This window comes from Actinospineispora spinosispora DSM 44797, from assembly GCF_000429025.1.
GTDB lineage: Bacteria > Actinomycetota > Actinomycetes > Mycobacteriales > Pseudonocardiaceae > Pseudonocardia > Pseudonocardia spinosispora.
Map to the genome: position 1 here is coordinate 1 of NZ_AUBB01000006.1, position 453,795 is coordinate 453,795.

Here is a 453,795-nt window from a genome sequence, read left to right on the forward strand (position 1 = left end):
GATCGTCGAGACCGTACCGCCGACCGGCGCGTACAACAGGGTGTTGTCCACATCCCGCTGCGCCGCCGCAACATCCGCCTGAGCCGACGCAACCGCCGCCGCGGCAGCCGCGATGTTGGACGGGCGGTCCGAGACAGCCTGGTCGGCCGTGTTCTCGACGGTGATCTTGTTCTGCTGCGCCGTCTCCCGGTCCAGCTGGGCCTTGGCCTTCTCGGACTCGTAGGTCACCTTCTGCAGGCGGTAGTTGTCCCGCGCCGTGCCCAGCGCCGTCTTGGCGTCGGTGTAGGCCTTCTTCTCGTCATCGCAGGTCATCGTGGACCCGAGGCCACCAAGCAGACCACTGGAACTCGCGCCGGCACCCGAACCGGGCGCCGCGGAGCCCGCAGCTCCCGCGGCATCAGCCGTCGGATCGCCCATGGGGCCATCCGGTGCCTGTTCCGGGTCGTCCGAGACCGCTTTCGGAGCCGGCTTGTTGAGGCAGTCGTAGTAGGCCTTCTTCGCCGTGTTGTACGACTTCGCGGCGTTCTTGTACGTCCTGCGCTGAGCGTCGACCTTCTTCTCGCTCACCGCCACGGTCTTGTCGTAGACCTTCTGGGCCTTGTCGTACACCTCTTGCGCCTGGTCGGCGGCCTTCTCGGCGCCGTCGGCCTGGGGGCTGTTCGTGGCCTGGTCGAGCTTCGCCTGCGCGCTGTCGAGCAGCGCCTGGTTCTTGTTCAGGGTCTGCCGGAACCCGAAGTCGTCCTCGCGGGCCAGCAGCTGGCCGGGCTTGACGACGTCTCCGACCCGCACGTTGAGCTCAACCAGCTTCGAGCCCTTGGAGAAGCCAAGGTTCTGCGAGGTCACCGGAGCCAACGCGCCCGAAGCCGACACCATGTTCGCCACCGTGCCGCGCTGCACCTTGGCCGTCGGCGGCGCGGTCGTCGGCGACCCACAGGCCGACACCCCCGCCACGACCACGCACAGCAGCCCTACGGCGGCGACCCTGAACCGCCTAGAGCCAATCCCCATCGGAGTCACACCAATGCTCCCAACTCTCGCCCACTGAGGTGACCAACGCATGGAATGGAAATAAGGTACGGTGCGTTTACTAAGCAGTTGGGCACGCCCGAGCGTGACCTCGTGTAACCACACCACCCGAACGGAGGCCAGGCATGGCGGGCCCAGATGCTGCTTCGAGTAGTACCGCGACCGAGCAGAAGCATGATCAGAACGGCGCGAACGGCTCGAACGGGGCGGCACCCGTCGCCGCCGAGCCCGCCGCCCCGCCGAAGAAGAAGATGAAGCGGTCCAGCCGGATCGCGCTGATCATCATCGGCATCATCGCGCTCCTCGCGGCGCTCGGCTTCGGTGGCGCGTACTTCCTGTACTCCAGCAAGTTCGTCACCACCGACAACGCGCAGGTCGACGGCGACAAGATCAGCATCAACGCCCCGATGACCGGCACCCTCACCAGCTGGTCCATCAACCAGGGCAGCTCCGTGAAGGAGAACCAGGCGGTCGGGCGCATCCAGGTGCAGGGCAGCATGCAGTCCCAGAAGATCATCAAGGCCCCGGGCAACGGCACGGTCGCGGTCAACAACGGTGTCGAGGGTTCGTTCGTCACCGCCGGCAAGGAGCTGGCCACCGCCTACGACTTCAGCAAGATCTACGTGACCGCCCGGGTCGACGAGACCGACGTCCAGGACGTGCACCCCGGTGCGCAGGTGGATGTGAGCGTCGACGCCTTCTCCAGCACGCCGGTCACCGGCGTGGTGCAGGAGATCCAGGGTTCGGCCGCCGGCGTCTTCTCGCTGTTCCCCGAGTCGAACAGCTCGGGCAACTTCCAGAAGGTCACCCAGGTCATCCCGATCAAGATCGCGTTCACCAACACCAACGGCCTGGCGCTGGTACCCGGCATGAACGTCACGGTGCACATCCACAAGAACCCGTAAGCCCGACGCCCAAGATCACCACCGTCTGAGGGCTGATTTCCCGTGCGGAAACAGCCCTCAGGCGGTGGTGATCTTCGTTGGGCTCATGGGTGGTTGCGGTAGGAGCGCGCGCAGGCACGGATCGTGTTCAGCAGGCGCGGCGCGGCGTCGTGTTTCGCCACGAACGCGGCCGCGCCGGCCAGCGACGCGAGCGTTCGCATGCGGGCGTCGTCGTGCAGGCTCAGCACCACCACGGGCAGGTCGGGTTCGCGCGCGTGCACCTGGGCGGTGATGCTCATGCCGCCGGGGCCGGGCATCTCCAGATCCATCAGCACGACATCCGGGTGCACGGCGTCGATGAGCGGGCAGACGTCCACGTCGCCCGAGGACTCCCCGACGATCTCCAGATCGGGCTCGAGCCCCAGCCACATGCGCAGACCACGCCGGACCGCCGGCTGGTCATCGACCAGCAGCAGCCGTATCGTCGCGCGATCTGCCACACCCTTAGACTCGGGTAGTCGGCACGCCGGGACAAACGGCCTGCGGACGAGTAGCCACCAGCCTTCGACCGAGGCGGTATCGGCCATCAGACGGAGGTGGGTATGCCCGTTCGGGTGCTCATCGCGGACGACCACAGCGTGGTCCGGCAGGGTCTGCGCATGTTCCTCGGCCTCGACCCGGACCTCGAGGTCGTCGGCGAGGCGTGCGACGGCGCCGAGGCGATTCGGATGACCAGGGCGTTGACGCCCGACGTGGTGTTGATGGACCTGCTGATGCCGGGCACCGACGGGATCACCGCGACCCAGCGCATTCGCGACGAAATCCCCTCCACCGAGGTGCTCGCGCTGACCAGCGTGCTGGAGGACGCCTCGGTCGTCGGCGCGGTCCAGGCGGGCGCGGTCGGCTATCTGCTCAAGGACACGCAGGCCGAGCAGCTCTGCAAGGCGATCAAAGCGGCGGCACTCGGCCAGGTCCAGCTCGCGCCGGAGGCCGCCGCCCGGCTCGTGCGTGAGGTGCGCAGCCCGAACAGCCCGGAGATCCTCACCGACCGGGAGACCGAGGTACTGCGCGCGCTGGCCAAGGGCATGACGAACCGTGAGATCGGCCGGACCCTCAGCATCGGCGAGCGCACGGTGAAGACACACGTCAGCCACGTCCTCAGCAAGCTCGGTCTGCAGAGTCGCACCCAGGCTGCGCTCTACGCGGTGCGAATCGGGCTGGTACCGGAATCCGAGCTCAGCGACCCGACATGAGCTCGCCCGGCGACGGCTCGACCGGATGGCAGGTCCCCGCCGGTGATCCCCCGGTCGACGCCGACCTGCTGGACGTCCTGTTCCACCGGGCTCCGCTCGGCGTCGCCGTCTACGACCGCGACCTGATCCTGCGCAAGTTCAACGACACGTTCGCCGATCTCGTCGACCGGCACCGGGACGCACAGCACACGCCGCTGCGCCCGGGGCGCAGTCTCTTCGACTACTTCCCCGCCGCCGAACCACGCCTACGCGCGGTGGCCGCGCCCGTCCTGCGCGGCGGCACCCGGTGGTACCGGGGCGTACCCCACGACCTGGGCGGGGTTCGGTCCTACTGGGACCTGTTGCTCGTACCGTTACGTCGCGACGACCAGGTGATCGGCGTCGTCCAGATCACCACGGACGCAACCGATCGGACCAAGGCCGACGAGCGGGTGCAGCACAACGAGCGCCGGTTGCGGTCGATCCTGCGCAACTCGTCGGACATCACGCTGGTCATCGACGCCGCGCGCCGGCTGCGGTACGCGGCGCCGTCGGTTCGGCGGCTGCTCGACGTGCCCGAGGCCGAGGTCGACGCCTCCGACGTGACCGATCAGGTGCATCCGGACGATCGCGCCCAGGTCAGAGGACTGCTGACCCGCTGTGCCCGCACCTCGGGTGAAGGTCCCGTCTTCCGCTGCCGACTGCAGCTGAAGAACCACACGTGGCGGATGTTCGAGGTCGTTCCGGTCAACCTCCTCGAGGATCCCGACGTCGAGGGGATCGTGCTGACCGCTCGGGACATCACCGACCGCGAGGAGGCGAAAGCCGAGCTGCAGCGGCGGGACGCGATCCTCGACGCGGTCCGGTTCGCCGCGCAGCGCTTCCTGGAGTCCAGGTCGTCGTGGCGGGCCAACATCTACGAGGTGATGGAGCAGCTCGGCCGCGCGACGACGACCAGCCGGGTCTACATCTTCGAGAACTTCCAGGGCGCGGACGGCTCCCGGTGGACCAGCCAGTCGCACGAGTGGGTGGCCGCCGGGGTCGAACCACAGATCAACAACCCGGCACTGGCCGCGATCTCCTACCGCGACTCCGATTTCGCCGAGGCCGCGCAGCAGCTGGGTGCCGGCAAGGTCATCGCGGGCAACGTGTCCGACCTGCCTCCCGCGCGGCGCCAGGTGCTCGAGGAGCAGGGCATCCGGTCGATGGTTCTCGTGCCGGTGTTCGTGGGTGGCCGGTGGTGGGGCTTCATCGGTTTCGACGAGTGCGAGCACGAGCGCACATGGTCGGCGGCGGAGATCGGGGCACTGCGCGCCGCGGCGAGCACATTGAGCGCCGCGGTGCACCGCCAGCGGGCCGAGGACCAGCTACGCGAGCAGCAGGCGCAGTACCGGCAGGTGTTCGAGGCGACCGGTGACGGTCTGGTCATCACCGACCTGGACGGGCGCCTCGTGCGGGCGAATCCGGCGTTCTACCGCATGCACGGCTACCAGCCCGAGGAGCTGATCGGCCGCAGGGCCAGCACGTGGATTCATCCGGACTTCCACCAGGAGCGCAGCGCGTACACGGATGCGATCCTCGGCGGCGCGCGGCCCCGGTCCCAGGAGCTGGACGTACGCAAGGACGGCAGCACATTCCCGGTCCAGGTCCAGGGTTCGGCGTTCACCTTCCAGGGACGTCCGCACGTGCTGAGCGTGGTGCGCGACGACACCGAGCGGACCCAGGCCTTCGAGCTGCTGGAGAAACGCCTCACCGCGCTGTCCACGATCGCCGCGAGCCTCACCGTCAATCAGGCGCTGTCCGACACGCTCGACGTGATCGTGCGGGCGATCGTCGCGTCCACTCCGGCCGTCGCCGGCTCCGCCTACGTGCTCGACCGGGCGAGCGGCACGTTCCGCATCTTCGCCACGTCAGGCCTGCCGGACGGGTACATGGAGGCCGTCGAGCAGGGCCGCAAGCAGCGCCTGAACGTCGTCCCCCGCGAGTACACCTCCTCGGGGCCGTTGATCGTGCGGAACGCGGTGCGCGACGCGCTGGCCAACCCCGAGTACGCCGATCTTCATCCGCTGTTGAGCCAGGTCGAGTGGGACACCGTGGCGATCATCCCGTTCGAGTCGCAGCAGGGACGTCTCGGTTCGGTGCGCGCCTACTACCCGCGCGGCACCGAACCGTCGGCGGACGACCTCGCGTTCCTCAAGGCGGTCGCCGACCAGGGGTCGGTCGCCGTGGTGAACACGACCCTGCTGGCGGAAGCGCAGAGCAAGGCGGGACTGGAGGAGCGTCAACGCCTGGCCAGGGAGCTGCACGACTCCGTGTCGCAGGCCCTGTACGGCATCGCGCTGGGTGCCCGGACCGCTCGAACACTGGCGGAGCACAAGCCCGACCAGGTCGCGGAGCCACTCGACTACGTGCTGGCGCTGGCCGAGGCCGGCATGACCGAGATGCGTTCCCTGATCTTCGAGCTGCGGCCGGAATCGCTGGCCAACGAAGGTCTGGTCGCGGCGTTGGAGAAGCGGGTCGCCGTGCTGCGTGCCCGCCACCAGCTGGAGGTCAGCGCCGAGCTGGGCACCGAACCCTCGCTCGCTCTCGACCTGAAGGAGACCCTGTACCGGATCGCGCAGGAAGCGCTGCACAACACGGTGAAGCACGCGCACGCGAAACAGGTCCGGCTGCGGCTGTCGGTCATCGGCGACGAGGTGTTGCTCGAAGTTCATGACGACGGAGTCGGGTTCGACACCGCTGCTTCTCGGCCCGGCCACCTGGGGCTGCAGTCGATGCGCGAGCGGACCGGCAAGCACCAGGGGTCTCTCACGTTGAGCAGCACACCTGGGGAAGGCACGACCATCACTGTGATGCTGCCCGTCTCGCGGTGAGCTCCACTGTGTCCCCGCCAGCTGGCGGGGATCGCGGGAACGGGGAAGACTGCGGCGCCAAAGACGGTCACGGCTGCGCCGCGCCCCACCGGGTGCAGTGCGCACGTTTGGTGATCAACATTGGTGACGCCGCGCACCTCCCCCCACCACGCTGTGCGCGGTGTCGGCGTTTCCTTGATCACCACGGCCTGGTGGCTAATCTCGCGCGGAAAATCAGCCACCACACCGTGCTGATCATGCAAACACCGCGGGACCACACCACCCACACAGCTGGCTCCGCAAGTCACCCCGCAAGGGGGTTCAGTGCGAAGCACTGCAAAAACGCAACAGGCGAAGCAAAACGCAACCAGACAAGCGCGCGCCCGGCCGACGAAGTCGGCTTGTTTTTCTGGGAGTACCCCCGACGGCGAAGCCGAGGGGGTGGTCACAGAAAAACTCCGCGCGAAACCAGGCCAAAGGCTAGTGCACCTGGACCTCGTCGCCCAGTTGGAGCTTGTCGTAGAAAGCTGTGGCGTCGGCGTCGCTCAGGTGGACACAGCCTGCTGAGGCTCGCCTGACGCTACCGCCGTGGAAGGCCACGCCGCCTTCGGCGAAGAACACCGCGTAGGGCATCGGTGCACCCTGTCCGTTCGGCAGCTTGAATTCGGCGCTCTTGTGCGCCTTGTCCTTCCACTGCACGTTGAACGTGCCGACGGGGGTCGGCTCCTTGGGTGACCCGGAGCTCACCGACACCGGTCCCCGGTCGATGTTGCCGTCCTCGTCGATGAGCCACGCCTTCTGGCTCTTGAGGTCGACGCAGGCCCGGGCGGTGTCGGTGCAGGGGGTTCCGGCGATCACTCCGCTGTCGTTCGAGCTCTGCCGGCCTCGATCGCCGTCGTGGTCGTTGTCGTTGTCGTCGGCCAGAGCCGGTGCGGCGAATGCCAGGGCGGTCAGCAGCACGGTCGCCGTCACCGACGCGATCCGTACCGGTATCGAGACCCGCCGAACACCCGAACCGCTGTTCCTTACCATTCCCGTCCTTTCCACTGATATCCAGCGAGATCAACGAGAGTGATGAGCGAAGGTGACGAGGTTAGCTACTCCGGGTATTTATTTCTTCACCTTATTGTTACGTTTACTCGAATCTATTCAGTATGGAACTACCGTGAGTAGCCGCGGCCCCAGGAGAACCCCGATCGAGCACGGAGCGGCGCGGGCGCGGGGCGCAACCCCGGCGGGCTCTCAGCATCCGCGTCGGAGACTGGTTCGGTGCCACTCCTCCGCTCGCGGGACCCCGCCTCGCCACCCCTGCCCGAACTCCCCGAACCCGCTTCGCGGTCGCGGGCCTGGCTCTGGCGGTCGGTGATCGGGGTGCTCGCCGTCGCCGTGGTCGTCATCGGCTGGTCGGTGGTCGGGGCGTTGACCGCGCCGGGGAGCGACAGCGTCGCGGCCCGGCTCGCCGAGTGGGGGCGTGACCACGGGTTCGACGGTGTGATCACGTGGCTGGAGCAGGAGAACTACCGGCCGCCACCCACCGGAGGGGAACCACCCGGCGGGATCACCGCGCCGGAGGGTGTGGTCCGGCCGGGCCGTCCGAAGGCCCAGGGGCACGGCGCCGGGCTGACGCCACCGTCCGAGCTGCGGCCGGTGGCCCATCTGACTCCCTTGCCCGGTGAAGGGGTGTGGCATCCGGTCGCCGCGGTCCACGGTCATCCGGCCGTCGAGGTTGCGACCATGCGGCCGGACGCCGAGCACACCGCGTTCACGGCGGGACTCATGTGGATCGACCCGACGTACGTCCGGGGTCAGCTGCACCCGGGCTCGCTGGACCCGGGCGGTCAGTGGCGCACTCCCGACCTGATCACGCCGTCGCTGGCGCGGCAGGCAGTCGCGGTGTTCAACGCGGGTTTCCGGTTGAACGGCGCCAGCCGGGGTGGCTACTACAGCGAGGGGCGGACCGCTGTGCCGCTGCGGGACGGCGCGGCGAGCCTCGTGCTCGACAAGAACGGCGCGGCCCAGGTCGGGGCGTGGAACAAGGACGTGCGAATGGGACCCGAGGTCGCCAGCGTGCGGCAGAACCTGGTCCTGCTCGTCGACGGCGGGCGGGTCAACCCGACCTGCGCGAGCGGCGGGACGGCCGAGTGGGGCAGCACGATCGGGCAGGTGGCGTACATCCATCGCTCCGGGTTCGGGGTGCGCGCCGACGGCGCCGAGGTGTACGTCGGCGGGCCCGCGTTGTCGGTGTGCAGCCTCGGGAACCTGCTGGCGGCGGCGGGCGTGGTGCGTGGCATGGAGCTGGACATCAACCCGAACTGGGTCAGCGGCACCTACTTCCATCGCAACCCCAAGGGCGAACCGTCGGGGTACCGACTGTTCTCCGCCGAGCAGGTCTCGCCACAGCACTACTTCATCGCATCCAGCCGCGACTTCTACGGCTGGTACGCGCGGCCCTGACGCTCACTGTGGGTAGCTTCGGCGGCGGCGACGCCGGTCCGGAATTCGTCCGGATGCCCGCTCAAGTCGCGACTCCGCGAACAGAGTGTTGTCCACAGTTGTGGATAACACTCGCCCCATCCGTATCGTTAGGGTGACGTCCGTGAGCCACACGCCGATCTACGACGAGCTGCGCGAGCTCCGGATCACGCGGAGCTCGGACCGGGGTCCGGGCGCGCGCCGCTACAGCGTCCGCCTGACGTCCTCACCGTCCGGCACCGGCACGGTCGATCACCTCGCCGGTCGGCGTGGACTGGGCGGACGGCACCGCAGAACGGCCAGCTGAACGGGGTCGTCGATCACGTTGTGGCAGCCTTGAGGTGTGGCCGCAACCAAGACGTCGAACACCGGAAGCGCGTGGCGCACGACCGTCACGCCGATCGCCGCACTGATTCTGCTCGCGCTGGTCTGGGGCCGCGATCTGGCTCCCGCGCTGGTCGGTGTGGTGGCGCTGGTGCTGATCGCGGCGGTTCTCGTCGCGGTCCACCATGCCGAGGTGGTGGCGCACCGGGTCGGTGAGCCGCTCGGGTCGCTGATCCTCGCGGTCGCCGTCACGGTCATCGAGGTGGGCCTGATCCTCAGTCTGATGATCAGTGGCGGCCCGGACACGGCCGGCCTGGCGCGGGACACCGTGTTCGCCGCCGTGATGATCACCTGCAACGGGATCGTCGGTCTGTGCCTCGTGGTCGGCGCACTGCGGCACGGGATCGTCGCGTTCAACGCCGAGGGCAGCAGTGGGGCGCTGGCCACCGTCGTCGCGTTGGCCACCCTGTGTCTGGTCCTGCCCAGCGTCACGACCAGCTCGCTCGGCCCGACGTTCTCCGGCAGCCAGCTGGCGTTCGCGGCCATCGTCTCGTTGGCGCTGTACTCGGTGTACGTGTTCGTCCAGACGGTCCGGCACCGCGACTACTTCCTCCCGGTACCCGCTGAGGACGAGCCGCCGACCGAGGGTGAGGTCGAGGTGCACCTGCCGCCGCCGTCGACCCGCGCGGCGTTGCTGAGCCTGGTCCTGTTGACGATCTCACTGGTCGCCGTGGTGGGGCTGGCCAAGACCGTGTCACCGGCGATCGAGTCCGGCGTCACCGCGATCGGGGCGCCGCTGTCCGCGGTGGGTGTGGCCATCGCGCTGGTCGTGCTGCTGCCCGAGACACTCGCCGCGGTCAGGGCCGCGACACGGGACCGCCTGCAGACGAGCTACAACCTGGCGCTCGGTTCCGCACTCGCCAGCATCGGGCTGACCATCCCGGTCATCGCCGTCGCGATGATCTGGCTGCCCGGTCCGCTGGTGCTCGGGCTGAACCCCACGGAGATGGTCCTGCTCGCCCTCAGTGCACTGGTCGGTACTCTTACCGTGGTCGCCGGCCGCGCCACCGTGCTGCAGGGCGCCGTGCATCTACTGATATTCCTGTCGTTCCTGTTCACCGCGGTCACCCCCTGATCGCCCGACACGGTTCGGCCACCGGTCTCCTGGGAGCTGGTTCGAGCATGCCGTTGGTTCGCGATCTCGGTTATCGCTGGTACGCCCATCTGTTGCGCCGGCAGCTGTCCGGCGCGACGTTGCCCCGCCACATCGGGCTGATCATGGACGGCAACCGGCGCTGGGCCCGGCAGATGGGTATGGCGAACCCGAGCATCGGGCACCGGTACGGCGCCGAGCACGTCACGAAGGTGCTCGGGTGGTGTACCCGCACCGGCATCGACCACGTGACGGTGTACCTGTGCTCGACCGAGAACCTGGCGCGGCGCAACGACGCCGAGGTCACGTTCCTCATGGACGTCATCGAGCAGGTGGTGGCGACCCGCGTCGCCGCGCCGAGTCTCGGCTGGCGGGTGCATGTCGCCGGCCTGCTCGATGCGCTGCCCGCGTCGACCGCCCGCGCGTTGAAGGACGCTGTGGAGACGACGCAGCACATCACCACCGGCCGGCACCTGACACTCGCGGTCGGCTACGGCGGTCGCCAGGAAGTGGTCGACGCGGTCCGCGAGCTGCTGCACGACCGGGGCACCGAGGGCGCGACGCTCACCGAGGTCGCCGAGTCGCTGACCGAGCAGGACATCTCGCGGAGGCTCTACACGGCGGGACGCCCGGATCCGGACCTGGTGATCCGGACCAGCGGCGAGCAGCGGCTCTCGAACTTCCTGCTGTGGCAGAGCGCCTACTCGCAGCTGCACTTCTGCGAGGCGTTCTGGCCCGCGTTCCGCGAGGTCGACTTCCTGCGCGCGCTGCGCAACTTCAGCCACCGAGCCGAACGCGACACCGGCTGCACGATCCGCCCCTGAGTCAGTCGTGCGCCCGTAGCGTGGTGACGAAGCTGAAGCGGTCGCCCCGGAACAGTGAACGGACGCGCTCCACCGGACGCCCGTCGCTGTCCAGGGTGATCCGGTTGAGCAGCAGCATGGGTGCGCCCGGGTTCGTGGCGAGCAGCTGTGCCTCACGGGGGGCGGCCAGCACCGTCTCGATCCGCTCGGTCGCCGCGTCGAATCTCGTGCCGACACCGCGCAGATAGACGTACAACGACGTGCTGGGATCGAAGTCCGCGAGCAGCCGGGGGAAGCGGGCCTCCGGCAGGTAGGTGTCCTCCAGGCCGACCGGCAGGTCGTCCGCGAGCAGGACGCGTTCCAGATGCACGACCGAGGCACCCTCGCGCAGGTCCAGCTCGGCGGCCAACTCGTCCGAGGCGGCGATCCGCTCCGAGGTGACCAGGCGACGGCCCGGCCGCCTGCCCTGGTCGCGCAGCCCCTCGGTGTACGAGCCGAGCGCGAGCGCCTGCACGACCTTCGGTCCCGCGACCACGGTGCCCCGGCCCTGACGACGCAACCGGCCCGCCACCAGCAGCTCCTGCACCGCCTGACGCACCGTCACCCTGGACACCTCGAAGCGCTGTGCCAGCTCCCGCTCCGGCGGGATCGCCGCGCCCTCGCCGAGCTCGTCCAGCAGAGCCCCCAGATGATCGGCCACGACCCGGTACTTGGGCTCGCGTGCCTCCTGGACGCTCATCGTGGCACTCCGACCAGTCGGTCGACGACCTCGATCGCCCAGTGGAGTTCCGGTACCGGCGCGTTCGGATCCTTCGCGGCGTCGTCACACCGTCGCAGCTCCAAGGCCGCGTCCCACCACGGATGACGGGTCCATTCCGGTCCGACCGGAGCCACGCCGCCCTGCCGCGCCAACGAGCGGACACTGGTCTCGGACAGGGCATCGGCGTAGGCCTGGTCGACCTGGGCGAGGTGTCGTTTGGCCGCCACGTGCGCGCCGGCCAGCCAGCCGACCCTCGGCCCGAATCTGGGCGTGAGCCAGTCGCGTGCCACCTGGTCGTGCGGCTGTCCGCTCGCCGCGAGCAACGGCGAGTGCGCCACGTCGTGCAGCAGCGCGGCGACCACGAGCTCGTCGTCTCCCGGATGCCTCGCCGCGGCGTACCCCGCGGCGAGGAGCGCGTGGTCCAGCTCGTCCACTGCCTCCTCGTCCCACACCCCGCGCAGCGACCGGAGTACCTCAGCCGTCTCGGCCGACACTTCCCTGTGCTTCCCCACCATGCGACCACTCTAGCAAGAATGGTCTAGACCAAAACTTCATCTTCCGTTCACTCATTCGTGGATGTTTGGTCTAGACCAAACAGTCATTGTGGGTGCATGCAGATTGTGGTGATCGGAGGCGGCGTGCTCGGCACGATGCACGCCGTCGAGGCGGTGAAGCGCGGCCACCAGGTCGTGCACCTGGAACGGGAGCCCGAGGCGCGAGGCGCGAGTGTCCGCAACTTCGGGCTGATCTGGGTCTCCGGGCGCAGTGCGGTCGAGCTCCCGGAGACGTTGCGGGCCCGCGAGCTGTGGGAGGAGCTGGGCGAGCGGATTCCGGGCATCGGCTTCCGTCCGCGAGGGTCGCTGACCGTGCTGCGGACCGACGCCGAGGTGGCCGTCGCCAAGGAGGCGGCCAGCCGCCCGGACGCGGGACACCGCGGGTTCGAGCTGCTCGACGCCCACGCCGCGCGGGAGCGCAACCCCGCGCTGCGCGGTGAGTTCCTCGCTGCTCTGTGGTGCGCGAAGGACGCGTCGGTCGAGTCGAGGGTCGCACTGCCCGCGATCCGTGAGCAGCTGCTGCTGACCGACCGCTACCGGTACCTGCCGAACCGGACGGCGCTGCGCATCACCGGTTCCACGACCGTCGAGGACGACCAGGGCGACCGGCATTCGGCGGATCTCGTGGTGTTCTGCCCCGGCGCCGCACTAGGCGGCCTGGCCACTGAGCTGACCGGTGGGATGGCGGTACGCCGCGTCCGGCTGCAGATGATGCAGACCGAACCGCTCGGCGAGCCACTCACGACTGCTTTCGCGGACGGGGACTCGCTGCGCTACTACCCCGGATTCGCCGGTGCCGCGCTGGAGCGCCTGCGCGCCGAGGAGCCGCAGCAACCGGTCGCTGCGGCCCACCACATGCAGCTGCTGTGTGTGCAGCGAGCCGACGGCGGACTGACCATCGGCGACACGCACAGCTACGACGAGCCGTTCCCGTTCGACCTCGACGAAGCGCCCTACGACTACCTCGCCACCGTGGTCACCGAGCTGCTCGGCCGTCCGTTGCCTCGGGTGCGTCGGCGCTGGGCAGGCGTCTACGCCCAGAGCCTCGATCCCGACGAGGTGGTCGTGCGCCGCGAGGTCCAGCCGGGGCTCTGGATCGTCACCGGCCCGGGAGGGCGCGGCATGACCCTGTCCCCCGCCATCGCCGAACGCACCGCTGACCTCGCAGACCTTTAGGAGACCGATGACCGAGCAGTCACACCGCATCCGACTCGCCGTGCTCGACATGGCGGGCACCACGGTCGCCGACGACGGGCTGGTCGAGCGCGCGTTCGCCGCCGCACTGGCCGACGCCGACGCCGACACTCCACACGCCTGGAGCCACATCAGGGACACGATGGGCCAGTCCAAGATCGAGGTGTTCCGGGAGCTGGTCGGCGCGAACGGCGCCGAGCGGGCGAACACGGTGTTCGAACAGACCTACGCCGACCTGGTGGACGCCGGCCACACCCACCCGATCCCCGGTGCGCCCGAGGCCATCACCACCCTGCGCGACCACGGTGTCGCGGTTGCCTTGACCACCGGCTTCGGCAGGGAGACACAGGCGCGGCTGGTCTCGGCACTCGGTTGGGAGAGCCTGGTCGATCTGCTGCTCTGCCCCGCCGACGCCGGCCGGGGCAGGCCTTACCCGGACATGATCCTCACCGCGTTGCTGCGGCTGGGCGTCGACGACGTCGCCGCGATCGCGGTGGCCGGCGACACCAGCAGCGACGTCCTGTCCGGTGTCCGCTCCGGTGCCTCGGTCGTCGCGGGCGTGCTGACCGGCGCGCACGACGCCGACGCGCTTCGCGGAGCCGGCGCCACCCACGTCCTCGGCTCGATCGCCGAGCTGCCCGACCTGTTGCTCTCCGCCCCCGTGCACCGCTGACCGCCTCTCCAGGAGACGCCATGCGCATCCGTTCCGCACTACTGGCCATACCCCTGACCTGCGTTCTCGCGCTCCTCGCCGCCTGCGGTGGCACGGCGCCAACCGGGTCCGGCGACAACGCCCGCACCGTCACCGTCTACAGCGCGGACGGTCTCGGCCCCTGGTACCAGAAGCGCTTCGCCGAGTTCACCCAGCAGACCGGCATCACCGTCACCTACATCGAGGCCGGGTCGGGTGAGGTGGTCTCCCGGGTCGACAAGGAACGGCCGAACCCGCAGGCCGACGTCCTGGTCACGTTGCCGCCGTTCATCCAGCAGGCGGCCGGGCTCGGTCTGCTGCAGCCCAGCGGCGTCGACCTGACTCCGGTGCCGGCCGCGGACCGCGACCCCGGTGGGCTCTGGACGTCGCTGGTCGGCAACTACCCGGTGATGATCGCCCATCCGGCGTCGTCGCCGGCACCCACCACCTGGCAGGCGCTGCTCGATCCCGCGTTCTCCGGCAAGCTCCAGTACTCGACACCGGGCGAGGCCGGTGACGGCACGGCGCTGCTCCTGCAGCTGCAGCACGTCTACGGCGAGGCAGGCGCGCTCGACTATCTGAGCCGCTTGCAGCGCAGCTCGGTGGGTCCGTCCTCCTCGACCGGCAAACTGCAGCCGAAGGTCGCCAAGGGTGAGCTGCTCGTCGCCAACGGCGACCTGCAGATGAACCTGCAGTCGATCCTGTCCGACCACGCCGACTTCCAGGTCTTCTGGCCCGCTGACGACCGAGGTGTCCGGTCGACCTTCTCGCTGCCGTACGCGGCCGGTCTCGCGGTCGGGGCGCCGCACGCCGACAACGGACGGAAGCTGCTGCAGTTCCTGCTGTCGGCCCCCGTCCAGCAGACGGTGAGCGCGCAGGCGTACGGCGTGCCGGTGCGCGCCGACGTCCATCCGACCGACGCGGTCGCTGCCCGGATCGCCCAGCTCATGCAGGGTGTGGAGATCTGGCAGCCGGACTGGAACTCCGTCGCCAAGAACCTCGACACCCAGCTGGACGCCTACCGCAAGGCGACGAACACATGACCAGGCCGATGACCGAACACCTCCCCGGCGCCACCGAGACCGCCCGACCACCCGCCGTGCGGTTCGACGGCGTCGGCGCCGACTACGGGAACACACGGGCGCTGCGTGACTTCACCGTCGACATCCCGGCCGGTGAGACCCTGGCGCTGCTCGGTCCGAGCGGTTCCGGGAAGTCCACCGCGCTCAAGGTCCTCGCCGGCTTCCTGCGGCCGGTCGCGGGCCGGGTGCTGGTCGACGGCGCCGACGTGACGGACCTGCCACCGGCGCGGCGCGGGCTGGGCGTCGTGGTGCAGTCCTACGCGCTGTTCCCGCACATGCGCGTCGCCGACAACGTCGCGTTCGGGTTGCGGGCCCGCCGGCTGCCGCGCGCCGAGGTCGGTGCGCGGGTCACCGAGGTCCTCGACCTCGTCGGGATGCGGGACTTCGCGTCCCGTTACCCGAGCCAGCTCTCCGGCGGGCAGCAGCAGCGGATCGCGATCGCCAGGGCGCTCGCGATCCGGCCTCCCGTGCTCCTGCTCGACGAGCCCCTGTCCGCGCTCGACGTGCACCTGCGGCACGGCATGCTGACCGAGCTGCAGCGGCTGCGCGACGAGCTGCCCGACATCGCGATCCTCTACGTCACGCACGACCAGGTGGAGGCGCTCACCCTCGCCGACCGGATCGGCGTGATGCGCGACGGTGCGCTGGTCGACGTCGACGACACGCGCCGGCTGTGGGAACACCCACCGAGCCGGTTCACCGCCGCGTTCCTCGGCGGCGCCAACCTGCTGCCCTCCGTCGTACTGGCGGGTCGACATCCGGGCGGTGTTCGGGTGCGGGTCGGAGAGGTCGAGATCGTGGCCGCCGGGGACGGCCTGCCCCCGGGTTCCTCGGCGCTGCTCGCGGTCCGGCCGCACGCCATCCGGGTCACCTCGACGTCGTTCGGACCGGACGTACTGCCCGCCACGGTCAAGACGGTGCAGTGGCGGGGCCCGGACAGCAGGCTGAGCCTCGCGGTCGACGCGCTGCCCGACCTGCTGGTCGAGGTGGACCAGCCGGGCGCGACCAGGCATGCGGTGGGCGATCGCATCGGGGTGCACGTACCGGACGGCGCCGGGGTACTCGTGTCCGAGGACTCGTGATGGCGGTACTCGACCCGCCTCGGCCGATCGCTCCCGCCCCGGCTCCGGCACGAATGCGGGCGCTGGGACTGTTCTGGCGGTACGCACCGCTCGCCGTCGTGGTGGTCGGGGTCGCCTGGCCGATGCTCGCCGTGCTGGCCGAGTCGTTGGTGACCGGACGCGACGGCCGGGGCGCGCAGCGGTGGGGCTCGGTGCTGAGCTCCGGCGCGTTTCTCGACGCGCTCGGGCGGACCGCGCAGATCGCGGTGTGCACCACCATCGGATGTCTTGTTCTCGGCACGTTCCTCGCGCTGGTGCTCGCCTTCGTGCCGTTTCCCGGTGCTCGGCTCGTCGGACGGCTGATCGACTCGGTCCTCGCGCTCCCGTCCTTCCTGATCACGCTGGCGTTCACGTTCTTGTACGGCAGCGCCGGGGTGCTCAGCTCGGTCGTCGCCGGTCTCGGCGGAGGCCGGATGCCCGCGCTGCTGACGACGCCGTGGGGTGTCGTGCTCGCCGAGGTCACCTTCTTCACGCCGTTCGTGGTCCGGCCGCTGCTCGCGGCGTTGACACTCGTGCCGCGCGAGCAGCTGGACGTGGCGTCGAGTCTCGGCGCGGGGCCGATGCGGGTGCTGCGTCAGATCGTGCTGCCGGAGGTGCTTCCCGCGCTGGCGGCGGGCGGCAGTCTGGTGTTGCTGCTGGCGCTCAACGAGTTCGGCATCGTGCTGTTCACCGGGGCGAAGGACGTCATCACGCTGCCGGTCCTGATCTACACGAGGGGCGTCGTCACGCTCGATCTGCCGACCGCGTCGGTCGTGGCCACCGCTCAGGTCGTGCTGTCGCTCGCGCTCTACTCCGTCTACCGGGCGTCCTTCGCCCGGCTCGATACCCGAGGAGGTTCCGGTCGTGCTGCTGTGGTCCCGGGGCTCTAGAGCCGTCGTTCTGACGCTGTTCGCGCTGGTCGTCGTCGTGGTGGTGATCGCGCCGCTGCTCACCCTGCTCGTGGCGGCGATCGCCGAGTCCTGGACCTCGGCGCTGCCGTCCGGGCTCACCGGCGCGCACCTGGCGGAGGCACTCGACCCGGACGGGCTCGCGTCCCTGCTGGTCAGCGTGCAGACCGCGATCCTCGCGGGCGGAGCGTCGCTGCTGGTCGGGACCTGGGCGGCGCTGGCGGCGGCCGACGCCTCGCCCATGGTCCGCCGGGTGACCTCGGCACTGTGTCACCTGCCGATCGCGGTGCCCTCGGTGGTCATCGGTCTCGGGCTGCTGATCGCCTTCAACCGCGCACCGCTGGTGCTGGGTGGAACCCGCTGGATCGTCATCCTCGCGCACGCGGTACTGGTGCTCGCGTTCACGTTCAGCACGGTCGCGGCCGCCCTGCACCGGCTCGACCCGGAGCTGCCGAGAGCGGCCCGGGGCCTCGGGGCGAGCGAAGCGCGCGTCCTGTGGCAAATCCGCCTGCCGCTGCTGCTGCCGGCGCTCGCCGCCGCGTCGGGGCTGGCCGTGGCGTTGTCGATGGGCGAGCTGGGCGCGACGATCATGATCTACCCGCCCAGCTGGCGGACCCTGCCGGTGACGATCTTCGCGCTCAGCGACCGGGGTGACGTGTTCCGCGCGTCGGCCAGCACGGTCGTCCTGCTCGCCACCACGGTGGTGCTGCTGCTGGCGTTGGGTCGCGTCCGTTCACGCGCGGAGTCCGTTCGCCACTGAACTGGATAGCGCCACACCGGAGCGGTCCGAGAGAGGGCATAGTGACCACGTGGCTGGGTCGGTCGGAGTTAGCTTGCCATCGCCGTTGGTCGAATTATCTGATGAACGGTTGGGTTCCGTCCGTCTGCTGCTCAAACGGGATGACTTGATCCATCCGGAGTTTCCGGGGAACAAGTGGCGCAAGTTGAAGTACCAACTGGCGGATGCGCGGCAGCGGGGAGCATCGACACTGTTGACGTTCGGGGGTGCGTACTCCAACCACATCCGTGCGGTAGCTGCCGCGGGACGTCACATGGGTTTCGCCACGATTGGTGTGATTCGTGGGGAAGAACAGCCGTTCAATGAGAGCTTGGCGCTCGCGGTCGAGGACGGGATGCGCCTGCACTACATCGACCGCGCGACCTACCGGCGTAAGTCGGATTCCACGGTGCTGGCCATGTTGCGGGCGGAACTCGGCGAGCACTATCTGATTCCTGAGGGCGGCAGCGCACCGGCGGCCCTGTTGGGCTGCGCTGAGCTGATTGCTGAGATTCCCGAGCCGTTCGACCTCGTCGTCTGCCCGGTAGGAACCGGTGGGACGCTCGCCGGACTCTCCATGGGACTCAGTCCTGGCCAGCGGGTTCTGGGCTATGCGGTTTTGCGAGGTGTGGAGTATCTCGACGACGAGATCGTCCGCCTGCAACGCGAGACATCGGGGCGAATTCTCAGCAACTGGACCGTGGACCATCGGTTCCACTGCGGGGGCTTCGCTCGCAGATCAGCGGCGCTCGACGAATTCATTACTGATTTTGAACGACGACATGGGTTTCTGTTGGACCGGGTCTATGTGGCGAAGGCGATGCTCGGCTTGTTCACCTGTATCGCTCAGAACGAGCTGGGCACGGTCGGTACCGTGGTATTTGTGGTCACTGGTCCGAAGGAACTCGACGTAGCTGGTCGTCCTCAGCGGGCCAGGGCGCGGCGGGCGAGGGTGTCGAGCAGGTAGCCGAGGACGCCGATGACCAGGATGACCGCCATGACCTGGTCGTAGGCCAGCTGGTCGCGCGCGTTGAGAATCTCGTAGCCAAGGCCCGAGGTGACACCGAGCATCTCGGCCGGCACGAGCACCACCCACCCGATGCCCAGCGCGAGCCGCACCCCGGTCAGCAGGTGCGGCCGCACCGAGGGCAGCACCACGCTGGTCAGCCGCTCCAGGCCGGTGGCGCCGAGCGAGCGGGCGACCATCACCAGGCCGGGCTCGACAGCGCGCACTCCCGCCGAGGTGCTCAACACGACCGGCCACACCGCGGCCGCCGCGACGAGGAAGAACACCGGGCGGTGACCGATGCCGAACAGGCCGATCGCTACCGGCGCCCAGGACAGCGGCGACACCATGCGCAGCAGCTGGAACACCGGCCGCGTGGCGTCGTCCAGCACCGGGACCGAGCCGACGGCGAGACCGACGACGAACCCCACGACGGTGGCGATCAGGAGGCCGACGAGCAGGCGCCACAGGCTCGCGGCGATGTCCGGAAGCAGAACACCTCTGGTCAGCAGAGTGATCACGGCGGGAAGCGCGCGTTGCGGCGCGAATGCGGCGAGCAGTGAGCCCGGCGCCGCCAGCAGCGTGGTGGCGGCCCACCACAGCAGCACCGAGGCGGCGACCGCCACGGCCGGTGGGAGGAACCCCCGCCTCCTGGCTCCGGTGCGCCCCCGTGCGACGGGGGTCTCGGTGGTGTCGAGCAGGGTCATGTCGACTGCACCTCTTCGGTTCTGGACAGGGAGCTGGGCAGCGCGAACGCGGCCGGCCCGCCGAGGGAGGCCATGCTGCGCAGTACGAAACGGTCGTCGACGAGCACGTCGTGCGCGGTCGAGGTGTCGATCGAGTCGAGGAACCGCCGGTCGCCGTCGACGACGGTCTCCCGCATGGCGTCCACCAGCGCCTCGGTGTAGCCGCGGAACGGGTACGGGGCGAAGCCGATCCGTTCGCCGTGCCAGTCCGGGTGCCGCACCAGCAACGCGGGGTCGGTGCCGGACCTGGTCAGTGCGCGTCGCACGGCGGGAAGCGGCTGTGGCAGGTAGCGGCCACCGGTCAGCACGCCCGCGGTGTCGCCGCGATGCGCCGAGATCCACAGCTGGGCACCCGCCACCGCGTCGGTCACCGCCTGCACCGCGTGCGGAGCGGTGTCGATCAGCTCCTGGCGCACGACGAGCGCGCAACACGCGTGGTCCTGCCAGGCGTCGCCCACGAAACGGGCGATGCGACCCACCCCGCGCAGCTCGGCGGCCGCGTTGAACGGGTCCGCGACGATGTAGCCACCGATGACGCCGGTGTCCAGCGCCGGGAGCATGTCGGCGGGGCTCATCACCACCAGTCCGACGGTGCCCTCCGCCGCCGACGGAACCTCGCGGATCACCGGCCGCAGTCCCGCCGACCGGAGCATCCGCTGCACCATCACGTTGTGGATCGACCACCAGAACGGGATGGCCACACTACGTCCGCGCAGGTCACCGACGTCCCGCACAGTCGGGGCGACGGTGAGCGCCGAGCCGTTGGTGTGGTTCCAGGCGACGACCCTGACCTTCGCGCCGAGGGCGTAACGCAGCTGGACCGCGAACGGCATCAGCAGATGCACCACGTCGAGCTCGCCGGCGAGCAACGCCTGCGCGAGCGACTCCCAGGAACGGAACAGCACCGGTCGAGCGGCACTCACCCCGGCGAACCGGCCCTGCGCATGGGCCACCAGCAGCGGCGCCGCATCGGTGATCGGCAGGTAACCGATCCGCAGCTGTGTGCCGGTGCGCGCGGTGGACCGCCCGGCCAGCGCCAGGTCCGCGGCGGCCGCCACCCCGCCGACCGCGCCCAGAGCCACTCCCGCCCGCAGCAACGTCCGGCGGCTCAGCGGCGGGCTCATCCCGTCCTCACCACCGGGTTCGACACGGCCGCGACCTGTGAGCGGTAGCTGGCCAGCAGCTCGGCCCGCAGCGGGTGGTCGGCGAGCTGGTCGTGCCCGGGCTCGATCGGGTTGTCCCAGCGTTCGCCGATCCCACCGGCACCGTCGAGCGCGGTGATCGTCTGCCCCAGGTACAGCGCTTCGTCCACGTCGTGGGTGACCAGGACCAACGTCACCCGCAGCCGGGTCGCGGCCTCGCGCAGCCAGGTCCGCAGACCGGTGCGGGTCGCCGGGTCGAGCGCGCTGAACGGCTCGTCCAGCAGCAGGACGTCCGGGCGCACCGCCATCGCCCTGGCGATCGACACCCGCTGGGCCTGGCCGCCGGACAGCTGCCCGGGCAGTGCGTCGGCGAACTCGGTCAGCCCGAACAACTCCAGCAGCCCGGCGACCTCGTCCCGCGCGAAACGGCCCCGGTTCGCGCTGTACCGCCCGCCGAGCTCGACGTTCTCCCGGACGTCGAGCCACGGCATCAGCAGCGGCTGCTGGAACACCACCGCGGTCGAGGCCGGCTGTTCGTCCGGACGGCTGAGCCGCCCGGAGTCCAGCTCCTCGAGCCCGGCGAGAACGCGCAGCAAAGTGGACTTGCCACTACCACTCGGGCCGAGCACCACCAGGCGCCCGTCCCTCACCACGTCGAGGTCGAGGCCTCGCAGTACGGCCCGGTCGCCGTAGCTCTTGGCGGCGGCGGTCAGACGGAGCGCGACAGTTCCCACCGCAGTTGTCCTTCCGTCGGGGCCTGGATCGGCAGGAACGCACCCTCGCGCAGCCGTCGGCTCACGTCGCTGCCGGCGAGATATCCGGCGCCGCCGCGGACGGTGGCTTCCAACCGGGTCGCCGCCGACGCGGCGGCCGCGGCGTCCAGGCGCAGGCTCAACAGCTCGGCCGAGCTCAGCGATGCCGCGTCGGCCGCGCCCGCGTGCAGCCGGCGATGCACCGACGCCGCTCGAGCGGCGACCAGCTCCGCCTCCCCGGTCAGCTCGGCGTTCGGGCCGGTCAGGTGCCGCTTCGTCTCCTCGGTCGAGCGCTGGGCCAGACCCGAGCAGAACGCCGACTGCACGAGCAGGAACGTCGGCCTGATCGAACCGACGAACGCGCGCAGGTCCCAGGACAGCACCGCGTCGCCCGGCACGTGCACGTCCCGCAGCAGCGCCGAGGACGACGCGGTGCCGTTGAGCGCGAGCAGCTCGGGGCGGGGATCGACCTGGACACCCGGGTCGGACAGCCGCAGCCGCACGACCGCCCGGTCGGCCCCGTCCCCGACCCGCACCGGCAGCACGACCACGGCGTCGGGGAAGAGGTTGGACGCCCAGCGGATCGGCCCGGTGAGGCGCAGTCCGCCGTCCGCCCGGCGGGCCGTGACCGGAACCGGACCGAGCCCGGCCACGTCGGCGAGCGCGGGCGCCATCGCGGTGGACCCGACGACCCGGCCGGCGAGCAGTTCACCGAGCAGCTCGCCGGAGTCTGGCTCACCGCGACCGAGGTACTCGATCACCATGCGCTGCGCCCACAGTGAGAACGCCGAGCTCATGCACTCACCGGCGATCCGCTCGACGAGGCTCACCGCGTACGGCAGCCCACCGCCGCGCGGCGCGATCAGGTCCCGCTCCCCCAGCCAGCGCAGACCGTCGACGACTTGCTGGTCGCCGCTGTCCACCCGCGCCGCGCGGTCCCGGAAGCGCGCGGCGACCTCGTCCACCGTGTCGTCGACCGTCGCGGTGGCCGTACTCATCGCTGACCCGCCCCGGTATCCAGGGCGTGCAGCCGGTCGATCGGGGTGTCCACGGCGGCGCGGCCCCGGCGCACGATGTCCTCGTCCGCGGCGTCGTAGAAGCACAGACACTTCACCATGTCCTCGCGGACGTAGGTGCGCAGGAAGCTCACCTCGGGCACATCGGCGTAGCGCGGCGCCTTCGCCTTCTTCCGCGCCAGGTAGTCGTCCATGCTCAGCTCGGCGGGTAGATCCCATTCGACGAGGTAGCCCGCGCTGGGCTTGGCTGCCTTGAGCTGCGCCAGGTCGGCACCGACGAGCCGCACCTGGTCGGGACCGACCACCTCGGTGGCGGTGTCGAGCCGCGCGGCGGCGAGCTCGGCCGTCAATGCCGTGGTGTCATCCGCTTCCAGCACGGCGAACAGCCGGTCGTGCCCGGCGGTCACCTGCGACTCGATCAGCTCGGCCCGGGCGCTCCCGGCCGCCTTGTCGATCTCGACGAGCAGTGCGGCGACACCGTCACGGTCGGTGCGGGTGGGGACGAACTCGAATAGGTACAGCGACATGGTCCGGTCCTCTCGGGGACGTTCACGAGGGCGTGCGACGACACCTCTGATGGGCAGCGTTCGACAGCGCCACTGACATGGGTGTTCGGCGGAACTTCAGATGCGCGGAGCGGGCGACGGCCGGCTCAGGACATGCGCGACGGTGAACCCGGACACGCCGCGGCGACGACCCTCAGCAGGTCGATGTGGCGGCGTTGAACCAACGGTTCCGGACTCACACCGACGACACTACCGGATAGACCGATCTGTCTGGAAGACTTTCGTTCTATGCTGGCCACATGCCCACCACGGCCCCGACGAACCGACCGAGCCCCGCCGACCGTCTGCTGGACAGCGCGACCACGCTGTTCGATCGGGAGGGAATCCGCGCCGTGGGCATCGACCGGCTGATCGCCGATGCCGATGTCGCCAGGGCGAGCCTCTACCAGCACTTCGGGTCGAAGGACACGCTCGTGGTGAGTTACCTGCGGCGGGCGGACGAGAAGGACCGCGCCGGATACGAGCGGGCCGTGCGCGGGCTCGACGATCGCCCGCTCGACCGGGTACGCACCGTCTTCCGGCTCGCCGGGGCGGCTGCCCGCCGGCGCGACTACCGGGGTTGTCTGTACCTCAACGCGCTGACCGAGTTCCCGGATCAGGACAGCCCGGTCCGCGCCGTGGTGAATGCCCACCGCCAGTGGCTACTGACCGAGCTGACCACGGCGCTCACCCAGGCGGGCGCCCGCGAGCCGGAGCAGCTGGCGACCAACCTGCAGATGCTCTACGACGGAGCCCTGGTCGGCTCGAAGGCGAACCGCTCGGCCACGCCGATCGAGCAGGCGGCGGCTCTGGCCGATCAGCTCATCGCCGCCGCCGGGTGACGCTGGTCAGTGACGGCCGGTGCCGCCCTTGCCGCCTCGGAACCTGTCGAGCATCTGCTTCGCCTTCGCCCGGTTGCGCGGGTCACGCGCGTAGGTCTTGGCCTGATCGGTGAGCTTGCGCCCCTGCGGGCTCTTCAGGAACGCTCCGATCTTGCTGAACGGGCCGGCCATGATGTCCCCATTTCCTGAGAAGGTACTCAGTCAACTCGGTCGGGCCGCCCAGAGTTCCCGCCGTCACGTCCGGGGCAGACCCTGTGGGTTGATCTGGGAGACTGGGATCGCCTCGCTGGTCAGGTTCCATCGCTGCAGTACCTGGCTGTAGCTGCCGTTCTTGATGACCGTGTTCAGCGCCTCGTTGAGCGGCCCGACCAGCCCGTTGTTCTTCTTCGTCATGGCCGCGATGTCGGCGGTGATCTCCCCGCCGCCGCTGACCCGGCCGACGATCTTCGTGTCACCCTTGACCGCGACGTGATAGCTGGCGTTCGGGTTCGGTCCGAGGTACAGGTCGATCCGCCCGGACTGCAGCGCCAGGTAGTAGTCCCCCGGGTTGGTGTAGTACTGCAGCTTGGCCGGCGCCAGCCCGGCCGCCTTGTTCTGGGCGTCCCAGCGCAACAGAATCTGCTCCTGGTTGGTGCCCGCCGACACCGCGACGGTACGGCCCGCAATGTCCGAGGGCTTCGTGACCTGCTGGATCGGGCTGTCCTTCGCCGCCTCGAAGGCCACGGTGTCCACCCGGTAGGTGGCGAAGTCGTAGGAGTCCTTGCGTTCCTCGGTCACCGTGATGTTGGAGAAGCCGGCGTCGTACTGGCCGGAGTCGACGGCGAGGAACAGGTTCGCCCAGGACGTTTGGCGCAGGTCCAGCGTCAGCCCGAGGGTGTCCGCGACCAGCTGCGCCACGTCGGTCTCGACGCCGATCATGGTGCGGTCGTCGTCGGCGGGGAAGTTCAGCGGCGGGCTGCCCTTGCCGTCCGCGCCGACGACCAGTGTCCCCTTGCTCCGGATCGCGGCGGGCAGTGACGCCGCGATCGCCTCGACCTTCTGCCCGCGAATGCGGTGCTGGTCCGGGCTGGTGTTGATGGCGTTCTGCCCGGTCGCGGGCGGCGGCTTCTGGTCGGGGTCGGGGCCGGCGCACGCGGTCAGCGCAACGGCGAGCAGGACGGGCAGCACGGCGACGAGCCGTAGGGATCGGGTCGGCACGGGGTTCCTCTTCGGGGAGTCGGCGTTCACGGCAGGACCTTGCTCAGGAAGGCGCGGGTGCGTGGTTCGCGCGGCCGGTCGAGTACCTGCGCCGGGCTGCCCTGTTCGACGACGCGTCCTTCGTCGAGGAACACGACCGTGTCCGCCACCTCCCGGGCGAAGCCGATCTCGTGGGTGACCACGATCATCGTGGTGCCGCTGCCCGCCAGGTCACGCATGACGTCGAGGACCTCACCGACCAGCTCGGGGTCCAGCGCCGAGGTGGGCTCGTCGAACAGCAGCAGCTTCGGGCGCAACGCCAGCGCCCTGGCGATCGCGACGCGCTGCTGCTGGCCGCCGGACAGCCGCCTCGGGTACTCGTCGGCCTTCTCCGCGAGCCCGACCCGATCCAGCAGCTCGCGGGCGTGCCGGTAGGTCTCGTCGCGGTCGCGGCCCTGCGCCGAGATCGGGGCTTCCGCCACGTTGTCCAGCACGGTGAGGTTGCCGAACAGGTTGAAGCTCTGGAACACGAACCCGATATGGCTGCGCTGGCGCAGGATGTGTCGTTCGGACAGCTCGTGCAGCCGGTCCCCGGACTGCCGGTAGCCGATCAGCTCGCCGTCCACCCTGACGAAGCCCCGGTCGACCTTCTCCAGGTGGTTGATCGCCCGCAGTAACGTGGACTTGCCGGAACCGGACGGGCCGAGCAGCACGGTCACCTCGCCGGTGCGCACCGTCAGGTCGACGTCGCGCAACACCTCGAGCGGGCCGTACGCCTTGTGCACGCCACGCAGCTCGACCATCGCGGTCACGTCGAGCCCCCGCGCCCGGTGTGGAGGGTGCTCAACGACGCGCGCAGTTTCTGGATCGGCGTCGGCGGCAACGCCCTGGATGCGCCGCGCGCGTAGTACCGCTCGATGTAGAACTGCGCGACCGACATGACGGTGGTCAACGCGAGGTACCAGAGTGCGGCGACCAGCAGCATCGGGATGACCCGTCCGCTGCGCGTGTAGATCACCTGGACCTGGTAGAACAACTCGCTCAGGGCCATGATGTAGACCACCGACGTGCCTTTGACCAGGCCGATCAGCTCGTTGCCCGCTGTCGGCAGGATCGTGCGCATCGCCTGCGGCAGCAGGATCCGGCGGAACTGGCGCAGCCGGGGAATCCCCAGCGCCGCCGCCGCTTCGAGCTGGCCGGGGTCCACCGAGAGGAAACCGGAGCGGACCACCTCCGCGGCGTACGCGGCCTGGTGCAGCGCCAGCCCGAGTACCGCCGCGGTCACCGGGCTGATCAGATCCATCGTGCCGACCGCGAAGAACGCCGGCCCGAACGGGATCCCGAACGTGATCGACCGATAGAGCAACGCGAGGTTGAACCAGAACAGCAGCTGCAGGATCAGCGGGACCGAGCGGAAGATCCAGATGTAGGTCCAGCTGACCGCGCGCAGCAGCGGGCTCTGGGACAACCGCATCAGCGCGAGCACGGTGCCGAGCACGAAACCCAGGACGATGCCGAGAAGTGTCAGTTTCAGGGTCAGCCCGACCGCGCGCACGATCGACGGGGCGAACAGGAACTGTCCGACCGTCGCCCAGTCCCACGCGGGGTTCGTGAGCAGCGCGTTGACCGCCATCGCGGCGAGCACCGCCACGACGGCGGTGGCCACCCACCGCCCCGGGTGTCTCGCCGGGATCACCCGCAGTCGAGCCGCGGGATCCTCCTCCGAGGCCGGTGGGCCGTGGGTCGTGGCGGGGACGGTCTCGGGTACGGCGGTCATCACTGATCAACGTCCTTCTCGAACGGGTGCGGGCCGATCTGCTCCGGGTCCAGGTTCGGGTCGTACAGGGGCCGATAACCGGTGGCCAGGTACAGGCCCTTCGCCTCGGGCTGCCGAGGACCGGTGGTCAGGTAGATCCGCCGGTAACCGCGTGCGGCGATCTCTCGTTCCAGTTCGGCGAGCACGCGCCTGGCCAGGCCACGTCTGCGGTGCGCCGAGTGCGTCCAGATGCGTTTGAGCTCGGCGGTCCGCTCGTCGTAGCGGCGGAACGCACCACCCGCGACCGGTTCGCCCTCGGTCAGCAGCAGGACGAGGCCGCCATCGGGAGGGCCGAACTCGGTCGGCCGCGCACGCATCTCCTCGGCGATGTCGCCGAGCGTGTGCCGGTACCGGGTCCAGTACTCGTGCGACAGCTCGGTCAACATCGGCACCACCAGCGGATCGCTGTACGCGACCTGCCGAACCTCGAGCGCGGGCAAGGTCACCGACAGTCCCCTTCCAGGGCGATGAGAGGGCCCCGTGCGCGCGGGTCGACGACGCGGCGTTACGGGGAACTGCGACCGGAGAGTGCGCTCAGCGACAGAGCGCGGTCTGGGTACGACACAGATCCACGTGACGACGCCGCGACCAGCTGGCGGGCCACGCGGTGAGCGCGGGCGCCGGGTGGGCGATCGACACGGTCTCTCCTCCATCGAGGTACGACGACGCGACCCGGCCGGGGTCGCCCTGTCGAGTAATACTGAACAAAGTCGACCTGTCAAGTCAGGATTAGTCGCCGTGACCCGGCGCACGCGCATTGACAACCGAGCGGGATCAGCGCGTAACGTCGAAGGCAGCCCATCCAGAGCGGCGGAGAGACCTGGCTCGCTGATGCCGCAGCAACCGCGTTCCGAACCATTCGGGCGTGTGGTGCTAACGCCAGGCCGATGGAGGCGAGCGTGCGAACCCACACCGATGCCCTGCGGCTGATCACCCGCCGGCACGTCGACCTGTGCCGGACCGCGTCCGCCGTCTGATCCCCCCGCGAGATCACCTCGACCCGACACCCGTCGGGCCGTCAGCCGTGTTCGCTCGCGGAAGGAACCTGCGTGTCCACTCCCCTGCACCTCGCCCTGGAGATCGACGGCGACGGCGCGCATCCCGATGCCTGGCGTCGCGCCGCCCATTCACCCGCTGAGCTGCTGAGCCCGCGTCGGACGCGGTCGGTGGCCGCCGTCGCGGAGAACGCCGGCTTCACGCTCGTCACGCTGGACGACTCGCTGCCGGCACCGGAGGCCGGGCCGCTCGGCCGGATCGGGTCGGTCGAGCGCGCGGCCTTCATCGCGGCGTCGACCAGCGTCCTGGGCATCGCACCGGTCGTGTCCACGACCTATGCCGAGCCGTTCCACAGTTCCTCGCAGCTCGCCTCGCTCGACCACATCTCGGTCGGCAGGGCCGGCTGGGTGGTCGGCACCTCCCCGGAGCCCGAAGCCGCGCGGGCCTGGGGCCGGCCCGCCGTCGAGCAGTCGCGCGTGGCCGCTGAGGCGCTCGACTCGGTGCGGGTCGTGCGCGACCTGTGGGACTCGTGGGAGGACGAGGCGGTCATCCGGGACGTCGCTACCAGCCGCTACCTCGACCGCGACCGCCTGCACTACATCGACTTCACCGGTGACACGTTCGCGGTGAAGGGCCCGGCGATCGTCCCTCGGTCACCGCAGGGCCAGCTCGTCGTCTTCGCACCGGACGGCCTGCTGCCCGCCGAGCAGGTGGACGTGACCCTGGTCAGCGGCTCCGACGTGGCCTCCCTCGACGCGGCGGGTCGCGGCACCACGCACGCCTTCGCCGAGATCGAACTGGCGCTGGACACCCCTGCCGCGTCGGCCGCCGAGCGGATCGCCGACCTCGAACGGCACGCGCCCTGGCCGGACCGGGGACGGCTGCGCTACACCGGCGGCCCTGACGGTCTCCTCCGGCTGCTCACCGAGCTGCACTCGACGTCGGTCACCGGAGTCCGGTTGCACCCGCTGGTCCTCGACGAGGACCTCGCCGTGCTCTCCCAGCTGGTACTTCCCGCGCTGCGCAAGACCGGCCTCACCGCCCGTCCCGTGCCCGGGGCATCGCTGCGCACCACTCTCGGGCTGCCTCGGCCCGCCAACCGCTTCGCCACCGCCGGAGGATCCCGATGACCAGCACCGACCCGACCGACGTCCCGTACCCGAACGCCCAGCTGCACTTCGGAGTGTTCTTCCAGGGCGTCAACCACTGGACGATCTGGTCCGACCCGGGCAGCGGTTCACAGATCGACCCGGCGTCCTTTCGCAAGGTCGCGCAGACCGCCGAGCGTGGGCTGTTCGACGCGTTCTTCCTCGGCGAGGGGCTGCGACTGCGCGAGGTCGACGGTCTCATCCACGATCTCGACGTGGCCGGTCGACCTGATGCCATCACGCAGCTGGCCGCGCTCGCCGCGGTCACCGACCGCATCGGCCTGGTCAGCACGTCGAACACGACGTTCAACGAGCCCACCGATCTCGCGCGCCGCCTGTCCGGGCTGGACCTGCTGTCCGAAGGTCGCGCAGGCTGGAACGTCGTGACCACGGACAACGCCTGGACCGGCGCGAACTTCCGCCGGGGCGGCTACCTGGACCACGCCGACCGCTACGTACGGGCGGAGCAGTTCCTCACGGTCGCCAGGGCGCTGTGGGACGGCTGGGCCGACGACGCCGTCGCGGACTCCCGCGAGGCGCCGTCCTGGGCGACGCCGGGCGCGGTACGCAGGGTCCGCGAGCTGAGCAGCCAGTTCGACGTGGACCTCGTGCCGAGCCTGCCGCGCAGCGCCCAGGGGCATCCGGTGATCTTCCAGGCCGGGGACTCCTCGGAGGGACGCGACTTCGCGGCACGCAACGGGGACGTGATCTTCTCCGCGCACGGCACCGAGTTCGACGACGCGTTGTCGTTCGCCACCGACATCCGCACGCGCCTGCGCGCCGCCGGCCGGCCCGGCGACGACCTGCGCATCCTGCCCGGGACCGAGATCATCATCGGCCGCACCGAGAAGGAGGCACGGGAGAAGGCACGCTGGGTCCGGTTCGCGCAGGTCACCCCGGCGACCGCGCTGAACGTGGCGAGCCTGCTGTGGGGTATCGATCTGTCCGACCGGGACGCCGACGGCCCACTGCCGAAGGAGGACCCGGTGGTCATCGAGAACACCGGGGCGTTCGGTGCCCGCCGGGTCGCGGACCCGCGCGCGACCGTCGCCCGGTGGCGCGCCGAAGCGGAACACCACGGCTGGTCACTGCGAGAGACGGTGATCGCGCTCGGACCGCAACGCGGTCACGTCGGCACGCCTGAAGGCCTCGCCGACAAGTTCACCCACTTCGCCAGGCACGGCGCCGTCGACGGGTTCAACATCACGCCGTACCTGATCCCGGAGGGGCTCGACGACATCGTCGAGCTGCTCGTGCCCGAGCTGCAGGAGCGGGGCGTCTACCGCACCGAGTACAGCGGGACCACCCTGCGCGAACACCTCGGTCTGCGTGAACCGCTCAGCCGGCGGGCGGTGAACCCGCACCGTCGCGCCGGCTGAGCGGCATCGGTCACCGCTGGCGGTCGAACTGCTCCGTCGCAGGGCCGTCGTCGCGCTGGTGCGCGCCGTTGCCGTTGCGCTTGAGGCTCTCCCGGATGGCGGCCTGGGCGTTCTCCGGCAGCTCGTGCATCATCTCGCGCACCCGGGACTCGCGACGGCCGACGGCCTTGCGCTCCGGCACCCCCGGGGAGACCTCGATCTGCGGCTTCAGCGGCGGCAGACCGGCCAGCTCGCCGCTCATCTCGGCCATCTCACGCTCGGCCTGCTCGGAGTCCTTCTCCTCCGACATCCCGATCGGGCCCTGGCGGCGGCCGTTGAGGAACTGCGCGACCACCGGCTCCTCCGAGGTCAGCAGGACCTCGCGCGGGCCGAACATCGCCAGGTGCTTGCGGTAGAGCAACCCGATGTTGTCCGGCACCGTCTGCGCGGTGTTGATGTCGTGGGTGACGATCAGGAACGTCGAGTCGGTCTGCGCGTTCAGGTCGATGATCAGCTGGTTCAGGTACGCCGTACGGACCGGGTCCAGACCTGAGTCCGGCTCGTCGAACAGGATGATCTCCGGGTCCAGCACCAGCGCGCGCGCCAGGCCGGCACGCTTGCGCATACCGCCGGAGATCTCGCCGGGCAGCTTGCCCTCGTCACCGGTCAGACCGACCATGTCGATCTTCTCCATGACGATGTCCTTGATCTCCTTCTCACCCTTCTTCGTGTGCTCACGCAGCGGGAAGGCGATGTTGTCGTACAGGTTCATCGACCCGAACAGCGCGCCGTCCTGGAACAGCACACCGAACAGCTTGCGGATTTCGTACAGCCGCGACTCGTTGCAGCGCACCAGGTCGGTGTCGTGGATGAAGATCGAGCCCTTCTCCGGCTTGAGCAGCCCGATCAGGCTCTTCAGGAACACCGACTTGCCCGTACCCGACGGCCCGAGCAGGACACTCACCTCACCGGGAGGCAGCGTCAGCGATACGTCCGACCAGATGTTGGAGCGGCCGAACGACTTCGAGAGGCCCTCGACGCGGACCTCTACCCCAGCACTCACCTGTGAGCCCTCCTAATGAGACGAGCACCCGGCTGCCGGTCGGCGCCACAATGCGACATCGCGTGTGATTCGTAGCATAACAACCAAGAATCACACTCTTACTGCTATCTCAACGGCACGGCGGCGCTGAGGTTGCGCGGAGTTGTGATTGGGCCGTCACTCAGCGCGACCGTTTCGCCGGGCGCGACGGAGGCGGGACCACCGGACCGATGTCCCCGTCCGGCGCGGTGTCCAGATCCACGATGACCGGGGCGTGGTCGCTCGGCCCCGTTCCCTTGCGCGCGGCACGGTCGACCCAGGCCGCCGCGACCCGCTCGGCGACCGGTCCGGCCGCGAGGATCAGGTCGATCCGCATGCCCAGGTCCTGGTGGAACCGACCGGCGCGGTAGTCCCAGTAGCTGAACACACGCTGGGTGGGCCAGCGATCGCGCACGACATCGCGCAACCCGAGCTTCGTCAGCTCGGCCAGCGCCGCCCGCTCGGCGGGCGTCACGTGTGTCGACCCGACGAACTGGGCCGGGTCCCAGACGTCCTCGTCGGTCGGGGCCACGTTCATGTCGCCACACACCACGCTGGGCAGCTTCTGCGCGGCCACACTGTCCCGTAGCGCACCGAGCCAGGCGAGCTTGTACTCGTAGTGCGGATCGTCCGGGGTACGGCCGTTGGGGACGTACACCGAGGTGATCCGCAGCCCGTCGCAGGTTGCGGACACCGCGCGGGCCTCCGGCTCGGGGAAGCCGGGCTCGTCCGGCAGACCCCGCGCCACGTCCTCGAGGCCGACCCTGGACAGGAGCGCGACACCGTTCCACCGGCCTTCGCCGTGGTGCGCGACCTGGTAGCCGCGCGAGCCCAGCTCCTCGTCGAGCAGCTCGGTGAACGCGTCGTCCGGCAGCTTGGTCTCCTGCAGACACACCACATCCGGCTCGCGCTCGTCGAGCCAGGGCAGCAGCCGGGGCATGCGGGAGCGGACGGAGTTGACGTTCCAGGTGGCGATACGCACGCCCCCTACCTTGGCATGAGCTGCGGCGGTTGCACTTTGCACACCCACGTGCTGCGTCGCACATGTCCGAACGTGTGCGACGCAGCACGAAGGTGTGCAAAGTCGCTCGAGCCCCAGCCTCTGTGCGAGCTACCCGGCCACCAGCCGCACGGACGCGGTCAGCGACGGCGCCGTGCCGGGCACGCCCACCGCCACGTCCCATTCGCCGTCCGTCGACAACGTCCGTGCCCGCACCGGTGTCCCGGCGAAGGCGGGCCTGCGCAGCCGGTACGAGAACCCGGTGACCCGGGAGCCGGGGGCGAACCTGCGCGGCAGCTCGAGCGCGAGCAACGCCAGGAGCGGTCCGTGCACCACCAGGCCGGGGTAGCCCTCGACCCCGGTCGCGTACGGAAGGTCGTAGTGGATGCGGTGGGTGTTGTAGGTCAGGGCACTGAGCCTGAAGAGCAGCGGCGCGTCCGGTAGCAGCGTCAGCGCGTGCTCGGCCGGGGGCTCGTCGACCTGCTCCGGCGGTGCCGGGGGCTTCGCGGCGGGAGGCGTGGCCGACGGCGCCGGATCGGGCTGGCTCCGGTAGACGATGTCCTGTTCCTCGCTGACCGCCAGCTCGCCGTCGTGCCGGAACTCGTTCAGTACCGTCACGAAGGCCATCTCGCCGCTGCGACCGGACTTGACCTCCATGGAGGTGACCGAGGAGCGGCGGGTCAGGTCCGCGTCGACCGGGAACGGACGATGCCCCGTCCAGCGGCCGCCCGCGAACATCCTGCGGCGGTCCGGGATCGGCGGCATGAAGTGGCCGCCCGCCGGGTGGCCGTCGGCGCCGATCTCGGCCTGTGCCGGGTGGTCGAGGAAACCGAACCAGTGCCACATCGGCGGTAGCTGCCCGTTCGCGAGCGGGCTCGGCTGGTCCAGCACGCCGGCGAACGCGCCCACCGACCAGCTGCTCACCCGCCCCACCTGCTCGATCGGCGCGGGCGACCAGCCCGCCAGATGCCCGGCCAGTCCACTCACGTCTGTCTCCGCGCTCACGCTCCGGACGTTAGCCGACCCGGTGGTCGTCGGAAACTCGGTCGCGCACGCTTCCGGGCGGCGCTACCGTTCGACGCATGGACCTCTGAGGATGCGCTTCGCACGAGTCACCCCGTCATCTCATGGCGCGGGCAGACCGCGCCATCACTCACTTCGCAGGAGGTTCCCTTGCCTGACAACCATCCCCTCGAACGCCCCGAGGCGCTGCGCGACATCGTCCGCGATGCGCTCGCCCGCGAGCTGGGTACCGGCGACCTGTCCGCCGCTCCACCGGTCCGATCCGGACCGGGCGCAGCCGCCAAGGGCGCGACCCGGCCGAAGCCGAAGTCCTCGGTGGAACGCCGGGGGCCGGCACCGCGTGGGCAGCTGCCGAACGGCGCCCACGCGCTGCGTCGGCGCGGCGGCTGAGCGGCACAACCCGCACAACGGTGGTGCATCCGGCATGATCGCCGGATGCACCACCGCGCCGGGCCGCTGCGCATGCGGCCACAGCTGCTGGTGCCCGGACGTCCGGACCTGCCGCGTGAGGTGCCGGACGGCGTCGACGCGGTGGTGATCGGCGGCGGTGTCGCCGGGATCTCCGCTGCGGTGGTCCTCGCCGAACGCGGCGTCCGGGTGACCCTGCTGGAGGCCGCAGGCCAGCTCGGCGGGCGTCTCGGTGCGTGGCCCCACCGGATGCCGGACGGCTCCGAACAGATCGTCGAGCACGGGTTCCACGCGTTCTTCCGCCAGTACTACACCTGGCGCGCGATCCTGCGCCGCGCCGACCCCGCTCTGCGGTTCCTCAGGCCGACCGGGAGCTACCCGGTCCTCTCGGCCCGCTGGCCCGAGGAGGACCTCACCGGGCTCCCGGCGACGCCGCCGCTGAGCCTGCTCACGCTGTTCGCACGCTCCCCCAGTCTGGGCTGGCGCGATCTGGTCGGCGCGAACCGGACACTCGGGCTGGAGCTGCTCGGTTTCGACCAGGGCCATCCCGCGCTCGGGCTGGAAGCGCTGTCGGCAGGCGAGTTCCTGAACCGGTTGAACCTGTCCGAGCGCGCCCGCTCGATGCTGTTCGAGGCGTTCGCCCGGTCGTTCTTCTGCAATCCGACCGGAATGTCCGCGGCCGAGCTGGTCGCGATGTTCCACTTCTACTTCCTCGGCAACCCGGAGGGTCTCGCCTTCGACGCCCCGGACACCGACTACCTCACCTGCATCTGGAATCCGCTGCGCGCCCACCTGACCCGCCACGGCGCGGAGGTCATGACCGGTTCGCCGGTCAACGCGCTGGTTCCCGGCCCCGATCACCGGTGGCGCGTCGAGCTCGACGCCCGGACCCTGGACACGCGCCACGTCCTGCTGGCGCTCGATCCGGGTGGGCTGCGCGGCCTCGTCGACCGATCCGACGAGGCCCGTGCGGTGGCTCCCCGGCTCGCGGCGCAGGTGGGCTCGCTCAGCGTCGCCGAGCCCTACGCGGTGAGCAGGCTGTGGCTCGACCGCGACGTCTCGCCCGAACGCGCTGTCTTCTCGGCGGTGACCGGACAGGACACACTCGATTCCATCACCTGCTACCACCGCCTCGAACGCGGATCGCGCGCGTGGGCGGCCCGTACCGGTGGCGCGGTGCTGGAGCTGCATTCCTACGCCTGCACCCGGCCCGACGCACGAAGCGCGACCGAACACATGCTGGCCGAGCTGGCTCAGCTGTGGCCGGAGACCGCGGACGCGACGATCCTGCATCGGTCCGTCCGGCTGGAAGCCGAGGCCCCGGCCTTCCCACCGGGCTCCCGGGTCCTGCGCCCCACCGTCTCGTCCGATGCGAGAGGGGTGCGGGTCGCGGGCGACTTCGTCCAGCTGCCGTACTGCTCAGGTCTGATGGAGCGCTCGGCGATGTCCGGGGTGCTGGCCGCGAACGACGTCCTCGCCGAACACGGCGCCGGCCCAGAACCGGTCACCGGAGTGCCCCAGCGCGGCCTGCTGGCCGGGCTGACCCGGCTCACCAGGAAGCGCTAGCTAGCGGCCCCGTACTAGGGGGCGAGCACCCTGGTGTGCAGCGCGGCCAGCACGTCGTTCGCGCTGTTGCGCATGCCGAGGGCGTTCGGGTGCACCGGAGCGGCGGGCGAGGTCGGCACGAGGCCTTCCACCCACTTGGTCCCCGGCAGCTGGCACACGTCGTGGCCGACGCTGCTGCGCGCGGTGTCGACGAACTCGGCGTCCGTCCGGTCCGCCTCGTCGGCCAGCATGTCGTTCAGCTGCCCCTGGACCTCACGCAGCCAGGCCACGTCCCCCGGGCTGAACGGCACGACGGGGAAACAACCGGGGCCCTTCGCGGGCAGGATCGTCGGGTATCCCACGACGAGCACCTTCGCGTCCGGCGCACGCTTGGTGATCTGGTCGAGCACCGCGGCGACCTTGGGAGCGGTCGCCTCGATCCGCTCGGCCAGCTGGTCGCGCCCGCCCTGGTTGTAGTAGTCCTTGCACGCGGCACCGAGTGGCTTGCTCGGCGACTTGACCGCGCAGTTCTTGATGATGTCCGCGAACCCGATGTCGTTGCCGCCGATACCGAGCGTCACCAGGCCGGTGTCCTTGGTGACCGCGGTGAGCTGCGGCGGGTTCGAGCCGCCGGTGACCGCCTGTGGCGAGGTCATCTCCTTCGTGGTGGCACCGCTGCAGCTCACGTCCTGGAACTGCGAGCTGTGCACTCCGGTGCGCACCAGCGACGGGTAGTTGTGGTCGGAGCGCAGGCAACCCGAGGGCGTCCCGGTCTGCAGCGGGATGAGCGGTCCGGCCACGTAGGAGTCGCCGAGGGACACGTAGCGGCCGGAGATTTCCGGACCGGTGTCCGCGAAGCTCACCCCGGGGGTCAGCGCGGCCAACCCGACACACGTCGCCGCCACGACCATCGCGCTTCCCGCGTGTCGCATTCGCGCAAGCCGCAAGACAGACCCCCAGAACCGGTTCGGGCACCCAACGATCACCAAAGTCCCGGGGAGAGTAACGGAGCGCAGTTGACCATGACAGTCGGCACTGCGTAATCACCCCTTACCGGGTGTAACCGTTCACCCCGGCGAACCCCGCCCGATGGACCGTCGTTGAGGCGGCCAGTAGGCGATCCGATATTTCCACCCGAGGGGCCGATGATGGTTCGATTAGGTGTCGCGCGCGTGGCGACCGCACTGGCAGCCGGCGCACTCACCGTCGCGGCACTCGTGGCCGGACCGGTGGGGCAGGCTTCCGCCGCACCCGCCGCACCCGCCGCGGCGCAACCGTCGGCGCCGATCTTCGACCCGGCGCCGTTCGACCCACCGCCACCCGGTTCGAACAAGTGGGACTGCAAGCCCAGCAGCGCCCACCCGAACCCGGTCGTCCTGGTGCACGGCCTGAGTGCCAACCAGGCCGTCAACTGGGGTTACATCGCCCCTCTGCTCGCCGACAAGGGCTACTGCGTCTTCTCCCTCACCTACGGCCGTGCCCCGCTCGCGCCGCCGCCACTGTCCCAGGTCGGCGGGCTGCGCAAGATGGAGGACAGCTCGCACGAGCTGGCCGACTTCGTCGACCGGGTGCGCCACGCGACCGGCGCCGACAAGGTCGACATCGTCGGGCACTCCGAGGGCAGCCTCATGCCGAACTACTACGTCAAGTTCCTCGGCGGCGACCGCTACGTCGACCGCTACGTGGGCATGACACCGCTGTGGGACGGCACCCAGCTCTACGGCGTGGCCCAGCTCAACCGGATCGCCGGGCAGTTCGGTCTCGACCCGGCGCTCGGTGTGGTGCTCGCCCCGCTGTGCGCCTCCTGCCGGGAGTTCCTGCACGGCTCACCGTTCCTGAAGAAGATGAACTCCGACGGCGGTCCGGCGGTGCCCGGTGTGACCTACACGATGATCATGACGAAGCACGACGAGCTGGTCATCCCCTACACCAGCGGTGTCATGCCGAAGCGCGACGGCGCGAAGGTCACCAACATCGTGCTGCAGGATCACTGCCCGGCAGACCTCGCCGAACACGGCGCCGTGGCGTTCGACCCGGTGACCGCGCAGTACATCACCAACGCGCTCGACCCGGACCACGCGAAACCGGTGCGCTGCTTCCCGACCGGCCCGGACACCCCGATGGCCCGGCACTGAGCGATCGGCCGGCGGCTGACCTCAGCCGCCGGCCGGCCCCTCGGTGATCCGGCGCAGCGCCGCCTCGGTCTCGTCCGACTCGGCGGCGTCGAGCTGCAGGATCACCCGGAGCCCGGCCGCATTGCGCTCGCGGTTGACGTCCACGGCGTGATCGAATGTGGCGAGCAGCTTCGTGAGCAGGTCGGCGCCGTTGTCGATCAGTCGCGCGCTGTCCAGGAACGTCAGGATCAGCGTACGAGCGGCGACGCCCGGCCGGTCGGCGAAGGCGCTGCCCAGGCCGCCGCCGGTGATCTCCAGCAGGTCCGAGAAGCACTCGTCCAGCGCGTCCCAGTTGCGGCCGAAGTAGTCCGGGAAGGCGAGCTTCTCGGCCAGCGTGCCGAACAAGGCCGCCTCGTCGGCACAGTCCTTGCCATCGATGACCACCGGGTGCACTCCCCCTTCCCCGGTGGTCCTGGTCAGCTTGCGCACGGACTCCACGGTCGCCTCACGCGGCTCCCGAACGATCACCAACCCAAACCCACGCCCCATCCCCAAAGGCTAGCGGCCCACGCGAGTGGCAAGGCCGTCTACCCCGAAGCGGCGCCATCGTGAGTGGCAAGGGCGTCTACCGCGAAGCGGCGCCGAAGGCGTAGACGCTCGGAGCACTCACGACAGCTTTTCCGTCGTGAGTGATCCGGGCGCCTATAGGCGCCCTTGCCACTCACGAGTCGACGGCGAAGCCGAGATGCCTTGAACCCGACCACAGCAAACGAGACCCCAACGTCAACTGCTACGCACCAGCAGAGGCCACAACCCGTCAGCCCCTTCGGCAAGCACCCGCCGCCCGATCGCGGCATGCCAGTACGAGTCGCTGCCGTCCTCTTCCCGCCAGGCCCACAACCGGGTCGTCGACAACCGAAGATCATGCTCCAGGGTGAACCCGATCGCGCCGTGCACCTGGTGAGCGATCCGCGCGATGACCCCGGCCGCTTCACTGGTCCGTGCCTTCGCCACCGCGACGGCGAACCCCGCGTCATCCCCCGAGAAGTCGCTGGCCGCCGCGATCCGCGCGGCGGCTTCGGCGGCCGCCCGACCGGCGGCCAGCTCGGCGGCCGCGAGCGCGAGCTGTTGCTGGATCGCCTGGAACTTCGAGATGGGCCTGCCGAACTGCACCCGCTCCCCCGCGTACTGGATCGACCGGGCGAGTGCCTTCCCGGCGGCTCCGGCCAACAGCAGGGCCCGCGCCAACGCGGCACGTCTGCCGAGCAGCTCCCGGGTACCCTCGGGCGCTTTCGCCACGTCGGCGGCGGAAATGACGACGTCGAGCCGGACATCGTCGCGGGGCTCCCCGGCGAGGTTCGTCCCTCCGGCACATTCGACACCCGACGCCGACGGATCGACCGAGAGAACCAGGTCGCCACCGTCCGGATCCGCCACGAGAACCGCCACCCGCGTCGCGTGCCGCGCCCAGGCGACCCTGCGCAGCTCGCCGCTCACCCGCACGTCACCGGACGACTCGGTCCCCAGGCTCAGCTCCGCGCGGTCGTCCGCCACCGCGGTCAGCGGCCCGGCCGGCACCGCGAGACCCGCCGAGTTCAGCAGCCAGCCACCGAGAAGGTCGGTTTCGGCGAGCGGAACCGCGGCCGAGGCCTCACCGGCGACGAGTAGCAGCGCGGCGGCGTCGGCGAGCGTGCCGCCGCTGCCGCCCGCCTGTTCGGGCAGAGTGAGCTGGGTCAGTCCCAGTTCGGTGAGCGTCGACCACAGCGTCTCGGGCAGTCCCTCGGTCACCTCCGCGGGGTGATCGGCGAACACCGACCGCGCCATCGCGGTGAGCTCGGCCGTCTCGTCCGCGCTGCTCGTGTTCTCGGTACCGGCGCTCATCGCAGACCCATCCCCCTCGCCACCACGCCCCGCAGGATTTCGTTGGTACCGCCCCGCAGCGTGAACCCGGGGGCATGCAGGATCGCCTCGGCCAACAGCCGGGCGAACCCGCCTTCCGCGCCCGGATCGGGCGGGACGTCGACCAGCAGCCTCGCCGCTTCGATCACTTCGCTCTCGTAGCGCGTGCCGAGGTCCTTGACGAGTGCCGCCGGCACGTCCGCGGGCGCACCGGAGCTGAGCGACGACGCGATACCCAGTGACAGCCGGCGCAACGTCCACACCCGGGACACCAGGGCCCCCAGGTCACGCAGACCGGCCGTGCCCAGTCGTTCCCCGGCCGAGGACAGCTCGCCGACCAGTGCGACCAGCAGCGGGAACGTCGACAGGAAGCGTTCCGGGCCGCTGCGTTCGAACGCCAGCTCGGAGGTCACCTGGTGCCAGCCCGAACCGATCTCGCCGAGAACCAGGTCGTCCGGGATGAATACTCCGTCCAGCACGACCTCGTTGAAGTGGTGCGCGCCGGTGAGCAGCTTGATCGGCCGAATCTCCACGCCCGGGGAGTCGAGCTCGACGATGAACTGGCTCAACCCGGCGTGCCGGTTGCCGTCCTCGACCGGCGCGCTGCGGGCCAGCGCGAAGAACGCGTGCGCGTGGTGCGCGCCGGAGGTCCAGACCTTGGTTCCGGTGAGCTGCCACCCCCCGTCGACCCGCACCGCCTTCGTGCGCACCGAGGCCAGGTCCGAACCGGAGTCCGGCTCGCTCATCCCGATCCCGAAGTAGCACTCGCCCTTGGCGATCCGGGGCAGGTAGCGCTGCTTCTGCGTCTCGGTGCCGAAGCGCAGCAGGGACGGTCCGATCTGCCGGTCGGCGATCCAGTGCGCGGCGACCGGAGCACCAGCGGCGAGCAGCTCCTCGGTCACCACGTATCGCGCCAGTGCGTCGCGGCCGTGCCCGCCGTACTCGGTCGGCAGTGTCATGCCGAGCCAGCCACGGGCGCCCAGCTCACGGCTGAACCGCTCGTCCCAGCCGGACAGCCATACGTCGCACCGAGGCACGAAACGGCCGTCGAGCAGCTCCTTGGCCAGGAAGTCACGCACCTCGGCGCGCAGCTCCTCGGTCTCCGGCGGCAGCGCGACCGACGGTGGCACCAGTTGCAGATCGGAGATAGTACTCACTTCCTTATCCTCCCATGGACCAGCTGACCCACCACGCTGGAGCGTCGGTTTGTGACCAAGCGCGATCGCGGAACCAGCAGCGTCCGAACGACGTTGACCGGACAGGACCCAGCGACCCGTACTGGAGCAGCCGTGACCCCGATGCCGATCTCGCCGGCGAGCAGGACCGAGACACCTGACGCCGACGTCGCGCGCCGCGCCATGATCGGGCGCGCCGTTCCGGTCATCGGCACCTCGCTCGTCTCCCTCGGGCTGCTGCTCATCGTGTTGCTGCACGTGCTGCCGCCGTCGTCCTCGGTGAGCCCGCTGAGCCGGACGATCTCGGAGTACGCGCTCGGCGCGAACCGCTGGTTGTTCGACGTCGCGGTCGTCGCATTGGCGGTCGGTTCGATCGCCATCCTCCTCGGGCTGGTCCGTGCGCGCCTGTTACGGCCGCTCGGTACAGCATCGCTGCTCATCGGAGTCTGGGCAGTGTGTCTCGTACTACTGGTCGTCTTCCAGAAGTACGACTACCAGAACGGCCAGTCGACAGGCCCGGCCGGGATGATCCACCGGATGTCCAGTCTCGCGGCGTTCCTGAGCCTGCCGACCGGCGCGTTGCTGATCGCGCGCCGCTCGCGCATCCGACCCGCGATCTGGACCCGCCGGGCCGCCCTTGCCTGCTGGTTGTTCCTCTCCGTCCTGTTCTACGCGGTCGCCCAGAGCTTCGTCACCGGTATCGCCTGGTGGCGGGTCTTCCCGCTCGGTGCCATGGAGCGACTGATCGGCATCTCGGAGCTCGCCGTGCTGTTCGCGCTCGGCTGCTGGGCGATCGTCGCCAGCCCGCCGGCCAAGGCAGGCGACTGACCTAACCGGCGCGGACCCACTCCGCGACCGTCGCGGCCGCGCCCTGTTCGTGCAGCGACCGCAGCGCTCGCCGGTACTCGGTGACGAACCGCTCGTCGTCGACGAGGTCTCCGAACAGGTCGCGGTTCCGGACGAACTCCAGTCCGTCGATGCCCTGGCGCGCGGCGTTGGCCATCAGCCCCTCGCGCAGCTGGTCCTGGACATCGATCGGGTCGCCCTTCTCGTCGACGCCCTCCGCGTACCGGGCCCACGAGGCGATCGTGAGCACCGAGCGGGAGTACTCGCCGCCGTTGTCCAGCTGGTGACGCAGTACCGGGACCAGGAACTTCGGGATGCGGTCGGACGTGCCGAAACACAGCCTGCTCAACGTGTCGGCCACGGCCGGGTTGGCGAACCGCTCGATCAGGCTGTGCCGGTACGCGACCAGGTCGACGCCCGGCACCGGCTGCAGCGCCGGCGTCCCCTCCCGTTCCCAGTACCCCATGAGCAGGTCCACGAACGCCGGATCGGCCGCCGCCTCGTGCGCGTACCGATAGCCGGCGAGGTACCCGAGATAACACATCACCTGGTGCCCGGCGTTGAGCAACCGCAGCTTCATGAGCTCGTACGGTGTGACGTCCTCGACCAGCTGGGTGCCGACCTCCTCGAGGGGCGGCCTGCCCTGGGTGAAGTGGTCCTCCAGCACCCACTGGGTGTACGGCTCGCACACGACCGGCCAGCGGTCCTCGATGCCGAAGCGCTCGGCGAGCGTGGCGCGGTCGGAGTCCGCGGTCACCGGGGTGATCCGGTCGACCATGCAGTTCGGGAACGCGACCTCGGCCTCCATCCAGGCGCCCAGCTCCGGGTCACGCAGCCGGGCGAACGCGGTGAACATGCGCTGCGCGACGTGCCCGTTGCCCTGGATGTTGTCGCAGCTGAGAACGGTGAACGGCGCGAGGCCGCGTTCCCTGCGCCGCACCAGCGCCTCGGTGATCAGGCCGAACGTCGTGGTCGGCGTCGCCCCCGGCGTCAGATCGGCCTGGATGCCGGCGTCCCGGTCGTCGAACTCGCCGGTCACCGGATGGACGTGGTAGCCGCCCTCGGTCACGGTGAGCGAGACGATCCGGGTGCGCTCGGCCGCCATCCGCTCGATGACCGCCTCCGGGTCGTCCGGCGCGAACAGGTAGTCCTGGATCGACCCGATGACCCTGGGCTCCAGCCGCCCGTCCGGGAACTTGAGCACCAGTGTGTAGAGGTGGTCCTGGGCGTGCAGCGCGTCGCGCATCGCGCTGTCCGAGGGCAGCACGCCGACGCCGCAGATCGCCCAGTCCAACGCCTTGCCCTCGGCCATCAACCGGTCCAGGTACATGGCCATGTGCGCGCGGTGGAACCCGCCGACTCCGAAGTGCACGATCGAGGTGTTGTCCGGTGACCTCGGGTAGGTCGGTACCGCGACGGTGTCACTGATCGAGGCCAGGCTCTCGGCACTGAGCGCGCGCATGGGCATCCTCCCGGGGTCGACTGACCCGGCGCACGAGCGCCGGCCGCCGGGCCAGTCTGCTACCTCCAGGTGCCTCGACGCACGGTATGCGCAATCGACGAGGTCACGAGTTCGGATCGCTCAGCGCGACGGCTCCTGCCAGTCGTCGGTCGAGTACTCCTGCTCCCCGCCGTAGGACCCGTATCCGGTCCCCGTGTCGCTGAGCCCGTCCTGTCGCAGCTGCTCCGGCGACGTGGGTGACGGCACCTCTTGGCGGGCCTGTGCCTCGGCCTCCGCGACCGCGCGCGCGATCTCCGGATCGGTGCTCGTGTCCAGCCAGTCGTCCATGTCGTCGTCCTCGTCGGACGCCGCGTAGCGCGGTGCGTCGTCGGGACTGGGCTGGTAGCGGAACACCCCGTCCTCACCCGGAGCGCCCAGCATCCGGGTGAAGCCCTCGAGCGCCTTCCCGAAGTCGCTCGGCACCAGCCAGACCTTGTTGGCCTCGCCCTGCGCCATCTGCGGCAGCGTCTCCAGGTACTTGTAGGCGAGCAGCTCCGGCGTGGGGCGCCCGGCCTTGATCGCGGCGAACACCTTCTCGATCGCCTTCGCCTGTCCTTGCGCCTGCAGGTACCGAGCGGCGCGGTCACCCTGGGCACGCAGGATCTGGGCCTGCCGCTCCGCCTCGGCGCCGAGGATCGCCGCCTGCTTCGCACCCTCGGCGGACAGGATCTGGGCCTGCTTCTGCCCCTCCGCGGTGCGGATCGCGGACTCCCGCTGCCCTTCGGCGGTCAGGATCATCGCGCGCTTCTGCCGGTCGGCCTTCATCTGCTGTTCCATCGACTCGGTGATCGTGGCCGGCGGCTCGATCGCCTTGATGTCGACGCGGTTGATGCGGATGCCCCACTGCCCGGTCGCCTCGTCCAGCCCGCCGCGCAGCACCGTGTTGATCTGGTCGCGCGAGGTCAGGCTCTGTTCGAGGCTCATGCCGCCGACCACGTTGCGCAGCGTCGTCGTGGTGACGTTCTGCACGCCGTCCAGGTAGTTCGCCACCCCGTACAGCGCGTTCTTCGGGTCGATGACCGTGTAGTAGACGACCGTGTCGACCCGCACCGTCAGATTGTCCTGGGTGATCACCGGCTGCGGCGGGAACGAGACGACCTGCTGCCGCATGTCCACCCGCTGCCGGACACGGTCCACGAACGGCATCAGGAAACAGAGCCCAGGCTGCTTGGTCGTCTTGTACCGCCCCAGCCGCTCGACGATGGCCACCGAGCCCTGCGGGATGATCTGGACCGACTTGACGATCATGATGATCACCAGCAACACCAGTAAGGCGACCACAAGCAGGAGACCTGCTCCTCCGGTACCCATGTCGAGCATCTCCGTCCCTTCCCCCATGGCCCCGCCGAGCGCTTCGGCCGGGACCTCGTCACAGCTCGGTCGACACCACAGCGGTCACTCCGGACAGCTGCATGACGGTCACCCGATCGCCCGGCTCGAAGACCCGGTCGGTCTCGAGCGACTTCGCCGACCAGAGCTCGCCCTCGATCTTGATCTGCCCGCCGTCCCGGTCGACCCGGTGGACCACCAGCGCGGATCGGCCGATCGGGTCGTTGCCCGACGGCTCCAGCTCGACGTACAGACGCCTGCGCAACGCGGGCCGCACACCGAACAGCAGCACGACCGAGACCATCGCGAAGACCGCGACGTCGACCAGGGCGGGCGGGTCGAGCACAGCGGCGACCGCGCCGGCGGCCAGTGCGCCGGCGCCGAGCATCACGAGCACAAAAGTGCCGGTGAGCAGCTCGACGCCGATCAGCAGAATGCCTCCGACGAGCCAGAGCCAAGCCTCGAGCGGCATGGCTCGATACTGCCAGACCTCAGGGCGCGCCGGTGACGAAATCGATCAATTGCTCGACGGCCGTTATCAGCGGCGTCTCCAGGTCGCGGAACCCGCGCACGGCGCCGAGAACGCGCCGGGCCCCGTCCGCCGGTTCGCCCCAGCCGAGTGCCTCGCACACACCGGTCTTCCAGTCGGTGCCCATGGGGATCTCCGGCCAGCGCGGGATGCGCACCACCGACGGCCGGACCGCCTGCCACACGTCGACGTACGGGTGGCCGGTCACCAGGACGTGCGGTCCGGCCACCGAGGCGGCGGTGCGCGTCTCCTTCGTGCCGGCGACCAGGTGGTCGACGAGCACGCCGAGCCTGCGGTCCGGACCCGGCCCGAACTCGGCGACGGCGCCCGCCAGGTCGTCGATCCCGTGCAACGGCTCGACCACCACGCCCTCGACCCGCAGGTCGTGTCCCCAGACCTGCTCGACGAGCGCGGCGTCGTGGATGCCTTCGACCCAGATGCGGCTGCCGCGCGCGGTACGGGCGCGCAGCCCTTCGACGCGCACCGAGCCGGATGCCGACCGAACCGGTCCGACCTTGGGCGCGGCCGGACGCACCATCGTCACCGGCTTGCCGTCGATCAGGAATCCTGCCGGTTTCAGCGGGAAGATCCGGCGCCTGCCCTTGCCGTCCTCCAGGACGGCTCCGTCCTTGCCGACGCTGATCACCGCGCCGCAGAAGCCACTCGCGGGATCCTCCACGACGAGGCCCGGTTCGGCGGTGACGGTCGGGATCTCCTTGCGCCTACCTGCGCCCGAGGCGAGCGGGTCGCTGTAGCGGTGGGTGCGCATCCTCCTCCATTCGGTCCACGACTAAAGGACGTTATCGGCGTGTCACCCACTTGGCCGTGATGCCACGCCGGGGAATGCCGTTTAGCCTGACGCCCGTGCCCTGCGCTTCCGCGACGATGGCAGTCTGGCTCTCCGCCTGGCTGAGCGGTGCCGCCGCGCCCGACGACGTGCTCGATGCCCTCGAGCCGTGGGGCGAGGCGCACGACGTGCTCACCTCGGACGAGCCGACCGCACTGGCGACCGATCTGCCCGGTCCCACCGACCGACCGACCTCGGTGACGTTCCTGCTGGCCGCATTACGCAGGCTGCGTGGCCACGGCACCCCCGCCTCGGTGCGCATGGTGCTCACCGCACCCGGCGACATCCGAGGGTTACCCGGCCCAGGGCCGTTCAGCACGTCGGTCATCGAGCGCGGCGAGGGTCTGCTGTTCGCCGACATCGGATACGGCCTGATCCCCCAGGCGCTGGGCGGCGGACTGACCCGATGGACGCTGCACCCGGTGCCGGAGCCGACCCCGCCCGAGGAGTACGTGTCGTTGCGCGAGGCCGAGCACTCGTTGCGTGAGCAGGTGCGCAACTCGGCGGCCGCTCTCGCGGCGCTCGGGGTCGCGCGGCACCGTCCGGGCGTCCGCGAGGAGATAGCCGACACCCTGCGCGCTCGCGCCCACTCCTTCTGGCCGGACGGCATGCCGGCGCACAGCCTCCGGGTGCTGCAGCACGCCGACGAGGTGGAGGCGATCCTGCTGGCCGCGTCGGCGGACGACCCGGGCGGCGCTCTCTCCGCGACGGCGGCCGCGGCCCGCGACGACGCTCTACGCCCTCTGGCGACGGCGATCCGGGTGGCGAGAAGAGCGGCGGTGGCCGAAGCGGTCAGGGTCCTGGTCGGAAGCGCGGACCGCCACTAGCACGCTCGCACAGAGGTTCTCTACGCCGCACAGAGGCTGGGGCCTCTGTGCGGCGTGCACTCGGTCTGTGCGAGCTGGTTCCGCACCGTGGTTCAGGGGACTCCGAGCACCACCGCAGCGTGGTCCACCCAGGCGTCGGCGAAGCGCTCCGGGTCGATGTCGCCCGGCACCCTGCCGATCAGGACGTCCAGCAGCCGGTAGTAGGTCAGCGAGGCGAACAGCACCGCCGAGGTGGCGGCGGGGTCGGCCACGGTGAGCCTGCCCCGCTCGCACTCGCCGACCACCCAGCTGGTGAGCCCGCCGTAGACGAAGCCGAGCACGCCTCGCCACATCCGCTCCAGCAGGTCGGGGAACGGGTCGAGGTCGCGCAGCAACACCCGCAGCGGCTCGCGGTCCCGGTCGATGCCGGTCCACACCGCGGTGACCATCAGGCGCAGTGCCTGCCTCGGGTCGTCGGGCAGCTCGGCGAGGAACCGCTCGCCACCGCCCGCCATGGTGGCGACGTGCCGGTCGACGATCGCTTCGAGGAGCGCTCGCTTGGACCGGAAGTGCTTGTACAGCGCCCCTGACCCGCCGGTCAGGCCACACGCGAGCTGAATGTCCGCGACCGAGGTCGCGGCGTAGCCCTTGCTCGCGAACAGCCCCGTCGCGGCCTCCAACAGCCGTTCCTTCGTCGACATCTCGCTCGACTCGATCATGGTGAGAGAGTACTCTCTCACTATGCCGACAGCGACACTGACCGCCACCGCGCGGGAGACCGTCCGATGCACACCGGACGCGATGCTCGAGTTCGTCATGGACATCGAGCGCTACCAGGAGATCGACGACAAGATCCGCCCGGTGCTGTGGGCCCGGCGTGAGGGTGACCGGGTCGAGTTCGCCTGTCGGCCCAAACTCGGCGGCATCCGCATCCCGGGCGCCGCCGTGGTTCAGTGGATCGAGCTCACCCCTGGCCGGCGCATCGACATCGGGCTGGTGCCGTCCGCCTGGACCCGGCTGGCGAGCTTCCACGCCACCTTCGAGGTCACCGAGGTCGCGGGTGGCACGCGCGTGGATCGACAGCTGAGGTTCACCTTTTCGCCGGTGCTGCGCTGGCTGCTCCAGCCGGTGCTGGCGAAACGACTGCCCGCCGAGGTCAGGGCTGAGCTCCGCCGCGCGAAGGACTACCTGGAATCGCGCGGCGCATAAACTGGCGATCTGTTAGATTCTAACCAACTGTTAGTTTTCTGACGGAAGGTGCCGCCACGATGACCGTGCAACAGACCGAACCGGACACCGCGCCGCTGGACAGGCGTTTCGCGGTCGAGTGGTACGAGGGCTGGCTCGACGCCTGGAACAACAACCGGCCGGAACGGGTCTCCGCGCTGCTCACCGAGGACTTCGTGCTCGACAGCCCGACCACCCGCCACACCGGGATGCTGGTGCGGGGCCACCGGGCGGCGCACGACTACATCACCTACGTGCTCGGCGCCTACCCCGACCTGGAGTGGCAGGTCACCGCCCCTCCCCTGTTCTCCGACGACATCGCACGAGCCGCCTTCAGCTGGACCGGCACCGGCCACTTCAGCGGCCGGATGGACCCGCCGGGCATCGAGGGCACCGGGCGGGCGTTCGAGTTCTCCGGCCTGGAGGTGTTCGACTTCCGGGGTGAGCGTGCCTGCCGCCTCTACGCGACCTACGACCTGCTGGGCCTGATGAAGCAGATCGGCCTGCACCGCGGTTCGTCGAAGGGTCGCTGAGCCGTGCCGGGCGGCCAGGACACGAAGGGCGAGCGGACCCGCAAGCGCCTGCTCGACGCCGCGGCGACCGAGGTCGCCCGCCACGGCGTCGCGCGCGCCAGCCTCCACGCGATCGCGGCCGCCGCCGAACTCAAGACCGGCAGCATCTACTTCCACTTCGGCTCGAAGGACGAGCTCATCGAGGCGATGCTGGAGGAAGGCCTTCGGGCGACCCACGAGTGCCTCGACACGGCCATCGCCTCGGTCAACGAGGGCGCGGGGCCCGCCGACCGTCTCGCGGCCGCCATCCGGGCCCATGCGACCGCGGTACACGAGCTGAGCGACTACACGCTCGTCGTGCTGTCGTCCGCCACACCCGAGGGAGGCGCCGACGCCTTCCGGAAGCTGCGCCGCGACTACGTCGAACGATGGACCGTGATCGTCACCGACGCGCAGGCGGCGCGGGTGCTTCCCGGCGACGTGGCCCCACGGCTCGTCCGCGACCTGATCTTCGGCGCGCTCAACGCGGTGAGCCTGGCCGGGACTCCACCCGGCCGGGCGGCGGAGGCCGTCCAGGCCCTGCTGCGCCTCCCGAAGTCCTAACGGGCGGGCCTGCGCACCGGGAGGCAGCAGTCGACCGCGCACGGCGCACCGTTGACCCCGCATCCCGCGGACGGGACCTCACCGAGCGCCCGGGGCGCGACCCCCTCGGTCTGTTCCCGGACCAGCTCGACCACCATCCGGGCGAACCGCGTGTCCACCCCGGCGGTCGCCGCCCTGGCGAAGCCCATGTCGTGCTCGACCGCCCACTCACGCGCCTCGTTGTCCAGGTCCCAGACGACCTCGACGTGGTCGCTGACGAACCCGATCGGGCAGATCACCACCGAGGGCACGGACTTGGCGTGCAGCACCGCGATGTGGTCGACGACGTCCGGCTCCAGCCACGGCACGCTCGGCGGACCGGACCGTGACTGCCACACGACGTCATGCTCGGGCACGCCCAGCTCGACCGCGACCAGGCGGGCCGCCTCGGCGACCTGCCTGGAGTAGCGGTGGCCGCCCTCGGCGGGCACCCCGGCGGCCACGTCCGCGGCCGTCGGGATGGAGTGCGCGGTGAAGACCAGCCGCGCGGCGTCGCGCTCGGCTTCCGGTAGCTGCTCGAACGCCGCCCGCACCGCGTCCGTCGCCGACGCGATGAACTCCGGATGATCGAAGAAGTGCCGCAGCTTGACCAGCTCGGGAGCGCCGTCGCCGACGGCGGCGCGGGCCCGTTCGATGTCCTCGTGGTACTGCCGGCACGCCGAATAGCCGCCGTAGGCGCTGGTGGCGATCACCAGTGCCCTGCGCACGCCGTCGGCGGTCATCTCGGCGAGGGTGTCCTCGACGAGCGGATGCCAGTTGCGGTTGCCGAAGTACACCGGCAGGTCGATCCCGGCCTCGGCGAGCGCGGTCCGGATGCGGTCGATCAGCGCGCGGTTGCACGCGTTGATCGGCGAGACCCCACCGAAGTGGTCGTAATGCTTCGCCACCTCCAGCAGCCGCTCCCTGGGCACCCCACGACCGCTGGTGACCCGTTCCAGGAACGGCAGGACGTCGTCAGGCCCCTCCGGGCCGCCGAACGACAGCAACAGCAGCGCGTCGGCGTCCATCACACGCTGATGGCGTGGAACCCACCGTCGGCCCACACCATCGAACCGGTCGTCACCGGCAGCCAGTCGGACAGCAGCGCACAACAGGTCCTGGCGACCGGCTCGGCGTTCGTGACGTCCCAGCCGAGTGGCGCGCGCTCGTCCCACGCGTCCTCGAACGCGGAGAACCCCGGGATGGACTTCGCGGCCATGGTCTTGACCGGGCCGGCGGCGACCAGGTTGACCCGGATCCCCTTCGGGCCCAGGTCACGCGCCAGGTAGCGGCAGATCGACTCGAGACCGGCCTTCGCCACGCCCATCCAGTCGTAGGCGGGCCACGCCTGGCGGTTGTCGAAGTCCATCCCGACGACCGAGCCGCCCTCGGACATCAACGGCAGGCACGCGGTCGCCAGCGACTTGAACGAGTACGCGCTCACCTGCAGCGTCGCGGCCACGTCCTCCCACGGCGCGTTCATGAACGCGCCCTCGCCCAGACACGAGGCCGGCGCGTTGCCGATCGAGTGCAGCACACCGTCCAGGCCGTCGACGTGTTCGGAGACCCGCTCGGCGAGGCTGTCGAGCTGGCTCTGGTCGGTCACGTCCAGCTCGAGGACCGGCGCGGCCTCCGGGAGGCGCTGCGCGATGCGCTCGACCAGCCGCATCCGCCCGAACCCGGTCAGCACCACCGTGGCGCCCTGCTGCTGCGCGACCTTGGCGACGTGGAAACCCAACGACGCGTCGGTGATCACGCCGGTCACCAGGATGCGCTTGCCTTCGAGAAGCCCCGTCACGTACGTGTCTCCAGTCTTGGTTTCGACAACATCAGTTCAGTGCCCCATGCCCATGCCACCGTCGACCGGGATGACCGCACCGGTGATGTAGCTCGCGGCGTCCGACGCCAGCCAGGTCGCCGTGCCCGCGATCTCCTGTGCCGAGGCCATCCGGCCCAGCGGGATCTGGGTGAGGATCTCCTTCTGCCGCTTCTCGCCGAGCTCGGCGGTCATGTCGGTGTCCACGAACCCGGGCGCGATCACGTTGGCGGTGATCGACCGGCTGCCCAGCTCGCGCGCGATCGACCGGGCGAGGCCGACCAGCCCGGACTTCGACGCCGCGTAGTTGACCTGGCCCGCCGAACCGCTCAGACCCACGACGGACGAGATGAAGATCATCCGGCCGGTGCGGGCCCGCAGCATGCCGCGCGCGGCGCGCTTCGACACCCGGTACGCACCGGTCAGGTTGGCGTCCACCACGCGGGTGAACTGGTCCTCACCCATGCGCATCAGCAGCGTGTCGTCGGTGATGCCGGCGTTGGACACCAGCACCTCGACCGCGCCGTGCTCCTCCTCGATCGCGGTGAACGCCGCGTCCACACTGTCGGTGTCGGTGACGTCGCACTGCACGCCGAACAGCCCGTCGGGCGCACCCGAACCACGGTGCGTGACCGCGACCTTGTCCCCCTGTTCGGCGAACGCTGTCGCGATCGCCAAGCCGATTCCTCGATTGCCTCCGGTGACCAGCACGCTTCGACTCACCGCGCGAGGCTATCCAGCTTCGCGCGGTGAGTCACGGTCAGGTCTGTCACGGCAGGTCCGTCATGGCAGACGCCGGCCCAGGGCGAACGCGCCCGCGAGGCCGAGCATCGCCAGCAGCGTGCCGGCGACCAGCCAGCGCCCGCTGATGTCGACCTGCTTGGTCTCGTACCCGATCTGCTGCCCGAGCGTCGCGTACACCTGCTGCAGTTCCTGCTGGCTGGCCGCGGTGAAGAACTGGCCACCGGACAGCTGTGCCACCTGCCGCAGCGATGCGTCGTCCACCGGGACCGGAATCCGCTGGCCCTTGATGTCGACGATCCCGAACAGGGTGCCGAAGGAGATCGTGGACACCGAGATCTTCTTCTCGGCCGCCTTGCGCGCCGCGGTGAACGAGCCGCGCGGCTCGTTCTCCCCATCCGGGCCGGGCACCGTCTGCTTACCGTCACTCATCAGCACGATCCGTGCCGGAGGCGGACCTTCGCCGCCGCCGGACAGCGCCTGGGAGAAGCTGTCGATGGACTGCAGCCCGGCGAAGATGGCCTCACCGGTCGCGGTCGACTCCGCGGTGTGCAGACCGTCGATCGCGCGTTTCACCGGTGCCCGGTCGACCGTCGGTGACACCAGGACGGCCGCGGTCCCGGCGAACGAGATCAGGCCCAGGTTGATGCCCGGGGTCAGCTGGTCGGCGAAGGCCTTGGCCGCGGTCTGCGCCGCGAGCAGCCGGGACGGCGCGACGTCGGTGGCCCGCATGGACTCCGAGATGTCGATCACCAGGATCACGGTCGCCCGGTTGCGCGGGACCTGGGCCTCGGCTGTCGGGCCGGCCGAGGCGATGGTCAGCAGCACGAGTGCCACCAACATGAGCGCGGTGGGCCCGTGTCGCAACCACCGGTTACGGGCCGGCGCGACCTTCTCCAGCGTCTCCAGGTTGCTGAACTTGAGGACGTCACGCTGGCGGCGCTTCTGCATGAGCCAGTACGCGACCACCAAACCGGCCACGACCACCAGCAACAACAGCCACCAGGGATCGGTGAAGCTCATCGGACCACCGCCGGGCGCCCTCCGGAGCTGACCGGCCGGGTCTGCGAACCGTCCGACCACTGCCGCTTGCGGGCGACCGCGAAACGCACGACGTCCGCAATCCAGTCACCGTCGGTCCGCAACGTCAGGTGCGCCGCGCCGCACCGGCGCAGTGCCGTGGCGACCCGCTCCCGATGCTGGGCGGACGCCGCCGCGTACTCCCGGCACAGCAGGGGCGTCGTGTCGACCTCGCGCTGACGTCCGGTCTCCGGGTCCGCGAGCACGACGGTGCCCACCTCCGGCAGCTCGAGATCGCGGGGGTCGAGGATTTCGACGGCGAGCAGGTCGTGCCGCGCCGACAGGGCGCGCAGCGGCCGCTCCCAGTCGGTCTCACCGAGGAAGTCGGAGATCACCACGGCCAGTCCTCGGCGGCGCGGCGGGCGCCGCAGCTGCTCGACCGCCTGCGCCAGGCTGCCCCGAGTGCCCTCCGGCGCCCTCGGCGTCTGGGCGATCTTGCGGATCAGCCCCCGCGCGTGGGCGAGACCGCCGCGCGCCGGGATGCGGATCGTCTTGTCGCCAGTGGACACGAGCGCGCCGATCCGGTTGCCGCCACCCCGGGTCAGGTGCACGACGGCGGCGACCGCCGCGATCGCGAGGTCGCGCTTCTCGCACACCGTCGAGCCGAAGTCCAGGCTGGCCGACAGATCGACCACGACCCAGGTCTCCAGCTCGCGGTCCGCGTCGGTCTGCCGGATGTGCGGCTCGGTGGTGCGGGCGGTGATCGCCCAGTCCATGCGACGCACGTCGTCGCCGGGCTGGTACGGCCTCGCGTCGCCCGGCTCGCTGCCCGGTCCCGGGACCAGCCCGATGTGATTGCCCTGCAACAGGCCGTCCAGCCTGCGACGGACCGTCAGCTCGAGCGTCCGCAGCGCGGCCTCGAGCTTGCCGTCCCGCAGGCTGGGCGGGCCCTGGTTCGCCTTGCTCACAGCCCGATCCCGACCCGCCCGATCACTGCGCTGCCGCGTACTGCGGACGCGAGCTGACCTGCGGCAGCGGCACGGTCTGCAGGACCCGGGACAGGATGTGGTCCATCGGTACCGCGTCGGCGACCGCGTCGTAGGACAGCACCAGCCGGTGGCGCAGCACGTCCGGCGCGACGTCCATCACGTCCTGCGGCAGCACGTAGTCACGGCCCCGGACCAGCGCCAGCGCGCGCGACGCGGCGACGATCCCGAGGCTGGCACGCGGCGAGGCGCCGTAGGACACCCAGCCGGCGACGTCATCGAGACCGTGCTCGGCAGGGGTCCGGGTGGCCACGACCAGCCGGACCACGTAGTCGACGAGCGCGTGGTGCATGAAGACGCGGGACGCGACCTTCTGCAGCCGGACCAGCTCGGTCGGCGAGATCACCTGCTCGGCGACGGGAGCCTCGACGCCCATCCGGTAGATGATCTCGCGCTCCTCCTCGACGTTCGGGTACTCGATGATGATCTTGAAGAGGAACCGGTCGCGCTGAGCTTCCGGCAGCGGGTAGACGCCCTCGTTCTCGATCGGGTTCTGGGTGGCGAGCACGAGGAACGGGTCGGGCATCGGGAAGGTCTTGCCACCGATCGACACGTGCCGCTCGGCCATCACCTCGAGCATCGCGGACTGAACCTTGGCTGGCGCCCGGTTGATCTCGTCGGCGAGGACGAAGTTGGCGACCACCGGCCCGAGCTCGACGTCGAACTCTTCCCGCCCCTGCCGGTAGATGCGGGTGCCGAGGATGTCGGCGGGCACCAGGTCCGGGGTGAACTGCAGCCGGGCGAACGAACCGCCGACGACCTTGGCCACCGTCTCCACGGCGAGTGTCTTGGCGACACCGGGAACACCCTCCAGCAGGAGATGCCCCTTCGCCAGCAGTCCGACCAACATGCGCTCGACGAGCCGGTCCTGTCCGACGATGACGCGCTTGACCTCGAACACGGTGCGTTCGAGCAGCTCACCCTCCCTCGCCGGGCTCGGCACACCGCTCTGCGCCTCGGTCTTGCCCTCCGAACCGGGCTGCTCCGGCTTGGTCACCGTGTATCTCCCTCCACCCGAGGGTCACCCCCGGTCTACCCGAGCACCCAACCGCCTGGCCCGTATAACCAAGGTGAAGCAGCACTCCCCCGTGAGTGGCGAGTGGTTCTACCCCGAAGGGGCGCCGAAGGCGTAGCAACCCTCAGCACTCACGACACGCTTTTCGTCGTGAGTGCTGAGGGTTGCTATAGGACCACTCGCCACTCACGGTCGACGGCGAAGCCGAGATGCCTTGGAGCCGGGCACGGGGTTCACCGAGCCGTGGTCCCGACCGCGTGCACAGAGTGCACAGCCTCGGGGTCCTCGTGAGTGCTGAGGCCGCCTATAGCCGGACTGGACCCTCACGACGATGAAGCTGTCGTGAGTGCCCACTCCGGCTACGCCTGCGGCGCCCCTTCGGGGTAGACGGCCTCATCACTCACGAGGGGCTAGAAGACGCGGGTTGCGTAGGGCATGAGGCCCTGGTAGCGGACCGGGCTGATCTTCACCTTCGCGCCCGAGTAGGGGGCCTCGACCATCTTCCCGTCGCCGATGTACAGCGCCACGTGGTGGATCGTCCCGCCGTCGGCCCAGAACAACATGTCCCCGGGCTGCATCTGGGAGATCGGCACCTTCCGCCCCTTGTTGTACTGGTACCCGCTGTAGTGCGGTAGCCCGATCCCGGCGGCCTTGAAGGCGTAGATCATCAGCCCGGAGCAGTCGAAGCCGGTCTTGGCGTAGTCGCGGAAGTCGTCGGCGACGCCACCGTCACGAATGCCTTTGGTCGGACCGCCACCGTTCCCGCCGCCCCAGGCGTAGGTCACGCCGATCTGGGACAGGGCCCGGCTGATGACGGTCTGCACACCCCCGCCGCCGCCGACCGATGCGCCGGCAGCCTTGGCCGCGGCGGCAGCCTGGGCCGCGCGGGCCGCGGCCGCGACCTGGGCCTGGTAGTCGAGGTACTGCTGACGTTGCGCGCGTAGCGTGCTGTCCTTCGCGGTGAGCACGTCGAGCTGGTGTTCGATGTCCTCGCGCTGCTGGTCGACCTGACGAAGCTGGGCCATGCCCTCGGCGACGGCGGCCCGCGCGGTGGCCACCGCGCCGTCGGCCGTGAGCTTGGCGCCGGCGGCGGCCGCGCGTTTCGCACGCGCCTCGTCCTGGGCGGCCCTGGCGAGCGAGTCGGCGTTGACCTTCGCTATCTGGGCGCGACGCATGGAGTCCATCGCGTCCTGCTGCTCACGCGCGACCGACTCCCGCAGCTCCGCGCGCTCCACCACGTCGTCGGGCGTCACCGCCTGCGCGAGCAGGCCCAGCGACCCGGTGTCGACGCCCTGTTCGTAGATGACGGCGATGAACTGATCCAGCCGCACGTGCGCCTGTTCGATCGCGGCCGCCGCCGCTTCGGTCTCGGTGTGCGTGGCCTGAACGCGGGCGGCCGCGGCCGCGGCGGCGTCCTGGGCCGTCTGCAGGTCGACCAGCGCCTTGTTGGCCGCCTCCTGCCGAATCTCCAGCTTGCCGCCCAGCTCGTCGGCCTTGGCCTGCGCCGCGGCGAGCTGGTTGGTCAGCGTGCCGACCTGCGCCGCCGCCGAGGACATGTCCTTCTTGCTCTGGTCGAGCTGCTGGTCGCTCGGGTTGGGCGGAGCCGGGCTGGGCGGCGGCGGAGCGGGATCGGCCACGCTCACGCCGGCGCCCGCGATCAGCGTGCCGACCACCACCGCCAGCACCAACCCGATGCGCTGGGCGGGTACGCGGATGGAACGCACTCCGGCCCTCCCCACACATCCGTGATCGACAGACTCCGACTGTCTCACTCCGTGCAGGCAAAACGTGGTACCGACACCCGGGCCCCAACTGGACAGCCAAGCAGTACGCGCGTACTGTTTGAAGCAGCAGGCCTGGTGAGTCGCGTTCAGCAGCGTGCGACAGACTGGCCTTGACGCCCGTACCACCACCCGATCCCGATCGGCCTGATCGGTGAGAATCGGCACTTCAGGAGAGGACGCGACGTGAGTTCCACAGACCCGGCAGGCACTGAGGCCCCGGACAGTTTCGGCGCGCGCGGCACCCTCAGTGTCGGCGGCGTAGACCACGAGATCTTCCGACTGTCCGCCGTCGACGGCGCCGACCGACTGCCCTACAGCCTCAAGGTGCTGCTGGAGAACCTGCTGCGCACCGAGGACGGCGCCAACGTCACCGAGGCGCACATCCGCGCTCTGGCCGGCTGGGATCCCAGCGCCGACCCGGACACCGAGATCCAGTTCACCCCGGCCCGAGTCATCATGCAGGACTTCACCGGTGTGCCCTGCGTGGTCGACCTCGCCACCATGCGCGAGGCCGTCACCGAGCTGGGCGGCGACCCGAGCAAGGTCAACCCGCTGGCGCCCGCCGAGCTGGTCATCGACCACTCGGTGATCATCGACGTGTTCGGCACCCCGGACGCCTTCGAGCGCAACGTCGAGTTCGAGTACGGCCGCAACAAGGAGCGCTACCAGTTCCTGCGCTGGGGCCAGGGCGCGTTCGACGAGTTCAAGGTCGTCCCGCCGGGCACCGGCATCGTGCACCAGGTCAACATCGAGCACCTGGCCCGCACCGTCATGACCCGCAACGGCCAGGCCTACCCGGACACCCTCGTCGGTACCGACAGCCACACCACGATGGTCAACGGCCTCGGTGTGCTGGGCTGGGGCGTCGGCGGTATCGAGGCCGAGGCGGCCATGCTCGGCCAGCCCGTCTCGATGCTCATCCCGAAGGTCGTCGGCTTCAAGCTGACCGGCGAGATCCCGCCGGGCGCGACCGCGACCGACGTGGTCCTGACCATCACCCAGATGCTGCGCAAGCAGGGTGTCGTCGGCAAGTTCGTCGAGTTCTACGGCGAGGGAGTCGCGGCGGTGCCGCTGGCCAACCGCGCCACGATCGGCAACATGAGCCCCGAGTTCGGCTCGACCTGCGCGATCTTCCCGATCGACGACGAGACGATCCGCTACCTGACCCTGACCGGCCGTTCCACCGAGCAGCTCGCGCTCGTCGAGGCCTACGCCAAGGAGCAGGGCCTCTGGCACGACCCGTCGCACGAGGCGCACTACTCGGAGACCCTCGAGCTCGACCTGTCCACGGTCGTTCCCTCGATCGCCGGGCCGAAGCGCCCGCAGGACCGCATCGCACTGTCCGAGTCGAAGGAGGCCTTCCGCAGCGCGCTGGAGGACTACGCCGAGGGCGCGGTCAGCGAGTCGTCGGTCGACGAGTCCAGCAGGGAGAGCTTCCCGGCGAGTGACGCACCGGCCCCGGGCTCCGGCGGCGGGAACGGTGACGGGGCACCCCGTGAGCCGATCTCCGCAGCACACGGCGCACACGGCCGGATCAGCGAGCCGACCCCGGTGAAGCTGGCCGACGGGCGCGAGTTCGAGCTGGACCACGGCGCGGTCGTGATCGCCTCGATCACCTCGTGCACCAACACGTCGAACCCGTCGGTCATGCTCGGCGCGGCGCTGCTGGCCAAGAACGCCGTCGACGCCGGTCTCGCGGTCAAACCGTGGGTCAAGACGTCGATGGCGCCCGGTTCTCAGGTCGTCACCGACTACTACGAGAAGTCCGGTCTCTGGCCCTACCTGGAGAAGCTGGGCTACCACCTGGTCGGCTACGGCTGCACCACATGCATCGGCAACTCGGGCCCGCTGCCCGAGGAGATTTCGGCGGCGGTCAACGAGGCAGACCTGTCGGTCGTCTCGGTGCTGTCCGGCAACCGCAACTTCGAGGGCCGGATCAACCCGGACGTCAAGATGAACTACCTGACGTCGCCGCCGCTGGTCATCGCCTACGCGCTGGCCGGGACGATGGACTTCGACTTCGAGAACCAGCCGCTGGGCACCGGCACCGACGGCAAGGAGATCTTCCTCGCCGACCTGTGGCCGAGCCCGCGTGACGTCCAGGACGTCATCGACAGCTCCATCAGCCAGGAGATGTTCACCAAGGACTACGCCGACGTCTTCAAGGGCGACGACCGGTGGCGCGCGCTGCCCACGCCCGAGGGCAAGGTCTTCGACTGGGACGCCGAGTCGACCTATGTACGCAAGCCCCCGTACTTCGACGGCATGGCCGTCGAGCCGTCCGACGTCACGGACATCTCCGGCGCGCGGGTGCTGGCCCTGCTGGGTGACTCGGTCACGACCGACCACATCTCCCCCGCCGGCGCCATCAAGGCGGGCACCCCGGCCGCGCAGTACCTCAACGACCACGGCATCGACAAGAAGGACTTCAACTCCTACGGGTCCCGCCGAGGCAACCACGAGGTGATGATCCGGGGCACGTTCGCCAACATCCGGCTGCGCAACCAGCTGCTGGACGCGATCGTCGACGGTGGCGTGAGCGGCGGCTACACCCGGGACTTCACCCAGAACGGCGAGCAGGCGTTCATCTACGACGCCGCGCAGAACTACGCCGAGCAGAACACCCCGCTGGTCGTGCTGGGCGGCAAGGAGTACGGGTCCGGCTCGTCGCGTGACTGGGCGGCCAAGGGCACGGCGCTGCTCGGTGTCCGCGCGGTGATCGTCGAGTCGTTCGAGCGGATCCACCGGTCCAACCTGATCGGCATGGGTGTGCTGCCCCTGCAGTTCCCCGAGGGCGAGAGCGCGTCGTCGTTGGGCCTCGACGGCACCGAGACGTTCGACATCAGCGGCGTGACGGCGCTGAACGACGGCTCGACGCCGAGCACGGTGCACGTCACCGCGACCGGTGAGAGCGGCAACAAGGTGGAGTTCGACGCGGTCGTCCGCATCGACACCCCCGGTGAGGCCGACTACTACCGCAACGGCGGCATCCTGCAGTACGTCCTGCGCCGCATGCTCGCTTCCTGAGCCGACGCACAGCAACAGTGCCCTCGTCCGCCTCAGGCGGGCGAGGGCACTGTCGTCTCCGCTAGCGGGCGGTGGCCAGGGACAGCGCGAACCGGTCCTGGGAGTCCGTCCACCATTCGGTGAGCTCGAAACCGGCCGACTCCAGCTCGTCGCGCACCCCGGACCGGCGGAACTTCGCCGAGGTCTCCGTACGCATCTCCTCGCCGACCGCGAACGGCACGTCGAGCCCCAGCTCCGCGACGTGCACGATCATGCTGCGGGTCGCGCGCAGCCGCATCTCGATCCACTCACGCTCGGTGTTCCACAGCGCGAGGTGGGTGAACGCGTCCACGTCGAAGTTCGCGCCCAGCTCACGGTTCAGCACGCGCAGGACGTTCCGATTGAAGTCAGCTGTCACTCCCTGCGCGTCGTCGTAGGCCGGGACCATCACACCCGGGTCGATCACCAGCCCGGTGCCCAGCAACAGCTGCTCCCCTGCCGCGAGCTGTTGCCGGATCGAACGCAGGAAGACCGCCCGGTCGGCGGGTTCCAGGTTGCCGATCGTGCCGCCGAGCAGCGCCAGCATCCGTTTACCCTCGGTGGGGATCTGGCCCAGGTGCCGGGTGAAGTCACCGACGATGCCGTGGATGGAGAGCTGGGGATAGTCCACCGCCAACGCACCCATCGCCTCGCGCAGCGCCGCCTCCGACACGTCCAGCGGTACGTAGCGGCGCAACGTCCCGGTGTCGGCGAGGGCATCGAGCAGCAGGCGGGTCTTCTCCGACGAACCCGATCCCAGCTCGACCAGCGTCTCCGCGCCGGACGCCGCCGCGATCCGCGCGGCGTTCGTGTGCAGAATCTCCCGCTCGGCATTGAACGGGTAGTACTCGGGCAGCTGGGTGATCTTCTCGTAGATCTCGCTGCCGGTGGCGTCGTAGAACCATTTCGGCTGGAGGACCTTGGGGATCGCGGTGAGGCCGGTGCGTGCATCGGAGCGCAGCTCCGCCTCCGCGTCGGCCTCGGTGAGATAGATGTCGAGTACAGCGGTGGTCATCTGACTCCTAACCTTTGGGCTGTCCTTCCGGCGGCTTCCGCGCGGAGTTTTTCTGTGACCACCCCGGCTCGCGCAAGCGCTCGCTGGGGTGCTCCCAGAAAAACAAACCTCGTTCCTCGGTTGAGCGCGCGCTTGTTGTCACCCTGGGAGCCGCCCTGGTCGTTGGCGACATTGGTTGCGGACATTCACTACGCCGGCCTTCGCCGGAACTCCTTCGGAGACTCGCGGAGCCGACTTAGCTGTTGTCGACTTAGCTGTTGTCGACTTAGCTGTTGTTGGGTTTGTTGTTGTCGACTTAGCTGTGTTGGGTTTGTTGCTGGGTTGGGGCTGCCTTCGCCGGAACACCGTCTCCAGACTCGCGGAGCTGACTCGGGCAGCAGTGTGCGCAGTGGTCTCACCTGTTCTCCGGTGCTCAGCCGGTGTTGTGGCGGTGTGGGTGGGCTAGCTTCGCGGCGGCGGTGATCGGCACCGTGTCGACGCATCCGGGGCGGCCGATCACGAGATGCCCCTCGGGCACCGGTGTCCAGCCGGACTCGTCGTCGAACGGCTCGGACCCGACCGTCACCGAGCCCGGCGCGGTGCGGGTCACCAGCGAATGACGCCATGCCGTGGCGTAGATCGCGGTGCCGTCGGTGAGCAGCAAGTTCAGCTTCGAGCCCGGCGCCGCCTTCGCCACCGAGGCGACCACGCCCGCCACCGCCTCCTCGGGCTCCTCGCCCGACCGCAGCCGGTGCCGGACCATCGCCCACAGCAGCGCGGAGTCCGTCGGCGCATCGAGGGTCATCAGGTCGGTCACCGGGAGCTCCGCGGCCAGCGCGACGACCGACGACGGCCACCCGGTCACGACGCCGTTGTGGCTGAACAGCCAGCGGCCATCCGTGAACGGGGCGCTGGCCGTGTCCACGACCGGCATGCCCACCGTCGCCGAACGGATCGCGGCGAGCATCGCGCCGGTCTCGGTCGCGGCGGCGATGTCGGCGAAGGACTGGTCGCTCCACAGCGGGCGGTCGACCCGGTACCGGACGGGCGCGGCCGGCCCGGCGCCGGGATACCACCCCACGCCGAACCCGTCCGCGTTGATCGTGCCTCCGCCCCGCATGTCCCGAGGGGCGTAGGACTGCCGGAGCAGCCCGTACTCCGGTGTCAGCATCAGGTCCGCGAGCGGGCGCGCGGGCCCCAGGTAAGCCAGGTGCCGGCACACCCGCTACCCCACCCGCCCGTTGTCGATCTCGCTCGGCGTGGCGTCCCTGGCGCAGCGGAACCCGGAGAAGATCTGCCGCCGGATGGGGTGGTCCCAGTTACGGAAGGTCGCCCGCACGGCCGAGGCGTCCGACCCGAACGAACCACCGCGCAGGACCCGGTAGTCGCCGCCGAAGAACACCTCCGAGTACTCCGGGTACGGGAACATCTCGAACCCCGGGTACGGATGCCATCCCGAGGACGTCCATTCCCACACGTCACCGATCAGCTGGTGGACGCCCAGCGCCGATGCTCCCCCCGGGTACGCGCCGACCGGCGCCGGTCCGAGGTGCCGCTGCCCCAGGTTGGCGTGCCGCGGTGTGGGTTCCTCGTCACCCCACGGGTACCTGCGGGAACGCCCTGTCTCGTGGTCCCACCGGGCGGCCTTCTCCCACTCGGCCTCCGTCGGCAGCCGACGGCCGGCCCACGCCGCGAAGGCCCGCGCCTCGTGGAAGCAGACGTGCACGACCGGCTCGTCCGACCGGACCGGCTCGAGCACACCGAACCTGCGCCGCCACCACTCACCGGTCGAGTCGCGCTGCCAGAACGCGGGGGCCTCCAGACCCACCTCACCCCGGTGCTGCCAGCCTTCCGTGCTCCACCAGCGCGGGTCCTCGTAGCCGCCCGCCGCGATGAACTCCGCGTACTGACCGTTCGTGACCGGTGTGGCGTCGATCACGAACGCCGGCAGCTCGACCCGGTGGGCCGGCCGCTCGTTGTCCAGCGCCCACGGCTCGGTCGAGGTACCCATGCTGAACGCCCCAGCCGGGACGAAGACCTCGGCGGGGATGGGTCCACCGACTGGCTCCGGTACCGGTTCGCCATGCAGCACCGGTGCGCCGGACCGGAGCTGATGGGTCGCCAGCATCGTCTCGTCGTGCTGCTGCTCGTGCTGCACGATCATGCCGAAGGCGAAGGCGTGCTCCTCCAGCCGCCGACCCGCGAGCGGGCTGTGTTCCAGTGCGTCCAGCGCCCGGTTCCGGACGTCCGCGACATAGCTGCGCGTCTCCCCCGGGGTCAGCAGCGGAAGGTCGACGCGGCTGGCCCTCGAGTGCTGGAACGCGTCGTAGAGCCCGTCGATCTCCGGGCGCAGCGGCTCCCGTCCGCCCACGTCACGGACCAGCCACAGCTCCTCCTGGCTGCCGATGTGCGCCAGGTCCCACACCAGCGGCGACATGAGCGGCGAGTGCTGACGGACCAGGTCCGTCTCGTCGACCGCCTCGGTCAGCGCGGTGCTGCGGGCCCGGCTGCGCCCCAGCTCACGCGCCACGTGACTACGGAGCTGCTCGGCCGTCAGCTCGTTCATCGGCGTACGGGTCTCCGGTTGCGCGGTCATCAGGCCCTCCTGTTCGACGTGGTGTCGGAATCGTTCGGTCGTGCACCGGCCAGCACCGAGTCGGCCGGACAGCGCGCGCGCAGGACGTGTCTTTCGATGAACCGTTCCACCCGCTCGCGGACCTCCCCCGGCCCGATCAGGCCCGGCAGCGCTTCGGCGGCCAGCGTGAAAACGGTGACCGCGGCCCTGGCCAGCTCCGGATCGGCCAGACCGTGCCGCGCCGCGTCGGTCCAGCGGCCCGCAACCGGCAGGCAGGCATCGGCCGCCGCCGATGTCGTCGCCGGGTTCGACATCAGCGCGGCGAGCACGGCGACCGGCACGATCCAGTCGTCACCGGCCTGGGCGTCGATGTAGCGCACCTCGACGTGGCCCTGTGCCCGCACCGGCGGGAACAGCGTGCTCAGATGTAGGTCCAGGTCGTCGGTCGTGGGTGGCTGGGGCAGTGCGCCGGCCAGCCAGCCGCCGAACGTGACGCCGGGCGGCGCCTCCCAGGACTGCTCGGAACGACGCAGGCAGATCAGCCCGGCGTCCATCGCGCGCCGCGCGTAGGCACCGACCGGGTCGTCCTCGACCGGATCGGGCGGCGCCGTCCTCGGTGGGTCCAGCGCCAGCCACACCGCCATGCGCGAGGACTTCCAGCCGGTCCGCCTGCCGTGCAGCTCCGGAGAGTTGGCGAACGCGGCGACCAACACCGGGCCCAACAGCTGCAGAGCCGACCACCGCAGTGACAGGTCGGACCGCTCCCCGAGGTCGAGGCTGGGCTGGACCGCCGCCGTGGAACACATCATGCTGCGGCCCTCGGTGCCCAACCGGTCGAACGCGGCTTCCATCGCGGCGTAGCGAGGAACGGTGAGCAGGCGGTGCGGTGTGGAGACCGGATCGGCCGCGAAGGGCCAGGGACTCAAATCCTGCGCGGCGAGCCGACCGAGCAGGTACGACGCATCGGACCGGGCGGCGTCGACCAGGGCCTGAAGCGTGTCGAACGGACGAGTGGCGAGCTCCACCTGACCGCCGGGCTCGACCGTGACGGCGGACCCCAGGGGCAAGGCGGACGACGGCGAGGACGGATCAAGACTGGGCGGGGTGTGCGGACCGAGCGCGGCGACGAGCGAAGCCACATCTAATCGGCCCGCGGCTGTCGACCGGCGGGCGAGGAGCCACTCGAGCTCCACACCGAGCAACCGGGGCGGCCCGTGCTTGAAACAGACCGAGGCGACGTACGCCTCAGCCTCCTCACGACTGCGCAACACCTGCACGGCGCGACCGACCAGGTTCGACCTGCTCGTCCGCGCCTGCGAGGCAACGGCTTCAGCTGACACGACCCCACACTCCCGCTCTCGCCCTCTGGAAAATCGACGCTACACAACGGCACCGACAAAAGCAGGGCATCTCAGTTCCGTCAGCGTCACGTAATACGCCCATACGGCTTGCGGATACGCTGGGTACATGCCCCGCGTCAGTGCAGGCCACCTGGCCGCTCGCCGCGAGCAGATCCTGGACGGCGCCCGGGCCTGCTTCAGCCGGTTCGGCTACGAAGGAGCGACGGTCCGCAGGCTGGAGGAGGCGACCGGGTTGTCCCGGGGCGCGATCTTCCACCACTTCCGCGACAAGGACTCACTGTTCCTCGAGCTGGCCCACCAGGATGCCCGGCGGATGGCCCAGGTCGTCGCCGAGCAGGGCATGGTCCAGGTCATGCGTGACGTGCTCGCCGACGCGGCCACCGGCGGCACCGGCATCAGCTGGTTGGGCACCCGGCTGGAGGTGTCTCGCAGACTGCGTACGGACGAGAAGTTCCGCGCGGACTGGGAGCAGCAGGCGGGGCAGCTGACGGATGCGATCCGAGGCCGCCTTGAGCGTCAGCGCGAGGCGGGTGTGGTGCGTCCCGACGTCCCGGTCGGTGTGCTGACCCGATATCTGGAACTGGCCTTCGAGGGCCTCGTCTCCCATTTGGCGATGGGGCTTCCCGCCGACGATCTGCGCGCGGTTCTGGACGTCGTGGAGAACAGCGTCCGCAAATAGGCGACGTCCGTCGACAGGAACGGCGAGCGGGTGCGCTATGCGTCGTTCTCCCGCGCCTTTCGACGCTGCTCCTCGGCGCGTTCCCGGCAACGACGCAGGAACTCGGCGTCCGACTCCGGGTTCTCGGAGGAGAACCGGCCCGGCCGGTCGTACTCCGGAAACTCCGGTGCCCGGCGCTCGTGGACCGACGCGGTTCGGAGACGACCGATGACGTGACCGGCACCGCGATTCGGCCGGCCGAATGCGAGCCAGCATACCGAGCCGACCAGCATGAAGAGGAACACGATGACGAGCCAGGCAATCCTCGGCAGGTTGCGGCAGTCGCTCTCGGCCGTGGTGAGGACGTCGACGAGACAGAAGATCCACAGAATGAACACGGCCATGCTGAAGTACAGGTAGAGCATGAGTCCCCCCGGTAGTGCGACTCCCCACTATGACGGAGCACAGTGGTAGCACATCGCGGTCATGCTCAATGACGGAATCGGTGAAACTCCCCGTGCCGGCGCGTGTTCTCCCAGTTCGCCACGAACCAGAAACCACATTGCTTTGTCAAGCAACAACCACGGGAGAGAAAAGAACTCCGACTCCGCACGGTGTGGTGGTGGCGCGAACCGACACGACTGTTCACGGAGGGCATGACCCACTCGGTCAGCCCGGCCCGGTCCAGCCGGTCGTTTCCGCCCCGCCCTCGAACGAAGAGGAAGCTACTTCTTCTTCGTCCGAGTCGCGCCTCCGCGACCCCGGAGCGTCACCCCGGTCTCACTGAGGACCCGGTGCACGAAACCGTAGGACCGGCCGGTCTGTTCCGCGAGCGCCCGGATACTGGCGCCCTTCTCGTACTTCTTCTTCAGGTCGGTCGCTAACTTGTCACGTTGGGTCCCGGTGATGCGGGCACCCTTCTTCAGGTCGGCCACGCGGTCGGCCCTCCTTCGCCGATAGCAGGACTTCTGAGCGAAATCCCCTGGTGGCGCCATCATGATCTACCGAACCCGATCAACGCCAGGAGATCGACACAGAGATCGGCGAACGGTTCGGCCGAATGGCTTCCGCGTCTGGGTGATCATTGTGCGCGTTCGGGTGATCACGTACTGCTGACCACTTGATCTACGCGAGATCGACCAGTTCCAGGTACTCGGCGGACCAGTGGTCCTCCGTGCCGTCGGGAAGAACGATCACCCGCTCGGGGTTCAGGGCGCGGGCCGCACCGGGATCGTGGGTCACCAGGACGACGGCGCCCTCGTACCGCCGAAGAGCGTCGAGCACCTGCTCGCGGCTGATCGGATCCAGGTTGTTCGTCGGCTCGTCCAGCAGCAGCACGTTGGCCGCCGAGCTCACCAGTCCGGCCAGGGCCAACCTGGTCTTCTCACCGCCGGAGAGTGTGCCCGCCTGCTGCTTCAGCTGCTCACCGGAGAACAGGAAGGCACCGAGCAGGGTCCGCAGCCGCTGCTCGGGGGTGTCCGGAGCGGCGTGCCGGATGCAGTCCCACACGGAGGACTCCAGATCGAGCGTGTCGTGCTCCTGGGCGTAGTACCCGAGCTTCAACCCGTGCCCGGGAATGACCTCTCCACTGTCCGGCTGCTCGGTGCCGGCCAGCAACCGCAGCAGCGTCGTCTTGCCTGCGCCGTTGAGCCCGAGCACGACCACCCGGCTGCCCCGGTCCACCGCGAGGTCGACGCCGGCGAAGATCTCCAGCGAGCCGTACGACTTGGCGAGGCCCTCGGCGGTCAACGGTGTACGGCCACACGGAGCCGGCTCGGGGAACCGGATCTTCGCGACCTTCTCGTTCTGCCGCGTCGGCTCCAGGCCCGCCAGCAGCGTGTCCGCGCGGCGAGCCATGTTCTTGGCGGCGACCGCCTTGGTCGCCTTGGCGCCCATCTTGGCGGCCTGCAGGTTGAGTGCCGCCGCCTTCTTCTCCGCGTTGGCCCGCTCCCGGCGACGGCGCTTCTCGTCCGTGGCGCGTGCTTCCAGGTACCGCTTCCAGGACAGGTTGTAGCCGTCGATCTCGCTGCGGGTCGTGTCCAGGTACCAGACCTTGTTAACCACGGCGTCCAGCAGATCGGTGTCGTGGCTGATCACCACGAGACCGCCCTCGTGGCGCTGCAGGAACGAACGAAGCCAGTTGATCGAGTCGGCGTCCAGGTGGTTCGTCGGCTCGTCGAGCAGCAGCGTGGTCGCGGACCGGCCGCCCGCGCCCGCGTCGCTGGCCGCGTACAGGATCCGGGACAGCTCGACCCGGCGCCGCTGACCACCCGACAGGGTCGACAGGGTCTGCTCCAGAACGCGGTCCGGCAGACCGAGGTGCGCGCAGATACGCGCCGCTTCGCTCTCCGCCGCGTAGCCGCCCAGCGCGGCGAAACGCTCTTCGATGCGGCCGTACTCACGCACCGCACGCTCCCGCTGGGCGCCGTCCACGAGCTCGGCCATCGCGGTCTGCGCCTTCTCCATCTCGCGCAGCAGCTCGTCGAGCCCCCGCGCGGAGAGAACACGGTCCTTCGCGGTCACCGAGAGGTCACCCTCACGCGGGTCCTGCGGCAGGTAGCCCACCGCGCTGGTCGCCCCGACCGAACCGCCGTAGGGCTGCCCCTCGCCCGCCAGCACGCGCATCGTGGTCGTCTTGCCCGCGCCGTTACGCCCGACCAGACCGATGCGGTCGCCGGGGGCGATGCGCAGGTTGGCATCCGCGACCAGGATGCGTGCACCGGCACGCAACTCGAGATCGGTTGCAGTGATCATGAAAAAGAGACTCCCAAACAAGGTGGCGGGCAGGGCTGCGCGGCCCGCCAACCGTGACTGGCGGGCATCCAGGCGGCTCAGCTCGTCCGGACCACACATCCATTGTAGGGGACGGTTACCAGCCGATTAGGCTCGGAGCCCATGAGCGACGTCACGTCAACAACCTCCGAACTGTCCGATCTGACCGGCCGCACGGCGATCGTCACCGGCGGCAGCCGCGGCATCGGCTACGCCATCGCCGCCGAGCTGCTCGCCCGGGGTGCGGCGGTCACCATCACCGCACGCAAGCCCGAGGAACTCACCGCCGCGGCCGAGCAGCTGGCCGCGGGCGCTCCCGACGGCGACAAGCGGGTGCTGGCGCTGCAGAGCAACGTGGGCGACGCGACCTCGCGGCACGAGACCGTGGCCACGACCGTGGAGCGGTTCGGCAGCCTCGACATCCTGGTCAACAACGCCGGGGCGAACCCCGTGTACGGCGCGCTGATGGAGGCCGACCTCGACGGCGTCCGCAAGATTTTCGACATCAACGTCGTCGCGGGTCTGGGGTTCCTGCAGGAGGCGTACAAGGCGTGGATGGGCGAGCACGGAGGTGCCGTCGTCAACCTCGCCTCGACCGCCGGTCTGCGCTCCACCGGGGTCATCGCCGCCTACGGTTCGGCGAAGGCCGCGCTCATCCGGCTCACCGAGGAGCTGGCCTGGCAGCTCGGACCGAAGATCCGGGTCAACGCCGTGGCCCCCGCCGTGGTGAAGACCAAGTTCGCCGCTGCGCTGTACACCGACCGCGAGGAGCAGGTGGCCAACGCCTACCCGATGAAGCGGCTCGGCACGCCCGAGGACGTCGCCCGTCTGGTCGGTTTCCTGGTGTCGGACGCGGCGTCGTGGATCACCGGCGAGACGGTCCGGGTGGACGGCGGGGTTCTGTCCACCGGCTCCCTGGGGTAGATCACCGGACCACGGTTTCATGATCACCACCGCGTGGTGGCAGTTTCCGGGCCGCAGAACAGCCACCACGCGGTGGTGATCATGAAAGGCCGACCTCGCGGAGAGAGTTTCGAGATGCTTGATGTGCTCGTTGTGGGGGGTGGGCCCGCCGGACGGGCTGTGGCCGCCTGCTGCGGTGAGCGCGGACTGCGGACCCGGGTGCTGGACATCTCCCCCGGTCGCACGTGGCGCGCGACGTACGGCGCCTGGTTCGACGAGTTGCCGGGCGGCCTGCCCTCCGAGGTGATCGCCGCACAGGTGCGGGGGCGGGCGATCGCGGCCACCGAGCACGATCTGGGACGCGACTACACCGTGTTGAACGTGACGGCGCTGCGCGAGTACCTGGACGCCCGTCTCGACGCGGCCTCGGTGCCGGTCGTGCGGGGGCTGGCCGAGCGCGCCTCGCTGCCGGAGGCGCGGGTGGTGATCGACGCGGGTGGCGGTAGCCAGCCGCTCGCACAGCGACAGCGCCTTAGGGTCCAGGCCGAGCAGACCGCGGTCGGCGTCATCGTGGCCACCGAGGTCGCCGAGGGCCTGGTCCAGCCCGGTGAGGCACTGTTCATGGACTGGCGCGCGGTACCCGGCGCCCCGGCCGGCTGGCCGACCTTCCTCTACGCGGTCCCGCTCGGGCGCGACCGGGTGTTACTGGAGGAGACCTCGCTCGCCCGCCGCCCCGGCCTGGGCTTCGACGAGCTGACCGCCAGATTGCACGCGCGGCTCGCCCACCACGGCATCCGGCCTTCGGAGGACGCCGACCGGGAGCTGGTCCGGTTCCCGCTGGACGTCTTGCCGCACCGGACGCCGGGCGTGCTCGGCTTCGGCGCCGCCGCGCCGCTCACCCATCCCGCGACGGGATATCAGCTGGCCACGGCGTTGACCCTGGCACCGAGGGTGGCCGACGCACTGGCTGAGAACCTCGACGCGGACGCCGCACGACGGGTGCTGTGGCCCCCGGGCGCCCGAGCCACGCACGCCCTGCGCCGCCGCGGCCTCGAGTGCCTCCTGCGGTTACCGGCCGAGCAGGTGCCGCGGTTCTTCGAAGGATTCTTCAGGCTGCCGGCACGGCGGCAACGCGACTATCTCAGTGGCCGGGACGACCCACTCGGGACGGCGGGCGCGATGTGCTCGTTGTTCAGCACAACTGACTGGACTCTCAGACTTCGCCTGATTGGGTCATCCTTGCTGGTCAGCGCGCCTCCCCGTTCGTACGAACGGAGCAGCATGGAGTAGCGTTCGGCGCAATTCCGCAGAGAAGGAGGGCTCAGATGGGCTCATACAAGAAGATCCTTGTCGGTACCGATGGCTCCGACACGTCGATGCTCGCGGTGGACCGCGCGGCCGCCCTCGCCGGCGACAGCGGCGCGGAGCTGGTGATCGTGACCGCATACGAGCCGGCGAGCAAGGAAGAGGTCAAGGCCGCATCCGACGCTCTCAAGTCCGACGCCTACCAGATCGTCGGTTCCGCTCCCGCCGAGAGCGTCCTGCGTGACGCCGCAGACCGTGCCCGTTCCGGCGGTGCGACCAAGGTCGAGACCACCGCGCTGCAGGGCCCCCCGGTCGACGTGCTGGACCAGGCCGTCGCCGACTCGAGCGCTGACCTGCTGGTGGTCGGCAACGTCGGGCTGAACACCCTCACCGGACGCATCCTGGGGTCGGTACCGCAGAGCGTCGCGCGCCGTGCCGGCGTGGACGTTCTGATCGTGCACACCACCTGAGAGCGTCTGGGGAAGGCACCGGTACCGGCTGACCGCATGACCACAGAAGATCCAGCCCGGGACCGGAGTTGGCTGAGCACGCTCGGAAGACTGCTCCCCGGTAGGTCCACACGGACCGCGCCCGCCCAGGACGACCTGTACCAACAGGCCGAGGCGCTCATCCTGGGCGGGCCACGCAAGTACTCACGCACCGACCTCGTCGCCACCACCGGCATCGAGGCGGACTACGCCACCCGAATCTGGCGGTCACTCGGCTTCGCCGAGGTCGGCGACGACGACAAGGTCTTCACCGACGGAGACCTCACGGCATTGCGCAACCTCATGGAGCTGCGCGCGGACGGGTTGGTGCCCGACGGTCTCGAGGAGACCGTGGCGCGGTCGGTGGGCCTGGCCATGGCCGGCCTGGCCAACTGGCAGATCGACATGATCTACCAGCTCGTCGACTACGGGCACAACGATCTCACTGCTCGCCAGATCATCGACATCGGCGACGAGGTACTGCCGCTGCTGAAAGAGATGCAGACCTACGTGTGGCGGCGTCACCTCGCCGCCGCGGCGGGCAGGCTGCTGACCGGCATGCCGGGTCAGTCCGACACCCGCGAGCTGGTCATCGGCTTCGCCGACATGGTCGGTTTCACCAGGGCGTCCCGGCAGCTGAGCCCGGCCGAGCTGAGCGCGCTCATCGAGGAGTTCCAGAACGTGACCTCCGACGTCGTCGCGCACGGCCACGGAAGGGTGGTCAAGACGGTCGGCGACGAGGTGCTGTTCGTCGCCGACCAGCCGGCGGATGGCGCCGAGATCGCGCTGACCCTGCTCGAACGGCTCGCCGAGTCCCCGACGTTGCCCGAACTCCGCATCGGGCTTGCCGTCGGGCCGGTGACCAGCCGGTTCGGCGACGTCTACGGCGAAGTGGTCAACATCGCCGCCCGACTCACCACCAACGCGCGGCCCGGCCGTATCCTGGTCGACCGCAACCTGGCCGCGGTGCTGGAGAACGACAGCCGGTTCCACGTCCGCGTGCGTCGTCCGCTCGCGGTGCGTGGATACCGGCATCTCCAGTCATGGGGCCTGACCCGCGCCAGGAACTCGGACATCAGGCGACAGTCGACTCCTGAATCTTCGTAGGACGACCCCGACCGCGTTTGAACGGGATGACCCGCCCGCGCTCGAAGATCTCTCCACCCCAGACGCCCCAGGGCTCACGTCGATTCAGCGCACCGTCCAAGCACTGCCTCTTGATCGGGCACTCGCGGCACAGCGCCTGAGCCCGACCGAGCTGGTCGGGACGCTCGGCGAACCACAGGTCAGCGCTTTCGCTACTGCACGGCAGCTCGACGTCGGCACCGGGCGCGCCGGCCAGCAGCCCGCCCAGATCTGGTGTGAGAGTGACACTTTGTCCACCCAACGGCAGGCTGGCGCCTTCGGGCGGAATCTTCGCGACGAACACAGCAACTACCCCCTCAATCATTGAGCGACACCAGTCGCTCAGTAACTGAGCCTGCCCTGTGAAGGCGATGAGGTCGTCCCTCTCACGGACCGATCCATCTCCTTCTTAAGGTGGACCTAACGGTGTCCACGAGGATGAGGGAGAGGTAAACCGCGAGGAGCCACGGCGCCACGACAAGGGCGACGCGCCGTGAGTAGTACGGAAGTAGTACCGCTAACGGACTATGACGCTAGCAGCGACCCCGTCGAAGGCCTACGTCATATTCCGCGGATTTGGTTGAGAGCCATCCATATCACCCGTTCGGGCGTGTAGGCACGCAACAGCGCCCGGCGCGATCGCACCGGGCGCTGCAGATGAACTTCTGATGATCAGACGGTGAACCCGAGTGCTCGCAGCTGCTCGCGGCCGTCCTCGGTGATCTTGTCGGGACCCCACGGCGGCATCCAGACCCAGTTGATCTTGACGTCGTCGACCAGACCGCCACCCGGCGAGTTGATCAGAGCGGACCGGGTCTGGTCCTCGATCACGTCGGTCAGCGGACAGGCCGCCGACGTGAGCGTCATGTCCACCAGGGCGACCCGGCTCTCGTCGACCCGGATGTCGTAGACCAGGCCGAGATCGACGACGTTGATGCCCAGCTCGGGGTCGACGACATCGCGCATCGCCTCTTCGAGCTCGTCGAGGCTCGGTACCTTGCCCGACGTCTTCGGTGGTTCCGGCATGCCGGCGGCGCCGCGCACCACCTCGGTGTCGTCGGCGGTCGGTGTGGTGTCGGTCTGTGCGTCAGTCATTGCTTCACTCCGTTCGTTCCCGGCGAGCCGGCTCCATCGGTCACCCGGACGACCGCGTCCTTGAACGCCATCCAGCCGAGCAGCGCGCATTTCACCCTCGCCGGGTACTTGGCCACCCCGGCGAAGGCGACGCCGTCGCCCAGCACGTCCTCATCCGGTTCGACGGTGCCTCGACTCTGCACCATCTCCTGGAACGCATCCAGTGTCCGCATCGATTCCGTGACACCGCGCCCGACCACTAGATCGGTGAGCACCGACGCGGCGGCCTGGCTGATCGAGCAGCCCAGCGCGTCGTAGGACACGTCGGCGACGACGTCCTCGCCCTCGGAGTCCTTCTTGATCGCCACGCGGAGGGTGATCTCGTCGCCGCAGGTCGGATTGACCTGGAAGGACTCGGCATCGAACGGCTCCCGCAGACCCGCGCCATGCGGGTTGCGGTAATGGTCCAGGATGATCTCCTGGTACATCTGGTTCAGCTGCATGTCAGCCGGCACCGCCAGCGGCGCCCACCGAGGACGGTGTGACACCGAAGAAGTCCTGCGCCGCACGGACGCCCTGGATCAGCGCCTCCACCTCGTCGAGCGTGTTGTACACGGCGAAACTCGCCCGGACGGTCGCGGCGACCTTGAAGTTGCGGTGCAACGGCCACGCGCAGTGGTGGCCGACCCGGACCGCGATACCCCGGTCGTCGAGCACCTGGCCGACGTCGTGCGCGTGGACGCCGTCGACGACGAACGACACGGCACCACCCCGGTCGGTCGTGTCGGTCGGGCCGATGATCCGGACACCGTCGATCGCGCCGAGCCCGTCCAGCGCGGCGGCGGTCAGCTGGCGTTCGTGCTCGGCGACCGTGTCCATCCCGATCGAGCTGAGGTAGTCCACGGCGGCGGCGAGACCGACGGCCTGTGAGGTCATCGGGACACCCGCCTCGAACCGCTGAGGCGGCGGTGCGTAGCTGGAGCCCTCCATCCGGACGAGCTCGATCATCGAGCCACCGGTCAGGAAGGGCGGCATGACCGCGAGCAGCTCCTCGCGCCCGTACAGCACGCCGACACCGGACGGTCCGAGCATCTTGTGCCCGGAGAACACCGCGAAGTCGACGTCGAGCTCGGAGAAGTTGACCGGCCCGTGCGGCACCGACTGACACGCGTCCAGCAGTACCAGCGCGCCGGCCGCGCGTGCCCTGCGGACCAGCTCGGCGACCGGGTTGATCGTGCCGAGCACGTTGGACTGGTGCGCGAACGCGACGAGCTTGGTCCGCTCGGTGATCGGGTCCGAGTCCAGGTCCAGCCGACCGTCCTCGGTCACCGAGAACCACCGCAGCGTCGCACCGGTGCGCCGGCAGAGCTCCTGCCAGGGCACCAGGTTGGCGTGGTGCTCCATCTCGGTGATGACGATCTCGTCGCCCGGCCCGAGCGCGAACCTCGCGGACGGGTCGTCCGGCCCGAAACCGACACTCGCGTTGCCCATCGCGTACGCGACCAGGTTGATGCCCTCGGTCGCGTTCTTGACGTACACCAGCTCACCCGGCTCGGCACCGACGAACCGCGCGATGCGGGCGCGCGCCGCCTCGTAGGCGTCGGTCGCCTCCTCGGCAAGCTGGTGCGCGCCCCGGTGGACCGCGGCGTTGTGCTGTTCCAGGAAGGCCCGTTCGGCGTCCAGCACCTGGCGTGGCCGCTGGGAGGTCGCTCCCGAGTCGAGGTACACCAGCGGCTTGTCGTCCCGCACGGTGCGCGACAGGATCGGGAAATCGGCCCGTATCTTGCCGACGTCCAATTCGCTCATCTGAAGCACTCCCCTGTGCCCGTGGGTCCGGCTACTGGGCCGACGCGGCGGCGTCGGTGAACCGCACGTAGCCGTGCTCTTCCAGCTCGTCGGCCAGCTCCGCGCCGCCCGAGGTCACGACTCGGCCACCGGCGAAGACGTGTACGACGTCCGGCGTGATGTGCTTCAGGATGCGGGTGTAGTGCGTGATCAGCAGAACGCCCACGTCACCGGAGGCCCGGTAGCGGTTGACGCCGTCGGAGACGATCCGCAGCGCGTCCACGTCGAGGCCGGAGTCGGTCTCGTCGAGCACGGCGAACTTCGGCTGCAGCAGCGACATCTGAAGCACCTCCTGGCGCTTCTTCTCACCGCCGGAGAAGCCCTCGTTCACACTGCGCTCGGCGAAGGCCGGGTCGATCTCCAGGTCGGACATCGCCTGCTTGACCTCTTTGACCCAGTGCCGCAGCTTGGGTGCCTCGCCGCGCACCGCGGTCGCCGCGCTGCGCAGGAAGTTCGAGGTGGACACTCCGGGCACCTCGACCGGGTACTGCATGGCGAGGAACAGGCCGGCGCGGGCGCGCTCGTCCACGCTGAGCGACAGGACGTCCTGCCCGTCCAGCAGCACCTCACCGGAGGTGACCTCGTACTTGGGGTGGCCGGCGATCGCGTAGGCGAGCGTCGACTTGCCGGAGCCGTTGGGGCCCATGATCGCGTGCGTCTCGCCGGACCGGACGGTCAGGTCGACCCCGCGCAGGATTTCCTTCGACTCCGTGTCGGCCCCCGCACGCACGTCGACGTGCAGGTCCTTGATCTCCAGAGTGGCCATCAGTGTTCGTGCTCCAAGAATTGTGTGTGGTGGGAGAGAACGATGCTGTACTCAGCATCAGCTCTCGATCGCGGCCAGTTCTTCCTCGACGGCTGCTTCCAGCCGCTCACGGACCGCGGGCACCGAGATCCGGTTGATGATCTCGTTGAAGAATCCGCGCACGACCAGGCGGCGCGCGACCGACTCCGGGATGCCTCGGGACCGCAGGTAGAACAGCTGCTCGTCGTCGAACCGGCCGGTCGCGCTGGCGTGTCCGGCACCGGCGATCTCACCGGTCTCGATCTCCAGGTTAGGCACCGAGTCGGCGCGCGCACCCGGGGTGAGCAGCAGGTTGCGGTTGAGCTCGAACGTCTCGGTGCCCTCGGCGGCGGCGCGGATCAGCACGTCGCCGATCCACACGGTGCGCGCGTTGTCGCCCTGCAGTGCGGTCTTGTAGACCACGTTCGACTTGCAGTGCGGCACCGCGTGGTCGACCAGCAGCCGGTGCTCGAGGTGCTGGCCGTCGTCGGCGAAGCTCAGGCCGGCCAGCTCGGCGTCGCCGCCGGGACCGGCGTACTTCACCGTCGGGCTGATCCGGACCAGATCGCCACCGAGGCTCACCGTGGTGGCGCGCAGCGTCGCGTCCCTGCCGACCAGGATGTGCTGGGCGCCCACGTGCACGCCGTCGTTCGCCCAGTCGTCGACCACGACGAGGGTCAGCTTCGAGGCGTCGGCGAGCACCAGCTCGACGTTGTCCGCGACCGTGCCCGAACCCCGGTAGTCGAGGACGACGACCGCTTCGGCGTGGGTCTCGGTGCGCACCTGCAGATGGGCCAGCGCGGTCTTGCCCGCGCCCGGCCCGGTCACCGTGACGGTGACCGGTTCCGGCTGGCCGGCGATCGTGAGCACCGTCGCGGGCGGGGCCTCGGCCCACGCCAGCGCGGCAACCCGGTCGGCGGGCGCACCCGCGACACCGATGCGCCGGTCGGAGTTCGGCACCGCCTCGACGGTCACGCCGTCGGAGGCACCGTCGACCTGGATGTCGGCGTCACCGTCGATGACGGCGGTGCCGTCGTGCAGCCCGCGCAGCCGGCGCATCGGCGTGAAACGCCAGTTCTCCTCGCGCCCACTGGGTACTTCGAACGCAGCCAGGTCGTACGACGTGAAACGCTCCCCCGCCGAAGCGATCGGGATGACGCCTGACCCTTCCTTGGCCCCGGCGAGTTCCGGAGCCAATCCTGCAACCTCAGTCATCCGACCGAACCCTCCATCTGCAGCTCGATCAGTCGGTTGAGCTCGAGTGCGTACTCCATCGGCAGCTCACGGGCGATCGGCTCGACGAAGCCGCGCACCACCATGGCCATCGCCTCGTCCTCGGTCAGACCACGGCTCATCAGGTAGAAGAGCTGGTCCTCGCTGACCTTGGACACGGTGGCCTCGTGGCCCATCGTCACGTCGTCGGTACGGATGTCGACGTACGGGTAGGTATCGCTGCGGCTGATCGTGTCGACCAGCAGCGCGTCGCACTTCACCGTCGAACGCGAGTGGTGCGCCCTCGGGTTGACCCGGACGAGACCGCGGTAGGACGTACGTCCGCCGCCGCGCGCGACCGACTTCGAGATGATCGTCGAGCTGGTGTGCGGCGCCATGTGCGTCATCTTCGCGCCCGCGTCCTGGTGCTGGCCCTCACCGGCGAACGCGATGGAGAGCACCTCACCCTTGGCGTACTCGCCCATCAGCATGACGGCCGGGTACTTCATGGTGACCTTGGAGCCGATGTTGCCGTCGACCCACTCCATGGTCGCGCCCTCTTCCGCCTTGGCGCGCTTGGTCACCAGGTTGTACACGTTGTTCGACCAGTTCTGGATCGTGGTGTAGCGGCAGCGGCCACCCTTCTTCACCACGATCTCCACGACCGCCGAGTGCAGCGAGTCGGAGGAGTAGATCGGCGCGGTACAGCCCTCGACGTAGTGCACGTAGGCGTCTTCGTCGACGATGATCAGCGTCCGCTCGAACTGGCCCATGTTCTCGGTGTTGATCCGGAAGTAGGCCTGCAGCGGGATGTCGACGTGCACACCCTTCGGCACGTAGATGAACGAGCCGCCGGACCACACGGCGCCGTTCAGCGCGGAGAACTTGTTGTCACCGTGCGGGATGACCGAGCCGTAGTACTCCTGGAACAGCTCCGGGTGCGTCTTCAGCGCGGTGTCGGTGTCCAGGAAGATGACGCCCTGTTCCTCCAGGTCCTCACGGATCTGGTGGTAGACGACCTCGGACTCGTACTGCGCGGCGACACCCGAGACGAGCCTGGCCTTCTCCGCTTCCGGGATGCCCAGCTTGTCGTAGGTGTTCTTGATGTCCGCCGGCAGGTCGTCCCAGGTGGCCGCCTGCTTCTCGGTCGACCGCACGAAGTACTTGATGTTGTCGAAGTCGATGCCGGACAGGTCGGAACCCCACTGCGGCATCGGCTTGCGGTCGAAGAGTTTGAGAGCCTTGAGACGGCTCTCCAGCATCCACTCCGGCTCGCTCTTCTTCGCGGAGATGTCGGCGACGACCTCCGTGGAGAGGCCCCGCCTGGCGTTGGTGCCGGCTTCGTCGGAGTCTGCCCATCCGAAGGCGTACTTCCCCAAGGAGGCGAGGGTCTCCTCCTGGGTCAACGTCTCAGGTGTGGCCGTCCGCTCAGGAGCGGTGGTCATACTCGCTGCCTCCCTTTCGGGATGTCGTGGTGGTATCGCTCCGCTCGGTGCGCGGTCCGCCGACTGAGTCGTCGGCTGGGCCGCGATCGGGAACACCGAGCGGGACGTGTGTGGTGCACGCGGCGTCGCCGCGGGCAATGGTGGCAAGGCGTTGCACGTGCGTGCCAAGCAGATCGGCGAACGCGGTCGTCTCCGCCTCGCACAGCTGCGGGAACTCGGCCGCGACGTGCGCGACCGGACAGTGATGCTGGCACAGCTGCTCGAGGTTGCCCGCCCGCCGAGCCGCCGCGGCGTAGCCCTGCGCCGACAGCGCGTCGGCCAGTGCACCGACCCGCCCCGTGACCGTCCCGTTCGCCAGGATCCCGTCGCGGTAGCGCTCGACCAGCTCGGACGCCCGCCGGTCCGCGAAGGTGCGCACCGCGTTCGGTCCGCCGGTCTCGGCCAGGTAGCGCAATGCGGCGACCGCGAGATCGTCATAGCCGTGCCCGAACCGCACCCGACCGGCTTCGGTCAGCAGGTACAGCCGCGCCGGACGGCCCCGACCGCGATTGCCGCGGCGCGGCGCCTCGCGGGTCGTCGCCTCGCCGTCCGCCAACAGTGCGTCCAGGTGCCTGCGCACCGCCGGCGCGCTGAGCGCCAGCTCGGCGGCCACATCGACAGCAGTGACCGGGCCGCGTTCCAGCAGCAGCCTGGCGACCGCGACGCGGGTACCGCCGTCGCTGTGCGAACCGCCGGCAGCCGCCTTCGCGGTGTCGCCCCCGGCACGCACGCCGGAGCTCGGCGCCGGCACGTGTGCCGTCGTCGGAAGCGTTCCGGTGGTTTTCACAACACTAGTGTTGCCTATTTCAGCTCCCACGTCCAAGTCGGACTCTGCGAGGGTGACCCGGCTCACTGGTTTTCCAGCCCCTCCAAGGCGCCCTCGCGTTTTCGTAGCCAGGGACCCCTCCGCAAGCTCCGGAGCCCCTACCTCCGAAAAAGACGAAATCGGCTCCGCCTCTGCGCCGTCGGGGACCAAAACCCGCCTTCGGCGGAACGCCCATCTTCTCCAGCCCCTCCAGGGCGCTCTCGCGTTTTCGTAGCCAGGGACCCCTCCGCAAGCTCCGGGGCCCCTACCTCCGAAAAAGACGAAATCGGCTCCGCCTCTGCGCCGTCGGGGACCAAAACCCGCCTTCGGCGGAACGCCCTCCGGGCGACTCGCGGAGCCAGCTTTTGCCGACCTTGCAGACCTTCGAGCATCACGTCGCAGAGCTTCACGTTGCGTCGCAGACGCTGCAGTATCTGCGACGCGACACGAAGCTCTGCGAAGTGGACTCAGACGACCCCTCCCGGGCGGCTGTGTCCGCCGAGGGACGCCTGCACTCCGTTGGTCGCGGCGCAGCCGGGGCCGCCTTTGGCGCCGCAAACTGCCCCTTCCCCGCGATCCTGGCCTGCTCTTGGCGTGGGTGGGTGGCGTCAACCCGGAACCCTCGCCCCCGAACGAACTGCACCAGGCACGACCGCGAGGCCGGCGAAGCCGGGGGTTGATACCGCCCGCCCATGCCAAGACACTTGCTGGCCAGCGGGGACATCCGTTAACGCACTGAACACAGTTCTGGCGCTACCCGATCAGGGTCCGCTCACGGCACTGCCATACCCTTTCTTGCCATGGCTGCGCCCGAACTGAGCACCCCCCGGGACGCTGCCCGTATCCCGGCGACAAGAGGCCTTCCGGCTCCCAATCCCTACGCGCGCGCGGTGCGCCGGTTCGGGATGACCGGCTCGCTGCTGATGGCGATCGGTTCGCTCGGAGCGGGTGCGTTACCCGTCCCGAACCCCGTCTCCGGGTTGCGGCTCCTCGGGCTGCCCGCGCGCAACGCCACGGTCTCGGTCGCGATCACCTACGCCGGCATGGCGATGGTCGTCCTCGGCTGGCTCTGGCTCGGCCGGCTGCTCAAGCGCGACCAGAACGGCGGCACTCCGCTCGCCAAGGGATTCATCAGCAGGACCATGGTCCTGTGGGCGCTGCCGCTGCTGGTGGCACCGCCGATGTTCAGCAAGGACGTCTACAGCTACCTCGCGCAGTCCGCGATCGCCGAACACGGCCTCGACCCGTACGTATACGGACCCGCCGACGCGCTGGGCATCGACGACCCGCTCACCCGCAGCATCCCGACCATCTGGCGCCCGACACCCGCGCCCTACGGCTCCCTCTTCCTCTGGCTCGGCCGCGGGATCACCGCGCTGACCGGCAACGACGTCGTGCTCGGCATCTTCGCCCACCGCATGCTGGCGATCTGCGGCATCGCGGCGATCTGGTGGGCGCTGCCCAAGCTGTCGTCCCGCCTGGGTCTCGACCCCCGGTCGGCGTTGTGGCTCGGCGTCGCCAACCCGCTGGTCCTGTTCCACCTGTTCAGCGGCGTGCACAACGAGTCGCTGATGCTCGGCCTGATGCTCGCCGGCCTGGAGATCGGGCTGTCCCGGTCCTGGCTGCTCGGCACGATCCTCATCACCCTGAGCTGCAACATCAAGCTCCCCGCGATCCTCGCGCTCGGGTTCCTGGGCATGTGGATAGCGAAGGAGCGCGGCGGACGCATCGGTGACGTCGTCAAGGTCGGGCTGGCCATGCTCGGCGTGTCCGGCGCGGTGATGCTCGCGGTCGCCTACGGCACAGGTCTCGGGTTCGGCTGGATCAACACGTTGGACATCCCGACCCTCATCCGTAGTTGGGTGTCGGTGAGCACAGATCTGGGCGTGGTGGGCGGTCAGGTCGGCATCCTTGCCGGTATGGGCGACCACACGATGTCGATCCTGACGCTCACCAGGGTGTTGGGCGGCGTCGTCGCGGGTCTCATCTGCGTGTGGCTGCTGATCGGGACCCTTCGCGGTCGAATCGACCCGATCACCGGCGCCGGCTGCGGCCTCGGTGCGGTCGTCCTGCTCAGCCCCACCGTCCACCCCTGGTACCTGCTGTGGGCCGCCATCCCGCTGGCCGCCTCGACCGCGCGCATCCGGTTCCGACGACTGTCCGTCGCCGGTTCCGCGATCGTCGCGCTGCTCGTCCCGCCGACCGGCGCCGACTGGGCGTTCCGCGCCTACCAGCTCCCGATGGCCATCCTGGCCGGGGCCGTCATCCTCTTCGTGCCGCTCTACCTGGTGCGACACCGAATTCCGCGTTAGGTGAAGGTAGTGCGTTCGTCCGTAGAATCCGATGCTGTGAGTCCCGCATCCTCGGCGCCGGAAGCCGCGCTGTCCGTGCGGGGCCTCGTCAAGAGTTACGGCAGCCGGACCGCGGTCAACGGCATCGACCTGCGTCTCGAGCCGGCGACCGTGCTGACCTTGCTCGGGCCCAACGGCGCCGGCAAGACGACCACCGTGGAGATCTGCGAGGGTTTCCTGCGCCCGGACGACGGGGAGGTCCGGGTGCTCGGGCTCAACCCGGTCACCGACGGCGACAAGATCCGGGCCCGCATCGGTGTGATGCCCCAGGGCGGCGGCGCCTACCCGGGCGTCCGCGTCGCGGAGATGCTGCGGGTCATCGCGGCGTGTTCCGCGCACCCGCTACCCGCCGACTGGCTGCTCGACGTCCTCGGCCTCACCTCGTGCGCGAATACCCCGTTCAAGCGGCTGTCCGGCGGGCAGCAGCAGCGGCTGGCGCTCGCCTGCGCCGTCATCGGCCGCCCCGAGCTGGTCTTCCTCGACGAGCCCACCGCCGGGATGGACCCGCAGAGCAGACGGCTGGTCTGGGAGATGATCGGCGCGCTGCGCCGCGACGGCGTCTCCGTGCTGCTCACCACACACCTGATGGACGAGGCGGAGGCGCTCGCCGACCAAGTGGTGATCATCGATGAGGGCAAGGTCGTGGCGAGGGGCACGCCCGAGGCCCTGACCTCGCACAGCGGCGAGCAGCAGCTGCGCTTCCGGGCCCGCCCCGGGATGGACCTGACCTCGTTGCTCGCCGCGCTGCCGTCCGGCTACTTCACCGAGGAGCCGATCGCCGGGAACTACCTGGTCCGGGGTCAGATGAACCCTGCCGTGCTGTCCGCCGTCACGACGTGGTGCGCCGACCAGGGTGTGCTGGCCGACGAGGTGCGGGTGGCCAGGCGCAGCCTGGAGGACGTCTTCCTCGACCTGACCGGGCGGGAGCTGCGGTCATGACCTCGCCCACCAGGTTCCCGGCCGGCACGTTCCTCCCGGCGCCGGGCCGGGGCAGCCTGTGGCACATGCTGCGGACCCAGACCGGCATCGAGCTGCGGTTGGCGCTGCGCCACGGAGAACACGTCCTGCTGACGCTGCTGATCCCGCTCGCGCTGCTGGTGGGACTCACGGTGATCAACGTCGTGCCGTTGCCGGAACCTCGCGTGGCGATGGTCGCGCCGAGCGTTCTCGCGCTCGCCGTGATGTCGACCGCGTTCACCAGCCAGGCCATCGCGCTGGGCTTCGACCGCCGCTACGGAGTGATCCGCCGCCTCGCGGCCACCGCGCTGCCCCGATGGTTGCTCGTGGCGGGACGGCTGGCTGCTCTGCTCGGCGTCGTCGTGGTCCAGATGGTGGTGCTCGGCGCGGTCGCGCTGGCTATCGGCTGGCGACCGGCCGCCGCGGGGATCGGCTGGGCGGTCCTGCTGATCCTGCTGGGCTGCGCGGCCTTCGGCGGCCTCGGCATCCTGCTGGGCGGCACGCTCCGCGCCGAGATCGTGCTCGCGGCGGCCAACGTCGTCTGGTTCGTCCTGTTGATGGGCGGCGGAATCGCGCTCCCGGTGGCCCAGCTACCCGGCCCGATCGGCGCCGTCGCGGCGGTCCTGCCGTCCGGCGCGCTCGCCGACGGGCTGCGCGACACCTTGGTGACCGGCCATTTCCCCGGCCTGCACCCGATCCTCGTACTGATCGGATGGGCGATCGTGTCCGGCGCGGCGGCGGCCAAGCTCGTCCGCCTTCGTTGATCAATCCGGTTGATCCGAAGAATCATCACTCTCGTATGAACCCGCGGTAGCGCACAGTAACGACGTTGATAGCCTCTGAGCACCTCCCCCCACGTCACATCGTGTGATCCAGAGAGGACTCAGATGAGCGTACGGCGCTTCCTGTTCGGTTCCGCCGCGGCGGCGATGGCGGCAGGTCTCCTGCTCGCCGGTCCCGCCACCGCGACGGCCGATTCGGTGACACTCGCCTCGGTGTCCACACCGGTCCACCCGTCCGCCCCGGCTTCGGACGTGGTGCCGTTGCAGGAGTTCCAGACCCCGGGTAGCGCCGGGTACTTCTACACCCTCAACCCGGGCGAGGCCGCCACCGCGGTCAGCAAGCACAAGTTCACCAAGCAGGCCAGCGTCGGCAAGCTGCACCCGTCAGCGGTGCCGGGCGGCGTGGCCATCCACCGGCTGCGGTCGAAGGCGGCCGCGCCGTCGTACATGCTGTCGATCTCGCCGGGCGAGATCAGCAGCGGCAACTTCGTCGACGAGGGCGTACTCGGTTACGCCGACGGCACGCAGAAGCCGGGCCAGGTCCAGCTGATGCGGTTCAGCAACCACGGCAAGTGGCGTGCGCTGTCGAATGTGCCTGCCAACATCACCAACATGAAGGCGGCAGGCTGGACGGTGGACGGCCCGCTGGGCTGGTACCAGCCGTAGTCGCCTCATGAGTGGTTATACGATGAGCCGGTGATCCGCCCCGCCTTCCTGGACCGCTTTCCCGCCACGCCACCCCGCCTGATGCGGGTGCTGAGCATCGCGGCGGTGGTGGCCCAGGCCGGTATCGCGGTCACCGGCTCGGTCGTCAGGGTCACCGGCTCCGGTCTCGGCTGCCCGGAGTGGCCCAACTGCTTCCCCGGCAGCCTCACCCCCGACTCCCGGTTCGACGTCGCTCCACTGCACCAGTGGGTGGAGTTCAGCAACCGAATGCTCACCGGGGTCGTCTCGGCCGTCACCATCGCCTGTCTGCTCGCCGCGCTGCTCGCGACACACAGACAGCGCCTGGTGCGGTTGTCCGTCGCCATGCTCGGTGGTGTCGCCGCCCAGGCGGTGCTCGGTGGCATCACCGTGCTCCTGGGGCTGTCCTGGTGGTCGGTCGCACCACACTTCCTGGTGTCGATGGTCCTGGTGTGGGTGGCGGTCCTGCTCGCACGCACCGCGGGCGACGCCATGGACCCGGACCCGACGCCCACCGCACCCGTCCTGCCCCGTGCCGCTCGCGCGCTGCTCCTGCTCTGCATCGCCACCCTCTCCGCCGTCCTGATCGCCGGGACGCTGGTGACCAGCGCGGGCCCGCACGCCGGAGACGCCAAGACGCCCCGGCTCGAGCTGCCCGTGCCCGCGTTGGCCCAGCTGCACGGTGACCTGCTGATCGGTTTCCTCGGCCTTCTCGTGGGCTTCGGTTTCCTGCTGGGCGCGGTCGGTGCCTCGGCGCGGGTGTACCGGCGCTACTGGGTCCTGGTCGCCGTGGTGCTGGCCCAGGGCCTCCTCGGGGCCGTCCAGTACGTCCTCGGCGTTCCCGAGGTACTGGTGTCGCTGCACGTCCTTGGCGCATGCCTGGTGACCGCCGCGGCCGCCGCATTGTGGGCGGTGACGAACCCCCGTACCGCGCAGCCCGGCATGCCATCCGGGCGAACCACCCCCCAGGAAGCCCCCGCCACAGCAACGGCCTGACCGCCCACCCCCTCTCCGCCGATGGGTGGGGCGGGTTTACGGGGCTGTGGGGTGCTGCCAGTCTCGGATCGTTGTCGTCAGGCGGTGGAAACCTGCTCGTTCGAGGAAGTGCAGGTAATCGTGCTCGTCCGGGGTGGCGTAGTCCAGCAGACGGTCGATCTGTCCCAGTCGTAGCCACACCGCTGCCTGCCCCAGGAGCCAGGTATCGATGCCGCGGTCCCGGTAGGCGTCGTCGACCTTCAGGGTCGCGACCTGCGCCCAGCCTCGCCGTTGCACGACCAGCCCCAGGTCACCCTCGCAGCTGTCGATCTCGAGAAATCCGATCGACCGCTCGGCATGTAGCGCCTCGAACCGGGTTCCCCGTGTGCCCACCGCCCTGACCGACGTCAGGTCCGCCAGCGGCGGCTCCGGGACGGCCAGCAGACCGACATCGGCGAGCAACACGATCTCCGTCGTGCCCTTCGAGACGAAGCCGGCGCGGTCCAGCACCCCGCGAACGTGCAGCCACTGCTCGGGAACGCCGACGATTCCGGGGGCCGGGAGGGCACCGTCCGCGACCACCCGGCGCACACCGAACCGCCGAAACACTGCCTTCGCGGCGTCGGCCATGGCGTCGCCCGCCTCGACGGCGTCGGGCCAGCACACCAGCCAGCGGATCTCACCGAAGTTGCGGTAGGACTCGCCTACCTCAGACCCGGTGCCGTAGCGCACCAGGTGCGCCGCGGCCACGACGCGGCCCCGCTCGTGCGCCACCAAGGTGACTCGCTCGTCGACCCACGGATCGACGACGTACTCGCCCGGCTCTCGCTCCAGCCTGCTCAGGACCGTGTTCACCGACACGGACGCGCCCGGGATCACCGCCTGGACGTGGGCGTTCACGAGTGCGGTGAGCTGGTCACGGTCGTCACGTCGGAACGGACGTACCTCGATGTGTTCCATCGGTGTGCCTCCACTGCGCGCAAGATCGCGCGCGACAAAGAACGGAAAGGGAGGCCGCCACCGGTGCGGTACACCACAACGGTAGCAGCCCCCCGTTCAGACGACCGACGCGATCGGCGCCTGCTGGCTGAACTGTGTGCGGTGCAGCTCGGCGTAACGGCCTTCGGCCGCGATCAGCTCATCGTGCGTCCCGCGCTCCACGATGTACCCGTCCTCGACCACCAGGATCAGGTCGGCGGCGCGGATCGTGGACAACCGGTGCGCGATGACCACCGCCGTCCGTCCCTCGAGGGCTTCGGTCAACGCCTCCTGCACGGCTGCCTCCGACGTCGAGTCGAGCGCCGCGGTGGCCTCGTCCAGGATGACCACACGAGGCTGGGCAAGCAGCAGGCGTGCGATGGTCAACCGCTGCCGCTCACCGCCGGACAGGCGGTAGCCCCGTTCTCCGACGACCGTGTCCAGCCCGTCAGGCAACGTCCTGATCAGGTCCGCCAGGCGCGCCCGGCCCAGCGCCGCCCAGATCTCGTCGTCGGTCGCCTCCGGCCGGGCCAGCCGCAGGTTCGACCGGATCGACTCGTGGAACAGGTGGCCGTCCTGGGTGACGAACCCGATCGTCTGCCTCATCGACGCCGCGGTGAGGTCTCGCACGTCGACGCCGGACAACCGCACCGCACCGGAGTCGACGTCGTACAGCCGGGACGCGAGCTGGGCCACGGTGGACTTGCCGGCTCCCGAGGACCCGACCAACGCCACCATCTGGCCCGGCTCCGCCCGGAAGGACAGGTCGTGCAGCACCTCGACGCCACCCCGTGTGTCCAGGGTGGCCACCTCTTCCAGCGAGGCCAACGACACCTTGTCCGCCGACGGGTAGCCGAACCGGACCCGGTCGAACTCGACGGAGACCGGCCCTTCCGGTACGCGGCCGGCGTCGGGCGTCTCCGCGACCAGCGGCACCAGGTCCAGCACCTCGAACACCCGCTGGAAGCTCACGACCGCGCTCATCACGTCGACCCTGGCGCTGGCCAGCGCCGTGAGCGGTGCGTAGAGGCGGGTGAGCAACAGCGCGAGCGAGACGATGGCGCCCGAGTCCAGCTGACCACGCAACGCCAGGAACCCGCCGAGGCCGTAGACCAGCGCCAACGCGAGTGCTGAGACCAGCGTCAATGCGGTGATGAACACGGTCTGCACCATGGCGATACGCACGCCGATGTCGCGCACCCGCTCGGCACGTGCCGCGAACCCGGCGGACTCGTCGGCCGGACGGCCCATGAGCTTGACCAGTGTGGCGCCCGGCGCGGAGAACCGCTCGGTCATCTGGGTGCTCATCGCCGAGTCGTGCGCGGCGGCCTCCCGGCTCAACCTCGCCAGCTTGGCACCCATGCGACGGGCCGGAACCACGAACGCCGGGAGCAGGATCAAGGCGAGCACGGTGATCTTCCAGGAGATCCCCACCATGACGACGAGCGTCAACACCAGCGTGACGAGGTTGCTCACCACCCCGGACAGCGTGTTGCTGAACGCCCGCTGCGCCCCGATCACGTCGTTGTTGAGCCTGCTGACCAGCGCGCCGGTGCGGGTACGGGTGAAGAAGGCCACCGGCATCCGCTGCACGTGGTCGAACACGGCGGTGCGCAGCTGCAGAATCAGGCCTTCACCGATGTTCGCCGACAACCAGCGCGACAGCAGTCCGAACGCGGCCTCGGCGAGCGCGACCAGCGCGATCCACACGGCCAGACTGATCACCAGACCGGAGTCGGCCCGCTGCCCGATCGCGTTGATCACCCGGCCGGCCAGCAGCGGCGTGGCCACCGCCAGAACCGCGGTCGCCACGCTGACCACGAGGAACCAGCCGAGTCTCGACCGGTGCGGCCCGGCGAACCGGATGATCCGCCGCATCGACGCCGCGGAGAAAGGTCGTCGGTCCTGTTGCGCGTGGATCGTGTTGTACAGGCTGTTCCACGCGGTGCTCTCCATGTTCATCGGACCGTCTCCTCAGGGGTCGTCGGGGTGGTTGCGGGGATTTCACGCAGGGCGATCGCCACCGCGCAGGCGAGCACGAGCACGATCGCCGCCGCGGTCGTGGCCACCAGCTGCATGCCGTCGACGAAGGCGACCCGCGCGTTGGTGAGCAGCGTCTCGGAGAGTTCGGCCGGGAGTTCGCGGGCGGCGGCGAACGCGCCGCCCAGTGTCTGGTCGGTCGTTCCGGCGGAGGTCGGACCGAGCTGGGCGCGGTAGACGGCGGTTCCGATGCTGCCCAACACCGCGGTGCCCAGAGCCATTCCGAGCTCACCACCGGTCTCCGACACCGCCGACGCACCACCGGCACGTTCGGGCGGAGCGGAGCTGACGATGATGTCGGTCGTCAGCGTCATGGCCGGCCCGAGCCCCAGGATGAGCAGAGCGGTCGCGGCGGCAACCTCGACCGGCTCGCTCGTCGTGTCGAGCAACGCGACGACCACGAACCCCGCGCCGGCGAGGACGAACCCGACGGCCATCAAATAGGCCGGCCTGAACCGGCGGGCCAGCCGGGGCGCCGTCAACGTCCCGACGATCCCGGCGGCCGTTCCGGGAAGCATCCACAGGCCCGCTTCCAGAGCCGATCGCCCGAGCACCAGCTGAAGATGCTGTGTGACGAAGAACATCACGCCTGCCATCGCGAACACCGTCAGTGTCTGTGCGCCGAGGGCGGTCCGGAACGTGCGCGCCGCGAACAGGCTCAGGTCGAGCAGCGGGTCGGCCAACCGTCGCTGCCTGCGTACGAAGACGACCGCCAGCGCGGCGCCGACGAGCAGGGCGGCCACCGCCACCGCCTTGGGGCCGTCCGCCGAAACCTGTTTGATCCCGTACACGAACGTCAACATGGCGATCAGCGACAACCCCGCACTGGCCAGGTCCAGACGACCCGGCGCCGGTGCAGTGCTCTCCGGCAGCAACCTCGGCCCGAGAATCAGCAGGAGCACCATGACCGGAACGCCGAGCAGGAAGACCGACCCCCACCAGAAGTGCACCAGCAGCGTCCCGCCGACGAGCGGGCCCAGCGATCCACCCGCCATGAAGCTGGTCATCCAGATGCCGATCGCCGTGGTCCGTTGAGCCGGATCGGGGAACATCGTGCGGATCAGCGACAACGTGGACGGCATCAGCGTCGCTCCAGTGAGCCCGAGGAACGCCCTGGCCGCGATGAGCGCGCCTGCCGTCGGTGAGAACGCCGCCATGACCGAGGCGACGGTGAAGGCGGTCGCGCCGATCAGCAGCAGGCGCCGACGACCGATCCGGTCGCCGAGCGTGCCCATCGTCACGAGCGAGCCGGCGATCAGGAAGCCGTAGACGTCCATGATCCACAGCAGCTGCGTGCCGGTCGGGCGCAGGTCGGCACTCAGCGCGGGCAGCGCCAGGCCGAGCACGTTGATGTCGATCGCCAGCAACGCCGTGGGCAGTGCCAGTACGGCGAGGCCGATCCATTCCTTGGTCCCAGCCCTGGCGCTGGCGCTCTCTGTCATGCGATCGACCATAAAACCTCAACTATCATTGAGGTCAAGCTCGGCGTCACTCAATCAAGTCGATGACAGTCTGGGACTAGTACCCGGACGCGATGTTCGTCACGCTGGTGCGATGGAATCCGCTATCCCGGGCCACCTCACCGTCGAGCGCACCCGGCACCGTCGCGTGCCCGACGAGTACGTGCCGCCGTACGAGGCGTTCGTGGCACGCACCGAACCGCACGTCGAGCAGGTCGTCATGGCCTACCTGGGTCTCCAGCTGCGCGACCGGGCCGCCTCCGACACCGAGGCGCTCCTCCGGCTGGACGCGGCCTTCGCCGCCACCGACGGTCCCGGCCACCACGACCGATCCATGCGTGACGACCCCGCCGGCTACACCGAGATCGTGAGCATCGCCTACTGGGACGACCCGGCGACGTTCGACCGCTGGTTCGCCGAACACCGGGAGGGTTGGATCGGTGACGACCTGCTGGACTCTCACGTCGGCCGGTGGATCGAGGTGATCCGCCCGACCGTGCACGAATTCGAGACGATCTTCAACGTGCCGGACCGGCCGGAGGGTGTCGCGGCCATCACCAAGGAATGGAGCGAGCCGATCCAAGAGCACGCCTACTGGGGCGGCATGCGGGACCGGATTCCGCTGTCCCAGACCGACGCGATGCCGGGTGTCGGCACACCGGTCGTCGAACGTGACGGTCGACGCGTGCGAGTTCGCCCACAGCAGGGCCTGTGCCTCATCAGATCGGGTCAGGACTGGGCGGATACCGAGGGTGAGGACCGGGAGCTGTACCTGAACGACGTCGAGCCGGTGTTGCGCGCCGGAATGGACTTCCTGCGCGACGAGGGCCGCCCGATCGGCTGTTACGCAAATCGATATCTGACGGTGCTGAGCGACGGCAGGCCGTCCGACCGGTCCTTCGGCATGAGCTGGTGGCGCAGCCTGGACGCCCTCGAACGCTGGTCCGAGTCGCACCCCACGCACGTGGCCATCTTCGGTGCCGCGATGAAGTACCTCACGACGATGGGCCCGTCCGCACGCCTGCGCCTCTACCACGAGGTCTCGGTGGTGGACGCCGACGAGCAGTACTTCGAGTACCTGAACTGCCACGAGAACACCGGGCTGCTGGGCGCGGTGGAGTAGCCCACGGACGTCCGGGGGCACTCGCCCCCGGACGTCCGTGCGAGCTCAGAAGTGCAGGCTCAGTACCGGAAGACCCAACGCGGCGTCGGCCGCGACCAGGATGAACAGGCCGCACAGGTACGTGTTCGACATGTGGAACAGGCGCATGGGCTTCGCCGGATGGCCGGCGCGGACCGCCGAGTGCAGGCGGTGGGCCATCACGATGAACCAGCCACCCGCGACGACCGCGAACGCCAGGTACACCCAGGACGTGACCGGCAGCAGCAACAACGACCACGCGGCCATCGCCCACGAGTAGGCGACGATCCGTCGGGTCACCTGAACCGGTGTCGCCACGACGGGCAGCATCGGTACGCCTGCCGCGGCGTAGTCGTCGCGGTACCGCATGGCGAGCGCCCAGAAGTGCGGCGGCGTCCAGAAGAAGATGACGCCGAACATCACCAGCGCGGGCCATCCCACGGTGCCGGTGACCGCCGCCCAGCCGATCACGACCGGCATGCACCCGGCCGCTCCACCCCACACGATGTTCTGTGCGGTGCGGCGCTTGAGCAGCAGCGTGTAGACGAGCACGTAGAACGCGATCGCCAGCACGGTCAGCGCGGACGCCAGCCAGTTGGTCGTGAACCCCATCCAGACGGCGCTGAACACGCCGAGCACGAGGCCGAAGATCAGCGCGTGGGAACGCGGCACCTGGTCACGAGCGAGCGGACGTGCCTGGGTCCGCTTCATCTTCGCGTCGATGTCGGCGTCGACCACGCAGTTCAGCGCATGCGCGCTGGCAGCGGCGACGGCTCCACCGATCAGGGTGGCCGCAATCAGCCAGACCGAGGGCAGCGAACCGGTACCGGCTCGGCTCTCGGCCAGGAACATTGCCGGCACGGTAACTACCAGCAACTGCTCGATTATTCGGGTTTTGGTGAGCGCCAGATATGCCAATAGGGTCGAGCGGCTTCGCTCGAACCTGGGGGCGATTTGGGCACGCGGCGCGGACGGACTCAACACGAGTCGTACGTCCACCCTGGTCGTGACACCGCAGAGCACCTCACATGCACGTCATATTCGGGTCGGGTCCCGTGGTTCGCCCGATGTTAGCTGTCAGGTGTTCAACCAAGGATTGCCGGGTAGGCCTGTCGGACCATGCCATCGAGCGACCACATTTGTTGCTGTCGACAGGGCAGGTGTCGATTACCCAGGACTAGATTAGGGCTTGGGCCTATAACTACACGTCGTCAGGAGCCGTCCTCCCGTGTCAGATATCACCATTGCCGAGCTCACCCAACGCTCGGTGCCCCAGGACTGGACCGCGCTCGACACCCGGGCCGTGGACACCATCAGGGTCCTGGCCGCGGACGCGGTGCAGAAGAAGGGCAACGGTCACCCCGGTACCGCCATGAGCCTGGCTCCGGTGGCCTACACCCTGTTCCAGCGGGTCATGCGACACGACCCGAGCGACCCGGACTGGGTCGGCCGTGACCGGTTCATCCTGTCCTGCGGACACTCCAGCCTGACCCTGTACATCCAGCTGTTCCTCGCCGGATACGGCATGACCCTGGATGACCTGAAGGCGCTGCGTACCTGGGACTCCCAGACCCCGGGCCACCCCGAGCACGGCCACACCCCCGGTGTGGAGATGACCACCGGGCCGCTCGGGCAGGGGCTCGCCTCCGCGGTCGGTATGGCGATGGCCGCCCGCCGCGAGCGCGGTCTGCTCGACCCGGACGCCGCGACCGGCGAAAGTGTCTTCGATCACCAGATCTACGTGATCGCCTCGGACGGCGACATCGAGGAGGGCGTCACGTCGGAGGCCTCCTCCATCGCCGGGCGCCAGCAGCTGGGCAACCTCACCGTCATCTATGACGACAACCACATCTCGATCGAGGACGACACCACGATCGCGTTGTCCGAGGACGTCGCTGCCCGCTACGAGGCATACGGCTGGCACGTCCAGACGGTGCACGGAGCTGAGAACGTCACAGCCGTCGAAGAGGCGCTCGAGGCCGCGAGGGCCGAGACCGAGCGGCCCAGCTTCATCGCGTTGCGCACGATCATCGGCTACCCGGCGCCGAACCTGATGAACACCGGCAAGGCGCACGGTGCCGCGCTCGGTGCGGACGAGGTCGCCGCGGTGAAGACGGCGCTGGACTTCGACCCCGAGCAGACCTTCGCGGTCGAGGACAAGGTCCTCGAGCACACCCGCGCCGCGCAGGAGCGTGGCCGCGAGGCGCACGCGGAGTGGCAGAAGTCGTTCGACGAGTGGAAGGCGGCGAACGCCGGCCGGGCCGCGCTGCTCGACCGGATGAGCCGCCGCGAGCTGCCGGCGGGCTGGACCGACGGGCTGCCCAGCTGGGACCCGGCCGACGAGGCCAACGCGGCCGGCGTCGCCACCCGCAAGGCCTTCGGCGCCGTGATCAACGGCATCGCCGACGCGCTGCCCGAGCTGTGGGGCGGCTCTGCCGACCTCGCGGAGAGCAACAACACCTCCATCAGCGGCGCCGTGTCGTTCGGTCCGGCCTCGGTGGTCACCAAGGACTGGGGCAACTCCAGCCCGTACGGCCGCACGCTGCACTTCGGCATCCGCGAGCACGCCATGGGCTCGATCATGAACGGCATCGCGCTGCACGGCGGGACGCGCGTGTACGGCGGAACGTTCATGGTGTTCAGCGACTACATGCGCCCGGCGGTCCGGCTGGCCTCGATCATGCAGCTGCCGGTCATCTACGTCTGGACGCACGACTCGATCGGCCTCGGCGAGGACGGCCCGACGCACCAGCCGATCGAGCACCTGCCGGCGCTGCGCGCGATCCCCGGGCTCAACGTGGTCCGCCCGGCGGACGCGAACGAGACGGCGCACGCGGTGCGCAACATCCTGGAGAACCCGACGGCACCGGCCGGTATCGCATTGTCCCGGCAGAACCTGCCGCTGCTCGACGGTGTGACCGCCGAGGGTGTGGCCAAGGGCGCCTACGTACTCGCCGACTTCGACGACACGAGCCCCAGCGCCAAGAAGGTCATCATCTTCGGCAGCGGGTCGGAGGTGCAGCTCGCGGTCCAGGCACGTGAGCGGCTGGCCGCCGAGGGTGTGTCCGTCCGGGTCGTCTCGGTGCCGTGTCTCGAGTGGTTCGAGCAGCAGGACGAGGCCTACCAGCGCACCGTGCTGCCGCCCGAGATCAAGGCGCGCGTCGCCGTCGAGGCCGCGCACCCGCTCACCTGGTACCGCTGGGTCGGCGATGCCGGCGAGATCGTCGGCATCGACCACTACGGCGCCAGCGCCGACTACCAGACGCTCTACGAGAAGTTCGGGATCACCGCGGACAGCGTGGCCGACGCCGCCCGCTCCTCCCTTGCCAAGACGAACAGCTAATTCCTAGAGGAGCGCTTTCATGACCGAGCAGAATCGACTCGCCGCGCTCAGCGAAGCCGGCGTCTCCATCTGGCTGGACGACCTGTCGCGCGAGCGGCTCGACTCGAACAACCTGGCCGACCTGATCCGCGACTCACACGTCGTGGGGGTCACCACCAACCCGACGATCTTCGCCAACGCGCTGAGCAAGGGCGACGCCTACAACGCGCAGTTCCGTGAGCTGGCCGGACGCGGCGCGACCGTCGCCGACGCGGTGCGTGAGGCGACCGTGGCCGACGTGCGCAGGGCGTGCGACCTGTTCCGCGCCACCTGGGAGTCCACCAACGGTGTGGACGGCCGGGTGTCGCTGGAGGTCGACCCCGACCTGGCACACGACACCGAGGCGACCACCGCGCAGGCACTCGACCTGTGGAAGACGGTCGACCGGCCGAACCTGATGGTGAAGATCCCGGCCACCGTCGAGGGCCTGCCCTCGATCACCAGCGCCATCGCCGAGGGCGTCAACGTGAACGTCACGTTGATCTTCTCCATCGAGCGGTACCTCGCGGTGATGGATGCCTACATCACCGGTCTCGAGCAGGCCGCCGCGAACGGCCACGACCTGGGTTCGATCCACTCGGTCGCGTCGTTCTTCGTGTCCAGGGTCGACACCGAGATCGACCCGAGGCTGGAGAAGATCGGCACCGACGAGGCGCTCGCGCTGCGCGGCAAGGCAGCGGTGGCGAATGCCCGGCTCGCCCACGCCGCGTTCCGTAAGGCGTTCTCCTCGGACCGTTGGGCACCGCTCGCCGCCAAGGGCGCGAACGCCCAGCGTCCGCTCTGGGCGTCGACCGGGGTCAAGAACAAGGCGTACCCGGACACGCTCTACGTCAGCGAGCTGGTCGTCGCCGACACGGTCAACACCATGCCGGAGGCCACGCTCACCGCGTTCGCCGACCACGGCGAGCTGGACGGCGACCGGGTCACCGGGTTCGCCGACGACGCCCAGCAGGTCTTCGACGCGCTGGACGCGGTCGGCATCGACGTCGCCGACGTGTTCCTCACCCTCGAGCGCGAGGGCGTGGAGAAGTTCATGGCGAGCTGGTCGGAGCTGACCGAGACGGTGCGCGAGCAGCTGGAGGCCGCCAAGTGAGTGTCCTTGGGCTGAAGGTCGAGGATGCCGAGCTGCTGGTCGAGGCACGCCGGTTCGCCGACGAGCTGGTCGAGGACAAGGTGGCCTCGTCGATCGCGGCGAAGGACGCGACGCTGTGGGGCACCGACGCCGAGTCCGAGGCGTCGATCCGGCTCAACTGGGTCGACCTCGGCGAGACGTCACGACCGCTGGTCAACCGGATCGCCGAGCTGAAGGACAAGCTCGCCGCGTCCGGCATCCACCGTGTCGTGCTGGCCGGGATGGGCGGCTCGTCGCTGGCACCCGAGGTGATCTGCAAGACCGAGGGTCTGCCGCTGACGGTGCTGGACACCACGGACGCGGGTCAGGTCGACGACGCGCTCGCCGGTGACCTGCCCTCGACGGTGCTGGTGGTCTCCTCGAAGTCCGGCTCCACGGTGGAGACCGACAGCCACTACCGCATCTTCAGCAAGGCGTTCACCGCCGCCGGTCTCGACCCGGCCGAGCACATCGTGGTCGTGACCGACCCCGGCTCGCCGCTGCAGGAGCGGGTCGAGCAGCTCGGCATCCCGGTGGTCAACGCCGATCCGAACGTCGGTGGCCGCTACTCGGCACTGACCGCGTTCGGGCTGGTCCCGGCGGGCCTGGCTGGTGCCGACATCGACACATTGCTGAGTGATGCCTCAGCCGCGGCCGAAGAGCTGAGCCAGGACTCGGCAGACAACCCCGGCCTGCTGCTCGGCGGCGCGCTGGCCTCGCGGCACGCGTCCGGCGCGGAGAAGGTCGTCTTCGCCGACACCGGTTCGGGCATCGTGGGCTTCGGCGACTGGGCCGAGCAGCTGATCGCGGAGTCGACCGGCAAGCTGGGCACCGGTCTGCTGCCGGTCGTGGTGGAGAACACCTCGGCACCCGGGTTCGCCGACGTCGGCGACGACGCGACGACCGTGGCCATCGGCACGGACGCCGCAGGCGCCCGCATCGCCACCTCCGGCAAGCTGGGCGGGTTGTTCCTGCTCTGGGAGTACGCGACCGTGGTCGCCGGCCGGTTGATCGGCATCAACCCGTTCGACCAGCCCGACGTCGAGGCGGCGAAGAAGGCGGCGCGCGCCCTGCTGGACGCACCCGCCGAGGACGCCTCGGGTGACCGGCCGACGTTCGTCGACGGCGCCATCGAGGTGCACGCTGGCGACTGGCTGCCCGAAGGCACCGAGCACACAGTCGGCGCCGCTGTGCATGCGCTGCTCAACGCGGCGCCCGACCACGGTTACCTGTCGATCCAGGCCTACCTCGACCGGCTCGCGGACGCATCGACAGCGGTCCTTCGCGGCGAGCTCGCCCGTCGTTCCGGCCTGCAGACCACGTTCGGGTGGGGTCCTCGGTTCCTCCACTCGACCGGGCAGTACCACAAGGGCGGACACCAGAACGGGGTGTACCTTCAGATCACTGGATCGGTTCCGTCCGACGTCGAGGTACCCGATCGGCCCTACACGCTGGCGAGCTTGCAGCACGCCCAGGCGCTGGGTGACGGGCGGGTGCTCGCGGAACACGGGCGGCCGGTGCTGCGTCTGAACCTGACGGACCGGGAAGCCGGACTCGTCCAGCTCGCCACCGCGGTCACGCAAGACAGCTGACAGCGCAATCGGGAGGCAACGCGCAATGAGTGAACCGTCCGTCTCGAGTCGCCCGCAGGGTTGGACGAACCCGCTGCGTGACCCGAGGGACAAGCGGCTGCCCCGGATCGCCGGCCCTTCCGGGCTGGTGATCTTCGGGGTGACCGGTGACCTGGCACGTAAGAAACTCATGCCCGCGGTGTACGACCTGGCCAACCGCGGCCTGTTGCCTCCCGGTTTCGCGCTCGTCGGCTTCGCCCGCAGGGACTGGGCGGACGAGGACTTCGGCAAGATCGTCTACGAGGCGGTCCGCGAGCACGCCCGCACCCCGTTCCGCCAGGACGTGTGGGACCGCCTCGCCGAGGGCATCCGTTTCGTCCAGGGCACCTTCGACGACGACGACGCGTTCGACCGGCTGAACGACACGGTTCGCGCGCTCGACAAGGACCGGGGCACCGGCGGCAACCACGCCTTCTACCTGTCCATCCCGCCGGGCGCATTCCCGGTGGTGTGCAAGCAGTTGGCACGCTCCGGGCTGGCCGGTGTGGACTCCGGCAACGACGAGGCGCCCGAGGGTTCCGAGCAGTGGCGCCGGGTGGTCATCGAGAAGCCGTTCGGCCACGACCTCGCGTCCGCGCGGGAGCTGAACGCGATCGTCAACGACGTCTTCCCCGAGGAGTCGGTGTTCCGCATCGACCACTACCTCGGCAAGGAGACGGTGCAGAACATCTTGGCGCTGCGCTTCGCCAACCAGCTGTTCGAGCCGATCTGGAACAGCAACTACGTCGACCACGTGCAGATCACCATGGCCGAGGACATCGGCCTCGGCGGCCGCGCCGGGTACTACGACGGCATCGGCGCGGCGCGCGACGTCATCCAGAACCATCTCCTGCAGCTGCTCGCGTTCACCGCGATGGAGGAGCCCGTCGCCTTCTCCCCCGACGAGCTGCGGGCGGAGAAGATCAAGGTGCTGCGCGCGACGAAGCTGGCGCTGCCGCTCGACGAGACCACCGCTCGCGGCCAGTACACGGGTGGTTGGCAGGGCGGCGACCAGGTCGTCGGGCTCAAGGAGGAAGAGGGCTACAACCCCGAGTCCCGCACCGAGACCTACGCCGCGATCACCTGCGAGGTCGACACCCGGCGCTGGGCGGGTGTGCCGTTCTACCTGCGCACCGGCAAGCGGCTGGGGCGGCGGGTCACCGAGATCGCGGTCGTGTTCAAGCGCGCGCCGCACCTGCCGTTCGACAGCACGATGACCGAGGAGCTGGGCCAGAACGCCCTGGTCATCCGGGTCCAGCCGGACGAGGGCGTGACGATCCGGTTCGGGTCGAAGGTCCCGGGCAGCACGATGGAGGTCCGCGACGTCTCGATGGACTTCGGTTACGGCCTCGCGTTCACCGAGGACTCGCCGGAGGCCTACGAGCGGCTCATCCTCGACGTCCTGCTCGGCGAGCCGTCGCTGTTCCCGGTCAACGCCGAGGTGGAGCGTTCCTGGCAGATTCTGGACCCGGTGCTGGAGCACTGGGCCGAGTCCGGTGTTCCGGAGCCCTACTCGGCCGGCAGCTGGGGTCCGGCCGCGGCGGACGCGCTGATGAAGCGCACCGGACGTACCTGGCGCAGGCCGTGACCACGTCCTCAGACCAACAGGCACGGAGAAGAACATGATCGTTGATCTGCCTGCGACCTCTACCGCGCAGGTGAACCGCAAGATGGTCGAGATGCGCGAGAGCGGTGGCGCCGTCGCTCTCGGCAGGGTGCTCACCTTCGTCGTGGTCACCGACGACAGCACCGACACCGAAGAGGTCATCGAGTCGGCGAACGCGGCGAGCCGCCAGCACCCGTGCCGAGTGATCATGCTGGTGCGCGGTGCCCGGAAGGCGGCGGCCCGGCTGGACGCCCAGATTCGGGTCGGCGGCGACGCCGGTGCGAGCGAGGTCATCGTGCTGCGTGGCTACGGCCCGCTCGCCTCGGCCGAGGCCGGTGCCGGCATGACGATTCCGTTGCTGCTGCCGGACACGCCGGTTGTGATCTGGTGGCCGGGGCCCGCGCCGGCGAAGCCCGCGGAGGACCCGGTGGGCCGTTTGGCGAGCCGTCGGATCACCGATGCCGCCGCCGAGAAGTCCCCACTGCGGGCGCTGGAGCATCGGGCGGCCAACTACGTACCGGGCGACACGGATCTGGCCTGGACCCGGCTCACGCTGTGGCGTGCCCAGCTCACCGCGGCGCTGGACCAGCCGCCCTACGACGACATCACGTCGGCGGTGGTGGACGGTGAGCCGGAGTCCCCGTCGACCGATCTGCTCGCCGGGTGGCTGGCCAGCCGCCTGGCCGTGCCGGTGAAGCGCACGAAGGTCGGATCGGGTGGCGGCATGCACTCGGCGCGGTTGAATCGCGCGTCCGGTGCCATCGAGCTGACCAGGCCGGACGGCAAGATCGGCAGCCTGACGCAGCCCGGCCAGCCGTCCCGCCGGATCACACTGCACCGCAGGCCGGTCCGGGACTGTCTGGCCGAGGAGATGCGCAGGCTCGACGCCGACGAGACCTACGCCGAAGCGCTGCGTGCGCTGCCCAACATCACCCGGGGCCGGGCGCCAGCGGGTAGAGGCAAATGAGCACCACCCAGGTGGTGGTGCACGCCGATCAGGCGCTCGTCGCCGCGACCGCCGCCGCGCGGCTCACCGTCCGGCTGGTCGATGTCCAGAACGCCAGCGGTGTCGCCTCGGTGGTGCTGACCGGCGGCGGTACCGGCATCGCGCTGCTCGAACACCTGCGCCGTTCGCCCGCGCGGGACGCCGTCGACTGGTCCAGGGTGAACATCTACTGGGGCGACGAGCGTTTCCTGCCGTCCGGGCACCCCGAGCGCAACGACACCCAGGCGTACGCCGCCTTGCTGGACCACGTGCCGGTCGATCCGGCGCGGGTGCACGCGATGGGCGCGGACGAGGGCGAGTTCGCCGGGAGCCCGGAGGCGGCGGCCGAGGCGTACGCCGAGGTCCTCGCGGAGCAGGCGGGGCCGGAGGATCACGACCAGGTGCCGCGCTTCGACGTGTGTCTGCTCGGTATGGGCGAGGAGGGGCACGTGGCGTCGGTGTTCCCGTCCTCCCCCGCCGTGTACGAGACCGAGCAGACGGTGGTCGCGGTGCACAACTGCCCGAAGCCACCGCCGACCAGGGTGAGCCTCACGCTGCCGACCATCCGCCGGTCCTCCGAGGTGTGGCTGCTGCCCACCGGGGCGGGCAAGGCGGCGGCCGTGGCGATGGCGCTGGGCGGCACGGGCGAGGTCCAGCTGCCCGCCGCCGGCGCACGGGGCCGGCTGCGCACGCTCTGGCTGCTGGACAAGGCGGCGGCGGGCAAGCTGCCCCGCGACCTGGTCCCGCCACTGATCTGATCACGGCTCCCGGCCGCCCAGCAGGTCGTCGACGGATCGTCTGCCGACCGGGATCGCCGAGCTCCCGGTAGAGGTGTTCGGCGCCGGCCAGCCGATCGAGATGGCGTGATGGGGCAGCCACATCGACCCCACCCTCAGCAGTCGCGCCGCGGCGTCGACGTTCGCCGGCGGGTACAAGGTCGCGAGGCAGCTTCCCAGACCCAGCGCGTGCGCGGCGAGCACCACAGTCTGGGAGATTCGCCCCACGTCGAACTCGGTGTCGGCACGACCGTTGTCCTCGGACAAGACCACCAGGACCAGCGGAGCCCCGGCGAGGTGTCCCGCGTACTCGCCGAGTCGGCTGAGCGCGGTCCGCGTGGCCCGGTCGCTCACCGCGCGGAACCGCCAGGGTTGCCGGTTGCGCGCGGACCCGGTCCATCGGGCGGCGTCCAGGATGCGGCCGATGTACTCCTCCGGAACAGGCAGCTGACTGAAGTGCCGGACCGACCGGGGCGACCTCAGGAAGGCCAGTCTCTCCTCGAGCTCCACCTGATCATGGTCGCAGACGCGAGTGTTACCAGGCGGTAGGTTCGTGGCATGAGCACGCAACAGGCTTCGGTCCGGGTGGAACGCTCCGGCCCGGTGTACACGGTGATCCTGTCCAGACCGCACGCCCGCAACGCGGTGGATGGCCCCACGGCGGCGGCACTCGCGGAAGCCTTCCGTGAGTTCGACGCCGCCCCGGACGCATCGGTGGCCGTGCTCTACGGCGACGGCGGCACGTTCTGCGCCGGTGCCGATCTGAAAGCCATCGGCACGGACCGGGGCAACCAGGTCGACCCCGACCCCGACGCGGACGGCCCGATGGGGATCAGCCGGATGGTGCTCTCCAAGCCGGTGATCGCCGCGGTCAGCGGCTACGCCGTGGCGGGCGGCCTGGAGCTGGCGCTGTGGTGCGACCTGCGGGTGGCCGAGCAGGACGCCACGTTCGGGGTGTTCTGCAGGCGCTGGGGCGTCCCGCTGATCGACGGTGGAACGGTGCGACTGCCCAGGCTGATCGGCACCAGCAGGGCGATGGATCTGATCCTCACCGGCCGTGAGGTGAGCGCGGAGGAAGCCCTGCACATCGGGCTCGCCAACCGGTTGGTCCCGATCGGCACAGCCCGGGAGGCCGCGGAGCAGCTGGCCGCGGAGCTAGCCGCCCTCCCCCAGACCTGCATGCGCCGCGACCGCATGTCCGTGCTCGACCAACACGGACGGACCGAACGCGACGCCATGATCACCGAATTCGCACACGGCCAGGTGTCGCTGTCGGCGGACGCGCTCACCGGTGCCGCGGCTTTCAGCGCGGGCGCCGGGCGGCACGGCGCAGCCCGCCCGTGAGGGCCGTCAGAACGGTGGCGGATCGGGGTCGGTGATGGGTTCTCCTCGGGTCGGGTAAATGCGGCCGAGGGGGCTTTTCCAGCGGAAGTAGCCGGGGCGCGGCTGGGCGACCTTCCAGCCTCCTCGGTGTTTGAGTGCGTGGTCGTGTGCGCAGGCCGGTGCCAGGTTGGTCCTGGTGGTGGGCCCGCCGTGCTGGACGTCATGGGTGTGGTCGAGTTCGGACTGCACTGCCGATCGGCGACAGCCCGGAGCGGTACAGGTGCGATCCCGAATCTGGGTGTATCGCCGTAGTGCGCTGGTCGGATGTCGCCGACCCGGTTGGGTGTCCAGTTTCTCGGCGGGATCGCGCTCGCGGGACCGCTGGTATTGGTCGGCGATGTCGGTGATGACTTTCGTCCAGGCTCGGGGTGGGTCTTTGGTCAGCTGGGCGAGTGTGGTGGCAGGGATCGCCAGCTCGACGATTCCGCCTTCGGCGCGGTAGCTAGGCGGGCCGGTGGTCGGTCGGCGACGGGTGATGCCTTCGGCGATCAGGTAACCATCGACATCGGTGACCACCCACCGCCACTGACCGCTGTGCTGGCGCCCAGCAGCCCGTCGAGCAACCGACCCGAGGATCGGGCCCCAGCCCGGGAGTTCACCGGGCAGGTTGTTGAGCCCGGCAAGGGTGTCGAGCCGGGCCCGCACCTCGATCCCCGACACCCGACCCATCGCCTCGGCGGCGGCACCCTCCTCCGGCTCTTCAACGCCGGATTCGGTGTCGACCGGCTCGGCGCCAGGACCCGATGGCGAGGTTTCGGCCAGCAGGGCGGCGATCATTTGTGTGCGGGTCAGGTGATGGAACCGTCCGTCCAACAACCGCAGGAAGATGTCGGCGCGCAGCTGGTCGATCCGGCCCCGATGCCCCGCACGCTTCGCGGCCAGCGCGAGCCTGGCGATCCGCTCGGTCGCCGCCGCGGCTTCATCGGGTGGCAGGCCAGTGGCGGTGATGGTCGCGGTGCCCGCTGAGTCGAGGTAGCCGACCACCATCCGATCAGCCAGAGCTTGCTCGTACTGGTCCTCGGCCCGGTCCGGCTCCACCGTGATGATCAGCTTCAGGATTCGGGCCCGCAACTGCCCCGTCGTCAACCCCGGCGCCACCGGCAGCACCCGCGCGATCACCGCGGCGATCAGGTCTTCAGGCAAGCCCGCGAGGTGGTAGGTGAACACCATCGCCCGGTCCCGGTCGATCAGCCCCGCGACCATCGCCGCGTGCACCGCGGGCAGCTCCAGACACAGAACCTGGGCGAAATCGCACTCGGTCCGCGCCCGGTTCCGAGACAAGGTCAACGCGGCGCGTACTTCATCAGAGGCGTACTGCTCCGACCCGACAGCAGCGGCGCGTTGCACCACTGTGGTGACCGCGGCGGTGTACAGCCCTTCGACATGCGCACGCTGACGCGCACACGCTTGCAGCACATCGACGACGAAGTCATCGGACACCGCGTTCATGTCCAGGGCAGACAGGACAGCACCGAGGACTGGCCCAGCGGGCATACCCGCGAGCCTGGAACCGACCGACACCCCACCCTGCATGCCATCGATCATACGTTCGAACACCGACAAAAACAGGAAATCAGCAGGTCAACCAGCCAGCAAACCCCCACCAGCGGCAAACGGTCACAGCCAGAACACCGCGATCAGACCCACCCCGACCACCCACACAACGCGACCAGAAGGGACTTCATGGGCAACCCGAGCCGCACCACAGGGCCCCCAGGGCCCTGCGGTGCGGCTCGGGGCGGCAGCCCCCTCAGTAAAAGCCCCCGGGCGCAGCCCGAAAACCAAACCGCCACAGGCAGCAGCCCGAAGACCAAAGCCGCAGCCAGCAGCCCACAAAACCGAAGCCGCAGGCCCCGAAACCTTGTGAGTGCTGAGGCCGCCTATATAGGCGCTCGGAGCACCTACACCTTCGGCGCCCCTTCGGGGTAGACGGCCTCATCACTCACAAGGGAGGTCACCTGGACCACGACCTGTTCGTTGTCCAGGGTGTAGGCCTCGTAGGTGAAGCGGAGACCGGTCCGGGAGACGTGTTCGCACCAGGCCCGATGCTCGTGGTCGGCCCAGCCCGGATAGTTGAAGTACTCGTCGAACACGATGACGCTGCCGACTCGCAGGCGAGGCCCGACAAGGTCGAGGACTGTCCGCGTGGACGAGTACAGGTCAGCGTCGATGTGCAGGAACGCCACCGGCCCCGGGTGCGAGGCGAGGAAACCCGGAAGGGTGTCGGAGAACCACCCGACGACCATCGAGGCGCCCGGAACAGAGGGGATGCCACCAGCGGTGAACGCCCCGGCGGGGAATCCAGGTCGCCAGTCCTCCGGCAGCCCTTCGAACGAATCGAATCCGTAGACCGGCCGATCACCACAACCAGCGGCGATGATCTTCAACGTGGAGCCGTTGTAGACACCGAACTCCAGCGCCATGCCGTCGCCCGAGACGAGCGAGAGCCCGTGCTCCAGTGTTGCGGTCGGATTGGGGAACGGCCGCGCGGACGGCATGGACGTGCGCACGAAGTCGGCGCTCTCGACGACCGCTCGCCGCTCTTCCGCCGCGAACATGTCCCGACGGTCCCGGATCTCCACCGAGCGAACGAAGTCGATCACCCGGTCGGACTCGGCCCGGACATCAGCCTTCAGCTGTTCCAGCTCACGGCGCAGCTCAGCGGTCTGCTCGGAGCGGTGACGCGCGACGACCTCATCGATCGCGCGCGTCAGCTTCGCCCGCAGGACCTCTCGAACTCCCAAGCTCAGCCTTCCCGGTGAGCCTTGAGCCGCTTCAGTGCCTCGTCCAGGATCGCGGCGCCATCGGCGTCGCTACGACGCTCCTTGACGTACGCGAGGTGTGTCTTGTACGGCTCGTTGCGAGTCGCGGCGGGCGGGTTCTGGTGGTCCGTGCCGGCGGGCAGTCCGCACCGAGGGCAGTCCCAGTTCTCCGGGAGCTCCGCCTCGGCGGCGAACGACGGTGTCGTCTTGTGCCCGTTGGCGCACCAGTAGGACACCATCATGCGCGGCGCGGTCTCACCACGCTCGGATTCCCCCATCGGACCCCCGCCGACCCGGGTCCCTCTGATCGCGTTGCCACCGGCCATGTGAACCTCTACCCCAGTCGTGTGAGATCGGGCTCCGTACGGAGCCTCAGCTGCTCAGTTTGACCAGAAGACCAGTGCCGACGATCGCGACCAACCAGATCGCGCCGACGAAGATGGTCATCCGGTCCAAGTTCTTCTCCGCGCGCGCGGACCCGGAGAGGTTCGACTGCATGCCGCCGCCGAACAGCGCCGACAGGCCGCCACCGCGACCCCGGTGCAGGAGGATCAGCATCACCAACAACACGCTGGTGACAACGAGAACGATCTCCAGAGCGAGCTTCATGCCATCCTCATCCGACGCGTACGTGTGCGCACTCGTCCATTGGTCTGCCGCCGGTGTGCTCATCGGGCCAGCACCGGGCTGAGGCGCGGATCACCAGGATACCTGCCCCGGATTCCTCAACTCGGCCCGGGCATCACCGTGAGTGGCAAGGGGTCCTATAGCAACTCTGGGCACTCACGACGAAAAGCGTGTCGTGAGTGCCCAGAGTTGCTACGCCTTCGGCGCCGCTTCGCGGTAGGGCCCCTTGCCACTCACGGGGACGGCCTACGGCAGCGGGCCGCCGGCCGCGATCGCACACAGCTTGGCGAACTCGTCGGCGTCCAGGCTCGCGCCGCCGACCAGCGCACCGTCGATGTCCCGCTCGGCGATGAGCTCGCCGATGCTGCCGGACTTGACCGAACCGCCGTAGAGCACGCGCACCGACTCGGCGGTCGCCGTGTCGTAGCGCTTCTCCACCGCTGCCCGCAGTGCCGCGCAGACCTCCTGCGCGTCCGCCGGGGTGGCGACCCTGCCGGTGCCGATCGCCCAGATGGGCTCATAGGCGATCACCAGACCGGCGACCTGCTCGGCCGTCACCTTGGCCAGCGCGGCGTCGAGCTGCGAGGTGCAGTGCGTGACGTGCCCGCCCTGCTCACGCACGTCAAGGCCCTCGCCGACGCACAGGATCGGGGTGATCCCGTTGCGCAGCGCGGCCAGCACCTTGGCGTTGACCTGCTTGTCGTCCTCGCTGTGAATCTCCCTGCGCTCCGAGTGCCCGACGATGACGTAGCTGCTGCCCAGCTTCGCCAGCATCGGACCGGAGACGTCTCCGGTGTAGGCACCGGAGTCCTTCGGTGAGATGTCCTGCGCACCGTGCACCATCAGCAGCTCGTCGCCGTCGATCATGGTTTGGATGCTGCGGATGTGGGTGAACGGCGGAATGACCGCCACATCGATCTTCTTGTAGTACTTGTCCGGCAGCGCGAAGGCGAACTTCTGCACCAGGGCGATTGCCTCGAGGTGGTTGAGGTTCATCTTCCAGTTGCCGGCGATCAGCGGCTTGCGAGACACGGATTCCTCATTTGTCGAGAACGGCGAGACCGGGGAGCTCCTTGCCCTCCAGGTACTCCAGCGACGCACCGCCGCCGGTCGAGATGTGCGAGAAGCCCTGCTCCGGCAGCCCCAGCGCACGGACAGCGGCGGCCGAGTCGCCACCGCCGACCACGCTGAACGCACCCGACGACGTGGCGTCCACGACGGCCTGCGCGACCCCTCGGGTGCCGTGCTCGAACGGTGCCAGCTCGAACACGCCCATCGGGCCGTTCCAGAACACCGTCTTCGCACCGGAGAGAACCTCCCCGAACGCGGCGACCGACGCCGGACCGATGTCCAGCCCCTTCCACCCGTCCGGGATCGCGTCGACACCGACGGTCCGGGTGTTCGCATCCGCCGAGAAGTCGTCGGCGACCACGACGTCCGTCGGCAGCACGATCTTGCCCGACTCCAGGAGCCGACGGCAGTTCTCGACCTGCGAGGTCTCCAGCAGCGAGTCGCCCACCGAGTGCCTATGCGCGGCGAGGAACGTGAAACACATCCCGCCGCCCACCAGCAGCTGGTCGACCTTCGGCAGCAGCGCCTCGATGACCGCGAGCTTGTCGGAGACCTTCGACCCGCCCAGCACCACGACGTACGGCCGTGCCGGGTCCTCGGTGAGCCTGCGCAGCACTTCGACCTCGGCCGTCACCAGCGAACCGGTGTACGCGGGCAGCGTCGCCGCCACATCGAACACCGAGGCCTGCTTGCGGTGCACCACCCCGAACCCGTCGGAGACGAACGCGCCGTCGGAGCCGGTCAGCGCCGCGAGCTCGGCGGCGAGCTCCGCGCGCTCGGCGTCGTCCTTGCTGGTCTCACGAGCGTCGAACCGGACGTTCTCCAGCAGCACGACCTCGCCGTCGGCCAGCTGAGGCGGGCCGTCGGCCAGCCGCACCAGCCGGACCGGCATGTTGAGCATGTCGCTCAGCCGGTCCACGACCGGTGCGAGTGAGAACGCGGCGTTCTCCTCGTCGGAGGCGCCGGCCTTCGGCCGCCCCAGGTGCGCGGTGACGATCACCCGGGCACGCGCGTTGGACAGCGCCCAGATGGTCGGCACCGAGGCACGGATGCGGCCGTCGTCGGTGATGACCCCGCCGTCGAGCGGAACGTTGAGGTCGGAGCGCACCAGAACGGTCCGCCCCGCAACCCCCGCGGGAGAGATCAGGTCGTGGAGCGTCTTCACAGCTTGGACGCCACCAGGGAGGTGATGTCGACCAGCCGGTTCGAGTAGCCCCACTCGTTGTCGTACCAACCGACGATCTTGACCTGGTTGCCGATCACCTTGGTGAGGCCGGCGTCGAAGATGCAGGAATGCGGGTCGGTGACGATGTCCGAGGACACGATCGGGTCCTCGGTGTAGAGCAGCACACCCTTGAGGGGGCCCTCGGCCGCGGCCTTCATGGCAGCGTTGACCTCTTCGGCGGTGGTCTCCCGGCCGACCGTGGCGGTGAGGTCGGTCGCCGAGCCGGTGGGGATCGGCACGCGCAGCGCGTAACCGTCCAGCTTGCCCTTGAGGTGCGGCAGGACCAGCGAGATCGCCTTGGCGGCACCGGTCGAGGTCGGCACGATGTTGATCGCGGCGGCGCGCGCCCTGCGCAGGTCCTTGTGCGGCCCGTCCTGCAGGTTCTGGTCCTGGGTGTAGGCGTGGATCGTGGTCATCAGACCCTTCTCGATGCCCACCAGGTCGTCCAGCACCTTCGCCATCGGCGCGAGGCAGTTCGTCGTGCACGAGGCGTTCGAGACGATCGACTGGCTGCCGTCGTAGTCGCCGTCGTTGACGCCCTTGACGACGGTCAGGTCCTCACCGCTGGCCGGTGCGGAGATGACCACCTTCTTGGCGCCCGCGTCGAGGTGCTTGGCCGCGGCCTCCCGCTTGGTGAACAGACCGGTGGACTCGACCACGACGTCGACGCCGAGGTCCTTCCACGGCAGCTCACCCGGGTCGCGCACGGCGAGGCCCTTGAAGGGCTTGCCGTCGACGATGATCTCCTCGTCGGTGGAGGAGACGTCGAACGGCAGCCTGCCCAGGATCGAGTCGTACTTCAGCAGGTGCGCGAGCGTCGCGTTGTCAGTGATGTCGTTGACCGCGACGATCTCGATGTCAGTAGTACCAGCGGCCTGCTGCGCCGCGACGGCGCGCCAGAAGTTCCGTCCGATACGGCCAAAGCCGTTGACTCCTACCCGGACCACTCATGCCTCCTGTGTCGTCTTCATGAGCGGGGAGCCGACCGGCTCCCCGGCTTCAGCTCAACCTTACCGGTACAGATGCTCTGAGCTGTACTGTTGTCCCGGTCTCATGTGTCGGCAAGCATGTCAGCGGTCACCGCGGACTCGGTGTCGGGCACCCCGAGGTCGGCCGCGCGCTTGTCTGCCATGTGCAGCAGCCTGCGGATACGACCCGCGACCGCGTCCTTCGTCATCGGCGGGTCCGACAGCTGCCCCAGCTCCTCCAGGGAGGCCTGGGTGTTCTCCAGCCGCAGCCGCCCGGCCGCCAGCAGGTGCTCGGGCACATCGTCGGCGAGCAGGTCGAGTGCGCGACGGACCCTGGCCGACGCGGCGACAGCGGCACGGGCCGAACGGCGCAGGTTCGCATCGTCGAAGTTCGCCAGCCGGTTCGCGGTCGCGCGGACCTCGCGGCGCATCCGCCTCTCCTCCCAGGCCAGCACCGAGGAGTGCGCGCCCAGCCTGGTCAGCAGTGCGCCGATGGCGTCACCGTCGCGGACCACGACCCGATCGGCGCCGCGCACCTCGCGGGCCTTCGCGGTCACGCCCAGCCGACGCGCGGCGCCGACCAGCGCGAGCGCGGCCTCGGGACCGGGGCAGGTCACCTCGAGCGCGGAGCTGCGACCGGGCTCGGTCAGCGAGCCGTGGGCGAGGAACGCCCCCCGCCACGCCGCCTCCGCGTCACACAGACCGCCCGAGACGACCTGCGGCGGCAGGCCTCGCACCGGGCGGCCACGCAGGTCGAGCAGCCCGGTCTGACGGGCGAGCCCGGCACCGTCCTTGACCACCCTGATCACATATCTGGCACCTCTGCGCAGACCGCCGGAGCTGATCACCTGAACCTCGGACGTGTGCCCGTACAGCTCATGGATCTCGCGTCGCAGCCGCCGGGCGACCGAGCCGGTGTCCACCTCCGCCTCGATCACCACCTTGCCGCCCACGATGTGCAGCCCGCCGGCGAAACGCAGCAGCGAGGCCAGCTCCGACCGGCGGCAGCACGGCTTCGTCACGTTCAACCGGCTGAGCTCGTCCTTCACCGACGCTGTCATCGCCACCTCGTGTTCTCCTCTCGGCCGCTCGGCCCAGTTACCTCACGCGAGCTTGGGCTCCGCGATCCGACTGTCGATCGATCCCACCGCTCCGGCGCCACCATGACCGACCTGACTGCTTCCGCCAGTGCCGCCGAATTGTGCCTGGCCGTCCCGTCCCGCTCCCCCACCGGGGCAAGCACTGCCCGCGCACCCAGTGCGGCAGCGGCACGTTGCAGACGCTCGGGCACCGGCACGGAGTCGATGTCCGCGAGCACCGCATCGATGCGCAGCTCGGGGGCGTGTTGGCAGAGTACGTCCAGGTGCCGTTCGGGTGAGAACCCGGCGGTCTCCCCCGGCTGCGGGGCGAGGTTCAGCACCACGACCTTGCATGCCCGCGTGTCGAGCAGCGCCTGGCGCAAATCCGGGACCATCAGGTGCGGCAGGACGCTGGTGAACCACGATCCCGGCCCCAGGAGCACCACCTCGGCCTCCCGAACGGCCTCGACCGCCTCGGGGCACGCGGTGGGGCTGGCCGGCTGCAACCAGACCCGGCGGACGCGTCCCGGGGTGCTGGCCACGGCGACCTGCCCCCGGATTCGGCTGAGCGCGTCCGGGTCCCTGCCCAGCCCGCTCACCTCCGCCTCGATGACCAGGGGGTTCACGCTCATCGGCAACACCCGGCCACGCACGCCGAGCAACCGGCCAGCCTCTTCCAGCGCGACCACCGGATCGCCACACACCTCGATCAGCCCGGCGAGCAGCAGGTTGCCGACCGCGTGGCCGGCCAGCGCTCCGGTGCCGCCGAAACGGTGCTGGAACAGCTCGCCCCAGCGTTCACCCGAGGCGCCACCGTCGGCCAGGGCCGCCAGCGCCATCCGGAGGTCACCGGGCGGCAGGATGCCCAGCTCACCGCGTAACCGGCCGGAGGAGCCACCGTCGTCGGCCACCGTGACCACAGCCGTCACCGAGTCGGTGAGCAGCCGCAGCGCGCTCAACGTGGCGTACAGGCCGTGCCCGCCACCCAGCGCGACAGCTTTCGGTCCGCTCACTCGCGGCCCAGGTCGCGGTGCACGACGCTCACCGTCACACCGTCCTCGCCGCGCAGCCTGCGAGCGAGCTCCTCGGAGATCGCCACGCTGCGGTGCTTGCCACCGGTGCAGCCCACCGAGACCGTCAGGTACCGCTTGCCCTCGCGCCGGTAGCCGCCGTTCACCAGCCGCAGCAGCCGGTGGTACTGCTCGAGGAACTCCTCGGCGCCCTCCTGGGACAGCACGTAGTCACGCACCGCCTCATCACGTCCGTTGAACTCCCGTAACTCCGGAATCCAGTACGGGTTCGGCAGGAACCGCATGTCCACCACGAGGTCCGAGTCCATCGGCAGCCCGTACTTGTAGCCGAAGGACAGCAGCGTCACGCGCGTGTGGCCGGCCGCCTCGGTGCCGAAGCTGCGCTCGATGCTCGTACGCAGCTGGTGGACCGACAACGTGCTGGTGTCCAGCACGAGGTCCGCGACGTCGTGCAGCGGACCCAGCAGGACGCGCTCGGCCGCGATCCCGTCGGCGAGCCGCCCGCTGCCCTGTAACGGGTGGCTGCGCCGCACCTGCTCGAACCGCCGGATCAGCACCTGGTCGCTGGCCTGCAGGAACAGCAGCTTCGGCTTGTAGCCCCTGGCGTCGAGGTCCTTGATGACCGCCGCGAGATCGTCGGTGAACGCGCGGCTGCGCACGTCCATCACGACCGCGATCCGGGTGATGTCACCGCGCGCCTTGGCGCCCAGCTCCACCATGGTGGAGATCAGCTCCGGAGGGAGGTTGTCGACCACGAACCAGCCGAGGTCCTCCAGCACCTTGGCCGCGGTGCTCCTCCCCGCGCCGGACAGGCCGCTGACCAGCGCGACCTCGATGCCCGACGTGCCAGACGGAAGTTCCTGCTCCGAGCCGGTCATGTGTCCTCCCCCGTGCTGACTGCCGACTTCGCCTCGGTGGCCCCGCTCAGTGCGGCGACCACCGCGGCCGCGGTCCTGGGGCCCATCCCGGGGACCTGAGCGATCTCGTCGGCGGCGGCCTGACGCAATTTGCGCAAGGAGCCGAAATGCTTGAGCAGAGCGGTGCGTCTCGCCTCGCCGAGACCGGGCACCGAGTCCAGCTCGGACGCGGTCATCCGCTTCGAACGCTTCTGCCGGTGGTAGGTGATGGCGAAGCGGTGTGCCTCGTCGCGCGCCCGCTGCAGCAGATAGAGCCCTTCGCTGGTGCGCGGCAGGATGGCCGGGTCCGGGTCGCCGGGAAGCCAGACCTCTTCCAGGCGCTTGGCCAGGCCGCACACCGCCACGTCGGTGACACCCAGCTCCGCGAGGACGTCCGACGCCGCTTCGACCTGCGGTGCGCCACCGTCGACCACGAACAGGTTGGGTGGGTAGGCGAACTTGCGCGGACGGCCGGTCTCCGGGTCGATACCGCCTCGGACCGCCAGCGTCACGTCGTCCTCGTCGGCCTCACTGACCGCACCCGACTCGGCCGGCTCCGGAGTACTCGCGGTCTCCGCCAGGTATCGGCGGAACCTGCGACGCACGACCTCCGCGATCGACGCGACGTCGCCGCCCTCCGCGCCGTCCCGGATGGCGAACCGGCGGTACTCGGACTTGCGGGCCAGGCCGTCCTCGAAGACCACGAGCGAGGCGACCACGTCACTGCCCTGGACGTGGCTGACGTCCACGCACTCGATGCGCAGCGGCGCGGAGTCGAGGCCCAGCGCCTCCTGGATCTCGGTCAGCGCCGCCGAGCGCGCGGTCAGGTCACCGGCGCGGCGCAGCTTGTGCTGGGTGAACGACTCGGCGGCGTTGCGTGCGACGGTGTCGGCGAGCGCCCGCTTGTCGCCGCGCTGCGGGACCCGCAGCTGAACCCGCGAACCACGCAGCTCGGACAGCCACTCGGTGAGCAGCTCGGTCTCCGGCGGCAGCTCGGGGACCAGGATCTCCTTGGGCACCGGCTGGATCGCGTCGTCCGCCGACTCGGCGAGCGCGGCCTGCTCGCCGTAGAACTGGGTGACGAATCGCTCCACCAGCGCCGGGGTGTCGGTCTCCTCGACCTTGTCGATCACCCAGCCGCGCTGACCACGGACCCGGCCGCCGCGCACGTGGAAGACCTGCACCGCCGCTTCGAGCTCGTCCTGGGCGAACGCGACCACGTCGGCGTCCGTACCGTCGCCCAGCACGACGGCCTGCTTCTCCATCGCTCGCCGCAAGGCGCTGATGTCGTCGCGCAGCCGAGCGGCGCGCTCGAACTCCAGCTCCTCGGCCGCCTCCGTCATCTGCCGTTCGAACTCGCGCACCATGCGGTCGGTCCGGCCGGACAGGAACTCGGCGAAGTCCGACACGATCGTCCGGTGCTCGTCGGCGGTGACCCTGCCGACGCACGGCGCCGAACACTTGTCGATGTAGCCGAGCAGGCACGGCCGACCGATCTGACCGTGGCGGCGGAACACGCCGTTCGAGCAGGTGCGCGCCGGGAACACCCGCAGCAGCATGTCGAGGGTCTCGCGGATCGCCCAGGCGTGCGCGTACGGCCCGAAGTAGCGGACGCCCTTGCGCCTCGGACCCCGGTAGACGTGCAGCCTGGGGTACTCCTCGTGCAGGGTCACGGCCAGCACCGGGTAGGTCTTGTCGTCCCGGTAGCGGACGTTGAACCGAGGATCGAACTCCTTGATCCAGTTGTATTCGAGCTGGAGTGCCTCGACCTCGGTGCCCACGACGGTCCACTGCACGTTCGCCGCCGTCGTCACCATCTGGCGGGTTCTCGGATGCAGGTTCGTCAGGTCGGCGAAGTACGAGTTCAAGCGGCTGCGCAGGCTCTTCGCCTTGCCGACGTAGATCACCCGACCGTGCTGGTCGGAGAAGCGGTAGACGCCCGGGGCCTCCGGGATGGTGCCGGCGGCCGGGCGGTACGTGGAAGGATCGGCCATGATGTCACCAGCCTAGAGGGGATGCCAAGCACCCTCGGATGGCTGGTACTGCTCGTGAGTGTTCAGTGTGGCTATAGCCATACTGAACACTCAAGAGCTCGGTCAGGTCGGCATCGCCAGCAGGCGTTCGACCACGTCGTCCAGCTTCTCCGCGACCACGTGCGGGGCGTCGAACACGTCGGACATGCCGCCCTCGTGCCGGGTGGCGAACCCGGCGAGCAGACCGGCACGCACCGCGCCGTGGACGTCCCAGGCGTGCACCGCGACCAGCGCGGTGTTCGCACCCACCGCACCGACCCTGCGGCACGCCCAGTGATAGACCGTGGGCGGCGGCTTGAACGAGCTGATCTCCTCCGTCGAGATCACTCCGCGCAGATAGCTACGCAGCTGCGCCCGGTCGAGCGCGGCGCGAGCGACCTCGGCGGCGCCGTGGGTGAACGCGTAGGCCGGCACCTTCGCCTTCGCCAGCATGACCAGGGCGGGCTCGACGTCGGGATGCGGCGGCAGCTCGCGGAAGCCGGCCAGCACGTGCTGCACCGCTTCCTCGCTCAACCTGCGCTCCGTGCTGCGGATCAGCGCGGACCGAGCCACCTCCAGGAACGGTGGCGAGCCGCCGGCCAGGGTGAGTGCCATCCCGTCGCGCAGCGTGCGCGCGAAGAACAGCTCCAGCTCGTGCCCGGGACGGCCGACGTCGACGAACCGGGGCCGCAGGTACTCCAGGTCGAGCAGAGTCTCGAACACATCGAACAGCACAACCTTGGGACGCCGCGCCTTGGTCCGCTCAGGAACCGTGCTCGCCCCGGTCTCGGCCGCTGACAATGCCGCACCGCCTCATCGGAGTCTGATCTTCACGTATGTGAGGGATGGTGATCGTAACTCGCCGCGACCAACCCGTCGCTCTGGGTAGCAACCGGGCCGTCGACGGGCGTGTCGTCAGCTCTCCGATGAGCCGTGCGCCGCCGAGTGATAGGCGGCGTGCAGTGCACGTAACCGGGCCATCGCGGCCACCGCACGCTGGCCGTCGACCAGCTGGATCGCCGACACCGGCAGGTACTCGTCGTCGGGCAGCTCGAGCCGCGCCCAGCGCTCACCGTCCGGGAACCGGACCTCCAGCACCTCCGACCACGGCACGGTGCGGGTGATCAACAGGTTCCGGACCTCGACGCCGTTCTCGTCCGCACGGACCCGGGCGAGCGTGAGCACCAGAACGCCCAGGGCGATCAGAACGCCGAGCAGCACGATGGCCACCTGGTCGGCAGTCCGGAAGTACACCCCGGTCGATTCCGTCCGGAGCAGCACCGCGACCGTGGTCATCGCCGCGACCAGCACGATCGCGCTGATCCAGGCGACCCAGCGCACCCGCAGCGGCCGAATCTCGATCCTTCCCGGGTTCTGCGCGTGCGGGGCCTCGGCCATCGTCACGCCGATCCTCCGCGCAGCTCGCGCAGCGCGAGCGCGGTCTGCACCGCGGCGAGACAAGCGTCGGCGCCCTTGTCCTCGTCCGCGCCCTGACATCCACTGCGCTGGACGGCCTGCTCCTCGGTGTCGCAGGTCAGCACACCGTTGCCGACCGGGGTCGACTCGTCGAGCGCGATACGGGTGAGCCCCGCCGTGACCGAGTCGCACACGTAGTCGAAGTGCGGCGTGCCGCCCCGGATGACCACACCCAGCGCGACCACCGCATCGTGCTCACGGGCCAGCTCCTGGCACACCACCGGCAGCTCCAGCGAACCCGGCACCCGGACCACGGTGGGCTCCACGATGCCGCTGTCCGCCGCCGCGGCCAACGCGCGTTCCAGCAGCCGGTCGGCGATCACCGGGTGCCACTTCGCCGCCGCGATCCCGAGCCGGAGGCCACCGGCCTCCGGCGTGTTCTCATCCAGCGGTCGGCCGACGCCACTCACCCGGTCACCTCGTTCACGCAGTCACTCCACCGGTTCCTCGGTCATCCACATTGTCCAGCACGCCATCCAGGTTCGGCAGGTCGTGTCCCATCCGATCCCGCTTGGTGCGCAGGTAGTGCAGGTTCTCCCGGGTCGGCCGGATCGGCAGTGCGACCCGCTCGACCACACGAAGACCGTAGCCTTCCAGACCCGCGCGCTTGTCCGGATTATTGGTCAGCAACCGCATCGAGCTGACACCGAGATCCACCAGAATCTGGGCACCCGTGCCGTAGTCACGCGCGTCGGCCGGCATACCGAGCGCGAGGTTCGCGTCGACCGTGTCCGCGCCGGACTCCTGCAGCTGGTAGGCCTGCAGCTTGTGCATCAGGCCGATACCCCGGCCCTCGTGGCCACGCACGTAGAGCACGACACCACGCCCCTCGGCGGCCACCGCGGCCAGCGCGGCGTCGAGCTGCGGCCCGCAGTCACAGCGCAGCGAGCCGAACACGTCACCGGTCAGGCACTCCGAGTGGACCCGGACCAGCACGTCCTCGCCGTCACCGAGGTCGCCGTAGACCAGCGCGATGTGCTCGATACCGTCCAGAACGTTGTCGTAGCCGTACGCGACGAAACCGCCGTGCGGCGTCGGGATCCGGGCTTCGGCGACCCGCTCGACCTGCTTCTCGTAGCGGCGCCGATAGGCGATCAGATCAGCGATCGTGACCAGCGCGAGGTCGTGCTCCTCGGCGAAGACCCGCAGCTCGTCGGCGCGGGCCATGTCCGCGCCGTCCTTCTCGGAGACGATCTCGCACAGCGCGCCCGCCGGCGAGAGACCGGCCAGCCGGGTCAGGTCGACCGATGCCTCGGTGTGGCCCGGGCGGCGCAGCACGCCACCCTCGCGCGCACGCAGCGGCAGCACATGACCGGGACGGACCAGGTCGTTCGGCGCGGTGCGCGGGTTGGCCAGCAACCGGATCGTGTGTGCGCGGTCGGACGCCGAGATGCCCGTGCTGATCCCTTCCTTCGCATCCACCGTGACGGTGAACGCGGTCCGGAAGTTGTCACCGTTCGCGTAGTGCATCGGCGGCAGATCGAGACGGTCGCACTCGCTGTCGGTCAGCGCGACGCAGATGTAGCCGGACGTGTAGCGGACCATGAACGAGACCAGCTCCGGCGTCGCCTTCTCGGCGGCGAAGATCAGGTCGCCCTCGTTCTCCCGGTCCTCGTCGTCGACGACCACCACGGGCTTGCCATCGGCAAGGTCCTGCAGGGCGCGCTCGATATCCGCGAACCTGTCTCGACCATTGAGCTCACTCATGACGATCGAGCCTCCTCACCGGCAGCACCGAGATACCCGGTGGCCAACCGTTCCACGTACTTGGCAACGACATCGACCTCTAGATTGACCGCGTCACCCGGTCCCCGTATTCCCAACGTCGTATCAGCGAGCGTCGTCGGGATCAATGCGACGGTGAACGAGTCCCGGTCGGCACCGGCCACGGTCAGCGAGACACCGTCGACCGCGATCGAGCCCTTCTCGACGACGTAGCGCGCGAGCTCGGCGGGCAGACTGAACCGCACCTCGTCGCTTCGCTCGCCCGGACTGCGGCTGAGCAGCGCACCCACCCCGTCGACGTGCCCCTGGACGATGTGTCCGCCCAGGCGGCCACCGGCCGGGACCGCGCGCTCCAGGTTCACCTTCGCCCCGGTGACCGCCGCGCCCAGCGAGGTCCGTTTCAGGGTCTCCGGCACCAGTTCCAGGTGGAACACGCCGTCGGTGGCACCCTCGGCGTCCACGACGGTCAGACAACAGCCGTTCACCGAGATCGAGTCGCCGTGTTTCGCGTCGAGCGACACGGTAGGGCCCCGTACCGCGAGCACCACCACGTCGTCATGCCGCCGGACGTCGACGACCTCGCCGACCTCTTCGACAATCCCGGTGAACATCAGTGCACTCCTCTGACAACCTGAGCGGCCGCTTCGGTCGCCCGTGCCCGCAGCGCCTCGACGGCGCGAGCGGGGTCCTCCGCCCCGTACACGGCGGACCCGGCGACGAAACAGTCGACGCCCGCTTCCGCCGCCTGTTCGATCGTGTCCGCGTTGATCCCACCGTCGATCTCGACGACCACGGTCAGCTCACCCGAGTCGACCAGCCGCCGCGCCTGGCGGACCTTGTCGAGCACCTCGACGATGAACGACTGGCCGCCGAAACCCGGCTCGACGCTCATCACCAGCAGTGTGTCGTAGTGCTTCAGCAGCTCGACGTACGGCTCCAGCGGCGTGCCCGGCTTGACCGACAGCCCCGCCTTCGCCCCGGCGGCGCGCAGGTTCGCCGCGAGCTTCACCGGGTCGGCCGCCGCCTCGACGTGCACGGTGACGTTGTAGGCGCCCGCCTCCGCGTACCCGACCGCCCAGCGGTCCGGGTCGTCGATCATCAGGTGGCAGTCCAGCGGAATATCGGTCGCCTTGAGCAACGACTGCACGATCGGCAGACCCAACGTCAGGTTGGGGACGAAATGGGCATCCATCACGTCGACATGCAGCCAGTCCGCGCCGGTCACGGCGGCGGCTTCGTCAGCGAGCCGAGCAAAGTCAGCGGACAGAATGCTCGGTGCGATCATCGCGGGCACGTCCGCAGGTTACGCCCGAGTGACCCCCCACCACCCCCCGAGCCCACCCCAAGCCGCGCTGGAGTGATAGTGCTCATACTTCTGGCCTGTTTCGCGCGCCAACGTTCCCGGAAGGCCCTTCGGGCCGACCGGGAACGTTCTCGGCGGCTCGCCTGACGGCTCGCTGCCTCGGGATTCTTTTCTTCGCGGACCCCTCCGGGGCCCACTCCGAAAAGAACGTCGCCTTCGGCGACGCGCGCGCTTGCTGCCGCGGCCTGGGAGCCGCCACTCATGCAGTACCCGCCTTCGGCGGAACCCCTTCGGGCGCCTTGCGGGGCCAGCCTTGAGACGTACCTCACTGCCTGGTCGGTGCCGGATGAGGTGGTTAGGTCGCGGACCGTCCCGCCGCCGCCCCTGCGGTTTCTGCCTCGGGTCAGGTTCTTCTCAGTAGGGCCAGGAACATTGCGTCTGTGCCGTGGCGGTGGGGCCAGAGCTGGACCGACGGGCCGTCGCCCAAGGCTGGCATGTCCTTCGGGAAGGACTCTCGGGTGTCCAGGCGCTCGAACTCCGGGTGTTTGCGCAGGACGCTGGCCAGCACCCCGTGGGTTTCGGCCACGTGTGGTGAGCAGGTGGCGTACGCGACGACGCCACCCACCCTGACGTGACGCAGCGCAGCCGTCAGCAGCTCGCGCTGCAGTGAGGTGAGACCTGCCACATCGGACGGTTCGCGGCGCCACCGTGCCTCCGGGCGACGGCGCAACGCGCCGAGGCCGGTGCACGGCACGTCCACCAGGACCCGGTCGAACTCGCCTTCCGGGACCGGCGCCGACCGGCCGTCACCCACGTGCACGGTGACCGGGAGACCTGCCGTCGCACGGCGCACCAGCTCGGCACGGTGCTCGGCGGGCTCCACCGCGTCCAGGGTGCCGCCGTCCAGCTCGACCAGCCCGGCCAGGATCGCGGCCTTGCCGCCGGGGCCCGCGCACAGGTCCAGCCACCGTCCGGTGTCCGGTCCGACCAGCGAGGCGTTCGCCAGACCGAGAGCGACCAGCTGGCTGCCCTCGTCCACGACGACCGCGAGACCTTCGGTCACCGCGTCGAGATCGCCGGGATCGCCCGACCCGGCGTCGAGGCGCACTCCGTACGGCGAGTACGGCGCTTCCTCCCCGCCGCTGGCCAGCGCCAGCTCCTCCGCGGTGATCACGCCTGGTCGGGCCATCAGGTGGACCGAGGGGCGTGCGTCGTCCGCGGCGAGCAGCTCGGCGATCTCATCGGACGAACCGGCGAGAGCGTCGACGAACGCCTGCGCGATCCAGACCGGGTGGGCGTGGGCGAACGCGAGGTGCCCGATCGGGTCGGTCTCCGCATCCGGCGCCAGCTGCGCCACCCACTCCGCCTCGGTGCGCTCCCCGACCTTGCGCAGGATCGCGTTGACGAAACCCGCCGACCGCGAACCAGCCCTTGCCCGCACCAGCTCCACCGTGGAGTCCACCGCCGCATGAGCGGGGACCCGCGTGCGCAGCAGCTGGTACGTGCCGAGCCGGAGCGCGTCCAGCAACAGCGACTCGATGTTGCTCAACGAGCGGGTGGCACACGCCGCGATCACCGAGTCGAGCAGACCCTTCGCCCGGCACGCGCCGTAGCCCAGCTCGGTCGCCAGCGCCGCGTCCCGACCGGACAGCCGGGCGCGGCGCAGGATCGAGGGCAGCGCGAGGTTCGCGTAGGCGTCCCGCTCCCGAACGGTCGTGAGCAGCTCCAACGCCGCCGCGCGAGCCGGATCAGCTGGCGGCGGGCCCTGCGGCCCGGTGCGACGGGGCGGCGGTCCGGCGTTGCGCGGCCGGGACGGCCGACGGGGGCGGGACGGTTTCCCGTCGGAACGTCGCGGAGCGGTCACCCGCGCACCTCATCGATCTGGTCCTCGGCCGGCTGCTTCACCGGTGACTCGAGCCGGTCGCCCGGCTCCGGACGGGCACCGCGGGCCCAGTCGGGCGCCGCCATGACCTTCTTCGCCGCCGGACGCACGGTGTCCAGCTGAACCGGGCCGGTTGCGGTACCCACCAGCACGCGTCGCTTCTCCACCCGCAGCTCGCCTGGGCTCAGGGTCGCGGCGCCGTCCGGCTCGACCGGGTGCACCGGTCCGAGCCCGAGCCGCTCACCTCGGAAGGTCGTCCAGGCCCCCGGCTCCGGCGTGACGGAACGCACCAGCCGATCGACGGCGACCGCGGTGGACCGCCAGTCGACCTCGGCGTCGGCCACCGTGACCTTCGGCGCGTAGGACACCCCGTCGACCGGCTGCGGAACCGCGCGCAGCGTGCCGTCCTCGATGCCGTCGAGCGCCGCCAGCAGCAGCTCGGAGCCGGACCGGGCGAGCCGGGCCAGCAGATCCCCCGAGGTGTCCCTGGGCCCGATCGACTCGGTGACCACGCCGAACACCGGTCCGGTGTCCATGCCCTTCTCCAGCTGGAACACGCTGGCTCCGGTGACCTCGTCACCGTGCCGCACGGCGGCCTGCACCGGTGCGGCGCCGCGCCACGCGGGCAGCACCGAGAAGTGCAGGTTGACCCAGCCCTTCGCCGGGACGTCGAGCAGCGGCTGCGGCAGCAGCGCGCCGTACGCGACGACGGGGCAGCAGTCGGGGCGGTACGCGGCGAGCGACTCGGCGAAGTCCGGAGCGGAGGGACGCGGCGGGCGCAGCACCGGGATGTCGTGCGCCGCGGCGAGCTCGGCGACCGGGGACGCGGCGAGCCGCCGCCCTCTGCCGGTCGGCGCGTCCGGCCGGGTCAGCACCGCGACGACCTCGTGCCGAGGCGAGTCGATCAACGCCAGCAGGGACGGGAGAGCCGGTTCTGGGGTACCGGCGAAGACGATTCTCACCGCAGCTTCCCGAACAACGGGTGCGGGCTGGTCTTGATCACCGGTTGGTTCGTGGACTCGGCCGGCTGGAACCACGAGGCGGACCGAATCTCGGCCATCGCCTGCTTGCGGAGCTCCGGGTCGAGCCGGTCGAGGAACAGGACGCCGTCGAGGTGGTCGGTCTCGTGCTGGATGCAGCGGGCCAGCAGCTCGCTGCCCTCGACCTGAACCGGTTCGCCGTGCATGGTCCAGCCGTTGGCGACCACGTGCAGGTGCCGGCGGCAGTTCCAGCGGAACCCGGGAATCGACAGACAGCCCTCCGGCCCCTCCTGGTACTCCTCCCCGACGAAGTCGAAGGTCGGGTTCACCAGGTGTCCCGCGAAGCCGTCACAGTGGTAGACGAAGACCCGCAGGCCCACACCGAGCTGCGGCGCCGCCAGACCCGCGCCACCCTCGTCGACCAGCGTGTCGTTCAGGTCGGCGACCAGCTTCCGCAGCTCGACGTCGAAGTCGGTCACCTCGGCGGCGCGGGTACGCAACACCGGATCACCGAACAGCCGGATCGGCTGAATCGCCATTACGCTCCTCTATTCAGGCTAGTGACTAGCGACCCGAATTCTAGTGGGTCGGCTCAGTGGTCTAGATCTCGTGTGGATCGACCTTGACCCGCACCGGCTCGGGCGCCTTGCGCGCACTGCGGGCGGCCTGGGCGGCGGTCAACGCGGCGGCCAGCGCACGCGCGTCGCCCCTCGGGACCCGTACCAACGCACGTTCCCGCTGTTCGCCCGCGGAGCCCGGTTCCAGCTCCACCGGGCCGAGGATCTCGGCGGAGTCGGGGAAACGGGCCGACGCCAGCACGTCCGCCACCGCGGTGGGGACACCGTCGATCGCGGCCATCCTCACCGAGGGCGGGAAGCCCAGCTCGGTGCGTGCCGCCAGCTCCGTCTCGGCGTGTCCCGCCGGGTCCCACCGAACCAGCGCCTGGACCACCGCCAGCTCAGGATCGGCCGCGACCATCACCCGGCCGCCCGCCTGGTGCGGTCTCGCCAGCGCCGCCGCCGCCATCCAGCGCCGCAGCGTCTCCTCCCCCACCCGGAGATCGGATCGGGACAGCAGTGCCCAACCGTCCAGCAGCAGGACCGCGCCGTAACCCGCACCGCCGGGGACGTCTTTCACCCAGGGTTCCGCACCGGGCGTCGCGACCACCAGCGCGGCGCTGTTCGGCACCGAAGTCCGCACGTTCGATCCGCCGCCCGAGCCGCGCACCGGGAACCCGGGGAAGGCGCGGCCCAGCTCCTCCGCCGTCCGGACCGCCCCGACCACCGTCGCCCGAGGCCTTCGCGAACCACACGCGGCACAACGGAACGCCGTGTCGGTCACCCCGCACCAGCGGCAGCTCGGCGCACCGGCCAGCTCCAGCCCGTCCGCACCGGCCCTCGGCAGACCCAGCGGTCCCGCACAGCGCCGGCACCGCGCCGGTTCGCGGCACTGCGCGCAGGCCAGACCCGGCACATAGCCGGAGCGTGGTACCTGCACGAGTACCGGTTCACCCCTGCCCAGCGCCGCGCGGGCCACGTCGAACGCGACCCTGGGCAGACGCGCCGCCCGCGCATTCGGGTCGTCGACCAGCTGCGCCTCGGTCTCGGCGACCGGCGTGATCCTGGGCGCGCTCGCCCGCAGCTCGGTGCGCTCCGCGACGACCTCGCGCGCCCACCCGGACTGCACCAGCAGCTGCGCCTCGCTCGTCCTGGCGAAGCCGGCGACCAGCAACGCGGCCCCGGTCGCGTGCGCCCGGTACATGAGCACGTCCCTGGCGTGCGGGTACGGCGCCCTCGGTTCGGCGTGCAGGTCATCGCCGTCGTCCCAGATGGCGAGCAGGCCCGGGTCGCTCAGCGGGGCGAACGCCGCCGCCCTCGTGCCGACGACGACCTTCACCGCGCCCCTGCGGATGGCCAGCCAGCTGCGGTACCGCTTCGCCGGACCCATGTCCGCGGACAGCTGCGCGACCAGCTCCTCGCCGACCGACGCGATGCACGCCTCGGCGACCCTGGTCAGGTCCCGCTGATCGGGCACCACGACCAACGCACCGCGACCGCCCGCGACCGCACTCGCCGCGGCCTCCGCGAGCCTGGACGGCCAGTCCTCCCCCGGCACCGCCTGCCAGACAGCGTGTGCCCGCCGTCCCTCGGTGACCGCGTCCAGCAACGCGGCACCATGTCGGTACCGGTTCCAGCCGTCCCGGCCGGGCGGTTCGACCGGCGCCGGAACCACCGCCTCCGGTACCGCTTCCGCCTCGGTCTTCGCGTGCCTCGGCGGCACCGCGAGCCGGACCACGTCGGCGAACGTGCCCGCATAGCGGTCCGCGACCGTGCGGCACAGCTCCACCAGCTCAGCGGACAGCACCGGTTCCGGCGACACGACCCGCTCCAGCCAGCCCAACCTGCCCTCGTGCTCCGAGCGGGCCAGCCGGGCGAGCAGCACACCGTCGACCAGGCGCCCGGAGAAGCGCACCCGCACCCGGACCCCCGGCTGTGCGTCCTGCGCCAGGGTCTCCGGCACGAGGTAGTCGAACGGGCGGTCCAGGTGTGTGAGCGGCGTGTCCACCGCGATCTGCGCGACCGGGAGCTCGGGCGCCTCGCGCCGCTCTCCCGGTCGCTTCGCCGTCGAGGCCGTCACGACGCCCCGGAGGTTCTGTACATAGGACACCGTCTACCAGACGGCCCGGACACCGACGTCCGGGACCGTCTGGTCGTCCGTCAGGCCCCGGCGGCCGACTTCAGCGCGTCGGCCCGGTCCACCGTCTCCCACGGCAGGTCCAGGTCGGTCCGGCCGAAGTGGCCGTACGCGGCGGTCGGCGCGTAGATCGGGCGCAGCAGGTCCATGTCCCGGATCAGCGCGGCCGGACGCAGGTCGAACACCTGGGTGATCGCGTTCTGAATCTTGCTCGGGTCGACGACCTCGGTGCCGAACGTCTCGACGAACAGCCCGACCGGCGCGGCCTTGCCGATCGCGTAGGCGACCTGGACCTCGGCGCGCTGCGCCAGCCCCGCCGCGACGACGTTCTTGGCCACCCAGCGCATCGCGTACGCGGCGGACCGGTCGACCTTCGACGGGTCCTTGCCGGAGAACGCGCCACCGCCGTGGCGGGCCATGCCGCCGTAGGTGTCCACGATGATCTTGCGGCCGGTCAGGCCGGCGTCGCCCATCGGGCCGCCGATGACGAAGCGGCCGGTCGGGTTGACCAGCAGCCGGGTGTCCGAGGTGTCCAGCTTGAGCGCGGCCAGCTCCGGCTCGACGACGTGGGTCTTGATGTCGCCGACCATCTGGCCGTCCAGGTCGACCTCCTCGGCGTGCTGGCTCGACACCACGACGGTGTCCAGCCGGACCGCCTGGTCGCCCGCGTACTCGATGGTGACCTGCGTCTTGCCGTCCGGGCGCAGGTAGTCGAGCAGACCGGACTTGCGGACCTCGGTGAGCCTGCGTGCCAGCCGGTGCGCCAGCGCGATCGGCAGCGGCATCAGCTCAGGGGTGTCCGTGCACGCGTAGCCGAACATCAGTCCCTGGTCCCCCGCACCCTGACGGGCGATCAGGTCCTCGGCTGCCTCGACCCTGGCCTCGTACGCCGTGTCGACGCCCTGGGCGATGTCGGCGGACTGGGCGCCGATCGCGACGTTGACGCCGCAGGAGTTGCCGTCGAAACCCTTGGCCGAGGAGTCGTACCCGATCTCCAGGATTCGCTCGCGGACCAGGCCCGGGATGTCCACGTACGCCGACGTGGTCACCTCACCCGCGACATGGACCTGACCTGTCGTGACCAGTGTCTCCACCGCCACCCGGCTGCGCGGGTCCGCCGCGAGCATCGCGTCCAGCACGGAGTCGCTGATCGCGTCGCACATCTTGTCCGGGTGACCCTCGGTCACCGACTCGCTGGTGAACAACCGCCGGCTGCCGCTCGTCACTCCACACCCCTCATCGCTTCGGTACCTGACTTGTCCCCGAACACTAGTCGACGCACCTGGGGCGGACCGTGTGAAGGACGGCGAATATCACATGTCCCCTGCTCACTACCAGCCCCAAATGAACACTCCCCCCGACGCTGCGTTACCCAATCCCGCTGGCGTCGTTGATGTGAGTGAATGCCGCACCCCAGCGACCGTTCCTTGAGAGAGGTAGAGGTAGGACCAATGCCCAAGCCACAACTGACAGGACGCCTCGCCGCGATGGTCGGCCTGAGCGCTGCACTCGCCACGGCGACCCTGGTTGCCGTCGCTGCTCCGGCATTCGCCGCGGACGCACGTCAGACCACCTGCTCCGAGCAGGTCCGTGTCCGTTCCCAGCCGAAGGCCGACGCCCCTGTCATCGGCAGCTGCAAGGCGGGCGAGAAGGTCACGGTCGACGAGTCGAAGGACGGCTTCACCCACCTGGTCAACAAGCAGGGCTGGGCGTCGAGTGAGTACGTCACCGGCGAGAAGAAGAAGGACGACGCCGACAGCGACAGCACCGACCCGAGTGACAAGAACGACTCGGACCGCCGCAACAACGACGATGACGACGACGATGGCGGCAGCGGCATCCTCGGCGGGCTCTGAGCCGACGCCGAGCCCCACAGCTTGATACCGCGCGGCCCGACCTACTCACTGAGTGGGTCGGGCCGCGGTGTTGTTTCCGAGGACTCTCAGCCGAGCCTGTGGGCGACCGCGTCCCAGAGCGAGGACGCGAGCAGTGCCTTGGAGCCGGGCGGCAGCTCGACCTCTCCGCCGTCCGCGCCCAGCAGCCATCCCGCGTTGTCCGGCTGCTCGAACGCCTTGCCGTCGCCGACCGCGTTGACCACCAGCAGGTCACATCCCTTGCGGGCGAGCTTGGCCCGGCCATGGTGCAGGACGTCGCCGTTCTCGTCGCCGGTCTCGGCCGCGAACCCGACGATCAACTGGCCCTCGGCGCGTTTGCCCACGAGCTCGACCAGGATGTCCGGGTTCGTCTCGAGGCTGAGGGTCGGCGGGCCCGAATCAGTCTTCTTGATCTTGTGCTGCACCATGTCCGCCGGCCGGAAGTCCGCGACCGCGGCGGCCATCACCACCACGTCAGCGCCCGCCGACTCGTGCACCATCGCTTCGCGCAGCTGTGCCGCGGTGCCGGTGTCGACCACCCGCACCGAAGCGGGCGGGAGAAGATCCTCCGATGTGTGCGCCCGGACCAACGTCACCTCGGCGCCCCGCTGCGCGGCCACCCTGGCCAGTGCGTACCCCTGTCGCCCCGATGACCGGTTGCCGAGGAACCGGACCGGGTCGAGCGGCTCGCGGGTCCCGCCGGCGGAGACCACGACCCTGCGGCCCACCAGATCCTGGGGCAGCGCATCGGGACGTTCCAGCAACAGGCGGGCGAACTCGGCGATCTCGGCGGGCTCGGGCAACCGACCCGGGCCGGTGTCCACGCCGGTCAACCGCCCGGACGCCGGTTCCATCACGACGATTCCGCGCGAGCGGAGCAACGCCACGTTGGCGACGGTCGCGGGATGCAGCCACATCTCGGTGTGCATCGCCGGAACCATCAGCACCGGACATCGAGCAGTCAGCAAGGTGGCCGTCAACAGGTCGTCGGCGCGCCCCTGAGCCGCCCGCGCCATCAGATCGGCGGTGGCGGGGGCGATCACGACGAGCTGGGCCTGCTGGCCCAGGCGAACATGCGCCACCTCGGGGATGTCTTCGAACACACCGGTGCGAACCGGCTGCCCGGACAACGCCTCGAACGTGGCGGCACCCACGAAGTTCAGAGCCGACTCGGTCGGGACGACCCGAACCTGGTGGCCGGTCTCGGTGAGTCGACGCAGTACCTCGCACGCCTTGTAGGCGGCGATACCGCCGGCGACACCGAGCACCACCCGGGGCGGACGGTGCTCGGCCACTAGCGCGTCACTCGCCTTCGGTGTGCTCGAGCAGCCCCTCGTGGATCTCGCGCATCGCGATGGACAGCGGCTTCTCCCGGGCGGTCGGCTCCACCAGCGGGCCGACGTACTCCAGCAGTCCCTCGCCGAGCTGCGAGTAGTAGTCGTTGATCTGTCGCGCACGCTTCGCCGCGTAGATCACCAACCCGTACTTGGAGCTCGCCTTGTCCAGCAGATCATCGATCGGCGGGTTGGTGATGCCCTCGGGCGCGCTGCGCACCGAGCTGTCGGTCAGCGGAATGCTCACTCAAAGACTCCTGCGGGGATTCGGCGGACCCATCCCCAACGGGGTGGCCCGCCAACAACGATACCAATTGCCGAACTGCCGACTCGATGTCGTCGTTCACGACAGTCACATCGAACTCGTCCTGGGCGGCCAGCTCCTCGCGCGCGGTACGCAACCGACGCTCGACGACCTCCGGTGACTCGGTGCCCCGGGAGGTCAGCCTGTCCACCAGATCGGACCAGCTGGGTGGTGTCAGGAAGACCATCAGTGCCTCGGGCCGAATCTCCTTCACCGCACGCGCCCCGGCGAGGTCGACCTCGACCAGAACCGGATCACCAGCGGCAAGATGTTCCTCGACCGGAGCCGCCGGAGTGCCCGAACGATGCAGACCGCGATGAATCTCGGCCCACTCGAGCAGCTCACCCGCGTCGATCATGCGGTCGAACTCGGCGGTACTGACGAAGTGGTAGTCCCGCCCGTCGACCTCACCCGCTCGGCGTTCCCTCGTCGTCGCGGAGACGCTGAAGAACAACCGGGGCAGGTTCGGCCGCAGCGCGGCCACCACCGTCGACTTACCGACGCCGGAGGGGCCGGCCAGAACAACCAGCCGGCCCCTCTCGGTCGGCTCGGTCACTCCGAGTCGAAGTCAGCCAGCAGCGCCTTGCGCTGCCGGTCACCGAGGCCGCGCAGCCGGCGGCTCGGTGCGATCTCGAGGCGCTCCATGATCTGCGCGGCGCGGACCTTACCCACGCCCGGCAGAGCCTCGAGCAACGCCGAGACCTTCATCTTGCCCAGAATCTCGTTCGAGTCGGACTGGTCGAGGACCTCCTTGAGGTTCGTCCCGCCGCGCTTCAAGCGGTCCTTGAGCTCTGCCCGAACCTTGCGAGCTGCCGCTGCCTTTTCGAGAGCGGCGGCCCGCTGTTCGTCGGTGAGCTGGGGAAGGGCCACGATCTCCTCCGTCATGTACAAGCTGATGTCGGCTTTTCCGAACGTACTCACCACCCGACACCCCTGCGCAACCGGGGGTAGGGGTGTGAGCAGCAGATTCTCTAGCGCTCTAGCTTTTTGGAGCTTTCTTCAGCCTGCACCGCGGGAGCCGACCCGACACTCACAGATCATGGGACGGCACACACCGCGCACCTTGTGGCCACACCGCGCTATGTGCACACCGCGCGGTGTGGACGCAAGGTGCGCGGTGTCGCCAATGTTGATCACCAGCCAGCGCCACTGCGCCCCCGACAACACCTACGCCTGCTCCAGCTCCTCCCGCAGCCGGACAGCGGCATCCCGCAGCGCACCGGCGTCGGGGCCGGCCGCCAGCAGAGACCGCGACACACTGGGCAGAACCAGCCCGGACAGCCCGCTGAAACGGCGAGCAACGTCGGCGGGCGTCGCTCCCTGGGCCCCGAGCCCGGGAGCCAGCACAGCCCCGTTCAGCGCCCCCAACGACAGCCCATGATCATGCGTTGCCCCGACCACCACACCGACGTCACCCAGAGGGGCGATCCCGGCGTTGACTGCCGAAGCCGCATCGATCATGGATTGAGCGACGGACCGCCCCTCCACGATGGCCTGCTGCACCGATCCGCCATCCGGGTTCGACGTCCGGGCCAGCACGAACAAGCCTCGCCCGGTCTTCGAGGCGACGTCGAGCGCCGGGCCGAGCGACCCGAACCCGAGGTACGGCGACACGGTGATCGCATCAGCGGCCAGCGGCGATCCGTCGGCGAGATAGGCATCGGCGTACCCGCCCATCGTGGAGCCGATGTCGCCCCGTTTGACGTCGAGCAACACGAGCGTCCCGCTGTCCCGAGCGTCGGCGAGCACCCGCTCCAGGACCGCTACTCCTGCCGAACCGTGCCGTTCGAAGAATGCCGACTGAGGCTTGATCGCCGCGACGTGACCGGCCAGCGCGGCGACCGCCGTCCTGGCGAACCGTTCCAGCCCCGAGACGTCGTCGGCCAGCCCCCAGGCGGCGAGCAGCGAGGTGTGCGGATCGATGCCCGCACACACGGGCCCGTGCGCGGCGACCGAGGCGGCCAGCCGCGCACCGAACCGTGTGACGCTCATCCTTCCGCGCCCGCGCGCGCCTTGCTCAGCGCCGCGTGCAGGTCCTGCAACGACCGGACCGTCAGCTCGCCCCTGGTGAGGGCCTCGATGCCCTGCACAGCGGCCGCCGCGGCCTGCACCGTCGTCAGGCACGGGATTCCCCTGGAGACCGCCGCGGTGCGGATCTCGTAGCCGTCGACGCGGGGGCCGGGGTTGCCGTACGGGGTGTTGATGATCAGATCGACCTCGCCGGCCAGGATCGCCTCGACGACGTTGTCCTTGCCCTCGAAGTGCTTGCGTACGACGGACACCGAGATGCCGTTGCGACGCAGGACGTCCGCGGTGCCCTCGGTGGCGAGGACCTCGAAGCCCAGGTCCGCGAGCCGTTTGACCGGGAAGATCATCGAACGCTTGTCGCGGTTGGCGACCGAGACGAACACCCGTCCGCCGGTCGGCAGCGAGCCGTAGGCCGCCGCCTGGGACTTGGCGAACGCGGTACCGAACGCGGTGTCGATACCCATGACCTCGCCGGTGGACTTCATCTCCGGGCCGAGCAGCGAGTCGACACCCTTGCCCTCGGGAGTACGGAACCGGTGGAACGGCAGGACAGCCTCCTTGACCGCGACCGGTCCCCCGTCGGGCAGCGTCGCGCCGTCGCCGTGTGCCGGCAGCATGCCCTCGGCGCGCAGCTCACCGATGGTCGCGCCGAGCATGATCCGCGCGGCCGCCTTCGCCAGCGGCGCGGCGGTCGCCTTGGACACGAACGGCACGGTGCGACTGGCCCTCGGGTTGGCCTCCAGCACGTACAGCGTCTCGCCGTGCAACGCGTACTGCACGTTCAGCAGGCCGCGCACGCCGATGCCGTGCGCGATCGCCGCCGTGCTGGCCCGGACGGCCTCCAGGTCGCTGCGGCCCAGCGTGATCGGCGGCAGGGTGCACGCCGAGTCGCCCGAGTGCACCCCGGCCTCCTCGATGTGTTCCATGACGCCGCCCAGGTAGACGTCGTCGCCGTCGCACAGCGCGTCGACGTCGATCTCGATCGCGTCGTCGAGGAAGCGGTCGACCAGTACCGGGTGCTCCGGGCTGACCTCGGTGGCCCGCTGGATGTATCCCTCCAGCGTCGACTCGTCGTAGACGATCTCCATGCCGCGTCCGCCCAGCACGTAGGACGGCCGGACGAGCACCGGGTAGCCGATCTCGTCGGCGATCTTGCGGGCCTCCTCGAACGAGGTGGCGGTGCCGTAGCGCGGCGCCGGCAGACCGGCACGCTCCAGCACGGCGCCGAACGCGCCCCGGTCCTCGGCGAGGTTGATCGCCTCGGGTGAGGTCCCGACCACCGGGACTCCGGCGTCGGCGAGCCGCTGCGCGAGACCCAGCGGGGTCTGGCCACCGAGCTGCACGACCACTCCGACGACCCCGGGGCCACCCTCGCCGGACGCCTGCTCGGCGTGCACGACCTCCAGGACGTCCTCGAAGGTCAGCGGCTCGAAGTACAGCCGGTCCGCGGTGTCGTAGTCGGTGGACACCGTCTCCGGGTTGCAGTTGACCATGACGGTCTCGTAGCCGGCCTCGCGCAGCGCCATGACGGCGTGCACACACGAGTAGTCGAACTCGATGCCCTGGCCGATGCGGTTCGGCCCGGAACCGAGGATCAGCACCTTCGGCCGCTCGGTCTGCGGCGCGATCTCGGACTCCGCGGAGGGGTCGGTCTCGTAGGCGCTGTAGTGGTACGGCGTCTTGGCCGCGAACTCGGCGGCACACGTGTCGACCGTCTTGTACACCGGCCGGATGCCCAGCCGGTGGCGCAGCAGCCGGACACCGTCCTCGCCGGCCAGCTCGGGGCGCAGCACGGCGACCTGGCGGTCGGACAGCCCGGACCGCTTGGCCCGGTGCAGCAGCTCGCCGTCCAGGACCGGGGCGTCGAGGATCTCGGAACGCAGTTCCAGCGCCGCGCCGATCTGGTCGACGAACCACGGGTCGATGCCGCTGCGCTTCGCCACCTGCTCGACCGTGGCGCCCAGCCGCAGCGCCCGTTCCACCGCGTAGATGCGGCCGTCCGTCGGGACCGCCACCTCGTCCAGGGTCGACTCCAGGGTCGCGCCCTCGGGGTCGGGGCGGGTCCAGAAGCCGCCCTCCTTGGTCTCCATCGAGCGCAGTGCCTTGCCCAGCGCCTCGCTGAAGCTGCGGCCCATCGCCATCGCTTCCCCGACGCTCTTCATGGTGGTCGTGAGCGTGGGATCGGCGCCGGGGAACTTCTCGAACGCGAACCGGGGCACCTTGACGACCACGTAGTCGAGCGCGGGCTCGAAGCTCGCCGGGGTCTCGCCGGTGATGTCGTTGCGGATCTCGTCGAGCGTGTAGCCGACCGCGAGCTTCGTGGCGATCTTGGCGATCGGGAAGCCGGTCGCCTTGGACGCCAGCGCGGAGGACCGCGACACCCGGGGGTTCATCTCGATGACGACGAGCCGCCCGGTCTCCGGGTGCACCGCGAACTGGATGTTGCAGCCGCCGGTGTCCACCCCGACCTCGCGCAGCACCTGGATGCCGACGTCGCGCATGTGCTGGTACTCGCGGTCGGTCAGCGTCATCGCGGGCGCCACGGTGATCGAGTCACCGGTGTGCACGCCCATCGCGTCGAGGTTCTCGATCGAACAGATGACGACCACGTTGTCGTTGCGGTCGCGCATCAGCTCGAGCTCGTACTCCTTCCAGCCCAGTACACTCTCCTCGACCAGGATCTCGGTCACCGGCGAGGCGTCCAGACCGATGCTGCCGAGTCGTTCCAGGTCGTCCTCGGTGTAGGCGAGCCCGGAGCCGAGGCCACCCATCGTGAAGGACGGGCGCAGCACGACCGGCAGGCCGAGCTTGCCCACGGCGGCGCGCACCTCGTCCATCGAGTGGCAGACCTCGCTGCGCGGCACGTCACCGCCGATGCCGAGCACGATGTCCTTGAACTTGAGCCGGTCCTCACCGCGCTGGATCGCGTCGATGTCCGCGCCGATCAGCTCGACGCCGTACCGTTCGAGCACACCCTGCTCGTGCAGCGAGACCGCGATGTTCAGCGCGGTCTGGCCACCCAGGGTGGCCAGGATCGCGTCCGGCCGCTCAGCCTCGATCACCTTGGTGACGAACTCGGGTGTGATCGGCTCGATGTAGGTGGCGTCGGCGAACTCCGGGTCGGTCATGATCGTGGCCGGGTTGGAGTTCACCAGGCTGACCCGTATGCCCTCCTCGGCCAGCACCCGGCAGGCCTGGGTGCCCGAGTAGTCGAACTCGCACGCCTGCCCGATCACGATCGGCCCCGAGCCGATCACCATCACGTGCCGTAGGTCGTCCCGGCGTGGCATCAGCGGGCTCCCGTCATCAGGTCTACGAACTGGTCGAACAGCGGCGCGGCGTCGTGCGGGCCGGCTGCCGCCTCCGGGTGGTACTGCACGCTGAACGCGGGCACCTCGAGCGCACGGACGCCCTCGACGGTGTCGTCGTTGGGGCAGCTGTGACTCACCACGGCGCGGCCGAACGGCGAGTCGAACTCCGCCCCCGGCTCGCCTTCCAGCGCGAACCCGTGGTTCTGCGCGGTGATCGCCACTCGGCCGGTGGCGTGGTCGATCACCGGGATGTTGATGCCCCGGTGGCCGTAGCGCATCTTGTAGGTACCGAGGCCCAGAGCGCGGCCCAGGATCTGGTTGCCGAAGCAGATGCCGAACAGCGGCAGCTTGCGGTCCAGCACCTCGCGGGCCAGCGCGACGGCTGTGTCGGCGGTGGCCGGGTCGCCCGGTCCGTTCGACAGGAACACCCCGTCCGCGCCGATCTCCAGAATCTCGTCCAGGGTCGCGGTGGACGGCAGGACATGGGTCTCGATGCCGCGCGCGGCCATCATCCTGGGGGTGTTCGACTTGATCCCGAGGTCCGGCGCGGCCACGGTCAGCCGCTTGCCCCCCACTGCCGGGACCACGTAGCGCGTGTCGGTGGACACCTCGCCGGTCAGGTCGGCGCCCTCCATCGACGGGCTCTGCCGGACCTTGGCCAGCAGCTCCTCGGTCCCGGCCAGTGCGTCACCGGAGAACACCCCGGCGCGCATGGCGCCGCGCTCGCGCAGGTGCCGCACGGCCGCGCGAGTGTCGATGCCGGCGATGCCAACGACGCCCTGGGTCTCGAGCTGGCCTTCCAGCGAGCCTTCGGACCGCCAGTTCGACGGCGTCCGCGCCGGTTCACGCACCGCGTAGCCGGCCACCCAGATGCGCGCCGACTCGTTGTCCTCGGAGTTCCACCCGGTGTTGCCGATCTGCGGCGCGGTCTGCACGACGATCTGCCTGCGGTAGGACGGATCGGTCAGCGTCTCCTGGTACCCGGTCATGCCGGTGCTGAACACGGCCTCGCCGAACGTGGCGCCGCGCGCCCCGAAGGCGGCGCCGGTGAACACCCGGCCGTCCTCGAGTACCAGCACCGCGCTGTCGCGTCGATTGCTCATTTCCGTATGTCTCCATCCCGCGCGGTGATCCGCCCACGCAGCACCGTGGCCACGACCTGGGCGGGCAGTCGCATGCCTTCGTACGGGGTGTTGCTGGCCAGGCTCGCCAACCGGGCGCCCCGGACCGTCCACTGCGCGTCCGGGTCGACCAGGGTCAGCGTCGCCGGCTCGCCGACCTCGATCGGCCTGCCCTGGTCGGGCAACCCGGCGATCTCGGCCGGCCTCTCGGACAGCACCCTGGCGACCCCGCGCCAGTCGAGCAAGCCGGGCTCCACCATCGTGTGCACCACGACCGAGAGCGCCGTCTGCAGACCCAGCATCCCGGGCTTGGCCGCCGACCACTCGCAGTCCTTGACCTGGGTGGGATGCGGTGCGTGGTCGGTGGCGACGCAGTCGATGACACCTTCGGCGAGCGCCGTGCGCATCGCCGAGGTGTCCGATCCGGTACGCAGCGGCGGGTTGACCTTGTTGACCGGGTCGTAGCTGGTCAGCAGCGCGTCGGTGAGCAGCAGATGGTGCGGCGTCACCTCGGCGCTGACCTGGACACCGGCGTCCTTCGCGGCACGCAGGACGTCGACCGTGCGCGACGACGAGACGTGGCAGACGTGCAGCCGCGCGCCCGCCTCCCTGGCCAGTGCGCAGTCCCTGGCCACGATCGTCTCCTCGGCGGTGGCCGGCCAGCCGGCCAGCCCCAGCCGAGCCGCGACGACACCCTCGTGCGCCTGCGCGCCGTCGGTGAGCCGGGGGTCCTCCGCGTGCTGCGCGATCACCACGTCCAGCGCGGTCGCGTACTCCAGCGCCCTGCGCATCAGCAGCGGGTCGTGCACACACCGTCCGTCGTCGGAGAACATCCGCACGCCGGCGGGCGAGTTCGCCATCGTGCCGAGCTCGGCCAGCCGCTCACCCTCCAGGCCGACGGTCACCGCGCCGACCGGGTGCACGTCGACCAGGCCGACCTCGACACCTCTGCGGTGCACGTGCTCGACGATCACCGCGTTGTCGGCGACCGGGTCGGTGTTGGGCATCGCGAAGACGGCGGTGAACCCGCCCAACGCGGCGGCGGCCGAGCCGCTCTCCACGGTCTCGGCGTCCTCGCCACCGGGCTCGCGCAGGTGGGTGTGCAGGTCGACGAGGCCGGGCAGCACGACGAAGCCGTCGCCGTCGATCACCTCGGCACCCTCGGGTACGTCGAGACCGGGGCCGATCTCGCGGATCACCTCGTCGGCGAGCACCAGGTCGACAGGGTCGCCCTCGCCGTACGGCCGGGCACCCTTGATGAACACCACGTCAGTCATCACACAGCCTCCGGGGCACCGGCCAGTAGGTGGTACAGCACTGCCATCCGCACGTGCACGCCGTTGCGGACCTGCGCCAGCACCGCGGCGCGCGGTGAGTCGGCGACGGCGGGCGCGATCTCCATGCCGCGCACCATCGGTCCGGGGTGCAGTACGACCGAACGTTCCGGCAGCAACGCGAGCCGACGTTCGGACAGGCCGTAGCCGATGGCGTACTCGCGCGCCGACGGGAAGAACCCGCCGCGCATGCGCTCGGCCTGGACCCGCAGCATCATCACCGCGTCCAGGCTGGGCAGCTCGGCGTCCAGGTCGTGGCCGACCCGGCACGGCCAGTCGGTGACGCCGACCGGAAGCAGTGTCGGCGGCGCGATCAGCACCACCTCGGCCCCCAGCGTCGCCAGCAGCAGGACGTTGGACCGGGCGACGCGGCTGTGGGTGATGTCACCCACGATCCCGATGCGCCGGCCGGCGATCGACCCGAGCCGCTCGCGCAGGGTGGCCGCGTCCAGCAGCGCCTGGGTGGGGTGCTCGTGGGTGCCGTCGCCCGCGTTGATCACGACCGGGCCGTTGCCCTCCAGCGCGGTCTTCGGCCCCCAGGCGGCAAGCCGGTGCGGGGCGCCGGATGCCGGGTGGCGGATGATCACGCAGTCCGCGCCGGCGGCGGCCAGCGTGGCGGCGGTGTCGCGCAACGACTCGCCCTTGGACACCGACGAGCCCTTGGCGCTGACGTTGATCACATCCGCGCTCATCCACTTGCCGGCGATCTCGAAGGAGACCCTCGTGCGGGTGGAGTCCTCGTAGAACAGCGTGATGACCGTCCGACCACGCAGCGTCGGCAGCTTACGGACCTCGCGGCCGAGCAGCGCTTGCTTGAGTCGATCAGCGGTGTCCAGCAGCGAGGTCGCGGTCGCGGCGTCGAGATCGGCCGTGGACAGCAGGTGCCTCATGAATCCTCACCCTCGGCCTGCGCCGGGTGGGTCGGCTCGCCCGCCTTCCGCAGCAGGACCGCGTCGCGGCCGTCGACCTCGGACAGCAGCACCGCGACCCCTTCGTTGCGGGAGGTCGGCACGTTCTTGCCGACGTAGTCCGCGCGGATCGGCAGCTCACGGTGGCCCCGGTCGACCAGGACGGCGAGCTGCACCGAACGCGGGCGTCCCTCGTCGCGCAGCGCGTCCAGCGCGGCGCGCACGGTGCGGCCGGAGAAGAGCACGTCGTCGACGAGGACCACGAGCTTCTCGTCGACACCGCCCTCGGGAATGGAGGTCGGCTCCAGCGAACGGGCGGGGCGTCGCCGCAGGTCGTCGCGGTACAGGGTGGCGTCGAGCGCACCGATTCCGGGAGCGGCGCCGGCGAACTCGGCGATCGCGGCACCGAGACGGCGGGCCAGCGGGGCGCCTCGCGTGGGTAGTCCGAGCAGCACGACCTGGTCGGCGTGTTCAGGTTCGAACGCCGTCTTCTCGATGATCTGATGTGCAATGCGCGCGATCGTGCGGGCCACATCGGACGCGCTGAGCAACTCGGTGCCAGCGGTACCCGGGGACCCGCCACGCGCGCGCCGGGGGGCGGCCACGTGGAGCTCCTCTCCTTCCCCGCCTCACTGGACGGGCCTTAAAGGACTGTCTCACCCAGGCCACCGACCCTGAGAATCAGCTGTCGGGACCTGCGCCTGATGACCTGACGTTACCAGGGGCGGCCACCCGATCGAGCACCCCGGGGGCCCGTTCGATCAACCGTCCGGGTGGACTCCGGGCCATCCCAGCTGCCCCTCGGGGCACCAACTTGACCCAGTGACTGCGGGGAGCGCATGATTACTCTGCGTATTGATCACTCGGGTCCCGGCCGTCCTGCGGCCAGCCGGGGCGCAATGAAACGGAGATTCGCCACATGGGCGACTACGCCAAGGCGCTGGGTTCCAAGCTCCGCGCCATCCGACAGCAACAGGGCTTGTCGCTGCACGGCGTCGAACAGAAGTCCGGAGGCCGCTGGAAGGCCGTGGTCGTCGGTTCTTACGAGCGCGGCGACCGTGCGGTGACCGTGCAGAAGCTGGCCGAGCTGGCCGACTTCTACGGCGTACCGGTTGCCGAGCTGCTTCCGGAGGGCCGGGTCCCTTCCGGCGCGGAGCCTGCCACCAAGATCGTCATCAACCTGGAGCGCCTGCAGCAGCTGCCGGCGGACAAGGTGGGACCTCTCGCCAGGTACGCGGCGGCCATCCAGAGCCAGCGCGGCGACTACAACGGCAAGGTGCTGTCCATCCGCACCGAGGACCTGCGGTCGCTCGCGATCATCTACGACATGACGCCCGGTGAGCTCACCGAGCAGCTCGTCGACTGGGGTGTACTGCCCCCGGAGGCCCGCCCGGTACGGGAGGACTAGCCGGATGTCGTGTCGCGGACGGCTCGACCGCCCGCGACACGGCATCCGCGGTCTCGCCGGAGGGTCTAGTCCTCCGGGACGTCCGAGGTGTCCAGCGCCTCGGCGGGCACCCGGATCGGAGTGCGCGGGGCCAGGCCGGGACGTAGGTGACCGGCGACGTCGGCGATGCGGCCGAGGACACCGTTGACGAAGCGCGGCGAGTCGTCGGTCGACAGAGTTCTTGCCAGCTCGACCGCCTCGGTGATCGCCACCGGGTCGTCGATCTCCTCGACCCACAGCAGCTCGAACATCCCGATCCGCAGCAGCGTGCGGTCGACGGCCGGCATCCGGGCCACCGACCATCCCTCGGAGTGCTCGGTGAGCAGCTGGTCGATTCGCTCGCGTCGCTCGGTGACGCCCTCGACCAGCAGCGCGGCGTAGTCCGACACCGGTGGCGCGTCGTTCGTCACCTGCCGCTGCTTGAGCACCACCAACGGGTCCTCGCCGCGCGCCTCCGCCTCGAACAGGATGTCCAGCGCTCGCTTGCGGGCCTTCGTACGCGCCCTCACCGGTACATCTCCTCCAAGAAAGTCACGCGAATCATCGTGCCGGACGGCTCGGGTCAGACGAGCTCCCGAAGCTCCTTACCGGTCAGGGTGAGCAGCTCGGCGCCCTCGGGGCGAACCACGAGCGTGTCCTCGATGCGGACGCCGCCCCGCCCGGCGAGATAGACACCGGGCTCGACGGTCACCGCCATTCCTGCGGATAGGGTACCGGCGCCGGTCGCGGCCAACGCCGGTGCCTCGTGAATCTCCAGCCCGACGCCGTGGCCGAGCCCGTGCGGGAACTCGGGTCCGCGTCCGGCGTCGGCGATGACCGTGCGCGCGGCGCCGTCCACCGCCGACAGCTCGACGCCGACGCCCAACGCCTCCCGGCCCGCGGCCTGTGCTCGTGCCACCAGCTCGTACAGCTCGCGCTGCCAGTCGGCGGCCCTGCCGAGCACGACGGTGCGGGTCATGTCGGAGTGGTAGCCGTCGCGCAGTGCGCCGAAGTCCATCTTGACCAGGTCACCCTGGGCCAGCACGGCGTCGGTCGGCTGGTGGTGGGGAATCGCCGAGTGCGCCCCGGCCGCGACGATCGTGTCGAACGACGGGCCCTGCGCGCCGTGCTCGCGCATGCGTTGTTCCAGCTCGAACGCCACCTGCCGCTCGGTCCGCCCGGGACGGAGACCACCCGTGTCGATCAGGTCGGCCAGCGCGGCGTCCGCCGAGGTGCAGGCCGCGCGCAGCAGCTCGATCTCGGTGTCGTCCTTCACCGCGCGGAGCCGCTGTGGCAGGCCGGGGGCTCTGACCAGCGTCACACCGTCCGCGACCTCCCCGAGCGCGGCGTGCGCGTCGACCGTCACGTGGCCCGACTCGAAACCCAGCCGACGGACACCGTCGTGGCCAGCTGCCGTCACGAGGGCCCGGTCGCAGGAGCGTTCGATGACCCGACCCAGGTCAGGGACCTCACTCGCGGCTTGCTCGGTGTACCGGCCGTCGGTGGCCAGCCTGGTCCGCCGTTCGTCGCCGATCGTGTCCTCGGCGTGCACCACCAGTGCGGCGTTCGAGCCGCTGAAGCCGCTCAGGTATCGGACGTTGACCAGATCGGTGATCAGCAGCGCATCCAGCTCGGCGGCGCGCAACAGCTCACGCAGCGCCTCCCGACGTCCCGGCGTAGTCATCCGTTCACTTTAGGAGTCGATGAGCGACTGCGCGTGATCCGGAACGGAGGTGAACATCTCCCGGGGAGGGCGCCGGTAACCGCGCGACGGCGGGCGGTGCGGCAGGACCAGCTTCGGCGGGTCCACGTGCACGTAGGGCACGGTCGAGAGCAGGTGCGCGATCATGTTGATCCGGGCCTTGCGCTTGTCCTCGGCCTCCACCACCGACCACGGCGCCTCCTCGGTGTCGGTGCGGGCGAACATCTCGTCCTTGGCCTGGGAGTAGTCCTCCCACCTGGTCAGCGACTCGAGGTCCATCGGCGACAGCTTCCAGCGCCGCATCGGGTCCTGGAGCCGGGACTCGAACCGACGCTGCTGCTCCTCGTCGCTCACCGAGAACCAGTACTTGCGCAGCAGGATGCCGTCCTGCACGAGCAGCCGCTCGAACACCGGGGTCTGGTGCAGGAACCGCGCGTACTCCTCGGGCGTGCAGAACCCCATCACACGTTCGACGCCGGCGCGGTTGTACCAGCTGCGGTCCAGCAGGACGATCTCACCGGCGGCGGGCAGGTGCTCGATGTAGCGCTGGAAGTACCACTGCGTCTTCTGTCGGTCGGTCGGCGCGGGCAGCGCGACGATCCGGCAGATGCGAGGGTTGAGGAACTCCGAGACGCGCTTGATCGCGCCGCCCTTGCCGGCCGCGTCACGGCCCTCGAAGACCACCACGAGACGCGCGCCAGTGGTCCGTACCCATTCCTGCATCTCGACGAGCTGCCCCTGCAGCCGGAAGAGCTCCTTCTCGTACAGCTTCTTCGGCATGCGTTGCTCTTGATCCGCCTTGCTCATGCCGATCAGCTCACCATGGACCGGCCCTCGCCACCACGGCATTCGACTCAAAGAGATAGCGTCGCGGGCATGAGTGTGTACTTCCGGCAGCTGCTTTCCGGGCGGGACTTCGCGGTCGGCGACGCCGTCGCCACCCAGATGGTCAACTTCTCCTATCTGATCGGCGACACCGAGAGCCGCGAGGCGGTCGTCGTCGACCCGGCCTACGCGCCGTCGGAGCTGGTCGACGTCCTCGCGGCCGACGACATGCGGCTCACCGGTGTGCTGGTCACCCACCATCACCCGGACCACGTGGGTGGCGACCTGATGGGCCACGCGCTGGGTGGCCTCGCCGAGCTGCTCGGCCGGACGCCGGTCCCGGTGCACGTCAACCGGCACGAGGCCGAGTGGGTCCGCCGCACGACCGGCGTCTCGGCCGACGACCTCACGCCACACGACCACGACGACGAGGTGCTCGTCGGCGCTGTGCCGATCAGGTTGCTGCACACCCCCGGTCACACTCCGGGCAGCCAGTGCTTCCTGGTGGACGGCAAGCTCGTCGCGGGCGACACGCTCTTCCTCCAGGGCTGCGGTCGCACCGACTTCCCCGGCGGTGATCCCGACGCCATGTACAGCAGCCTGCGCAAGCTGGCCGAACTCACCGGCGACCCGATCGTCCACCCCGGCCACCAGTACACCGACGCCCCGAAGGCGACCCTGTCGGAGGTCCGCCGCACGAACGTGGTCTACCGGGCCGACACCCTGGACCAGTTCCGCTCCCTCTTCGGCTGACCAGGTCGAACTAGTCGAACAGGTCCGGGTCGCTCAGGACTATCTGGTCCCAGAGGGGGCGGGCCGAGAACCAGCCGGACTCGTGGGTTCCCGTCTGGTCCCTCACCTGCAGGGCCGTTTCCCTGTCGATCAGCTTCGGGGTGCCCGCCGCCATCGCCAGGAGCTGGGCCTGGCAGGAGCGTTCCATCGTGATGAACCACCACACCGTCTCCGCGACGGACTCGCCGACCGTGAGCAGGCCGTGGTTCTGCAGGATGACGGCCTTGTACTGGCCGAGCGCCTTGCCGATCCGGCGGCCTTCCTCCAGATCGTTCACCACGCCGTGGAACTCGTTGTAGAGGCCGTGGTCCTCGAAGAACGCACACGAGTCCTGGGTGATCGGGTCGAGCTTGATCCCGAGCGTGGCGAACGCCTTGCCGTACAGCGAGTGCGAGTGGGCGGCCGCGAGCGCGTCGGGGCGGGCCTTGTGCACCTGGGAATGGATGCAGAACGCGGCCTGGTTCACCGGCCGGTTGCCGTGCAGGATCGTGCCGTGATGGTCGACGAGCAGCAGGTCGGAGGCCTTGATCTGGTTGAAGCTCATGCCGAACGGATTGACCCAGAACCACTCCGGGTTCTCCGGGTCGCGCACCGTGATGTGGCCCGCGACGCCCTCGGAGAAACCGAACCGGCCGAACAACCGGAACCCCGCCGCGAGCTGCTCCTTGCGGTACTGGCGCTCCTCGGCGATCGAGTCGAACTCCGGCGGCTTCGGCGTCTCGAGTTCACCGGGCGATGGTCCGAGGAGGCTGTCGAGCGAGGTCCGTGGGGTGTTCAGCGTCTCGGTCATGAGCTACCTCCACTAAAGGGATACAGCTATGTATCGGATACAGTCCTGTACTGTAAGCCGGACCACAGCGCCGGTCAATGGAGTCAGCGATGCCCAAGGGTGTGACCAGACGACGCCCGCAGACCCGCGCGCGACTGCTCGAGTCGGCGCTCGCGGCGTTCGCCGAGCTGGGCTTCCACGCCACGTCGATCGAGGAGATCTGCGACCGCGCCGGCTACACCCGGGGCGCGTTCTACTCCAACTTCGCCAGCAAGGACGAGCTGTTCTTCGCGCTGTTCGACGAGAACGCGGAGAAGGTGCTGGAACGTTTCGAACGGGCCGCCACCGAGATCGACCCGTCGGCGACCTGGCAGCAGCAGATCGCCACGGTGCTCGCCGCCGCCGGCCCCGGCGACCGCAACTGGTACCTGACCAGCATGGAGTTCAGCCTGCACGCGATCCGCGACCCGAGGGCCGCCGCGATACTGGCCGAGCACGACGCCAAGCTGCGGGCCGCGCTGACCGGCATCGTGGCCGGCATCTTCGATCGCTTCGGCTTGGCACTGACGATCGACCCTGACCTGTTCGCGCGCCTGGTGGTGGCGATCCGCGAGGGCGGTCGCGCCCAGAGCTACGTCGAGCCGGACCGCCTCGGCCTCGGTGAGCTGGAACGGCTGTTCCTGCCCATGGTGCTCGAGGCGGTCTCGACGACCGACTGACCTCAGGCCGTGTGCTGCTCGGCGATCCAGCGCAGCGCCAGGCCGTACCCGGCGATGCCGAGCCCGACGATCGTCCCGGTGGCCACGGCACTCAGGTAGCTGTGGTGGCGGAACTCCTCGCGCTGGTGCACGTTACTGATGTGCACCTCGACCAGCGGCGCGGTCAGTGACGCGCAGGCATCGCGCACGGCGATCGAGTAGTGCGTCCACGCCCCCGCGTTCAGCACGACCGGTGTCGAGGTGTCGGCGGCGGCGTGCAGCCAGCCGAGCATCTCCCCCTCGTGGTCGGTCTGCCGGACCTCGACCGCCAGACCGAGCTCGGCGCCGTCGCGCACACACATCTCGGCGAGCTGGGCGTGCGTCGTCGCGCCGTAGATCGTCGGCTCGCGGGTGCCGAGCCTGCCCAGGTTCGGGCCGTTGAGCACGAGGACCGGGATCGGCTCAGACACCGGTGCTCCCGCAGGTCGCGGCGTAGGCCGTGGCCAGCAGCTCGGGATCGGGGCCTTCGAGCCTGCCGGGCTTGGCCAGGCCGTCCAGCACGACGAACCGCAGCAGGCCCGCCTTGGCCTTCTTGTCCAGCTTCATCGACTCGGTCAGCTCCGCGAGCGCACCGGGTTCGTAGCTGACCGGCAGCCCGATGGACCTCAGGATCTCGCGGTGCCGATCGGCCGTCGCGTCGTCCAGCCGGCCCGCCGCGCGGCCCAGCTCGGCGGCGAACACGAGTCCGACGCTCACCGCGTCGCCGTGGCGCCAGCGGTACTCCTCGCGCCGCTCGATCGCGTGGCCGAGGGTGTGCCCGTAGTTGAGGATCTCGCGCAGGTCCGACTCACGCAGATCGGCCGCGACGACATCCGCCTTGAACTGGATGGCCCGCCCGATCAGCTCGGGCAGTACCTCGCCCTCGGGATCGAGCGCCGCCGCCGGGTCGGCCTCGATGAGATCGAGGATCACCGGGTCGGCGAGGAATCCCGCCTTGACGATCTCCGCCATGCCGGGGCGCAGCTCGTGAGCGGGCAGCGTGCGCAGGGTGTCCAGGTCGATGAGGACGGCGGCCGGCTCGTGGAACGCACCCACCATGTTCTTGCCCGCCGCCGTGTTGATCCCGGTCTTGCCGCCGACCGCGGCATCGACCATGGCCAGCAGGGTGGTCGGGATCTGGACCACCCGGACGCCGCGCATCCAGGTGGCCGCAACGAACCCGGCGAGGTCGGTGACGGCACCACCGCCGAAGCCGAGCACCGCGTCGCCCCTGGTCAGCCCGACCTTGCCGCACACCTCCCAGCAGAAGCCGGTGACGCCGAGAGTCTTGCCGTCCTCCGCGTCCGGGACCTCGGCGCGGTGGGCGTCGACACCTGCCGAGGCCAGCACCGCCCGCAGCTGCTCGGCGCGCTCCGCGAGCACCGGCTGGTGGACCAGCACCGCCGTCGCCACACCCTTGAGCGCGGCGCTCAGCGCGGCGGACAGCTCGGGCCCGTCGAGTCCCCTTCCGATCATCACCGGGTAGGGCCGCTCGGTGCGCACCTCGATGGTCGTGCCGCTCGTCGAGTCAGCCATTGGTCACCTGCTCCTCCGACCCCGCGCGACCGGACAACGTCTGCTCAGCCGCCAGAACCTCCGCGAGGACCTCCTCGGGCGAGCGGCCGCTGGTCATCACGACGGCCCCGGACACCGCCTGGTACACCGGGCGGCGTTCCTCCAGCAGCTGCCGTAGGTGCGCACGGGGGTTCGGCATCAGCCACGGGTGCAGCGGGATGAGCCCTTCGCGCCTGAGCAGGTTGTCCAGGTCCACGTCCAGGAACACCACCGGGTGGCCGGCGAGCAGCTCGGCCGCACCGGGGGCCATCGGCGTGCCACCGCCGAGGGCGAGCACGCCGTCGTAGCCGGTCAGCAGCGAGCGCAGCTCCTCGACCTCGAGCTCCTGGAACCGCTCCCGGCCCAGCTCGACGACCAGGTCGCCGGCGCCGAGGCCGTGTGCCTTCTCCAGCACGTCGTCGAGGTCGAGGAACTCACGTTCCAGCTTCTCGGCCGCGCGCCTGCCCACGGTGCTCTTACCCGATCCCGGCGGGCCGACCAGGATCAGTGCCGGTCTGTTCACGTCTGCCACCGACGTAGCGTAACGATCGCCCCGACGGCGACCCGGCCCGGCGGTTCATCCGGCGGCGTTCCCCGCTTCCCGCACCGCCGCGTCGTGCAGTGCACGTGCCGCCCATCGCATCACCTCGTTGACCTCCGCCGGCTCCAGCCCGCACGCATCTCGCGCGGACACGAGCGCCTCGATGCCGCACACCAGCATCGTGGCCATGGTCAGGCGCCGGTACAGCTCGGGCGCCATGGTGTCGCGCAGCGGGGACAGCGCCGCGTCGACGGCGTCGATGCGGTGGCTGCCCCGCACCGGGACCCGCTCGTCCTCCTCGCGCTCGGTCTGACTGAACCAGCGTTCGAGGCTTGCGCCGAGCACGGCCCGCCACAACGACTCGTTCTCCAGCTGGAAGTCGGCGATGGAACTCACCAGCTGGGCTATCCGATCCGCCGGCTCCACCGGCAGACCGGCCACGATCTCGTCCAGCTCCGGCTGTGTCTGCCTGGTCGCCACCTCGAACATCAGCGCGCGCGTGTTCGGGAAGTAGCGGTACGCCGTCGCCGTCGAGACCAGCGCGGCCTCGGCGACCTCGGGCACCGTCAACGTCTTGCCCTCGCTGGCCAACCGGACGGCGGCATCCAGCAACGCACGACGGGTCCGTTGCTTCTGGTTGACCCGCCCACTGGCGAGAGAACTCTCTTGACTTGAGAAAGTCATCTCATGAAGATACTGACATCTCATCAGTTGCGCGAGAGGGGCACGCCGACATGACACCCGCTGAGATGGACGAGATCCTGGGCCGGCACTACGCGGCCGAGGCGGCACACGATCTGGAGGCCCTGATGGGCACTCTGACGGCCGACGCCGTGCACGACGTCGTCGGTGATCCGGACGAAGCACTGCGTGACCCGTCGGACATCCGCAGGCGCTACCAGCAGCTGTTCGACGACTTCGACAACGAGCGGGTCACCCCGGTCCGGCGCCTGTACGGCGACGACTTCCTCGTCGACGAGTCGAGGGTCACCGCACGCGCGGTCGGTACCCCGTTCGGCCTCACCGGCGGAAACCGCGAGGTCACCTACCGGCTGCTGCACGTGTGTGAGTTCCGCGACGGCGGGATCAGCCGGGAGAACGTGTGGCTGGATGTCGCGGGCGTCGTCCGTCAGCTCAACGACGCCCCCGCTTCGGTGGAGGCCACCGCGGGCTGACGGTCAGTGGTGGAGTTGCTCTTCGGCGGCGGCGAGGTAGCCGCGCAGGTTCCGTGCGGTCTCGGCGACCGAGTCGCCGCCGAACTTCTCCAGCGCCGCGTCGGCCAGCACCAGCGCGACCATGGCCTCGGCGACCACACCCGCGGCGGGCACGGCACACACGTCGGAGCGCTGGTGAATGGCCTGAGCGGCCTCGCCCGTGGCCACGTCCACCGTCGACAGCGCCCTCGGCACCGTCGAGATCGGCTTCATCGCGACCCGGACCCGGACCGGCTCACCGTTGGTCATCCCGCCCTCGATACCGCCCGCGCGGTTGCTCAACCGCTCGACCGGCGCTCCGGGCACCATCTCGTCGTGCGCGGCACTCCCCCGCCGCTTCGCGGTGCGGAAGCCGTCGCCGATCTCGACACCCTTCATCGCCTGGATGCCCATCAGGGCACCGGCGAGCCGAGCATCGAGCCTGCGGTCGGACTGGACGTAGTTACCCACGCCGACCGGCATGCCGAACGCGATCACCTCGACGACGCCGCCGAGGGTGTCGCCGTCGTTCTGCGCGGCGTCGACCTCGGCGACCATGGCTTCGGTCGTCGCCTCCGAGTAGGCACGCACCGGGCTGGCGTCCACGCGCTCGCCGTCGCCGGGGCCGGGCAGCTCGTCGTCCCCGGCCTCGACCGCGCCGAGTGCGACGACGTGCGACACGATGTCGACGCCGAACGCCTGCTTCAGGAACGCCTTGGCCACGGTGCCGAGCACGACGCGAGACGCGGTCTCCCGCGCGCTGGCCCGTTCGAGCACGGGGCGAGCGTCGTCGAAGCCGAACTTCGTCATTCCCGCGAGGTCGGCGTGACCGGGCCGGGGCCTGGTCAGCGGCGCGTTGCGGGCCCGGTTGGCGATCAGCTCCTGGTCGACCGGGTCGGCCGCCATCACGGTTTCCCACTTGGGCCACTCGGTGTTGCCGATACGCACCGCGACCGGACCACCCTGGGTCAGGCCGTGCCGAATACCGCCGATGACCTCGAGCTCGTCCGCCTCGAACTTCATCCGCGCACCCCGGCCGTAGCCGAGCCTGCGCCGAGCGAGCTCGGCAGCAATCTCCTTGGTCGTCACTTCGACGCCGGCCACCATGCCCTCGAGCACCGCAACCAGCGCAGGACCATGTGATTCACCCGCGGTGATCCAGCGCAGCACCCCTAGATTCTCGCATGCACCACCCGGGCCGGGACGCACACGTCCACCGGGTGAGCTCAGGGCACCAGGACCGAGGCGAACGTCACCAGCCAGGCCGAGGCGAGCATCGACGAGCCGTGCGGGAGCCCGGTCGGCGCGCGGGGCTCGGTGTGGCGGTACCGCGACCGAACCAGCCGGCCACCGATCCCGAGCACCGCGGTCAGCACCGAGGCCAGCACCGCGCCGACCAGCAGGGCCGGCCAGGAGACGGCGCCGAGCACGGCACCGAGCGGCGCGGCCAGTTTGACGTCACCGGCGCCGAGCGCGGCCGGCGCGGACACCCGTACCGCCAGGTGGACCCCGAACAACGCGAGGGCTCCCCATACCGCGCGCCACATCGACGCCTGGCCGAGCGGTGCGGCCATGAGCACCGCGACCGGCAGGGCCGGTAGCGTCAGGACATCCGGCAGCCGCCGGTGCAGCAGATCGGTCAGTCCGGCGATGGCTCCCAGCCAGGACAGACCTAGCAACAGGGGCAGCCAGTATCCCGGTAATCGCCCATCACTCCACAAGCCGCCGCAGGCTGCCCACCCCAGACCGACGGCCAGCTCGCACCACGGCGGCCGAATCACCGTGCGCCGCCGCGTCCGTCCGAGCAGCCACCGCGCGAGCCATCCGGCGATCACGCCGAGCGAGCCGAACCCGAGGAAATAGTCCATGCGGCTGACGCTGCCGCTGAAACCCCCGCACGTCCAGCAGCCCATCCACCACCCTGTGCACGACTCACCGGTTGTGGACAACTCCCCGCTCCGACTCGATTCCGCTTGCGTACCGCGCGAGTAGATGCGCATGATCATCACCGTCTGAGGGCTGTTTCTCGCCGGAAAAACTGCCCTCAGGCGGTGATGATCATGGTGGCCCGGCTATGACGGGAGTGGGAGGTGGGCCGCGGCCGCTCTGGTGTCGGACAGGGCGAGCAGCAGCCAGCCGGGGCCGGGCAGGGAGTGGTGGGCCCAGCGGGCTCCCGCGTGCTCGCCTTGCGGCATCGGGTCCGGCTCCGGTTGCGCTCCGGCACCCAGCAACGTCGTCAGCACTCGCGCCCCCGCCGTACCTCCGGGGCCGGTCAGCGCACGGTCGGTGCCGTCGAGAACGGTGCGGTGGCGCAGCAGTGCCTCACCCGCGTGGTTCACCGCCAGCGCGCCCCGATAACGCCCGCCGCGCTGACCGTGCCGACCCAGCTGGACCTCTTCCCGGACCAGCGCCGCCGCGCCGTCCGCGAGCTCCAGGTGCAGAGCGGCGTCCAGGTGCGCCCCGTCGCACACCACGGTCGGTTCGGGCAGCCAGCGCAGCCGAGCACCCTCGGCGACCTGCGCGCGCACCGTCCACAGCGCCGGCCCGGCACCCGGCAGGCCGCGCTGGGCGACCGTCGCGCCGGCCGTCGCGACGGTCAGCTCGGTCCCCTCCGCCAGCCGGATGGTCAGCTCCAGCCGGTCGCCGTCGAGCGGACCGCCCGCCGCCTGCACCAGGTGCACACGCGCGGGTCCGGTCCGCCGCAGCACCACCGGGGGCGTGACGCTCCACCGGATCCGCTGCCCCGACGAGACCTCCAGCTCCGCCGATGCCCGCATCAGCGACGAACCGGCACTAGCCGCCCACCAGCGCGGCGCGCCGCTCCCGGACCCAGCGCACGACGTCCGGGGCCTCCGGCTCGGTGCGCAGCGACGTGAACACCGTTGGCCTGCCGTCACGGACCCGCTCCGCGTCCGAGCGCATGACCTCCAGGTCCGCCCCCACCAGCGGCGCGAGGTCCACCTTGTTGATCACCAGCAGGTCCGAGCGGATCACCCCGGGGCCGCCCTTGCGCGGCACCTTGTCCCCGCCTGCCACGTCCACCACGAAGATCTGTGCGTCGATCAGCCCGTAGCTGAAGGTGGCCGTCAGGTTGTCGCCGCCGCTCTCCACCAGCACCAGCTCCGGGTCGTGCGCGTGGACGAGGTCCTCGACGGCCGCGAGGTTCGCGGTGATGTCGTCGCGGATCGCGGTGTGCGGGCAGCAACCGGTGCGGACCGCCCGGATGCGGTCGTCGGGCAGCACCGCGTTGCGGCGCAGGAACTCGGCGTCCTCCTCGGTGTAGATGTCGTTGGTCACCACGACGACCGACAGCTCGTCGCGCAGCTGCGCGCACAGGGCGGCGACCAGCGCGGTCTTGCCGCCACCGACCGGCCCACCGATCCCGATGCGCAGTCCGCGCCGGGAACCGGCGGGCAGCGTGCCGGCGAATTGGTCATGACTCAGGTCTTCACGATGCAAAGAGGGTCACCTCCGAGGCGTGGTGCAGTTCGGCCAGAATCTCCGGCAGCGGCGTCGCATCCGCCGGCAGCAGGTCAGGGTCGTCCGCCGCGACCGCGGCCTCAGCGGCGGCGGTCGCCTCGGCGGCGACCAGGTCGATCCGCGGCGCGAGGACCGCCTGGGCAGCGGCCACTCTTAGCGGGTCGAGCCCCAGCAACCGCACCGCGGCGGTCGCGGCGCCGCCGACCATGTGGTGCACGGCGAGCGCGGCCGCCTGGCCCGGCGTCACGGCCGCGGCGGCCGCCGCGGCGCCGAGCACGAGTGGCTGATGAGCGCTCGACAGCTCGGCCAGCGCGCGCAGCGGTGTGAAGCTCGGCCATGCCAGCCGGACGGTGCGCAGCAACGCCACGCCCTGGGCCCGCGACACCTCACGCAGTGCCGCCGACGGGGTACGGACGTCCACCGCGCGGTCCCAGCTCTGCCATCGCGGCGAACCGCCGGAGCTCAGCACGGTGGCGGCGGCGGCCGCGCTCCCGGTACACAGGCCCGCTGTGCCGATCCGGGCGTCCAGGAATCCGACCAGGTCATCGACGCTGGTGAGCAGCCTTCGATCAACCAGTGCCTCGACCCCGCCGGAATGGACGTGTCCACCGGAGGGCAGCCGCGAATCGGCAAGGAGCAGGAGCGAGGCGAGACTCATCGGGCAGCCCCGTCGGGTGACATGGGTACGACGCAGCCGTCTGCCCCGAACGTCTCCCCCACATGCAGGCAGACGGCTGCGTCACGTGTCCGCGGGGGCGCGGACTCCCCACTGTTACCCCCACCGCGGAGTTCGTGCAGCCCGGCCGCGAGTGATGCCGCACCGTGCGGCCGGACACTCGGTACAACGACCCGCTGCGAAAAATGTGACGCAAGTGACACTAATTCGCCGTCCGTCGGCTCCCGTTGGCACATCAGAACAAGAAGTAGCGCTGGGCCATCGGCAGCACCTCGGCGGGCGACTCCTCGACCACCTCACCGTCGATACGGACGGTGAAAGTCTCCGGGTCCACCTCGATCCGGGGCAGTGCGTCGTTGCGGGGCATGTCCACCTTGCGTACGCCGCGGGTGTTCGTGGTCGGGACCAGCCGCCGCGTGACACCGAGACGGTCCGCGAGGTCCGTGCCGTCCAGCGCGCCGGGAGCCACGAAGTGCACCGAGGTGTCGGCGGCGCCGGCGGGCGTGGCGCCCCACATCGGACGGGGCAGCACGGGCTGCGGTGTCGGGATGGAGGCGTTCGCGTCGCCCATCGCGGCCCACGCGATGAACCCGCCCTTGAGCACCACGGACGGCCGCACCCCGAAGAACGCCGGCTGCCACAGCACCAGGTCCGCGAGCTTGCCGACCTCGACCGAACCGATCTCGTCGTCCAGCCCGTGTGCCACCGCCGGGCAGATCGTGTACTTGGCGACGTAGCGCTGTGCCCGGTTGTTGTCGGCCGGGCCGTCGCCGGGCAGAGCACCCCAGCGCTTCTTGCCGACGTGGGCGGTCTGCCAGGTACGGAGCACGACCTCGCCGACCCGGCCCATGGCCTGGCTGTCCGAGCCGATCATGGAGATCGCCCCGATGTCGTGCAGCAGGTCCTCAGCCGCGATCGTCGACGGCCGGATCCGGCTCTCCGCGAACGCCAGATCCTCCGGCACCGACGGCTTGAGGTGGTGGCAGACCATCAGCATGTCGAGGTGTTCGTCGAGCGTGTTGACGGTGTGCGGCCGCGTCGGGTTCGTCGAGCTGGGCAGCACGTGCGGCTCGCCCGCGACGGTGATGATGTCCGGTGCGTGCCCGCCGCCTGCCCCCTCGGTGTGATACGCGTGGATGCCCCGGCCCGCGATCGCGGCGAGGGTGTCGGCGACGTAGCCGGCCTCGTTGAGGGTGTCGGTGTGGATCGCCACCTGCACGCCGGTCTCGTCGGCGACCCGCAGGCAGGCGTCGATCGCCGCCGGGGTCGAACCCCAGTCCTCGTGCAGCTTGAAGCCGGATGCCCCGGAAGCGACCTGCTCGCGCAGCGACTCGACACCGACCGTGTTGCCTTTGCCGAGCAGCGCGACGTTGATCGGCAGCGAGTCCATCGCGCGCAACATGCGTGCCAGGTACCACGCTCCGGGCGTGACGGTGGTGGCCTTCGTGCCCTCCGCGGGGCCGGTGCCGCCCGCGATCAACGTCGTCACCCCGGACCCGAGCGCCTCGGGGACCTGTGTCGGGCTGATCAGGTGCACGTGGCAGTCGACGGCGCCGGCGGTCAGGATCAGCCCGTTCCCGGCGATGATCTCCGTCCCCGGCCCGATGACCAGCGCCGGGTCGACGCCGTCCATCGTGTCCGGGTTGCCGGCCTTGCCGAGCGCGACGATCCTGCCGTCCCTGACCCCGACGTCGGCCTTGACCACGCCCCAGTGGTCGAGCACGAGCGCGCCGGTGATCACCAGGTCGGGAGCGCCGTCGGCGCGGGAGGCACGGCTCTGTCCCATCGACTCGCGGATCACCTTGCCGCCGCCGAAGACCACCTCGTCGCCGCCGCGCGGCCCTCGGCACAAGTCCTCGGTGACCTCGATCAGCAGGTCGGTGTCGGCGAGCCGGACCCGGTCCCCGACGGTCGGGCCGTACAGCTCGGCGTACCGGGCGCGGTCGATCTCCCAGCTCATGCGCGGTCCTCCGGCAGTCGTAGTCCGGGTACGGTGGCGGTCCCGCCGAGCGGGGTCAGCTCGACCGTCCGTTCCAGCCCCGGTTCGAACCGGACCGCCGTACCCGCCGCGATCGCAAGGCGCTTGCCGTGTGCCAGCTCCCGGTCGAAGCTCAGCGCGGGATTCGCGACGGCGAAGTGGTAGTGCGAACCCACCTGGATCGGCCGGTCACCGGTGTTGACCACGGTCAGCCGCACGGTCTCACCGAGCACCTCGACGGGCGCCTCGGCGAGCAGGTACTCCCCGGGGATCACTGGATCGGCCGGTGGACGGTGACGAGCTTGGTGCCGTCCGGGAAGGTCGCCTCCACCTGGACCGAGGTGACCATCTCCGGCACCCCGTCCATGACGTCCTCGCTGGTCAGGACGTGCTGTCCGGCAGCCATCAGTTCCGCCACGGACCGGCCGTCCCGCGCGCCCTCGAGCACGAACGAGCTGATGACCGCGACCGCCTCCGGATAGTTCAGCCGCAGGCCTCGCTCGCGGCGTTCCTGTGCCAGCCTCGCGGCCAGATGCAGCAGCAACTTCTCCTGCTCGTGTGGGGACAGCAGCACCGGGTTCCTCCTTCTCCGCGCGGACACAGTCTCGTACCCACTGGTTACGCCGGTGTTACGAGATCACCCCGAGCGCAGGACCGCCGCCATCACGTCGCGGGGAGCCGGACGCCCGGTGAACTGTTCCACCTGGCCGAACGCCTGGTGCAGCAGCATGTCGAGCCCGGTGGCCAACCGGCCGCCGGCCGCGTGCACCGCCGAGGCCATCGGGGTCGGCCACGGGTGGTACACGACGTCCAGCACGAACGGAGCCTTCGCGGCGGCGGGCGCACAGGCGTCGGCGACACCGGCGGGCACGGTGCTCACCACGACGTCGACGTCGTGGACGCTCGGCAGCTCCGGGTCCCACCCGGTCACGACCGGTTCGAGCCCGAAACGACGGGCCACCTCGGCCGCGCCGGATGCCCGGGCAGGTTCACGGACCATCAGCTCGACCTGCCGGATGCCCAGCTCGGCCAGACCGGCGATCGCGGCGGCGGCCGTCGCTCCGGCACCGAGCAGCAGCGCTCGCCCGGAGGTCGGCGACGACCAGCCCTGCTCGATGAGGGCACCGGTGACGCCGTCGATGTCAGTGCAGTCCGCGCGCCACCCACCGTCAGGGAGGCGCACGAGAGTGTTGGCGGAGTCGACCGCGACCGCACGATCGGTACGTACGTCCGCGCGGGCCAGCGCGGCACGCTTGCCCGGCATCGTCACCGACAGACCCACCCATTCCGGGCCGAGGCCGTCGACGAGCCCGGGCAGCGCGGCCTCGTCGCACTCGATGGCCTGGTAGCTCCAGGCATCGAGGCCCAAGGCCTGGTACGCGGCGTTGTGCAACGCCGGCGAGCGGGAGTGACCGACCGGCGAACCCAGGACGGCGGCCCGCCGCGAGTCGGCCGACATCAGAACGCCCCGGCCGCCACCGCGGCCTTCACGTTCTGTTCGTGCTCGGGCAGCGTCGTGGAGAAGCAGGAGACGCCGTTGCGCTGGCACCGGACGAAGTACATCCACGGGCCCTCGGTCGGGCGCAGCGCGGCCTGGATCGCCTGTGTGCCCGGCGCGCCGATCGGGGTCGGCGGCAGACCGTAGTTGAGGTAGCTGTTGTACGCGCCGGCACGGTTGCGGTCGGTCGAGGTCGTCCGCACCGCCTGCAGGTCGAGCGGGTAGTTCACCGTCGAGTCCAGGCCGAGACGGACCCGGTCGGTCAGCCGGTTGTAGATCACGCCGGCGATCTTGCCGAAGTCGGGCGTGATGCCCTCCTTCTCGACCAGCGACGCGATCACCAGGATCTGGTACGGGCTGTACTTGCTGGACTCCGCGCCCGACACCAGGCCGCTGGCCTCGTACTGCGTCGCGGTCTTGCCGACCAGCGCGCGCAGCACCTCCTGCGCGGAGGCGCCCGGCTCGACGTCGTAGCGACCGGGGGCGATGAACCCTTCGAGCCGCCGTTCCGGAGCCGCCTTGCTGATCTCCCCGGCGGCCCACGCGGGCACCCCGAGCTGGCTGAGCTGCGCGGTCGCCATCGCACCCCGGAGCTGCGCGACGCTCACGCACCTGTTCACGCCGTCCATGGTCACGCAGGTGGCCTTCGAGATCAGCGACAGCACGCCGGGGCTGACCTTGCCGTCCGGCCCCCGGGTGTCGTCGAGCTGAACGCCGCCCTTGATCTCCAGCTGGCCGACGCGCGAGGCGGGGTCGATGAGCGCGGCCACCGCGTCCTCACCGGACATCTGCAGGCGCAGGCGGTAGTAGCCGGGCTGGACCGCGCGGATCCTGCTCTCGTCCTCGGCGGCCTCGATGAACGCCGCCGAGCTCTTCACGACGTCCTCGCGCTTCAGCTCGGCGGCGATCCGCACGGTCGGATCGCCGTCCTTGACCTGGATGATCACGTCGCCCGCACCGGGACCGTCGTAGTCCGGTGACACGAAGTAGGTCTGGTACACGTAGTACCCGCCGCCGAGCACGGCGAGTACACACAACAGCAGCGCGATGAGCGGGCCGCGCCGCGACGGCTTCGGCGGACCGGAACGGCGCTTACGCGGAGGCGGTCCGGACGTGTCCGTGATACGCCGGGCGCTCGGGCCCGCGCTGCGCTGTATCGGCGGCGCGGCCGGTGGCCCCGACGGCCGCGCGGGCGGCGGTTCGGCCTGCCAGCTGGGCCGGCTCGGCCGGGGCGGCTCGGCGTCCCGGGCCGCCTGTGGCGGCACCCGCTTGAGCGGCTCGGTGTCGTGTTCCACGTCGTGCGGCGCCCGACGTCGCGGGCCCTCACCGATCGGGCCGCCACGGCGCGAGTCGATCCCGGTCACGCGTCCGACCCTGCTCCGGACGAACGGCGTTGGTCCAACCAGCCCTGCAGGATCGCGACGGCGGCGGCCTGGTCGACCACCGCGCGCTGCTTGCGTCCCTTCACCCCACGCTGGGCGAGCGCACGGCTGGCCACGACCGTGGTCAGCCGCTCGTCGACCATGCGGATGGGCACGGTCAGCAGCGGGGTGAGCGCGTCGGAGTAGGCACGGGCGGCCTCGGCGGCAGGCCCTTCACGGCCGGCCAGTGTGCGCGGCAGCCCGACCACCACCTCAACCACCTCGTATTCGGCGACCAACTCGGCGAGCCGACGAAGGTCCGTACCCTCCGACTCGTCTCGTCGGAGGGTAACCAGCGGGGTCGCGAGAACACCGCCCGGGTCGCTCACCGCCACCCCGACCCGCACCGAACCGACGTCGACCCCGAGTCTGCGACCTGCGGGACTACTCTCGGTCACCCCGCGCTCGAGGCGTCCCGTACCGCTGTGCGCAAGGCACGCACGGCTTCTGGAATCCCGGCCGGGTTGCTTCCGCCGCCCTGGGCCAGCTCGGCCTTGCCACCGCCCCGGCCACCGATCGCCGAGGCGAACGCCGGCACGAGCTTCCCGGCGGCCAGGCCGTTGTTACGCGCGGCCTCGGTCGTCGCCACGACGAACGACAGTTTGTCGTCGGCGGCGCTGAACAACGCGACGACGCCGGGGCGCGAGCCGAGCCTGCCCCGCACGTCGGTGGCCAGCACCCTCAGGTCGTTGCCGGACAGCCCGGCGGGCGCGGCGACGGCGACCAGCGCGGTGCCGCCCAGGTCCTCGGCGCCCTCGGCGAGGGAGTTCGCGGAGGCGAGAACGGCCTCGGCGCGGTGCTTCTCCAGGTCACGCTCGGCGCCGCGGAGGCGCTCGACCAGGCCGGCGACCCGGTCCGGCAGGTCTTCCGGACGGGACTTCAGCTGGTCGGCGAGCTGCGAGACGAGTAGGTGCTCCTTGGACATGTGCCGGAACGCGTCGAGCCCGACGAGCGCTTCGACCCGGCGGACCCCGGAACCGATCGAGGCCTCGGACAGCACCTTGACCAGGCCGAGCTCGCCGGTGCGCGCGACGTGCGTGCCACCGCACAGCTCACGGGAGTAGTCACCCATGTCGACCACGCGGACCCGGTCGCCGTACTTCTCGCCGAACAGCATCATGGCGCCCAGCTTGCGGGCCTCGTCCATCGAGGTCTCGTACCACTCGACCTCGCGGTCCTGCTGCAGGACGGTGTTGACCTCGTCCTCGATCTCGTTCAGCGCGGCGGGCGACACAGCGCCACCCGGCGAGGTGAAGTCGAACCGCAGGCGACCGGGGGCGTTGAGCGAACCGGCCTGCGCGGCGGAGCTGCCGAGGGCGTTGCGCAGTCCGGCGTGCACCAGGTGGGTCGCGGTGTGCGCGCGGGAGATGGCCCCGCGTCGCATCGGGTCGACCTCGGCGATGACCGTCGAGTCCAGCGTCAGCGTGCCGTTCGTGACCGTTCCCCGGTGGACCCGCAGGCCGGCGACCGGCGACTGCACGTCGTCGATCCGGACCGTGAACGAGTCGGATCGCAGCGTGCCGCTGTCCGCCTGCTGGCCGCCGGCCTCGGCGTAGAACGGGGTGCGGTCGAGCACGACCTCGACGGCGGTGCCCTCGGACGCGGCCGGGACTGCCTGGCCGTCGACGAGCAGGCCGACGACCGTGGCCTCGGCGCTCAGGTCGGTGTAGCCGAGGAAGTCGGTGACGCCGTGGCTGTCCAGCACCGAGCGGTAGGCGCTCATGTCGCCGTGCCCGGTCTTGCGGGCGGCGGCGTCGGCCTTGGCCCTGGTGCGCTGCTCGTTCATCAGCGCGCGGAAGCCGGTCTCGTCGACCTGCAGCCCGGCCTCGGAGGCCATCTCCAGCGTCAGGTCGATCGGGAAGCCGTAGGTGTCGTGCAGCGCGAACGCCTGGTCGCCGGGAAGTATCAGCGAGCCGGACTTCTTCACCCGCTCCACGGCGGTGTCGAAGATCCGGGAGCCGGAGGTCAGCGTCTGGAGGAAGGCGTCCTCCTCGGCCCGGACCACGGCGGCGATCCGCTCGAAGTCGGTCACCAGCTCCGGGTAGGACGGGGCCATCGCGTCGCGGACGACCTCGGCGAAGGCCTCCAGGACCGGCTCGTGCACACCGAGCAGGCGGGCCGAGCGCACGATCCGGCGCAGGAGCCTGCGCAGGACGTAGCCTCGGGCCTCGTTGGACGGGGTGACACCGTCGCCGATGATCATCACGCCGGAGCGGGCGTGGTCCGCGATCACCCGGAACCGGACGTCGTCGGTCGGGTCGGCGCCGTACCGCTTGCCGGAGAACTCCTCGGCGCGGGCGATGACCGGCCGGATCAGGTCGGTCTCGTACACGTTGACGACGCCCTGCAGCAGGTAGGCCACCCGCTCGACGCCCATGCCGGTGTCGATGTTCTTGCTGGGCAGCTCACCGATCGGCGGGTGCCCGAGCTTCGGGCTCAGGTCACCCCGGACGTCCTGCATGAAGACCAGGTTCCAGATCTCCAGGTAGCGGTCCTCATCGACGACCGGACCACCCTCCTTGCCGTACTCCGGGCCCCGGTCGTAGTAGATCTCCGAGCACGGGCCACCGGGACCGGGCACGCCCATGTCCCAGTAGTTGTCCTTGCCGTCACGGCGCTGGATGCGCTCGGTCGGCAGGCCGGCGATCTTGCGCCACAGCTCGATCGCCTCGTCGTCGTCCTGGTAGACGGTGACCCAGATGCGGTCGGGGTCGAAGCCGAAACCACCCGAGTCCTGGGACCCGGTGACGAGGTTCCAGGCGTTCTCGATCGCGCCGGCCTTGAAGTAGTCCCCGAAGGAGAAGTTGCCGGCCATCTGGAAGAACGTGTTGTGCCGGGTGGTCTTGCCGACCTCGTCGATGTCCCCGGTGCGCACGCACTTCTGGATCGAGGTGGCCCTCGGGTACGGCGGCGGCACCTCGCCGAGCAGGTACGGCTTGAACGGCACCATGCCCGCGTTGACGAACAGCAGGGTCGGGTCGTCGAGGATCAGCGACGCACTGGCCACACGCGTGTGACCGGCGTTGACGAAGTGGTTGGTAAAGCGTTCAACGATCTCGTGGGTTTCCACGTGGCACTCTCTTGATCAGCGAAGCAACGAACGAACTGGTGAGTTGACGAGAACGGCAGGTGACGGGGTTATGCCCGGTCCCCTGCCCCACGCGCTCGCCGGTCCGCTGGCGCGGCAACACCGGGCAGCCGCTGGCCGGTGCGGTGCTCGACCATGTCGCTGAGCTCGTGCTCGCGCTCGCTCATACCGGCCCGGACCTCGGCGCCGAACGCACCGATGGCACCGGCGAGCTCGCGCAGACCGTCGCCGACCTGCTCGCCGACGCCGACGGGAGTGAGACGCTGGGCGGCCTCGGCGGCCTTCCGGGTCACCACGACACCGGTCGCCACGCCGAGCCCGAGCCAGAAGAGACGCTTGATCATCGTGACCTGCGCTTGGAGCTCTTGCCCGAGCCTTCCTTGGCGGCACGGCGAGCCTTGATCGCCTTGGACACGCCGTAGGAGAAGGCCGCGGTCTTGACCAGCGGCCCACCCATGGTCGCAGTGAACAGCGAGGTCAGGGCCGACACGTTGCCGGTGACCGCGCGGGCGTTCATGGTGATGCCGTCGACCCGCTCGAGCTGGGTGTTCACCTGGGTGATGGTGGTGTTCGCGCCGTCGAGCAACGGGGCACTGCCCTCGTGTGCCTTACGGATCGCGATGGTCGCCTCGTCCAGCGTGCGACCGAGCTTGATCAGCGGAACCGCGAGCAGCACAACCAGCACCACGAAGGCCCCAGCAGCGATCACCGCGGCGATCTGCCCTGCCGTCATGGCGCCTCCTGTCGGGTAAGTCGATAAAGGTCTCTCAGTGATCGACGCCAGGCTACCGCCCCTGTCCTCCCGGCGGACGGTCAACCCGCGCGGGACGCCACGACACGTACTGAGTCAACTATCGAACACGGACTGCCATGGTCACCACCCGATCAGGTGTACGTGGCTGTCAATGTGAGCGCCACGCACGCATGATCTTGTTACTGAGCGCGTTCGGTCGCACTCTGCGGATCATGATCGGACGTCCCGGCGCGATCCTCGGCCTGGCGGTGAGCGTCGCGACGGCGCTGTTCTCGCCGCCCACGCCCGCGCCACCGATCACGCCCGCCCCGGTTGCACAGGCCCAGCCCTCGACCTCCGCGCCCCGCCCGAAGTCCGCGCCGGCCGAGCTGCTCGACCAGCGCACGTCCTCCTCGACGACCTTCCGCCACCCGAACGGCGCGCGGACCATCGTGCTGTCCGCCGGGCCGATCCGGATTCGCCGGGGCACGACGTGGGAGCCCATCGACCTGACGTTGCGCAGGGACCAGAACGGCATCCACCCGGCAAGTGCGCCGTACACGCTGCGGCTGGCCGACGGGGGCACACCCGCCGACGCCGCGTCGGTGCTCGGCCCCGACGGCACGGAGACGGCGCTGAGCTGGGGCGCGACCCTCCCCGCGCCGACGCTGGCCGGCAACCGGGCGACCTACGCGGGTGCCCGGCCGGGCTCTGACCTGGTCGTCGAGGCCACCAGGAGCGGCTTCGCCGCGTGGCTCGCCCCGAGCACGCCGACGCCCGCCGGACTGTCGACCCCGACCCCACTGACCCTGCACATGACCAAGCCCGGTGGCGCGGCCGAGATGCTGCCCCAGCCTGAGGCGCGCCCTCTCCTGTCCGGCCCGATCGGCTCGCTCGCCAGCACCGCGGTCACCGATCGCGTCGTCGCCAGCGCCGTCACCCCGACGGTCCGCCCGTTCGGCACGACGGTGCAGAACGCCACCCCGGACAGCGCACTGTGGGGCGACCCGGACCTGCGGGTGGGCAGCTACGACGGAACCACGGTCGCCCGGAGCTACCTGTCCTGGGATCTGGGCGCACTGCACGGTCAGCAGGTGACCCACGCGGCGTTGCGAGTGTTCTCCAGCTGGTCCTCGTCGTGTCAGCCGCAGAGCTGGGAGGTGTGGTCCTCGCAGCCCGTCGGGCCCGCGACCCGCTGGAGCGACCAGCCGGCCGGCGAGCAGCGATGGGCGACGAGCACCGCGACCAAGGGCCACGACGCGGGCTGCGCGCCGGGCTGGGTCAACGTCGACGTCACCGACCTGGTCAAGGCGTGGGTCCAGGCGGGGGCCACGAGCGGCACCGTACTGCTCCGCGCGACCGACGAGTCCAGTCCACAGGGCTGGAAGCGGTTCTCCTCCGGCGAGGGCATGAACGTGCCTGCCCTCGGTGTCACGGTGGCCCCGGTCAACCCCACACCCTGAGCAGGGCGGACACCCGCTCCAGCTGCGTGATGAACGAGACCCGGTCGGCCTCGGGGAGCTCGGCGAGCAGCTCGTGCTCCATCCGTCTGATGGCGCCCTGGCAGTCGGCGACCAGCGCACGGCCGGGCTCGGTCAGATCGACGATGCGGTTGCGCCGATCGGCCGGGTCCGGTTCCCGACGCAGCAGACCCTGTCCCTCCAGGCGGTCGAGGATCGGGATCAGCCGCGTCTTGTCCCTGCGCGTCGCGGCCGCCAACCGTGACTGCGACTGCGCCGGGCCGTCGCGCAGCGCGATGAGGATGACGTAGTCCCACATCTCGACGTCGTGGGCCTCCAGCACCGGCAGCTCCGCGTTGATCATGACCTGGCCGAGCCGAACGAACATCGCGCCGAGGTCGTGCCGCTGCTCGTCCATGCCCAGACGATATTCCGGGGCCACGCCCTGGACAATTCATACACCTAGGTAGATAGTAAACCTATGCCTACGATTGATCTGCGCCCGTTGCACCGACTCTCGCTGGACCTGACCACAGCCGTCGTCGACAAGGTCGGCCAGGACGACCTGACGCGCGACACACCCTGCGCGGGCTGGGACCTGGCGGCGCTGCTGGGCCACATGATCGGCCAGAACCACGGCTTCGCCGACGCCGCGCAGCACGAGCGGGACGCGCCGCTCGGTGCGTTCGCCCCTCAGCCACCCGGTGCGGACCTGGCGGCCGAGTGGCGCGTCTCGGCCGACCGCACGGCCGACGCGTTCGCGTCCGCCGACCTGGATCGCGCGGTCCTGCTACCGGAGGTCAGCCTGGAGCACCGCCTGCCGATCGGCATGATCATCGGATTTCACCTGATCGACACGGTCGCCCACGGCTGGGACGTGGCGACCGCACTCGACCTGCCCTACCGCCCGACCGGCGACCTGCTGAACGCCTCCCTCAAGATCGCCGAGCAGGTCCCGACCGGGCACTCCCGGGAACAGCCGAACAGCTCCTTCGCCCCGGTGATCCCCTCGACGGACACGGATCCCTGGCTGCGCACCCTCACCCTTCTGGGCCGCCGTCCTACGCCGAGGGACCACGTCTGACACCAGGTGGGGGACCGTGCGTGTCCCCGCTGGCCGATCAGTGTCTTGGCGTGGTCGGGCGGTATCAACCCCCGGCTGGCGCCGGCCTCGCACCCGTTCCTGGTTGCACGGGTTCGGGGGCGAGGTTTCAGGGTTGACACCACCCGACCACGCCAAGTGCGGGCCAGGATCGCGGGGACGGGGGCAGTCTGCGCGCCCACAGGGCCACGGCTGCGCCGCGCCCCGGGAGGGGTGGTGGCGGGTGACTTCGCACAGCTTCGTGTCGTGTCGCAGATGTTCCAACATCTGCGACACAACACGACCCTCTGCAAGGTGAGCCAGAACCTCTGCGAGATGGGCGAGATGGGCGCGGTGGGCAAGGTGCGCGAGGTCCGCTCCGCGAGTCTCCCCGCAGGGGGTTCAGTGCAAAGCACTGCAAAGAACGCAACAGGCGAAGCAGAACGCAACCAGACAAGCGCGCGTCAAGCGAGGGCAGCGAAGCCGGAGCGAAGCGAACGGCGTAGCCGCCCAAGTTTCCGGTTGCGGGCCCCCGGAGCGAAGCGGAGCGGGGTCCCTGCCGGAAACTTTCGACGCGCGGGGGCCGGCCGGTGAGCACCTCCAGCCGGTGAGCACCTCCCGCCGGTGAGCACCTCCCGCCTCTACCCCCGGATGACCCTCCGCAGCTTCGGGACGCGCTCTGCCAGGGCCCGCTCGGCGCCGTGCTCGACGGGGTTGTAGTAGTCGCGGCCGACCAGCTCGTCTGGTGGGTACTGCTGGGCGAGCACGCCGTCGGGCACGTTGTGCGGGTAGCGGTAGCCGACGGCGTTGCCGAGTTTGGCCGCGCCGGCGTAGTGGCCGTCGCGCAGGTGGGGCGGGACGCCGCCGACGGCTCCGGACCGGACGTCGGTCATGGCGGCGTCGATCGCGGTGATCACCGAGTTCGACTTGGGCGCGGTGGCCAGGTGGATCGTGGCCTGCGCCAACGCCAGGCGGGCTTCGGGCAGGCCGACGAGCTGCACGGTCTGCGCGGCGGCGACCGCGAGCGGCAGCGCCGTCGGGTCGGCCATGCCGATGTCCTCGCTGGCGTGCACCATGAGCCGCCGCGCGATGAACCTCGGGTCCTCCCCCGCCACGATCATCCGGGCGAGGTAGTGCAGCGCGGCGTCGACGTCGGAACCGCGGATCGACTTGATGAACGCGCTGATGACGTCGTAGTGCTGGTCGCCGGCACGGTCGTACTGGACCGAGGCCTCCTCGACGACGGTGCGCACGATCTCCGCGTCGATCTCGGCCGCTCCGACGGCGCCGGCGGCGTCCGCGGCGGCCTCCAGCACGGTGAGCGAACGCCGGGCATCGCCCGCCGACAGCCGGACGAGCTGGTCGCGCGCGGGCTGGGAGAGGGTGAACCGGCCGTCGAGGCCCCGCTGGTCGGCCAGTGCCCGGTCGAGCAGCAACCCGATGTCGTCGTCGCTCAGCGACTCCAGCCGTAGTACCAGCGAGCGCGACAGGAGGGGGGTGACCACGGAGAACGACGGGTTCTCGGTGGTCGCGCCGACCAGCAGGACCAAGCGGTCCTCGACGGCGCCGAGCAGCGCGTCCTGCTGGGTCTTGGAGAACCGGTGGACCTCGTCGATGAACAGCACAGTGGTCTGGCCGGTGCGATCCAGCCTGCGCCGGGCGTCCTCGATGACCGTGCGCAGCTCCTTGACACCGGAGGACAGCGCGGACAGCGCGACGAAGTGCCTGTTGCCCTGCGCCGACATGAGCCGCGCGATGGTCGTCTTCCCGGTGCCGGGCGGGCCGTAGAGCAGCACCGAAGCCGGCGCCGCGCCCTCGACCAGGCGACGCAGCGGCGCGCCGGGGGTGAGCAGATGGGCCTGTCCGACGACTTCGTCCAGGCCTCGTGGGCGCATCCGGACCGCGAGCGGGGCGGTCGCCGACGGTTCCGGGGACGCCTGACCACCGACCGGTCCCGGTTCGGAGTCCGGTTCCAGGTCGAACAGGCCGTCACCGGCGTTCATCGAACTACTCACCCGGGTGACGCTACTGGGCCGACCGGTCGGGTGAGCCCGATCCCCTCCACCGATCCGGCCGTGGGTGAGCACTTAAGGTCGGAGCGTGCGCGAGATCCTGGAGATACTGGCCCGCGACGGGCACGCGACCCCCGAGCGGATCGCCACCATGACCGACATCCCCGTGCAGACCGTGCGAGAGCGGATCAGCGCGTGGGAGAACGAGGGCATCATCCGCCGGTACAAGGCGGTGGTGGACTGGGACCGCTACGACCAGGTGTCGGAGGCCGACCAGCCCGAGTCGATCACCGCGTTCATCGATCTGTCGATCGGCCCGGCCCGCGGTGTCGGCTTCGACGACGTCGCGGAACGCATCTCCCGGTTCCCCGAGGTCCGCTCCGTCTATCTGGTGTCCGGCAGCCAGGATCTGCGCTGCACCGTCACCGGGCGCACGCTGCGCGAGGTCAGCGACTTCGTGGCGCAGAAACTCTCGACGATCGACAGAGTGCACTCCACCGCCACCTACTTCGTGCTCAAGACCTACAAGCGCGACGGCGACGCGTTCATCGAGCCCGAGGCCGACCACCGCCTGCCCGTCGTCCCTTAGGAACCCCCAGATGAAGCCACTGAACAGCGTCATCTCGGCCTGTCCGCCGTCGGGCATCCGCCGGTTCTTCGACATCGCCGCGCAGCGCGCGGACGTCATCTCCCTCGGCGTCGGTGAACCGGACTTCGTGACGCCTTGGCGGGTGCGCGAGGCGGGCATCTTCGCCCTGGAGCACGGTGCGACCACCTACACCTCCAACGCGGGGCTGCCGCGGCTGCGTGAGCTGATCTGTGCCGAGCTGGCCGAGCGCTACCAGGTCGATTACGCGCCCGACGGCAACTGCGTGATCACGGCGGGCGTGTCCGAGGGGCTCGACCTGACGCTGCGGGTGCTGCTGGAGCCCGGTGAGGAGGTCATCGTCCCGGAGCCCTGCTACGTCGCCTACCAGCCGTGCGTCTCGTTCGCGGGCGGTGTGCCGGTGCCTGTGCCGACCAGCGCGGAGGACGGTTTCCGGCTGCGGCTCGACGTCATCGAGGCGGCCGTCACCGAGCGCACCAAGGCGATCCTGATCGGTTCGCCCGCCAACCCGACCGGCGCGGTGCAGACGCGCGAGGACCTCGCGGCGCTCGTCGCGCTGGCCGAGCGCCACGACCTGTACCTGATCTCCGACGAGATCTACGACCGCCTGACCTACACCGGCGCGCACACCTGTCTGCCGTCGCTGCCGGGCGCGATGGAGCGCACCGTGCTGCTCGGCGGCTTCTCGAAGGCGCACGCGATGACGGGGTGGCGCGTCGGCTACCTGTGTGCGCCCCGGCCGATCGCCGACCTGGCACTGCGCATGCACCAGTACACGATGCTGTGCGCGCCGCACGTGTCCCAGCTGGCTGCCGTGGAAGCCCTGCAGGCGGGTGGCTCGGACGTCGACGAGATGGTCGCCGACTACGACCGGCGCCGCCGGGTGTTCGTCAAAGGACTGCGCGGAATCGGCTTAGAGTGTCCTGAACCCGGTGGCGCGTTCTATGCATTCCCGTCGATCAGGAGCAGCGGGCTCGACTCCGAGACCTTCGCGGAACGCCTGTTGCACGCGCACGGAGTCGCCGTCGTACCGGGAAACGTCTTCGGAGCCCCAGGTGAAGGGCACATTCGGTGCTCATACGCCACAGCACTCCCACTCCTGGAGGAGGCGCTGGAAAGAATGGCCCGGTTCCTCGGCGAGTGCCGCTAGTTCCACGAACATCACAGTTGAGTGGAGGAACGACTACCCCACACCCTAGAGTGAACCTCGCGAACGACTGATCGGCAGAAGACGAGCGGAGACGGGGGCCTCTCCATGCCGGACCCTGATGCGGCCTGGAACAAGCCACCACCTCGACGCGAGAGCAGGTGGCGGCGGTTCACTGCCGCGCTACCGATGCGCACGGCGCTCATCGCCGTCGGTGTGGTGTGGGTACTCGGATGTGTCTGGTCCTACCAGGAGCAGAGTGAGTTCGCGGCGTCCAAGGGCTTCTCCTTCCCACACCTGTTGCCGTTGGTGATCGACGGTTTCGCGGTGTCGATGGCCGGAGTCTCGTGGGCCGCCTCGCTGGACGCCCGGCCGGCGATCCCGGCCCGGTTGGCCACGATCGTCGCGGTCGGAGCCTCGTCCGCGAGCAACGGTGTGTGGGCCTACCTGCGGGCCAACCACGACATGGTGACCGTCGTGCTCGGTGTCGCGGTGCCGATCGCGGCCAACCTGGCGTTCGAGGTGCTGCTCGCCGAGCTGCGCCGCCAGGTCCAGCGCCGTCGTGGGCTGCCGCCGCCCGTCGCGGTCCCCTACCCCCGGATGATCCGGATGGCGCTCGCGCCGTGGCAGACCTTCCGCGCCTGGCGCACCCTGGTACTGGACATCACCGCCATGGAGCACACGACCGCTCCGAGGGCTTCCGCGCAGCCGGAGGTCGCGACCCGCGCCACGGCCGAGGTGCTGGAAACCCGGTCGGACCCGCCTCGGGTCGAGGAACCGGTGACGCAGCCGAACACACTGTCGCCTCCGCAGGCACCGCAGGCGCTGCCGACCACAGCGGTCTTCACCGCCCCGGTCACCTTCACCACCCCGGGCGGACCGCCCAGGATCGAGCCGGCGCCACAGCCCGAGCCCACCGGTCCCGAGTACGCCTCGTCCGGCTACTACCGGCCCTCGGAGCCGGAGCACACCGACAACGGGTCGACCCGGCACGAGGCCGCCCAGTACCAGCCGACCCAGTACGAGCCGACCCGTTACGAGCCGACGCGATACGAACAGACGGCGTCCTTCACTCGCCCCGCCGAGCACGAGGCGGCCGCGTACGAACCGGAGCCCGAGCCGAACGGCACCTTCACCGCACCCGCCGCGCAGCCCGCCACGGCTCCCGCACGGCCCTCCTCTGCGTCGCAGTCCACCGCGCAGAGGGAATCCCACGTGGACACCTCGGCGCCGGAGCAGGCGCCCGCCGCGTCACCCGCATCACCGCCGCCCGCTCGCACCGCCCCTCGAGCCACCACACGCCGGGTCACGGCGCCCAGCCGGATCGCCACCAACGGCGGTTCGTCGAACGGTTCCGCCGACGGGCAGAGCGGCACCGCGGCGCCGAGGGCGAACGGTTCCGGCCGCCCGATCGACCGCAGGGTCGAACAGCTGGCCCAGCACCTGTCGACAGCGGAGGACGCGGACGGCTTCACCGGTGAGATGGTGGGCCCGCTGCTCAACATCGACGTGGCACCGCGCACCGGCCGCAGGCTGCTGGGCGCCGCCCGCGAGCTGCTGGAGCGCCGTGCGGCGGCCGAGGCGAACGGCGAGAACGACCCCGAGCTCAGCGTCATCGGCGGCCGCTGATCTGAATCCGTGAGTGATGTGGGTTGCCATAGCAGCCCACATCACTCACGGCTCCGCGGTGCCGGACCGGTCTTCAGTGGCGGAACTCGCGCAGGATCAGGCTCGCCGCGTGCGGCAGCAGATCGCCGCTTCGACGCCACAGCCACGGCAGTCCCTTGAACAGCAGCCACAACAGGTGGTGCACGGGCGTGACCTTGCGACCGCCGCCCAGGGTCAGCTCGACCGGACGGGGTACCGCGAAACCCGCCTCGACCAGCAGCCGCGCGAAACCCTCGGCGAGCAGCCGGTGCCCGAGCTCCGAGGGGTGGAGCCGGTCGACGCTCCAGGTCGCCCTGTCGTAGCCGCCGGGCAGCACATGCAGGTCGAGACAGCCGATGCCATGCGCACGGACCACGGTGTCGGTCATCGTGTTGAGCTGCCCGATGCGCTCGTGCAGCGCGCGGCGCAGCGGGCCGGGCAGCCAGAACACCTTGCTGTGGTCATGGAACCGCACGGTGAGCACGGTCGTCCCGGCGGCGCGCAGGGAGCTCACCACCGTGTCGTAGTCGGCGCCCAGCTCGACCGGGTCGAAGTCGGAGCGGAGCGTGTCGTTCATCCCGACGATCAGTACCGCCACGTCGGCGGGATGGCGCAGGGCGGTCGGGAGCTGGCGTTGCCGGACGTCCGCCATCCGGGCGCCGGGAAAGGACAGGTTGGCGTAGCGCACCGCGTCCCGGGCGCCCAGTGAGTCGAGCAGTATCGGTCCGAAGCCTCGCCATCCGCCTCCGGGCAGCGGGTCCCCGATGCCGACCGAGGTGGAATCGCCCAACAGAACAAGGCCACGGACCGGCCGGGGGGTCAGCTCGGCGGCGAGGGCCGGTTGCGAAATACTCACAGCGGTCACGGCTGTACACGATCACCAACGCGGACTCACCCACGGTGATGAGCGGATGACGCGCCGTGGACCGATTGCGGAACGGTCGGTGCCGATGCCCCGGAACGTGGTCCAGGGCATGTCTCAGACGGCTGCTCGGTGCCGGAACGCCGGATAGAGCGGTAGTTCGGTGGGTCCCTCGCCCAGCCGCCGCGCGAGCGCCCGCACCACTGATTCGGCAAGTTCGACGGTGGCCGGCCGTTCGCCGTTGCCCGCGTTCCTGGCCAGCTGGTTCCAGTAGTGCGCCAGTGCGAGCAACGCCCTCGGCGACCGCGTGGCGTTGCGGCCGATCAGCCCGTCGTCCGCCAGCCCCTTGGGCAGCAGCTGCTTGGTGCACAGCCAGACCCAGAGCAGCTGCGCGTCCAGGAGCCGGTTCGCCAGCCGCCTCGGATCGTCGAGGTCGGGCCACACCACGACCACCTCGGAGCGCCACGCGGCGAGCATGGCCTCCGGCATGCCCGCCGGAAGCGCGAAGCTGCTTTCGCACGCCGGGAACGGCACCGTCGCGTAGGCGGCGTCCAGCAGGACGTCCCGGAAACAGCCCCACTCGAAGTCGACGAATCGGACACCCTTGCTCGTCACCAGGTTGTTGTCCGGGCAGGTGTCCGACGGACTGAACGCCCGGTACCGGGTGCCCCCGAGAAGGCGGGCCGTGGCGTTGGCCTCGGCGGCGGCGCCCGCACTGACCTGGACGTCGAGCCCGGAAGCCAGCAGGTCCGGCACGGTGGCGAACGCCGACCGCGCCTCGTCGGCCATCGGGTCCCGCCAGCTGCGCTCGCCGAGCCTGCGCAGCAACGCACCGAAGTCGTTCTCCCGCCCCGCCGTGACCGAGTGCAGCCGCCCGAGCGCGCGGGCCCAGTTGAGCAGGCACCGTTCGGCCGCGGCCGCGTCGCTGCCGAAGAGCTTGTCCGCCAGCGTCGAGGAGCGGCCCAGGTCTTCCAGGACGAGCAACCGGTTGGCCGGATCGTGCGCGATCAGCTCCGGGCTGGGCCGGTTGTCGCTGGGCATCGCGGTGAACAGCTGACAGCTCGCCGCCTCGTGCCGGAACCGGTCGGCCCTGCCCGGCGTGGCGTCCCGCTGATAGTGCTTGATCACCAGGCCCCGAGGCAGCCCGAACGGGTTCTCGGCGACCCGCGCGCGCAGCACCACCGACCGGGGACTGCCACCGAGATCCTCGGGGTCCGCCAGCGTCACGGTCGCGCCGTGCCTGCGGGTCAGCAGCTGTTCCGCCAGGTTGAGCGCTCGTACCACGGCCGCGGTCGACACGGTCGCGCTCTTCTTGGTGACAGCCGACCGACGGTCGGCAGAGGGGCGGGTCATCGATCTCGACACTACCCGTCGGACAGCCGGCGCCCCACTCGTGAACGCCGCCGGGTGACCGGCGACAGCAGCAGCACGGCGATGGCCGCGATGACCACTCCGACCAGGTTGACCAGCAGCTGCAGCGCCGACTCCAGCGCTCGGTCCCAGTCGCCCACGGTCGCGGCGACTGTGGCGTACGCGGCCGCCGGCACGGTGGTGACCGAGATGAAGACCCCGACGAGCGCGCTCGACTTGGCCGAGGTCAGCGACAGGATCCCGGCGGCACCGGCGAGCAGCGCGATGATGAAGGAGAACGGACCGACCTGGTAGATGAAGTCGACCTGGGTCAGACGGTGCATGTCACCGTCGTTGAACATGCCCATGCCCTCGAAGCTCAGACAGGCGACCGTGGTGATCACGATCGCCACCGGGAAGCCGACCCCCAGCGCGACGGCCGCACGTGTGACCAGGTCCCCCCTGCGCAGCACGACACCGACCGCGAGCGCGGCGAGCGGCCCGAACTCCGGGCCGAGCACCATCGCGCCGACGACCGTGACCGGCGAGTTGGTGATCGCGCCGATGGCGGCGAGCACACACGAGATGCTGAGGAACGCCACGAAACTCACCGTCAGCCGGGAGTCCTCGCCGGTCCTGGCGATCAGCTCGTCCCAGATCACCGCGTCCGCGGGGTCACCGGGCACGGCTTCCTCGGCGGCGTCGGCCGCGTCCGACAACGCGGTGTCGATCGACTCCAGGGTGATGCCGCCGGTGTGGTCGAGCCCCAGGTCGGTCAGCTCCGCCAGCACGCGGTCGGCGGCCTCCCTGGTCAGCGACGCTTCGAGCACGTCACCGACCGGCTGCACGGCGACGCCGCGCAGCACGGTCAGGTGAGTGGCTCCGGGTTCGTCGAGCAGCAGCTGGCGGACCTGGTCCGACTGGTCCGCCGGACACAGCACCCGCAGGTGCAGCATCGCCGATTCCTACGCGGTCTCTGGCTTGTCGCGCGCGGCGGGCTTCGCGTCGATACCGGCTTCCTTGCGCTGCTCGGCCGTGATCGGCGCCGGTGCCGAGGTCAGCGGGTCGAACCCGCCGCCGCTCTTCGGGAAGGCGATGACCTCACGCAGCGAGTCCGCGCCGGTCAGGAGCATGCACAGGCGGTCCCAGCCGATCGCGATACCGCCGTGCGGCGGCGGGCCGTAGTTGAACGCGTCCAGCAGGAAGCCGAACTTCTCCCGCTGCTCGGCCTCGTCCATCCCGAGCAGCGCGAACACCCGCTGCTGCAGGTCGGAGCGGTGGATACGGATCGAGCCGCCACCGATCTCGTTGCCGTTGCAGACGATGTCGTATGCGTAGGCCAGAGCCTGGTCGGGCGCCTCCTCGAAGCGGTCCAGCCATTCGTCGTTGGGCGAGGTGAACGGGTGGTGCACCGCGGTCCAGCCCAGCTCGTTGCCCTTGTCGTCGCGGATCCGCTCGAACATCGGGGCGTCGACGACCCAGACGAACGACCAGGCGCTCTCGTCGACCAGGTCGCACCGGCGGGCGATCTCGTTGCGGGCCGCACCCAACAGGGCGCGGGCGTCCGACTGGTGGCCCGCCGCGAAGAAGATGCAGTCACCGGGGCCCGCCCCGACGGCCTTGGCCAGCCCGTCGCGCTCGGTCTCGGACAGGTTCTTGACCACCGGGCCGCGCTCGTCGACGGTGCCGTCCTCGCCGATCAGGACGTAGGCGAGGCCCCTGGCGCCGCGCTGCTTCGCCCATTCCTGCCACGCGTCGAGCTGACGGCGGGCCTGCGAGGCACCACCGGGCATGACCACCGCACCGACGTACGGGTTCTGGAACACCCGGAAGCTCGTGGCCGAGAAGTACTCGGTGAGATCGGTCAGCTCGACCTCGAACCGCAGGTCGGGCTTGTCGCTGCCGTAGCGGGCCATCGCCTCGGCGTAGGTCAGACGGGCGATCGGCCGGGGAATCTCGTAGCCGGCGAGCTCCTTCCAGAGCGCACCGACGATCTCCTCGCCCAGCTCGATGATGTCGTCCTGGGTGACGAAGCTGGCCTCGACGTCCAGCTGGGTGAACTCCGGCTGGCGGTCGGCACGGAAGTCCTCGTCCCGGTAGCAGCGGGCGATCTGGTAGTAGCGCTCCAGGCCGGAGACCATCAGCAGCTGCTTGAACAGCTGCGGGCTCTGCGGCAGCGCGTACCAGGAGCCGGGGCGCAGCCGCGCCGGCACCAGGAAGTCGCGCGCGCCCTCCGGAGTGGAGCGGGTCAGCGTCGGCGTCTCGATCTCGACGAACTCACGCTCGTGCAGGACGTTGCGCGCGATGCGGTTGGCCTCACTGCGCAGCTTGATCGCGGCAGCCGGGCCGGAACGGCGCAGGTCCAGGTAGCGGTACTTGAGCCGGACCTCTTCGCCGACCTCGGTGTGCTCGTCGAGCGGGAACGGCAGCGGCGCGGACTCGGACAGCACGGTCAGCTCGGTGGCGGTGACCTCGATGGCGCCGGTCGGCAGGTCGGGGTTCTCGTTGCCCTCGGGGCGGATCGAGACCTCGCCGGTGATCTGGACGCAGAACTCGGCGCGCAACCGGTGCGCCCGCTCGGCCATCTCACCTTCGCGGAACACCACCTGCGCCGACCCGGAGGCGTCACGAAGATCGATGAAGATCACCCCGCCGTGATCGCGGCGGCGGGCGACCCAACCGGCCAGAGTCACGGTGTTACCGGCATTCTCGGCGCGCAGCGCGCCTGCGGGGTGCGTACGAATCACGATTCGTGAGGTTAGCCGCCTGCTCTTCCCACCCGGCAAGCGGCCATCGTGAGTGGCAAGGGCGTCTACCCCGGAGGGGCGCCGAAGGCGTAGGCGCTCGGAGCACTCACGACACGCTTTTCGTCGTGAGTGATCCGGGCGCCTATAGGCGCCCTTGCCACTCACGAGTCGACGGCGAAGCCGAGATGCCTTGAAGCCGGGCACGGGCTAAGCCGAGTACAGGCTAAGCCGGGCACGGGCTAAGCCGGGTACGGCTCTCTGTGGTCCCGACCGCGTGCAGAGAGTGCACTGCCTCGGGGCCTCGTGAGTGCTGAGGGCGCCTATAGCCGGACTGGACCCTCACGACGGAAAAGCTGTCGTGAGTGCCCACTCCGGCTACGCTTCGCGCCCCTTCGGGGTAGACGCCCTCATCACTCACGAGGGAGAGGATTGGGGGGTGCGGGAGAGCAGAGTGGGACAGGGTGCGGCGTTTGATGCCATTGGCGCGGCGTACGACGACGCGTTCCCCGACAAGGAGGGGCAGCTCGCGGCCGGGGCCTGGCTGGTGGACTCGTTGCCCGCCGGGTCGCGCGTCCTCGACCTCGGCTGCGGCACGGGCGTCCCGACGGCACGCCAGCTCACCGACGCCGGGCTGGACGTGCTGGGCATCGACCTGTCCGCCCGCATGGTGGAGCTGGCGCGACAACGGGTGCCGTCGGCGACCTTCCGCCTGCTCGACATCGCCGACCTGCGTCCGGGCGCCGAGTCGTTCGCCGGGGTCGCCGCGTTCTTCTCGCTGCTGATGCTGCCCCGCGCGGAGATCCCCGAAGCGCTCGCGACCGTGCGGCAGGTGCTCGGTGCAGGTGGTCTGCTGACGCTGTCCATGGTGGAGGCCGACGTCGACTACCAGCCGATTCCGTTCCTCGGCCAGACGATCCGGGTGTCCGGCTACCGCTTCGACGACCTGTGTGCCATCGTCGCGGCGGCGGGTTTCGACATCGTCGGCACGGATACCCGCACCTACGCACCGGCCGTCGGCGGCGCACCGCCCGAGCAGCAGCACTTCCTGCGCTGTCAGCGTTCCGGCTGACGCAGCAGCGGGATGACCGGCGCGAACGTCTCCAGATAGGGCGCGTGCACGGTGATGTAGGAGAACCCGTAGCGCTCCCGGCGGTCACGGAGCTGCGACGCCATCTCCTCGGCGGTGCCGATGAGCACGAACGGCGTGTCGAGCAGCTCGTCGAGCGTCATGGTGGCGCCGAAGCGTTCCAGCAGCTCACGCCCGGCAGTCTCCCGATCGTCGGTCTCGACGACGGCCTGCACGAGCAGATGCCATTCGACCGCGTCGGCCCGCGAGCCAGCGCACTCGCGGGCGAAGCGGACCCGCTCGTCGGCCTCGCTCGCGGTGCCGATGCGGAACGTGCCGGGTGGCTTGCCCGGCAGCTGGTAGATGCCCGCGACGCCGATGATGTCGGCGTGCTCGGCGGCGATCCGCAGCACCCGGTCGCCGGTGCCGCCGATGATCAGCGGCGGCCCGGTGCCGCCGAACCCGTGCCGCTGCACCGGGCGCGGTGCGGTGACCCGCCCGGCCAGCTGCTCGTAGTCGGCGGTGAGGTGTCGTCGCAGTTCGGGCAGGAGCTCGGCGAGCCGGGTGGCCCTCGTGCCGATCGGTCGCCACTCGATGCCCGCCTCGTCGAACTCCCACTTCATGTGACCGGCGCCCAACCCCAGCTCCAGTCGCCCCTCGGTAAGCAGGTCGACCGTCGCCACCTCGCGGGCGAGCAGCGCCGGGTTCCAGAACTCGGCGTTGAGCACCAGCGTGCCCACCCGCAGCCGCTCGGTGGCGTCGGCGGCCGCGACCAGTGTCGGGAAGGGCGCCGGGATGCCCAGATGGTCGGCGGCGAAGAGCGTGTCGTACCCGAGCTGCTCGACCCGACGGCAGGTCTGGAGGAACTCCTTCTTCGATCCGATGCCGAACACGTTGGTGGAGAAGCGGAACTCGCGCATACCGGCAACCCTGCCGGATCACACGCCCCCACGGTCCTCGCATCCGCTGCTGGCGCAACAGCCGCGTCACACAACAGAACGCATTTCGCAGTAGCCAAATCGCATTATTAGCTTAGCACATTAGACCAACAAGCACTCCACTCAATCGAGCATCGGTGTCGGCACGACCGTTTGACACCCGCGCTTGTTATCGACAACGAACGCACGACGGTCCCCGATAGTTGCAGCCAGTAACAACATATTTGCAATCGCGAACAAGTTAGCTCGCCACGTGACACTCGACCCTCGACGTCGTTGAGAGCGTTGTGAGGTCGATCGAGCAAACCGTCGTTCGACGTCTCACGCTCCAAGCGACCCACCTCGGCGAGATACCACAAACTCCAGATGCTACAGACAGGAAACGTCATGAGAACCACCCTGCGATCACTATTCGTAGCCTTAACGTTGCTAGCGTCATTAGTCGGACTCGCGCAAGTCGCATTCGCTGGCGAAGAATGCACAGACGGCTACCAAGGAAACTCGACTTGCGGCTACGTGGTAAATCAAAGCCATGTAGCAGTCAAGGTCGCACCAAACCGAACCGATGATGAGGTTGGCGTGGACGAATCGGGTGACTCAGACCAGAAGATAATCTCAATTAAAGATGGCGCAAGCTCCAAGCCCGCGATCACTGACGCTGATGCATTCCTGGTTCCAGTAGGATGCCGATACAACTACAGATACAAGTCTGATCTTGGCGGATCGCGAGGCCCGTTCAATCCGCTGCCATTCACGGACACCAGTCAAGGATGGAAGCCCCTGCACAACGGTGACCATGTTCTCATTGAGAGCATCAGCTGCTAGGAACAAGAGTGCTGAGTACCTAGAATTTAGTACTTATCGACCCATCGCGTCGCACTGACCTCTACCCCTTGAAGCCAACAGCACGCCGAGGTCAGTGCGGCACTGGTAATTACCAGACCCTTCACGCTCGCTTTGTCAAAATTGGCGAGTTTTGACGAATCGTAACTCCAATCAGTCAGCTTCACGAATCACCGCATCCACCAATGTGACATATTAGAAGGTGACTGGCTCATCGCCTGATCTACGTACCGCCAACGGCTTGAGCACGAAATACAGAACCCCTGCCAATGCGAAGCCCACTATGAATGCAACGTCACCGAGCTCCGGAATAATGACCGATATCACACCTTTGAACGCCTTTTGACTGGAAAACAGCACGACGGATACGACGATGCCCACCAGCATCGCTACCGGGCCGGCCCAGTTGCGATACCACTTGGCGTACAGCAACTGGTCGATCGCCCGACCGCGGCGCAGGTACTGGTCGGTGAGCATGACGCCGAGCCACGGCCCGATCCAGTAGGCGATGACCAGCAGGAAGCTCTCGTACTTGGCTCCCGCGTCGCTCAGCCCGAACCATGCGAGCACCAGCCCAACGATGCCGAACAACACCGCGACGAGCGCCCGGCGGAACATCAACGGCAGGCGGACGCCCAAAGTGAGGAAGGACATCGAGCCGGAGTAGATGTTGATCACGTTGGCGGACACCGCGCCGAGCACGATAGCGAGCAACGTCAACGCGGCCAGCCAACCGGGTAGCTGGGCGGTGAACGCCCGCGCCGGATTCTGCTCGTCGGTACCGCCTGCTGTGACCGACGCGGCTCCGACGATCTCCAGCAGAGTGCATGACACGAACGCGCCGAGGCCCGCGCACAGTCCGGTCCGCCGAGGATCGGTCTGGGCCGGCAGGTAGCGGGTGTAGTCCGCCGCGTAGGGCGTCCACCCCGCCACATAACCGAATGTCGCACCGACGGTCAGCAGGAACCCACCGGGGACCGGTGTGGCCGGCGCACCGGATTGGGTCTTCGCCAGGATCGTGATCGAGGTCGCCAGGAAGACCACACCGAGGAAGATCAGCGCGTACTTCTCGAAGGCCTGCACCAGGTTGTGCCCGAAGAACGCGATCAGTACCTGCGCCACGACCACGATCACCAGGCACAGCTGCGCGGGGAGCCCGGTCAGCGTGCTCAGCGCGAACGTGCCGCTCACGCTGTTGACCGCGAACCAGCCGATCCCGGCGCAGATCGAGTTCAGCCCGGCGGGCAGCGCGTTGCCCAGGTACCCGAACCCGATCCGGCTCAGCACCATCTGAGGCACGCCGTGCTTCGGCCCGCGCGCGGACAGCACGCCGTGCGCGGTCGCGCCGAGCAGGTTGCCGATGACCAGCGCCAGCACGGCCTCCCAGAAGCTCAGCCCGAACACCCCGACGGCGAGGACGCCGAGGAAGACGGTGGCGAACTCCAGATTGGGCGAGGTCCAGGTCCACAGCAGCTGCAGCGGCCGGCCGTGCCGGTCGCCCGCCGGGATGAACTCGACGCCGCCGGGTTCCACCGCGACCACCCGGTCGCCGTAGGTTCCCGGTCGGATCGGTTCGCCGGCGACTGCCCCGGTGGGGTCGGTCGGTCCGGCAGTCACATCAGCCAACGGTGATCGCCGCCAATTTCTCCGTCAGGTACTCGCCCCACACCACCGGCGGATAGCTGTTCCTGCCGATGGGCGGTGGCAACGTCTCGATCAACGCATTGTGGTCCGCTTCGTAGAAATAGACCAGCGACAGCAGCTCCTCCTCCGGCGCGTCGGCCGGCGGCGCCAGCACCCGGTGCCGGGTGGACCGCCACCGGTCACCGGTCCAGCGCGCCATCAGGTCGCCGAGGTTGACCGTGAACGCGTCCGGGTCGAACGGGGCGTCCACCCATTCCTCATCGGCCGTGAACACCTGCAGCCCACCCATACCAGGCTCCCGGTCCAGCACGGTGACGGTGCCGTAGTCGGTGTGCGGGCCGATCCGGAACTGACCCGGTTCCGGCTCGCCGACCTGGCGCAGCGCTGGGTACCAGTTGAGGTTGAAGCAGTAGGTCGGGTGTGTCAGGTAGGCGGTGAAGTGGTCCGCCGGAAGGCCGAGTGCGACGGCGCAGATCGACATCAGCTCGTCGGACAGCGCCCGCATCCTGTCGAGGTACTCGGTGAGGACGGCCTGCAGCTCCGGAATCTCCGAGGGCCACACGTTCGGCAGGAACCAGCGCTCGTCGGCCACCGGGTCGCCCGTGGGGTCGTCCGCGGACAACGAGTAGGACTCCTTGAGGTCGGCGGGCGTCGGTTCGCCCTCGACGTTGCCGTTCGCCTCCGCGCCCGGCGGGATCCAGCCCCGGCCGCCGACACTCACGGCGTAGCGGGCCTTGACCGGTTCCGGCAGCGCGAAGAACCGGCGAGCGGTCGCCCGGACCCGGTCACGTAGCTCCCGCTCGATGCCGTGACCGGTGATCAGCAGGAACCCCGCCCTGCGCAACGCGTCGTCGACCTGGTCGGCCACCGCGCGGCGCCCGGCCTCGGTTCCCTCGAACCACGGGGTCAGGTCGATGCTGGGGACGTAGTCGCTCATGCGGGCTCACCACCGATGTCCTCGAACCACAGTTCCGGCCGGGCCTCGATGAACTCGGTCATCAGCCCGATGCACTCCGGGTCCTGCAGGGTGCTCACCCGGGTGCCGTTCTCGGCCAGCCAATCCTGCCCGCCGTGGAACGTCGTGTTCTCGCCGACGATGACCTCACCGATGCCGAACTGGCGGACCAAGCCGCTGCAGTACCAGCACGGCGACAGCGTGGTCACCATGATCGTGTCGGCGTACCCGGGACGCCGACCCGCCGCGCGGAACGCCGAGGTCTCCGCGTGCATCGACGGATCGTCGTCCTGAACCCGGCGGTTGTGCCCGCTGCCGAGCAACGTGCCCGACCGGTCGAACAACGCCGCGCCGATCGGCACCCCACCCTCGGCAAGGCCTTTCCTGGCCTCCTCGACCGCCACCGCGAGCAGTGCGGCCGGATCCACGGAACTCGCTTCCACCATGGACATACCTTCTGCGAACGAGCCCTCGCAGGCAACGGTCCTTGTGTTTCGTCGAGGTAAACTCAGGCCACTCATTCAGTAATCATACTTATTAACCCCAGGTGGCTAGACCGTTCGGGCTAGGCCATGCGCCCATTCAGAGCAACGCCAGCTGCTCCCCCAGGTCCTCGGGGTCCGCCTTCCGGGGCAGACTCCCCCTCGACCAGCGTCCCTGCTCGTCGCCGGGAAGCCCGCGCTGCTCGGCGCCACCACCCAACCGGTGCCTGCGCAGCAGCGGCACCACCCGAGCGCTCAGCATCTCGCGGTAACGCTTGTCGACGTACGCACCGCGGCTGTACAGGCGCCGATACGGCTCGACCAGCGCCGGGTACTCCCGCGCCAGCCACGCCATGAACCAGTCCCGCGTGCCGGGACGCAGATGCAGAGCGAGCACGGTGGCACCGGCCGCGCCCGCCGCCGCGATCCGTCCGAGCAGCTCGTCGAGCGCCTCCTCGGAGTCGGTGAGCATCGGCAGGACCGGCGCTATCATCACACCGCACCGCAGGCCCAGGTCGGCAATCCGGCGAACCAGGTCGAGACGGGCGGCCGGGGTGGGGGTGCCCGGTTCGAGACTCGCCTGCAGGCTCCGGTCGGTCAGCGCGATCGACACCCCGAGCCCGACCGAGACGTCCTTCGCCGCGTCCGCGATCAGCGGCAGATCCCTGGCCAGCAACGTCCCCTTCGTCAGCACCGAGAACGGCGTGCCGGACCGGGCCAGCGCGGTGATCACGCCGGGCATCAACCGGTAGCGACCCTCGGCCCGCTGGTAGGGATCGGTGTTCGTCCCCATCGCGACGTGCTCGCGGGCCCATCGCCGTCCCCGCAACTCCCGCTGCAGCACCCTGGCCACGTTGACCTTGACCACGACCTGCCGGTCGAAGTCCTCCCCCGTGTCCAACTCCAGGTACGAGTGACTGTTACGAGCAAAGCAATAACGGCACGCATGACTGCAGCCCCGGTAGGGGTTGATCGTCCAGCCGAACGGCATCGCGCCGCCGGCCACCTTGTTCAGCGCCGACCGCGCCTCCACCTCGTGGAACACCATGCCCGCGAACTCCGGCGCACGCACCGTACGCAGGTAACCACCCATGCCGGGCAGCACCTCGTCCTCGCCGACCCCGTCGGCGCCCACCCGCTGAGCTCCCCACCGCATGCCAGAATTCGAACATATGTTCCCATAAGAAGCAAATCGCCTCGCCCAGGCACAGCTAGAGGGTTCAGGGGTGCGGCCGGTCCTCAGGTCGAGACCGGCAGGATGTCGCGCATGGGACGCCACGGTCAGGACAGCAGGCCCTCGCGAACCACCGCGCGACCGCCGGCGCCGGCGCCGGACCAGCACGGTCATGGCCACGGTCATGGCCACGGTCATGGCCACGGCCCGGCCTCGCCGGCCGGCCGGCGGGTCCACCTGCTACTGGTCGCACTGTTGGTGCCCGCCGCGCTGGCCAGCCTGGTCGGTGCGCTGCTGCTGTATCCGTTCGGCGGCGTCCACGCCGCCGCCGGGGTCCAGCAACAGACCGTCGACGCCGACGTCAGGCTGGTCACCCCGGCGGACTGCGGACAGCCGAACCCCGGTGAGCGCAACCAGGGGCCGAGGGGCTGTGTCGCGTTGAGCCTGATGATGACCACCGGCGACGCCGAGGGCCGGGGCATCGTCAGCATCGTCCCTGTCGAACCGACGACACCGGTGTACCGGGCGGGCGACGAGGTCGTGCTGCAGTTCAACGGCGGCGACCCGACCGACAGTGCTTCCTACCAGGTCATCGACTTCCAACGGAGCACATCGCTGTGGGTGCTGGGGCTGATGTTCGCCGGCGCGGTCATCCTGCTCGGCCGCTGGCGCGGGGTGGCCGCGCTCGTCGCTCTCGGGGCCAGCTTCGTGGTTCTGCTGCTCTTCATGCTGCCCGCGATCCTCGACGGGAGAAGCCCGCTGGCCGTGGCGCTCGTGGGCGCCTGTCTGATCATGTTCGTGGTGCTCTACCTGAGCCACGGGCTGTCCGCCAGGACCTCGACGGCCGTGCTCGGCACCCTGGTCAGCCTCGTCCTGATCGGCGTGCTGAGCGCGGTGTTCACCGAAGCCGCGCAGCTGACCGGCCTGGACGACCCCACCCAGAACCTCATCGCCGCGCTCGGGAACGGCACGAGGCTCAACCCGCAGGGCCTGCTGCTGGCCGGCTTCGTGATCGGGGCGCTCGGTGTCCTCGACGACGTGACGGTGACCCAGACCAGCGCGGTGTGGGAGCTGCGCCGCGCGAACTCGTCGCTCGGCGCGGCGCAGCTGTTCACCGCCGCGATGCGCATCGGGCGTGACCACATCTCGTCTGCGGTCAACACCCTGGTGCTCGCCTACGCGGGCACCGCCCTGCCGCTCATGCTGTTCTTCAGCGTCTCGGGTCTGAGCCTCGGCGGGGCGCTGAGCTCACAGGACGTCGCCAGTGAGCTGGTGCGCACCCTCGTCGGCAGCATCGGCCTGGTCGCCTCGGTACCCATCACCACGGGCGTGGCCGCGCTGGTGGCTAGTGCTGAAGAAGTTCCGACACTCGACCGATGACCTGGTCCAGCGGCACGTCGGTCTGCTCGCCGTCGGCGAGGTTCTTGACCCCCACCGTGCCCGCGTCCAGGTCCCGCTCGCCGAGGACCAGCGCCCAGCGCGCACCGGAGCGGTCGGCGGCCTTCATGGCGCCCTTCAGCCCGCGACCGCCGTATGCGAGATCGGCCCGGACCCCGGCGGCGCGCAGCTCACCGGCCAGGATGACCAGCCGCCGCTTCGCCTTCTCCCCCAGTGGAACGCAGAACACGTCGCAGCGCGCCGGGTCGCCCACGGTCAGCCCCTCGGCCTTCGCGGCCAGCAGCGTGCGGTCCACCCCGATGCCGAAGCCCACACCGGACAGCGGCTGGCCGCCGAGCTCGGCCATCAGCCCGTCGTACCGTCCGCCGCCGCCGATCCCGGACTGTGCACCCAGTCCGTCGTGCACGAACTCGAAGCAGGTCTTCGTGTAGTAGTCGAGCCCGCGCACCATCCGGGGGTTCTCCACGAAGGGCACGCCGAGGTCGCCCAGGTGCAGCTTGACCTGCTCGTAGTGCTCCCGGCACGCGTCGGACAGGTGATCACGCATCAGCGGAGCGTCGGTGAGCAGCTCTCGAACCTCGGGGCGCTTGTCGTCGAGCACCCGCAGCGGGTTCAGCTCGGCGCGTGCCCTGGTCTCCTCGTCGAGCGGGAGACCGCGCAGGAAGTCCTGCAGCAGCTGCCGGTAGGCGGGCCGGCAGGTGTCGTCGCCCAGCGAGGTGATCTCCAGCCGGAACCCGGTCAGCCCGATCGAGCGGAAACCCGCGTCGGCGACGGCGATCGTCTCGGCGTCCAGCGCTGGGTCGTCGACCCCGATCGCCTCGATGCCGACCTGCTGCAGCTGCCGGTAGCGGCCCGCCTGCGGACGCTCGTACCGGAAGAACGGACCGCTGTAGGCCAGCTTGACCGGCAAGGTCGCCCGGTCCAGACCGTGCTCGATGACCGCGCGGATCACCCCGGCGGTGCCCTCCGGACGGAGCGTGACCGACCGGCCGCCACGGTCGGAGAAGGTGTACATCTCTTTGCTGACCACGTCGGTCGATTCCCCGATGCCCCGTGCGAACAGCGCGGTGTCCTCGAAGATCGGCAGCTCGATCAGCCCGTAGCCGGCGTTCGTCGCGGCCGCGACGAGCCGCTCACGCACCGCGCGAAATCCCGCCGAGTCGGGCGGGAAGTAGTCCGGGATGCCCTTGGGTGCGGCAAACGTGTTCATAATCCTCGTCGTCTCGATGATGCGGGCCCGGCGTCGCCTGGGACAGGGCCGAGCTCTCGCAGGAATGGGTTGGTGGCGCGCTCCTTGCCGACGGTCGTCGTCGGACCGTGGCCGGGCAGCACCAGTGCGTCGTCCCGCCGGGTCAGCAACTTGTCACGCAGACTGTCCATCATCTGCCCATGGTCGCCGCCGGGCAGATCGGTGCGTCCGATCGAGCCCGCGAACAGTGTGTCGCCCGCCAGGATCAGCTCGGTGTCTTCGGTCTCGCCGCTGAAGATCACCGAGCCGGGCGTATGGCCCGGCGTATGGTCGACCACCAGCCGGACACCGGCCAGCTCCAGCACGGCGCCGTCGGTGAGCTCACGCACCTGCCTCGGCTCGCGCATCTCGAACCGCCCGCCGAAGAACGCCGCCGCGTCCGCGCTGAGACCCTTCAGCGGGTCGGCCAGGAGGCTCCGGTCGTCCGGGTGGATCCACGCCGGGATGTCGTGGCCGTCGCACACCGGCGCCACGCTGAACGTGTGATCGAAGTGCCCATGCGTGAGCAGTACCGCGACCGGGGTGAGGCGATGCTCGCCGAGCAGCTTGTTCAGCGGCTCGATCGCGTCCTGACCTGGGTCGACGACGACGCACGGCTCACCGGCCGCCGCCGCCACGACGAAGCAGTTCGTGGCGAACGCCCCCGCCGGAAATCCCGCTACCAACACGGAACCAGCCTAGTGGGAGCCTCGATGCGGCCAATCGGGTGCGGTCGTTAGTGTGACTACCGGTCGGCGGGACTCGTGATACTCGCGAACCGCCCGTATGTCGTTCAGGATTGAGAGGACATCAGCGGTGTCGAGCAGCAACCAGCAGCGCCGGGAGGCCGCAAAACGCAAGCTCGACCGCCAGCAGGCGCATCGGGCACAGCGCGCCCAGCGACGCAAGCAGGTAGCGGCGGTCACCGCGGCTGTCGTCGTGATCGCGGTGATCGCCGCGATCGTGCTGGTCACGGTCGCCAGCACGACCTCGTCGGCCCCGAACGCGGCCGGCCCGCCCTCGGTGACCACGACGCCGCCCGGGCCGTGCACGTTCACCGCCACGCCGGAGGAGCCCGCGTCCCGCCCGGTGTCGCTGCCGACCGAGACCAACCCGCCGAAGACCGGCACCGTGTCGGTCACGGTGAACACCACGCAAGGTGTCCTGCCGCTCACGCTGAACCGCGCCGAGGCGCCGTGCACCGTGGCGAGCTTCGTGCACCTGGCCACCGCCGGGTTCTTCAACAACACGCCGTGCCACCGTCTGATCAACATGTCCGGGCTGAAGGCACTGCAGTGCGGCGACCCGACCGGCAGCGGCACCGGCGGCCCCGGCTACACGATCCCGGACGAGCCGCCGAACAACCTGGCTCCCGGCCAGCAGGGCGCCGCGATCTACCCCAAGGGTTCGATCGCGATGGCGAACACCGGGCAGCCGAACAGCGGCGGTAGCCAGTTCTTCCTGGTCTACGAGGACTCGCAGCTGCCGCCCGAGTACACGGTGTTCGGCACGATCGGCGCGCCGGGCATCCAGGCGCTGCAGAAGGTCGCGGCCGGCGGCGACGACGGTTCGCTGAACCCGTCCCCCGGCGGCGGAAAGCCGAAGCTGGCCACCACCCTGCAGACCGTCACCGTCAACCCGTAGACACCCGTGAGTGGCGAGTGGTCTCAGAGGACCACTCGCCACTCACGGGTAGTTCAGCGGGCTGAGGTGACCCGGTAGACGTCGTAGACGCCTTCCACACTGCGGACCACGCGCAGCAGGTGACCGAGGTGCTTCGGGTCGCCCATCTCGAACGCGAAGCGGGAGACCGCGACCCGGTCCCGCGAGGTGGTTACCGAGGCGGACAGGATGTTGACCTTCTCGTCGGCCAGCACCTTCGTCACGTCGGACAGCAGGCGGTGCCGGTCGAGCGCCTCGACCTGGATGCTGACCAGGAACATCGCGCTCGGCGACGCCGACCACTCGACCTCGACGAGCCGTTCGCTCTGACCGCGCAGCGACTCGGAGTTCGTGCAGTCCGCCCGGTGCACGCTGACCGCGCCGCCCCTGGTGACGAACCCGAGGATGTCGTCGCCCGGCACAGGGGTGCAGCAGCGCGCGAGCTTGACCCACACGTCCGTCATGCCGCCCGTGTCGCCGACGACCGCGACGCCGGAGTCGCCGCTGGACCGACGGCGCTGCACGGTCGAGGGGGTGGCGCGCTCGGCGAGCTCCTCCTCGGCGTCCTCGACACCGCCGAGCAGAGCGACCAGCCGGGACACCACGTGCCGCGCGGACGCGTGGCTCTCCCCCACCGCTGCGTACAGGCCGGACAGGTCGGGATAGTGCAGCTCACGGGCCAGCGCGGCCATCGAGTCGACCGAGGCCAGGCGCTGCAGCGGCATGCCGGTGCGGCGCGCTTCCCTGGTAATCGCGTCCTTGCCCGCCTCGATCGCCTCCTCGCGGCGCTCCTTGGCGAACCAGTGCCGAATCTTGGCCTTGGCACGCGGCGAGGCGACGAAGGTCAGCCAGTCACGGCTGGGGCCCGCGCCGTCGGCCTTCGAGGTGAAGATCTCGATGACCTCACCGTTCTCCAGCGTGCGTTCGAGCGCGACGAGCCTGCCGTTGACCCGGGATCCGATACAGCGGTGACCGACCTCGGTGTGCACGGCGTACGCGAAGTCCACCGGCGTCGAACCGGTCGGCAGGGTCACGACGTCACCCTTGGGCGTGAACACGAAGATCTCGCGGGTCGCCAGATCGAAGCGCAGTGACTCCAGGAACTCACCCGGGTCGGCGGCCTCCCGCTGCCAGTCCAGCAGCTGACGCATCCAGGCCATCTCGTCGACGTCGACGGCCTGGCCGTTGGCACCGCCGTGCGTGCCGCGGCTCTCCTTGTAGCGCCAGTGCGCCGCGATGCCGTACTCGGCGGTGCGGTGCATGTCCCCGGTGCGGATCTGTACTTCGAGGGGCTTGCCGTCCGGACCGATGACCGTGGTGTGCAGTGACTGGTAGACACCGAAGCGGGGCTGGGCGATGTAGTCCTTGAACCGCCCGGGCATCGGCTGCCACAGCGCGTGGACCATGCCCATCGCGGCGTAGCAGTCGCGCACGTCGTCGACCAGGATGCGCACGCCGACCAGGTCGTGGATGTCGTCGAAGTCCTTGCCCTTGACGATCATCTTCCGGTAGATCGAGTAGTACTGCTTCGGCCGGCCCTCGACGGTCGCCGAGATGCGCGCGCCCTCCAGCTGCGCGTTGACCTCGTCGATGACCTGGCGAAGGTAGGTGTCCCGCGACGGTGCGCGGTCGGCGACCAGTCGCACGATCTCGTCGTACTTCTTCGGGTGCAGCAGCGCGAACGCCAGGTCTTCCAGCTCCCACTTGACCGTGGCCATGCCGAGCCGGTGCGCGAGCGGGGCGAACACTTCCAGGGTCTCGCGTGCTTTACGGGCCTGCTTCTCCGGCGGCAGGAACCGCATCGTGCGCATGTTGTGCAGCCGGTCCGACAGCTTGATGACCAGGACCCGGGGGTCCCGTGCCATCGCCACCACCATCTTGCGGATGGTCTCGGCCTCGGCGGCGGCACCCAGTTTCACCTTGTCCAGCTTGGTGACGCCGTCGACCAGGTGGGCGACCTCGTCGCCGAAGTCGGCGCCCAGCTCTTCGAGGCTGTAGCCGGTGTCCTCGACCGTGTCGTGCAGCAATGCCGCGACCAGGGTGATCGTGTCCATACCCAACTCGGCGAGGATCGTCGCGACCGCGAGCGGGTGGGTGATGTACGGGTCGCCGGACTTGCGCTTCTGCCCGTCGTGCCGTTCGTCCGCGACCTGGTAGGCGCGCTGCAGCAACGCGAGGTCGGCGTTCGGGTGCAGCTGGCGGTGGACCGCGGCCAGCGGTTCGAGGACCGGTTTGACCGCGCCCGGCCTAGGCGAGGAGATGCGCCGCGCGATGCGGGCCCTGACCCTGCGGGTCGCGGACGGCCGGCCGGGCGTGCCCGGCACCGCGACCGGGCGCGGCGACGCTGCCGACGGAGAAGACTCGGCCGGCGGGGCCGGCCGCTGCTCGGCCGTACTCACGCGCGCTCCATCACACCAGGATAGCTAGGTATATCGAGCCGGGTTGACCACCCGCGCCGGTGGGCGCCGGGCGGTCAACCCGATCAGGTCGTTAACAGCGGGTGTACGGCGGCGATCAGCCCTCGAGCAGCGAGTGCACCGATCGACCCGGTAACCGGTCACGTCCGGCCAGCGCCGTCAGCTCGAGTAGCACGCCGATACCGGTCACCGTCGCGCCCACCTGCTCGATGAGCTCGCAGCTGGCCCGCAGCGTGCCGCCGGTGGCGAGCACGTCGTCCACCACGTACGCGCGGGCGCCCGGCTCGATGCATCCTTCCGGCAGCTCGAGTGTCGCCGTGCCGTACTCCAGCTCGTAGTCGCGGCGTGCCGCCACCCGGGGCAGTTTTCCCGCCTTGCGGACCGGCACCACCCCCACGCCCGCCGCCACCGCCACGGCGGCGCCGACCAGGAAGCCGCGCGCCTCGACGACGACCACCACGTCGGCGGACCGCGCGTGCTCGGCCATCGCCTCGACGACCGTCCCGAACGCCGTCGGGTCCGCGAGCACCGGGGTGATGTCGCGGAACAACACCCCCGGCGTCGGGTAGTCCGGTACGTCGCGGATCAGTCGGAAGGCGTCGGCCAGCCGCTCGGGAAGATCCGTCACCGCCGGCGCTTGCCGGTCGGACGGGCCGAGCTTCGACCGGACCGGGTGTTGCGGGTGCCCGAGGTCCGTCGGCTCGCCGCACTGCGCGCGGGAACACCGGCGGCCGCCGCCATCGCCCGTTCTCGGCGAAGCTCGCCGTCCAGGGCGGTGTCGTCGGTCGTGTCCAGCTCCTCGTCGCCGTCCGCGTCCACGACGCCGGACTCCTTGGCGCGCCGGGCGAACACCCGCTTGGCCTGCTGCTGGAACCGGACGTCGCGCATCTTCAGATCGACCAGGACCGGGGTGGCCAGGCAGATCGAGGACAGCGCGCCGGCCAGGATGCCGATCAGCTGGACGAGCGCCAGGTCGGCGAGCGTGCCGACACCGAGCAGACCCACACCGACGACGAGCAGACCGATGACCGGCAGCACCGCGATCAACGACGTGTTGATCGAGCGCATCAGGGTCTGGTTCAGCGCCAGGTTGGCCGTCTCGCCGTAGGTGCGCCTGGTCAGACCGAGCAGCCCCCGGCTGTTCTCCTTGACCTTGTCGAACACCACGACCGTGTCGTACAGCGAGAAGCCCAGGATCGTGAGCAGACCGATGACGGTCGACGGGCTGACCTCGAAGCCGATCAGCGAGTAGATACCGGCGGTGACCACCAGGTCGTGGATCAGCGCGACGAGCGCCGAGATCGCCATGGCGCGTTCGAAGTACACCGCGAGGAAGATCGTCACCAGCACCAGGAACACCGCGAGCGCGATCAGTGCCTGGGTGGTGATCTCACCACCCCAGGTGCCCGACACGGCGGTCCCGCTGATCGCGTTCGCGTCCGGTCGCCCGTTCGCGGCGAGCGGATGGAACTCGGTGAACAGCGCCTGTTTGACGGCCTGCTGCTCGGTGGCGGTGAGCGTCTCGGTCCGGATCTGTACCGTCTGGTTCGCACCGCTGCCGGCCAGCTGGACGACCGCCGAGTCGCCCTTGTCCTCCAGCGCCTCGTGCACGACGCCCGCCACGTGCTCGGTCGTCAGCTGACCTGTCGCGCCGGTGGTCGGGAACTGGATGCTCGTCCCGCCCTTGAAGTCGATGCTCAGGTTGAAGCCCTTGAACACCATCGAGCCGATGCAGATCAGGACCAGCACCGCGAAGAAGATGTAGAAGCCCTTGCGCCTGCCGACCAGGTCGAAGGCGCCGGTACCGGTGTGCAGCCTGCTGAGGAAACTGCTCCGTGACCTTGCCTGTGGCCGATGCTCTGTGTCCACCATTTCAGGCTCCCTTCGGGCCGACGGCCGTCTTGCGTGTCGCGGCCAGCCGCCTGCGCGCCACGCCGATTCGCGCGACCGCCCCCAGGCCGGACCATCTCGGGCTGCTGAAGATCCGCGAGTTGCCTGCCATCGCCACCAGCGGGTGCGTGACCAGGAAGACCACCACGAGGTCCAGCACCGTCGTCATGCCCAGGGTGAACGCGAAGCCCTTCACCTGACCGACGGCCAGCAGGTACAGCACGGCCGCCGCCAGGAACATGACCGCGTCGGCGGACAGGATCGTCCGCCGCGCCCTGACCCAGCCTCGTGGCACCGCCGCCTTGAAGCTGCGGCCCTCCCGTACCTCGTCCTTCAGCCGTTCGAAGAAGATCACGAAGGAGTCCGCGGTGATACCGATCGCCACGATGAAACCGGCGACACCGGCCAGGTCCAGGCTGAACCCGACCGATCGGCCGAGCAGGATCAGCACCGCGTAGACCAGCACCGCGGACAGGATCAACGACAGGATCGTCAACACCCCGAGCGCCCGGTAGTAGAACAGGCAGTAGATGAACACCAGACCCAGACCGATCGCACCGGCGATCAGGCCGGCCTGCAGCGAGGCGAGCCCCAGGGTCGCCGACACGGTCTGCGCGTCCGAGGTGGCGAAGGACAACGGCAGCGCGCCGTACTTCAGGATCCCGGACAGGTGCTGGGCCTCGGCCTGGGAGAACCGGCCCTGGATCTCGGTCGGGCCGTTGATCGGGCCGTTGATGACCGGCGCCGAGACGACCTCGCCGTCCAGCACGAACGCGGCCTGCTTGCCGACGTTCGCGGCCGTGTAGTCCGACCAGATGCGGGCACCCGCGCTCTTGAACGTCACGTTGATGACGTTCTCCGCGCGCTGCTGGTCGTACCCGGCACCCGCGGTGTCGATCTCGGTTCCGCGCAGGAACACCGGGCTCAGGATGTACTTCTCGGTGTCCTTCTGGTCGCACGTGACCAGCGGCTTGGTCGGGTCGTCGTACCCGCTCAGCACGTCGTTGCCGGCGCACTGCAGGTTCTGCAGCGCGAGCTGCTGAATGTTCGGGTCCGTGCTCTGCCGGGTCGCCCTGGCCAGCGCGATGCCCTTGACCAGCTGCGGGTCGGCGATGCTCTGCGTCGGGTCGGCCGGGTTCGGCGGCGGGTTCGGGTTCGGCGGGGCCGCCTTCTTCGGCAGCTGCATGGCGGCCTTGTTCTGAGCCGCGTTCTGGGCCGCCTTGTTCTCCGCCGAGGCCTTCTGCGCGGCCGGGTGCTGGCTCGCGGAAGCCTTCGTCGTCGCGTGCTGCGCGGGGTGCGGCTCGGGCGTCGCGGGAGTCGTCGGCGGTGCGTCGAGCAGCGAGACGGCTCCCAGCGGCGCGGACGAGCCGGGGCCGGGCTTGAGCGGCTGGGTGGGTGTCGTGCTGCCCGGCTTCGCGCCACCGGTACCGGGCGCGGCGGGCGCACCCGGAGTCCCCGGTGCCGGTGGCGGCGGTGTCGCCGTGTACGGCCCGCCGATCACCGTGCGCAGCTGCAGCTGGGCCGGCTGCGCCAGATCCTTCGCCTTGTCCCCCTGGTCACCGGGAACCGTGATGATCAGGTTGGAGCCGTCCTGCACCACCTCGGCGCCACTGATACCCAGGCCGTTGACCCGGGTGTCGATGATGCCCCTGGCGAGGGTCAGCTGTTCCTTGGAAGGCGGCTGTCCGTTGTCGGTGCGCGCGGTCAACGTGACCCGCGTGCCACCTTCCAGGTCGATACCCAGCTTGGGTTTCGGCTGGCGGTCACCGGTGAAGAACACCAGCGCGTAGAGCAGGACGACGATGCCAAGGAACGCCGCCAGATACCGCAATGGGCGGATGTGCCCGGCCGGTGGTGCCAACTCGAAAACCCTCTTCCACTGTGATCAACGCCCGGCGACCGACGGACAGCCCGGCGCGCGCGATGCTAGCGAGCGCCGGTGCGCCCGTTCACCGCAACCCTCTGGGCCACTCAGGCGTTGCCGCGCCCACCGGTGGTGCCGTTTGCCGAGGACTCGGGCTCGCTGTCGGCCTTCGTCTCGGTCTTCGCGTCGCCGCTGGGCGTGACCTCCGGCGTCGCGGTCGCTGACGGAGTCTCAGAAACCGGAGCCTCGATGCGCTCCTGCTCCGGGCCCTCGTCGGTGTGCTCGGCCTGCGGGTTGACCTTCTCCCGGACGGCCTGACGGATCCAGGTGGTGACCACGCCGGGCGCGATCTCGATGTCGATCGTGTCCTCGTAGCTGGCGTCCACGACGGTGCCGCGCAGACCGGAGGTGGTCATCACGACATCACCCTCGGTGATCGCCTTCTGGAGCTCGGCCATCTGCGCGGCGGCAGCCTTCTGCTTGCGGCCGCTGAGAAAGATCGGGATGAACAGGAGGATGATGAGGAGTGGGAACAGGTATTCCATGGTCTCCGTACTTCCGCGTGAGGGCAGTTGAGTTTGCCAGCCTCACGTCCCGAACAACGTAGGTGGGGGTTCCCCCTGCTCCCCCGCCGCGTTCGGCGGCGGCTCCAGGTTCAGGTGCCGCCAGGCACCGGCGGTGGCAACCCGGCCACGCGGTGTGCGCGCCAACATGCCGGCACGCACGAGATAAGGCTCGCAAACCTCTTCTACGGTAGCGGGTTCCTCGCCGACCGCGACGGCCAGCGTCGATACCCCGACCGGTCCGCCGCCGAAAGAACGCACCAGAGCGGTCAGCACGGCACGGTCCAGGCGGTCCAGACCGAGCTCGTCGACGTCGTACACGGCCAGCGCGGCGCGGGCGATGTCGCGGGTCACGGCACCGTCCGCGCGCACCTGCGCGTAGTCACGGACACGGCGCAGCAGCCGGTTCGCGATGCGGGGTGTGCCCCGCGAGCGCCGGGCGATCTCCTCGCCGCCGTCGGGGCGCAGGTCGACGTCGAGGATGACGGCGGCGCGACGCAGCACCTGCTCCAGCTCGGCGGGTTCGTAGAACTCCATGTGCGCGGTGAAGCCGAACCGGTCGCGCAGCGGCCCGGTCAGCGCGCCTGCCCGGGTGGTGGCCCCGACCAGTGTGAACGGTGCGACGTCCAGCGGGATGCTGGTCGCGCCCGGCCCCTTACCGACGACGACGTCGACCCGGAAGTCTTCCATCGCGAGGTACAGCATCTCCTCGGCGGGGCGGGCGATGCGGTGGATCTCGTCGATGAACAGCACGTCGCCGGGCAGCAGGTTGGACAGCATCGCGGCCAGGTCGCCGGCGCGTTCCAGCGCGGGCCCCGAGGTGATGCGGATCGCCGCACCCATCTCCGCCGCGATGATCATCGAGAGGCTCGTCTTGCCGAGACCGGGAGGACCGGACAACAGCACGTGGTCGGGCGGGTCGCCTCGACGGCGAGCACCTTCGAGGACCAGCTCGAGCTGTTCGCGGACCCGGGGCTGGCCGATGAACTCGGTCAGGCGCTTCGGGCGCAGTGTGGCCTCGGTGGCCAGGTCCTCGTCCTCGACGTGCGCGGACACCGCTGGATCGGTCACGGCCGCATCACCGCGCGTTGCCCAGCCTGCTCAGCGCGGTGCGCAGGGTCTTCGAGGTGTCCACCGGTCCCTCGCTGTTCTCCGCGAGCACGGCGTCGACGGTCTGCTCGGCCTGTTTCGCGGCGAACCCGAGCCCGATCAACGCCTCGACCACGTGGTCCCGGCCGGACGCCGGCACCGAGGCCGCCAGCTGGGTGCCACCCGTGGGCGCGGCGGTGACCTTGTCCCGCAGCTCCAGCGCCATGCGCTCGGCACCCTTGCGCCCGATGCCGGGGACGCGCATGAGCATCTTCAGGTCGCCGTCCACCAACGCCTGGCGCAACGCGTCGGGGTCCAGTACCGCGAGTGTGGCGAGTGCGACCTTGGGTCCGACACCGCTCACGGTCTGCAGCAACGTGAACAGCTCGCTCATGTCGGCGTCGGCGAAGCCGTAGAGCGTCAGCGAGTCCTCACGTACGACCAACACGGTGAACAGCCGCGACTCCTCGCCGCGACGCAGGGTCGCCAGCGTGCCGGGCGTCGCGTGCACGGCGAGACCGACCCCGCCGACCTCGACCACGGCGTGATCGAGCCCGATCGAGAGCACCGGTCCGCGCACCGAAGAGATCACTGCACTCACTTCCTCTTTGCCGCGGCCTCGGCCAGGCGCGCCCGATGCGCCTTGGCCAGCCTGTCGGAGGCCGCCTTGGCCTCGGCCATCCGGTCGATCATGGGACCACGCCAGCTGTGGCAGATGGCGAGCGCGAGGGCGTCGGCGACGTCGGCGGGACGCGGCTTCTCCTCCAGCCGGAGCAATCTGGTCACCATCGTGGTCACCTGTTCCTTCTCCGCCCGGCCCGAGCCGGTCACCGCCGCCTTGACCTCGCTGGGGGTATGGAACACCACGCGCAGTCCGGCCTGTGCGGCGACCAAGGCCACGACGCCACTGGCCTGCGCCGTGCCCATGACGGTGCGGATGTTGCTCTGGCTGAACACCCGCTCGATCGCGACGACGTCGGGCCGATGGGTGGCGATGACCTCGCGCACCGCGTCCGCGACGGTCAGCAGCCGACGTTCGACGGGCGAGTCCGGCGGCGTGCGCACCACACCGAAGTCGACGCAGCTGACCTGCCGCCCACCGGTCCCGTCGATCACCCCGAAGCCACAGCGGGTCAGTCCGGGGTCGACGCCGAGCACCCGCATGACGACGCCCCCCTCCTCGACGACCACGAACGCCTGTTCGACGGCTGAGGTTACCGGTCACCCCCACGCGCCCCGGCACCCGACGCGCCGCAGCTCACAACCCGTGAGTGATTTGGGCTGCCATGGCAGCCCAAATCACTCACGGGTTGTTCTTGGTGCCGCCCATGCGGAACAGCCTCTCGGCGGTACCGTGGGCGATGGCTTCCTTGTCGTTCGGGCTGAGCGGGACGCGGTCCAGGAAGTCCTGGGACGCGCCCATGGTCCAGTACGGGTAGTCGGCGGAGAACATGATCCGTTCGACACCCACCTGGAGCACCAGGTCCAGGAAGACCGAGCTGTAGTTGAACCCGCTGGTCGTGTAGTAGAGGTTCTCCCGGAGGTAGGCGCCGACCGGGCGCTTCAACCCGGTCACGTCACTCGTGAGCGAGGTCTCCACGCGGGGCATCATCGACACGAGCCCCTCCCCGAGGTGACCGATGACGACCTGCAGCTCGGGGTAGCGGTCGAACACACCCCCGACGATCATCCGCAGGACGTGCACGGCGGTGTCGATGTGCCAGCCCCAGGCCCAGCTGGACAGCCGCGCGGTCACCTCCGGGGCGAACCCCGAGTACGAGGCGTCGATCACCGCCTGAGGCGGCGGCATCGGGTGCAGGTAGACCGGCATCCCCAGCTTCTCGGCCTGCTCCAGGATCGGCCAGAAGTGGGTGTCGTCCAGGTAGCGGCCCCGGGTGTGGCCGTTGATCAGCACACCGACGAACCCGTACTCCTCCCGTGTGCGGGTCAGCTCGTTCGCGGCGTCGACCGGCGCGGCGGTCGGCACGGTGGCGAACCCGGCGAACCGGTCGGGGTAGCGCCGCACCGCCTGCCCCCGGTGGTCGTTCTCCTGCCGCGCGATCGCCACGGCGGTCTCGGCGTCGAGCTGTTCCACGCCGGGCGGACCGAGCGACAGGATCTGCACGTCGATGCCGGCCTCGTCCATCGCGGCGATCCGGCGCTCGCCGATGTCACCGAGCTTGTCGGCGAGGTCGACGTCGCGCTTCAGGTGGGGCGCGATCGCGTCCAGGTAGCCGGGACTCGCGTGGTGCTCTTCGAGCGTGATCGTGCGCATGCCGGTTCCCCCTCGGTCATCCGATATCCGACATCGTGACTACCAGATCGGCGCGGAGCCTGGTCTCAGCGACCGTGCGGGCGTTGCGCTCGTCCGAGCCCAGCGTCCGTTCCCAGGCCTCCTCGGGGGTGCGGCCGTAGAACTCGTGACGCGCGGCGAGCCTGCGTTTGCGCAGGTCGTCGTCGACATCGACGAACCACACCTCGTCGCACAGGTCGCGGACCGACCCCCACGGGCCGTCGAGCAACAGGTAGTTGCCCTCGGTGATGACCAGCTCGACCTCGGACGGCACCGGGACCGCCGACTGGATCGCGTCCTCGATCTCCCTGCGGAACTCCGGCGCCCACACCAGCTGCTCGGCCGGGTCGCGCAACCTGCGCAGCATCGCCACGTAGCCGGCGGCGTCGAACGTCTCCGGAGCGCCCTTGACCTCTCTGAGCCCCAGCTCGCGCAGGGATCGGTCGGCGATGTGGAACCCGTCCATCCCGACCAGCGCGGCACGCACACCCTTGGCGTTGACCTCGGCCAGCAGCGCCTCGGCGAACGTGGACTTGCCGCCGCCGGGCTGCCCCGCGATGCCCAGCAGTGCACGCCCTCGCCCGGCCAGCCGACAGGCCCGCGTCACGTGCTCCTCGGCGAGCGGGCTCACCGGGCCCTGGCCAGACCGGCCAGCTCCGTCGCGGCCGCGCTCAGCTCGGCCTCATCGAGCCAGGCGCGCGCACCCAGCCGACCGCATCTGATCGCGGCGACCCTGGAGGCGAACGACGCGGCGGCGTGCACCGACGCCGCTCCCCCGGCGACGGCCGCCGCGAGCGCGCCGTGGAACACGTCCCCGGCGCCGAGCGTGTCCACCGGCCGCACCCGGGGCACCTCGACGCCGCCGCGCTCGCCGTCGAGGGTGCTCCACCGGACCGGCCTCGGGCCGTCCGTCACCAGCACCGTCGGCACGCCGCGCCGATGCAGGTGGTCGGCGACGCCGTACGGGTCATCGCCGGCTCGTCTGCCGTCGGGCGGGGTGAAGTCCGCCGAGCAGGCCGCCACCTCGATCCGGGGCAGCAGGCGGGCGACCTCGTCCTTCCAGCTGCCGGCGTCCAGCAGCACCGGGACGTTCGCCTGCGCCGCGAGGGTGGCGACCCGGGCGGCGACCGCGGGATGGTGGCCGTCCACCAGGACCGCGCCCGCGCCGTCGAGGACCCGGTTGACGACGGCGGTCGCCTCGACACCCCGGTTGCCCAGTGCACCCGGCGAGACGACCGTCCGGTCACCGGTGTGCACGTCGACGAGCGCGCTGGCCACGGGTAGCCGCCAGCCCGGCGGCGCGAGGTCCACGACCTCGACGCCGTGCTCCGCCAGGTCGGCGTGCACCGCGGTCGTCACCGGACCGTCCCCGATCGCGGTGACCAGCCGGGCACGTCCCAGCAGCGCCGCGGCGGTGACCGCGGCATTGGCGGCGGGTCCGCCCGCCACCAGCTCACCACCGACCGACCGCTCCTTGCGTCCCCAGGTCGGCGGCCCGGACACGTGGTGCACGACGTCGAGCGTGGTCAGCCCGACACACAGCACGATGCCGCGCGGCGACCGGTTCACTCGGCCGGCCGGTGGTTGAGCTCGGCCTTCTGGTCGACCAGCTCGCCGCTCTCGGTGAGCCGCAACGCACCGGTCATGAGCGACACCACCTCGTTCATCGCGTAGTCGTCCGGTTTGACCACCGCGACCCGCTTGCCCAACCGATGTACATGGATCCGATCCGCGATCTCGAACACGTGCGGCATGTTATGGCTGATCAACACAACCGGCAGCCCGCTGTCCCGAATTCGCCGGATCAGGTCCAGCACCATCGACGACTCCCGCACGCCGAGCGCGGCCGTCGGCTCGTCCATGATCGCCAGCTTGCTGGCGAACATCGCCGCCCTGGCCACCGCGACGGCCTGACGTTGACCACCGGACAGCGTCTCGACCAGCTGACCGATGTTCTGCACGGTCGCCACACCGAGCGCGTCGAGCTGGCGCTGCGCCTCCTGCCGCATGCCGCGCCGGTCCAGCGTCCGGAACAGGGTCCCGAACAGGTCCTTCCTGCGGCGTTCCCTGCCCAGGAACAGGTTGCCCGCGATGTCCATGGCCGGCGCGACGGCGAGGCTCTGGTAGACGGTCTCGATGCCCGCCTTGCGTGCATCGAGTGGCGAGTGGAACCGCACCTCCTGCCCGTCCAGCCAGACGGTCCCCTCGTCCGGGATGGTCGCGCCGCACAGCACCTTGATCAGGCTGGACTTGCCCGCGCCGTTGTCCCCGATCACCGCGAGGACCTCGCCCCGGCGCAGGTCGAAGTCGGCACCGTCGATCGCGGTCACGCTGCCGTAGCGTTTGACCAGGCCCTCGGCCCGCAGCACCGCGTCGCTCGGATCGCTCACCGGGACCTCCTCCTGGCCAGCTGGTCCAGCGCGACGGCGAGGATGACCAACAGGCCGGTCGCCACGTCCTGGTACAGCTCGTCGATGCCGGCCTGGGTGAGCCCGCTGCGCAGCACACTCACGATCAACGCGCCGACCAGCGTGCCCAGCACCCCGCCCCGGCCGCCGAACAGGCTCGTGCCACCGATCACGACGGCGGTGATGCTGTCCAGGTTGCCGGTCTGGTAGGCGTTCGGGTCCGCATTGGGGATGCGGCCGAGCGCCTGCCAGGCGGCGAACCCGTAGATCACCCCGGCCAGCAGGTACACGCTGAACAGGGTGCGGTTGACGTGGATACCGGTCAGCCGCGCGGCCTCCGGGTCGTTGCCGAGCGCGTAGACGTGTCTGCCCCACGCGGTGCGGGTCAGCCCGTACCAGACCAGCCCGAACATGATCAGCGCGAGCAGCATCCCGACGGTCAGCTCGATCTGCCCGAACAGGTAGAAGCGCTGCCCGAGGACGGTGAGCAGGCCGCCGCCGATCGGGTAGCTCTGCCCGGCCGCGTAGATGCGTGCTGACGCCGCGACCACGGTCAGCATGCCGAGCGTCACGATGAACGGCGGCAGCCGCAGCGAGGTGACCAGCAGACCGGAGATCGACCCGACCACGGCGCACAGCACGACACCGGCCACCAGCGCGCCGAACCCACCGGCGCCGGCGAGCTTCGCGATGAGCAGCGTGCCGAACACCATGATCGCGCCGTTGGCCAGGTCGATGCCGGCGGTCAGGATGATCAGTGTCTGGCCGAGAGCCAGCGTCCCGACCACGAGCGACTGCTGCACCACGAGGCTGAGGTTGTCCGCGCTGAGGAACGTGTTGGTGATCAGCGAGAACACCACGAGGGCCAGCAGCAGCGCGCAGCTCGGCCCCAACGCGGGGTACTGCAGCACCAGGTCGGAGACGGTGACCCGGCGCCGCTGTCCTACCACCGTGCTCATCGAAGGATCAGCCCCAGCAGTTCTGGGCACCGTAGGTGGTGTCCTTCGACGGCAGACCCGCGACCGGCTTGTCCGTGATCAGCTCGGAGCCGGTGTCGTGGAAACCGCTGGCCTTGGTGCCGGTCTTGGCGAAGTTGACCACCGCGGCGACACCTTCGGCCGCCATCTTCTTCGGGAACTGCATGACGGTCGCGGCGTACTTGCCGGCTTTGACGTCCGCGACGCCCTGGCAGCCGCCGTCGATCGAACCGATGACGACCTTGCCGGTGAGGTTCTTCGCGGCCAGCGCCGCGTAGACGCCGCGGCCGATCGGCTCGTTCATCGTGTACGCGGCGTTGACGTCGGTGGAGCGCTGCAGCAGGTTCTCGGTGACCTGCTGGGCGATGTTCTGGTCGCCGTTCGCGTCGCCGGCGCCGACGATCTGCGGGGCGCCCTCGGCCAGTCCGATCCCCTTGAGGAAACCGGTGTGCCGCTGGGTGTCGACCGCGGCGCCCGGGGTGCCGTTGACCATGAGCAGCTTCGGCTCGGCACCGTTCAGCGCGGCCTTGACGTAGGCGCCCTGCTTCTCGCCTGCGCTCGTGTTGTCGGTCGCCCAGGTCGCGTCGACCGCGTCCTTGGGGTCGGTCTCGGTGTCCAGCGCGATGACCGTGATGCCCCGGTCCTTGGCCTGCTTGAGCGCGTTGATGATGCCGCCGGAGTTGCTCGGCGTGATCAGGATGCCCTTGACGCCCTGCTGCACGAGGTTCTCGATGGCCGAGACCTGGCCCTCGTTGTCCCCGTCGAACTTGCCGGCGAGCGCGACCAGCTCCGCACCCTGCTGCTGCGCGGCCGCCTTGGCCGCCTCGCGCAGTGTCACGAAGTACGGGTTGGTGTCGGTCTTCGTGACCAGCCCGATCTTGATCGGGCCGGACGAGGCGTCGGAACCGCCCCCGCCCGTGCGTTGCGAGGTGCACCCCGCCGCGCACAGCACCGCTACCGAACCGATGAGCACCAGCTTGATCAGTGTCCGCGAACGTCCCACCACGGCGACGACCTCCTTGTCGAGTCGAGAACCCGAGTCGGATGCCGTCCCCCTCAGCGGCTCGGCCGGGTGTGGGAGAAGGTTAAGAGTACTGATCGACTGGCGCGCCCCCCAAATGGCGAAAACTTGCGCAACCCGTCCGTCATGGCGACAGGAAGGCCGCGGTCGCCTCATCGGCCAGGAGGGCGGCGGGCGGGGCGTCGGGGTCGGTTTGGGCCAGCTGCATCAGGCCGAGAATGGCCGCGTAGGCGACCCGTGCGCGGGAGGCCGCTCGGTCCGGGGGCAGACCCAGCTCGCCGTAGGTACGAGCCAGAAGGTCCAAGCGGGCCCGGTTCACCCCTCGGACCGCGTCCGCGACCCGGGGATCGTTGCGGTCGCCGAGCAGGCTCAGGTGCACCGACGGGGCCAGCGGCTGGACCGCGTGCACGACGACGGTGAGCAGTTCACGCAGTCGCTGTGCCGGATCGGCGATCGCGGCGAACGCGGCGAGTCCGTCGTCGCCGTGGCTGCGCACCCACTCGTCGAGCGCCGCCGTGATCAGCTCGTCCCGGTTGCGGTAGTGCGCGTAGAAGCTGCCCTTGGTCACGCCGAGCGTCCGCGCGAGCGGTTCGACCGCGACCGAGGTGAGCCCGCCCCGCGCGATCGCCTTCAGCGCGGCACGCGCCCAGTCCTGGGCCGACAACCGGGCCGACTCGTTCGCCACGGGCAGCAGGATACGCCAGCGTATTGACGGTCCCGCGAGCCCAGGATACGGTAGCGTATCAATACGCCACCGTATCAAAGGGTTGCCTGCATGGAACACGCCAGGATTCGCCGAGTGGTCACCGGGCACGACACCGACGGAAAGGCCCGGGTCGTCGACGACCGGGACGTCGAGCCGATCACGTCCGAGATACTGCCCGGCTACGCCTTCTACCGGCTGTGGGGCCGGGACGAGCGCCCCACGTTCCCCGACGACGGCTCACCGCGCGGCGCGCACGCGTACTACCCGCCCACGAGCGGCTCACGCTTCATGATCAATACATTTCCGCCGGGCGAGCCAGTGCCACCCCCGGACGTCGACATGGCCACGGCCCTGGACGAGCTGGAACGGCGGATGCCGGGCGCGACAGCCCCCATGGAACCCGACACCCCTGGGATGCACACCACCGACAGCATCGACTACATCCTGGTCGTATCCGGCGAGGCGACGCTGGAGCTCGACGACGGCGAGCAGACGGTCCTGCGGGCGGGCGACGTGGTCGTCCAGAACGGCACCCGACACGCCTGGCGCAACCGCGGCACCGAGCCCTGCACGATCGTCGGCATCGCCATCGGCGCCGACCGCACGCCCAACCCCCGCGAGTCGGGGAGCCCGACTCGCGGGGTGGGGCGTCAGGCGTCGACCTCGGCCATGACCTCGTCGGAGACGTCGAAGTTCGCGTAGACGTTCTGGACCTCGTCGCTGTCCTCGAGGGCGTCGATCAGCTTGAAGACCTTGCGTGCGCCGTCGGCGTCCAGCTCGACCGAGACCGACGGCAGGAAGGTCAGGTCGGCAGAGTCGTAGTCGATGCCGGCCTCCTGCAACGCCGTACGCACCGGGACCATGTCGGTGGCCTCGGAGACGACCTCGTAGGACTCGCCGAGGTCGTTGACCTCCTCGGCGCCGGCCTCCAGTACCGCGAGCAGGATGTCGTCCTCCGAGGACACCGTGTCCGACTTCGGCACGATCACGACGCCCTTGCGGGTGAACAGATAGGCCACCGAGCCCGGGTCGGCCATGTTGGCGCCGTTGCGGGTCATCGCGGTGCGCACCTCGGAGGCGGCGCGGTTGCGGTTGTCGGTCAGACACTCGACGAGGACGGCAACGCCGTTCGGGCCGTAGCCCTCGTAGGTGATCGACTGGTAGTCCGCGCCGGCGCCGTCCGCGCCCGAGCCGCGCTTGACCGCGCGGTCGATGTTGTCGTTCGGGACGGAGCTCTTCTTGGCCTTCTGGATCGCGTCGTAGAGCGTCGGGTTACCCGCCGGGTCTCCCCCACCGTTGCGCGCGGCCACCTCGACGTTCTTGATCAGCTTGGCAAACATCTTGCCGCGCTTGGCGTCGATGGCGGCCTTTTTGTGCTTGGTGGTCGCCCACTTGGAATGGCCGCTCACGGATGCCCCTTCCTCAGCGTTGAGCCGTGTGTACGTCCGGGGGCTAGCCGATCGCCGTGTCCAGTGATCGGGTACCGCCTCGGACCAGGTCGCAGAACAGGCGATGAACCCGCCCGTCACCGGTCAGCTCGGGATGGAACGCGGTAGCCAGCACCATCCCCTGCCGAACCGCAACGATCCTACCCTCGGCCTCTCCCGCCTCCGGTCGGCGCGGCACCGTAGCCAGCACTTCGACGTCCGGGCCCGCCGATTCGACCCACGGTGCCCTGATGAACACGGCGTGCACCGGACCCCCTTCGAGGCCGGTCATGCTCAGGTCGGTCTCGAACGAGTCGACCTGACGGCCGAACGCGTTGCGCCGCACGACGACGTCGAGGCCACCCAGCTGTTTCTGGTCCGGGCGGCCGTCGAGCACCGTGCCGGCCAGCAGGATCATGCCGGCGCACGAGCCGTAGGCGGGCATGCCGTCGGCGATCCGGGCGCGCAGCGGCTCCAGCAGTTCGAAGGTCTCCAGCAGGCGGCTCATGGTGGTCGACTCGCCACCGGGGAGTACGAGTGCGTCCACCGCGTCCAGCTCGCTCGGCCGGCGGACCGACACGGCCCGGACTCCGGAGTCACTCAACGCGGCAAGGTGTTCGCGAACGTCGCCCTGTAGGGCGAGCACGCCGACGGTCGTCATGGTCGCCAGGGTAGGCGAGCACCGATCGAGACCCGCTGAACCCCTTGTCCCCACCCGGCAACGGGTGTGAGATCGGACACATGAGGGAGGGGTTAACGAGAGACTAATCGGAGGTGGTTGTCATGGCGGTCAGAGCTGACGCCGGCCAGGTGACCGGGGCGATCATGGCCGGCGACCCGACAGCGATTCGGAACGTGGCCCTGGTCGGACCGTCCGGTGCCGGGAAGACGACGCTCGTCGAGGCACTGCTGGCCTCGACCGGCGTGATTCCCCGGGCCGGCACGATCGGCGAGGGCAGCACCATCTGCGACCACGACCCCGCCGCGGTCCGCCAGCAGCGCTCGGTCGCACTCTCCGTCGCCCCCCTGCGCCACGACGGCGTCAAGATCAACCTGATCGACACCCCCGGGTACGGGGACTTCGTCGGCGAGGTCCGCGCCGGTCTGCGCGCCGCCGACGCCGCGCTCTTCGTGGTGAGCGCCGCCGAAGGAGCCGACGGCGGTATCGACGCCGCCACCGTGTCGCTGTGGGCCGAATGCGCTGCTGTCGGCATGCCGCGCGGTGTCATCGTCGCCCGCTGCGACCACCAGCGCGCCGATCTCGAGGTCGAGATCGACAGCTGCCGGCAGGCCTTCGGCGGCGGGGTGCTGCCGCTGTACCTGCCGATGCGCGACGCCGGCCGGCTCAGCGGTCTCTACGGCCTGCTGTCCCGGACCGTCAGCGGCGGGACCGTCGACTCCGCCCCGCCCGACGCGGAGGACGCCAGGAACACCCTCATCGAGGGAATCATCGCCGAGAGCGAGGACGAGTCGCTCATGGACCGCTACCTCGAGGGCGAGGAGATCGAGACCGACGTCCTGATCGCCGACCTGGAGAAGGCGGTGTGCCAGGGCAGTTTCCACCCGGTGGTGCCGGTCTGTGCATCGTCCGGCACTGGTCTGCCCGAGCTGCTGGAACTGATCGTGCGTGGCTTCCCCTCCCCCGTCGAGCACCCGCTGCCGCCGGTGAGCGCACCCGACGGTTCGACCCATCCCGCCCTGTCGGCCGACCCGACCGGGCCGTTGGCCGCCGAGGTGGTCCGCACCTCCGCCGACGCCTACGTCGGCCGGGTGTCGCTGGTCAGGGTGTTCTCCGGCACGCTGCGCCCGGAGGGCACGGTGCACGTGTCCGGGCACGGTCTCAGCACCAACGGCGAGGCCAACGACCACGACGGCGACGAACGACTCGCGCACATCTACTCACCACTGGGTTCGTCCCTGCGCGAGATCCCCAACTGCGTCGCGGGCGACATCTGCGCGCTCACCAAGCTGAACTCCGCGGAGACCGGGGACACCGTCTCGGCCAGCAACCACCCGCTGCTGCTCGACCCGTGGGAGCTGCCGGACCCGTTGCTGCCGGTCGCGGTCGTCGCGCACACCCGGGGCGACGAGGACGCGCTGGTCAAGACCCTCGCCCGGCTCGTCGCCTCGGATCCGACGCTGCGGCTGGAACGCAACCAGGAGACCCACCAGACGGTGCTGTGGTGCATGGGCGAGGCGCACGCGGACGTCGTGCTGTCCCGGCTGCGGGCCGGCGGCGCAGAGGTCGACACCGAGCCGGTGCGCGTCGCGCTGCGCCAGACGTTCGCGCAGCCGGGGAAGGCGACCGGGCGGCACGTCAAGCAGTCCGGAGGGCACGGCCAGTTCGCGATCTGCCACGTCGAGGTCGAGCCGCTGCCGAGGGGTTCCGGGTTCGAGTTCGTGTCCAAGGTGGTCGGTGGTTCGGTGCCGACCCAGTACGTCCCGAGTGTGGAGAAGGGCGTCCGCGCGCAGATGGAGCGCGGTCTGACCGAGGGCGTCCCGCTCGTCGATCTGCGCTTCACGCTGGTCGACGGCAAGGCACACAGCGTCGACTCGTCGGACGCGGCGTTCCAGACGGCCGGAGCGCTCGCGCTGCGTGAGGCCGCGAGCAGCTGCGGCAGCGTGCTGCTCGAACCGGTCGACGAGGTCACCGTCGCCATTCCCGACGAGCACCTGGGCAGCATCCTGGGCGACCTGTCGGCACGACGCGGTCGTGTGCTGGGTACCGACATCGACGACACGGCTCCCGGCGGCGGCCGCACGGTGGTCCGCGCCGAGGTCCCCTCGGTGGAGCTGCTGCGCTACGCGGTGGACGTCCGCGCACTGACCTCAGGCACCGCGACGTTCACCCGTCGCTTCGCCCGCTACGAGCAGGCCCCACCCACCTCGTGAGTGTTGAGTGTGGCTATGGCCATACTCAACACTCACGAGGGATCGGGGGCGTCGACCCTGCGCATCACGTCGGGGTGGGCCCGCAGGTAGGCGGTGCCGCTCGCGGTGCCCCAGAAGTAGATCGCCATGGCCACCACCGCGACGATCAGCGAGTCCCACGGGCCCTTGATCAGACCTACGCCCTCGAAGCTGCCGATCGACGACATCGCGTAGAGGAACGCGAGGTAGACCAGCAGCCACAGGCCGCCGCGCAGCTCCTCGAACCCGTGGCGCTGGCGTACCCAGGTGACCGCGTACCAGACCAGCCCGGCCACCACGATCGGAATGGTCTCGGCCAGGGTCGGCCAGTCCACCCAGTAGATGACCAGTGCACTGACCACGAACGCGATCGGCGAGATGATCCCCAGGCCGGGCAGCTGGTTGGCCCGCGTCGTCACCCCGGTCCTGCGGAACGCCAGGAGGCTCACGGAGCCGATGGAGAAGGTGAACACGACGAGCGTGCCGGTCACCCCGACGATCTTGTGCCAGCTGGGCAGCGGCAGCAGGAACAGCATGCCGACCACGAAGTTCAGGATCAGCGCCCTGGTCGGCACACCCCAGCGCTCGTTCACGGTGCGCACCCAGCTGGGGAAGAAACCGTTCTTGGCCAGGCCGAACGCGTTACGGGCGTTGCACGCGGTGTAGCAGATGCCCGCGCCGGACGGGGAGAGCATCGAGTCGGCGATGAGTGTCCAGTACAGCCAGCTCAACCCGAGCAGCATGGCCAGCTGCGCGAACGGCGAGTCGAAGTTGACCCCGTGCCAGCCGGCGCCGAGCATCCCGCTGGGCACGGCGCCGAGAAACGCCACCTGCAGTCCCAGGTACAGCACGATCGTCGTCAGGATCGTGGTGACCAGCGCGGCCGGGATGTGCTTGCGCGGGTTCTTCACCTCACCGGACAGCTCGACGATGTTGCGGAAGCCGGTGTACGCGAACATCATGCCGGCGGTGGCGATCGTGCTCAGCGCCGCGCCGTAGCCGTACGGCGCGAACCCGCCGTGCCCGGTGATGTTGGTGCTGTCGAAGCCGGACGCGATCAGCAGCACGACGGTCGCGGTCGGGATCAGCACCTTGATCGCGGTGACGACGTTGTTCGTCCTCGCGAACAGCTCCACACCGAAGTAGTTGATCGCCACGAAGATCGCCATCAGGACGATCGCCACCCCGATGCCCAGCCCGGTGAGCTGCTTGTCCTGGTAGAGACCCGGAATGTAGGAACTCGCGTACTGCAGCACACCGGCCGCCTCGGTCGGCGGGTTGCCGAGGTAGCAGACCCACATGCTCCAGCCGACGATGCTGGCCGCGAACCGCCCGTTGGAGTACAGCGGATAGCGGACCAGGCCGCCCGACTCCGGGTGCGCGATGCCCAGCTCGGCGAACACCAGCGCGACGGCCAGCATCAACAGCCCGCCGATCACCCACGCGATGAGCGAGGCGGGGCCCGCGGACTGCGCCGCGTACATCGCGGAGAACAGCCATCCCGAGCCGATCACGCTGCCGAGCCCGGTGGCGACCAATGACCAGTAGCCGAGTGTCTTGCGGAGTTTGGCGTCCTCGTTCTGCCCGGAGTCGAGTATCGCGGTCATCGAACGAGTGTGAGCGCTTTCACCAGGACGTGCAGGTTCTGACCTTTCTCCGACAGCAACGGCAGCTCGCACAGAGTTTCTCTACGCCGCACAGAGGCCCCGGCCTCTGTGCGGCGTGCACTAGGTCTGTGCGAGCTGCTCGGGTTCGTCGGGCTGGGCGCGGAGGACTCGGACCATGAACAGGTAGCCGGGCGCTATCAGGGCCAGGCCCGTCAGCAGGACGCCCAGGACAGGGCCGGCGATCACCGGTGGCGCGGCCGAGTCGGTCAGGCGCATCGCGCCGGGCATGACCCACGGGTGCAGCGCGATCGCCCAGCCCGCCAGAAGGCCCGCGGGGGCCGCCGCGGCGGCGACCCTGGCCAGCGAGTGGTGTCTGCGCCACAGCAGCACCAGACCGAGCACTCCCCCGGTCGCCGACACCGCGACCGCGGGAAGACCCACCCCCCGCAGCTCCCCGGTCATCTCCGGCGGGAGCAGCGGCAGTGCGGCCAACGCGAGGGCACCGGACAGCACACCGGTGACCAGCGCCCGCCGGCGCAGACGCACGACGAGCGTCGGCGAGCCGATGCGTTCCGCGTCCCTGGTGAGGTAGACGGCCGCGAGGTACACACAGCAGCTCACCGCCAGCAGGCCCGCGACCAGCGGCAACGGCTCGAGGAACGGTCGCCACAGTCCCGCCGAGCCGTCCGGGCGCAGCTGTCCACCCGCCAGCGCACCCGCCGCCGTGCCGAACGCGAACGGCGTGACCAGCGAGGCGATCGCGAACACGCGGCCCCAGAGTGCCGTGCCCCGCACCGGTGTCCCGCCGTGCGGGGCCCCGTACTGGCGGAACACGAACGCCGCGCCACGCAGCACGATGCCGAGCAGTGCGACCGACACCGGCGCGACCAGCGCACGGGACAGGGCGCCGAACGCGCCGGGGAAGCCGGTGAACAGGGTGATCACCACGAAGATCAGCCAGACGTGGTTGGCCTCCCAGACCGGGGCCATCGCTTTCGACACGAGCTCGCGCTGCGGTCGGTTGCGACTCAGGTCCCACAGCCCGGCACCGAAGTCCGCGCCGCCGAGCACCGCGTACGCGGCCAGTCCGACGAACACCACCAGTGCCAGCCCGTCGATCGCGGTCATGCCGCCACCTCGTCCTTGAGTCGGATCGTCGTCGGGTCGGGAGGCGTCGGGCCCCGGGCGATCCGGCGCAGGATCGCCACCAGTGCGACCGCGAGCACCAGGTACACGGCGGCGGTCACATAGAGGTATGTGGCGAGCCCGGTCTGGGTGGTGAGCGCGTCGGGGACGCGCATGACGCGGTAGACGATCCACGGCTGGCGCCCGACCTCGGTCACGATCCAGCCGGCGATCAGCGCGACGAACGGTGCCGGTCCGGCGAGTGCCATGGCCAGCAGGAAGCCGCGCCCTCGGGTCGGGTGCTGCGCACCTCGGCGGTGACGCAGGTACAGCCACAGCGCCCATGCCGCGAGTGCCATCAGCGCGGTCCCGATGCCGGCCATGATCTGGAACGCGGCGTGCACCGAGGCGATCGGCGGACGGTCCAGCGGCGGGATCGCGTCCATGCCGACGACCCGCGCGTTCGGGTCGAAGTGCAGCAGCAGCGACAGCGCGTTCGGGATCTCGATCGGGCCCGCGTGGAACGGGGCGCCGTCCATCGTGTGGCTCAGGCTCTCCATCGCGGCGAACTTCGCCGGCTGGACGTCCGCGACCACACGTGTCGCCCAGTCGCCGACCAGGACCTGCAGCGGCGCGCAGGCGAGACCGAGCGCGGCGCCGGCGGCAAGGCCCCGGCGGTGGTAGCCGTCCCGTTTGGCGGGATCCCGCAGCATCGCCACCGCGTAGACGGCCGAGACGGCGAGGCCGGTGCACATCAGCGCGGCGAACCCCATGTGGACGAGCTGCGGCCCGGCGGTCGGCGCCATGAACGGACCCAGCGGCTCGGTGGCGACCAAGCGGCCGTCCGGCCCGGCGACCAGCCCGACCGGGCCGTTCATCCAGGCGTTCGCGGTGGTCACGAACAGCGCCGACGCCATACCGCCGAGCGCCACCGGCACGGCCGTGAGCAGGTGGGCCCTCGGGCTCAGCCGCTTCCAGCCGTACAGGTACAGCGCCAGGAAGATGGCCTCGATGAAGAAGGCGAACGACTCGAGGGTGAACGACAACCCGATCGCGGCGCCGAACTCGGCCATGAACTTCGGCCACAACAGGCCGAACTCGATCGAGAGGACGGTGCCGGACACGGCGCCGACCGCGAACAGCACGGCCACCGCCTTCGACCAGCGCTTGGCCAGCGCGGTCCAGCGCTCGTCGCCGGTGCGCAGGCCGCGCCACTCGGCGAACAGCATCAACCAGGGCATGCCCACCCCGAGAACCGCGAACACGATGTGGAAGCTCAGCGAGAGCTCCATCTGTTCCCGGGCGGCGGTCAGGTCATCGATCATGCAACCACCGTACTTCTACAACTCGTAGAAGTTCTACCTCTTGTAGAATGACGGTCATCACGATGACGAAGGAGGGCCATGGCGAGCCTCGGTGAGTTGGAACGTGCCGTCATGGACGTGCTGTGGGCCTCCCCGGAGCCCTGTACCGCACGCGATGTCCAGGACGCGCTCGCCGACCGCGACCTGGCCACGACCACGGTGTTGACCGTGCTCGGCAGGCTCGACCGCAAGGGTCTGGTCGCCAGGACGAAGGACGGCCGGGCACACCGCTACCGTGCCGCCGCGAGCCGGGAGCACCACATCGCGGCGTTGATGCGCGACGCGCTGGACGGCGCGCCGGACCGAGGTGCCGTGCTCGCGCGTTTTCTCGGTGACATGCCGGCGCACGACCAGGCCGCGCTGCGAGACCTGCTGCGGTGAGGACGACCGCGATCGCGCTGCTCGCGCTGGGTGTGGTGCTGGCCGAACCGGCCAGCCGGGCGCTGGCGCGTGCCCGGTGGCCGGCCCGCGACCCGATCGGTGCCCTGCTGTTGTGGCAGGCGATCGGGCTGGCCGGCGGACTGGCACTGGTCGGAGCCGGCGTCACCTACGGGCTCGCCCCACTCGGTGACTCGCTGCCTGCGGCGGCCGGCGCCCTCCCGTCGATGCGCTCCCTCACGGACATCGGGATCGACCACCTGCTGGCACTGGGCGTGGCGGTCCTGCTGGCAGGCCGACTGTTCGGCGTGCTCCTCCTGGCAGTCGTGCGCACACTGAAGGCGCGACGACGTCATCGGGACCTGCTCGACGTGCTGGCCACCCCGTGGCCCTCGATGGCGGGCGCCCGAGTGCTGGCCCATCCGCTGCCGGTGGCCTACTGCCTGCCCGGGTTGCGTTCGCGGCTGGTGGTCAGCGAAGGAACCCTCGCCGCGCTGGCCCCCGACGAGCTCGACGCGGTCCTGGCGCACGAACGCGCCCACCTGCGTGAACGCCACGACCTGGTGGTGCTGCCCTTCGTCGCGTGGGGGGCCACCGCGCCCTGGGTGCCGGGCATGGCCTGCGCCCAGGCAGCCGTGGCCGCGCTCGTCGAGATGCGAGCCGACGACGTGGCACGCGACCGCACCGGCGAGGCCGCGCTGGCCGGCGCGCTGCGCCAGGTCGCGGGCACCGGAGCCACCCCCACACCGGCGAACCTGACGTCCTTCTCCTCAGCGGTGACCGGCCGCCTGGACCGCCTGCACCCCGAGGCCGCACCCGTCTCACCGCTGGCCAGAGCACTCCCCCGCCTGGCGGCCCTCGCCCTGGTGGCGGTCCCCACGATCACGCTCCTCGCCACCTGACAACCACCCAGCCCACCTACCCCCACCCACACCCGCACCCGCACCCGCACCCACAGCCGCCCCCGCAGCCGCCCCCCGCACAACCCCACCCGCACCCACAGCCCCATCTGCACCTCCCCCGATGGCACGAATGTGGCTTTAGGGACGTTGAACGTCCCTAAAGCCACATTCGTGCCACTGGCTGCGCGGGTGGAGCGGGGTGGAGTGGGTGGAGCGGGGTGGAGTGGAGTCAGTGGATGCCGCAGGCTCGGAAGGCCGCCGTGGCGCCCGCCGCTATCAGGACCACCAGCACCAGGGGCAGGCGGCGCCACGCCGCCAGCGCGCCCAGCAGGACTCCGGCGGGGCGTGCCCAGCCCGCGAACGCCGCGGCCTCGGTGAGCGCGGCGGTGGCGACCAGAGCGGTCAGCAGGGCGGTCGCCGCCAGGTCGAGGAGCCGTTTGCCCCGGTCCGGGATGGTCAGCCGGCGGCGCAGCAGCAGGCCGGAGAGCCGGATCCCGTAGGTGCCCGCGCCGAGCGCGGCGACCGCCCATCCGGTCATGACGTCACCGCTTCCGGCTGACGTCCACGACCCGCGGCAACCACACCGACCAGTGCGCACAGCACCGGAAGACCGGCGGGTACCCACGGCGTCGCCAGGAGCGCCGCCGCCGAACCGAGTACCGCGACCCGGGCAGCGGACGCCTCACGCAGGCCGGGCAACAACAGAGCGAGGAGCGCGGCCGGGAACGCCGCGTCGACACCGAGCACGGCGGGGTCCGGCACCGCGTCGCCGAGTAGCGCCCCGAGCACCGTGCCACTGTTCCAGCCGACGAACATCACCACCCCGAGCGTCCAGTAGGCGCGGCGCGCGGCGTCGGGGTCCGGCCGGGATCGGGCGAACGCCACCACCTCGTCCACCATCAGGTGCGTACCCACCAGACGAGCGGGCCAGGACCGCCCCACCCGGTCGCCGACGGCGAGACCGAACGGCAGGTGGCGCAGGTTCAGCAGCAACCCGCCGAGCACCGCCGCGACGGGAGCCCCGCCCGCCGCGATCACCGCGACCGCGAGGAACTGCGAACCACCGGCGAAGACGAACAGCGACATGGCCGAGATCAGCACCAGCGGAATGTGCGCCGAGGCGGCCAGCGCGCCGAACGACCCACCGACGACCACCATGGCCGCCCCGAGGGCACACGCGTCCCGGATGTCGTCACGAATTCCGTCACGGAGTAGTACTGTTCGCCATATCGAACGCATAGTCGCCCATGGTGAACGCAACCCCGCCCGTTCGTCAAGCCGAACAGAGAGACTTGTGAACCGAACAGACCCCATCTCGGGAATCGCCGAAGCGCTCCGCCGCGAACGTGCACGCGCCGGACTGTCCCTGACCGAGCTGGCCCGGCAGGCCGGAATCGCCAAGTCCACGCTGTCCCAGCTCGAGTCGGGCAGCGGTAACCCCAGCGTCGAGACGTTGTGGGCGCTCGCGGTCGCGCTCGGCGTGCCGTTCAGTCGCGTCGTCGAGCCCGAGCAGCAACCGGTGCGAGTGATCCGGGCGGGCGGCGGGGTGCCCGTGCCGTCCGATCAGGCCGTGTTCACCGGCACCATCCTGTCGACCTGTCCGCCCGGGGCGCGCCGCGACATCCACCTGGTCACGATGGAACCCGGCGCCGACCGGCAGGCCGACCCGCACATCCCCGGCACGATGGAGCACAACGTCGTCATCGCCGGCCGCCTGCGCTGCGGTCCGGTGGGCGAGGAGATCGAGCTGGACGTCGGCGACTACGCCTGCTACCGGGCCGACCTCCCGCACACCTACCGGGCACTGGAACCGAACACGGCGGCGGTGATGGTCATGGAGTACAGATAACTCGTCAGACTCCCGCGCCAGTGCAGGCGACGTTGCTCAGGCCCTGGCCTCCGGTCACCCTGTTCGTGCAGCTGACCACGTTGCGCTGCGGGTTCTTCGTCACGTTGATCGCGTAACCCGTCGCGCGCAGCGTCGCGCTGTTGTTGTCGAAGCGGTTGTCGACACCCCAGCCGGAGACGATCTCGTGCACCTGGAAGCCATCGGCGGGGGTGTCGGTTCCGACGTTGTCGGCGATCGTCCAGCTGTTGCCCTTGATGTCGACCCACGAGTCGGCGAACCCGCCGGCCAGCGCGTTGCCGGAGAAGGTGTTGCCGCGCAGGATGCCACCGGTTGTGCCTTCCTTGATGTCGACGTTCTCCGCGACCGTGTCGGTGACCGTGTTCAGCTCGATCACGTTGCGGTCACTCCGGTCGGGGCCGCCCCGGCCGTCGCCGAACTTCGACCAGTTCTTCTGCGCGCTCCCGATGTAGATGCCCTCGCCGTACTCCGCGCTGGTGCGACCGGTGAGCCGCACCTCGTTGCCCCGCACGAGGTTGTCACTGCTGCCCATGCGCAGGTGCAGACCTTCCTCACCGGTCTGCTCGATCAGCAGCCCTTCGACGAGGTTGGACTGTGCGCGGTCCAGCATCAGACCTTTCGCCCCACCCCGGATCGTGAACCCGGCGAGACGCCAGTGGCTGGCGCCGTCGAGGTGCAGCCCGTAACCGCCGGTGCCGCCGAGCACGGCGTTCCTCGTTCCGCACAGCGTGATGGGCCGGTCCGCGGTTCCCTGCGCGGTCGCGGTGAAGTTCCCCTTGTAGGTGCCGTCGGCCAGCTGGATCACGTCGCCGGCACGGGCGCCGTTCAGCGCCTCGATGAGGCTGGGTCCGTCGCGCACCGGCCGGGTCACGCCCGTACAGGAGGTGTCGGCGACGACAGGAGCCGCGGGCTCGATCTCGGCGACCGGCCGAATCGGGTTCGTCCACCCCGGCGCGGCAGCCCTCGGCTGAACGGTGGGCGTCTGAGCTGCCGACGGCGGCGCGGAAGTGACGGCCGAGGACCGCGCCTGAGGCTCGGGGTCCTGGAAAGCGGTCGAGGAGTCGTCCGGGAGTGGCGTGGCCGGAAGCAGCACGATCGGCGCCGGCGAGCTGCTGGTCGTCGCGGAGCTGCTCGGCGAGGCCGCCCGGCTCGGGATCGTCGTCCGCCCGGGCGCGAGCCTGCTGCTCGGGGAGGAGGTAGTGGAACGTTGGGGCAGAGCCGACGCGCCGTCGGGACGTAGTGAGCTCGGAGTGGGAACCGGAGTCGTCTGGACCGAGCCGCTCGACGGAGCGCTCGCACCGTCCTGGCCGATGACCTGCGACACCCCGGGGATGCCGGGCGCCATCCGCACCGGAGTCGGTGCGATGCTGCTCAGCGGCCTGGGCGCGCGCGAGACCGGAGCGGGTTGCGCCAGCGAGGGTCTGAGTGACGGTGACGGCACCGCGGTGGGGACAGCGGCAGGCACGGGCAGCATCGGTCGCTGCTGCTGTACGGGCGGACGCGCCGCGACCGAGGGCACAACCGTGGCCTGTGCGGCCGGCGGGTCGGGTTGTTGGGGCAGCTCCACCGCCGTACCGGCGGTTCCCCTGGCCAGAATGTTGCTGTCGGCCGCCCGCAGGTTGGACGTGGCCATGCCGGCGAGCTTCGGCCACATCAGCGGTCCCGCCGCGATCACCGCGAGAACACCGACCGCGACCCAGCCCTTCCGGGAGCGGCGCGGTCGCGCGGGCGCCGCGACATCCGGGACCAGGCCCCTGGCCCGCTCCCGGCGGTTGCGTTTCAGCTCCCTACGGCGGGCACTCGACCCCAGCCCCGATCCCCCGTGCATGACGGCCCCTTCCCGACTCATCGGGCGAGACATGATCATCGCCTGACGAACACGGAGCGTATGTCGATAACCACGAGAGTCTTGGTCAGGACACGCCCGCCTAACCGAGAAGAGTGAACACTGACTCTGCAGAGTGATATCGGTTCGGGAGTGGGTGAAAACAACACACGAAAAGGCCGGCCCCCGCTGAGCAGGAGCCGGCCCGATCCATCAGAAAGCGGTGTTACCAGCCGCGCTGGGCGTAGCGCTGGCCCTCGGGCAGGTCACCCAGGTTGATGCCGACCATGGCCTCGCCGAGACCGCGCGACACCTTGGCGATGACGTCCGGGTCGTCGTAGAACGTGGTGGCCTTGACGATCGCCTCGGCGCGCCGCGCCGGGTCGCCGGACTTGAAGATGCCGGAACCGACGAACACACCCTCGGCGCCGAGCTGCATCATCATCGCGGCGTCGGCGGGGGTGGCGATACCACCGGCGGTGAACAGCACGACCGGGAGCTTGCCTGCCGCCGCGACCTCGGCCACCAGCTCGACCGGCGCGCGCAGCTCCTTGGCGGCGACGAACAGCTCGGCCGTGTCCAGCCCACCCAGCCGGCGGATCTCGCCGCGGATGGACCGCATGTGCCGGGTCGCCTCGACGACGTTGCCGGTACCGGCCTCGCCCTTCGAGCGGATCATCGCGGCACCCTCGGAGATGCGCCGCAGCGCCTCACCCAGGTTGGTCGCGCCGCACACGAACGGCACGGTGTAGGCCCACTTGTCGATGTGGTGCGCTTCGTCGGCCGGGGTGAGCACCTCGGACTCGTCGATGTAGTCGACGCCGACGGACTGCAGGACCTGCGCCTCGACGAAGTGCCCGATGCGGGCCTTGGCCATGACCGGGATGGACACGGCGTCGACGATGCCGGCGACCATGTCCGGATCGCTCATCCGTGCCACGCCGCCCTGGGCGCGAATGTCGGCGGGCACCCGCTCGAGCGCCATCACGGCCACGGCACCGGCGTCCTCAGCGATCTTGGCCTGCTCCGGGGTGACCACGTCCATGATCACACCACCCTTGAGCATCTCGGCCATGCCACGCTTGACGCGGGCGGTGCCGAACTGCGACTCGGTGGCGGCGCTCGACTCGGAACGATCGGACGGGAGTTGCTCGGCGGACACGCTACGACCTCTCGGATTCGGGTAGTGCACCCATCGGGGTACACCCAAGTGTAATTCGCTCGGGAGCATGCTCGACAACTCCGGCTGATGCAGCCGGGTTGTTCAGTGCACTACTCAGGAGACTACGCGGGTGACCCCGTCCCAGCTCCCGTGTTTCAGCTGTCGCACCAGTTCACCCAGGTCACGGGGGTAGACGACGGCCTCGCTGTGGCTGAGCTCCTCCGCCGTCCACCAGCGGTGACCGAGGACCGTACCGATCTCGAGGTCGGTGAAACCGGACGTGTCCACCCGGTCGCCGTGCGCACGGGTGAGGAAGAACTCCTCCTCGGTGGCGACGTTCTCGCCGTCGAAGCTGAACATCGCTCTGCGCAACCAGACCGGCCCGACCAGTTCGTCCTCCGCGATCCGCAGGCCGGTCTCCTCGGCCAGCTCGCGCGCGGCGGCCCGGCGACCGTCCTCGCCTGCCTCGACCCCTCCCCCCGGGGTGAACCAGAAACGCTCCTGCGGACGTGCCGGGTCGATCCCCTCGAACAGCAGCACCCGATCACGCGGATCGAGGAGCACGACACGACCGGCGGCGCGCGTGCGTGGCATGAGCACAGTGTCGGAGCCGCTCGGTTCCGCGTCCACGATCTCGAAGTAGCCGGGGCGGGGGGCGGTGCCGGCGAGCCGCAGCCACCGCACGAGCCTGCGCGACCGCAGCGCGAGGGTGTCGCGGACGGCGTCGTTGTGCACCCGCCTGGCGAGCATCACCCGCTGCTCCGCATCGGACAGCTCGGCCGCCAGCGCCTCGGGCAGCGCCGCGCGGGGGATGCGGCCCAGCCATTCGCTCAGGTCGTTCTCGGCGGCCTCACGTTCGGCGAGCGGCACCGATTCGGCGCGCGCGGCGACGGCGCGCAGCATGTCAGCGTCAGCGCCCGCGCCGCCGGACTCCCCCAGCCGCAGTGCCACCGCACGGGCGACCACCGCGCGACGCTCCAACGCGGCGAGCAGCGCCGCGAGTGCCGCGTCGGTGCGCACGTGCAGGCGGTCCAGGCGGTTCGCGCGCAGCAGGCACGACGCGACCACCAGCAGGATGACCAGCAGAACCAGTGCGCCGAGCAGCACGGAGGTCATCGGTCCCGCACCCGGGCGTCGAGCAGCGGGGCGTCTCCCTCGGTCGCGGTCAGGCCACGCGGGTCCGCCGCGATCGCGGCCTGGTAGACCCGCAGCACCTCCTCGGCGACGACCGGCCAGTCGTATCGTGCCGCCCAGCCGCGCGCCGCCTCGGACAGCTCGGCGCGGCGGCGGTCGTCGGTGAGCAGCGCGGCGAGCTCCTTGGCCAGTGAGGCCGAATCCCCCACCGGGACCAGCGCCCCGGCCCGGCCGTCGTCGAGCACCCGCCGAAAGGCGTCGAGGTCGCTGGCCAGGACCGGCGCGCCCGCCGCCATCGCCTCGGTGAGGACCATGCCGAAGCTCTCCCCGCCGGTGTTCGGCGCGCAGTACACATCCATCGACCGCAGCGCGGCGGCCTTGGTCTCGTCGTCGACCCCGTTCAGCACGTCCATGCGGGCGGACAGCTCGGGACCCGCTGACCGTCGCAGCGCTGCCTCGTCACCTCGGCCGACCACGAGCAGCCGGGTCGTGTCGATCTGGTCGTCCGGCAGCGCCCGCAGGGCGTCGAGCAGCACACCCATCCCCTTGCGCGGCTCACCGAACCGGCCGACGAACCCCACCGTGCGCACCCCCGGCAGCGGGTAGCCCGGCAGCGGCGTCGCCCGGGCGTAGAGCGCGGCGTCCACCCCGTTGGGGATCTCCACGGCGTCCCCGCCGAGGTGCTCCACCTGGACCCGGCGGGCCAGGGGCGACACCGCGATCCGAGCGGTGATCTTCTCCAGCATCGGGCGCAGGACGCCCTGGAACGTGGTGAGTGCCCGGGAACGCACCGTCGCGGTGTGGAACGTGGCCACGATCGGCCCGTCCGCCACCGCGAGCGCGAGCATCGACAGACTGGGCGCGATCGGTTCGTGCAGGTGGAGCACGTCGAACTCGTGGTCGGCGAGCCAGCGGCGCACCCTGGCGTAGGCGACCGGGCCGAACGTGAGGCGCGCGACCGACCCGTTGTAGCGGATGCCCAGCGCTCGTCCGGCGGGCGTCACGAACTCGGGCAACGGTGGCTGGCCCGGCTCCCGGCTCAGCTCGGCGGGCGCCAGCACGTCGACCGAGTGTCCGAGCGACCGCAGCGCCCTCGCCAGATCGAGCACGTGGCCCTGCACCCCACCCGGCACGTCGAGCGAGTAGGGGCACACCACGCCGATCCGCAGGCCGCCGTCCATCAGGTCGCCTCGACTGCCGAGGGCTTCGGCTGGGCCTGGTCGGCCGTCCAGATCGGCTGCAGCATGTGCCAGTCCGCCGGGTGCGCGGCGATGTCCGAGGCGAACACGTCGGCCAGTGCCTGCGTCGCGCCGCGCACGACGTCGGAGCCACGCCCCGAGGGCATCTCGATCGGCGGGTGGAACCGCAGGCCCCAGCCGCCGGGGGTGAACCAGCCGCCGAAGGGCAGCAGCGCGGCGCCGGTGTGCCGGGCCAGCTGGGCTGGGCCGCCGGGCAGTCGTGCCCGCTCCCCGAAGAAGTCGACCTCGACACCGCCGCCGGTGAGGTCCCGGTCGGCGACCAGGCACACGACGCCGTTCGACCTCAGCCGCGCCGCCAGGGTGGCGATGGTCCGTGCACCGGCATCGGCGGGCAGCACCTCGAAGCCGAGCGACTCCCGGTACCCGACGAACCGCCGGTACAGCGAGTCCGGGCGCAACCGTTCGGCCACCGTGACGAACGTGGCCGGACGACCGCGCTTCGCCAGCGCCCGCACCAGCCAGGCGCCGGCGACGTCCCAGTTGCCGCTGTGGGTGAGCGCGGCGAGCACGCCCCGTCCCTGGTCGAGGGCCCGTTCGAGGTGCTCGACGCCCTGCACCGCCGGATCGACCGCGTCGTGCAGCGCCACCGGATCCATCGCGGGCAGCCGGAACGTCTCACACCAGTAGCGGGCGTAGGACCGCATGCCCTCCGCCACGACCGCGTCCAGCACGGCGGGGTCGGGAATCGTGCCGTCGTGCGCAAGCACCCTGGCCAGGTTCGCGCGCAGCCGCTGGACCCCGGGGCCGTTGCGGGTGGCGGCACGGTCGGCACCCGCCCGGAACACCGCCGACGTGAGCCCTTCGGGGGCGGCCCGCACCACGTGCCACCCGAGCGCGTAGCCCAGGTCGGCGAGTCGTCCGGTGAGCTGCTCGTTCACCGGTCCGCCAGCCCGTCGTCCGGAGCGCGCTCGATCGGTGGCTGCCCGGCCGCCGAGCGATGGACCGACACCAGCCGCTGTCCCAGCGTCACGACCGAGCCGACCGCGAGCAGCCACAGCGATACCGCGAGCGCCCCGGGCACACCGAGACCTTCGAGCGCGGTACCCAGCAGCGCGAGGATCAGCCGCTCGGCCCGCTCGACCAGACCGCCCTGGGCGGACAGCCCGCCGGCCTCGGCACGCGCCTTCAGGTAGGACACGACCTGCCCGGCCACCAGCGAGAGCATCGCGGCGATCGCGGTGTGCGGCTGGTCGCCGAGACGCAGGCAGAACCAGGTCAGCGCCGCGAACAGCACGCCGTCCGCGATCCGGTCACACGTGGAGTCGAGCACCGCGCCGAACGGCGTACCCGAGCCCCGGGCACGCGCCATGGCACCGTCGAGCAGGTCGAACAGCACGAACGCGGTCACCACGCAGGCACCGGTGAACAGGTGGCCGCTCGGGATGAACAGCAGCGCGGCGGCGACCGTGCCGACCGTGCCCAGAACCGTGACCAGGTCCGGCGACACTCCCCAGCGGACGAGTGCGCGGCCGAGTGGATCGGTGACGCGACCGATCGAGGCGCGGGCTACCAGGTTGTCTAACACCGCATTAGTGCCTTGGTAACGAGGTTCCTTACCCGAATCCGGTGTCCAGGTAGGTGCGGCGCAAGGCGAAGGCACGGCCCGATACCGCTGTTGTATCGGGCCGTGCCGACAACGCGGCCGGGCGCCTGCCTGGGCGCCGGAGGCGGGTAAGACGACCTTGTTACCACGGCACTAGCTCGGCCAGGCCTCGACCAGTAGTTCCCTGGTCTCGGACAGCAGTTGCGGGATGACCTTCGTCTGGCCCACCACGGCGATGAAGTTCGCGTCGCCGCCCCAGCGGGGCACGACGTGCTGGTGCAGGTGGTCGGCGAGCGAGCCGCCGGCCACCGCGCCCAGGTTGAGCCCCACGTTGAACGCGTGTGGCGGCGCCGTCTTCTTCAACGCGCGGATGGCGCGCTGGGTGAACTCCATCAGCTCGGAGCTCTCCTCGGGGGTCAGGTCCTCCAGCTCGGAGACGTGCCGGTAGGGCACGACCATGAGGTGGCCGGGGTTGTACGGGTGCAGGTTGAGCACCGCGTACACCTCCTCGCCGCGCGCGACGACCAGACCGTCCTGGTCGGACAGCGTAGGGATCCGGCAGAACGGGCAGCCCTCCTGGGCGCTGCTCGCCGCCGCCTCCTTGATGTAGGCGAGGCGATGCGGTGTCCACAACCGGCGAAAGCCGTCGCTGACCGCCACACCGTCCTGCTCGACCAGCTCGGGCGTCGGTACGGGCGGCTCCCCCGGGGACTGTGCGTCGCTCACGAAACACCCAGGGTGAAGGACTCCTCGGTCGGCGAGCTGTTCTCCCGTCTACCGATCCACGAGACGATCGCCTCGACCGCGTCCTTGACCGGGACGCCGTTGCGCTGGCTGCCGTCCCGGAACCGGAAGCTGATCGCGTCGGCCTCCACGTCACGCCCACCGGCGAGCAGCATGAACGGCACCTTCTGCAGCGTGTGGTTGCGGATCTTCTTCTGCATCCGGTCGTCGCCCGCGTCGACCTCGACCCGGACACCGCGCTCGCGCAGCGCGGCGGCGATGTCCTCGACGTAGCCGACCTGGTCGGCGCTCACCGGGATGCCGACGACCTGCACCGGCGCCAGCCACACCGGGAACGCCCCGGCGTAGTGCTCGGTCAGCACGCCGAAGAACCGCTCGATCGAGCCGAACAGCGCGCGATGGATCATGATCGGGCACTGCCGGGTGCCGTCCGCCGCGGTGTACTCCAGCTCGAACCGCTTGTTCTGGTTGAAGTCGAGCTGGATCGTCGACATCTGCCAGGTGCGGCCGATCGCGTCCCTGGCCTGCACCGAGATCTTCGGCCCGTAGAACGCCGCACCGCCCGGGTCGGGGACCAGGTCCAGCCCGGACTCCTCGGCGACCTGGCGCAGGACCTCGGTGGCTTGCTCCCACTCCTCGGGGTCGCCGATGAACTTGTCCGAATCGCCTCTGGTGGACAGCTCCAGATAGAAGTCGTCGAGACCGTAGTCACGCAGCAGGTCCAGGACGAACTGCAGCAGCGTGCGCAGCTCACCCGGCATCTGCTCGGGTGTGCAGTAGATGTGCGAGTCGTCCTGGGTCAGCCCGCGCACCCTGGTCAGGCCGTGGACCACACCGGACTTCTCGTACCGGTAGACCGTGCCGAACTCGAACATCCGCAGCGGCAGCTCCCGGTAGGAGCGGCCCCGCGACTTGAAGATCAGGTTGTGCATCGGGCAGTTCATCGCCTTGAGCTGGTACTGCGCGCCTTCCAGCTCCATCGGCGGGAACATCGTGTCGGCGTAGTACGGCAGGTGCCCCGAGGTGTGGAACAGGCCGGACTTGGTGATGTGCGGCGTGTTGACGAACTCGTAGCCCGCCGCCTCGTGCCGCTGCCGCGAGTAGTTCTCCAGCTCGCGCCGGATGATGCCGCCCTTGGGGTGGAACACCGGCAGCCCGGAGCCCAGTTCCTCGGGGAAGCTGAACAGGTCCAGCTCGGCACCGAGGCGGCGGTGGTCGCGCCGCTCGGCCTCCTCGAGGCGATGCAGGTAGTCGCCGAGCGCGTCGGAGGACTCCCACGCGGTGCCGTAGATGCGCTGCAGCTGCGGGTTCTTCTCGCTGCCCCGCCAGTACGCGGCCGCCGTGCGCATGAGCTTGAACGCCGGGATGAACTTCGTGGTCGGCACGTGCGGGCCACGGCACAGATCGGACCAGACCACGTCGCCGGTGTGGGCGTGGACGTTGTCGTAGCTGGTCAGCTCACCGGAGGCGTCGACCTCCATGACCTCGGAGTCGGCCTCCGTGCCGGCGCCCTTCAGCTCGATCAGCTCGAGCTTGTACGGCTCGTCGGCCAGCTCCTTGCGCGCCTCGTCGAGCGAGTCGAACCGGCGCCGCGCGAACCGCTGCCCGGACTTGATGATCTTCTTCATCGCCGACTCGAGCTTGCCGAGATCGTCGGGGGTGAACGGCTCCGCGACGTCGAAGTCGTAGTAGAAGCCGTCGGTGATGGGCGGCCCGATGCCGAGCTTGGCCTCCGGATGCAGCTGCTGCACCGCCTGGGCCAGCACGTGTGCGGCCGAGTGGCGGATCACGCCGCGCCCGTCCTCGGTGTCCGCGCCGACCGGCTCGACCTCGACGTCGGTGTCCGGGACCCAGGCGAGGTCACGCAGGGTTCCCTCGGCGTCGCGGACCACGACGACGGTCTGGGGCCCGGTAGTCGGCAGCCCCGCCTCCCGCACCGCCGAGGCGGCAGTCGTGCCGGCCGGCACCCGGACTGGGGCAGACACGGGACGAGCAACGGGACCGGACACGACGGGCTCCTTCAAGATGGTCGAACAGAATGGATCATGGACTACGGCCCATGTTCCCCTCGCGACCCTAGCGCGCCGCCCTGACGGTGTTCCGTCCGGTTTGGCCTGCTCCGGCGGTCACCCTGCCCTGGTGTACCGACGTGAGGAAGCGGTACACCGCATCGACCGTGTGCGCTGTGCGCGCGGTGGCGAACGTGTCGAAGCCGTGCTGGGCGTGCGGCAGTTCCGCGTAGCCCACCGGCGACGGCGATCCCGCGCGCAACGCCGTGACGAACCGACGAGACTGCTCGACGCCGACGATCGCGTCGGTGGAACCGTGCACGACCAGGAACGGGGGTGTGTCCGACCCCACCCGCAGCGCCGGTGACGCCTGACGCCAGGTGCGTTCGTCGGTGTCGAAGGTGGTTCCGATGACCTTGCCCTCGAGCAGCGGCCACAGTCCCTGGCGGTCGTGCGTGAAGTCGTGCACCCCGTAGAGCGGCACCGCCGCGGCGAGCGAGGTGTCGACCTCGGTGAACCCGGGCTGGTAGTCGGGGTCGTTGGCACTCACGGCGGCGAGCGCGGCCAGGTGCCCGCCCGCCGATCCGCCGGTGACGGCGACGAAGCCGGGGTCACCGCCGTGCCCGGAGATGTGCTCCCGGATCCAGGCGATCGCGCGCTTGACGTCGACGATCATCGCCGGCCAGCGCTGCGCGGGTGCGAGCCGGTAGTTCACCGTCACACACACCCAGCCCCGCTCGGCGAGGTAGCCGAGGAGCGGCTCGGCCTGACCGAGCTTGTCGCCCATCTGCCAGGCTCCGCCGTGGATCTGCAGCAGGACCGGCGCGTGACCATCCTGGGGCAGGTCGGCCCGGTGCCACACGTCCAGCGTGCCGAACGGGCCGTGCTCGCTGTAGCTGACATCGGCCACCCGCCGGTAGCGCCGCCGCGCCACGCTGCCGTGCAGAACACCCGCCGGCCTACGGGTACGCACCGCGTCGGGCTCCTCGACCCCGGCATCGCGCAGCGCCTCGGCGAGGACGACGGCCGAGCGACGGGCGTCACCGGCCAGTCCCGCGAGTCCGGCGAGCCCACCGATGTTGAGAACGGTGCCAGCAACACCGGCCGGGCCGCCCGCACGCCATGCCGCGGCGGCCGCCACGGTGTGCACACCGGCCAGCAGCAGCGGCGATTCGGAGGCGAACGAGCTGGTCAGCGCGCTGCCGATGGAGAAGGGCCAACGGCTCACCAACGGCCGGTAGGCCCCGGCGACCCCGCTCGCGCCGAGAGCGCCGACCAGGATCGGGACAGTTGCAGAGCGCATCGGACACCACCCCTTCGAGCCGACCCGCGAGCCGTTCGCGATGATCGTGCCCGAGGCTACGCGACCAGAAACGGGACAGCTCTCCTCGCGCGTGGTCCGAGCAGTGTGAGAGTCCGCGACAAGAGGGCCGCAACCTGGCGGCCGATTGGGTGAGATTGACACAGATGCCGCATCGCTCGAGTGAGGCGCGCCGTTGGTCAGACGGACCATGCGCCACAGCCGAGACAGCGGCTGGCCGTCGACGATGACCCACGACGGCTCTGGAACCAAGGATGAGGCGGGAGGCCCTCGCGTGTCGGGATCGCGTGTCGGGCAGTCCGGGCCCTACCGGGCCGCCGGACAGCCACCCGAGTCGCCCCCGCGCCGGAAACCGCCCGTTCCCGAGCAGGCTTCCCCAGGTCAGCCACCCCCACGCCCGGTCACCGGCACCACCGGGGTGCCGGCGGCCAACAGTCGCCGAATCTCGCCGCTCGCCGCCACTTCGGACCGGCCGGGCCCGCCGCCACGGCCACCGGTGCGTGCCCCGAACGGCCAGGGTGCGGTCCCGCCGCGCAGACCCGCTCCCCCACCTCCGCGAGGCCCCGGGCAGCAGGGCGCGCCGCCACCACCTCCTCCGCAGAACGGCCAGAACGGCCGGCCGCCCCGCCCTCCCGCCCGGCGCGGCGAAGGGACCCAGCCGGTCAACCGGGTGCGCGAGCCGAGGACACCCACCGACTCCGGCGCCACGCGCTCGGTGGGCCGGCCCTCGGCGACCAGCGCGAACCGCCCGGTAGGCGGGGCGACCGGTGCAATCCGTTCGGTGGGTGGCCCTTCGGACTCGGGCCCGAACCGCTCGGTCGGCGACCCCTCGGCGACCGGTGCGACCCGGTCAGTGGGCGGACCCTCCGCGACCGGCGCTCGTCCGCCCGTCCGAGGCGCCGTCGACAACGGCCGCCAGCGGCCCGCGACCCGTCCCCAGCCGGGCGCACCCGGCACCGGGGTGGACAGCCCGGTCAACGCGACCGCCGCCCGGCTCATCGCCGAGGGCCGCGCCCGCATGGCCGACTCGCCCGACGAGGACGAGACCCCGGACCGCAAGATCCGCAGGGGCCAGGGCGCGCGCCAGTTCGACCTCGCCAGCCTCGCCGCTCTCCCGACCGAGTACCGCGAGCGCGCCATCGCACGATGGAAGCGCCGTCGCGTCAGGATCGCCACCTACACGCCCCGGGAACGGATGTGGCACCGCGTCCGGGTCGCCGGGGCCACCGCGACCGGCCTCTTCGTGGTGCTGCCGATCCTGATGTTCCTGATCGGCTACCTGGCTTTCGCCATCCCGACCGAGGACGACGCGGTCAAGAACCAGGTCGCCACGATCTCGTTCTCCGACGACACCCAGCTGGCCAAGATCGTCCCCGCCGACGGCAACCGGATCAAGGTCCAGCCCGACCAGGTGCCGCTCGACGTCCAGCACGCCGTGCTGTCCGCCGAGGACCGCAGCTTCTACTCGAACCCCGGGTTCGACCCGATGGGCCTGGCCAGAGCCGTGGTCAAGCAGCTGACCGGTCAGGCAGGCGGCGGCTCGACCATCACCCAGCAGTTCGTGAAGAAGACCCTGGTCGGTGACGAACACTCCTTGTGGCGCAAGTACAAGGAGATGATCCTGGCGATCAAGATCTCGCAGCGGGACGACAAGCCGACCATCCTCACCAACTACCTCAACGCGATCTACTTCGGTCGCGGGGCGTACGGCATCCAAGCCGCCAGCCAGGCCTACTTCAAGAAGAACGTCTGGGAGCTCAACGCCAGTGAGGGTGCGCTGCTGGCGGGCGTCATCCAGTCGCCGAACCGGTGGGATCCGGCCAAGGACCTGCAGCGTTCCGTCCAGCGCTGGAACTACGTGATGGACGGCATGGTCACGCAGGGCTGGCTGGACAAGAGCGACCGCGCGGCCGACCAGTTCCCGAGGTGGGTGCCTTCCCAGAAGACCTCGAGCGGCATCCCGTCGGACGACCGGGGTCTCATCGTGAGCGCCGTACGCGACGAGCTCGCCACCCTGGGCATCAACGAGACGACGTTCAACCAGGACGGCCTGCAGATCGAGACGACGATCGACCCGGTGGCCCAGCGCGACGCCGTCGACGCCGTCCACAAGGGACTCGACGGCCAGCCGGACAACCTGCGGTCCGCGTTGGTGTCCGTGGACCCCAGGAACGGGGCGATCAAGGCCTACTACGGCGGGAGCCAGGGCACCGGGCTCGACTACGCACGGGTCTCGAAGCAACCGGGTTCGACGTTCAAGCCGTTCACACTGCTCGCCGGATTGATACAGCAGGACCCGGTCGGTCTGGGCGAGCGGTTCAAGGGCATGCCGCTGCCCGGGCTGCGCAATGCCGACGGCGCGTCCTGCCCGGTGTGTGACCTCAAGCAGGCCATGACGATCTCGAACAACGTCGTCTACGTCTCGCTGGCGGAGAAGGTCGGTCCGCGGAAGGTGCTGGAAGCGGCCAAGACCGCGGGCCTGGCGGACTCGTTGTCCAAGGTCAGCCCGGACACCGTGGACTCGCGCATCGCGCTGGGCAACAAGGAGGTCACGCCGGTCGAGCTGGCCGGCGCGTACGCGACCTTCGCGGCCAAGGGCATCTATCACAAGCCGCACCTGGTCAGTAAGGTCACGACCGCCGACGACCGGGTCATCTACCTCGCTCCGGACCGCCAGGAAGAGCGTTTCGACCCGCAGGTGGCGCGCAACGTCACCGAGGGCATGCTCGGTGTGCCGACCTACGACAAGCTGAGCCTGAGCAAGAACCGTCCGGTCGCCGCCAAGACCGGCACCGTCCAGTCCTACGTGAAGGACCAGAACAACGACGCGTGGACGGCCGGGTTCACCCCGCAGATGGCGACCGTGGTGTGGATCGGGACCGATCAGAACACCCCGATCAAGAACTCGAAGGGCGCCCCCATCTCCGGCGGCACGATGCCCGCCGGCATCTGGAAGTCCTACATGGGCGACGCGACCAAGTCCGACGACGTCGAGAACTTCGGCCCGTTCAAGGCCATCGGCGAACCGCCGGCCGTGACCGGCCCGACCGACGGTTTCATGGCCGGCGGTGGCGGCGATTCCTCGGACACCTCGACCTCGACGCCACCCACCACGACGTTGGAGTCCGCCCCCGTGGACGGTGCGGTGGACAACAACGCGCGAGGCACCACGAGGCGCGAGTGCGGCAACAACGGCTGCCACGACGTGAAGGAGAACGGCACCGACAACAACCGCCGCTCGGACTCGGACGAGTCCGACAACGCGGACGACTCCGATCGGTAGACATCCGCGCTACTCCACCCGTTGTCAGGACGCGCGGGAACGCGTGACCGGAGGATCATTCCCCGGATGCGGACGTTCGAAGTCTTCGCCTGGACGGAGTCCGGCAGCTTCGTGCTCTACGTGCCGGAGATCGAGTCACTCACCAGGGCCAAGCGCGTGGACGACCTGGAACCGGCCGCCCGCGACCTGATAGCCGAGCTGCTGGGCCTGTGCACCGACTCGTTCACCGTGCAGGTGCGCTACCGCCGTCCCCGGCTCTAGAGTATTGACCTGCCGCGCCGCACACCGGTCGATAGTGTCGGGGCATGGCTGAGGTGGTGTACGACCGAGCGGAACAGTTCAAGCAGGTACAGAGCGGTCTGCTGGACGGTGAGTCGATCATTGCGGTGTACGACGCGATCGGCGCGGGGACCGGCTTCATCGGCCTGACCAGTCACCGGGTGATCATCCAGGACAAGTCGTTCGTCGGAAAACGAGTCGCGCTCACCTCGATCCCGTACAACAAGATCACCAGCGTGTCGGTGGTGAGCAACAAGTCCTGGGCGGGCGGCTTCTTCTCGACCGGCGCGATAGCGATCCACGTGGGCACGCAGACCTACGAGATGGAGTTCAGGGGCGACCAGAAGAGCCACCACGTCCACAACCTGCTCCTGTGGCACATGGGGGTCCGCCCCTAGGGCCCACCTCGCAGACCCCCACGTCGCGTCGCAGACACTGCAGCGTCTGCGACGCAACACGAACCTCTGCGAGGTGTGACGACTGCGCCTGGTGGGGCGCGTGCGCCAGACGCCGACACTGCATCAGGTGGCGCAAAGGACGCGGCGCAGCCGTGGCCGCACACAGGCGCTGCGAAGGCACCCGCAGACCTCCCCGTCCCCGCGATCCTGGCCCGCACTTGGCGTGGTCGGGCGGCGTCAACCCTGAAACCTCGACCCTGCTGCGAGCTGCACCAGGAGACGGCGTCGAGGCCGGCGAAGCCGGGGGTTGACGCCGGCCGACCACGCCAAGACACTGACCGGCCAGCGGGGACGCCCCTGCACCCCCGGGGCCAGCGCGGTCGGGCCCTAGCTCGAGGACCGGACCAGCCGGACGGCCCCGACCAGCATGTATCCCCCGGTGAGGGCGGCCAGCGCGGCGATGCCGCGCTGGGGTGCGTCGCGGCGAACCAGATGCCCGACAGCGGTCAGCGTGTCCGACGTGTCGACCGCCAGCCCGATGCGGTGCCATCGACGCCGGCCGCTGGGCGGCTCGGTGAGATAGCCGATTCCGAGTGCAACGGCGCGGGCCCCGTAGATCCGGGTCAGGTAGCTCAGCGACGGGCTGCTGGACATACCGAACGCGCGCACCAGCCGGTTCGGCCCGAGCAGCGCGGCGACGCCGAGCACGATTCGGCCGACCGCAAGGCCGATGAGCGGGTCGGTTTCGGGAGTGTTCTGCTCAACCATGAGCACATGCTGCTCAGACGGACGTATGACCGGCAATTACCCGCGAGGTAACACCCCTTGACAAAGCGGCGGTCACCCGCTTCGCTATGAGGTAACGGTCGTGTGCAGATTCAGAGGGAGGCCGCGATGAAGTTGCTGGCACCGAAGGCCACCGAGCTGCCCGACATCGCGATCGGCGCGGGCCTGATCGCCGGAACCGCGAACGTCATCATGCAGCTGGCTCGCCCGGGCGTCGGGTACGGCGTGGTGGAGAGCAAGGTCGACAGCGGCAACCTCTTCAAGCACCCGATCAAGCGGACCAGGACCACGCTCACCTACCTCGCGGTGGCCACCTCCGGCAGCGAGGAGGAACGCAAGGCCTACCGCAGGGGGGTCAACCGGTCTCACGCGCGCGTCCGGTCCTCCGAGGACAGCCCGGTGTCCTACAACGCGTTCGACCCCGACCTGCAGTTATGGGTCGCGGCCTGCATCTACCAGGGCTTCAGCGACGTGTACCGGCTCTTCGGCGTGCCCGTGGACCCGGAGACCTGGGAGCGGCTCTACCGCGAGTCCGCCACGCTCGGCACGACACTCCAGGTGCCCGCCGATCGCTGGCCCGAGGATCTCGCGGCGTTCGACCGGTACTGGAACGAGCAGCTCGACAAGGTCGAGATCGACGACACGGTCCGCGCCTACCTGACCGATCTGATCATGCTCACGCCGTTCGTGCCGCCGGTCCGGCTGGTGTTCGCGCGGCTCAACCGGTTCCTCACCACCGGGTTCCTGCCCCAGCGGTTCCGTGACGAGATGCGGCTCGACTGGAGCGACCGACGGCAACAGCGTTTCGAACAGTTGATGGCGCTGCTCGGCGTTGTGGTGCGGCACTCCCCCACGATCCTGCGCGCCTTCCCGTTCAACGCGCTCATGGTCGACCTCCGCTGGCGGATCCGCACCGGTCGCCCGGTCGTCTGAGGGCCCACACGCGCCGTCGATCATGGCCTAGGCTGGACCGGGATGACTGGTTTCAGAGCCGAACAGATCGACCTGCTTGCCGGGTCCGGCTGGGCGGACTGTCCCTCGGTGGCCGCGCTGGTCGCCTCGGCCGGCCTGCCGCAGCTCAGCCGCGCCTATCTGGAATCGACGTTCACCACGCCCCAGTGGGATGCGGCGGAAGCGGCGGTGACCGCGTTACGGGTCCACTTCGCGGCCGCGCGGTTCGCCGAGGAGGTCGAGTACGGCGTGCTGCTGGTGCCCGACCCGGCCAAGCTCGACACGCGGGCGCCACAGCCGGCCGAGGCACGTAAGGACCAGCTCGGCGAGGCCGCCGCCGACGTCGTCGACTCACGCCTACCCGCCGGCACACTGGGAATCCCGCCGGGTACGGACTGGAGCATGGTGGCGGCGGTGACCGGGCCCTACGGGCTCGCGATGGGCAGCCACCAGCGGGTGGTCGAGGGCCCGGAGGAGGCCTTCACCGTCCTGGGCACCGACACCCGGCTCGGCATGCTGCGCCAGTTCTGGGGCGCCCGCGTCCTGCAGGCGGGGCATCAGCCGCCCGACTGCGAGGCCAACGACCACTGGACGTTCACCCTGTTCCCCGGCGAACCGCTCACCGACGGGTCCGCCGAATCGGGCACCGTGCTCAAGGGCAAGGTCCGTTTCCGCCTCGGCAAGCCGGACCGGGGAATCGGACCGGCCAGGGTGGCTCCCGCCATCGTCGTTCAGTAGCGCGACACCGGTGGCGCGAGTGTCGCCACCGAGGCTCGATCGATCAGCGTCGTCGGCAGCGTCACCGACCTGGGCGCGGCCCCGGGGTCGGCGATCCGTTCCACCAGCAGCTCCACGGCCGCCCTGCCCAGCTCGTAGACCGGCCTGGCCAGCACGGACAGCGCGGGCGTGAAGAGCGCGGCCCACGGGGCGTCGTCGAAGCTCACCAGGGACAGATCGACACCCAGACCGACTCCCCGGCCGCGGCATGCCTCCGCCACCGCCAGCGCGACGTCGGTGTTCGACGTGACCACCGCCGTCGGTGGCCGAGGCAGGGCCAACAGCTCGGACGCGGCGGCGACCAGCATCTCCCGGTCCGGCGGGCTGTAGCGCACGAGGTCCGGCCTCGGCGGCAGGCCGGCCTCGAGCAGAGCGTCGGTGACTCCGCCGGCGCGATCGAGGCCGGTGGAGATGACCGAGGCCGACGGGGTCGTGGCGATCCGGTCGACCCGCTGCGAGCCGATCAGCGCCCCGATGTCCCGGTGGCCTCGGGCCAGCAGGTGCCGCACCGCGTCGGCGGACCCGCTCCGGTCATCGGTCGTGACACTGCCGATCGGAACGCCCGGCAACCGCCGATCGAGCAGCACCATCGGGGTGATCGGATGGTCGTCGGACAGCAGATGGTCGTTGCCGGTCGACGAGCAGGGTATGACGATGAGACCGTCGACGCGCTTCTCGATCAGCACCCGTACGGCCTGCCGTTCGGCGTCCGGTCGTTCGTTCGTGTTGGCCACCAGCACCTGGTAGCCGACCTCGGCGGCGGTGTCGACGATCGCCCTGGTCGCGGCGTCGTGGAAGGTGTTGCCGATCTCGGCGACGACCAGTCCGATGGTCAGCGTCTTGCCCGCCCGCATGGCCCTGGCGAGCTCGTTGGGCCGGTAGCGCAGCTGCTCGGCGGCGGCGAGCACTCGCTGCCTGGTCTCCGCGCCGATCCTGCCGTAGTCACCGAGGGCCCGGGAGGCCGTCGCCCTCGACACGTTCGCCAGCCGGGCCACGTCGAGGATGGTCACGGCCTGGCCCGACGGTGGGCGTTCGGTCATTACGCGCTCCTCTCGCGTGCGGCGATCGACAGTGTTGACACGGTCTGTGTCGGGTGTCACGCTACAGCTCGTTCGGGCGTGTGAGAACGATCTCGCACATATTCGCGAGAACGATCCCATCCCGCGCTCGACAGCGCCCGTCCGGCGCCGCATCACGACTGCTCGAAGGAGAGCTGATGACACGACTCGGCAGACCACTGGCCGCTCTGGCGGTGGCATCGTTGGCGATGGTGCTGGCCGCCTGCGGCTCGGGTGGCGGTGGTGGCGCCCAGGCCTCCGACGTCGTGATCGGATTCGTACCGGGGACCACATCCGACCCGTTCTTCAAGGCGATGCAGATCGGCGCGGAGCAGGAGGCCAAGAAGGAGGGCGTCAAGCTGCTCTGGCAGGGCAGCGGCGCCGAGTACTCCCCGCAGGCCCAGCTGCCGTTCGTCGACGGTGTGCTCGCGCAGAGCCCGAGCGCTCTGGTGCTGGTCCCCACCGATCCGGACTCGCTGCAGGCCAGCGTCACCAAGGCGCAGGCCAAGCAGATCCCGGTGCTGTGCGTCGACACGACCGTCACCGACCAGGGCTATCTCAGCTCGTTCATCACAGGTGACAACGTCGCGGGCGGCAAGCAGGCCGCCGACACCCTCGCGGGCCAGATCGGCGGCAAGGGCAAGGTCTTCGTCATGCTCAGCTCGCCCACGACCACCACCAACGTGCAGCGGCTGCAGGGCTTCTCCGACGAGCTCAAGGCCAAGTACCCGGATGTCCAGATCGTCGGCCAGGCCTACTCCAAGAGCCAGCCGGCCACCGCGACCTCGGCGATCAACACCGCGCTGCTGAGCAACCCCGACCTCGCCGGAATCTTCGCGATCGACGGCACCAGCGGCACCGGAGCCGTCGCCGCGCTGCAGAACCGCAACCTGGTCGGCAAGGTCAAGCTGGTCGGCTACGACGCGTACAAGACACAGGTCAACGACCTCAAGAGCGGCGTGTACACCGCGCTGATCGCGCAGCAGCCGGTCGAGGAGGGCCGTCTGGCCGTGCAGTACGCCGTGGCGAAGGTGACCGGCAAGGGCGCGGACCAGATCAAGAAGGACGTCGTCATCCCCACCGTCGTGATGACGAAGGACAACCTCGCCGAGACCGAGAAGAACACCTATGCCGAGTGAGCCCACCCTGTCCGAGACACCGGCACGGCCCGACACCCCACCGGCCGGGAACCCGGCGTCGGTCTCGCTGTGGGACCGGGTCAAGCCCCTGACCCGGAACCAGACGACCATGCTGCTGCTGGTCTTCGTGGCGATGATCGCCTTCTTCTCTGCGATCAACCCCCGGTTCTTCTCCACCGCGGCGTTCGGCAACATCCTGCAGGACTGGGCACCGATCATGCTGCTCGCGGTCGGGCAGACCTTCGTGATCATCTCGGGTGGGATCGACCTGTCGGTCGGTTCCACCCTGGGGTTGTCCGGGATCGCCTGCGCGCTCACCATGCGCGCGCTGAACGGCGGCGGTCAGAGCGCGACGGTGTGCATCCTGGCCGGACTGGTCGTCGGTGCGCTCGTCGGTCTGGCGGTCGGCGCGGTGAACGCCTTCCTGGTCACGAAGGTCCGGCTGGCGCCGTTCATCGCGACGCTCGCCACTATGGGCGCCGCGGCGGGGTTCACCCTGGTCGTCACCGGGGGCACCCAGATCGCCGAGGGCCCGAAGGAAGTGATCCTGATCGGCTCGACGACCTATCTGTCGCTGTTCACCGTCCCGGTCCTGGTGGTCATCCTGGTCACCGCGATCGCCTCGGTCTACCTGCACCGGTCGCGGTTCGGCCGCTGGACCTACGCGATCGGCTCCAACGGCTTCGCCGCGCGCGGCGCCGGCATCAACGTGCAGCGGCACCTGGTGAAGCTGTACGTGCTGTGCGGACTGACCGCCGGGCTCGCCGGCGTTCTGGTCTACTTCCGGCTCGGTTCCGGCTCCCCCACGTCGGGCACCGGCAACGAGCTGACCGCGATCGCCGCCGTGGTCATCGGCGGCACGAGCCTCACCGGCGGGCTCGGCCGGATGACCGGCACCGTGGTCGGCGCGCTGATCATCACCTCGGTGCTCAGCGGTCTGATCATCATCGGCGTCGAGCCGAACTGGCAACAGGTCGTCGTCGGCGGGCTCATCGCGCTCGCGGTGGGCATCCAAGGCATCGGCAGCTCGGTGCGGAGGCAGGTATGACGGCACTGTACGAAGCGGTCGGGGTCAGCAAGAGCTACGGCAGCGTCGCCGCGCTGAGCAACGTCGACTTCCACGTCGACGCCGGTGAGGTCGTCGGTCTCGTCGGCGACAACGGCGCGGGCAAGAGCACCCTGGTCAAGATCCTGTCCGGCGCGCACAAGCCGGACGGCGGCGGCCGGCTCGTGCTCGACGGCGAGGACCGCTCGTGGGACTCGCCGCACGACGCGCTGGAGTCGGGGATCGAGACGCTCTACCAGGACTCGGGCCTCGCACCCCACCTGACGGTCAGCGCGAACGTGTTCCTGGGCCGTGAGGAGTTCAAGCCCGGTCTGCTCGGCAAGCTGGGGTTCCTCGCGGAGAAGAGCATGGCGGCGAAGTCCGCCGCCGAGCTGGACCGGGTGGGCATCGCGGTCCCGTCGGCCGGACGCGCGGTGTCGCAGCTGTCCGGTGGTCAGCGCCAGGCCGTCGCCATCGGCCGCGCGGTCGCCTGGGCCCGCAAGGTGATCATTCTCGACGAGCCGACGAACCACCTCGGCGCGCGCCAGTCGCAGGAGGTGCTGGGGGTCATCCGGCAGGCCAAGCGCAAGGGCCTCGGGGTGATCCTGGTGTCGCACACGCTGCCGCACATCTTCGAGGTCACCGACCGTTGCGTGGTGCTGCGGCTCGGCGAGAAGGTGGCCGACGCCCCGACCAGCGAGTTCACCCCGGACCTGCTGGTCAAGACGCTGACCGGGATCACCACCATGCCCGGTGGGGGCGGTTGAGGCGTGCTGCTGCAACTGGCGGTGGACCGTCCCGAGCACTTCGCGGTCGTGCCCCGCGTCGCGGACCTGGTCGACATCGTGGAGGTCGGCACCCCGGTACTGAAGCGGTTCGGGGCGAGCGCGATCACCACGCTGCGCGAACTGGCACCCGGGGTCCCGGTACTCGCCGACACCAAGACCGTCGACGGAGGTCTGCTCGAGGCGGAGATGGTGCACACCTCGGGCGCGACGATGATGACCGTGCTGGCCTGCGCGTCCGCCGCGACCCATTGCACGGTCGGTGAGTTCGCGGACCGCCACGGCCTGATCGTCGTCGCCGACACGATCACCACCACCGGAACGACCCCGCTGCTGCCGGTGGGCCAGACGTTCCCGGCAGGCTACGGCTACGTCGCGGTGCACTTTCCCTCCGACCAGCGGCTCGCGGGCGACAGCTCGACGGCACACATCGACGCGGTCGAGGACATGCACGCCCTCGGCCACCGAGTCTCGCTCGCCGGCGGGATCAGCACCGACAACATCGACGCCGCGGTCGCGGTCGCGCCCGAGATCGTCGTGGTGGGCAGCGGCATCACCGAGGCCGACGACCCGAGAGGAGTCACCGAGTGGATCCGGTCACGTCTGTCGGAACCGGGCCGAGGCTGGCCCTCGACACCGTCACCACCGAGCTGACCGACCTGCTGAACCGGCTCGACGAGCGCGCCTTCGCCGCACTGGTCGAGGAGTTCACCGACGAGCGGCGCCGGTGGTTCTTCACCGGTCAGGGCCGTTCGGGGCTCGCGGCGAGGATGGCCGCGATGCGGTTCATGCACCTGGGGCGCAGATCCCATGTGCTGGGTGAGGCCACCGCGCCCTCGGTCCGCGATGGCGACGGGTTGCTCGTGCTGTCCGGTTCCGGAACGACACCGGTGAGTCTGGGATTCGCGCGGATCGCCAGGTCGGAGGGCGCCAGGGTCGTTCTGCTCACCTCTCGGCCGGACAGCGCGCTGGCCGAGCTCGCCGACGTGGTCTTCCCGATTCCGGCCGGCGAAACCCGGCAGCTGGGCGGCAGTCTGTTCGAGCAGGCCGGCCTGCTGGTCATGGACGCCGTCGTGTTCGCTCTGGCACAGCGGATGGAGGACGCCACCGGCCGGTTCGCGTACCTGCACACGAACATGCTGTAGCGGTGCGGCCCCGGGTTGTCGTCGTCGGCGACTGCATCGTCGACGAGATCCACGAGCCGTCCGGCTCGAGCCGATGGGCCGGCGGCGCGGGGCTGAACCTCGCGGTCGGGCTGAGCGTCCTGGGGCTGCCGAGCGCCCTGATCGGCCAGGTCGGCGCCGACGAGGACGGCGACCGGCTGCGCGGGTACCTGCGCGGCCACGGGGTCGTCCTACGCGAGCACCGGGGCGCCGCCACCGGTCTCGCGGTGTCCTGGCGCACCGGCGGTGAGCCCCGCTATCGGTTCAACGACGCGCTGCTGTCCCGGCGCCTGACCTTCGGCGACGCCGACCTCCGGCTGGTCGCCGGCTCGGCGGCGCTCGTGGTCAACAGCATCAGCCACGACGACGCCGAGCAGGCGGCCGAGCTGCGCGGACTCTGGTCGGCCGCGGCGGGGGTCCGCGCGATAGACCCCAACCCCCGGCCCGCGCTCCTGCGTGACGCCGACCTGCACCGCCTGAACTTCGAGGAGCTCGCCGCCGAGGCGGACCTGGTCAAGATCAGCGACGAGGACGCCGCGCTGCTCTATCCCGGCCGCGACCTGGACCGGGTCGGCCGGCTACTGCTCGACCTCGGGGCACCGGTCGTTCTGCTCACCCGGGGCGCCGAGGGCGCATCGGTCCTGACCGGCACCGGTCGGGTCGACGAGCCCACGGCGCGGCTGGGCGCATCGGTGGTGGACACGATGGGCGCCGGTGATGCGACCCTCGCGGTGCTGCTCGCGCACCGGGTACGGCACGGGGCACCGGCCGACCACTCGGCCTGGACGCCGGTGCTCCACGAGGCGATGCACGTCGCCGCCGCAACCTGCCGCCACCGGGGCGGCCTCCTGCGCCGCCCCGCCTGACCATCCCGTCCACACAGACCTCGTACACGCCACACAGCGACTGCGTCGCACCCCGCGCACCGTGTGGCCACACCGCGCTATGTGCACGGAGCGCGGTGTGGACTCACGGTGCGCGGCGTCGTTCACATATTCTGATACAGTACGTACTGAATCAGAATAGGAGGTTGCGGCGTGAACCCTGCCGACACACTGATGTGGATCAAGACCTTGGTGGTCGCCGGGCTGGCGACGTATCTGTCGATCTTCGTGCTCAACAACATCACCGACCCCGGCACGAACTCGGCCGCGATCCCCCGCATGATGACGATGCGCGAGCTGCGGGAGGACCCGCCGCTCGGCCAGGGCGTGCTGTGGCGGGCGATCGAGTCGCCAGCCGTGCACCGCGTGGCTTACCTGCTGGTCATCGCCGTGCAGGCGGTCACGGCGCTGGTGCTCTGGTACGCCGTGATCCTGCTCGTCTCCGCGCTGTTCACCGGCGGCACGGGCATCGCGCTCGCCGTGGCCAACCTGGGCCTTGCGCTGTTCGTCGCGTTGTTCCTCGGCTTCGTCCTCACCGGCCTGTGGTTCACCTACTGGGTCAAGATGGGCCCCGTCCAGCAGAGCCACCTGACGCTACTGCTGGTCGGGCTCGCCTCGGTGGTCGTCGTGAACCTCGCGTCCTAGTCCTCAGCACCACACCAGAAGGGAATCCATGATGAGCGTGTCCACCCAGGCCTGGCCCGAGCAGCTGCCCGCCCGCCAGGTCCGTATCGCCCGGCCGACCGACCGCCTCCCCGAGGTGATCCGCTTCTACCGCGACGGGCTCGGGCTGACCGAGCTGTTCCGTTTCGAGGAGCACGCCGGATATCGGGGGATCATGCTCGGCCTGCCGGGCACCGACTACCACCTCGAGTTCACCTCGCACGAGGCCGGCAGTCCCTGTCCGGCGCCGACCCTCGACAATCTGCTGGTGCTCTACTTCGACAACGCGGCGGACGCGGAACGGACCGCGCAGCGTCTCGGCGAGCTGGGGCACGCTCCGGTCGCCGCCGAGAATCCGTACTGGACGGACAACGGGGGCATCACCATCGAGGATCCGGACGGCTGGCGGGTCGTCCTGATGCCGGCACCCGTCTTCTGAGGGGGAACACCATTTCGTCACCTCGCCCAGCGGGTCGCCAGCGGGACCCGGACATCGATGCGGCGGTGGTCGCGGCCACCATCGACTTGCTGGGTGAGGTCGGCTACGCCGAGCTGAGCTTCGGTCAGATCGCGAAGCGGGCCGAGGTCTACCGGCCGGCGATCTACCGGCGGTGGCCGTCCAAGCAGCACCTGGTCACCGATGTGCTGGCGGCGAGCCTCGGTGTGGTGCCGACCCCGGACACCGGCGACCTGCGCCGCGATCTGCTGACCGGCATCGGCACGATCGCCGAGGGGCTGACCACGCCGACGCTCGACCACGTGCTGGTGCCGTTCGTCGCGGACCTCGCGGCCCATCCTGAGCTGCGCGAACAGTTCTTCGAGCGGATCTTCCACGCCAGGAGGTCGACGACCGAGGCCACGCTGCGGGCGGCGATCGCCCGGGGCGAGGTCCGGGAGGACATCGACATGGTGTTCGTGCTCGACGCGCTGGCCGCGCCGCTGTACTTCCGTCAGCTGTTCGGACATGCGCCGCTGGACGCGAGGCTGGTCGAGCAGACCGTCGATCTGGTGCTGGCCGCGATCCGCGGCTCCTAGCGGGCGTCCCCCGACGGATCCGACTCCGCGCCGATGAGCCAGCGCGCCTGCGCGGCTTCCCGGTCGTCGTCGGCCCCGGCGACGGTGCGCAGCTCCTTCTTGTCGATCTTACTGAGGGTCGAGCGCGGGAGGTCCCGCACCAGGTAGACGGCGCGCGGCACCTTGAAGTCCGCCAGGAGCCGGGCGCACTCGGCACTGATGCGGTCTGCCACCTCGACGTCGGCGGGATCGGCCGCGCGAACGAAGGCGACGGGCACTTCGTCCAGCTTGTCGTCGGGGCGCCCGACGACGGCGGCCTCGACCACGCCGGGCACACCCATGATCGCGCGTTCCACCTCGGACGCGCTGACGTTCTCCGCGCCGACCCTGAGCATGTCCTTCTCCCGGTTGGCGAACGTCAGGTGTCCGTCGGCGTGCGGGATGACCAGGTCGCCGGTGCTGAACCAGCCGTCGGCGTCGAAACTCGCCGAGGTGGCGTCGGGCTGGTTGAGGTACTCGGCGAACATGGACAGTCCGCGCACTCCTCTGACCTGTAGCTGCCCGGTCTCCTCCGGGTCGACCGGGGTCGTCCCGTCGGGCCGGACGACACGGATCCCGTACTCGGAGGAGGGGCGCCCCATCGACAGCGGCCGGTTCGGCAGGTACGCGTCACCGATGATCGGTGTGGAGATGGTCTCGGTCATGCCCCACCAGCCGATGGTCTTGACGCCGTAGCGCTGGTCGGTCGGCAGGTCGCACATGCCGGCACCGAAGAGCCGGTAGCGGTGTCCGGCCGCCGGCTCGCCGGTGAGCAGGAACCGCTGGGTGAGACCGACCAGGGACAGGAACGTGCAGCCGTGGCGTAGCGACACGTCCCAGAACCGGCTGGTCGACCATTTCGGGATCAGCACCATCCGCGCCCCGGTCCACACGGTGGCCAGCATCGAGTAGGCGAGGGCGTTGGTGTGGAACAGCGGCAGGTAGACGAGCTGGCAGTCGTCGGGTCGCAGCGTTTCGTGCGCCGCGTTGGTCCGTGCTCCCCACAATGCATTGGCCTGGGTCCAGAGCACGCCTTTGGGCCGCGACGTGGTGCCCGAGGTGTACTGGACGCTCATCGGCGCGAGCGGGTCGACGGGGCGCTCGGGCAGCTCGTCCGGGTCTGCTGCCAGTGCGGTGAACGGATCCTGTCCCGCCGACGCCGGTACGCCGCTGTCGTTGTCGGTGCACACCAGGAAGCGCAGCTCCGGGGCGTTGGCCGCGACCAGCTCGGCGAAGCGGGGCTGGGTGATGGCGCCGACCGCGCCGCTGTCGCGCGCGTAGTAGGCGAGCTCGTCGGGCGCGGATCGGGTGTTGGTGGTGACGGCGACGGCTCCGAGGGCGGCGCAGGCGAACCAGGACACGATGAACTCCGGCGAGTTCTCCAGGTGGATCAGGACGCGGTCACCCTGCCGCACTCCGCGCCTGGCGAGCCCGGACGCGACGGACGCGGCGTCCCTGGCGAGGTCGCGGTAGGTCCAGGTGCTGCTCGGCGCGTCGAACGACTGCCAGGTGACGAAGGCCCGGTCGCCGCCGACGGCGACCCGGGTCATCAGGAGCGTCCAGACGTCCATCCCGGTGAACGGGTGCAGTGTGGTGTTCGTCATGCCCATATGTGGACCTTGCCTCACTGACCAGCCATCCGCCCGGCAACGGGGTCGAGGCAGGCTTGCTCGTTCGAGTGGCCCGGGCAGGTTTCGGGCGAACTTTGGGTTGCCTAAGTCGTTGTAGTGAACGACGGGATGGAGGCACGCCTGATGTCTGCTGGGATCGCGGAGACCCGCGACGTGTACAAGTCAACCGCTGAGTCGGTCGCGCACCTCGACGCGGATGTCGAGGGCATGTGGGCAACGGAGATCGCCTCGATCGAGGCGGCCCTCGCCGAGCACTACGGTGATGACCTCACCGAGACCCTGACGCCCGCTCGTGACCACGTTGAGCTGCGTAACCTGCTGCGGGCGGCCGCACCGCGTCTCACCGCGCTCACCGACCGCATCCGTGGCCTGTTCGACGACGGGGTCAGCGGCGTGATCGTGCCGAAGCTGGGGCTGGAGGGCTTCGAGCTCGGCCAGCAGCGCACGGGTGTGTTCGCGCTGGCGCAGCTACTGGGTGATGTGACGCCGACGCATCCGGTGGACAACCGGGTGATCTGGGACGTACAGAACCACGAGGCGGGCACGGGTCATTCGAACTTCTCGGAGAACGACCGCGAGGCGGAGTACCACACGGATTCGGCGTTGTTGCCGATTCCGGAGCGTTTCTTCTTGTTGTACGCGGTGAAGCAGGCGACGTGCGGTGGCGGCGAGAGCTATCTGCGTGACTGCCGCGTGTTGATCCGGCAGCTGCGGGAATCCCCGGAGGGAAAGGCGGCGGTGGAGGTGCTCCGTACGACGGAGCTGCCGACGAGGGTGCCGAAGGCGTTCCGCAAGAACGCCCAGGTGGAGGGCGCCTACAGCTACCGGACGATCATCGGTGATACGCCGCTGTGGCGCTGGCGCAAGGACAAGATCGAGGCCGGCCTGGTCGCGCACCCCGAGTATGCGACGGACGAGGTCCGCAAGGCCTTGGACACGGTTGACGCCCGCCTGGCGGACACGACGGACGAGCTGCGGGAACCGATCCCCACGGACGGCCTCCTGATCGTGAACAACCACGTGGCCCTGCACGGCCGCTCAGCCTTCACCGACCCGTCCCGCCACCTCTTGAGAATCCGCTTCCACGAACCCGCCTGACAACAAACAAACACACACAAGAACAAAAGGGAGTTGCGTCGCAGATAGCCACATCTGCGACGCAACAAACCCCTGCACAAACGAAAAGACGCCCCACAAAACAATCGGTCAAAGACCAGCAAGAACGCACCAGAGCCGAGGCGAAGCCGAAGGCGGAGCACAAAGAAAGCTGCAGTCGACTGGGGTCGGAACATTCCGCACCGTGGGGGGTTTGGGGGGCTCGGCCCCCCAGCATCGACGCAAATCCCTCGATGAGCGATCTCCGCGAATGCGAATAGGCAGATTTGCGTGGGCGATACTGGGATCGAACCAGTGACCTCTCCGGTGTGAACGGAGCGCTCTCCCGCTGAGCTAATCGCCCAATCCGGGGCAGTGCCCCGGTGGCTGACAAGAGCTTACCGGATCACCAGATGGGCGAGTGCAGCCAGGTCCATTCCAGCCCGAACCAGCCTCCGACCAGCGCCAATGCTCCGAGGAGCCAGAGTGTGGCGAGGACGATGAGTCCGGTTGCCGCGACGATGAGCAGCTTGATCGCCCAGTGTTGTCTGCCGAGCCATGCGGTCCAGGCGTCGTAGCGCGCTTTGGCGTAGCTGAGTGTCCGACGTGCCCAGGCGAACTCCGTCGCCAGGATCGCCAGGCCGGCGAACACGACGAGCCATCCGGGGCCGGGGTACGGGATGAGGACGATGCCGACCAGCAGGACCACTGTTCCGACGATGCCGACGCCGACGCGGTAGAACCAGCGCAGTCGCGGGTTCAGCGCGAGCTTCGCCTGAAATCCGCTCGAAGATCGTTCTTCTGTGCTGCTCAGTTCGCCACCTGCCCGGTCGCTACCATCAGTTGAGGTGAGTCCGGCAGCGTCCTCCCGCGCTCGATCGAGATCAGGTAGCCGAGGTACGCGTCCGCTCGTGGCATCGAGCCTACCGGCCGGAGGCCGTTGTCGGTCCGGCTCACGTCGAAGCCGGCGATGGCGACGGGGCCGTTGGCGTCGATCCCCCACAGCACGTAGATCGAGTGCGTGGGGTCGTTCGGCGACAGGGTGAACGGGTAGACCTCGCGTTGACCGTCGGCGGTGAGCATCACTCCGGCGACGGGTTCGCCGCCGGGGGCGTTGAGGACCGCGTGCCGGGCGCCGGGCTGGTCGATGACGGACAGGATCTGGCTGAGCTGGGCGGGTCGTTCGGCTTGGACGTGTTCTTGCTGCTGGGAGACCTGCACCTGCCAGTAGGCGACGCCTCCGACACCGATGAGCGAGATCATCACGGTGGCCGCGATCGCCGCTGTCCGTCGTTTCCTGGCCAGGCGCTGCTGGGCGGCATGGCGTTCGAGCGCGGTCTTGTTGCTGACGACCTCGCCGGGACGGTGCCAGCCGACCGTCACCGACTGGCCCTCGGGCATCCCGGACGCGGGCGGCCAGGGTCCGTCTCGCTCGGTTTCCGGCGTCTGCGGTGTCTCGCCCATCGCGCTCAGCAGCTCGTCCCGCAGCTCCGGCCGGGGCGTGACCTGCTCGTGCGCGGGGCCGAGGAGCCACATGAGCTCTTCGGTCTGTTGGATGGCCTCACGGCAGATCGGGCAGCTCGGCAGGTGTTCGATCACGACGTCGTCGTCGCCGGGTTCCAGGGAGTGCAGTGCCCAGCCGACCGCGAGCTCCGCCTGGGGGCACTGTGGGCGGGCGCTCATCGCTCGGCCGGCACGACGTCGGCGGTGTCCCAGCGATGCGGGACGAGGAGCCGGCGCAGGCGCTGTACGGCCGCGAAGATGCGCGACTGCACGGTCCGTACCGGGACTCCGGTGATCGCGGCGATCTCGCGCTGCGTGTGGGCGCCGTAGTAGGCGAGGGCGAGGGTCTGGCGCTGTTCCGCCGGCAGCCGCCGCAGCGCGCTGTGGACCTGTTCGGCGATCGCCGAGGCCCCGCCGGCCATCCCCCGCTCCGCTGGACCGTCGAACAGGCTCATGGCCTTCCTGCCCCGCCCGGGGACTCCGGGTGTGTCGACCGCGATGCGGTGCACGAGTGAGGTGAACCAGCTGTTGAACGGGCCGCGCTTCGGGTCGAACCGCTGTGGGTCACGCCACACCGACAGGAAGGCCTCACGCACCACCGTCTCCGCGACGGAGTCGTCGGGGCGAATCTGCCGGGCCAGTGAGTAGGCGGAGCGCCCGTACCGGTCGTAGAGGACACCCAGGGCCGACTCGTCACCGAGGGACACGCGGGCGACGACCTGGTCGTCCGGCGGCTCGAAGGCCCTTCCGACGAGCGCGTCGTCCCGTGAGCCGCGTCCGGATCTGTCGGACGAGGCCGAAACGTCTGCAACATCGGCCACCTGGGCAGTCCTCACGTCAAAAAAAGATCACGAATCCGAATCGGAGTGTTCAGGGTAGTGCCATATCGCGTTGACCTGCTCTTTGGCGCCACCGGGCCGTGCATTTCCGAGCTTAGGAACTGCTCCAACCGGGTGAAGAGTGGCCCCGACACACCGAGTCTCCTGCCGTCGCACCGTGACATCTCGGCTTCCCGGTCGTTCTCCATCTTGAAGACGGGCGACAACCCACGGAGGGTCCAGCACGATGCGCAACGAGCATGTCACCATCCGCTCTCTCGCCGTGTTCGATCTGCTGGCCCAGCAGGCCGACGCGATGCCAGTGCGGGTCGAGCTGAGGTACGACAGTCGTGATCCGTTCGCGGTTCACGCGGTTTTCCAGACAGGTCGGACCGATGCGGCAGACGTTGAGTGGGTATTTGCCCGCGATCTGTTCGCCGATGGTCTCCTGACGGAAGCAGGCACCGGCGATGTGCGGGTTCGTCCCGCACCCGGTGACCCGGACACGGTAGAGATCGAACTCAGTTCGCCATCCGGCCACGCACTCTTCTCCACCAGTGCGCCGGACCTGGCCGACTTCCTGGACCGCACGTTCGAGGCCGTCCCCCCAGGCAGCGAGTACGCCTGGCTGGACCTCGACCTGGCCCTCGAAGACCTGCTGTCCAGCGAGGCGAGCTGATCTTGAACCACTTAGGGGGGGTCGGTTTGGAGCCCTCGAAGGCCATCGGATAGGCTTCAGCCACAACATCCCGCCAGGGAATCCGGCTCCGGAACTTGGCTGGCGGGAAATATGCGGACGTAGCGCAGCTGGTAGCGCATCACCTTGCCAAGGTGAGGGTCGCGGGTTCGAATCCCGTCGTCCGCTCGGAGGGTCAACCGGGTTCCACACCGGAGCTTCCGGCCCCGGCCTTTAGAGTTTGGCGGAGTGGCCGAGTGGCTTAGGCAAGGGCCTGCAAAGCCCTGTACGCGGGTTCGATTCCCGCCTCCGCCTCGGGTGATTAGCTCAGTGGGAGAGCGCTTCCTTGACACGGAAGAGGTCACTGGTTCAATCCCAGTATCGCCCACCAATTCAGGCCCCGTCCGCAATTGCGGACGGGGCCTGAATTTATGTCCGGGTGACGAAGCTATGACGCAGCTCACGAGGCGTCCACTCCCCCGGCTCCAACCCGGCGTCACGCAGAACCTGGCGGAACACTCGCCGGACGTCGGCCGCGTCTGACGAAGCTTCTCGCACCACTCAGATTGCGCCGTTGCCGTGAGCGTTGACGGGTCGGGCGGAAGGTCCCGGGCTCGTCCGGGTGTGGAGTGGATCGAGTGGCTCCAGATCGGCGGTACAGCGGACCACGACCTCCACCGGTCGGCCGCATTCGCGGTGGTGGACATTCCAGGATCCGCCCTGTTCGTCTGCCAGGTAGCGGTCGCCCCACTGCATGAGGCCGGTGATCACCGGGAACAAGGCCATACCTCGTTCGGTGAGCCGATACTCGTACCGCGTGCGTGTACCGGCACCCCGATACGCGGAACGCTCGAGGATGCTCGCGTCAACGAGCCCGCGAAGCCGCCGAGCCAACACGGACTGGGAGATACGCAAGTGTTGAGCGATGTCGTCGAACCGGCGAACTCCGTTGAACGCCTCGCGCAGAATCAGCAGTGACCATCGATCCCCCACGATGTCGAGCGTCCGCTGCACCGAGCAGTTGGACGTGTCGACCTCCAGCCAGTCCATCGTCGCAGGGTAGAGCTTGACCTACCTCTTGGTCACCTCTAACTTCTCTTGCAGCACCTAGCTGTGATCGAAGTGGAGGAAGGGGTCGGCAGTGGTAGCGGATCGCTTCGCCCACCAGGAGTTGCTCAGACCCGCCGAGCTCGACACGTCCGGGCGTCGAGGCTGGGAGTGGCTTCCGGGCATGTTGACCCGTCCCGCCCTGCGCCTGTTGTTGGCCGTTCTAGGCATCGGCCTGACCGTGCTCTCCCGAATCGACTCCTCGACCCGGTCGCAGGTGACCCGGACACTGTCGTTCGACATTTCCACCGCCGACGGGGTGCACCGGCGGTGGCTGTTCGACGGGCGGACCCGATACATCAGCAGTACCACCCTCGCCGAGGATGAACCTGATCATCGGCTGCATTTCGGTAGCAGCGGTCAGGCGTTGGGCGCATTGACCTCACCGCGCGCGGTCGACGCGGTGGTGGCCGGCCTGGTCGGTCACCGGATGCAGCTGCGGGGCAGTGCGTTCATCGTGATCTGGTTCTACGGCCTCACCCGGCGCATCGTGGCGATCGGTCGCACGCGAGGGCCCAAGCAACAGATCCCCGGCGCCTATCTTCGTCCCGACCCGAGCCGCGACGGCCCCGAATCGATCATCCGCGAGCCCGCCGTGGACCAGCTGGACCCCACCTGGAGCACGGCGTGGGACGCGCGCACGAGGTTGTGGATGGTGCGCGGCCCCGGTGGCGAACCCATGCCCGAGCCCTGAGCCGAACGGACTGACATGAGCGCACCGGGAAACCCCCAGCTCAGCGACCGCACGCTCGGCTGGTTGCGGTTCATGTGGGACAAGGCCACCACTCGGGACGACTGGACCGACCAGGGCGAACCCCACGAATGGTGGGACCGCTACGGCAGCCCACCGATGTGTGTCTTCCCGCGCTTCGACCTGTCCGAGATGGCCTACACGCTGCCGATCATGATGGAGTCGACGCCGGCGTGGCGTGAGGTGTACGTGCGCATCGCCGACGAACTGCTGTGGCGCTACACCAGTTTCTGGGGCGGCATCGACTGGATCACCCTCATCGGTCCGGATCCGAACGTCGACCGCTACTCGCCGGAATGGCTGTGTTGCGCCCCCGACTCGTTGCGCGGCCGGTACGCCCTGCCCGGGTGGACCGCCAACGGCATCGAACCGTGGGGGCTGCAACCGGACCCGGTCGGGGCCGACGGGAACCTCTTCTACCGCGGCTGGCTCAACCTCACCCTGTCCATCCGCCGCTACCTGTCCGGCGAGGCGACCGAACACGCCTCATTCGACGTCACCGGCTACCGCAACCAGCAGTTCCCCTGGACGCACTCTCGCGTCGCTCACCTGTTGAGCCATCAGCTCGGCGAACGACCCCAGGGGCCGCACTGCGAAAACACCAAGATCTGGCCGACCTGCGTCACCGCGGCCGGCCTGGGCCTGCACCTGTACGACAGGCTCCTCGGCACCGACCTTCACTCGCCGTTCCCCCGGTGGGCCGAGTTCGCCCGCACCCACTACATGGGGCTGAAACCCAACGGGGATCTCGACTGGTTCGCGTTCTACTACGACCCCGTCGAGGAGAAGGTCGCGACGCTGCACGAGCCGTACAACGCTTTGATCTTCCTGCACATGCTCTACCCCCAGGACCGTCATTGGGGCGGCCAGCTCTACGAGCTGTGCACCAGGGCGATCGGATTCAGCGACACCCGCCACCCGGTCGTACAGATCGCCCGTGACCCCCGCATGGTGATCACCGCTCTCGTGCTGGCCAGGGAGATCGGCGACGTCACGACCGAGAAGCGACTGGCCGAGATCGTGGAGAACGAGTTCGAGCCACGCTGGTTCGGGTCCGAGAACAACCGTTTCGGCTTCTGGTTCGGCCTCGACGAAGCGTGGCCCCGCGGCCAGCTCAACGCGATGCTCATGATGGCCGAAGCCGGGGAACCGGGAGCTTGGTCGAGGGTGTTCAACGCCCCGCTCACCAGCGTCCACACCGAACCCACCGTCCTCGGCGTCGACTACCCGAACCTCGGGATCAGCCGGGCCAGCAACGACCTCGATCGACGACAGCTCGAAATAACCACCACCGCCGCAACACCCTCACAGCGCGGCACCCCCACCACGATCACCATCGACCGGCTCCCCGACCCGAAGGCGGTCACCGTCACCCTCGACCAGCAGGACCACCACCACTGGCGTGTCACATCGGGCGACTCGATCCAGCTCGATCTCGACATCGACGCCCACGACGTGATCGTCGGATTCTGACCGCTGAAACCCGAGCCGAAGGATTGCCCCGAATGGCACCGTCTTCCACCGCACCGGCCACCGAGCTTGCCCGCCTGCTCGGTCTACCGCACCCACCGGTAGCCCTGAGCTTCAGCGACGAGCCCTCCGCCGACGCGCACGAGGACATCCCCCCGCAACCGGCAGGCTGCTGCTTCTGGGAACCGGCGCAGCGCCGAGCCCTGAACACCGACGCCGCCGACCACGCCCACTGCAGCGTCGGTAGCTACACCCACGGATTCATCCCCCTCGACACCGCCGCGACCGGCGAGGACACCGCGGCATTGGTCGGCAGCGGCTGGGTCACCCCAGCAGACCTCGCCGCGGCACCACACCTACCCCTCGCCCCACGCACCATCCGCTACGAACCGGCCGCCGATGCCGTCCGAGCCGACGTCGTGCTGCTGCGGCTGTCCGCAACCGCACTCATGACCCTGCAGGGCGCATGGCCGGCCCTGAAGCTGGTCACCAAACCCCAGTGCCAGATAGTGCCGCTCGCCCACGGCGGTGACACCGCCGTCAGCCCTGGTTGCGCTGTCAGCCGCGTCCGCACCGGTCTCCCAGCCGACGAACTCACCTGCGCACTACCGGCTCACCAGCTCCCCGACATCGTGCAACAACTCCAGCGTTCGGTGGACGCCGACAACGCGGTCAGCAACTACGCCGCTGCCGATCGACAGGCCTTCGAACCGCTGGCCTGAAGTCGGCAACGGACGTACCTGAGCAGCGCGGACGTCTGATCCGGAGCAAATCCGGAGCGAACGGCTCATGGGCACCCGTCACCCGCCGGCACCGGACAGCACATCCTGTTCATGCGGCCGGTGGCGGCCAAGGCGTGTTCGATGCGGTCGATGTCGGCGATGGAGGCGGCGTGCACATCGAGGAGGTATCAGTGCTCACCGGAGACGCGCAGGCAGGCTGTCACCTCCGGCAGAGTCGCTCGTCCGTCTCGGTGGACCACCTCCAAGATCGTGCGGTCGATGGCGTCGAGCGCAGTCGGTGTCATGACCGCAAATATTGCGAACGTGGTGGCGCCGAGATCCTCGCCGCTCCGCGGCCCGCCCCGTGGGGTTTCGACGTGGCCCGCGTGAACGGACCCGCCGGTCTGCAACTCGGCCTGTTCGACGATCCCGGCGGCACCCGCTGAACGGCTAGGCCCGACACATGCAGGTCATGGCCTCCGGCCGGCACGACCAGTACCGCCAGATCACCGCTCGATTCGACCGAGCCGCCGCCCACTGAAACACCTCGGCGGGACAGCGGATGATCGGGCCTGGCCCATCAGTTGCTGAGCCAGGCCCGATCTCCGGGTCGGGCATCGATGAGTCTCAGGCCGGCCGCTGAGGCGACCACGCGGGGGTGTTCTGCCACAGTGCGGTGGTGACCGTCGGCAGTAGGGCGGGGTCGCCGGTGATGGTGATCGTGCGGGTACTGCTGCGCCGGCCCCACAGGGTCAACAGCCGGTTGGCCGTGTCGGTCTCGACGAGGACGTCACCGTCGAATGGTTCGCCGGTCGACAGTTCGAGCGCCGCGACGCCGGTCGGGGTGACGTCGAGGGCGATGTCGGGCTGGTCGGGGCAGCGGAGCACGACCCGGGTGTCGGTCAGACCGGCGCGCCCGGCGCGAGGTGTCGGCGCCTCCTCGAGGACCTTCAACGTGTTGAGGGTCTTGATCGCGCTCTCGGTGGCGTGCAGCGGTGACAGCAACTCGTCGGTGAGCTCGTCGTCGCCGATGAGGTCCCAGCGGTGCATGGCGAACTCGTTGGCGGCGTGCACCTGCATCTCCTCGGCGCTCCAGTGCCGCTCGAAGAACGGCACCGCGACGCCCTTGGCCGCCTGGGCGCCCAGCGCGGTGTTGGCCCGCTCAACGATCTTCACCAGCGCTTGACGGACATCCGCGTCGTCCATCTCGCGGTAGGGAGCCTCGCGTTCTTCGAATCCGCGGGTCGTGCGGGGCGGGGCCTCGTTGACGGTGTCCTCGATCAGTTCCGCGACCTCTTCGATGCCCGCGGCCAGGTGCGCCGCGACCTCGTGCGCGGTCCAGCCCTCGCAGGCAGTCGGGGCGTCGGCAGGCAGACGTTCGAGCGTCGTCAGAAATGCCTCGATCGGATTCGGTGGCGTAGTCACGATAGTTTTCCTTCCGCGCAACCAGGTTCGATCGCGGTAGTGGGCATATCGCTTTCCTGAACACCACCCGCGCGCGACGGGTTGCACGGCCCTCGCCCGGTCCGCGCCTCTTCACCCGAAAGTGCGCCGCCGGCGACTAGGCGTCAGCGCTCAACGATTCCCCGCTGATCAGGGGTGCCACGAACCGCGTGAGCATCGCGCGTTCTTCGGTGTCGTCCGTGCCGGGAACGATCAGCAGGGACAGAATGATCCGGACGATCCAGCGCGCCGTCGGCGAGTTTCTCTCGTCGCCGATTCCGGCATCGGCCAGGAAAGCCGCGGCGAACGTTTCGATGACCACGGAGGAACCGGCGATCTCGGACGCGAGTCCCGCCCCGTCGGCCCGGAACCAGGCGTGCAGGATCGGATCGGCACGAACCAGGCGCACGGCGATGAGCATGGCCTCCACGACCAGCTCGCCGGGTTCACCGCCGGCCGGCAGCCGCGAGCGGATCGCCGCGCCGATCCGACGGGTTTCGCGGTGCACGAACGACAGGTGCAGCGCACGGCGGGTCTCGAAGTAGCGGTACAGGGTCGCCCGCGAACATCCCGCCGCGCGCGCGATCTCCCCCATCCCGACGCCGGCGACACCACGGTCGGCGAACAACACCCCGGCGGCGTCGAGGATCTTCTCGGCCGCGATGTCCGAACGTTCGTCGCCCAACCAGTCGCGGCTCATTCACTCACCGCCTCGAAGGGCACCCGGGTCGGCCTGCGGACGAAGTTGCCGCCCGCGTACTCGACGCCGTCGACGTCCACGGTGAAGTCAGGGCAGCGGGCCAGGAGCTCCTCGAGCGCCACCCTCGCCTGCATCCGTGCCGCGGCGGCGCCGAGGCAGTGGTGTGCACCGTGGCTGAAGCTCAGCAGCTTCTTCGGCTTGCGCAGCACATCGAGCTCGTCGGCGTCCGGACCGTACGCGAGCTGGTCGCGGTTCGCCGAGCCGTAGAGCAGCAGCACCTTGCGGCCGGCCGGGATCGTGACGCCGTGCATACCGACGTCCCGGGTCGTGGTCCGGGCCAGGCCCTGCACCGGCGAGGTGAGCCGCAGGAACTCCTCGACGGCGTCCGGAATGAGGTCCGGCCGCTCGATGAGCAACCGCCGCTGACTCCGGTTCCGGGTGAGGAGTTGCACCGCCCCGCCGAGCAGACCGGTCGTGGTGTCGTTGCCACCGGCGACCATCGTGAACGCGAACCCGAGGATCGAGACGAGGCCCGCGAAGTCTCCTTCGGCGCCCATGCCCCCGGCGATCAGGTGCGACACGGTGTCGTCGCCCGGTTCGACACGGCGTCGCCCGATCAGCTCGGTGAAGTACTCCATCATCTGGCCGACGGCAACAGCCGCTCCCCCGGCGCCCGCGCCCTCGGCGTTCGCGGCGACGACCGCGTCGGTCCAGCCGTCGAACCGGTCGCGGTCGGCCTCGGGCACGCCCAGGTAGTGCGCGACGACCATGCTGGGCAACGGCTTGAACAGCTCGCCGACCACGTCACCGTGGCCGATGGCGCGTAGCCGCTCGACTCGCTCGACGACGAACTCCCGCACGCGTGGTTCGAGGGCCGACATCTGGCGCGGGGTGAACCCCTTGGCGACCAGCCTGCGGAACTCGCTGTGGACCGGCGGATCGAGCATGACCATCGGCGGGTTGTCCCGCAGCCCGATCCGGTCCAGCTCGCCGTAGGTGGGGGTCAGCCCTTCGGCCGAGGAGAACCGCTCGTGGTCATGCGCCGCCTCGATCACATCGGCATGCCGGGACAGCACGTAGTAGTCGGCGTCCGGCCGCTTCTCCGGGACCACATGGTGCACCGGGTCGTACTCACGCAGTGCGGCGTACATCGGCCAGGGGCGACGCCACGTCTCACCGGACGGAGGTACGTACCTCACCGCGCCTGAGCTCATCGACCGACGGTAAGACAAATTTTCAGAGTGTGCAATCAATTGGACAGCAACGCTGATTTGTCTCAGCTCGCCAGCTAACTGGAACGTGTTCTACAGTCTCGTTATGGCTGAGTGGACGCACCACCGTGCGCGGCTGAACGGGCTCGACGTGCATTACGTCGAGCAGGGGCACGGGCCCACGGTCCTGCTGCTGCACGGCTTTCCGCACACCTGGTTCAGCTGGCGGCACCAGATCGGGCCACTCGCGGAAGCCGGTTACCGAGTGGTCGCGCCCGACCTGCGCGGAATGGGGCAGACCAGCGGCCCGGAGCCGGTCGAGGAGTACCGGGCGGACCGGATCACCGCGGACCTGTGCGCTCTGCTCGACCATCTCGGCGTGGACGAGGCGGTGTGTTCCGGGCTCGACTTCGGCATGTTCGCGGCCTACGACCTCGCGCTGGATCAGCCGAAGCGGGTCCGGGGGCTCATCGGGTTGCAGAATCCGTTCCAGACCGCCTCGGACGTGCCTCCGCTCGACGTCGAGCGGAGACGTGGGCGGACACGGTTCAACCACGTCTCCTACTTCGTGGATGAACCGGAGGCGGCCGTCGCCGACATGGACGCGCACCCGAGGGAGATGCTCGCCAAAATCTTCCACGCGCTGTCCGGCGAGGTCGACTTCACCGAGATGTGGCGGCTTCCACCGGGCACGACCTACCGCGCGGCACTACCCGAGCCACCCCCACTGCCCTGGTCCTGGCTGAGCGAACGGGAGCTGCAGACCTACGTCGACGACTACGCCCGCTCGGGGTTCGGTGGCGGCATCCGCTGGTACCTCGCACTGGACCTGAACTGGCGGTACCGGCGGGACCGGACCGAGCAACGCACCCGGGTGCCCTTCTACTTCCTCGGCTCGGACCGGGACGTGGACCTCGCCCACTGGCACGGGGCGAACCCGATGGCGATGATGTCCGACCATCACGCCGACGTCCGGGACGTGCGCATCGTGCCCTCGGCCGGACATGTGATCAGCATGGAACAGCCGGACGTGGTGAACACGGCGTTCCTCGAGTTCTTGCGGGACATGACCGAGAGGAGCTCGGGATGAACGAAGCCCGTGTCGTCGTGGTGACCGGTGCGTCGCGCGGCGCCGGCAGAGGAATCGCGCTCGCCCTCGGAGCGGCCGGAGGCACGGTCTACGTCACCGGTCGCACCGAGGCCGGCCTGACCACGACGGCGGACGAGATCGGCGGGCGCGGCGGCACCGGCGTTCCGATCGTGTGCGACCACGCCGACGACGAGCAGGTCGCCGCGGTGTTCGAGCGGGTCCGCCGGGAGCACGGGCGGCTGGACGTTCTGGTCAGCAACGCCACCGCACTGCCGGCGAGCCCGCCTCGCCCCGGCCAGGGTTTCTGGGAGCGCCCGCTCGCGGAGGAGCTGAAACCGCTGGAGGTCGGACTGCGATCGCACTACGTGGCCGCGCACTACGCCGCGCCACTGCTGATCGCGGCCGGCGGACTGCTGGTGTTCACCTCCGCACCCGGCGCCCGAGTCCATCTGCCGGGCCTGCACGGCCCGTCGTACGGCGCGGGCAAAGCCGGAACCGACAAGCTGGCCTGCGACATGGGACGGGAGCTGCACCCGCACGGCGTCACCACACTGTCGATCTGGATGGGGGTCCTGCGCACCGAACGCATCACCCCGGAGCTGGAGCGTCGGCTGGCCGGGTCCGTGCTTCCTCCGTTCGAGTCGTCGGAGTTCACCGGCCGCGTCGTGGATGCCCTGGCGAATGATCCACACCGAGCGGAACACAACGGCCGGACCGTGTGGGGAGCCGAGCTCGGTGCGCGGTACGGCGTCACCGACACCGACGGGTCACACCCGAACTCGCACCGCGCCTGGCTGGGCCCGCCCTCCGAGTTCCCCGAGCACACCCCGACCTACGCGGAGTTCCGCGCGGGCGAAAGCAGTCCGGACTAGTCTCCGCTTCCCTCGACACCGCGCACCTCACGTCCACACCGCGCGGTGTGCACAGGGCGCGGTGTCGACGTCAGGTGCGCGGTGTGGACGTTGGGTGCGCGGTGTGGACGTTGGGTGCGCGGTGTGGACGTTGGGTGCGCGGTGTGGGGCGGCCGGCTGGGCTGATCAGCTCAGGCGGTCGTGCTGCCCAGGTTCTCGATCATCAGGCTCAGCGTGAAGTCGAAACGGTCGTGGCCCTCGCCCTCGGTCAGCTCCTCGGCGTGGCGGCGGGTGTGCGGGAAGGTGTCGGGCGGCAGCGCACGCATCCGGCTGATCATCTCCTCACGGCTGAGGACCCACTCGTCGCCGTCCGCCGACCGGGCCCGGACGATCGAGGCCTCCAGGCAGTAGGCGTTGACGTACAGCGCCATGGCGTCCGTCGTCCAGGCCGCGACCCTGGGCTCCACCCCACCGGCCAGCACGATCGCCAGCATCCCCTCGCCGACCCGCATCATCTCGAGATTGGTGGGCGCCATGGCCATCGCCGCCCGGGAGATGCCGGGATACCGCAGGTACAGCTCACGCAGCTGGGCACACACGTCCCGGATCTGGTCCCGCCAGCGGGCGGGGTCGGGATCGGGCAGGACGATCTGGGCGCAGAGCCTGCCGATGAGCAGCTCGTCGAGGTCGGCCTTGTTGACCACGTGGACGTACAGCGACGCGGGGCTGGCGTCGAGGGCCGCGGCGACGCGGCGCATGGTCAGCGCGTCGTAGCCCTCGGTGGCGACGAGCCGGAGCGCGGTGTCGACGACCTGGTCGACGGTGATCGGCGCCCTGCCGCGGCGCGTCCGCTTCGCCACCGGGCCGCCGTCCGTCGCCTCGACCTCGGGCGGCAGGTGCCGGGCGGCACGTCTCTCTCGTGGGTTCACGAACGACACACTAGCTTGACCTTAACAGTGTTCGCATCTATAAACAGTGTTCATGTCATCAAGTCGCGCACCGTCGGACGTGGTCGCCCTGGCCCCGGTGAACCTGTCCCGCGCCTGGGCGGTGCTGGGTGTCGTGTTCATCGCCGACGTGATGGACGTGCTCGACACCACCATCGCCAATCTCGCCGGTCCCTCGATCCGCGCGGACGTGGGCGGTGCGGAGTCGACCCTGCAGTGGGTGCTGGCCGCCTACACGACGACCTTCGCCATCGGCCTGGTCGCCTCCGGGCGGCTCGGCGACATCCTCGGCAGGCGGCGGTTGTTCCTCGGCGGCATGGTCGGTTTCACCCTCGCCTCGCTGGCCTGTGGGCTCGCGCCCGGTGTCGGCTGGCTGATCACCGCTCGGGCGCTGCAGGGGCTGACCGGCTCGGTGATGATCCCCCAGGGCCTTGCGCTGGTCACGGTCGTGTTCCCGGCGGAGCATCTGCGCCGCGCACTCATCCCGATCGGCCCGGTGATGGGCGCGGTCACCGTCGCCGGGCCGATCCTCGCCGGCTGGCTGCTGCACCTGAACCTGTTCGGCAGCCAGTGGCGGGCCATCTTCCTGATCAACGTGCCGATCGGCGTCGTAGCGGCGATCCTCGCCTGTCTCGTGCTGCCTCACCGGGCCGGGGAGGACCCTCACATGCGGATCGATCCGGCCGGGATCGGGCTGATCACCGTCGCCTCGCTGATGCTCATCGTTCCCCTCGTGCAGGGACGTGAGCAGGGCTGGCCGTTGTGGACCCACCTGATGCTCGTCGGCGCCGTGGCGGCACTCGCGCTGTTCGTGGTCTCCGAGCGCCGCGGTCGCCATCCGGTGATCCCGCCGACCCTGTTGCGCCGCCGAGGCTTCGTCGTCGGGCTGCTCATCACCGGGGCCGTGTTCGCGTCGTTCACCGCGTTCCAGCTGGCCTTCAACCTGCTGTTGCAGCTCGGGCTGCACTGGACGCCGCTGCGCACGGGCCTCGCGCTGATTCCGTGGGCACTCGGCACGGCCGTCGGCATGGGACTGGCCGGCGCGGTCCTGACCGACAGGTTCGGACGGGCCACCGTGCAGATCGGACTGGTGATCGGCGCCGCCGGGCTACTCGGCCTGTGGTGGACCGTTGCCCACGACCAGGGTGCGCTCACCCTCTGGTCGTGCACGCCATCACTACTGCTCATCGGCTTGGGCTCCGGGCTGGTCTTCATCCCGATCTTCGACTACATCCTCGGCGATGCCTCCAGCGACGAGGTCGGCGTCGGCTCGGGTCTACTCAACGCCGTCCAGCAGTTCGCCAACGCGATCGGCTTCGCCGCACTCGGCACCGTCTTCTTCGCCACGGCCGGAGCGGGCGGTCTCACGGCGTACGTCGCGGCCACCCAGCTCGTCCTCGGACTGGCCGCCGGGCTCTACCTCGTCACCGTCTTCCTGGTCAGGCTGCTTCCCGAACACGCCCAGCACGCCGGCCACTGATCCGCCACCTTCGAAGGAGTCTCGACCATGACCACCGGTACCGCGCTCATCACCGGAGCCGGGCGCCCGCTCGGCATCGGATGCGCCACCGCCGGCCAGCTCGCCGAACAGGGCTTCCACGTCATCCTGACCGCACGGGACGAACACCGGGCGCAGGAGCGGGCCGCCGAGCTGTGCCGGGCGGGCCACACCGCCTCCGCGCTCCGGCTGGACCTGAGCGACCCGGCAGGCATCGACGACGCCGCCGCCCGCGTGGCCGGCCGGACCGACCGGCTCGACGTGCTGGTCAACAACGCCAGCTCCTGGCCCGACTCGCACGTCCTCTCGCCCCTCGACGCCGACCTGACCGAGACCCGCACCGCTTTCGAGGTCGACGTGCTCGGACCTTGGCGGCTCATCCAGGCGCTGCTCCCCCTGCTCAGGCAGGCCCCCGCCGCCCGCATCGTGAACGTCTCCAGCGAAGCCGCACTCCAGATCGGCGTCCACCGTGCCGACGGATTCCTGCGCGCGCCCGGCTACTCGCTGGCCAAGTACACGATGACCGTGCTGACGTCGCTGCTCGCGCCCGCACTCGCCGACACCTCGATCCTGATCAACTCGGTCGACCCCGGCGAGACCGCGAGCCACCCCGAACGAGGTGACGAGGACACCGCCCGCCCCTCGGCCGAGAGCGCCCGAGGCGTCGTCTGGGCCGCCACACTGCCCGCCGGTGGACCCACCGGCGGGCTCTTCAAGGACGGACGGCCAGTCGCCTCAGCGGCGCCCTGACCCACTGGCCCGACTTCGCAGAGCGTCACGTTGTGTCGCAGACACTGCAACGTCTGCGACACAACACGAGGCTCTGCGAGACGGTATGGACGGGACCCATGAGGTGACCCCGCCCGTGGTCATCTCACGCCTCACCGCGCCCACTACCCGCATGGGCGACGACGCGGATCTCCACCAGCAGCTCGGGGAGGGCGAGCTGGGTGACGCCGACCGCGGTCCACGACGGGTACCGGTCGGGGAGGTACTCGTCCTTGACCCGGCTGAACACCTCGATGTCGCCGCGAAGGTCGGTGTGGAACGTCGTCAGCTCGACGATGTCGGCGAGAGTCGCCCCAGCCGTGTCGAGAACGGCCCTCACATGGTCGAACGCGAGACGCGCCTGGGCGTCCATTCCCTCGACGGCCGTCATCGTGGCGAGCTCGACGCCCACCTGGCCGGAGACCCAGATCAGGTCACCGACCCGGGTCGCCTGCGAGAAGTGCAGGGTGTCGTACACAGCCCGAGTGTCCGGCGGGTTGATCAGCCGGCGTCTGGTCTCGGATGCACTCATCTCTCGCCCCGGTCAGACGAGCCGGCGGAAGACCGGCGAGCGGAACGGATCACCCGGGTTCAGCTTCGCCATCTCCTCGACGAACAGGACGCCGTTTCTGGCGAAGTCCCTGTTCACATCGGGAAGGGCACGGAACGTCGCGTCATCGCCGAAGAACCGCAGGACCAGGGTGTGGCGGTCGGGGCAGGCGGCATCGACACCGGCACCGCCGTGCAGCGACCGTGGGTGCAGCGCGACGACGTCACCCGGGGTGGTCGCCCAGGAGACCAGGTCGTAGGCGTCGGGGTCCGCCGCGAGCTCGGCGTCGATGTTCGGCAGGCGCGGCAGCACGTCGCCGCCGTGGAGGGGGTCGGTGGGGTCGTCGGGATCGGCGAACGTGGTCCCGTCGTACTGGATGCCCCGGTGTGAGCCACGGACGATCTCCAGCGAGTTCGGCTTGGGCACCGGCTGGAAACTGATCCACGCGTTGGCCCAGTGCTCACCGGCCCACGGCAGGTACGCGGTGTCCTGGTGCCAGCTGCTGCGACCGCCGCGACCGCCCGCCTTGAGGAACACCTCCTCGGCGAAGTACCAGACGTGGTCGGAACCCCACAGCTCGGCGAACAGCCGGCCGAAGGGCAGCGACGGCATCAGCGCGTCGAGCCGGTCCTTGACCAGCGGGTTGGCGTTGTCGACGTGCGACTGCTTCTCGGTCCCGTGGAACATCCCCGACGCGTTCGGGCCGGGGTTCTGGACCGTCCAGTCGTACACCTCCCGGCACTGCGCCAGCTGTGTGTCGGTGAGGCAGTCCTCGATCAGGACGGCGCCGTCGTTCCGGAACGCGTCCCGCACTGACTCGTGCATGAGATTCCTCCTTCGTCGCAGGTCACATACGGTTTCACATTTTCCACAACAGACGTTATGTTAAATCTGTGGCAGAATCAAGAGGTGACCAAGAGCGCGGTTCGGCAAGGCGAAGAGGACGGCTCCGGACCGGCCGCGCGGCGCGGCAGACCGACCGGTGACCATGCCGCCAAGCGCGCCGCCCTGCTCGAGGCGGCGGCGGCGGCGATCGCCCAGGAGGGTTACGCCAACGCCTCACTGCGCAACGTCGCCCGGCGTGCCGGCTACACCACCGGAGCCGTGACGTACTACTTCGCGAACAAGGAAGAGCTGGTCACCGCGTTGCTCGAGAGCTGGTTCGACAGCTACGACGCGATGCTCGTGGCGGTCCGCCCCCAGAGCGACGTCAGGGCCCAAACCGAGGCATGGCTACTACGGACGACCGGTGATCCCGAGTTCTGGCCCGTGATGTGCCAGCTACTCGCCCACGCGCGCACCGAGCCCGCCCTCGCCGCCGTCATCGAGCGGCGCTACGCCCACTTCCGCCGGCTGTACACATCGATCCTGGAGACGGGCCAGGCGGAGGGCAGCATCCGCGCCGACATTCCGGCGGACATCCTCGCCGACCAGCTCAGCGCCATGGCCGACGGGTGGATGATGCTGTACCCGCTCGAGCCCCAGCGGTTCACGCCCGACCGCGTCCGCACACTCCTCGACGCCACCGTCGCGCTGATCTCACCACCGGCGACGGCTCACCGTCCCGACGAGGCTTGACCCTCCGACGTCGCCCGGGGCCGCTCCTCGGCCGATCGCCGGGTCGCCCGGTACAGCACGACGATCGTCGCCGCGAACACGACGACGCCGATCGCCATCGCCCAGCCCTTGAAGCCCGAACCCACCACGGCCAACGGCGCGTCCGAGCCGGAACCCGCCACGATGCCGGCGTACACGACCCCGAACAGGCTCTCGCCGACGATCAGCCCGGTGGCCATCAGACCGCCGAGCCGCTTCTTGAACCCGACGTCGCCACCGCGCCGCTCGGCCCAGCGCTCGTACACCCGGCCGAGCGCGGCGCCGATCGTGAGCGGCAGGATCAGCGACATCGGCAGGTACATGCCCATGCCGACGGCCAGCGGCGGGAGGCGGAGCTTGCCCGCCCGGCGCAGCACCTCGTCGATGACGACCACGACCACGCCGATCGCGGCGCCCAGCCCGATCAGGCCCCAGTTGAGGTTCCCGCCGAAGACCCCCTTGGCGAGCGCCGAGATCAGCGTCGCCTGCGGCGCGGGCAGCGCGTTCTCACCGGCGCCCGGAGCGCCCTGGAAACCGAACGCGGTGTTCAGCAGGTCGAGCACCGGTGCGATCACCAGGGAGCCGAAGACCACGCCGATCACCAGCGCGACCTGCTGCCGCCACGGAGTGGCACCGACGAGCTGGCCGGTCTTGAGGTCCTGCAGGTTGTCGTTGGAGATCGTCGCGATGCCGAACACGATCGCGGTGGTGAACAACGCGTAGGCGATCAGCGCGGGGGTCTTGGCCGGATCGTCGTTGCCGTGCACGAGCATCGCGACACCGGCGACGCCGATCACCGCGAGGATGCCTACCCCGGAGATCGGGCTGTTCGACGTACCGATCAGGCCGGCCATGTACCCGCAGACGGCCGCGATCACCGCCCCCGCGACGATCACGTACACCACGCTGAGCGCGATCGTGCCGCCCATGCTCCCGGCCAGGGGCGTACCGCTGGTGAAGCCGAACAGCAGCAGTGCGATGGGGATCAGGGCGAGCACACTGACACCGGCGACGATGGTGATCGGCAGATCGCGTTCGGTGAGCGGAACCGTCTCACCGCCGCGGCGAGCCTTGGTCGAGGCAGCGGCACCCCGGATGCCGCGCGCGATGGGAGCGAGCATCTTCAGCAGCGTCCAGACCGCGGCGACCGCCATGGCACCCGCACCCACGAACCGGACCTCGGAGCCGAACGTGCTGCTCACCACGTCGGCGACGTCCGCGCCCGCCGGCAGCATGCCCCAGGTCAGCGCCGGGAGCAGCACCCCGTTGGAGATCAGCAGTCCGATGAACATCGCGGTTCCGACGCTCAGACCGACCAGGTGTCCGACGCCGATCAGCGCGAAGGACAGGCTGGCCCCGATGCTGGAGCCGCCGGCACCGAGCCGGAACGCCACCGACAGCTCACTGCTGAGCACCTTCAGGGCAGCCAGCAGCGAGAACACCGCGGCCGTCACCGAGCCGACGACGAGGGAGCGCAGCCCCTTCGCGTTCTCCTCGGCACCCCCGGAGGAGCCGTCACCTACCTTGAGCACCTCGGCGGCCGCGACGCCCTCCGGGAACGGCAGGTCGGAGCCGGTCACCAGGGCCCTGCGTAGCGGCACCGAGTACATGACGCCGAGCGTGCCGCCGATGACGCAGACCGCGACCGTCGTCCAGTACGGGAAGCCCTGCCACCAACCGACCATGATCAGACCGGGCAGCACGAAGATGATCGCGGACAGCGTCCCCGCCGCCGACGCGATCGTCTGGACGATGTTGTTCTCCTGGATCGAATGACCCTTGAAGTAGCGCAGGAGCGCCATCGAGATGACCGCGGCCGGGATGGCGGTAGCGAAGGTCAGGCCGACCTTCAGCCCGAGATAGACGTTCGCGGCGGTGAACACGAGGGTGATCACGCCACCCAGAACCACACCCCGGACCGTCAGCTCGCGCAGCGTGGTGGTGCTGGTCTCGGCCACGTTTCCCCCCTCGAACTATCGGACACCCTGGCACGAATTCGGATCAGGATAAGCCGCGATATTGCATCTTCACGTAACGATTGGTCCGATTGGTTGCGCAAGTCCCAGGGCCCCCGCGTCAGACGGTGTTCGGCCCCGTGTAGTCTCTTCTTCAGTTGCTCCACCCGATGAAGCCACTTCATCAGCACGTGACATGCGGACGTAGCGCAGTTGGTAGCGCATCACCTTGCCAAGGTGAGGGTCGCGGGTTCGAATCCCGTCGTCCGCTCAGAGACTCTTTTCAGGCCTGGTCAACTCTCGCGGCGAGATTCTGGCCAGGCTTTTTTCGCGTTCTGCCCGGCCCACGGATCCAGCGGCACGACGCGGTGGCTGCGGCCGCCCTCGTCGAGGATCCGGCCGTGCACCTTGATCGGACGCAACACGATCCGGCGGTCTGCCACGGTCACGTCCGGCTGGACCCGGTTCAGCCGCTCGATGATCTCCTCGAGGTGGTCGACCGTCCGCAGGCTCACCACCAGGACCAGGTTGGTCCGCGAGTGGACGGCGGCGCAGAACCGCGTCTCCGTCCATCCCCCCAGGACCCGGCCGATCGCGTCCAGGTCCGCATCCGGGACGACGAGCCACAGCAGCGCCGCCAGGTGCCACCCGGCCAGCGGCCGCGCGATGTCGGCACGGAACGACAGCTCGCCCCGGCGCCGCATCCGTTCGAGCCGGCGGCGCACCGCGGACGGGGTGGTCCCCAGCTCCTCCGCGAGACCGGCGTAGGACCGTCGCGCATCGTGGGCGAGCGCGAGGAACAACCGGCGATCATCGTCGTCTACCGCTGAGCGGCGCAGCGGCGCGACCGGGGACTCCCGGACCTGCTGGGTCTGGCTCGGGTTCAACACGCTGAGCCGCCACTGCGCGCCACCGAAGACCCGCCAGTAGACGTGTGAACACTGGCGGCGCACGTCGAGATCGGCGAACGTCCCGAGCAGTGTCCCGGTGAGGGCTTCGACCGACGCCGCCACGGTCAGCGCGTACAGGCTGAACTCCCCCGTCGTCCACCCGACGGTCAACACATCCGGCTGCTCGCTCAACGCCGCCGCGACGGCCTCCGTCGTGCCCGGACGGCAGTCCAGCTCGACGACCGCCCCCCGGACCCGGTCGATGCCCACCGTCGAGCTGCTCCACGCGACGCCGGCCTCGACCATCGCGTTCCATCGCCTGGCCGCGGTCACCGCCGAGATGCCCAGCGTCGCGCCGATCGTCGCCCAGCTGGCACGCGGGTTGATCTGCACCGCGTCGACGAGCTCCAGGTCCGTCTCGGTCAGCAGCTGCACGAAACGCTCCTAGATGGACGTCAACCTGTACGAATCGATCGTACGTGCGCAGCAGTGTGTTGATTTACTTCAGCCTGGCTCTCATGGCCCGGTGGCGATGAATCATTCCCGCAACCAGCCCACCTCGGACCGGAGCGCCCTCATGGCCAGTTCAGCGTCGACCGCGCAGGTGGACCGGAACGTGCTCTACCGCAAGATCACCCGGCGGATCGTGCCGCTGCTGGTGATCTGCTATATGTTCGCCTACCTCGACCGGGTCAACATCGGCTTCGCCAAGTTCGGTCTCGAGCGGGACCTGAACATCGGGGACGCCGCGTACGGTTTCGCCGCCGGGATCTTCTTCATCGGCTACGTGCTGTTCGAGCTGCCGAGCAACCTGCTGCTGACGAAGATCGGCGCACGGTCGACGTTCACCCGCATCCTGGTGCTGTGGGGCCTGGTCGCGGCCGGTCTCGCACTGGCGCAGGGGCCGACGAGCCTGTACGTGCTGCGGTTCCTGCTCGGCGTGTTCGAGGCCGGGTTCGCGCCCGGGATGATCTTCTTCCTCGGGCTGTGGTTCCCGCCGTCGCGCATGGCCGGTGTCATGGGGACGGTCATGCTGGCGATCCCGGTGGCGTCGATCTTCGGCGGCCCGCTGGCGACCTGGCTCATCACGACGTTCGAGGGTGTCGCCGGGCTGCACGGTTGGCAGTGGATGTTCGTGCTGACCGGGCTGCCCTGCGTCGCGCTGGCCGCGGTGACCTGGCGCATGATCGTGAACCGGCCGTCGGAGGCGTCCTGGCTCAGCGACGCCGAGAAGGCCGCCGTCGCCGAGGATCTGGCGAACGAGCACGGAACCGTCGCGTCCCGGATGGGCGACGTGCTGCGCATGCCGAAGGTCTACCTGCTCGCGGTGTCGATGTTCAGCCTGCTCGGCGGGGCGTACGCGATGAGCTTCTGGCTGCCGACGATCCTGCGGGACAACGGCGTCACCGACCTGGTCGAGATCGGCCTGTTGTCCTCGGTGCCCTACGTGGTGACGTTCGCCGCGATGTTCCTGATCGGACGACGGTCGGACCGCACGGGCGAACGCCGGTGGCACTGCTCGATCCCCGCGGCGGTCGGCGCGGCCGCGCTCGCCGTCGCGGCCCTCACCAACGACCACTTCCTGGTCTCGTTCGCCGCGTTGACGATCGGCACGGCGGCGATCTACTGCTCGTACACCGTGTTCTGGGCGATCCCGTCGTCGCTGTTCCGGGGGACCGCGGCGGCCGGGGCGATCGCGGTGATCAACAGCATCGGGCTGCTCGGCGGGTTCGTCAGCCCGACGCTCATCGGGTACGTCCGGCAGAACACCGGCAGCACCGAATGGGGGCTTCTCGTGATGGTCGCGCTCGTCGCGGTCGCGGTCGTCCTGCTGATCATCGTCAATCCGCCGAAGGTGGCCCCGGTCGCGGTGGGCAGGCGGGAACGCACCTCGACCGACGGGAGCGAGCGTTGAACACCGTGCTGATCAGGGGCGCCACGATCATCGACGGAACCGGTACCGACGGGTACCCCGGTGACGTGTTGGTCGCCGGTGACCGGCTGGCGGCCGTCGGACCGGTCGGCCGGCTCCGCCCAGACGTCGACCGGACGATCGACGCGGGTGGGCTGGTCGTCGCACCGGGTTTCGTGGACGCCCATTCCCACGCCGACTCGGCCCCGTTCCTCGACGAGGCCGACGTCAGCAAGATCAGCCAGGGCGTCACGACCGAGGTCATCGGCAACTGCGGATACAGCCTCGCCCCGTGCCACCCGGAACGCCGCGACGAGCTGCGTGACCTGGTCGGCAGGCTGTTCCCACCGCTGCCCTTCGACTGGCACACGACCGACGAGTTCACCGCGCGTACCGACGCCGCCGGCTACACCGTCAACACCGCCGCGCTGGTCGGTCATCACACGCTGCGGATCGCCGCGATGGGCCTCGATGCACGCCACCCGACCGGCGCGGAGCTGGGTGCGATGCGTGCGGGTCTGGCCGACGCGGTGGCCGCCGGTGCGTTCGGGCTGTCCTCGGGGCTGATCTACCCACCCGGCATGTTCGCCGACGTCGACGAGCTGGCCGCGCTCGCCGGTGACCTGCCACCGGGCCGGGTGTACGCGACCCACATGCGCGGGGAGGGGCTACACCTCGCCGAGAGCATCGACGAAGCGGTAGCTGTCGCCGAGCGCGCCGGTTGCCGGCTGCAGGTCTCACACCTCAAGGCCATGGGCCGGGCCGCCTGGGGAGGTGTGCCGGACGCGCTGGAACGGCTCGACGCGGCGCACGCGCGGGGGGTGACGGTGCATCACGACGTCTACCCGTACGACGCGACCAGCACGATGCTGACCAGCTGCCTCCCGCCGTGGTTCCAGGAGGGCGGGAACGCCGGCGTGCTGCGTCGGCTGCACGATCCCGCCGCGCTGCGCCGCGCCGCCGATGAGCTGGAACGCAACGACGGGAGCTGGGACAACTGGGTCGGCGGGGCGGGGTGGCACAACATCCTGATCGCCTCGACCGGCAACCACGAGCACGAGGGACTGACGCTCGACGCGGTCGCCCGGCTGCGGGGCCGCACACCGTTCGAGGCGTTGGTCGAGCTGCTCGTCGAGAACGAGCTCGTGGCCTCCATGTGTGTGTTCGCGCTGTCCGACTCCGACATCGAGGCCGCCATGACCCACCCGCGTGCGGTGATCGGTTCCGACGGCCTGCCGCCGGGCACCGGGGGCAAGCCGCACCCTCGACTCTATGGGACGTTCACCCGCGTGCTCGGCGACTACGTGCGGAAGAAGAACCTGATGACGCTGCCCGCCGCGATCGCCGCCATGACCTCTCGCCCGGCGGCGGCCTTCGGGATGACCGATCGCGGGATTCTCGCGGAAGGCGCGGTCGCCGATCTTGTTCTGTTCGACCCCGATACCGTCATGGACCGTGCCACCTTCGTCGACCCGATCCAGTTGTCCACCGGGATCGAGCTCGTGCTGGTGAACGGAACGATCGGGTTCGAGCACGGCGCCGCGACCGGTGTCCGAGCCGGACGACGGTTGGCACCCTGACCCAGTGTCCGGAGCCGAAGGAGACTCAGCCCTCATGACAGCAGCCGCCCGGTCCACCCCGTTCCTGGCGATCGACACCCAGATCCTCGACCGGAACATCAAGCGGATGGCCGCGCAAGCAGCGGACACCGGTCTCGTGCTGCGGCCGCACGTCAAGACGCACAAGAGCATCGAGATCGCGCGCCGGCAGCTGGCTGCCGGCGCCGTCGGCATCACGGTCGCGACGATCGGCGAGGCGGAAGTGTTCGTGGGTGCCGGGATCGACGACGTGTTCATCGCCTATCCACTCTGGGTCGACGCGCCACGCGCCGCCCGCCTGCGTGAGCTGTCCCGTACCGCCCGGGTCCGTATCGGAGCCGACTCGGCCACCGGGGTCTCCCAGGCGGCGCAACAGCTCACCGGGTCCGGGATCGAGGTGGTGCTGGAGGTCGACAGCGGGCACCACCGGTCCGGGACCGCGCCCGGTGACGTGGCGGAGGTCGCCCTCGCCGCGCATCGGCACGGCATGACCGTCGCGGGAGTGTTCACCTTCCCCGGCCATTCCTACGCACCGGAGAACAGGGCGACCGCGGCCGCGCAGGAGGGCGAGGCGCTGCTGAGCGCGGCGAACCGGCTGCGTGACACCGGGGTGAACCCCACGGTCATCAGCGGCGGCGCCACACCGAGCGCCGGGTTCACCGTCACCGAGGTCCTGACCGAGATCCGGCCCGGCGTGTACGTGTTCGGCGACGCGCAGCAATGGGAGCTCGGCAGCTGCCGCAAGGAGGACATCGCGCTCATCGCGTACGGCACGGTCGTCAGCCACGCGGGGGGCCGGGTCGTGCTCGACACCGGGAGCAAGATCCTCGGCCCGGACCGCGCGGCCTTCTCCACCGGCCACGGTCGCCTGCTCGACCATCCCGAGGCGCGCATCGTGCACCTGTCCGAGCATCACGCCGTCGCCGACATGGCGGGCGCGCGACTGCCCGGGCTCGGAGACGTGCTGCGCGTCGTACCCAATCATGTGTGCAGCGCGGTCAATCTCGTCGACGAACTGGTCGTTCTCGACGGCGCCTCGGTCACCACCTGGCCGGTGGACGCCCGAGGCCGCAACAGCTGAGCGGACCCCGTGAGCGCCGCGGCCGCCCGTAGGCGGCCGCGGCACTCACGGGTTGGTCAGACAGCGGGCTCGGCCTGCTCCTTGAAGAACTGGCCGTCCTTCATGATGTAGTCGAGCTTGTCGTGTTTCTGCAGGACCGTGATGTCAGCCAGCGGATCGCCGTCGACCAGCAACAGGTCGGCGAGGTACCCGGGCTGGACCTTGCCCAGCTCGTCCGGGCGCAACATGATCTCGCCGCCCAGGGCGGTCGCCGACAGGATCGCCTCCATCGGCGTGAAGTCGAGCAGCTGGACGAAGTGCTCCAGGTCCCGCGCATAGGTGCCGTGCGGTGTCCAGGCGAACCCGTAGTCGCCGCCGGGCAGGATGCGCACCCCGCGCCGGTGCATCTCCTTGAGCCCCTTGATCGCCTGGTCCAGCTCCTTCTTGTAGCCCACCGCCTCGGCCGCGGCCTGCGGGAACCCGAACGCCTCCGCTTCGTACAGCGTGGCGACGAGCCAGTTGATCCCCGGCGCGACGAACACCCAGTCCTTCGCCTCTTCGAGCATGTCGAAGCCCTCGGCGTCGGTGAAGCTCGCGTGGTAGACGATGTCGAGCCCGTTGCGGACACACATCTTGACGCTCTCCGCGCTGCGCGCATGAGCGCACACCCGCTTGCCCCTCCGGTGCGCCTCGGTGACGGCCGCGTGCACCTCCTCGTCGGAGAAGTAGGTGTCCTCGGCGCGCTGGGTCCCGGTGATCTCCTCGCCGGTCATCGACAGCTTGATCTGGTCGACACCCAGATCGATCAGCTCGCGGACCGCCTTGCGCATGCCTTCGGGACCGTCGGCGAACTTGGTGATCGACTTGATCAGTGCGCCACCGGTCACGGCGATCTCCGGGCCGTTGGCGAGGTAGCGCGGCCCCGGGAACCGGCCCGCGTTGATCGCGTCCCGGCAGACGACGTCGAGACGCTCCTTGGCCGAAGCCGCCCCGAGGCACATCGTGTACCCGGACTCGATGTAGGTGCGGGCCGACTCGAGGCAGAACAGCAGGTGCTCCTCCACCGGCATCGTGCCCAGACCGTCGAGGTCGGCGCTGTTGTTCCAGGAGAAGTGGGTGTGGGCGTCGCACAGGCCGGACATCAGCGTCCGGCCGCGCCCCTCGATCACCCGGGCGCCTCGCGCGCTGTCGGGGTCGACGGTGCCGACCGAGGCGATCCGGTCGTTGTCCACCAGCACGTCTCCCGGGTAGGGCAGCGCGCCGGTGGAGTCGAGGATGCTCACATTGCGGAACAGGGTCTTGGTGGACGGGACGGGCACGACGGTCTCCTCTTCGTTGAGAAGCTCGAGAAGGGGTCAGATGAACTTGAGCAGGAGGTCGGTGACCGGGCCCGCGGCTTCGAGCGCGGTCCAGTGCCCGACGCCGGGCAGGATCTCGACGGTCGCGCCGCCGTGCGCGTCGGCCAGCTCCTGGCTGGCCTCGGGCGGCCCGACCTTGTCGTCGTCGCCGGTGATCAGCAGCAACGGAAGGCTCGATGCGACCGGCCCGGGATCGCTGGCGCCCGCGAGTGCTTCGCAGTTGCGCGCGTAGCCCTCCGGGTCCTGACGCATCACCAGCTCCCGGACGAAGGCCGCGACCTCGGGTCGCTCCGAGCGGGTGGTCTCGGACAGCGCGTTCGCCACGACGCCCGGCGCCACCGCGGCGGTGCCCTTGTCACGCAGGGTCGCTGCCCGGTCGCGCTGCGCCTGCCGTCCGGCCTCGGCCGGCTCACGGACCGCGCCCAGCAGGGCGAGCGAGCGGACCCGGTCCGGGTGGCGGGCGGCGAGCTCACGTACCACCAGGGTGCCCATCGAGTGCCCGACCACCGCGGCGGACTCGACACCGAGTGCGTCGAGCACCCCGACGAGGTCGTCGGCGTGCGCGGAGACGCTGATCCCCTCGGCTACCGGGGACCGCCCGGCGCCCGCCGAGTCCACCCGGATCACCTGGCACCGGTCGGCGAGCGCGTCGGCCTGCACCTGGTAGAAGTTCGACGTGCCGCCGAGACCGTGCACGAACAGCACGGCGGGACCGTCCCCGTCGACCTCGACCGCCAGTTCCTTGCCGTTGACCTGCATATCTCTCCTCTGCGTCGGATCGGTCGTCTGTCAGGCGATGCGGTTGCGCTGAGCACCGAGCCCGGTGATCGACACCTCGATGACGTCACCGCTGACCATGAACCTCGGCGGGTCGAACCCGATGCCGACGCCCGCGGGGGTGCCGGTGGCGATCAGGTCGCCGGGCAGCAGCGTGATGCCCGAGGAGATCGTGGCGATCAGCTCCGGGATGTCGAAGATCAGGTCCTTGACCGGTGCGGACTGTCGCCGCTCCCCGTTGACGTGGCTCTCCACCTGCAGCGAGGTGACGTCGGTGATCTCGTCGGCGCTGACCGCGTACGGGCCCATCGGGCAGTGGGTGTCCAGCGACTTGCCCAGCAGCCACTGCTTGTGACTGCGCTGCAGGTCGCGTGCGGTGAAGTCGTCGATGATCGTGTAGCCCCACACGTGCTCGAAGGCCTGCTCGCGACTGATCGAGCGGCCAGGGCGACCGATGATCACGCCCAGCTCGGCCTCGTAGTCCAGCTCGGCGGTGACGCCGTGGTGCGGATCGATGTCGTCGTACGGCCCGGTCACTGCGGTGGTCGCCTTGGAGAACACGACCGGGTGCTCGGGCATCGCCTCGGAGCGGTCCGGGCTGTCGTAGCCGCTGCGGCCGAACTCGACGACGTGCTGCCGGTAGTTCTTCCCGACGCAGAAGATGTTGCGCCTGGGCACCGGGATCGGAGCCAGCAGCCTGACCTCGTCGAGCCGGAGCACCGGACGGTCCGCGAGCTGTCGTTCGGTCGGTCGCAGCGCGTCCCAGCCCTCGACGAGGCCGAGTAGCCCGGCACCGTCGGGAAGCAGGTCCGTCACGTCGCGGACCTCATCCCGGTCGGTGTCGACGACTCCGACCCGCTCGTCGGGACCGTTGCGGAACGTCACCAGTTTCATCGATGAAACCAATCTGAACCAATAGTCACCAATATGCGCCAATAGCGAACCCTACGCGTGTCCATGCCGCCCGTCGATACCCGATTTGCAGCAATCGAGCCGCGCGACGGATTGGTCTTGATTGGTCTACCCAGGTACAGTCAGCGGCGTGATACCCGTCGAAAGGTCGCTGCGCGCGCTCCTCGACGACGGCGCGCGGGACGGCACACTCGGCCCCGGTTCGAAACTGCCGACCGAGCGCGACCTCGTCGAACGACTGTCGGCTCCGCGCAGCGCGATCCGTCGCGCGCTCGACGCACTGGAGGCCGAGGGGCTCGTCGTGCGCGAGGTCGGTCGAGGCACCTTCCGCACCGAGGTGATCACCGGGCCGAGCGACGGAGCGCCCTCGGACACGAGTCCCGCCGAGATCATGCAGGTACGGCTGGCGCTGGAACCGTCGGTGGCCGCGATCGCCGCCCGGGTGGCGACCCAGGCCGACCTGGAGCGGATTCAGCAGTGCCTGGTCGCCGGCGGGAAGACCGACGACTTCGAAGGCTTCGAGGCCTGGGACGCCCGGCTGCACCGCGCGATCGCCGGCGCCGCGCACAACGGGTTGCTGCTGAACCTGTTCGACGTCATGAACACGGCCCGGGCGCTCCCGGTGTGGGGCAGCCTGAAGCGCCGCACGTCGACGCCCGAGCGGCGGCGTTGCTACCACGCCGAGCACACCGACATCGTCGAGGCGCTCGGCGATCGTGACCCGGACGGGGCGCGGGCCGCGATGCTCACTCATCTACGCAACGTGAGCGACAACCTGCTCGGACGGCACTGAGCCGTCCCGCATCCATCGCGATGTCACACTCTTGTGCGATCACGATCCGCGAGTCGTTGACCGCCATGCGCGGCACATGATGTCACTGTTGTTTGTGTGACAGGTGGGGCTTCTTCGCGTGCGCGCATGCGCTGGATCCGCGGTGCGATCGCAGTCGGCGGTGCGGTGCTCGGCGGTCTGATGATCACCCTCGGTCCCCTGTCCGGTCCGAACGTCATGACCGTCGGCCGTCCCGCGCCCGTGGCGCTCGCCGAACCTGCTCCGCCCGCGCCGACCACCCAACCGCCGATCCCCGGCGTCGAACCGGTCGGCCGGGTCCACTCGCCCACGGCTCCCGCGGCACCGGCGACGCCCTCGGTCCAGCCGACCATCCCGCCGAACCCTCCCGCGGCGGGGGCCGGTGTCCCTCCCCTGGTCCCGACCCCGAACCCGAGACTCCCCCGGGCCGCGCCACTCAACAGTCCACGACCGGACGCGGCCGCCCCGAGCACTCCCCCGAACGCCGCCCCGGCGGCCACCAGGGGTCCGGCGCCGGCCGGTGCAACGCCGACCTGCACGGACCAGGATCTGCTCGTCAGCGCGCGGGTGGACAAACCGAGCTACAAGGTCGGCGAACGCCCGACCTTCCGGTGGCTGATCGTCAACGTCAGCGCGGCCCCGTGCAGCCGTGACCTGGCGCCCGCGCTGCGTGAGCTCGTCGTGACGAAATCGGACGGCACGCGCGTCTGGTCCGACCGCGACTGCATCAAACCGCCGGGAGCCGGTATGCAGACCCTGCACCCCGGTAAGGCGGTGACCTCGTCGCTGGCCTGGGCCGGCCTGCTCTCCCAACCGACGTGCACCGGCGCCCGCGACCAGGCAGGCCCAGGAACGTACGAGGTGATGGCCCGCCTGGGACCCCTCAACGGCGGCCCGGCAGCCTTCACGATCACCCCCTGATCACCCCTACCCGATGTCACGAATGTGGCTTTAGGGACGTTGAACGTCCCTAAAGCCACATTCGTGCCCGGGGAACAGGGGTTTAGGGGTGTGGAAGGGCTGGGTCGGTGCGGAGGAGGGACGGGGTGTCCAGGGTGGCGTCCGGGTCGACGCCGGGGGTGGTGAACGCGACCACGCGGTCGCCCGGGGTCTTGTTCAGGAGCAGGCGGGTGACGTCGGGGCGGGAGTAGTGGCCGCTGGGGTCGGCGGCCGCCTTCGCCAGGGAGATCATGCCCAGGTCGAGGTCCGCGTAGACCAGGCCCTCGGCGTCCTCGGGCAGTGGTTCGTGCATGAGCTGACCGTCCGGCGCGAAGATGCGCGCGTAGCCGCCGCCCGGCAGCAGCAGGGAACGTTTGGCGTCGTCGGTGCACATCAGATCGATCATCTCGGGCGACACCGTCGCGCACGGCGCGAGCACAAAACACTGGCCCTCGACGGCGTAGACGCGGCTCGCGGCGGTGTTGACCTCCGCTCCGAGGGCGTAGGCGGCACCCCGGTACAGGGAGAAGCTCGGCCAGGCACCCACGTGCACCTGCTCGTCCTGCGCGTACATCGCGTACTTCGACAGCGGCTGCAGGTGCTCCCAGCAGCAGAGCCCGCCGAGCCTGCCCAGCGGTGTGTCGTACACCGACAGGTCGCTGCCGTCACCTTCGCCGAAGACCGTGCGCTCGACGTGGGTCGGCTTGAGTTTGCGCCTGCGGGCGACCGTCTCACCGTCCGGGCCGATGATCCACTGTGCGATGTAGAGACTGCCCGCCTGCCGCTCGGACAACCCCATCACGACGGTGATCTCGTGTTCGGCCGCCGCCGCTGCCAGCCGTTTCGCGCTCGGCGAGCCGTAGACCAGGGAGTTGTCGTGGTAGCGCTGGAAGAACTGCAGTCCCCAGGCCGGTGAGTCCAGCCAGATGAACCACGGGTACCCGGGCAACCAGGTCTCCGGGAAGCCGACCAGCTTCGCCCCGTTCGCCGCCGCCTCGGCGATCAGCTCGATCGCCCGGTCGACACCGGCGTCGAGGTCGAGGAACACGGGGGCGGCCTGTACCGCCGCGGCTCGGAAACGGGGATGATCGACCGACACGGGAAGCTCCTAGTGGTTATGTGCTCACGAACCTCGTCCAGCGCGGGTCGTGGCGCTGGCCTGAACGTGTCGGTTTCTTGACTGTGCGGTGCATCCGTCTTGCCGGTGGCCGCCGGCCTCACTACCGTCGTCGCATGTCACGGGTCCTCACCACCGACGAGGTGGACCCGTCCGACCGGCTCGGCTACTGGACGGACGCGGTGTGCGACGCCTATGTCCAGCTCGACTGCGCGGCGCCGTCCCACGGTCCTGACTTCACCGGCGAGATCCGGATCGACTCGCTCGCCAGCCTCGAGCTGTCCCGGGTCACCTCCGACGCCCAGCGCGTCCGTCGCACGCCGTCGTTGATCACTCGCTCCGCCGAGGACTACTTCCTGGTCAGCATCCAGATCCAGGGTGTCGGGATCCTGAGCCAGGACGGGCGGCAGGCCGTTCTGAGCCCCGGGGACTTCGCTCTCTACGACAGCACCCGCCCGTACGAGCTGCGCTTCCCGGACCGGTTCCAGCAGTTCGTCCTGATGCTGCCCGGACCGCCGCTGCGCTCGGAGCTGCGCGGCGCCGAGGGACTGACCGCACGCGGAATCCCCGGTTCCCGGGGCGCCGGCCACCTCATGATCGAGATGATCACCACCCTGGCCGACACGGTCGACGAACTGGAGCCCGCGTCGGCGGCCGCGGTGGCGCAGAGCGTCGAGCACATCGTCGTCGCCGGGCTCAGCGCGCTGAACGACTCCCCCGCGCCGCAGCCGGAACCGGCCGCGCGACGCGAGCAGGTCAAGGCCCACGCGCGCGCTCGGCTGCGTGATCCGGGTCTGACCGTGGCCGAGCTGGCCGCCGAGCTGCACACCTCGGTGAGCACGCTGCACCGGGCGTTCAGCACGGAGCCGTACACGATCTCGGAGTGGATCTGGTCGCAGCGGCTGGACAACGTACGCGCGGACCTGTGCGATCCGATGCACCGCAACCGCACGCTCACCGAGCTGGCGTTCTCCTGGGGTTTCGTCGACGCCTCGCACTTCAGCCGCGCGTTCCGCGCGCGCTTCGGCTGTTCACCCCGCGAACTGCGCGCGTCATTCCGCCCGGGCACCTAAGCTGGCGGACGTGCTGGGATTTGCCTTGCCGCAGTACGGCGATTCGGCCCGTATCGATCTGGCGCGGTTCGCCAGCACCGCGGAGGAGCTCGGCGCCGCGAGCCTGTGGGTGGGTGACCGGCTGTTCGCTCCGGCGCACCCCACCGTCGGCTATGCGGGCCGCGACGACGTGCCCGAACAGTTCCGGACGGCGCTCGACCCGTTCGTCGCGCTCACCGTGGCCGCCACGGCGACCCGCACAGCGACGCTCGGCAGCAGCGTCCTCGTCGCACCGTGGTACCCGCCCGTCCAGCTTGCCCGTCAGCTCACCAGCATCGACGTCGTCGCGGACGGGCGACTGCTCGCCGGGTTCGGGGTCGGCTGGTCACCCGAGGAGTACCAGGCGGCGGGAGCACCGTTCACCGGCCGGGGTGCGCAGCTGGACGAGCTGCTGGACGCGCTCGTCGCGCTCTGGACCACCGACCCGGCAGAGCACGAGGGCGCCCGGTGGTCCATCCCGCCCGCGCACGTGCGGCTCACCCCGGTCCACCAGCCGCACCCGCCGATCTACCTGGGCGCCCAGTCGGCCGCGGCGCTACGCCGGATCGGCCGCCGCGCGGACGGCTGGTTGCCGGTCGTGCTCGCACCCGGGAGGTTCGACCCATCGCTGCTGCACCGGCAGCGCGCGGTCATCGACGCCGCCGCGGTCGACGCGGGCCGGTCACCGGAGCGGATCGGCACGACGGTGCGGATCAACGTCACCCCGCGCGCCTCGATCGACGACGTGGCGGCGCTGGTCAGGGCCCTCGACGAGGCCGGCTATCCGGACGCGTTCGTCGACCTGCTGTACGTCGCCACCGACCTGGACCAGCACCTGGAGTGGGTGCGGCGGCTACTCGGCGCCTAGCGCCCGACCTCGCAGACCTTGATGTCGCGTCGCAGACGCCGCGGCATCTGCGACACGACGTGAAGCTCTGCGAAGTGGCGTGAACCGGCGGCGAATCAATCAGCCAGCAGCTGGTCGCGCAGCCGGAACTTCTGCACCTTGCCGGTCGGCGTCATCGGGAACTCCTCGACGACGACCACCCGCGCCGGAACCTTGAACTTGGCCAGGTGGGCGCGACAGTGCTCAATCAGCTCGGCCTCGACGTCGGTGGGCCTGTCGCGCAACCGCACCACCGCCACGACGATCTCGCCCCACCGCTCGTCGGGCAGCCCGATCACCGAGGCGTCCAGCACCGAGCGGTGAGTGACGAGACAGCTCTCGATCTCGGCCGGTGCGATGTTCTCGCCGCCCCGGATGATCAGGTCCTTGAGCCGTCCGGTCAGGGTGATCATGCCGCGCTCGTCCATCGAGCCGAGGTCCCCGAGGTGCAGCCAGCCGTCCGGGTCGACCGCTTTCGCGGTGGCCTCGGGGTTGCGGTAGTACTCGATCAGCTGCTGGAACCCTCTGGCACAGATCTCGCCGGGCACACCCAGCGGTGTGGTCTCGCCGGTCGCCGGGTCGACGATCTTGCACTCCACGTGCGGCAACGGACGCCCGACCGAACGGACCTGGTCGCGCCGGTCGTCCGATCGGCGGGTGAGGGTCAGCACCGGCGACAGCTCGGTCTGGCCGAACAGGTTGTGCACCGAGGCGCCGAAGCGCTGCTCGACCGTCTCGATCATGCTGGACGGAACGTTGGACGCACCCACGAGCACGGTACGCAGCGGCGGCGGTTGCCCACCGTCGGCGACCGCCGCCTCGACGATGGCGCCGAGCACGGTCGGGACGCTCATCAGCACCCGGACCTGTTCGTCCCGCATCGCGGCCAGCGCCGCGGCGGGGTCGAACCGTTCCATCAGCACCATGCAGCCACCGATGGACAACGGGCCGAGCGTGCTGATGACGCAGGCCGCCGTGTGGAACATCGGCAGCGGGTTGAGACAGACCGAACCCTCCTCGATCTCCGCGGCTTCCATGGTCAGCTTGGCATCGTTGACCAGCGCCCGGTGGTGCAGCAGCACGCCCTTGGGCGTACCGGTGGTGCCCGAGGTGTACTGCAACATGACCGGGCTCAGCTGGTCGACCGGTGGCAGGTCGGTCGTCGCGTCGGAGGTGTAGCGCTCGGGTGAGCCGAGGCTGATCACCGCGCGCAACCGGGGGCACTGCCCGGCGACCTGCTGGGCCACCTCGGCGAGGTCGTAGTCGCGGCTGCGGTCGGCGTGCAACAGCACCACCGCTCCCGAGTGGTCCAGCGCGTACCGCAGCTCCTCCGGCCGCAGGACCGGGTTGAGCGCGACCAGCACGACGCCGGCCAGCGCGGCGCCGTATTCGATGAGCGGCCATTCGACCAGGTTGGGCGCCCAGAGCGCGACGAACTCCCCCGGTTCGGTCAGCTCGGCCAGACCAGAGGCGATGCGCCGCGCCTCGTCGTGGAGCTCACGGTAGGTGTAGCGCCGAGGTGCACCGTCGTGCCCGGTACCGACCAGCGCGGTGCGGTCCGGCGCCTGTGCGGCACGCAGTTCCAGCAGCGAGCCGACCGTGTGATCGGTCAGGTCGATGCAGCGGTCGGCGGGCCGGTACGACTCGGGGGCGCTCGTCATGGTCTCAGTGTGCCCGGGAATGCTAGTGTCGGCCATACCGTCTGGACACTATGTCCAGAAATGCTCTCGACGCCCGAGCTGGAGCCCGTGATGACCACCGCCGAACAGTCCGTCACCGATGAGCGAGCCGTCCCGACAGGGCACGTGATCTTCACCGAGGACCACGAGGCACTGCGCGCGTCGATCCGCTCGTTCGTCGAGCGGGAGATCACCCCGCACGTCGCGGAGTGGGAGGAGCACACGTTCCCCGACTCGATCGTGCGGCGCATGGGCGAGCTCGGCCTGCTGGGGCTGTCCGTCCCCGAGCAGTACGGCGGACAGGGTGGCGACTACTTCACCAACCTGGTGCTCGCGGAAGAGATCGCTCGCGGCGGCAGCGGCGGATTCCTGATGGGACTGTCGGTGCACACCGACATGGTCATGCCCCCGATCCTGCAGTTCGGCACCGAGGAGCAGAAGCAGCGCTGGGTCCGTCCCGGTGTCGCGGGCGAGCAGATGTACTCGCTGGGCATCACCGAGCCCGACGCCGGCTCCGACGTCGCCGCGACGAAGACCCGCGCGGTGCGCCACGACGGCGGCTGGCTGATCAACGGCTCCAAGACGTTCATCACGAACGGCCACCGCAACAGCATGATCCTCCTGGTCACCAAGACCGACCCGGATGCCGGCCACCGAGGCTTCAGCCTGTTCCTGGTGCCGATGGACACGCCCGGTGTGACCCGGGACCAGAAGCTGCGGAAGATGGGCATGCACGCCTCGGACACCGCGCTGCTGACCTTCGAGGACGTGTGGGTCGACGACTCGGCGCTGCTGGGCACCGTCGGCAAGGGCTTCGAGCAGATCATGTGGGAGCTGCAGGCCGAGCGGCTGATCGGCGCGGCGGGCTGTCTCGCCTACGGGCAGTACGCCTTCGACAAGACCCTGGACTACGCCCGCGAGCGGCACACGTTCGGCAGGCCGCTGGGCCAGCACCAGGCGATCCGGCACAAGTTCGCCGACATGGCGACGAAGCTCGAAGCCGCCCGCGCGCTGATCTACCAGACCGCGAGGGCGTACGCGCGCGGCGACTACCCGGTCCGGGAGATCTCGATGAGCAAGCTGCTCGCCACCCAGACCGCGTGGGAGGTCGCCGACCAGTGCGTCCAGATCCACGGTGGCGCCGGCTACATGGACGAGTACGACGTGTCCCGCGTGCTGCGCGACATCAGGCTGTACCGCATCGGTGCCGGTGCGGATGAGATCATGCTCGATGTGATCGGGAAGTCGTTCGGGTTCTAGTAGTCATGCCGTCAGTGACCCGCAGAACGCAGGGCAGCAGAGCCGAGCGGCGTGACCAGATCCGGGCGCGGTTGCTCGAAGCCGTGGAGCAGCTGCTCGCCGACGGGGAGAACTTCACCGAGCTGTCGGTCGAACGACTGGTCTCGCTGGCCGGGGTGTCCCGTTCGACGTTCTACGTGTATTTCGAGGACAAGGGCGAACTGATCCGTGCCTGGCTCACCGACATCATCAGTGAGCTGGATGTCGCGGCGCAGGCCTGGTGGGCGTTGGGCCCCGACGCGGGCTGGGACGACCTGCGCGCCGTGCTGGGCCGGGTGGTGGACGTCTACCGGCCGCACACGACGCTCATGGCGGCGGCGTTCGACGCGGCGGCCTACGACACCGGCGTGCGCGACCAGGTCGAGGCGATGATGCAGCGCAACATCGCCGGCCTGCGTAAACACATCCGAGCGGGTCAGGCCGCCGGTTTCGTGGACGAGAGCCTGCCGTCGGCGCAGACGGCGGCCTGGCTCACCTGGATGGCCGAACGAGGGCTGCACCGCCTGGTGAAGGACGCCTCGGACGAGGACCTCACCAACCTGGTGGATGCGTACACCTCCATCGTCTGGAACACCCTCTACGCCCAGGCCCGAATCCGCACCCCTCGTGAGTGATGAGGGCGTCTACCCCGAAGGGGCGCGAAGCGTAGCCGCTCTACGCACTCACGACAGCTTTTCCGTCGTGAGTGCGTAGAGCGGCTATAGGCGCCCTCAGCACTCACGAGGGACCCCGGGCAGCGCACTCTTCGCACGCGGTCGGGACCACGGCCCCGTACCTGGATTAGCCCGTGCCCGGCTCCAAGGCATCTCGGCTTCGCCGTCGACTCGTGAGTGGCAAGGGCGCCTATAGGCGCCCGGATCACTCACGACGAAAAGCGTGTCGTGAGTGCTCCGAGCGCCTACGCCTTCGGCGCCGCTTCGCGGTAGACGCCCTTGCCACTCACGAGGGTTGTTGCTCTGCGGGTCAGTTCGAACTTCTGGACCTTGCCCGTGGGGGTTGTGGGCAGCTCTGGTGCCGTGGTGAAGAAGACGTGCTTGGGGACCTTGAAGCGGGCCAGGTTCTCCTTGCACAGCGCCAGCACGTCGTCGGAGGTCACCGTCGAACCCGGCTCCAGGACCACCCAGACGCAGCCGACCTCGCCCCACCGGTCGTCCGGCACACCCACGGCGTAGGCCTGGCTGATCCCGGGGTGGCGGCTCAGCAGCTCCTCGATCTCCTTGGGCATGACGAGCTCACCGCCGCTCTTGTACAGCTCCTTGGCCCGCCCGGTCAGCTGGATGTAACCGTCAGGGCGAACGCGTCCCAGGTCCCCCGACCGCAGCCGGCCGGCGCTCAACGCCTCGGCCGTCTCGACGGGCTTCTCCCAGAACCCGACCATGATCGTCGGGCCATGGGCGACCAGCTCGCCCTCGGCCGCCTCCGAGCCGGTGACCGGGTCGACCACGTCGTAGCCGCACAGCGCGCCGTCCAGCTCGGGCAGACCGGCGGCGCCCGCCATCTTGACCGCGCCGACCGTCGTCGAGTGCAGCTCGAGGGAGTCCTCCGGCCGGCTCAGCGTCATCGCGCCACCCGCCTCGGTCATGCCGTAGCCGGTGGTGATCTCGGTGATGCCCATGTCGTCCCGCACGCGTTCCCACAGCCAGATCGGCGCGGGTGCCGCGCCGGAGAGGATCGCGAACACCGAGGCCAGATCGTGGCGGGTACGCGCGGGATGTTCGAGCAGAGCCACCGTCATGGTGGGCACGCACAGGATGTCGGTGGCCCGGTGCTTCTCGATACCGGCGAGGTAGCCGGCCGGGTCGAACGCGGTCATCGGCACGATCGCCCCGCCGACGAACAGCGTGGCGAGCAGACCTTCGACGTAGCCGAACATGTGGTAGCAGGGCAGCGAGAACAGCACGCGCCGTCCGTCTTCGAACGCCCTGGTCAGCGCGGAGGCGTAGCCGGTGCGCAGTACCGCGTCGTGGGTGACCATGACGCCCTTGGGCGACCCGGTGGTGCCGGAGGTGTACAGGATGTCGCCGACGTCGTGCGGGCCTCGGCCGGCTCCCACCGCCGCTCCGGGGTGCGCCTCACCGAGCGCGGTGAGGCTCCGCACCGTCGCCGCGCCCTCGCGTCCCCTGCCGTCGGTCGAGAGGAGCACGACCTGACGCAGCTCCGGCAACGCGGAGGTGGGGCCGTGCTCCCAGCCGGGCGCGATCGAGTCCAGCATGCCGAGGTAGTCCAGGGTGGCGAACCCGGTCATGGTGATCAGCACCGAGACCCTGCTCTGCGCCAGCACGTAGGCCAGCTCGTCGCTCCGGTACAGGTAGTTGAACGGGACCGCCACCGCCCCGACGGCCGCGATGGCGAACTTCAGCGGTACGAACTCCAGGTAGTTCGCCATCAACAGGCCGACCCGGTCCCCCGGCCGGACCCCGGACTCGGCCAGGCCGTCGGCCAGCCGACGCGTCCAGTCCGCTGCTTCCCGATACGTCAGCGACCGGTCGTCGGTGAGTACGAGTGGGCGGTCGCCGTATCGGTCGGCGAAGTCGAACAGCGCCTGGTCCAGGGTTCGCGGCTGCCACACCGGGTAGGCGTCACGCAGCGCGGCGCGCCGTTGGTCGATGCTCGGCGGCACTGCCGGGCTCCTCTCTGCCACCGGCACGCTACTCGCGCCAGCGGCCCGCTGTCGGGTCGAGGATCGCGGTCAGCCGCTCGGCCGGCAACCAGGCCAGTGCCTCGAGCTGGAGCGCGTCCAGGTAGGCCACGCGCCCTCCCCTGAGGTCTTCGATGCGGAGCCGGGGCCCGTTCGCGTCGGTGTCGACGCTGACCGATACGGCGGCGAACTCGCTCTCCACCACCCCAAGCTGCTGCTCGGCCACGATCCGCGCACCGCCTCTGCCGACATTTGATCGGACACTGTGTCTGGACAGGATGTTAGCATCACTTCCCGTGTCCGATGACGACGATTCGATCCGCTCCTGGGTCGACGCAGGCGTGGCCCATATCGAGCTCAACCGGCCCGAGGCGCTCAACGCCTGGACGCCGGACATGGGTCGCGCGCTGCTCACGACGCTGAACAAGGCATCGGCCGACCCCGCCGTGCGGGCGGTGCTGATCTCCGGGGCCGGGCGGGCGTTCAGCGCGGGCGCCGACGTCAAGAACGCGCGCGAGCTGCTGCCGAACGGCGATCCGGACCTGTCCGGCAGGCTGCGCGAGATCTACAACCCGATCGTCCTCGCGGTCCGGTCGGCGCCGAAGCCGGTGATCGCGGCCATCCACGGCGCCTGCGCGGGCATCGGCGCCTCGCTCGCACTCGCCTGCGACCTGGTGCTCGCCGCCGAGAACGCCTATCTGCTCATGGCGTTCGTCCGGATCGGCGTGATGCCCGACGGTGGTATCTCCCTGTTCCTCGCCGAGCGGGTCGGTCTCACCAGGGCCGCCCAGCTGACGATGCTCGGCGACCGTCTCCCCGCTCGGACCGCACTGGACTGGGGCCTGGTCACCGAAATCCACCCGGTCGACGAGCTGATGCCCTCGGCAACCGCACTGGCCCGCCGGCTCGCCGAAGGGCCCACCGTGGCGCTGGCGAACATCAAGCGCACGCTCAACGACGCCGCGCAGACCGGCTTGGCTCGGCACCTGGAGCTCGAGGCCACCCGCCAGCAGGAACACGGCGGCACGTTCGACTACGCCGAGGGCCGCGCGGCGTTCATCGAGAAGCGATCCACGAGGTTCGAGGGCCGCTGACGCGGCCGCGTACGCTGGGTAGACGACTGGTCATCTATACCGGGAGCCATGCGATGCCTAGGCCCAGCCTCCGAGAGCACGTGATCGCGGCGGCGGTCGAACAGTTCCACCGGCGCGGTTATCACGCGAGCGGCGTCAAGGACATCACCGACGCCGCGAACCTGCCGAAGGGCTCGTTCTACAACTACTTCTCCAGCAAGGAGGAGATGGCCCTGGAGGCCCTGCGCCGGTACGGGCTCGGCCGTCAGCTGGAACGGCTACGCGACCCGGGCACGCCTCCGGTCGACCGACTGCGCGCGCACTTCGTGTTCTTCGGCGACGACCTCAACCATGACGGGACCAACCTCGGCTGCATGTTCGGCAACTTCGCGGCCGAGTCCATCTCGACCGGGCCCGCGCTCCGTGACGCGGTCGGCAATGCATGGAGCCACTGGATCGCCGCGCTGACCGTCGCCCTGACCGAGATGAAGGAGCTGGGCGAACTGCCGGCGGACCGGGATGTCGACCTGCTCGCCCGCGGCTTGGCCCGCGCCTGGCAAGGCACTGTGCTGCACGCCAAGGTGCTGCAGGACATGTCCCCGATCGACGACTTCTTCGCCGGAGTGTTCGAGCCGCTGCTCGGGCTGCCGGCTCGCTGACCGGTCAGCTCACCCGGATGTCGGACAGGTCGATGGACACCATGAGCTGGTCGAGAACGGGGCCGTCGGGAGACTCGCGCCGATAGGCCCGCCGCGTCGTCGGCACCAGGATTCCGCCCGCGTCGATCAGGTCGGACACGTAGTGCACGCCGATGAACCCGCCGGCCACGTCGACCCGGTAGTCGTTGCGCCGCAACAGGTGGTCGTGTTCACCGAAGTAGAACTCCTGCACGGTGCTGTGGCCCGCGATGTGCGCCGGGTAGCGCGCGCTCAGCCCGAGCCAGCGTTCGCCGTGATCGGTGACCGGCTCGATCTCGGTCACGGTGAACCCGGGCATGGCCAGCAGGAACGGTGCGGTCAGATAGGTCCACAGCGCATAGCCGTTGAAGTAGGCGCGGTGCAACGCATCCCACGGGGTCGCCAGCGTGTGACCGGCGAACGACTCCCTCGGCGCCCGACGTTCCGCGACCACCCGGCCGTCCAGCTTCTCGATCGCGATCCGGTCGGCGGTGAAGTCGGTGCGCTGGTCCGGCGCACCGTAGGGCTGCACGGACGCCCACTGCTCGTGCAGGCGCACGGTCATCTCGCGCGGGTCCGAGTCCTGGACCAGGCCCTTGATCCCCCACAGGTCGCCACCGCTCACGATGCTCGCCCGGATCGTCGTCAGCTCGCGCCAGCGCTCCAGACCGCCGTGCGCGTCCAGCACCTTGCCCAGCAGCTCGTTGCCCATTCCATGAATATGACCGGTCGTCTTAGCTTTGTCAAACCCCGGTGGAGGACACTCGGCCTGCCCCGAGCTACGCGTCCGCGAGCACCGCGTCCAGGCGTCTGACCAGCTCGGGTGTCTCGATGACGTCGGTGAAATGGGTGAGGAACACACCGGAGCGGTCGAGCAGGTACGTGATGGCGGAATGCGGCACCACGTACTCCTCGATGCCCTCCGGGTCGCGCTGACGCCGGGCGAACACCCGGAACTCCTCACGCGCCGCCGACAGCTCCACCTCGGAGCCGGTCAGTCCGGTGAAACGCGGGAAGTTCGCCGCGAGGAACTGCTTCATCCGTCCGGGGGTGTCGCGCTCCGGGTCCACGGTGATGTACAGCGGCTCGAGCAGCTCAGCCCGCTCCCCCAGCCCGTCCAGTACCGCCGTGAGCCTGGTCAATGCCCTCGGACACACCACCTTGCAGTGCGTGAACCCGAAGAAGATCAACGGGAACTTTCCGTGATAGGTGGCGTTCGTGACCCGGCGACCGTCGTGGTCGATGAGGTCGAACCGCGCGCCCACCAGCGGTCCCCGTGCCGCACCACTACTCATGCATCCTCCCTTGTCCTCGCTGAAGCCAAGAACCCGTGAGTGATTTGGGCTGCTCTGGCAGCCCAAATCACTCACGGGTCCGCCGTTGACGCCAGCCCTACCCGGGCGCGTTCCTCAGGCGCCGAGCCCCATGCCGCCGGAGACGGCGAGCGTCTCGCCGGTGACGAAGCCGGCCTCCTCCGAGGCCAGGAACGCGGCTCCCGCCGCCACCTCCTCGGGGGTGCCCAACCGCCCCAGCTGAGTGCCCGCGATCATCGCCGCGACCATCTTGTCGCCCGGCTCACCCAGCGCGCGCACCTTGTCCAGCAGCGGCGTCTCGATGGGCCCCGGCACCAGCGTGTTCGCGGTGATCGCGAACCGGGCGTTCTCCCTGGCGATCGACTTCATGAACCCGATCGCGGCGGCCTTCGTCGCCGCGTACACCGCGTTCCCCTTGGACCCGATCCGTCCGGCCTCCGAGGACACCGTGACGATCCGGCCGTAGCGGGCGCGCTGCATGGCGGGCAGGACCGCCTGGGTGCAGGCGAACACGCCCTCCAGGTTGACCGCGAGCATGCGACGCCACTGGGTCGGCGTGACCTCGGTGAACCAGCAGAACTCGTCGTACCCGGCGTTGTTGACCAGCACGTCGATCGTCCGTTCCCCGCCGAGAGCCGCGCGCACGGCGTCCGGGTCGGAGACGTCCAGCCCGACCGCCTCGCCGCCGATCTCGTCGGCGACCGCGCGCGCGGGCTCCAGATCGATGTCGGCGACCAGCACGTGAGCACCCTCGTCGGCCAGGCGGCGCGCGATACCCGCTCCGATGCCCCGCCCACCGCCGGTGACCACGGCACGCCGACCGTTCAGCCGCCCCATGTCAGCGTCCGGTGAACTTCGGCGCGCGGCGCTCGATCACGGCCGCGAGACCTTCACGGGAGTCCGCCGTGCCGGACAGCTCGGACACCGTTCGCGCCTCGTCCGGCAGCGCGGCCTCGACCGATCGTCCGACGCCGTCCCACAGCAGCCGCTTGCTCGCCGCGAGTGCCAGCGGCGCGCCGTCGGCGAGTGTGGTCGCCAGCTCGTCGGCGGCGGCGTGCAGCTCCTCGTCCGGCACGACCTTGTTGACCAGCCCGATCTCGTAGGCCCGCGCCGCGGTCAGGGTCGGGTTCAGCAGGACGAGCTCCATCGCCCGGTGCAGCCCGATCAGCCGCGACAGGGTCACCGACACCCCGGCGTCCGGGGCCATGCCCGCCCTGGTCGCCCCGGGAAGGAACTTCGCCGACTCGGCCGCGACCACCAGGTCGGCGGCACACACCAGCCCGAACCCACCACCACCGGCCGCGAAGCCGTGCACCGCCGCGATCACCGGGGCGTTCAACCGCATGAGCGCGCCGACCGAGATCTGCAGCCAGGACGTCGCCTCACGCAGGTAGTCCGGCAGCGCCTCGCCCTTCGACGCGAAGTCCTTGATGTCACCACCCGCGCAGAAGTTCGCGCCGGCGCCGGACACCACGAGCACACGCAGCGCGGGCTCGCCGTGGCAGATCATCAGCGCGTCGTAGAGCGACCGCAGGAACGGCACGCTCATGCCGTTGGCCGCCTCCGGCCGGTTGAGCGTCAGGTGCGCGACGCCGTTGTCCTCCAGGTCCAGCAGCGTCATGCCGCTGTCGATCAACTTCCGGGTCACGCCGTCCCTCACTTACGCTCGGTGAATGCCGCGATCGCGGCGTCTCCGGTCGACCCGACCAGATGGTCGAGCACGGCCTCCAGCTCCAGGTCCAGACCCTCGTCCAACGACAGCTCCGCGCTTGCCCGCACCAGCCGCTTGCTCGCGGCGAGTGCGGGAGCGGAGCCGGCGAGCAGTCGGTCGGTCAGGTCGCCGACCGCCTGTTCCAGGTGGTCAGGGGGGACGGCGCGGTAGACAAGGCCCCACGCGGCGGCGTCGGCACCGCTGATCCGGTCGCCGGTCAGGATCAGGCCGAGTGCACGCTGCCGCCCGACGATCTCGGCGAGCCGCTGGGTGCTGCCCCCACCGGGAATCTGGCCGAAACGGGCGTGGATGTCGGCGAGCCGCGCATCGGTCGAGGCCACCGCGATGTCACAGGCCTGAATCAGCTCGAACCCGCCAGCGGCCGCGTTGCCCTCGACGACGACCACGACCGGAACGGGAACCTCGGCGATGGCGGCCAGTGCCGCGCGGAACGACCGGAACAGCTCGGCGAGCGCCTCCCGGCCCTGCTTGCGTAGCCGGTCGACCTCGTGGACGTCACCGCCGACGCTGAGGTTGCCACCGGTGCCCCTGATGACGATCACGTCGCTGCCGGCGGCGAGCTCCCGGACCCCGGCCTCCAGCCCACGCGCCAACCCGACGTTGATCGCGTTGAACACCGAGGGACGGTTCAGCGTCAGCCGCCCGACTCGACCGTCGGCGTGAACCAGTACCTCGTCGGCCACGTCGCCCCCTGCCAGTCAAACTGTCTGGACACACTGTCCGAGAACACTGTGGCCCGCGCGCCGCGCCGAGTCAAGCCGACCTGTGAGAGCGTGACCACGTGAACGTGGCTCCACTGGTGGTCGTCATCGTCGATGATCATGAACTGTTCGCGCAGGGCCTCGCGCTCCTCCTGGAGAGCAAGGCGGGCGACCGGTTCACCGTCGGCGGGCTCACCACGCGTGTCGAGGAAGCGGCCGGACTCGTCGAGTCCTGCGCCGCCGACCTGGCGATCGTCGACCTGGCCATGCCTCCGCTGGGCGGAGCGGTCGCGATCCGTCAGATCAAGCAGCGGCGGCCGAGCACGCGGGTGCTGGCGCTGTCCGGCTCGGACGACCTGGCGCTGGCCGAGCGGGCGCTGCGCGCCGGCGCCGACGGTTTCCTCCCGAAGTCCGCCGATCCCGATGTGCTGCTCAGCCCGCTTCTCACCGTCGCGGCGGGCCTGCGGGTCATGCCGCCCGCACTGCTCGAATCACTGCTCGCCTCGGCCCGCAAACCCCCCGACGAGCTGCTGGAACGGCTCGACAGCCAGGACCGCACGCTGTGGGTGCTGATCGCGCGGGGTCTGGAGACCGCCGACATCGCGACCCGGATGTTCGTTTCGGAACGGACCGCCAAGCGCATGGTCGCCGCGCTACTGCACAAGCTCGACGTGCCCAACCGGACCGAGGCGGCCGGTCTCGCCGGCCACTACGGCCTACTGGACGAATCGGACATGCCCCTGTGAGTGGCAAGGGGTTGTACCCCGAAGGGGCGCCGAAGGCGTAGCAACCCGTGCCACTCACGACCGCTTGTTGGTCGTGAGTGGCACGGGTCGCTATAGGACCCCTTGCCACTCACAGGTCGGATTAGCTAGCGGTGACCAGCGCCTGGCGCTGCACCTCCGCGTCCTCTTCGCCGAACTTGTCCTCCAGCTCCATCGGCGAGTAGTCCTCGTCGATCTCCAGCGGGTTGCGGCCCCTCGCGCCCTGGATCGACTCCAGGCGGCGCATCAACTTCTCGGCCGCGTACTGGGTCATCTCTTCCTGCACGATCCCGAACGGCGCTTCCTTACCCTCGAACCGGCTGTAAATCTCGTTCGTCAGCTCGATCGCGGGTTCCATCAGCTTGCCCATGTGCTGCTCGACGACGGTCCAGTTCGCGTCGTCGGCGGCGACGTGGCGGCGGCAGGTGAAGGTGCCCCACGCCATGTGGCGGCGCTCGTCGTCACCGATGTGCTTGATCAGCTTCTGCATGCCGGGCAGCAGGCCCCTGCTGTTGCACACCTTGGCCCAGGCGAAGTAGCCGGTCAGCGCGAGGCAGCCCTCGACGATGTGGTTGTAGGTCACCGAGGCCCGGACCTGCGCGGCGGGCGACGGGTCGTCCATGAGCGCGTACATGGCCTTGGGCTGCTCGACCTTGAAGATCACGTCGTACGCCGGGCCGTACTCGGCGTAGTCGTGCAGGTCGCCGTCAAGGCCGACCGCGTCGAACCACATCCGGAAGCCCTGCATGTGCTTGGCCTCCTCGAACGCGAACTGCGCGAGGTAGGTCTCGTCGGCCAGCCGCCCCTCGGCCGCCATGGCGTGCATGAACGGCTGGATGTCCTGGGTGACCGACTCCTCGCCTGCCATGAACCGCGCGGCGAGCGACGCGGTCATCAACTGCTCGTCGTCGGTCATCGATGCGAAGTCCTCGGCGTCCTTCGAGAAGTCGATGTCCTCGGGGTTCCAGAACTTCTTGTTGCCCTTGCGGAACAGCTTCATCGGGAACGACTCCATGCGCAGCCCGCCGGGACACAGACTGCCGAAGCCGTTGCGTTTGTTGTGCTCGATGATGCGGTCGATGGCCATCGATGTACTCCTCGGTGAATACGGGAACGGCACGTCACAGCTCGTGTGTCGATCATCACACGGCGGCACAGGCGAATTCGCGGGCCGCGCGCGCCACGGATGGCCCACGGGGGCCAATCCGGTGCACGATCGCCGGATGAGCGCGCCGCAGTGGCCCGAACCCTTGATCGAGAACCTTCGCGAACCCCGTGAACAGCGCGTCGTAGTGCTGGTCCGGCTCGCGGTCGTCGTCTCGTGGGCGCTGCTGCTGATCCTCGAACCCCAGGTGACCGAGACGCATCGGGTCGCGGCCTGGGCCGTGCTGGCGACCGCGGCGGTGTACTCCACGATCCTCGCGGTGTGGCAGCGCCGCGACGTCCGACCGCCGCCGAGCTGGTCGATCACCCTGATGGACTCCCTGCTCACGCTGCTGGCCTGTGGTTTCACCGGCGGAACGGACACACTGGTGGTGGCGGTCCTGCCGCTCATCGTCATCGCGGCCGGGCTCGGTGGACGCCGCGGCTACGTCGTGGCGACCGGGCTGGGCCTCGGCTACGCCCTCGCGGTGTACCTCAGCGGGGAACCGGTGGGCGGCTGGCGCATCGTGCTGCACGGCCTGTGGTGGACCGGCTACCTGCTGGCGACCGCGGTGCTCGTCGAGGTGTTCAGCCGGCTGCTCGAACGGCAGTACGCGGCGGCGGCGAAGTCGAGGGCCGAGGCGATCGCCGAACACGAGGCGCTGCTGGAGGAACGCGACCTGCGGGCCCGGCTCTCCGAGTCGCAGCACGCCCGCCAGGACGGCTTGCGGGTGATCCTGCACGAGTTCCGCACGCCGGTGTCGTCGATGACCGCGCTGAGCAAGGACCTGGCGTCCGGCACGCTGACCGAACCCGCCTCGGCCACCGCACTGTCGCTGATCAACGCGCACGCCGAGCACCTGCGGGACATGCTGGACAACCTCGCCGACCTGGCGCTCGCCGACGGCAGCCCGGTCGGCAGGCCCCGCGAACGCATGGTGTCACTGGCCGAGCTGGCCGACGTGGTCATGGACGCCGCCGCGATCCCCGCGCATCGCCGGTTCGCCGCGATCGACCCCGAGGGCGGGTCGGTGTGGAGCGATCCGCAGCTGCTGCGTCGGGTGCTGACGAACCTCGCGGAGAACGCGGCCCGGCACAGCACCGACGGCCCGGTGGAGCTGCACCTGACCGGCACATCGAACCGGCTCGTCGCCGAGGTCCGCGACCGGGGTCCCGGGCTGCCGCCGGATCAGCTCGGCGAGGTGTCCCGCAAGTACGTGAGCCTCGGTGATCGGCGTGGCACCGCCGGTCTGGGCCTGTGGATCGTCGCGCAGCTGGTCGGCAGCCTGAAGGGCCAGCTCACCCTGTCCGCGCGAGAGAGCGGAGGCCTGGTGGCCCGTCTGGAGATCCCCTTGCCACCCCCTCGTGAGTGATGAGGCACTCACGAGGCCACCCCGGAGGCGGCGCGCCAGGTGCCCAAGATCACATCGGATTCGTCGCGGGGACCTGTCGGCCGACGACAGATCCACACGTGCGGTGGCCAGCGGATCCGCCCCGAAGGGGAGGGTCTATTTTTCCCGCATGGACTACGAGGCTGCCGTCGCCACGTTTTTCACGGCTCCCCCGGAGGGCACGACCGCTCCGGACGTGGTGAACCGTGCCGGACCGTCCCGACAGCTACGCGACGCTCTCGAACCACTCGCCATGCACGCGGTGTGGTCTCACGGTGTGAACGCCGCGCTGGCGGAACGCGGACTGGACTTCCTCTCGGCGTACGTCTACGGGCGCGCGTCGTGCCTCGGTGACGTCCCCTCCTCTGTGGTCACCTCGACGTTCGCGGTGTTCCCGTACGAGCTGATCGACGAGCAGTGGACCACCGGCCAGGGCAAGATCGACAGGACCGAACTCATCGAGCTGCGCGACGAGGCCACCGCCGCGAGCCTCCGCAAGATCCTCGGCGACGTCACGACCGAGCGGGAGATCGTGTGGGTCGCCGGGTCGCTCGAACGGGCCGTCGACAAGGCCGACGGCGCGGGCCGCCCACTGTTCTCGGCGCTGCGCTCGGCCCCCAGGCTCACCGACCCGTACGGGCGGCTGTGGCGAGCGGCGGAGATGGTGCGCGAGCACCGCGGCGACGGGCACGTCGCCGCGAGCGTGGCCGCGGGTCTCGGGCCGTGCGAGATGAACATCGTGACGGAGCTGTGGCTCGGCTACCCGATGGGTGAGTACAGCAACACCCGGGGCTGGTCCCGTGAGGCAACCGAGTCGGCCATCGCGCGGCTCACCGTCGCCGGCTTCATCGCCAACTGGGAGCTGACCGACGACGGCAGGGACTTCCGGGACACGATCGAGAAGCGCACCGACGCCACCCAGCGCAGCCTGATCGACGCGCTCGGCGGACGACTGGGGCCCGTGCTCGACCGGGTGTCGGCCTGGTCCAAGCGCTGCATCGCCGCTGGAGCGTTCCCCTCGGACCCCCGCAAGCGCGCCGCCGGCTGATCGACGTCGCACACGTTCGTGCCGCGTCGCGGACGGTGGGAACATCCGCGACGCGACATCACGGTGTGCGAAGCGCCTGAAGGCCCGCGACGGGCCCGACCACGATGATCGCCGGTGGTCGGAACTGTTCGGTGGCCATTGCGTCCGCGACCTTCGCCAGCGTGCTGCGGAGGGTTCGCTGGTTGCGCATCGTGCCGTTCTGGATGACCGCGACCGGGGTGTCGGACGGACGGCCGTGTTCGATGAGTACCTCGGCGAACGCGGCGATCCGCTGCACTCCCATCAGCAGTACCAGGGTGCCTCGCAACCGGCCGAGCGACGGCCAATCGATGAGTGAGGTCGGGTCGTCCGGGGCGACGTGTCCGGACACGACCACGATCTCGTGGGCCACCCCCCGGTGGCTGACCGGAACGTCGGCGGCGGCGGGCGCGGCGAATGCGCTGGTCACACCGGGCACCACGGTGACGGGGACGCCCGCCTCGGCGCACGCGATGACTTCCTCGAAGCCCCTGCCGTAGACGAACGGGTCGCCGCCCTTGAGCCGGACCACGAACTTCCCGGCCTTGGCGGCGTCGATGAGCGCGGCGTTGATGTGCTCCTGCTGCATCGCCCTGCCGTATGGGATTTTCGACGCGTCGATCACCTCGACGTGCGACGGCAGCTCCTCGAGCAGGCTCTGCGGGGCGAGCCGGTCGGTCACCACGACATCGGCCCTGGACAGCAGACGACGGCCGCGCACGGTGATCAGGCCCGGGTCCCCCGGCCCACCACCCACCAGCGCAACACCGGGCTCCTCGGGTGTGGCCGCATCGTCGACCGTGCCCTCTCGCAGCGCCTCGACCATCGCGGTCCGCACCGAGGCGGAACGCTTGGGATCTCCGCCGGAGATCACCCCGACGGTCAGCCCCTCGTGTTCGCCGACGGCCGGTGTCACCGCTGAGCCCAGCTCGCCGGCATCCGCGCGGACGCAGAAGATCCGGCGGCGGGTCGCCTCGGCGACGACCTGCTCGTTGACGTCGGCGTCGTCGGTGCACGCCAACACGTACCAGGCGTCGGCGAGATCGCCGTCGGTGTAGGTGCGCTGCCGCCAGTCGAGCTCGCCCGCTCCCGCCATGCCCTCGACGACGGCGGTGACCTCGGGTGAGATCACCCGGATCCGGGCGCCGGCGGCGAGCAGCCTCGGCGCCCGGCGCTGCACGACCGAGCCCCCGCCGATCACCACGACGAGACGGTCACGCAGCTCGAGGCCGACCAGGTAGTGCGCCTCAGCCATTACCGACCTCACGTCGGGCTGGCGCGGTCCGGTTCATCTGGGTGAGCACGCTGCATCCTCTCCGTCGTGCCCGGTCGAGGTCAACGTGACGCATATCAGGCAAGGGCGCTCTAGCGTGGCTCACGCTTGCGGGCCGCTCGGCGCAGCTGCAGGATTCGCAGGTAGCCGGGGATCGCCACCAGCAGGATCCCGAGCGCCGCGGCGAACAGCAGCGCGACACCCACGGGTAGCGTTCCGGCCGCGCCGAGGAAGCGGATCTCGGTGGGCACGTTGTTCTGCAGGATGAAGATCAGCAGGAACAGCAGGACGACCGCCGACAGCGTCAGCCCGATCCACAGACCGCTGACCCGCGTCCTGGTGACCGGCACGGAGGTGGGCCGGTTCGGCTCCGGCGCGATCACCGTTCCGCCGGGATCCGGTTTCACGACGGTGCCCGAGCTCGACTGGTCGTGGGTCCCGTTCGAGCCACCGTTCGTGCCGGTGGCGGGCGGCACCGATCCGGGCGTCACCGGACCGCCGTTGCCCTGCTCCCCCGCCCGGTCGCCGTGCCGATGTTCTTCGGCCATGACCCGGTACCCCTTCCGCTGCCGGGCAGGCCCACCTGACGGGACACCGCCTCGCGCGGAGTATCCACCCTCCGTCGGAAATATTCGATCACTGCACGATCGGGTGTCGCCCTCGCGCACGTCCCCACCACCCTCGACCGGTGCACACAGGCTCGACCGCCCGGTGCTGACACCCCCGACTCGCTGTGCCGACGCACCCGACTCGCTGTGCTGACACGCCCGACTCGCTGTGCTGACACGCCCGACTCGCGGGGCGCGCGCACCCCGCCCGCGAGTCGGGCACGCTGGCACCGCGAGTCGGGGTTCACAGCACCGCGAGTCGGGGATCTCGGCAGCGCGAGTCGGGCACGTCAGCACCGCGAGTCGGGGGTTTCGGCAGCGCGAGTCGGTCGCGACCGCGTGGGACTAGCCGTGTGAGGGGGTGCCGGCGGACGTGGCGCTGATCCTTGCCAGCGCGGCAGTGGCCCCGGTGCCGGCGAGCTTCTCGCCGATCAGCTCGACGGTGGAACCGGGAGACGCCAGCTCACCGGCCGCGTACAGCGCGGCGGCCTCGGCCACCGACGGCGTGCCCACCGCGTCCGACACCCGCGTCGAGGGGTTCGGGACGCTCACCGAGGCCAGCTGCCGCGATGAGTAGGTACGCAGTGCGTCGCCCACGACAGCGCGCAGTCCCGGCTCGTCGGCTCTGGCGTCCAGCGTCGCGTACGACTGAACGGTGTCGCGATCCACGCCGTGGTGTTCGAGCAGGGCTCTGACGACCGCCTCGACGTCAGCGGCGTCGACACCGCGCCGGCAGCCCAGGCCGACGACGAACCGGGCGCCGCTCACCGCCCGACGAGCGACCGCGTGCACCTGGCCACGAAGCGCGCCACCGTCTCCGGCTGGCCGGCCGGGTGGGTGTGCAGGTAGGACGCATGTACGCCACCGACCACGAAGCCCTCGGCCGCCGGCACCGCGCCCGGCTGCGCCCATTTCCAGGCGGGTGCCCCGGCGGCGGCGGGGGGCAGGACGGTGGTCCGGTGGAACTCGTGGCCGGTGACCCGCTGTCCTTCGGTGAACAGTGCGGACGAGGTGAGCGCGACCGCGTCCCGGTATCCGAGCTTCAACCGGGGGTTCATCGCGCCGGCGGCCGGCAGCACACCGCACATCGGGTGGCCGTCCAGCTCGGCCGTCAGGTACAGCAGGCCGCCGCATTCGGCATGGATCGGCGCGCCGGTCGCGGCGAGCGCGGCGACCTCGGCACGCAGGCTCTCGTTGGCAGCCAGTGCGGCACCGTGTTCCTCGGGGAACCCGCCGGGCAGCACGAGCCCGGTCGTGCCCTCCGGCAGGTGCGGGTCCCGCACCGGATCGAACACCACGACCTCGGCGCCCGCCGCCGCCAACAGCTCGGCATGCTCGGCGTACCCGAAGGTGAACGCGGACCCTCCGGCAACCGCGACCACCGGACGCGGCCCGGCCTCGATCGGCACGTTCCCCAACGCCGACACGGCATCCCAGCGCTCGCCGGGGGGCCGGACCGGGGCGGCGGCCGCAACCACCCCGTCCAGATCGATATGGGTGGCGGCCAGCTCGGCCATCGCCTCCACGGCCGCCGTGGCTGCGCCACCGTGCTCCGCGGCCGTCACCAGTCCCAGGTGCCGCGAGGGCACGGCGAGCGCGTCCTGACGAGGCAGCGCGCCGAAGACCGGCAGCCCGACCTCCTCGCAGGCGTCGCGCAGCACCTCCTCGTGGCGTGGGCTGCCGACCTGGTTCAGCACCACGCCGGCCAGCCTGGTGCCGGGCCGATAGGTGGCGAACCCGTGCAGCAGCGCCGCGATGCTCCGGCTCTGCCCCCGCGCGTCGACCACCAGAAGAACCGGGGCGCCCAGCAGCCCGGCGACGTGCGCGGTGGAGCCGTCGTTGTCCCCGCCGGTCCCGATCCGACCGTCGAACAGCCCCATGACGCCTTCGACGACGGCGACGTCCGCGCCCTCGGCGCCGTGCGCGAACAACGGCGCCACCCGATGCTCGCCGACGAGCACCGGGTCGAGGTTCCGACCGGGACGACCGGTGGCGAGCGAGTGGTAACCGGGGTCGATGTAGTCGGGGCCGACCTTGAACGGTGCCACGCGAGTACCTCGCCGGCACAGCGCGGCCATCAGGCCGGTGGCCACCGTCGTCTTGCCCGAGCCCGACGCGGCGGCCGCGATCACGATCACCCTGGTCATGACCGGCACGCTACGCGACTCCGCGCGAACCGACCGTCTCCGCTCGTCCACTCAATTGCACCACTCGTCGGTGAACGGTTCACTCCTTCTGGCTCATCTCACGAAGACGCTCAGTTACCGCGAGCGAGCTACCAGCCGTCGTCAACCCTCTTTCGGACCTCTCCGACACAGATGATCTCGTGCCACAGTTACTGCTACGTCTGTCCGGCCGTCCCGAGCCGGTCGGGTCTGGCGAGAGACATCGAGGAGTCACCGTGCGGGTTCGCGCCCTCTTCGCCGCCGCGGTGGTCGCGGCCGCATGCGTGCTCACCGGCACGACCGTCACCGGCCAGCCGGCGACGGCCCAGGCCCAGGACTGCGCGCGCCCCCAGGGCCCGATGGTCGCCTACGGGCACAGCTATCTGCACTCGCCGGAGATCGGCGGTGCGAACGCCAGCTACGCGACGCTCGCGGCCACCGCGCTGCGGGTCAAGCCGGTCATCAGGGCGGTGAACGGCGGCACGACGCTCGACGTCGATGCTCTCGTGCACAAGGGCGCCACCAAGTGGGTGCCCGGCTCCGCCGATCTGGTGCTGATCGACTCGGCGATCAACGACATCGAGCAGAAGCTGCCGACCAAGCAGTGGACGACCGCTCTGCGCCACACGCTGAGCGCCTTCAGCACAGCGCCGGTGCCGATGATCCTGCTGGTCGAGCCGCTGCAGGTGAGCGCGGCCGGGCATCCGGGCCGCGACCCGAAGGTGATCGCCGCCTACGCGGCCGCGCAGCGCAAGGTCGCCTCGGAGTTCGACGCCGTGCGCATCGTCGACGCGCACAGCGGCTGGGTTCCGAGGCTGGATCTGTCGACCGACGGGATCCACCCCAACGCGGTCGGCATGCTGCACCTGGCGCGCGCCGTGCGCAGCACCGCCATTCGTTCGTCCTGCTCGCCCTGACGTCTCACCTCGACCCGGTGTGTCCCCGTTGGCTCGCCCGGGTCCTCGGGGTGCCCCCGCTGGCCATCCAGTGTCTTGGCGTGGTCGGGCGGTATCAACCCCCGGCTTCGCCGGCCTCGCACGCGTTCCTGGTTGCACGGGCTCGGGGGCGAGGGTTCCGGGTTGACACCACCCGACCACGCCAAGTGCAGGCCAGGATCGCGGGGACGGGGGAGGTCTGCGCGCCCACAGCTGCCACGGCTGCCACGGCTCACTGGGTGCACGGCGCGCTCACCAATCACACCAATCACGCTTCGCAGAGCTTCATGCTGCATCGCAGACACTGCAGCATCTGCGACGCGACGTGAAGCTCTGCGAGGTCACTCGGACAACCAACTTGAGCACGGCTAAGTCGGCTCCGCGAGTCTCCGAAGGAGTTCCGGCGAAGGCCGGGCAGTGAATGTCCGCAACCAGGCTCCCGAGCCGGACGGCGGCTCCCAGGGCGACAACAAGCGCGCGCCCGGGCGAGTCCTCGAGCCTTTTTTTCTGGGAGTACCCCAGCGAGCGTTTACGCGAGCCGGGGTGGTCACAGAAAAATATCGCGCGCGGAACAGGCCGAAAAGTCCAGCTCACCACTCGATTCCGCGTTGGCCCTTCTGGCCGGCGTCCATCGGGTGTTTGACCTTCGTCGTCTCCAGCACCAGGTCTGCTGCTTCGATCAGCGCGGGCGGCGCGTCGCGGCCGGTGATCACCACGTGTTGCCTGCCCTCGCGCGCGGTGAGTACTTCGACGACCTCGGCCACGTCGATCCACCCCCATTTGAGCGGGTAGGTGAACTCGTCCAGCACGTACATCTCGTGCTGCTGGCTCTCGATCCGGCGCCGGATCTCGCGCCAGCCTTCCCGCGCCGCCGCTGCGTGGTCCTCCTCGGTGCCCTGCTTGCGCGCCCAGGACCAGCCCTCGCCCATCTTGTGCCATTCGACGGGGCCGCCTTCACCGGTCTCGGTGTGCAGCCGGCCCAGCGCCTGGAACGCGGACTCTTCGCCGACCTTCCACTTCGCGGACTTGACGAACTGGAACACTCCGATCGACCAGCCCTGGTTCCAGGCGCGCAGCGCCATGCCGAACGCGGCGGTCGACTTGCCCTTCATCGCCCCCGTGTGCACGATCAGCAACGGCCTGGTGCGCCGCTGCCTGGTGGTGAGCCCGTCTTTCGGTACTTCGCTGACCTGTCCCTGAGGCATGTGCCGTCCTCCCTTTGTCAGGCCGCGCGCACGGCACGGACCACGCCGGCCACCCGCTCCGCCGACAGTTCCTCGACCGTGACCAGCGGCGCTCCCGCCGCGGTCGCCAGCCGCGCCGCGAGCCCGAGCCGGACGGGTCCGGACTCGCAGTCCACCACGACCGTGGCGATGCCTTCCTCGGCCAGCAGTGTCGCGGCACGTGCGGCGTCTCGCACGGGGTCGCCGCCGGGCCGGGCCGGCACGGTCGCTCGCCCGTCGGTGAGCAGTACCAGTAGTGGCCGTCGCCGGGGGTCGCGCAGCCGCTCCGACGCCAGCACTCGACGGGCCTTGAGCAGCCCGTCGGCGAGCGGCGTGCGGCCACCGGTGCGCAACCGGTCCAGTCTGGCGACCGCGGCGGGCACCGAGGAGGTCGGCGGTAGCAGCAGCTCGGCACCAGCCGCGCGGAAGCTCACCAACCCGACCTTGTCCCGGCGCTGGTAGGCGTCACGCAGCAGTGACAGCACCGCGCCGCTCACCGCCGCCATCCGCCGTCGGGCCGCCATCGAGCCGGAGGCGTCGACGACGAACAGCACCAGGTTGCCCTCACGTCCTTCGCGCACGGCGTGCCGCAGGTCGTCACGGTGCAACCGCAGCCCGGGCCCGCTACGCCCGCGACCGCGCTGGTGGGGCGCCGCGGCCGCGACGGTGGCCGGCAGGTGCAGATCGGCCGCGCGGTGCGGGTTGTCCATCGCGGCGCGGACGACCCTGCCCTGTTCGGTGCGGGCCCGGGACCTGCGTCCGGGTGCCCCTTCACCGACTCCGGGGACGGTCAACAACCGGGCCTTGAATGGGGTGCTCGGAGCGGGCGCCCGCTGCCCCTGACCGTCGCCGACGGGCCTGCTCTGTCCGTTCGAACGGTCCTCGGACTCGCCTGTGGCGCCGCCGCCCGGCCCGTCCGGAGGCTCGGGGGGTCCCGGGTCCTCCGGTGGCCCGCCGCCCGGGTCGTCCGGCCCTTCGGGTGGGTCGACATGGTCGGCGGCCTGGTCCAGCGCGTCGTCCAAGGCCTGCTCGTCCATGCCGGGCTCGTCGAACGGGTCGCGGCGCCTGCGGTGCGGGAGCGCCAGGCGGACCGCGACCCGCACGTCGTCCTCGGTCACCTCCGCCGCGCCGCGCCACGCTGCGTGCGCCATCGCGGTGCGCGCCGTCACCAGGTCCGCCCGCATGCCGTCCACCTCGAACGCGGCACACACGGCCGCGATCCTGCGCAGCTCGGCGTCCGGCAGCCGCACCGCGCCCAACCGGTCCCGTGCCGACGCGATCCGCTCGGCGAGCTCCCGCTCGGTCCGTGCCCAGCCGGCTTCGAACCCGACCGGGTCCGCCTCGAAGGCGAGACGGCGGCGGATCACCTCGACGCGCTGGTCGACGTCCCGGTTCGCGGTCACCTCGACGGTCAGGCCGAACCGGTCGAGCAGCTGCGGCCGCAGTTCTCCCTCTTCCGGGTTCATGGTGCCGACCAGCAGGAACGACGAGGCGTGCGACAGGGACACGCCGTCGCGCTCGACGTGGGCCCGCCCCATCGCGGCGGCGTCCAGCAGCAGGTCGACGAGGTGGTCGTGCAGGAGGTTGACCTCGTCGACGTAGAGGACGCCCCGATGCGCCGAGGCGAGCAGCCCCGGCTGGTAGGCGCGGACCCCCTCGGACAGCGCGCGTTCCAGGTCGAGCGAGCCGATCAGGCGGTCCTCGGTCGCGCCGACCGGCAGTTCGATCAGCGCCGAGGGCCGCACCGTCGAGACCGGCTCGGCGCCGTCCTCGGAGCTGTGCGGCCCGTCCGGGCAGCGGCTGTCCGGATCGGCCGGATCGCACCCGAACCGGCAGCCCACCACGACCCGTCTGCTGGGCAGCAGTCCAGCGAGCGCGCGGACGATCGTGGACTTTGCCGTGCCTTTCTCGCCGCGCACCAGCACGCCGCCGATGCGCGGGTTCACCGCGGTCAGCAGCAGCGCCAGGCGCATGTCGTCGTGCCCGACGACAGCGGAGAACGGGAAGAGCGGGTGAGCCTCGGGACTCGTCGTCACGACACCAGCTCGCGCTTGGGCCTGCGCATGCGCACGTGCTCGATGCCGTCCCAGTCGTAGGCCTCACCCTCCGGCACGAAGCCGAAATGGGTGTAGAAGTCGACCAGGTGGCTCTGCGCGTCCGCGACGCACTCGTCGTCGCCGACCTCCGCCATCACCGCGTCCATCAGGCGACGGCCGAGCTTGCGGCCACGCACCGAGGCCGCCGTGCACAGCCGTCCGATGCGGTACGTGCCGTCCGGGTCCTTGAGCAGCCGCACGCACCCCAGCACGGGCTCGGGGTCGCCGGTGCCGCCCAGCCAGTAGTGCCGGGCGCGGGGCTCGAGGTCACGGCCGTCGAGCTCGGGGTAGGCACATTTCTGTTCGACGACGAACACGTCGACCCGCAACCGCAGGATCGCGTAGAGAGTGCCCGGTTCGAGATCCGCGGCCCACGCGCGGTGCACCGTGGCTGAGAGGGAGTCGTTCACTGCCCCTGCCTACCAGACATGCCGTCGGATGGGCGAGCGCATGAGGGCGATTCATCATCAGCCGGTCATCACAGGACACCGGCCCGACCATGACGGAAACGATGTGGTCAGACCAGGTGCGGCCGGTGTCCGCCCGGCCGGATGAGTGCCCCACCGGCAACCGCGGCGGGCAACCACCCGGCCAGCGCTCGGGCGGAGCCGGACTGACCACCCCCCACGGCGGTCAGGCACCTGGAACATCAGATTTATCGCCAGCACCGCTGTTCGGGTTACCGATTTCGGTCAGGTTTCTTACCGTTCGACCGCCCACGGCGCCGCGGCGGCGTCCGCACTAGTGTCGAGGTGTGCGCCATTTCGATCTCGTGATCATCGGCTCCGGTTCCGGCAACACGCTGCCCGACGAGCGGTTCTCCCATCTGAACGTCGCCATCGTCGAACACGGTGTGTTCGGCGGGACCTGTCTCAACGTGGGCTGTATCCCGACCAAGATGTACGTCTACGCCGCCGACGTGGCGCGGGAGATCGCAGAGTCCAGCCGTTACGGCATCGACTCGACGGTGGACAAGGTCCGCTGGTCCGACATCCGGGACCGAATCTTCAACCGCATCGACCCGATCTCGGAGGGCGGCAGGAACTACCGCGCCGAGGGGTCCGCCAACATCACCCTGTTCACCGGCCACGCGGAGTTCACCGGCCCGGGGAAGCTGTCCATCGCGCTGAACGACGGGGGCACCGAGGAGATCACCTCGGACCGTGTGGTCGTGGCCGCCGGTTCCCGGCCGGTCATCCCCTCGGTCATCGCCGATGCCGGCGTTCCGTACTACACGTCGGACAACATCATGCGGCTCGACGACCTGCCGCGCCGGTTGGTGATCCTCGGCGGCGGGTACATCGGCATGGAGTTCGCCCACGTGTTCTCCGCGCTCGGCACCGAGGTCACCGTCGTGGCCCGGGGTGAGTTCCTGCTGCGTCATCAGGACGAGACGGTCGCCACGCATTTCACCGAGCTGGCCAAGCGCAAGTGGGACGTACGCACCGGATCTCCGGTCAAGGCGTGCGAGACGACCGGCGGGGGAATCCGGCTCACCTTGGCGGACGGGTCCACCGCCGAGGGCGACGCGCTGCTGCTGGCCACCGGTCGCGTCCCGAACAGCGACCGGCTGAACCTCGACTCCGCGGGCGTCAACACCCACCCGGACGGCCGGATCGTGGTCGACGAGTACCAGCAGACCTCCGCCCACGGCGTCTACGCGCTCGGCGACGTCAGCTCGCCCTACCAGCTCAAGCACGTCGCCAACCACGAGGCCAAGGTGGTCGCGCACAACCTGCTGCACGCGGACGCGCCCCGGCGCGTCGACCACCGCTTCGTGCCGTCCGCGGTGTTCACCTCGCCGCAGATCGCCGCGGTCGGGCTGACCGAGGCCGAGTGCCGCGAGCGCGGTCTCGACTACGTCTCGGCGGTGCAGGACTACGCGTCGGTCGCCTATGGCTGGGCGATGGAGGACACCACCGGCTTCTGCAAGCTGCTCGCCGACCGCGAGACCGGGCAGCTCCTCGGCGCCCACATCCTCGGCTCGCAGGCCTCGACGGTCATCCAGCCGCTGATCCAGGCGATGTCCTTCGGCCTACCGGCACGGGAGATGGCGACGGGCCAGTACTGGATCCACCCCGCCCTGCCCGAGGTGGTGGAGAACGCCCTGCTCAGCCTGCCCCTGGACTGACCACAGGCACCTCAGTGGCTCCTCCCGGCCGCACACCGGCCTGGCGGCTCGCACAGACCGAGTCCACGCCGCACAGAGGCCCCGGCCTCTGTGCGGCGTCGAGAGCCTCTGTGCGGGCTAGACGACCGCGCCGGGCGGGACGAACGGCAGAGCCGGCGGGGCACCGTGGTCGATCAGACGCAGGATCGCGTCGGTGTCGAGGTGCTGTTCGACCAGGTCGCCGAGCAGGTCGAGCTGCGCTGATCGCACGTCGGTGAAGCACGTGTCCGGTGCCGGTTCGAAGCCGTCCGGCGCCATTCGGCGCAGCAACGCTCGCCGGAAGGCGTCGTTCTCCAGCAGGCCGTGCCAATGGGTGCCGAGCACTACGCCGGCGTCGGAGCCCTCCCCCACGCCGTCCTCGGTGGTCACCAATGGTGCAGCACCGTTGGTGACCACGCGGCCGTGGTGGATCTCGTAACCGTGGACCGGCTCACCGAACGCGCGCCCGCTCGGGCGGGCGAGGTGTTTGGCCCGCTCGAAATGGATCTCCAGGTCGAGCAGCCCCAGCCCGTCCACCGCTCCGCGCCGGGACTCGACCTCGTCCACGATCCGACGGGCCAGCATCTGGTAGCCGCCGCAGATGCCCAGCACCGGACGTCCGGCTCGGGCGTGCGCCAGCACCGCGTCGGCCAGCCCGGTGGCGCGCAGCCACTCCAGGTCGTCGACCGTCGACTTGGAGCCGGGAAGGACCACGACGTCGGTGTCGGTGAGCCGGGACGGCTCGGTCACGTAGCGGACCGCGACACCCGGTTCGCAGGCCAGTGCCTCGACGTCGGTGGAGTTGGAGATTCGGGGGAATCGCGGCACCGCGACCCGCAGCCAGCGATCACCGAGTGGCGGCCCGGGCCGTCCGATGACGCCGTCTGTGACCGCGGAGAGGGAGTCCTCGGCGTCCAGCCACAGCCGGGTGTCGAACGGCAGGACACCGTAGGTCGGGCGCCCGGTGAGCACGCGAAGTTGTTCCAGCCCCGGTTCGAGAAGGGTCGGGTCGCCCCGGAACTTGTTGATCACGAACCCGGCGACGAGCGCCTGGTCCTCCGGGCCGAGCAGGGCGAGTGTGCCGAACAGGTGGGCCAGTACCCCGCCCCGGTCGATGTCCCCGATGACCAGGACCGGCAGCCCCGCCGCCCTGGCCAGCCCCATGTTGGCGATGTCGTTGGCGCGCAGGTTGATCTCGGCGGGCGAGCCTGCGCCCTCGCAGATCACCACGTCGTAGTCCGCGCGCAGGCTCGCCAGCGTGTCGACGACCGTGGACAGCAGCAGCGACTTGCGCTCGGCATAGGTGCGGGCGCTGACCGTCCCGTCCACCTTGCCGAGCACCACCACCTGCGAGGAGCGGTCGCTGCCCGGCTTGAGCAGCACGGGGTTGAACCGGATCGACGGTTCGAGACCGCACGCGGTGGCCTGCATGGCCTGCGCCCGGCCGATCTCGCCGCCGTCGGGGGTCACGACCGAGTTGTTGGACATGTTCTGCGCCTTGAACGGCGCGACCTTCACCCCGCGTCGCGCCAGCCATCGACACAGGCCCGTGACCAGGAAACTCTTGCCGGCATCGGACGTCGTACCGGCCACCAGCAGGCTCACGGCAGGGTGAGGATCTCCGAGCCGTCCGCGGTGACCAGCACGGTGTGTTCGAACTGCGCGGTCCGCTTACGGTCCTTCGTCACGACGGTCCAGCCGTCGTCCCAGATGTCGTAGTCGATCGTGCCCAGGTTGATCATCGGCTCGATGGTGAACGTCATGCCCGTCTCGAGCACCGTGTCCACCTCGGGCGCGTCGTAGTGCAGCACGACCAGACCGGAGTGGAAGGCACGCCCGATGCCGTGCCCGGTGAAGTCACGCACGACGCCGTAGTCGAAGCGTTTGGCGTAGGACTCGATGACCCGGCCCACCACGTTGAGCGGGCGTCCGGGGCGCACGGCCTTGATCGCGCGCATCGTCGCCTCGCGGGTGCGCTCGACGAGCAGCCGGTCCTCCTCGGACACGTCGCCGGCCAGGAACGTGGCGTTGGTGTCGCCGTGGACACCACCGATGAACGCCGTGACGTCGATGTTGACGATGTCACCGTCGGCGATCACCGTGGAGTCGGGGATGCCGTGGCAGATGACCTCGTTGAGGCTCGTGCAGCAGCTCTTCGGGTAGCCCCGGTAGCCCAGCGTCGACGGGTAGGCGTCGTGGTCGCACAGGAACTCGTGGACGACCCGGTCGACCTCGTCGGTGGTGACGCCGGGTGCCACGGCCTCGCCACCGGCGGCGAGTGCCTGCGCCGCGATCCGCGACGCGACCCGCATCGCCTCGATCACCTCGGTCGGCTGCACCCAGGGATCGCTGCTCGGTGTCGGCGCTGCCTTGCCGACGTACTCCGGGCGGGGGATCTGTGGCGGGACCGGCCGCATCGGCGAGACACGGCCCGGGGTGAGCGCTTCACGTACGGGCATCCCTCTACCTTAGGCGGAGCGTGTCCAGCGTGTGGCAAGCAGCGCCAGGAGTCGCCAGCCGATCAGCAGGACCGCCAGGCTGATCGAGGCCACCAGAACGAAGGACAGCGGCAGCCGATGAGTGAACACCGTACGCACGGCCAGGCCGATGCCCGCGGTGACGGCCCAGACGAACGCGCCGGTCGGCAGCGTCAGCGGGGCGCGCCACACGCGGCCGACGAGCCAGCCGAGCAGCAGCGCCACGAGGAACGGCCCGGCGGTGGTCAACGTGCCGAGTACGGTGATGCCCTCGGCGTGTGAGTTACGGCCGATGGCGGCGAACACCAGCACCACGATCAGGTCGACGACGGCGGCGGTGGCGACAGCACCGGCGACGGGTCGGACGGTCTGCGAGGTCACGCCCACAGGGTATGCCGGGCCGAGCCGCGATCACCGCTCAGGCTGACGTGCGGGCGCCCGGACGACCTCGCGGCCTCTCACGACTTCGCAGAGCTTCCTGTCGTGTCGCAGACACTGCAGTGTCTGCGACACAACACGACGCTCTGCGAGACGAACCGCGGCGCGGTCATCGGTCAGGTTCGGGGCAGGAGCCCGAATCCGAGGACCCCGGCCGTCCGGCCGATCGACACGCGTCGGACTCTCACCTGGTCGCCCTCGTTGCCGCCGATCGTGGTCAGCTCGCCGCCCTCGTTCGCTAGCACCATGCTGGCATGCTGGCCGAACGGGCTCTGCGCGCTGTAGAAGACGACGTCGCCGACCGTGGGCTGGTGTCCGGAGTCCGGGGTGCGGAAGCGACCGGCCGAGCGGTAGTAGTCGGCCAGCGTGCGCGTGCCCGGAATGCGCCAGCCTCCGCTGTTCGGGTTCACCAGCGGCATCCCGGCGGCGCGCAGGTTCCAGCTGATGAAGTCCGCGCACCACGGCTCCGGCACACCCGACGAGTACTTGGTGGCCGGTTCCCGTGCCGCGTGCTCGCGCCGCAAGATGTCCACCAGCCGCAGCTGACCGGGGTCGAGACCGGTCGGGGCGATGAGCGGGAACTCGTCGACCGCGTGCGTCCACGACGCTCCGGGAGGCGCCGTCTCCGCCGGCCGCGCCACGAAGCAACCGGCCAGTGCCGCGCCGAGGAGCAGCAGGACACCCGCGACTAGCCAGCATCGGCGCACACCACGACCGTAGCGAACCGGAACCGGGCGGCGGGCGCTTTCTAGAACAACACCGTCGCGAAACTGGCGATCTGGCTGAAGCCGACCCGCGAGTAGACCGCGCGCGCCGGCGAGTTGTAGGCGTTGACGTACAGGCTGGCGACCCGCCCGAGGTCGATCAGCCGTTCCACCACCGCGGCGGTACCGGTGGCTCCGTAACCGTGGCCCCGGCAGTCGGGCCGCACCCAGACGCCCTGGATCTGTCCGACCCGGGACGACAGGGCCCCGATCTCGGCCTTGAACACGACCTCGCCGTCCTCGAACCGAGCGAACGCCCTGCCGCTGGCGATCTGTTCGGCGACCCTGGCCCGGTAGCCGACGCCACCGTCGCCGAGGCGCGGGTCGATGCCGACCTCCTCGGTGAACATCGCCACGGCGGCGGGCAGGTAGCGGTCGAGCTCGTCGGGGCGCACGGCGCGGACCTTCGGGTCGGCCGTGATCGCCGGACGGGTGGGCAGGACCATCAACGGCTGGTCGTGGCGGACCTCACGCGCGGGCGTCCAGTGCCCGGACAGCTCTTCCCACAGCGGGAGAACCAGCTCGGCGCGACCCACCATGGACGAACAGGACCGGCCGACGCGGCGGGCGCGCTCGGCGAACGCGCGCAGTGAGGCGCGCTCGCCGCGCAGCGGAACCAGGTTGGCTCCCGCGAAGCACAGGCCGTCGAGCCGCGAGCCCACTCCCCACAGCTCGCCACCGAGCCGCCAGGAGTCGACCCCGGCAAGCTCCACCCGGGAGGCGACCATGCAGGTGGCAACCGGGTCGGAATCCAGCACCAGCTGCACACCCGCCCTATCCCGCTCGTCGAGCAGGCGCGGACCGGCAACTCTCAGCACTTGACTAGATTGCCAGAATCAACCTGAGCGTTCACCTGTAAGTTGCCAACCAATCAGGTGACGGTGACCTCGGGAGCACCGGACGGCACTCCCGCATCCTGCAGATCCTCGGCCATCCGCATCGCTTCCTCGATGAGGGTCTCCACGATCTGGTGCTCCGGGACCGTCTTGATGACCTCGCCCTTGACGAAGATCTGGCCCTTGCCGTTGCCGGACGCGACACCGAGGTCCGCTTCGCGTGCCTCGCCGGGCCCGTTCACGACGCAACCCATGACCGCGACCCGCAGCGGGACCTCCATGCCGGTGAGCCCGGCGGTGACCTCGTCGGCGAGCTTGTAGACGTCGACCTGCGCGCGCCCGCACGACGGGCAGGACACGATCTCCAGCTTGCGCGGCCGAAGGTTGAGCGACTCCAGGATCTGGTTGCCGACCTTGACCTCTTCGACGGGCGGCGCGGACAGCGACACCCGGATCGTGTCGCCGATGCCCTGGGACAGCAGCGCGCCGAACGCGGTGGCCGACTTGATCGTGCCCTGGAACGCGGGCCCTGCCTCGGTGACGCCGAGGTGCAGCGGATAGTCGCACTGCTGCGCGAGCAGCTCGTAGGCGCGCACCATGACCACCGGGTCGTGGTGCTTGACCGAGATCTTCACGTCGTAGAAGTCGTGTTCGGCGAACAGGCCCGCTTCCCACAGCGCCGATTCGACGAGCGCTTCCGGGGTGGCCTTGCCGTACTTCTCCAGCAGGCGCTTGTCGAGCGAACCGGCGTTGACGCCGATCCGGATCGGGGTGCCGTGCGCCTTGGCTTCCTGCGCGATCTGCTTGACCTGGTCGTCGAACTTGCGGATGTTGCCGGGGTTCACCCGGACGGCCGCGCAGCCCGCGTCGATCGCGGCGAAGACGTACTTCGGCTGGAAGTGGATGTCCGCGATGACCGGCAGCTTCGACTTCTTGGCGATCGCCGGGAGCGCGTCCGCGTCGTCCTGCGACGGGCAGGCGACCCGGACGATGTCGCAGCCGGCGGCGGTGAGCTCGGCGATCTGCTGGAGGGTCGCGTTGACGTCGGAGGTGAGGGTGGTGGTCATGGACTGCACCGACACCGGGGACTGGCTGCCGACCCCGACGTCCCCGACGCGCAGTTGGCGGGTCGGGCGGCGGGCGGCGAGGGTAGGCGGCGGAGGCGCTGGCATACCGAGGTTGGTGGCGCTCACGACACCAGTATCGCGCAGCAACCCGCGCGATGCCCGTGCGCGTGGCAAGTCCCACCCCATCGCCACCCCCGCACACCTCCTCCACACGTCACGAATGTGGCTTTAGGGACGTTGGACGTCCCTAAAGCCACATTCGTGCCACGGGGGCGGGGTGGTGGGCTGAGCGCCGGCTGAGGGGTTGTGGTGGTCGGCTTTAGGTTGTGCGCGGTTGGGGGGTGCAGGGTGGCCGGATGGTCACCGCACTCGTGACGGCCGGGTACTCCGGTCCCCCGCCGTTGACGGTCTGGCGTGGTGTCAGCACCTGGACGGTCGACCCGGCCGCGATCATCGGGCTGGTGGCGGCCGCCGGCTACCTCCTCGGGGCTCGCGCGCTGCGTGGTCGTGGGGTCGACTGGCCGTCGAGCCGGTCCTGGAGCTTCGTCGCGGGTGGGATCGGCACGCTGCTGGTGGTGACGGCGGGACCGATCGGCTCCTACGCGGGCGTCCTGTTCTGGGTACGCGCTGTGCAGAACGTCACGCTGCTGATGATCGTGCCGATGTTCCTCGCGATGGGCGCGCCGTTGACCATGCTGCGGGACCTGGCGCCGGCCGGGCGCCGCGCCGCGCTGAGCCGGGTGCTGCACTCGGCGGCAGCGAGGAGACTCACATTCCCGCTGGTCATCACGCCGATCTTCGTGGCACCGCTCCCACTGATCTATCTGACGCCGATCTACGAGGCCGGCCTCGACCACACCTGGGCCGGGGCGCTGGTCGGCCTGTGGCTGCTGGGTTCGGGCTGGATGTACTTCTGGACCAGGTTCCGCATCGATCCGACGCCGAGGACCGACACGTACCTGGTCAGCCTGGGAATCAGCGCGGCCGAGGTGGTCCTCGACGGCGCGCTCGGGCTCGCCGTCTGGCTCGGGCCGCTCATCGCGGCGCGCTACTACCAGGGGCTCGCGCGACCGTGGGGCCCGGACATCAGGACCGACCAGATCATCGGAGCCGGCATCCTGTGGATCGGCGGCGACCTCGCCGGTCTGCCGTTCCTCGGCATCGTGCTGCGCAGGATGACCTCGGAGGACGCCGAGCAGGCAGCGGAGATCGACGCCGAGCTGGACCGTCAGGAGGTCGAGCTCGCGGCCGAACCCGACGACGGCCGCCCGAAGCTCTGGTGGGAGGACCACCCCGAACTGGCTGAGCGGTTCCGCCGCCGCTGAGTCGTCAGGTGACCAGGCGGATCGTCAGCGGGTAGCGGTAGTACTCGCCCTTGTTCGCCTTGACCGTGCCCAGGATCGTGCACACCAGCCACAGGATGCCAACCACGGCCCAGATCAGGAACCCGAGCCCGACCAGCCACAGAAGAAGCCCGCCGATGATCGAGTAGATCAGCACGCTGATGTTGAAGTTCAGCGCCTCGACACTGTGGGCCCTGACGAACGGCGACCGGTCGCCTCGGATCACCAGCACCAGCAGCGGGCCGACCAGGCCGAGGAAGATCCAGGCACCCACGATCGCCGAGAGATGCGCACCCATCGCCCAGTTGCGGTCGTCCTGGCTGACTCCGGCGCCCACCGGGCCCTGGTAGGGCCGTGGCGCATCGCCTGTACTCATGTCGGCGAGCGTATCGACGACGCGTCGAAAACTCCTGGCATTACTCCGGGTCGTGACCTGCGCGGCTACTGCGGCAACCGGATCGGGTTGACGATGTCCGCGGTGATCGTGAGCAGGCTGATCGCACCGAAGATCAGGATGACCACGTAGGTGAGCGGCAGCAGCCGGGTGTAGTCGACCGGCGGCATCGCCACCTTGCCCAGTCGTCGCCGCACCGCGTCGCGCACCCGTTCGTACAGGTTGACCGCGATGTGCCCGCCGTCGAGCGGCAGCAACGGCATCAGGTTGAACACGCCGACGAAGAAGTTGAGCGCCGCAAGCAGCAGCAGGAACGTCGCCCACTGGCCCTTCTCGGCGGCGTCACCACCGATGACGGAGGCGCCCACCATGCTGATCGGCCGGTCGATGTCCTGTGCACCACCGATGGCCGCCCATACGGCGGGCACCTTCTCCGGGAACATCTTGAGGCCCTGCCAGGTGGCTTCGAACATCTTTCCGGTGAACACGAACGTCGCGGGCACCGCGTCCACCGGCCCGTACTGCAGCGTGCTCAGCGGTGCGAGACCAATCGCCCCTGCCGGTGCCAGCGCGTTGTGCTCGCCGGGTTTGGCGTCGAGCGCGGCGCGCTGCACGGACGCGACGTCGACCGTGAGCGTCAGCTGCTTGCCGTCGCGCTCGATGACGAACGGGGTCGGCCCGAAGTGCGTCCTGATCACCGTCACCGCGGCGTCCCAGTCGGGCGTCGGGGTGCCGCCGACCGACACGATGTGGTCGCCGGACCGGATGCCGGCCTTCTGCGCGGGCGGAGGCTGAGCCGGGTCGCAAGGGGTCGGTGCGAGGGTCGTTGGGTCCTGGCTCGCGGGGACACACGAGACCTGCCCGGCGTACGCCCCGCCGATCGGCGGCAGCAGCCCGGACACGGCCATCACGTACAGCAGGATGATGCCGATGATGAAGTGCATGACCGAGCCGGCGGACAGCACGACGACGCGTTTCCACGTCTTGCGCCGGTAGAAGGCCCGGGGCTCCTCCTCGGGGGTGACCGGGTCGAGCGCGGTCATGCCGGCGATGTCACAGAACCCACCGGCCGGGATCCACTTCAGCCCGTACTCGGTCTCACCGCGCCGGAAGGAGAAGACCTTCGGCCCGAAACCGATGAAGTAGCGGCGGACCTTCATGCCGAACGCCTTGGCCGTCCACATGTGACCGGCCTCGTGCAGTGCGATCGACAGGCCGATGCCGACCGCGAACAGCACCACGCCCAGTGCGAAGCTCACGCGCTTGTTCCTCTCGCCACCGCGGCGGCCACCAACTCGTTGGCGCGGGCACGGGCCCACTGCTCCACCGCTAGTACGTCATCCACGGTAGCCGGATCGGTGTTACATCCGTGCGCGGTCGCCAAAGCCTCACCGACGAGGTCGGTGATGTCGGTGAACCGGACCTTGCCGGCGACGAACGCGGCGACCACTTCCTCGTTGGCCGCGTTGAACACCGCCGGCATCATCCCGCCCGCCGTGCCCGCCGCCCTGGCCAGCGCCACACCCCGGAACGCGTCCTCGTCGAGTGGCTCGAACGTCCAGCTGGTGGGCTCGGCGAAGGTGCAGGCGGGCGCGGCCTGATCGACCCGGTGCGGCCAGGCCAGCGCCAGCGCGATGGGCAGGCGCATGTCCGGCGGGCTGGCCTGGGCGATGGTCGCGCCATCGAAGAAGGTCACCATCGAGTGAATCACCGACTGGGGGTGCACCACGACGTCGATGCGGTCGTAGGGCACGTCGAACAGCAGGTGCGCCTCGATCAGCTCCAGACCCTTGTTCACCAGCGTCGCCGAGTTGATCGTCACCACCGGGCCCATGTCCCAGGTGGGGTGCTTGAGCGTCTCGTCGAGGCTCACGTACTCCAGCTCGGCGCGTCGTCTGCCCCGGAACGGGCCGCCCGACGCGGTGAGCACCAGCTTGGCGACCTCGTCGGCCCGGCCGCCGCGCAGACACTGCGCGAGGGCGGAGTGCTCGGAGTCCACCGGCACGATCTGGCCCGGGCCCGCCGCTTTCGTGACCAGCGAACCGCCGGCCACCAGCGACTCCTTGTTCGCCAGCGCCAGCGTCGCGCCGGACTTGAGTGCGGCGAGGGTCGGGCGCAGCCCCCGGGAGCCGGTGATGCCGTTGAGCACGACGTCGGACGGCGTGCCCTCGATCAGCTCGAGCACCGCATCGGGACCGCTCAGCACCTGCGCGGACACCCCCTCGGCCCGCAACGCCGCGCGGAGCTCGTCCGCTCGCGCCGGGTCCGCCACCGCGACCCGGGGGACGTCGAACTCCGCGACCTGCCGTGCAAGCAGCGGGACGTCTGCCCCACCTGCCGCGAGACCGGTCACCCGGAACCGCTCCGACCGGGGCCCGATCACGTCGAGCGCCTGGGTTCCGATGGAGCCGGTCGAGCCCAGTACTAGTACACCGCGAGTGCTCATCACCTCATATTGTCCCGGACACTGGGTCCGGGCGGGGGTGTGACACCATAATCATCGCGTTACGACAATCAGGTGGAGGCGTGGTGGCAGGCACCGGGCACGACGTGGCCAAGCGGGACGACCATTCCCCGGCCACGGTGGATCCTCAGGATGAGCCGTCGGCCGAGTGGGGCTGGCACGGCAGCTTCCCCAAGGGCGCGCTGATCATGGGCTGGGTCTCGGCGGTGATCATCCTGCTGATGCTGATCGGCAACCACGAGGGTCGCGTCGAGGACATCTGGCTGGTCGGCACCGGTGTCGTGATGATCCTGCTGCTCATCCGGCACAGCATCCGCGCCCGGCGTTCCTGGCGGCGCTGAGCACCCGCCGGCATGGCTGCGCCGTCGGTGGAGCTCGAGGTCGGCGACCGCACGGTCCGGATCAGCAACCCGGACCGGGTGTACTTCCCCGCGCGCGGGGAGACCAAGATCGACCTGGCGCGGTACTACCTCGCCGTCGGGGACGGCGTGGTCCGTGCGCTGCGTGAACGGCCGTGCATGCTGCACCGCTTCCCCACCGGGGTCAGCGGCGAGAAGGTACACCAGAAGCGGCTGCCTCGCGGGGCTCCGGACTGGGTGCAGACCGTCCGGGTCGATTTCCCGCGCTACAAGCGGCACGCCTACGAGCTGTGTGTGACCCATCCGGCGGATGTCGTGTGGGCCGTTCAGATGTCGACCGTCGAGTTCCATCCGTGGAACTCCCGCCGTGCTGACGTCGAGAAGCCGGACGAGTGGCGGATCGATCTCGATCCCATGCCGTCCGCAACGTATGCGGATGTGCGTCGGGTCGCCTCCGTCGTCCAGGAGGTTCTCGCCGAGCTGGGTGCGGTGGGGTGGCCCAAGACCTCCGGTGGCAAGGGGTTGCACATCTATGTGCGGATCTCACCTCAGTGGGGGTTCTCCGACGTTCGGCGGGCGGCTCACGCGTTCGCCCGAGAGGTCGCTCGGCGGTCTGACGGGCTCGTCGATCTGACCTGGTGGCGTAAGGACCGGGATCCCGCGTCGATCTTCGTCGACTACAACCAGAATGCCCGGGATCATACGATCGCCTGCGCCTATTCTGTTCGGGGAGTTCCTGAGGGGCTGGTCAGCGCTCCCCTGCTGTGGTCCGAGGTCGAATCCGCGTCACCCGAGGACTTCACGATCGCGACGATGCCTGCCCGTTTCTCCGAGCTCGGCGATGTGCACGCCGGGATCGATTCTTCCGTCTACTCGCTGGACACCCTGCTCTCGTGGGCCGAACGCGATGAGCGTGACGGGGACTCCACGCCCCCTGAGCCGGAGTAGCCGTCCCCGATCGTCCTGGCGTGGCTACGGGGTGTGCGGGTTCGGCCTCGGTCTGGACTGACGGCGTCCATGGCCCACAATGGCCCGGTGCAGCTGCCTGTGATGCCACCGATCAAGCCGATGCTGGCCAAGCCCGTCGGCCGGATTCCGGCTGACCAACACTACGAGCCCAAATGGGACGGGTTCCGGTCGATCATCTTCCGGGACGGCGACGAGGTGGAGATCGGCAGCCGCAACGAGCGGCCGATGACCCGCTACTTCCCCGAGGTCGTCGAGGCGGTCAAGGCGAACTTCCCGGAGCGGGCGGTGATCGACGGCGAGATCATCATCGCTGACCTCGGCTCCAACCGGCTGGACTTCGAGGCGCTGCAGCAGCGCATCCACCCGGCGGCCAGCCGGGTGAACCTGCTGTCCGTCGAGACTCCCGCCAGTTTCGTCGCGTTCGACCTGCTCGCGCTGGGCGACGAGGACCTGACCGGGCAACCGCTGGCTCAGCGGCGCGCGGCGCTGGAGAAGGCACTCGCGGACGCCCGGCCGCCCGTTCACATCACGCCGGCGACCCGGGACACCGACCTCGCGGCGCGGTGGTTCGAGGAGTTCGAGGGCGCCGGGCTCGACGGGCTGATCGCCAAGTCGCTGGACGGCACGTACCAGCCGGACAAGCGGGTCATGGCCAAGATCAAGCACGAGCGGACCGCCGACTGTGTGCTCGCCGGGTACCGGGTGCACAAGTCCGGTCCGGACGCCATCGGCTCGCTGCTGCTCGGGCTGTACGACGAGCACGGCACGCTGGCCTCGGTCGGGGTCGTCGGCGCGTTCCCGATGGCGCGGCGCCGGGAGCTGTTCACCGAGCTGCAGCCGCTGGTCACGACGTTCGACGACCATCCGTGGGCCTGGGCCCGGCAGGAGGAGGGCAACCGGACGCCGCGCAAGAGCGAGACCAGCCGCTGGAACGCCGGGAAGGATCTGTCGTTCGTCCCGCTGCGTCCGGAGCGGGTCGTGGAGGTCAAGTACGACTACATGGAGGGTGTCCGGTTCCGTCACACCACCCAGTTCGTCCGCTGGCGCCCCGACCGTGACCCGTCGTCGTGCACGTACTCGCAGCTGGAGCGCCCGGTGCGCTTCGAACTGGACAAGGTGCTGACCCGAGGGTGACCCGGATCGACAACCGGGACCCAGGACCGAGGCCCGGTCGCTGGTTGCTGCCCGTGAGCCTGCTCGGCGCGGTGTGCATGGTGGTGCTGGTCACCGGATGGCTGCTCACCGACCCCTCGGTCAGCAAGGCCGACGCGCTGAAGACCGGCGGCCTGGCGGGCGGTGCGATCCTGGCGTTGTACGGGCTGTGGATCAACGACCGGCGCCGGCGGACCGAGGAAGCCAGACACGAGGTCGAGCGGGCGCGCGCCGAGCTGGACCGGGACAAGACCTCCGACGAGCGGTTCGCCAAGTCGGTGGAGCTGCTCGGACACCAGGCCGACCAGGTCCGGGTGGGAGCGCTGCACGCCCTGGCCGGCCTCGCCCGCAACCGGCCCGACTACACGCAGACGGTGCTCGACGTCCTGTGCTCCTACCTGCGGCGCCCGTTCACCCATCCCGGCTACGACATGCTTCCGGAGGATCCCGATCAAGCCACTCCGGACCCCGACGACGCGTGGCCCGCTGACGAGATCGCTACGGCAGATCGTGAGCGGCAGGTCCGGCGGACGGCCCAGCGACTGATCGCCGACCTGCTGCCGAGTGTGGCCGATGACCAACCGACGCTCTATGACCTCGATCTGACGTCCGCGAACGTGGAGTACCTTGACCTCACCGGTCGTCAGATCGGCTGGTTCACCGCCCGCCGTGCGCGGTTCTACGGAATCAGCCGACTCGCCAGCCTCAGGGTCCAGCGCCGGGCGCTGTTCTCCGGCGCGCGCTTCCACGGCCGTACCGACTTCTACCGGGCTCGGTTCGACGGTGGACTGTCCTTCCGCGACACACGGTTCGACGGAATTCTGCGACTGATACACGCGGTGGTCAGCGACTTCGTCGATCTGAAGACACCCGCCCCCGCACGGCTGGAGGGCTGGCTGACTCATACCGAAGGTACGGCGGTCAGACTCGAGGAACGCACCCAGTGGGTCATCAAACCCGAGCCCGCGACATGTGAGCGGTGTGCCACTGACGATCACCCGACGATCAGGCCCTGGTGACGAGCAAGGCGCACCAGTCACACCAGTCCCACCGTCTGTTTCAGTTCCTCGGCGGATCGCGTACGTCCGCGGCGGTTCAGCGATCTCTGCCGACAAATTCCCTGGTCAGGCCATGATCTACGGGAATTTCGCGGCGTAACCGGGCGCATCGAACCGCGTTACGCGCAGGCAATACGCCGTTCCTAGCGTTCCCGCCGTCTACATCGGACGGCGGAAGGACGCCTCATGGCGCTTGCCGACAATCCCCAGCTGGAGGACTACTCGCTGCGCTACACGCCCAGCGAGTTCCGCACCTGGTCACCCTGGATGGTCTTCCTCAGCTGCCTGGTCGGGCTGTCCGCGATGGCCGGCTACGCCCTGGACGCCGCGTTCGTCAACGAGTTCGGCTTCACCAACTCGCTGCTCGGTTTCGCCATCGCCGGGGTGGTGACACTGCCGATCACCGCGGTCATCGCGTTCGTCATCGCGTCGAAGCACATCGACATCGACCTGTTGACCAGGGGCAGCGGCTTCGGCTACCTGGGTTCCACACTCACCTCGCTGGTGTACGCCACGTACACGCTGATCTTCCTGGCCTACGAGGGCGCGATCATGGGGCAGGCGGTCACCGCGCTGACCGGGTTGGAGCTGCATCTCTCCTACATCGTCGTGTCGGCCGTGATGATCCCGCTGACCCTGTACGGGATGACGTTCAGCTCGAAGTTCCAGGCCTGGACCTGGCCGCTGTGGGTGGTGCTGATCGGGCTCGCCGTCGCCACGGCGGCCACCGCGCCGGACGCGGCCTTGCACATGCTGCACCCGACACCGCTGGGCAGCACCAGCATCGCCGGGGTGGCCGGGATCAGCCTGGTGGCGGTGTTCGTCGTCGCGGCGGCCAACCTCTCACTGGCCACCCAGGTCGGCGAGCAGGGCGACTACCTGCGACTCATGCCCGACCCGAGACCGGGGCAGGCGTGGCGGTGGCGGCTCGCGGTGCTGTTCGGCGGCCCTGGCTTCGCGCTGTTCGCCATCGTGATCTTCTTCGCCTCGACGCTGCTGGTCGGTTACGCCGACACCCAGGCCGACGCGGCCACCGTGGCGATCCCGGTCGACCTGTTCACCATCGTCTTCCAGCGGCTGACCGGCGACCACACCTCCGCGCTGCTCCTGGCGGGTGTGCTGGTGCTCCTGTCCCAAATCAAGATCAACATCATGAACACCTACTCGGGGTCGCTGTCCTGGTCGAACTTCTTCTCCCGGTTGCTGCACCGTCACCCCGGACGCGCGGTCTGGGTGGTCTTCCAGGTGGCACTCGCGCTGGTGCTGATGGAGATCGACATCTTCGACCACATCGTGACCGTCCTGGCGCTCTACGCAAACGTCGGGATCGCCTGGGTCGGTGCGATGGTCGCCGACCTGGTGATCAACCGCCGCGTGCTGCGCATCGCCCCGGCGCACATCGAGTTCCGCCGAGCGCACCTGCTGAACGTCAACCCGGTCGGGTTCGGCTCGATGGTCGTCGCCTCACTCGTCTCGATCGCGGCCTATTTCGGCGCCTTCGGTGCCCTGGCCACGTCGCTGGCACCGTTCCTCTCGCTCGCATTGGCGCTGGTCCTGCCACCGGTGGTCGCACTCGCCACCAAGGGACGGTGGTACCTGGCTCGCACGAGCGAGTTCCCGGCGGGCACGACCCACGCCACCTGCGGCGTGTGCGCCGGGAGCTTCGACGTCGTCGACATGGCGACCTGCCCGTTCCACGGCGACGCGATCTGCTCGCTGTGCTGCTCGACCGACGGCGACTGCAAGGACCGGTGCAAACCCAGCGCCTGGCGGCCGGTCGCGCTCGGCATGCCCACCATCTCGTCCCACGTCAACCAGGAGGCACACCGATGAACACCACAGCCCTGATCGTCGTCGACGTTCAGAACGGCTTCTGCCACCCGGACGGTTCGCTGCCCACGCTCGGCATGCCGCTCGCCGACGTCGACCGAGCGGTCACACAGAGCGCGGCGGCGGTCGCGCAGGCCCGTGAGCTCGGGATTCCGGTGGTCTTCACCCGCCACGTGTACCGCCCCGGACGCGCCGACGAGGGCGCGAGCCTGATCGGCATGGTGGGCAACCGGCTCGCCGACGTCGGCGGTCTCGCCGCCGGAAGCTGGGACGGCGACGTCGTCGACGAGCTGGGGTGGACCTCCGAGGACCTGACGGTCGACAAGGTCCGGTTCGACGCGTTCCTGTGGACGTCGCTCGACCCGCTGCTGCGGGGGCTGGGCGTGGACCAGCTGCTGGTGTGCGGAGTCGTCACGAACATCTGCGTGGAGTCCACGGTGCGGGCCGCGTTCATGCGCGACTACCGGGTGACGGTGATCGGGGACGCCTGCGCGGCCCAGACACCGAGGCTGCACGACATCGGCCTTGAGGTCATGGGCGGCATCGGGTTGGCCGAGGTCGTGTCGCTCGCCGACGGGTACCGCATCGGCGGACTGTCCGAGGTCGCGGCATGAGACAGGGGTGCCGTGCGACGGTCACCCGGGTGTCACACCGGGGTAACACCCACTTCCTACCGTCACGCTCGGTGGAGATCCCGATCCGACGGCAGGTGCCGATGCCCGAACGCACGTCCCGGACGGCCCACGACCATGGCGTGCGCAGGCTGCGCGACGTCATCCGCGCGGCCGTGCTCGGCGGCGCGTATCCGAGCGGCGTGCTGCCCGGCGAGGCCGAGCTGATGACCGAGCACGGCACCACCAGGGCCACCGTCCGGGACGCGCTGGCGATGCTGCGCAGCGATCGGCTCATCGAGCGGACCCAGGGCGTGGGAACCCACGCCGTCGTCGCACCGGTGCGGGCACAGATGGAGGAGGCGCTGGGGCTGCTCCGGCCGGCGAACAGCACGCTGTTCGACCCGAGGGTGCGCCCGCACGTGCTGGACCGTGCGGTGCTCCCGATACCGAGCACGCTCGCCGAGTGGATGGGTGTCGCGCCGGGCACCGACTGCCTGCGGCTGGACTACGTGTCGTTGCACGACGACGACCCGATCGCGCTGGCCACGAACTACGTGCTGTTCCCCGAGGCGGAGCGACTGCTGAACACCCCGTTCCGGCACGACTGGTACAGCCTGCTCGCCGACGCCGGAGTGCGGCTCGGCCAGTCCGAGTTCGTCATGGACAGCCTGCTCGCCGACCCGCTGTCCTCGTCCCTGCTCGACGTCGCGGAGGGCTCTGCCCTGCTGGCGATGGACCAGACGATCCGCGACCGGGACGGCCGCATCGTCAACGTCGCCTTCATCCGGATGCGTCCGGACCGCTTCCGATTCGTCTCCCGGGGCCACGCCCCCGCGCATCCCACCTCGACCCAGGAGCCGGCATGACACTCCGCACCCTCACCGAAGCCGCCGAGGCGCTGCGCGCGGGCACTACGACCAGCCGCCGCCTGACCGAGCAGGCACTCGCCGTCGCCGACGAGTCCGACCGACATCTCGGCGTCTACCTGCACCGCTTCGACGAGTACGCACTGGACCGCGCCGATGTCGCCGATGCCGAGCTGGCCGCCGGCGTGGACCGAGGGCCGCTGCACGGCATCCCGTTCGGGGTGAAGGACATCCTGGCGATGGCCGAGGGTCCGACGACCGCGCAGAGCCTGGTGCTCGACCCGGCATGGGGTGCCGGGAAGGACGCGCCGGTCGTCGCGCGGCTCAAGCAGGCGGGCGCGGTGATCACCGGGAAGACCTCGACCATGGAGTTCGCCTGCGGCATGCCCGACGACAGCAAGCCGTTCCCGGTACCGCGCAACCCCTGGGATCCGGCCACCTGGCCCGGCGGGTCCAGCTCGGGCACCGGGGGCGGCGTCGCCTCGGGAATGTTCTTCGCGGGGCTCGGCACCGACACCGGCGGCAGCATCCGCATCCCGGCCGCGTTCTGTGGCATCACCGGTCTGATGCCGACGTTCGGCAGGGTGCCCAAGTCCGGTTGTGTCCCGCTCGGCTACAGCCTGGACCACATCGGCCCGATGGCACGCAGTGCACAGGACTGCGCGGCCGTGCTGGAGGTCATCGCCGGTCGGCACGCTAGCGACCCCGACTGCGTCGACGCCCCGTTCAGCGGGCCGGCCTGGGCGGAGGATCTGACGGGCCTGCGGGTGGGGGTCGTCCGGGACGGTCACTTCCCGGTCGGGAGTGATCCGGCGCTGCCCGGCGCGTTCGACGCCACCGTCGCGCTGCTCGCCGAGTCCGGCGCCAGCACCACCCCGGTCGCGCTGCCCTACTGGACCGAGATGATCACCGCCGACATCGTCACGATGTGCTGCGAGGCACTCGCCTACCACCGCACGGACACCCAGCGACGCTGGGCGGACTACTACCCGGCGACCAGGTCGATGCTGGCCAGGGGCGCTCTGGTGTCCGGTGCGGACTACGTGCAGGCTCAGCGCATGCGCCGGGTGGCCCAGGACGCGCTGCGCCGCCTGTTCACCGAGGTCGACGTCGTCGTCTGCCCGACCGCGTCGGTACCCGCACCGCCGTTGGACGGCTACCTGACCGGCGGCACCGACATCATGGCCCTGTTCGAACACATCCACACCGGCTACTGGGACAGCGTCGGCAACCCGGTCCTGGCGTTGCCCATGGGATTCACCGCCGCCGGTATGCCGCTGTCGGTCCAGGTCGCCGGACGCCCCTTCGCCGAGGCCCAGCTGCTACGCGTCGGCCAGGTCCTGCAGGCGCGCACCGACTGGCACCTGCAACTGCCCGAGCCGGTCGGCGACACCGAGCTGGCCGCGTGAGCACAGGGAGAGACATGAGCCTCGAACACGTACGGACGATGCTGGCGGCGGCCGGAATCCCCGCCTCCGACACCGAGATCACCACCCTCGCCACCCAGTACCCGACAATGCGAACCCTGGTGGATCAGCTCTACACCCCACCCGAGGTCCGCTACGCCGATCCCGCCCTCCGCTTCACCCCCGAGGCCACGATCACCCCCTGGCCCTGACCAGCGCGTCTTTCATGATCACCACCGTGTGAGGGCTGATTTCTCCCGCGAGATCAGCCCTCACGCGGTGGTGATCATGATCGGAGCAGGGCCGCCACCTGGTCGATCGTTGCCGACAGGGCCGCCTGGTGGGAGAGGAGCTGGGGGCGGGGGGTCGTGTAGGTGAGAGTCGAGATCGAGATCCCGCCCCCGGGCACGCCGTCGCGCACCAGGGGCATGGCCATGCAGCGGATGCCGGGTTCGTTCTCCTCGTCGTCGACCGCGTAACCCTGTGCCCGCACCCGGGCCAGGTCCTCGGCCAACGCCTGCCGCGTCGTGAGGGTGTTCGGCGTCCGCCGGGCGAGCCCGGTCTCGGTGATCAGCTCGCGCAGCTCGTCGTCGGCGAGCCGGGCCAGGATCGCCTTCCCGATCGCGGTGCAGTGCAGCGGGATGTGCATGCCCACCGTGGACGCCATCCGGACCGGACCCGGGCTGTCGATCTTGTGGACGTACACCGCCTGGGTGCCGCTGCGCAGCGCCATGTGCACGGTCGCGCCGACCTTCTCCCCCAATGCCCGCAGCACCTGCTCGACGCCGCGGGGCGCGGCGACACCGAGCGCGGCGGCCAGGGCGGCCGAGCGTGGGGCCAGCCGGTAGGAGCCGCCGCCGACCGGCTCGACGTAACCGGCGTCGGCCAGCACACCCAGGATGCGGTGCGCGTTCGTCCGGGTGACTCCGGCCGTCTCGGCGATGTCGGCGAGCATCCGCGCGCCGGGAGCCACCGCCTCCAGCACCCGTAGCGCGCGGGTCACCGCTCCGTCCGATCGTTCGCGCGCTGCCACTGTTCTCCTTCACCCCATGGTTGACGCCGCCCGTTGCGCGATCGTACCGTCTATTCACCCAAAGTGAATGGCGTTGCTTGAAAATGAATATACTGACGGATCTCTACCAGCAGGCCGTGCTCCCGGTGCTTCGATCCCCGTCCTGGCAGCGGGCGGTCGACACCGTCACCGCGCTGACCGATGCCGGGTGCCCGGTCGTCGAGCTCACCACGTCCACTCCCGACTGGGACACCGCGCTCGGCGCGGTGGCCGGCCGGCCGTGCCAGGTCGGGGTCGGCACGATCCGCTCGGTGGAGGAGGCGGAGAAGGCCCTCGCCTCGGGTGCGGCGTTCCTGGTCAGCCCGTTCCCGGTGGACGGGGTGGCGGCTCTCGCCTCGGCTGAGGACGTGCCGTTCATCCAGGGCGGATTCACCCCCGGCGAGCTGAGCGGTGCACGCAGCGCCGGCATCGCCAAGGTCTTCCCCGCCCACCTCGGCGGGCCGAGGTACCTGCGGTCACTCGCCCCGGTACTGCCGGAGCTACGGCTGGTCCCGACGGGCGGCATCGGCTGGGACGACGTGTCGGACTACCTGGCGGCCGGCGCGTTCGCCGTCGGTATCGGCTCGGGGCTCGACCTGCCCTCGGCCGAGCTGGCCGCCGCGTTCGCGCGAGTGCGCCGCGAGCCGCCGGTATGAGTGGGTTCGACGTCCTGGTGCTGGGCGAGCCGATGGTGGAACGGCACCACGACGCCGACGGCCGGACCCTCGCCCCGGACTCCGTGTCCGGCGACGCGTTCAACGCCGCCAGCGCGGCGGCACTCGCCGGTGCGCGGGTCGCGCTGCTGACCGTGCTGGGTGAGGACGACGCCGCCGAGCTGGTGATCAGGGAGCTGGAACGGCGCGGCATCCACACCGGGCACATCGCGCGGGCGTCGGCGCCCACCGGCGCGTACACCGTCACCTCGGACGTGCACGGCCAACCCCGGTTCAGCTACCAGCGCGCGGGTTCGGCCGCGACCACCCTGGCGTGCACCCACCTCGACCGGTGGGGACCGGTCATCGACTCGGCACCGGTCCTGGTCACCAGCGGCATCACCTCGGCGTTGTCGGACGGCGCGGCCGAGCTGGTCTCCGGCGCGATCCGCCGCGCGTCCGAGGCAGGGTCGACGGCCTGCTACGACGTCAACTTCCGCCCCGGGCTCACCTCGCCGGAACGGGCGCGGCGGCTGCTGGACGAGGTCGCGCCGGGTTGTGGCCTGGTCAAGATCGCCAGCCCTGGCGACTCGGTGCCGCTGCTCGGGCTGACCGACCCGGCCGAGGTGTCCGCAGCGCTGCGCGCGCTGACCGACGCGGCGATCGTCGTCAGCCAGGGGTCACAGCCGATCGTGCTGAGCGAGCAACGCCAGGTCATGCGCTATCCGATCCTCCCGATGCCGCGCCCGGTGGACACCACGGGCGCGGGTGACGTGCTGCTCGGCACGCTGGCCGCCGCGCTGGCGGCGGGCAGCGCGCTGGCCAGCGCACTGCCCGTCGCCGTGGCCGCGGCCGGCCTGTCCACCCAGCACCGGGGCGGCGCGGCGCGGGCGTCGCTGAACGAGGTACTCGCAGCCCTCCAGTCCTGTCCGGAACCGTCCCACGCACTCAACGAGGAGTCGCGGTCATGACCACCAACCAGCCGTCGAGACGACAGACGACCACCCAGCCGCCGCCCCGGCCCCGCGGCCGGGGCAACAACACCCGCTGGGGGATCGTCGTCCTGTGCTTCCTCGGGATCACGATCAACTACGTGGACCGCGCGAACCTGAGCGTCGCCCTCCCGGAGATGGCGAAGGACCTGCACATCCCGCCCGAGATCCAGGGTTTTGTGCTGTCCTCGTTCTTCATCACCTACGCGTTGGGCCAGCTGCCCGCCGGCAGCCTCACCGACAAGTACGGCGTGCGACCCATGTTCGCGATCGGCGCCTCGATCTGGGGCGTGTTCACCATGCTCGGCGGCGCCGTCCAGAACGTCGCCACGCTCATCGCCACCCGGCTCGGCCTCGGGGTGGGCGAGGCAGCGGGCTACCTCGGCTGCGCCAAGGCGGTGTCGCGCTGGTTCCCGCGTCACGAACGGGCACTGGCCAACTCCGTCTGGGACAACGGTGCGCGCGCCGGCACCGCCATCGCGCTGCCCGCCGTGACCGCGATCATCGCGCTGCTGAGCTGGCGGTGGTCGTTCGTCATCACCGGCCTGTTGGCGATCATCTGGGTCTTCGCGTGGCTGCGCGGCTACCGGGAGCCGAAGGACCACCCGACGTTGTCCGAAGCCGAGTTCGAGTACATCAAGGCCGGCGGCGCCCGCTTGGACGACGCGGACGAGGCGTCGGCCGGTGTGAAGGTCCGCTGGCGGCAGCTGTTCGGCTACCGCACGGTGTGGGCGATGATGTTCGGCTTCTTCTGCCTGAACTACGCGATCTACTTCTTCATCACCTGGTTCCCCACCTACCTGGTGAAGGAACGCGGCTTCGACCTGCTCAAACTCGGCCTGTTCGGTGCGCTGCCTGGCATCATCGCGATCGGCGGTTCGCTGCTCGGTGGGTTCACCTCGGACCGGCTGATCCAGCGTGGCTGGTCACTCAACAAGGCACGCAAGACGTGCCTGGCCAGCGGCATGCTGGTCAGCTCGGTGATCGCGCTCGCCGTGCTGGTGCCGGAGGCCTGGCAGGCGCTGGCGCTACTGTCGCTCAGCTATGCGGCACTCGCCTTCTCCGCCGCGTCGGTCGCGACCCTGCCCTCCGACGTGGCCCCGCAGGCCGACCAGGTGTCCTCGCTCGCCGGTATCCAGAACTTCGCATCCAACGTGGCGGGTGTGCTGGGCCCGATCATGACCGGTTTCCTGATCGCCGCGACCGGCTCGTTCGTGCTGCCACTGCTGCTGTCCGGCGCGCTGTGCATCCTCGGCGCGATCACCTACACGGTCGGTATCCGGAAGGTCGCCCCACTTCCGCCCCGGATCACCGCATGACCGGGCAGGCGGCGGTGCTGCACGGCCCGAAGGACGTCAGGATCGAACAGCTGGCGCCCGCGCCGCTACCGCCCGGTCACGTGCGGATCGCGCTGGAGGCCACCGGCCTGTGCGGCAGCGACCTGCACTACTACGCCGACGGACGCAACGGGCCGAACGTCGTGACCGCGCCGTTGGTGCTGGGTCACGAAGGCTCGGGGAAGGTGATCGAGGGCCCGGACGAGCTGGTCGGCCGGCGGGTCGCCATCGAACCCGCGGTGTCCTGCGGCGGGTGCCGGCCGTGCCGGACCGGGCGCTACAACCTGTGTCTGAACGGCACCTGCCTCGGTTCGCCGCCGACCCACGGCACCCTGCGCGGCGACGTCGTGATGCCGGTGCGGAACGTGCACCCGGTACCGACACTCGGTGCCGGCGCGGCCGCGCTGGTCGAACCGCTCGCGGTCGGGACCTGGGCGGTCCGCCGTGCCGGGATCGGCCTCGGTGACCGGGTGCTGATCACCGGCGCCGGCCCGATCGGACAGCTCGCGGCGGTCGCGGCACGGTTGGCCGGAGCGAGCTGGATCGGTCTGATCGACACCGCGCAGGCGCGGCTGGCCAGCGCCGACGGCCTCGCCGACGAGTACTTCGCCGAACCGCCGGACGCGGTGAACGCCGATGTCCTGGTGGAATGCTCGGGCGCACCGGAAGCGTTCGCCGAGCTGGGCATGCTGCGTCCCGGCGCTCGGATCGCGCTGGTCGGTACCCCCGCCCGACGAGCGTTGAGCACCGGGTTCCTCGTGCACGCGCAACGCTACGAGCTCGACGTACTCGGCTGCTTCCGGTACGGGCCCGGTGCGTTCGCCTCGGCCGCCGCGTTGGCCGGCAGCGGTCGCGTCGACCTGGAACGGCTCATCACCGCCAGCTACCCACTCACCGAGGCCGCGACCGCGCTGCACACCGCGCTGACCGACCGGACCCAGCTCAAGACCCTCGTACTCAGCTCCGGAGCGACCGTATGAAGATCACCGCAGCCGACGTCATCGTCACCTGCCCCGGCCGCAACTACGTCACACTCAAGATCACCACCGAGGACGGGCTCGTCGGCTGGGGGGACGCGACGCTCAACGGACGCGAGCTGGCCGTCGCCTCCTACCTGCGCGACCACGTCTGCCCGCTGCTGATCGGCAGGAACGCGACCCGCATCACCGACACCTGGCAGTACCTGTACCGGGGCGCCTACTGGCGTCGCGGCCCGGTCACCATGACCGCGATCGCGGCGGTCGACGTCGCGCTGTGGGACATCCTCGGCAAGATCAGCGGGCTGCCCGTGTACCGGCTGCTCGGCGGCGCCGCACGCGAGGGCGTCACGGTCTACGGGCACGCCAACGGCTCGACGATCGAAGAGCTGCTCACCGACGTCGCCCACTACCGCGACCAGGGCTACCGGGCGATCCGGGTCCAGGCCGCCGTGCCGGGTCTGGACTCGACCTACGGCATCGGCGGCAAGAGCGCCGGGCACACCTACGAGCCCGCCGACGGGGAGCAGCCAACCGAGAACGTCTGGGACACCGCCGCCTACCTCGACTTCGTGCCGAAGATGGTGGCCGCCGTCCGGGACGAGTTCGGCCCCACGGTCCGACTGCTGCACGACGTGCACCACCGGCTGTCCCCCATCGAGGCGGGCCAGCTGGGCAAGTCGCTCGAGCCGTACCGAATGTTCTGGATCGAGGACAGCACACCCGCGGAGGACCAGTCCGCGTTCCGGACGATCCGCCAGCACACCACCACCCCGCTCGCCGTCGGCGAGGTGTTCAACAGCGTCTACGACTGCAACCAGCTGATCACCGAGCGGCTCATCGACTACATCCGCACCTCGGTGTCGCACACCGGCGGGATCACGCACCTGCGGGACGTGTTCGCGCTGGCCAACGTGTACGGGGTGCGGTCCGGTTCGCACGGCGCCGGCGACCTGTCGCCGGTGTCGTTCGCCTCGGCGCTGCACCTGGACATGGCGATCCCCAACTTCGGCATCCAGGAGTACATGGGCCATCTCGACCCGTGGCGCGAGGTGTTCTCGGTCGGCTACACGATGCACGACGGCCTGATGCATCCCGGCGACGCGCCTGGCCTGGGTGTGGAGCTCGACGAACAGGCCGCCGCCCGCTACCCGTACCAGCCGCAGTACTTGCCGGTGAACCGGCTGACCGACGGGTCGATGTGGGACTGGTGAACCCGCTAGATCCCGCCGAGGTCCGCCCCGGCGTGCTGCACCTGGGTATCGGCGGGTTCGCCCGGGCTCATCAGGCCGTGGTCCTGGAACGCATGATGGTCGCGACCGGTGACCTGAGCTGGGGCATGGTCGGGGTGAGCCAGCGCTCCCCCGCCGCCGCCGAGGCCCTGCGCCGCCAGAGCTGCCGCTACAGCCTGATGTACGACCGGTCCGGCCCGGCCACCGTCGTCGGCTCCGTGCACGACGCCTACTTCGCCGGTGACGATCCGCACCGGGTGACCCGGGACGTGGCGGCCGGGTCGACCCGGCTGGTGACGGTCACCGTCACCGAGAAGGGCTACCGGCCGCCGAGTGTCGCGGCCGGACAGCTCGCCGAGGGTCTCCGGGAACGGTCCCGTACCGGTGCGCCGCTGACAGTGCTGAGCTGCGACAACCTGCCGGGGAACGGGGTGCTGCTCGCCGGCCTGGTTGACGAGGCGCTGGGTGACGAGGCGGCACGCACCTGGGTCCGGGAGAACGTGCGGTTCCCGGACACCGTGGTCGACCGCATGGTGCCGCGCACGACCGAGGACGTGTGCGCGGCGGCGTCGGGGTCGCTGGGCTGGCGCGACGAGTGCGCCCTGGTCACGGAGCCGTTCCTGGAATGGGTGATCGCCGATCCCGGCCCGGGGGTGCTCCCGGACCTGACACTCGGAGGCGCGGTCCTGAGCCGCGAGGTCGCGGTCTACGCCGAGCGCAAGCTGCGCATCCTGAACGCGGCCCATTCGGCGCTGTGCTGGTGGGGTGTGCTCGCCGGGCACCGCTACGTCGCGGACGTGATGGCGGACGAGACGATCGTGGGTGCGGTGCGGTCGATGCTGGTGGACGACGTGCTGCCGATCCTGCGCGCGCCGGAGGGCACCCGGCTCACCGACTACCTGGACAGCGTGTTCGAACGCTGCGCCAATCCGGCGCTGCGCCACGCCACCGCCCAGGTCTGCGGCGACGGATCGCTGAAGGTCGGCCCCCGGCTGCTCGACTCGGCGGTGGCGAACCTGCGCCTCGGCCGCATGCCTCACGGTCTGGCCGCGGCGGTCGGCGCCTGGCTGCGCTGCACCACCACCAGCGTGGACGACACGGGCCGCCCGCTCGACCTCGACGACCCGATGGCCGCCCGCATCCGCGCGACCCGGACCACGGCGGACGCACTGCGCACGGTCCACCCGGAGGCAGCCGACCACGCCGACTTCGTCCACGCCGTCGCCCAGGCCCGCCACAGCTCCCCGTAACCACCCGCCCCCTGGCACGAGGCCGGTGGGGCGGGTGGGCTGGGTGGGTGGCTGGTACCCGCGAGTCGGGCACGTCGGCACAGCGAGTCGCGCGTCTGGGTACATGACCCTGTGCTGGGGGCCCCGACTCGGTGTGCTCAGAGCCGCGACTCGCGGGGTGGGGTCAGGCGGAGGTGTCCCTGGCTGCCGTGTAGGCGCTTCGGATCGTGTCCGCCGTGTTCGCGGCGTCCTCGGGCAGGGATGGGCTGGATTCCTCGGGTCGGGGCCAGGTGGGGGGTTCGCCGGTGAGGGCCCAGGCCGCCTGGCGGGCCGCGCCCACCGCCACGTACTCGGCGGGAGCCAGGACCGTGACCGGCACACCGAAGATCAACGGGGCCAGCTCCTGGACCGCCGCCGACCGGCTGCCGCCGCCCAGCAGCAGCACCCGGTGGACCGGCACGCCCTGGGCGACCAGTCCGTCCAGGCCGTCCGCGAGACCGCACAGCATGCCCTCGACGACGGCGCGCGCGAGGTTGGTCGGTGTGGCGTTCGCCCCGGTCAGGCCGGAGATCTGGCCGCGCGCGGTCGGCCGGTTGGGGGTGCGTTCGCCCTCCAGGTACGGCAGCAGAACGAGACCGGCCGCACCCGGCGCCGCGCGGAGCGCGAGGCGGTCCAGTTCGGCCAGGTCGACCCCGAGCAGATCGGCGCCCGCCCGCAGCACCCGCGCGGCGTTCAGCGTGGCGACCAGTGGCAGGTAGCCGCCGGACGCGTCGGCGAAGCCCGCGACGACGCCAGAGGGATCGGCGACGGGCTGGTCGTGCGCCGCGAACACGGTGCCGCTGGTACCGATCGAGACCAGCACGTCTCCGGGTTCGGCACCGGCTCCCAACGCCGCGCCCATGTTGTCACCCGTGCCCGCCGCGAGCAGCGCACCGCCCGCCAGCTCGGTCGCGGCACCGGCCCGTTCGCCGGGCGCGCAGACCCTGGGCACCTCTAGGTCGCGACCGAAGGCCATCCGCAGCAGGTCGGGCCGGTACTCGCCGGTGACGGTCGACCAGTAGCCGGTGCCGGACGCCTCACCGCGATCGGTGACCGCCTCGCCCCGGCCTCCGGCGAGCAGCCAGGTCAGCCAGTCGTGCGGGAGCATCACCCGCCGTGCCCGGTCCGCGACCTCGGGTTCGGCGCGGGCTGTCCAGCGCAGCTTCGTCGCGGTGATGCTCGCGACCGGGACCGTTCCCACCTCGCTCGCCCAGCGTTGCGGCCCACCCAGCTCGTCGATCAGGTCGGCCGCCGCGTCCGCCGACCGGGTGTCGTTCCACAGCAGCGCGTCGCGCACCGGGTCGCCCGCCTCGTCGAGCAGCACCATGCCGTGTTGCTGGCCGGCGACCGAGATGGCCTGGACGCCGTCCAGCACACCGCCCTCGGCCGCTTTCCCCAGGGCCGTCCACCACTCCCTCGGATCGATCTCCGTGCCTGGCGGGTGGGCGCAGCGCCCTTCGCGGACCGTCGCACCCGACTCCAGGTCCACCACGACGATCTTGGTTGCCTGGGTCGAGGAGTCCACTCCGGCGACAAGTCGCGCATCCGTCATGCGAGGCAGTATCGCGATCGACGGCAAGTTGGACGACCCGTAGTGGCCCATCAAGATCCATAATGGACGCCTACCGGTTCGACGGGTCTCACACAGGGGCGGTCTCGTGGTGCGGATGAACACCTGGCGGCTCGCGTGGGCGTGCGCGCTCGTCCTCGGCGTCTGCGGGTGTGCCGCGCCCGCCCCGGCCCCGCCCGCTCCACCCCCGCCCGGTCCCACCAGGGCGCTGGTCACCTGGGCCGACAGCGTGTGCACCACCACGACGACACTGCGCGAACGACAGGCGAGCTTGCGCCGGCTGCCCGGGGACGCCTCGGCCTCGGACCCGTTCACCGAGATGGACGTCGACCAGTACCTGACGTTCGCCGGTCTCGATGCGCAAAGCCTCACCAAGGCGTTCCAGACCCAGCCGCCCAGCGGCATACCCGAGGCCGACGCGTTGGTCGCCGGCTACGCGAAAGCGATGGGCGACGTCAGCACAGAGATCAGCGGGCTCGCGGGGGAACCGGGCGCGAGCCAGTCGCTGTCCTTGCCGGACAAGCTCGTCCGGGCCAGACGGATCGGGCAGCTGTTCGACTCGGTGAAACCCTCGGGCCCGGACCTGCCGGCGATCGCCGAGCGCAACCCGACGCTCAAGAGCGCCTACGACGTGGCACCGCGATGCGAACCGGCGGCACGACCGGGTGCCGCGCCGGTGTCGGTCTCCCCCGGTAACCCCGGCCCGCTCCCACCCGCGAGGGACGGCACGGATGTCGCGGCGTGCCAGGACGGCACCTGCCAGATCTCCGTCTCGGGCTCGGTCGACCTCACGGTGAACGGTCTGGCGCTGCGGATCTCCGTCGAGTCGGGCAAGGTCACCGCCGCGCTGACCGATTCGAACGGCTCGACCTCCACGTCCGAGATCGGGTCGCCGGGCTCCACCGCGACGCTCAGCAACGGCGCCAAGGACGTGAACATCACGCTGCTCGGCCTCGAGGGCAACACCGCGGTGCTCGACCTCACCCCGTGAGTGCCGCGGCGCTCACGGGTTCGTGGCCCGCCTCGGGCAGCCGCAGGACTCGCGGTGCACGAAGGTCGGGGGTAGACGCACGGTCGTCGCCGGCGCGTCCGGTGTGGTCATCCGGGCCAGCAGCAGTTCCACGGCGCGCCGGCCCATCTCGGCGAACGGCTGCGCGACGGCCGTCAGCCCCGGGCTGAACAGGCTCGCCCAGGGGAAGTCGTCGAACCCGACCAGCGCCATCCCGCCCGGGACCTCGACGCCGGCTTCCCGCAGCGCGGTCATCGCACCGATGGTCATCGAGTTGTTGCCGGTGATGATCGCGGTGGGCCGCTGGTCCAGCGCCATCAGAGCGTGCACCGCCTGGCGCGCCGCCTCGGTCTCCGAGCGACCGCCGACGAGCAGCCCGGGCTCGGCGGGCAGCCCGGCCCGCCGCAGACCGAGCAGGTAACCCTCCCGCCGTTCCAGCGTGGTCGCCAGACCCGGATGTCCCGCCACCATGGCGATCCGGCGGTGACCGCGCCCGGCGAGGTGTCCGACCAGATCGGCGACGGGCTCGACGTTCTCCGAACCGACCTGGTCGAGCCCGGCCTGGATCAGCCGGTCCAATAGCACCGTCGGCACCCGGTGGTCGGACAGGAACTCCAGGGCGGCGTGCGGCTGGGCCGACGGCGCGAGGATCAGCCCGTCGACCCTGCGGTGCTGCAACCGTCGGACGACGGTCAGCTCGTACTCCGGCTCCTCCCTCGGGTCGGCGAGCAGGAGCGTGTACCCGGCCTCGGTCGCCGCGTCCTCCACCGAGCGCAACAGGTCCCCGAAGTAGGGATTGGAGATCGCCGAGAGCGCGAGCCCGATCGTCGTCGTGCGCGCCGTCGCCAGCGACCGTGCCACCGTGTTCGGCGTGTAGTTGGCCCGCCGCACGGCGTTGAGCACCTGCTCGCGAGTGCGCGGCCGCACCGGCCGGGTTCCGTTGAGAACATGCGAGACGGTGGCGATCGAGACCCCGGCGAGGCGTGCCACATCGGCCATCGTCGCGATGGGCCACCTCCGGTGTGGGTTGTTATCCGTCTGAATCCAAAGTTACTGCGCAAGCGGTTGCGAAAGCGTTTACGTGCCACTTATGGTACGTCAAGCTGTGACTCAGGACACGATTACTTCCGTAGTCAACGAGTCCGTGTCGACACACCTTGGAGGGCACCGTGGCCCCAGCGGATGAGCGGATACCGCGACCATCGATCAGTCCGGGGCCACGACGATGGCGCGCGTTCCTCGCCGCCGCCTTCCTGTTGCCGGCGCTCGCGCTCACCGGTTGTGCCGGCGCGGGTGCTCTCGGCGGCGGTGGTGACGGAGTGCAGACGGTCACCGTCGCCATCGTGTCCAACCCGCAGATGCAGGACGCGATCTCGCTGGTTCCGGAGTTCCAGAAGACGCACCCGAACATCCGGCTGAAGTTCGTCAGCCTGTCGGAGAACGAGGCCCGCGCCAAGATCACCGCATCGGTGTCGACCGGCGGCGGCGAGTTCGACGTCGTGATGATCAGCAACTACGAAACGCCGCAGTGGGCGAAGAACGGCTGGCTCACCGACCTGCAGCCGCTCGCCGACGCGACCCCCGGCTACGACCCGGCCGACTTCCTTCCCTCGGTGCGCAACGCGCTGTCCTCGGACGGCCACCTGTTCGCGGTCCCGTTCTACGGCGAGTCGTCGTTCCTGATGTACCGCAAGGACCTGTTCTCCCAGGCCGGGATCACCATGCCGCCGAACCCGACCTGGCAGCAGGTCCGCGACATGGCCGCGAAGCTCAACGATCCCGCGCAAAGCCGGGCCGGCATCTGCCTGCGCGGCAAGCCCGGCTGGGGCGAGGTGCTCGCGCCGCTCGACACCGTGATCAACACCTTCGGCGGCAGCTGGTTCGACATGAACTGGAACGGCCAGCTCAACTCACCCGCCACGACCCAGGCGGTGCAGTTCTACACCGACCTCGTGCGCGAGTACGGCGAGCCGGGCAGCGCGAGCGCCGGGTTCTCCGAGTGCGCGACGCAGTTCGGCCAGGGCAACGCCGCGATGTGGTACGACGCGACCTCGGCGGTGAGCGTCCTGGAGGACCCGAAGGAGAGCAAGGTCGCCGGCAACGTCGGCTATGTCGCCGCCCCGGTGGTCAACACTCAGCACTCCGGCTGGCTCTACAGCTGGGCACTTGCCATCCCGAAGACCTCCGAGCACACCGACGCGGCGTGGCAGTTCATGTCCTGGATGACGTCCAAGGAGTACATGCACCTGGTCGGGAGCACGCTCGGCTGGGCCCGCATCCCGCCGGGTTCCCGCACCTCGACCTACCAGATTCCGGAGTACCAGCAGGCAGCGGCGGCGTTCCTGCAGCCGACGCTGGACGCGATCAACAACGCCGACCAGGACCACCCGACCGCGACCCCGGTCCCCTACACCGGCATCCAGTTCGTCGGCATCCCCGAGTTCCAGGATCTGGGCACCCGGGTGAGCCAGCAGATCAGCGCCACCATCGCCGGGGCGCAGACGGTGCAGGAATCGCTCGAACAAGCGCAGAAGTACGCCGACACCGTCGGTGAGACCTATCGGCAGGAGGGAAACCGATGACCGCGACCCTCGAAGCCGCGACCACCCCCAGCCGCCCCGCTCGTCCGGAGCGGGGCCCTGGCTCCAAGTCCGACGGCTGGATCCGGAGAGCGCCGCTGTTACCGGCGCTGATCTTCACCTTCATCGTGACGCAGCTGCCGTTCGTGGTGACGATCTTCTACTCGCTCCAGTCCTGGAACCTGGTGCGGCCGGGTTCGCAGCACTTCGTGTGGTTCGAGAACTACGCCAGGGTGTTCACCGACAACCAGTTCCGGACCGTCGCGCTGAACACCGTGGTGCTCACCGTCGGCTCGGTGCTGATCGCGGTCGCGCTCGGGCTACTGCTGGCGCTGCTGCTGAACCGGGCGTTCTTCGGCAGGGGCTTCGTCCGCACGCTGCTGATCACGCCGTTCCTGATCACCCCGGTGGCCGCGGCGCTGCTGTGGAAGACGGTGCTGCTCGACCCGACGTACGGCCTGGTGAACTTCGTACTGAGCCCGTTCGGTGCCAGCCACGTGGACTGGATCTCGAAGTTCCCGCTGATGGCGGTCATGATGGCGCTGGTATGGCAGTGGACGCCGTTCATGATGCTGCTGATCCTGGCCGGTCTGCAGAGCCAGCCGGCCGACGTGCTGGAAGCAGCCGGGGTGGACGGGGCGTCGAACTTCGCCATCTTCCGCGAGATCACCGTCCCGCACCTGCGCCGGTTCATCGAGCTGGGCATCGTGCTCGGCACGATCTACCTGATCAACCAGTTCGACGCGATCTACATGATGACCAGCGGCGGTCCCGGTATCGCCAGCTCTAACCTGCCGTTCTACATCTACCAGCGCGCGTTCCTCGGCTTCGACATCGGCCAGTCCGCGGCGATGGGTGTGGTGGTCGCGCTGCTCACCACGATCGTCTCGACGTTCGCGCTACGCCTGATCTTCCGCACGTTCAGTGGAAACGAGGAGTCGGCCTGATGAGCACCTCGACGACCACCGTCAAGCCGGCCACCCACCACGCGGAGCCGATGAACCGTAAGAAGGGCAACGCCGCGAACGTCGTCCTGGGTGTCATCGCCTGGGTCGTCGGCATCGTTTTCTTCTTCCCGGTCCTGTGGATGGTGCTGACCGCGTTCAAGCACGAGGCGGACGCCTACACCGATCCGCCGAAGCTGTTCTTCACCCCGACACTGGAGCAGTTCCAGGAGGTGTTCGGCTCCGGCATCGGCCCGTACCTGCTCAACTCCGTCGGCGCGACGCTCATCTCGACGCTGCTGGTCCTGCTACTGGCGACGCCCGCCGCGTTCGCCGTGTCACTGCACCCGGTGGCGAAGACCCGCGACGTGCTGTTCTTCTTCATCAGCACGAAGATGCTGCCGATCGTCGCGGCGATCGTGCCGATCTACGTGGTGGTCAACAAGCTGCACGTGCTGGACAACATCTGGACCCTGGTGGTTCTGTACACAGCGATGAACCTGCCGATCGCGGTGTGGATGATGCGCTCGTTCTTCCTGGAGGTGCCCGGCGCCCTGCTGGAGGCCGCCAGCATCGACGGCGCGTCGCTGCCCCGCACGATGCGCGAGGTCGTGCTCCCGGTGGTCTCCCCCGGCATCGCGGCGACCGCGCTGATCTGCGTGATCTTCGCCTGGAACGAGTTCTTCCTCGCGGTCAACCTGACGGCGGCGCGGGCCGGCACCGTGCCGGTGTTCCTCGTCGGGTTCATCACGAGCGAGGGACTGTACTTCGCCAAGCTCTGCGCGGCGGCCACGATGGCCGCCCTCCCGGTGGTCATCGCCGGCTGGATCGCGCAGAACAAGCTGGTCCAAGGTCTGTCGTTCGGCGCGGTCAAGTGAACCGGCCCCTGTCTGTCGAGAGGAACCACCATGGCTGAGGTCGTCTACGACGCCGCGTCGCGCATCTACACGCCGGGTGCGAAGCCCGCGGTCAACAAGCTCAACCTCGAGATCTCCGACGGCGAGTTCGTCGTGTTCGTGGGACCTTCGGGCTGCGGCAAGTCGACGGCGCTGCGCATGCTCGCCGGTCTGGAGGAGATCGACCAGGGCGCCATCCGCATCGGCGGCAAGAACATGGTCGGCGTGCCGTCGCGCGAGCGGGACATCGCCATGGTGTTCCAGAACTACGCGCTGTACCCGAACAAGACCGTCGGCGAGAACATGGACTTCCCGCTGAAGATGCGCGGTATGCCGAAGGCCGAGCGGGAGAAGAAGGTCCGCGAAGCGGGCGAGGTGCTCGGGCTCACCGAGTTCCTCGACCGCAAGCCCCGCGCGCTGTCCGGCGGTCAGCGCCAACGCGTCGCGATGGGGCGCGCGATCGTGCGCGAGCCGCAGGTGTTCCTGATGGACGAGCCGCTGTCGAACCTGGACGCGAAGATGCGCGTCGGGACCCGCGCGGAGATCGCGTCGCTGCAGAAGCGCCTGGGCGTGACGACCATCTACGTCACGCACGACCAGGTCGAGGCGATGACGATGGGCAACCGGGTGGCGGTGCTGAAGCTCGGTGAGCTTCAGCAGTTCGCCAGTCCGGCCGAGCTGTACGACAAGCCGAAGAATGCCTTTGTGGCGGGCTTCATCGGCTCTCCCGCGATGAACCTGTACACGGTGCCGGTCGTCGAGGAGGGCGCCAAGCTCGGCGGCCAGGTCGTGCCGCTGACCACGGCGCAACGCTCGGCGATCAGCTCCGCCGGGGTGTCGACGGTGACCCTGGGCATCCGTCCCGAGCAGTGGAGCGCCAATGGGTCCTCCGACGGCATCGCGGCCGAGATCGCGGTGGTCGAGGAGCTGGGCAGCGACGCCTTCCTCTACGGCAACCTGATCGACGACCCGAGCCAGTCGATCGTGGTGCGCGGCGCCGGCCGCTCCGGCGCCCGCATCGGCGACAAGATCACCCTGCACACCACGAGCGACGAGCTGCACCTGTTCCACCCGGAGACCGGCGAGCGCATCTGACCGCCACCCTCGTGAGTGTTGGGTGTGGCTATAGCCACACTCAACACTCACGAGGGATCACCGCGCGGACTCGACCAGCTGGGTGAGGATGTCCGCCAGTGCCTTGGTCAGGTCCTCGTCGACCAGGCCGGTGTCGGTGAAGGCCTCGTTCGCCTGGCCGACCGGCAGCTCGACGTCGAGCACCTTCGCACCGATCGTGCCGAGCACCTTGCGCAGTTCCGCCTGCGCCCAGACCGCGCCGAACAGGCCGACCGACGCACCGATCACGGCGACCGGCTTGCCCTTGAGCGAGTTGTCCGGGAATGGCCGGGAAGCCCAGTCGAGGGCGTTCTTCAAGTGTCCGGGGATGGAGCTGTTGTACTCCGGGGTAGCGATCAGCACCGCGTCCGCCGCACCGATCGCCTCCCGCAGCGCCACAACAGCGTCGTGCGCTTCGACATCCTCCTCGTACGGCGGGATGTCACGCAGACCGTCGTAGCGCCGCAGGCTCACGCCTTCGGGAAGCAGGTCGGCCGCCACGTCGAGCAGCCGACTGTTGTAGGAGCCGGCCCGTAGGCTGCCACTGAGACCGAGCACGATCATGACTGTCAGGCCTCCTTGACGAGCTCGACGTGAGCGGTGATCTTGACGTTGGTGCCGAGTGCCTCTCCACCCTTGGGCAGCGGGGCCTGGAAGTTGAAGTCCCAGTCGCGGCGGTCGATCGTGGTCTCGAAGTCGACACCGGCGCGGATGCCGCCGTACACGTCCTCGGTCGCCGGCTCGTAGCTGCCCTTGGCGGTGAACGGCTTGGTGATGCCCTTGATCGTCAGCTCGCCCTCGACGACGGCCGAGCCGTCCTCGTTGAGCACGACGTTGGTCGAGCGGAAGGTGAGCTCGGGGTGGTTCGAGGCGTCGAAGAAGTCGGCGCCCTGGATCACGTGGGCGCGGAAGTCGGGCTGCTTGATCGCCAGGGACTCGACGCGGACCGAGCCCTCGACGCGCACACCCTGGTCGTCGCCGACGACCTTGGCGTCGAAGTCCTCGAACGTCGAGCGGAAGGTCGAGACGCCCATGTGCTTGACGGCGAACTGGAACGTCGAGTGGATGGGGTCGGCAGCGAAGGTACCGACGAGGGGCTGGGTGGTGACGGACATCTGAACAACCTCCGAGTGAAGACCAAGCGGAATTTTCTCCGCTTTGCTAGAGTAAGCGGAGAAATCTCCGGATGCAACCTGATCGACTAGATTCATCCGGGAGGGCGTCGAGGGACTGCGGGTGAGTGATGAGGAACCTGAATCGGGTCGACCTGACGGTTCTCGGGCAGCCGCCGGTCGAGCGGGCCGACGCCGCACGTAGCCGGCGCACCCTGTTGGCCGCGGCCCGCGTCCTCCTCGCCGAGCACGGCGTCACCGCACTGTCCATGGACCGGCTGGCCTCGGAGGCCGGCGTGGGCGTCGGCACCGTGTACCGCCGCTTCTCCGACCGGGGCGGCCTGGCGTTCGCGCTGCTGGACAACGAGGAGCAGCGGTTCCAGGAGGCGTTCATGTCCGGCCCGCCGCCGCTCGGGCCCGGCGCCCCGCCGGTGGCCCGGATCCGGGCGTTCCTGCACGCATTCGTCGACCGGCTCGACGTCGAAGCAGACCTGCACGCGCTCGGCGAGGCCCGCAATGCGACGGCCCGCTACCAGGTCGGCGCGTACCAGACCAACCGGACGCACCTGCGGACGTTGCTGGCCCAGGCGGACGCGAAGGTCGGCGCCGACTTCGCGGCGGAGTCACTGCTCGCCATGCTGAGCGGCGGTCTGTTCATCCACTACCGGCGCGAACGCGGCCTGACCGTCGAGCAGATCAAGTCCAACCTGGACCAGCTGCTCGACTGCCTCGTCGACCGATGTACCGGCTAGTGCCTCAGGACTCGGCCGCGAGCTGACCGCAGGCCGCCGCGATCTCGCGGCCTCGCGTGTCGCGCACGGTGCAGGCCACTCCCGAAGCACGCACCCGGTCGACGAACTCGTCCTGCACCGGCCGGGGGCTCGCGTCCCACTCACTGCCCGGCGTCGGGTTCAGCGGGATCAGGTTCACGTGCACGAACTTCGTCGTGAGGTGCTGGCGCAGCAGCTTGCCGAGCAGGTCGGCCCGCCACGGGTGATCGTTGACGTCGCGGATCAACGCGTACTCGATCGACACCCGCCGCCCGGTGGCGTCGGCGTACCGGCGCGCGGCGTTCAGGACCTCGGCGACCTTCCAGCGGTTGTTGACGGGCACGAGCGTGTCGCGCAGCTCGTCGTCCGGGGTGTGCAGCGACACCGCCAGCGTGACGGCGAGCCCCTCCCCCGCGAGCTTGTCGATCGCCGGCACGAGTCCGACGGTCGAGACGGTCACGCCGCGCGCGGAGATGCCGAGACCGGACGGCGCGGGCTCGGTGATCCGCCGGACCGCGTCGACCACTCGCTTGTAGTTCGCCAGCGGCTCGCCCATGCCCATGAACACGACGTTCGACAGCCGGGTCGGCTCGCCCAACGCGCCGTCACGGGCGGCGGCGGCCGCGTGCCGAACCTGTTCGACGATCTCGGCGGTCGACAGGTTCCGGCGCAGACCACCCTGCCCGGTGGCACAGAACGGGCAGGCCATCCCGCATCCGGCCTGGCTGGACACACAGACCGTCGCGCGGTCGGTGTAGCCCATCAGGACGCTCTCGGCGCGAACTCCGTCGTGACCCGCCCACAGCATCTTGCGGGTGGCGCCGTCGTCACAGGACTGCTCGGTGATCGAGGTCAGCAGCGGCGGCAACAACGCCTCCCGCAGCTGGTCGCGGACCGTCGCGGGCAGGTCGGTCATCAGCGCGGGGTCGGCTTCGAACCGGCCGAAGTAGTGGCGCGACAGCTGGTCCGCACGGAACTTGGGCAATCCGAGCGCGGTCACCGCGTCCCGGCGTTGCTCGGTACTCAGGTCGGCGAGATGGCTGGGCGGCATGCCCCGTCGGGGCGCCTCGAACACCAGCGGCAAGCTACTCATCTGTTTCCGATCCTGGATGTACATCTCGTCGCGCGGGTGGACAGCACGACATCACCCCCCAGTATCCCTGGTGATGCAGCGCACGTGCCAGCGGCGTCGGTTCCGCACTGCGCGGTCATCCCGGCGTGGGGCCGGCGCGCAGACCGTCGATGATCAGATCGAGCAGCCGGTCGGCCTGCCGAAGCCCGTCGGAGCCGGCCGGAACCCGCCAGACGCACCCCATCATCAGCAGCACGTCGTCCGGGTCCAGCCCGGGCCGAAGGGAGCCGTCGCTCTCGCCCGCGCGCAGCATCAGGGTGATCGCCTCGATCACCGGGCCGTAGGTCTCACCGGTGACCTTGTCGTGGTTGGTGGCGGTGAGCGCGTCACCGAGCCCGCGTTTGAGCCTGATCTGCGTGGCGAGACGCTCGAACCATCTGCGTAGCGAGTCGGGCGGCGAATGCTCGTCGAGCAGCGTCGGAGCGAGGTCCACCAGCCGCTGCACCTCGGTGCGGTACACGGCCAGAACGAGTGACTCGCGGTTCGGGAAGTGCCGGTACAGCGTGCCCGCCCCGACCCCGGCCTTCTTGGCTATCGAGTTCAGCGACGCGGAGCCGTCCTCGGCAAGCACCTCACGGGCGACGTCGAGAATGCGCGCCCGGTTCCGCTCGGCGTCCCGACGGCCGCCGCTGAGAGCGGTATCCGACTCGCGCCGCGGGTCAGGCATGGTCACACCCCCTCGATGAGATACGTCGTAGCAAAACGGAGAGCTCTCCGGTACTATCGAACTCATCCGGAGAGCTCTCCGTTTCGACTGTATCCAGTGAATCACACATCCAAGGGGTTGCGGTGCACTACATCAAGCTGGGCAACACGGGCCTGGACGTCTCTCCGATCGCCATCGGTGCCATGACCTACGGCGAACCCGACCGAGGCCACCCGGTGTGGTCGCTCGACGAAGAGTCGAGCAGGCCGTTGATCAGGCATGCGCTTGAGGCGGGCATCAACCTGTTCGACACCGCGAACATGTACTCCCAGGGCTCCAGCGAGGAGATCCTCGGCCGGGCGCTGCGCGACTTCGCGGACCGTGACGACGTGGTGATCGCCACCAAGCTGCGACATCCGATGCGATCGGGGCCGAACGGCAAGGGGCTGTCCCGCAAGGCGATCATGACCGAGATCGACCACAGCCTGCGCAGGCTGGGCACCGACTACGTCGACCTGTACCAGGTCCACCGCAACGACCCGAGCACCCCGCTGGAGGAGACCCTCGAGGCGCTTCATGACGTGGTCAAGGCAGGGAAGGTCCGGTACCTCGGCGCGTCCTCGATGCATGCCTGGGAGTTCGCCAAGGCGCTGCACCTGCAGCGGCAGCACGGCTGGGCGCGGTTCGTGTCCATGCAGAACCACTACAACCTGCTGGCACGGGAGGAGGAGCGCGAGATGCTGCCACTGTGCGCCGACGAGGGAGTCGGAACCATCGTGTGGAGCCCCCTGGCTCGCGGCCGGCTCACGCGACCCTGGGACGAGCAGACCGCGCGGTCCGCGAGCGACGGGTGGTTCGCCGACAGGCTCTACGCCGAACGGGACAGTGACCGGGCGACGGTGGAGTCCCTCGGCGCCGTCGCACAGGCCCGAGGGGTCAGCCAGGCCCAGGTGGCGCTCGCCTGGCTGCGCGCGAACCCGGTCGTCGTCGCGCCGCTGGTCGGTGCGAGCACGACCCGGCACATCGACGAGGCCGTCGCCTCTCTCGACATCGAGCTGACGACCGAGGAGATCACCGCGCTGGAGCGGCACTACACGCCGCGCCACGACTTCCAGGGGATCTCCGACGACGCCGAGCTGCAGCGGATCATGTCGCGGATTCCGGGGTTCGCACCGGCCGTCGCGTGATCCAGTGATCTGGACCACCGTTCCAGATCGTTGGATCTTTCCTCGGCGTCGTGCTGATAAACAGCTGAGGAGATCATCGGATGGCAGTCGCGGGACGATGGTGGACGTCGATCGTGCTGAGCCTCCTCCTGAGTCAGCCGACCGGTCCGGCGACACACGTCCACCAGCCCGTCGCCCACACCGGACTTGACCGCCGCACCGTCGACCTACGACCGCTGCCCGGCCGCCCCGGGGTCCTGGAGCTGAGCTTCGACAGTCCGATACTCGGTCGCCGAATCACCAACCGGGTCTACCCACCCGCCGACCTCGTGCCGGGCACGCGTTATCCCACGCTCTACTACCTGCACGGCACGGTCGAACCGCCGCTGGATCGTGACGAGGTGGAGCCGGTCACCCGGCACGAGGCGTTCACCGACGTCATCGGTCCCGGAGGCGGCGCGAAACAGGCCGACCTGTTCGGGTTCGAACGCCAGGCCGACCGCGCGCGCTACTTCGTCGTCGCGCCGGACACCTCGCTGACCAGGACCCTGTGCCAGACGTGCGTATGGATCGACGGCCGAACGGACCCGGTACCGAACGCACATCCCGCCACCGCGGCGACCGTGCGGGCCGACAGCTTTCTGCACCAGGAGCTGTATCCGCTGGTCGAAGAGCTGTTCCCGGTCCGAGACGATCGCGCCGGACGTGGAGTTCTCGGGTTCTCGATGGGCGCCGTGGCCGCCTACCTGCAGGGAATGACCCACCCGGACCGCTACTCGTTCACGGCCGCCGTCAGCGGGGCCCTCGACGTCGTGGACGAGCCGGGCTTCCGCGGTCTGTGGGATGCAGGCGGCTTCTACCGGGACCAGGGCTACGGCACCGCCGCCACTCGGTCCGCCGACTGGCGAGGGCACAATCCCGCCGACCTCGCGGGCAACCTCAGCGGGATCGACCACCCGGTCTTCTCCAGCGCCGGCGACGCATGCCTGCCGCTCGGCTCGACAGCCGAGGTCGACTGTCAACGGACCCCCGCCGCGCTCAACCCCGCTGCCGCGGCGATCGAGACGTTCGTCGCTCGCCAGTTCGCGGGCCGACCGTCGCCGCTCGCCCGTGCGGGCGTGACGGAGACCAGGATTCAGCTGCCGGGGGTGCACGGCGCCAACAACGAGCGGGTGTACCGCGAGCACATCGTCGGCTTCGCCAACGACCGGTTCGGCTCATCGATCAGTGAACCGGACACCTTCCGGTACAGCTCCAGCGCCGGCGAGTTCTCGGTGTGGGGTTACGACGTCGTCGTCCGCAACGGTCCGGCGGAGTTGCGCCGGCTGGACGACGCACGGCGCGACGGCCGCTCGTTCACCGTTCGTGGGTCCGGCACCGTGGAGGTCGTCGGACCGGCCGTGTTCATCCCCGGAAGCACCCAGCGAATTCGGATCGAGGCATCCGGTCGGCAGCCGGTCGAGACGGAGACGATCGCGGACGACGAGGGCCGGTTGCACGCGGTGATCGAGTCGCCGGACCCGAGTAGGGCGACAAGCGTCCAGACAATCGGCCGCTAGGCCAACTCCGTCATTCTGCTTGCCTTGTCAAAGGCCTCTTCGGAACACTGCTGTCCGCGCACAGCCACCGTGCCAGACTGCAGGACGCCGCCCCGAACGGCGCCACACCACCACACGAAGTGAGATCACGCATGAACACACACCCGACGAGTACCGCCGAACAGCCGACCGACTCGCGGACCGCACCCGGTCCGCTCAACCGCCGTGCTGTCCTCGCCGCCACCGGCGTGGCGACCGCGTCCGCCGCCCTCGTCGTCGCGGGCTGCTCCAGCTCCGAACCCACACCGAGCACGCCCGCCCCGAGCGACAGTGCGACCCCGTCGAGTGCCGCCGAGGCCCCCACCACCGGCGAACAGGCCCCCAGCTCGTCGGCGGCAGCGAAACCGAGCGGCACGGCACTCGGCGCGACCAGCGACGTCCCGGTCGGCGGCGGCAAGATCTACGCCGGCCAGAAGGTCGTCGTCACGCAGCCGACCGAAGGTACGTACAAGGCGTTCTCATCGATCTGCACGCACAAGGGCTGCGCGGTGACCTCGATCGCCGACGGGCTGATCGACTGCCCGTGCCACGGCAGCAAGTTCAAGGTGACCGACGGGTCGGTCGAGGACGGTCCCGCGAAGACACCGCTGCCCGCCAAGAAGGTCACCGCGCAGGACGGGAAGCTGTACCTCAGCTGAACCGGGTGAGCAGCCCGGCAGGTTTGACCCGAGTGTGCAGCCGGTAGGACACCGGCAGAGTCAGTCCCGGGGTCGCGGCGATCGCCCTCGCCGCGACCTCGGCCGAGAACTCGATGCCCAGTACAGCTTCCAGTGTGGCCCGCTGCTCGAACCGCCACTCGGTGGTGATCCGGCGCATCGTGAAGCCCAGCTCGTCGAAGAACCGCTCGGCGGCGACGGGGTCGTAGCGCGGCAGGTCGGCCAGCATCCAGTCGCCGTACGGCGGTCGCGTGGCGTCGAGGTCGACGATCGCCAACAGTCCGCCCGGCCGCAGGATTCGATCGGCCTCGGCCAGCCCCGGCTCACAGCCGGGACCGAAGAAGTAGGCGGTGCGGGCGTGCACGAGATCGGCGCTCGCGTCCGCTAGCGGGATGTTCTCGGCGCCGGCCTCCAGCATCCGCACCGTCGGCAGCCCCGCTGTCCGGTGAAGAGCCCGTTCGACCAGCGGCGGATGCGGCTCGACGCCGACCACCGAGCGGGCCGTCCCGGCGAACAGCGGCAGGTGGAAACCGTCACCGCAGCCGACGTCCACCACGTCCGCGCCCGCCCAGTCGACGACCTCGCGCAGCGCGGCCCAGATGGCACCCGCCGCGTCCTGAGCGCGGTTCTCCTGCTCGTAGACGTCCGGCCAACGCCAGATGTTGGGGCTGGGGAACGCACTCATCCGGGCCCTGTCAGAAGACCGGGACGAACACGAGCAGCACCCAGGACACCATCGCGGTCGGCAACAGAGAGTCCAACCGGTCCATCAGGCCACCGTGACCGGGCAGCAACGTGCCCATGTCCTTGATCCCGAGGTCTCGTTTGATCAACGACTCGATCAGATCGCCCGCGGTGGCGACGGCGACCAGCAACGCGCCGAGCGCCACTCCCAGCCACCAGTGGAAGTGCAGGAGCTGCTGGACGCACAGCGCGCCCGCGATCATGCCGCCGACCAGCGAGCCGCCGAAACCCTCCCAGGTCTTCTTGGGGCTGATCGTCGGCGCCATCGGGTGCTTCCCGGCCAACACACCGGCCGCGTATCCACCGACGTCCGAGGCGACCACGCACAGCATCCAGGTCAGCACCCGGCCGGTGCCGTCCGGCGGCACGACCAGCATGACGGCGAAAGCCGCGAAGAACGGGACGTAGGCGACGGTGAACAGCGATGCGCTGACGTCACGCAGGTAGTTCTCCGGCCCCTTCGGCATGCGCCAGAGCAGACACACCAGCATCGTGGCGGCAGCGGCGCCCACCAGCGCGGTCGTGCCGTACGGCCAGGCCAGCCACATCATGAGCTGGCCACCGACGAGGGCCGGGACCAGCGCGACCTCGATGCCGCCGCCACGCTTCAGCGCCCCGGCCAACTCCCATGTGGCCACGGCGATGGACACCGCCACCACGGCGATGAAGAACTGTCGGACGAGGAACAGGCTGGCCAGAATGACAATGCCCAGCCCGACACCGACCATGATTGCGGCCCGCAGATCCCGTCCTACCCGGGAGGACGGCGGACCTGCTTCGGCCGTCACGTTACTCACACCTCGAGCAGCTCGGCTTCCTTGTGCTTCATGAGCTCGTCCACCTGCGCGACGTAGCGGTCGGTGGAGCCCTGCAGCTCCTTCTCCGCCCGGGACACGTCGTCCTCGCTGGCTTCGCCGTCCTTGGAGATGCGGTGCAGCTCCTCCATCGCCTTACGACGGATGCTGCGGATCGAGACCTTGCCGTCCTCGCCCTTGCCGCGTACGACCTTCACCAGGTCACGACGGCGCTCCTCGGACAGCTGCGGGATCACCACGCGGATGATCGCGCCGTCGTTGGTCGGGTTCACGCCGAGGTCGGAGTCGCGGATCGCCTTCTCCATCGCCCGCAGCTGGCTGGCGTCGTAGGGCTTGATGACCGCCATCCGGGCCTCGGGGATGGACACCGAGGCGAGCTGGTTCAGCGGCGTCGGCGACCCGTAGTAATCGACCACGATGCGGGAGAACATCGCCGGGTTCGCCCGGCCGGCGCGCACCGACCCGAGGTCTTCCCGAGTGACCGAGACGGCCTTCTCCATCTTCTCTTCGGCTTCGAAGAGAGTCTCGTCGATCACGGCTACTCCAGTGCTGGTTGGGTCAGGCTCGGGCGTGGATCTCCCTAGCCCTTCGGGGGCGTGCTGACCAGTGTTCCGATCCTCTCACCCCGTACCGCGCGACCGATGTTGCCCTCGGTCAACAGGTTGAAGACGATGATCGGCATATTGTTTTCCATACACAGGCTGAACGCCGTCGCGTCCGCCACCTTGAGGCCGCGCTCCAGAACCTCGCGGTGGGTGACCTCGTCGAACATCTTGGCGTCCGGGTCGGTCTTCGGGTCGGCCGTGTACACGCCGTCGACGCCCTTGGCCATCAGCACGACGTCGGAGTCGATCTCCAGTGCGCGCTGGGCCCCCGCGGTGTCGGTCGAGAAGTACGGCATGCCGACACCGGCACCGAAGATGACCACACGGCCCTTCTCCAGGTGGCGCATGGCGCGGCGCGGGATGTACGGCTCGGCGACCTGCCCCATGGTGATCGCGGTCTGCACGCGGGTGTCGATGCCCTGCTCACGCTCCAGGAAGTCCTGCAGCGCCAGGCAGTTCATGACCGTGCCCAGCATGCCCATGTAGTCGGCACGCGACCGTTCCATGCCGCCGTCGATGAGCTGGGCACCTCGGAAGAAGTTGCCACCACCGATGACCACCGCGACCTGGACACCACTCGCCACGACCTCGGCGATCTGACGGGCCACGTTCTGCACCACGACCGGGTCGACGCCGACGGAGCCACCGCCGAACATCTCACCACCGAGCTTGAGCAGAACACGGCGGTAGCCGCCGGTGGATCCGGAGCGACTACCGCCGTCTGCATCAACCACGATCAGGCCTGGCCAACCTCGAAGCGGGCGAACTTCTCGACCGAGACGCCTGCTTCGGCAAGAGCTGCCTTCACGGTCTTCTTGGTGTCGTGCACCGAGGCCTGCTCGAGCAGCACGACGTCCTTGAAGAAGCCGTTGACGCGGCCCTCGGTGATCTTGGGCAGAGCCTGCTCCGGCTTGCCCTCCTCGCGCGCGGTGGCCTCGGCGATACGACGCTCGTTGTCGACCAGCTCCGAGGGCACCTCCTCGCGGGTGACGTACCGCGGCCGGGAGGCGGCGATGTGCATCGCCACGCCACGCGCGGTCTCGGCGGCGGCCGCCTCGTCACCGGTCGCACTGTAGGAGACCAGGATGCCGATGGCCGGCGGCAGGTCGGTCGCCCTGCGGTGCAGGTAGAGCGCGACCGGACCGTCGAAGTGCACGTAGCGCGAGAGCTGCAGCTTCTCGCCGATGCGGGCGGAGAGACCCTGCACGGCGTCGTCCACGGTGCCACCGTCGAGCGCGGCGGAGCGCAGCTCCTCGACGTCGGCGGGGGTGGCGGCGCTCGCGGCGGCCAGCACCTTCTCGGCCAGCGCGCGGAAGTCGTCGCTCTTGGCCACGAAGTCGGTCTCGCAGAGCAGCTCGACCATGGTGCCGCCGTCGGCGACGACGAGACCGGCGGACGTCGCCCGCTCGGCCCGCTTGCCCACGTCCTTGGCGCCCTTGATGCGGAGCAGCTCGACGGCCTTGTCCAGATCGCCGTCGGACTCCTCGAGAGCCTTCTTGCAGTCCATCATCCCGGAGCCGGTCAGCTCGCGGAGCCGCTTCACGTCCGCGGCTGTGTAGTTCGCCATCGTGGTGCTATCCGTCCTTGCTCAGTGACGTACGTGTCAGGGGTCCGGGCCGGCCGGGGCGAGGTGTCTCGCCCCGGCCGGCCCGATCTCGAACCAGGAATTACTCGGCAGCCTGCGGGGTGCCGTTGCTGGTGCTGGCGGGCGCGGCGCCCGCGGTCACGGTCTCGCCCTGCTCAGGGGTGCTGAGCGTGGCACCGTCGGTACCGCCGGGCAGCAGCTCGCGCTCCCACTCGGCCAACGGCTCGTCGGTGGCCGGACCGGCCTCCGGCTTCTCGTCGCCGCCACGGCCACGCGCCGAACGGGCGATGAGCCCGTCGGCCGCAGCGCGGGCGATCACCTTGGTGAGCAGCGAGGCGGAACGGATCGCGTCGTCGTTACCCGGGATCGGGAAGTCGACCTCGTCCGGGTCGCAGTTGGTGTCGAGGATCGCCACGACCGGGATGCCCAGCTTGCGAGCCTCGCCGACGGCGATGTGCTCCTTCTTGGTGTCGACGATCCACACCGCGCTCGGCACCTTGGCCATGTCGCGGATACCGCCGAGGGTGCGCTCGAGCTTGTCCTTCTCGCGGGTCAGCATCAAGATTTCCTTCTTGGTGCGACCCTCGAAACCGCCACCCTGCTCCATCGACTCGAGCTCCTTGAGGCGCTGGAGCCTCTTGTGCACGGTCTGGAAGTTGGTGAGCATGCCACCCAGCCAACGCTGGTTGACGTACGGCATGTTGACCCGGAGCGCCTCCTCGGCGATGGCCTCCTGGGCCTGCTTCTTGGTGCCGATGAACAGCACGGAACCGCCGTGGGCCACGGTCTCGCGGACGAATTCGTACGCCCGGTCGATGTAGGACAGCGTCTGCTGCAGGTCGATGATGTAGATGCCGTTGCGCTCGGTGAAGATGTAACGCTTCATCTTCGGGTTCCAGCGCCGGGTCTGATGCCCGAAGTGCACGCCGGAATCCAGCAACTGCTTCATGGTGACGACGGCCATAGCCTGTCCTCAACCTCTTTCGTATGGCGCCACAGTGCTTGATCACGGTGACGCGAGCGGTTGTTGTCACGACACCGGGTGGTGTCGCCCTAGCGGCCGCGCCGTCGCCCGGACCCGTTTGCCACGTCGTGCCAGCCTCCGGGACCGCCCGAGCGCCGATCCGTCCATCGGCCCGAGAACAGGCCGGCAACGGATGCGCGGACGCGCGAAGTCACCTCGCGATACACGGGGTGCGCGTCCAGTGTACGCCGCCGACCAGGTGGCATCGCGTCGGGTCAACCGGGCTCAGCCGGTTTGTCCACAGCGGCCCCGGTTGTGCACAGCCCGCCGAGAAAAGCGCCTCCCACCGGCCCGGACGCGGCACGCTTGAGCCATGCCGACACGACTCCGATCACCGAGACGGATTCTGCTCATGACCGCGGTCGTCGCGTCGCTGTCCGCTCTGTTCCCGTCGTCGCCGGTGACGCTCACCCGCACACAGGCCGCCGGCCCACTCGCCGCGGTGGCGCGCTTCGAATGGCCCCTCTCCCCCGTGCCCGGGGTCAGCAGGCCGTTCCAGCCGCCGTCCCGCCCCTACGGTCCCGGTCACCGCGGCGCCGACCTGAGCGGTGTCGCCGGTCAGCCGGTGCGCGCCGCGGGTGATGGCGTGGTCGTCTACGCCGGGCCGTTGGCCAGAAGAGGAGTGGTCTCGGTCGATCATCCCGATGGGCTGCGCACCACGTACGAACCCGTCACGGCCTCGGTGCAACCCGGCCAGGCGGTACGCACCGGACACTCCCTCGGCACGCTGGAACCCGGACACCTCGGCTGCCCGGCCGCCGCGTGCCTGCACTGGGGGCTGCGCCGCGACGACACCTACCTCGATCCGCTGCTACTCGTGCGACGAGTCGCGGTGCGGCTGGTGCCGTGGCCGGAGCGGCGTCAGGCCAGCGGTGAAGGCTCCTCGGCGACGTCGCCGAACTGAATGCGCAGCCGCTCGACGGCGCGACTGCGCAACTGGCTCACCCGGGACTCGGTGACACCCAGCCTGCGGCCGATCTCGGCCAACGTCATGTTCTCCGCGTAGTACAGCCGCAGAATCCTGCGGTCCCGCTCGGGTAAGCGTGCGATGCACCGCGCGAGGAGGTCGGTGATCTCCCTGGCCTCGAGGATCGCCACCGGGTCGGCGTTGTCCTGGGGCAGGGTCTCCGCGGTCGTGATGGTGACCCCCCGCATCGCGGCCCACTCGTCCAGCGCCTCGATGCTGATCAGATGGATCTGGTCGACGATCCCCCTGGCCTCGTGCGGGCTCACCCCGAGCTCGGCCGCCAGCTCGGCGGCGGTCGCCCGGCGCTGCAGCCTGGCCTCGACCGTCTCCCTCGCCTTGGCCAGCTCGCGGACCCGGTTGCGCACCCCTCTGGGCACCCAGTCCTGGGCGCGGAGCTCGTCCAGGATCGCGCCCCGGATCCGCTGGGCGGCGTAGGCCTCGAAACGGATCCCACGGTCCGGCTCGAACCGGTCGATGGCGTCCATGAGCCCGAACACCCCGGCCTGGATCAGGTCGGCCAGCTCGACGTGTGTCGGGAGCCGGGTACCGACACGGCCCGCGACCTGCCGCACCAGCGGCTCGTAGTGCAGCACCAAACGGTCACGCTGACGCTGGTCACGCCCGGACGTATAACCCGCCCACAGCTCACCGGACTCCGAGGCGGGCGGTTCGGGAGATGCGGGGGGCGGGGGAGCGTGCGACGCGCCATCACCCACGTGGCTGTCACGCTCGAGGGTGAGCTTGGTCATGAATTGCCTTCAACCGGTCGACTGTTACGTGGGTGTAGAGCTGCGTCGTCGAGAGCGTAGCGTGACCCAGAAGTTCCTGAACGCTACGTAGGTCGGCACCTCCGTTGAGCAGGTGAGTAGCGGCGCTGTGCCGTAAACCGTGTGGTGAGAGTGCCGGGCTCCCGGGAACCACGGCGCCGGCGGCGTTGACCACCGACCGCGCCACCCTCGGATCCAACCGCCCGCCCTTCGCGCCGAGCAGCAGCGCCCGGGGCGAGCGGGGGGTCGCCAGCGCGGAGCGGGCGCCGGCGAGCCAGCGGTCGAGTACCGCCGCGGCCGGCACTCCGTACACCACGGTGCGTTCCTTGTTGCCCTTGCCGAGAACCCGCATGGTTCGACGGTCGTGGGCGATGTCGTCGAGGTCGAGTCCGCACAGCTCGGAGACTCGGACCCCCGTCGCGTAGAGCAGCTCGAGCAGGAGCAGGTCGCGTACCGCGATCGGATCGTCCTGCGCCGCGCCCGAGGTGGCGGCGGTGAGCATCGTGGCCGTCTGCTCGGCGCTCAGCACCGAGGGCAGCGTGCGGTGCGGCCGGGGCGCGGCGAGACGCAGTCCGGGGTCCTCGGCGAGGCGGCCGGTTCGCACCGCCCATGCGGTGAACACCCGGGCGGCCGAGGCGCGTCTCGCCAGTGTCGTCCGGCTGGCGCCGGCGGAGCGCTGCTCGGCCAGCCAGCGCCGCAACAGGCCGAGGTCGAGACCGTCGAGCGAGCTGGACTGGACGGCCACGGCCCGCAGAAGGCTGTCGATGTCTCCGAGGTACGCCCGGACGGTGTGCGCCGACAGTGCACGTTCCAGGCCGAGGTGCCGCTCGAAGGCCGTGCGAGCAGCGAATAACTCCGGCGGCGGATTCCCCACCACCTTCTCGTCGACGCTGCGTCCACGGCTACCCATCGGTTGAACGATCTGCCCGGAGACGCCCCAGGTCAAGGACCGCCACGCAAGCCTTGTGCGATATCACGACCGACATTGTTGCTCAGGCACCATCCTGGTCCGGATCTTCGAGCCATGCACGCCGCCTCCAGCCGCGCGAGGGCCGATCGCACCAGCTCGACCGGCAGTCCGGAGTCCGCGCTCAGCTCCGAGACGTCCCGTTGGCCGCGCAACGGCAGTGCGTCGTGCACTCGCAGCATGATCGGCGACAACCCGTCGGTCGGGCGTCGCACCACGTCGTGCTCACCCGCCAGGTCCTCTCCGATCCGACCGACCTCCTCCAGCACCTCGGCGGCCGTGGTCACCACGGTCGTGCCGGGCTCACGCATCAGCCGATGACACCCGGAGGACAGTGCCGAGGTGACCGGCCCCGGAACCGCCATCACCGGGCGCCCCAGCAGCAGGGCATCGGACGCGGTCCGCCGCGCGCCGCTGCGCCAGCCCGCCTCGACCACGACCGTGCCGGTGGCGAGGCCCGCGATGATCCGGTTGCGGACGAGGAACCGGTGCCGGGCGGGGGTCGTGCCCGGCGGGTACTCGCTCACCACCAGCCCGGTGTCCGCGATGCGGTCGAGGAGCTGGTGGTGCGCCGCCGGATAGGGCTGGTCGACCCCGCAGGCCAGCACCGCGACCGTCGTACCCGGCGCGGACAGTGCCCCTCGGTGCGCCGCCGCATCGATCCCGAACGCCGCTCCGGAGAACACCGTGCAGCCCAGCTCGGCGAGACCGAAACCGAACGAGCCGGCGACGTGTACGCCGTAGCCGGTCGCCGACCGGGAGCCGACGATCGCGGCGGAGCGCTCGGTCAGCGGCGCCATCGGAAGCGCGCCCCGGACCCATAGCCCGAGCGGCTCGGACAGGTGCGCCTGGCCGGACAGGCCGAAAGCCAGGAAGGGCACCTCCGGCCAGTCGTCATCACCCGGGACGAGCAACCGTGCCCCCGCCTGCTCGGTGGCGCGCAGGATCTCCTCCGGCCGGACCCGCTCCCGCCGCGCGGCCGTCTCCTTCGCCACGCGATCGCTCACCTCACCGGCCAACACCCTCGCCGCGGCCTCCTTCGGTCCGGCCCTGGTCACGAGCTCGACCAACGCCACCGACGGTGGCTCCGCCACCGCGCACAGATACGCACGCGCCAGGCGTGTCTCGTCATCGACGGTCATGCCGCTCGCTGCTCCTTGAACGCGATGGCTCTCTCGACCATCTCGGTGTCCGGTCGGTCGAGGCCACCGAGGTCGGCCAGGGTCCACGCGGTTCGCAGTGCGCGATCGGCACCACGCGCGGTCAGCTCACCCCGGAAGAGCGCGCTGTCCAGCGGTGCGACCACCCGGCGGGGTAGTCGGAAACGGTCCCGCAGCGCCGGCCCCGGTACCTCCGCGTTCGACAGCCAGCCGTACTCGGCCCAGCGCTCCACCGCCGCGGCACGCGCCGCCAACACTCTCGCCCGCACCACCTCGGTGCTCTCCCCCGGTTGCACGTCGGCCGACGTCAGTGCGACCAGCGGCATCAGTTCGGCTCTCAGGTCGACCCGGTCCATCAAGGGACCCGACAGCCTGCCGAGATAGCGGCGCCGTGCCAGTGACGGGCAGATGCAGTCACGGTCGTGCGCGGGAGCACACGGACACGGGTTCGCCGCCATCACCAGTTGGAACCGTGCCGGATACCGGACCGAGCCGTCGGTGCGGGAGATCCGCACCTCACCTTCTTCCAGCGGCGTCCGCAACGCGTCCAGCATGTGCGGCCCCCAGTCAGGAGCTTCGTCCACGAACAGCACGCCACGGTGCGCCATCGACACCGCGCCCGGCTTGGCGACGCCGCTTCCGCCGCCGATCAGCGAGGCCATCGAGCTGGAATGGTGCGGCGCCACGAACGGCGGGACCAGTGACAACGGTCCCTCGTTCGACAGCCGGCCCGCGACCGACCGGATCGCGGCCAGCTGGAGCGCCTCCTCGGTCCGCAAAGCGGGTAGCAGCCCGACCAGCCTGCGCGCCAGCATCGTCTTCCCGGTGCCGGGTGAGCCGACGAGCAGCAGGTGATGACCGCCCGCCGCCGCGACCTCCAGCGCGGTCCGCGCGGCGTGCTGGCCCACCACGTCCGCCAGCTCGAGGGGAACCTGGTCCGGCGCCAGCACCAGCGGCCCCGGTCGTTCCAGCTCTCCCTCGCCTCGCAGCCACTCCAGTACCTCGTTGAGACAGCGGGCCCCGAGGATGTCCACCCCGTCGACCAGCGAGGCCTCGGCCAACGTGTCGTGCGGGACGACCACCGTCCTGACGCCCGCCGCCCGCGCCGTCAGCAGGCACGGTAATACCCCTCTGACCGGGCGCACCCGGCCGTCCAGGGCCAGTTCGCCGATCAGCACGGTGTGTTCGAGCCGAGCGGACAGCTCTCCGTGTTCGGCCGCCAGGACCCCACAGGCCAGCGCCATGTCGAAACCGCTGCCGGTCTTGCGCAGCGTGGCGGGCGACAGCGCCAGGGTGATCCGCTTGTTCGGCCAGACCCAGCCGGAGTTCAGCACGGCGGACCGGACCCGGACCTTCGACTCGTGCAACGCAGCGTCCGGCAGACCGACCAGCCGCATCGCGGGCACACCGTCGCCGACGTCGGCCTCGATCTCGACCAGTCTGCCGTCGACGCCGTAGAGCGCCACCGAACGTGCTCTCGCCAGCGCCATCAGAACGCCGCCTCGTAGTGCTTGATGGCGACGTCACCCTCGGGCCGCAGCACGATCGCCACGATGTCGAAGCGCAGCTCGCACCATCGGACACGATGGGCCCTCAGCCAGGCCTGGGTGATCCGCCGTATCCGGATCGCCTTGCTCGGGGTCACGGCCTCGACCGGGTCACCGAACGCCAGCCCGGAGCGAGTCTTGACCTCGCACACGACCAGCTTGTCCCGATCGGTGGCGACGACGTCTATCTCGCCTTCCCGACATCGCCAGTTGCGGTCGAGTACGACGAATCCGCGGTCGGTGAGGTACTCGACCGCGAGCTCCTCACCCCGTCTGCCCAGTTCATCCTTCGCTGCCATGGGCACAACGGTGGCGCAGTTCGATCACCCTGCCAACGGCAAGATCAAGATCCTGTGGATAACTCGCCAGTTGTGGACAACTCCGTGGTCAGGAGCGCGTCAGCCGAACGCTTCGCCCTCCGGTAGGCGAAGATCCGGCTTGTCCAGCTCTTCGACGTGTACGTCCTTGAAGGTGATGACCCGAACGTTCTTCACGAATCGAGCCGGTCGGTACATGTCCCACACCCATGCGTCCGACATCCGTACCTCGAAGTAGATCTCCCCTTCGGGGTTGCGCGGCGTCACGTCCACCGAGTTGGCCAGATAGAACCTGCGCTCGGTCTCCACCACGTAGGAGAACTGACCGACGATGTCGCGGTACTCCTTGTAGAGCGAGAGCTCCATCTCGGTCTCGTACTTCTCAAGATCCTCGGCGCTCATGACTCCACCCCCTGACCCACCATTGACACGACAACATCAGCATCACCGGGGACGGCACTGACACCGGTGAGGTTCCCACCTTGCACCCGGGCATTCTGGTCCACCTCGGGCGCCGCGCGAACAGTACCCACTCGTGCGACGTTCACGAACGAGAACCGATGCACCGGGCTCGCGCCGTGCGCGGCGAGCATTCGATCGTGCACGGGCGTGCAGTACCCCTTGTGCTCGGCGAACCCGTAGGCGGGCCACTCCCGATCCAGCTCGACCATGATCCGGTCGCGGGTCACCTTGGCCAGCACCGAGGCCGCCGCGATGCACGCGGCGGCCTGGTCGCCCTTCGGTACCGCGAGGTTCGGCAGCGCGAGACCCGGCACCCGGAACCCGTCGGTCAACACGTACCCGGGTGGTGTGCGCAGCCGGGCCACCGCCCGCCGCATCCCGTCGACGTTGGCGATGTGCACCCCACGCCGGTCGATCTCCGAGGGAGGCACGATCACCACGGCCCAGTCGACGGCGCGGCCCACGATCAGGTCGTAGAACCGCTCCCTCGCCGCCGCCGTCAGCAGCTTGGAGTCGGTGAGGCCGTCGAAGCGTGCCGAGTCACCCGGTCGCGGCACACAGGCGGCGATCACCAGCGGGCCCGCGCACGCGCCGCGCCCCGCCTCGTCCACACCCGCCACCGGACCCAGCCCGTGACGGTGCAGCGCCGACTCCCATGCCCACATACCGGTCGAGCTCCGGATGATCGCGCGCTGCGGCCTCGGCCACTGGATCGAACTGATCTTGACGGACCGACCCATCGCTCAATCGGCCGTTCCGGAACGCTTCGGCCCACCGCGTTCGCGCCTGCGCCGCCACAGCCGGCGACCGGCGGCCAGCGGTGCCGTCCCCAGCACGCCCAGCGCCAGCGGCGTGCCGGTCGGCGTACCGGGCGCGGGCATGGACAGCGTGACCTTCTGCGGGTCCGGGTCCGGGACGGCCTTGATCCGGTGGAACGGGAGAACCACGAAACGCGCCTTGCCGATCACGTAGGACGCGGAGATCGGCCCGAAATGGTCGAGCGCGGCGGAGTCGTCGGAGTTGTTGCGGCTGTCCCCCATGACCCACAGCTGTCCGGGCGGCACGAACACCGGGCCGAACTTCTTCTGCCGCGGCGCGCCTGCCTCGGGCAGGTAGTAGATGTAGGGCTCGTTGAGCGGCTTTCCGTCGACGGTGACCCGGTTCTGGGCGTCGCAACACGCCACGGTCTGTCCGCCGACCGCGATCACCCGCTTGATGAAGTCCTTCTCGTCCGGCGGTGCCAGCCCGATCAACGACGCGGCGCTCTGCAGCCCTCTGATCAACGGGTTGTCCGAGTGCGAGCTCGGCAGCTCGTCCTCGGTCCAGGTCGGTGGCCCGGCGAAGACCACGACATCACCAGGGGAAGGGCTGCCGAAACGGTAGCTCAGCTTGTCGACAAGAACCCGGTCGTTGTTGCAGCCGGTGCACCCGTGCAGCGTCGTCTCCATCGAGCCGGACGGGATCTCGTACACCCTGGCCAGGAACGTCTGGATGAGGAAGGTGAGCAGCAGGGCGACCACGATGAGCATCGGCAGCTCACGCCAGAACGCCGGACGCCGCCGACGGCCCCGCTTCGGCTTCTTGTTCCTACCCGCTGACGCCGTCTCCGGGCGACCGTCGGCCGGCTTCGACGCGGCGGACCGTCGTCGTCGCCCGGCGCCGGCCCCCGTCGTGGTGGTCTCCTCGACGGGCTCCTTCTCGGTACCGGTCTCGGCGGGCGCCGCGCGCCGAGGCGTCTCGGGGCGGGTCGGGAAGGTCGGCGCGATACCCCGGCGAGGCGGGACCTCCACCGGCGACGACGGGGTGAACAAGTCCGCAACCGGAACCGCGGCGGTCGGCGTCGGCTCGACCCTCGGCCGTCCGGCCAATGCCCGTGCCACATCGGGACGCCCGTCGGGCGGGCTGGCCGGAGGCGCGATCGCGGACGTCGCTGCCTCGACACCCGGGGTCGACCGAGGTGCGCGTGGGGGCGGCTGGCTACGGACCCGCTGATCTTCGGTGAGCCCTCGGATCGAGCGCACCGGCACGGACTGCTCCGGAAGGCTCCGCGCGGGCGCGCCGACCGGCGGCTGCTGAGGCGGCGGGGCCTGACCGGGGGCACGGCGCACGGGCGGAGGCGCCATCCCCGGCTGCGGAACCGAAGGAGGAGGGACCTGTGAGCCCGGGCGTGGGCCGTCGAACTGCAGCGGACCCTGTGGTCCCCGGCGAGCCGGTGGCGGCGCCAGGTCCGGAGAGCCGATCGGCTGGCTCTGCCTGGGTAACGGCGGCACCGCGGGCGGCGGAACCCTCGGTGCGACCGGAGCGGAGGGCGCGACGGAACGCAGCCCTGTGGTGGTACTGGAGGCGCCCTCGGGTACGGCACGAGGTGGCTGGTGGTGACCGGGCCGCGCGGGCGGCGGATCCTCCGGGATCAACGGCCATGGTTGGGAATGGCGACCGGAGACGCTGGGACGGTAACCCACCACGCGAGAGGGGCCCGTGCCGTTCACCGGCGCCGGTCCGCCGCCGTTCGTACGTCCGGACACGATGTCGTTGACCGGTGTCGCCGGTATGTCCCGCGCGGGTGGAGTGTCGCGAGAGGGCGCGAACCCGGACGGTGTGCCGTGCCTCGGACCGGCTGGTGCGTCGCCCGCCCCGTTGAGCGGAAAGCCGTTCGGTTGCCGGCCGTTGTGTCCGTTCCGGGGCAACCCGTTGTGCGGAAACCCGTTGTCACCGGGGATGCCCGGAGGCGGGCCGCCCGGCGCCCGTCCGTTCAAGGGCTGACCGACCGGCACCTGGCCGTTCGCGACCGCACCGCCGCTCGGGCCTCGATCCGACGACCCGAATTCCGGCGGCACGCGGTCATAGCCGTTACGACCGGGACCGTGCGCACCGCCGAAGCCGTTGGACCGGGAACCGTTCGACTGGTCGCCGTTCGACGAGTCGGGCACGCCGTGGCGACCGGCCGAGCCGTTCGACCTCGGCTGGCCGTGCCGAGCAGGGGTGCCGTCGGTGACCGGCGGGGCGCCGTGCCGAGGCAGGTACCCACCGGACTCGACAGGCCCCTGACCCGCCCTGCTGACGTTCTGCCAACCAGCACCCTGGGCGGGCACACCGTGGCGCGAGTCCGATGCGTCCGAGGACTCCGCGCCGTGGCGCGGCGCATACCCGTTCTCCGGAGATGTTCCGTGACGGGGACCGTAGCCCGACGGCTCGTCGAACTCGGCTGTCTGGTGGCGGCGAGCGGACCGCCGTCCGGGCCTCAGCTCGCTGTCGTCGGACACGCTCTGCTCACCGTGGTCTGCCTCCACCTCATCGCCGCCCGACCCGACCGACCGCCCCGGGGCGTTGTGTCGGCCGACTCGACGAGCGGGCGGCCGGGCTTCGCCCGGGGTGTTGGGGACAACCACGAAGACGAGGCTACGGCACCACCCTTAGATTCGCGTGAGCGCAAGTACCTCAGGATGCTGAGGGGGTCTCGCGCTTCTCCTTGATCTTCGCGGCCTTGCCGCGCAGCTCACGCAGGTAGTACAGCTTCGCGCGGCGCACGTCGCCTCGGGTGGCGACCTCGAGCTCGGCGATGTTCGGCGAGTGCACCGGGAAGGTGCGCTCCACGCCGACGCCGAACGACACCTTGCGCACGGTGAAGGTCTCACGCAGGCCCGCGCCCTGTCGCCGGATCACCACACCCTGGAAAATCTGCACCCGGGAGCGGGATCCTTCGATGACGCGGACGTGCACCTTGACGGTGTCCCCCGGCCGGAACTGGGGAATGTCGGTGCGCAGCGACGTCGCGTCAAGCTCGTCCAGGGTGTTCATCGTGCAGATCCGTCCTCGCGTGGTAGAGCGTGCGTACGATCGCGTTGCCCGCCGGTCGGTCTGGCCCACCCGTGCGGCAGCGGCAGGTTCGCGCTACAACCGGCGGATTCCGATCACGCCGGGAACTCTCCGGCGCCCCCACGCGTCGTGCATGAGGCCGTGGCAACCAGTCCAGTGTGCCAGATGCTCCCCGGCGGTTCGAAATCGGACGGCCCGGAAGCCCGTTCACTCGGGTTCGGCGGCCAGTTTTCCGAGCGTCTCGTGGTCCTTGCGGTCGAGGGAACCGGCAGGTAGAGCGTCGATCAGCTCCGGTCGGCGACGCACCGTCCTCGCCAGTGACTCGTCGCGCCGCCAGCGCGCGATCGCCGCGTGGTCACCGCTGCGCAGCACCGGGGGCACGGACAGCTCCCGCCACAGTTCGGGGCGGGTGTAGGCGGGGCCTTCGAGGAGGCCGTCGGAGAACGAGTCCTGGGCCGCCGAGTCGGGGTTGCCCAGTACGCCCGGCAGCAGCCGGGACACCGCCTCCACCATGACCAGCACCGCGACCTCGCCACCGACCAGCACGTAGTCACCGATCGAGACCTCGTCGACGACCATCCGGCGCGACGCGTCGTCGAAGACCCGCTGGTCGATGCCCTCGTAGCGGCCGCAGGCGAACACCAGCCACGGCTCGGTCGCGTACTCGCGCGCGACCGCCTGGGTGAACGGGCGGCCGGCGGGTGTCGGAACGACCAGCCGGGGCGCGGGCCGGCCCTCGTCGTGCGCGCACACGTCGTCGAGTGCCGCACCCCACACCGTGGGCCGCATCACCATGCCCGGCCCACCGCCGTAAGGGGCGTCGTCGACGGCCTTGTGCACGTCGTGCGTCCAGTCACGCAGGTCGTGGACGCCGAGCGTGATACGTCCGGCGTCGATGGCCTTGCCGACCAGCGCCTCACGCAGCGCGGCCAGGTAGCCGGGGAAGATGGTCAGCACGTCGATCCGCATCGTGGTGAGATCTTGCCAGCCTGCCGCGAACCGAGATTTTCAGTGCCACCGAACGGCTGTCAGCCGGCCGGTCCGACCACCTCGTGGGCGAGAGCCACCAGGTCGGGGACCGAGGGATGGGTCGGCGGATCCGTCCAAGCCAGGACCACCGAGAGCACCGGAACGTCGCTGAGCGGTACATAGCTGACGCCGGGGAACGGATGCACCCTCGCGGTGGCCGAGGAGCTGACCCCGACGGCGCTCCCGGACGCGATGGCCACCAGCCATTCCGCCGTGTCGGCGACCGTCACGGTCGAGCTCGGCCGGATGTCGGTGGGCCAGAGCTGCAGCGTCGTGGTGCCCGAGTTCGGGTTGAGCGCGACCGTCTGGCCGGACAGGTCGGCGAGTGTCACCGACTCCCGATCGGCGAGCGGGCTGTCGCCGGGCACCGCGGCCACTCTCGTCTCGTCGAGCAGCCACTCGGTCCGGGCTCCCGGTGGAGCTGTCCGGCCACGAAGGAGAGCGAGGTCCACCCGTCCCTCCGCCAGACCGGCGGTGCGGGTGTCGATCTGGATCAGCTCCAACGGCACCGTGGGGTGCGCGAGCCGCCAGCGGCGCAGCAGAACGGCCGTGTGATCGCCGATCGCCGACCAGGCATGTCCCAGCCGCACCGGCCAGGCACCCCAGCTGGTCGTGTCCAACGCGGCATCGACAGCGGCCAGCGCACCCTCGGCCCGGTTGCGGAAGCGGTGACCGGCCGAGGTCAGTTCCAGGTGATGGGTGGACCGGTCCACCAGCCGTACGCCGAGGTGGTCCTCCAGCTGGCGCAGCGTCCGGGACAATGCGGGCTGGCCGACGTGCAGTCGCACCGCGGCACGCGTGATGGCGCCCTCTTCGGCGATCGCCAGGAAGGCACGCAGGTGACGCAGCTCCACGTTCATTCCCGCGAAGCATAACAACCGCTGAATCGGCATTTCACCGATCAACAACGGACTCGTACCGTCGGTGGGGTGACAGACCTGCCCGTGGCCACGACCGTCCCGACCAGTGGCGCCGGCCGCACCCACCCGCCGAGGACCTCACAGGCCGGGCCGGTCGCCCTGATCGTGGGCGGCGCGTTCTGCACCCAGTTCGGTGCCGCGATCGCGGCGTCGCTGTTCCCGGTCGTCGGGGTCGCCGGGGCCGTCGCGCTGCGCCTGACCTTCGCCTCGGTCGTGCTGATGGCGGTGTGCCGGCCACGCCTGCGCGGCCATCGGGGCACCGACTGGCTCGTCATCCTCGGCTTCGGCGTCGTTCTGGCCGGGATGAACCTGCTGTTCTACAACGCCGTGGCACGGATTCCGCTGGGCGCGGCGGTGACCATCGAGGTCCTCGGACCGCTCACGCTGTCGGTCATCGCCAGCAGACGAGCGGCGAGCTGGCTGTGGGCGGCGCTCGCACTGGGCGGGGTGACGCTGCTGGGCCGGGACGGCTTCACCGGGCTGACCTTCGCCGGCGTGGCGTTCGCAGCGGGCGCCGCCTCGATGTGGGCCGCGTACATCCTGTTCTCCGAGCGAGCCGGACGACGGTTCACCGGGCTCGACGGTCTCGCGCTGGCGATGTCGGCAGGCACGGTGCTCACCCTCCCGCTGGGCTTCCTCTCCGCCGGACCGGTGCTGGTCCATCCCCACTCGCTCGCGCTGGGGTTCGGGGTGGCGATGCTGTCCTCGCTCATCCCCTACTCGCTCGAGCTGATCTCGCTGCGCAGGATTCGGGCAGGCACGTTCGGCGTACTGATGAGCCTGGCCCCGGCCATCGCGGCGACGGCGGGCTTCCTGGTCCTGGGACAGCCGCTCACGCCGATCGCGGTGCTCGCCATCGCACTGGTGATCGTCGCCAGCATCGGCGCAGTGCGCACGAAGAACCCCTCGTGAGTGTTGAGTGTGGCTATAGCCACACTCAACACTCACGAGGGGTCGTCAGTCGAGCAGACCCTCGGGCGGGGTGAGGATCAGCCGCCCGCCCGGGATGTCGATGGTCGGCACGATGTCGCGTACGAACGGCACCAGAGCCTCGTCCTGATCGTCGCGGGCGAGGATCAGGAGCTCACCGGCCGGGCCGTGGACGACGTCGCGCACAGTGCCCACGACCTGGCCATCGGCCAGCTCGGCACGCAGGCCGACCAGCTGGTGGTCGTGGAACTCGTCGGGGTCCTCGAAATCGGGGAGCTGGTCCGCGGCGACGGTGAGCTGCTCGCCGCGTAGCTCCTCAGCCGCGTTGCGGTCGGCCACCCCGTCCAGCTGGACCAGCAGCATGCCCTTGTGCCAGCGGGTACCGGCCACCGTCACACGACGGCCGGCCCCCAGCACGAACTCGGCACCTACGGCGAACCGCTGGTCGGGCGAGTCGGTGCGAACGACAACACTGACCTCGCCACGCAAGCCGTGTGGCCGGCCGATTCGGCCGACCACCAGCATCACACGATCCGTCACCGACTCAGCGATCGGTGTCCACCACGTCGACGCGAACGCCGCGCCCGCCGACACCGCTGATCACGGTGCGCAGAGCGGTCGCTGTCCGGCCGCCACGGCCGATCACCTTGCCCAGGTCATCGGGGTGCACACGCACCTCGAGAGTCCGGCCGCGGCGAGTCGTCACCAGCTCCACCTGAACTTCGTCCGGGTGGTCGACGATGCCCCGAACAAGATGTTCGAGGGCATCGACGAGCGTGCTCACGCTTCAGCCGGCGTGTCGGACTCACCGGCCTTTGCGTCGGCGTCCTTCTTGGCAGCCTTGGACTCGCCCTTCTTCTTGGGCGTGGTGGCGTCACCGGTGACCTCGCCACCGGCCTCGGCCAGCGCGGCGTTGAACCGGGTCAGCTTGTCGACCTTCGGCTCGGCGTGGCGCAGGGTGCCCTCGGTACCGGGGAGGCCCTTGAACTTCTGCCAGTCGCCGGTGATCTTGAGGATGTTCTCGACCGGCTCGGTCGGCTGGGCGCCGACGCCGAGCCAGTACTGGGCGCGCTCGGAGTCGACCTCGATGAAGCTGGGGTCGCTCTTGGGGTGGTACTTGCCGATCGTCTCGATGGCGCGACCACTGCGGCGGGTGCGCGCGTCGGCCACGACGATGCGGTAGTACGGGGCACGGACCTTGCCGAGCCTCAACAGCTTGATCTTGACTGCCACGGGTTCTTGCTGCTCCTCGCGGATCGTATTACTGGTTCTGGTCAGTGACGGTGAGCCGATTTCACCCGCGTGGGGATTCGGGAGATTCCGGCTCGATGTCAACCACGGCGCGGGGAGAGGGTCCGGCCACGGCGGTCAGCCACTTATTGTGCCAGATGCGCAAGGACCGAGGGACACTAGGTGACCACACCGAGCATCACGAGCAGCAGCGACACCGCCGGGAGGAGGTTGTTCAGCTGGTGCGCGATGATGCTCGCCCCGAGCCGGCCGGTGTAGAGCCGCGCCAGGCCGATCGGCACCGCGATCACCAGCAGCAGCGGGGTGCGGCTGAACTCGAAGTGGGCCAGCGCGAAACACAGCGTGGTCAGACCGAACGCCCACCAGCGCGCGGCGCCGTGCCGCTCCATCGCGCCCCAGAGCAGACCCCGGTAGACGATCTCCTCACAGATCGGCGCGATCAGCCAGACCGAGAGGAACACGGCGATCGCCATCGCGACCCCGAACCGGTGCCCGGCGAACATCTCCCCCACCGCGGAGTTGGCCTTCTCCGGACCCACCACACGGGCCCACAACGCGGCCGCCGGAATCGTGAACAGCAGTCCGAAACAGCCGAGCAGCACACCCTGCCCGATGTCCTTCCGGTCGAACTGCAACCGCAGGTCGAGCCTCGGCCCGTTCCCGCGCACGACCGTGGCGATCACCGCAACCGCCGCGGCCAGCAGCGTCGGCACGAGCAGGCCCAGCAACAGGACCAGCGGCGGGATGGCGTTCTTGTCGCCGCCGAGGTAGGGCCACACCAGCAGGACCGACGCGCCGAGGAAGACCGTCTCGGCAAGCAGGTAGGCGCCGAAGCCCCACCGGTGGGGCGGGGATGCCTTGTCCACCGTGCCCAGCGCCGAGGGTCCGGCGATGTCCGCGACACCTGCCGCGGCCGGCCACGGTTCCCTCGGCTCGCGGGCCGCCTCCGGCGGACCAGCTGTGCTCACATCCACCTCCGGCAGTCGTACTCATCCGACGCTACCGGGCGCGCCACCGGCCTGCCGTGGCGCCCGTTACTGACGAGTCAAATGTGATCGATGAGTCGCGTGAATGCCGCACTGCTCTCAGTTCGCGGACCTTCATACAGACTTTGCACATGTACGTGCTGTGTCGCACACGTCCGGACATGTGCGACACAGCACGGAGACGTGCAAAGTCGCTCAGTCTGTGGGACCGGATCGGTGCTCAGACTCGGAAGGGCTGACCGTTCAGGACCACGAGCTCGGGCTCACGCAGGACCGTCATGTCCGCGCGCGGGTCGTCCCGGTAGACCACGAGGTCCGCCGGTGCGCCCGGCACCGGCCTCGGGTGACCCAGCCAGTCCCTGGCGGCCCAGCTCGCGGCGCCGAGAGCCGCCGAAGGCGACAGCCCGGCCGCGCGCAGCGCGACCACCTCGTCCGCCAGCCGACCGTGTGCGATCCCTCCGCCCGCGTCGGTGCCCGCGAACACCTGGACCCCTGCCTCCGCCGCGCGCCGCACGACGTCGTGCGCTCCGGCGTACAGCTCACGCATGTGTGCCGCGTAGATCGGGTACTTGGCCGCCGAGTCCGCGATGCCGGGGAAGTTCTCCACGTTGATCAGGGTCGGGACGAGCGCGGTGCCCCGCTCGGCCATCTCGCCGATGAGTTCGTCGGTCAGGCCGGTGCCGTGCTCGATGCAGTCGATGCCCGCGCGGATCAGGCCCGGCAGGGCGTTCGTGCCGAAGACGTGGGCGGTGACCCTGGCGCCCGCCGCGTGCGCGACATCGATCGCCTCGGCGAGGATCTCGTCGGACCACAGCGGCGCGAGGTCGCCCTCTCCCCTGTCGATCCAGTCGCCGACCAGCTTGACCCAGCCGTCACCGTCGGCCGCCTGCCTGGCCACCTCGTCGGGCAGTGCCGACGGGTCGTCCAGGTCGATCGACAGGCCGGAGATGTAGCGCTTGGGCCTGGCGAGGTGCCTGCCCGCCCGGATGATCGTCGGCAGGTCGTCGCGTTCCTGCAGCGGCCGGGTGTCCAGCGGCGAACCGCAGTCCCGGATCAGCAGCGTCCCGGCGTCCCGGCTCGTCTCGGCGTCGGATGCGGCCTGATCGAGGGTGGTCACGCCGTGTGGCCCGAAACCGATGTGGCAGTGCGCGTCGACCAGGCCCGGCACGATCCAGCCCTGGTCGGCGAGCGTGCTCGCACCCGGAATCGGCTCGGCGCTCACCCGGCCGTCGGCGCCGATCCACAGCTCGGTATCCCGCTCCTCGGGCAGCAGGACACCGCGCAGGCGGTACGCGGTGCTCACTTCGACTTGGGCAGCTTGAACTTCGACGGGTCGAAGCCCGGTGGCAGCTGGTCCAGACCGGCGAGACCCGGCGGGATCTCGTTGAGGCCCGGCGGCATCTTCGAGAGGTCCGGCATTCCGGGCAGCGCGGGCAGTCCGCCGCGGGGACGCGACGGCCCCTTGGCGCGGCCCTTCGCGCCCTTCTTGCCCTTGCGGGTCTTCGAGCGGCGGCCCGCTCCCCCACCGAAGCCGAACTGCCCGGCCATCTGCTTCATCATCTTGCGGGCCTCGAAGAAGCGGTTGACCAGGTCGTTGACCTCGCTCACGCTCACTCCGGAACCGTTGGCGATGCGCAGCCGACGGGACCCGTTGATGATCTTCGGATCGCTGCGCTCGGCCGGTGTCATGCCGCGGATGATCGCCTGCAGTCGGTCGAGCTGGCGGTCGTCGACCTGGGCCAGTGCGTCCTTCATCTGGCCGGTGTTGGCGCCCGGCAGCATTCCCAGCAGGTTGCCGATCGGGCCCATCTTGCGGATCGCCAACATCTGCTGCAGGAAGTCCTCCAGGCTCAGCTCACCCGAGGTGATCTTGCTGGCGGTCTGCTCGGCCTGCTTGGCGTCGAAGACCTGTTCGGCCTGCTCGATGAGGGTGAGCACGTCACCCATGCCCAGGATCCGGCTGGCCATGCGGTCCGGGTGGAAGGTGTCGAAGTCCTCGAGCTTCTCACCGTTGGACGCGAACAGGATCGGCTGGCCGGTGACCTCACGGACGCTCAGCGCCGCGCCGCCTCGCGCGTCACCGTCGAGCTTGGTCAGGACCACACCGGTGAACCCGACGCCGTCGCGGAACGCCTCGGCCGTGGCCACGGCGTCCTGCCCGATCATGGCGTCGACGACGAACAGAACCTCGTCGGGACTCGTCGCCTCGCGGATCGCGGAGGCCTGCGCCATCAGCTCCTGGTCGACACCGAGCCGGCCGGCGGTGTCGATCACCACGATGTCGTAGTGCTTGTCCTTGGCGTGCGCGATACCCCGGGTGGCGACGTCGACCGGGTCACCGACGCCGTTTCCCGGCTCGGGGGCGAAGGTCGTCGCACCGGCGCGCTCGCCGACGATCTGGAGCTGGTTGACCGCGTTGGGACGCTGAAGGTCACACGCCACGAGCAGCGGCGTGTGCCCCTGCCCGACGAGCCACTTGGCCAGCTTCCCGGCGAGGGTGGTCTTACCGGAGCCCTGCAGACCGGCGAGCATGATGACACTCGGCTGCTGCTTGGCCAGGCTCAGCCGACGGGTCTCGCCACCCAGGATGGTGACGAGCTCCTCGTTCACGATCTTGACGACCTGCTGCGCCGGGTTGAGCGCGGCCGACACCTCAGCGCCCTTCGCGCGTTCCTTGATGCGAGCCACGAAGGTACGCACGACCGGCAGTGCGACGTCCGCCTCGAGCAGCGCGATACGGATCTCGCGGCAGGTGGTATCGATGTCGGACTCGGAAAGCCGGCCCTTGCCACGCAGGTCGCGCAGCGCCCCGGTAAGGCGATCGGAGAGGGTGTCGAACACAGTGACTCGTCGCTCCAGCTCGTGGTCTGAGTGCGGGAGGGCCGTGGGCCGCCAAGCACGTTCTGACGACAGGCCTTCCGTCAAGTCTAGGCCGTACCCGGCGGCGCCCGGTCGATGGGATTCGTGATCCGGCTGGTTTCCGGCAAGGCGGAGGGAATCCCGCGTACCGGGTTGTACTCGGGTTTCCCGATAAACGCGGCCAGAATCAGCCGGGAGCGAATACCACGATCGGGCGCCGCCGGGTACGGCCTGGAGTGGAAGGTCGTCGAGCGTTACTGGTCGGTTGCCAGCACCAAGCCGTGTCGGGCCTGATCCCGGTCGAGCAGGGCCGTGGAGCGCCAGCCCTTCGGCCGATACCCGACCCGCAACCGCTGGACGAACGCCTCACCGCGCCGGGCGTGCCGTTCGAAACAGGACCCGCCGAGCACCCGGCCCCTGCTGTGCTGCCCCTGGCGTGCCTGGTCGGTGTCGGCGTGCACCCACACCAGGTAGCGGCTCCGGAACGCGAGCAGGGCCAGCAGCATCATCGCGCCTCGGGTGATGGCTCCGGTCGCCGGGAGATGCACCACCACCGGGCCCACCGCGAGGAGCACCGCCGCGACGATGTGCAGACGGTGCCAGAGATGCACCAGCGGGCGGTAGCGCCGGTAGGGGGTGCCTTCCGGCAGCCTCTTGCGCAGCTGCTCCCGGATCGGGTCCGAGTCGAGCACGACGGCGTCGTCCGAGGTGGCACGTAAGCGGCGCAGGAGGGTGCTCTTGCCAGCACCGGGAATGCCCGCGACGAGCACGAAGCATCGCCTGGGCACAGTGAGCACGGTCGCCCCGCCCGCCGTTACCGTCACACAGGTTCAACGGACGATGCGGCCCGATCGTTCCGGACAGCGGCCTGTTTCGCGGGTCGCGGACCCTTTCTTGATCATCACCGTGTGAGGGCTGTTTCGCGGCCGGAGATCAGCCGTGAGGCGGTGGTGATCATGGGGCCACAGCGGCGGCTAGCCGGCGGCGGTGAGGACCGCCTGCTCCACCGCTTTTCTGCGGGTCTTCGTCAGTGCCATGGGGCCTGCCGCCTCGTCCAGGCAGAAGGAGTCGACCACTGAGGAGCCCAGGGTCGCCACCTTCGCCCAGCGGACGTCGACCTTGCACTGTTCCAGCGCCGCCGCCACCCGGAACAGCAGGCCGATCCGGTCGGTCCCGCGAAGTTCCAGTACCACCGCGCCGGTCGCCTCGTCGTCGAACCACAGCACACGAGGGCGGACCCGGTCCTCCGCTCCTACCGGTTTCGCATAGTCACGTTCCTTGCGTTCCAGCGCTTCGACGAGGTTCAGGCCGCCCTCCAGTGCGCGGACCAGGTCGCCTCGCAGCATCGCCGGATCCGGCAGCCGGCCGAACCGGGGCGACACGGTGAAGGTGGCCACCGCGACGCCCTCGTGGGTCCCGACCTCCGCGACGTGCACCTCCAGTGAGTGCAGCGCGAGCACCCCCGCCGCGAGCGACAGCGCGCCCGGCCTGTCGGGAAGCGCGACCAGCACCATCGCCGGTTCCTCGTCCGTCTCCGGAGAACGCAGCATGACCTGCGGTTTGCCGGTGTCACGGACCTGCTCGGCCAGCTCACGCAGCGACTCGGCCAGCGGTTCCGGCTCCGGGAGGGGCTCGCCGTTCATCCGGGCACGGCACCGCTCGACGAGGTCGGCGACCAGCGTCCGTTTCCACGGACTCCAGATTCCGGGCCCGGTCGCCAACGAGTCGGCTTCCGCGAGGGCGTGCAGCAGTTCGAGCAACTGCGGGTCGTGGTCGAGCGTCTCGACCACGCGGGACAGGGTCGCCTCGTCCTCGAGGTCCCGGCGGGTGGCGGTGTCGGGCAGCAGCAAGTGATGGCGCACCATCGCGGCCAGTGTGCGCACGTCGCGCTCGGACAGCCCCAGGCGCGCGCCGATCTGCCGGGCCAGGCCTTCACCGACGACCGAGTGGTCCTGTTCGCGGCCCTTGCCGATGTCGTGCAGCAACGCCCCGATCAGCAGCAGGTCGGGGCGGGAGACCTGGGTGGTCAGCCGCGCGGCCTGTGCGCAGGTCTCCACCAGGTGCCGGTCGACCGTCCACACGTGCGCTCTGTCCCTGGGCGGCAGGTCACGGACCGCTCCCCACTCCGGAAAGATCCGCCCCCACAGCCCGCCCCTGTCCAACGCCTCGATGACGTCCACCATGCGGCGTCCGGAGCCCAGCAGGGACAGCAGCTCGACCAGCGCGGCCTTGGGCCACGGCGCGCGAAGCTCGGGAGCGGTGTCGGCCAGCCTGGACAGGGTCCCCGCCGCCATCGGCAGCCCGGTGCGCGCCGCCGCGGCGGCCACCCGCAGCGCGAGCGCCGGGTCCTTACCCGCCGCCGCGTCGCGGGCGAGCGCGACCTCGCCGGCGTGTTCGACGACGCCCTCGTCCAGCGGACGACGTACCGGGGCCCGCCGCAACGCCGACAGGCCCCGCCTAGGCAGCCTGGACCGCGCCGCACGCACCCCGACGTCGACGGAATAGGCGACCGTCCGCGCCGCGCCGGACAGCGCCCTGGCCAGGTCGAAGCGGTCCCCCAGACCCAGGACACCGCTGATCTCGTCGGCGTCCTGCGCGCGCAGGACATCCCGTGCCCTGCCGGCGAGACGATGCAGCTCGGTACGCACGTCGAGCAGCAAGAGCCGCGCCTCGGCGACCTCGGGACCCGGCCGGTCGATCAGCTGCGCGGCGGCGAGTGCGTCGAGCAGATGGATGTCGCGTAGCCCTCCCCTGCCGCTCTTCAGATCGGGCTCCACCCGGTGCGCGACGTCGCCGTTCTTCGACCACCGCGCCTCGGTCAGCTCGACCAGCTCGTCGAACCGGGACCGGATACCGGCCCGCCAGGACTGCCGCACGGCCCCATTGACCTTGTCGAACAGCGCCTGCTCGCCCGCGAGATAGCGCGCCTCGAGCAGGCCCAGTGCGGCACGCAGATCGGTCGTCGCCACCTGGACGGCCTGGCCGGGGGTCCGCACCGAGTGGTCCAACCCGATGCCCGCGTCCCACAGCGGATACCACAGCGCGTCCGCGAGACGGTCGGCGTCGGGACGCCGGTCGTGGACGAGCACCAGGTCCAGGTCCGAGTAGGGCGCGAGCTCGCGCCTGCCGAGGGCGCCGACCGCGATCAGCACGGCACCCTCGGTCAGGTCGATCGCGGCGGCCCTGGAAGCCAGCCAGAAGTCGTGCAGGTCGACCAGTGCTCCGCGCAGGGCCTCCGGCGCGAGCCGACGCTGACCGGGGCCGGGGTTGAGCAGTACCGCCCTGGCCCGGATCAGGTCGTCGGCGACGCCCGCCTCGGTCGTCATCGCGCCGCCCGTGAGCTCACCGTCAGCTGATCAGAGAGCGTCACTGCCGCGTTCCCCGGTACGGACCCGTACGACCGTGTCCAGGGTGATGACCCAGACCTTGCCGTCACCGATCTTCCCGGTGCGCGCCGCCTGGACGACCGCGTCGACGACCTTCTCGGCGATCGCGTCGTCGACCGCCACCTCGACGCGGATCTTCGGGACGAAGTCGACCGTGTACTCCGCGCCCCGGTAGACCTCGGTGTGGCCCTTCTGCCTGCCGTAGCCCTGTACCTCGCTGACCGTCATACCGAGTACACCGAGCTGTTCCAGCGCGCCCTTGACGTCCTCGAGTACGAACGGCTTGATGATCGCGGTCACCAGCTTCATGTGGCTGAGCCCTCCTGTCCCGTTGTCGCGGCCCCCCGCGAGACTGTCCCTGATATCCCGGCTCCGCCCTGCCCGCGCCCCGTGGAGCCGAGGGTGGACAGGTCGTAGCCGCTCTCCGCGTGCTCCGCCTCATCGATGCCGGCGAACTCGACCTCCCGGTCGACCCGGAACCCGACCGTGGAGCGCACCAACCAGGCCAGCAGAAATGTGACCCCGAAGGCGTAACACACCGTCACCAGAACGGCCAGGGCCTGACGGCCCAGCTGACCGATCCCACCGCCGTAGAACAGGCCGTCCGCACCGGCGGGGTTGACGCCCGTGGTGGCGAACAGCCCGATCATCAGCGTGCCGAGCACCCCACCGACGCCGTGCAACGCGACCACGTCGAGCGAGTCGTCGTAGCCAAGCCGGTACTTCAGCTTGATCGCCAGTGCACACACGACACCCGCGAGCCCGCCGATCACCAGTGCACCCCAGGTGTCCACGAAACCGCAGGCCGGCGTGATGCCGACCAGGCCGGCGATCGCTCCGGAGGCCGCGCCCAGCGACGTCGGACGTCCCTCCGCGAACTGCTCGTAGACCAGCCAGGTGATCACCCCGGCAGCGGAGGCCGTCATGGTCGTGCTGAACGCGTTCGCCGCCACCCCGTTCACCGCGAGCGCCGAGCCCGCGTTGAACCCGAACCAGCCGAACCACAGCAGACCCATGCCGAGCAGCACGTTCGGCATGTTGTGCGGTCGCATCGACTCCTTCGGCCAGCCGCGACGCCGCCCCAGCACGATCGCCAGCGCGAGCGCCGACGCTCCCGAGTTCATCTCCACGACGGTGCCACCGGCGAAGTCCAGCAGCTTCAGGTTGTTGGCCATCCAGCCGCCGTGCTCCGAGACGTACCCGTCGAACGAGAACACCCAGTGCGCGAGCGGGAAGTAGACGAAGCAGGACCAGAGCACCACGAACAGCACCCAGCTCCAGAACTTCGCCCGGTCCGCGATCGCACCGGCCAGCAGCGCCGCGGTGATCACCGCGAACATCAGCTGGAACATGGCGAAGGCCAGCAACGGAATCCGGTCGGAATCCGGTCCGACGAGCGCCGCCGCGTCCCGCAACCCGGCATGGTCCAGACCGCCCAGCAGGCCGGCACCGACGTCGCCGCCGAACACCAGCGAGAACCCGAACAGCATCCAGAGCACCCCGACGACGCCGAGGCACACCAGGTTCATCATCATCATGTTCAGCACGCTCTTCGAGCGCACCAGACCGCCGTAGAACAGCGCCAGCCCTGGCGTCATCAACATCACCAGTGCAGCGCTCACCAAAACCCAGGCGGTACTTCCCGCATTGATCACAGTGGCCTCCCGCGCATCCCGAAGGCCGAATGATCACATCTGTGAACTGCAACGAGGTTGGATGAGTGAGCGCAGTCACCCGACAGAGCACCGCGATCACCCACCCTCGTCCGCTGCGACGAACACCTCGTTGTCCCTGCAAGGACTGGCTCAGACGGCGTCCGAGCCGCGCTCTCCGGTGCGGACCCGGACGATGGCGTCGACCGGGGTGACCCAGACCTTGCCGTCGCCGATCTTCCCGGTGCGCGCCGACTCGACGACCGCGTCGACGACCTTCTCCGCGAGCGTGTCGTCGGCGACGACCTCCAGCCGCACCTTCGGCACGAAGTCGACCGAGTACTCCGCGCCGCGGTAGACCTCGGTGTGACCCTTCTGCCTGCCGTAGCCCTGGACCTCGCTGATCGTCATGCCGAGCACCCCGAGCTGTTCGAGGGCACCCTTCACGTCTTCCAGCACGAACGGCTTCACGATTGCCGTGACCAGCTTCATCTTCGGTCAGCCTTCCTTCGTCGCGGTGCCGGTCGCGGACGCGCCGACCTTGCCGGGACCACCCAGTGAGTGCTGCCCGAGTCCGCCGCCGACCCGACCACCGAGCGTCGAGAAGTCGTAGCTGCCCTCGGCGTGCTCCGCCTCGTCGACACCGGTGACCTCGGCCTCGGCGTCCACCCGGAAACCGATGGTCGCCTTGATGATCGCGCCCAGGATCAGCGTCACGACGAACGAGAAGATCAGCACCGCGAACGCGGCCAGCGCCTGCTTGCCCAGCTGACCGAAGCCGCCGCCGTAGAAGACGCCGTCCACGCTGGCCGAGTTGTAAGCGCTCGTGCCGAGCAGACCGACCAGCAGCGTGCCGACGAGACCACCGACGAGGTGGACACCGACGACGTCGAGCGAGTCGTCGAACCCGAACCGGTACTTCAGGCCGACGGCCAGCGCACAGATCGCGCCGGCGACGAGCCCGAGGATGATCGACCCGATCGGGCTGACGTAGGCACAGGCCGGGGTGATGGCGACCAGGCCCGCGACGGCGCCCGATGCGGCACCCAGGGTCGTGGGCTTGCCGTCCCGAATCTGCTCGACGACCAGCCAGCCCAGCATCGCGGCCGCCGTGGCGACCATCGTGTTGGTGAACGCCAGACCCGCGAGGTCGTTCGCGGCGAGCGCGGAGCCCGCGTTGAACCCGAACCAGCCGAACCACAGCAGACCCGCGCCGAGCATCACGAACGGCAGGTTGTGCGGACGCATGGGCTCACGCGGCCAGCCCTTGCGCTTGCCGAGGATGATCGCCAACGCCAGACCGGCGGCACCGGCGTTGATGTGCACGGCCGTCCCGCCCGCGAAGTCCTCCGCCTTGAGGATGTTGGCGATCCAGCCGCCCTTCTCCGCCGCGAACCCGTCGAACGCGAACACCCAGTGCGCCACCGGGAAGTACACGATCGTCGACCACAGAACCACGAACACGGTCCAGCCGAGGAACTTCGTGCGGTCCGCGATGGCACCGGAAATCAGCGCCGGGGTGATCACCGCGAACATCAGCTGAAACATCACGAACGCCAACATCGGAATCTTGTCCGAATCGGGCCCGACGAGCGTTCCGGCGACTCCGTGGGTCAGCCCCGCGAAGTCGAACTTGCCGACCAGTCCCAGTCCGGCGTCATTCCCGAAAGCCATGGAGTAGCCGTAGAGCACCCACAGAACGCTCACCACGCCGAGACAGATGAAGTTCATCATCAGCATGTTGAGCACGCTCTTGCTACGGACCATGCCACCGTAGAAGAACGCCAAACCGGGGGTCATGAGCATCACTAATGCGGCGCTAGCCAGCACCCAGGCGGTACTTCCTGCATTGATCACCGAATCGGCCCTCCTGTCAGCCAGGTTGGACAGAAGGATCTGTTCACGATGTTTCGTGGAGGGTCGCGCTATGTTGCGCCCCGGTGAACGACCAGGCTTCGGGCGTTACGGGTGTGTTTCTCGGCTTGGGGCTGTAGTCCCGGCCTGTTCCGCGCGCCATCGTTCCCGGAAGGCCCTCCGGGCCGACCGGGAACGATCCAGGCGGCTCGCCTAACGGCTCGCTGCCTGGGGTTTTTCCTCGCGGCCCTCTCTACCCTTCGGGCAGAGAGGGCCACTCGGAAAAATGTCGCCTTCGGCGACGCGCGCGCTTGGTGCCCCGGCCTGGGAGCCGCCACTCATGCACTACCCGCCTGCGGCGGAACCCCTTCGGGCGCCTAGCGGGGCCCACCTGTGAAACGCGGCGTCACCACATTCCCGGTGCGGGGTGAGGGGCTCTAGACATGAACCGCCCCCCCCCACGACGAACACCTGCACCCCACCAGGAATGCTGTGCAGCCGCACCAGGACCGCCTGCGCATGTACACGTGTCTTGAAAGCCGGCTCCGCAAGTCTCCGAAGGAGTTCCGGCGAAGGCCGGGCAGTGAATGTCCGCAACCACATCGCCCAGCTGCCAGGGCGGCTCCCACGGTGCCCACAAGCGCGCGCCCGGGCGAGTCCTCGAGCCTTTTTTTCTGGGAGTACCCCAGCGAGCGCTCGCGCGAGCCGGGGTGGTCACAGAAAAATATCGCGCGCGAACAGGCCTAAAAAGCCAGCCTGCACCTCCACCCACCGCTAGAGCCCCACAGCCCGACCTGCAAAACCCAACCACAGCCAACCCAGCCACAACAGCCACAGCCGACCCAGCCACAGCTAGCTCACGCCAGCAGGGCGTCCACAAAAGCTTCCGGCTCGAACGGCGCCAGATCATCCGGCCCTTCCCCAAGCCCAACAAGCTTCACCGGAACCCCCAGCTCCCGCTGGACCCGAAAGACGATCCCACCCTTCGCCGTGCCGTCCAGCTTCGTCAGGACGATCCCGGTCACGTCGATGACCTCGCCGAACACCCGTGCCTGGTGGACGCCGTTCTGGCCGGTGGTCGCGTCGAGGACCAGCAGGACCTCGTCCACGTCACCCTGGCGGGAGACCACTCGTTTGATCTTGCCGAGCTCGTCCATCAGGCCGGTCTTGGTGTGGAGCCTGCCCGCGGTGTCCAGCAGTACCGCGTCGGCGCCGCTGTCGGCGGCCTGTTTGACCGCCTCGAAGGCGACGCTGGCCGGGTCGGCGCCCTCCTTGCCGCGCACGACCCTGGCGCCGGCCCGTTCGCCCCAGGTGACGAGCTGTTCGGCGGCCGCGGCGCGGAACGTGTCGGCCGCGCCGAGCACGACGGTGCGGCCGTCGGCGACGAGCACTCTGGCGAGTTTGCCGGTGGTAGTCGTCTTGCCCGTGCCGTTGACGCCCGCCACGAGCACGATCGCGGGGCGTCCGTCGTGCGGCAGGGCGCGGATCGCGCGGTCGAGCTTGGGCGACAGCGCCTCGACCAGTACCTCGCGCAGTAGCTGCCGGGCCTGGTCGGGGGTGCGGGCTCCCTTCGTGGCGATCTCGCTGCGCAGGGCGGCGACGAGTTCGGCGGTGGTCTCGGCGCCGAGGTCGGCGAGTAGGAGGGTGTCCTCGACCTGCTCCCAGGAGTCCTCGTCGAGCTCACCGCCGCCGAGCAGCCCGACGAGCCCTTGGCCGAGGGCCGACCGGGAGCCGGAGAGCCTGCCGCGCAGACGTTCCAGGCGGCCCGCCGTCGGTTCGATCGCCTCGGCAGGCGCGGGCACTTCGGGTGTGGTCGGTTGGGGGGCCGGCTCAGGAACCGTCGGTTCGGTCGGCGGCACCGGCTCGATCGGCGCCGGTGTCTCGGGTACCGAGGGCTCGGTCGGCACCTCCGGTTCCGTGACCGTCGGCGGATCAGCGGTCGCCGTTCCCGCTGAGAAGCTGAACTGGGCGCTGCTGCGGTAGCCCTCGCCGGACGGCTCGGCCGTCTCGTCCTTGTTCAGGCTCACCCGCCGCTTGCGTGCGACGAGGAGACCGATCACCAGCGCGAGCAGCAGGACGAGCACCACCGCGACGGCGATCCACAACACGGCGCTCTGCCCCAGCTGTCCTTGGGCGAGCAGTATCGGGGCTGCCATCGAGTCAATCACGGGCCCATCCTGGCATGCCGGGCATCCGCGGGGTCGCGCGCAAGTAGCTAGTGCGGCGAACGCTCGTGGTCAACGCACTAACGAGCCGCTTCGCGTAGCCGCTGGGAGATGACCGTGGTGATGCCGTCACCGCGCATGCTGACGCCGTAGAGGGCGTCGGCGACCTCCATGGTCGGCTTCTGGTGGGTGATGATGACCAGCTGCGACGTCTGGCGCAGCTCTTCGAGGAGGCCGATCAGCCTGCGCAGGTTGGTGTCGTCCAGCGCCGCCTCGATCTCGTCCATGACGTAGAACGGGGACGGGCGGGCCCGGAAGATCGCCACCAGCATGGCGACGGCGGTCAGCGACTTCTCGCCACCGGACAGCAGCGACAGCCGCTTGATCTTCTTGCCCGGCGGACGGGCTTCGACCTCGACACCGGTGGTCAGCAGGTCGTCGGGGTCGGTCAGGATCAGCTTGCCCTCGCCGCCGGGGAACAGGGTGGCGAACACGATCTCGAACTCACGCGCCACGTCGGTGAACGCCGCCGCGAACACCTCGAGGATCTTCTCGTCCACCTCGCGTACGACGATGAGCAGGTCGCGCCGGGTCGCCTTGAGGTCTTCCAGCTGGGTGGACAGGAACTTGTAGCGTTCCTCCAGCGCCGCGAACTCCTCCAGCGCGAGCGGGTTGACCTTGCCGAGCTGGTTGAGGTCGCGTTGTGCGCGCTGGGCGCGGCGTTCCTGGGCGGCGCGTTCGTAGGGCATCGACGGCGGCGCGACGACGTCCTCACCGCGTTCCTTCGCCGCTTCGTACTCGGCCAGCTCCCCCGGTCCGGGAGGTACGTCCTGGTCGGGGCCGTACTCGCTGACCAGCTCTTCGAGCCCCATGCCGAAGTCGGAGGCGATCCTGGTCTCCAGCTGTTCGACACGCAGCCGGGACTGGGCGCGCAGGACCTCGTCGCGGTGCACGGTGTCGGTGAGCCGTTCCAGCTCGGCGGCGAGACGGCCGACCTGGGCCTTGACCTCACCGACGGCGACCTCACCGGAGTCCCGCGCCGCCTTGGCCGACTCACGTTCGGCGGCCGCGGTCTCCAGCGACAGCTCGATGTGGGTCAGCGCGGTCTCCCCCGCCGCGCGCACGGCTTCGGCGATCGCCGCTCCCCGTTCCCTGGAGGCACGCGCGGCGGCCACCCGTTCCCTGGCGGCGCGCTCGGAGCTGGCCTGGCGGCGCAGCGACTCGGCCCGGCCGGCGATCGCACGGGCCCGTTCCTCCGCGGTGCGCAGCGCGAGGCGGGCTTCCATCTCGTGACCGCGCGCCTCGCTCAGCGCCTCGGCGGCTTCCTCCCGAATCTCGGTGTCCGGTTCGTCCTCGGTGGGTTCGTCCTGGGCCGCTTCGAGCCGCTGCTCGGCGTCCTCCAGGGCACCGAGCGCCTCGATCCGGCTGGTCTCGACGTCGTCGCGCTGACGTTGCAGCCGCTCGGCCTCCGCGCTCGCCGAACGGACCGCCTGGTCGGCGCGCCCGAGCCGTTGCGCGACGGCGGTCCGGCGGGCGTCGGCGGCGCTCTGTGCCTCCTGCGCCGCCTCCACGTCCGCGAGCCGGGCCGCCTCCTCGGCGCGCGCGCCGTCCAGCACCGCGCGCAGCCGTTCGAGCTGGGCGTCCGCGCGTTCGGACGCCTCGGAGGCCTCGTCGATCGCGGCCTGGACCTCGATGGCGCTCTGGTTGTTGGTCGACCCGCCCAGCGCCCATCCGGCGCCGAACAGGTCGCCGTCCCTGGTCACCGCGCGCACCGACGGTCGTTCGGCCATCATCGCGGCCACCGCACGTTCGGCGGCCTCGACATCGGGGACGACCACGACGTCGACGAGGGCACGCCGCAGCGCGGACCGCAGCTCCGCCGGCGCGTCGACCAGCTCGTCGGCCCACCGGGCATCGCTCGGCAGCGGCGGACGTCCCTGCTCGGGCCCGGTGTCGGCACCACCGACGACGATGCCGACGCGCCCCGCGCTGTCGTTCTTGAGCAGGTTCAACGCCTCGACGGCGTCGCCGGACGACGCCATCGCCACGCCTTCGGCGAGACCGCCGAGAGCGGCGGCCAGCGCGGCTTCGGCGCCGGGCTCGACCGTGACGAGACCGGCGAGCGAACCACGCAGACCCGGCAGCCGGTCCTTCGCGGCGAGGACGGCGGCAGCACCGTCCTTGCGCTTCAGCCCGAGCGACAGCGCTTCGACGCGTCCCTTCCAGTGCGCCCGGTCGCGTTCCAGCGCCCGTTCCTCGGCGACCAGGTTCGCGACCCGCTTCTTGGCATCCTCGTGGGCATCGACGGCGCCGCGCCCCCGGTGGTCCAGGCCCTCCTGGCCTTCCGGCCCGTCCTCCAGGGCGCCGTAGTCGGCCTGCAGCACGGACAGCTCGGCCTCGGCCGACTCGGTGCGGGCGCGCGCCTCGGCCAGGGCGGCGGACAGCCGCTCGATCTCCTCGGCGGTCGCGGCGGACTTGCTGCGCAGCGCCTCCGCCCGGCCGGCGAGGGTTGCGAGGCCCGCTTTCCGGTCGGCGACGGCCCGTACGGCCGCAAGGTGCGCGCGCTCGGCGTCGGCAAGGGCCCGCTCGTACGCGGCCACGCTCTCGACGGTCTCGTTCAACGCACGCCGGGCCTCGACCACCTCGGAGACGAGCTGGTCCTCCTGCTCGGCGATCGTCTCGGCCTCGGCCTCCAGCTCGTCGGGGTCCCGACCGCTGCCGCCCGCCTCGACCGGCTCGGACAGGTGTCTGCCGCGCTCGGCGGCGAGCCGGACGGTCCCGCGCAGCCGTTCCTGCAGCGAGGACAGCCGGTACCAGGTCTCCTGCGCGCTGGTCAGCGCCGGCTGGGCGGCCGCGAGCTCGGCCTCCCGTCTGGCCAGCTCTTCACGCCCGGCGACGAGCAGCTCCTCGATCTCGGCACGCCGTGCCCTGGCGACCGCTTCGTCCGCCTCTTCCTTGGCCAGCCCGTCGCGCAGCGTGACCAGGTCGTCGGCGGCGAGACGCAGCCGCGAGTCCCGCAGCTCAGACTGCACCGTCTGGGCCCGTCTGGCGATCTCGGCCTGCTTGCCCAACGGCTTCAGCTGACGGCGCAGCTCACCGGTGAGGTCGGTCAGCCGGGTCAGGTTGGTCTGCATCGCGTCGAGCTTGCGCAGCGCCTTCTCTTTGCGCTTGCGGTGCTTGAGGACACCGGCGGCTTCCTCGACGAACGCCCGCCGGTCCTCCGGCTTCGCCGACAGGATCGCTTCGAGCTGCCCCTGTCCGACGACGACGTGCATCTCGCGGCCGATACCGGAGTCGGACAGCAGCTCCTGGATGTCGAGCAGCCGGCAGGTGTTCCCGTTGATCTCGTACTCGCCCGCGCCGTCCCGGAACATGCGCCGGGTGATCGAGACCTCGGAGTAGTCGATCGGCAGCGCGCCGTCGGTGTTGTCGATGGTCAGCGTGACCTCGGCCCGCCCGAGCGGCGGCCGACCGGCGGTCCCGGCGAAGATGACGTCTTCCATCTTGCCGCCGCGCAGCGCCTTCGCGCCCTGCTCACCGAGCACCCAGGTGATCGCGTCGACCACGTTGGACTTGCCGGAGCCGTTCGGCCCGACCACACACGTGATGCCCGGTTCGAGGCGCATTTCAGTTGCCGATGCGAAGGACTTGAAGCCCTTCATCGTCAGGCGTTTGAGATGCACGTCGCGGCCCCTCGAGATGTCTGTTTGGCCGCTCGGCCCCCGCGTCCTGTCAGACGAACTGCCTGAGGGTACTTGGGCGGCTCAGCGCTCGATGAACGACGTCGGTTTACCGGTCGCCTCGCTCCAGCGTTCGACCACCTGGTCGACATGTCCCGGGGTCTCGCCACCACGCAATGCGGCGAGCAGGGACTCACACGCCTCACGAGTACCCTCCGCTACCACCTCGACGCGTCCGTCACGCAGGTTCGAGGCACTACCGACAAGATCCAGCTCCAGCGCCCTGGATCGCGTCCACCAGCGAAAACCAACCCCCTGGACACGACCGTGGACCCATGCTGTCAGCCGAATGGCTCTATCGTCGCGCACGCTCCGCAGTCTGCTACTTTCACCCGCTGTGACCAAACCAGGGCCTCGATTAGTTCCCCTGCTGGCCGGAACCGGCTGCGGGGCCCTCGTCGCGGTCCTGATCGCCACGATCGGAGCGTCGGGTGCCGCGCCGGATCCGTCCGTCGCCCAGGACCAGTCCCAGTCGGTCGCCCTCGCCAGTCCCGCGCCCGCCGCGGGCCCGTTGCCCGGTACGGCGTTCCAGCCCGCGCCGCAGACCCAGCCGGCGCCGCAGGTGCAGCCGGCTCCCGCGTTGCCCCTGATCCCGGCGCCGCCCCCTCCGCCTCGTCCGAAGCCGCCCGACTCGCCCCAGGCGTCCGGGCAGGTGGGCGCGGTGCTGGCGTTGACGAACGCGCAGCGGGCGCGCGCGGGCTGCAAGCCGTTGCGGATGGACTCGCGGTTGAACAAGGCGGCCCAGCGACACAGCGCCGACATGGCGAGCGCCGGCTACTTCAGCCATGACGCGCCTGGCGGGGGTAACTACGAGACCCGGGAGATCGCCGCGGGTTATTCGGCGGACAAGACCGGTGGCGAGAACATCGCTCGTGGTCAGAAGGACGCCAAGACGGTCATGCGCGACTGGATGGGGTCGCCGCCACACCGCAAGAACATCCTGAACTGCCGGTTCACCACGATCGGGGTCGGGTATGTGGCCGACGGCCACTACTGGACCCAGAACTTCGGGTACTGAGGGGTTCATCCCTCCGTCTGGTGCACTCGTATCCCCGCTGGCTCGTCAGTGTGCTTGGCGTGGCGGGCCGGCCTCAACCCCCGGCTGACGCCGGCCTCGCGCAGGCTCCTGGTTGCACGGGCTCGGGGGCGAGGTTTCAGGGTTGACCCCGACCCGCCACGCCAAGTGCCGGCCAGTATCGCGGGGGAAGGGGAAGCCCTGCGGCGCTTGGGTTGGTCACGGCTGCGCCGCGCCCCCCACGGTCTCCGGGTGCACCGCGCTTCGTTGTGTGCACGTGCCCGGTGCGCCCGAGGTCACCCCACCAGTCACACGCGTAACACCCGGAGCGACTTCGCAGAGGCTCATGTCGCGTCGCACATGTTCCAACATCTGCGACGCAACACGTAGCTCTGCGAGGCGTGACAAAAGTGATCACAGAGACTCCTGGGACTACGCGCAACGCGCGAGGGCGCAGCCCGATGCGCAAAGAAAGCGCCATCGGCCCGCCACCACCTACGGCATGCACGCACACCTGCCCCATCCCCGCGATCCTGGCTAAGCACTTGGCGTGGCCGCCCGCTGTCAACCCTGAAACCTCGCCCCCGAACCCGCGCAACCAGGAACCCGCGCGAGGCCGGCGCCAGCCGGGGGTTGAGAGCGGGCGGCCACGCCAAGCACACTGAAAGCCAGCGGGGATGCACCTGCCTGGCCAGGAACGAGAAGCCAGCGGGGATGCCCCCGAGGTCACTTCTCGAACCGATACCCCATCCCCGGCTCCGTGATCAAGTGCCGAGGCCGAGCAGGATCCGGCTCCAGCTTCCGCCGCAACTGCGCCAGATACACCCGCAGGTAGTTGGTCTCCTTGCTGTAAGCAGGCCCCCACACCTCCCGAAGCAGCTGCTTCTGCCCGACCAACTTCCCCTCATTACGAACCAGCTGCTCCAGAATCCCCCACTCGGTAGGCGTCAGATGCACCTCGCTATCCCCCCGGATCACACGTTTGGCAGCAAGATCCACCGTGAAGGTCGACGAGGAGACAACAGGATCCCCATCCACCTGACCAACGGTCGCCCGACGCACAGCAGCACGAAGCCGGGCGAGAAGCTCCGCCATCCCGAACGGCTTAGTGACGTAGTCGTCGGCACCCGCGTCCAACGCGTCGACCTTGTCCGTCGAGTCGGTGCGAGCGGACAGCACCACGATCGGCACCTGGGTCCAGCCGCGGAGCCCCGCGATGACCTCCGTGCCGTCCAGGTCGGGCAGGCCCAGGTCGAGGACCACGACGTCGGGCTGGCCGTCGGCCGCCGCGCGCAGCGCTCCGGCTCCGTCCACGGCGGTCAGCACCTGGTAGCCGCGCGCCGTGAGGTTGATCCGCAACGCACGCAGGATCTGGGCGTCGTCGTCGACCACCAGCACCTTGGTCACGCCAGCACCTCCGCTTCGGCAGCAGGCAGGGAGACGACCACGGTGAGCCCGCCCCCTGGAGTGTCCTCGGCGGTCAGCGTGCCACCCATCGCCTCGGTGAAGCCGCGCGCCACACTGAGCCCGAGCCCGACGCCGCTGGTCGTGTCCCGGTCGCCCAGGCGTTGGAACGGGGTGAACAGGGCCGCTCCCTTGGGCACTCCGGGCCCGGAGTCGACGATCCGCAGCTCCACCCGGTCGGCGTGCGCGCTCGCCCGGACCGCGACCCGGGCGCCTCGACCGTGCCGCAGCGCGTTGTCGACGACATTCGCCACCACCCGTTCCAGGAGCCCCTCATCGGCCAGGACCCACGGCAGGGACTCGTCGATCTCGACCGTCACGCGCGCGGAACCCTCGACACCGGCCAGCGCGAGCGCCACGACCTCGTCGTAGCCGACCCTGCCGGTCCTCGGTACGACCGCGCCGGCGGCCAGACGGGAGGAGTCCAGGAGGTTGTCCACCAGGGCGGTGAGCCGGTCGGCGGACTCCTCGACCGTGGCCAGCAGCTCGGTCCGGTCTGAGTCGGTCAGCGCCAGCTCGGCGTCGCGCAGGCTGCCGGCCGCCGCTTTGATCGAGGTCAGCGGTGTGCGCAGGTCGTGGCCGACGGCGGACAGCAGAGCCGACCGCAGCTCGGCACCCTCGACCCTGCGGCGCGCATCGGCGGTCTCGGCCGCCATGCGCTGGCTGCGCAGCGCCAGCAGGGCCTGGCCGCCGACGACTTCCAGTACCCGCCGGTCCCCTGCCGCGAGTGTGCGCCCCTGGCCGATCAGGTGGACGTCGTCGTCGACCTCGACGTCCACCTCGGCGTCCTCGGGACGCAGACAGTCCGGGGAACCGATGCACGCCACGTACTGCCAGTCGCGCGACTCCGGGCTGCGTTCGAGCACCGCGACCGAACGCAGCCCGAACGCCTCGCTGACCTTCTCCAGCAGCCGGGGAAGCGGATCGACCCTGGTCAAGACCGTTCGGGCGAACGAAGCGAGCAGCGCGGCCTCGGTGCGGGCCCGCGCCGCCTGCTCGGCTCGACGGGCGGCCCGGTCCACCACCAGGGCCACCGCCACCGCGACGACGACCATCGCCACCAGCGTGATGGCGTTCTCCCGCTCCGCGATCGTGAACGTGTGGATCGGCGGCGTCAGCCAGTAGTTGAGCAGCAGGCCGCCGAGGATCGCCGCGACCAGCGCCGGGCCGAGACCACCGACCAGCGCGACGACGACGGTCGCCAGGAAGAACAGTACGACGTCGGTGGACAGCCCGGCGAACCGCGAGGCGAACACCCCGACGCAGGTCGCCGCCACCGGCGCGAGGACCGACAGCGCCCACCCGACGGTGCGTCTGCTGCTCGGCAGCGCACTGCTGATCCTGCGCAGACCGGGCCCGGCACCCGCGTTCGGGTGGGTGACCATGTGGACGTCGATCGCGCCGGACTCCTGGACCACGCTGGCCCCGATGCCCGGGTTGAACAGGCGCGCCCACCGCGAGCGGCTGGACGTCCCGAGCACGAGCTGGGTGGCGTTGGCGCCCCTGGCGAAGTCCAGCAGGGCCGCCGGCACGTCCTCCCCGCCGACCACTGTGTGGAAGGACGCGCCGACGTCGTCGGCGAGCCTGCGCAGCGCGACCAGCGCCTGCGGCGGCGCACCGGCGAGGCCGTCGCTGCGCAGGACGTGCACACACAGCAGGTCCGCTCCCCCGGCGGCGCCACCGGCGCGTTTGGCGATCCGGGCCGCACGACGCAGCACCGTCTCGCTCTCCGGGCCGCCGGTCACCGCGACGACGACCCGCTCCCTGGCCTCCCAGACCTCGGTGATGCGCTGCTCGGCGCGATGACGTTGCAGCGCGACGTCCACCTCGTCGGCCACCCACAACAGTGCCAGCTCACGCAACGCCACCAGGTTGACCGGCTTGAAGTAGTTGGACAGCGCCGCGTCCACCCGTTCCGGCGGGTAGATGTTGCCGTGCGCCATGCGTCGGCGCAGCGCCTCGGGCGTGATGTCGACCAGTTCGATCTGTTCCGCGCCGCGCACCCACTCGTCCGGGACGGTCTCCCGCTGCCTCACCCCGGTGATCGTCTCGACGACGTCGTTGAGCGACTCCAGGTGCTGCACGTTGACCGTGGACAACACGTCGATACCGGCGGCGAGCAGCTCGTCGATGTCCTGGTGGCGCTTCGCGTTGCGTGAGCCGGGCGCGTTGCTGTGGGCCAGCTCGTCGACCAGCACCAGCTCGGGCGCCCTGGCCAGCACGGCCTCGACGTCGAGCTCGGTCAGCTGGGTGCCCCGGTGGCTGGTGTGCCGCCGGGGCATGACCTCCAGACCGTCGAGCAAGGCCTCGGTCTTGGGCCGGCCGTGGGTCTCCACGATGCCGACGACGACGTCGGCGCCGCGTTCACGGCGCCGGCGACCTTCACCGAGCATCGCGAACGTCTTGCCGACGCCCGGCGCGGAGCCGAGATAGATGCGCAGCTCTCCGCGCCGGGCCTTGTTACCGCTCACGTAGCTGTTCTTACCCTCGTGCCTTGGCGATGGCGAGGTTCAGCTCGGTGACGTTCACCCCGGGGTCTCCGAAGATGCCCAGGGTGCGCCCGTCGGTGTTCTGCTCGATCAGGTCCTTGACCTTGTCCACCGGCAGCCCGGTCACCCGGGCGACCCGGGTGGCCTGCAGCTGCGCGTAGTCCGGGCTGATGTCCGGGTCCAGCCCGGAGCCCGAGGCGGTCACCGCGTCCGACGGCACCTGAGCAGGTGCGACACCTTCGCGCGCCGCGATCAGGTCGCGGCGCTGGGCCACCGCGGCCACCAGATCCTTGTTGAACGCGCTCTTGTTCGACGGCGCCGAGGTGGACGGGTCACCGGGGCCCAGTACGTCCTTCGCGGTCGCGGACGGGCGGGTGTGGAAGTACGGGTCGGCGGCCGGGTTCGCCGGGACCGGGTCGATCCCGATCCTCGACGACCCCACCGCGGCACCGTGCTGGGTGATGATCGAGCCCTCGGCCTTGCCCGCGAGCCCTGGCAGGTGTGCGACACCCCAGACGACCAGCGGGTACACCACGCCGAGCAGCACGGTGAACACCACGATCGCGCGTAACCCGGCGATGCTCTGCCGGTACAGCATGGTCACTGTGGTCATGGCGTGCTCAGCCCATCCCCGGCAGCAGCCGGACGAGTAGATCGATGACGAAGATTCCGACGAACGGCGTGACGATCCCGCCGAGGCCGTAGACCAGCAGGTTCCGTCGCAGCAACGCCGCGGCGCTGGACGGGCGGAACCGGACGCCGCGCAGCGCCAGCGGGATCAGCGCCACGATGATCAGCGCGTTGAAGATCACCGCGGACAGGATCGCCGACTGCGGGCTGTGCAACTGCATGATGTTGAGCTTGTTCAGCTGCGGGTAGGCGACCACGAACATCGCCGGGATGATGGCGAAGTACTTCGCCACGTCGTTGGCCACCGAGAACGTGGTCAGGCCGCCCCGGGTGATCAGCATCTGCTTGCCGATCTCGACGATCTCGATCAGCTTCGTCGGGTCCGAGTCGAGGTCGACCATGTTGCCGGCCTCCTTCGCGGCCGACGTGCCGGTGTTCATCGCCACGCCGACGTCGGCCTGGGCCAGCGCGGGCGCGTCGTTGGTGCCGTCGCCGGTCATCGCGACGAGCCGTCCGCCCTCCTGCTCTCGGCGCATCAGCTCCATCTTGTCCTCGGGCGTGGCCTCGGCGACGTAGTCGTCGACACCCGCGTCTCGGGCGATCGCCTTGGCCGTCTTCGGGTTGTCGCCGGTGATCATGACGGTGCGGATGCCCATCGCGCGCAGCTCGGCGAACCGCTCCGCCATCAGCGGTTTCACCACGTCGGACAGCCGGATCACGCCGAGCACCCGGGCACCCCGGTCGCCGATCTCGGCGACCACGAGCGGAGTGCCACCCTGCTCGCTGATCTCGTCGACGATCGCCTCGACCTCACCGGACACCTCGCCCCGGTGCTCACGCACCCAGGCGATGACCGACGCGGTCGCACCCTTGCGCACCTGCCTGCCGTGGACGTCGGCACCGGACATGCGGGTCTGCGCGGTGAACGGGACGAACTCGGCCACCGCCTCCTGTGCACTGGCCTCAGCCGCGAGCCCGTGCTCGGTGGCACACAGCTCGACGATGCTGCGCCCTTCCGGTGTCTGGTCGGCGAGGCTGGACAGCCGGGATGCCTCGGCCAGCGCGGCGATGTCCACACCGGACACCGGGACCAGCGCGGTCGCCCGGCGGTTGCCGTAGGTGATCGTGCCGGTCTTGTCCAGGAGCAGCGTGTCCACGTCACCGGCGGCCTCGACCGCGCGACCGGACTTGGCCAGCACGTTGCGCTGCACCAGCCGGTCCATCCCGGCGATGCCGATCGCGGACAGCAGCGCGCCGATCGTCGTCGGGATCAGGCAGACCAGCAGCGCGGCCAGCACGATCAGCGACTGTGGGGCGCCCGCGTAGGCCGCCATCGGCTGCAGCGCCACGACGGTCAGCAGGAAGATGATGGTCAGCGCGGCGAGCAGGATCGTCAGCGCGATCTCGTTGGGCGTCTTCTGCCGTTGCGCGCCCTCGACCAGCGCGATCATCCGGTCGACGAACGACTCCCCCGGCTTCGTGGTGATCTCCACGATGATCCGGTCGGACAGTACGGTCGTCCCGCCGGTCACCGCGGAACGGTCACCGCCCGACTCGCGCACGACCGGAGCGGACTCGCCGGTGATCGCGGACTCGTCGACCGTGGCGATGCCCTCGACGATGTCGCCGTCACCCGGGATCACCTCACCGGTCTCGACGACGACGCGGTCGCCGATCCGCAGCTCGGTGCCGGGAACCTCCTCGACGTCGCCGTGCGCGGTCAGCCGACGGGCCACGGTGTCGGTCTTGGTCCGGCGCAACGACTCCGCCTGCGCCTTTCCGCGGCCTTCCGCGACCGCTTCGGCGAGGTTGGCGAACACGACGGTCAGCCACAACCACACCGCGATCCAGATGGCGAACATGGTCGGCGCGGCGATCGCCTGGACGGTGACCACGACCGAACCGACCCAGACCACGAACATGACCGGGTTGCGCAGCTGGGTGCGTGGGTCGAGCTTGCGCAGTGCCTGGGGCAGCGCGGTGACGAGCTGGCGGGGACTGAACGCGCCGGCGGCGACACCCCGGCCGGTGCGTTCCGCGTGCAGCCGCTGCGCCTCGTCGGGCGTTCGCGGCTCGTGTTCCTGGGTAGCCGCGTTCTGATGGGTCACAGTCATGCGAGTGCCTCCGCAATGGGACCGAGCCCGAGGGCCGGGAAGAAGGTGAGAGCGGCGACGACGACCACGGTGCCGGTCACGAGAACGGCGAACAGGGCGCCGTCGGTGGGCAACGTGCCCGCGCTGGGTTCGACGCGGCGTTGCTGCGCGAGTGATCCGGCCAGTGCCAGCACCGCGAGGATCGGCACGAACCGGCCGAACAACATCGCCATACCGATCGTGGATTGGAAGAAGTCGCTGGTCACGGTCAGGCCGCCGAACGCGCTGCCGTTGTTGTTCGAGCCGGACGCGTAGGCGTAGAGCACCTCGGAGAACCCGTGTGCGCCGTCGTTGCCCATGGCCGAGCCGGTGGAGGGCAGCGCGATGGCGAGCCCGGTCAGCAGCAGGACCAGCGTCGGCATCACCAGGATCGAGATCGCGGCGGCGGTCACCTCGCGGCGGCCGAGCTTCTTGCCCAGGTACTCGGGGGTGCGTCCGACCATCAGGCCGGCGAGGAACACCGCGATGATCGCCAGCACCAGGATTCCGTAGAGCCCGGTGCCGACACCGCCGGGCGCGACCTCACCGAACAGCATGTTCAGCAGCGTGACGCCGCCGCCGAGCCCGGTGAGGCTGTCGTGCGCGCCGTCGACGGCACCGGTCGAGGTGCCGGTCGTGGTCACCGCGAACAATGCGGTCGACGGGATCCCGAACTGGACCTCCTTGCCCTCCATGGTGCTGCCGGCGAGCAGCGCGGCCGGTCCGTTCGGGTGGGACTCGGCCCACCACATGACCGCCAGCAGACCGCCCCACAGCACGCCCATGACCGAGAGCAGCACGGTGCCCTGGCGGGTGTTGCGCACCATGACGCCGAACGTGCGGGTCAGGCACACCGGGATGAGCAGGATCAGGAAGATCTCCAGCAGGTTCGAGCCGCCGTTGGGGTTCTCGAACGGGTGCGCGGAGTTGGCGTTGAAGATGCCACCGCCGTTGGTGCCGAGCTCCTTGATCGTCTCCTGGGACGCGGCCGGCGCCAGCGCGATCGTGTGGTGCGCGCCGTCGATGCCGACGACGTCGACACCGGAGCGCAGGCTCATCGACGCGCCGAGCGCCACCAGCACGATGGCCGCGACGAACGCGATGGGTAGCAGCACCCGGACCGTCGAGCGGGTCACGTCGACCCACACGTTGCCGAGCCGGTCGGTGCGGGCCCGGACGAAACCGCGGATCAGCGCGGCGGCCACCGCCATGCCGACCGCGGCCGAGATGAAGTTCTGCACGGTCAGACCGGCCATCTGCACGGTGTGCCCGAGCGTCGTCTCCGGCACGTAGGACTGCCAGTTCGTGTTGGTCACGAACGAGACGGCGGTGTTGAACGCCATCGAGGGCGGAACCGTGTCGCCGTCGACCCCTCGGCCGAAGCCGAGTGGCAGCAGCGGTTGCAGCCGTTGCAACAGGTAGAGCAGCACGAACGAGGCGAACGACAGGCCCAGAACGCCCGCGCCGTACACGGTCCAGCGCTGCTCGGTGCTCGGGTCGACCCGGCACAGCCGGTAGATCCAGCGCTCCACCCGCCAGTGGCGGTCCGAGCTGAACACTCGTGCCATGTAGTTGCCGAGCGGCACGTATGCGGCTGCCAGGAGCAGCACGAGGACGCCGACCTGGATCAGGCCGGCTGCAAAGGATGACATCAGAAGCGCTCCGGTCGAATCAGCGCGACACACAAATAGACGAGCAGCAGCAGGGCGACGACGCCGCCGGCGATGTTCGCGATCACAATCGCTCCAGCCCTCGCAGCACCAGTGCAAGCACTGCGAAGCCGCCGATCAGCAGCAGCACGTAGGCCAGGTCGGCCATCACTCACTCTCCGTCACGTCAGCCGGGAAACTCTCCGGACGTTCGGAAGCGTGCGCTCCAATGGGGCAGCGCGAGTGGCGTGATTGCGCGGCCTTGACGGCCGGTCCTGGCGCTTTGACGCGTCCTTAGCGCCCTGGTGAGCCCAACCACACGGTCGAGTTACCGCCATCCCGGCGAACGTGGCCCTCGGCCGGCTCGGGCCCGGTGGCCAGCGCGCGCACCAGGAGCGCCACGACGCTCGCGGCGAAACCGACGCTCAGTAACAGGTGCAGCGCGAACTCGCTGTTGTCGTCCATGCTGAGGACGCCGAACCGGTTGTCCAGGAAACCGGTGTAGAGCGCCCAGCACTGGGCCGCGCCGATCACCGCGCCGGGCACCGTCGTCATGGCACCCACCGACACGGCCACGACCGCCAGCAGCACCAGACCGATGTCCGGACCGGTGAGGGCGCCGAGGCAGGTCGCGACGATGCCCCAGCCGAATCCCAGCCCGCTTCCGCTCAACCCGGTGGTGCGTGGGAGTCGCCACGTCAACTCGCCGGGGCCGGTTCGGATTCGGTCGGTGGTGATCATCGGGGCGGTCATCGGTGGGCTCACCAACATCACATGTCACCTCAGCTCGCGCGAAGACGTCCAGGGTCCTCGCATGGCGAACGGGCGGCGTCCGATTTCGCGCGCTACTGACGATCCACCCGAATCCTTGATGCTTTCTTAACGCGAGCTGTGAGCGCACTCATTCCGCCCCGAAGGGCCACTTACCGGCAGATCGGCCCGTATTGATGAATCGTTGAATACAACACGCCAGGTCAACGGGGTCGTTTGCTAAATCGAACGGCCGGTTTGTGCAGTAAACTTGATGTCATGTCACCCGCGACGGAGGCAGGTCGCCGAGCACCCAGGCGTACGCAGGAGCAGCGCAGCACCGAGATGCGCCGCCGCATCCTGGACGCGACCGTGCAGTGCCTGCAGGACTTCGGCTACGTCGGAACGACCACGGTACGGGTCGTCGAGCTCGCCGGGGTGACCCGAGGCGCGCTGGCGCATCACTTCGCGTCGAAGGCCGACATGGTGGCGGCGGCTGTCGGGCACATCGCGGCATCCCGCACGCCCGACCTGTTCACCAAGCTCCAGAAGGCGCAGGAGACGGACGATCCGATCGACGCCGGTCTGGACCTGCTCTGGTCGGCACATCAGGGACCGATCTTCATCGCGGTGGTCGAGCTGTGGGTCGCCGCCCGCACCGATCCGGACCTGCAGCGCCAGGTCGCCATGTTGGAGCAGGCGACGACCGCGATGATCGTCGAGCTGGCCAAGGCCCTGTTCGGCGCTGAGGCCGGCCGCCCCGCGGTCCGCCATGCGATCTACACGGCGATGGACGCGGTCCGGGGCATCCTGCTCACGAGGATCGCCTCGCCGCAGTCGTCCCGGGAACCTGAGGCCCGCTGGCGCCGGGCCAAGGCCGACCTGCGCGTCCTGTTCGAACACGCCCTCGCCTGAGCCCGCTCCTGTCCACCCCACCCGCGAGTCGCGCCCCTCAGCACCGCGAGTCGGGCGCTACAGCCCACTGAGTCGGGCGCTCCGGCACCTCGTCGCGTGCTGAAATCCCCGACTCGGCGTGCTGAGAACCCCGACTCGCGGGATCGTCGTACAGGCGGTGGACCTCGGAGTGATAGCGCTCGGCGATGACCCGGCGCTTCAGTTTCACCGTGGGGGTGAGCTCGCCCGTCGTGCTGCCCCACAGGTGGTCCAGCACGATCCAGCCACGGACCTGCTCCGCCCCGACCAGCCGGCGGTTGCCTGCCTCGACCGCCCGCGCGGCCTCGGCCTGGACCTCCGGGTGTGCCACGGCTTCATCGGGTGTGGCCGCCGGGATGCCCCGGTTCGCGCACCAGTCCTGCCAACCGAACGGGTCGAGAGTCAGCAGCGCGACCAGGTAGGGGCGGTTGTCGCCGGACACGTACACCGGGCCGAGCAGGTCGGAGGCACCGGACAGGGCCAGCTCGACGTTCACCGGCGAGATGTTCCTGCCCTCCGAACTGATGATCATCTCTTTCTTGCGCCCGGTGATCCTCAGGTACCCGTCGGAGTCGAGCTCACCGAGGTCACCGGTGTGCAGCCAGCCATCGGGGTCGATCGCCTCGGCGGTCGCCTCCGGCCGGTTCAGGTAGCCCGGCGTGATGTTCGGCCCTCTGGCGAGGATCTCACCGTCGTCGCCGATCCGCAGCTCCATGCCGGGCAACGGGGTGCCCACGGTACCCGGACGCGGCACGCCGAGCGGGCTCGACGTGAGCACCGCACTCGTCTCGGTCATGCCGTACGTCTCGGCGATGGTGATCCCGATGCCCGTGAAGAACGCCAGTACCTCGGTGGACAGTGGCGCCGACCCGCTCGCCGCCATGACGAGCCGGTCCATTCCCAGAGCGGCCCGGATTCGTCCGAACACCAGGCGGTCCAGCACCGGATGCCCCAGCCGGGTGCGCAGGTCCGGTGCTCGCCGTGCCAGCGTCGCGCGTCCACTCGTGTCCGCCACCTGGAGAGCGATGCGGCCCAGCGCGCGCGTGACCGGGCTCGGATCACTCTGCGCGCGCTGCCTGATCGTGCTGTGGATCCTCTCCCAGACCCGGGGCACTCCCAGGAAGAAATGCGGCCGGACCGCCGGAAGCATCTCCCGCAGTTGTCCGAGGTCTCTCACGTAGGTGACGGTCGCCGCCTGCCGGCAGGCGAGATAGTGGCTGAACATGCGCTCGGCCACGTGCGCGAGCGGAACGTAGGACAGCCCCGAGCAGCCAGGCCCCGGCAGCGGACGACCGGCCTCCTCGGCGCGCGCAACGACCCCGTCCATCACGAACCGCACTCCCGCGTGCGTGATGATGGTGCCCTTCGGCTGACCGGTGGTCCCGGAGGTGTAGACGATCGTGATCGGGTTGTCCGGGAGGACGGACGCCGTGGCCGTGTCCACCTCGACGCCGCGTTCCTCGAGCGCCGCGGTGTCGACGAGCCGATCGAACCGCAGCACGCCCGAGGGCGGATCGTCCTCGTCGAGCACGATCAGGTGGCGCAGGTCGGGCAGAACGCCCCGGATGCTGAGCCACAGCGGTAGCTGGTCGGCGTCGACGATCGCGACGACCGCCGCAAGGTCCTTCGCCAGGTATGCAAGATGCTCGGCCGCCAGGGTGGTGTGGAGGCTGGCAGGTACGGCACCGGCGTACAGCGCACCGACGTCGGAGTGCACGTGTTCGGCCCGGTTCACCATGTGCAGGCCGACGACCTCACCCGGCTCGACCCCGAGATCGAGCAGGGCGAGCGCGATGGCACGGGCCCGCCGCCGGTAGCCCGACCAGCTCAGCGACTCGTCCCCGTCGATCGTGGCGATCAGGTCCGGATGCTCCGCCGCGTTGCGGTCGATCAGGTCCAGCAGCGTTCCCGCGCCGGTCATCGCGTCGTCACGCCAGGAGGCCCTTCGCTATGTGGGTGACCTGAATCTCGTTGCTGCCAGCGTAGATCATCAGCGACTTCGCGTCCCTGGCCAGCTGCTCGACCCGGTACTCGGCCATGTAGCCGTTGCCGCCGAACAGCTGCACCGCCTCCATCGCCACCTCGGTCGCCGCCTCCGAGGAGTACAGCTTCATCGCGGACGCCTCGGCCAGTGAGATCGTCTTGCCAGCACGCTGTTTCTCGATGCCCGCGAACACCATGTTCTGCACGTTGATCCGGGCGATCTCCATCTTCGCCAGCTTCAGCTGGATCAGCTGGAAGCGGCCGATCTCCTGGCCCCACAGCTTCCGCGTCTTCGCGTAGTCCACGCACAGCCGGTGACACTCGTTGATGATGCCCAGAGCCAGGGACGCGACGCCGATGCGTTCCACGGTGAACCCGGACCGCACCTCGTCCTTGCTGTCCCCGACCTCGACGCTCGGTTCCGTCTCGCCGAGCAGCCGGTCGCGGCCGAGCCGGACGTTGTCGAAGAACAGCTCACCCGTCGGCGAGGACATCATGCCCATCTTCTTGAACGCCTTGCCCTGGGTGAGGCCAGGCATGCCCTTGTCCAGCACGAACGTCAGCACCTTGCGGTCGCGTTTCTCACCGGCGCCGCCGTCGTCGAGCTTGGCGAACACGACGATCACGTCGGCGTCGGGACCGTTCGTGATGAAGGTCTTCTGTCCGTTGAGCAGGTAGTCGTCACCGTCGCGGCGCACGTAGGACTTCATCCCGCCGAACGCGTCGGAACCGGAGTCCGGCTCGGTGATCGCCCACGCGCCCACGTGCTCGAAGGTGGCCAGCTTGGGCAGCCACCGTTCCTTCTGCGCAAGCGTTCCCTTCGACCTGATCGTCGCGGCGGTGAGCCCGAGGCTGACGCCGATCGAGGCGATGATCCCGAGGCTGACCCCGGCGAGCTCGCTGGCCAGCAGCGCCATCATCGACTCCTGGCCGTTGCTCGACGAGCCCTGTTTCTCCGCTCGGAGTTCACCTGCTTCCTTGGCCCGTTGTTTCGCCAGCATCTTCTCCGTGGCCTGTGCGGCCATCGTGTCGATGCCGAACGCGGCGAACAGCTTGCGGATGATGTCGTAGGGCGGAAGCTCACCGCTCTCGAGCTGGTCGAGGTGCGGGCGGATCTCCTTGTCCACGAAGTCCCGGATCGCCTGGCGGATCATCAGGTCGGTATCGGACCACTCGATCATGGCGTCACACCCATTCGGCCAGGCGGGCGTCGACGTCGTCGATCGTCCACGGTTGTTCGGACTCGGTGCTGTCCGCGACGGTCCACCCTTGCAGCTTCTGGATGGAACCGCCCTGTACGGCGAACACCTGCCCGGTGTGCGGGCACTTCTCCCCTGCCAGATACGCGACCAGCGGGGCGATGTTGGCCGGCGAGAACATGTCGAACTCACCGTCCTCGACCTCCTGGGCGAAGATCGCGCCCATGCCGGGTGTGGCCAGCGTGAGCCGGGTGCGCGCGATCGGCGCGATCGCGTTGACCCGCACGCCGTACCGTTCCAGCTCCTCCGCGGCGACCAGGGTCAGCGCGGCGATCCCTGCTTTCGCGGCGCCGTAGTTGGCCTGGCCGGCGTTCGGCAGCGTCACCCCGGACGCGGAGCAGGTGTTGATCACCGAGGCGCTCGGTTGTTCACCGGCCTTGGACCGGGCCTTCCAGTGGGCGGCCGCGTGGTGCAGCACCGCCGCGTGTCCCTTGAGATGCACCGTGATGACCGAGTCCCACTGCGCTTCCTCGATCCCGGCGAGGAACGCATCACGCAGGATGCCCGCGTTGTTCACCACCACGTCGAGCCGGCCGAACTCCCCGACCGCCTGCTCGACCAGCGCTTTCGCGCCCGCCCAGGTCGACACGTCGTCCGTGTTGGCGACCGCCGTCCCGCCCACGGCACGGATCTCCGCCGCGACCTGTTCGGCTGGTCCGGCGTCGGCGCCCTCGCCGTCGTTGCCTCCGCCGAGGTCGTTGACGACGACCTCGGCGCCCTCGGCGGCGAACAGCAACGCGTGTTCCCGCCCGATGCCTCGGCCGGCCCCGGTGATGACCGCGACGCGTCCGTCCAGTGTCCCCATGTTCAACAGTTCCTTCCCGGAGAACCCGTGAGTGCCGCGGCCGCCTATGACCGGCCGCGGCACTCACGGGTGTCAGTCGGCGATCTCGGCCAGGCCGTCCTTGATCACTACGGTGTCGCCGACCTTCGTCTCGAAGCAGTAGGTGGTGATGCCACCGGTGGAGCTCCCGCGCCAGATCGTCGTGGTGATGTCCTGACCGGGCAGCACCGGCTTGGCGAACCGCACCGCGAGCCTGCGCAGCCGCGACACGTCAGACCCGCCGACCTCGGTGAGCACACCCCACGCGGTGAACGCCTGCATGCACAGACCGTGCGCGATGATTCCCGGCAGTCCGGAGTCGCGGGCCACCTCGTCGTCGAGATGGATCGGCATCGGGTCACCGGCGGCGGGCCCGTAGCGGTAGGTCTGGTCGTCGTCGACGTGCTGGGTGATCGCGGCGACCGGCGCCTGCTCACGCAGCGACTCGTCGAACCGGTGGTCCGGCGCCAGCGTGCCGACCGCGTCGCCGTTGTCGAAGCCCCGGACGAACAGGGTCACGTGCTGCTCGTTGACCAGCACTCCGTCCTGGTCGCGGCACTCCAGATGGACACAGGCCGCGGTCCCGTTCGGCTGACCGCGCCAGCCGGTCATGGCCGCTCTGGACAGCAGTACGTCACCGGGCCGGATCGGTCGGTGGAACCGGAAGTCCTGCTCACCGTGCAGCATCCGGCCGAACAGATGTAACGGCACCACCTCGAGCGCGGGCTCCATCAGCGCCTGGAACACCGGGACGATCGCGAACACCGGGTTGGCGGCGTCCCCCGCGCGATGCGCGGGGATGGGATCGTTGGTGGCCTCGGCGTAGGCGACCATCCGTTCGCGGGTGACCTCGAAGCTCGTCTCCTCGGTCCAGACGTCCAGCCCGCTCTTGTCGAACCTCGGCTCCTCGCTCATCCGAGGAGCTCGGCGAACTTCTCCAGGGACGTGTCCAGGTTCTTCTTGCCGTCCTTCTCGACGGCCTTGCCGAGCGCTCCGACGATCATCTGACCCTCGAACGTGGCGTCGATGGTCGCGGTCGACCCCCCGTTGCCGTCGGACGCGACCGACAGTCCGAAGCTCACCTTCACCCCGGCCATGCCGGTGCCGGAGATGAGCAGCCTGTTCGGGGCGTCGAACTCGTCGACGGTCCAGGTGATCGTGTTGGGCATGCCCAGCATCGTGACCACCTCGGCGGCCTGTGCACCCTTGCTGAACCGCTCGGGCACGTCACCCTTCCACTTGGTGTGGATGGTGAGCCACTTCTCGAAGTTGTTCGGGTTGGAGAACTCGTCCCACACCTTCTCCGGCGTGGCGGCGATGTCGACCGACGAGGCGATCTTGCCCATGCGAGGGTGTCCTATCTCGGGAGTTGGTAGGCGGTGACCACGGCGGCGCCGCCGAGGCCGATGTTGTGCTGCAGCGCGGCGGTCACGTCCGGGACCTGGCGTTTGGCCGCGGTGCCACGCAGCTGCCAGGTCAGTTCGGCGCACTGGGCGAGGCCGGTGGCGCCCAGTGGATGTCCCTTCGAGATCAGCCCGCCGGAGGGATTGACCACCCACCTGCCGCCGTAGGTGGTGTCGTCGTCGTCCACCAACCTGCCCGCCTCACCTTCGGCGCACAGGCCGAGCGCTTCGTAGGTGAGCAGCTCGTTGGCGGAGAAGCAGTCGTGCAGCTCGATGACCTGGAAATCCTCCGGCCCGAGGCCCGACTGCTCGTAGGCCTGGAGCGCGGCCTGACGGCTCATGTCGTAGCCGACGAGGTTCTTAGCGGTGCCGTCGAAGGTCGAGGCGAAGTCGGTCGTCATCGACTGCCCGACGATCTCCACGGCCCGCCCGGCGAGATCGTGCCGGTCGACGAACGCCGCACTGGCCAGCACCACCGCGCCGGAACCGTCCGAGGTCGGCGAGCACTGCAGCTTGGTCAGCGGGTCGTAGACCATGCGCGACTGCTGAATCTCTTGGAGCGTGTACGCGTCCTGGAACTGCGCATACGGGTTGTTGACCGAATGCCGGTGGTTCTTGTGGCCGATCTTGGCGAAGTGCTCGGCCGTGGTGCCGTGCTCCTTCATGTGCTCGCGCCCGGCGGCACCGAACATCCACGGCGCGGGCGGGAAGAGCACCTCGGAGATCTCGGCGAGCGCCTGGATGTGCTTCATCATCGGCTGCTCGCGGTCCTCATAGGTGGCGCTGAGCGAGCCCGGCTGCATCTTCTCGAAACCGAGCGCCAGTACGCAGTCGGCGCGGCCGCCCCGGATCGCTTCGGCGGCCAGGTACAGCGCGGTCGAGCCGGTCGAGCAGTTGTTGTTGACGTTGACCACCGGTATGCCGGTCATGCCCAGCTCGTAGACCGCACGCTGCCCCGACGTCGACTCACCGTAGACGTACCCGACGTACGCGCTCTGGATCTGCTCGAACCCGATACCGGCGTCGGTGAGCGCGTTCGTCCCGGATTCCTTGGCCATCGCCGGGTAGTCCCAGCCTTCACGACGGCCGGGTTTCTCGAACTTCGTCATCCCGACGCCGATGACGTACACCGGTGCGACCATCAGGCGCCCTCCTCATTTACATGCAGCTTTGCCTGTATGTAAACACAGCTCGCCGAGCACTGGCAAGTAGCGAGACAGAGCAGGAGGAGTACAGCAAGAAAGGCTTGACTACATACCGGCAACTGTGCACGAATAGCGGGATGAGCCAGGGCATGCGGGAGCATCTCATCGAGGAGAGCCGGGACACGTTCGCCGGCTTCCGGACCCGCGTGCTGAGCGTCGCGGGCGACAGCCCTCCCCTGGTCCTGCTGCACGGCTTCTCCGACTCGGCGGACACCTGGCGCCCGGTACTGCGTGCGCTCGCGGTGCGGGGCCGGGCGGCGATCGCCGTCGACATGCCCAGCCACGGCACGGCCGACCCGCTGCACGGCGACCGTCCGATGCTCACCCAGCTCACGGACTTCGCACTGGATGTGGTCCGCAGGCGTGACCATCCGGGCACGATCGTGGCCGGTAACTCGCTGGGAGGGATGGTCGGCCTACTCGCCGCCGAAACCCCGGGGGTGCTGGCCGGAGTGGTCGGGGTCTGTCCGGCCGGCTTCAGCTATTCGCCGTGGATGCTGGCGAACGCGCAGCGGTTGACCGGCCCCGGGAGGCGTCGGGCGCTGGCAGCCGCGAGCGCCGTGGCACCGGCGTGGTTGGTGGCCAGGACCGCGAGGGCCTTCATCAGCGGGGCGTTCGCCGACCGTGGCGCGGTCGACCCGCGTTTCGCGTTCGACTACGCGGCACACGTCGCGCCGCGCCGCGCCCGGCGGAACCTGCTGGCCCTGCTCTACGGCCTGAGCTCGGAAGCGATGGACTCCCCCATTCATCCGGATCGGATCAGCTGCCCGGTCCTTCTGGTGTGGGGTGAACGCGACCCGCTCACCCCGTCCAGCGGCGCCCGGATCCTGACCGACGCACGTCCCGACGTCCGTGTGGAGCTGCTCACCGGCGTGGGCCACATGCCCCAGTTGGAAACCCCCGCCCGCCTGACCGCCCTGCTCACCGACTTCACCCCACGGCTCCGATGACGGAAGCTTGCCCGTCTCACCTCGCAGAGCGTCGCGCTGCGTCGCAGACACTGCAGTATCTGCGACGCAACATGAAGCTCTGCGAAGTCGTCCAGAGCTGGCTGTCGGGCGCGGCCCGCTGTGCGGGCTAGACCTGGCGGCCTATGTCTCGACGGAGGAGGTCCTCCTCGGTTTCCCTGCGGATCAGCAGGTGGGCGGCGCCGTTCGTCACCGCGACCACCGGTGGGCGGCCGATCATGTTGTAGCCCGACGCCATCGAGTGCTGGTAGGCGCCGGACACCGGGGTCGCCAGCAGGTCGCCGACGTGGACGTCGGCGGGCAGCGGCACGTCGGTCGCCAGCACGTCTCCGGACTCGCAGTGCCGACCGACGACGGTCATCGGCTCGTCCAGCGCCCGTGACGGGCGGCCGACCATGCGCACCGTGTAGCGCGACCCGTACAACGCGGGTCGGGGGTTGTCGCTCATGCCGCCGTCGACCGCGACGAACGTCCGCCCGCCCGGCCGGTGTTTCACCGACACCACCCGGTACAGCGCCACCGCGGCGGGCCCGACGATCGCGCGCCCCGGTTCGACCGTCAGGTGCGGCACCGCGATGCCGTGGCGCTCGCACGCGTCGCGCACCACACTCGGGATTCGCTCGGCGAAGCGCTGCAGGTCCATCCGCTGGTCCGACTCGACGTAGCGGATGCCGTGGCCCCCACCGAGGTTGAGCTGCGGCAATGCCACGCCGTGCCGTTCGGTGATGCGCGCCAGCAGACCCACCATGCGCTCGGCCGCACGCTCGTACGCGTCGATGCGGGTGATCTGGGACCCGATGTGACAGTGCAGTCCGACGAGCCTCAGCATCGGCTGGCCGAGGACCTTGGCGACGGCGTCCTCGGTCGCGCCGTCCGCGAGCCCGAAGCCGAACTTCTGGTCGGCGACACCCGTGGCCACCGCGTGGTGCGTCCCGGCGTCCACGTCCGGTGTGACGCGGATCAGCACGTCCTGGCGGCGGGTGGCGAGCGCGCACAGCTGCGCGATCTCCGTCGTCGAGTCCACGACGATGCGCCCCACACCCATGCTCAGGGCCGCCTTGACGTCCTCCGGTGTCTTGGCGTTGCCGTGCAGCATGATGCGTTCGGCCGGGTATCCCGCCGCGCGGGCCACCGCGAGCTCGCCCGACGAGCAGACGTCGAGCGACAGTCCTTCCTCCGCGATCAGCCGTGCCATGGCGACCGACAGGAACGCCTTGCTCGCATAGGCGACCTCGACGTCGGGCAGCGCCGCGAGGTAGGCACGGCACCGTTGTCGCACCTCGTCGGTGTCCAGGACGTAGGTCGGGGTGCCGTGCGTCGCGGCCAGGTGGCTCAGCGCGACGCCGCCGATGCGCACCTCACCCGAGCAGTCGGCGCGCGCGCTGGACGGCCAGATGCCTGGTTCGAGCCGAGCGTGCAACGAGGTACGCAGCGAAGGGATGAGCTCAGCAAGTGTCATGTGTACTTGCTACGTCCCGGATGACCTCCGGGTCCGCACCCACAGCGCGCTCCTGACGCCCCGAGGCGGCTTTCTTGTCGCCCCGTTGACGTCGTGAGTGTTGAGTGTGGCCATGGCCACACTCAACACTCACGAGGTGGTGGCGCGGGGGCGGGGTTGGCAGCGGGGGCAGAAGTACGAGCTGCGGTTCATGAACGAGATCCGGCGGATCGCGGTACCGCAGCGGCGGCACGGCCGGTCCTCCTGGCCGTACACGTTGAGCGAGCGGTCGAAGTAGCCGGAGTTGCCGTTCACGTTGACGTACAGCGCGTCGAACGACGTCCCGCCCTGGTCGAGTGCCTCACCCATCACCTCGGTGGCGGACGCGAGGACAGCGCGAACGGCCTTGCGGGTCAGCGTCGCGGTCGGGCGGTTGCCGTGCAGCCGGGCCCGCCAGAGCGCTTCGTCGGCGTAGATGTTGCCGATGCCGGAGACGAGGGACTGGTCGAGCAACGCGCGCTTGAGCTCGGTCCGCTTCCGACGCATCGCGGCCACGACGGCGTCGACGTCGAACGCGGGGTCCATCGGGTCCCTGGCGATGTGCGCGATCGACTCGGGGAGCGGTTCGTCCTCACCGACCAGGTGCTCGATGCTCACGCCGCCGAACGTGCGCTGGTCGACGAACCGCAGCTGCGGCCCGCCGTCGGTGAAGCTGAGTAGCACCCGCAGGTGCTTCTGCGGCGGTGTCGTGGCATCGGTGACGAGCATCTGACCGCTCATCCCGAGGTGGGCGAGCATGGCGTCAGCGGGGCCGTCGTGGGAATCCAGCTCCAGCCACAGGTACTTGCCGCGCCTGCGTGCCGCGCTCAGCGTGCGCCCGGTGAGCCGGCCGATGACGTCGGCCGCACCCGCGACATGCCGGCGGACGGCTCGCGGATGCAGCACCTCGACGGCGGCGACCTTACGGCCGATCACGTGTTCGGCGAGGCCTCGACGGACGACCTCGACCTCGGGAAGTTCAGGCACGAGGACTTCTGTCAGTCGTCGGCCGGGCCGGTCTTGCCGGCCGCGCTGTCCTCGGACGACAGCGCGCGCCAGGCCAGCTGCGCGGCCTTCTGCTCGGCTTCCTTCTTGGTGCGACCGACGCCGGCACCGAGATCGCGGCCACCCACGACGGCCACCGCGGTGAACGTCTTGAGGTGGTCCGGACCGTCCTCGGTGATCCGGTACTCCGGCACACCGAGCTCGGAGGATGCCGTCAGCTCCTGCAGGCTGGTCTTCCAGTCGAGACCGGCGCCGAGCAGCGGCGCGGCCTTGAGCAGCCCGTCGAACAGTTTCTCGATGACGCTCCTGGCGACCTCGAGGCCGTGCTCCAGGTACACGGCGCCCAGCAACGCCTCGGTGGCGTCGGCGAGGATGCTCGCCTTGTCCCGCCCGCCGGTCAGCTCCTCGCCGCGCCCCAGGTACAGGTAGGTACCCAGACCGCCGCGTTCACTACCGATGACCTCGGGTGGCCCCAGCTCGCGCGCCACGGAGGCGAGCGCGTGCATGTTGACCACGCTGGCCCGCAGCTTCGCCAGCTGACCTTCCGGCAGGTCCGGATGGGTGCGGTACAGATGTTCGGTGACGATGACGCCGAGCACCGAGTCGCCGAGGAATTCCAGGCGCTCGTTGGTCGGTAGCCCGCCGTTCTCGTACGCGTAGGAGCGGTGCGTCAGTGCAAGCGTCAGCAGCTCGGCGTCGATGTCGACGCCGAGCTGACTCAACAACGCTGAACGGTCCGTATCCGGTCCTCGCGTCGCCCGTTCCCCCACGAGAGGGTGGTCCGCCGGGCGATCAGGCCGGCGCGACGACGGCGCGGCCGGCGTACTGGCCGCAGTTCGGGCACGCGACGTGCGGCGGCTTCAACTCGCGGCACGCGCGGTTCGAGCACGGCGCGAGGGTCGGCGCGGAGGTCTTCCACTGCGAGCGACGGGACCGGGTGTTGGACCGGGACATCCGGCGCTTGGGAACAGCCACGACGATCTCTCCAAAGGTCTAGAACTAATCAGCGACGCTCATCAGCGCCTGTTGCCGCGTCCGCGTCGGGCGCGGACGTGAGCCGATCCCGAAGGGCGGCCCATCTGGGGTCCATTGTGTCATGGCTGTGGTCGGCGCTGAGCTCGGCCCACCGCTCGCCACATTCCGGGCACAATCCGCGGCAGTCCTCCTGGCACAACGGGGCCAACGGGAGTGCCAGCAGGACCGCGTCCCGGATCATCGGCTCGGTGTCGATGTAGTCGTCGACGATCCGGCTGATCTCGTCGGCGTCGGTGGTGGCCTCGGTCGCGGTGTCCGGGTACGCGAACAGCTCACCGAGCTGCACGGTCTCGGGGTACTCGATCGGGTCGAGGCAGCGGGCGCACTCCCCCACCACCCCGGCTGCCGCGGTGCCGGACACGAAGACACCCTCGCTCGCCGACTCGAACCTCAGGTCGACCGTGACCGGCGCGTTCTCGGGGATACCGATGACGTCGAGGCCGAAGCCGGCCGGTGCCTGGAGCGTGCGCTGGTACGTGCGCATGTTGCCTGGTCTGCGGCCGAGCTCCCGGGTGCTGATCACCCACGGGCTGGCGGCGGACGGATGGACGTTCACCTGCTCTTGTCTGGTCATACTGCTATCCAGGATAGCCGGGACCACCGGAGAAGCGGTCGGCGATCAGGGCGGCGAGCTCGAGGAAGGACATCTGGGTCTCCTCCCGGATCGCGCCGAGGTCGAGCCGGCCCCCGGTGGCGAGGTGCGGGTCGTACGGAATCTCCACGACGGCCCGGCACCTGCCGAGGAAGTGCGCCCGGACGCGTTCGATGTCGATCTCGGGGCTGACCCGGTCGCAGCACAGCACGACGATGGCCTCGGCGACCTGCTCACCGTGTCCGTGCGCGACGAGCCAGTCGAGGGTCTTGGAGGCGCGCGACGCGCCGTCGACGGTCGGCGAACCGACCACGACGAGCGAGTCGGCCAGCGCCAGGGTGCCCTCCATCGCGGAGTGTACGAGGCCGGTGCCCGAGTCGGTGATGATGATGTTGTAGAAGCGAGTCAGTACGGCGCAGATCCGCTCGTACTCGTCGCGGCTGAACGCCTCGCTCATCGCCGGGTCCTGCTCGGACGCCAGCACCTGCAGGCGTCCGGACAGGCTCGTGTAGTGCGAGACAGCGGTCAGCGAGTCGATGCTGTCGATGTTCTCCAGCATCTGCCGGACCGTCACACCCACCTCTCCGGTGAGCCGGTCGGCCAGGGTGCCCGCATCCGGGTTGGCGTCCAGCGCGACGGCACGGTCGCCCCGATACTCCGCGAGGGTCAGACCGAGGACGGCGGACACCGTGGTCTTGCCGACGCCGCCCTTCAGCGAGCTGACCGCGATCTGGTGCGCACCGGGAAGGTGCCGACGCACCCGCCGCAACAGAATGTGTTTGGCCGCTTCGGCCTCGCTCATCCCCGGGTTGATCCGGCCGCCCGACGCCGAGTAGACGACCTTGCGCCAGCCCACGGTCGGCCGGGCCGACTGGGGCCGGACGATCATGTCGTCGGTGAGCGGCGCGGCGTCACCGTAGCCGTAGGACACTGGCCTCGCCTCCGGATGGACATAGAGCGGCGCTGAGTGCCGCTGGGACTGCTGTGGCTCGGCCGAGGGCGGCGGTGCCGGCATCGGACGGTCGCGCGGCGGTGGCGGCGTCGCGGGCGGCGGGTGAGCGGCTGTGGCCGATCGAGGTTGCTGGTTCGTCGGCCGCGCCGGAATCACCCGAGGATCGGCGGACGCCGCCGAGGTTGACCGCTGACCAGCCGACTTCGTAACGGCGGGGTTCGGATCGGGTCTCGCCGCCGACGGTCTCGGAACGGTCGGTGTCGCGGCGGGGGCCGCGGGCTTGGGAACGGCCTGCCGGGCGGCGGCGGGCCTCGCGGCCGAAGAGCCGGCCGGAGGAGCATTCGAGGCGGTCTCCGGGGTGCTCAGCCGAGGGGTGTGCGTCGCGGCGGCAGGGCTCGCCGTGGGAGGTTTCGGGGTGGCCGGTGTCGCGGCGGTGGCCCCGGGCTTGGGAGCGGCCTGTCGGGCGGCGGCGGGCCTCCCGGCCGAGGAGCCCGCCGGCGGAGCGGTGGAGGCAGTCTCCGAGGTGCTCAGCCGAGGGGTGTGCGTCGCGGCGGCAGGGCTCGCCGTGGGAGGTTTCGGGGTGGCCGGTGTCGCGGCGGTCGCCCTGGGAGCGGCGGGCTCCGCCGCCGCCGACCGAGACGAAGCCGACCTCGCGGCCGCTGGGCCCGCGTCGGACGCGCTCGGGGTGGGCGGTGTCGAGGCGGTCGCACCGTGAGCGGGGGGTTGCGCTGCCGGTGGCCGAGGAGCGACCGGTGTGCCGGAGGCAGGGTTCGCCGCCGAAGGCCTCGGGTTGGCGGGGCTGCGTACGCCGGTCCGCGGGGCCGGTGCCCTGTCCCGCGCCGACGCTCCGGCGGCCCTCGGTGCGGTGGCTCGCGGCCCCGGCGCACCGGGCTCGACCTCGTTCGCCCCGGCCGGCCTCACCGGGGCTGGCCCGGGAGCGACGGTTCGCGGGCCGACCGTTCTGGGACCGACGGTTCTGGGCCCTCTCCGAGCGGTCGCACCCTGATCTGCCGGGTGACGCTCCGGCGGGCGGGCCCCGGGCGCCGGTGGCGCGGTCCGGCCCTGTGGCGCGCCAGGCCCTCGGCCGGGCGGGCCGGGATCGCGTCTGCCGGCGGCGGACGGACCGGGTGTCGAACCGGGGGCGGGCGGCGTCGGCGGCCGGGTTGCGTGCGAACCGGGGGCGGGTCGGTGCTCGGGCGACGCCGGAGGGGCACTCGCCGAGGATCTGCGGGTGTCCCACACGGCGTGCGGTGGCTGCTCGACAGGAGCGCTCTCGTCCGCTGTCGGTTCCGCGCCGGCCCCCGCGTCGGCCGCACCGAAGCGGTGCTGGTGCTTGGGCCACCAGCTGAACGGGTCGAATGCGCCGGTGCCGAACGTGCCGTCCGGGTAGCGCGGCGACGCCGCTGCCCATCCGTCGCCGGTCAGTGGCGGCGCGAGGTCGGTCGGCGGCCGGTCATCGGAATGCTCGGTCCGGATGGACTCCGGTTCCCTGCTCGTCATGGTCGCCTCCCCAGGGCAATCGTCGAGTCGCGGTGGGTCAGCCGGGGCCGCCGATGAGCTGTATGACCACCCGACACCGCGATCACTATATGTGTACGAGCGCCCGGAACGCCGGGAGAGTTGAACACTCAGTCAAAATCGGGAGCGACTACTCGATCAGATCGGTACCGATCCGATCGCGGCCGACGCCCGCGCGACCGAAGTGGCCGCGCTGCCCCTGCTGTCCCCGTCCACGCTGCACGACCTGCAGTGTGCGCGTCAACGTCTCCTCGAAGCTCGCCAGTGAGGATTCGATGTAGTGGTCGCACTCGGCACGCAACCGGTCCGACTCGCGTTCGCCCGCGTCGATGATCCTGCCGGACTCGATGTGCGCGGCCTGCACGACCTCGGTCTGTGCCACGAGCCGCGCCTGCTCGGCGTGTCCGTCCGCCACGGATTGTTCGTAGGAGGCCCGGCCCGCCTCGGCGAGACGGTCGGCTTCCGCCCGTGCCCGGTCGATGAGGTCCTGATGTTGCGCGCGGCCGTCGGCCACCGCCACATCCGCCTCGTGGCGCGCGTTGGCCACCAGCTGCTCGGCCTCGGCCTGTGCATCGGCGATCAACCGCTGCGCCTCGGCCTGCGCGTCGGCGATCGCCGACTGCGAGGTCTCCTCGGCGTTCTGGGTCAGCTCGTCGGCCCGCTGCTCGGCCCGCGAGATCATGCCGTCGCGGTGGTCCAGGACGTCCTGGGCGTCGTCGAGCTCGCCGGGCAACGCTTCCCGCAGGTCGTCCAGCAGGTCGAGCATGTCACCCCGTGGGACCACGCAGGTGGCGGTCATCGGGAGGCCCCGCGCTTCCTCGACCACGGTGACCAGCGCGTCGAGTGTTTCGAAGACCCGGTACACGTTGATCAGTGTGCCGTCCGATGCACCCGAACCGGTGTATTACCGGGTTCGCGGTGTGTCAGGAACCGCCGCGTGGCCCCAACCGTTCGCTCAACCGGCGGAACACCGGCCCCGGCAGCAGGTGCGCGACGTCGCCGCCACCGCGTGCCACCTCCTTGACCAGGGAGCTGGCGATGAAGCTGTACTCCGGGCTGGCGGACATGAACATCGTGTCGACGCCGGAAAGGCGTCTGTTCATCTGCGCCATCTGCAGCTCGTAGTCGAAGTCGGTGACCGCCCGCAGGCCCTTCACGATGGCCCGCACGTCGTTCTGCTGGCAGAAGTCGACGAGCAGCCCCTTGAACGACGAGACCCGCACGTTCGGGCAGTGCGCCGTGACCTCGGCGAGCATCTCCATGCGTTCTTCGACGGTGAACAGGCTCTGCTTCTTCTCGTTGACCAGAACCGCGACGATGATCTCGTCGAACAGGCCGGCGGTCCGCTCGATGACGTCGAGGTGACCGTTGGTCACCGGGTCGAACGAGCCTGGGCAGACCGCGCGTATCACCACGGAACGGAACCGTAGCAAAGCCCGACATGCAGCACCGTGCTCCCGTACTTCCGGACCCGGTGCCCTTCGAGTGATGCTGGCCACTCGAACGTCTTGCGCCGGCCCGACCGCTCGACCACGACCGTCGCACCCTCGGCGAGCCAGCCCTGGGCCACCGCGGCGGCGAGCCATTCCGCGACCTCGTCGTCCGGCACCGAGTAGGGCGGGTCGGCAAGCAGCACGTCGTAGCGCCGGGGCGCGACGGAGGACAGCACCGAGGCGGCCGAAGCGGTCCGCAGCTCCGCGGACGACGTCAGTCCGAGGTCGGCGAGGTTGCGCCGGATCGTCGCCGCCGCCCGCCGGTCCGACTCGACGAACAGCGCGTGCCCGGCTCCTCGGGACAACGCCTCGATGCCGAGCGCTCCGGAGCCCGCGCACAGGTCGAGCACCGAGGCTCCGTCGAGACCCGGGTCGGCCTGCAGCGAGCTGAACAACGCCTCACGCACCCGGTCGGACGTGGGCCGGGTGCCGTCCGGGGGCACAGCGATGCGCCGACCACCCACCGAACCGGCGATGATCCTGGTCATTCCTGCTCCAACTGGATCTCTTTCCGAAACATTCTCGCCTCGGGCCTGTCGATCAGGTACCAAGGAGAGAACCTCACCACACGGCCACAGGGCCCTCGGAAGGGACTGTGATCATCGATGACCAGACGTCGATCCAGAAGGCACGGCAGGCGCCGCCGGGTGCGCAACCCGCTGCTGCGGCTGTTGTTGGCGGTCACGGTGCTGATCGCGGCGGCGACAGTGATCACCGCGATCGCGCTGGTGGTGGTCGCCAGCCTGGTGACGCTGGCGGCGACGGCCGCGGCGGGTCTCGGCGTTGTGGCGCTGGTGTCGCTGGTCCGCTGGCGGTGGCGTCGCCGCCGGAGAGCTCGGGCGAGTGTGTCCGCGCCTCGCCGCGCGGTGTCCGGCTGGTCCGCGAGCCACGCCCGGTTCGCCGCGCTGCGCTCCGAGTACGCCGCCTACGAGTGCGATGCGCTCGCGGTGCTCCGGTTGCCCGCGCTCGCCGATGTCACGGTGCCCGCGACCGGCCGGTTCGTCGACGCGTTCGCCCACGCCCAGTCCCTGGACACCGACCAGGAGCCCCCCTCGGCCCACGCGGCGCAGTTCCAGCAGGCCGTGGACCGGGCGTGCCGCTCATGGCAGGCCGCGCGCGACACCGCGGACCGCATCCGCCTGTCGGGTCTGTCCCCCGCCGAGCGGACGTCGGTCCAGCGGGTGATCAAGCTCCTCACGATGGCGAGGGACAGCGGAAACGACGCCGAACGCCAGGCCGCCTACGCGAAAGCACGGTCAGAACTGACCCGCCTGGACCTGACCACCACCATCCACCTCCCCCAGGCAGCCCAGGCAACCCTCGCCACAAAGGCCCAGGCCCCCCTGACCGCCGCCCCCTCGTGACCCACGTGAGTGGCAAGGCCGCCTACCCCGAAGGGGCGCCGCAGGCGTAGGCGCCATCGTGAGTGGCAAGGGCGTCTACCCCGAAGGGGCGCCGAAGGCGTAGGCGCTCGGAGCACTCACGACAGCTTTTCCGTCGTGAGTGATCCGGGCGCCTATAGGCGCCCTTGCCACTCACGAGTCGACGGCGCAGCCGAGATGCCTTGAAGCCGGGCACGGGCAAGGCCGGGCACGGGGCTAAGCCTTCTCCAGGTATTCCGCCCGGTCGTCGTCGATGATCTCGGCGACCATCGCGGCCAGCCCCGGATGCTTCTCCAGGAACGGATCCCCCAGTACCAGCTGCCAGGCCGCATCCCGAGCCTCGGAGATCACCTTCTCGTCGCGCAGCAACGACAACATCCGGAGCCCGGACCGCCGCCCCGACTGAGCGGCACCGAGCACGTCACCTTCACGCCGCAGCTCCAGGTCGTGGCGGGCCAGCTCGAACCCGTCGGTCGTCGACGCCACCGCGTCCAGCCGCTGACGCGCCAGTGTTCCCGGCGCCGAGTCGGTGACCAGCAGGCAGATCCCCGGCGCCGACCCCCGGCCGACGCGACCACGCAGCTGGTGCAGCTGCGACAGCCCGAACCAGTCGGCGTCCATGATCACCATGACGGTCGCGTTGGGCACGTCGACGCCGACCTCGATGACCGTGGTCGACACGATGACGTCCAACTCGCCCGCCGAGAACGACCGCATGATCGCGTCCTTCTCGTCAGCGGGCAGCTGGCCGTGCAGCACGCCCAGCCTCAGCCCGGCCAGCGGCCCTTCGGTCAGTTTCTCGGCCACGTCGAAGACCGCCACCGCCTGCCGCCGCTTCCCGTCCTCGTCAGGCGGCGGCTCGAGGTCGGCCTCCGCGATGTCCTCCGCGGCGGTGACCTCGTCGCCGCCGATGCGGGGACACACCACGAACGCCTGGTGGCCGTCGGCGACCTCCTCGCGGATCCGGTCCCACGCGCGGTCGAGCCAGGCCGGCTTCTCCCCCACCGGGATGACCGTCGTAGCGATCGGCGAACGACCTCGGGGCAGCTCACGCAGCGCCGAGATCTCCAGGTCGCCGTAGACCGTCATGGCGACCGTGCGCGGGATCGGCGTCGCGGTCATGACCAGCAAATGCGGCGTGGTCCCGCCGTCGCGGCTGCGGAGCGCGTCGCGTTGTTCGACGCCGAAGCGGTGCTGTTCGTCGACCACGAGCAGGCCGAGGTCGTTGAACTCCACCTTGTCCTGGATCAGCGCGTGCGTGCCGACGACGATCCCGGCCTCACCGGTGACGATGTCCAGCAGCGCCTGCCTGCGGACCTTCGCCGGCATCTTCCCGGTCAGCAGCACGACCTTGGTCGCCTGTTCGGCGGCACCGAGCTCGCCGGCCTGAGCCAGCGGGCCGAGGAAGTTGCGCAGCGTGCGGGCGTGCTGGCCGGCGAGCACCTCGGTCGGGGCGAGCATGGCGGCCTGTCGCCCGGAGTCGACGACCCGCAGCATCGCGCGCAGCGCCACGATCGTCTTACCGGCACCGACGTCACCCTGGACGAGGCGGTTCATCGGGTGCTCGACGACCAGGTCCCTGGTGATCACCTCGCCGACCTCGCGCTGGCCGTCGGTCAGCTCGAACGGCAGCTGGGCGTCGAACAGGTCGTGCATCCCCCCGGGCACCGGCGGGCACGCGGGAGCGGGCTTCAACAGCGCGGACTGCCGGCGCTGGGCGAGCGCCAGCTGCACCGCCATCGCCTCGTCCCAGACCAGCCGCTCGCGGGCGCGGCGGTAGTCCTGGTGCTGCGCGGGACGGTGGATACGACGCAGCGCGTCGCCGAGCGCCGGCAGGCCTCGGGTGGCCAGCAGCTCGATCGGCATCGGGTCGGTCGGGTCGTCGATCATGTCCAGCACCTGGCGGACGCACGTGGCGATCCGCCAGGTCGGCAGCTTGCCGGTCGCCGGGTAGATCGGCATCAGTGCGCCGGCGAACTCGTCGACGGTGTCCATGTCCTCACCGGCCCCAAAGATCATCATCTCCGGTTCGGTGAGCTGCATCTTGTTGCGGAACGCGGTGACCTTGCCCGCGAACAGACCGGTCCGGCCGGTCTGCAGCCCGGGGATGGCGCGACGGTTGAAGAACGTCAGGCTGAGCGTGCGCCCCCCGGACACGATCACGACCTCCATGATCGTGCCCTTGCGCTGCCGCATCCGGCGGACCTCCACCGAACGGACCTCGGCCATCACCGTGACGTGCTCGCCGAGCTCCAGATGTGCCAGGTCGGTGAGCTTGCCGCGCTCGGCGTAGCGACGCGGATAGTGCCGCAGCAGCTCACCGGCCGTGTGCATGCCCAGCTGCGCGGCCAGCGCATCGGCCGTCTTCTTGCCCAGCAGGTCCACCAGCGGGCTGTTCAGGTCTGTCATTCCACCCCCAGCTGCAACGGCAGGCCCGCCGGGCCGCCTCGATACCGCACCACATCGACCTCCGGGTGGCTGTGCCGCAGATGGTCGGCGAGCTGCTGCCCGAGCGCGTCGTCCGCGTCCTCCCCGAGCAGCACCGTCACCAGCTCTCCCCCGATGGTCAACATCCGGTCGGCCAGCAGGCACGCGCCGGCGGCCAGGTCCTGTTCGATCAGCACGACCTCACCGTCCACCAGCCCGAGCACATCCCCGGCGGAGCAGCGCCCGACCCAGGTCAGCGCGTCGCCGGTGGCGATCCGTACGACCCCGGTCCTGGTCGCGGCGGCCGCCTCGGCCATGGCGACCACGTCGTCACCCGCTCTGCGCTGACCGTCGTGCACCGCGAGGGCGGCGAGCCCCTGCAGCACCGACGACGTGGGCACCACCACGACCTCCTGCCCCGCTGTGCGCGCCCGATCGGCCGCTTCCTCCGCGACCGGGGTCAGTTCCACATCATTGGGCAGCACCACGACATTCTCCGCGCGGGTACCGGCGATCGCCGCCGCGATCTCGCCCGTGCTCGGGGCGCGGCCGTCCCGTGCCACGAGTGCCGTGACGCCGTCGGCTCGGACCAGCTCGACGATCGGCTCGCCGGACACCACGATGACCACACCCCGCGACCGGGCGAAGCGTCCGGCGTCCGAGGCGGCGGGCTGGTCGGCGAACCGGACGACGGTGATCCGGTGCGGATGCCCCGCCTCGATCCCGGCCTCGACGGCCGCCCCGACGTCGGTGCAGTGCACGTGCACGTTCCACAGCCCGCCGTCGTCCCCCGGCAGGTCCGCCGAACCGACCACCACGACCGAGTCCCCGAGTTCGCCCAGCCTGGCGCGCAGTACCTCGACGCCGTCGGCCGAGCAGCGGTCCAGCAGGTACATGACCTCGTAGTCGAACTCGGCGGATCCGGCCTCGCGTTCGCCGAGCAGCGCCGCGCGGTCCCTCGGGTGGTGGCGGCTCGCCGGCTCGTCGGGCACCGTGACCGGAGCGTGGCCGGTCACCACACCGACCAGCGCGTCGAGGATGAGTACCAGTCCGTGCCCACCCGCATCGACGACGTCGGCCCTGGCCAGCACCGGGAGCTGACGCGGGGTGTCGGCCAGTGCCTTCGCTGCGCCCTCCGCGACGGTGACGACGACATCGGCCAACGTGCTCGCGTCGCGGGCCGTCCCGGCGGCCGCGCGCAGCACCGACAGCACCGTGCCCTCCACCGGGGTGCTCACCGCGGCGCGCGCGAGACCGTCCGCACGGCTCAGCGCGTCGGCGAGGCCCGCGCCGTCGAGCGGGCGTTCCGCCGCCACCTCGGCGAGCCCCCGCAGCAGCTGCGACACGATGACACCGGAGTTGCCCCGCGCACCGCGCAGCGTCCCGTACGCCAAGGCGGCCGTGACCTCGGCGGCCGTACCGTGGGGGCCGTGCCGGCGCACCAGCTCCTCCGCGCCGGCACGCAGCGTCGCCACCAGGTTCGTACCGGTGTCACCGTCCGGCACCGGGAACACGTTCATCCGGTCCAGCTCGCCCCGGTGGGCCTCCAGGAGGTCCACCGACGCATCCGCCCACCGCCGGATCGCGGCCGCGTCAAGGACCTGCAACACCGCCCCCTCGACCTCCTCGCTCACCTGCCCACTGAGCGTAGCGATGGTCACTGACGGCCCCCGGTTTGGTGGCCGCGAATGCGGTCGCTACCCTTGTACAGAACGGGTCCGGTGTCGTATGCCGACCAGTGCGTGCCCTGTGCGCGCTTCCGATCTACACAAGGAGTTATCGACGTGGCTGCCGTCTGCGACGTCTGTGGCAAGGGTCCCGGCTTCGGTATGTCCGTGTCGCACTCGCATCGCCGCACTCACCGCCGCTGGAACCCGAACATCCAGCCCGTGCGCGCGAGCTTGAACGGTGCCGCTCGCCGGCGCCTGAACGTGTGCACCTCGTGCCTGAAGGCCGGCAAGGTCACCCGCACCTGATCTGAGTACAGACCACAAAGCCGGTACGTCCGACGACGTACCGGCTTTTTGTCGTCCCCAACGCCGCTCCCCGCCCGTCCCCAATGGCAGGGGGTGGCGTGTGGGTTAGGCGGTGAGGCGGCGGAGGATTGCTGCGAGCAGGGGCTGGGTGACGGTGTTCGGCAGGATGCGGGCGCTGGTGAACAGACGGCTCCATAGGTTCACCTGCTCGAACGCCTTGTTCGTGCTCGCGGCGTTCAGCGCCGCGAGGGCCACCTGGTCCGGTGAGGCGAACACGAAGCGCGGGACCTTGGACATCGTCAGGCCCGCGCCGGCGCCGGCCTCGGTGTCGACCGGGCCGGGCGACACGACCGTCACGCCGACGCCGGTGCCGCGCAGCTCGTAACGCAGAGCCGCGCCCGCGTTGTGCACGAACGCCTTGCTCGCACTGTAGGTCGCGCCACCCGGGCACGCGTACCAGCCGAGGCCGGACGCCACGTTGACGATCGTGCCGCGCCCCCGGGGCACCATCGCCGACGCCGCCGCATGGTTGAGCGCCAGCACGCTCACGCAGTTGAGCTCGACCTCCTCGACTCGGCGCCGCGCGCTCTGTGCGATCAGCGGCCCCGCGATCGCCCCGCCGGCGCAGCTGACCAGCAGATCTACCGGGTCGTCCACCGAGAGCAGCCGAGCCTCGACCATCGCCCGCTGCACCGGGTCGGCCAGATCGGCAACCAGCACCTCAGCGCGCACACCATGCCGCTCGGACAACGACCCCGCCAGCCGGTCGAGCACTTCGCCTCGGCGCGCGACGAGCACCAGATCGACCCCGTCGGCGGCGAGCCGCGCGGCGATGGCCTCACCGATCCCCCCGGACGCCCCAGTGACCAGCGCCCGCCGCCACCGCTCCCTCACAACCACTCGCTCCCCCACACCGCGAAATACCAGCTCGCACAGACTGAGTACACGCCGCACAGAGGCCCCAGCCTCTGTGCGGCGTAGAGAACCTCTGTGCGAGCTGCCCAGCCCATTTCTTGGGCTGTTAGGGGAGTTTCCAGTCGATGGGTGGAGCTCCTCTGGATTCGAGCATCTCGTTGACCCTGCTGAAGGGGCGGGAGCCGAAGAAGCCGCGGTCCGCCGACATAGGGCTGGGGTGGGCTGACTCCACGCAGGGGACGTTCGCGCCGAGGATAGGACGCAGGGTTCGTGCATCCCGGCCCCAGAGGATCGCCACCAGCGGGGTCTGGCGGGCCGCGAGCGCCTGGATGGCCTGCTCGGTGACCTTCTCCCAGCCCTTGTTGCGGTGCGAGGCCGGCTGGCCGGGCGCGACCGTGAGGACCCTGTTGAGCAGCAGGACGCCGCGCTCGGTCCACGGTGTCAGGTCACCGGAGGAGGGCAGCGGGTGTCCGAGGTCCTCGCCGTACTCGCGGTAGATGTTCTGCAGACTGCGTGGGATCGGCCGGGTCTCCGGCGCCACCGAGAACGACAGACCGACCGGGTGTCCGGGCGTCGGGTACGGGTCCTGGCCGACGATCAGCACCTTGACCTCGTCGAACGGCTGTTGGAAGGCGCGCAGGACGTTCGCCCCGGCCGGCAGGTAGCGGCGCCCGGCGGCCAGTTCGGCGCGCAGGAACTCCCCCATCGCGGTGATCGTGTCCGCGACCGGCGCGAGCGCGTCGGCCCAGCCCGACTCGACGACCTCGGAAAGTGGCTTGGCAGTCATCATCCGTCCAATCGGCGCAGCTCGGCACGGAACCGCTGCCCTCTGTTCACGTAGGACTTCACCGCGTAGTCGAACCGGCCCTCGGGGACCTCGTAGTTCTCCCGGACCCGCGCCGGTACGCCGACCGCCATCCGGCGGGCCGGCACGTGCATCTTCGGGGAGACGACGGCACCGGCGGCGACCAGCGCGCCCTCGTCGATCCGGGAGCCGTTGAGCACGACCGAACCGGACGCGATGAGGCAGTGGTCGGCGATGGTGGACGCTTCGATGTGCACGTTGTGTCCGACGACGCAGTCGTTGCCGATGATCGTGTCCTGGATCGCGGTGGTGTGCACGATCGAGCCGTCTTGCACGCTGGTGCGGTCCCCGACGAAGATCCGTCCGTCGTCGCCGCGCAGCACCGCGCTCGGCCAGACCGAGGCGAACGCACCGAGCGTCACACCGCCGATGACCACCGCGTCCGGGTGCACGTAGGCGTCGGGATGGATGTCCGGCTCGAGATCGCCGAGCGCATAGATGGGCACGGCTGCCGACACTATCGCTGGGCGTCCCGGCTCAGATCAGCGGCTTGCTGAAGCACCGGCTGGTCGGGAAGTCGCGGTAGTACCCGAACTTGGGCAGCACGCTGTAGCCCGCCGATCGGTACAGCTCGATCGCCTCCGGCTGACGGACGCCCGTCTCCAGCACCATCCGGGGCGATCCCGCCGCGGCCGCGCGGTCCTCCAGCTCGGCGAGCATGCGCCGGGCGAGACCGCGCCCGCGCATCGCGTCGATCACGTACATGCGCTTCAGCTCGACGTCACCGTCGCGCAGCACGTCGGGGTCCTGTTCGGCGCGGCGGAACCGCCATCCGCCACACACCGCCGCGACGCCGTCGACGTAGCCGATCAGGAACAGTCCTTCCGGCGGGGTGAAGTCGGCGACCGCCACCGGGCTGGAGTCTCCCCCGCCGTACCGCTCGGTGTAGACCTGCTGCACGGCCGCGACCATGGCCACCGCATCCGGATGATCGTAGCCGACGGCACGGATCTCCAGGGTGTCCTGCAGCTCAGCCAAGGTCGTCGAACTCTCCGTTGCGCACTCCGTCCAGCATCGCCGCGATCTCGGTGCGGTTGAACTGCAGGATCGGCCCGTCGGTCACCTTCGAGTCCCGCACGCCGATCACGTCACCAACCAGGGCGAACTCGACACAGGACTGCTGCGGCTCACTGGCTTGCGCCTTGCGCCACGACGCGGTCTGGAACTGAGACACGGGTAGGTACTCGCTCGGCTGCATGACTGTTGCCCTTCTGCGCATCGGGTCAGCCGTACTCCTCCGCCACCTTTCCGATGAATCCGGCGGATTCAGTCGGCCCCAGCGCGGCGGCCTGGAGATGGCCCCATAACTGTTCGTACGCAGCCACCTGGCCCGGCTCGTCCAGGTACTGCGCCTCGTCGTACAACTCTATGTGGACGAAGTCCAACGATGTACCTACACCCGCGCCTTGGAGGTGCAGCAGCTCGAACTTGACCGAGGCGAAGGTCACCGGATTCGGGCTGGCAAACGGGACGATCTGCAACTGCACATTCGGCAGGTGCCCTACCTCGACCAACCGCAGCAGTTGCTGATGCATGACCTCGCGGCCGCCGTACTCCCGACGCAGCGCCGACTCTGACAGCACAAAGCTCACCATCGTGGGCGGCTCCGAACGAGTCAGGATCTCCTGCCGCTCCCGCGTCGCCTGCGCCACATTGGCGAAGTCGACCGGACGTCCGAACGGATCGGGCGCTTCGGTCAGGGCACGCAGGTATCCCTCGGTCTGCAGTAGACCGGGGATGATCTCCGACTGGACCATCCGGATCGTGCTGCTGTGCCGTTCCAGATCGGGGAGCAGCAGGAAGGCCTCGCGGTAGACCGACTCGTAGCGCTCCCAGTCGCTCTTCCGACCGAGGTTGCGCGCCAGATCGACCAGAGTCTTGCTGAGTTTCGCGTCGGCGCCGTACAGATCCGCCAGCAACTTCGTGTCGCCGGGAGTGATCCGGGACTGACCGAGGAAGATACGGCTGATCTTGCTGACCCGGCAGCCCAGCTCCTCAGCCGCTCGCTCGGAACTGACGCCGGACTGCTGTCTGAGCTGGTCCAGCTCACGTAACAGCATCAGGGCAGGCACTGTGCGGGCAACCGCCATCGTCATCATCCTCCAGGCTCGCCGATGAGCTTACCCATTTGCAATCGCGAACGATCTGCAAGTCCACCTAGAGGTCATAGGAATTCCTATGCTAGCTTCATTCCACAACACAAAGTTTCCATTCAGGGACGCTCTGTGTTGTGCGCGTGGCGCCCCTAGCGCCCTGTAAGGCCGCCACGCGTGGGCCCGCACGACCGAGGCGACCCACCCCCAGCGCCGCCGACGCCGTGCGGGCCCACCCCTGTCCGCCTCACGCGAAAGCAGTCGACTTGAAGATCACCGACCAGCCCGAGCCGTCCGCCGTCATGCTGTCCGCGGCACTACTGCTGGTCTCGCACAGCGATCGCGGATGGATTCCACTGCTCGCCGAGCACGTCGACGACGGCACCGGCCACTGCGCCTCCTGCCACGGCCCGATCCACCCGTGCAACCTGGCCCAGATAGCCGAGTACGCCAGACATCTGTCCGAGCAGCACGGAAAAACCCCGTGAGTGCCGCGGCCGCCTATAGGCGGCCGCGGCACTCACGGGGTTTGACCTGCGGTTTTGCTCAGTCGATGAGGGCGTAGGCGGGCAGGGTCAGGAAGTCGACGAACTCGTCGGCGAGGGCGACCTGCTCGAACACCTGGCGGGCGTCGTCCCAGCGACCGGAGGCGAACGCGTCGCCCTCCGCCGAGCGGATCTTGTCGAACTCCTGCTCGATCACCGAACGCACCAGTTCCTCGGTGACCTTCTGACCGTCGGACAGCGCCACGCCGCCGTGGACCCACTGCCACACCTGCGACCGGGAGATCTCGGCGGTGGCGGCGTCCTCCATGAGGTTGTTGATGCCGGCGGCGCCATTGCCCCGCAGCCACGACTCGATGTAGCGCAGGCCGACGCTGACGTCGCCGCGCAGACCGTCCTCCGTCGGCTGGGCCGGCGTGGATGCCACGTCGAGGAGCTGTTCGGCGCTGACCTGGACGTCGTCACGCAGCCGGTCCAGCTGGTTCTGCCGGTCGCCGAGCACCGCGCTGAACTCGTCGCGGCAGATCGACACCAGGTCCGGGTGCGCCACCCACGAGCCGTCATAACCGGCCGTGGCCTCACGCTGCTTGTCCTCGTGGACCTTCGCCATGGCCTTCTCGTTGGCTTCGGGGTCGCGGCGGCTCGGGATGAACGCGGCCATGCCGCCGATGGCGAACGCGCCGCGCTTGTGGCAGGTCGAGACCAGCAGCTCGGTGTAGGCGCGCATGAACGGCGCGGTCATGGTGATCGCGTTGCGGTCCGGCAGCACGAACTCCGGGCCGGCGTCCCGGAAGTTCTTGATCACCGAGAACAGGTAGTCCCAGCGGCCGGCGTTCAGCCCGGAGGCGTGTTCGCGCAGCTCGTAGAGGATCTCTTCCATCTCGAAGGCCGCGGTGATGGTCTCGATCAGCACGGTGGCCCGAACGGATCCGTGCTCCACTCCCCTGGCCCGCTCGGCGAAGGTGAACGCGTCGTTCCACAGCCGCGCCTCGAGGTGGCTCTCCAGCTTCGGCAGGTAGAAGTAGGGCACCGAGGGGTTGTGGAAGAAGTACAGGCCGAAGTCGACGAGGCCACCCGCGACCGGTTCGCCGTCGACCGTGAGGTGACGTTCGTCGAGGTGCCAGCCACGCGGGCGCACCACGACGGTGGGCTGCTCGGTCGCGGTGACGCGGTACTCCTTGCCCTCCGGGCTGGTGTACTCGACCTTGCCGGTGCGCGCGTCCAGTAGGTTGACCTGACCGGCGACGACGTTGTGCCAGGTGGGTGTCGTGGCGTCCTCGAAGTCGGCGAGCCACACCTTGGCGCCGGAGTTGAGCGCGTTGATGGTCATCTTGCGCTCGGTCGGGCCGGTCATCTCGACCCGGCGGTCGGCCAGTGCGGGCGGCGCCTCGGCCACGCGCCATTCGGCGGCGCGGATGTCGGCGGTCTCGGCGAGGAAGTCGAGCTTCCCGGTGCGGGCGATCTCGGCTCGTCGGTCGGCGCGCGCGGCGAGCAGCTCGCGGCGGGTCGCGTCGAACTCACGGTGCAGCGACGCGACGAAATCCAGCGCTTCAGGAGTGAGTACTTCCTCCGCGCGGTCCACCGGATAGGCCTTGACTTCGATCTTGGGCGTCGTCTGCGCACTCATGAGCCGCAGAGTACTTTCTGTCAGACGGACACGCCATTCCACAATGCGGAAGTTAGGTGGACCTGAATATCTATGCGGTAACGATCACATGATCAAGATATGTTTCGCCTGAGTAAATTTGGTCACCGTTCACCTCATAAGGGGCACCAGAACGCCTGAGATTCGGCCTCAGGTCTAGACAGGCGATGATGCTCACACAGACAATCACCGCATGACGGCGACCGTTGGACAGACTCGGTCAGCCACCCGTCCGGCAAGAGCCGAACGGGACGAACTGCACAATGTCGGAGGCTCCCCATCTTCGCCATGACACGAGGAGATGAGTCGGTCATGCCGAGTGACGAGACTTACGCTCGCATCCCTCGACCACGAGCTCCGCTCAGTGAGTCGATCCGCCGGATCATGCCTCGCCCCGAGCCGCCGACCGCGATCGACATCGACGAAGCCTGCTTCGACCTCGCCGAGGTAGCGGTCCGCACGTGCTCCGACGGCTCATGGCAGGAACACGCGTGTTTCCTGCTCGGTTCGGCCTCCGGCCGCTGGCAGGTCGTTCCGTTCAGCCACCCCGTGGTGTGCGAGCTGCTCGGCCGCCTGCGTGAGCTTCCCGGCTTCGACGACAACGCGCTTCTCGACGTCATCGGCTCCAAGCAGGCCGAGATCGTCGTGCTGTGGCGCGACCCGTCACTCGCCAAGGTTCGCTGACCGACCCTCATCCGCACGAGTTCGGCGCCGGGTGACCGGCGAATCGTTCCGCCAGCCAGGCAACGGATCCCGGACCACCGGACAACGCCCCCGCGACGTGGTTCGCCGCTGGAATCTCGGTGTACTGCACACGCACCCCGCGTCCGCAATACTCGTCCCGGAGCTTGTGCGCGACATCGACCGGGATCAACTCGTCGGCACCCGCCTGATAGAGCCGCACCGGAACCCTGGGCGCCTGCGCCCCGATCCGGTTCACCTCCAGCTTGCGCACCAACGGCGGGTAGTCCAGCGGGTCGTCGACGGTGGTGAACTCGTTCAGCCGGTGAGTGCCCTCTCCGGCGAGCTCCTCGGTGCACTCCGTGCGCACCCGGTCGATCAGTTTCCTGCCCTTGTCGTTCAGCAGGTCGTGGTAGATGTCGAGGTCGGGGTAACCGGCGTCGATGCCGGCCGCGGCGGCCGCGAGCAGACCGAAGGACGGCTTGTTGTCCAGGTTGCGGCCGACCGCGCGCAGATCAGCGGGCACGCCGCCCTCGGCAACACCGACGACCTTCAGGTCCGATGCGTAGTCCTCCGCCTGTTCGGCGGCCGACGCGGCGGCTCCGCCACCCTGCGAATAACCCCAGATACCGACGGGCGCGTTCCTCGACAGACCCGCGTCGCGCAGCTCCGTCGCGGCGCGCACGATGTCCAGCGCGGCGCGACCTTCCGATCGCTGCACCACGTAGGTGTGGTTGCCCGGCGTGCCGAGACCCTCGTAGTCGGTGACCACGACCGCCCAGCCCGCGGCCAGCGCCTGGGACATCAGCGTGAACTCGACGTCGGTACCGGACGCCAGCTGGTACGAGGGCGCGCACTGGTCGCCGAGCCCGTGCGTCCCGATCGTGTAGGTGACGATCGGCCTCGGGCCCGAGCCGAGCCAGGGGGTGCCCGGCACCATGACGGTTCCGGAGACCGCGTTCGACTCGTCGCGAGCGCTCGTCGACCGGTAGAGCACCTGCCAGGCGCGTACCGGAGCCGGCAGCACCGAAGCCCGGACGTGACTGACGCGCGACCGAATGAGGTCACCCGGTTCACCTCGGTCGAGGTCCGAGGGCGGACGGTAGAAGGAGTCCTGGTCGGGTCGTGTCGGCTGCCCCAGCACGGGCGGGGCGGGAAGCTCCAGCGACGGCCTGGGGCTGGTGACCGGCTCGGATGCCTGCGCGGTGCCCGCGCCCACCCCGACCAGCGCTACCGAGAGCAGCAGGGCACCTACCGAGAGTGCCCGCCGTCGCCGCATGATCAGCCCAACGACCGGAACCGATTGAGGATCCGGATAGCACGATCAGCGTCACCCGATCGGTGAGATCTGACCGGCGTGTCGAGCGCGCCTAGTGGACATCTTTGAGACGGTGTCGGGCCTTGACGCATGCCCCGGCGCGCGGTTCGCTGGTATCACCGGTAATTTCTCAAAGCGGTAGATAGATTCCACTATGTGGAAGACAAGCGGAGGTGCGTGATGACCATCGACGCAGCCGCCCTGCACGACTTCCAGCAGGCCATCGGCGCCGCGAACGTGATCACCGATCTGGCGCGACTGCGCAGCTACGAGTGCGACGGGCTCACCGGGTACCGCGTGGTCCCCGGCCTGGTCCTGCTGCCGCACACCGCGGACGAGGTAGCGGCCTCGGTGACGGTGTGCGCGACCCATCGCATCCCGTTCGTCGCCAGGGGCGCGGGCACCGGGCTGTCCGGTGGAGCGCTGCCGGTCGCGGACGGGGTGGTGATCAGCCTCGCCCGGCTGCGCCGCGTCCTGGAGGTCGACCCGGTGGACCGCCGCGCGGTGCTGGAGCCGGGCGTGACGAACCTGGACATCACCCGCGCCGCGGCACCGCACGGCCTGTACTACGCGCCGGACCCGTCCAGCCAGCAGGTCTGCACGATCGGCGGCAACGTCGCGGAGAACTCCGGCGGCGCGCACTGCCTGAAGTACGGCTTCACCACCAACCACGTGCTCGCGCTCGAGGTGGTCCTCGCCGACGGCAGTGTGGTCACCCTGGGCGGCGACAGCGGTGAGCAGGCCGGACCCGACCTGCGCGGAGTGTTCCTGGGCAGCGAGGGCACCGTCGGCATCGCCACCAAGATCACCGTTCGGCTGCTGCGCACCCCGGAGACCGTGCGCACCCTGCTCGCCGACTTCCCGTCGATCCAGGCGGCCGGTGAGGTCGTCAGTGACATCGTCGCCGCCGGGATCGTGCCCGCCGCGGTCGAGATGATGGACACGCTCGCCATCGAGGCCGCCGAGGAGGCGGTGCACGCCGGGTACACGATCGGCACACCCGCCGCGCTGGTCGTCGAGCTGGACGGACCGGTCGAGGAGTGCGACGGGCAGTTCGAGAAGGTCCGCGCCATCTGCGAGAAGCACGGCTGCACCCGGCTGCACATCGCGGCCGACAACGAGGAGCGGGCGGCGATCTGGCGGGGCCGCAAAGCCGCGTTCGCGGCCGTCGGGCGGATCAGCCCGGACTACTTCGTGCAGGACGGTGTCGTGCCGCGCACCCGGCTCGCGGAGGTACTCGGCCGGATCGCGGATATGGGCGACGAGGCCGGCCTGCGCGTGGCCAACGTGTTCCACGCCGGCGACGGGAACCTGCACCCGCTCGTGCTCTACAGCGCGGCGGCCGGTGAGACGGAGCGCGCCGAGGTGCTGTCCGGCAAGATCGCCGAGCTGTGCGTCGAGCTGGGCGGTTCGCTGTCCGGCGAGCACGGCATCGGCACCGACAAGGCGTGCTCGATGCCGAAGATGTTCTCCGAGGTCGATCTCGACGTCATGGCGCGGGTGCGCGACGCATTCGACCCGCACCAGCTGTGCAACCCGGGCAAGCTGCTGCCCACGCCCCGGTTGTGCGGCGAGCGGCCGGGCAAGTTCGCGCCGCATCCGCTGGAGGAGGCCGGGGTGATCGAAAGACTATGAGCGCTCCCGAAACCGACGCGCACCACACCACCACAGTGCGGCGCCCCACCGATGTCACCGAGGCCTCCGCCGTGCTCGCCGACAGCACCGGTCCGGTCCAGATCCGTGGCGCGGGCACCGCGGGCGACTGGGCCGGGCAGGCGACGCCCGCCGAGCAGGTCCTGGACACCACGTCGCTGACCGGGGTGCTCGCGCACAACCCGTCCGACATGACCGTCTCGGTACGGGCCGGTACCCCGCTGCGTGAGCTCAACACGCTGCTCGCCGAACACGGCCAGCGCGTGGCGCTGGACGCGGCGCGGGTGGCCGACGGCGCCAGCGTCGGCGGTCTCATCGCCACGGCGGACGCCGGGCCCTCGGCGCTGACCTACGGGTCGCTGCGCGACCTGGTGATCGGCGCGACCCTGGTCCTCGCGGACGGCACGGTGGCACACAGCGGCGGCCACGTGATCAAGAACGTGGCCGGCTACGACCTCACCAAGCTCGTGCACGGCAGCCACGGCGCGCTCGCGCTCGTCGCGGAGGCGGTGCTGCGGCTGCACCCGCTGCCGGAGGCGACCGCCACGGTCCGGCTGGCCTGCTCGTTGACCGAGGCCGCACAACGGACCGCCACTCTCCTGGCCAGCCCCCTGGAGCCGGTGGCCGTCGAATGGTTCGGTGACGAGCTGTTCGTGCGGGTGGAGGGTACGTCGGCCGCCCTGGACCGGAGAGTCGGCCGGCTGGTGGAGCTGCTCGACGGCGCGGTGCGGTCGCCCGAGGCCGATGCCGACGACGCCTGGGACGAACACGCCCGCCTGGTCGGGCAACCCCCGACGGGTGCGGCCATCCTGCGGATCGGCGCCCGGCCGTCCCGGCTGGCTCCGCTGCTGGTCGAGCTGGTCGACACGCTGGCGGCGCGGGCTCCCGTCGCCGGGCTGGCCACCGGCATCGCGACCGTGGCCGTGCCGGTCGATGCGGTCCCCGATGCCCATCGGCTGGTGCATCGGGTGGGCGGCACCTCGACGCTGCGCCGACGTCCTTCCGGCTCCACCGTGCCCGGCTGGGGTGTGGAGCCCTCGGCGATCGGTGTGCTCCGGGCGGTCAAGACCGAGCTCGACCCGGACGGCCGCCTCGGCGCCGGACGGTTCGCACCATGGATGTGAGGTCCCTGTGAGCACGACGTCCGGCGGAGCCGCCGAGAGCAAGCTGCCCCAGACCGGCCCGAGTGCGTTCGACCCGCACCGGCCGCCGGAGCGGGAGCTGCTGAGCGACTGCGTGCACTGCGGGTTCTGCCTGCCGACCTGCCCCACGTACCAGCTGTGGGGCGAGGAGATGGACTCGCCGCGCGGCCGGATCTATCTGATGGACATGGCGGCCAACGGCGAGATCGGGCTCGACGGCGCGCTGCACGAGCACATCGACGCGTGCCTGGGCTGCATGGCGTGCGTGACCGCGTGCCCGTCCGGCGTGCAGTACAACCGGCTCCTCGAGTCGGTTCGCCCGCAGCTGGAACGCAACGTGCCCCGCACCCGGGGCGACCGGTTGTTCCGCGAGGCGATCTTCGCGCTGTTCCCCTACCGGCGGCGGCTGCGCGCCGCCGCGCTGCCGGGAGCGCTCTACCAGCGGTTGCGCACGTTGGGGCCGGTCCGGAAGCTCACCGCGAAGCTTCCGGGACGGCTCGCGGCGATGGAGTCGCTGCTGCCACCGGTGAGGCTGCGTGACGCGTTCGCCCGGCTGCCGGAGGAGGTCAGCGCCCGCGGCCCGGCCCGGCGCAGGGTCGCGCTGCTCACCGGCTGCGTGCAGGACGTGTTCTTCCACCCGGTCAACGCAGCGACCGCCCGGGTGCTCGCCGCCGAGGGCTGCGACGTGCTCATCCCCCGCGACCAGCAGTGCTGCGGCGCGTTGGAGCTGCACGCCGGCCGGGAGCCGAGCGCGCTGGCCAGGGCGCGTAAGACGATCGAACGGTTCGAGCGGCTCGACGTGGACACCGTCGTCGCCAACGTCGCGGGCTGTGGCTCGTCGATGAAGGAGTACGGGCAGCTGCTGTCCGACGATCCGGAGTGGGCGGCGCGCGCGACCGCGTTCAGCGCGAAGGTGAAGGACGTCAACGAGGTGCTCGCCGACCTCGAACCACGAGCGCCGCGCCATCCCATCCGGGCCCGCGTCGTCTACCACGACGCATGTCACCTCGGGCACGCCCAGGGCGTCCGGGCGCAGCCGCGCGCGGTGCTGCGCACGATCCCGGACCTGGAGCTGGTCGAGGTCGCCGAGCCCGAGCTGTGCTGCGGTTCGGCGGGCATCTACAACCTGGTCCAGCCGGACGCCGCGGCCGACCTGGGTGTCCGCAAGGCCGCGAACATCAGCGCCGCGAACCCCGACATGGTGGTGACCGCCAACCCCGGCTGCCTCCTGCAGATCCGCCGCCACATGACGGCGGAAGGCGCCCCGCCCCCACCACCTCTGATGCACCCCGTCCAGCTCCTGGACGCCTCCATCCGAGGCGTCCCGATCCCCCGCTAGTCCCGTCCCCACCATGACACGAATGTGGCTTTAGGGACGTTGAACGTCCCTAAAGCCACATTCGTGCCGCTCCGGGAGGGGGTGCGGGTGGCAGGTGTGTGCTGGTCGTGAGTGGTGAGGGCGCCCGGAGGCGCCCTCACCACTCACGAGGAGAAGTGGTCCCAGCCTGCCGCGCCGTCGTAGGGGGTGTTGTCGACCGTGACGCCCGTGCCCTCCGACACCGAGCCGATCGGGGTCCAGGCGGGGGGCAGCGTCGCGTCGGGAGGGAAGGTCGCCACCAGTGCGTGGTCCTCGCCGCCGGTCAGGACCCAGCGCATCGGGTCCGCGCCGAGGGCGGCGGCCACCTCGACGAGCCTCGTCGCCGGCGGCAGGGCTTCGGAGCGAACGTCGATGCTCACCGAGGATGCCTCGGCCACGTGCCCCAGGTCGGCGAGCAGGCCGTCCGAGACGTCGATCATCGACGTGGCGCCCGCCGCCGCCGCTTCCGGACCGGCCGCGTAGGGCGGCGCGGGAACCCGATGCGCGCCGACCACCTCCACGGGTGAACGGAAGCCCCTGGTCAGCACGGAAAGACCAGCGGCGGCCCAGCCGAGGCGCCCGGCCACCGCCAGGACATCACCGGGCCGGGCGCCGGACCTGGTCACCGGCGGGCGTCCCTGGAGATCGCCCAGCACCGTCACCGAGATCGTCACGGACGGCGCGGACACGACGTCACCGCCCACCACCCCCGCGCCCTGCGTCATCGCCTCGGCCCACAGACCGTCGGCCAGCCCCTCCGCCAGGTCGGAGCGGGTCGTCGGCGGGCATCCCAGCCCGACCAGGAGCGCGGTCGGCACCGCGCCCATCGCCGCCACGTCCGCCATGTTGACGGCCGCTGCCTTACGCCCGATCTGCTCCGGGGTCGACCAGTCCAGCCGGAAGTGCACGCCCTGCACGAGCATGTCGACGCTCGCGGCGACCCTGCCGTCCGGTGCCGCGACCAGCGCGGCGTCATCGCCCGGCCCGAGCAGTGTGCTGGCCGGGTGCACCCGGCCGGCCGTCACGCGGGAGATGAGCCCGAACTCGCCCACCTCGGCAACGCTTGCTTCTCGATCAGCGGGTGCACCGGACATGGACCACACTTTCCCTCATCCGCCCTGTGCCGTTCATCCGAGGACGTCTCGGAGTGCTCGGCAGCGCCACGGTACGTTCCTCCCAGAACTGCCGCACCGATACCCAGGAAGGGGCCACGCCGTGATCCAGGCGTACATCCTGATCCAGACCGAGGTCGGCAAGGCCTCCGCGGTGGCGAGCGAGATCGCCGGTCTTGCCGGAGTGATCGCCGCCGAGGATGTGACCGGCCCCTACGACGTGATCGTGCGCGCCGAGGCGGAGACCGTGGACACCCTCGGTCAGCTGGTCGTCGCCCAGGTCCAGAACGTTGCCGGCATCACCCGCACGCTGACCTGCCCTGTGGTGCATCTGTCCTGAACAAGACAGCCACCACCCGAGGACCGGAGGACCGCCGTCACCCGGCCACGGTGATCATGTTCGCTCTGCCAGCGCTGCTCGTCGTGGCGGCCGTGGTCCTCGGTCTGGTCTACGGCCGCTCCGCCTCGGTCACCCCGCCCGCCGACAACGACCGGCCGCTGGCGCTGGTACCGGTCGACGCGCCCGACGCGAAGTCCGAGTCGTGCGTCCGGCTGCTCCAGGCACTGCCCGGCGAGCTGAGCAGCGGCGGCGACGTGCTGCACCGCCTCCGGCTCGCCGACCCCGCACCCGACGGCGCCGCCGCATGGGGCAGGCGCGACCAGTCGGTCGTGCTGCGCTGCGGCCTGCCCAGGCCCGCCGAGCTCACACCCACGTCGGAGCTGATCGCGATCGACAAGGTCGGGTGGCTGGTCCTGTCCGAACCGGAGATGGACACCTTCATCACGGCCGACCGCCAGGTCTACGTCGCCCTCACGGTGCCGAGAGGCCTGGGCACCGCCCCTATCCAGACGATCTCCGACAAGATCGCCACAACGCTCCCCCCACGCACCGGCTGAGCGAAACCAGCTCGCACAGCGCGGGCACTGTGCACGCGTTCGTGCTGTGTCGCACATGTCCGGACATGTGCGACGCAGCACGAACGCGTGCACAGTCACCCAGGCTCGGGTCAGCGCAGGCCGGTGCCTCGGGCGATCGCCGTCTCGATCAGGATCGTCAGGAGGGCCGAGTACTCGACACCGGTCGTCGCCCACATCCTCGGGTACATCGAGATCGGGGTGAACCCGGGCATCGTGTTGATCTCGTTGATGACCGGCATGCCGTCGTCTCCCACGAAGAAGTCGACCCTGGCCAGACCCTGGCAGTCCAGCGCTGCGAAGGCGGCGATGGACAGCTCGCGCACCTTCTCCGTCGTGACGTCGTCCAGCTTCGCCGGGATGTCGAACTCGCTGACGTCGTCGAGGTACTTGGCGGCGAAGTCGTAGAACTCCGGCACCTCACCGTCCGTGCCGACCACCCGGATCTCGGCGGGCAGGCTCGCCCGGATCGAGCCGTCCGGGAACTCCAGCACACCGCACTCGATCTCCCGGCCGGACACGGCGGCCTCGACCAGCACCTTCGGGTCGTGCCGGCGGGCGGTGTCGATCGCGGCGGGCAGATCGGCCCAGTCGGTGACCCTGGTGATGCCGACCGACGAGCCGGCGCGCGCGGGCTTGACGAAGACCGGCAGCCCCAGCCGTTCGCGCTGCGACAGCGTCAGTGTGTCGGTCCCGGGGCGAAGGACGACCAGGTCACCCACCGGCAGTCCCTCGACCGCCAGCAGCTTCTTGGTGAACTCCTTGTCCATCCCGACCGCACTGGCCAGGACGCCGGCACCCACGTAGGGCGTGCCGGTCAGCTCGAGGAGACCCTGGATCGTGCCGTCCTCGCCGTACGGCCCGTGCAGCACGGGGAACACCACGTCGACACCGCTCAGTACCTCACCGGCGCGGCCTTGATCCAGGTGGACCAGCCCGCCGACCGTCGGGTCCGCCGGCAGCGCCACCGCGGACCTGGTGTGGTCCACCGTGGGTAGCTCGCGGTCGCGGATGGTCAACGCGGCGGGGTCGTCCTCGCCGAGGACCCAGCCACCGTCCGGGGTGATCCCCACCGGGACCACCTCGAAACGCTCGCGGTCCAGGTGGCCCAGCACGCTACCCGCCGACACGCACGAGATGCCGTGTTCGCTGCTGCGGCCGCCGAAGACGACCGCCACTCGGATCCCGCGGTGGCCAGAAGGGGGCTGTTCCATGTCGAGCAGCGTAACGACCGTCTCAGCTCCGGAGCGCCTCGGCAGCCACCTTCGCCACGAGCTCGACGCCCCAGTCCAGGTCAGCGCGCCCGGCGCTGGCATAGCCGATCGAGATCCCGAAGACGGATGGCCTGCCGTGGTGGTAGTCGAGCAGGCCCGGCACCGTCACGCCGGCCTCCGCCGCGCCCGCGACCACCGCGGCCTCCTCCTCCGCACCGGGCAGCGGCACCATCAGGTGCGCCCCCGCGGCGTCGCCCTGGAACTCGACGTCGACCGAGCGCAGCATGTCGACCACCATCGCCCTGCGCTCGGAAAGCTCGCGGCGCAGGCGCCGCAGGTGCCTGGACAGGTCGCCGTACTCGGCGAACGCGGCGAACACCATCTGACCGGCCGGCGACGGACGGTGGCAGTTGCGCTGGCGCGTCCGGAGAATCCGGCGGTGCATCTCCGGTGGGGCGACGAGCCACCCGGTGCCCAGCGTCGGGGTGAGCAGCTTGCTCGTGGTGCCCAGGTGCACCACCACGTCAGGGCACAGCGAGGCGAGCAGCGGCAGCGGGGCGACGTCGTAGCGCAGCTCGCCGTCGTAGTCGTCCTCCAGCACCAGGAAGCCCTCGTCCCTGGCCCGCCGGACCAGCGCGACCCGCCGGTCGGCGGAGAGCCTGGAGCCGAGCGGGAACTGGTGCGCGGGGGTGCAGTAGACGGCCGCGATCCGGTCCGGGAGCCGGTCGACCCGCATGCCGTTCTCGTCGACCGGAACCGTGACGACCCGCAGCCCGGCGGCCTCCAGCGTCACGGCGGCACGCTGGTAGCCGGGCTCCTCCATCGCGACCGTGGCTCCTCGCGGCAGCTGTGCGGCGACCTCGGCCACCCCACTGGTCGTGCCCGAGGTGGCCAGCACGTGCTCGGGCGACGCGGCGAGCCCCCGGTGGCGCAGCAGGTGGTCGACCACGGCCTGGCTGAAGTCGGGATGTCCGGCGAACTCGGGCGACGGCGCGGGCATGCGATCCCCCGCCGCGCGCCAGGCGCGTCGCCACGCGGCCCGGTCCAGCGCATCCAGGCAGGGCCTGCCCGCCGTCAGGTCGACCGTGGTGGCCGGCGGCGCGCTCGGACCGGTGGACCTCGACGGTCCGGTCGGGCACGCGGGGGTGAGGTTCGGCGGCGCGGCGGTCACGAACGTCCCGGAGCCGCGGCGCCCGGCCAGCCAGCCCTCCGCGAGCAGCTGGTCGTACGCGGCGGCGGTCACCGTGCGGCTCACACCGAGCCGCGCCGCGAGCTCCCTGGTGGAGGTCAGCCGGTCGCCGACGCGCAGCGTCCCGGTGCTCGCGGCGTTGCGCAGCGCGTCGGCCACCTGGACAGCCAGCGGCTCGGTACTACCTCTGTCCAGCACGATCGGCAGGTCGTCAACCGGCACCAGGCACCTCACTCGGCAAGTGGACTGCCATCTTCGCTCATAAATGGCACTACCAGAATGCCACCCGGGTCGCGCACTATCGAGACCATGAGCCCGAAGTCACCCCTGTCCCCCACCACCCGCAGCACCCCGCGCCGGCACCGTGAGCGGGCGCGCGACGATCGCGCAGAACTGCACGCGCTGCTGGACGAGGCGTTGATCTGCCATCTCGGTGTGATCGCCGGCGACGCCCCGCTCGTGCTGCCCACGTGTTACGGACGCCTCGAGGACACCGTCTACCTGCACGGATCGAGCGCGGCGGTGAGCTTGCGCAGCGGTGCGCAGGCCCCGGTGTGCGTGACGGTCACACTGCTGGACGGGCTCGTGTACGCGCGTTCGGTGTTCAGCCACTCGGCGAACTACCGCTCCGCCGTCGTGCACGGCGACGCCCGGCTGGTGACCGAGGCGGACGAGAAGCTCGACGCGCTGCGCGCCATCGTCGAACACACCACGCCCGGCTCGTGGGACCACGCCCGGCAGCCGAGCCGCAAGGAGCTCGCGGCCACCGCCGTGCTCGCGCTGGACCTCACCGAGGCCAGCGTGAAGGTCCGCACCGGCGCACCGGCGGACGAGGAGGCCGACGTCGCGACGGGGGCGGCGTGGGCCGGAGTCCTGCCGGTGCGGACCACGTTCGACAAGCCCGACCCCTGCCCGCTCCTCCCACCGGGCGTCGAGCCCCCGGCCCACGTCCTGGCACGAGTGGGCTGACAGCCGTGAGTGAGTTGGGCTGCCAGGGCAGCCCAACTCACTCACGGCTGGCTGGGGACAGCCTGGGTGATCGCGGAGAGGACGTCGGTCACCAGGTCGTCGGTGTCCTCGCAGCCGACCGACAGACGCAGGAAACCCGGAGCCACCTGGTCGCCCCAGCGGGCGCGGCGGTCGGCCGTGGTGGTCAGGCCGCCGAAACTCGTCGTCGACGCCACCAGGGCGCTGGCCTCGATGAACCGCGACGTCGCGGCGGCGTCCGGCAGCTCGAACGCGAGCACCCCACCGAACCGGCGCATCTGACGGGACGCGACCGCGTACGACGGGTCGCTCGGCAGGCCCGGCCAGCGCACCCCGCGCACACCCGGGTGCTCCAGCAGCGCCGTCGCCAGCGCCTCGGCGTTCTGTGCCTGCCTGGTCAACCGCAGGTCCAGCGTCCCGAGTCCGCGATGAGCGAGCCAGACCTCGAACGGCCCGGGGACCCCGCCACCCCGGTTGCGCATGACCGCCAGCCGCTGCGCCAGCTCCTCGGATGCGCAGGTCAGATGCCCGAGCACGACGTCGCTGTGTCCGGACAGCGCCTTCGTGTCGCTGCCCACGACGATGTCCGTGCCCAGCTCGATCGGACTCTGCCCGAGCGGCGTCGCGGTCGTGTTGTCCACTGCGAGCAACGCACCCGCCGCGTGGACCCGTGGCGAGAGCTCGGCCAGGTCACACACGTCCAGGCCGGGGTTGGACGGCGTCTCCAGCAGAACCAGCGTGGCGCCGTCGAACACGCCCTCGGGCCACGGGCCCGCGGTCGGCACCTCACGCACCTCGACACCGAACGGCGCGAGCTCGTCCGCGGCCAGCGCACGTGCCAGGTAGTAGCCGTCAGCGGGCAGCACGATGGCGGAGCCCGGCCGCGCGGCCAGCCGCAGCAGCGTTGCGATCGCCGCCATGCCCGAGCTGAACAGCAACGTGTGCCCACCGTCCAGCGACCCGATCGCGCTTTCCAGAGCGCGCCAGGTCGGGTTCGCCGAACGCCCGTAGAAGTCGACCGGAAGGTCCCCGTCGGGCGGACCGAGGTGATAGGCCGACGCGAGCACCGGCCCGGCGTGCAGCGGTTCCCCCGGTCGGGGCTCGTCGGTCCTGCCGGCGTGCACACAGCGCGTTCCATCTCCACTCATGGGGGAGAGATTAAGCCGGGCAACCCGCGCAGAGATTCTCTACGCCGCACAGAGTTGCACTTTGCACACCTACGTGCTGCGTCGCACATGTCCGGACGTGTGCGACGCAGCACGAAGGTGTGCAAAGTCGCCCGAGAAGCCCCCGGGCGCAGCCCGCAGCTCACAACCTTAAGTTAAGCGGCACAGAGGCTGGAGCCTCTGTGCGGCGTGCACACGGTCTGTGCGAGCTGCGGCATCACTCCGGCTTGAGCGATCGGGTGATCAGCTCCCGGGCCATCCGCGACGCGGACATGCCCTCGTGACAGACCCGGCGAACACCGTCCGCGATCGGCATCTCGACGTCGTGCCTGGCGGCCAGCTCGCAGATCGACAGGCAGGACTTCACACCCTCCGCGACCTGGCCGTGGTTGGCCGCCTCCGCCTCAGCGAGGCTCTCGCCCCTGCCGAGCCGCTCACCGAACGTGCGGTTGCGCGACAGGACAGATGAGCAGGTCGCCACCAGGTCGCCCAGGCCCGCCAGCCCGGCGAAGGTCAGCGGGTCGGCACCGAGCCGCACCCCCAGGCGCGCCGTCTCGGCGAGCCCCCTGGTGATCAGCGAAGCTCTCGAGTTGTCCCCGAGCCCCATGCCGGCCGCGATACCGCAGGCCAGCGCGATCACGTTCTTGCCGGCGCCTCCCATCTCGGCGCCGACCAGATCGGTGTTCGTGTACACCCGGAAGTATCCGGTGGTGCAGGCGAGCTGCAGTGAGACCGCGCGGTCGTGATCGGTGCACGCGATGAGCGACGCGGTCGGTTGCTCGTTCGCGATCTCCTTCGCCAGGTTCGGGCCGGTGAGCACCGCGACCCGATCGGGCTTGACGTCGGCGACCTCGGTGATCACCTCACTCATCCGCTTCAGGCTGCCCAGCTCGATGCCCTTGGCGAGGCTCACCAGGGTCGCGTCGGCGGGCAGGTCGGCGCGCCAGCCCTCGAGGTTCGCGCGCAGCGTCTGGGACGGGACGGCGAACACGACCGCGTCCACGTCGTCCATCGCCTCGGCGGCGCGGCTGGTCGCACGCAATGACTCGGGCAGTCGCACCCCGGGCAGGTACTCGGCGTTGAGGTGGTCCGAGTTGATCGCCTCGGCGACGGCGGGCCGCCTGGCCCACAGCCTCACGTCACAGCCGGCGTCCGCGATCACCTTGGCGAACGACGTCCCCCACGAGCCCGCCCCGAGCACCGCGATCCGCGCAACGCTCCCCGCCACGTCCGACGCGGTCACGAAGCCGCTTCCCCCTCGACCGGTCCGGTGCCGGCCTTGCCCTTGCGGTAGAACTCGGCCGGCGCGTTCTCCTTGCGCACCTCGGCCAGCAGGTCGCGGACCGCGCTCATCAGGTGGTCGGTGACCTCCCGCAGCAGCGCCGCGTCGACCGGCCGGTCCCGGAACGCCGACAGGTCGACCGGCTCGCCACAGCGGACCACGACCTCCTTGCGGGGCAGCGGCCGGAACTTCTTGCCGTAGTGGTCATAGACCTGCAGGGTTCCCCAGTGCACCATCGGCACGACCGGGAACTCGCCGGACAGCGCGAGCCGCGCCACGCCGGTGCGGGAGTGCATCGGCCAGCCCTCCGGGTCCCGGGTGATGGTGCCCTCCGGATAGATGACGATCAGCTTGCCGTCCCGCATGGCCTGGATGCCGGCGCGCAGGCTCTGCTGGGCGTCCGCGGAGTCGCGGTAGACCGGGATCTGCCCGGCACCGCGCATCACCGGGCCGGCGACCGGAAGCTCCCACAGGCTGCTCTTAGCCAGGAAGCGCGGCACCCGACGGCCCCGGTGCACGAACACCGCCGTGTAGATCGGGTCGAGGTAGGAGATGTGGTTGGCCACCACCAGCGCGGGACCGGTCGCCGGAATCTTGTCGAGCCCCTCGGCCCGCCACCGGCTGACCAGCCAGATCAGTGGATAAAACGTCACCGCGCACAACCCGACCCAGAAGCCGCCCTTCTCCCGCGCCACTAGTCCGTCCTCCCAGCCGTCGCACCCGAGCCGTCGAAGTCCGATCATGCCCGGATCGTCCCGGGCGAGTGTCCACCGCGAGCGCACCGTTGGTCCAGCGGACCAGCCGAGCGAGACGAGCGGCACAATGGTGGGGTGACCGGGGTGACGGTGGATCTGATGATCCCGATCAAGTCGTTGTCCCGGGCGAAGACACGCCTGCGCGGCGCGGCTGACGACGGGATCGGCGAGGCGACGGCGCATGCCCGGCTGGCGCTCGCGCTGAGCAGGGACACGGTCGCCGCGGCGCGTGCCGCGCGCTCGGTACGGCGGGTGGTCGCCATCACGTCCGATCCCGAGGTGACGGCGGTCCTCACGGCCGACGGCGTCCCGGTGCTCGCTGACCTTCCGCAGCACGATCTCAACGGTGCGCTGGCCTACGGGGCCGAGGTGTTACGCACGAACGGGCCGCAGCAGCCGGTCGCCGCGTTACAGGCGGACCTGCCCGCGTTACGTCCCGACGAGCTCGACCAGGCATTGCACCAGGCGATCGCGGCGTTCCGCATCGGGCGTGCGATGCGTGCGTACTGCGCCGATGCCCCCGGCGTCGGCACCACCCTGCTGGTGTGCGCCCCGTGGGTGGCGCTGGAGCCCCGGTTCGGTGGCCACTCGGCCGAGGCGCACGAGAACGCGGGGGCGTTGCCGCTCATCGGCGACTGGCCAGGGCTGCGGCGGGACGTCGACACGCCGAGTGATCTCTGGCACGCCGAGCGGATCGGGCTGGGGACCGCGACACGGGACGCGTTGCGCAAGGCCGCCCGGCCGCTGCGCTGACCCGTTATGTGATCTCGACGCGCTGGGAGCCGTCTGTACCCGGGTGCGAGAGCCGAACCACCCGGGCGAGCTACACCGATCCGCCGAACGGGTTGTTCAGCCGCAGGTCACAGAGCCGACGACTACTCCAATTCAGTTGCTCGCAAGGTGATCGTGATCTGCTGTTCACCTGTCGACCACGCTTGCGTGAGCGTCGCGGCGGTCGCCCGTGTACGACAATGGAGCTGTGGCTTCCGAGGAACAGAACGGTCGACGGACAACCGGACACAACGCTCGCCGTACCGCAACGACACCCAGGGCCGTGACCGTGCGCGGCACTGCCAGGAGCCGGCGTGCCGGGACGACCACGACGAGGGCAGCCACCGCGTCGACCAAGGACGAGAAGCACATGCCGCCGCCGGTGAGCGCCTCGTCGGCGCGACGCCCGGCGCCCCGCCCGGCGGTGCCCGCGCTGCAGTCCGCGCCCGCCGCCCCACCCGCTCCGACGCCGAAGGCGCAGGAGCGCACCGACCTGCCGGACGACCGCTATCTCAACCGCGAGCTGTCCTGGCTGGACTTCAACGCGCGTGTGCTGGCGCTGGCCGAGGACACGAGCCAGCCGCTGCTCGAGCGCGCGAAGTTCCTGGCGATCTTCGCCTCGAACCTCGACGAGTTCTTCATGGTGCGCGTCGCCGGTCTCAAGCGCAGGGACGACACCGGTCTTGCCGTCCGTTCCGCCGACGGCCTCACCCCGCGCGAGCAGCTGGCCCGCATCGCGGAGAACAGTCAGGCGCTCGCCGAACGCCACGCCAGGGTGTTCCTCGACTCGGTGCAGCCCGAGCTGGCCGAACGCGGCGTCCACGTGATCCGCTGGGACGATCTGACACCGACCCAGAACAAGGCGCTGTCCCAGTACTTCTTCGAGCAGGTCTTCCCGGTGCTGACCCCGCTCGCCGTCGACCCGGCGCACCCGTTCCCCTACATCTCGGGGCTGTCGCTGAACCTGGCGGTCACGGTGCGCGACCCGCAGTCGCACACCGAACGGTTCGCGCGAGTCAAGGTGCCGAACAACGTGCCGAGGCTCGTCCCGGTCGTCTCCGAGCAGGGCAACAACGTGTTCCTGCCGATCGAGGACATGATCGCCGCACACCTGGGCGAGCTGTTCACCGGCATGGAGGTCGCCGAGCACCACGCCTTCCGGGTCACTCGCAACGCCGACCTCGACGTCGAGGAGGACCGCGACGAGGACCTCCTGCAGGCACTCGAACGGGAGCTGGCCCGTCGCCGGTTCGGCCCGCCGGTGCGCCTCGAGGTCACCGACACGATGAGCGAGCACGTGCTGGAGCTGCTGCTGCGCGAGCTCGACGTCGACCCGCACGACGTCATGGTGGTGCCGGGCCTGCTGGACCTGACCATGCTGTGGCGGGTGTACGGGGTCGACCGCCCCGAGCTGAAGGACGCCCCGTTCGTGCCGGCGACCCATCCCGCGTTCGCCGAGGGTGAGACCCCGAAGAGCGTCTTCGCCACCCTGCGTCAGGGCGACGTGCTGGTCCACCACCCGTACGACTCGTTCTCGACCAGCGTGCAGCGGTTCATCGAGCAGGCCGCCGCCGACCCGTCCGTGCTGGCGATCAAGCAGACCCTCTACCGCACCTCGGGTGACTCCCCCGTCGTCGACGCGCTGGTGAGCGCAGCCGAAGCGGGCAAGCAGGTGGTCGCGCTGGTCGAGCTGAAGGCCCGGTTCGACGAGAAGGCGAACATCCGCTGGGCACGCGAGCTGGAGAAGGCCGGCGTGCACGTCGTCTACGGGCTCGTCGGGCTGAAGACGCACTGCAAGACGTCGCTGGTCGTGCGTCAGGAGGGCTCCCGGATCCGCCGTTACTGCCACGTCGGCACCGGCAACTACAACCCGAAGACCGCGCGGCTCTACGAGGACCTCGGGGTACTCACGGCCGATCCGGAGATCGGCGCCGACGTCGCCGACCTGTTCAACTCGCTGACCGGTTACGCCAGGCAGAGCCGGTACCGCACGCTGCTGGTCGCCCCCTACGGCGTCCGCAGGGGCCTGCTGGAACGGATCGACCAGGAGATCGTGCACCACCGTGCCGGGCGTCCGGCGGGTATCCGGTTCAAGATGAACTCGCTGGTCGACGAGCAGGTCATCGACGGCCTCTACCGGGCGTCCCAGGCGGGCGTACAGGTCAAGGTCGTGGTCAGAGGGATCTGCGCGCTGACCCCCGGGCGGCCGGGACTGAGCGAGAACATCGAGGTCCGGTCACTGCTCGGGAGGTTCCTGGAGCACTCCAGGGTCTTCCACTTCGCCGGTGCCGACGAGTACTGGATCGGTAGCGCCGACATCATGCACCGCAACCTCGACCGCAGGGTCGAGGTGCTGCTGCGGGTCAACTCGACGCTCAGCGGCCAGCTCGACGACATCTTCAACTCCTGCCTGGACCCGTCGACCCGCTGCTGGACGTTGGGTCCGGACAGCACCTGGTCGCCGTCGCCGGTACCGGGCAGCGACAACGGTTCGGTCCGCGACCATCAGGCCGAGCTGCTCCGCCGCCACTCCTCACCCGCGGAATGACAGGACATGACTGAGCACCACGAGATCGACATCGTCGCGGCGGGCGCCGCGCTGTGGCGGCCGACGCCGGACGGGCAGGGCCACGAGCTCGCACTGGTACACCGGCCGCGCTACGACGACTGGTCCCTGCCCAAGGGCAAGCTGGAGCACGGCGAGTCGGAACCGGTCGCGGCGATCCGTGAGATCGCGGAGGAGACCGGGTTCGCGGCGCGGCTCGGGGCGCGGCTGGGCGAGACCCGTTACCGCGTACCGCAGGGCAACAAGATCGTCTACTACTGGTACGCGCGGGCCGGAGAGGGCGAGTTCAGCCCGAACGACGAGGTCGACGAGCTGCGCTGGGTCAGCCCGGAAGCCGCCGGAGCGCTCCTGAGCTACGACTTCGACCGGGGGCTGGTGGAACGTTTCCGCGCGGTGCCACCCCCCGAACCGTTATTGCTGGTTCGGCACGCCAAGGCGGGCAACCGGCACAACTGGGACGGCGACGACGACCTGCGTCCGTTGACCGGCAAGGGCCGGGTCCAGGCGGAGGAGCTGCTCGACCTGCTCGAGTCCTTCGGGCCGGTGCGCGCGTACTCCGCGCCGCCGATCCGCTGCGGTCAGACGATCCAGCCGTTCGCCGACCGGCACCGCCTGCCGGTCCGGATCGAGCCGCTGATGGGCGAGGAAGGCTACTGGGACGCCCCGGACGATGGGGTGACCCGGCTGCTGGAACTCGCGGACGGCGCGGACGTGCCGGTCATCTGCAGCCAGGGCGGGGTGATCCCGGACCTGGTCGAGCGGTTGACCGACCACGTCGACCCGCCGTCGCGCAAGGCGAGCACCTGGGTGCTCGGTGTCACCGGCGGCAAGGTCGTCACCGCCGACTACTACGAGCCGCCAGGCGCCGACACCGACGCCGACTGACCTCCGGCGCTACTTCTTCGCCTTCTTCTTGCCGTTCTTGGCCTTCGCATCGGCCTTGGCCGGCGCCTTCTCGGCCTTGGCCGGCTTCGCGTCCTTGGTGGCCTTCTCCGCCTTGACCGGGGCCTTGTCCGCCTTGGCCGGCGCCTTCTCCGCCTTGGCGGGCTTCTCCGCCTTCGCCGGCTTGGCCTTGCTCTTGGTGGCCGTGGACTTGGTCTCGGCCTTCGGCACGGCGACCTCGGCGCCGTCCACCGGCGCGTGGTCCGAGGCGACCGCCACCGCATCCGCGGTCGGCACCGGCGCCGCGTTCACCGCGGACTTCGGGGCCTGGCGGGTGGCCGTGGTCACAGTGGGCCGGGCAGGGGCACTCCGCACGGGCGCGTCACCCAGCGGACGAGCGCCGCTGACCACGTCACGGAACATCGCTCCGGCGCGGAAGACCGGAACCGTGGTCGCCGGAATGTCGATGAGCTGCCCGGTACGCGGGTTACGCGCGGACCGTGCGGCGCGGTCACGAGGCTCGAACACCCCGAACCCGATCACCGACACCGAGTCGCCGGCGTGCACGGTACGTACGATCACGTCGAGCAGTCCGTCCACGGCGTCGGTGGCGACCTTGCGGTCGCCGTCCAGGCGCTCGGCGAGCGCCTGGACGAGCTCAGCCTTGTTCACCCTTGTGCCCCTTCTCACATTCCCGACCACGGCTTGATCGGGGAGTCGAGGCTCACGCTAGACGTTGTGCCAGGTCAGCGAACAGGCGCCCCGCCGGAGAGGATCTACGACAGCACCGTTCGGGGGAGGCGGGAAGGCCGCGCCGCCTCGAACCGGTCGATCGCGTCCTCGTTGCGCAGGGTCAGCCCGATGTCGTCGAGACCTTCGAGCAGGCGCCAGCGGATGTAGTCGTCGATCTCGAACGGCACCGTCAGGTCGCGGGCCTGCACGGTCTTGTCGGTCAGGTCGACGGTCACCTCGACGCCCGGCTCGTTCTCCAGCAGCTTCCACAGCAGCTCGACGTCAGGCTGCGCGACCTGCGCCGCGACCAGCCCGGCCTTGGCCGAGTTACCCCGGAAGATGTCGGCGAAGCGCGCCGAGACGACCACCCTGAACCCGTAGTCCATGAGCGCCCAGACGGCGTGCTCGCGTGACGATCCGGTGCCGAAGTCCGGCCCGGCCACGAGCACACTGCCCCGGGAGAACGGCTCCTGGTTGAGGATGAAGTTCTCGTCCTGGCGCCATGCGGAGAACAGGCCGTCTTCGAACCCGGTGCGGGTGACCCGCTTGAGGTAGACGGCCGGGATGATCTGGTCGGTGTCGACGTTGGACCGGCGCAGCGGGACGCCGATGCCGGTGTGCGTGCTGAACGGCTCCATGTATGGCCTCCTTCGTCGGCCTTGTGAGTGGCGAGACCGCCTATAGCCGGACTGGCCACTCACGACGGAAGAGCTGTCGTGAGTGCCCACTCCGGCTACGCCTTCGGCGCCCCTCCGGGGTAGACGGCCTCGCCACTCACAAGAGAAATTAGTCCAGGTCTTCCGGCGACGACAGGGTGCCGCGCACCGCTGTCGCGGCCGCGACCAGCGGGGACACCAGATGGGTGCGCCCGCCTTTACCCTGACGCCCCTCGAAGTTGCGGTTCGAGGTGGACGCGCTGCGTTCCCCCGGCGCCAGCTGGTCGGGGTTCATGCCCAGACACATCGAGCAGCCCGCCGAGCGCCACTCCGCACCGGCGGCGATGAACACGTCGTTGAGGCCCTCGTCCTCGGCCTGGAACCGCACCCGCATCGAGCCGGGTACGACGAGCATCCGCACGCCGTCGGCGACCTTGCGGCCCCGGATGATCTCGGCGGCCGCGCGCAGGTCCTCGATGCGGCCGTTGGTGCACGACCCCACGAAGACGGTGTCGACCGCGACCTCACGCAGCGGCGTGCCCGCGGTCAGACCCATGTAGTTCAGGGCCTTCTCGGCGGCGACCCGCTCGTTCTCGTCGACGATCTTCTCCGGGTCCGGCACCAGCGCCGACAGCGGCAGTCCCTGACCGGGGTTGGTCCCCCAGGTGACGAACGGGGTGAGCGAGTCGGCATCGATGTCGACCACCTCGTCGAAGGTCGCGTCGTCGTCGGTGCGCAGCTCGCGCCACGCGGCGACCGCCTCGTCCCACTCGTCGCCGGTCGGGGCGTGGTCGCGGCCCTTGAGGTAGGCGAACGTCGTCTCGTCCGGCGCGATCATGCCGGCGCGCGCGCCCGCTTCGATCGACATGTTGCAGATCGTCATCCGGGCCTCCATCGACAGGTTGTCGATGACGTTGCCGCGGTACTCCAGGACGTAGCCCTGGCCGCCGCCGGTACCGATCTGCGCGATGATCGCCAGCACGACGTCCTTACTGGTGACGCCCGGGCGCAGGGTGCCGTCGGAGCTGTTGACGTTGATCGCCATGGTCTTGAACCGCTTGAGCGGCAGCGTCTGGGTGGCCATCACGTGCTCGACCTCGGACGTGCCGATGCCGAACGCCATCGCGCCGAACGCGCCGTGCGTGGAGGTGTGGCTGTCGCCGCACACGACGGTCAGCCCCGGCTGGGTGAGCCCCAGCTGCGGGCCGATGATGTGGACGATGCCCTGCTCCGCGTGGTTCATCGGGTACAGCGGCACACCGAACTCCGCGCAGTTGCGCCGCAGCGTCTCGACCTGGGTGCGCGACACGGGGTCGGCGATCGGGAGATCGACGTCCTTCGTCGGTACGTTGTGATCTTCGGTGGCGATGGTGAGGTCCGGACGGCGCACCGGCCGCCCGGCGAGCCGCAGCCCGTCGAAGGCCTGCGGGCTGGTCACCTCGTGCACCAGGTGAAGGTCGATGTAGAGCAGGTCCGGTTCGGCGCCCTCGCCCTCACGCACCAGGTGCTGGTCCCAGACCTTCTCCGCGAGCGTCCTTCCCATCGCTTCCTCCGTCTCTGCTTCGATCTAGACGTCCCACATGTCGGGAAGTTAGTATCGTCTCGTGAGACAGCATAGCGGTATCGGCGTCCTGGACAAGGCCGTCGGTGTGCTGTGGGCAGCCGCGAAGGAGCCCTGTGGGCTCACCGAGCTGTGCCAGCGCACCGGTCTGCCCCGAGCCACCGCGCACCGGCTGGCGGTAGGCCTGGAGGTACACGGTCTGCTCAACCGGGGAGCCGACGGCCGCTGGCGTCCCGGTCCGACACTCGCCGAGCTGGCCGCCCGCTCGGGCGACCCGCTGCTGGAGGCCGCCGCGGCGGTGCTCCCCCGGCTGCGGGATCTCACCGGGGAGAGCATCCAGCTGTACCGCCGTGACGGCATGCAGCGCATCTGTGTGGCGTCGTCGGAGCCGACGAGCGGTCTGCGGGACACGGTTCCGGTGGGCACCCGACTGTCGATGGGGGCGGGTTCCGGCGCGAAGGTCCTCGCGGCGTGGGCCGATCCGGCGTCGCAGCGGGCGATCCTGGCGGACGCGACGTTCACCGAGCGGACGCTGATGGAGGTGCGCAGGAGGGGCTGGGCGCAGAGTGTCGCGGAGCGCGAGTCCGGTGTGGCGAGCATCTCGGCGCCGGTCCGCAACGCGAACGGCCAGGTCATCGCGGCGGTGTCCGTGTCGGGTCCGGTGGACCGGATCGGCCGCAGGCCCGGGGCGCGCTGGGCGGCGAATCTCCTGGCGGCGGCGGACGCGCTGCAGCATCGACTGTAGGGGGCTACTTCGCCTGCATCTCCCGCAGTGAGAACGGGTGCATCACCGCTGGCCATCCAGTGTCTTGGCGTGGTCGGGCGGTATCAACCCCCGGCTGACGCCGGCCTCGCACGCGTTCCTGGTTGCACGCGTTCAGGGGCGAGGTTTCAGGGTTGACACCGCCCGACCACGCCAAGTGCAGGCCAGGATCGCGGTGATGGGTGACCTGCGCGGCGCTTTCCAGGCCACGGCTGCGCCGCGTCCCGTCTCGGGTGCGGCACATCAGTCGGACGCACGACCCGAAGTGCTCGAGCGGCAACTTCGCACATCTACGTGTCACGTCGCACACGTTGGAACATGTGCGACGTGACACGTAAGTGTGCGAAGTCATCCCCACCCACCCAAAGGTGACCACCGCAGGGGGGGCCGGGGGGCGAAGCCCCTCCGGCGTGGGGGTCTGGGGGGCTCGGCCCCCCAGAAGCAATGCGAAAAAGCCCTGCCCGCACACTTGCGGGCAGGGCTTTCCCAGCTTTGTAGCCCCGACGGGATTCGAACCCGCGCTACCGCCTTGAGAGGGCGGCGTCCTAGGCCACTAGACGACGGGGCCATGGCAAACGGTTTGCACCGTTAACCGCTGGGGTACCAGGACTCGAACCTAGACTAACTGAACCAGAATCAGTCGTGCTGCCGATTACACCATACCCCATTGGCTTTGGAGCACCGTCTCCGGTGTTCCGTGCTGGAGATAGCTTAGCTGACGCCCCTCAGGCAGGTCGAAGCCCACCCCCCATCATCCGTCTGGGACTGCATCTTCCCTGGTCAGAGTGAAGATCAGCCTTCCAGAGCAGGCTCGGGGGGACACTGAGCGGCACCAATGCCGACTCCGGCGCGCAATTCGCGCCGCCATTCGGCCAGCCTCGCTGAATGTTGTGCAAATAACAAGAGCCTCAGCCTTGACGCATTGAGCGTCAGCGCACAGGATAGATCTATTCAACAGGTGTTGAATCTGGAGGTCGGACGATGACGGACACCCGGTGCGTGATCGCGGGCGGCGGCCCGGCGGGGATGGTGCTCGGGCTGTTGCTGGCGCGCGCGGGCGTCGCGGTGACGGTGCTGGAGAAACATGCCGACTTCCTGCGCGACTTCCGGGGCGACACGGTGCACGCCTCTACTCTCACGCTGCTGGACGAGCTGGGGCTCGGTGAGCAGTTCGCCGCGCTTCCGAAACGTCTGGTGGACCATGTCACGATGCAGACCGACGCCGGCACGGTCGAACTCGACCTGCAGGGGCTACCCGGCGCGCATCAGCACATCGCGATGGTCCCGCAGTGGGACTTCCTCGAGCTGCTCGCCACCGACGCGGCGCGGGAGCCCAGCTTCACCCTGCGCCACAACTGTGAGGTGACGGGGCTGCTCACCGAGCGTGGCCGGGTCGTCGGGGTGCGTTACCAGGAGCGAGGCGCCGAGGACGGTGCTCCCCTGGGGCCGGAGCGGGAGTTGCGGGCCGAGCTGACCGTGGCGTGCGACGGGCGTGGGTCGCTGGTGCGGGAGAAGACGGGGCTGCGCAGCCGAGTGTTCGGCGCACCGATGGATGTGTGGTGGTTCCGGTTGCCGCGCGAGGCCGACGATCCGGTGGGTGCGGTCGGGCGGCTGTCCACCGGGCAGTTCGCGGTCATGCTGGACCGGGGCGACTACTGGCAGTGCGCGTACCTCATCCGCAAGGGCAGCGACGCGGGCCTGCGCTCCGAGGGCGTCGAGTCGCTGCACCGCCGGTTCGCCGAGCTGCACCCGTGGCTGGCCGACCGAATGGGCACGATCGGCAGCTGGGACGACGTGAAGCTGCTGGCGGTGCGCCTCGACCGGGTGCGGCGCTGGTACGCCGAAGGGGTCCTGCTCATCGGCGACGCCGCGCACGCGATGTCGCCGGTCGGCGGCGTCGGCATCAATCTTGCCGTCGCCGACGGTGTCGCCGCCGCCCGTATCCTCGCGGGACCGCTGCGTGCGGGCCGGGTGACGCTGGCCGACCTGCGGCGAGTCCAACGACGCCGGTGGTGGCCGACCGCGGTGATCCAGCGTGGCCAACGGCTCATCCACCGGTTCGTCATCGAACCCGAGCTGAGTGCGACGTCCGGCCGATCCTCGGGCACCCGCCCGCCCCTGGCCCTTCAGCTGCTGCGGCGGGTGCCCGTGCTGCGTTCCGTCCCGGGCTACCTGGTGGCGATCGGTCCGCTGCCCGAACACGCACCGTCCTGGGCCCGCCGCCGGGTCTGATCCCGCTGCGCGGCGAACGTCAGCGCGTCCACCAGCGCCAGCCAGGACGCTTCCACCACATTGCCGTGCACGCCGACCGTCGTCCACGAGCCGCCGCCCTCCGCGGCGGAGTCGGTCGACTCCACCAGGACCCTGGTGACCGCCTGAGTGCCGTGGTCGCCCTGCTTCGGGTTGAGGATCCGGACCTTGTAGTCGGACAGGTCCACGTCCCGAAGCCACGGGCAGGAGGGCGTGAGCGCCGAGCGCAGCGCCGCGTCGAGCGCGTTGACCGGACCGTTGCCCTCCTCGGTCGCGATGACCCGGTGACCATCCACGGCCAGCTTGACCGTCGCCTCCGCGACCACCTCGCCGTCCGCTCGCCGCTCGGTGATCACCCGGTAGGACTCCAGCTCGAACGGCGCGGCCGGCGCGCCGTCCGCATCGACCGCCGTACGCATGAGCAGCTCCAACGAGGCATCGGCCGCTTCGAACGACCAGCCCTGGGCCTCGCGCTCCTTGACCGTCGCGACGACCGCCGACACGGCCTGGGGGTGACCGGCCAGGTCGAGGCCGAACTCGGCGCCCTTGAGCTCGACACTCGCCCTGCCCGCCATCTCGGTGACCAGCACTCGCTGGCCGTTCCCGACGACCGTGGGGTCCATGTGGTTGTACAGCTCGGGGTCGACCTTGATCGCGCTCGCGTGCAGCCCGGCCTTGTGCGCGAACGCGGACGCCCCCACGTAGGCCTGGTGCGTGTCCGGCGCGATGTTGGCGATCTCCGCCAGCGTGTGCGCGGTCCGGGTCAGCTCGACGAAGCTGCCCTCCGGCAGCACCGGCATGTCGAGCTTCGTCACCAGGTTGCCGATCACCGCGAACAGATCGGCGTTGCCGGCCCGTTCGCCGTAGCCGTTGGCGGTGCACTGCACGTGGGTGGCGCCGGTCTGCACTGCCGCGATGCTGTTGGCCACCGCGCACCCGGTGTCGTCCTGGCAATGGATGCCCAGCCGGAACCCGGTCCGCTTCGCCACCTCGCCGACGATCTCGGCGACCCGCAGCGGCAGCATCCCGCCGTTCGTGTCGCACAGGACAGCCACGTCCGCTCCGGCGGTCACCCCGGCGTCGAGCACCCGCAGCGCGGTCTCCGGGTCGAACAGGTACCCGTCGAAGAAGTGCTCGGCGTCCAGGAACACCCTGCGTCCTTCCGCGCGCAGCAGGGCGACCGTGTCCGCGACCATCGCGCAGCTCTCCACGACATCGGTACGCAGCGCGCGCTCGATGTGCCTGCGATCGGACTTCGCGACCAGCGTCACGACCCGCGCTTCGGAGTCGAGCAGCGCGCGCACCTGCGGGTCCTCGTCGGCTCGGACACCCGCCTTGCGGGTGGCGCCGAACGCGACCAGCGCGGCGTGCCGCAGCTCCAGCTCACCGGCCGCCGCCCGCGCGAAGAACTCGGTGTCCTTCGGCAACGCTCCTGGCCAACCGCCCTCGATGAACCCCACACCGAGCGCATCGAGGTGGCCCGCCACGGCGAGCTTGTCGGTCACCGAGTAGCTGATGCCCTCACGCTGGGCACCGTCCCGCAGCGTCGTGTCGTAGACGTGGAAAGCATCTCCGAGTGGGGTGCCGGTGGGCGTTGTACGGGACATCGGCTCTGCCGCTCCTGCCGGTCGAGAAGTGTGGTGGTGGATGTGGCACCAACAAAAAAGACCCCTCGCGAATGCGAGAGGTCTGCGCGTCGGGTGCTGGTGCTGCTACCCGGCGCGCTCCGCAATAATGATCACAGACTGAAGTGCCACGTCGCCGACAGTAGCACCGATCAGGAAATGCCGGTCCCCTGCGCCGACACGAGCCGCCAGCAGTGACCGCGCTCCGCGACGAACACGTGGGTGTACCTGCTCGCGGCGCTCACCTGGGTGCCGTCCGGCATGGTCAGCTCCATCGCCGTCCGCCCCACGACGACCGCGGTGTCGCCGAAGACCCGCACGACCGCGTCCGCCGGGAACGACTCGATCCTGCTGAACCGCACGGCCCCGGACACCACGAACTCCAGGAACTCGGGTCGATGGGTGACCCCGCCGGCCTGGACGTCCACGATCAGGAACTCCGGCGCGAGGACCTGGTCGAGCGCCGCCGAGTCCGCGGCCAGCAGGGCGTCGAAGAATCGACGATCGGTGTCGAGGATCGCGTCGGTCATGATCGGGCCTCTCCCCCGCCGCGAACCTGGCCTTCGATGCCGGCGAGCAGGTGGTCCAGACCGGTGCGGAACCGCCGGTGCATCGCGGCCGGGTCCGTGCTCGGGTCGAAGCGGGCCAGGTTCGGATAGTCGGCCAACCGATCCGGTCCGGTCTCCGCGCGGTAACCGAGGTTGTCCTCCGCGCTCGACTCGGCGTGCACGAAGCCCAGCACGAACCACAGCACCGCCAGGTACGCGTCGGCCACCTCGTCGTCGGGCAGGCCGCTGCGCGCCACCAGGGCGAGCATGTCGTCGGCCAGCCGCATCGTGACCGGGCCCAGCCGCCAGCCCGCACCCCAGAGCACCGACACCAGCGCCGGTCGGGGTCTCAGCACCGTGCGTACCGACTCGGCGAGTGCGGTCAGCCGCTCACGCCATGTACCGGCCTCCGGGACCACCACCTCGCGCAACGTCTCGTCGAGCACGGCGGCGAGAAGCTCGTCGCGGTCTCTGACATGCCAGTACAGGGTTGCCGGTCCGGTGCCCAGCGCCTTGGCCAGTGACCGCATGGAGAGACCGTCGATCCCGACCTCGTCCAACAGCGTGGCGGCGGCGGTCAACACGTCCTGACGGGACATCGTCACCCGGCCCTTGGCACGGGCCGACACAGACTCGAACGGCGCTCCAGACACACGAACACCGTACTAGACCTGCACGCCTCGCGCCCCCTCACCCACGAGTCGGAGCTTCCGCCGCGCGAGTCGGGGTTTTCGTCAGCGCGAGTCGCTGGATTGTGCGGGGCGGGTCCCCGCTGGCCATCCAGTGTCTTGGCGTGGTCGGGCGGCCTCAACCCCCGGCTTCGCCGGCCTCGCACTCGTTCCTGGTGCACGCGTTCAGGGGCGAGGTTCCAGGGTTGACCCCGCCCGACCACGCCAAGTGCAGGCCAGGATCGCGGGGAAAGGGGAAGGCTGCGGGCCCTGTGCGGCGGCTGCGCCGCACAGCAGGGGGCCTCGCGGGCCAGGGTTGCGCCACGTCCCTCGCCATTCCGGGGTGCCCCCGCACTGGTGGCGACCGAACAGCGGCGACACCGCGCATCTTCCGCCCACACCGCGCCAGGTGCACGGTGCGCGGCGTCGCCGTGCGGTGCGCGGCGTCGGCTCACGGTTGCCGGCGCGGGGGCCTTGCGGTGCACTTCGCAGAGCCCGGTGTCGCGTCGCAGATGTTGCAGCGTCTGCGACGCGACACGGGGGTCCGCGGAGTGGTCTCGACTAGATCGCGTCGAAGGTTGCCGGGCGGCCCACCAGGGCTGCCAGGCGGTCGCCGATCGACTGGGTGTGGCCTGCCGCGCCGTGGTCGCGGGTCGCCAGGTCGAACGCCACCGAGGCCTCGACCTTGCGGGCCGCCTCGCGGTTGCCCACGTGGTCCAGCAGGAGCGCCACCGACAGCACAGCAGCCGTCGGGTCGGCGATGCCCTGGCCGGCGATGTCCGGAGCGCTGCCGTGGACCGGCTCGAACATGCTCGGATTACGCCTGCTGACGTCGACGTTGCCGCTCGCCGCGAGCCCGATGCCACCGGTGACGGCCGCAGCCAGGTCGGTGAGGATGTCACCGAACAGGTTGTCGGTCACCACGACGTCGAACCGGCCCGGGTCGTTGACCAGGTGGATCGTCGCCGCGTCCATGTGCAGGTAGGAGACGCCGACGTCGGGGTACTCGAGCGCGACCTCCTCCATGATGCGCGACCACAGGCCGCCCGCGTGGGCGAGCACGTTGGTCTTGTGCACCAGGGTCAGGTGCTTGCGCGGCCGGCCGGCCGCCCTGGCGAAGGCGTCGCGGACCACCCGCTCCACGCCGAACGCCGTGTTGACGCTCACCTCGGTGGCGATCTCGTGCTCGGTGTCCTTGCGCAGGTGCCCACCGGCGCCGGCGTACGGGCCCTCGGTGCCTTCGCGGATGACCACCAGGTCGATCTCGCCGGGCTGCGCCAGCGGGCTACGCACACCCGGGTACAGCCGCGCGGGGCGAAGGTTCACGTGGTGGTCGAGCTCGAATCGCAGGCGCAGCAACAACCCGCGCTCCAGGATGCCGCTGGGCACCGATGGGTCGCCCACCGCGCCGAGCAGAATCGCGTCGTGCTCGGCCAGCTCGGTGAGCACCGACTCGGGCAACAACTCACCGGTCGAGTGCCACCGCGCAGCGCCAAGGTCGTACGTGGTCGTCTGCGCACCCGGAGCAACTTCCCCGAGCACCTTGAGTGCCTCGGCGATGACTTCGGGTCCGATCCCGTCTCCGGGAATGACCGCCAGTCGCATGACTGCCGCCTCTCGTGCTGTCCGGCACAAGCGCCGGCTGCTGATGTTCCGACGGAACGCTACCGGCTGCGCTGAGCCCAATTTGCCAGCGGCCACCCATTTGGGCTAACCCTTTCAGGTGAAGATCGGGCTGATCACCTAGCCGCCGGTCATTTCGGGCTGACTCGGGGCCCTCGATCCGAGCGTGCCACCGGGGGCGGAGTGATCTTAAGGTTGGATCCATGTCCAGCCCTCGCCGCCCTGGTCGGCGGACCATGGTCCTGCTTTCGGTCGTCATTCTCGTCGTGGTCGCCGGCGCGACTTCACTGGTGGTGACCCACCTTCGCCGCGGCCCGGAGCCGCTCACGGTGCGTGTGTTGGTGATCACAATGTTTCCGCTCGAGACCGCGCCCTGGCTCGCGCACGAGTCGCTGCCCATCACGCATGTCGTGCCGCACGCCCCGGAGCCGCTGCGGTGCGCGTCCAGCGGGCTGTGCGTGGCCACGATCGGCCAGGGCAAGGCGAACGCCGCGACGGCCATGAGCGCGATCCTGGACGACGACGGGCTGGACTTCCGGGACGCCTACTTCATGACCGCCGGCATCGCCGGGGTGTCACCGCGTGCCGGCACGCTCGGGTTCGCCGCGTGGGCACGGTGGGTCGTCGACTGGGACCTCGGCCACCATCTGACGCCGCGGAGCGCACCCGGCGTCCCGCACGGCTATCTCCCGCTCGACGATCAGGGCACCAACGTCTTCCACCTGGACGACAAGCTCGTCGACATGGCCTACGACCTGACGAAGACGCTGCCGCTGGCCGACAGTCCGGACGCGGTGCGCAACCGGGCGCAGTACGCGGGCCAGGCAGCGCAGAAGCCGTTCACCACGGTGTGCGACACGGTGACCGGCGACGACTACTGGTCCGGCGTCGAGCTGTCCGAGACGGCCGACTATCTGACCGGCATCTGGACGAAGAACCAGGGCAGGTACTGCACGTCCCAGATGGAGGACAACGCCACCGCGACCGCGTTGGCCCGCCACGGCTACCTGAACCGCTACCTGGTGCTGCGCACCGCGAGCGACTTCGACCAGCCCTACCCCGGCCAGAACGCCAAGGACACGGTGACGACGTTCCCCGGAGCACAACCAGCGGTCGACAACGCCTACCTGGTCGGGTCAACGGTGGCCCACCACCTGCTCACCCGATCCCCCCGCTAACCGTCCGTCCCAACACGGCACGAAGGTGTGGGCCGTGGGACGCCGCCGGCCGGGTGCCCCTGGGGGCGCCCGGCCGGCGGTGTGTCAGGTCGGCGGCGGGGTCAGGCGACGCCGGTGAGGGTTGCGAAGGCCACGATGTTGTCCACGTAGCTGCGCTTGCTCTTGTCGAACGCCCCGCCGCAGGTGATCAGCCGCAGCTGAGCGTCGGGGGTGTCCCCGTAGATGTCCTGCGTCGGGAACGTGTTCTTCGGGATCTGCTGCAGCTTGGTGACGGTGAACAGCGCGGTCTTGCCGTCCGCGCGGGACACCTTGACCTGGTCACCCGGCTTCAGCTCGCTGAGGTGGGCGAAGATGCCGTCCTTACCCCCACCGTTGATGTGCCCGAGGATGATCGCCGGGCCCAGCGCCCCCGGCGTCGGCCCGAACTTGTACCAGCTCGCCTGCAGCGGCTGGCTGACCGGCGGAACCGAGATCGTCCGGTCCTTGTTCAGTCCCAGCGGGATGAGGCTGGACGTGGCGTTGATCGAGTCGATCCGCAGCTCGGTCGGGTTGGCGGTGGCCAGCGGCGGGATCGCCGTGACCGGTCCGCCCGCGACGACCGGGGCCTGCAGGACCGGACCGTTGTTCGGGCCCGGCTCGGCCGGGCCACTGCTGCACCCCGCCACGAGGGCCGCGAAGGCGGCTACCGCCGCGACCACCGGAACTACTCTGCGCAGACTCATCGCCGCACTCCCCGTCGAGCCGAGGCGCTGCCCACGCCAGCCGCGCCGGTCATGCCGGCCAGGCCCAGGGTGAACATCGCCGCCGAGTTGTTGATCGGGCCGCCACCGGTCTCGGGGGCACCCTGCGGGTAGACGCTCACGGTGTCGCCGCCGCCGGCCGAACCACCGTCGCCGTCACCGCCGTCACCGTCGTGGTCACCATCGCCCTGGACGAAGAAGTCCTCTTCCAGGGTGTCGTTGCCACAGCGGATCCGGATGGTGTGCTCGCCGGGCTCGGCGTCGTCACGCACGTGCGTCACACCGGAGTAGCGCCAGTCCTTGCCGTCGTGGTCGACGTCGATGTCGTCGAGAACGTCGGAGTCGAGGTCGCCGACCGACCAGTCACAGCCGACGTTGACGTCGATCGCGTCACCGCGGTGGCCGTAGCCCGGGCTCAGGCTCAGGTAGCGGTCGTGGTCGCCGCGGTCGCGCAGCACATGGAACCAGGTCGTCTCCCTGTTCCCGTCACAACTGATGGTGACCTTGCCCCAGCCCTTGTTGGCGTGACGGTTGACGTGCGTGGTCCCGGTGAGCCGGTTCATCCCATCGCCACCACCCCGACGGCCGTCCAGCGTGATGTCGTCCAGCACGTCGGACTCGAGACGGGCACGGTTGTCGTTGCACCGCACGGAGACGTCGATCGCGTCGCCCTCGTAGCCGGAACGGTCGCTCAGCCACGGGTCCCTCGGACCCCTGCCGCCGGGACCGCCACCGTCGCCCCGGATGACCCGGAAGGTGTCGGTCGCCTCCGCGCGGTCGTTGCCGTTGACACAAACCCTGGTGACACGGTGGTCGCCTTCACGGGCGTTGTCGTTGACCCAGCCGCGGTCACCGTTGAAGGAGACGTCGTCGCCGCGCAGAGGGCCGTCCTGCCTGCCGTTGATGCACTCGCCGTTGGCCCAGATCGCGTCGCCCTGACGGACCGTCCTCGGGGAGACCTTCAGGGTCGCCCTCAGCTTGCCGTCGTTGCCGCCCGCCCGGTCCACCCGGAACCGGTCGGTGGCGGTGTCGGTCTGCCTGCCGTTGCTGCAGACGAGCGTGACCGAGTGGTCGCCCTCGCCGGCGTTCTGGTCGACCCAGCCGGTGGTGCCGCTGAAGCGAACGCTGTCACCCTGCAGCGACTGGACCCGACCGCCCTGGCAGACCGCGCCGGAGTCGATGCTGTAGCCGGGACGGACCGTCTTCGGCGACAGCGCGAGGCTGGCCTTGAGCGGCTGGCTGTTGGGGTCCTTGGCCACCTGGAAGCTGTCCGTGGCACGCACGGTCTCGGGGCCGTTGGCACACACCAGCGTCACCGTGTGGTTGCCGACGGAGGTGTTGTCGTCGATCCGGGCGCTGTTGCCGTTGAAGTTCACGCCATCGCCGACCAGCGACTGCTGCTGGCTGTTCTGGCAGCTCACGTTCGCGGTGACGGTCTCACCGGGGCGCACCGTCTTCGGGGAGAGCGACAGCGACGCCTTGGGAGCGATGATGGCGTTGGCGGGAGCGCTGGTGGTCGTGGTCGCAACCGGAGCGGGGAGCGTCGATACCGACGGTGCCGGCTGCTTCGTGGTGGTCCTGGTGGGCGTCGGCTCCGGACGGTTGGTCGTCGTCGGGGTCGGCCTCGTGGTGGGCGTGGGCTCCGGCTCACGCTCGCGGGTGGTGGTCGGCTCGGGCTGCTGGACCCTCTGCCGCTGGGCGCTGCCCTCGGCCTGTCCTCCGCCGGACTCGCCCGGCGCTGACTCGGTCGACGTGGCCGCCGCCGCACCCGGGGTGTCGCTCTCGTCTGCGGCGAGCGCGGCGGGAGCGGTCCAGAGCAGGGTGAGCAGTGCCAACGTGGTGCCGGCTAGAGCGGTACGCGCTCGCATCGATCAACTACCCCCTTCGTATGTGGTTGCTAGTGGGAATACCAGCACCTTTCAAAGGGGACACCGCTCGCCAGGCTGAGATTGTTTCAGCTCGTAACCGGATTGTGACCCTAAGGACAGTTCACTCACAGGGTGCACCGATCGGTACACCCTGCGAGTGACGGCGTCAGCTGAAGCTCACCTGGGTGGCGGTACGCGCGCCGATGGCCGCACCGACCGGACTAATCACGGTGTTGTCGACCGGACGATCCACCCGGAGCAGCATGATGGCGTCCGTACCGTCGGTCGTTTGACTGATCTGAGCGGCTTCGATGTTCACGCCGGCCTCGCCGAGCAGCGTACCGACCCGCCCCATGACGCCCGGACGGTCGGTGTACTCCAACAGGACGACGTCACCCTCGGCGCGCAGGTCGAAGTGGCGGCCGTTGACCTCGACGAGCTTCTCCACCCCGGCGCGGCCGGTCAGCGTGCCGGACACGGTCAGCTGTTCCCCGTCGGGCATGGCGGCACGCAGCTGGACCATGCTGCGGTAGTCCTCGCTCTCCGGCGAGGTCCTGACCTCGACCGCGACCCCGCGCTCCTCGGCCAGCGAGGGCACGTTGACGAAGGTGACCTGATCCTCGACCACGTCGTTGAACACCCCGCGCAGCGCCGCGAGCGGCAGCACGGACACGTCCTCCGAGGACAGCTCGCCGTACACCTCGACGGTCACCGAGCTCGGCACCCGGTTGCTCAGCGCGTACAGCAGGGTGCCCAGCTTCTGGGTCAGCGGCAGGTACGGCCGGACCTCCTCGCCGACCACACCGGTGATCTGGACGTTCACCGCGTCCGGGACGAACTCGCCGGCCAGCGCCAGCAGCACCGACTGCGCGACGTCGGTGCCCGCGCGGTCCTGCGCCTCCGCGGTGGAGGCGCCCAGGTGCGGCGTGACCACGATGTTCGGCAGCTCGAACAGCGGGCTGGTCGTGGTCGGCTCGGTCACGTACACGTCCACGCCGGCGCCACCGACGTGACCGGACCGCACGGACTCGGCCAGCGCGTCCTCGTCGACGAGACCACCGCGGGCGGCGTTGACGATGACGACACCCTTCTTCGTCTTCGCCAGCTGGTCCTTGCCGATCAGGCCGAGGGTCTCGGGCGTCTTCGGCAGGTGGATGGAGATGATGTCGGCCGTCTCGAGCAGCTCGTCCAGCGACAGCAGCTCGATACCGAGCTGCGCGGCACGGGCCGGTGCGATGTACGGGTCGAACGCCACGATCTTGGTACCGAACGCGAGCACCCGCTGCGCGACCAGCTGACCGATCTTGCCGAGGCCGACGACGCCGACGGTCTTGCCGTTCAGCTCGACGCCGGTGTACGCGCTGCGCTTCCACTCCCCCGCGCGCAGGCTCGCGTCGGCGGCCGGCACGTGACGCAGCGCGGACAGCAGCAGCGCGACCGCGTGCTCGGCGGCCGAGACGATGTTCGAGGTCGGGGCGTTGACCACCATGACACCGCGCGCGGTCGCGGGCGGTACGTCGACGTTGTCCAGACCGACACCGGCACGCGCGACGACCTTCAGCTGGTGCGCCGCACCGAGCACCTCGGCATCGACCTGGGTGGCCGAGCGCACCAGCAGCGCGTCCACGTCGGCAACCGCCGCGAGCAGCGCCGGACGGTCGGTCCCGTCGACGTGCCGGATCTCGCAGGATTCGCTCAGCACGTCGATGACGGACGGTGCCAGCTTCTCGGCGAGCAGGACGACGGGGCGACGGGCGGCGGCGGTGCTCACAATGCTCCCAGTTATCGAGGTGTGGAATCGCGACCGATCGTAGTGGCGAGACACCCGACACTTTCGTGCACCGTGACCAGCGTAATAAGGATTCTCACGATCCCTGTTCGACGGTTTCGTCCCATTTCTCGATCGCCAGCTCGTCGCCTATCGACACGCTGCCGGTACGGGTGACCGCGAATTTGACGCCGAATGCGACCCCGGATTTCCCGATCATGCGGTAGGCGGCGAGCGTGCGCAGCGGTTCGGGTCCGGACTTGACCCCGGTCAGCTGGTCGACCGTCGTCACCACGCAGCGGATGGCGAGCTTGGTGAACCCGAGCTCGACGTCCCCGGCCCGCACGACCCTGGCCCGGTCCTCCAGGAACGGCTCATCCCACCCGTCGACGACGATGTTCGGCCGGAAACGGTTCATCGGCAGCTCGACCGCGCCACGTTCGCCGAGCCGTCCGTTCAGTTCCTTCAGCGAGGCCAGCGAGGTGACCAGCACCGCCGCTCCGTCGGCGTAGCCCGCGGTGCCCGGCGTCTCGCCGTCGGTGACCCGGTCGTGGTCCGGCGGCACCCGCACCAACCTGTTCGGCGCCCCGAGGAAGTCCGACAGCCAGCGCGCAGCGTCCTCTCCCTGGTCGATGCCGCGCATCGGCTTGCCCAGCATCTCCACGTCGATCCTCGGCCCGTCCTCACGCACGTCGAACGCGAGCGGTTCGACGTCCGGTGCGTTCAGGACCAGGCGCCCCGGCTCGACCGAGGGCCGGATCCGGGCCAGTGCCGGCATGCGACGCTGCGTCCGCCCGATGCCCTCGGGGTCCACGACCATGAAGGCGCGGTCCTGGTCCAGACCTGCCGGGGTCAGCCGCGAGTCGGCCAACGCGGTCCCGGCGCAGCCCTTGATCGGGTAACAGTGCAGTTCGGCGATTCTCACCACGAGCGGGACGCTACCTCCGCGAACACCGCCGAAGCGCGGCATTTGGCGCATCTCATGAGAGCCGCGCTCAGCCGATCTCGACCGGCTCGGCGTCCTCCGTGCTGGGCGCTTTTCCGTTGCGCAGGAAGAAGGCCAGCAGGACGCCCGCGAGCGTGCAGATCCCCGCGACCAGGAACACATTGCTGTAGCTCTGCGCCTGGACGTCGAGCTGCAGCCGCTCCATCAGCGGGATGAGACCCGCCTGGCCGCCCTGGCTCTCCATCGCCTTGATCCTCGGGTCGAGCTCGGGGCCGGCGCTGGCCAGCAGCTCGGAGCGGTTGATCATGCCTTCGGCCTGCTGAGCCGTGGCCAACGCGGTCAGTGCCGCCAGCCCGAGCGCGGCCGTCACCCGCTGGGTCAACGTGTTGAACGCGCTGCCCGACCCGACGATGCTCGGCGGCAGCGACGAGATGCCGCCGGTCATGATCGGCATCATGCCGAGCCCGAGCCCCGCCGCCCTGATCATCATCCAGACGATCAGCTCCGGTCTCGTCATGTCCGCGTTGATGCCGGTCAGCAGGAGCGTGCCGCTCCCGGCGAGGGTCAGCCCGATCACGGCGGGCCAGCGCGGGCCGATCCGGTCGTAGATCCGACCCGCGAGCGGCATGCACACCGCCATGACCAGTGCCTGCGGCAGCACGGTCAGCCCGGTGTTCATCGCGGTCAGACCCTGGCCCTCCTGCAGGAACAGCGGCACGTAGAACAGCACGGCGAACAGGCCGATCGACATGATGCTGATCAGCAGCAGCGAGTTCACGAACGGCCAGTGGGTGAACACCCGCACGTCGAGCAGCGGCTGCCTCGTCTCCAGCTCGATGATGACGAACAGCGCCAGCAGCGAGGCCGACCCGGCGATCAGCATCAGGACCGGGTACGACGTCCAGCCCCAGTCCTGGCCCTCCGACAGGGCCAGCAGCAGCGAGAACAGGCCGGCGGCGATGCAGATGAAGCCCGGCACGTCGAAGCGCCTGCCGGCCGCGCCGGCGAACTTCGGCAGTACGACGATCGCGCCGATCGCGCCCAGCAGGCCGACCGGGACGTTGATGTAGAAGATCAGCCGCCAGTCGACGTACTCGACCAGGTAGCCGCCGAGCGTCGGGCCGACACCGGGCGCGACGACGATGCCCAACCCGTACAGGCCCATCGCGGCGCCGAGCTTCTCCTTCGGCACCATCTTGTAGAGGATCGTCAGGCAGGTCACCGGGATCACGCCACCCGGGATGGCCTGCAGAATCCGGAAGACGATCATGCTTTCCAGATCCCAGGCCATGCCGCACAGCGCGGACGCGGCGCAGAATCCGCCCAGCGCGATCAGGTAGAGCCGCTTGAGCCCGAGCCGTTCACCGAGCCAGGCGCTGGTCGGGACGATGACACCCAGACACAGCGTGTACGCCGTGCTGATCCACTGGATGTCCTCGGTGGTGGTGCTGAACTGCTTCTGGATCGTCGGGACGGCGACGTTGACGATGCTCGTGTCCAGGATCGACATGAACATGCCGATGACGACCACGGCCAGCGGTAGACCCCAGTTGGGTGTGGTCGTGTCCGGCGCCGGTGGCTCGTGGCTCGGCGGTACCCGGCGGGGTGGCTGTTGGCCCGGTGGTTGCTGGCGAGGGGGCTCGGCGACGGTGCTCGGAGCGTCAGCCTCGGCATCGGCGCCGGTCGTAACCGAACGCGTCATACCCTCGACGATAACCGTTCGAGTGGGTAATTAGCAATGCGAAGCTCATAAGGGTCGCGCGATGCAGCCGTTTCATGATCACCACCGCGTGAGGGCTGTTTCGCGGCTCGAAAACTGCCGTCAGGCGGTGGTGATCATGAAAACCTGCCCCAGGTCAGGCGGGGGGTGCGACCCAGGACATCAGGCCGCGGAGCTTGGCGCCGACCTGCTCGATGGAGTGGTCCTCGCCCTCCTTCTGGAGGCGGGTGAAGTTCGGCCTGCCGGCCTCGTCCTCGGCCACCCACTCGCGGGCGAACGTGCCGTCCTGGATCTCGCCCAGGATCTTGCGCATCTCGTCCTTCACCGCGGGGGTGATGACGCGCGGGCCACGGGTGAGGTCGCCGTACTCGGCGGTGTCCGAGATCGAGTAGCGCTCACCGGTGATGCCGCCCTCGTACATGAGGTCGACGATCAGCTTGAGCTCGTGCAGGCACTCGAAGTAGGCGATCTCCGGGGCGTAGCCGGCCTCGGTGAGGACCTCGAAACCGGTCTGCACCAGCGCCGCGGCGCCACCACAGAGCACGGACTGCTCGCCGAAGAGGTCGGTCTCGGTCTCTTCCTTGAACGTCGTCTCGATGACGCCCGCGCGGCTGCCGCCGATGCCCTTCGCGTAGGACAGGGCGAGCGCCTTCGCGCTGCCGGACGCGTCCTGTTCGACCGCGATCAGACAGGGCACGCCCTTGCCGTCGGCGAACTGGCGGCGGACCAGGTGACCGGGGCCCTTCGGCGCGACCATCGCCACGTCGACGTCGCCCGGGGGCTTGATCAGGTCGTAGCGGATGTTGAAGCCGTGACCAAAGAAGATCGCGTCGCCGCTCTTCAGGTTCGGCGCGATGTCGTCGGCGTAGATGAAGCGCTGCTTGGTGTCCGGCGCCAGGATCATGATCAGGTCGGCTTCGGCGGACGCCTCGGCCGGGGTCAGCACCCGCAGGCCCTCGTCCTCGGCCTTCTGCCGCGACTTCGACCCCTCGGGCAGACCGATCCGCACGTCGACGCCGGAGTCGCGCAGGCTCAGCGCGTGCGCGTGCCCCTGGCTGCCGTAGCCGATCACGGCCACCTTGCGGCCCTGGATGATCGACAGGTCGGCGTCGTCGTCGTAATAGATGTTGGCAGGCATTGCTGCTCGAATTCCTCTCTGGAGCTGTATAGCGGGGTCTAGCGGGGGAATTACCGCACGGCAGCGGCGGTGATCGACCGGGGTCCCCGGCCGACGGCCACCATGCCTGATTTCACCATCTCGCGGATGCCATACGGTTCGAGCATCCGCAGGAGCGCGGCCAGTTTGTCGGACGTGCCGGTGGCCTCGACGGTGAGCGCCTCCGGTGCCACGTCCACCACCTTGGCACGGAACAGCTGAACGGTTTCCAAGACTTGGCTGCGCACCGTCGCGTCGGCGCGGACCTTCACCAGCAGCAGCTCGCGCTGGACCGACACGGCCGGCTCGAGCTCCACGATCTTGATGACGTTGATCAGCTTGTTGAGCTGCTTGGTGACCTGTTCGAGCGGCAGTTCGTCGACCGAGACGACGATCGTCATCCGGGAGACCTCGGGCACCTCGGTCGGGCCGACGGCCAGCGACTCGATGTTGAACCCGCGTCGGCTGAACAGGCCGGCGACCCTGGCGAGCACACCGGGCTTGTCCTCGACCAGGACGGAGAGCGTGTGTGAGGTGTACATCAGCTCTCTCCCCCGGCGCCGTTCGTACTGGCGGACGGACCGCCCAGCAGGTCCTCGTTCTCGATCACGACACCGGTCGCGGCGTCGTCGTCGTCGAACAGCGGGCGGATGCCGCGCGCGGCCATGACCTCGTCGTTGCTGGTGCCGGCGGCGACCATGGGCCACACCTGGGCATCCGCGCCGACCACGAAGTCGATCACGACCGGGCGGTCGTTGATCTCCATCGCCTGCCTGATGACCTCGTCGACCTTGTCCTTGGACTCACAGCGCAGGCCGACGCAGCCCATCGCCTCGGCGAGCATCTTGAAGTCCGGGATGCGGTGCTTGTGCGTCCCGAGGTCGGTGTTGGAGTACCGCTCCGAGTAGAAGAGGTTCTGCCACTGCCGGACCATACCCAGGTTGCCGTTGTTGATCACAGCCACCTTGATCGGGATGTTCTCGATCGCGCAGGTGGCCAGCTCCTGGTTGGTCATCTGGAAACAGCCGTCGCCGTCGATGCACCACACGGTGGTGTCCGGCAGTCCGAGCTTCGCGCCCATCGCGGCCGGGACCGCGAAGCCCATGGTGCCGAGACCGCCGGAGTTGATCCAGGACCGGGGCTTCTCGTAGCGGACGAACTGCGCCGCCCACATCTGGTGCTGACCGACACCCGCCGTGTACACCGCGTCCGGACCACCGATCGCGCCGATCCGCTCGATCACGTACTCCGGCGACAGCGACCCGTCGGCGGGCCAGGTGTAGCCGAGCGGGAAGGTCTCACGCAGCCCGTCGAGCTGCTTCCACCAGGTCGTCAGGTCGGTCACCCCGCCGCTCTCGGCGTGCTCCGCGCGCACCGCCTCGATCAGGTCGGTGATGACCTCCTTGCAGTCACCGACGATCGGCACGTCGGCCCGCCGGTTCTTGGAGATCTCCGCCGGATCGATGTCCGCGTGGACCACGGCGGCACCCGGGGCGAACGTGGACAGCTGACCGGTCACCCGGTCGTCGAACCGTGCGCCCAGGGTGATCAGCAGGTCGGCCTTCTGCATCGCGGCGACCGCGGTGACCGTGCCGTGCATGCCGGGCATGCCGACGTGCTGCGGGTGGCTGTCCGGGAACGCCCCGCGAGCCATCAGCGTGGTCACGACGGGTGCGTTGGTCAGCTCGGCGAGCGCCAGCAGCTCCTGCGACGCCTCGGCCTTGACCACACCGCCGCCGACGTAGAGGACCGGGCGGCGGGCGGTCGCGATCAGCCGCGCGGCCTCACGGATCTGCTTGCCGTGCGGACGGGTCGTCGGCCGGTAGCCGGGCAGCTTCATCTCCGGCGGCCAGGAGAACGTGGTCTGCTCCTGCAGCACGTCCTTCGGGATGTCCACCAGAACCGGGCCGGGGCGGCCCGTCGACGCGAGGTAGAAGGCCTCCGCGATGGCCCTCGGGATGTCGATCGGATCGGTGACCAGCATGTTGTGCTTCGTCACCGGCATCGTGATGCCGGTGATGTCCGCCTCCTGGAAGGCGTCGGTGCCGATGAGCGCCCTGGACTGCTGCCCGGTGATGGCCACGACCGGGACCGAGTCCATGTAGGCGTCGGCCAGCGGCGTCACCAGGTTGGTCGCGCCGGGACCGGAGGTGGCCATGCACACGCCGACCTTCCCGGTGGCCTGCGCGTAACCCGTGGCCGCGTGGCCCGCGCCCTGCTCGTGGCGGACCAACACGTGGCGTACCGAAACCGAGTCGAGCAACGGGTCGTAAGCGGGAAGGATGGTGCCGCCGGGAATCCCGAATACCGCCTCGCAGCCGACCGCCTCGAGTGAGAACACGAGTGACTGGGCACCGGTGGCCGGAATCGGCTCACTGGCACCGCGCTGCGGGCGGGTGGGTGGCGGTGTGGGTTTGGGCGGACCGGGAACCGGTGCCGGTCGGGGCGTCGCGGTTGTCATCGCTTGCTCTGCCTCGTTGTCTGAATCTGGTCGGATGACTTATCGGGATCGGGCTGTCGCGGCTGGCGTGCTCGTGGCACAAAAAAGCCCTCGCGGCCGCGGGTCGGCGGAGCGAGGGTTGCGCGTCGACTGAAACCTCTCAGGCGTCGACGCGCCGGAGAAGTACGAGGTCGACAATGCGTGGCATGCCACTGACCGTAACCGGCCTCCCCGCGACGGTCAACACAGCTGGGACGATGCTCACGCGTCTGTGTCATAACGCGCCTCCCGAGCCGCTCAGCCGACCTGGGACGATGAGCCGGTGAGCAGTGCCGACAACCGATACGTCTTCCGCGTCTCCCCGCTGGCGGTGCTGGCCGCGGTCACCCTCGCGGTGTGCGTCACACCGATCGCGGTGTCCGCCGTGTGGCTCCTGCCCGTCTACCTGATCCCGGTCGCGGTCATCGTCTACGTGTTGCGCAGGCGCACGACGGTCGACTCCGAGGCGATGGAAGTACGCGGCATCGTCGGCTCGACACGAGTAGCCTGGTCGGAGATCAGCGGTCTGAAACTGCGCTCCTCGCGGACACGATCCCGAGTCAGCGCCGTACTCACCAGCGGCACGGAGCTACCACTGCCGGCCGTCTACGTCCGCGATCTGCCCGTTCTCGCCGAGGCGAGCGGTGGCCGGATCCCCGATCCGTCCGCCCCGAAGCCCGAGCCCACCACACCGGCTACACCCGCGTCACCAGAGTCGCCCGAGGAGTGACCGTCATGCCCGCACTTCGTTCCCGCGTCACCACACACGGCCGCAACGCCGCCGGAGCCCGCTCGCTCTGGCGCGCCACCGGCATGGGCGAGAACGACTTCGGCAAACCGATCGTGGCGATCGCCAACTCCTACACCCAGTTCGTGCCCGGTCACGTCCACCTCAAGAACCTGGGCGACATCGTCGCGGAGGCGATCACCGAGGCCGGCGGCGTCCCGCGCGAGTTCCACACGATCGCGGTCGACGACGGCATCGCGATGGGCCACGGCGGAATGCTCTACTCGCTGCCGTCGCGCGAGGTCATCGCGGACGCGGTGGAGTACATGGTCAACGGGCACGCGGCCGACGCGCTGGTGTGCATCTCCAACTGCGACAAGATCACCCCCGGCATGCTGAACGCGGCGATGCGGCTCAACATCCCGACGGTCTTCGTGTCCGGCGGCCCGATGGAGGCCGGCAAGGCCGTGGTCGTCGGTGGTGTCGCGCAGGCCCCGACCGACCTGATCACCGCGATCTCCGCGTCAGCGTCCAGCGAGGTCGACGACGAGGGCCTCAACGCCGTCGAACGGTCGGCGTGCCCCACCTGCGGGTCCTGCTCGGGGATGTTCACCGCGAACTCGATGAACTGCCTGACCGAGGCGCTCGGGCTCGCGCTGCCCGGCAACGGCTCCACGCTGGCGACCCACTCCGCGCGTCGTTCGCTGTTCGAGCGCGCCGGCACCACGGTCATGGAGCTGTGCCGGCGCTGGTACGAGAACGACGACGAGACCGCGCTGCCGCGTTCGATCGCGTCCCGCAAGGCCTTCGAGAACGCGATGGCGCTGGACGTCGCGATGGGCGGCTCCACCAACACCGTGCTGCACATCCTGGCCGCCGCGCAGGAGGGCGAGATCGGGTTCGACCTCGCCGACATCGACGCCGTGTCACGCCGGGTGCCGTGCCTGAGCAAGGTCGCGCCGAACTCGAACTACCACATGGAGGACGTCCACCGCGCCGGCGGAATCCCCGCCATCCTGGGTGAGCTGTGGCGCGCCGGGCTGCTCAACACCGACGTCCACACCGTGCACTCCCCCTCCATGGAGCAGTGGCTGTCCGAGTGGGACATCCGCTCCGGCTCGACGTCGGAGACCGCTCTGGAGCTGTTCCACGCCGCACCGGGCGGGGTCCGCACGACCGAGGCGTTCTCGACCTCGAACCGCTGGTCCTCGCTGGACACCGACGCCGAGGGCGGCTGCATCCGGGACCGGGAGCACGCCTACACCGTCGACGGCGGCCTCGCGGTGCTGCGCGGCAACCTGTCCGAGGACGGCGCGGTGATCAAGGCCGCCGGTATCCCCGAGGAGCTGTGGCTGTTCGAGGGCCCGGCGCTGGTCGTGGAGAGCCAGGAGGAGGCCGTGTCGGTCATCCTCGGCAAGAAGATCCAGCCGGGTGACGTGCTGGTGGTCCGCTACGAGGGTCCCTCCGGCGGCCCGGGCATGCAGGAGATGCTGCACCCGACCGCGTTCCTGAAGGGCGCCGGTCTCGGCGCGAAGTGCGCGCTGATCACCGACGGGCGGTTCTCCGGCGGCTCCAGCGGTATCTCGGTCGGCCACATCTCGCCAGAGGCGGCACACGGCGGCCCGATCGGCCTGGTCCAGAACGGTGACC

The 453,795-nt window shown here is 69.9% G+C and carries 444 protein-coding genes, 7 tRNA genes and 1 riboswitch (1 of these 452 only partly in view); of the genes, 159 read left to right on the forward strand and 292 right to left on the reverse strand.

The features are described 5' to 3' along the window. Positions 1 to 1,008, reverse strand: a 1,008-nt coding sequence (locus G406_RS0100005; protein ID WP_211241003.1) for an HlyD family secretion protein, incomplete at its 3' end; no start/stop codon positions are given. A 143-nt stretch (positions 1,009 to 1,151) separates the two neighbouring features. Between G406_RS0100005 and G406_RS0100015 the strand changes: the two genes are divergently transcribed. Beyond that, positions 1,152 to 1,931 (forward strand): HlyD family efflux transporter periplasmic adaptor subunit, encoded by a 780-nt coding sequence (locus tag G406_RS0100015; protein WP_211241004.1) that lies wholly within the window; start codon positions 1,152 to 1,154, stop codon positions 1,929 to 1,931. A gap of 83 nt (positions 1,932 to 2,014) precedes the next feature. Here G406_RS0100015 and G406_RS43735 read toward each other — a convergent pair whose 3' ends face one another. After that, positions 2,015 to 2,410, reverse strand: coding sequence for a response regulator (locus G406_RS43735; RefSeq protein WP_051341220.1), 396 nt, complete (start codon positions 2,408 to 2,410; stop codon positions 2,015 to 2,017). A gap of 102 nt (positions 2,411 to 2,512) precedes the next feature. On the opposite strand from G406_RS43735, the gene G406_RS0100025 reads away from it, so the two are divergent. Both G406_RS0100025 and G406_RS53500 read left to right on the forward strand, forming a co-directional pair. Continuing rightward, a complete protein-coding gene (locus tag G406_RS0100025; protein ID WP_028932181.1) occupies positions 2,513 to 3,163 on the forward strand; it encodes a response regulator in 651 nt (216 codons plus the stop codon). Continuing rightward, complete coding sequence (locus G406_RS53500) at positions 3,160 to 6,015, forward strand: PAS domain S-box protein (protein WP_051341222.1); 2,856 nt, start codon at positions 3,160 to 3,162, stop codon at positions 6,013 to 6,015. Before G406_RS0100025 ends, G406_RS53500 begins: the two co-directional genes overlap by 4 nt. Positions 6,016 to 6,474: 459 nt before the next feature. Here G406_RS53500 and G406_RS43745 read toward each other — a convergent pair whose 3' ends face one another. Beyond that, the gene (locus tag G406_RS43745) at positions 6,475 to 7,026 is read right to left on the reverse strand and encodes a L,D-transpeptidase (RefSeq protein ID WP_051341224.1); all 552 of its coding nucleotides are present in this window, start codon (positions 7,024 to 7,026) and stop codon (positions 6,475 to 6,477) included. A 237-nt stretch (positions 7,027 to 7,263) separates the two neighbouring features. Between G406_RS43745 and G406_RS0100040 the strand changes: the two genes are divergently transcribed. From G406_RS0100040 to uppS, 4 genes are all read left to right on the forward strand, one after another. After that, a complete protein-coding gene (locus tag G406_RS0100040; protein WP_156934613.1) occupies positions 7,264 to 8,448 on the forward strand; it encodes a hypothetical protein in 1,185 nt (394 codons plus the stop codon). Between the two features lie 142 nt (positions 8,449 to 8,590). Continuing rightward, on the forward strand, positions 8,591 to 8,773 hold the full coding sequence (locus G406_RS0100045) for a hypothetical protein (RefSeq protein ID WP_156934614.1): 183 nt from the start codon (positions 8,591 to 8,593) through the stop codon (positions 8,771 to 8,773). A gap of 36 nt (positions 8,774 to 8,809) precedes the next feature. Continuing rightward, complete coding sequence (locus G406_RS0100050; protein WP_028932185.1) at positions 8,810 to 9,925, forward strand: calcium:cation antiporter; 1,116 nt, start codon at positions 8,810 to 8,812, stop codon at positions 9,923 to 9,925. A gap of 47 nt (positions 9,926 to 9,972) precedes the next feature. Then, positions 9,973 to 10,767, forward strand: a complete 795-nt coding sequence (uppS, locus tag G406_RS43750; RefSeq protein WP_051341226.1) for a polyprenyl diphosphate synthase — start codon at positions 9,973 to 9,975, stop codon at positions 10,765 to 10,767. 1 nt (position 10,768) lies between these two features. Here the strand turns inward: uppS and G406_RS43755 are convergent, their stop codons facing one another. Beyond that, complete coding sequence (locus tag G406_RS43755; protein ID WP_051341228.1) at positions 10,769 to 11,485, reverse strand: GntR family transcriptional regulator; 717 nt, start codon at positions 11,483 to 11,485, stop codon at positions 10,769 to 10,771. Then, on the reverse strand, positions 11,482 to 12,021 hold the full coding sequence (locus tag G406_RS0100065) for an HD family phosphohydrolase (RefSeq protein WP_051341230.1): 540 nt from the start codon (positions 12,019 to 12,021) through the stop codon (positions 11,482 to 11,484). Before G406_RS0100065 ends, G406_RS43755 begins: the two co-directional genes overlap by 4 nt. 96 nt (positions 12,022 to 12,117) lie before the next feature. On the opposite strand from G406_RS0100065, the gene G406_RS0100070 reads away from it, so the two are divergent. From G406_RS0100070 to G406_RS43760, 7 genes are read left to right on the forward strand one after another with little or no spacing between them, the layout of a single operon-like run. After that, a complete protein-coding gene (locus G406_RS0100070; RefSeq protein WP_028932187.1) occupies positions 12,118 to 13,236 on the forward strand; it encodes a TIGR03364 family FAD-dependent oxidoreductase in 1,119 nt (372 codons plus the stop codon). Positions 13,237 to 13,243: 7 nt separating this feature from the next. Next, on the forward strand, positions 13,244 to 13,927 hold the full coding sequence (locus G406_RS0100075) for a phosphonatase-like hydrolase (protein ID WP_028932188.1): 684 nt from the start codon (positions 13,244 to 13,246) through the stop codon (positions 13,925 to 13,927). A 20-nt stretch (positions 13,928 to 13,947) separates the two neighbouring features. Next, positions 13,948 to 14,988, forward strand: a complete 1,041-nt coding sequence (locus G406_RS0100080; protein WP_028932189.1) for a 2-aminoethylphosphonate ABC transporter substrate-binding protein — start codon at positions 13,948 to 13,950, stop codon at positions 14,986 to 14,988. Beyond that, entirely contained in the window at positions 14,985 to 16,109 is a 1,125-nt protein-coding gene (locus tag G406_RS0100085; protein ID WP_028932190.1) for an ABC transporter ATP-binding protein, read from the forward strand. Before G406_RS0100080 ends, G406_RS0100085 begins: the two co-directional genes overlap by 4 nt. Beyond that, the gene (locus G406_RS0100090) at positions 16,109 to 17,017 is read left to right on the forward strand and encodes a 2-aminoethylphosphonate ABC transporter permease subunit (protein WP_051341233.1); all 909 of its coding nucleotides are present in this window, start codon (positions 16,109 to 16,111) and stop codon (positions 17,015 to 17,017) included. The genes G406_RS0100085 and G406_RS0100090 overlap by 1 nt, the downstream gene beginning before the upstream one ends. After that, entirely contained in the window at positions 16,992 to 17,795 is an 804-nt protein-coding gene (locus G406_RS0100095; RefSeq protein ID WP_028932192.1) for an ABC transporter permease, read from the forward strand. The genes G406_RS0100090 and G406_RS0100095 overlap by 26 nt, the downstream gene beginning before the upstream one ends. Before the next feature lie 49 nt (positions 17,796 to 17,844). Continuing rightward, positions 17,845 to 18,780 carry a 1-aminocyclopropane-1-carboxylate deaminase/D-cysteine desulfhydrase gene (locus tag G406_RS43760; RefSeq protein WP_051341234.1) on the forward strand — a complete coding sequence of 312 codons (936 nt, stop codon included), beginning with the start codon at positions 17,845 to 17,847 and terminating at the stop codon, positions 18,778 to 18,780. Here the strand turns inward: G406_RS43760 and G406_RS43765 are convergent. The 5 genes from G406_RS43765 to G406_RS0100125 are packed head-to-tail and all read right to left on the reverse strand — an operon-like array spanning position 18,738 to position 23,002. Continuing rightward, entirely contained in the window at positions 18,738 to 19,526 is a 789-nt protein-coding gene (locus tag G406_RS43765) for an ABC transporter permease (protein ID WP_037074546.1), read from the reverse strand. The two genes, G406_RS43760 and G406_RS43765, sit on opposite strands and share 43 nt — an antisense overlap. Continuing rightward, positions 19,523 to 20,689, reverse strand: coding sequence for an ABC transporter substrate-binding protein (locus tag G406_RS0100110; RefSeq protein WP_028932193.1), 1,167 nt, complete (start codon positions 20,687 to 20,689; stop codon positions 19,523 to 19,525). The genes G406_RS43765 and G406_RS0100110 overlap by 4 nt, the downstream gene beginning before the upstream one ends. Continuing rightward, the gene (locus tag G406_RS0100115) at positions 20,686 to 21,441 is read right to left on the reverse strand and encodes an ABC transporter ATP-binding protein (protein ID WP_028932194.1); all 756 of its coding nucleotides are present in this window, start codon (positions 21,439 to 21,441) and stop codon (positions 20,686 to 20,688) included. Before G406_RS0100115 ends, G406_RS0100110 begins: the two co-directional genes overlap by 4 nt. Continuing rightward, positions 21,417 to 22,457: an acyl-CoA dehydrogenase family protein gene (locus tag G406_RS0100120; RefSeq protein ID WP_028932195.1), complete on the reverse strand. Its 1,041-nt coding sequence runs from the start codon at positions 22,455 to 22,457 to the stop codon at positions 21,417 to 21,419. The genes G406_RS0100115 and G406_RS0100120 overlap by 25 nt, the downstream gene beginning before the upstream one ends. After that, positions 22,454 to 23,002, reverse strand: coding sequence for a DUF4242 domain-containing protein (locus G406_RS0100125; protein ID WP_028932196.1), 549 nt, complete (start codon positions 23,000 to 23,002; stop codon positions 22,454 to 22,456). The genes G406_RS0100120 and G406_RS0100125 overlap by 4 nt, the downstream gene beginning before the upstream one ends. Positions 23,003 to 23,280: 278 nt before the next feature. Between G406_RS0100125 and G406_RS0100130 the strand changes: the two genes are divergently transcribed. Next, on the forward strand, positions 23,281 to 23,862 hold the full coding sequence (locus tag G406_RS0100130) for a TetR/AcrR family transcriptional regulator (RefSeq protein ID WP_051341237.1): 582 nt from the start codon (positions 23,281 to 23,283) through the stop codon (positions 23,860 to 23,862). A gap of 6 nt (positions 23,863 to 23,868) precedes the next feature. On the opposite strand, the gene G406_RS57695 is transcribed toward G406_RS0100130, so the two are convergent. From G406_RS57695 to G406_RS0100155, 5 genes are all read right to left on the reverse strand, one after another. Beyond that, the gene (locus G406_RS57695; protein ID WP_169736552.1) at positions 23,869 to 24,033 is read right to left on the reverse strand and encodes a hypothetical protein; all 165 of its coding nucleotides are present in this window, start codon (positions 24,031 to 24,033) and stop codon (positions 23,869 to 23,871) included. Positions 24,034 to 24,096: 63 nt separating this feature from the next. After that, positions 24,097 to 25,059: an ABC transporter substrate-binding protein gene (locus G406_RS0100140; RefSeq protein WP_245606960.1), complete on the reverse strand. Its 963-nt coding sequence runs from the start codon at positions 25,057 to 25,059 to the stop codon at positions 24,097 to 24,099. Between the two features lie 26 nt (positions 25,060 to 25,085). Then, entirely contained in the window at positions 25,086 to 25,841 is a 756-nt protein-coding gene (locus G406_RS0100145; RefSeq protein ID WP_037074769.1) for an amino acid ABC transporter ATP-binding protein, read from the reverse strand. A gap of 5 nt (positions 25,842 to 25,846) precedes the next feature. Next, positions 25,847 to 26,815 (reverse strand): amino acid ABC transporter permease, encoded by a 969-nt coding sequence (locus G406_RS43770; protein WP_051341239.1) that lies wholly within the window; start codon positions 26,813 to 26,815, stop codon positions 25,847 to 25,849. Further along, positions 26,815 to 27,300: a GNAT family N-acetyltransferase gene (locus G406_RS0100155; protein ID WP_037074549.1), complete on the reverse strand. Its 486-nt coding sequence runs from the start codon at positions 27,298 to 27,300 to the stop codon at positions 26,815 to 26,817. Before G406_RS0100155 ends, G406_RS43770 begins: the two co-directional genes overlap by 1 nt. Before the next feature lie 349 nt (positions 27,301 to 27,649). Next, positions 27,650 to 27,748: riboswitch (SAM riboswitch) on the forward strand. On the opposite strand from G406_RS0100155, the gene G406_RS59500 reads away from it, so the two are divergent. From G406_RS59500 to G406_RS0100170, 3 genes are all read left to right on the forward strand, one after another. After that, positions 27,742 to 27,831 carry a putative leader peptide gene (locus G406_RS59500; protein ID WP_342666176.1) on the forward strand — a complete coding sequence of 30 codons (90 nt, stop codon included), beginning with the start codon at positions 27,742 to 27,744 and terminating at the stop codon, positions 27,829 to 27,831. (Overlaps the previous riboswitch by 7 nt.) A gap of 72 nt (positions 27,832 to 27,903) precedes the next feature. Next, positions 27,904 to 28,980 (forward strand): LLM class flavin-dependent oxidoreductase, encoded by a 1,077-nt coding sequence (locus G406_RS0100165; RefSeq protein WP_028932201.1) that lies wholly within the window; start codon positions 27,904 to 27,906, stop codon positions 28,978 to 28,980. Beyond that, positions 28,977 to 30,377 carry an NtaA/DmoA family FMN-dependent monooxygenase gene (locus G406_RS0100170; RefSeq protein ID WP_028932202.1) on the forward strand — a complete coding sequence of 467 codons (1,401 nt, stop codon included), beginning with the start codon at positions 28,977 to 28,979 and terminating at the stop codon, positions 30,375 to 30,377. The genes G406_RS0100165 and G406_RS0100170 overlap by 4 nt, the downstream gene beginning before the upstream one ends. A gap of 10 nt (positions 30,378 to 30,387) precedes the next feature. Here G406_RS0100170 and G406_RS43775 read toward each other — a convergent pair whose 3' ends face one another. The 3 genes from G406_RS43775 to G406_RS0100185 all read right to left on the reverse strand — a co-directional run bounded on the left by G406_RS43775 (position 30,388) and on the right by G406_RS0100185 (position 33,442). Further along, a complete protein-coding gene (locus G406_RS43775; RefSeq protein WP_051341240.1) occupies positions 30,388 to 31,419 on the reverse strand; it encodes an ABC transporter ATP-binding protein in 1,032 nt (343 codons plus the stop codon). 160 nt (positions 31,420 to 31,579) lie between these two features. After that, positions 31,580 to 32,419, reverse strand: coding sequence for an exodeoxyribonuclease III (locus G406_RS0100180; protein WP_028932203.1), 840 nt, complete (start codon positions 32,417 to 32,419; stop codon positions 31,580 to 31,582). Positions 32,420 to 32,548: 129 nt separating this feature from the next. Continuing rightward, entirely contained in the window at positions 32,549 to 33,442 is an 894-nt protein-coding gene (locus G406_RS0100185; protein WP_245606961.1) for an HTD2 family dehydratase, read from the reverse strand. 168 nt (positions 33,443 to 33,610) lie between these two features. Here G406_RS0100185 and G406_RS0100190 point away from each other — a divergent pair, with 168 nt between their 5' ends. After that, on the forward strand, positions 33,611 to 33,850 hold the full coding sequence (locus tag G406_RS0100190; protein ID WP_028932205.1) for a hypothetical protein: 240 nt from the start codon (positions 33,611 to 33,613) through the stop codon (positions 33,848 to 33,850). A gap of 45 nt (positions 33,851 to 33,895) precedes the next feature. Beyond that, positions 33,896 to 35,434 carry an FAD-dependent oxidoreductase gene (locus G406_RS0100195; protein ID WP_037074553.1) on the forward strand — a complete coding sequence of 513 codons (1,539 nt, stop codon included), beginning with the start codon at positions 33,896 to 33,898 and terminating at the stop codon, positions 35,432 to 35,434. A 14-nt stretch (positions 35,435 to 35,448) separates the two neighbouring features. On the opposite strand, the gene G406_RS0100200 is transcribed toward G406_RS0100195, so the two are convergent. After that, positions 35,449 to 36,345 carry an SGNH/GDSL hydrolase family protein gene (locus tag G406_RS0100200; protein WP_028932207.1) on the reverse strand — a complete coding sequence of 299 codons (897 nt, stop codon included), beginning with the start codon at positions 36,343 to 36,345 and terminating at the stop codon, positions 35,449 to 35,451. A gap of 240 nt (positions 36,346 to 36,585) precedes the next feature. Here G406_RS0100200 and G406_RS43780 point away from each other — a divergent pair, with 240 nt between their 5' ends. Continuing rightward, positions 36,586 to 37,548: a lipase family alpha/beta hydrolase gene (locus tag G406_RS43780; protein ID WP_245606962.1), complete on the forward strand. Its 963-nt coding sequence runs from the start codon at positions 36,586 to 36,588 to the stop codon at positions 37,546 to 37,548. Positions 37,549 to 37,569: 21 nt separating this feature from the next. Here the strand turns inward: G406_RS43780 and G406_RS43785 are convergent, their stop codons facing one another. The 3 genes from G406_RS43785 to G406_RS0100220 all read right to left on the reverse strand — a co-directional run bounded on the left by G406_RS43785 (position 37,570) and on the right by G406_RS0100220 (position 40,583). Then, positions 37,570 to 38,076 carry a barstar family protein gene (locus tag G406_RS43785; protein ID WP_084215666.1) on the reverse strand — a complete coding sequence of 169 codons (507 nt, stop codon included), beginning with the start codon at positions 38,074 to 38,076 and terminating at the stop codon, positions 37,570 to 37,572. Positions 38,077 to 38,310: 234 nt separating this feature from the next. Then, positions 38,311 to 39,408 (reverse strand): acyl-CoA dehydrogenase family protein, encoded by a 1,098-nt coding sequence (locus G406_RS43790; protein WP_037074557.1) that lies wholly within the window; start codon positions 39,406 to 39,408, stop codon positions 38,311 to 38,313. Beyond that, positions 39,405 to 40,583: an acyl-CoA dehydrogenase family protein gene (locus G406_RS0100220; protein ID WP_211241005.1), complete on the reverse strand. Its 1,179-nt coding sequence runs from the start codon at positions 40,581 to 40,583 to the stop codon at positions 39,405 to 39,407. Before G406_RS0100220 ends, G406_RS43790 begins: the two co-directional genes overlap by 4 nt. A 141-nt stretch (positions 40,584 to 40,724) precedes the next feature. On the opposite strand from G406_RS0100220, the gene G406_RS0100225 reads away from it, so the two are divergent. Continuing rightward, on the forward strand, positions 40,725 to 41,429 hold the full coding sequence (locus G406_RS0100225) for a DUF998 domain-containing protein (protein ID WP_064742827.1): 705 nt from the start codon (positions 40,725 to 40,727) through the stop codon (positions 41,427 to 41,429). Between the two features lies 1 nt (position 41,430). On the opposite strand, the gene G406_RS0100230 is transcribed toward G406_RS0100225, so the two are convergent. The 4 genes from G406_RS0100230 to G406_RS0100245 all read right to left on the reverse strand — a co-directional run bounded on the left by G406_RS0100230 (position 41,431) and on the right by G406_RS0100245 (position 45,575). Then, a complete protein-coding gene (locus tag G406_RS0100230; RefSeq protein WP_028932210.1) occupies positions 41,431 to 42,909 on the reverse strand; it encodes a mannitol dehydrogenase family protein in 1,479 nt (492 codons plus the stop codon). Between the two features lie 120 nt (positions 42,910 to 43,029). Next, positions 43,030 to 44,259, reverse strand: a complete 1,230-nt coding sequence (locus tag G406_RS43795; RefSeq protein WP_084215729.1) for an SPFH domain-containing protein — start codon at positions 44,257 to 44,259, stop codon at positions 43,030 to 43,032. 58 nt (positions 44,260 to 44,317) lie between these two features. Further along, entirely contained in the window at positions 44,318 to 44,749 is a 432-nt protein-coding gene (locus G406_RS0100240; protein WP_028932211.1) for an NfeD family protein, read from the reverse strand. 19 nt (positions 44,750 to 44,768) lie between these two features. Continuing rightward, the gene (locus G406_RS0100245) at positions 44,769 to 45,575 is read right to left on the reverse strand and encodes a DUF3097 domain-containing protein (protein ID WP_028932212.1); all 807 of its coding nucleotides are present in this window, start codon (positions 45,573 to 45,575) and stop codon (positions 44,769 to 44,771) included. A gap of 95 nt (positions 45,576 to 45,670) precedes the next feature. Between G406_RS0100245 and G406_RS0100250 the strand changes: the two genes are divergently transcribed. Next, positions 45,671 to 46,480 carry a hypothetical protein gene (locus G406_RS0100250; RefSeq protein ID WP_028932213.1) on the forward strand — a complete coding sequence of 270 codons (810 nt, stop codon included), beginning with the start codon at positions 45,671 to 45,673 and terminating at the stop codon, positions 46,478 to 46,480. A gap of 92 nt (positions 46,481 to 46,572) precedes the next feature. Here G406_RS0100250 and G406_RS0100255 read toward each other — a convergent pair whose 3' ends face one another. Then, positions 46,573 to 47,178 carry a TetR/AcrR family transcriptional regulator gene (locus G406_RS0100255; protein ID WP_051341242.1) on the reverse strand — a complete coding sequence of 202 codons (606 nt, stop codon included), beginning with the start codon at positions 47,176 to 47,178 and terminating at the stop codon, positions 46,573 to 46,575. Between the two features lie 22 nt (positions 47,179 to 47,200). On the opposite strand from G406_RS0100255, the gene G406_RS0100260 reads away from it, so the two are divergent. The 3 genes from G406_RS0100260 to G406_RS53510 are packed head-to-tail and all read left to right on the forward strand — an operon-like array spanning position 47,201 to position 48,801. After that, the gene (locus tag G406_RS0100260; protein WP_028932215.1) at positions 47,201 to 47,668 is read left to right on the forward strand and encodes an SRPBCC family protein; all 468 of its coding nucleotides are present in this window, start codon (positions 47,201 to 47,203) and stop codon (positions 47,666 to 47,668) included. A gap of 59 nt (positions 47,669 to 47,727) precedes the next feature. After that, positions 47,728 to 48,219 (forward strand): ester cyclase, encoded by a 492-nt coding sequence (locus G406_RS53505; RefSeq protein ID WP_028932216.1) that lies wholly within the window; start codon positions 47,728 to 47,730, stop codon positions 48,217 to 48,219. Between the two features lie 3 nt (positions 48,220 to 48,222). Next, on the forward strand, positions 48,223 to 48,801 hold the full coding sequence (locus tag G406_RS53510) for a TetR/AcrR family transcriptional regulator (protein ID WP_051341243.1): 579 nt from the start codon (positions 48,223 to 48,225) through the stop codon (positions 48,799 to 48,801). Here G406_RS53510 and G406_RS0100275 read toward each other — a convergent pair. The 7 genes from G406_RS0100275 to G406_RS0100305 form a co-directional block, all read right to left on the reverse strand. Next, positions 48,798 to 49,847, reverse strand: a complete 1,050-nt coding sequence (locus G406_RS0100275) for a ferrochelatase (RefSeq protein ID WP_028932217.1) — start codon at positions 49,845 to 49,847, stop codon at positions 48,798 to 48,800. The two genes, G406_RS53510 and G406_RS0100275, sit on opposite strands and share 4 nt — an antisense overlap. Next, positions 49,847 to 50,617 carry an enoyl-ACP reductase FabI gene (gene fabI / locus G406_RS0100280; RefSeq protein ID WP_028932218.1) on the reverse strand — a complete coding sequence of 257 codons (771 nt, stop codon included), beginning with the start codon at positions 50,615 to 50,617 and terminating at the stop codon, positions 49,847 to 49,849. The genes G406_RS0100275 and fabI overlap by 1 nt, the downstream gene beginning before the upstream one ends. Before the next feature lie 36 nt (positions 50,618 to 50,653). Continuing rightward, complete coding sequence (gene fabG, locus G406_RS0100285; protein ID WP_028932219.1) at positions 50,654 to 51,358, reverse strand: 3-oxoacyl-ACP reductase FabG; 705 nt, start codon at positions 51,356 to 51,358, stop codon at positions 50,654 to 50,656. A gap of 60 nt (positions 51,359 to 51,418) precedes the next feature. Continuing rightward, positions 51,419 to 52,399, reverse strand: coding sequence for a VWA domain-containing protein (locus G406_RS0100290; RefSeq protein ID WP_028932220.1), 981 nt, complete (start codon positions 52,397 to 52,399; stop codon positions 51,419 to 51,421). Continuing rightward, the gene (locus G406_RS43810; RefSeq protein ID WP_051341244.1) at positions 52,396 to 53,364 is read right to left on the reverse strand and encodes a DUF58 domain-containing protein; all 969 of its coding nucleotides are present in this window, start codon (positions 53,362 to 53,364) and stop codon (positions 52,396 to 52,398) included. The genes G406_RS0100290 and G406_RS43810 overlap by 4 nt, the downstream gene beginning before the upstream one ends. Positions 53,365 to 53,386: 22 nt before the next feature. Next, positions 53,387 to 54,439 (reverse strand): AAA family ATPase, encoded by a 1,053-nt coding sequence (locus G406_RS0100300; protein WP_028932221.1) that lies wholly within the window; start codon positions 54,437 to 54,439, stop codon positions 53,387 to 53,389. Positions 54,440 to 54,867: 428 nt separating this feature from the next. Beyond that, on the reverse strand, positions 54,868 to 56,181 hold the full coding sequence (locus tag G406_RS0100305; RefSeq protein ID WP_028932222.1) for an NlpC/P60 family protein: 1,314 nt from the start codon (positions 56,179 to 56,181) through the stop codon (positions 54,868 to 54,870). A 243-nt stretch (positions 56,182 to 56,424) separates the two neighbouring features. Between G406_RS0100305 and G406_RS0100310 the strand changes: the two genes are divergently transcribed. Further along, the gene (locus tag G406_RS0100310; protein WP_028932223.1) at positions 56,425 to 59,268 is read left to right on the forward strand and encodes an aconitate hydratase; all 2,844 of its coding nucleotides are present in this window, start codon (positions 56,425 to 56,427) and stop codon (positions 59,266 to 59,268) included. A 61-nt stretch (positions 59,269 to 59,329) separates the two neighbouring features. On the opposite strand, the gene egtD is transcribed toward G406_RS0100310, so the two are convergent. The 4 genes from egtD to egtA all read right to left on the reverse strand — a co-directional run bounded on the left by egtD (position 59,330) and on the right by egtA (position 64,195). Further along, positions 59,330 to 60,301, reverse strand: a complete 972-nt coding sequence (gene egtD / locus G406_RS0100315; RefSeq protein WP_028932224.1) for an L-histidine N(alpha)-methyltransferase — start codon at positions 60,299 to 60,301, stop codon at positions 59,330 to 59,332. Between the two features lie 412 nt (positions 60,302 to 60,713). Beyond that, positions 60,714 to 61,502 carry an ergothioneine biosynthesis protein EgtC gene (gene egtC / locus G406_RS43815; protein ID WP_051341245.1) on the reverse strand — a complete coding sequence of 263 codons (789 nt, stop codon included), beginning with the start codon at positions 61,500 to 61,502 and terminating at the stop codon, positions 60,714 to 60,716. Positions 61,503 to 61,505: 3 nt separating this feature from the next. Further along, positions 61,506 to 62,876 (reverse strand): ergothioneine biosynthesis protein EgtB, encoded by a 1,371-nt coding sequence (gene egtB, locus G406_RS0100325; protein ID WP_028932225.1) that lies wholly within the window; start codon positions 62,874 to 62,876, stop codon positions 61,506 to 61,508. Next, positions 62,876 to 64,195: an ergothioneine biosynthesis glutamate--cysteine ligase EgtA gene (gene egtA / locus G406_RS43820; protein WP_156934615.1), complete on the reverse strand. Its 1,320-nt coding sequence runs from the start codon at positions 64,193 to 64,195 to the stop codon at positions 62,876 to 62,878. Before egtA ends, egtB begins: the two co-directional genes overlap by 1 nt. A 127-nt stretch (positions 64,196 to 64,322) precedes the next feature. On the opposite strand from egtA, the gene G406_RS0100335 reads away from it, so the two are divergent. Then, positions 64,323 to 64,895 (forward strand): TetR/AcrR family transcriptional regulator, encoded by a 573-nt coding sequence (locus G406_RS0100335; RefSeq protein ID WP_028932226.1) that lies wholly within the window; start codon positions 64,323 to 64,325, stop codon positions 64,893 to 64,895. Positions 64,896 to 64,930: 35 nt separating this feature from the next. On the opposite strand, the gene G406_RS0100340 is transcribed toward G406_RS0100335, so the two are convergent. From G406_RS0100340 to G406_RS0100350, 3 genes are all read right to left on the reverse strand, one after another. Continuing rightward, complete coding sequence (locus tag G406_RS0100340; protein WP_028932227.1) at positions 64,931 to 65,299, reverse strand: PLD nuclease N-terminal domain-containing protein; 369 nt, start codon at positions 65,297 to 65,299, stop codon at positions 64,931 to 64,933. Between the two features lie 300 nt (positions 65,300 to 65,599). Further along, complete coding sequence (locus tag G406_RS0100345) at positions 65,600 to 65,809, reverse strand: helix-turn-helix domain-containing protein (protein ID WP_028932228.1); 210 nt, start codon at positions 65,807 to 65,809, stop codon at positions 65,600 to 65,602. Positions 65,810 to 65,999: 190 nt separating this feature from the next. After that, positions 66,000 to 67,628, reverse strand: a complete 1,629-nt coding sequence (locus tag G406_RS0100350; protein ID WP_028932229.1) for an ABC-F family ATP-binding cassette domain-containing protein — start codon at positions 67,626 to 67,628, stop codon at positions 66,000 to 66,002. Between the two features lie 141 nt (positions 67,629 to 67,769). On the opposite strand from G406_RS0100350, the gene G406_RS0100355 reads away from it, so the two are divergent. The 4 genes from G406_RS0100355 to G406_RS43825 all read left to right on the forward strand — a co-directional run bounded on the left by G406_RS0100355 (position 67,770) and on the right by G406_RS43825 (position 71,449). Continuing rightward, positions 67,770 to 68,570, forward strand: a complete 801-nt coding sequence (locus G406_RS0100355) for an SDR family oxidoreductase (protein WP_037074560.1) — start codon at positions 67,770 to 67,772, stop codon at positions 68,568 to 68,570. Positions 68,571 to 68,684: 114 nt separating this feature from the next. Continuing rightward, on the forward strand, positions 68,685 to 69,839 hold the full coding sequence (locus tag G406_RS0100360) for a lycopene cyclase family protein (protein WP_028932231.1): 1,155 nt from the start codon (positions 68,685 to 68,687) through the stop codon (positions 69,837 to 69,839). Positions 69,840 to 69,874: 35 nt separating this feature from the next. Beyond that, complete coding sequence (locus G406_RS0100365) at positions 69,875 to 70,324, forward strand: universal stress protein (protein ID WP_028932232.1); 450 nt, start codon at positions 69,875 to 69,877, stop codon at positions 70,322 to 70,324. Between the two features lie 36 nt (positions 70,325 to 70,360). Beyond that, positions 70,361 to 71,449 (forward strand): adenylate/guanylate cyclase domain-containing protein, encoded by a 1,089-nt coding sequence (locus tag G406_RS43825; RefSeq protein ID WP_084215668.1) that lies wholly within the window; start codon positions 70,361 to 70,363, stop codon positions 71,447 to 71,449. Here G406_RS43825 and G406_RS55350 read toward each other — a convergent pair. The 8 genes from G406_RS55350 to G406_RS43835 form a co-directional block, all read right to left on the reverse strand. Then, positions 71,418 to 71,792 (reverse strand): WhiB family transcriptional regulator, encoded by a 375-nt coding sequence (locus tag G406_RS55350; RefSeq protein WP_084215669.1) that lies wholly within the window; start codon positions 71,790 to 71,792, stop codon positions 71,418 to 71,420. The two genes, G406_RS43825 and G406_RS55350, sit on opposite strands and share 32 nt — an antisense overlap. A gap of 347 nt (positions 71,793 to 72,139) precedes the next feature. Beyond that, positions 72,140 to 72,562 carry a metal-sulfur cluster assembly factor gene (locus G406_RS0100375; RefSeq protein WP_028932233.1) on the reverse strand — a complete coding sequence of 141 codons (423 nt, stop codon included), beginning with the start codon at positions 72,560 to 72,562 and terminating at the stop codon, positions 72,140 to 72,142. After that, on the reverse strand, positions 72,559 to 73,044 hold the full coding sequence (gene sufU / locus G406_RS0100380) for a Fe-S cluster assembly sulfur transfer protein SufU (protein WP_028932234.1): 486 nt from the start codon (positions 73,042 to 73,044) through the stop codon (positions 72,559 to 72,561). Before sufU ends, G406_RS0100375 begins: the two co-directional genes overlap by 4 nt. 1 nt (position 73,045) lies before the next feature. Beyond that, positions 73,046 to 74,347: a cysteine desulfurase gene (locus G406_RS43830; protein ID WP_051341246.1), complete on the reverse strand. Its 1,302-nt coding sequence runs from the start codon at positions 74,345 to 74,347 to the stop codon at positions 73,046 to 73,048. 31 nt (positions 74,348 to 74,378) lie between these two features. Further along, complete coding sequence (gene sufC / locus G406_RS0100390; RefSeq protein WP_028932235.1) at positions 74,379 to 75,152, reverse strand: Fe-S cluster assembly ATPase SufC; 774 nt, start codon at positions 75,150 to 75,152, stop codon at positions 74,379 to 74,381. A 57-nt stretch (positions 75,153 to 75,209) separates the two neighbouring features. Next, positions 75,210 to 76,385, reverse strand: a complete 1,176-nt coding sequence (gene sufD, locus G406_RS0100395; RefSeq protein WP_028932236.1) for a Fe-S cluster assembly protein SufD — start codon at positions 76,383 to 76,385, stop codon at positions 75,210 to 75,212. Further along, positions 76,382 to 77,827, reverse strand: a complete 1,446-nt coding sequence (gene sufB, locus G406_RS0100400; RefSeq protein ID WP_028932237.1) for a Fe-S cluster assembly protein SufB — start codon at positions 77,825 to 77,827, stop codon at positions 76,382 to 76,384. The genes sufD and sufB overlap by 4 nt, the downstream gene beginning before the upstream one ends. Then, on the reverse strand, positions 77,811 to 78,653 hold the full coding sequence (locus G406_RS43835; RefSeq protein WP_425414551.1) for a helix-turn-helix transcriptional regulator: 843 nt from the start codon (positions 78,651 to 78,653) through the stop codon (positions 77,811 to 77,813). Before G406_RS43835 ends, sufB begins: the two co-directional genes overlap by 17 nt. An 818-nt stretch (positions 78,654 to 79,471) precedes the next feature. Between G406_RS43835 and mptB the strand changes: the two genes are divergently transcribed. From mptB to G406_RS43845, 5 genes are all read left to right on the forward strand, one after another. After that, entirely contained in the window at positions 79,472 to 80,983 is a 1,512-nt protein-coding gene (gene mptB, locus G406_RS43840) for a polyprenol phosphomannose-dependent alpha 1,6 mannosyltransferase MptB (RefSeq protein ID WP_084215670.1), read from the forward strand. Between the two features lie 36 nt (positions 80,984 to 81,019). Continuing rightward, the gene (locus tag G406_RS0100415; RefSeq protein ID WP_028932238.1) at positions 81,020 to 81,961 is read left to right on the forward strand and encodes an ABC transporter ATP-binding protein; all 942 of its coding nucleotides are present in this window, start codon (positions 81,020 to 81,022) and stop codon (positions 81,959 to 81,961) included. Next, entirely contained in the window at positions 81,958 to 82,743 is a 786-nt protein-coding gene (locus tag G406_RS0100420) for an ABC transporter permease (protein WP_028932239.1), read from the forward strand. Before G406_RS0100415 ends, G406_RS0100420 begins: the two co-directional genes overlap by 4 nt. A gap of 123 nt (positions 82,744 to 82,866) precedes the next feature. Beyond that, complete coding sequence (locus G406_RS0100425; protein ID WP_028932240.1) at positions 82,867 to 83,427, forward strand: hypothetical protein; 561 nt, start codon at positions 82,867 to 82,869, stop codon at positions 83,425 to 83,427. Between the two features lie 30 nt (positions 83,428 to 83,457). Further along, a complete protein-coding gene (locus tag G406_RS43845) occupies positions 83,458 to 84,441 on the forward strand; it encodes a COX15/CtaA family protein (RefSeq protein ID WP_245606963.1) in 984 nt (327 codons plus the stop codon). A gap of 36 nt (positions 84,442 to 84,477) precedes the next feature. Here the strand turns inward: G406_RS43845 and G406_RS0100435 are convergent, their stop codons facing one another. From G406_RS0100435 to G406_RS0100445, 3 genes are all read right to left on the reverse strand, one after another. Next, positions 84,478 to 85,380: a GNAT family N-acetyltransferase gene (locus G406_RS0100435; RefSeq protein WP_028932241.1), complete on the reverse strand. Its 903-nt coding sequence runs from the start codon at positions 85,378 to 85,380 to the stop codon at positions 84,478 to 84,480. A 96-nt stretch (positions 85,381 to 85,476) separates the two neighbouring features. After that, positions 85,477 to 87,360 (reverse strand): ABC transporter ATP-binding protein, encoded by a 1,884-nt coding sequence (locus G406_RS0100440; protein WP_028932242.1) that lies wholly within the window; start codon positions 87,358 to 87,360, stop codon positions 85,477 to 85,479. Next, positions 87,357 to 88,880 (reverse strand): MFS transporter, encoded by a 1,524-nt coding sequence (locus tag G406_RS0100445; protein ID WP_028932243.1) that lies wholly within the window; start codon positions 88,878 to 88,880, stop codon positions 87,357 to 87,359. Before G406_RS0100445 ends, G406_RS0100440 begins: the two co-directional genes overlap by 4 nt. 112 nt (positions 88,881 to 88,992) lie before the next feature. Between G406_RS0100445 and G406_RS0100450 the strand changes: the two genes are divergently transcribed. Then, complete coding sequence (locus G406_RS0100450; RefSeq protein ID WP_028932244.1) at positions 88,993 to 90,021, forward strand: phenylacetaldoxime dehydratase family protein; 1,029 nt, start codon at positions 88,993 to 88,995, stop codon at positions 90,019 to 90,021. 45 nt (positions 90,022 to 90,066) lie between these two features. Here G406_RS0100450 and G406_RS43850 read toward each other — a convergent pair whose 3' ends face one another. Next, entirely contained in the window at positions 90,067 to 91,023 is a 957-nt protein-coding gene (locus tag G406_RS43850; RefSeq protein ID WP_425414560.1) for a heme o synthase, read from the reverse strand. 244 nt (positions 91,024 to 91,267) lie between these two features. On the opposite strand from G406_RS43850, the gene tkt reads away from it, so the two are divergent. Genes tkt through pgl form a run of 6 tightly spaced genes read left to right on the forward strand, consistent with a single transcriptional unit; the run spans position 91,268 to position 99,491 of the window. Beyond that, positions 91,268 to 93,382 carry a transketolase gene (tkt, locus tag G406_RS0100460; protein WP_028932245.1) on the forward strand — a complete coding sequence of 705 codons (2,115 nt, stop codon included), beginning with the start codon at positions 91,268 to 91,270 and terminating at the stop codon, positions 93,380 to 93,382. Between the two features lie 19 nt (positions 93,383 to 93,401). Further along, entirely contained in the window at positions 93,402 to 94,514 is a 1,113-nt protein-coding gene (gene tal / locus G406_RS0100465) for a transaldolase (protein WP_028932246.1), read from the forward strand. Then, complete coding sequence (locus G406_RS0100470; protein WP_028932247.1) at positions 94,511 to 96,124, forward strand: glucose-6-phosphate isomerase; 1,614 nt, start codon at positions 94,511 to 94,513, stop codon at positions 96,122 to 96,124. Before tal ends, G406_RS0100470 begins: the two co-directional genes overlap by 4 nt. A gap of 25 nt (positions 96,125 to 96,149) precedes the next feature. After that, the gene (gene zwf, locus G406_RS0100475; protein ID WP_028932248.1) at positions 96,150 to 97,730 is read left to right on the forward strand and encodes a glucose-6-phosphate dehydrogenase; all 1,581 of its coding nucleotides are present in this window, start codon (positions 96,150 to 96,152) and stop codon (positions 97,728 to 97,730) included. A 34-nt stretch (positions 97,731 to 97,764) separates the two neighbouring features. Beyond that, positions 97,765 to 98,715 (forward strand): glucose-6-phosphate dehydrogenase assembly protein OpcA, encoded by a 951-nt coding sequence (gene opcA / locus G406_RS43855; RefSeq protein ID WP_037074568.1) that lies wholly within the window; start codon positions 97,765 to 97,767, stop codon positions 98,713 to 98,715. Then, positions 98,712 to 99,491 (forward strand): 6-phosphogluconolactonase, encoded by a 780-nt coding sequence (pgl, locus tag G406_RS0100485; RefSeq protein WP_028932249.1) that lies wholly within the window; start codon positions 98,712 to 98,714, stop codon positions 99,489 to 99,491. The genes opcA and pgl overlap by 4 nt, the downstream gene beginning before the upstream one ends. On the opposite strand, the gene G406_RS0100490 is transcribed toward pgl, so the two are convergent. Next, positions 99,492 to 100,019 (reverse strand): nitroreductase family protein, encoded by a 528-nt coding sequence (locus tag G406_RS0100490; protein WP_028932250.1) that lies wholly within the window; start codon positions 100,017 to 100,019, stop codon positions 99,492 to 99,494. Between the two features lie 48 nt (positions 100,020 to 100,067). Between G406_RS0100490 and G406_RS0100495 the strand changes: the two genes are divergently transcribed. Further along, the gene (locus G406_RS0100495) at positions 100,068 to 100,853 is read left to right on the forward strand and encodes a crotonase/enoyl-CoA hydratase family protein (protein WP_028932251.1); all 786 of its coding nucleotides are present in this window, start codon (positions 100,068 to 100,070) and stop codon (positions 100,851 to 100,853) included. 6 nt (positions 100,854 to 100,859) lie between these two features. Here the strand turns inward: G406_RS0100495 and G406_RS0100500 are convergent, their stop codons facing one another. The 22 genes from G406_RS0100500 to metK all read right to left on the reverse strand — a co-directional run bounded on the left by G406_RS0100500 (position 100,860) and on the right by metK (position 123,849). Continuing rightward, positions 100,860 to 102,425: an HNH endonuclease signature motif containing protein gene (locus G406_RS0100500; RefSeq protein WP_169736556.1), complete on the reverse strand. Its 1,566-nt coding sequence runs from the start codon at positions 102,423 to 102,425 to the stop codon at positions 100,860 to 100,862. Between the two features lie 368 nt (positions 102,426 to 102,793). Next, complete coding sequence (locus G406_RS43860; protein ID WP_245606964.1) at positions 102,794 to 103,636, reverse strand: class I SAM-dependent methyltransferase; 843 nt, start codon at positions 103,634 to 103,636, stop codon at positions 102,794 to 102,796. Between the two features lie 2 nt (positions 103,637 to 103,638). Continuing rightward, on the reverse strand, positions 103,639 to 103,980 hold the full coding sequence (locus G406_RS0100510; RefSeq protein WP_028932253.1) for an RNA polymerase-binding protein RbpA: 342 nt from the start codon (positions 103,978 to 103,980) through the stop codon (positions 103,639 to 103,641). 46 nt (positions 103,981 to 104,026) lie between these two features. Further along, complete coding sequence (gene secG / locus G406_RS0100515; protein WP_028932254.1) at positions 104,027 to 104,263, reverse strand: preprotein translocase subunit SecG; 237 nt, start codon at positions 104,261 to 104,263, stop codon at positions 104,027 to 104,029. Between the two features lie 264 nt (positions 104,264 to 104,527). After that, entirely contained in the window at positions 104,528 to 105,313 is a 786-nt protein-coding gene (tpiA, locus tag G406_RS0100520) for a triose-phosphate isomerase (protein WP_028932255.1), read from the reverse strand. Between the two features lie 7 nt (positions 105,314 to 105,320). Continuing rightward, positions 105,321 to 106,517, reverse strand: coding sequence for a phosphoglycerate kinase (locus G406_RS0100525; RefSeq protein WP_028932256.1), 1,197 nt, complete (start codon positions 106,515 to 106,517; stop codon positions 105,321 to 105,323). Continuing rightward, positions 106,514 to 107,524, reverse strand: coding sequence for a type I glyceraldehyde-3-phosphate dehydrogenase (gene gap / locus G406_RS0100530; RefSeq protein WP_028932257.1), 1,011 nt, complete (start codon positions 107,522 to 107,524; stop codon positions 106,514 to 106,516). Before gap ends, G406_RS0100525 begins: the two co-directional genes overlap by 4 nt. A 104-nt stretch (positions 107,525 to 107,628) precedes the next feature. Continuing rightward, positions 107,629 to 108,612 carry a DNA-binding protein WhiA gene (gene whiA, locus G406_RS0100535; RefSeq protein ID WP_028932258.1) on the reverse strand — a complete coding sequence of 328 codons (984 nt, stop codon included), beginning with the start codon at positions 108,610 to 108,612 and terminating at the stop codon, positions 107,629 to 107,631. After that, the gene (locus tag G406_RS43865) at positions 108,603 to 109,637 is read right to left on the reverse strand and encodes a gluconeogenesis factor YvcK family protein (protein ID WP_084215671.1); all 1,035 of its coding nucleotides are present in this window, start codon (positions 109,635 to 109,637) and stop codon (positions 108,603 to 108,605) included. Before G406_RS43865 ends, whiA begins: the two co-directional genes overlap by 10 nt. Next, positions 109,634 to 110,533 (reverse strand): RNase adapter RapZ, encoded by a 900-nt coding sequence (rapZ, locus tag G406_RS0100545; protein ID WP_028932259.1) that lies wholly within the window; start codon positions 110,531 to 110,533, stop codon positions 109,634 to 109,636. The genes G406_RS43865 and rapZ overlap by 4 nt, the downstream gene beginning before the upstream one ends. Continuing rightward, positions 110,530 to 112,545, reverse strand: coding sequence for an excinuclease ABC subunit UvrC (gene uvrC / locus G406_RS0100550; RefSeq protein WP_028932260.1), 2,016 nt, complete (start codon positions 112,543 to 112,545; stop codon positions 110,530 to 110,532). Before uvrC ends, rapZ begins: the two co-directional genes overlap by 4 nt. A 102-nt stretch (positions 112,546 to 112,647) precedes the next feature. Next, positions 112,648 to 113,364 carry an HAD family hydrolase gene (locus G406_RS0100555; protein ID WP_051341250.1) on the reverse strand — a complete coding sequence of 239 codons (717 nt, stop codon included), beginning with the start codon at positions 113,362 to 113,364 and terminating at the stop codon, positions 112,648 to 112,650. Positions 113,365 to 113,478: 114 nt separating this feature from the next. Next, positions 113,479 to 113,961: a PH domain-containing protein gene (locus G406_RS0100560; RefSeq protein ID WP_051341251.1), complete on the reverse strand. Its 483-nt coding sequence runs from the start codon at positions 113,959 to 113,961 to the stop codon at positions 113,479 to 113,481. A 2-nt stretch (positions 113,962 to 113,963) separates the two neighbouring features. Continuing rightward, positions 113,964 to 114,449: a 6,7-dimethyl-8-ribityllumazine synthase gene (gene ribH, locus G406_RS0100565; protein ID WP_028932263.1), complete on the reverse strand. Its 486-nt coding sequence runs from the start codon at positions 114,447 to 114,449 to the stop codon at positions 113,964 to 113,966. A gap of 13 nt (positions 114,450 to 114,462) precedes the next feature. After that, complete coding sequence (locus G406_RS0100570) at positions 114,463 to 115,746, reverse strand: bifunctional 3,4-dihydroxy-2-butanone-4-phosphate synthase/GTP cyclohydrolase II (RefSeq protein WP_028932264.1); 1,284 nt, start codon at positions 115,744 to 115,746, stop codon at positions 114,463 to 114,465. After that, the gene (locus tag G406_RS0100575; RefSeq protein ID WP_028932265.1) at positions 115,743 to 116,375 is read right to left on the reverse strand and encodes a riboflavin synthase; all 633 of its coding nucleotides are present in this window, start codon (positions 116,373 to 116,375) and stop codon (positions 115,743 to 115,745) included. The genes G406_RS0100570 and G406_RS0100575 overlap by 4 nt, the downstream gene beginning before the upstream one ends. Continuing rightward, entirely contained in the window at positions 116,375 to 117,049 is a 675-nt protein-coding gene (rpe, locus tag G406_RS0100580) for a ribulose-phosphate 3-epimerase (RefSeq protein ID WP_028932266.1), read from the reverse strand. Before rpe ends, G406_RS0100575 begins: the two co-directional genes overlap by 1 nt. 421 nt (positions 117,050 to 117,470) lie before the next feature. After that, positions 117,471 to 118,931 carry an RsmB/NOP family class I SAM-dependent RNA methyltransferase gene (locus G406_RS0100585; RefSeq protein ID WP_051341253.1) on the reverse strand — a complete coding sequence of 487 codons (1,461 nt, stop codon included), beginning with the start codon at positions 118,929 to 118,931 and terminating at the stop codon, positions 117,471 to 117,473. Then, positions 118,928 to 119,911: a methionyl-tRNA formyltransferase gene (gene fmt, locus G406_RS43870; protein WP_051341255.1), complete on the reverse strand. Its 984-nt coding sequence runs from the start codon at positions 119,909 to 119,911 to the stop codon at positions 118,928 to 118,930. The genes G406_RS0100585 and fmt overlap by 4 nt, the downstream gene beginning before the upstream one ends. Next, positions 119,908 to 120,468 (reverse strand): peptide deformylase, encoded by a 561-nt coding sequence (def, locus tag G406_RS0100595; RefSeq protein ID WP_028932268.1) that lies wholly within the window; start codon positions 120,466 to 120,468, stop codon positions 119,908 to 119,910. The genes fmt and def overlap by 4 nt, the downstream gene beginning before the upstream one ends. Positions 120,469 to 120,529: 61 nt before the next feature. Beyond that, positions 120,530 to 122,596 carry a primosomal protein N' gene (locus G406_RS43875; RefSeq protein WP_051341256.1) on the reverse strand — a complete coding sequence of 689 codons (2,067 nt, stop codon included), beginning with the start codon at positions 122,594 to 122,596 and terminating at the stop codon, positions 120,530 to 120,532. A gap of 50 nt (positions 122,597 to 122,646) precedes the next feature. Beyond that, on the reverse strand, positions 122,647 to 123,849 hold the full coding sequence (gene metK / locus G406_RS0100605; protein WP_028932269.1) for a methionine adenosyltransferase: 1,203 nt from the start codon (positions 123,847 to 123,849) through the stop codon (positions 122,647 to 122,649). Positions 123,850 to 124,074: 225 nt separating this feature from the next. Here metK and G406_RS0100610 point away from each other — a divergent pair, with 225 nt between their 5' ends. Next, complete coding sequence (locus tag G406_RS0100610; protein ID WP_169736558.1) at positions 124,075 to 124,479, forward strand: SH3 domain-containing protein; 405 nt, start codon at positions 124,075 to 124,077, stop codon at positions 124,477 to 124,479. A gap of 86 nt (positions 124,480 to 124,565) precedes the next feature. Here G406_RS0100610 and coaBC read toward each other — a convergent pair whose 3' ends face one another. The 10 genes from coaBC to pyrR form a co-directional block, all read right to left on the reverse strand. Beyond that, the gene (gene coaBC, locus G406_RS0100615; protein WP_028932271.1) at positions 124,566 to 125,792 is read right to left on the reverse strand and encodes a bifunctional phosphopantothenoylcysteine decarboxylase/phosphopantothenate--cysteine ligase CoaBC; all 1,227 of its coding nucleotides are present in this window, start codon (positions 125,790 to 125,792) and stop codon (positions 124,566 to 124,568) included. Positions 125,793 to 125,799: 7 nt separating this feature from the next. Beyond that, positions 125,800 to 126,078 carry a DNA-directed RNA polymerase subunit omega gene (rpoZ, locus tag G406_RS0100620; protein ID WP_211241006.1) on the reverse strand — a complete coding sequence of 93 codons (279 nt, stop codon included), beginning with the start codon at positions 126,076 to 126,078 and terminating at the stop codon, positions 125,800 to 125,802. Beyond that, positions 126,008 to 126,691, reverse strand: coding sequence for a guanylate kinase (gene gmk / locus G406_RS43880; protein ID WP_084215673.1), 684 nt, complete (start codon positions 126,689 to 126,691; stop codon positions 126,008 to 126,010). The genes rpoZ and gmk overlap by 71 nt, the downstream gene beginning before the upstream one ends. Beyond that, positions 126,688 to 127,005: an integration host factor, actinobacterial type gene (gene mihF / locus G406_RS0100630; protein ID WP_028932273.1), complete on the reverse strand. Its 318-nt coding sequence runs from the start codon at positions 127,003 to 127,005 to the stop codon at positions 126,688 to 126,690. Before mihF ends, gmk begins: the two co-directional genes overlap by 4 nt. Before the next feature lie 297 nt (positions 127,006 to 127,302). Then, a complete protein-coding gene (pyrF, locus tag G406_RS0100635; protein WP_028932274.1) occupies positions 127,303 to 128,127 on the reverse strand; it encodes an orotidine-5'-phosphate decarboxylase in 825 nt (274 codons plus the stop codon). Next, the gene (gene carB, locus G406_RS0100640; protein ID WP_028932275.1) at positions 128,124 to 131,453 is read right to left on the reverse strand and encodes a carbamoyl-phosphate synthase large subunit; all 3,330 of its coding nucleotides are present in this window, start codon (positions 131,451 to 131,453) and stop codon (positions 128,124 to 128,126) included. The genes pyrF and carB overlap by 4 nt, the downstream gene beginning before the upstream one ends. After that, a complete protein-coding gene (carA, locus tag G406_RS0100645; protein WP_028932276.1) occupies positions 131,453 to 132,577 on the reverse strand; it encodes a glutamine-hydrolyzing carbamoyl-phosphate synthase small subunit in 1,125 nt (374 codons plus the stop codon). Before carA ends, carB begins: the two co-directional genes overlap by 1 nt. Continuing rightward, complete coding sequence (locus G406_RS0100650) at positions 132,574 to 133,872, reverse strand: dihydroorotase (RefSeq protein WP_028932277.1); 1,299 nt, start codon at positions 133,870 to 133,872, stop codon at positions 132,574 to 132,576. The genes carA and G406_RS0100650 overlap by 4 nt, the downstream gene beginning before the upstream one ends. Then, positions 133,872 to 134,819 carry an aspartate carbamoyltransferase catalytic subunit gene (locus G406_RS0100655; RefSeq protein WP_028932278.1) on the reverse strand — a complete coding sequence of 316 codons (948 nt, stop codon included), beginning with the start codon at positions 134,817 to 134,819 and terminating at the stop codon, positions 133,872 to 133,874. The genes G406_RS0100650 and G406_RS0100655 overlap by 1 nt, the downstream gene beginning before the upstream one ends. Then, positions 134,816 to 135,442, reverse strand: coding sequence for a bifunctional pyr operon transcriptional regulator/uracil phosphoribosyltransferase PyrR (gene pyrR, locus G406_RS0100660; RefSeq protein WP_028932279.1), 627 nt, complete (start codon positions 135,440 to 135,442; stop codon positions 134,816 to 134,818). Before pyrR ends, G406_RS0100655 begins: the two co-directional genes overlap by 4 nt. Before the next feature lie 314 nt (positions 135,443 to 135,756). On the opposite strand from pyrR, the gene bldD reads away from it, so the two are divergent. Beyond that, on the forward strand, positions 135,757 to 136,245 hold the full coding sequence (bldD, locus tag G406_RS0100665) for a transcriptional regulator BldD (protein ID WP_028932280.1): 489 nt from the start codon (positions 135,757 to 135,759) through the stop codon (positions 136,243 to 136,245). A gap of 65 nt (positions 136,246 to 136,310) precedes the next feature. Here the strand turns inward: bldD and nusB are convergent, their stop codons facing one another. The 3 genes from nusB to ppk2 are packed head-to-tail and all read right to left on the reverse strand — an operon-like array spanning position 136,311 to position 138,772. Continuing rightward, positions 136,311 to 136,793 carry a transcription antitermination factor NusB gene (gene nusB, locus G406_RS43885; RefSeq protein WP_084215674.1) on the reverse strand — a complete coding sequence of 161 codons (483 nt, stop codon included), beginning with the start codon at positions 136,791 to 136,793 and terminating at the stop codon, positions 136,311 to 136,313. A 53-nt stretch (positions 136,794 to 136,846) separates the two neighbouring features. Continuing rightward, positions 136,847 to 137,947 (reverse strand): M24 family metallopeptidase, encoded by a 1,101-nt coding sequence (locus tag G406_RS0100675; RefSeq protein WP_028932281.1) that lies wholly within the window; start codon positions 137,945 to 137,947, stop codon positions 136,847 to 136,849. A 9-nt stretch (positions 137,948 to 137,956) separates the two neighbouring features. After that, a complete protein-coding gene (gene ppk2, locus G406_RS0100680) occupies positions 137,957 to 138,772 on the reverse strand; it encodes a polyphosphate kinase 2 (RefSeq protein WP_028932282.1) in 816 nt (271 codons plus the stop codon). A 69-nt stretch (positions 138,773 to 138,841) separates the two neighbouring features. Between ppk2 and G406_RS0100685 the strand changes: the two genes are divergently transcribed. After that, positions 138,842 to 139,543 (forward strand): MBL fold metallo-hydrolase, encoded by a 702-nt coding sequence (locus G406_RS0100685; RefSeq protein WP_028932283.1) that lies wholly within the window; start codon positions 138,842 to 138,844, stop codon positions 139,541 to 139,543. Between the two features lie 10 nt (positions 139,544 to 139,553). On the opposite strand, the gene G406_RS0100690 is transcribed toward G406_RS0100685, so the two are convergent. Beyond that, positions 139,554 to 140,372, reverse strand: a complete 819-nt coding sequence (locus tag G406_RS0100690) for a class II aldolase/adducin family protein (RefSeq protein WP_156934617.1) — start codon at positions 140,370 to 140,372, stop codon at positions 139,554 to 139,556. Between the two features lie 89 nt (positions 140,373 to 140,461). Here G406_RS0100690 and G406_RS0100695 point away from each other — a divergent pair, with 89 nt between their 5' ends. Continuing rightward, on the forward strand, positions 140,462 to 141,070 hold the full coding sequence (locus G406_RS0100695; RefSeq protein WP_028932285.1) for a TetR/AcrR family transcriptional regulator: 609 nt from the start codon (positions 140,462 to 140,464) through the stop codon (positions 141,068 to 141,070). Positions 141,071 to 141,072: 2 nt separating this feature from the next. Here the strand turns inward: G406_RS0100695 and aroQ are convergent, their stop codons facing one another. Genes aroQ through G406_RS43890 form a run of 4 tightly spaced genes read right to left on the reverse strand, consistent with a single transcriptional unit; the run spans position 141,073 to position 143,867 of the window. Then, a complete protein-coding gene (gene aroQ, locus G406_RS0100700; protein ID WP_028932286.1) occupies positions 141,073 to 141,507 on the reverse strand; it encodes a type II 3-dehydroquinate dehydratase in 435 nt (144 codons plus the stop codon). 4 nt (positions 141,508 to 141,511) lie between these two features. Next, on the reverse strand, positions 141,512 to 142,624 hold the full coding sequence (gene aroB / locus G406_RS0100705; RefSeq protein ID WP_028932287.1) for a 3-dehydroquinate synthase: 1,113 nt from the start codon (positions 142,622 to 142,624) through the stop codon (positions 141,512 to 141,514). Beyond that, on the reverse strand, positions 142,617 to 143,174 hold the full coding sequence (locus G406_RS0100710; RefSeq protein WP_037074573.1) for a shikimate kinase: 558 nt from the start codon (positions 143,172 to 143,174) through the stop codon (positions 142,617 to 142,619). The genes aroB and G406_RS0100710 overlap by 8 nt, the downstream gene beginning before the upstream one ends. Before the next feature lie 45 nt (positions 143,175 to 143,219). Further along, positions 143,220 to 143,867 (reverse strand): TetR/AcrR family transcriptional regulator, encoded by a 648-nt coding sequence (locus G406_RS43890; RefSeq protein WP_037074574.1) that lies wholly within the window; start codon positions 143,865 to 143,867, stop codon positions 143,220 to 143,222. 50 nt (positions 143,868 to 143,917) lie between these two features. On the opposite strand from G406_RS43890, the gene G406_RS0100720 reads away from it, so the two are divergent. After that, positions 143,918 to 144,358: a nuclear transport factor 2 family protein gene (locus G406_RS0100720; RefSeq protein ID WP_028932289.1), complete on the forward strand. Its 441-nt coding sequence runs from the start codon at positions 143,918 to 143,920 to the stop codon at positions 144,356 to 144,358. A gap of 3 nt (positions 144,359 to 144,361) precedes the next feature. Here G406_RS0100720 and aroC read toward each other — a convergent pair whose 3' ends face one another. The 14 genes from aroC to G406_RS0100790 form a co-directional block, all read right to left on the reverse strand. Then, positions 144,362 to 145,546 carry a chorismate synthase gene (gene aroC / locus G406_RS0100725; RefSeq protein WP_028932290.1) on the reverse strand — a complete coding sequence of 395 codons (1,185 nt, stop codon included), beginning with the start codon at positions 145,544 to 145,546 and terminating at the stop codon, positions 144,362 to 144,364. Between the two features lie 56 nt (positions 145,547 to 145,602). Then, entirely contained in the window at positions 145,603 to 146,244 is a 642-nt protein-coding gene (locus G406_RS43895; protein WP_037074577.1) for a prepilin peptidase, read from the reverse strand. Between the two features lie 204 nt (positions 146,245 to 146,448). Continuing rightward, positions 146,449 to 147,153 carry an urease accessory protein UreD gene (locus G406_RS53515; protein ID WP_051341258.1) on the reverse strand — a complete coding sequence of 235 codons (705 nt, stop codon included), beginning with the start codon at positions 147,151 to 147,153 and terminating at the stop codon, positions 146,449 to 146,451. Positions 147,154 to 147,169: 16 nt separating this feature from the next. Beyond that, positions 147,170 to 147,835 (reverse strand): urease accessory protein UreG, encoded by a 666-nt coding sequence (ureG, locus tag G406_RS43905; protein ID WP_084215676.1) that lies wholly within the window; start codon positions 147,833 to 147,835, stop codon positions 147,170 to 147,172. Further along, complete coding sequence (locus tag G406_RS0100745; RefSeq protein WP_028932291.1) at positions 147,825 to 148,514, reverse strand: urease accessory protein UreF; 690 nt, start codon at positions 148,512 to 148,514, stop codon at positions 147,825 to 147,827. The genes ureG and G406_RS0100745 overlap by 11 nt, the downstream gene beginning before the upstream one ends. A 253-nt stretch (positions 148,515 to 148,767) precedes the next feature. After that, positions 148,768 to 150,492, reverse strand: a complete 1,725-nt coding sequence (locus G406_RS0100750) for an urease subunit alpha (RefSeq protein ID WP_028932292.1) — start codon at positions 150,490 to 150,492, stop codon at positions 148,768 to 148,770. Further along, a complete protein-coding gene (locus G406_RS0100755) occupies positions 150,489 to 150,785 on the reverse strand; it encodes an urease subunit beta (RefSeq protein ID WP_028932293.1) in 297 nt (98 codons plus the stop codon). The genes G406_RS0100750 and G406_RS0100755 overlap by 4 nt, the downstream gene beginning before the upstream one ends. After that, positions 150,782 to 151,084 (reverse strand): urease subunit gamma, encoded by a 303-nt coding sequence (locus tag G406_RS0100760; RefSeq protein ID WP_028932294.1) that lies wholly within the window; start codon positions 151,082 to 151,084, stop codon positions 150,782 to 150,784. Before G406_RS0100760 ends, G406_RS0100755 begins: the two co-directional genes overlap by 4 nt. A 63-nt stretch (positions 151,085 to 151,147) precedes the next feature. After that, a complete protein-coding gene (locus G406_RS0100765) occupies positions 151,148 to 151,969 on the reverse strand; it encodes a shikimate dehydrogenase (RefSeq protein ID WP_028932295.1) in 822 nt (273 codons plus the stop codon). Beyond that, positions 151,969 to 153,372 (reverse strand): endolytic transglycosylase MltG, encoded by a 1,404-nt coding sequence (gene mltG / locus G406_RS43910; protein WP_211241007.1) that lies wholly within the window; start codon positions 153,370 to 153,372, stop codon positions 151,969 to 151,971. Before mltG ends, G406_RS0100765 begins: the two co-directional genes overlap by 1 nt. Continuing rightward, positions 153,369 to 153,827: a Holliday junction resolvase RuvX gene (gene ruvX, locus G406_RS0100775; RefSeq protein WP_028932296.1), complete on the reverse strand. Its 459-nt coding sequence runs from the start codon at positions 153,825 to 153,827 to the stop codon at positions 153,369 to 153,371. The genes mltG and ruvX overlap by 4 nt, the downstream gene beginning before the upstream one ends. Beyond that, a complete protein-coding gene (alaS, locus tag G406_RS0100780; RefSeq protein WP_028932297.1) occupies positions 153,824 to 156,499 on the reverse strand; it encodes an alanine--tRNA ligase in 2,676 nt (891 codons plus the stop codon). Before alaS ends, ruvX begins: the two co-directional genes overlap by 4 nt. A gap of 68 nt (positions 156,500 to 156,567) precedes the next feature. Further along, positions 156,568 to 156,858, reverse strand: a complete 291-nt coding sequence (locus tag G406_RS0100785) for a hypothetical protein (RefSeq protein ID WP_028932298.1) — start codon at positions 156,856 to 156,858, stop codon at positions 156,568 to 156,570. After that, the gene (locus G406_RS0100790; protein WP_028932299.1) at positions 156,858 to 157,250 is read right to left on the reverse strand and encodes a DUF948 domain-containing protein; all 393 of its coding nucleotides are present in this window, start codon (positions 157,248 to 157,250) and stop codon (positions 156,858 to 156,860) included. The genes G406_RS0100785 and G406_RS0100790 overlap by 1 nt, the downstream gene beginning before the upstream one ends. Before the next feature lie 233 nt (positions 157,251 to 157,483). Here G406_RS0100790 and G406_RS0100795 point away from each other — a divergent pair, with 233 nt between their 5' ends. After that, on the forward strand, positions 157,484 to 158,713 hold the full coding sequence (locus G406_RS0100795; RefSeq protein WP_156934618.1) for a DNRLRE domain-containing protein: 1,230 nt from the start codon (positions 157,484 to 157,486) through the stop codon (positions 158,711 to 158,713). On the opposite strand, the gene G406_RS0100800 is transcribed toward G406_RS0100795, so the two are convergent. Beyond that, positions 158,697 to 159,128, reverse strand: a complete 432-nt coding sequence (locus G406_RS0100800) for a MarR family winged helix-turn-helix transcriptional regulator (RefSeq protein WP_028932301.1) — start codon at positions 159,126 to 159,128, stop codon at positions 158,697 to 158,699. The two genes, G406_RS0100795 and G406_RS0100800, sit on opposite strands and share 17 nt — an antisense overlap. Before the next feature lie 63 nt (positions 159,129 to 159,191). On the opposite strand from G406_RS0100800, the gene G406_RS0100805 reads away from it, so the two are divergent. Continuing rightward, positions 159,192 to 159,794, forward strand: a complete 603-nt coding sequence (locus G406_RS0100805) for a TIGR03086 family metal-binding protein (RefSeq protein ID WP_037074582.1) — start codon at positions 159,192 to 159,194, stop codon at positions 159,792 to 159,794. Between the two features lie 638 nt (positions 159,795 to 160,432). On the opposite strand, the gene G406_RS0100810 is transcribed toward G406_RS0100805, so the two are convergent. Then, the gene (locus tag G406_RS0100810; RefSeq protein ID WP_037074585.1) at positions 160,433 to 161,794 is read right to left on the reverse strand and encodes a replication-associated recombination protein A; all 1,362 of its coding nucleotides are present in this window, start codon (positions 161,792 to 161,794) and stop codon (positions 160,433 to 160,435) included. Positions 161,795 to 161,891: 97 nt separating this feature from the next. Here G406_RS0100810 and G406_RS0100815 point away from each other — a divergent pair, with 97 nt between their 5' ends. The 3 genes from G406_RS0100815 to G406_RS0100825 all read left to right on the forward strand — a co-directional run bounded on the left by G406_RS0100815 (position 161,892) and on the right by G406_RS0100825 (position 165,186). Beyond that, positions 161,892 to 162,392 carry an Lrp/AsnC family transcriptional regulator gene (locus G406_RS0100815; protein ID WP_028932304.1) on the forward strand — a complete coding sequence of 167 codons (501 nt, stop codon included), beginning with the start codon at positions 161,892 to 161,894 and terminating at the stop codon, positions 162,390 to 162,392. 10 nt (positions 162,393 to 162,402) lie between these two features. Further along, positions 162,403 to 163,560, forward strand: a complete 1,158-nt coding sequence (locus tag G406_RS0100820) for an aminotransferase class I/II-fold pyridoxal phosphate-dependent enzyme (protein WP_028932305.1) — start codon at positions 162,403 to 162,405, stop codon at positions 163,558 to 163,560. 105 nt (positions 163,561 to 163,665) lie between these two features. Continuing rightward, positions 163,666 to 165,186, forward strand: coding sequence for a DUF2637 domain-containing protein (locus tag G406_RS0100825; protein ID WP_084215677.1), 1,521 nt, complete (start codon positions 163,666 to 163,668; stop codon positions 165,184 to 165,186). Between the two features lie 73 nt (positions 165,187 to 165,259). Here the strand turns inward: G406_RS0100825 and G406_RS0100830 are convergent, their stop codons facing one another. From G406_RS0100830 to aspS, 4 genes are all read right to left on the reverse strand, one after another. Next, positions 165,260 to 166,069 carry an SGNH/GDSL hydrolase family protein gene (locus tag G406_RS0100830; RefSeq protein WP_084215678.1) on the reverse strand — a complete coding sequence of 270 codons (810 nt, stop codon included), beginning with the start codon at positions 166,067 to 166,069 and terminating at the stop codon, positions 165,260 to 165,262. Positions 166,070 to 166,183: 114 nt separating this feature from the next. After that, a complete protein-coding gene (locus G406_RS0100835) occupies positions 166,184 to 167,419 on the reverse strand; it encodes a hypothetical protein (RefSeq protein WP_028932308.1) in 1,236 nt (411 codons plus the stop codon). Between the two features lie 11 nt (positions 167,420 to 167,430). Continuing rightward, positions 167,431 to 168,372, reverse strand: a complete 942-nt coding sequence (locus tag G406_RS0100840; RefSeq protein ID WP_028932309.1) for a DUF389 domain-containing protein — start codon at positions 168,370 to 168,372, stop codon at positions 167,431 to 167,433. Between the two features lie 9 nt (positions 168,373 to 168,381). Continuing rightward, a complete protein-coding gene (gene aspS / locus G406_RS0100845) occupies positions 168,382 to 170,163 on the reverse strand; it encodes an aspartate--tRNA ligase (protein ID WP_028932310.1) in 1,782 nt (593 codons plus the stop codon). Between the two features lie 436 nt (positions 170,164 to 170,599). Between aspS and G406_RS0100850 the strand changes: the two genes are divergently transcribed. Next, complete coding sequence (locus tag G406_RS0100850; protein ID WP_211241008.1) at positions 170,600 to 171,232, forward strand: class I SAM-dependent DNA methyltransferase; 633 nt, start codon at positions 170,600 to 170,602, stop codon at positions 171,230 to 171,232. On the opposite strand, the gene G406_RS0100855 is transcribed toward G406_RS0100850, so the two are convergent. The 5 genes from G406_RS0100855 to G406_RS0100875 all read right to left on the reverse strand — a co-directional run bounded on the left by G406_RS0100855 (position 171,217) and on the right by G406_RS0100875 (position 177,247). Next, positions 171,217 to 172,149, reverse strand: coding sequence for an LLM class F420-dependent oxidoreductase (locus G406_RS0100855; RefSeq protein WP_028932312.1), 933 nt, complete (start codon positions 172,147 to 172,149; stop codon positions 171,217 to 171,219). The two genes, G406_RS0100850 and G406_RS0100855, sit on opposite strands and share 16 nt — an antisense overlap. Before the next feature lie 1,056 nt (positions 172,150 to 173,205). Then, the gene (locus G406_RS0100860; RefSeq protein WP_245606965.1) at positions 173,206 to 174,627 is read right to left on the reverse strand and encodes a purine-cytosine permease family protein; all 1,422 of its coding nucleotides are present in this window, start codon (positions 174,625 to 174,627) and stop codon (positions 173,206 to 173,208) included. Position 174,628: 1 nt separating this feature from the next. Next, the gene (locus G406_RS0100865; protein WP_028932314.1) at positions 174,629 to 175,591 is read right to left on the reverse strand and encodes an isopenicillin N synthase family dioxygenase; all 963 of its coding nucleotides are present in this window, start codon (positions 175,589 to 175,591) and stop codon (positions 174,629 to 174,631) included. Then, positions 175,588 to 176,055 (reverse strand): nucleoside deaminase, encoded by a 468-nt coding sequence (locus tag G406_RS0100870; protein WP_037074818.1) that lies wholly within the window; start codon positions 176,053 to 176,055, stop codon positions 175,588 to 175,590. Before G406_RS0100870 ends, G406_RS0100865 begins: the two co-directional genes overlap by 4 nt. A gap of 136 nt (positions 176,056 to 176,191) precedes the next feature. After that, positions 176,192 to 177,247: an Rv2578c family radical SAM protein gene (locus tag G406_RS0100875; protein ID WP_028932772.1), complete on the reverse strand. Its 1,056-nt coding sequence runs from the start codon at positions 177,245 to 177,247 to the stop codon at positions 176,192 to 176,194. A gap of 111 nt (positions 177,248 to 177,358) precedes the next feature. Between G406_RS0100875 and G406_RS43915 the strand changes: the two genes are divergently transcribed. Further along, positions 177,359 to 178,645, forward strand: a complete 1,287-nt coding sequence (locus tag G406_RS43915; protein ID WP_245606966.1) for a YibE/F family protein — start codon at positions 177,359 to 177,361, stop codon at positions 178,643 to 178,645. Here the strand turns inward: G406_RS43915 and hisS are convergent. Together hisS and G406_RS0100890 are read right to left on the reverse strand one after the other, a co-directional pair. Further along, positions 178,611 to 179,873 (reverse strand): histidine--tRNA ligase, encoded by a 1,263-nt coding sequence (gene hisS / locus G406_RS0100885; protein WP_028932316.1) that lies wholly within the window; start codon positions 179,871 to 179,873, stop codon positions 178,611 to 178,613. The genes G406_RS43915 and hisS overlap by 35 nt on opposite strands. Next, positions 179,870 to 180,580: an MBL fold metallo-hydrolase gene (locus G406_RS0100890; RefSeq protein WP_028932317.1), complete on the reverse strand. Its 711-nt coding sequence runs from the start codon at positions 180,578 to 180,580 to the stop codon at positions 179,870 to 179,872. Before G406_RS0100890 ends, hisS begins: the two co-directional genes overlap by 4 nt. Positions 180,581 to 180,707: 127 nt before the next feature. Between G406_RS0100890 and G406_RS0100895 the strand changes: the two genes are divergently transcribed. Then, positions 180,708 to 181,535 (forward strand): peptidylprolyl isomerase, encoded by an 828-nt coding sequence (locus G406_RS0100895; protein ID WP_037074589.1) that lies wholly within the window; start codon positions 180,708 to 180,710, stop codon positions 181,533 to 181,535. Between the two features lie 53 nt (positions 181,536 to 181,588). On the opposite strand, the gene G406_RS0100900 is transcribed toward G406_RS0100895, so the two are convergent. From G406_RS0100900 to G406_RS43930, 15 genes are all read right to left on the reverse strand, one after another. Then, positions 181,589 to 183,952 (reverse strand): RelA/SpoT family protein, encoded by a 2,364-nt coding sequence (locus tag G406_RS0100900; RefSeq protein WP_084215680.1) that lies wholly within the window; start codon positions 183,950 to 183,952, stop codon positions 181,589 to 181,591. A 115-nt stretch (positions 183,953 to 184,067) separates the two neighbouring features. After that, positions 184,068 to 184,598, reverse strand: a complete 531-nt coding sequence (locus G406_RS0100905; protein ID WP_084215681.1) for an adenine phosphoribosyltransferase — start codon at positions 184,596 to 184,598, stop codon at positions 184,068 to 184,070. Continuing rightward, positions 184,595 to 185,842, reverse strand: a complete 1,248-nt coding sequence (secF, locus tag G406_RS43920) for a protein translocase subunit SecF (RefSeq protein ID WP_051341265.1) — start codon at positions 185,840 to 185,842, stop codon at positions 184,595 to 184,597. The genes G406_RS0100905 and secF overlap by 4 nt, the downstream gene beginning before the upstream one ends. Before the next feature lies 1 nt (position 185,843). Beyond that, a complete protein-coding gene (gene secD / locus G406_RS0100915) occupies positions 185,844 to 187,721 on the reverse strand; it encodes a protein translocase subunit SecD (protein WP_028932321.1) in 1,878 nt (625 codons plus the stop codon). Between the two features lie 110 nt (positions 187,722 to 187,831). Then, positions 187,832 to 188,269: a preprotein translocase subunit YajC gene (gene yajC, locus G406_RS43925; protein ID WP_051341267.1), complete on the reverse strand. Its 438-nt coding sequence runs from the start codon at positions 188,267 to 188,269 to the stop codon at positions 187,832 to 187,834. A 42-nt stretch (positions 188,270 to 188,311) separates the two neighbouring features. Further along, a complete protein-coding gene (ruvB, locus tag G406_RS0100925; protein ID WP_028932322.1) occupies positions 188,312 to 189,358 on the reverse strand; it encodes a Holliday junction branch migration DNA helicase RuvB in 1,047 nt (348 codons plus the stop codon). Positions 189,359 to 189,365: 7 nt separating this feature from the next. Further along, positions 189,366 to 189,968, reverse strand: a complete 603-nt coding sequence (gene ruvA / locus G406_RS0100930; RefSeq protein WP_028932323.1) for a Holliday junction branch migration protein RuvA — start codon at positions 189,966 to 189,968, stop codon at positions 189,366 to 189,368. Positions 189,969 to 189,973: 5 nt separating this feature from the next. Next, a complete protein-coding gene (ruvC, locus tag G406_RS0100935) occupies positions 189,974 to 190,540 on the reverse strand; it encodes a crossover junction endodeoxyribonuclease RuvC (protein ID WP_028932324.1) in 567 nt (188 codons plus the stop codon). Positions 190,541 to 190,679: 139 nt separating this feature from the next. Continuing rightward, positions 190,680 to 191,651, reverse strand: a complete 972-nt coding sequence (locus G406_RS0100940) for an amidohydrolase family protein (RefSeq protein ID WP_028932325.1) — start codon at positions 191,649 to 191,651, stop codon at positions 190,680 to 190,682. 16 nt (positions 191,652 to 191,667) lie between these two features. After that, positions 191,668 to 192,300: a nucleoside/nucleotide kinase family protein gene (locus G406_RS0100945; RefSeq protein WP_028932326.1), complete on the reverse strand. Its 633-nt coding sequence runs from the start codon at positions 192,298 to 192,300 to the stop codon at positions 191,668 to 191,670. Continuing rightward, positions 192,297 to 193,238: a PfkB family carbohydrate kinase gene (locus G406_RS0100950; RefSeq protein WP_037074590.1), complete on the reverse strand. Its 942-nt coding sequence runs from the start codon at positions 193,236 to 193,238 to the stop codon at positions 192,297 to 192,299. Before G406_RS0100950 ends, G406_RS0100945 begins: the two co-directional genes overlap by 4 nt. Beyond that, positions 193,235 to 194,059, reverse strand: coding sequence for an ATP-binding cassette domain-containing protein (locus G406_RS0100955; RefSeq protein ID WP_028932328.1), 825 nt, complete (start codon positions 194,057 to 194,059; stop codon positions 193,235 to 193,237). The genes G406_RS0100950 and G406_RS0100955 overlap by 4 nt, the downstream gene beginning before the upstream one ends. Further along, positions 194,056 to 195,036 (reverse strand): ABC transporter permease, encoded by a 981-nt coding sequence (locus G406_RS0100960; RefSeq protein ID WP_028932329.1) that lies wholly within the window; start codon positions 195,034 to 195,036, stop codon positions 194,056 to 194,058. Before G406_RS0100960 ends, G406_RS0100955 begins: the two co-directional genes overlap by 4 nt. A gap of 7 nt (positions 195,037 to 195,043) precedes the next feature. Continuing rightward, positions 195,044 to 196,057, reverse strand: coding sequence for a substrate-binding domain-containing protein (locus tag G406_RS0100965; RefSeq protein WP_425414561.1), 1,014 nt, complete (start codon positions 196,055 to 196,057; stop codon positions 195,044 to 195,046). A 142-nt stretch (positions 196,058 to 196,199) separates the two neighbouring features. Then, positions 196,200 to 196,760 (reverse strand): TetR/AcrR family transcriptional regulator, encoded by a 561-nt coding sequence (locus tag G406_RS43930; RefSeq protein WP_051341269.1) that lies wholly within the window; start codon positions 196,758 to 196,760, stop codon positions 196,200 to 196,202. Between the two features lie 90 nt (positions 196,761 to 196,850). Here G406_RS43930 and G406_RS43935 point away from each other — a divergent pair, with 90 nt between their 5' ends. Continuing rightward, a complete protein-coding gene (locus tag G406_RS43935; RefSeq protein ID WP_084215683.1) occupies positions 196,851 to 197,483 on the forward strand; it encodes a cupin domain-containing protein in 633 nt (210 codons plus the stop codon). Here the strand turns inward: G406_RS43935 and G406_RS0100980 are convergent. Both G406_RS0100980 and pdxT read right to left on the reverse strand, forming a co-directional pair. Further along, positions 197,432 to 198,190, reverse strand: a complete 759-nt coding sequence (locus G406_RS0100980) for a YebC/PmpR family DNA-binding transcriptional regulator (protein WP_028932331.1) — start codon at positions 198,188 to 198,190, stop codon at positions 197,432 to 197,434. The genes G406_RS43935 and G406_RS0100980 overlap by 52 nt on opposite strands. A gap of 43 nt (positions 198,191 to 198,233) precedes the next feature. Then, on the reverse strand, positions 198,234 to 198,869 hold the full coding sequence (gene pdxT / locus G406_RS0100985) for a pyridoxal 5'-phosphate synthase glutaminase subunit PdxT (RefSeq protein ID WP_156934619.1): 636 nt from the start codon (positions 198,867 to 198,869) through the stop codon (positions 198,234 to 198,236). Between the two features lie 122 nt (positions 198,870 to 198,991). Here pdxT and G406_RS0100990 point away from each other — a divergent pair, with 122 nt between their 5' ends. Continuing rightward, on the forward strand, positions 198,992 to 201,100 hold the full coding sequence (locus G406_RS0100990; RefSeq protein ID WP_028932333.1) for an elongation factor G-like protein EF-G2: 2,109 nt from the start codon (positions 198,992 to 198,994) through the stop codon (positions 201,098 to 201,100). A 32-nt stretch (positions 201,101 to 201,132) separates the two neighbouring features. On the opposite strand, the gene G406_RS0100995 is transcribed toward G406_RS0100990, so the two are convergent. The 3 genes from G406_RS0100995 to G406_RS43940 all read right to left on the reverse strand — a co-directional run bounded on the left by G406_RS0100995 (position 201,133) and on the right by G406_RS43940 (position 205,175). Further along, the gene (locus G406_RS0100995) at positions 201,133 to 202,725 is read right to left on the reverse strand and encodes an APC family permease (RefSeq protein ID WP_028932334.1); all 1,593 of its coding nucleotides are present in this window, start codon (positions 202,723 to 202,725) and stop codon (positions 201,133 to 201,135) included. A gap of 120 nt (positions 202,726 to 202,845) precedes the next feature. Further along, entirely contained in the window at positions 202,846 to 203,853 is a 1,008-nt protein-coding gene (locus G406_RS0101000) for a cytochrome d ubiquinol oxidase subunit II (protein WP_028932335.1), read from the reverse strand. Further along, the gene (locus tag G406_RS43940; RefSeq protein ID WP_051341271.1) at positions 203,850 to 205,175 is read right to left on the reverse strand and encodes a cytochrome ubiquinol oxidase subunit I; all 1,326 of its coding nucleotides are present in this window, start codon (positions 205,173 to 205,175) and stop codon (positions 203,850 to 203,852) included. The genes G406_RS0101000 and G406_RS43940 overlap by 4 nt, the downstream gene beginning before the upstream one ends. Before the next feature lie 78 nt (positions 205,176 to 205,253). Between G406_RS43940 and G406_RS0101010 the strand changes: the two genes are divergently transcribed. Together G406_RS0101010 and G406_RS0101015 are read left to right on the forward strand one after the other, a co-directional pair. Next, positions 205,254 to 205,595 carry a BlaI/MecI/CopY family transcriptional regulator gene (locus tag G406_RS0101010; protein WP_028932336.1) on the forward strand — a complete coding sequence of 114 codons (342 nt, stop codon included), beginning with the start codon at positions 205,254 to 205,256 and terminating at the stop codon, positions 205,593 to 205,595. Beyond that, positions 205,592 to 206,494, forward strand: a complete 903-nt coding sequence (locus tag G406_RS0101015; protein ID WP_028932337.1) for a M56 family metallopeptidase — start codon at positions 205,592 to 205,594, stop codon at positions 206,492 to 206,494. The genes G406_RS0101010 and G406_RS0101015 overlap by 4 nt, the downstream gene beginning before the upstream one ends. 229 nt (positions 206,495 to 206,723) lie before the next feature. Here the strand turns inward: G406_RS0101015 and G406_RS0101020 are convergent, their stop codons facing one another. Beyond that, the gene (locus G406_RS0101020) at positions 206,724 to 207,032 is read right to left on the reverse strand and encodes an AzlD domain-containing protein (protein WP_028932338.1); all 309 of its coding nucleotides are present in this window, start codon (positions 207,030 to 207,032) and stop codon (positions 206,724 to 206,726) included. After that, on the reverse strand, positions 207,029 to 207,733 hold the full coding sequence (locus G406_RS0101025; protein WP_028932339.1) for an AzlC family ABC transporter permease: 705 nt from the start codon (positions 207,731 to 207,733) through the stop codon (positions 207,029 to 207,031). Before G406_RS0101025 ends, G406_RS0101020 begins: the two co-directional genes overlap by 4 nt. Positions 207,734 to 207,788: 55 nt before the next feature. On the opposite strand from G406_RS0101025, the gene G406_RS0101030 reads away from it, so the two are divergent. After that, positions 207,789 to 208,343: a helix-turn-helix domain-containing protein gene (locus G406_RS0101030; RefSeq protein WP_028932340.1), complete on the forward strand. Its 555-nt coding sequence runs from the start codon at positions 207,789 to 207,791 to the stop codon at positions 208,341 to 208,343. 4 nt (positions 208,344 to 208,347) lie between these two features. Here G406_RS0101030 and G406_RS57700 read toward each other — a convergent pair whose 3' ends face one another. Next, positions 208,348 to 209,454: a right-handed parallel beta-helix repeat-containing protein gene (locus tag G406_RS57700; protein ID WP_169736560.1), complete on the reverse strand. Its 1,107-nt coding sequence runs from the start codon at positions 209,452 to 209,454 to the stop codon at positions 208,348 to 208,350. Here G406_RS57700 and G406_RS57705 point away from each other — a divergent pair. Continuing rightward, entirely contained in the window at positions 209,438 to 210,235 is a 798-nt protein-coding gene (locus tag G406_RS57705; protein ID WP_028932341.1) for a hypothetical protein, read from the forward strand. The two genes, G406_RS57700 and G406_RS57705, sit on opposite strands and share 17 nt — an antisense overlap. A 177-nt stretch (positions 210,236 to 210,412) precedes the next feature. Here the strand turns inward: G406_RS57705 and pdxS are convergent, their stop codons facing one another. From pdxS to G406_RS58090, 9 genes are all read right to left on the reverse strand, one after another. After that, positions 210,413 to 211,348, reverse strand: a complete 936-nt coding sequence (pdxS, locus tag G406_RS0101050; protein WP_028932342.1) for a pyridoxal 5'-phosphate synthase lyase subunit PdxS — start codon at positions 211,346 to 211,348, stop codon at positions 210,413 to 210,415. A gap of 114 nt (positions 211,349 to 211,462) precedes the next feature. Next, a complete protein-coding gene (locus G406_RS0101055) occupies positions 211,463 to 212,464 on the reverse strand; it encodes an NUDIX hydrolase (RefSeq protein WP_028932343.1) in 1,002 nt (333 codons plus the stop codon). Further along, positions 212,461 to 213,651 carry a glycosyltransferase family 4 protein gene (locus G406_RS0101060; protein WP_028932344.1) on the reverse strand — a complete coding sequence of 397 codons (1,191 nt, stop codon included), beginning with the start codon at positions 213,649 to 213,651 and terminating at the stop codon, positions 212,461 to 212,463. Before G406_RS0101060 ends, G406_RS0101055 begins: the two co-directional genes overlap by 4 nt. 11 nt (positions 213,652 to 213,662) lie before the next feature. After that, a complete protein-coding gene (locus G406_RS0101065; RefSeq protein ID WP_028932345.1) occupies positions 213,663 to 214,619 on the reverse strand; it encodes a phosphatidylinositol mannoside acyltransferase in 957 nt (318 codons plus the stop codon). Continuing rightward, complete coding sequence (pgsA, locus tag G406_RS0101070; protein ID WP_028932346.1) at positions 214,616 to 215,266, reverse strand: phosphatidylinositol phosphate synthase; 651 nt, start codon at positions 215,264 to 215,266, stop codon at positions 214,616 to 214,618. Before pgsA ends, G406_RS0101065 begins: the two co-directional genes overlap by 4 nt. Before the next feature lie 171 nt (positions 215,267 to 215,437). Next, positions 215,438 to 216,010: an HIT family protein gene (locus G406_RS0101075; protein WP_156934621.1), complete on the reverse strand. Its 573-nt coding sequence runs from the start codon at positions 216,008 to 216,010 to the stop codon at positions 215,438 to 215,440. Next, positions 216,007 to 218,037 (reverse strand): threonine--tRNA ligase, encoded by a 2,031-nt coding sequence (thrS, locus tag G406_RS0101080; protein ID WP_028932348.1) that lies wholly within the window; start codon positions 218,035 to 218,037, stop codon positions 216,007 to 216,009. The genes G406_RS0101075 and thrS overlap by 4 nt, the downstream gene beginning before the upstream one ends. Before the next feature lie 67 nt (positions 218,038 to 218,104). Beyond that, positions 218,105 to 219,340, reverse strand: coding sequence for an alpha/beta hydrolase (locus tag G406_RS43950; RefSeq protein ID WP_051341272.1), 1,236 nt, complete (start codon positions 219,338 to 219,340; stop codon positions 218,105 to 218,107). Between the two features lie 399 nt (positions 219,341 to 219,739). Next, entirely contained in the window at positions 219,740 to 220,357 is a 618-nt protein-coding gene (locus G406_RS58090) for a hypothetical protein (RefSeq protein ID WP_211241009.1), read from the reverse strand. Here G406_RS58090 and G406_RS43955 point away from each other — a divergent pair. The 3 genes from G406_RS43955 (at position 220,320) to G406_RS0101100 (ending at position 223,318) form a co-directional block, all read left to right on the forward strand. Further along, on the forward strand, positions 220,320 to 222,641 hold the full coding sequence (locus G406_RS43955) for a transglycosylase domain-containing protein (RefSeq protein WP_245606968.1): 2,322 nt from the start codon (positions 220,320 to 220,322) through the stop codon (positions 222,639 to 222,641). The genes G406_RS58090 and G406_RS43955 overlap by 38 nt on opposite strands. A gap of 66 nt (positions 222,642 to 222,707) precedes the next feature. Next, positions 222,708 to 222,902: a hypothetical protein gene (locus G406_RS43960; RefSeq protein ID WP_037074595.1), complete on the forward strand. Its 195-nt coding sequence runs from the start codon at positions 222,708 to 222,710 to the stop codon at positions 222,900 to 222,902. A 44-nt stretch (positions 222,903 to 222,946) separates the two neighbouring features. Then, positions 222,947 to 223,318: a PH domain-containing protein gene (locus G406_RS0101100; RefSeq protein WP_028932349.1), complete on the forward strand. Its 372-nt coding sequence runs from the start codon at positions 222,947 to 222,949 to the stop codon at positions 223,316 to 223,318. A gap of 387 nt (positions 223,319 to 223,705) precedes the next feature. Here the strand turns inward: G406_RS0101100 and G406_RS43965 are convergent, their stop codons facing one another. Beyond that, entirely contained in the window at positions 223,706 to 224,086 is a 381-nt protein-coding gene (locus tag G406_RS43965; RefSeq protein ID WP_051341476.1) for a hypothetical protein, read from the reverse strand. Positions 224,087 to 224,212: 126 nt separating this feature from the next. On the opposite strand from G406_RS43965, the gene G406_RS0101110 reads away from it, so the two are divergent. Together G406_RS0101110 and G406_RS56435 are read left to right on the forward strand one after the other, a co-directional pair. After that, a complete protein-coding gene (locus tag G406_RS0101110) occupies positions 224,213 to 225,037 on the forward strand; it encodes an oxygenase MpaB family protein (RefSeq protein ID WP_037074853.1) in 825 nt (274 codons plus the stop codon). 42 nt (positions 225,038 to 225,079) lie between these two features. Continuing rightward, the gene (locus G406_RS56435) at positions 225,080 to 225,793 is read left to right on the forward strand and encodes a hypothetical protein (RefSeq protein ID WP_028932351.1); all 714 of its coding nucleotides are present in this window, start codon (positions 225,080 to 225,082) and stop codon (positions 225,791 to 225,793) included. Here the strand turns inward: G406_RS56435 and G406_RS56440 are convergent. Beyond that, positions 225,787 to 226,872, reverse strand: a complete 1,086-nt coding sequence (locus G406_RS56440) for a LacI family DNA-binding transcriptional regulator (RefSeq protein ID WP_028932352.1) — start codon at positions 226,870 to 226,872, stop codon at positions 225,787 to 225,789. The two genes, G406_RS56435 and G406_RS56440, sit on opposite strands and share 7 nt — an antisense overlap. A 176-nt stretch (positions 226,873 to 227,048) precedes the next feature. On the opposite strand from G406_RS56440, the gene G406_RS43970 reads away from it, so the two are divergent. The 9 genes from G406_RS43970 (at position 227,049) to G406_RS0101165 (ending at position 233,604) form a co-directional block, all read left to right on the forward strand. Further along, a complete protein-coding gene (locus G406_RS43970; RefSeq protein WP_051341276.1) occupies positions 227,049 to 228,029 on the forward strand; it encodes an ABC transporter substrate-binding protein in 981 nt (326 codons plus the stop codon). Next, positions 228,019 to 229,077: an ABC transporter permease gene (locus G406_RS43975; RefSeq protein WP_051341279.1), complete on the forward strand. Its 1,059-nt coding sequence runs from the start codon at positions 228,019 to 228,021 to the stop codon at positions 229,075 to 229,077. The genes G406_RS43970 and G406_RS43975 overlap by 11 nt, the downstream gene beginning before the upstream one ends. Beyond that, positions 229,074 to 229,841 carry an ATP-binding cassette domain-containing protein gene (locus G406_RS0101135; RefSeq protein ID WP_028932353.1) on the forward strand — a complete coding sequence of 256 codons (768 nt, stop codon included), beginning with the start codon at positions 229,074 to 229,076 and terminating at the stop codon, positions 229,839 to 229,841. Before G406_RS43975 ends, G406_RS0101135 begins: the two co-directional genes overlap by 4 nt. Positions 229,842 to 229,844: 3 nt before the next feature. Continuing rightward, positions 229,845 to 230,513, forward strand: a complete 669-nt coding sequence (locus tag G406_RS53520; protein WP_051341281.1) for an orotidine 5'-phosphate decarboxylase / HUMPS family protein — start codon at positions 229,845 to 229,847, stop codon at positions 230,511 to 230,513. Further along, the gene (locus tag G406_RS43985) at positions 230,447 to 231,004 is read left to right on the forward strand and encodes an SIS domain-containing protein (RefSeq protein WP_051341283.1); all 558 of its coding nucleotides are present in this window, start codon (positions 230,447 to 230,449) and stop codon (positions 231,002 to 231,004) included. Before G406_RS53520 ends, G406_RS43985 begins: the two co-directional genes overlap by 67 nt. A gap of 2 nt (positions 231,005 to 231,006) precedes the next feature. Next, the gene (locus G406_RS0101150; RefSeq protein WP_028932354.1) at positions 231,007 to 231,888 is read left to right on the forward strand and encodes a PfkB family carbohydrate kinase; all 882 of its coding nucleotides are present in this window, start codon (positions 231,007 to 231,009) and stop codon (positions 231,886 to 231,888) included. Positions 231,889 to 232,059: 171 nt separating this feature from the next. Then, entirely contained in the window at positions 232,060 to 232,551 is a 492-nt protein-coding gene (locus G406_RS0101155; RefSeq protein WP_028932355.1) for a DUF2165 family protein, read from the forward strand. Positions 232,552 to 232,582: 31 nt separating this feature from the next. Further along, entirely contained in the window at positions 232,583 to 233,008 is a 426-nt protein-coding gene (locus tag G406_RS0101160) for a VOC family protein (RefSeq protein ID WP_037074866.1), read from the forward strand. A gap of 65 nt (positions 233,009 to 233,073) precedes the next feature. After that, the gene (locus G406_RS0101165; RefSeq protein ID WP_245606969.1) at positions 233,074 to 233,604 is read left to right on the forward strand and encodes a TetR/AcrR family transcriptional regulator; all 531 of its coding nucleotides are present in this window, start codon (positions 233,074 to 233,076) and stop codon (positions 233,602 to 233,604) included. On the opposite strand, the gene G406_RS0101170 is transcribed toward G406_RS0101165, so the two are convergent. Next, positions 233,601 to 235,226, reverse strand: coding sequence for an AMP-binding protein (locus tag G406_RS0101170; protein WP_028932358.1), 1,626 nt, complete (start codon positions 235,224 to 235,226; stop codon positions 233,601 to 233,603). The two genes, G406_RS0101165 and G406_RS0101170, sit on opposite strands and share 4 nt — an antisense overlap. Positions 235,227 to 235,376: 150 nt before the next feature. On the opposite strand from G406_RS0101170, the gene G406_RS43990 reads away from it, so the two are divergent. Then, entirely contained in the window at positions 235,377 to 236,351 is a 975-nt protein-coding gene (locus G406_RS43990; RefSeq protein ID WP_169736561.1) for a TauD/TfdA family dioxygenase, read from the forward strand. 289 nt (positions 236,352 to 236,640) lie between these two features. Here the strand turns inward: G406_RS43990 and G406_RS0101180 are convergent. The 4 genes from G406_RS0101180 to G406_RS43995 all read right to left on the reverse strand — a co-directional run bounded on the left by G406_RS0101180 (position 236,641) and on the right by G406_RS43995 (position 238,672). Continuing rightward, positions 236,641 to 236,712 (reverse strand) — tRNA-Val (locus tag G406_RS0101180). Positions 236,713 to 236,754: 42 nt separating this feature from the next. Next, entirely contained in the window at positions 236,755 to 237,162 is a 408-nt protein-coding gene (locus G406_RS0101185) for a TIGR02611 family protein (protein WP_064742831.1), read from the reverse strand. Continuing rightward, positions 237,159 to 238,031 carry an anti-sigma factor gene (locus G406_RS0101190; RefSeq protein ID WP_028932361.1) on the reverse strand — a complete coding sequence of 291 codons (873 nt, stop codon included), beginning with the start codon at positions 238,029 to 238,031 and terminating at the stop codon, positions 237,159 to 237,161. Before G406_RS0101190 ends, G406_RS0101185 begins: the two co-directional genes overlap by 4 nt. Next, positions 238,028 to 238,672, reverse strand: a complete 645-nt coding sequence (locus G406_RS43995; RefSeq protein ID WP_037074603.1) for an RNA polymerase sigma factor — start codon at positions 238,670 to 238,672, stop codon at positions 238,028 to 238,030. Before G406_RS43995 ends, G406_RS0101190 begins: the two co-directional genes overlap by 4 nt. A 244-nt stretch (positions 238,673 to 238,916) precedes the next feature. Between G406_RS43995 and G406_RS0101200 the strand changes: the two genes are divergently transcribed. From G406_RS0101200 to G406_RS0101215, 4 genes are all read left to right on the forward strand, one after another. Then, positions 238,917 to 239,348 carry an SsgA family sporulation/cell division regulator gene (locus tag G406_RS0101200; RefSeq protein ID WP_028932362.1) on the forward strand — a complete coding sequence of 144 codons (432 nt, stop codon included), beginning with the start codon at positions 238,917 to 238,919 and terminating at the stop codon, positions 239,346 to 239,348. A gap of 113 nt (positions 239,349 to 239,461) precedes the next feature. Then, positions 239,462 to 239,534 (forward strand) — tRNA-Gly (locus G406_RS0101205). A 54-nt stretch (positions 239,535 to 239,588) separates the two neighbouring features. Then, positions 239,589 to 239,660: transfer RNA gene (locus G406_RS0101210), tRNA-Cys, on the forward strand. A gap of 1 nt (position 239,661) precedes the next feature. Then, positions 239,662 to 239,736: transfer RNA gene (locus tag G406_RS0101215), tRNA-Val, on the forward strand. A 170-nt stretch (positions 239,737 to 239,906) separates the two neighbouring features. Here the strand turns inward: G406_RS0101215 and G406_RS0101220 are convergent. Beyond that, positions 239,907 to 240,395, reverse strand: a complete 489-nt coding sequence (locus G406_RS0101220) for a winged helix-turn-helix transcriptional regulator (protein ID WP_028932363.1) — start codon at positions 240,393 to 240,395, stop codon at positions 239,907 to 239,909. A 91-nt stretch (positions 240,396 to 240,486) separates the two neighbouring features. On the opposite strand from G406_RS0101220, the gene G406_RS0101225 reads away from it, so the two are divergent. The 4 genes from G406_RS0101225 (at position 240,487) to G406_RS0101245 (ending at position 243,841) form a co-directional block, all read left to right on the forward strand. After that, positions 240,487 to 241,146 (forward strand): hypothetical protein, encoded by a 660-nt coding sequence (locus G406_RS0101225; protein WP_028932364.1) that lies wholly within the window; start codon positions 240,487 to 240,489, stop codon positions 241,144 to 241,146. A 15-nt stretch (positions 241,147 to 241,161) separates the two neighbouring features. Then, positions 241,162 to 242,676, forward strand: coding sequence for a linalool dehydratase/isomerase domain-containing protein (locus tag G406_RS0101230; protein ID WP_028932365.1), 1,515 nt, complete (start codon positions 241,162 to 241,164; stop codon positions 242,674 to 242,676). A gap of 32 nt (positions 242,677 to 242,708) precedes the next feature. Then, positions 242,709 to 243,395 carry a DUF169 domain-containing protein gene (locus tag G406_RS0101235; RefSeq protein WP_028932366.1) on the forward strand — a complete coding sequence of 229 codons (687 nt, stop codon included), beginning with the start codon at positions 242,709 to 242,711 and terminating at the stop codon, positions 243,393 to 243,395. A 134-nt stretch (positions 243,396 to 243,529) separates the two neighbouring features. Beyond that, positions 243,530 to 243,841 carry a hypothetical protein gene (locus tag G406_RS0101245; protein ID WP_156934624.1) on the forward strand — a complete coding sequence of 104 codons (312 nt, stop codon included), beginning with the start codon at positions 243,530 to 243,532 and terminating at the stop codon, positions 243,839 to 243,841. 181 nt (positions 243,842 to 244,022) lie between these two features. Here G406_RS0101245 and G406_RS0101250 read toward each other — a convergent pair whose 3' ends face one another. The 3 genes from G406_RS0101250 to G406_RS0101260 all read right to left on the reverse strand — a co-directional run bounded on the left by G406_RS0101250 (position 244,023) and on the right by G406_RS0101260 (position 246,752). Continuing rightward, complete coding sequence (locus tag G406_RS0101250; RefSeq protein ID WP_028932368.1) at positions 244,023 to 244,820, reverse strand: maleylpyruvate isomerase N-terminal domain-containing protein; 798 nt, start codon at positions 244,818 to 244,820, stop codon at positions 244,023 to 244,025. Between the two features lie 136 nt (positions 244,821 to 244,956). Then, positions 244,957 to 245,538: a TetR/AcrR family transcriptional regulator gene (locus G406_RS0101255; protein ID WP_028932369.1), complete on the reverse strand. Its 582-nt coding sequence runs from the start codon at positions 245,536 to 245,538 to the stop codon at positions 244,957 to 244,959. Then, positions 245,535 to 246,752 carry a cytochrome P450 gene (locus G406_RS0101260; protein ID WP_028932370.1) on the reverse strand — a complete coding sequence of 406 codons (1,218 nt, stop codon included), beginning with the start codon at positions 246,750 to 246,752 and terminating at the stop codon, positions 245,535 to 245,537. Before G406_RS0101260 ends, G406_RS0101255 begins: the two co-directional genes overlap by 4 nt. A gap of 103 nt (positions 246,753 to 246,855) precedes the next feature. On the opposite strand from G406_RS0101260, the gene G406_RS0101265 reads away from it, so the two are divergent. Together G406_RS0101265 and G406_RS44000 are read left to right on the forward strand one after the other, a co-directional pair. After that, positions 246,856 to 247,839: an alpha/beta fold hydrolase gene (locus tag G406_RS0101265; RefSeq protein ID WP_028932371.1), complete on the forward strand. Its 984-nt coding sequence runs from the start codon at positions 246,856 to 246,858 to the stop codon at positions 247,837 to 247,839. Continuing rightward, positions 247,836 to 248,711 (forward strand): SDR family NAD(P)-dependent oxidoreductase, encoded by an 876-nt coding sequence (locus G406_RS44000; protein WP_037074607.1) that lies wholly within the window; start codon positions 247,836 to 247,838, stop codon positions 248,709 to 248,711. Before G406_RS0101265 ends, G406_RS44000 begins: the two co-directional genes overlap by 4 nt. Positions 248,712 to 248,881: 170 nt before the next feature. Here G406_RS44000 and G406_RS0101275 read toward each other — a convergent pair whose 3' ends face one another. Beyond that, positions 248,882 to 249,619: a TetR/AcrR family transcriptional regulator gene (locus G406_RS0101275; RefSeq protein ID WP_028932372.1), complete on the reverse strand. Its 738-nt coding sequence runs from the start codon at positions 249,617 to 249,619 to the stop codon at positions 248,882 to 248,884. Between the two features lie 52 nt (positions 249,620 to 249,671). Between G406_RS0101275 and G406_RS0101280 the strand changes: the two genes are divergently transcribed. Then, the gene (locus G406_RS0101280; protein WP_051341480.1) at positions 249,672 to 251,117 is read left to right on the forward strand and encodes an MFS transporter; all 1,446 of its coding nucleotides are present in this window, start codon (positions 249,672 to 249,674) and stop codon (positions 251,115 to 251,117) included. 27 nt (positions 251,118 to 251,144) lie between these two features. After that, on the forward strand, positions 251,145 to 251,885 hold the full coding sequence (locus tag G406_RS0101285) for an SDR family NAD(P)-dependent oxidoreductase (protein WP_028932374.1): 741 nt from the start codon (positions 251,145 to 251,147) through the stop codon (positions 251,883 to 251,885). 124 nt (positions 251,886 to 252,009) lie between these two features. Here the strand turns inward: G406_RS0101285 and G406_RS0101290 are convergent, their stop codons facing one another. Further along, positions 252,010 to 252,435, reverse strand: a complete 426-nt coding sequence (locus G406_RS0101290; RefSeq protein WP_028932375.1) for a RidA family protein — start codon at positions 252,433 to 252,435, stop codon at positions 252,010 to 252,012. A gap of 12 nt (positions 252,436 to 252,447) precedes the next feature. Further along, positions 252,448 to 253,278 carry a phytanoyl-CoA dioxygenase family protein gene (locus G406_RS0101295; RefSeq protein ID WP_028932376.1) on the reverse strand — a complete coding sequence of 277 codons (831 nt, stop codon included), beginning with the start codon at positions 253,276 to 253,278 and terminating at the stop codon, positions 252,448 to 252,450. Between the two features lie 84 nt (positions 253,279 to 253,362). Between G406_RS0101295 and G406_RS0101300 the strand changes: the two genes are divergently transcribed. Beyond that, complete coding sequence (locus tag G406_RS0101300; protein ID WP_028932377.1) at positions 253,363 to 254,031, forward strand: TetR/AcrR family transcriptional regulator; 669 nt, start codon at positions 253,363 to 253,365, stop codon at positions 254,029 to 254,031. Here G406_RS0101300 and G406_RS0101305 read toward each other — a convergent pair. After that, positions 254,010 to 256,007: an OPT family oligopeptide transporter gene (locus tag G406_RS0101305; protein ID WP_028932378.1), complete on the reverse strand. Its 1,998-nt coding sequence runs from the start codon at positions 256,005 to 256,007 to the stop codon at positions 254,010 to 254,012. The genes G406_RS0101300 and G406_RS0101305 overlap by 22 nt on opposite strands. 195 nt (positions 256,008 to 256,202) lie before the next feature. Here G406_RS0101305 and G406_RS0101310 point away from each other — a divergent pair. Beyond that, positions 256,203 to 256,275: transfer RNA gene (locus tag G406_RS0101310), tRNA-Gly, on the forward strand. A gap of 22 nt (positions 256,276 to 256,297) precedes the next feature. Here the strand turns inward: G406_RS0101310 and G406_RS44005 are convergent. Continuing rightward, entirely contained in the window at positions 256,298 to 257,329 is a 1,032-nt protein-coding gene (locus G406_RS44005; RefSeq protein ID WP_245606970.1) for an Lrp/AsnC family transcriptional regulator, read from the reverse strand. A gap of 142 nt (positions 257,330 to 257,471) precedes the next feature. Between G406_RS44005 and G406_RS44010 the strand changes: the two genes are divergently transcribed. Genes G406_RS44010 through G406_RS0101330 form a run of 3 tightly spaced genes read left to right on the forward strand, consistent with a single transcriptional unit; the run spans position 257,472 to position 261,485 of the window. Then, the gene (locus G406_RS44010; protein WP_051341485.1) at positions 257,472 to 258,809 is read left to right on the forward strand and encodes an MFS transporter; all 1,338 of its coding nucleotides are present in this window, start codon (positions 257,472 to 257,474) and stop codon (positions 258,807 to 258,809) included. 5 nt (positions 258,810 to 258,814) lie between these two features. Then, entirely contained in the window at positions 258,815 to 260,386 is a 1,572-nt protein-coding gene (locus G406_RS0101325; RefSeq protein ID WP_028932379.1) for an N-acyl-D-amino-acid deacylase family protein, read from the forward strand. A gap of 34 nt (positions 260,387 to 260,420) precedes the next feature. Next, the gene (locus G406_RS0101330) at positions 260,421 to 261,485 is read left to right on the forward strand and encodes an alanine racemase (RefSeq protein ID WP_028932380.1); all 1,065 of its coding nucleotides are present in this window, start codon (positions 260,421 to 260,423) and stop codon (positions 261,483 to 261,485) included. A 56-nt stretch (positions 261,486 to 261,541) separates the two neighbouring features. On the opposite strand, the gene G406_RS44015 is transcribed toward G406_RS0101330, so the two are convergent. From G406_RS44015 to G406_RS0101345, 3 genes are read right to left on the reverse strand one after another with little or no spacing between them, the layout of a single operon-like run. Further along, positions 261,542 to 262,783: a metal-dependent hydrolase family protein gene (locus tag G406_RS44015; RefSeq protein ID WP_037074615.1), complete on the reverse strand. Its 1,242-nt coding sequence runs from the start codon at positions 262,781 to 262,783 to the stop codon at positions 261,542 to 261,544. Between the two features lie 36 nt (positions 262,784 to 262,819). Continuing rightward, positions 262,820 to 263,581, reverse strand: coding sequence for an alpha/beta fold hydrolase (locus tag G406_RS0101340; protein ID WP_028932381.1), 762 nt, complete (start codon positions 263,579 to 263,581; stop codon positions 262,820 to 262,822). A gap of 30 nt (positions 263,582 to 263,611) precedes the next feature. After that, a complete protein-coding gene (locus G406_RS0101345; RefSeq protein ID WP_028932382.1) occupies positions 263,612 to 264,493 on the reverse strand; it encodes a fumarylacetoacetate hydrolase family protein in 882 nt (293 codons plus the stop codon). 148 nt (positions 264,494 to 264,641) lie between these two features. On the opposite strand from G406_RS0101345, the gene G406_RS0101350 reads away from it, so the two are divergent. Both G406_RS0101350 and G406_RS53525 read left to right on the forward strand, forming a co-directional pair. Continuing rightward, a complete protein-coding gene (locus tag G406_RS0101350; protein ID WP_028932383.1) occupies positions 264,642 to 265,304 on the forward strand; it encodes a FadR/GntR family transcriptional regulator in 663 nt (220 codons plus the stop codon). Positions 265,305 to 265,430: 126 nt separating this feature from the next. Continuing rightward, positions 265,431 to 266,243 (forward strand): hypothetical protein, encoded by an 813-nt coding sequence (locus tag G406_RS53525; RefSeq protein WP_051341288.1) that lies wholly within the window; start codon positions 265,431 to 265,433, stop codon positions 266,241 to 266,243. 82 nt (positions 266,244 to 266,325) lie between these two features. On the opposite strand, the gene G406_RS0101360 is transcribed toward G406_RS53525, so the two are convergent. After that, positions 266,326 to 267,360, reverse strand: coding sequence for a carbon-nitrogen hydrolase family protein (locus tag G406_RS0101360; RefSeq protein WP_028932384.1), 1,035 nt, complete (start codon positions 267,358 to 267,360; stop codon positions 266,326 to 266,328). 134 nt (positions 267,361 to 267,494) lie between these two features. Between G406_RS0101360 and G406_RS0101365 the strand changes: the two genes are divergently transcribed. Together G406_RS0101365 and G406_RS0101370 are read left to right on the forward strand one after the other, a co-directional pair. After that, entirely contained in the window at positions 267,495 to 268,451 is a 957-nt protein-coding gene (locus G406_RS0101365; RefSeq protein ID WP_028932385.1) for an AraC-like ligand-binding domain-containing protein, read from the forward strand. A gap of 10 nt (positions 268,452 to 268,461) precedes the next feature. Further along, a complete protein-coding gene (locus tag G406_RS0101370) occupies positions 268,462 to 269,337 on the forward strand; it encodes a TIGR03619 family F420-dependent LLM class oxidoreductase (RefSeq protein ID WP_028932386.1) in 876 nt (291 codons plus the stop codon). Positions 269,338 to 269,432: 95 nt separating this feature from the next. Here the strand turns inward: G406_RS0101370 and G406_RS0101375 are convergent, their stop codons facing one another. Then, positions 269,433 to 271,016, reverse strand: a complete 1,584-nt coding sequence (locus tag G406_RS0101375; protein ID WP_028932387.1) for a class I adenylate-forming enzyme family protein — start codon at positions 271,014 to 271,016, stop codon at positions 269,433 to 269,435. A 90-nt stretch (positions 271,017 to 271,106) separates the two neighbouring features. Between G406_RS0101375 and G406_RS0101380 the strand changes: the two genes are divergently transcribed. Continuing rightward, positions 271,107 to 272,294, forward strand: coding sequence for an acyl-CoA dehydrogenase family protein (locus G406_RS0101380; protein ID WP_051341487.1), 1,188 nt, complete (start codon positions 271,107 to 271,109; stop codon positions 272,292 to 272,294). A gap of 14 nt (positions 272,295 to 272,308) precedes the next feature. After that, a complete protein-coding gene (locus G406_RS0101385) occupies positions 272,309 to 272,947 on the forward strand; it encodes a TetR/AcrR family transcriptional regulator (protein WP_245606971.1) in 639 nt (212 codons plus the stop codon). A 284-nt stretch (positions 272,948 to 273,231) separates the two neighbouring features. On the opposite strand, the gene G406_RS0101390 is transcribed toward G406_RS0101385, so the two are convergent. Beyond that, complete coding sequence (locus tag G406_RS0101390) at positions 273,232 to 274,953, reverse strand: AMP-binding protein (RefSeq protein ID WP_028932390.1); 1,722 nt, start codon at positions 274,951 to 274,953, stop codon at positions 273,232 to 273,234. Between the two features lie 28 nt (positions 274,954 to 274,981). Then, a complete protein-coding gene (locus tag G406_RS0101395) occupies positions 274,982 to 275,173 on the reverse strand; it encodes a hypothetical protein (protein WP_245606972.1) in 192 nt (63 codons plus the stop codon). Positions 275,174 to 275,267: 94 nt separating this feature from the next. On the opposite strand from G406_RS0101395, the gene G406_RS0101400 reads away from it, so the two are divergent. Together G406_RS0101400 and G406_RS0101405 are read left to right on the forward strand one after the other, a co-directional pair. Next, positions 275,268 to 276,065 carry an enoyl-CoA hydratase-related protein gene (locus tag G406_RS0101400; RefSeq protein WP_051341291.1) on the forward strand — a complete coding sequence of 266 codons (798 nt, stop codon included), beginning with the start codon at positions 275,268 to 275,270 and terminating at the stop codon, positions 276,063 to 276,065. 53 nt (positions 276,066 to 276,118) lie between these two features. Next, the gene (locus G406_RS0101405) at positions 276,119 to 276,703 is read left to right on the forward strand and encodes a TetR/AcrR family transcriptional regulator (RefSeq protein WP_028932393.1); all 585 of its coding nucleotides are present in this window, start codon (positions 276,119 to 276,121) and stop codon (positions 276,701 to 276,703) included. Positions 276,704 to 276,707: 4 nt separating this feature from the next. Here the strand turns inward: G406_RS0101405 and G406_RS0101410 are convergent, their stop codons facing one another. From G406_RS0101410 to G406_RS0101430, 5 genes are all read right to left on the reverse strand, one after another. Continuing rightward, complete coding sequence (locus G406_RS0101410; protein ID WP_037074620.1) at positions 276,708 to 277,433, reverse strand: hypothetical protein; 726 nt, start codon at positions 277,431 to 277,433, stop codon at positions 276,708 to 276,710. Between the two features lie 67 nt (positions 277,434 to 277,500). Continuing rightward, positions 277,501 to 278,016, reverse strand: coding sequence for an SCO family protein (locus tag G406_RS0101415; RefSeq protein ID WP_064742817.1), 516 nt, complete (start codon positions 278,014 to 278,016; stop codon positions 277,501 to 277,503). A gap of 114 nt (positions 278,017 to 278,130) precedes the next feature. Further along, positions 278,131 to 278,871: an SDR family NAD(P)-dependent oxidoreductase gene (locus G406_RS0101420; protein WP_028932396.1), complete on the reverse strand. Its 741-nt coding sequence runs from the start codon at positions 278,869 to 278,871 to the stop codon at positions 278,131 to 278,133. A 1-nt stretch (position 278,872) separates the two neighbouring features. Then, positions 278,873 to 279,682, reverse strand: coding sequence for an enoyl-CoA hydratase/isomerase family protein (locus G406_RS0101425; protein ID WP_028932397.1), 810 nt, complete (start codon positions 279,680 to 279,682; stop codon positions 278,873 to 278,875). An 8-nt stretch (positions 279,683 to 279,690) separates the two neighbouring features. After that, positions 279,691 to 280,449, reverse strand: a complete 759-nt coding sequence (locus G406_RS0101430; RefSeq protein WP_028932398.1) for an enoyl-CoA hydratase/isomerase family protein — start codon at positions 280,447 to 280,449, stop codon at positions 279,691 to 279,693. Between the two features lie 98 nt (positions 280,450 to 280,547). Between G406_RS0101430 and G406_RS0101435 the strand changes: the two genes are divergently transcribed. Further along, positions 280,548 to 281,213: a response regulator gene (locus G406_RS0101435; protein ID WP_028932399.1), complete on the forward strand. Its 666-nt coding sequence runs from the start codon at positions 280,548 to 280,550 to the stop codon at positions 281,211 to 281,213. 121 nt (positions 281,214 to 281,334) lie between these two features. Here the strand turns inward: G406_RS0101435 and G406_RS0101440 are convergent, their stop codons facing one another. Further along, entirely contained in the window at positions 281,335 to 282,318 is a 984-nt protein-coding gene (locus G406_RS0101440) for a R2-like ligand-binding oxidase (protein WP_028932400.1), read from the reverse strand. A 136-nt stretch (positions 282,319 to 282,454) separates the two neighbouring features. On the opposite strand from G406_RS0101440, the gene G406_RS0101445 reads away from it, so the two are divergent. Together G406_RS0101445 and G406_RS53530 are read left to right on the forward strand one after the other, a co-directional pair. Beyond that, on the forward strand, positions 282,455 to 283,747 hold the full coding sequence (locus G406_RS0101445; protein ID WP_051341294.1) for a sensor histidine kinase: 1,293 nt from the start codon (positions 282,455 to 282,457) through the stop codon (positions 283,745 to 283,747). A gap of 148 nt (positions 283,748 to 283,895) precedes the next feature. Continuing rightward, positions 283,896 to 284,813, forward strand: coding sequence for an SCO6745 family protein (locus G406_RS53530; protein WP_051341296.1), 918 nt, complete (start codon positions 283,896 to 283,898; stop codon positions 284,811 to 284,813). A 58-nt stretch (positions 284,814 to 284,871) separates the two neighbouring features. Here G406_RS53530 and cobA read toward each other — a convergent pair whose 3' ends face one another. From cobA to G406_RS0101470, 4 genes are all read right to left on the reverse strand, one after another. Beyond that, positions 284,872 to 286,086, reverse strand: a complete 1,215-nt coding sequence (cobA, locus tag G406_RS0101455) for a uroporphyrinogen-III C-methyltransferase (protein ID WP_028932402.1) — start codon at positions 286,084 to 286,086, stop codon at positions 284,872 to 284,874. Positions 286,087 to 286,196: 110 nt separating this feature from the next. Beyond that, entirely contained in the window at positions 286,197 to 286,652 is a 456-nt protein-coding gene (locus tag G406_RS55375) for a LapA family protein (protein WP_084215692.1), read from the reverse strand. Positions 286,653 to 287,057: 405 nt separating this feature from the next. Then, entirely contained in the window at positions 287,058 to 287,480 is a 423-nt protein-coding gene (locus G406_RS44035; protein ID WP_037074879.1) for a cobalamin biosynthesis protein, read from the reverse strand. Next, complete coding sequence (locus G406_RS0101470; protein WP_028932404.1) at positions 287,477 to 288,859, reverse strand: cobyrinic acid a,c-diamide synthase CobB; 1,383 nt, start codon at positions 288,857 to 288,859, stop codon at positions 287,477 to 287,479. The genes G406_RS44035 and G406_RS0101470 overlap by 4 nt, the downstream gene beginning before the upstream one ends. Positions 288,860 to 289,113: 254 nt before the next feature. Between G406_RS0101470 and G406_RS0101475 the strand changes: the two genes are divergently transcribed. Beyond that, positions 289,114 to 289,794 carry an SGNH/GDSL hydrolase family protein gene (locus G406_RS0101475; protein ID WP_028932405.1) on the forward strand — a complete coding sequence of 227 codons (681 nt, stop codon included), beginning with the start codon at positions 289,114 to 289,116 and terminating at the stop codon, positions 289,792 to 289,794. Between the two features lie 608 nt (positions 289,795 to 290,402). Here the strand turns inward: G406_RS0101475 and cobO are convergent. The 3 genes from cobO to G406_RS0101490 are packed head-to-tail and all read right to left on the reverse strand — an operon-like array spanning position 290,403 to position 293,541. After that, a complete protein-coding gene (cobO, locus tag G406_RS0101480; RefSeq protein WP_028932406.1) occupies positions 290,403 to 291,017 on the reverse strand; it encodes a cob(I)yrinic acid a,c-diamide adenosyltransferase in 615 nt (204 codons plus the stop codon). A gap of 17 nt (positions 291,018 to 291,034) precedes the next feature. After that, positions 291,035 to 293,071 (reverse strand): putative cobaltochelatase, encoded by a 2,037-nt coding sequence (locus G406_RS0101485; protein ID WP_028932407.1) that lies wholly within the window; start codon positions 293,069 to 293,071, stop codon positions 291,035 to 291,037. Further along, positions 293,068 to 293,541, reverse strand: coding sequence for a GNAT family N-acetyltransferase (locus G406_RS0101490; protein WP_028932408.1), 474 nt, complete (start codon positions 293,539 to 293,541; stop codon positions 293,068 to 293,070). Before G406_RS0101490 ends, G406_RS0101485 begins: the two co-directional genes overlap by 4 nt. 344 nt (positions 293,542 to 293,885) lie before the next feature. Here G406_RS0101490 and G406_RS0101495 point away from each other — a divergent pair, with 344 nt between their 5' ends. Next, the gene (locus tag G406_RS0101495; RefSeq protein WP_028932409.1) at positions 293,886 to 295,262 is read left to right on the forward strand and encodes a mycothione reductase; all 1,377 of its coding nucleotides are present in this window, start codon (positions 293,886 to 293,888) and stop codon (positions 295,260 to 295,262) included. Between the two features lie 117 nt (positions 295,263 to 295,379). Here G406_RS0101495 and G406_RS0101500 read toward each other — a convergent pair whose 3' ends face one another. The 6 genes from G406_RS0101500 to ispG form a co-directional block, all read right to left on the reverse strand. After that, positions 295,380 to 296,885: a cobyric acid synthase gene (locus G406_RS0101500; RefSeq protein WP_037074624.1), complete on the reverse strand. Its 1,506-nt coding sequence runs from the start codon at positions 296,883 to 296,885 to the stop codon at positions 295,380 to 295,382. After that, on the reverse strand, positions 296,882 to 297,739 hold the full coding sequence (gene map / locus G406_RS0101505; protein WP_028932411.1) for a type I methionyl aminopeptidase: 858 nt from the start codon (positions 297,737 to 297,739) through the stop codon (positions 296,882 to 296,884). Before map ends, G406_RS0101500 begins: the two co-directional genes overlap by 4 nt. A gap of 9 nt (positions 297,740 to 297,748) precedes the next feature. After that, positions 297,749 to 298,138 (reverse strand): DUF3054 domain-containing protein, encoded by a 390-nt coding sequence (locus G406_RS0101510; protein WP_028932412.1) that lies wholly within the window; start codon positions 298,136 to 298,138, stop codon positions 297,749 to 297,751. 173 nt (positions 298,139 to 298,311) lie between these two features. Next, positions 298,312 to 298,902, reverse strand: coding sequence for a CHAP domain-containing protein (locus tag G406_RS44040; RefSeq protein WP_037074626.1), 591 nt, complete (start codon positions 298,900 to 298,902; stop codon positions 298,312 to 298,314). 41 nt (positions 298,903 to 298,943) lie between these two features. Next, positions 298,944 to 299,777: a GNAT family N-acetyltransferase gene (locus tag G406_RS0101520; protein WP_028932413.1), complete on the reverse strand. Its 834-nt coding sequence runs from the start codon at positions 299,775 to 299,777 to the stop codon at positions 298,944 to 298,946. A gap of 53 nt (positions 299,778 to 299,830) precedes the next feature. Beyond that, positions 299,831 to 300,967 (reverse strand): flavodoxin-dependent (E)-4-hydroxy-3-methylbut-2-enyl-diphosphate synthase, encoded by a 1,137-nt coding sequence (gene ispG / locus G406_RS0101525; protein WP_028932414.1) that lies wholly within the window; start codon positions 300,965 to 300,967, stop codon positions 299,831 to 299,833. 251 nt (positions 300,968 to 301,218) lie between these two features. On the opposite strand from ispG, the gene G406_RS0101530 reads away from it, so the two are divergent. Further along, positions 301,219 to 302,187, forward strand: coding sequence for a cytochrome c oxidase assembly protein (locus tag G406_RS0101530; protein WP_051341299.1), 969 nt, complete (start codon positions 301,219 to 301,221; stop codon positions 302,185 to 302,187). A 4-nt stretch (positions 302,188 to 302,191) separates the two neighbouring features. Here G406_RS0101530 and G406_RS0101535 read toward each other — a convergent pair whose 3' ends face one another. The 3 genes from G406_RS0101535 to dxr all read right to left on the reverse strand — a co-directional run bounded on the left by G406_RS0101535 (position 302,192) and on the right by dxr (position 305,045). Beyond that, positions 302,192 to 302,581, reverse strand: a complete 390-nt coding sequence (locus G406_RS0101535; protein ID WP_037074628.1) for a DUF4870 domain-containing protein — start codon at positions 302,579 to 302,581, stop codon at positions 302,192 to 302,194. Positions 302,582 to 302,646: 65 nt separating this feature from the next. After that, entirely contained in the window at positions 302,647 to 303,858 is a 1,212-nt protein-coding gene (locus G406_RS0101540; RefSeq protein WP_028932417.1) for a M50 family metallopeptidase, read from the reverse strand. Continuing rightward, positions 303,855 to 305,045 (reverse strand): 1-deoxy-D-xylulose-5-phosphate reductoisomerase, encoded by a 1,191-nt coding sequence (gene dxr, locus G406_RS0101545; protein WP_028932418.1) that lies wholly within the window; start codon positions 305,043 to 305,045, stop codon positions 303,855 to 303,857. Before dxr ends, G406_RS0101540 begins: the two co-directional genes overlap by 4 nt. Before the next feature lie 80 nt (positions 305,046 to 305,125). Here dxr and G406_RS0101550 point away from each other — a divergent pair, with 80 nt between their 5' ends. The 9 genes from G406_RS0101550 (at position 305,126) to G406_RS0101590 (ending at position 313,529) form a co-directional block, all read left to right on the forward strand. Then, positions 305,126 to 305,404, forward strand: coding sequence for a DUF2631 domain-containing protein (locus tag G406_RS0101550; protein ID WP_425414552.1), 279 nt, complete (start codon positions 305,126 to 305,128; stop codon positions 305,402 to 305,404). Between the two features lie 12 nt (positions 305,405 to 305,416). Beyond that, positions 305,417 to 306,370 carry a non-homologous end-joining DNA ligase gene (gene ligD / locus G406_RS0101555; protein WP_037074630.1) on the forward strand — a complete coding sequence of 318 codons (954 nt, stop codon included), beginning with the start codon at positions 305,417 to 305,419 and terminating at the stop codon, positions 306,368 to 306,370. Positions 306,371 to 306,457: 87 nt separating this feature from the next. Continuing rightward, complete coding sequence (locus tag G406_RS0101560; RefSeq protein WP_028932421.1) at positions 306,458 to 307,525, forward strand: ATP-dependent DNA ligase; 1,068 nt, start codon at positions 306,458 to 306,460, stop codon at positions 307,523 to 307,525. Further along, entirely contained in the window at positions 307,522 to 308,562 is a 1,041-nt protein-coding gene (locus G406_RS53535; RefSeq protein ID WP_051341300.1) for a pentapeptide repeat-containing protein, read from the forward strand. The genes G406_RS0101560 and G406_RS53535 overlap by 4 nt, the downstream gene beginning before the upstream one ends. Before the next feature lie 225 nt (positions 308,563 to 308,787). Next, a complete protein-coding gene (locus G406_RS0101570) occupies positions 308,788 to 310,434 on the forward strand; it encodes a purine-cytosine permease family protein (protein ID WP_028932422.1) in 1,647 nt (548 codons plus the stop codon). After that, positions 310,431 to 311,045: a cysteine hydrolase family protein gene (locus G406_RS0101575; RefSeq protein ID WP_037074632.1), complete on the forward strand. Its 615-nt coding sequence runs from the start codon at positions 310,431 to 310,433 to the stop codon at positions 311,043 to 311,045. The genes G406_RS0101570 and G406_RS0101575 overlap by 4 nt, the downstream gene beginning before the upstream one ends. A gap of 71 nt (positions 311,046 to 311,116) precedes the next feature. Then, positions 311,117 to 311,911, forward strand: a complete 795-nt coding sequence (locus G406_RS44050) for a GntR family transcriptional regulator (RefSeq protein ID WP_245606973.1) — start codon at positions 311,117 to 311,119, stop codon at positions 311,909 to 311,911. Then, positions 311,908 to 313,320 carry an amidase gene (locus G406_RS0101585; RefSeq protein ID WP_028932424.1) on the forward strand — a complete coding sequence of 471 codons (1,413 nt, stop codon included), beginning with the start codon at positions 311,908 to 311,910 and terminating at the stop codon, positions 313,318 to 313,320. Before G406_RS44050 ends, G406_RS0101585 begins: the two co-directional genes overlap by 4 nt. 14 nt (positions 313,321 to 313,334) lie before the next feature. Then, positions 313,335 to 313,529, forward strand: coding sequence for a hypothetical protein (locus G406_RS0101590; RefSeq protein ID WP_028932425.1), 195 nt, complete (start codon positions 313,335 to 313,337; stop codon positions 313,527 to 313,529). A gap of 74 nt (positions 313,530 to 313,603) precedes the next feature. Here G406_RS0101590 and G406_RS44055 read toward each other — a convergent pair whose 3' ends face one another. Continuing rightward, a complete protein-coding gene (locus G406_RS44055; RefSeq protein ID WP_084215695.1) occupies positions 313,604 to 314,350 on the reverse strand; it encodes an IclR family transcriptional regulator in 747 nt (248 codons plus the stop codon). An 83-nt stretch (positions 314,351 to 314,433) separates the two neighbouring features. On the opposite strand from G406_RS44055, the gene G406_RS44060 reads away from it, so the two are divergent. Genes G406_RS44060 through G406_RS44075 form a run of 6 tightly spaced genes read left to right on the forward strand, consistent with a single transcriptional unit; the run spans position 314,434 to position 320,809 of the window. Continuing rightward, positions 314,434 to 315,024, forward strand: coding sequence for a bifunctional 4-hydroxy-2-oxoglutarate aldolase/2-dehydro-3-deoxy-phosphogluconate aldolase (locus tag G406_RS44060; protein ID WP_037074634.1), 591 nt, complete (start codon positions 314,434 to 314,436; stop codon positions 315,022 to 315,024). Continuing rightward, positions 315,021 to 315,992 carry a PfkB family carbohydrate kinase gene (locus tag G406_RS44065; protein WP_051341305.1) on the forward strand — a complete coding sequence of 324 codons (972 nt, stop codon included), beginning with the start codon at positions 315,021 to 315,023 and terminating at the stop codon, positions 315,990 to 315,992. Before G406_RS44060 ends, G406_RS44065 begins: the two co-directional genes overlap by 4 nt. Next, positions 315,989 to 317,332 carry an MFS transporter gene (locus G406_RS0101610; protein WP_028932426.1) on the forward strand — a complete coding sequence of 448 codons (1,344 nt, stop codon included), beginning with the start codon at positions 315,989 to 315,991 and terminating at the stop codon, positions 317,330 to 317,332. The genes G406_RS44065 and G406_RS0101610 overlap by 4 nt, the downstream gene beginning before the upstream one ends. Next, positions 317,329 to 318,330, forward strand: coding sequence for an alcohol dehydrogenase catalytic domain-containing protein (locus tag G406_RS44070; RefSeq protein ID WP_037074635.1), 1,002 nt, complete (start codon positions 317,329 to 317,331; stop codon positions 318,328 to 318,330). Before G406_RS0101610 ends, G406_RS44070 begins: the two co-directional genes overlap by 4 nt. Continuing rightward, positions 318,327 to 319,541 carry a D-mannonate dehydratase ManD gene (gene manD, locus G406_RS0101620; protein WP_028932427.1) on the forward strand — a complete coding sequence of 405 codons (1,215 nt, stop codon included), beginning with the start codon at positions 318,327 to 318,329 and terminating at the stop codon, positions 319,539 to 319,541. Before G406_RS44070 ends, manD begins: the two co-directional genes overlap by 4 nt. Beyond that, complete coding sequence (locus tag G406_RS44075; protein ID WP_169736563.1) at positions 319,538 to 320,809, forward strand: mannitol dehydrogenase family protein; 1,272 nt, start codon at positions 319,538 to 319,540, stop codon at positions 320,807 to 320,809. Before manD ends, G406_RS44075 begins: the two co-directional genes overlap by 4 nt. Before the next feature lie 163 nt (positions 320,810 to 320,972). Here G406_RS44075 and xylB read toward each other — a convergent pair whose 3' ends face one another. Beyond that, the gene (gene xylB, locus G406_RS0101630) at positions 320,973 to 322,379 is read right to left on the reverse strand and encodes a xylulokinase (RefSeq protein ID WP_028932428.1); all 1,407 of its coding nucleotides are present in this window, start codon (positions 322,377 to 322,379) and stop codon (positions 320,973 to 320,975) included. Between the two features lie 115 nt (positions 322,380 to 322,494). Between xylB and G406_RS0101635 the strand changes: the two genes are divergently transcribed. Beyond that, positions 322,495 to 323,388 carry a hypothetical protein gene (locus tag G406_RS0101635; protein WP_028932429.1) on the forward strand — a complete coding sequence of 298 codons (894 nt, stop codon included), beginning with the start codon at positions 322,495 to 322,497 and terminating at the stop codon, positions 323,386 to 323,388. A gap of 12 nt (positions 323,389 to 323,400) precedes the next feature. Here G406_RS0101635 and G406_RS0101640 read toward each other — a convergent pair whose 3' ends face one another. Further along, positions 323,401 to 324,405, reverse strand: a complete 1,005-nt coding sequence (locus G406_RS0101640; RefSeq protein WP_245606974.1) for a LacI family DNA-binding transcriptional regulator — start codon at positions 324,403 to 324,405, stop codon at positions 323,401 to 323,403. A gap of 170 nt (positions 324,406 to 324,575) precedes the next feature. Here G406_RS0101640 and G406_RS0101645 point away from each other — a divergent pair, with 170 nt between their 5' ends. The 4 genes from G406_RS0101645 to G406_RS0101660 are packed head-to-tail and all read left to right on the forward strand — an operon-like array spanning position 324,576 to position 328,920. After that, a complete protein-coding gene (locus G406_RS0101645) occupies positions 324,576 to 325,988 on the forward strand; it encodes an ABC transporter substrate-binding protein (RefSeq protein WP_425414553.1) in 1,413 nt (470 codons plus the stop codon). Next, positions 325,985 to 326,932, forward strand: a complete 948-nt coding sequence (locus G406_RS0101650; RefSeq protein ID WP_028932432.1) for a carbohydrate ABC transporter permease — start codon at positions 325,985 to 325,987, stop codon at positions 326,930 to 326,932. The genes G406_RS0101645 and G406_RS0101650 overlap by 4 nt, the downstream gene beginning before the upstream one ends. Positions 326,933 to 326,982: 50 nt before the next feature. Beyond that, entirely contained in the window at positions 326,983 to 327,807 is an 825-nt protein-coding gene (locus G406_RS0101655; protein ID WP_211241027.1) for a carbohydrate ABC transporter permease, read from the forward strand. A 30-nt stretch (positions 327,808 to 327,837) separates the two neighbouring features. After that, positions 327,838 to 328,920, forward strand: coding sequence for an ABC transporter ATP-binding protein (locus G406_RS0101660; RefSeq protein WP_028932434.1), 1,083 nt, complete (start codon positions 327,838 to 327,840; stop codon positions 328,918 to 328,920). A gap of 57 nt (positions 328,921 to 328,977) precedes the next feature. On the opposite strand, the gene G406_RS0101665 is transcribed toward G406_RS0101660, so the two are convergent. Beyond that, positions 328,978 to 329,502, reverse strand: coding sequence for an NADPH-dependent FMN reductase (locus G406_RS0101665; protein WP_051341309.1), 525 nt, complete (start codon positions 329,500 to 329,502; stop codon positions 328,978 to 328,980). A 5-nt stretch (positions 329,503 to 329,507) separates the two neighbouring features. After that, positions 329,508 to 330,053 carry a YceI family protein gene (locus G406_RS0101670; protein WP_028932436.1) on the reverse strand — a complete coding sequence of 182 codons (546 nt, stop codon included), beginning with the start codon at positions 330,051 to 330,053 and terminating at the stop codon, positions 329,508 to 329,510. A gap of 128 nt (positions 330,054 to 330,181) precedes the next feature. On the opposite strand from G406_RS0101670, the gene G406_RS0101675 reads away from it, so the two are divergent. After that, positions 330,182 to 330,802: a TetR/AcrR family transcriptional regulator gene (locus tag G406_RS0101675; RefSeq protein ID WP_028932437.1), complete on the forward strand. Its 621-nt coding sequence runs from the start codon at positions 330,182 to 330,184 to the stop codon at positions 330,800 to 330,802. 4 nt (positions 330,803 to 330,806) lie between these two features. Here G406_RS0101675 and rlmN read toward each other — a convergent pair whose 3' ends face one another. Both rlmN and G406_RS44080 read right to left on the reverse strand, forming a co-directional pair. Next, complete coding sequence (gene rlmN, locus G406_RS0101680; protein ID WP_028932438.1) at positions 330,807 to 331,913, reverse strand: dual-specificity RNA methyltransferase RlmN; 1,107 nt, start codon at positions 331,911 to 331,913, stop codon at positions 330,807 to 330,809. A gap of 115 nt (positions 331,914 to 332,028) precedes the next feature. Next, positions 332,029 to 332,619 carry a TetR/AcrR family transcriptional regulator gene (locus G406_RS44080; protein WP_037074636.1) on the reverse strand — a complete coding sequence of 197 codons (591 nt, stop codon included), beginning with the start codon at positions 332,617 to 332,619 and terminating at the stop codon, positions 332,029 to 332,031. A 122-nt stretch (positions 332,620 to 332,741) separates the two neighbouring features. Between G406_RS44080 and G406_RS0101690 the strand changes: the two genes are divergently transcribed. From G406_RS0101690 to G406_RS0101700, 3 genes are all read left to right on the forward strand, one after another. Beyond that, complete coding sequence (locus tag G406_RS0101690) at positions 332,742 to 333,785, forward strand: aldo/keto reductase (protein ID WP_028932439.1); 1,044 nt, start codon at positions 332,742 to 332,744, stop codon at positions 333,783 to 333,785. Positions 333,786 to 333,865: 80 nt separating this feature from the next. Next, positions 333,866 to 335,323 carry an alpha/beta hydrolase gene (locus G406_RS0101695; RefSeq protein ID WP_028932440.1) on the forward strand — a complete coding sequence of 486 codons (1,458 nt, stop codon included), beginning with the start codon at positions 333,866 to 333,868 and terminating at the stop codon, positions 335,321 to 335,323. Between the two features lie 131 nt (positions 335,324 to 335,454). Next, entirely contained in the window at positions 335,455 to 336,000 is a 546-nt protein-coding gene (locus G406_RS0101700) for a Rieske (2Fe-2S) protein (RefSeq protein WP_037074637.1), read from the forward strand. Here G406_RS0101700 and G406_RS0101705 read toward each other — a convergent pair. The 6 genes from G406_RS0101705 to rpsB all read right to left on the reverse strand — a co-directional run bounded on the left by G406_RS0101705 (position 335,993) and on the right by rpsB (position 340,731). Further along, positions 335,993 to 336,703: a class I SAM-dependent methyltransferase gene (locus G406_RS0101705; protein ID WP_028932442.1), complete on the reverse strand. Its 711-nt coding sequence runs from the start codon at positions 336,701 to 336,703 to the stop codon at positions 335,993 to 335,995. The genes G406_RS0101700 and G406_RS0101705 overlap by 8 nt on opposite strands. A gap of 10 nt (positions 336,704 to 336,713) precedes the next feature. Then, positions 336,714 to 337,550: a phosphatidate cytidylyltransferase gene (locus G406_RS0101710; protein ID WP_425414554.1), complete on the reverse strand. Its 837-nt coding sequence runs from the start codon at positions 337,548 to 337,550 to the stop codon at positions 336,714 to 336,716. A 5-nt stretch (positions 337,551 to 337,555) separates the two neighbouring features. Further along, positions 337,556 to 338,113 (reverse strand): ribosome recycling factor, encoded by a 558-nt coding sequence (gene frr / locus G406_RS0101715; RefSeq protein WP_028932444.1) that lies wholly within the window; start codon positions 338,111 to 338,113, stop codon positions 337,556 to 337,558. Positions 338,114 to 338,157: 44 nt separating this feature from the next. After that, a complete protein-coding gene (gene pyrH, locus G406_RS0101720; RefSeq protein WP_028932445.1) occupies positions 338,158 to 338,916 on the reverse strand; it encodes a UMP kinase in 759 nt (252 codons plus the stop codon). Between the two features lie 2 nt (positions 338,917 to 338,918). After that, a complete protein-coding gene (tsf, locus tag G406_RS0101725; protein ID WP_028932446.1) occupies positions 338,919 to 339,749 on the reverse strand; it encodes a translation elongation factor Ts in 831 nt (276 codons plus the stop codon). Positions 339,750 to 339,849: 100 nt separating this feature from the next. Further along, a complete protein-coding gene (gene rpsB / locus G406_RS0101730; RefSeq protein WP_028932447.1) occupies positions 339,850 to 340,731 on the reverse strand; it encodes a 30S ribosomal protein S2 in 882 nt (293 codons plus the stop codon). 373 nt (positions 340,732 to 341,104) lie between these two features. On the opposite strand from rpsB, the gene G406_RS44085 reads away from it, so the two are divergent. Beyond that, on the forward strand, positions 341,105 to 341,695 hold the full coding sequence (locus G406_RS44085) for a murein hydrolase activator EnvC family protein (RefSeq protein WP_051341311.1): 591 nt from the start codon (positions 341,105 to 341,107) through the stop codon (positions 341,693 to 341,695). Here G406_RS44085 and G406_RS44090 read toward each other — a convergent pair. The 11 genes from G406_RS44090 to G406_RS0101790 form a co-directional block, all read right to left on the reverse strand. Next, complete coding sequence (locus G406_RS44090) at positions 341,653 to 342,507, reverse strand: FliA/WhiG family RNA polymerase sigma factor (RefSeq protein WP_084215700.1); 855 nt, start codon at positions 342,505 to 342,507, stop codon at positions 341,653 to 341,655. The genes G406_RS44085 and G406_RS44090 overlap by 43 nt on opposite strands. Beyond that, on the reverse strand, positions 342,482 to 343,435 hold the full coding sequence (locus G406_RS0101745) for a tyrosine recombinase XerC (protein WP_084215701.1): 954 nt from the start codon (positions 343,433 to 343,435) through the stop codon (positions 342,482 to 342,484). Before G406_RS0101745 ends, G406_RS44090 begins: the two co-directional genes overlap by 26 nt. A 32-nt stretch (positions 343,436 to 343,467) precedes the next feature. Further along, positions 343,468 to 344,634, reverse strand: a complete 1,167-nt coding sequence (dprA, locus tag G406_RS0101750) for a DNA-processing protein DprA (RefSeq protein ID WP_028932449.1) — start codon at positions 344,632 to 344,634, stop codon at positions 343,468 to 343,470. Beyond that, the gene (locus tag G406_RS0101755; protein WP_028932450.1) at positions 344,631 to 346,142 is read right to left on the reverse strand and encodes a YifB family Mg chelatase-like AAA ATPase; all 1,512 of its coding nucleotides are present in this window, start codon (positions 346,140 to 346,142) and stop codon (positions 344,631 to 344,633) included. Before G406_RS0101755 ends, dprA begins: the two co-directional genes overlap by 4 nt. Next, entirely contained in the window at positions 346,142 to 346,498 is a 357-nt protein-coding gene (locus G406_RS0101760; RefSeq protein ID WP_028932451.1) for a YraN family protein, read from the reverse strand. Before G406_RS0101760 ends, G406_RS0101755 begins: the two co-directional genes overlap by 1 nt. Positions 346,499 to 346,597: 99 nt before the next feature. Beyond that, entirely contained in the window at positions 346,598 to 346,918 is a 321-nt protein-coding gene (locus G406_RS0101765) for a DUF2469 domain-containing protein (protein WP_028932452.1), read from the reverse strand. Continuing rightward, on the reverse strand, positions 346,915 to 347,718 hold the full coding sequence (locus G406_RS0101770; RefSeq protein WP_028932453.1) for a ribonuclease HII: 804 nt from the start codon (positions 347,716 to 347,718) through the stop codon (positions 346,915 to 346,917). The genes G406_RS0101765 and G406_RS0101770 overlap by 4 nt, the downstream gene beginning before the upstream one ends. A 3-nt stretch (positions 347,719 to 347,721) precedes the next feature. Then, positions 347,722 to 350,367, reverse strand: a complete 2,646-nt coding sequence (gene lepB, locus G406_RS58650) for a signal peptidase I (RefSeq protein ID WP_245606975.1) — start codon at positions 350,365 to 350,367, stop codon at positions 347,722 to 347,724. Positions 350,368 to 350,416: 49 nt separating this feature from the next. Beyond that, positions 350,417 to 350,776 carry a 50S ribosomal protein L19 gene (gene rplS / locus G406_RS0101780; protein ID WP_028932454.1) on the reverse strand — a complete coding sequence of 120 codons (360 nt, stop codon included), beginning with the start codon at positions 350,774 to 350,776 and terminating at the stop codon, positions 350,417 to 350,419. Positions 350,777 to 351,001: 225 nt separating this feature from the next. Then, positions 351,002 to 351,763, reverse strand: a complete 762-nt coding sequence (trmD, locus tag G406_RS0101785; protein WP_028932455.1) for a tRNA (guanosine(37)-N1)-methyltransferase TrmD — start codon at positions 351,761 to 351,763, stop codon at positions 351,002 to 351,004. A gap of 59 nt (positions 351,764 to 351,822) precedes the next feature. Next, positions 351,823 to 352,683 carry a LysR family transcriptional regulator gene (locus G406_RS0101790; RefSeq protein ID WP_028932456.1) on the reverse strand — a complete coding sequence of 287 codons (861 nt, stop codon included), beginning with the start codon at positions 352,681 to 352,683 and terminating at the stop codon, positions 351,823 to 351,825. Between the two features lie 69 nt (positions 352,684 to 352,752). Between G406_RS0101790 and G406_RS0101795 the strand changes: the two genes are divergently transcribed. Beyond that, positions 352,753 to 353,655, forward strand: a complete 903-nt coding sequence (locus G406_RS0101795; protein ID WP_051341313.1) for an EamA family transporter — start codon at positions 352,753 to 352,755, stop codon at positions 353,653 to 353,655. Positions 353,656 to 353,700: 45 nt separating this feature from the next. On the opposite strand, the gene rimM is transcribed toward G406_RS0101795, so the two are convergent. The 15 genes from rimM to G406_RS0101870 all read right to left on the reverse strand — a co-directional run bounded on the left by rimM (position 353,701) and on the right by G406_RS0101870 (position 371,875). Beyond that, positions 353,701 to 354,201, reverse strand: a complete 501-nt coding sequence (gene rimM, locus G406_RS0101800; RefSeq protein ID WP_028932458.1) for a ribosome maturation factor RimM — start codon at positions 354,199 to 354,201, stop codon at positions 353,701 to 353,703. 16 nt (positions 354,202 to 354,217) lie between these two features. Next, positions 354,218 to 354,457, reverse strand: coding sequence for an RNA-binding protein (locus tag G406_RS0101805; RefSeq protein ID WP_028932459.1), 240 nt, complete (start codon positions 354,455 to 354,457; stop codon positions 354,218 to 354,220). Further along, entirely contained in the window at positions 354,454 to 354,906 is a 453-nt protein-coding gene (gene rpsP, locus G406_RS0101810; RefSeq protein ID WP_028932460.1) for a 30S ribosomal protein S16, read from the reverse strand. The genes G406_RS0101805 and rpsP overlap by 4 nt, the downstream gene beginning before the upstream one ends. A gap of 176 nt (positions 354,907 to 355,082) precedes the next feature. Further along, a complete protein-coding gene (locus G406_RS0101815; protein WP_028932461.1) occupies positions 355,083 to 355,892 on the reverse strand; it encodes a CPBP family intramembrane glutamic endopeptidase in 810 nt (269 codons plus the stop codon). Positions 355,893 to 356,130: 238 nt separating this feature from the next. After that, positions 356,131 to 357,213, reverse strand: a complete 1,083-nt coding sequence (locus G406_RS0101820) for an amidohydrolase family protein (protein WP_028932462.1) — start codon at positions 357,211 to 357,213, stop codon at positions 356,131 to 356,133. Then, entirely contained in the window at positions 357,210 to 358,751 is a 1,542-nt protein-coding gene (gene ffh / locus G406_RS0101825; RefSeq protein ID WP_028932463.1) for a signal recognition particle protein, read from the reverse strand. Before ffh ends, G406_RS0101820 begins: the two co-directional genes overlap by 4 nt. Before the next feature lie 272 nt (positions 358,752 to 359,023). Continuing rightward, a complete protein-coding gene (locus G406_RS0101830) occupies positions 359,024 to 359,557 on the reverse strand; it encodes a P-loop nucleotide/nucleoside kinase family protein (protein ID WP_245606976.1) in 534 nt (177 codons plus the stop codon). 186 nt (positions 359,558 to 359,743) lie between these two features. Continuing rightward, positions 359,744 to 362,095 carry a [protein-PII] uridylyltransferase gene (locus G406_RS0101835; protein WP_028932465.1) on the reverse strand — a complete coding sequence of 784 codons (2,352 nt, stop codon included), beginning with the start codon at positions 362,093 to 362,095 and terminating at the stop codon, positions 359,744 to 359,746. A 30-nt stretch (positions 362,096 to 362,125) separates the two neighbouring features. After that, positions 362,126 to 362,464, reverse strand: a complete 339-nt coding sequence (locus G406_RS0101840; protein ID WP_028932466.1) for a P-II family nitrogen regulator — start codon at positions 362,462 to 362,464, stop codon at positions 362,126 to 362,128. Then, positions 362,461 to 363,810 (reverse strand): ammonium transporter, encoded by a 1,350-nt coding sequence (locus G406_RS0101845; RefSeq protein ID WP_028932467.1) that lies wholly within the window; start codon positions 363,808 to 363,810, stop codon positions 362,461 to 362,463. Before G406_RS0101845 ends, G406_RS0101840 begins: the two co-directional genes overlap by 4 nt. A 150-nt stretch (positions 363,811 to 363,960) precedes the next feature. Further along, on the reverse strand, positions 363,961 to 364,299 hold the full coding sequence (locus G406_RS0101850; protein WP_028932468.1) for a P-II family nitrogen regulator: 339 nt from the start codon (positions 364,297 to 364,299) through the stop codon (positions 363,961 to 363,963). A gap of 6 nt (positions 364,300 to 364,305) precedes the next feature. Further along, on the reverse strand, positions 364,306 to 365,664 hold the full coding sequence (locus tag G406_RS0101855; protein ID WP_028932469.1) for an ammonium transporter: 1,359 nt from the start codon (positions 365,662 to 365,664) through the stop codon (positions 364,306 to 364,308). A gap of 854 nt (positions 365,665 to 366,518) precedes the next feature. Next, positions 366,519 to 367,817, reverse strand: coding sequence for a signal recognition particle-docking protein FtsY (gene ftsY, locus G406_RS0101860; protein WP_051341317.1), 1,299 nt, complete (start codon positions 367,815 to 367,817; stop codon positions 366,519 to 366,521). Between the two features lie 89 nt (positions 367,818 to 367,906). Beyond that, complete coding sequence (smc, locus tag G406_RS0101865) at positions 367,907 to 371,509, reverse strand: chromosome segregation protein SMC (RefSeq protein ID WP_028932471.1); 3,603 nt, start codon at positions 371,507 to 371,509, stop codon at positions 367,907 to 367,909. An 81-nt stretch (positions 371,510 to 371,590) separates the two neighbouring features. After that, a complete protein-coding gene (locus G406_RS0101870; protein WP_037074641.1) occupies positions 371,591 to 371,875 on the reverse strand; it encodes an acylphosphatase in 285 nt (94 codons plus the stop codon). Positions 371,876 to 371,903: 28 nt separating this feature from the next. On the opposite strand from G406_RS0101870, the gene G406_RS59270 reads away from it, so the two are divergent. Beyond that, the gene (locus G406_RS59270) at positions 371,904 to 372,584 is read left to right on the forward strand and encodes a CAP domain-containing protein (RefSeq protein WP_051341319.1); all 681 of its coding nucleotides are present in this window, start codon (positions 371,904 to 371,906) and stop codon (positions 372,582 to 372,584) included. A 723-nt stretch (positions 372,585 to 373,307) separates the two neighbouring features. Here G406_RS59270 and G406_RS0101880 read toward each other — a convergent pair. The 7 genes from G406_RS0101880 to G406_RS0101915 all read right to left on the reverse strand — a co-directional run bounded on the left by G406_RS0101880 (position 373,308) and on the right by G406_RS0101915 (position 381,698). Beyond that, entirely contained in the window at positions 373,308 to 373,988 is a 681-nt protein-coding gene (locus tag G406_RS0101880; RefSeq protein ID WP_028932473.1) for a response regulator, read from the reverse strand. Further along, positions 373,985 to 376,516, reverse strand: a complete 2,532-nt coding sequence (locus G406_RS0101885; RefSeq protein ID WP_028932474.1) for a sensor histidine kinase — start codon at positions 376,514 to 376,516, stop codon at positions 373,985 to 373,987. The genes G406_RS0101880 and G406_RS0101885 overlap by 4 nt, the downstream gene beginning before the upstream one ends. A 10-nt stretch (positions 376,517 to 376,526) precedes the next feature. After that, positions 376,527 to 377,147 carry a K(+)-transporting ATPase subunit C gene (gene kdpC / locus G406_RS0101890; RefSeq protein ID WP_037074643.1) on the reverse strand — a complete coding sequence of 207 codons (621 nt, stop codon included), beginning with the start codon at positions 377,145 to 377,147 and terminating at the stop codon, positions 376,527 to 376,529. A gap of 7 nt (positions 377,148 to 377,154) precedes the next feature. Continuing rightward, a complete protein-coding gene (gene kdpB, locus G406_RS0101895) occupies positions 377,155 to 379,278 on the reverse strand; it encodes a potassium-transporting ATPase subunit KdpB (RefSeq protein ID WP_028932476.1) in 2,124 nt (707 codons plus the stop codon). After that, a complete protein-coding gene (kdpA, locus tag G406_RS0101900; RefSeq protein ID WP_028932477.1) occupies positions 379,275 to 380,948 on the reverse strand; it encodes a potassium-transporting ATPase subunit KdpA in 1,674 nt (557 codons plus the stop codon). The genes kdpB and kdpA overlap by 4 nt, the downstream gene beginning before the upstream one ends. Further along, the gene (kdpF, locus tag G406_RS59605) at positions 380,948 to 381,121 is read right to left on the reverse strand and encodes a K(+)-transporting ATPase subunit F (protein ID WP_084215703.1); all 174 of its coding nucleotides are present in this window, start codon (positions 381,119 to 381,121) and stop codon (positions 380,948 to 380,950) included. Before kdpF ends, kdpA begins: the two co-directional genes overlap by 1 nt. A gap of 118 nt (positions 381,122 to 381,239) precedes the next feature. Beyond that, positions 381,240 to 381,698, reverse strand: coding sequence for a hypothetical protein (locus tag G406_RS0101915; RefSeq protein ID WP_037074646.1), 459 nt, complete (start codon positions 381,696 to 381,698; stop codon positions 381,240 to 381,242). Between the two features lie 276 nt (positions 381,699 to 381,974). Between G406_RS0101915 and G406_RS0101920 the strand changes: the two genes are divergently transcribed. Further along, positions 381,975 to 382,610: a TetR/AcrR family transcriptional regulator gene (locus G406_RS0101920; RefSeq protein ID WP_245606977.1), complete on the forward strand. Its 636-nt coding sequence runs from the start codon at positions 381,975 to 381,977 to the stop codon at positions 382,608 to 382,610. Positions 382,611 to 382,647: 37 nt separating this feature from the next. Here G406_RS0101920 and G406_RS44110 read toward each other — a convergent pair whose 3' ends face one another. From G406_RS44110 to G406_RS0101950, 6 genes are all read right to left on the reverse strand, one after another. After that, positions 382,648 to 384,549: an AMP-dependent synthetase/ligase gene (locus G406_RS44110; protein ID WP_051341321.1), complete on the reverse strand. Its 1,902-nt coding sequence runs from the start codon at positions 384,547 to 384,549 to the stop codon at positions 382,648 to 382,650. Between the two features lie 7 nt (positions 384,550 to 384,556). Next, complete coding sequence (locus G406_RS0101930; protein WP_028932480.1) at positions 384,557 to 385,792, reverse strand: acyl-CoA dehydrogenase family protein; 1,236 nt, start codon at positions 385,790 to 385,792, stop codon at positions 384,557 to 384,559. Between the two features lie 4 nt (positions 385,793 to 385,796). Next, on the reverse strand, positions 385,797 to 386,675 hold the full coding sequence (locus G406_RS0101935; RefSeq protein WP_028932481.1) for an SDR family oxidoreductase: 879 nt from the start codon (positions 386,673 to 386,675) through the stop codon (positions 385,797 to 385,799). 72 nt (positions 386,676 to 386,747) lie between these two features. Next, positions 386,748 to 387,608, reverse strand: coding sequence for a MaoC/PaaZ C-terminal domain-containing protein (locus G406_RS0101940; protein WP_028932482.1), 861 nt, complete (start codon positions 387,606 to 387,608; stop codon positions 386,748 to 386,750). Next, on the reverse strand, positions 387,605 to 388,039 hold the full coding sequence (locus tag G406_RS0101945; protein WP_028932483.1) for a type II toxin-antitoxin system Rv0910 family toxin: 435 nt from the start codon (positions 388,037 to 388,039) through the stop codon (positions 387,605 to 387,607). The genes G406_RS0101940 and G406_RS0101945 overlap by 4 nt, the downstream gene beginning before the upstream one ends. A gap of 11 nt (positions 388,040 to 388,050) precedes the next feature. Then, positions 388,051 to 389,238, reverse strand: coding sequence for a lipid-transfer protein (locus tag G406_RS0101950; RefSeq protein ID WP_028932484.1), 1,188 nt, complete (start codon positions 389,236 to 389,238; stop codon positions 388,051 to 388,053). A 152-nt stretch (positions 389,239 to 389,390) separates the two neighbouring features. Between G406_RS0101950 and G406_RS53540 the strand changes: the two genes are divergently transcribed. After that, positions 389,391 to 390,251, forward strand: a complete 861-nt coding sequence (locus tag G406_RS53540) for an alpha/beta fold hydrolase (protein ID WP_028932485.1) — start codon at positions 389,391 to 389,393, stop codon at positions 390,249 to 390,251. A 127-nt stretch (positions 390,252 to 390,378) separates the two neighbouring features. On the opposite strand, the gene lysA is transcribed toward G406_RS53540, so the two are convergent. The 6 genes from lysA to G406_RS0101985 all read right to left on the reverse strand — a co-directional run bounded on the left by lysA (position 390,379) and on the right by G406_RS0101985 (position 395,309). Then, positions 390,379 to 391,728 carry a diaminopimelate decarboxylase gene (gene lysA / locus G406_RS0101960; RefSeq protein ID WP_028932486.1) on the reverse strand — a complete coding sequence of 450 codons (1,350 nt, stop codon included), beginning with the start codon at positions 391,726 to 391,728 and terminating at the stop codon, positions 390,379 to 390,381. A gap of 129 nt (positions 391,729 to 391,857) precedes the next feature. After that, entirely contained in the window at positions 391,858 to 392,733 is an 876-nt protein-coding gene (gene mutM, locus G406_RS0101965) for a bifunctional DNA-formamidopyrimidine glycosylase/DNA-(apurinic or apyrimidinic site) lyase (protein ID WP_028932487.1), read from the reverse strand. 11 nt (positions 392,734 to 392,744) lie between these two features. Next, positions 392,745 to 393,521 (reverse strand): ribonuclease III, encoded by a 777-nt coding sequence (gene rnc / locus G406_RS0101970; RefSeq protein ID WP_028932488.1) that lies wholly within the window; start codon positions 393,519 to 393,521, stop codon positions 392,745 to 392,747. A 22-nt stretch (positions 393,522 to 393,543) separates the two neighbouring features. Next, a complete protein-coding gene (gene rpmF / locus G406_RS0101975; RefSeq protein WP_028932489.1) occupies positions 393,544 to 393,726 on the reverse strand; it encodes a 50S ribosomal protein L32 in 183 nt (60 codons plus the stop codon). Positions 393,727 to 393,754: 28 nt separating this feature from the next. After that, positions 393,755 to 394,360: a YceD family protein gene (locus G406_RS0101980; protein ID WP_211241010.1), complete on the reverse strand. Its 606-nt coding sequence runs from the start codon at positions 394,358 to 394,360 to the stop codon at positions 393,755 to 393,757. Positions 394,361 to 394,364: 4 nt separating this feature from the next. After that, positions 394,365 to 395,309, reverse strand: coding sequence for a MinD/ParA family ATP-binding protein (locus G406_RS0101985; protein WP_028932491.1), 945 nt, complete (start codon positions 395,307 to 395,309; stop codon positions 394,365 to 394,367). A 301-nt stretch (positions 395,310 to 395,610) separates the two neighbouring features. On the opposite strand from G406_RS0101985, the gene G406_RS0101990 reads away from it, so the two are divergent. Then, the gene (locus G406_RS0101990) at positions 395,611 to 396,045 is read left to right on the forward strand and encodes a hypothetical protein (RefSeq protein ID WP_028932492.1); all 435 of its coding nucleotides are present in this window, start codon (positions 395,611 to 395,613) and stop codon (positions 396,043 to 396,045) included. A gap of 39 nt (positions 396,046 to 396,084) precedes the next feature. After that, the gene (locus G406_RS0101995; protein ID WP_028932493.1) at positions 396,085 to 396,336 is read left to right on the forward strand and encodes a hypothetical protein; all 252 of its coding nucleotides are present in this window, start codon (positions 396,085 to 396,087) and stop codon (positions 396,334 to 396,336) included. A 642-nt stretch (positions 396,337 to 396,978) separates the two neighbouring features. On the opposite strand, the gene G406_RS44120 is transcribed toward G406_RS0101995, so the two are convergent. The 3 genes from G406_RS44120 to rsmD are packed head-to-tail and all read right to left on the reverse strand — an operon-like array spanning position 396,979 to position 398,829. Further along, a complete protein-coding gene (locus tag G406_RS44120) occupies positions 396,979 to 397,713 on the reverse strand; it encodes an SPFH domain-containing protein (RefSeq protein WP_064742818.1) in 735 nt (244 codons plus the stop codon). Positions 397,714 to 397,771: 58 nt separating this feature from the next. Then, the gene (gene coaD, locus G406_RS0102005) at positions 397,772 to 398,260 is read right to left on the reverse strand and encodes a pantetheine-phosphate adenylyltransferase (RefSeq protein WP_028932494.1); all 489 of its coding nucleotides are present in this window, start codon (positions 398,258 to 398,260) and stop codon (positions 397,772 to 397,774) included. Next, positions 398,257 to 398,829 (reverse strand): 16S rRNA (guanine(966)-N(2))-methyltransferase RsmD, encoded by a 573-nt coding sequence (rsmD, locus tag G406_RS0102010; protein WP_028932495.1) that lies wholly within the window; start codon positions 398,827 to 398,829, stop codon positions 398,257 to 398,259. Before rsmD ends, coaD begins: the two co-directional genes overlap by 4 nt. A 117-nt stretch (positions 398,830 to 398,946) precedes the next feature. Here rsmD and G406_RS53545 point away from each other — a divergent pair, with 117 nt between their 5' ends. Then, positions 398,947 to 399,705, forward strand: a complete 759-nt coding sequence (locus G406_RS53545; RefSeq protein WP_156934627.1) for a DUF2786 domain-containing protein — start codon at positions 398,947 to 398,949, stop codon at positions 399,703 to 399,705. Positions 399,706 to 399,939: 234 nt separating this feature from the next. Here the strand turns inward: G406_RS53545 and recG are convergent, their stop codons facing one another. Together recG and G406_RS0102030 are read right to left on the reverse strand one after the other, a co-directional pair. Next, positions 399,940 to 402,132: an ATP-dependent DNA helicase RecG gene (gene recG, locus G406_RS0102025; RefSeq protein WP_028932497.1), complete on the reverse strand. Its 2,193-nt coding sequence runs from the start codon at positions 402,130 to 402,132 to the stop codon at positions 399,940 to 399,942. Beyond that, positions 402,129 to 403,784, reverse strand: a complete 1,656-nt coding sequence (locus tag G406_RS0102030) for a DAK2 domain-containing protein (RefSeq protein ID WP_245606978.1) — start codon at positions 403,782 to 403,784, stop codon at positions 402,129 to 402,131. Before G406_RS0102030 ends, recG begins: the two co-directional genes overlap by 4 nt. Positions 403,785 to 403,934: 150 nt before the next feature. Here G406_RS0102030 and rpmB point away from each other — a divergent pair, with 150 nt between their 5' ends. Beyond that, positions 403,935 to 404,126 carry a 50S ribosomal protein L28 gene (gene rpmB / locus G406_RS0102035; protein ID WP_028932499.1) on the forward strand — a complete coding sequence of 64 codons (192 nt, stop codon included), beginning with the start codon at positions 403,935 to 403,937 and terminating at the stop codon, positions 404,124 to 404,126. 105 nt (positions 404,127 to 404,231) lie between these two features. On the opposite strand, the gene G406_RS0102040 is transcribed toward rpmB, so the two are convergent. The 6 genes from G406_RS0102040 to G406_RS0102065 form a co-directional block, all read right to left on the reverse strand. Beyond that, positions 404,232 to 405,020, reverse strand: a complete 789-nt coding sequence (locus tag G406_RS0102040; RefSeq protein WP_028932500.1) for an SDR family NAD(P)-dependent oxidoreductase — start codon at positions 405,018 to 405,020, stop codon at positions 404,232 to 404,234. A 127-nt stretch (positions 405,021 to 405,147) separates the two neighbouring features. Beyond that, positions 405,148 to 405,828, reverse strand: a complete 681-nt coding sequence (locus tag G406_RS0102045; protein ID WP_028932501.1) for a uracil-DNA glycosylase — start codon at positions 405,826 to 405,828, stop codon at positions 405,148 to 405,150. Next, positions 405,828 to 406,352 (reverse strand): gamma carbonic anhydrase family protein, encoded by a 525-nt coding sequence (locus G406_RS0102050; protein WP_028932502.1) that lies wholly within the window; start codon positions 406,350 to 406,352, stop codon positions 405,828 to 405,830. The genes G406_RS0102045 and G406_RS0102050 overlap by 1 nt, the downstream gene beginning before the upstream one ends. Positions 406,353 to 406,383: 31 nt before the next feature. Further along, the gene (locus G406_RS0102055) at positions 406,384 to 406,863 is read right to left on the reverse strand and encodes a GNAT family N-acetyltransferase (protein ID WP_028932503.1); all 480 of its coding nucleotides are present in this window, start codon (positions 406,861 to 406,863) and stop codon (positions 406,384 to 406,386) included. A 13-nt stretch (positions 406,864 to 406,876) separates the two neighbouring features. Further along, positions 406,877 to 407,080, reverse strand: coding sequence for a DUF397 domain-containing protein (locus tag G406_RS0102060; RefSeq protein WP_028932504.1), 204 nt, complete (start codon positions 407,078 to 407,080; stop codon positions 406,877 to 406,879). Positions 407,081 to 407,129: 49 nt separating this feature from the next. Continuing rightward, complete coding sequence (locus G406_RS0102065; RefSeq protein ID WP_169736565.1) at positions 407,130 to 407,996, reverse strand: helix-turn-helix domain-containing protein; 867 nt, start codon at positions 407,994 to 407,996, stop codon at positions 407,130 to 407,132. A gap of 269 nt (positions 407,997 to 408,265) precedes the next feature. Between G406_RS0102065 and G406_RS0102070 the strand changes: the two genes are divergently transcribed. Continuing rightward, positions 408,266 to 408,487, forward strand: a complete 222-nt coding sequence (locus tag G406_RS0102070; RefSeq protein WP_028932506.1) for a hypothetical protein — start codon at positions 408,266 to 408,268, stop codon at positions 408,485 to 408,487. A gap of 58 nt (positions 408,488 to 408,545) precedes the next feature. On the opposite strand, the gene aceB is transcribed toward G406_RS0102070, so the two are convergent. Beyond that, positions 408,546 to 410,129 (reverse strand): malate synthase A, encoded by a 1,584-nt coding sequence (aceB, locus tag G406_RS0102075; protein ID WP_037074654.1) that lies wholly within the window; start codon positions 410,127 to 410,129, stop codon positions 408,546 to 408,548. A 402-nt stretch (positions 410,130 to 410,531) separates the two neighbouring features. Here aceB and G406_RS0102080 point away from each other — a divergent pair, with 402 nt between their 5' ends. Next, positions 410,532 to 410,831: a hypothetical protein gene (locus tag G406_RS0102080; RefSeq protein WP_028932508.1), complete on the forward strand. Its 300-nt coding sequence runs from the start codon at positions 410,532 to 410,534 to the stop codon at positions 410,829 to 410,831. A 7-nt stretch (positions 410,832 to 410,838) separates the two neighbouring features. Here the strand turns inward: G406_RS0102080 and G406_RS44130 are convergent, their stop codons facing one another. Further along, complete coding sequence (locus G406_RS44130; RefSeq protein ID WP_084215708.1) at positions 410,839 to 412,107, reverse strand: lipase family protein; 1,269 nt, start codon at positions 412,105 to 412,107, stop codon at positions 410,839 to 410,841. 219 nt (positions 412,108 to 412,326) lie between these two features. On the opposite strand from G406_RS44130, the gene G406_RS0102090 reads away from it, so the two are divergent. From G406_RS0102090 to G406_RS0102100, 3 genes are read left to right on the forward strand one after another with little or no spacing between them, the layout of a single operon-like run. Then, positions 412,327 to 413,781, forward strand: coding sequence for an FAD-linked oxidase C-terminal domain-containing protein (locus tag G406_RS0102090; protein WP_051341326.1), 1,455 nt, complete (start codon positions 412,327 to 412,329; stop codon positions 413,779 to 413,781). Continuing rightward, the gene (locus G406_RS0102095; RefSeq protein ID WP_028932510.1) at positions 413,778 to 414,923 is read left to right on the forward strand and encodes an FAD-binding oxidoreductase; all 1,146 of its coding nucleotides are present in this window, start codon (positions 413,778 to 413,780) and stop codon (positions 414,921 to 414,923) included. Before G406_RS0102090 ends, G406_RS0102095 begins: the two co-directional genes overlap by 4 nt. Positions 414,924 to 414,930: 7 nt before the next feature. Beyond that, on the forward strand, positions 414,931 to 416,280 hold the full coding sequence (locus tag G406_RS0102100) for a (Fe-S)-binding protein (protein WP_028932511.1): 1,350 nt from the start codon (positions 414,931 to 414,933) through the stop codon (positions 416,278 to 416,280). A 143-nt stretch (positions 416,281 to 416,423) separates the two neighbouring features. Here the strand turns inward: G406_RS0102100 and G406_RS0102105 are convergent, their stop codons facing one another. Next, a complete protein-coding gene (locus tag G406_RS0102105) occupies positions 416,424 to 417,392 on the reverse strand; it encodes a thiamine-phosphate kinase (RefSeq protein ID WP_028932512.1) in 969 nt (322 codons plus the stop codon). Positions 417,393 to 417,513: 121 nt separating this feature from the next. On the opposite strand from G406_RS0102105, the gene G406_RS0102110 reads away from it, so the two are divergent. Next, a complete protein-coding gene (locus G406_RS0102110) occupies positions 417,514 to 417,750 on the forward strand; it encodes an Lrp/AsnC ligand binding domain-containing protein (protein WP_028932513.1) in 237 nt (78 codons plus the stop codon). Positions 417,751 to 417,806: 56 nt separating this feature from the next. Continuing rightward, a complete protein-coding gene (locus tag G406_RS0102115; protein ID WP_051341506.1) occupies positions 417,807 to 418,307 on the forward strand; it encodes a DUF3515 domain-containing protein in 501 nt (166 codons plus the stop codon). Positions 418,308 to 418,417: 110 nt separating this feature from the next. Here the strand turns inward: G406_RS0102115 and G406_RS0102120 are convergent, their stop codons facing one another. Further along, the gene (locus tag G406_RS0102120; RefSeq protein ID WP_028932515.1) at positions 418,418 to 419,539 is read right to left on the reverse strand and encodes a D-alanine--D-alanine ligase family protein; all 1,122 of its coding nucleotides are present in this window, start codon (positions 419,537 to 419,539) and stop codon (positions 418,418 to 418,420) included. A gap of 22 nt (positions 419,540 to 419,561) precedes the next feature. Continuing rightward, the gene (gene pdxR, locus G406_RS0102125; RefSeq protein ID WP_156934628.1) at positions 419,562 to 420,950 is read right to left on the reverse strand and encodes a MocR-like pyridoxine biosynthesis transcription factor PdxR; all 1,389 of its coding nucleotides are present in this window, start codon (positions 420,948 to 420,950) and stop codon (positions 419,562 to 419,564) included. A gap of 87 nt (positions 420,951 to 421,037) precedes the next feature. Here pdxR and G406_RS0102130 point away from each other — a divergent pair, with 87 nt between their 5' ends. Beyond that, on the forward strand, positions 421,038 to 421,697 hold the full coding sequence (locus tag G406_RS0102130; protein ID WP_037074658.1) for a pyridoxamine 5'-phosphate oxidase family protein: 660 nt from the start codon (positions 421,038 to 421,040) through the stop codon (positions 421,695 to 421,697). 41 nt (positions 421,698 to 421,738) lie between these two features. Here G406_RS0102130 and G406_RS0102135 read toward each other — a convergent pair whose 3' ends face one another. From G406_RS0102135 to G406_RS44135, 3 genes are all read right to left on the reverse strand, one after another. Further along, positions 421,739 to 422,863 (reverse strand): cystathionine gamma-lyase, encoded by a 1,125-nt coding sequence (locus G406_RS0102135; RefSeq protein ID WP_028932518.1) that lies wholly within the window; start codon positions 422,861 to 422,863, stop codon positions 421,739 to 421,741. A 235-nt stretch (positions 422,864 to 423,098) separates the two neighbouring features. After that, on the reverse strand, positions 423,099 to 424,124 hold the full coding sequence (locus G406_RS0102140) for an NAD(P)H-dependent glycerol-3-phosphate dehydrogenase (protein WP_028932519.1): 1,026 nt from the start codon (positions 424,122 to 424,124) through the stop codon (positions 423,099 to 423,101). After that, entirely contained in the window at positions 424,121 to 424,906 is a 786-nt protein-coding gene (locus G406_RS44135) for a lysophospholipid acyltransferase family protein (protein ID WP_245606979.1), read from the reverse strand. The genes G406_RS0102140 and G406_RS44135 overlap by 4 nt, the downstream gene beginning before the upstream one ends. 87 nt (positions 424,907 to 424,993) lie before the next feature. On the opposite strand from G406_RS44135, the gene cofC reads away from it, so the two are divergent. The 3 genes from cofC to G406_RS0102160 all read left to right on the forward strand — a co-directional run bounded on the left by cofC (position 424,994) and on the right by G406_RS0102160 (position 429,140). Continuing rightward, positions 424,994 to 425,671 (forward strand): 2-phospho-L-lactate guanylyltransferase, encoded by a 678-nt coding sequence (gene cofC, locus G406_RS0102150; RefSeq protein WP_028932520.1) that lies wholly within the window; start codon positions 424,994 to 424,996, stop codon positions 425,669 to 425,671. Positions 425,672 to 426,059: 388 nt separating this feature from the next. Next, complete coding sequence (locus tag G406_RS0102155; protein ID WP_028932521.1) at positions 426,060 to 428,237, forward strand: RNA degradosome polyphosphate kinase; 2,178 nt, start codon at positions 426,060 to 426,062, stop codon at positions 428,235 to 428,237. 6 nt (positions 428,238 to 428,243) lie between these two features. After that, the gene (locus tag G406_RS0102160; RefSeq protein ID WP_051341328.1) at positions 428,244 to 429,140 is read left to right on the forward strand and encodes an NUDIX hydrolase; all 897 of its coding nucleotides are present in this window, start codon (positions 428,244 to 428,246) and stop codon (positions 429,138 to 429,140) included. Positions 429,141 to 429,149: 9 nt separating this feature from the next. Here the strand turns inward: G406_RS0102160 and G406_RS0102165 are convergent, their stop codons facing one another. From G406_RS0102165 to leuC, 3 genes are all read right to left on the reverse strand, one after another. Further along, entirely contained in the window at positions 429,150 to 429,809 is a 660-nt protein-coding gene (locus G406_RS0102165) for an HU family DNA-binding protein (RefSeq protein ID WP_028932523.1), read from the reverse strand. A 104-nt stretch (positions 429,810 to 429,913) separates the two neighbouring features. Further along, positions 429,914 to 430,507, reverse strand: coding sequence for a 3-isopropylmalate dehydratase small subunit (leuD, locus tag G406_RS0102170; protein ID WP_028932524.1), 594 nt, complete (start codon positions 430,505 to 430,507; stop codon positions 429,914 to 429,916). A 148-nt stretch (positions 430,508 to 430,655) separates the two neighbouring features. Next, on the reverse strand, positions 430,656 to 432,068 hold the full coding sequence (gene leuC / locus G406_RS0102175; protein ID WP_028932525.1) for a 3-isopropylmalate dehydratase large subunit: 1,413 nt from the start codon (positions 432,066 to 432,068) through the stop codon (positions 430,656 to 430,658). Positions 432,069 to 432,129: 61 nt separating this feature from the next. Between leuC and G406_RS0102180 the strand changes: the two genes are divergently transcribed. Next, on the forward strand, positions 432,130 to 432,831 hold the full coding sequence (locus G406_RS0102180) for an IclR family transcriptional regulator (RefSeq protein WP_028932526.1): 702 nt from the start codon (positions 432,130 to 432,132) through the stop codon (positions 432,829 to 432,831). A 513-nt stretch (positions 432,832 to 433,344) separates the two neighbouring features. Here the strand turns inward: G406_RS0102180 and G406_RS0102185 are convergent. Continuing rightward, positions 433,345 to 433,417: transfer RNA gene (locus G406_RS0102185), tRNA-Glu, on the reverse strand. Between the two features lie 27 nt (positions 433,418 to 433,444). Next, positions 433,445 to 433,516: transfer RNA gene (locus G406_RS0102190), tRNA-Gln, on the reverse strand. A gap of 314 nt (positions 433,517 to 433,830) precedes the next feature. Here G406_RS0102190 and G406_RS0102195 point away from each other — a divergent pair. Next, entirely contained in the window at positions 433,831 to 435,081 is a 1,251-nt protein-coding gene (locus G406_RS0102195; RefSeq protein WP_028932527.1) for an FAD-dependent oxidoreductase, read from the forward strand. Here the strand turns inward: G406_RS0102195 and cimA are convergent. The 4 genes from cimA to G406_RS0102215 form a co-directional block, all read right to left on the reverse strand. Then, complete coding sequence (gene cimA / locus G406_RS44140) at positions 435,018 to 436,706, reverse strand: citramalate synthase (protein ID WP_084215710.1); 1,689 nt, start codon at positions 436,704 to 436,706, stop codon at positions 435,018 to 435,020. The two genes, G406_RS0102195 and cimA, sit on opposite strands and share 64 nt — an antisense overlap. A gap of 170 nt (positions 436,707 to 436,876) precedes the next feature. Further along, positions 436,877 to 437,254 carry a YybH family protein gene (locus G406_RS0102205; protein WP_028932528.1) on the reverse strand — a complete coding sequence of 126 codons (378 nt, stop codon included), beginning with the start codon at positions 437,252 to 437,254 and terminating at the stop codon, positions 436,877 to 436,879. Next, complete coding sequence (locus G406_RS53550; protein ID WP_156934629.1) at positions 437,251 to 437,925, reverse strand: TetR/AcrR family transcriptional regulator; 675 nt, start codon at positions 437,923 to 437,925, stop codon at positions 437,251 to 437,253. Before G406_RS53550 ends, G406_RS0102205 begins: the two co-directional genes overlap by 4 nt. 576 nt (positions 437,926 to 438,501) lie before the next feature. Continuing rightward, on the reverse strand, positions 438,502 to 439,545 hold the full coding sequence (locus G406_RS0102215) for a 3-isopropylmalate dehydrogenase (protein ID WP_028932529.1): 1,044 nt from the start codon (positions 439,543 to 439,545) through the stop codon (positions 438,502 to 438,504). 221 nt (positions 439,546 to 439,766) lie between these two features. Between G406_RS0102215 and G406_RS0102220 the strand changes: the two genes are divergently transcribed. Continuing rightward, positions 439,767 to 440,741 (forward strand): purine-nucleoside phosphorylase, encoded by a 975-nt coding sequence (locus G406_RS0102220; RefSeq protein WP_028932530.1) that lies wholly within the window; start codon positions 439,767 to 439,769, stop codon positions 440,739 to 440,741. Between the two features lie 101 nt (positions 440,742 to 440,842). On the opposite strand, the gene G406_RS0102225 is transcribed toward G406_RS0102220, so the two are convergent. From G406_RS0102225 to G406_RS44155, 8 genes are all read right to left on the reverse strand, one after another. After that, positions 440,843 to 441,463, reverse strand: a complete 621-nt coding sequence (locus G406_RS0102225; RefSeq protein ID WP_028932531.1) for a class F sortase — start codon at positions 441,461 to 441,463, stop codon at positions 440,843 to 440,845. Beyond that, positions 441,460 to 443,349 carry a hypothetical protein gene (locus G406_RS0102230; RefSeq protein ID WP_156934630.1) on the reverse strand — a complete coding sequence of 630 codons (1,890 nt, stop codon included), beginning with the start codon at positions 443,347 to 443,349 and terminating at the stop codon, positions 441,460 to 441,462. Before G406_RS0102230 ends, G406_RS0102225 begins: the two co-directional genes overlap by 4 nt. Positions 443,350 to 443,515: 166 nt before the next feature. Beyond that, on the reverse strand, positions 443,516 to 445,120 hold the full coding sequence (serA, locus tag G406_RS0102235; RefSeq protein WP_028932533.1) for a phosphoglycerate dehydrogenase: 1,605 nt from the start codon (positions 445,118 to 445,120) through the stop codon (positions 443,516 to 443,518). Between the two features lie 94 nt (positions 445,121 to 445,214). Then, entirely contained in the window at positions 445,215 to 446,045 is an 831-nt protein-coding gene (locus G406_RS0102240) for an MOSC domain-containing protein (RefSeq protein ID WP_028932534.1), read from the reverse strand. 67 nt (positions 446,046 to 446,112) lie between these two features. Then, positions 446,113 to 447,765, reverse strand: coding sequence for a DHA2 family efflux MFS transporter permease subunit (locus tag G406_RS44150; RefSeq protein WP_037074664.1), 1,653 nt, complete (start codon positions 447,763 to 447,765; stop codon positions 446,113 to 446,115). A gap of 154 nt (positions 447,766 to 447,919) precedes the next feature. Beyond that, positions 447,920 to 448,921 (reverse strand): ketol-acid reductoisomerase, encoded by a 1,002-nt coding sequence (gene ilvC / locus G406_RS0102250; protein ID WP_028932535.1) that lies wholly within the window; start codon positions 448,919 to 448,921, stop codon positions 447,920 to 447,922. 50 nt (positions 448,922 to 448,971) lie between these two features. After that, positions 448,972 to 449,481, reverse strand: a complete 510-nt coding sequence (gene ilvN / locus G406_RS0102255; protein WP_028932536.1) for an acetolactate synthase small subunit — start codon at positions 449,479 to 449,481, stop codon at positions 448,972 to 448,974. Further along, on the reverse strand, positions 449,481 to 451,400 hold the full coding sequence (locus tag G406_RS44155; protein WP_084215712.1) for an acetolactate synthase large subunit: 1,920 nt from the start codon (positions 451,398 to 451,400) through the stop codon (positions 449,481 to 449,483). The genes ilvN and G406_RS44155 overlap by 1 nt, the downstream gene beginning before the upstream one ends. A 301-nt stretch (positions 451,401 to 451,701) precedes the next feature. On the opposite strand from G406_RS44155, the gene G406_RS44160 reads away from it, so the two are divergent. Further along, on the forward strand, positions 451,702 to 452,148 hold the full coding sequence (locus G406_RS44160; RefSeq protein ID WP_051341334.1) for a PH domain-containing protein: 447 nt from the start codon (positions 451,702 to 451,704) through the stop codon (positions 452,146 to 452,148). Between the two features lie 5 nt (positions 452,149 to 452,153). Then, on the forward strand, positions 452,154 to 453,795 hold the 5' portion of the coding sequence (ilvD, locus tag G406_RS0102270; RefSeq protein ID WP_028932537.1) for a dihydroxy-acid dehydratase. 200 nt of this gene lie beyond the right edge of the window; the window shows 1,642 of its 1,842 coding nt (coding positions 1-1,642); its start codon is at positions 452,154 to 452,156; its stop codon lies beyond the right edge, outside the window.

What these genes read in the sequence shown, in the direction of transcription:
- G406_RS0101410 (WP_037074620.1), bottom strand. Translation starts at nt 277,433, where the DNA reads ATGGGCAACGAGCTGCTGGGCAAGGTGCTGGACGCGCACGGCGGTCTG.
- G406_RS0101200 (WP_028932362.1), top strand. Translation starts at nt 238,917, where the DNA reads ATGCGCAACGAGCATGTCACCATCCGCTCTCTCGCCGTGTTCGATCTG.
- sufC (WP_028932235.1), bottom strand. Translation starts at nt 75,152, where the DNA reads ATGGCCACTCTGGAGATCAAGGACCTGCACGTCGACGTGCGTGCGGGG.
- G406_RS0101010 (WP_028932336.1), top strand. Translation starts at nt 205,254, where the DNA reads ATGGCGAGCCTCGGTGAGTTGGAACGTGCCGTCATGGACGTGCTGTGG.
- G406_RS43795 (WP_084215729.1), bottom strand. Translation starts at nt 44,259, where the DNA reads ATGGGTACCGGAGGAGCAGGTCTCCTGCTTGTGGTCGCCTTACTGGTG.
- ppk2 (WP_028932282.1), bottom strand. Translation starts at nt 138,772, where the DNA reads ATGAGCAAGGCGGATCAAGAGCAACGCATGCCGAAGAAGCTGTACGAG.
- G406_RS53515 (WP_051341258.1), bottom strand. Translation starts at nt 147,153, where the DNA reads ATGCGGGCATCGGCGGAGCTGGAGGTCTCGTCGGGGCAGCGGATCCGG.
- carB (WP_028932275.1), bottom strand. Translation starts at nt 131,453, where the DNA reads ATGCCACGCCGGGACGACCTACGGCACGTGATGGTGATCGGCTCGGGG.
- G406_RS0101590 (WP_028932425.1), top strand. Translation starts at nt 313,335, where the DNA reads ATGAGCCTCGAACACGTACGGACGATGCTGGCGGCGGCCGGAATCCCC.
- G406_RS0101235 (WP_028932366.1), top strand. Translation starts at nt 242,709, where the DNA reads ATGGCACCGTCTTCCACCGCACCGGCCACCGAGCTTGCCCGCCTGCTC.
- G406_RS0101760 (WP_028932451.1), bottom strand. Translation starts at nt 346,498, where the DNA reads ATGGCAGCGAAGGATGAACTGGGCAGACGGGGTGAGGAGCTCGCGGTC.
- G406_RS0101290 (WP_028932375.1), bottom strand. Translation starts at nt 252,435, where the DNA reads ATGAGTGCATCCGAGACCAGACGCCGGCTGATCAACCCGCCGGACACT.
- G406_RS0101375 (WP_028932387.1), bottom strand. Translation starts at nt 271,016, where the DNA reads ATGACGAGCGCCCCCGAGTCGTACCGGCCCGCCGACCGCTGCATCGAC.
- G406_RS0100340 (WP_028932227.1), bottom strand. Translation starts at nt 65,299, where the DNA reads ATGCTCTACCTGTACTTCAGCATGGCCGTGTTCATTCTGTGGATCTTC.
- leuD (WP_028932524.1), bottom strand. Translation starts at nt 430,507, where the DNA reads ATGGAGCCGTTCAGCACGCACACCGGCATCGGCGTCCCGCTGCGCCGG.
- G406_RS53545 (WP_156934627.1), top strand. Translation starts at nt 398,947, where the DNA reads ATGACCAGACGTCGATCCAGAAGGCACGGCAGGCGCCGCCGGGTGCGC.
- G406_RS0100230 (WP_028932210.1), bottom strand. Translation starts at nt 42,909, where the DNA reads ATGCGCGCGCTCAGTGCCGAGAGCCTGGCCTCGATCAGTGACACCGTC.
- G406_RS0101640 (WP_245606974.1), bottom strand. Translation starts at nt 324,405, where the DNA reads ATGGCCGATGTGGCACGCCTCGCCGGGGTCTCGATCGCCACCGTCTCG.
- G406_RS43785 (WP_084215666.1), bottom strand. Translation starts at nt 38,076, where the DNA reads ATGGGGCGTGGGTTTGGGTTGGTGATCGTTCGGGAGCCGCGTGAGGCG.
- G406_RS0100065 (WP_051341230.1), bottom strand. Translation starts at nt 12,021, where the DNA reads ATGGTGGGGAAGCACAGGGAAGTGTCGGCCGAGACGGCTGAGGTACTC.
- G406_RS43935 (WP_084215683.1), top strand. Translation starts at nt 196,851, where the DNA reads ATGGAACACGCCAGGATTCGCCGAGTGGTCACCGGGCACGACACCGAC.
- G406_RS0101705 (WP_028932442.1), bottom strand. Translation starts at nt 336,703, where the DNA reads ATGAGTGCGTTCCCCAGCCCCAACATCTGGCGTTGGCCGGACGTCTAC.
- G406_RS44130 (WP_084215708.1), bottom strand. Translation starts at nt 412,107, where the DNA reads ATGCGGCGACGGCGGGCACTCTCGGTAGGTGCCCTGCTGCTCTCGGTA.
- G406_RS44010 (WP_051341485.1), top strand. Translation starts at nt 257,472, where the DNA reads ATGGCCAGTTCAGCGTCGACCGCGCAGGTGGACCGGAACGTGCTCTAC.
- G406_RS0100800 (WP_028932301.1), bottom strand. Translation starts at nt 159,128, where the DNA reads ATGGACGAGCAGCGGCACGACCTCGGCGCGATGTTCGTTCGGCTCGGC.
- G406_RS0100290 (WP_028932220.1), bottom strand. Translation starts at nt 52,399, where the DNA reads ATGAGCTTCACCGATCCCTGGTGGCTGTTGTTGCTGGTGGTCGTGGCC.
- G406_RS0100655 (WP_028932278.1), bottom strand. Translation starts at nt 134,819, where the DNA reads ATGAGGCACCTGCTGTCCACGGCCGATCTCGACGCCGCGACCGCGACC.
- G406_RS0101745 (WP_084215701.1), bottom strand. Translation starts at nt 343,435, where the DNA reads ATGGGTAGCCGTGGACGCAGCGTCGACGAGAAGGTGGTGGGGAATCCG.
- G406_RS55350 (WP_084215669.1), bottom strand. Translation starts at nt 71,792, where the DNA reads ATGATTGAGGGGGTAGTTGCTGTGTTCGTCGCGAAGATTCCGCCCGAA.
- G406_RS0101950 (WP_028932484.1), bottom strand. Translation starts at nt 389,238, where the DNA reads ATGGTCGCACCGGTGTACGTCATCGGCGTCGGGATGACGAAGTTCGAG.
- G406_RS0101765 (WP_028932452.1), bottom strand. Translation starts at nt 346,918, where the DNA reads ATGAGCGCCGAGGATCTTGAGAAGTACGAGACCGAGATGGAGCTCTCG.
- G406_RS0102065 (WP_169736565.1), bottom strand. Translation starts at nt 407,996, where the DNA reads ATGGCGGTTGCCCGCACAGTGCCTGCCCTGATGCTGTTACGTGAGCTG.
- G406_RS0100125 (WP_028932196.1), bottom strand. Translation starts at nt 23,002, where the DNA reads ATGTCGCTGTACCTATTCGAGTTCGTCCCCACCCGCACCGACCGTGAC.
- G406_RS44150 (WP_037074664.1), bottom strand. Translation starts at nt 447,765, where the DNA reads ATGACGCGTTCGGTTACGACCGGCGCCGATGCCGAGGCTGACGCTCCG.
- G406_RS59500 (WP_342666176.1), top strand. Translation starts at nt 27,742, where the DNA reads ATGGAGGCGAGCGTGCGAACCCACACCGATGCCCTGCGGCTGATCACC.
- G406_RS0102220 (WP_028932530.1), top strand. Translation starts at nt 439,767, where the DNA reads ATGTCCAGCCCTCGCCGCCCTGGTCGGCGGACCATGGTCCTGCTTTCG.
- kdpA (WP_028932477.1), bottom strand. Translation starts at nt 380,948, where the DNA reads ATGTCATCCTTTGCAGCCGGCCTGATCCAGGTCGGCGTCCTCGTGCTG.
- pyrF (WP_028932274.1), bottom strand. Translation starts at nt 128,127, where the DNA reads ATGAGCGTCACACGGTTCGGTGCGCGGCTGGCCGCCTCGGTCGCCGCG.
- G406_RS0100015 (WP_211241004.1), top strand. Translation starts at nt 1,152, where the DNA reads ATGGCGGGCCCAGATGCTGCTTCGAGTAGTACCGCGACCGAGCAGAAG.
- G406_RS0101160 (WP_037074866.1), top strand. Translation starts at nt 232,583, where the DNA reads ATGAGCGTGTCCACCCAGGCCTGGCCCGAGCAGCTGCCCGCCCGCCAG.
- G406_RS0102120 (WP_028932515.1), bottom strand. Translation starts at nt 419,539, where the DNA reads ATGGAACAGCCCCCTTCTGGCCACCGCGGGATCCGAGTGGCGGTCGTC.
- rapZ (WP_028932259.1), bottom strand. Translation starts at nt 110,533, where the DNA reads ATGACCGGCTCGGAGCAGGAACTTCCGTCTGGCACGTCGGGCATCGAG.
- G406_RS0101670 (WP_028932436.1), bottom strand. Translation starts at nt 330,053, where the DNA reads ATGTCCGTCACCACCCAGCCCCTCGTCGGTACCTTCGCTGCCGACCCC.
- G406_RS0100440 (WP_028932242.1), bottom strand. Translation starts at nt 87,360, where the DNA reads ATGAACATGGAGAGCACCGCGTGGAACAGCCTGTACAACACGATCCAC.
- sufU (WP_028932234.1), bottom strand. Translation starts at nt 73,044, where the DNA reads ATGCAGCTGAACCAGATGTACCAGGAGATCATCCTGGACCATTACCGC.
- G406_RS43890 (WP_037074574.1), bottom strand. Translation starts at nt 143,867, where the DNA reads ATGACTTTCTCAAGTCAAGAGAGTTCTCTCGCCAGTGGGCGGGTCAAC.
- sufD (WP_028932236.1), bottom strand. Translation starts at nt 76,385, where the DNA reads ATGACTGAGGTTGCAGGATTGGCTCCGGAACTCGCCGGGGCCAAGGAA.
- rlmN (WP_028932438.1), bottom strand. Translation starts at nt 331,913, where the DNA reads ATGAGTAGCTTGCCGCTGGTGTTCGAGGCGCCCCGACGGGGCATGCCG.
- G406_RS0100240 (WP_028932211.1), bottom strand. Translation starts at nt 44,749, where the DNA reads ATGCCGCTCGAGGCTTGGCTCTGGCTCGTCGGAGGCATTCTGCTGATC.
- G406_RS0100855 (WP_028932312.1), bottom strand. Translation starts at nt 172,149, where the DNA reads ATGCGCGAGTTCCGCTTCTCCACCAACGTGTTCGGCATCGGATCGAAG.
- G406_RS0101230 (WP_028932365.1), top strand. Translation starts at nt 241,162, where the DNA reads ATGAGCGCACCGGGAAACCCCCAGCTCAGCGACCGCACGCTCGGCTGG.
- rpsB (WP_028932447.1), bottom strand. Translation starts at nt 340,731, where the DNA reads ATGGCCGTCGTCACCATGAAGCAGTTGCTGGATTCCGGCGTGCACTTC.
- dprA (WP_028932449.1), bottom strand. Translation starts at nt 344,634, where the DNA reads ATGACCGTCGATGACGAGACACGCCTGGCGCGTGCGTATCTGTGCGCG.
- G406_RS43765 (WP_037074546.1), bottom strand. Translation starts at nt 19,526, where the DNA reads ATGACCCTGCTCGACACCACCGAGACCCCCGTCGCACGGGGGCGCACC.
- G406_RS0102090 (WP_051341326.1), top strand. Translation starts at nt 412,327, where the DNA reads ATGACCATCGACGCAGCCGCCCTGCACGACTTCCAGCAGGCCATCGGC.
- G406_RS0101445 (WP_051341294.1), top strand. Translation starts at nt 282,455, where the DNA reads ATGAGCGCGCCGCAGTGGCCCGAACCCTTGATCGAGAACCTTCGCGAA.
- kdpB (WP_028932476.1), bottom strand. Translation starts at nt 379,278, where the DNA reads ATGACTGTGACCCATCAGAACGCGGCTACCCAGGAACACGAGCCGCGA.
- G406_RS0101700 (WP_037074637.1), top strand. Translation starts at nt 335,455, where the DNA reads ATGAACACACACCCGACGAGTACCGCCGAACAGCCGACCGACTCGCGG.
- G406_RS0101980 (WP_211241010.1), bottom strand. Translation starts at nt 394,360, where the DNA reads ATGACCAGACAAGAGCAGGTGAACGTCCATCCGTCCGCCGCCAGCCCG.
- G406_RS0101840 (WP_028932466.1), bottom strand. Translation starts at nt 362,464, where the DNA reads ATGAAGCTGGTGACCGCGATCATCAAGCCGTTCGTACTCGAGGACGTC.
- G406_RS0100420 (WP_028932239.1), top strand. Translation starts at nt 81,958, where the DNA reads ATGACCTCGCCCACCAGGTTCCCGGCCGGCACGTTCCTCCCGGCGCCG.
- xylB (WP_028932428.1), bottom strand. Translation starts at nt 322,379, where the DNA reads ATGACGGATGCGCGACTTGTCGCCGGAGTGGACTCCTCGACCCAGGCA.
- tsf (WP_028932446.1), bottom strand. Translation starts at nt 339,749, where the DNA reads ATGGCGAACTACACAGCCGCGGACGTGAAGCGGCTCCGCGAGCTGACC.
- G406_RS44060 (WP_037074634.1), top strand. Translation starts at nt 314,434, where the DNA reads ATGAATATACTGACGGATCTCTACCAGCAGGCCGTGCTCCCGGTGCTT.
- G406_RS0101635 (WP_028932429.1), top strand. Translation starts at nt 322,495, where the DNA reads ATGAACACCTGGCGGCTCGCGTGGGCGTGCGCGCTCGTCCTCGGCGTC.
- tal (WP_028932246.1), top strand. Translation starts at nt 93,402, where the DNA reads ATGACCGAGCAGAATCGACTCGCCGCGCTCAGCGAAGCCGGCGTCTCC.
- G406_RS0102215 (WP_028932529.1), bottom strand. Translation starts at nt 439,545, where the DNA reads ATGCGACTGGCGGTCATTCCCGGAGACGGGATCGGACCCGAAGTCATC.
- G406_RS0100260 (WP_028932215.1), top strand. Translation starts at nt 47,201, where the DNA reads ATGCCGACAGCGACACTGACCGCCACCGCGCGGGAGACCGTCCGATGC.
- G406_RS0102195 (WP_028932527.1), top strand. Translation starts at nt 433,831, where the DNA reads ATGACGGACACCCGGTGCGTGATCGCGGGCGGCGGCCCGGCGGGGATG.
- G406_RS0100675 (WP_028932281.1), bottom strand. Translation starts at nt 137,947, where the DNA reads ATGACTACGCCGGGACGTCGGGAGGCGCTGCGTGAGCTGTTGCGCGCC.
- G406_RS44135 (WP_245606979.1), bottom strand. Translation starts at nt 424,906, where the DNA reads ATGATCGGACTTCGACGGCTCGGGTGCGACGGCTGGGAGGACGGACTA.
- G406_RS0100225 (WP_064742827.1), top strand. Translation starts at nt 40,725, where the DNA reads ATGCCGATCTCGCCGGCGAGCAGGACCGAGACACCTGACGCCGACGTC.
- G406_RS0101535 (WP_037074628.1), bottom strand. Translation starts at nt 302,581, where the DNA reads ATGAGTACAGGCGATGCGCCACGGCCCTACCAGGGCCCGGTGGGCGCC.
- recG (WP_028932497.1), bottom strand. Translation starts at nt 402,132, where the DNA reads ATGACAGACCTGAACAGCCCGCTGGTGGACCTGCTGGGCAAGAAGACG.
- G406_RS0100820 (WP_028932305.1), top strand. Translation starts at nt 162,403, where the DNA reads ATGAAGCCACTGAACAGCGTCATCTCGGCCTGTCCGCCGTCGGGCATC.
- mptB (WP_084215670.1), top strand. Translation starts at nt 79,472, where the DNA reads ATGGCTGCGCCCGAACTGAGCACCCCCCGGGACGCTGCCCGTATCCCG.
- aroB (WP_028932287.1), bottom strand. Translation starts at nt 142,624, where the DNA reads ATGGCTGACTCGACGAGCGGCACGACCATCGAGGTGCGCACCGAGCGG.
- G406_RS43950 (WP_051341272.1), bottom strand. Translation starts at nt 219,340, where the DNA reads ATGCGCTCTGCAACTGTCCCGATCCTGGTCGGCGCTCTCGGCGCGAGC.
- G406_RS44155 (WP_084215712.1), bottom strand. Translation starts at nt 451,400, where the DNA reads ATGACAACCGCGACGCCCCGACCGGCACCGGTTCCCGGTCCGCCCAAA.
- G406_RS0102205 (WP_028932528.1), bottom strand. Translation starts at nt 437,254, where the DNA reads ATGACCGACGCGATCCTCGACACCGATCGTCGATTCTTCGACGCCCTG.
- G406_RS0102130 (WP_037074658.1), top strand. Translation starts at nt 421,038, where the DNA reads ATGAGCCCGAAGTCACCCCTGTCCCCCACCACCCGCAGCACCCCGCGC.
- G406_RS44090 (WP_084215700.1), bottom strand. Translation starts at nt 342,507, where the DNA reads ATGACCAAGCTCACCCTCGAGCGTGACAGCCACGTGGGTGATGGCGCG.
- rsmD (WP_028932495.1), bottom strand. Translation starts at nt 398,829, where the DNA reads ATGACCAGGATCATCGCCGGTTCGGTGGGTGGTCGGCGCATCGCTGTG.
- G406_RS43970 (WP_051341276.1), top strand. Translation starts at nt 227,049, where the DNA reads ATGACACGACTCGGCAGACCACTGGCCGCTCTGGCGGTGGCATCGTTG.
- G406_RS44070 (WP_037074635.1), top strand. Translation starts at nt 317,329, where the DNA reads ATGACCGGGCAGGCGGCGGTGCTGCACGGCCCGAAGGACGTCAGGATC.
- G406_RS0101945 (WP_028932483.1), bottom strand. Translation starts at nt 388,039, where the DNA reads ATGGGCAAGATCGCCTCGTCGGTCGACATCGCCGCCACGCCGGAGAAG.
- G406_RS0101420 (WP_028932396.1), bottom strand. Translation starts at nt 278,871, where the DNA reads ATGGGGCGGCTGAACGGTCGGCGTGCCGTGGTCACCGGCGGTGGGCGG.
- G406_RS0101935 (WP_028932481.1), bottom strand. Translation starts at nt 386,675, where the DNA reads ATGGGGACACTGGACGGACGCGTCGCGGTCATCACCGGGGCCGGCCGA.
- G406_RS0101575 (WP_037074632.1), top strand. Translation starts at nt 310,431, where the DNA reads ATGAACACCACAGCCCTGATCGTCGTCGACGTTCAGAACGGCTTCTGC.
- G406_RS53540 (WP_028932485.1), top strand. Translation starts at nt 389,391, where the DNA reads ATGCGGGAGCATCTCATCGAGGAGAGCCGGGACACGTTCGCCGGCTTC.
- G406_RS0102095 (WP_028932510.1), top strand. Translation starts at nt 413,778, where the DNA reads ATGAGCGCTCCCGAAACCGACGCGCACCACACCACCACAGTGCGGCGC.
- G406_RS0100075 (WP_028932188.1), top strand. Translation starts at nt 13,244, where the DNA reads ATGACCGAGCAGTCACACCGCATCCGACTCGCCGTGCTCGACATGGCG.
- G406_RS44000 (WP_037074607.1), top strand. Translation starts at nt 247,836, where the DNA reads ATGAACGAAGCCCGTGTCGTCGTGGTGACCGGTGCGTCGCGCGGCGCC.
- G406_RS0100170 (WP_028932202.1), top strand. Translation starts at nt 28,977, where the DNA reads ATGACCAGCACCGACCCGACCGACGTCCCGTACCCGAACGCCCAGCTG.
- G406_RS43825 (WP_084215668.1), top strand. Translation starts at nt 70,361, where the DNA reads ATGACCACAGAAGATCCAGCCCGGGACCGGAGTTGGCTGAGCACGCTC.
- G406_RS0100825 (WP_084215677.1), top strand. Translation starts at nt 163,666, where the DNA reads ATGCCGGACCCTGATGCGGCCTGGAACAAGCCACCACCTCGACGCGAG.
- G406_RS0100085 (WP_028932190.1), top strand. Translation starts at nt 14,985, where the DNA reads ATGACCAGGCCGATGACCGAACACCTCCCCGGCGCCACCGAGACCGCC.
- G406_RS0101265 (WP_028932371.1), top strand. Translation starts at nt 246,856, where the DNA reads ATGGCTGAGTGGACGCACCACCGTGCGCGGCTGAACGGGCTCGACGTG.
- G406_RS53525 (WP_051341288.1), top strand. Translation starts at nt 265,431, where the DNA reads ATGCGCTGGATCCGCGGTGCGATCGCAGTCGGCGGTGCGGTGCTCGGC.
- G406_RS0101660 (WP_028932434.1), top strand. Translation starts at nt 327,838, where the DNA reads ATGGCTGAGGTCGTCTACGACGCCGCGTCGCGCATCTACACGCCGGGT.
- rpe (WP_028932266.1), bottom strand. Translation starts at nt 117,049, where the DNA reads ATGATCGCACCGAGCATTCTGTCCGCTGACTTTGCTCGGCTCGCTGAC.
- G406_RS0101470 (WP_028932404.1), bottom strand. Translation starts at nt 288,859, where the DNA reads ATGACCAGGGTGATCGTGATCGCGGCCGCCGCGTCGGGCTCGGGCAAG.
- G406_RS55375 (WP_084215692.1), bottom strand. Translation starts at nt 286,652, where the DNA reads ATGGCCGAAGAACATCGGCACGGCGACCGGGCGGGGGAGCAGGGCAAC.
- G406_RS0101655 (WP_211241027.1), top strand. Translation starts at nt 326,983, where the DNA reads ATGAACCGTAAGAAGGGCAACGCCGCGAACGTCGTCCTGGGTGTCATC.
- G406_RS0101190 (WP_028932361.1), bottom strand. Translation starts at nt 238,031, where the DNA reads ATGAGCGCCCGCCCACAGTGCCCCCAGGCGGAGCTCGCGGTCGGCTGG.
- G406_RS0100495 (WP_028932251.1), top strand. Translation starts at nt 100,068, where the DNA reads ATGAGCACGCAACAGGCTTCGGTCCGGGTGGAACGCTCCGGCCCGGTG.
- G406_RS0101920 (WP_245606977.1), top strand. Translation starts at nt 381,975, where the DNA reads ATGTCACCCGCGACGGAGGCAGGTCGCCGAGCACCCAGGCGTACGCAG.
- G406_RS0100110 (WP_028932193.1), bottom strand. Translation starts at nt 20,689, where the DNA reads ATGAGCCCGCCGCTGAGCCGCCGGACGTTGCTGCGGGCGGGAGTGGCT.
- leuC (WP_028932525.1), bottom strand. Translation starts at nt 432,068, where the DNA reads ATGGGAAGGACGCTCGCGGAGAAGGTCTGGGACCAGCACCTGGTGCGT.
- G406_RS43755 (WP_051341228.1), bottom strand. Translation starts at nt 11,485, where the DNA reads ATGAGCGTCCAGGAGGCACGCGAGCCCAAGTACCGGGTCGTGGCCGAT.
- G406_RS0100120 (WP_028932195.1), bottom strand. Translation starts at nt 22,457, where the DNA reads ATGAGTACGGCCACCGCGACGGTCGACGACACGGTGGACGAGGTCGCC.
- G406_RS0100335 (WP_028932226.1), top strand. Translation starts at nt 64,323, where the DNA reads ATGCCCCGCGTCAGTGCAGGCCACCTGGCCGCTCGCCGCGAGCAGATC.
- secG (WP_028932254.1), bottom strand. Translation starts at nt 104,263, where the DNA reads ATGAAGCTCGCTCTGGAGATCGTTCTCGTTGTCACCAGCGTGTTGTTG.
- G406_RS57695 (WP_169736552.1), bottom strand. Translation starts at nt 24,033, where the DNA reads ATGGCCGGCCCGTTCAGCAAGATCGGAGCGTTCCTGAAGAGCCCGCAG.
- pdxT (WP_156934619.1), bottom strand. Translation starts at nt 198,869, where the DNA reads ATGACGACCGTCGGCGTGCTCGCCCTACAGGGCGACGTTCGCGAACAC.
- cobO (WP_028932406.1), bottom strand. Translation starts at nt 291,017, where the DNA reads ATGCCTCAGGGACAGGTCAGCGAAGTACCGAAAGACGGGCTCACCACC.
- G406_RS0101280 (WP_051341480.1), top strand. Translation starts at nt 249,672, where the DNA reads ATGTCATCAAGTCGCGCACCGTCGGACGTGGTCGCCCTGGCCCCGGTG.
- G406_RS0101135 (WP_028932353.1), top strand. Translation starts at nt 229,074, where the DNA reads ATGACGGCACTGTACGAAGCGGTCGGGGTCAGCAAGAGCTACGGCAGC.
- G406_RS0100255 (WP_051341242.1), bottom strand. Translation starts at nt 47,178, where the DNA reads ATGATCGAGTCGAGCGAGATGTCGACGAAGGAACGGCTGTTGGAGGCC.
- G406_RS0100795 (WP_156934618.1), top strand. Translation starts at nt 157,484, where the DNA reads ATGATCGGACGTCCCGGCGCGATCCTCGGCCTGGCGGTGAGCGTCGCG.
- ispG (WP_028932414.1), bottom strand. Translation starts at nt 300,967, where the DNA reads ATGCCAGCGCCTCCGCCGCCTACCCTCGCCGCCCGCCGCCCGACCCGC.
- G406_RS0100650 (WP_028932277.1), bottom strand. Translation starts at nt 133,872, where the DNA reads ATGACTGACGTGGTGTTCATCAAGGGTGCCCGGCCGTACGGCGAGGGC.
- G406_RS0101340 (WP_028932381.1), bottom strand. Translation starts at nt 263,581, where the DNA reads ATGCAGGTCAACGGCAAGGAACTGGCGGTCGAGGTCGACGGGGACGGT.
- G406_RS0100995 (WP_028932334.1), bottom strand. Translation starts at nt 202,725, where the DNA reads ATGACCGCGATACTCGACTCCGGGCAGAACGAGGACGCCAAACTCCGC.
- G406_RS0100070 (WP_028932187.1), top strand. Translation starts at nt 12,118, where the DNA reads ATGCAGATTGTGGTGATCGGAGGCGGCGTGCTCGGCACGATGCACGCC.
- G406_RS0101650 (WP_028932432.1), top strand. Translation starts at nt 325,985, where the DNA reads ATGACCGCGACCCTCGAAGCCGCGACCACCCCCAGCCGCCCCGCTCGT.
- G406_RS0100500 (WP_169736556.1), bottom strand. Translation starts at nt 102,425, where the DNA reads ATGCAGGGTGGGGTGTCGGTCGGTTCCAGGCTCGCGGGTATGCCCGCT.
- opcA (WP_037074568.1), top strand. Translation starts at nt 97,765, where the DNA reads ATGATCGTTGATCTGCCTGCGACCTCTACCGCGCAGGTGAACCGCAAG.
- G406_RS0101100 (WP_028932349.1), top strand. Translation starts at nt 222,947, where the DNA reads ATGGCTGAGGTGGTGTACGACCGAGCGGAACAGTTCAAGCAGGTACAG.
- G406_RS43975 (WP_051341279.1), top strand. Translation starts at nt 228,019, where the DNA reads ATGCCGAGTGAGCCCACCCTGTCCGAGACACCGGCACGGCCCGACACC.
- def (WP_028932268.1), bottom strand. Translation starts at nt 120,468, where the DNA reads ATGGCGATTCAGCCGATCCGGCTGTTCGGTGATCCGGTGTTGCGTACC.
- G406_RS44080 (WP_037074636.1), bottom strand. Translation starts at nt 332,619, where the DNA reads ATGCCTGACCCGCGGCGCGAGTCGGATACCGCTCTCAGCGGCGGCCGT.
- G406_RS0101365 (WP_028932385.1), top strand. Translation starts at nt 267,495, where the DNA reads ATGTCACGGGTCCTCACCACCGACGAGGTGGACCCGTCCGACCGGCTC.
- G406_RS0100870 (WP_037074818.1), bottom strand. Translation starts at nt 176,055, where the DNA reads ATGGTGGAAGCGAGTTCCGTGGATCCGGCCGCACTGCTCGCGGTGGCG.
- G406_RS53530 (WP_051341296.1), top strand. Translation starts at nt 283,896, where the DNA reads ATGGACTACGAGGCTGCCGTCGCCACGTTTTTCACGGCTCCCCCGGAG.
- G406_RS0102225 (WP_028932531.1), bottom strand. Translation starts at nt 441,463, where the DNA reads ATGAGTCTGCGCAGAGTAGTTCCGGTGGTCGCGGCGGTAGCCGCCTTC.
- G406_RS0100990 (WP_028932333.1), top strand. Translation starts at nt 198,992, where the DNA reads ATGGCGGTCAGAGCTGACGCCGGCCAGGTGACCGGGGCGATCATGGCC.
- G406_RS0100960 (WP_028932329.1), bottom strand. Translation starts at nt 195,036, where the DNA reads ATGAGCACGGTGGTAGGACAGCGGCGCCGGGTCACCGTCTCCGACCTG.
- G406_RS0100350 (WP_028932229.1), bottom strand. Translation starts at nt 67,628, where the DNA reads ATGATCACTGCAACCGATCTCGAGTTGCGTGCCGGTGCACGCATCCTG.
- G406_RS0100195 (WP_037074553.1), top strand. Translation starts at nt 33,896, where the DNA reads ATGCACCACCGCGCCGGGCCGCTGCGCATGCGGCCACAGCTGCTGGTG.
- uvrC (WP_028932260.1), bottom strand. Translation starts at nt 112,545, where the DNA reads ATGGCCGATCCTTCCACGTACCGCCCGGCCGCCGGCACCATCCCGGAG.
- G406_RS0101295 (WP_028932376.1), bottom strand. Translation starts at nt 253,278, where the DNA reads ATGCACGAGTCAGTGCGGGACGCGTTCCGGAACGACGGCGCCGTCCTG.
- G406_RS0100570 (WP_028932264.1), bottom strand. Translation starts at nt 115,746, where the DNA reads ATGAGTGAGCTCAATGGTCGAGACAGGTTCGCGGATATCGAGCGCGCC.
- G406_RS0101940 (WP_028932482.1), bottom strand. Translation starts at nt 387,608, where the DNA reads ATGAGCGAGGAGCCGAGGTTCGACAAGAGCGGGCTGGACGTCTGGACC.
- G406_RS43770 (WP_051341239.1), bottom strand. Translation starts at nt 26,815, where the DNA reads ATGACCGCCGTACCCGAGACCGTCCCCGCCACGACCCACGGCCCACCG.
- G406_RS0100130 (WP_051341237.1), top strand. Translation starts at nt 23,281, where the DNA reads ATGCCCACCACGGCCCCGACGAACCGACCGAGCCCCGCCGACCGTCTG.
- G406_RS0100875 (WP_028932772.1), bottom strand. Translation starts at nt 177,247, where the DNA reads ATGCGGTGGGGAGCTCAGCGGGTGGGCGCCGACGGGGTCGGCGAGGAC.
- G406_RS0101755 (WP_028932450.1), bottom strand. Translation starts at nt 346,142, where the DNA reads ATGGCGCTGGCGAGAGCACGTTCGGTGGCGCTCTACGGCGTCGACGGC.
- cobA (WP_028932402.1), bottom strand. Translation starts at nt 286,086, where the DNA reads ATGGCTGAGGCGCACTACCTGGTCGGCCTCGAGCTGCGTGACCGTCTC.
- G406_RS0101170 (WP_028932358.1), bottom strand. Translation starts at nt 235,226, where the DNA reads ATGACGAACACCACACTGCACCCGTTCACCGGGATGGACGTCTGGACG.
- G406_RS44110 (WP_051341321.1), bottom strand. Translation starts at nt 384,549, where the DNA reads ATGACCGGCGCGGGAACGCTGCTGGACCTGATCGACCGCAACGCGGCG.
- trmD (WP_028932455.1), bottom strand. Translation starts at nt 351,763, where the DNA reads ATGCGGATCGACGTGCTGACCATCTTCCCCGGCTACCTGGCCGCGCTG.
- G406_RS0102155 (WP_028932521.1), top strand. Translation starts at nt 426,060, where the DNA reads ATGCCGCCGCCGGTGAGCGCCTCGTCGGCGCGACGCCCGGCGCCCCGC.
- G406_RS0101380 (WP_051341487.1), top strand. Translation starts at nt 271,107, where the DNA reads ATGACCACCGCCGAACAGTCCGTCACCGATGAGCGAGCCGTCCCGACA.
- G406_RS43965 (WP_051341476.1), bottom strand. Translation starts at nt 224,086, where the DNA reads ATGGTTGAGCAGAACACTCCCGAAACCGACCCGCTCATCGGCCTTGCG.
- G406_RS56440 (WP_028932352.1), bottom strand. Translation starts at nt 226,872, where the DNA reads ATGACCGAACGCCCACCGTCGGGCCAGGCCGTGACCATCCTCGACGTG.
- yajC (WP_051341267.1), bottom strand. Translation starts at nt 188,269, where the DNA reads ATGGAATACCTGTTCCCACTCCTCATCATCCTCCTGTTCATCCCGATC.
- G406_RS0101330 (WP_028932380.1), top strand. Translation starts at nt 260,421, where the DNA reads ATGACAGCAGCCGCCCGGTCCACCCCGTTCCTGGCGATCGACACCCAG.
- ilvC (WP_028932535.1), bottom strand. Translation starts at nt 448,921, where the DNA reads ATGCCTGCCAACATCTATTACGACGACGACGCCGACCTGTCGATCATC.
- G406_RS0100810 (WP_037074585.1), bottom strand. Translation starts at nt 161,794, where the DNA reads ATGAACGCCGGTGACGGCCTGTTCGACCTGGAACCGGACTCCGAACCG.
- G406_RS0100365 (WP_028932232.1), top strand. Translation starts at nt 69,875, where the DNA reads ATGGGCTCATACAAGAAGATCCTTGTCGGTACCGATGGCTCCGACACG.
- kdpC (WP_037074643.1), bottom strand. Translation starts at nt 377,147, where the DNA reads ATGACCACAGTGACCATGCTGTACCGGCAGAGCATCGCCGGGTTACGC.
- G406_RS58090 (WP_211241009.1), bottom strand. Translation starts at nt 220,357, where the DNA reads ATGAGCCGGGCGGCGGTCGCGTTGACCGGGCTGTCCACCCCGGTGCCG.
- G406_RS0100560 (WP_051341251.1), bottom strand. Translation starts at nt 113,961, where the DNA reads ATGGCCGAGGCCCCGCACGCGCAGAACCCGGGAAGGATCGAGATTCGG.
- G406_RS0101440 (WP_028932400.1), bottom strand. Translation starts at nt 282,318, where the DNA reads ATGGCCATCGACCGCATCATCGAGCACAACAAACGCAACGGCTTCGGC.
- ruvC (WP_028932324.1), bottom strand. Translation starts at nt 190,540, where the DNA reads ATGCGGGTGCTCGGCGTCGACCCCGGACTGACCCGCTGTGGCTTCGGG.
- G406_RS0102160 (WP_051341328.1), top strand. Translation starts at nt 428,244, where the DNA reads ATGACTGAGCACCACGAGATCGACATCGTCGCGGCGGGCGCCGCGCTG.
- G406_RS0100245 (WP_028932212.1), bottom strand. Translation starts at nt 45,575, where the DNA reads ATGCGCACCCACCGCTACAGCGACCCGCTCGCCTCGGGCGCAGGTAGG.
- G406_RS43940 (WP_051341271.1), bottom strand. Translation starts at nt 205,175, where the DNA reads ATGATCGATGACCTGACCGCCGCCCGGGAACAGATGGAGCTCTCGCTG.
- rplS (WP_028932454.1), bottom strand. Translation starts at nt 350,776, where the DNA reads ATGAACACCCTGGACGAGCTTGACGCGACGTCGCTGCGCACCGACATT.
- G406_RS0101850 (WP_028932468.1), bottom strand. Translation starts at nt 364,299, where the DNA reads ATGAAGCTGGTCACGGCAATCGTGAAGCCGTTCGTGCTGGAAGACGTG.
- G406_RS0100940 (WP_028932325.1), bottom strand. Translation starts at nt 191,651, where the DNA reads ATGCGCACGATCACGCTCGAAGAGCACCACGCGAGTCCCGGCTACCTG.
- G406_RS0101020 (WP_028932338.1), bottom strand. Translation starts at nt 207,032, where the DNA reads ATGACCGGATGGGCGGTCGCCGCGCTCGGCGCGGGCACCTACGGGATC.
- G406_RS0100790 (WP_028932299.1), bottom strand. Translation starts at nt 157,250, where the DNA reads ATGACGGCAGGGCAGATCGCCGCGGTGATCGCTGCTGGGGCCTTCGTG.
- G406_RS43915 (WP_245606966.1), top strand. Translation starts at nt 177,359, where the DNA reads ATGGGACGCCACGGTCAGGACAGCAGGCCCTCGCGAACCACCGCGCGA.
- G406_RS0100610 (WP_169736558.1), top strand. Translation starts at nt 124,075, where the DNA reads ATGCCCAAGCCACAACTGACAGGACGCCTCGCCGCGATGGTCGGCCTG.
- G406_RS0100450 (WP_028932244.1), top strand. Translation starts at nt 88,993, where the DNA reads ATGGAATCCGCTATCCCGGGCCACCTCACCGTCGAGCGCACCCGGCAC.
- G406_RS0101220 (WP_028932363.1), bottom strand. Translation starts at nt 240,395, where the DNA reads ATGGACTGGCTGGAGGTCGACACGTCCAACTGCTCGGTGCAGCGGACG.
- G406_RS0102105 (WP_028932512.1), bottom strand. Translation starts at nt 417,392, where the DNA reads ATGTCCGGTGCACCCGCTGATCGAGAAGCAAGCGTTGCCGAGGTGGGC.
- G406_RS0101110 (WP_037074853.1), top strand. Translation starts at nt 224,213, where the DNA reads ATGAAGTTGCTGGCACCGAAGGCCACCGAGCTGCCCGACATCGCGATC.
- G406_RS0100840 (WP_028932309.1), bottom strand. Translation starts at nt 168,372, where the DNA reads ATGCTGCACCTGCGGGTGCTGTGTCCGGCGGACCAGTCGGACCAGGTC.
- G406_RS0100355 (WP_037074560.1), top strand. Translation starts at nt 67,770, where the DNA reads ATGAGCGACGTCACGTCAACAACCTCCGAACTGTCCGATCTGACCGGC.
- G406_RS0100510 (WP_028932253.1), bottom strand. Translation starts at nt 103,980, where the DNA reads ATGGCCGGTGGCAACGCGATCAGAGGGACCCGGGTCGGCGGGGGTCCG.
- G406_RS0100685 (WP_028932283.1), top strand. Translation starts at nt 138,842, where the DNA reads ATGAGTGTGTACTTCCGGCAGCTGCTTTCCGGGCGGGACTTCGCGGTC.
- pgl (WP_028932249.1), top strand. Translation starts at nt 98,712, where the DNA reads ATGAGCACCACCCAGGTGGTGGTGCACGCCGATCAGGCGCTCGTCGCC.
- G406_RS43790 (WP_037074557.1), bottom strand. Translation starts at nt 39,408, where the DNA reads ATGAGCGCCGGTACCGAGAACACGAGCAGCGCGGACGAGACGGCCGAG.
- dxr (WP_028932418.1), bottom strand. Translation starts at nt 305,045, where the DNA reads ATGAGCACTCGCGGTGTACTAGTACTGGGCTCGACCGGCTCCATCGGA.
- G406_RS0100080 (WP_028932189.1), top strand. Translation starts at nt 13,948, where the DNA reads ATGCGCATCCGTTCCGCACTACTGGCCATACCCCTGACCTGCGTTCTC.
- G406_RS0100425 (WP_028932240.1), top strand. Translation starts at nt 82,867, where the DNA reads ATGAGCGTACGGCGCTTCCTGTTCGGTTCCGCCGCGGCGGCGATGGCG.
- G406_RS0102135 (WP_028932518.1), bottom strand. Translation starts at nt 422,863, where the DNA reads ATGAGTGGAGATGGAACGCGCTGTGTGCACGCCGGCAGGACCGACGAG.
- G406_RS43990 (WP_169736561.1), top strand. Translation starts at nt 235,377, where the DNA reads ATGTCTGCTGGGATCGCGGAGACCCGCGACGTGTACAAGTCAACCGCT.
- G406_RS0101025 (WP_028932339.1), bottom strand. Translation starts at nt 207,733, where the DNA reads ATGCGTTCGATATGGCGAACAGTACTACTCCGTGACGGAATTCGTGAC.
- uppS (WP_051341226.1), top strand. Translation starts at nt 9,973, where the DNA reads ATGCCGTTGGTTCGCGATCTCGGTTATCGCTGGTACGCCCATCTGTTG.
- map (WP_028932411.1), bottom strand. Translation starts at nt 297,739, where the DNA reads ATGCCCGTACGTGAAGCGCTCACCCCGGGCCGTGTCTCGCCGATGCGG.
- G406_RS0102045 (WP_028932501.1), bottom strand. Translation starts at nt 405,828, where the DNA reads ATGACTGCCAAGCCACTTTCCGAGGTCGTCGAGTCGGGCTGGGCCGAC.
- G406_RS43895 (WP_037074577.1), bottom strand. Translation starts at nt 146,244, where the DNA reads ATGGACTATTTCCTCGGGTTCGGCTCGCTCGGCGTGATCGCCGGATGG.
- G406_RS0100690 (WP_156934617.1), bottom strand. Translation starts at nt 140,372, where the DNA reads ATGACCGAGACGCTGAACACCCCACGGACCTCGCTCGACAGCCTCCTC.
- G406_RS0100200 (WP_028932207.1), bottom strand. Translation starts at nt 36,345, where the DNA reads ATGCGACACGCGGGAAGCGCGATGGTCGTGGCGGCGACGTGTGTCGGG.
- manD (WP_028932427.1), top strand. Translation starts at nt 318,327, where the DNA reads ATGAAGATCACCGCAGCCGACGTCATCGTCACCTGCCCCGGCCGCAAC.
- G406_RS56435 (WP_028932351.1), top strand. Translation starts at nt 225,080, where the DNA reads ATGACTGGTTTCAGAGCCGAACAGATCGACCTGCTTGCCGGGTCCGGC.
- G406_RS44085 (WP_051341311.1), top strand. Translation starts at nt 341,105, where the DNA reads ATGCCGACACGACTCCGATCACCGAGACGGATTCTGCTCATGACCGCG.
- G406_RS0101665 (WP_051341309.1), bottom strand. Translation starts at nt 329,502, where the DNA reads ATGATCGTGCTCGGTCTCAGTGGCAGCCTACGGGCCGGCTCCTACAAC.
- G406_RS0101055 (WP_028932343.1), bottom strand. Translation starts at nt 212,464, where the DNA reads ATGACCTCCGTGCTGCTCGGCGCACTGGTTCTGCTGGTCATCCTGCTG.
- ftsY (WP_051341317.1), bottom strand. Translation starts at nt 367,817, where the DNA reads ATGGCAGCCCCGATACTGCTCGCCCAAGGACAGCTGGGGCAGAGCGCC.
- G406_RS0102115 (WP_051341506.1), top strand. Translation starts at nt 417,807, where the DNA reads ATGTTCGCTCTGCCAGCGCTGCTCGTCGTGGCGGCCGTGGTCCTCGGT.
- cimA (WP_084215710.1), bottom strand. Translation starts at nt 436,706, where the DNA reads ATGTCCCGTACAACGCCCACCGGCACCCCACTCGGAGATGCTTTCCAC.
- lysA (WP_028932486.1), bottom strand. Translation starts at nt 391,728, where the DNA reads ATGACACTTGCTGAGCTCATCCCTTCGCTGCGTACCTCGTTGCACGCT.
- G406_RS0102080 (WP_028932508.1), top strand. Translation starts at nt 410,532, where the DNA reads ATGCCTCGCCCCGAGCCGCCGACCGCGATCGACATCGACGAAGCCTGC.
- G406_RS0101675 (WP_028932437.1), top strand. Translation starts at nt 330,182, where the DNA reads ATGAGGAACCTGAATCGGGTCGACCTGACGGTTCTCGGGCAGCCGCCG.
- G406_RS0100750 (WP_028932292.1), bottom strand. Translation starts at nt 150,492, where the DNA reads ATGAGCTGGGAGATCGACCGCGCCCGGTACGCCGAGCTGTACGGCCCG.
- G406_RS0100575 (WP_028932265.1), bottom strand. Translation starts at nt 116,375, where the DNA reads ATGTTCACCGGGATTGTCGAAGAGGTCGGCGAGGTCGTCGACGTCCGG.
- G406_RS0100720 (WP_028932289.1), top strand. Translation starts at nt 143,918, where the DNA reads ATGACACCCGCTGAGATGGACGAGATCCTGGGCCGGCACTACGCGGCC.
- G406_RS0101570 (WP_028932422.1), top strand. Translation starts at nt 308,788, where the DNA reads ATGGCGCTTGCCGACAATCCCCAGCTGGAGGACTACTCGCTGCGCTAC.
- G406_RS43745 (WP_051341224.1), bottom strand. Translation starts at nt 7,026, where the DNA reads ATGGTAAGGAACAGCGGTTCGGGTGTTCGGCGGGTCTCGATACCGGTA.
- hisS (WP_028932316.1), bottom strand. Translation starts at nt 179,873, where the DNA reads ATGAACACGTTTGCCGCACCCAAGGGCATCCCGGACTACTTCCCGCCC.
- G406_RS0100865 (WP_028932314.1), bottom strand. Translation starts at nt 175,591, where the DNA reads ATGAGCGACTACGTCCCCAGCATCGACCTGACCCCGTGGTTCGAGGGA.
- ligD (WP_037074630.1), top strand. Translation starts at nt 305,417, where the DNA reads ATGGCTGCGCCGTCGGTGGAGCTCGAGGTCGGCGACCGCACGGTCCGG.
- G406_RS0100765 (WP_028932295.1), bottom strand. Translation starts at nt 151,969, where the DNA reads ATGTCGGCCGACTCGCGGCGGGCCGCCGTCCTGGGTTCGCCGGTCGGT.
- secF (WP_051341265.1), bottom strand. Translation starts at nt 185,842, where the DNA reads ATGGTGGACACAGAGCATCGGCCACAGGCAAGGTCACGGAGCAGTTTC.
- bldD (WP_028932280.1), top strand. Translation starts at nt 135,757, where the DNA reads ATGGGCGACTACGCCAAGGCGCTGGGTTCCAAGCTCCGCGCCATCCGA.
- G406_RS0101585 (WP_028932424.1), top strand. Translation starts at nt 311,908, where the DNA reads ATGACACTCCGCACCCTCACCGAAGCCGCCGAGGCGCTGCGCGCGGGC.
- carA (WP_028932276.1), bottom strand. Translation starts at nt 132,577, where the DNA reads ATGAGCAATCGACGCGACAGCGCGGTGCTGGTACTCGAGGACGGCCGG.
- G406_RS0100275 (WP_028932217.1), bottom strand. Translation starts at nt 49,847, where the DNA reads ATGGACGCCGACGCGCTGCTGTTGCTGTCGTTCGGCGGCCCGGAGGGG.
- G406_RS0100435 (WP_028932241.1), bottom strand. Translation starts at nt 85,380, where the DNA reads ATGGAACACATCGAGGTACGTCCGTTCCGACGTGACGACCGTGACCAG.
- G406_RS0102230 (WP_156934630.1), bottom strand. Translation starts at nt 443,349, where the DNA reads ATGCGAGCGCGTACCGCTCTAGCCGGCACCACGTTGGCACTGCTCACC.
- G406_RS0101695 (WP_028932440.1), top strand. Translation starts at nt 333,866, where the DNA reads ATGGCAGTCGCGGGACGATGGTGGACGTCGATCGTGCTGAGCCTCCTC.
- G406_RS0100745 (WP_028932291.1), bottom strand. Translation starts at nt 148,514, where the DNA reads ATGAGTCTCGCCTCGCTCCTGCTCCTTGCCGATTCGCGGCTGCCCTCC.
- G406_RS0100695 (WP_028932285.1), top strand. Translation starts at nt 140,462, where the DNA reads ATGCCCAAGGGTGTGACCAGACGACGCCCGCAGACCCGCGCGCGACTG.
- G406_RS0101930 (WP_028932480.1), bottom strand. Translation starts at nt 385,792, where the DNA reads ATGATCGAGTGGTCCGATACCGACCTGATGATCCGCCAGGCGATCCGG.
- G406_RS44065 (WP_051341305.1), top strand. Translation starts at nt 315,021, where the DNA reads ATGAGTGGGTTCGACGTCCTGGTGCTGGGCGAGCCGATGGTGGAACGG.
- G406_RS0101255 (WP_028932369.1), bottom strand. Translation starts at nt 245,538, where the DNA reads ATGAGCCGCGACTGGTTGGGCGACGAACGTTCGGACATCGCGGCCGAG.
- G406_RS0100375 (WP_028932233.1), bottom strand. Translation starts at nt 72,562, where the DNA reads ATGACTGACGCACAGACCGACACCACACCGACCGCCGACGACACCGAG.
- G406_RS0100360 (WP_028932231.1), top strand. Translation starts at nt 68,685, where the DNA reads ATGCTTGATGTGCTCGTTGTGGGGGGTGGGCCCGCCGGACGGGCTGTG.
- G406_RS43960 (WP_037074595.1), top strand. Translation starts at nt 222,708, where the DNA reads ATGCGGACGTTCGAAGTCTTCGCCTGGACGGAGTCCGGCAGCTTCGTG.
- aceB (WP_037074654.1), bottom strand. Translation starts at nt 410,129, where the DNA reads ATGAGTGCGCAGACGACGCCCAAGATCGAAGTCAAGGCCTATCCGGTG.
- G406_RS0101530 (WP_051341299.1), top strand. Translation starts at nt 301,219, where the DNA reads ATGGTCACCGCACTCGTGACGGCCGGGTACTCCGGTCCCCCGCCGTTG.
- G406_RS53505 (WP_028932216.1), top strand. Translation starts at nt 47,728, where the DNA reads ATGACCGTGCAACAGACCGAACCGGACACCGCGCCGCTGGACAGGCGT.
- G406_RS53500 (WP_051341222.1), top strand. Translation starts at nt 3,160, where the DNA reads ATGAGCTCGCCCGGCGACGGCTCGACCGGATGGCAGGTCCCCGCCGGT.
- G406_RS0100835 (WP_028932308.1), bottom strand. Translation starts at nt 167,419, where the DNA reads ATGACCCGCCCCTCTGCCGACCGTCGGTCGGCTGTCACCAAGAAGAGC.
- G406_RS0100025 (WP_028932181.1), top strand. Translation starts at nt 2,513, where the DNA reads ATGCCCGTTCGGGTGCTCATCGCGGACGACCACAGCGTGGTCCGGCAG.
- sufB (WP_028932237.1), bottom strand. Translation starts at nt 77,827, where the DNA reads ATGACCACCGCTCCTGAGCGGACGGCCACACCTGAGACGTTGACCCAG.
- G406_RS0100145 (WP_037074769.1), bottom strand. Translation starts at nt 25,841, where the DNA reads ATGGTCGAGCTGCGTGGCGTGCACAAGGCGTACGGCCCGCTCGAGGTG.
- egtB (WP_028932225.1), bottom strand. Translation starts at nt 62,876, where the DNA reads ATGACCGCGCAACCGGAGACCCGTACGCCGATGAACGAGCTGACGGCC.
- G406_RS0101915 (WP_037074646.1), bottom strand. Translation starts at nt 381,698, where the DNA reads ATGACCGCCCCGATGATCACCACCGACCGAATCCGAACCGGCCCCGGC.
- G406_RS0101345 (WP_028932382.1), bottom strand. Translation starts at nt 264,493, where the DNA reads ATGAAACTGGTGACGTTCCGCAACGGTCCCGACGAGCGGGTCGGAGTC.
- G406_RS43830 (WP_051341246.1), bottom strand. Translation starts at nt 74,347, where the DNA reads ATGAGCGAATTGGACGTCGGCAAGATACGGGCCGATTTCCCGATCCTG.
- G406_RS0101260 (WP_028932370.1), bottom strand. Translation starts at nt 246,752, where the DNA reads ATGAGCTCAGGCGCGGTGAGGTACGTACCTCCGTCCGGTGAGACGTGG.
- G406_RS0101415 (WP_064742817.1), bottom strand. Translation starts at nt 278,016, where the DNA reads ATGAGTAGTGGTGCGGCACGGGGACCGCTGGTGGGCGCGCGGTTCGAC.
- G406_RS0101285 (WP_028932374.1), top strand. Translation starts at nt 251,145, where the DNA reads ATGACCACCGGTACCGCGCTCATCACCGGAGCCGGGCGCCCGCTCGGC.
- G406_RS0100090 (WP_051341233.1), top strand. Translation starts at nt 16,109, where the DNA reads ATGGCGGTACTCGACCCGCCTCGGCCGATCGCTCCCGCCCCGGCTCCG.
- G406_RS0101790 (WP_028932456.1), bottom strand. Translation starts at nt 352,683, where the DNA reads ATGAACGTGGAGCTGCGTCACCTGCGTGCCTTCCTGGCGATCGCCGAA.
- G406_RS0100805 (WP_037074582.1), top strand. Translation starts at nt 159,192, where the DNA reads ATGCCTACGATTGATCTGCGCCCGTTGCACCGACTCTCGCTGGACCTG.
- G406_RS0101000 (WP_028932335.1), bottom strand. Translation starts at nt 203,853, where the DNA reads ATGACCGCGATCGACGGGCTGGCACTGGTGGTGTTCGTCGGACTGGCC.
- egtD (WP_028932224.1), bottom strand. Translation starts at nt 60,301, where the DNA reads ATGACCACCGCTGTACTCGACATCTATCTCACCGAGGCCGACGCGGAG.
- G406_RS0101770 (WP_028932453.1), bottom strand. Translation starts at nt 347,718, where the DNA reads ATGGGTCGGTCCGTCAAGATCAGTTCGATCCAGTGGCCGAGGCCGCAG.
- zwf (WP_028932248.1), top strand. Translation starts at nt 96,150, where the DNA reads ATGAGTGAACCGTCCGTCTCGAGTCGCCCGCAGGGTTGGACGAACCCG.
- G406_RS0101405 (WP_028932393.1), top strand. Translation starts at nt 276,119, where the DNA reads ATGCCTAGGCCCAGCCTCCGAGAGCACGTGATCGCGGCGGCGGTCGAA.
- G406_RS0101835 (WP_028932465.1), bottom strand. Translation starts at nt 362,095, where the DNA reads ATGACGACCGAGGCGGGCGTCGCCGACGACCTGATCCGGGCCAGGGCG.
- G406_RS0101610 (WP_028932426.1), top strand. Translation starts at nt 315,989, where the DNA reads ATGACCACCAACCAGCCGTCGAGACGACAGACGACCACCCAGCCGCCG.
- G406_RS0100445 (WP_028932243.1), bottom strand. Translation starts at nt 88,880, where the DNA reads ATGACAGAGAGCGCCAGCGCCAGGGCTGGGACCAAGGAATGGATCGGC.
- ilvN (WP_028932536.1), bottom strand. Translation starts at nt 449,481, where the DNA reads ATGTACACCTCACACACGCTCTCCGTCCTGGTCGAGGACAAGCCCGGT.